Source organism: Glycomyces sambucus (assembly GCF_900102815.1).
In the GTDB taxonomy this organism is placed as follows: Bacteria; Actinomycetota; Actinomycetes; order Mycobacteriales; family Micromonosporaceae; genus Glycomyces; species Glycomyces sambucus.
On sequence record NZ_FNGF01000002.1, the window covers coordinates 677,929 to 1,003,997 of the forward strand.

Sequence of the window (326,069 nt, forward strand, 5' to 3'; positions counted from 1 at the left end):
CATGAATGCCGTGTTAGGTTCAGGTCCCGGATGACAACGTTGTCGGCAACGTTGTCATCGGTTCCCGCAGCAGGCGACGCGAAGGGGCGGCATGACGCGAGTGGACGGCCAGGACGACCGGCGGGCCCCGACGATCAAGGACGTCGCCGCACTGGCCGAGGTCGGCATCAAGACCGTCTCGCGCGTCCTCAACGACGAACCCGGGGTCAGCCCCGGGACGAAGGACCGCGTCCGCCGGGCCGTCGAGTCGCTCGGCTACCGCCGCAACACGATCGCCTCCAGCATCCGCCGCCGCGACCGCCGCACGGCCTCGATCGGCCTCGTCGTGGAGGACCTCGCCAACCCCTTCGCCTCCAGCGTCACCCGCGCCATCCAGGACTACGCCGCCGAGCGCGCGCACCTGGTCCTGGTCGGGTCCAGCGACGGCGACCCGGCCCGCGAGCGCACCCTGGTGCAGGAGTTCGGGTCCCGCCTCGTCGACGGCCTCATCATCGTCCCCTCCGGAGCCGACCAGTCCTATCTGGACTACGAACGCGCGCACGGGGTCCCTGTCGTCTTCGTCGACCGCCCCGGCAGGCGCTTCAAGGCCGACACCGTGGTCTCGGACAACGCCGCCGGCACCGCCGCCGCGGTGCGCCACCTCGCCGCCCGCGGGCACGAGCGGATCGCGTTCCTCGGCGACCGGCAGTCGGTCTACACCGCCGCGCAGCGCCTGGCGGGCTTCAGGTCCGCCATGGAGGAGCTGCGCGGGGAGGCCGACCGGCGGTACGTGCGCACCGGCCTGCGCGACAGCGTCCAGGCCCACGCCGCCGCCCTGGAGGTGTGCGGCCTCGACCCGGCCCCCACCGCGCTCGTGTGCGGCAACAACCTCGTCACCATCGGCGCGGTCCACGCCCTCCAGGAACTCGGCGCGCGCGACCGCGTCGCGTGCATCGCCTTCGACGACATCGAACTCGCCGACCTGCTCCGGCCCGCGCTCACCGTGGTCGCGCAGGACACGGCGGCCCTCGGCGCCAGCGCGGCCCGGATGCTCTTCGAGCGCCTCGACGCGCCCGGCGCCCCCTACCGGCGGACCACGGTCGCCGTCCGGCTCGTCCCGAGGGAGTCCGGGGAGATCCCCGCCTCGGCCTAACCGCATACGCCCTGCCACATCGAGGACAAGGAGGTCCCCAGATGCAACCCTCCGCACGCACCAGAATCGCTCTCGCCGCGGGACTCGCGGCGGTCATGGCCGCCGGCGCCTGCTCGGGCGCCGGCGGTGGAGGCGGCGACGACGCGGACACGCTCACCGTCGCCACCGTCGCCAACCCGCAGATGCAGGACATCGAGGAGCTGTCCGCGGTCTTCGAGGAGGAGACCGGCATCGACGTCCAGTTCGTGATCCTCCCCGAGAACGAGCTGCGCGACAAGGTCACCCAGGACATCGCGACCGGGTCGGGCCAGTACGACGTCGTCACGATCGGCACCTACGAGACGCCGATCTGGGCCGAGAACGGCTGGCTCGCGAACCTCGACGAGTACGCCGCCGACCCCGACTACGACGTGGACGACCTGCTCGCGCCGATCCGCGAGGCCGTCACCTACGAGGACGGCCTGTACGCGGTCCCGTTCTACGGCGAGTCCTCGTTCCTGATGTACCGCAAGGACCTCTTCGAGGCCAAGGGGCTCACCATGCCCGCGAACCCGACCTGGACCGAGGTCGCCGACCTCGCCGCGCAGCTCGACGACCCGGCGAACGACGTGGCCGGGATCTGCCTGCGGGGCCTGGCCGGGTGGGGCGAGAACCTCGCGCCGCTGAACACCATGATCCACACCTTCGGGGGCCGCTGGTACGACGAGGACTGGAACGCGCAGCTCACCAGCCCCGAGACGACCGCCGCCGTCCAGTTCTACGTGGACCTGGTGCGGGACTACGGAGAGGACGGCGCCGCGAACGCCGGGTTCTCCGAGTGCCTGACCGCCACCAGCCAGGGCAACGCCGCGATGTGGTTCGACGCCACCGTGGGCGCCTCGGTGCTGGAGGACCCCGCGTCCTCCGACGCGGCCGGGCTCATGGGCTACGCGCCCGCCCCGGTCATGGAGACCGAGCACTCGGGCTGGCTGTGGGCGTGGAACCTCGCGCTCCCGGAGACCTCCCAGCACAAGGACGCCGCCTGGGAGTTCATGTCGTGGGCGACCTCGAAGGAGTACATCGGGCTGGTCGGCGAGGAGCTGGGCTGGACGCGCGTCCCGCCGGGCAGCCGCGCCTCCACGTACGAGATCCCCGAGTACCAGGAGGCCGCGGCGGCGTACGCGCAGCCGACGCTCGACCAGATCGCGAACGTGAACGTCACGAAACCCGGCCTGTACGAGCAGCACTGGGCCGGGGTCCAGTACATCACCATCCCCGAGTTCCAGGACCTGGGCACCAAGGTCGGCCAGGAGATCTCGGCGGCGATCGCCGGGAACCAGACGGTCGAGGAGGCCCTGGCGAAGGCGCAGCAGTACGCCGAGGAGACCGCGCAAAGCGGCGGCTACCAGGGCGGCTGAACGATGACCGCCACCGCTCCCCCGGCCCCGGCGCGCGAGCGCCGCGGGCCGGGCCCCAAGCTCCCGCTCGGCGAGCGCTGGAGCCGCCGCGGCCCGCTGCTGCCCGCGCTGCTGCTGGTCGTGCTCTTCACGCAGCTGCCGATGGCGGTGACCGTCTACTACAGCCTGCAGTCGCGGAACCTGCTGCGGCCGGGCGAGAGCGCGTTCGCCGGGTTCGACAACTACGTCGCCGTGGTCACCGACGCGCACTTCCGCGGGGCCGTGGTGAACACGGTCGTGCTGACGGCGGGCGTGGTGCTGCTGGCGATGGCGCTGGGCGTCGCGCTCGCGGTGCTGCTGGACCAGCGGTTCCTGGGCCGCAACGTGGTCCGGACGCTCCTGATCACGCCGTTCCTGGTGATGCCCGCCGCGGCGGCGCTCGTGTGGAAGCACGCGATGTTCAACCCGCTGTTCGGGGTCCTCAACTGGGCGCTGTCCCCGTTCGGGGTGGACCGGGTCGACTGGGTGTCGGAGTACCCGATGTTCTCGCTGGTCCTCATGCTCACGTGGCAGTGGACGCCGTTCATGATGCTCATCGTGCTGGCGGGGCTCCAGAGCCAGGACCCGGAGGTCCTGGAGGCGGCGCGGGTCGACGGCGCGAGCGCGCTCCAGACGTTCCGCCGCATCACCTTCCCGCACCTGCGCCGGTTCATCGAGCTGGGGCTGCTGCTGGGGTCGATCTTCATCGTGAACACGTTCGACCCGATCTACCTCATCACGCAGGGCGGGCCGGGCCAGGCGACCACGAACCTGCCGTACTTCATCTACCAGGTGACCTTCCGGGCCTTCGAGGTCGGCGAGGCGGCCGCGGCCGGGGTGGTGGTCGTGCTGTGCACGATCCTCATCGCCTCGTTCGCGCTGCGGGTCATCTCCGGCCTGTTCCGAGAGGAGCGCTGAGATGCCCGCGCAGCCGAAGCGCCGCAGGAGCGGCCCGCGCCCGTCGAACGTCCTGGTCGGCGTCGCGGCCTGGGCCGCGGCCCTGGTGTTCTTCTTCCCGGTGCTGTGGATGTTCGTCTCGGGCTTCAAGCAGGAGGCCCAGGCGAGCACCGACCCGCCGACGTTCCTGTTCGCGCCCACACTGGACCAGTTCGCGGCGATCCTGGGCCGCGACTTCACGCCGTACCTGCTGAATTCGCTCATGGCGTCGGTCGGGTCGACGCTGCTGGTGCTCGCGCTGGCGACGCCCGCGGCGTACGCGCTGTCGCTGCGGCCGGTGCCGGGGTGGCGGGACTCGCTGTTCTTCTTCATCTCGACCCGGTTCATGCCGCCGGCGGCGATCATCCTGCCGCTGTACATCATCGCGAGCAACGCGGACGTCCTCGACAACGTCACGGTGCTGTCGCTGGTGTACACGGCGATGAACCTGCCGATCGCGGTGTGGATGATCCGGTCGTTCCTGCTGGAACTGCCGACGGCGGTGCTGGAGGCCGCGAAGATCGACGGCGCGGGGTTCTTCACGGAGGTGCGGCGGATCATCCTGCCGATGATCGCGCCGGGCCTGGCCGCGACCGCGCTCATCTGCTTCATCTTCGCGTGGAACGAGTTCTTCTTCGCCGTCAGCCTCACCTCGACCCGGGCGGCCACCGTGCCGGTGTTCCTGACCGGGTTCATCACCAGCGAGGGCCTGTTCCTCGCCCGCCTGTCCGCCGCCGCCACGATGGCCGCGCTCCCGGTGGTGCTCGCCGGGTGGCTCGCGCAGAAGTGGCTGGTCCGCGGCCTGACCATGGGAGCCGTGAAGTGATGCGAGCCGTCGTCATAGAAGCACCGCGGAAGATCACCACCACCACATTGGACGATCCGGAGCCGGGTCCGCGGGAGGTGGTCGTGGCGGTGTCGGGAGTCGGCATCTGCGGCACCGACCTCCACGTCCTCGACGGGCACCTTGAGGGCTCGGAGTACCCGATCGTGCCCGGCCACGAGTTCGCCGGCACGGTCGCGGCGGTCGGCTCGGCCGTCACCGAGCTGGCCGTCGGCGACCGCGTCGCGGTGGACCCCAACCTGTACTGCGGGGAGTGCCACTACTGCCGCATCGGGCGCGGGAACCTCTGCGAGCGCTACAACGCCATGGGGGTCATCCGGACCCCCGGCGCCACCGCCGAGTACTGCGCGGTGCCCGTGGGCAACTGCTACCCGGTGCCCGAGAGCGTGCCGCTGGAGCACGCCCCGCTCATCGAGCCGCTGTCGTGCGCCGTGCACGGCTTCGACCTGCTGCCCGGGCGCCTCGGCGAGCACTACCTCGTCTACGGGGCCGGGACGATGGGCCTCATGATGGCCCAGCTCGCGCGGTTCGCCGGGGCCGCGAGCGTGTCGGTGGTCGACGTCAACGCCGCCCGCCTCCCCACCGCCGCGGCGCTGGCCGCCGACCGGACCGCCACGTCGGCCGACGAGCTGGACCGGCCCGAGGGCTGGGAGGTGGTCGTCGACTGCACCGGGGCGGTCCCCGCGATCGAGGACGGCCTCACGCGGGTCCGCAAGGGCGGGACGTTCCAGGTGTTCGGGGTCGCCCCCGAGCAGGCGGCGGCCTCGTTCTCGCCGTTCCGGGTCTACAAGGACGAGATCACCGTCGTCGGCTCGATGGCCGTCCTGCACAGCTTCGGGCGGGCCGTGGAGCTGATGGCGCGCAACGTGATCGACGCCGAGGTGATGATCAGCCACACGTTCGGCCTCGACGAGTACGCCGGCGCGGTCGACCGCTTCCGCCGCGGCGACGGCCGCAAGCTCCAGATCCGGCCGTAGGGGCTCCGGGGCGGGACGGCGAGGCCGTCCCGCCCCTGCCGTCCCGCCCCAGCCGTCCCGCCCCGGTCAGCGGGCCTCCCGCGCCGCCATGTCCACGAGGAGGTCGAGCATCGCCGCCGTCGCGGGCGGGTCCGGCGGGTCGCCGTACGTGGCGGCGTAGACGCGGCGCGGGCCGAAGTCGAGCGGCACGGCGTGGACGCCCGGCTCCCGGTGGGCCCGGAGCGCGAGGCCGTTGTGGACGGCCACGCCCATGCCCGCGGCCACGAGCGCGTGCGTGACCACCATGTCGTCGCTGGAGAACACGATGCGCGGGGTGAACCCGGCCGCCTCGCACACGGCCACCGTCGCGGCCCGGCAGCGTTCGCACCCGCCGATCCAGGCCGCGTCCGCGTGGTCCTCGAGGCGCTGCCCCGGGCGGTCGCTGAGGAAGTACAGGCGGTCGTCGAGGAGGTGCACGAGCCGGACCCCGTCGGGCTCGAAGGGCGCGTCCCCGTCGCGGAAGACCAGGGCGATGTCGGCGCGGCCCGAGCGCAGGAGCGCCAGGGAGGCGACCGGGTCGGCGTCGGCGAGGTGCAGTTCGACGCCCGGGTGGGCGCTCGCCAGCGCGGCGGCGGCGCGCGGGACGAGGGTGCTCAGGACGGTGGCGAAACCGGCGATGCGCACGCGGCCGGAGCGCAGGCCGACGCGGGCGGCGAGTTCGACGGCGGCGGCGTCCATGCGGCCGAGGATCTCGGTGGCGCGCCCGGCGAGGAGTTCGCCTTCGGGGGTGAGGCGGATGCCGCGTCCGGCGCGCTGGACGAGGGTGGCGCCGGTGGCGGCTTCGAGGCGGCGCAGGTGGTGGCTGATGGAGGGCTGGGAGTAGTGGAGCTCCTTGGCGGCGTCGGTGACCGAGCCGTGGCGGGCCACGGCCTCAAGGACACGGAGGTGAATGGGGTTCAGCATCCATCAAGTTCCTTAATGGGTCGCGAGTGGTTTTGGCATTGGACATCATGACACCGGGCGGCGATGATCGCACCAGGACCGGGCCGCGCCGTGCGGCCCGGGGAGCGAAGGAGCACCTGATGTCACTGGTCCGAGTCCACAACTTCTCGGTCTCGCTGGACGGCTTCGGCACCGGGGAGGGGACGAGCCGCGAGGCGTACTTCGGCCACGCCGGGGAGCGCCTGCACGAGTGGATGTTCGCCACCCGCTGGTGGGAGGCGGGCGGGAGCGCCGGGGTCGACGACTCGTTCGTGCGCCAGCACGACCCCGACATCGGCGCCGAGATCATGGGCGCCGGGAAGTTCGGCTTCCCCGGCTGGCACGAGGACCCGGACTGGAAGGGCGCGTGGGGGCCGAACCCGCCGTTCCACAGCCCGGTCTTCGTACTGACGCACCACAAGCGCGCGTCGGTGGAGATGGAGGGCGGGACGACCTACCACTTCCTGGACGCGTCCCCGGCGGAGGCGCTGGAGGCCGCCCGCGAGGCCGCGGGCGGCAAGGACGTGCGCATCGGCGGCGGCGCCACCGTGATCCGGGACTTCTTCAAGGCCGGGCTCATCGACTACATGCACGTGGCGGTGGTGCCGATCCTGCTCGGCCGGGGCGTGCGCCTGTGGGACGGGCTGGAGGCGGCCGAGGAGGGCTATGACGTCGAGGCGGTCTCGGCGCCCAGCGGCGTCACGCACCTGACGTTCAGCAGGAGCGGTTCCTGACGGCGGTCGCCTCGGCGGCGAACACCTCGACCGCGTTCACGACGGCGGTGAAGCGGGGCGAGTCGAAGAGGTCGAAGCCGTGGTGGGCGCCGGGCGGTTCGGCGTAGGCCGCGGTCGATTCGGAGACGACGCCCGGCCGCTCGGCGAAGCGGCGGGCGTCGTCACGGTGCACGAGGGTGTCGTGGTCGCCGTGGACGACGAGGAACGGCAGGACGGCGACGGAGGCCAGGTAGCCCCAGGGGGTGCTCATCGGCGCGCCAGCCCGGCGATGAGGACGCCGCCGACGACGGCGTGCATCGCGAGGAGGACGAGGACGGCCGCGGTGCCCGCGGCGCCGAGCGGGCCGAGGAGCGAGAGGGCGAGGACGGTCGCGGCGGTGATCGTCCAGATGCGCCGGCCGCGGGCGGTGGCGCGTTCGAGGATTGCGAGGAGGCCCCAGGCGGCGAGGCCGGCGGCGAGCGCGGCGGCGGCGACGAGGCCGGGTCCGACCGTGAGTGCCGTGTCCCCCTGGGGGACGGTGAGGTCGACGCCGGCGAGGGGGACGGCGAGGGCCCAGACGAGGAGTGCGGCAGCGGCGGCGGCGAGGACGACGAGGAGTCGGCGTGCGGTTCGGTTCATGACGAGGAGTCTCGTCGCCGGGGCGGGTCGGGCGCATCGGCCGCGCGGTCGCGGGGGCTCCTGCCGCGGGACGGGCCGCCTCCTACTTTCGGAGGTGACGGGCCCGGCGGCGCGGTGGCTAGCATGTGCCGGTGATGTTCCGCCGTGCTCCCCGTCCCGCCGAGATCGCCGGCATGGCCGCGGGCGCGGGCCTGCTGACCGCCCTGTCGCTGTGGTCGCGGCCCTCCCCCGGTCCCCTGGAGGTCGCGGTCGCGGTGCTCGCGTTCGCGGCCGCGATGGCGCAGCTGTGGCGGCCGGTGACCGGGGCGCTCGCGGCGACCGCGCTCGCGGTGCTGTCGCCGGTGGCGACGACGGCGGCCACGATCGGGGCGCTCCAGGTGGCGTGGCGCGGGCGCTTCCGCACGGCGGTCGCGGTGGCCGCCGCGGGGGTGGCGGCGCACCTGCTCCAGTGGGTGTGGAATCCGCTGCCGGCGTTGGGGTTCCGCTGGTGGGCGCTGCTGGTCGCGGTCGCGTACGGGGCGCTGCTGGGATGGGGGGCGCTGGCGAAGTCGCGGATGGCGCTGGTGGTATCGCTGCGTGAACGGGCGCGGCGGGCCGAGGCCGAGCAGGGGCGGCGGGTCGCGGAGGCGCGGGCGGCCGAGCGGCGCGGGCTGGCGCGGGAGATGCACGACGTGCTCGCGAACCGCCTGTCGCTGGTCGCGACCCACGCGGGGGCGCTGGAGTTCCGGCCCGACGCGCCGCCGGAGCGGGTCGCGCTCGCCGCGGGCGTGGTCCGCGACGGCGTGCACCAGGCCCTGGAGGAGCTGCGGCAGGTCATCTCGCTGCTGCGCGAGGACGGCGACGCGGGGGTGCAGCCGACGCTCGACGACCTGGAGTCGCTGCTCGCCGACGCGCGGGCGGCGGGCCAGGTCGTGGAGGTGGCGGACGCGCGCGAGGGGACCGTGCCGCCCTCGCTGGGCCGCACCGCGTTCCGGGTGGTCCAGGAGGGGCTGACGAACGCGCGCAAGCACGCCGCCGGGCTCCCGGCCCGGGTCGCGCTGCGCGGCGGGCCCGGCGGGGAGCTGCTGGTCGAGGTCGCCAACCCGCTCCCGGCCGCGGGCACGGCGCCCGCGGTGCCCGGGAGCGGGCTGGGCCTGGTGGGACTGACCGAGCGGGTGCGGCTCGCGGGCGGGACGCTCGATCACGGCCCCTCCGAGCAGGGCGGCGAGGAGGGGCGGTTCCGGCTCGCGGCCCGGATACCATGGCCGACGTGATCCGCTTGCTCCTCGTCGACGACGACGCCCTGGTCCGGGCCGGGCTGTCCATGATGCTGGACGGGGTCGGCGGGATCGTGGTGGTCGGCGAGGCCGGGGACGGCCGGGAGGCGCTGGCGGCGGTCGACGCCCACTCCCCCGACGTGGTCCTCATGGACGTGCAGATGCCGCACGTCGACGGGCTCGCCGCGACCCGGCGGGTCCGGGCGCGGCCCGATCCTCCCGAGGTCGTCATGCTCACCACGTTCGACACCGACGAGAACATCCTCCACGCGCTCCGCGCGGGCGCGAGCGGCTACCTGCTCAAGGACACGCCCCCGGCGCGGATCGCTGAGGCGGTCGCGAAGGTCGCGGCCGGGGAGCCGATGCTGTCGCCCGGGGTCACGCGGCGGCTCATGGAGCGCACCGTGGTCCAGGCGGGCACGTACGAGCGGGCGAGGGCCGCGCTCGCGGTGCTGACGCCGCGCGAGCACGAGGTGGCGGTCGCGGTCGGCTTCGGGGAGTCGAACGCCGAGATCGCCGCGGCCCTGTCGATGAGCGTGACCACCGTGAAGTCGCACGTGTCGAGCATCCTCACCAAGCTCGGACTGGGCAACCGGACGCAGATCGCGCTGCTCGCCCACGACGCGGACCTGGTGTAGCGCGGGCCCTAGGCGCGCCGCCGCAGGACCGCGAAGGCGAGTGCGGCCGAGGCGAGTTCGCCCGCGAGGAGCCCGATCCACACGCCCGTGGTCCCGGCCGTCGCGCCGATGAGGACCGCGGGGACCTTGACGGCGACGATCGTGCCAACAGAGACCAGATAGGACGGCCGCGGCCGTCCGACGGCCTGGAAGTACACGGCGACCAGCGGTGCGACACCGGCGACGGCGAAGCCGATCGCTATGAGCCGCAAGGCGTCCGCGGCCTCGGGCGCGGGAGTGCCGAGAAGCGCGGTGGTCAGCGGCCCGGCGGTGAGGACGACCGCGGTCGCGGCGAGGGCGCCGTAGGCGAGGGTCGCGCGCAGGGCGAGGCGGCGCACCCGCCGGACCCGGTCGGGCCGGCCGCGGCCGGTGTTCAGGCCCGCAATGGGCTGCATGCCCATGCTGATGCCCAGGTGCGGCATGGTGGCGAAGGTCTGGACGCGCGCGCAGACCGCGTACGCGGTCACGGCGGCGACGGTGCCGAGGGTGTTGTTCACGACGGCCGTGAGCAGCACCGCGCCGAGCCCGGCGAGCATCGACGGCGAGCCGACCGCGAGGAGTTCGCGGACGGTGGCCCGGTCGGGTCGCAGGTGCGCGGCGCCGATCCGGTACGGGCGGTCCTTGCGCGCGAAGAAGAACCACAGGCTCAGCGCGCTCGAGAACGCCTGCCCGCCGACCGCGCCGAGGGCCGCGCCGCGCACGCCCATGCCGAGGCCGAAGATCAGGAGCGGGTCGAGGACGATCTGGACCAGGACCGGGCCGACCCACAGCAGCATCGCGAACCGCATCCGCCCCTCGGCGCGGACCAGGGCCGAGAAGCCCGTGGCCACGAGCGTCGAAGCGAGGATGACCACGGCGTAGTCGCGGGCATGGCCGCGCATGGCGCCCTCGGCGCCCAGGGCGGTCAGGAGCGGTTCGAGCGCGGCGAGCCCGATGGCGCCGAACGCGATCGCGCCGGCCCAGAACACGACGAACGTGTTCCCCGCGGCGCGCGCGGCCCCGTCGGTGTCGCCGGCGCCGAGGCGCCGGGAGACGAGCGAGGCCCCGCCCGCGCCCACGGTGGTCGACAGCGCCCCCAGGGCGAGCATGACGGGCGCGACGAGGTTGACCGCGCCCATCGCGGTCGGGCCGACGCCGTGGGCGACGAACCAGGCGTTGGTGAGCGCGTAGACCCCGTAGACCCCGACCGACATGGTCGCCTGCGCCGAGCCCTGCCACAGCAGGCGCCCGACCGGGCGGGCCGCCAGCGCCTCGACGCCTTCGGGGTGCCCGGTCACGGCCGCGGGCGGTGTCCGAAGCGGGCCATGAGGTCGGCGAGCTGCGCTCGGGCCCAGTCGTACTGGCCGGGGTCGGTGTGGCCGCGGTAGACGGTCTCGATGGTCATGACCAGCAGCAGGTGGAGGCCGTAGAGGCGGCGGCGGACCCGTTCGGTCCCGGTGAGCCCGGCGCGGCCGTAGCCGCGCAGGAACGCGTCCGAGTCGCCGAAGACGGGCACCTCCACGCCGCAGAACCCGGCCTCGAAGAGCGGGTCGCCCCAGAGGGCGCGCTCGTGGTCGATGACGCAGACGACGGCGCCGTCCTTCACCATGACGTTGCTGGGCCACAGGTCCCATTCGACGAAGCGCGGTTCGGCGACCTCGTCGAGGCTGGAGGCGTGGGCGGCGAAGACCTCGTGGACGGTGGCGTAGTCGAAGCCGATGTCGACGCTCCGGCGCTCCCCGTCGGCGAGGACGTCGGCGACGATCTCGCCGAACGCGGCCCGCCAGGTGGCGTGGCGCGGGTCGAGGAGCGGCCCGAACCCGGGGCCGGTGATCGCGTTGAGTTCGGCGTTGAGCGCGCCGATGGCCTCCCAGTACGCCGCGACCTCGGCCTCGGGCAGGTCCTCGCGGACGACGCCGAGGTTGTCGGCGTCGATGTAGGGCATGAAGAAGTAGGGGGCGTCGCAGAGGTCGAGGGCCGTGTCGGCGAAGTCGACGGCGGGGACGGGGACGGTGGTGCGCTCGCGGACGAGCGCGAGCGCGGCGAGTTCGATCGCCATGGCGTCGCGCTCGTAGGTCATGACGGCGACCCCGGGCGGGGGCGCGACCTTGAGGACGGTGTCGCGGCCGTCGCGCAGGCGGATGCGGTAGGCGACGTTGAACCAGCCGTGGCCCAGTTCGGCGGCGAAGTCCTCGCCCGCGGGGACCAGGTCGGGCCCGTAGGCGCGGGCGATCATGGCGCGCAGGGCGTCCGGGGTCTGGCGGTTCTTGGTGATGCTCTCCATCGCGGACACCGTACTCCCCTGCGCGAGCCGGTGTCGTGTACGCGCATTCCGGTTCTGGCCGCGGGCGCAGTGGTGCACGTGCGGTTGAATGGCGGCGTGTCCGTCATCAGCACCCGCGCCCTCAACCGCACCCTGCTCGCCCGCCAGCTCCTCACCGAGCGGGTGGCGCTCGCGCCGCTCGCCGCCATCGAGCACCTGGTGGCGATGCAGGGGCAGCATCCGAACAGCCCGTACATCGGCCTGTGGACCCGGTTGGCGCCCTTCGCGCACGACGACCTCGCGGCGCTGCTGCGGGACGGGCGGGCCGTGCGGTCGCTGACGCTGCGGCGCACGGTGCATGTCTCGTCGGCCGCGGACTACGCGTGGGTGCGCCCGGCGGTGCAGCCGGTCGTGGCGACCGCGCTCAAGTCCTCTTATTACGCGAGCGAGATCGAGGGGCTCGACCTCGACGAGCTCACCCGCGCCGGGCGGGAGATCCTGGCCGGGAGCACGTTGACGCGCAAGGAGTTCGGGCGGCTGCTCGCCGAGCGGTTCCCCGGGCGCCACGCCGGCCGGCTCGCCGACACCGTCGAGGTGACGGCGGCGCTGACGCACGCGGCGCGCAACGGCGCCTGGGGCGGCTGGCGCCACCCGAGCAACGTGGCCGTGGCGCTCGCCGAGGAGCAGACCGGGGTGCCGATGCGCGAGGACCGGGACCTGGACGGGCTGATCCGGCGCTACCTCGCGGCGTTCGGGCCCGCGAGCGTCATGGACGCGCAGGCGTGGTCGGGCCTGACGCGGCTGCGCGAGCGGTTCGACGCGATGCGGCCCTCGCTGCGGGTCCTCAAGGGCGAGAACAGCACCGAGCTGTTCGACCTCCCGGACGGCGTGCTCGCCGACGCGGACGGGGAGGTGCCGGTGCGGTTCCTGCCCGCGTTCGACAACGCGCTCCTGGGCCACCGGGACCGCACCCGCGTCATCAGCGACGAGGACCGCAAGCGCTATGCCGCAGGCGCGGCCGGGGGCGTCCCGATGGTCCTGGTCGACGGGTTCGCGGCCGCCACGTGGACCGTCGCGGGCACCGAGGTGACGGTGACCCCGACGCGCCCGCTCGCCGACGCGGACGCCGCGGCCGTCGCCGCCGAGGGCGCGCGGCTCCTCGACTTCATCGCCCCGGACGACCCCGACCGGCGCCTGGTCCTCGCCGACCCGGTGTCCTAGCGTCCTGAACCTGTTCGGCCGCATGGGGGATGGGCCCTCGGCCGAACAGGTGGTTTCGGTGACGGAAAGCAGCACTGCCGTCACTCGACCGGCACGGCGCCTCCCGCGCCGCTCGCGCCACCGGCGGCGGCCCGCCGCAGTCGGCGGTTTCGCCTATCGTCCATTGAGGGGCGTGCACGGTCGTGCCAGCGCACTGTCGTCCAGGTGCCCTGTCGACCCCGTGCCCTGTTGTCCGAGTGCACCGTCGTCCGAATGCCCTGCCGTGGAGGAGTCGAGGGATGAGCATGCGCGCCCTCCGGGAGTACGTCAAGGCGTGGGGGCCCGACAACGTGGTCCGCTTCCCGCGCAGCCGCTGGATGCGCGAGTTCGCCGCGCCCGCCCGCGCGTACCCCGACGTGGACCTCCTGCCGGTCGACATGTCCGCGGTCTACACCGGCTACCTCACCGGGCGGCACGAGCTGTTCTCCCGCATCGACCTCGAACGCGGGCCCGCCGTCACGCTCAGGCTGCTGGTGGTGGGCGCGGTGCCCGCCGACCCCGAGGCGACCCTGTTCTGCCTCGACACCGCCTCCGGCCGCGTCCTCATGCTCGGCGTCCGGGACGGCACCCTCGAACTCGTCAACGCGAGCTTCAAGGCGCTCAGCGAGTTCCTGTACCACTTCGCGGAGTTCGTCAACCAGGACACGGGCCGCGCCGGGCGCGCCCGGCGCGCCGCGGTCCTGCGCAGCACGCTCGCGAAGATCGACCCGGCCGCGTTCGCCGACCCCGAGTCGTGGTGGTCGGTGACGTTCACGCAGCTGGAGTACCGCATCCCCTGAGCGGCCCGCGGCGTGGGAATCCCGCTCGCCGACCGCCCCGATCCGCAGTACGCTTCCGACGGCCTTCCCGGCGCCTCACGGACAGGGCCCCTGTCCCCATGCCCGCCAGCGCTGCCCCCGCAGCCGACGCGAACGAGGTGCCCGTGTCCGGACCGTCCCCGGTGAAACCCTCCGACTTCGACCGCCGCTCCGTGGCCGCGCTCGTCGCGCTCGCCGTGGCGGCGTTCTGCTACGTGACCGTGGAGACCGTCCCCGTCGGGCTCCTCGGCGAGATCGCCCGGGACCTGGACGTGACGCAGTCGCAGGTGGGCCTGCTCGTCACCGCCTACAGCGTCACCGTCGCGGTGCTCACGCTGCCGCTGGTGAAGCTCGTCGCCCGGGTGCCGCGGCGCCCGCTCCTGCTGGCGCTCATGGCCGTCATGATCGTCGCGACCGCCGGTTCCGCGGCGGCCTCGGCGTACGGGATGCTGTTCGCCGCGCGGATCGCGACCGCGCTGAGCCAGGCCGTGTTCTGGGGCGTCGTCGGGCCCGTGGCGGCCGGGATGTTCCCCGTCCGCGTGCGCGGCCGGGTCATGGCCGTGGTCTACACCGGCGGCTCGATCGGCCCGATGCTCGGCGTCCCCGGCGCCACCTGGATCGGCCAGCGCGCCGGCTGGCCGGTCACGTTCCTGGCGATCGCGGCGATGGGCCTGGTCGCGTTCGCGACCCTCCTGGCGGCGCTGCCCGCCGAGCCGACCCGCAACGAGCACGCCGGGCGCGGCACCACGCCGGACGCGCGCCGGTTCGCGCTGGTGCTGGCGACGACGGTGCTCTCGGTGGCGGGGTTCTTCGCGGTCTACACGTACACCTCGACGATCATCACGGCCGTGGCCGGGATGTCGGCGGCGATGCTCGGGCCGCTGCTGCTCATGCGCGGGCTCGCCGACTTCGGCGGCATCGCGGCGGGCGGGGTCCTCACCGACCGGAGCCAGCGCCTGGCCGTGACGCTGCCGCTGGTCCTGCTTGCCTCGATATTCGCGGCGCTGTGGGCGTTCGGGGCCGGGCCGTGGGTGACCGGCGGTGTGATCGTGCTGACGGGCCTGTCGATGGGCATGTTCAGCCCCGCGCTCCAGAACCGGGTCATGGAGTTCGCGCCGGGGAGCACCGACACGGCCTCGGCCGCGAACTCGGTGGCGTTCAACGTCGGGATCGCCCTGGGCTCCTCGATCGGCGGGCTCACCCTGACCCACGCGGGGGCGGGCCACATCGCCCTCACCGGCGCCCTCTTCGCCGCGGCGGCGGTCGTGACGAGCATCCTCACCACCGATCCGGCGCGCGTGCCGCGGGAGGCGGCGGGCGCCGCCGCTCGGTAGCGGGTGGGGCTCGGCCACACGGGTCGGGCGAGAATTGTGTGGGGCGGTCACATGGTCAGGCGGGGGGTGCGTCCCTAGCATTTACCTGCATGAATACCGTAACACCCGCTGCGGCGGGCGCGTCCGCGGCCGACGGGGTCCTGTCCGGACGGACGGCGCTGGTGACCGGCGCCGGGTCCGGGATCGGGCGGGCGTGCGCGGTCGCGCTCGCCGCGGCCGGGGCGCACGTCCACGCCGTCGACCGCGACGCGGACTCGGTCACCGAGGTCGCGCACGCGGTCGGCGGGCGGGCCCACGTGGTCGACCTGGCGGACCTGCCGGCGATCGGCGGGCTCCCCGGCGAGATCGACGTCCTGGTCAACAACGCGGGCTTCCAGCACGTGGCGCCGCTCGGCGAGTTCCCGCCGGAGCGGTTCGAGCTCATGCACCGCGTCATGGTCACCGCGCCCCTGCTGCTCATGCAGCGGTGCCTGCCGCACATGAAGAGCGCGGGCTGGGGCCGGATCGTGAACGTCTCCAGCGTGCACGGCCTGCGCGCCAGCGCGAACAAGGCCGGGTACGTCGCGGCCAAGCACGCCCTGGAGGGCCTGAGCAAGGTCGCCGCGATCGAGGGCGCCCCGCATGGGATCACCAGCAACTGCGTCAACCCCGGCTACGTGCGCACGCCGCTGGTCGAACGCCAGCTCGACGACCTCGCGGCCGGAGGCACCGCGGATCCGCTCGCGTCGGTGCTGCTCGACCGGACCCCGGTCAAGCGACTGCTGGAGGCCGAGGAGGTCGCCGCGGCCGTGCTGTGGCTGTGCGGCCCCGGCGGCGGCTTCGCGACCGGCTCCTCCCTCACGCTCGACGGCGGCTGGACCGCCAACTAGCCCCTTCCGCCCCCTACCAGAACAGGTACGCCCATGACCGACACCGCCCTCACTCCCTCACCGGTCGACAAGCGCCGCAACGGCATCGGCCGCATCGTCACCGCCAGCCTGGTCGGCACCACCGTGGAGTGGTACGACTTCTTCCTGTACGGCTCGGCCGCCGCGCTGGTGTTCAACACCGCGTTCTTCCCCACCGACGACCCGTTGACGGGCACGCTCATCGCGTTCCTCAGCTACGCGATCGGCTTCCTCGCCCGCCCGCTCGGCGGCCTCGTCTTCGGGCACTTCGGCGACAGGCTCGGCCGCAAGAAGCTCCTGGTGCTCAGCCTGCTGCTCATGGGCGGCGCCACGTTCGCGATGGGCCTGCTGCCCACCTACGCGATGATCGGGGCCGCCGCACCGATCCTGTTGACGACCCTGCGCCTGGTCCAGGGCTTCGCCCTCGGCGGCGAGTGGGGCGGCGCGGTGCTCATCGTCTCCGAGCACGGCGGCGCGAGGCACCGCGGGTTCTGGGCCTCGTGGCCGCAGGCCGGGGCGCCCGGCGGGAACCTGCTCGCCACGGGCGTGCTCGCGCTGCTGGCCGTGGTCCAGTCCGAGGAGGCGTTCCTCGCCTGGGGCTGGCGCGTGCCGTTCCTGCTCTCGGGGGTCCTGGTCGTCATCGGCCTGTGGATCCGCATCTCGGTGTCGGAGTCGCCGGTGTTCCTCGCCGCGCAGGCCGCGAAGGCCGGGCGCGGGACGAAGGAGCGCCCGCCGATCGTGGAGGTGTTCCGCACCGGCTGGCGCGAGGTGCTCGGCGCGATCGGGCTCCGGTTCGGCGAGAACGTCTCGTACTACATCCTCACGGCGTTCGTGCTCGTCTACGTGACGGTGCAGCTGGAGCTGCCGAAGAGCCTCGCCTTGAACGCGGTGCTCATCGCCTCGGCGGTCCACTTCGTGACGATCCCGCTGTGGGGCGCGCTGTCGGACCGGATCGGGCGGCGGGCGGTCACGCTCGTGGGCGCGATCGGCATGGCCGCGTGGGCGTTCGCGTTCTTCACGCTGGTGGACTCCGGGGAGTTCTGGACCGTGACGCTCTCGGTGACCGTGGGCCTCTTGTTCCACGGCGCGATGTACGGCCCGCAGGCGGCGTTCGTGTCGGAGCTGTTCGACACCCGGGTGCGCTACTCGGGCGCGGCGATCGGGTCGCAGCTCGCGTCGATCGTGGCCGGGGCGCTGGCGCCGATCGTCGCGGTGAAGCTCCTGGCCGACTCCGGGTCCTCGACGCCGGTCTCGGTGTACCTGTGCGCCGCGGCGGTGGTCACCGCGATCACGGCGGCGGTCATCCGCGAGACCCGGGGCCGCGACCTGACCAGCGACGTCAGGGCGTAGCTACACTCGGACGAGCCCGCCCCCTGTACGGAAAGAAGCCCTCCCGTGTCCCCTGAGCGCGACGACGACGGCGTCGGCCCCGCGGCCGAGGCGCTGCTGCGGCTCATCGGCCTCATCGCGGCGGACACCCCGGAGGACGACCTCGCCGGCCCGGCCCGGGACCTCAAGCGGTCCCGGGCCTCGGCCGCGGCGGTGGCGGCGGTCGAGGACGCGACGACCGCGGCGCTGCGGATCAGGCGGACCCTGGCGCAGCGGCGGCGCCGCGAGGCCGAGCTGGCGGCCCTGTTCGACACCGCGGGCGACCTGGCCGCGCTGCGGAACCTCGACTCGGTCCTGCGGGCCATCGTCCACCGGGCCCGGACGCTCCTGGGCGCGGACCTGTCCTACATCGCGCTCCAGGACCTCGAGGCCGGGGACACGTTCATGCGGGTCACCGACGGGTCGGTGTCCGCGAAGTTCCAGCAGCTGCGCCTGGGCATGGGCGAGGGCCTGGGCGGGCTGGTCGCGGAGACGGCGCTGCCGTACGCGAGCACCGACTACCGGGTGGACTCGCGGTTCCACCACACCGAGCGGATCGACGCGGCCGTCACCGAGGAGGGCGTCCACGGGATCGTGGGCGTCCCGATGCGCGTGGGCGAGCAGGTCATCGGGGTGCTGTTCGCCGCGGACCGGGCGCCGCGCGGCTTCGCGCCCGACGACATCGCGATGCTCGTGTCGCTCGCGAACCACGCCGCGGTCGCCATCGAGAGCGTCCGGCAGCTGGAGGAGGCCCGGCAGGCGCTGCGCGAGCGCAGCCGCGCGGCCGAGACCTCCGCGCGGCTGAACGGCGCCCTGCGGCGGGCCGCCGACGCGCACGACCGGCTGACGGGCTTGGTGCTCTCCGGCGGCGAGGTCGCCGACCTCGCCTCGCAGACCGCCGAGCTGTTCGCCGGGACGATCGGGATCTACGACGCCGAGGGCGCCGAACTCGCCCGCGCCGGGGAGGGCGGGGTCCGGTTCGCGGCCGAGGGGGTCGACGGCTCGCAGGCGTGCCGGGGCGCGGTCCTCGCCGAGGGCCTGTGGGTGTGCGCGGTCATGGCGGGCCCTGAGCCCTTGGGCAGCATCGTGCTCGGGGGCCGGCCCGATCTCGGGGAGGCCGACCGGCAGCTGTTCGAGCGGGCCGCGCTGGTGACCGCGCTGCTGCTGCTCCTTCGCCGGTCCGTGGCCGACGCGGAGGACCGCGTGCGCGGGGAGCTGCTGGACGACCTGCTCACCGACGCGGGGCGGCGGCGCAGCGGCGGATCGAGCCTGCGGCTGCGCGCCGGGAAGCTCGGCATCGACCTGCACCGGCCGCACGCGGTGTTCGTCCTCGACTGCGACGCCGCCGCCGGGCCCCGGACCGCCTCGGAGGCCAAGCGGCACGCCCGGTCCGAGGGCGGGCTGGCCGGGGGCAGGGACGGCAGGCCGGTCCTGCTGCTGCCCGCGGACGAGCCCGGCGAGCGGGCCGCGAAGCTCGCCACCGCGTTCGGGCGCGTCGCCGGGCGGCCGGTCACCGTGGGCGCGTCGGCGGCCGTGGACGACCCCGAGCGCCTGCCGGAGGCGTACGCCGAGGCCGTGCGGTGCGCCGAGGCCATGCTCACGCTGGGCCGCCGGGGCGAGGGCGCGTGCATGGAGCAGCTGGGCTTCATCGGCGTCCTGCTCGGCGAGTCGGGCACGGACGCGTTCGTGCGCCGCACCATCGGGCCGCTCCTGGACTACGACGCGCGGCGCGGCACGGACCTGACGGGGACGCTGGAGGCGTACTACGCCGCGGGCGGGCACCTCGCGAAGACCAAGGCCGCCTTGAACGTCCACATCAACACGGTCTCGCAGCGGCTCGACCGGGTCGCGGCCGTCCTGGGCCGGGACTGGAACTCCCCCGCGCGGTCGCTGGAGGTCCAGCTCGCGCTGCGGGTGCACCGGCTCTCGGGCGCCGGGCGCTGAGCCCGGCGCCGACCCGTGCTACCTGGCGCGCAGGACGATCGCGTCGCCCTGGCCCCCGCCGCCGCACAGCCCGGCGGCGCCGACCGCGCCGCTGGGGAGCTGGCGGGACAGGGTCTGCACCAGGCGGGCGCCGCTGGCGCCGAGCGGGTGGCCGAGCGCGATGGCGCCGCCGTCGCGGTTGACGCGCTTGGGGTCGACCCCGAGTTCGCCGATCGAGGCGAGCGCGACCGCCGCGAACGCCTCGTTGATCTCCACGGCCTCGAAGTCGGCGACCGCGGTCCCGGCCAGCGCGGCGGCGGCCGCGATGGCGCGGGCGGGCTGGTGCAGCAGCGAGTTGTCGGGCCCGGCGACGGTGGCGTACGAGAGGATCTCGGACTCCCATGCCAGGCCCAGGCGCTCGGCGGTGGAGCGGGTGGTGAGGACGAGCGCGGCGGCGCCGTCGTTCATCGGGGAGGAGTTCCCGGCGGTCAGGGCCCCGCCGGAGGCGAAGGCGGCGCGAAGGGAAGCGAGGCCGTCGAGGGTGGTCTCCGGACGCGGGCTCTCGTCGGCGTCGACGACGCCCTTGCGGGTGGTGACCGGGGTGATCTCGGCGGCGCGGTCTGCGGTGCCCTTGGCGGCCTTGAGCTGCGAGGCGAGCGCGAAGGCGTCCTGCTCGGCGCGGGTCAGGCCCGCGGCCTGCGCGTGGGCCTCGGTCGACTCGCCCATGGAGACGCCGTCGTAGGCGTCGGTGAGGCCGTCGAAGGCGGCGTGGTCGAGCATGGTCACGTCGCCGTACTTGAAGCCGCGGCGCGAGAGCGGGAGCAGGTGCGGGGCGCGGGTCATGGACTCCATGCCCCCGGCGACGACGAACTCGAAGTCCCCGGCGCGCAGGAACCGGTCGGCGATGCCGACGGCGGTCATGCCCGACAGGCAGACCTTGTTCACCGACAGGCTCGGCACGTGCATCGGGACGCCCGCGGCGACGGCGGCCTGGCGGGCGGGGTTCTGGCCGCATCCGGCGGGGAGCACGTGGCCGAGGATCACCTGGCCGACGCGTTCGGGGCCGACGCCGGAGCGTTCGAGCGCGGCCTTGATCGCGGCGGCGCCCAGGTCGGTGGCGGTGGTGTCGGCCAGGCCGCCGCCGAAGCGCCCGATCGGGGTGCGTGCGGCGGCGAGGATGACGGTGGTCTCGGGTCGGTTCGCGGTTCCCATGGGGCAGATCCTAGTATGTGAGACGTCTTCGGTGCCATGGTCCGGAGTCCCACACTTTCGGCCGCCGGTATGTGGGCGCGGGCCACTGCGGTTCGGCCGCCGGTTCGGGGAGACTGGTCACCGGACCGGAGGCGGTCCCCATCGAAGGAGGCAGTGCGTGACCGGCGAGGTGCTCTGGCGTCCGCGGCCCGACGCGGGCGAGACCACGACCATCGGCGCGTTCGGGAGGTGGCTGTCCGGGCGGACGGGCACCGACCTGAGCGCGTACCGAGACCTGTGGCGGTGCTCGGTGGACCGGCCCGGCCTGTTCTGGGGCGGGGTGTGGGAGTACTTCGGCCTCGGCGGGCCAGTCCCGGAGGACCGGGTGCTGCCCGCGGCGTCGATGCCCGGCGCGTCGTGGTTCCCCGACGAGCGCCTGAACTACGCGCAGGCGGTGCTCGCGGCGCCCGGGATGGACGCCGGAGACGTCGCGGTCCTGGGCTACTCCGACACGCGCGCACCGGTGGAGTGGACGCTCGCCGAGCTGCGCTCGCAGGTCGCGCGCTTGCGCGCGGGCCTGCTCGCGGCCGGGGTCGGCAGCGGGGACCGGGTGGCGGCGTGGATGCCGAACGTGCCCGAGACGTACGCGCTCATGCTCGCGACGGCGTCGATCGGCGCGGTGTTCTCCTCGTGCGCGCCCGAGTTCGGCGCGCGGGCGGTCGTGGACCGGCTGCGGCAGGTCGAGCCCGCGGTGCTGTTCGTCGCCGACGGGTACCGCTACGGCGCCAAGACGATCCGCCGCGACCGCGAGATCGCGCAGGTCGTGGCCGAACTGGACCCGAAGACCGTGGTGACGTTCCCGTACCTGGACGAGGGGTTCGGGACCGGCGAGACGTGGGCGGACTTCGGGCGCGACGGGGAGCTGGCGTTCGCACCCGTCCCGTTCGACCACCCGCTGTACATCCTGTACTCCTCGGGGACGACGGGCCTGCCGAAGGCGATCGTCCACGGCCACGGCGGCATCGCCGTCGAGCACGCGAAGATGCTCGGCCTCCACCACGACCTCGGCCCCGGCGACCGGTTCTTCTGGTACTCGACCACCGGCTGGATGATGTGGAACTACCTCGCCTCCGCGCCGCTGGTCGGCGCGGCGGTGGTGGCCTTCGACGGCGCCCCCGACCCCGAGGGCCTGTGGCGGCTCGCGGAGGAGTCGGGCGCGACCTACTTCGGGACGAGCGCGCCGTTCCTCATGGCCTGCCGCGACCGCGGCGTGGTGCCCAAGGAGGTCGCGGACCTCTCGCGCCTCAAGGGCATCGGGTCCACGGGCGCGCCGCTGCCGCCCGCCGGGTTCGACTACGTGTACGAGTCGGTGAGCGCGACCGCGCAGCTCCAGTCCCTGTCCGGCGGCACCGACCTGTGCACCGGGTTCATCGGCGGCGCGCCGACGGTGCCGGTGTGGCGCGGCGAGCTGTCGTGCCGGTGCCTGGGCGCCGACGTGCAGTCCTTCGACCCGAACGGCCGCGACGGGATCGGCCGCGAGGGCGAGCTCGTCATCGCCTCCCCCATGCCGTCGATGCCGGTGGGCCTGTGGGGCGACGCGGACCGCAAGCGCTACAAGGACACCTACTTCGACCGGTACCCCGGGATCTGGCGCCACGGCGACTGGATCACCGTCACCGACCGCGGGTCCGCGGTGATCTCCGGGCGCTCGGACGCGACGCTGAACCGCGGCGGCGTGCGCATGGGCACCGCCGAGTTCTACTCGGTGGTCGAGGCCGTCCCCGGCGTCGCCGACTCGCTCGTGGTGCACCTGGACGAGGAGGACCGGCTCCTGGTGTTCGTGGAGGTCACCGCGGCGTTCGACGACGAGCTGGAGGCCGCGATCCGGACGGCGATCCGCTCCGAGCTGTCCCCGCGGCACCTGCCCGACGAAGTGGTCGCCGTCCCGAAGATCCCGCGCACCGTCACCGGCAAGAAGATCGAGGTGCCGGTCAAGCGCATCCTCCAGGGCGTCCCGGTCGACCAGGCGGTGGCGCGCGGCTCGCTCGCGAACCCGGCCGCGCTGGAGGCGTTCCGGCCGAAGGGATGAATCGGGAACCGCGGACGCGCCCGCGGCGTCGAACCCCCATGAACACGACACTGCACCGGCTCCTCCCGCTCGCGGCGATCGTCGCGCTCGCCGCCTGCGGCCAGGGGACCGGCACCACCGACGCCGGCGGCGAGGGCGACGCGGACGCGGTCGCCGAGGACACGGTCTACACCGGATCGATCACGGTCTACCAGGGGGTCGAACGCGACAGCGCGGAACTGTGCGCGGTCGTCGCGGAGTCCTATCCCCCGCAGTGCGCGGGCCTGCCCGTCACCGGCTGGGACTGGGAGGCGGTCGAGCACGAGGAGGCGAGCGGCGTCCGCTGGGGCACCTTCGTGGTCACCGGGACCTTCGACGGCAAGGCGTTCACCGTCACCGGGGACCCGCTGACGATGGACGAGATCGACCTCGCCGACCACCCCGAGCTCCAGTACACCGAGCCCGAGATCGGCGACCCCGCCGAGGACCTGGGCGCCGCCGAGCTGGAGGCGTTCGGCACCGAGCTGGCGGAGCAGTTCCCGTCGCTGGTGTTCGGGAGCTTCCCGGACGAGGCGAGCGGGGTCCTCGTGACCGACGTGCTCCTGGTCAGCCCGGAGCTCGAAGCCTATGCGGCCGAGCACTTCCCGGAGGACGCCGTGGCGTTCGCGCCGGTGCTCCGGCCGGTCGAGGAGTAGGGGATCAGACCCGCGGGGGGAGGTACCCGGCCCGCCGCTCCTCTTGGAGCCGGCGGGTCTTGGCCACGTCGATGCTCACGCGCTTGATCATGTCGGGGGCGTAGCCGCCGCCCGCGACCACGCCGATGATCAGCAAGGGCAGCAGGATCGTGCGCACCAGCATCGCCCACGGGCCCTTCGCGCCGATGCGGCCGCCGTCGCTGCGGCGCACCAGGCGGGTGCCGGCCCAGACGGCGCCCAGGCCGCGCCCGTTGCGGAAGCACAGGCCGTACAGCAGGGGCACGCCGAAGAGCAGGCCGAGCAGCCCGAACACCGGGATGTTGTCGCCGAGGTCCACCACCAGGTCCATCGCCGCCAGGGTCACGAAGCCGACGACGACCCCGACCAGGTAGACGGTGAAGTCGACGATCCACGCGAAGAACACCCTCCAGCCGCCGGCCGGGATGTACGGGGTGCCGTCGCCGAACGTCTCGATCTTCCCTGTGGCCATGGCGACGACCTTAGCGCCGCATCCTGTCGCATCCGCACCAGGCGTCCGCGGCGGCGCCGTCGCGACCTGCGGTTCCGTGGACGCCGCGCCGATAGGGCGGCGATCCTGCCGGTGTCCCGCCGGTCCTCCGCCGGTCGTTGCTTCGACGACTCGTCCCAACCAGTGAGGACGGCTCCTGTTCCGTTGCGGCCCGGAGCGGTAGGGTTCGGCGTTACAGGACTCAGCATGGGGTGGGCATGTCGCAGAGTGTGGAAGCGATCGTGGAGCAGTGGCGCTGCGCGCGCCCGGACGTGGATCCGTCCCCGATCGACGCGGTGGCGCGGCTGATGCGGCTCGCGCAGTACTGGGGCGCGGAGATGCGCCGGTTCATGGCCGGGTACGACCTCCAGACCGGGGAGTTCGACGTGCTGTGCTCCCTGCGGCGGACGGCGGCGCCGCACGAGCTGACGGCCACCGAGTTCGTGCGCACGGCCCTGGTGACCTCCGGCGCGATCACGAACCGGATCGACCGGATGGAGCGCAAGGGGCTGGTGGAGCGGGTCCGGGGCACCGAGGACCGGCGGGTGGTGCGGATCAGGCTGACGGCCAAGGGGATGCAGGTCGTCGAGGAGGTCTATCCGAAGCACGTGGCGAACCAGGCGACGTTCCTGGAGCGCCTGTCGGAGACGGAGCGCAAGCTCCTGGTAGGACACCTCTCGGCACTGCTCGAATCGTTCGAGGAGCGCTCGCCGAACTGAGACCGCTACGGCCCTCGAATATTTCAACGTTCACTTGCTTTACATTGAGGCAGTCCATTGTCCATAATTTGTCTCAACGTTGAGAGGTTCTGGAGGATGGCGATGGCAGCGAGCGGGGTGCCCCAGCACGAGGGCGGGTACGCGGTCGTCCACCGGTGGCGGGTGCGCCCCGGCTACGAGGACCTCTTCGTGGAGGGGTGGTCGCGGGTCACGCACGCGATCCACCGGTCCTGCGGCGGGTACGGCTCCCGCCTGCACCGGGCCGAGGACGGGCTCTGGATGGCGTACGCCCGCTGGCCCGACCGCGAGGCACCCGACCGCTGCGAGCACGAGGACGCCGAAGGCGAGGCGATGATGTCCGTCTCGGTGGCCGAATCGCTCCCCGTCATGCACCTGGAGATCACCGCCGACCTGCTCGCCGAGCCCGGACTGGCCGGCTGAGGCCGCACCGCTACGGGCACAAGGGGTTCGGAGCGGTCAGGCGTAGACGCCGGCGCGGGCGGCGGCCGAGGCCGCCACTGCGGCACGCTCGGCCACGCCGGCGTCGAGCGGGTCGCCGCTGACGAGGAAGCGGTAGTAGAGGGGGGCCGAGAGCGCCCGGACCACCTCGGCGGCGTCGGTCCCTTCGGGGACGTCGCCGCGGGCGACGGCCTCGTTCACGCAGGGGGCCCACTCCTCGATCCGGACGCGGTAGAAGCGGTGCAGGGCCGCGGCGGTCTGGGCGTCGGAGGCGGCGGCCGCGATGATCGCCCGGAACAGCGGCCCCTGCCGCGCGTCGGCGAGGGTCTTCAGGATGAGCCCGGCGAGCGCGGCCAGGTCGGTGTCGAGCGCGCCGGTGCGGGCGCGCGGGAGCGAGGACTCGGCCATCTCGGCGAGCATGTCGGCGACCAGGCCCGGGACGGTGCCCCAGCGGCGGTAGACAGTGGTCTTGCCGACCTCTGCGCGGCGGGCCACCTCGGCGAGGTCCACTCCCCCGATGCCCTTGTCCACCAGCGCGTCTCCGGCGGCGCGGAGCACGGCCTCGCGGACCCGGGCGGTGCGCCCGCCGGGGCGGGAGGTGCCGGGGGCGCCGGTGACCTGATTCATAACGGGACTCCAGTTGCGTTAGGCGTGCGTTCCGAGCTAGCTTAGACCTCACGTTAACGGAACGCTAGTTCCTTTAGAAGGGATCCGCCATGGAACACCGCCGCCTCGGCCGCTCCGGCCTCCACGTCCCCGCCCTGTCCTTCGGCGCCGGCACCTTCGGCGGCTCCGGCCCGCTCTTCGGCGCCTGGGGCGACACCGGGGTCGACGGGGCCCGCCGCATGGTCGACATCGCGCTGGACGCCGGGATGTCCATGTTCGACACCGCCGACGTCTACTCCGACGGGGCCTCCGAGGAGGTCCTGGGCGCGGCCCTCAAGGGCCGCCGCGACCGGGCGCTCATCTCGACCAAGGCCGGGCTCCCGGTCGGCGAGGACGCCAACGCGGCCGGGGCCTCGCGCCACCACCTCACCCGCGCCGTCGAGGCCGCGCTGCGGCGCCTGGGCACCGACTACATCGACCTGTTCCAGCTGCACGCCTTCGACGCCCGCACCCCCGTGGAGGAGACCCTGTCGGTCCTCGACGACCTCGTGCGGGCCGGGAAGATCCGGTACACCGGCGCGTCGAACTACGCGGGCTGGCAGCTCCAGAAGAGCCTCGACGCCGCCGACCGGCTCGGACGCCCGCGCTTCGCCGCGCACCAGGTCTACTACTCGCTCGTCGGCCGCGACTACGAGTGGGAGCTCATGCCCCTCGGCGTGGACCAGGGCGTGGGCGCCGTGGTGTGGAGCCCCCTCGGGTGGGGGCGGCTGACGGGGAAGATCAGGCGCGGCGGCCCGGTGCCCGAGGGCAGCCGCCTGCACGAGACCGCGCGGTTCGGGCCGCCCGTGGAGGACGAGGCGCTGTACCGGATCGTCGACGTCCTCGACGAGGTCGCCGCCGAGACCGGGCGCACGGTGCCGCAGATCGCCCTGAACTGGCTGCTGCGCCGGCCCACCGTGAGCTCGGTGATCGTCGGCGCCCGCGACGAGCACCAGCTGCGCCAGAACCTCGGCGCGCTCGGCTGGGAGCTCGACGCCGCGCAGGTGGCGCGGCTCGACAGGGCCAGCGCGAAGACCGCCCCGTACCCGTACTACCCGTACGAGCGCCAGGAGGGCTTCGCGCGCGTCAACCCGCCCGTGGTCGCGGCGGCTTGAGCGCAGGCGGCGGCCTAGACCGCCGCCGCAGCGACCGTGACGGTGTCGGAGAGGCGGTCCCGCGAGCGCATGAGGCCCTCGGGGCGGTCGGTGTAGCCGTCGAGGTCCTCGATGCCGTGGGTCTGGTCGAAGACGGTGGCCTCGGCGACGTCCCCGTGGAGGGTGAGGGTGAAGCCCTCGGCGGGGACGTCGTAGAACCAGATCAGGGCCGGGTCGCCGGCCTCGGCGGGCGGGGCGACCGGGACCTCGGCGGCGGTGCCGTCGGCCAGGACGACCTCGGCGCGGTCGACGGTGCCGTAGACGGCGAGCCACATGGTGTTCGCGCCGCGGGCGGAGGCGACCTGGAGGGTCGCGGAGGTGCCGGTGCGGGCGGAGAAGACCGCGGTGGGGGCGGCGAGGTCGGCGGCCGCGGCGGGGCCGGAGCCGGTGCCGGGGCGGGCGGCGTCGGTGTAGGCGTCGGGTAGGCCCGACTCCTCCAGGCCGTCCTCGGTGACGTAGCGGGAGGTCCATTCGGAGCGGTCGAGGTCGGTGGAGACCCATGCGGCCGTGCCGGTGTCGGCGTCGAGGACGTAGGACAGGTACGCCTGGCGGGGGTGGTCGGCGTCGAAGCGGTCGAACGCGAGGCCCGCGCCGACGAGGGCGAGCGCGGTGAGCGCGGCGGCGGCCGGGACGAGGCGGAGCCGGAAGCGGCACATCGTCAGCAGCGGCAGCGCGGGGGCGGCGAACAGGACGATGAGGACGGCCGGGACGGCGGCGAGTTCGAGTCCGAACGCCTCCATGAGGTTCGCGGTCCACGAGAGCTGGACGGCGGCGGGGATGAGCGCGAGGGCGAAGCAGCCGTAGCCGACGAGGCGGGCCCAGCGGGTGCGGTCGTCGAGGAGCATGGCGACGAGGAGTCCGGCGGCGGCGAGGGCGGGGACGGCGAACACGAAGGACAGGCCGGGGATCGCGACCGCGGTGGCGGTGCCGAGGACGGCGAGCCAGGCGAGGGGCGCGAGCGCGGCGGCGGCCTCGCCGAGGCGGCGGCGCACGGCCGCGTACCAGGCGGTGAGGGCGGCGACGGCGAAGGCGAGGACCGCGAGGAAGTAGAACGTGCGGTTGAACAGGAGCCCGTACTGGTCGCCGTAGCCGGGGCGCAGGGCCTGGAGGAGGGGCCACAGCCCGACCGCGGCGGCGCCGGAGACCGCGACGGGTGCGAGGAAGGTGAGCATGGCGAGGACCAGGCGCGGCAGGCTCAGGGCGGGGCGGGCGCGGGCGATCGCGGCGGCGGCGATGACGGCGGCGAATCCGAGGAGGGCCAGCGGGAGGTTCCAGGTGTCGTCGTAGTGGACGAACAGGCCGAGGAAGCCGAAGAAGGTCTGGTCGTGGCCGGTGTCGAGGTCGGCGAGGTCCATGGCGGCGAGGGCGCGGGCGGTGCCGAGGGTGTTGGCGCCGTGGTGCTGGAGGCTGGCGGGGTCGAGGTGGTCGGTGTCGTCGTAGGGGGTGTGGTACCAGGAGGCGCCGCCGATGAAGGCGTTGTTGAGTCCGATGTAGCCGGCCTCCTGGAACCGGGTGAAGTCGGTGTCGTTGGGGAGCTGGCGGTACGCCTCGATCGCGGAGGAGTCGCCGTAGGGGTGGGGCGCGGCGCCGGCGAAGACGTCGATGAGGGCGGCGTTCTCGGTGGAGGTCTCGAACATGAGGGAGGGGCCGGAGACGCCGCGGGCCTCCAGGTTGAACACGACGGTGGGGGCGTCGCCGGCGGGGTGGGTGCGGGCGTACGCCTCGGCGCCGAACAGGCCCATCTCCTCGCCGTCGGTGATGAGGACGACGACGTCGTTGCGCTGCGGCCCTTCGAGGCTGAGGGCGCGGGCGGATTCGAGGATGGCGGCCACGCCGGAGGCGGCGTCGGCCGCGCCGGGTCCGGAGGGGACGGAGTCGTAGTGGGAGGTGAGCAGGACCGTGCCGGTCGGGTCGGTGCCGGGGAGGGTGGCGACGATGTTGTCGACGAGGCCGAAGCGGACGAGGGCGTCGCCTTCGCCGGAGTCGCGCGCGAGCTGGGTCTGGACCTCGGTGTCGAACCCGAGGGCGGCGAGTTCGCCGACGAGGTGGTCGCGGACGGCGTCGTGGGCGGGCGTGCCCATGGGGTGCGGTTCGGCGGCCATGGCCTCGACGGTGGCCCAGGCGCGGTCGGCGCTGAACTCGTCCTCGGGGGCGTCGGCGGCGACCGGGGCGGGCGGGGTCGCGTCGATCGCCCAGTTGCCGATCCCGATGAGCGCCAAGGCGGCCAGGACGGCGAGCGCGGCCCAGGGCTGCGGGGGCAGGTTGAGGATGGGGCCGCGCATGCGGGACCTCCGGCGGGGATCGGGCGGGTGGGCGCCCTCACTCTACTGCCGGGTAACGGTCGTCACGTCCGACGGGTTCGGTCGACGGGTCCGGCGGCGTCGGCGGAGGTCGGACCGGAACATGAGCATTGTAGACAATTCGAGTTTCAGAGCGTCGAACTTGGCACGGACCCCCGGCGAGCGGATAGGGTCGGTGCCAAGTCGGCGTGGTCGTGTTCCCGGGGGGTCGTTTGCTGGTACTGCTTGCCTGCTACGCCGCCGCGGCGATGCTCGCCCCCGCCCTCGTCAGACTGCTCGGACCCAAGGCCCTCTACGTCGTCGCCGCCGTCCCCGCGGCGACGTTCGCGTGGGCGCTCGCGCAGACCGGGACGGTGCGCGCGGGCGGCGCGGTCGCGGAGGTCCACCCGTGGGTGCCGCGGCTGGGCCTGGAGCTGGCGTTCCGGATGGACGCGTTCCCGTGGCTCATGGTGCTCCTGGTCGGCGGCGTCGGCGCGCTGGTGCTCGCCTACAGCGCCCACTACTTCTCCCCCGGCGAGGACGGGCTCGGGCGCTTCGCGGCGGTGTTCTGCGCGTTCGCGGGCGCCATGTTCGGGCTCGTGGTCGCCGACGACCTGCTGCTGCTGTACGTGTTCTGGGAGCTGACCTCGGTCTTCTCGTACCTCCTCATCGGACACGACCCGGCGAAGGGCGCGAGCCGCTGGGCCGCGATGCAGGCGCTCCTGGTGACCACGTTCGGCGGGCTCGCGATGCTCACCGGGTTCATCATGCTCGGCCAGCACGCGGGCACCTACCGGCTCTCCGAGGTGCTGGCGGACCCGCCCGGCGGCGCGTACCTGGTGTCCGCGCTGGTGCTGGTCCTGCTGGGGGCGCTGTCGAAGTCGGCGGTGTTCCCGTTCAGCTTCTGGCTCCCCAGCGCGATGGCCGCGCCCACTCCGGTGAGCGCGTACCTGCACGCCGCCGCGATGGTCAAGGCCGGGGTGTTCCTCATCGGGATGCTCACCCCCGCGTTCGCCTCCGACCCGCCGTGGCAGCAGGCGGTCTGGGCCTGCGGGGCGGTGACGTTCCTGTTCGGCGGGTGGACCGCGCTGCGCCAGACCGACATCAAGCTCATGCTCGCGTACGGGACGGTGAGCCAGCTCGGGATGATCGCGATCGTGCTCGGCGCCGGGACGCGGACGGCGGCGCTCGCCGGGGCCGCGCTCCTGGCCGGGCACGCCATGTTCAAGGCCGCGCTGTTCCTGGTCGTGGGCATCGTCGACAAGACCACCGGCACCCGCGAGATCTACTCGCTCAGCGGCCTCGGCGCCCGCAGGCCGGTCCTGGCCGCGACCGCGGTCCTCGCGGTGGCCTCGATGATCGGGTTCCCGCCGACGCTCGGGTTCGTCGCGAAGGAGGCGATGCTGGCCGCGTTCTGGGACGGCGGGGCCTGGTCGCGGGCGATGCTCGCCGTCCTCGTGGCCGGATCGGCGCTCACCGTCGGGTACGGGCTGCGGTTCCTGTGGGGGGCGTTCGCGCGCAAGGACGACGTGGACGACCGCGAGTTCGCGCCGGTCGGCCCGGGGTTCATCGCCGCGCCGGTGGTCCTGGCGCTCACCGGACTCGGCGCGGGGCTCCTCGCCGCGGGCGCCGACGGGCTCCTGGCCCCGTACGCGGACCGGTACCCCGCGACCGCGCACGCCTACCACCTGGGGCTGTGGCACGGGTTCACGCCCGCGCTCGGCTTCTCGGGGATCGCGCTCGCGACCGGGGCGGTGCTGTACCTGGCGACGCGCCGGACCAGCGGCTGGCGGTCGCTGAAGCTCCCGTTCAAGTCCGGGACGGTCTACAAGCGGGCGCTCGAAGGGGTCGACCGGGCCGCGGTCGAGCTGACCGGGCGCACCCAGCGCGGTTCGCTGCCGTTCTACCTCGGCGTCATCCTGGTGACGCTGGTGGTGTTCGGCGGCGGGATGCTCCTGTTCGCCGGGCCCTGGCCCCTCGCGCTCAAGCCGTTCGACACCCCGCTCCAGCTCGCCTCCGGGGCGATCATCGTCGCGGCGGCGATCGCCGCCGCGACCGCGAAGCGGCGCCTGACGGCGATGGTCCTCACCGGCGTCTCGGGCTACGGGGTCGCCACCCTGTTCATCTTCCACGGCGCGCCCGACCTGGCGCTCACCCAGTTCCTGGTCGAGACCGTCACCATCGTCATGTTCGTGCTCGTGCTGCGGCGCCTGCCCGCCGGGTTCTCCGAGCGGCCGGTGAAGCGGGTGCGGCGCTTCAGGGTCGCGATCGGGATCGCCGCGGGGACCGTGGTCGCGGGCATGGCCTACGCGGCCGTGAGCGGCCGGACCGCGGCGCCGGTCTCGGACCTGTTCCCGGACCTGGCCGTGAGCTACGGCGGCGGGCACAACATCGTGAACGTCATCCTCGTCGACATCCGCGCGTGGGACACCATGGGCGAGATCGCGGTCCTCCTCGTGGCCGCCACCGGCGTCGCCAGCCTCATCTTCGGCCGCGACCGGCTCATGCACCGCCGCGGCGGGTCCAGGCCGGCGCCGCCGAAGACCGGCGAGCACGTCAAGTGGCTGGCCCGGCCCGAGTCCGACGGCAGCCACCAGGCGATCATCCTCCAGGTGGTCACCCGGCTGCTGTTCCACACCATCGTCCTGTTCTCGATCTACCTGCTGTTCACCGGCCACAACCACCCCGGCGGCGGGTTCGCCGGGGGCCTGGTCGCCGGGATCGCGCTCGCCATCCGCTACCTCGCGGGCGGGCGGGCCGAGCTCAACGCCGCCGCGCCGGTCGACGCGGGCAAGCTCCTCGGCACCGGGCTGCTCGTCTCGGTCGGCACCGGGGCCGCCTCGATGGTCCTGGGCGGCAAGGTGCTCCAGAGCGCCGTCCTCGACTTCGAGCTGCCCCTGGTCGGGCACGTCCACTTCGTCACCTCCACGTTCTTCGACATCGGCGTGTACCTCGTGGTGGTCGGCCTGGTACTCGACATCCTGCGCAGCCTCGGCGCCGAGATCGACCGCAACCAGGAGGCCGACGCCCTGCCCGAGAAGGAGGCCGCATGACCCCGAACCTGGTGTACGTCGTCGTCGTGGGGGTGCTCGTCGGCGCCGGGGTGTCGCTCCTGCTCGAACGCACGCTGACGCGGATCATCATCGGCGTGGTCCTCATCGGCAACGGCGTCAACGTGCTCATCCTCATGGGCGGCGCGTTCGGCACGCCCCCGATCGTCGGCGGCGGGCCCGACGAGGACATGAGCGACCCGCTCCCGCAGGCGATGATCCTCACCGCCATCGTCATCACCCTCGGCATCACCGCGTTCCTGCTCGCCATGGCCTACCGGAGCTGGCAGCTCCTCGGCCACGACGAGGTCCAGGACGACGACGAGGACACCCGCATCATCGGCCTCGCCGAACGCGACGAGGGCCCGCACGCCAAGGAGAGCGGCGACGACGACCTCCCGGCCCCGGTGTACACGTGCGAGCCGCAGGAGCGCCGATGACCTGGCTCGTCCCGCTCCCGGTCGTCATCCCGCTGCTCGGGGCCGCGCTGACGCTCGTCATGGCCCGGCGGCCCGCCGCCCAGCGCACCGTCAGCCTCACCGCGCTCACCGCCACGCTCGCCGTCGCCTCGATGCTCCTGTGGCTCACGGTGGCCGACGGCCCGCAGGTCGTGGCGGTCGGCGGCTGGCCGCCGCCGCTGGGGATCGTCCTCATCGCCGACAAGCTCGCCGCGCTCATGCTCGTGGTCTCCACCGCGGTGACCCTGTGCGTCCTGGTCTACTCGATCGGGCAGGGCGCGGCCGACGGCGACGAGGAGACGCCGCTGTCGGTGTACCACCCGACGTACCTGGCGCTCACCGCCGGCGTCACCAACGCGTTCCTGTCCGGGGACCTGTTCAACCTGTACGTCGGCTTCGAGGTGCTGCTGGTCGCCAGCTACGTGCTGCTCACGTTGGGCAGCACCGAGAACCGCATCCGGGCCGGCACCACGTACGTCGTGGTGAGCCTCCTGTCCTCGGTGATCTTCCTGAGCGCGCTCGGCCTCGTCTACGCCGCCACGGGCACGCTGAACATGGCGCAGCTCGCCGGGAGGTTCGACGCGCTCCCCGACAACCTGCGGCTGCTGCTGCAGGGGATGCTGCTGCTGGCGTTCGGGATCAAGGCCGCGGTGTTCCCGCTCGGGGCGTGGCTGCCCGACAGCTACCCGACCGCGCCCGCGCCGGTGACGGCCGTGTTCGCGGGCCTGCTCACGAAAGTGGGCGTGTACGCGGTGATCCGCACCGAGACGCTGCTGTTCCCCGACGGGCGCATCGGCGACGTGCTGCTGGTGGTCTCGCTGCTGACGATGGTCGTGGGCATCCTCGGCGCGGTGGCGCAGTCCGACCTCAAGCGGCTCCTGTCCTTCACGCTCATCAGCCACATCGGGTACATGCTGTTCGGGGTGGCCCTCGCGACCGAGGCCGGGCTCTCGGGCGCGATCTTCTACATCGCCCACCACATCACGATCCAGACCACGCTGTTCCTCGCCGCCGGGCTCGTGGAGCGCCGCGGCGGCTCCACCGCGCTCGACCGGCTCGGGGGCCTGGGGAGGCTCGCGCCGGTGCTCGCCATCCTGTTCTTCATCCCCGCGCTCAACCTCGCGGGCATCCCGCCGTTCTCCGGGTTCCTCGGGAAGCTCGGCCTGCTCCAGGCCGGAGTGGACGCGTCCGGGCCGCTCGCGTGGGCGGTCGTCGCGGGCGGGGTCGTCACCAGCCTGCTCACGCTGTACGCGATCGGGCGCGTCTGGAACCTCGCGTTCTGGCGCACCCCGCACCCGGACATGCCCGTCGCCGACAGCGCCGGGAACCGCAGCGGCGTCGGCACGCCCGACACCGAGGGGTCCGCGGTGCTCCTGCCGCGGATGATGCTCGCGCCCACGGTCGCACTGGTGGCCTTCGGCATCGCGCTCACCGTGGTGGCCGGGCCGCTGTTCGAGCTCACCGCGGAGGCCGCGGGCGACCTCATCGAGCGCACCCCGTACATCGAGGCCGTCTTCCCGGGCGGTGCGCCGTGAACGGGCCGTCCCTGACCAAGCGCGAGCGGCTGCGCAGCCGCGTCACCGCCGTGATCGGCCTGATCCTGGTGTGGAACCTCCTGTGGGGGTCCTTCACCTGGCTCAACACGATCTCCGGCGCGGTCATCGCCGTCCTGCTCCTCGTGGTCTTCCCGCTCCCGCCGGTCAAGTTCGGCGGAAGGCTCCGGCCGCTCCACGTCGTCACGTTCTTCGCCCGCTTCTTCTTCGACCTCGTCGTGGCGAGCTTCCAGGTCGCGTTCCTGGCGTTCCGGCCCGGCGAACCCAAGAGCGCCATCGTGGCCGTGCGGCTGCGGGTCAGGAGCGACCTGAACATGACGCTGGTCGCCGAGGCGGTCTCGCTCGTGCCCGGCAGCCTCATCGCCGAGGCCGACCAGCGGACCGGGACCCTGTACATCCACATGCTCGGCGTCAAGGACGCCGCGCACCTCGAACACCTCCGCGCCGAGGTCCTGCGCCTGGAGGCGCGGCTCGTGCGGGCCATCGGCTCCGACGCGGAGCTGCGCAAGGTCAACGACTCCCGAGAGGAGCCCGCGGCATGACCGTCGCCGCCGTCGCCATCGCCGTCCTGCTCACCGCCGCCTGCGCCATGACCCTCGTCAGGATCGTGCGCGGACCCACCACACTGGACCGCATCGTCGCCACCGACGTGCTCCTGGCGATCACCGTCACCGCCATCGCCGCCGAGGCCGCGTTCACCCGCGACCCCACGGCCCTGCCGGTGCTGGTCGTGGTGTCGCTCATGGGCTTCACCGGCGCGGTCAGCGTCGCCCGCTTCGTCACCAGGGAGGAGCGGTGACCGTCCAGGGCGTCCTCGACGCCGTCGCCGCGGTCTGCATGGTCACCGGGGCGCTCCTCAGCCTGGCCGCCGGCATCGCGCTGCTGCGCTTCCCGGACCTGCTCTCGCGCATGCACGCCGCCGCGAAGCCGCAGGTGCTCGGACTGCTGCTGGTCCTCACCGGCTGCGCCATCCGGATCGGCACCGTCCTCGACATCACCACGATGGTGCTCATCGCGGTCTTCCAGCTCGCCACCGCGCCCGTCGCCGCCCACATGGTCGGGCGCGCGGCCTACCGCGACGGCCAGACCCGGTCCGACCTCCTCCTCACCGACGAGCTCGCGCCCCACCTCGACGAGTACGCCGACCAGACCGCCCCGAACCCGGAGCGGCGTCCGTGAACGAGCGGCGGGGCAGGTCCCGGCATGAGCGGGCCCGCGCGCCCGGCTCCGGGCGCGCGGGCCGTCCCTCTCCGGATCAGGCTTCCTTGAGGACCGCGCGGACCGCGTCCGCGAGGTCGGGTGCGGCGCTCGCGTCGGCGTCGGCGATCCCCACGCCGTAGCGGAAGCGGACCGTCGTCCCCTCGGGCACGGTCAGCTCCTCGCTGAAGAACGGCGCCGGGTTGAGCGCGGCGAACTCCTCGCTGCGCGCGAACCACTGCGGCGGGTGCTGCGGGTTCTCGTGGTGGTCGACCATGAGCACCAGCGCGTTCGCGTCGTCCTCGTCGTGGCGCCCGGCGAAGGCCATCCACTCGTGGCGCCCGCCGCGCATCTCGCTGCCGGGCCCGGAGGCGTCGGCGGTGACGAGGGTGCCGTCGGTGAACGAGCGCGGGCCGCGCCAGAACAGGCCGCCGTACCCGGCGTTCTCGCGCCCGCGCGTGGTCGGCGAGCCGATCGCGATGTCGCGCCCGGAGACGTTGGTCATCGCGGTGTCGAAGGTGAGCGCCCACGCCTCGGGGGAGAGCAGGCTCGCCGCGACGGTGCGGCGCTCGGTGAACCACCGCTCCCCCGCCTGGGTGGTCCATTCGAGGTCGTGGGAGAAGACCACGCGGTCGCCGTCGGCGTCGAGGCGCGCGATGTCCCGGTGGCGCTGGGTGCCGTTGTTGTCGAGCTGCACGTAGTGCCGCCCGTGGACGTAGGTCGGTCCGCCCCAGAAGTTCTCGTCCTCGACCACCGGCAGCGACCAGGCGATGCCCTTGTGCCACACGTGGTCCCAGGGCCGGAACAGGCTCACCTGGCGTCCCGAGCGGGCGTGGAGCGGGCTCAGGTACGGCTTCGGCGACTCCAGTCGGGGCGTGTCGGGCCGGTAGACGTAGCGCAGCAGCGGGGTCGCGCCGTCGAGGACGGTCAGGGACGATCCGATGTCGTGCCGGGCTCGGAGACTCATGCGGTGACCGCTTTCCTGGTGGGGGCCCACGGGACGGCGCCGCCGTCCATGCCGCGGGCGAACGGGTCGTCGCCGGTGATCTCCCCGGCGGCGACGGGCCGGCCCCGGAAGGCCGAGGCGTAGGTGGCGGCGGCGAACTCGAGGGTCCGGCGGGCCTCCGCGAGGGAGACGCCGGGTTCGGTCGCATCGCCTTCCGACGCGCTGTCCAAAGCGTCGAGGATCGACCGGATCTGGAGCACGTGGCCGCTCGCCGGGGCCGCGTCGTCGGGGATCCACATGTCCGCCAGGCGCTCGTGGCCGGGCGCGGGCGTGAAGCGCCAGTCGGCGTCGGTGTAGCCGTACAGGTGCTCGACCTCGACGGTGGCGTGCTCGAAGTCGAAGCGGAGCCGGGAGACCTCGCGGGGCGAGACCACTGAGTTGACCACGGTGGCGAGCGCGCCGTTCGCGAAGCGGGCCAGCGCCATCGAGACGTCCTCGGTGTCGGTGGGCCGCGAGAGGCGCCCGGCGGCGGCGCGGACCTCGGTCCACGGGCCGAGGACCGACAGGAGCAGGTCGTACTGGTGGATGCCGTGGCCCATGGTGGGGCCGCCGCCCTCGGCGTCCCAGGTGCCGCGCCAGGGGACGGCGAAGTAGTCGTCGTCGCGGTACCAGAGGGTCTCGCAGACGGCGACGAGCGGGCGGCCGAGGACGCCGGCCTCCAGGAGGCGGCGCAGGCGCACGGCGGCGGCGCCGTACCGGTGCTGGAAGACCGTGAGGACGGGGGTGCCGGTGGCCTCCTGGACGGCGGCGAGCTCGTCCATCTCGGCGAGGCTGAGGGCGGTGGGCTTCTCGACGAGGACCGGGACGCCCGCGCGCATCGCGGCGATGGCCAAGGGCGCGTGGGTCTTCGGCGGGGTGCAGAGGTGGACGAGGTCCAGTTCCTCGGCGGCGAGGAGTGCTTCGGCGGTGCCGTAGACGGCCGGGACGCCGTACTGCGCGGCGAAGGCGGCGGCGCGGTCGGGGTCGAGTTCGGCGACGGCGACCAGTTCGGCCCGGTCGCCGAGCGCGGCGAGCGACTGCGCGTGCCGGTGGGCGATGCCGCCGGTGCCGACGACGGCGGCGCGGTGTTTCGGGTGCTGCATGCGGTGGTGTGCTCCTGTTCTGGGTGTCACTTCGTCGCGTCGATCTCGCCTTGGAGTTCGGTGATGAACGCCTCGGCTGCGTCCTCGGGCGAGGTCTGTCCGAAGTAGACCTCCTGTCCGAGGCGGGTGAGGAGCGGGTTGACGCTGCTGGCCCCGTTGGGGACCACGATCAGCGGCTCGCCCGGGACGGTGGCCGCGAGGTAGTCGACGGCGATCTGCTCGCTCTCGTCGAGCTGCGGCGCGAGGTACGCCAGGATCTCGGTGTTGGCGGGGACGCCGCGCTCGGTGCCGAGGATGTCGGCGGCGGTCTCGGTGTTGACGAGGAAGTCGACCAGCAGGGCCGACTCGGCCGGGTGCGCGCTGCCGGCGGACACGGCCCAGTACATGCCGGGCTTGATGAAGTTCCCGGGGGTGCCGTCGTGCTGCGGGAGCTGGAGCAGGCGCATGTCGGCGCCCGAGCCCTGGCGCAGGGCGCTGATCTGGGTGTTGTGGATCTGGCCGAACGCGGTGCGGCCGGTGGCGAGGCCGCCGCCCTCGACGCCCGCGCCGGTGTCCTCGACCATCTGCTCGGGGGTGTCGGTGGCCCCGGACTCGATGAGGCCGAGGTAGTACTCCCACAGGCCGACCAGGAGGTCCGGGTCGAGCGTGACGTCGCCGTCCGCGCCGAACAGCTCGTTGCCGCGCTGGCGGGCCCAGTAGCGGACGGAGCCGACGTCGACCCCGCCGGTGATGCCCGAGCCGGTGATGTCGCCGCCGCCGCGGGCGTCGAGCTCGGCGGCGATGGCGGCGTAGTCGTCCCAGGTCCAGGTGGTGTCGTCGGGCAGCTCCATGCCGTACTGCGCGAACATGTCGGCGTTGACGGCGAAGGCGAGCACGCTGGAGCCGATCGGCAGGGCGAACTGCGCGCCGTCGACCTGCCCGGTGAACAGGAGGTCCGGCTCGATCTTGGAGAGGTCGAGGAACTCCCCCGCCTCGTTCAGGTCGACCAGGGCGCCGCGGGCGCTGTAGGAGTTGAAGTACTGCTCGTCCATCTGCACGACGTCCGGGGAGTCGTTGGCGGCGAACGTGGTCGCGAGGCCGTCCCAGTAGGCGCCGAACTCCTTGTACTCGCCGCGGACGGTGATGTTCGGGTACTGCTTCTCGAAGGCGGCGATGGCCTCGTTGGTCTGCTGGGCGCGCAGGTCCGAGCCCCACCAGGAGAGGCGCAGCTCCACGGGCTCGTCGCTGAGCACCATCTCGCCGCCTCCGCCGATCCCGCAGGAGGCGAGGAGCGGGGCCGGGGCGGCGGCGAGCAGCCCGGCCCTGCCGAGGGCGCGGCGCGTGAGGTTCGGTCGGGTCACGGCGGTCCTTTCAGGTCGCATCACTTGCCTCCCGTGGTGGCGATGCCGCGCAGGAGGAACCGCTGGCCGAAGAGGAAGACGAGGAACACCGGCAGGAGCGAGACGACGCTCATCGCGAAGGTCGCGCCCCAGTTGGTGCCCGCCTGCTGGTCCACGAAGGCGCGCAGGGCGAGCGGGACGGTGTGCATGTCCGGGTCGATGAGGTAGATGAGCTGGCCGAAGAAGTCGTTCCAGGTCCAGATGAAGGTGAAGATCGCGGTCGTGGCGAGCGCGGGGACCATGAGCGGCAGCACGATCCGGGTGTAGATGCGGGGGTGCCCGGCGCCGTCGATGCGGGCGGCCTCGTCGAGTTCGCGCGGGATGCCGCGGATGAACTGGACCATGAGGAACACGAAGAACGCGTCGGTGGCGAGGAACTTGGGGACGATGAGCGGCAGGAACGTGTTGACCCAGCCGAACTCGGAGAACAGCACGTACTGCGGGACGATGATGACGTGGACCGGCAGCATGATCGTCAGGAGCATGACGGCGAACCACCAGCGGCGGCCCTTGAACTCCAGGCGCGCGAAGGCGTAGGCGGCCATGGAGCAGGCCACGAGGTTGCCGATGATGGCGCCGAGGACCACGATCGCGGAGTTGACCATGAAGTACCCGAAGGGGTGCTCGAAGGCGTTCCAGCCGGCCTCGTAGTTGCCGGTCTCCAGGTCGGTGAGGATGAGGCCGGGGCTGCGGAAGATCTCGTCGTTGGGCCGCATCGAGCTGACGACCATCCACAGGACGGGGTAGAGCATCACCGCGGCGCAGGCGATGAGGAACAGGTGCTTGAGGAGCGCGCGGAGCCTAGTCGCCATAGTGCACCCAGTACTTCGAGGCCCAGAAGTTGATCGCGGTGAACGCGCCGATGATGACCAGCAGGAGCCAGGCGAGGGCGGAGGCGTAGCCCATGTCGAAGTTGCCGAAGCCGCGCTGGTAGAGGTACAGCGAGAAGAACAGGGTGGAGTCGGTGGGGCCGCCGGTGCCTCCGGAGACGATGAACGCCTGGGTGAACGACTGGAAGGCGTGGATGATCTGGAGCACGAGGTTGAAGAAGATGATCGGGGTGAGCAGCGGCAGGGTCACGCTCGTGAAGCGCCGCAGGGGGCTCGCGCCGTCGACGGCGGCGGCCTCGTAGTACATGACCGGGATCTGGCGCAGGCCGGCGAGGAAGATGACCATCGGCGAGCCGAAGGTCCACACGTTCAGGGTGATGAGGGTCGACAGGGCGGTCTCGGGGTCGGCGATCCAGCCGCGGCCTTCGATGCCCAGCAGTGCCAGGCCCTCGTTGAACAGGCCCTCGGTGCCGAAGACGGTGCGCCACAGGACGGCGATGGCGACGCTCGCGCCCAGCAGCGAGGGCAGGTAGAAGACCGAGCGGTAGAAGCCGAGGCCGCGGATGCCGCGGTCGAGCAGGACGGCGAGGCCGAGCGCGAGCCCGAGCTGGAGCGGGACCGAGACCAGCACGTAGGTGAACGTGACGGCCAGTGAGGAGTGGAGGCGCTCGTCGGTGAGCATCCGCTCGAAGTTGGCGGTCCCGGTGAACTCGGGCGGCTGGAGCAGGTTGTACTTCGTGAAGCTCAGGTAGAGCGAGGCGGCCATGGGGCCGAGGGTGACGGCGAAGAGGCCGAGGAACCACGGGAGCAGGAACCAGAACGCGGCCTTGTTCTCCGGTTTGGACTTGGCTGGGGTGCTGCGGAGTTCGCGCAGTTCGGCGGCGGCCGTCATGGGGATGGGTGGCGGGGTCGGGGCCTGCGGCCCGGTCGGGAGGGCATCGATACTCCTTCGGATCGACGTTTTAGTGATCGTTCACTATTGCGATGCCGACCAAACTAGTGAAACCTCCGCGAAATGTCAATACAGCGCTTGCCCGGGCACGGGTCAGACCGTGCGCGCGACCGCCGTCGACTCGCGCCAGATCACCTGGTTCAGCGGGCGCGGGGACGGCGCGAGTTCGACCCCGGAGAGGGCCTTGACCAGGCGGATCATGGCACGGCGGCCGAGCCCTTCGAGGTCGACGTGGACGGTGGTGAGCGAGGGCGGCATGAAGCGGCCGATCTCCAGGTCGTCCCAGCCGGTGACGCTGAGGTCGCGCGGGACCTCCAGGCCCCGGTCGCGGGCGCCGCGGACGACGCCCGCCGCGATGCCGTCGCTGGCGGCGATCACGGCCGTGGGCAGGCGCCCGGCGGTCAGCGACCGCATGGCCTCGACCCCGGTCTCGGCCCGGTAGCCGCCCGCGAAGACGCCCACCGATTCGAGGCCGAGGCACTCGACGGCGTCGAGGTAGGCGGCCTTCCGCGCTCGCGCGGAGGCGAACTCGAGGTCGCCGGCGACGTGGAACAGGCGGCGGTGGCCGAGTTCGGCCAGGCCCTGCACCAGCTCGTAGACCGGCGCGGCCTCGGAGAGTTCGCCCAGGCCGCGCATCTTGTCGTCGAAGTCGGCGGAGACGACCACGGTGGCGTCGCCGTGGAGGCGGTCCGCGGCGGCGGGCAGGATCGGGGCCAGTGCCAGGATGCCCTCGACCCGACCGGAGTCGGCGAGTTCGAGCAGGCGCGCGGTGCGCTCCTCGGCGCCGCCCTCGGGGGCGGTCACCTCGACGGTGAACCCGGCCTCGTGGGCCGCGCCCGCGGCGCCGCGGAGCATGGGCGCGGGGTTGTTCACCATGTTCGGCATGAGCACGGCGATGCGCCCGGTCCGCTTGGTGCGCATGGACCTCGCGAGCAGGTTGGGGCGGTAGTCGAGCTCGCGCACGGCCGCGTCGATGCGTTCGAGGGTGCCGGGCTTGAGGCCCTCCCTCGACCGCAGGTAGCGCGAGACGGTCTGGTGCGAGACTCCGGCGAGGTGCGCGACCTCGCGGATCGTCGGCCGCCGCCGGACGCTGGGACCCTCGGTCATCGGCCCGGTCTCCTTTCTCGACTGGTGACCATCTTGACACAAGGATGAACGTTCACTCTGGGCCCGGCCGCCGGGCGGCGCCTCCCGGCCCTTCCAGGGCGCCGCGAACGGGCGCGGCCGGGGCCGCCGAAGGGGCGCACGCTGCCGTCTCGCCGCTGTCCCGCCCCTGTTCCGCCTCGCCAGGGGCCCCGGCTCCACGAAGGATGGAGGGCATGCCGACCGGACACCCCGGCCGGCCATCCCTCAGAGGAGTACCGCATGACCGAACGACCGCTGCTCTCGCGGCGACGCCTGCTCCAGACCGCCGCCCTGGTCCCCGCCGCCGCGCTCCCCGTGCTCGCCGTCGCCAGCCCGGCGAGCGCGGAGTACCGGGGCATCGTCCACCGCAACGAGGTGATGGACCGGGCCCGCAACTGGTTCCTGCGCAACATCCAGTACAACGGCGCCAGCCGGGCCAGCGACATCGACGGCAACCACACCTACCGCCAGGACTGCTCGGGCTTCGTCTCGATGTGCTGGCACACCTCCACCCCGGGCCACAGCACCAGGAGCATCCCCGACATCGCGGCCAAGATCGAGTGGAGCGAGCTCAAGCCCGGCGACGTCGTCAACGCCTACGACAACCACTGCATGCTGTACCACATGCGCGGCGACGGCTCGAACATCTGGATCTACGACCTGGCGACGCCCGCGAGCGACATGCGGCACATCCAGGTGTCCCCCGCCTCGCTGCGGTCCCAGGGCTACATCCCGCGGCGGTACCGGAACATCCGCGACTGAGTGCTCGGCGGCGGCGGCGGCGGGGCCGGGGCCCCGCCGCCGCCGGCGTGCCGGTCAGCGGTCGGCCGGGACGCGCTCGGCCTCGGATTCGGGCAGCGGATCGGCGACCGGCTCGCGCGGTGAGAGCGCGAGGAGCCGCCGCAGTTCGGCGACCAGGAGCAGCCCGTGCCGTTCGGCCAGCGCGAGCGACTGCCGCCAGTAGCGCTCGGCGCGGGCGGGCCGGTGGGCGAGGCGGGCGCAGTGGCCGAGTCCGGCGAGGACGTGGGCCTGGCCGTGCCGGTCGCCGGTCTCGCGGTAGATCGCCAGCGCGCGCCGGAAGGCGGGTTCGGCGGCCTCGGTGTCGCCGTCCGCCATGGCCGCCTCGGCGAGGCCACGGCGGGCGTCGGCCTCCCCCGCGATGTCGCCGATGGCGAGGTAGCGGTCGAGGGCGCGGCGGTGGAGCGAGGCGGCCCGGTCGGTGCGCCCGGCGCGCTGCGCGGCGGTCGCCATGCCGCGCAGGGCGTTCGCGGCGGCGCGCCGGTTGCCGGTGCGGCGGCAGAGGGCGAGGGAGCGGCGGTAGTGGCGGGTCGCGGTGTCGAGGTCGCCGGTCTCGACGGCGACGTCGGCGAGGGCGCGCAGGCCGTAGGCTTCGCCGACCCGGTTGCCGATGTCGCGGCAGATGGCGGCGACGGCCGCGGCGTTCGCCCCGGCGGCGGTGTAGTGGCCCACGGACATCGCGATCTCGGCCAGGCCCCAGAGGGCTTCGGCCTCGCCGGTGCGGTTGCCGAGTTCGCGGTGGAGGGCGAGGGCGGCCCGGTACCGGCGCGCGGCGGCCGGGTAGTCGTGGTTGGAGGCGGCCTGGGCGAGGCCGCGGAGGGCGTCGGCCTCTCCGGCGCGGTCGCCGAGACGGCGGCGCAGGCGCAGTGCGGCCTCGAATCCCTCTGCGGCGGAGCGGAACCGGCCGGTGAGGCGGTCGATCTCGGCGAGGCCCGCGAGGGCGTCGGCCTGCCGGGCGGGGTCGCCGGCGCGGCGGGCGACCAGGAGCAGGCGGCGGTTGCAGAGGCGGGCGTCGCCGTAGTGGCCGAGGAGGCGGAGGCGGCGGTTGAGGAGGACGGCGAGGGCGGCGACGGCCTCGTCGTGGCCGTCGGTGTGGAGGCAGGCGAGGAGGTCGGCGCGCTCGCCGACGACCCAGGCGTTCGCGGCGTCGCCGGCCGCTTCGAGGCGTTCGCGGTAGTGGTCGAGGAGGCGGCCGACGGCGGCCCGCTGGCGGCTGGCGGGGTCCTCGCGGTGGGCGAGTCCGGTGGCGTAGGCGCGCACCGAGTCGTGGAACTCGTAGGGGCCGTCGCCGCGCCGCAGGAGCAGGCTCTCGTCGTAGAGGAGGTCGAGGGCGGCGGCGACACCGGTCCCGGCGAGGGCGCCGGCGTCGGCGGCGGTGAAGCGGCGTCCGGGGTGGACGGCGAGGAGGCGGAAGAGGCGCTGGGCGGGCTCGGGCAGGCCCGCGTAGGAGAGGGCGAGGGCGGGGCCGGAGTGCTCGTGGGGCGGGACGCGGCGGAGGCGTTCGACGTGGTCGGCGAGGTCCCAGTCGGGTTTGTTGGCGAGCTGGCGGCCGACGGCGGCGAGTTCGAGGGGGAGGCTGCGGCACAGGTCGATGAGGGCGGCCGCGTCGCGGGGGCTGGTGTCGAGGCGGCCGGTGGGGTCGTAGCGGCGGAGCAGGTCGAGGGCGTCGGGGGCGGCGACGGTGTCGAGCGGGAGGCGGGCGGCGTCGAGGTCGGTGAGGCGGCGCCTGCTGGTGACGAGGGCGACGGCGCCGGGGCCGCGGGGCAGGAGGGGCCGGAGCTGGGCGGCGTCCGCGGCGTTGTCGAGCACCAGGAGCGGGCGGCGGTCGGCGAGTTCGCGGTGGAGGAGGGCGGCGCGGGCGGCGGGGGTGAGGGCGTCGATGCGGCGGCCGGGGACGCCGAGGTGGCCGAGGAAGCCGCGGACGACGGCGTCCGGTGCGGCGGGCGGTTCGCGGGGGTCGTAGCCGCGCAGGTCGGCGTAGAGGTGGGTGCCGTCGGTGCGGCCGGCGTCGATGAGGTCGCGGGCGGCCTGGTGGACGAGTTCGGTCTTGCCGATGCCGGCCATGCCCTCGACGGCGATGACGGCGGGGCCGTCGGCGGCGGCGAGGGCGGCGATGCGGTCGCGTTCGGCGCGGCGGCCGGTGAAGCGCGCGGTGGGGGCGGGGACGTCGGCGCGGGTGGTGACGATGAGGGAGCGGTTGGCGCGGTCGAGGACGCGGCGGCACGCCTGTTCGAGGGCGTCGAGCCCGGCGGGGTCGAGGCCGAGGACGCGGGCGATGTCGAGCACGGTGCCGGGGTCCATGCGGACGCGGCCGTTCTGGAAGTAGCCGTGGAGGGCCGAGAGCGACGGCGGCTCCTCCGGCGCCGACCGTCGCCTGTAGAGGTCGCGGATGCCGGTGCGGATGGCGCGGAAGGACGCGCCTCCGGCGTCGGTGCGCAGTTCGCGCAGGTATCCGGCCAGGTCGTCCAGGACCTGGATCGTCCGCGGGTCGGTCCGCTCCTGTGCCACAGCGCCTCCTCGGGACCTCGCGCGCGCACGTCGGGAGGTGCGATCGTAGCTCGCCGCGGCGACGGGGCGGCGGGCGTGGGGCGGGCCGTTCGCTTTCGTTCGGGAACCGCCGCGGGCAGGTCGAGGCGCGCAGGATCGGGGGGCCGGGTGCGCACAGTCCCCTTGGCGCCCTGGTGGAAAGGAAGTGACATGAGGATTCGCGATTGGGCCCGCTCCGCGCGGACGCTGACGGCGGTCGCCGCGGGCGCGATGGCCTTCGTGCTGCTCGGCGCCTCCCCCGCGTCGGCGCACTACGTGTACCAGGAAGGCGAGGTCTACCGCAGCAACGACCTCTGCACCAATGTGCGCGCGGAGATCTCGCATGGCGACGGCGGCGGTTACGCGCGCGTCGACGCCAAGTCGTACACGGTGCTGGCGACCCCGTGGGGCGCCTACCCGTGTGCGAAGACCCACGACCGGCCCGGCGGCTACATCGCCGCGAAGATCGAGGTCTACGCGTGGAACGGCAGCGCCTGGTACCTGTGCGCCTACACCGACTGGGCGTACAACTCCGGGTCGACGAACCAGTGGATCATCGAGGCGTGGATGTCCGGCCTGCCCTACTGCGGCACCGGCTGGTACGGCACCATGGGCACCGGCTACGTGTGGAACAACAACTGGTTCGGCGGCTCGGTCTGGTCGGGCCACCACTGGCTCCCCGACTACTCGCTGAGCGCGGCCGAGGCGCCCGCGGCGTTCCCGAGCGAGGGCAACACGGTCGGCGTCCTGGACGCGGCCGGCGAGCCGGTCCTGAACCCGGACGGCACCCCGGCGACCGCGGTGGTCGGCGGGCCCCCGCCGGCTCCCGACAACAACATCCAGGGCGACACCCCCGACAACAGCATCCAGGGTGACACCCCGGAGAACAGCATCCAGTCCGAGGACGGCACCGTGGAACTGCGCCCGGCGTCCGACCTCACGCATTCCTGACACCTCCCAAGGAAGGAGCGGCCGGCGCCCTGCGGGGGCGCCGGCCGCTCGCTCTCCCTGCGGTCAAGCCGGTTCGAGCGCCTTGTCCTTGGGCTGCTCGGGGACGTCGGGGGCCGGTGCGGCCGGTTCGTGGTCGTCGACGAGGGTCGCCTCGTTGAACGGCTCGCTCCCGGCGAAGACGCGGGCGGCCTGGTCCCGGTCGAACTCCTTGGTCCAGGTGCCGATGAGGACGGTGGCGACGGCGTTCCCGGCGAAGTTGGTGAGCGCGCGGGCCTCGGACATGAAGCGGTCGATGCCGAGGATGAAGCCGACCCCGTCGACCAGTTCGGGGCGGTGGGACTGGAGGCCGCCGGCGAGGGTCGCGATGCCGGCGCCGCTGACGCCCGCCGCGCCCTTGGAGGCGATGATCATGAAGACCAGCAGCGAGACCTGCTCGGCGAGGCTGAGCGAGTCGCCCTGGGCGGTGGCGATGAACAGGGTCGCCATCGTCAGGTAGATCGCGGTGCCGTCGAGGTTGAACGAGTACCCGGTGGGCACGGTGATGCCGACGACCGGCTTGCTCACCCCGAGGTGCTCCATCTTCGCGATGAGCCGCGGCAGCGCGGACTCCGAGGACGAGGTGGAGACGATGAGCAGGAACTCCCGGCCGAGGTAGCGCAGCAGCTGGAAGATGTTCACGCGGGCGGCGAGCCACAGGACGGCGCCGAGGACGCAGCACACGAACAGCAGGCAGGTCGCGTAGAAGCCGAGCATGATGACCGCCAGGCTCTTGAGCGCGTCCCAGCCGGTCTCGCCGACCACGGCCGCGATGGCGCCGAACGCGCCCACGGGGGCCGCCCACATGATCATGGCGAGGATGCGGAACACGAGCCGCTGGAGGTGCCCGATGCCGGTCAGGACCGGCTCCCCCGCTGGGCCCATCTTCTGGAGCGCGAACCCGGCGAGCAGGGCCACCAGGAGCGCCTGGAGCACCGAGCCGGAGGTGAACGCGGAGACCATGGTCTCGGGGATGATCCCGAGGAGGAAGTCGACGGTGCCGTGGCTGCCGTCCTCCGACGCCTGCTCCTGCGCGGCCGAGGCGGCCGACGGGTCGAGGTCCATGCCCGAGCCCGGGTGCAGGACGTTCCCGACCACGAGGCCGATCGCCAGCGCGAACGTGGACATGAGCAGGAAGTAGCCGAGGGCGATGAGCCCGACCTTGCCGACCTTCGCGGCCTTGGCCACCGACCCGATCCCCAGGACGATGGTGCAGAAGATGATCGGGACGATCATCATCTTGATGAGGGCGACGAAGCCGGTGCCGAGGGGCTTGAGCTGCTTGGCGAACTCGGGGAACGCGAAGCCCACCGCGATGCCGGCGAGGACGGCGACGATGACGGCGAGGTAGAGGTAGTGGGTGCGGTCGCGCCGCTTCGGGGGCGGAGGCGTGGACATCGTTGTCTCCTCGTGCAGGGTGAGTTTCCGAAAGTATCCAGACACCTGTGAAGCGAGTCACTATTAAGTTCATTTCGGTCGCGTGAACGGCCCGTGGTGGAATACGGCGTGACCAAACCGTGGCCCCTGGCCAGGCAGCTCCTGGTGCTGCAGCTCGTCCTGGTCGGCCTCATCGTCGGCTCCGGGACGGCGCTCGCGTACGCCGACGCGGGCCGGGCGGTGGACGACAAGGCACGGGACGAGGTGCTCGCGGTCGCCTCCACGGTGGCCGACTCGCCGAGCGTGACCGCGGCGCTGGGGGCGGCCGATCCGAGCGCGGCGCTCCAGCCGTTCGCCGAGCGGGTCCGCGCGGACACGGGGGTCGACTTCATCACGATCATGAGCCCGGACGGGATCCGCTACGCGCACCCGGACCCGGCCCAGATCGGGAACGAGTTCATCGGGAACACCGCGAAGGCCCTTGCGGGCGAGGCGTTCACGGAGACGTACACCGGGACGCTGGGGCCGTCGATGCGCGCGGTGGTGCCGGTGTTCGGCGCGGGCGGCGGCGTGGTGGCGCTGGTGGCCGCGGGGATCACCATCGAGGCGATCGCCGACGAGCTGCACGAGCGGCTGGTCCCGCTCGCGGCGGTCGCGGCCGGCGTCCTCGTGGTCGGGGTGGCCGGGAGCTACCTGGTGAGCGCGCGGCTGGGGCGCCAGACGCGCGGGGTCGCGCCCGCGGAGCTGCGGGACATGTTCGAGTACTACCGGGCGATCCTGCACTCGGTCCGCGAGGGACTGGTGCTGGTGGGGCGCGACGGGCGGGTGGCGCTGTGCAACGACGCGGCGCTCGACCTGCTGCGGCTGCCCGACGACGTCAAGGGGGTCCCGGTCGCCGAACTGGGCCTCGCCGCGGACCTGGCGGCGGCGCTGACCGCCGCGGGGCCGCGGGTCGACGAGCTGCACCTGACGGACACGCGGCTGCTGCTGGTGAACACGATGCCGGTGGCGTCGCGGGGCCGGGCGATGGGGAACGTGGTGACGCTGCGCGACCACACCGACCTCCAGCACCTCACCGGGGAGCTGGACTCGGTGCGCGGGTTCGCGGAGTCGCTGCGGTCGCAGGCGCACGAGTCGGCGAACCGGCTGCACGCGGTGATCTCGCTGATCGAGCTGGGGCGCACCGACCGCGCCGTCGCGCTGGCGACGGCGGAGCTGGAGACGGCGCAGCAGCTCACCGACCGGGTGGTGGGCGCGGTGAGCGAGCCGGTGCTGGCGGCGCTGCTGCTGGGGAAGCTGAGCGAGGCGAGCGAGCGCGGAGTGGAGCTGGAGCTGACGGCGGACACGGCGATGGACGCCGCGGAGGACGTCGACGCGCGGGACCTCATCACGATCCTGGGCAACCTCGTCGACAACGCGCTCGACGCGGCGGTGGAGGGCGCGGCGGCCCGGTCGCCGCGGGTGGAGGTGACGGTGCGGACCGAGGCCGGGGGGCTGTTCGTGCGGGTCGCGGACTCCGGTCCGGGGGTCGAGGCGGACGCGGACATCTTCCGGCGGGGCTGGTCCACCAAGCCCGGCGGCGAGGGCCGCGGGCTGGGCCTGGCGCTGGTCGGGCAGGCGGTGCGCCGCAACGGCGGGACCGTCGCGGTCGCGAACGGGGGCGGCGGCGGCGCGGTGTTCACCGTCCGGCTGCCGATATCGTCGGACCGATGATCCGCGTACTGGTGGTCGAGGACGACCCGGTGGCCGCCGAGGCCCACCGGGCCTATGTCGAGCGCGTCGCCGGGTTCGCGGTGGCCGGGGTGGTGCACGCCGGGAACGACGCGATCCGCTTCTGCGCCAAGCATTCGGTGGACCTGGTGCTGCTCGACTTCTACCTGCCGGACACGCACGGCCTGGCGGTGTGCGCGGCGCTGCGCGCGGCCCGCGCGCCGGTCGACGTCATCGCGGTGACCTCGGCGCGGGACCTCTCGGAGGTGCGGGCGGCGGTGTCGTCCGGGGTGATGCAGTACCTGCTCAAGCCGTTCACGTTCGCGACCCTGCGCGGGAAGCTGGAGACGTACGCGGCGTGGCGGGCGCAGGTGGCGCGGCCCGGGGAGGTCGGAGGCCAGGGCGACGTGGACCGGATGCTCGCAGAGCTGCGCACGGCGGGCCCGGGGCCGCTCCCCAAGGGCCTCAGCGCGTCGACACTCGACTCGATCACGGCGGCGCTCGACGAGGCGACCGAAGGGCTCTCGGCCGCGTCGATCGCCACCGGCCTCGGCATCGCCCGCGTCACCGCCCGCCGCTACCTCGAATACCTGGCCGAGAACGGCCTCGCGCGGCGCACCCCGGTCTACGGCAGCGTCGGCCGCCCCGAGGTGCACTACACGCCCGTGCGCCGCTGACGGGGCCGGGACCCGAGGGTCCCGGCCGCCGCCGCTCGGCATGTGGTTACGGCCAGCTGGTGTCCTTGTGGTTGTTCGTCATGGCTCCTCCTCCCTCAAGTTCGACTCGGTTCTGGACGGTCTTCGGCCGGGGTCGGATCGGTCCGCGTCGCACCGGTTCCGATGAGTCCGAACGCAAGGGCGACGACGACGGCGCCGAGCGATCCGGCGGCGCCGCACACCGCGATGGCCGTCGAGGGCGCCAACGCCTCGGCGAGCACGCCGGCGGTCGCCATCCCGAGTCCCTGGGCGGTCTGGAGGCCCGCGGCGGCGAAGCCGACGGCGCGGGCGCGCATCCCGTCGGGCACCAGCTGCACGAACCTGACCTGCGCGAGGACGAGGTAGCTCGACGCCAGGCCCGAGAGGGCCCAGAGCAGGACCGTGACCGGGAGTGGCGGCGCGAGGAGCGTGGCGGACAGCGGGAGTCCGGCGGCGAACGCGAGCGGCACCGTCAAGCGCCGACGCAGGTCCGCGCCGAGCCGGGCGACCAGCAGCGCGCCGATCACCATGCCCACCACGTCGGCGGCCATGAGCAGGCCGACGGCGGCCTCGCCCGCGCCGATCTCGGCCGCGTACGGCGCGGCCACCGCCTCGGGGACGACGAACAGCCCGAACGTCCACACCAGTGCGGCCAGTCCCATCAGGCGCCGGTCCCCCGCCACGAGTTTGATCCCGGCGAGCGCGAACCCCCTTGCGGCCGTAGACGTCCCGTCCGTCTCGGGCAGGTGGGGGCGCAGGCCCAGGCGCAGAAGCGCGGCCGAGGCGAGGAAGGTGAGCGCGTCGATCGCGAGCACCAGGTGCGGGCTGCCGGTAGCCGCCACGACGACCCCGCCGAGGGCGAACCCGACGATCTGCGCGATGCCGTCGGTGGAGCTGCTGATGCTCATGCCGACCTGATAGCGGCCGTCCGGCAGCACTCTGGGGAGGGTCGCGACGCGGGCGGCGGAGAACAGCGGGTCGGGGCAGGAGGCGGCGACCACGAGGACCGCGAGCAGCGGCAGCGGCACGGCCGGGATCGCCATGAGCCCGATGAGGCCCGCCCGCAGGACCTCGACCGTCCACATCACCGTGCGGCGCGAGTACCGGTCCGCGAGGCCGGCCAGGAGCGGGGCGGTGAGCAGCGGGGGCAGATACGTCGAGGCGTACACGAGCGCGGTCAGGGCCGCCGACGAGGTGCCGTCGAAGACCAGCAGCGCCAGAGCGACGCGGGCGAACTGGTCGCCGATGCGCGACTGGGTCTGGGCGATCCAGAGCACCCGGAACTCGCGGACGGAGAACACGTCGCGGAACCTGGCGGCCTGCTCGTTCATGCGTCTCCTCTGGATCGTCCCGGTCCGCAGGGGGGAGCGGACTGCGCCATTGAATCCGATGTGCGCGTTGAGGAGTAGAGTCCATTGAACTTCGTTGAACCCGTGCTCGGCGCACCGGCGCCCACCCTTACGGAGGCACCGTTCCGTGACCGCGAGTCCGCCCCCCGGCACCGTCGCCAGACTCGCCGCCTGGCTTGCCCTGCACCTCAACGAGACCGGCCGGTCCGTGGCCGAGGTCGCCCGTGAGCTGGGCGTGGGAGAGGAGACGGTGCGGGCCTGGCTCGCCGGCCGCCGGGCCGGGGACGACGGCGAGTTCGCGCACCTCGACTCCCCAGTGCGACTCGGCCGGTGGCTGCGGGCCCGCATCGCCGACTCCGGCTGCACCGTCAGGGAAATCGCGGAGTCCACTGAGGATGTCAGCCGGGTGACGATCTACTACTGGCTCAAGGGCGAGCACCTCCCCCGGCCTCCGGCCGGAGACGAGCCCGATCGTTTCGACCTGCTCCTGAGCAACCCCCGCCTGGGACTGGACCTGCGCCAGCGCGTCCAGCTCGACGAGGTCCGACGCCGCCTGACCGGCACCTCCCTCACCGCTCCCCCGCCCTCCGACGACTGGCCGGCCCGCACGCTGCCCGCCGACAACCGGGCCTTCACCGGCCGGAACGAGGAGCTGCGCCGCCTCGACCGGCTGCTGCGCGAGCACCACCGCGGCCGGGCCGTCGTCATCTCGGCGCTCACCGGCATCGGCGGAGTGGGCAAGACCGCGCTCGCGGTCCACTGGGCCCGCAGCCGGGCCGTGCGGGCGCGGTTCCCCGACGGCTGCCTGTACCTCAACCTCAACGGCTTCGCCGACGTGCCGCCCACCGACCCGGAGCAGGCGCTGACCAGGCTGCTGGAGCAGCTGGGCGTCGACCCGAAGGGCGTATCCGGCACTCCGGACGCACTCGCCGCGCAGTACCGGGAAGCGCTCAAGGGCCGGCGGCTGCTCATCGTCCTCGACAACGCCCACGCCGAGCCGCAGGTCCGCCCGCTCCTGCCCGACGAACCGGAATGCCTGGTGGTCGTCACCAGCCGCAACCGGCTCGGCGGCCTGCGCGCCACCCATCCGGGCATCGCGGACCTGGCACTGGACACCCTCACCGCCGCCGAGGCGGCGTCACTGGTGCGAAGCCTCCTGGGGCGCCCGGTCGCCAAGGGCGCCGGAGACGGCGAGATCGCGGCCTTCGCCGCGGCCTGCGGTCGCCTGCCCCTCGCGATCCACATCGCCGCGGCTAACTACCTCACGCACCATGTGGACTCGTCCTCGATCGGCGAGTACACCCGCCTGCTGGCAGACGACCGGCTCGGCCGCCTGGCCGCAGGTCCGACCGACCCCTCGACCTCGGTCGCCGCGGTCATGGACGCGTCCTACCGGCGCCTCACGGCGCCGGCCCGGCGGCTGTACCGGCTGCTCGGCCTGCACCCGGGACCGGACGTGTCCGCCGCGCTCGCCGGCAGCCTCGCCGGACTCGACGCCACCGAGGTGCGGTCCGCGCTGCTGGAGCTGACCCGGGCCAACCTCCTCGCCGAGGACGCCCGGGGCCGGTTCTCCCTCCACGACCTCCTGCGCGACCACGCCGCCGGGATCACGCGGCGCACCGACTCCGACGTCGAGCGCCGCAAGGCGATGCGACGACTGCTCGACCACTACGTCCACACCGCGTACCCCGCCGCGCTCTTGCTGCAGCAGAGCATGCACGAGCTCGCGGTCCCGCTCGCCGAGCCGAGCCCGGGTGCCGCCCCGGAGACCTTCACCGACCGGGACGCGGCGCTGGCGTGGTTCGACGCGGAGCACCTGGGGATGACCGCCACCGCGGCCGGCCGGCCCCCCGGCGAGTTCGACGCCCTGGTCTGGCAGGCGGCATGGGCGCTCTACGGGTTCTCCCGCGTCCGCGGCCTGCTGCGCGACCAGGCCGCGCTCAAGTACGCCGCGCTGGAGGCGGCGGAGCGGATGGGCGAGCCCGCGGCGCAGGCGCATGTGCACCGCATGCTGTCGTGGAGCGACACCGGGCTCGGCCGGTTCGAGGAGAGCCGCGCGCATCTGGTGCGGGCCCTGGAGCTGTCGGGCCGGGCGGAGGACCCGGTGGGGCAGGCCTCGACCTACAGCAGCCTGGCCGGTCTCGCCGGACTGCAGGGACGCTACGCGGAGGCACGCGACCACTCCCGGCGCTTCCTGGAGCTGTTCGAGGCCGCAGGGAGCCGGATCGGGGTGGCCCGCGGACTGCTCACGCTCGGCTTCTACGAGGCGCAGGTCGGCGAGTACACCGAAGCCCTCGGCCACTGCGAGCAGTCGCTGGAAGTGTGCCAGGAGCTGGAACCCGGCTTCCGCGACACGCTGGAGGCCGACATCTGGAGCAGTCTCGGGCTCGTCCACGGGAGGCTCGGCGACCACGGGCGGGCGCGTTCCTTCTACCTCCGCACGCTCGAACGCAACCGGGAGCTCGGCGAGCACCTGAAAGTCGGCGAGACGCTCGCGGCCCTGGGCGACCTCCACCACTCCGCGGGCGACCGCGACGCCGCCCGCACCGCCTGGCGGGAGGCCCTCGACATCCTCACCGAGCACGAGCACACCACCGCCGCCGAGGTCCGCGCCAATCTCGCGGCCCTCGACGCCGGACCGGCCTGACGTCCGGACCCGCTCGGCGGCGCATCCTTTCGACCGCGCATCCTCTCGAGTGCGCACTCTCTTGACTGCGCATTCTCTTGACCAGGGATCCCCTCGACCGCGAATCCCCTTGACCGCGAATCCCCTTGACGGTGCCGTGAGGATGGTGGGATGCGACCACTGCGGCACGGGTACACGAATCGGACGGTCGGCGACGGCACGACCGTGGTCAAGCGCTATGACGGGCCGGACGCGGCGGCGCGGCTCGATCTGGAGCGGCGCAGGCTCGCCGGGCTCCAGGGGGCGGTGCCGGTGCCGCCGCTGCTGGGATCGGACGCGGAGTCGGTGACCATGGGCTTCGTCGCGGGGGTGCACGGCCAGGAGCTGATGAAGGCCGGGCACGCCGCCGGGGTCATGCGGGCCTGCGGCGAGGTGCTGCGGCTGATGCTCGCCGCACCGGCGCCGCCCGGGACCAGCCTGGTGCACGGCGACTTCGGACCGAACAACGTGCTCGTCGACCCCGAGACGTTCACCGTCACGGCGGTCCTGGACTGGGAGTTCTCCTCTTACGGCGACGCGCTCACCGACCTCGCGTGGTGCGAGTGGATCGTGCGCACGCACCACGCCGAGGACGTCGGCGCGATCGGGGCGCTCCACGCCGCGTACGGCCTGCCGGTGCCGCCGTGGCCCGAGCGGCGGGCCGCGATGGTCGAGCGCTGCACCGTCTACCGCGAGTTCAACGAGCGCTGGTCCCCCGGCGGCAGCGGGGTGCGGCGCTGGACGGGCCTGATCGCGGCGACCTCGGCGTGGGAGGAGTGAGCGAGGGGTGCGGTAGGGCCCCGCCGGTCAACCGGATTGCCGCTCGGGCCCGGTTGTCGGTGTTCCGTGGCATCTTAGGGGCATGTGCCGGAGTATCAAGACCCTGTTCAATTTCGAGCCGCCCGCCACCGAGGAGGAGGTCGCCGCCGCGGCCTTGCAGTACGTGCGCAAGCTCAGCGGCTCGACCCATCCGTCGAAGGCCAACGAGGAGGCGTTCGACAAGGCCGTCGCCGCGGTCGCCGCGGCCACTCAGGAGCTGCTGGACGCCCTGGTGACCACCGCGGCCCCCAAGGACCGCGAAGAGGAGGCGGCCAAGGCGAAGGCGCGGGCCGCCGAGCGGTTCGGCTAGCACCGGCTCCGAGGCGGCCGGTCGCCCTCCTTCCACTGAGGGGCCGGGCGATCCGTGGGGATCGCCCGGCTCCGCCTCCGTCCTGGGGAGGTGGGAGGCGCCAGTGGAGCGGTCAGCGCCGCACGGGGTAGCGCAGGTGCACTGCGCGCGTGCCCTGGACGACGACCGGGTCCTCCAGGAGGAGGTGGCCGGTGTCGAGGACCGTGAAGTAGGGGATGCCCTCGCCGAAGATCACGGGCACGAGGCTGACGCACACCTCGTCGACCAGGCCGAGCGCGAGCGCCTGCTGCGCCACGTTCGCACTGGCGATGGTGACGTCCCGGTCCCCCGCGACCTGCTCGGCGCGCTCGATGGCGGCGGCCACGCCGTCGACGAAGGAGGTGGTGGGCCAGCGCTCGGCGGCGTCCGCGGGCGGCCGGTGGGTGACCACGACGACGGGCGCGCCCGCGGGGTGCGTGTCGTCCCAGCCGTCGGTGATGTCGAACAGGTGGCGGCCGACGACGACCGCGCCGCAGCCGTCGGTGACCTCGCGCAGGAACGCGGCGCTGGCGGCGTCGACGTTGAAGGCGGGGACGTGCTCGTAGGGCGTCGGGATCGCGACGTCCCCGGCGTCGTACCACTCGAAGAGCTCCCCGACCTGGTCGTCGGGCTGTGCGATGAAGCCGTCGAGCGACATGGTCATGTGGCTGCGGACGGTACTCATGTCGGTTCCGATCTGTCGGTTGCGGCGGCCGGTGCGGCCCTCTGCCAATTGGGACGAGGCGGCGGGGCGCGATTCATCGGCGGGCGGCCCGGGCGGCGGCGCGCGGCGGGCGGTGTGGTCCCATGTCGCTGGCAGTGGAGTCGAACGAGGAGGCGCGCGTGGACAGGCGAGTACCGGTGGTGGTGCTGACGGGGTACCTGGGGGCGGGGAAGACGACGCTGCTCAACCACCTGCTGTGCCAGCCGGGGGCGCGGGTCGGGGTGATCGTCAACGACTTCGGCGAGGTGAACGTGGACGCCGGGCTGGTGACCGGGCAGATCGACGAGCCGGTCTCGATCGCGGGCGGGTGCCTGTGCTGCATCGAGGACCTGAGCGGACTCGATGCGGCCCTGGACAAGCTCACCGATCCCCGGTTCGGGCTGGACGTGGTGATCGTGGAGGCGAGCGGGATCGCCGAGCCCGGGGTCATCGCGAAGATGATCCACTTCAGCGAGGCCGAGCGCATCCGCGCGGGCGGGGTCGTGGACGTGGTCGACGCCGTCGAGTACTTCAACACCGTCGACCGCAGCGACCTGCCGCCGGTCCGGTTCAAGGCCGCGACGCTCGCGGTGGTCAACAAGTGCGACCGGCTCCCGGAGGCGGAGGCCGAGCGGGCTCTTGCGGCGATCGAGGAGCGCATCCTCGCCGTCAACCCCGGCATCCACCTGGTGCGGACCTCGAACGGGCGGGTCGACCCGGCCCTGGTCTACGACACGGCCTCGGTCACCGACCCCGAGGACGAGCTGCCGCTCGCGGCCCTGGCGCGGGGGGCGCACGCGCACGCGGGCGACCACGCGCACGCGCAGGCCGTCACGGTCCGGGCCGCCGGGCCCGTCGACCCGGGCGCCCTCATCGCGCTGCTCGAGGACCCGCCGCCGGGCGCGTACCGGATGAAGGGCACCGTGGCCGTGGCGACCGGGGGCCGGCCGCGCGGGTTCGTGGTGCACGTGGTGGGCGACCGGATCGACGTGGCCGCGCATCCGGTCGAGGGCGGCGGGGAGCTGGTCGCGATCGGCTCGCACCTCGACGCGGAGGCCGCGCGGCCCCGGTTGGAGGCCGCGCTCGCCGTCCCGGAGCGGCACGACCCCGCGGGATTGGAACGGCTGCTCCGGTACCGACGGTAGCGACGGGCGGCCAGGCCCTTCACCGGTGCTTCCTCGACACGATCGCCCGCGCGACGAGGCCGACGACGCTCGCCAGCGCGATCAGGCCGAACGGGAGGGCCAGGAACCACAGCCCGACCGACTGGAGGGCGATGTTGAACAGGGACCCGCCGACGAGGCCGATCCACAGGGCGGTGGTGGTGAGCTTGTAGTGGCTGCCCGCGGTGTACTGCGACGGGTGGGCGGTGGGCTGGTCGTTCATGACGGCTCCTCGGAACGGTGGTCTGACACCGTCAACGCTATGGCCGATCGCCCTCGGGCCCAATGCAGTCACCTGGCGGATCCGGGTGGGTCCAGGGGTCCGCCGGACGGTGCAGCAGGCTGTACCGCCCGGACCCGTCCGCTCGGCCGGCGGTCAGCCGCGGTGCCTCCCGTAGCGGAGTTCCTGGATCCCGTTGCCGGAGGCGCTGCTGGAGAGCAGGTCGAGGCGGTAGGAGCGGGGCACCCCGTCGAAGAGGCGGGTGCCCTCCCCCGCGATGTAGGGGAACAGGCTCACGTGGAGCTCGTCGAGGAGGTCGAGCGCCATGAGGGAGCGGAAGAGGCCGACGCCGCCCATGACGACGAGGTGGCCGTCGCCGCCGCGCCGCAGCCGCTCGACCTCCTCGGCGGTGTCGCCGGAGGCGATCACGGTGTTCTCCCAGTCGGCCCGCTCCAGGGTCGTGGAGAAGACGACCTTGCGGTGCGGGTTGAGGACCCGCGCGAACGGGTGGTCGGCGTTGGAGGTGGTCATGGCGTCGGCGATGCTCTCGTACGCGTTGCGGCCGAGGAGGATCGCGTCGGCGTTGCGCAGGAAGTCGAGCTGGCCGGGGTCGTCGGGGTTGTCGTTCTCGGGCAGGCTGAAGCAGAAGTCCCAGAAATCGGTGCCCTCGTCGGCGAGGAGGCCGTCGAGCGAGTAGTTGTAGACCGTGGCGATGAGTTTCCGCATGGATGGGCTCCGTCGTCTCGAATGCGAACTGGTGCGAGTGTCGCAGACCGGGCCGACACGGGCGCGCCTTTGCGCGACGGGTGAAACCAGGTCGCGACCAGAGTGGATCGAGTGGCATGATCTGCGAGTGCTCCTGACCATCACGACCACCGCGAACCCGGCGACCGACCTGGGCCGGCTCCTGCGCAAGCACCCCGACCGGGTGCAGCCGTTCGAGCAGTCCTTCGGGACGGCGTGGGTGTTCTACCCCGAGGCCGGGGAGGACCGGTGCACCGCCGCGCTCCTGCTCGAAGTGGACGCCGCGCGCCTGGCCCGCTCGCACGCGGGCGCCTCCGGCGACGCCTCCCTGAAGCAGTACGTGAACGACCGGCCGTACGCGGCCTCGTCGCTGCTCGCGGTGGCGCTGGGGAAGGTGTTCTCCACCGCCAGGTCCGGGGACGGCGGGGAGCGGCCCGAGCTGGCCGCCGCCGCGATCCCCCTGGAGATCGCGCTGCCGGCCGTCCCGTGCGAGGGCGGGCCGGACCTGGTGCGGGACCTGTTCGCGCCCTTGGGATGGGAGGTCGAGGCCGAGGCGGTGCCGCTGCCGGGCTTCGGCACCGACTCCCGGCACGTGCGCGTGCGGCTGCGCGGCGAACTGCGCCTCGCGGACGCCCTGAGCCAGCTCTACGTGCTGCTGCCGGTCCTCGACGACGCCAAGCACTACTGGGTCGAGATCGGCGAGGTAGACAAGCTCGTGCGCTCCGGCGGCGCATGGCTCGCCGCCCACCCCCGGCGCGGCCTCATCGCCCGCCGGTACCTCGCGCACCGCCGGTCCTACGAGCGGGCCGCGCACGCCCGGCTCGCCGAACTCGCCGAAGCCGCGGAGGCCGAGGAGGAGGCCCCGGTCGAAGAGGAGTCGGCGGTGGACGGCGAGCAGTCGCTCCCGCTGCACCGCATCAGGATCGCCGCGGTCACCGAGGCGCTCGCCGCCGCCGGGGCCGCCTCCGTGCTCGACCTCGGGTGCGGCTCGGGCAAGCTCCTGGCCGCGCTCCTGGACGATGCGCGGTTCACCCGCGTCACCGGTGCGGACGTCTCGTCCCGCGCGCTCGGCATGGCCGGGCACGCGCTCCACCTCGACCGGATGCCCGAGCGGCGGCGGCAGCGCCTCCAGCTCATTCAGGGCTCGGTCGTGTACCGCGACAAGCGATTCGGCGGGTACGACGCGGCCGTGCTCATGGAGGTGATCGAACATCTGGACCCCGGGCGGCTGCCCGCGATGGAGCAGGTCGTCTTCGGCGCGGCCCGCCCGCGCACGGTCGTCGTGACCACCCCGAACGCCGAGTACAACGCCAGGTACGGCATGGAGGCGCACCAGATGCGCCACGCCGACCACCGCTTCGAATGGGACCGGGCCCGCTTCGGCGCGTGGGCGGAGGCCGTCGCCGCCCGGCACGGCTACCGGGTCCGGATCGAGGGGGTCGGCACCGAGGACCCCGGTGCCGGGACCCCGACCCAGATGGGAGTGTTCGACCGTGACTGACGCACCTCCGGTGGTGAGCGTCCCCGAGCTGTCCCTCGTGCTGCTCGTCGGCGTCTCCGGCTCCGGCAAGTCCACCTTCGCCGCGAAGCACTTCCTGCCCACGCAGGTGATCTCCTCGGACCGCTGCCGGGGACTGGTCGCCGACGACGAGACCGACCAGGCCGCGACGCCCGAGGCGTTCAAGCTGCTGAACCACATCGTGGGGACGCGGCTGCGGCTCGGGCGGCTCACCGTCGTCGACGCCACGAACGTGCAGAAGGAGGCGCGCGCCCAGCTCATCGCGCTCGCCCGCGAGCACCACGTGCTCGTGGACGCGATCGTGCTCGACGTCGAGCCGTCGGTCGCGACCGAGCGGACCCTGGCCCGGCCCGACCGGGACTTCGGCGAGGCCGTCGTGCGCCGCCAGCACCGCGACCTCAAGCGCAGCCTGAAGTACCTGAACAAGGAGGGCTTCCGGCGCGTCCACCGCCTCACCGGCGCCGAGGCCGTGGCCGCCGCGCGGGTCGTCACCGAGAGGTCCTGGAACGACCGCAAGGACGAGACCGGCCCGTTCGACCTCATCGGCGACGTGCACGGCTGCCGCGCCGAACTCGAAGCGCTGCTCGCGGACCTGGGCTGGGCCCTCGAGCGCGACGGTCTGGGGCGGGCCGTGAACGCGGCGCACCCCGAGGGCCGCAAGGCCGTGTTCGTGGGCGACCTGGTCGACCGCGGACCCGACACGCCCGGCGTGCTGCGCCTGGTCATGGGCATGGTCGCGGCCGGGACCGCGCTGTGCGTCCAGGGCAACCACGAGCAGAAGCTGGTGCGGGCCCTCGACGGCCGCAAGGTCAGAGTCGCCCACGGCCTGGCCGAGTCGCTGGCGCAGCTCGGGGACGAGGACGAGGCGTTCCGGAAGGAGGCCCGCGCGTTCATGGACGGCCTGCGGGCCCACTACCTGCTCGACGGCGGCCGGCTCGTGGTCGCCCACGCCGGCCTCAAGGAGGAGTACCACGGCCGCGCCTCCGGAAAGGTCCGCTCGTTCGCGCTCTACGGCGACACCACCGGCGAGACCGACGAGTACGGGCTGCCCGTGCGCCTGCCGTGGGCCGAGGAGTACCGCGGCGCGGCCGCGGTCGTCTACGGCCACACGCCCACGGTCGATCCCGAGTGGGTCAACAACACGATCTGCCTCGACACCGGCTGCTGCTTCGGCGGCAGGCTGACGGCGCTGCGCTACCCCGAGCGGGAGCTCGTGTCGGTTCCGGCCGAGCGCGAGTGGTACGAGCCGGTGCGCCCGCTGCGGCCCGCGGCGGCCGCACGGGACGCGGCGACCCTCGACTTCGAGGACGTCGCCGGGGACCGGCACCTGCCCACCGCGATCGCCGGCACGGTGAAGGTGCGGGCCGAGAACGCGGCGGCGGCCCTGGAGGTCATGAGCCGCTTCGCCGACGACCCGCGGCGCCTGCTGTACCTGCCCCCGACGATGGCGCCCGTCGACGCCTCCGGTGAGGACGGGTACCTGGAGCACCCGGCGCAGGCGTTCGCGCAGTACCGCGGGCGCGCCGAGCGGGTCGTGTGCGAGGAGAAGCACATGGGCTCGCGGGCCGTCGCGCTCGTGTGCCGCGACCCCGAAGCGGCTGAGCGGCGCTTCGGACTCGACGCGGCGCCGTGGGGCGCGCTGGTGACGCGCACCGGCCGGGCGTTCTTCCAGGACGACGCGCTCACGCAGGCCCTGCTCGACCGGGTCGGCGCCGCCGCCGCGGCGGCGGGCCTGTGGGAGCGGCTGGACACCGACTGGATGCTCCTGGACTGCGAACTGCTCCCCTGGTCCGCGAAGGCCCGCGACCTCATCGAGGACCAGTTCGCGGGCGTGGCCGCGGCGGGCCTCGCCGCGCTCCCGGCCGCCGCGGCGGTCCTGGACGCCGCCGCCGCGCGGGGCCTCGACGTGGCCGCGCTCGCCGAGCGGACCGGGTCGCGCCGGGCGAACCTCGATGCGTTCGCCGACGTGTACCAGCGGTACTGCTGGCCGGTCGACGGGCTCGACGGCGTGCGGCTCGCGCCGTTCCAGGTCCTCGCGACCGAGGGCCGCAACCTCGCCGACCACCGGCACGAGTGGCACCTGGAGGTCGCCGACGCACTCGTGGCGGCGGATGCCTCAGGGCTGCTGCTGGAGACGCGGCGGCGGATCGTCGCGCTCGGCACCGCCGACGAGGACGAGGCCGCGCGGTGGTGGCTCGAACTGTGCGCGGCGGGCGGCGAGGGCATGGTCGTCAAGCCGCTCCTGGAGGACCGGCCGAGGCTCCAGCCGGGCCTGAAGGTCCGGGGCCGGGAGTACCTGCGGATCATCTACGGCGCCGACTACACCGACCCCGCGAACCTCGCCCGCCTGCGCGCGCGCCGCCTCCAGCACAAGCGGTCCCAGGCGCTGCGCGAGTACGCGCTCGGGATCGAGGCCCTGGACCTGGCCGCGAAGGGCGCGCCGCTGTGGCAGGTGCACCAGTACGTGTTCGCGATCCTCGCGCTCGAGTCCGAGCCCGTCGACCCGCGGCTGTGAGAGGAGCCCGATGAGCATCGACACCGGCGCGGTGGCCCGCGCCAACGAGATCCTGCGGACCGAGGCCGGCTCCGGCGTCCACGGGCTCGCCATCGCGGGCGTCAGCGACCACGACGAGGCCGGCGTGTTCGTCGAGCCCGCCGAGCACGTGGTCGGCCTGGCCGGGCCGGTGGACCACCACACGTGGCGCGACCGGCCCGAAGGGGCCCGGTCCGAGGCCGGGGACCGCGAGTGCACGCTGTACTCGCTGCGGAAGTTCCTGCGGCTCGCGGTGGCGGGCAACCCGAACCTGCTGCTGGTCATGTGCGCGCCCGAGTCCTCGGTGTACCGCACGACGGCCCTCGGGGACGAGCTGCGGGCGCTGGCCCCGGCGTTCCTCTCCCGGGACGCGGCCCGCCGGGCCGTCGGCTACCTCGACGGGCAAGTGGCGATGCTCCTGGGCCGGGGGCGCCAGAAGGACATGCCGAAGCGGCCCGAGCTGGTGGCGGCCCACGGGTACGACACCAAGTTCGCCTCGCACGCGCTCCGGCTGGGGCTCCAGGCGCTGGAGCTGACCGAGCACGCGCGGCTGACGCTGCCGATGCCCGAGGCGGACCGCGAGCGGGTGCTGCGGGTCAAGTCGGGCGGGGTGCCCGATCTCGACGCGGTGCTCGCCGAGGTCACCGCCGTGCGGGACCGCGCCGAGGCGCTGCTGGAGGCGGGCCGGACCCCGCTGCCGGAGGCGCCGGACACCGAGCGGATCTCGGCGTGGTCGGTGGACGCCCATCGGCGCCACTGGGACGCGATGCCCGCGGCCTGAGCGGGGTCGGCGCGCCCGGACGGGGCGCCACGGGTCCGGTCAGCGCGCCGCCGCGGCCTGCGCGGCCCGTTCGCGGAGGCGGTCGCGGACGAGGCGGCCGGTCCGGAACGTCAGGAAGATGAGCGCCAGGCCGTTGAGCGCGTGGAAGAAGAACAGCGACTGGCCCCAGACCGTGCCGGGCACGCTGAGCAGGCCCATGGCGTGCTGGAGGAGCACCAGGACCGTCCCGAGGACGGTGAGCCGCACGATCCGGGCCCCGGGGCGCGCCGCCAGCGCGAGGACCACCGCCGCCGCGTATCCGAAGAGCAGCACGTCGCCGTTGACGAAGTGGAGCCGGAACCCGGCGCCCACGCCGCCGCCGTAGCCGACCCCGAAGCCCGCCAGCGCGAACTGGACGACCAGGAGCGCGAGGAGCAGGAGCAGCCAGACCCGCAGGGTCCGTGCGAAGGCGGTGTTCACGCGGGGACCTCGATTCGTGCGGTGCGCTCGGCGCGCTTCGCGTCGGCCGCGCGCTTGGCGAGCCGGGCGACGATGAGCTGGAGGGTGAGGATGCCGAGGCCGTTGGCGGCGTGGAGGGCGATGCCGACGCCGCCGAGGGTGCCGGAGCCGCCGAAGCCGTGGGCGAACGCGCCCTGTGCGAAGACCATGAACAGCGACAGGCCCGTCAGCGCGACGGCCTTCCATCCCGGCCGGGCGATGAGGGCGAAGACCAGGGAGAGCATGAGCCAGAACAGGATCATGCCGCCGTTGGCGACGTGGACGATGAAGCGCATGGTGCGCTGGTCGCCGGTCGCGACGGCGCCCCACCCGGCGAACCCGATCTGGAGGACGAGGAGCACGGCGACGAATCGCGTCCACCCCAGGAAGAACCCTTTCATGCGGGCCAGTGTGCCGCCGGGGCCGCGCGCGGGGATCGGCCTGGAGTGGGCGATCGGTCTACTCCGCGGGAGGTACGGCCCGGCGGGCGCGTACCTCCCGCGGGCTGCTACGGCCGACCGAGGGCGGCGGCCGTGGCGGTGCCGCGCAGGCCCGCGACGGGGCCCTCGTAGAGGACGCGGCCGCCGTGGCGGCCCGCGCCGGGGCCGAGGTCCACGACCCAGTCGGCGCGGCGGATCACGTCGAGGTGGTGCTCGATGACGACGACGGTGTGGCCGGCCTCCACGAGCCGGTCGAGGACGTCCACGAGCGTGTCGACGTCGCGCAGGTGGAGGCCGGTGGTCGGCTCGTCGAGGACGTACAGGGAGGGCTCGTCGGCGTCGCGCAGTTCGCGGGCGATCTTGACGCGCTGGCACTCCCCGCCCGAGAGGGTCGAGAGCGGCTGGCCGAGGCGCAGGTAGCCGAGGCCGACGCGGTCGAGGTCGCGCAGTCCTCTGCGGATGGCGGGTTCGGCGAGCCGTTGCAGCGCATCGGTGATGGTGAGGTCGTCGACGTCGGCGACGGTGAGGCCGTCGACGCGGTGGCGCAGGGTCTCCTCGGTGAAGCGGCGCCCGCCGCAGGTCTCGCAGACGGTCTCCTGGCCGTCCATGAACGCGAGGTCGGTGTAGACGGTGCCGAGGCCCTTGCAGTCGGGGCAGCCGCCCTCGGAGTTGGCGCTGAAGTACTTGGCGGGCAGGCCGCTCGCCTTGGCGAAGAGCTTGCGAATGGGGGCGGCGATCCCGGTGTAGGTGATCGGGGTGGAGCGGCGGCCGGCGCCGACGGGGCGCTGGTCGACCACGATGGCGCCGTGCTGGTCCACGAGTTCGGCGGCGAGGCTGGACTTGCCGGAGCCGGCGACGCCGGTGAGGACGGTGAGCACGCCGGTGGGGAGGTCGACGGTGACGTCCCGGAGGTTGTTGCGATCGGCGCCCTTGACGGTGAGCGTGTCGCGGCCCCGGCGCGGCGCGGTGGTCGCGGGGGCGCGCCTCGCGAGCGCCTGCGCGGTCGGCGTGTCCGCCTCGCGGAGTTCGCCGTAGGTGCCTTCGAAGACCACGCGGCCCCCGGCGGCGCCCGCGCCGGGGCCGATCTCCACGATCCGGTCGGCGGCGGCCATGACGGCGGGGTCGTGCTCGACCACGAGCACGGTGTTCCCCTTGTCGCGCAGGCGGCCGAGGAGCCCGGTCATGGCGTCGACGTCGTGCGGGTGGAGGCCGACGGTGGGCTCGTCGAAGATGTACAGCATCTCGATGAGGCTGGAGCCCAGGTGCTTCACGGTCTTGATCCGCTGCGACTCCCCGCCGGACAGGGTGGTGGTGCCGCGGCCCAGGTGGAGGTAGCCGAGGCCGATCGCGTCGAGGGCGTGCAACCGCTCGGCCAGCGCGGCGGCGACCGGGGCGACGGACGGGTCCTCGATGGTCTCGACGAGGACGGCGAGTTCGGCGATCTCCATGAGCGCGAGCTCGGCGATGGTGCGGCCGTGGACGGTGACGGCGCGGGCCTCGGCGTTGAGGCGGTCGCCGCCGCACTCGGCGCAGGTGCCCGAGCGGGTGAACCGGTCGATGGCCTTCTGCTTCTGGTCGGAGATGTTGTCGCCGGTGCGCAGGTAGATCCGCTCGAACCAGGACACCAGGCTCTCGTAGTCGGCGGGCGGGGGCACGGGGAGGCGGTCGGCGTGCGCGCCGCCGAACAGAAGCGCCGTCCGCTCGTCCTCGGTCCACTCGCGCAGGGGCTTGTCGGGGTCGAAGGTGCCGATGTCGGTGTACTTGGCGTTCCAGTAGCCGCCTTCCGCGAAGCCGGGCAGGAGGATCGCGTTCTGGCGCAGGGACCGGTCGGGGTCGAGGAAGCGGCCAGTGTCGATCGCGACGGCCTCGCCGAGGCCCGAGCAGGCCGGGCACATGCCGGCGGGGTCGTTGAAGGAGAACCGGTTCGATTCACCGAGGTGCGGGGTGCCGATGCGCGAGTAGAGGAGCCGCAGGTAGGTCCACGCGTCGGTGACGGTGCCGACGGTGGAGCGGGCGTTGCCGCCGAGGCGGCGCTGGTCGATGACGACCACCGGCGACAGGCCCGACAGCTCGTCGGCCTCGGGGCGGGTCCACTTCGGGAGCCGGTTGCGCAGGAACGGCGGGTAGGTCTCGTTGACCTGGGCGCCGGCCTCGGCCGCGATCGTGTCGAACACCAGCGAGGACTTGCCGGAGCCGGAGACGCCCGCGAACACGGTCAGGGCCCCGCGCGGCACGTCGAGGTCGACCGACCGGAGGTTGTTGGACCTGGCGCCGCGGATTCGGATCATTCGCTCGTTCATGGAGGCGACGGTATGTGCAGATGCGGTCAGGTCTTGGCCGCAATCCGGTGCACACTGAGGGCATGCCAGATGTCACCCGCAGGATGCTCTCGCTCCTGGCGACGCTCCAGACCGGCCGCTCGTTCGGCGGCGGCGACCTCGCCGCGCGCATCGGGGTCAGCCCCCGCACGCTGCGGCGCGACGTCGACCGGCTCCGCGAGTACGGCTACCCGGTGGAGACGCGGCCGGGACCGGGCGGGCACTACCGGCTCACCGCCGGGGCCGCGATGCCGCCGCTGATGCTGGAGGACGACGAGGCCGTGGCGGTGCTGCTGGGCCTGGCCGCCCTGGCCTCGACCGGGAGCGCGGCGGAGGGGTCGGTGGACGAGGCCGCGACCCGCGCGTACGGGAAGGTGGAGCAGTACCTGCCCAAGCGGCTGCGGCACCGGATCGCGCGGCTGCACGCGAGCCTGGACACCGGCGACGTGGCCGCGCCGAGCACGAGCGCGGGGTACCTGAGCGAGCTGGCCGACGCCATCGCGCAGCGGCGGGTGGCCGCGTTCGACTACCGGCGGGCGAACGGGGCGGCGTCCTCGCGGCGGGTCGAGCCGCACCGGCAGGTGCACCACCTCCAGCGCTGGTACCTGCTGGCGTGGGACCTCGACAAGGGCGACTGGCGGGTGTTCCGCACCGACCGGATCGACGCGCTGCGGGTGTCCACGACCGGGTTCGCGCCGCGCTCGGCGCCGCCGGCGCTGGACTACCTGGTGGAGGGCATCCGGGGGAACCGGGAGCGGGTGGTGTTCACGATCGCGGCGCCGGCGGGGCCGGTCGCGGAGGCGTTCCGGCACGACACGGTGGAGCTGACGCCGATCGAGGACGGCGCGCGCACCCGCGTGGTGATGCACCAGGACTCGTGGGTGTGGCCGCTGGCGACGCTCGCGTCCCTCGACGCCGGGTTCACGATCGAGGCGCCGCTGCGGTTCATGGCCGGGTACCGGGGCTTCGCGGCGCGGCTCGCGGCGGCGGCGGGCGCCGACGCACGGCCGGAGGGAGACCGGTCGGAGGCTGCACGGTCTGAAGATGCACGGTCCGAAGAGGCACGGTCCGAAGAGGCACGGTCCGAAGACGCTCAGTCGGGGGCGTCGGGGAAGTAGCTCAGGGACTCCTCCACGCCCAGGAGGTGGTTGGCCATGCGGACGCGGGCGGCCTCGGGGTCGCGGGCGCGCAGGGCCCGCCAGATCGCCAGGTGCTCCTCGTGGGTGCGGTGGAGGACGCCCTCCTCGCGGAGGCTGCGCCACAGGCGCTCGCGCACGGTGCGGCTGGCGAGGGCCTCGATCATGCCGATGAGCACCGGGTTCCCGGTGTGGGAGGCGATGATCCGGTGGAAGGCGATGTCGATCTCCATGAGGCGCTCGTGCGCGTCCGGGCCGCCTTCGAGGAAGGGCTCGGCCCCTTCGAGGAGGGCCTTGGCGTCGGCGAGCGAGCCGTCGGTGATGCGCACGGCCGCGAGCCGCGCGGCCTCGCTCTCGAGCAGTCGCCGCAGGGCGTGGACGTTCTCGGCGTGCCCCTCGCCGTGCAGGTCGACCACGAACCCCATGGGCGCCAGGAGCTGTGCGACGTCGAGGCTGGTGACGTAGGTGCCGTCGCCCTGCCGGGTGTTGAGCACCCCGAGGATCGACAGGGCGCGGACGCCCTCGCGCAGCGACCCCCGGGAGACGCCGAGGGTCTCGGCGAGCTCCTTCTCCACGGGCAGCCGCTCGCCGGGGCCGAGGTCCCCGTTGAGGATCATGTGCTTGATGCCGTTGACGACATCGTCGGTGCGGGACATGCCGCCAAGTATCGCCGAGGGGTGCATGTCCGCGCAAGAATCATCCGACCACTGGTGTCCCCGCTCCCACTCGGAGGAGTCGGCTCGCAGAGGGATTGAAGCCGCTTCCTGTTCCCCAAGAGTCGTATCGCATCCCAATGGCATCAACGTATTTCAATGGTTGACAGGTCATCGCCGCCTCACTACGATTCGATACATCTGATGTATCGGCCACCTGTGGGAGGACCCGTGCCCGACCCGCTGCCCGCTTCACCGCCGCCCGCCAGCCCCTCGCGCAGCGCCTCGGCCGCCGCCCCGCGGGACGGCGCGCCCCTGCTGGCCCTGGAGGGGATCGCCAAGGGGTTCCCGGGCGTGCAGGCCCTGTCCGGGGTGCACCTGGAGCTGCGGGCCGGCGAGGTCCACGCGGTCGTCGGGGAGAACGGCGCGGGCAAGTCGACGCTCATGAAGCTGCTCGCGGGCATCCACCAGAAGGACGCCGGGGAGATCCGCATCGACGGTCGCCCGGTCGAGATCGACGGCCCCCGCACGGCCCAGGAGCTCGGGATCAGCATCATCCACCAGGAGTTCTCGCTGATGCCCGACCTCACCATCGCCGAGAACATCTACATCGGACGCGAGCCGCGCACCGGGTTCGGACTGCTCGTGGACGACCGGAGGCTCAACCGGCTCGCCGCGGACCTGTTCGCGCGCCTGGGGATCGAGCTCGACCCGCGCACCCCGGTCGGCGACCTCCTCGTGGCCCAGCAGCAGGTCGTCGAGATCGCCAAGGCGCTCTCGTTCGACGCGCGCATCCTCATCATGGACGAGCCGACCGCCGCGCTCACCGAGTCCGAGACCGCGAACCTGTTCCGGCTCATCAGGGACCTGCGCGACGCCGGCACCGGCGTCATCTACATCTCGCACCGCCTCGGCGAGCTCAAGGAGATCTCCGACCGCATCACCGTGCTCCGCGACGGCGAGTACGTCGACACGCTCGCGACCGCCGACGCCGAACTGCCGCACGTCATCTCGCTCATGGTCGGGCGCCACCTCACCACGGAGCCGCGGCCCGCGCGGGGCGCGGCCGCCGGGCCCGTGGTCCTCGAAGTGCGCGGCCTGGGCACGAAGGGGCTCCTCGACGACGTCGGGTTCGAGCTGCGCGAAGGCGAGATCCTCGGCTTCGCCGGGCTCGTGGGGGCCGGGCGTACCGAGACCGCCCGCATCCTCTGCGGCGCCGACCGGGCCGACCGCGGCACGATCCTCCTGCGGGGCAGGCAGGTCAGGATCAAGAGCCCGGCGGACGCCGCCCGGCTGCGCATCGGCTACCTCTCCGAGGACCGCAAGCGGTTCGGGCTCATGCTCGACCAGGACGTGGGCTTCAACATCCTCGCGTCCTCGCTCGGCGACCACGCCAACGCGCTGGGCCTGGTCAAGGACGCGCCCGCCCGGCGCACCGCCGAGCGGTACGCGGCCTCGCTGAACATCAGGACCACCTCCCTCAAGCGGGAGGTGCGCACGCTCTCGGGCGGCAACCAGCAGAAGGTCATCCTCGCCCGCTGGCTCGCCCGCGACTGCGACGTCCTCATCTTCGACGAGCCGACCCGCGGCATCGACGTCGGTGCGAAGGAGGAGATTTACGCCCTGCTCGACCGCCTCGCGGGCGAAGGGAAGTCGATCATCATGATCTCCTCCGAGCTGCCGGAGGTCCTGCGCATGGCCGACCGGGTCGTGGTCATGTGCGAGGGGCGGGTCACCGGCGTCCTGGACGCCGCCGAGGCCGATCAGAGGACCGTCATGGACTACGCCACCCGCTCGGGGGCGCACGGAGGGATCGCGACATGAAGCAAGTGGACACCGCCGAGGTAGGAGACGCCGTGCGCGCGTCGCCGCGCGGGCTCCTGGGCCCCTCCTGGAACCTGGTCCGGCGCCAGTTGCAGCAGGTCCTGGCGTTCGCCAGCCTCATCGTCCTCGTCGCCTTCTTCGCGATCGCCAACCCGAACTTCCTGACCTGGTCGAACCTGAGCGGCATCCTGCTGTCGACCGCGGTCATCGGCATCCTCGCGCTCGGCACCACGTTCGTCATCATCACCTCCGGCATCGAGCTGTCGCTGGGCACCGGCATGACGCTCGCGGCCGTCATGACCGGCGTGATGCTCACCGGCTGGGGCCTGCCGCTCGTGGTCGGCGTCGTCGGCGGCGTCCTGACGGGCGCGCTCATCGGCCTCATCAACGGGCTGAGCATCGCCGTGCTCAAGATCCCGCCGTTCATCGCGACCCTCGCGATGATGCTCATCGCCCAGGGCCTCGCCCTCGTCATCTCCGGGACCGCGCCGATCTACTTCACCGACGTGCCCGGGTTCACCGACATCGCGCTCAGCTCCGTCATCCCCGGCGTGCGCCTGCCCAGCGCCGTGCTCATCCTGTTCGCGCTCACCGCGATCGCCGCGGTCATCCTCGCCAAGTCGCTCCTGGGCCGGTACTCGTTCGCCATCGGCAGCAACGAGGACGCCGCGAGCCTCTCGGGGATCGCGGTGCGCAAGTGGAAGATCGCGGTCTACACGCTCTCGGGGTGCTTCATGGGCATCGCCGGGGTCGTGCTCGCCTCGCGGCTCAACTCCGCGCAGCCCGCGCTCGGCATCGGCTACGAGCTCCAGGCGATCGCCGCGGTCGTCATCGGCGGCACCTCGCTCCAGGGCGGCAAGGGCAGCATCGTCGGCACGCTCATCGGCGCCCTCATCGTGGGCACCGTGACCAACGGCCTGCGGATCATGTCCATCCCGCAGGAGTGGCAGTCCATCGTCATCGGGCTGGTCATCCTCGCCGCCGTCTACATCGACATCCTCCGCAGGGGCAGGTAGTCCGGCTCCTCCTCCCCCGCACCGCCACCAGTCCCCACGAATCGGAGAACCCCCATGATGAAACGCAGGGCCGTCCTCGCCGCGGCGCCCGGAGCCGCGCTCCTCCTCGCCGGCTGCGGGGACGACGCCACCGAGGGCCTCGACCCCGACAAGCCGTACGTCGCCCTCGTGTCCAAGGGCTTCCAGCACCAGTTCTGGCAGGCCGTCCAGGAGGGCGCCGAGCAGGCCGCCGAGGAGTTCGGCGTCGAGATCACCTTCGAGGGCCCCGAGTCCGAGTCCGAGGTGGCGCAGCAGATCGACATGCTCCAGACCGCCCTGGACCGCAACCCCGACGCGATCGGGTTCGCCGCCCTCGACAGCCAGGCGTCGGCGCCGCTCATGACCGAGGCCGAGAGCCGCGGCGTGCCCGTGATCGCCTTCGACTCCGGTGTGGACTCCGACGTGCCGGTGACCACCGCGTCCACCGACAACCTCGCGGCCGCCGCTTTGGCCGCCGAGCGCATGGTGGAGCTCATCGGCGGCGCCGGGAAGGTGGCCCTGGTCGTGCACGACCAGACCAGCGTCACCGGCGTCGACCGCCGCGACGGCTTCACCAAGTACATCGAGGAGAACGCGCCGGACGTGGAGATCGTCGACGTCCAGTACGGCGCCGGCGACCAGCTCGAGTCCACGAACATCGCCACCGCGATCATCGAGGGCAACCCCGACCTCGCCGGGATCTACGGCGCCAACGAGGGTTCGGCGATCGGCGTCGTCAACGCCGTCCAGGAGCTCGACCGCGTCGGCGAGATCGTCGTGATCGGCTTCGACTCCGGCCAGGCCCAGATGGACGCGATCCGAGGCGGCGTCATGGCCGGTGCGATCACCCAGAACCCGGTGGGCATCGGCTACGAGACCGTCAAGGCCGCCGCCGCCGCGATCAACGGCGAGGACCTGCCCGAGACGATCGACACCGGCTTCTACTGGTACGACGCGACGAACATCGACGACGCCGAGATACAGGCGGTCCTGTACGAGTGACCGGGGCGCCGGGCCCGCCCGGGGGCGGGCCCGGTCGCTCTTTAGTGAACCGGCTCGAAGCGGGCCGTGAAGTGGCGCAGCGCGTTGGGCTCCTCCACGATGCGGTAGCCGGGGAGCCGGTGGGCGCGCTCGGCGAGCCGCTGGCACACCTCGATGACGTAGTCCATGTGGCTCTGCGTGTAGGTGCGGCGCGGGATCGCCAGGCGCACCAGGTCCATCGGCGCGGGCGCCTCGGTGCCGTCGGGGCGGCGCCCGAACATGACCGTGCCGATCTCGCAGCTGCGGACCCCGCCGATCTCGTAGAGCGCCACCGCGACCGCCTGGCCGGGGTACTGGAGCGGGTCGAGGTGCGGCAGCAGTGCGCGGGCGTCGATGTAGACCGCGTGGCCGCCGATGGGGCTGAGCACCGGGATCCCGGCCTTCTGGAGCGCCTCGCCGAGGTACGCGGTCGAGGTGATGCGGTAGCGCAGGTAGTCGTGCTGGACGGTCTCCTTGAGGCCCTGGGCGAGCGCTTCGAGGTCGCGCCCGGCGAGGCCGCCGTAGGTCGGGAAGCCCTCGGTGAGGATGAGCGCGTTCCGGCACTCCTGGGCGAGGTCCGGGTCGTCGAGGGCGAGCCAGCCGCCGATGTTGCCCATCGGGTCCTTCTTGGCGCTCATGGTCATCCCGTCGGCGAGCGCGGCGATGTCGCGCACGATGTCGACCACGTCGCGCTCCCCTTGGCCCGCTTCGCGTTCGCGGATGAACCAGGCGTTCTCGGCGAAGCGGCAGGCGTCGAGGAAGAGGGGCTTGCCGAGCTTGTCGCACAGTTCGCGCACGCCGCGCAGGTTCTCCAATGACACCGGCTGCCCCCCGCCGCTGTTGTTGGTGATCGTGACGAAGACGCACGGCACGTCGGCGCCGCGCGCGGTGAGCAGCGCGTCGAGGGCGTCGAGGTCCATGTTGCCCTTGAAGGGGTGGTGGGAGGCGGGGTCCCTGCCTTCGGCGATGACGAGGTCGACGGCCTCGGCGCCGGTGGCCTCGACGTTGGCGCGGGTGGTGTCGAAGTGGGTGTTGTTCGGGACGACCCTGCCCGGTCCGCCGAGGACGGAGAAGAGGATGCGCTCGGCCGCGCGTCCCTGGTGGACGGGGATGACGTGGTCGAAGTCGAAGAGGTCGCGCACGGCGTCGCGGAAGACGAAGTAGGAGGGGGACCCGGCGTAGGACTCGTCGCCGCGCTGGATCGCGGCCCACTGGTCGCGGCTCATCGCGCCGGTGCCGGAGTCGGTGAGCAGGTCGATGAGCACGTCGTCCGCATGCAGTTGGAAGAGGTTGTACGAGGCGCCGGCGATGCGGTCGGCGCGCTCGGCGGCGGTGGTCATCCGGATCGGCTCGACCGAGTGGATGCGGAAGGGTTCGATGATGGTGCGGAATGTGGGCTCGTCCATGCCCCCATGATCGACTTTTCGGGGCTCGGCGAGAAGGGCGAACGCGACCCGGTTCGCCCCGTCCGGGTTACGATCGCGATCTGTTATCCGAGGGGGCTTTGCGAATGGAATCCCGGTTGGACCGCATGGACTGGCGGCTGCTCCAAGAGCTCCAGGCCGACGCGCGGCTGTCGTTCAACGAGCTGTCGCGGCGGGTGCACCTGTCGGCGCCGGCCGTGGCCGAGCGCGTGCGGCGGCTGGAGGCGGACGGGGTGGTCAGCGGGTACCACGCGCACGTGTCGCCGGAGGCCGCCGGGTTCCCGGTGCAGGCGGTGGTGGTGATGGACTGCTACGGGCCGAGCTGCCTGCTGCGCGACCCCGAGGTGCCGTCGTGGCCGCAGATCCGGCAGCTGTTCCGCATCACCGGGGACGGGTGCTCGGTGCTGGTGGCGGCGGTGCCGTCGATGGCGGCGTTCGAGGCGTTCATCGACCGGCTGGCGCGGTACGGGCGCCCGAGCAGCAGCATGGTGCTGTCGCAGCCGGTGGCGTGGTCTCCGGTGGAACAGTCGCCGGTGGAGCGGTCTTCAGCGGTGCGCTCGCCGGCGGCGGAACCGGAACGGCGCGACGGGGTCCCGGGATAGCCTTGCCGTCATGAGCGAGGGGACCGTGCCCGAACGGGCGGCGAAGGACGCGGCCGCGCGCGGCCTGGCGGTGGAGTTCGTGCCGCGCGACCGCGAGACCGGCGCGCCGATCGTGCGCGAGGGCGCGGCATTGGGCGTCAAGACGGTCGTGCTGCGCCACCGGGACGGGTACGTGCTGGTGCTGGTGCCGTACGAGGACCGGTTCTCGTGGCCGAAGCTGCGGGCCGTGCTGGGCGTGAACAAGATGAAGCTGCCGACCGCAGAGGAGGCGTTCGCGGTCACGGGCTACGAGCGGGGCACGATCACCCCGCTCGGTGCGGCCGGGGCGTTCCCGGTGCTCGCCGACGAGCGGCTGCGCGGGCGCGCGATCGTGGTCGGCTCGGGCGCGCACGAGGTGGCGGCGCTGGTCGACGCCGACGAGTTGATCCGCGCGTACGGCGCCGACGTGGTGGACCTGGCGCCGGAGTAGGACCCCCGGCGCCGGGGACCGGTGTCAGGAGCGGGCGCGGCGGCGCGCGACCAGGAGCGCGACGGCGAGCATGCCGGGTGCGATCACGATGAGCGGCAAGAACATCCACGCGACCACGGCGGCCGTGCCGAGGCCGGTGAGGACGTAGGCGGTGCCGCCCGGGTCGGCGGCGGTGAGGTCCGCGGCGTCGCGGACGAGTCCGCGCCAGTCCGCGCCCGGTTCCCACAGCGAGGCCGCGCGGGCCGCGACCGCGAGGACGCCCGCGCCGAGGACCGCGCTCACGACCGCCAGCGCGGTGCCGCCGGGGACCAGGCCCTGGACGCCGAGGGCCACGTTCAGTCCGAGGAGGCCGACGACGGCCGCGGTCGCGGTGCCGGCGGCCCAGCCCTCGCGGCAGGCGCGCCAGACGGCGCGGAGCAGTTCGCGGAGGCCGTCGCTGTGGTGGTCGGCGTGGCGGTCGAGGTGGCGGGTCCCGGCGGCGAGCGCGGGGAGGGCGGTCACGAGGAGCAGCGAGAGCGCGGTGGTGACGAGCCCGACGACGATCATCTCGCCGAACAGGCCGAGGCTCCCGCCGCCGAAGCGGACAAGGTGCTCGGCCGGGGGCGTCCGGCGGGCGGTGCGCGCGCTCATCCCTTGAGCCCCTGGGTCGCGACGCCGCCGACGAGCTGGCGCTGGAAGGCGAAGAAGAACAGGAGCACCGGCAGGAGGGCGAGGATGGCCATCGCCATCTGGGCGCCGTAGTCGCTGGTCGAGGTCTGGTCCACGTAGAGCCGCAGGGCGAGCGGCATGGTGTACATGCCGGGTTCCTTGAGGTACAGGAGCGGGCCGAAGAAGTCGTTCCAGGACCAGATGAACGCGAAGATCGCGCTGGTGACGAGGGCGGGCTTCATGAGCGGCAGGATGATCGAGAAGAAGATCCGGGGGTGGCCGGCGCCGTCGATGACGGCGGCCTCGTCGAGTTCGCGCGGCAGGCCGCGGATGAACTGGATCATGAGGAACACGAAGAAGGACTCGGTGGCGAGGAACTTTCCCAGCAGCAGCGGCCAGTAGGTGTTGATCATGCCCAGCTCGTTGAACACGATGTACTGCGGGATGATGACGACGTGGAAGGGCAGGAGCATCGTGGCGATCATGCACACGAAGAACAGGTTCCGGCCGCGGAAGCGCATGCGGGCGAACGCGTAGGCGGCGAGCGAGCACGAGAGCAGGATGCCGAGGACCGACCCGGCGGCGAGGATCAGCGAGTTGAGGACGAAGGTCCAGAAGGAGATCCCGCCGATGCCTTCGAGGGCGGTGGCGTAGTTCTGGAGGCCGCCGCCGGTGGGCAGGAGGCTCACGGAGCCGATGATCTCGTTGCCGGGCTTGAAGGAGCTCATGAGCATCCACACCGCGGGGTAGAGGATGACGACGAGGACGGCGAGCGCGAAGGCGTGGAAGAGGACCGAGCCGCCGGTGCGGCGGGCCCTGGCGCGCTTGCGGAGCCGGGCGGACCGGACCTCGCGTTCGGTCTGCGGGTGTTCGAGGGTCTGGCTCATTTGTCGTCTCCCGAGTAGTGCACCCACGACTTCGAGCTGCGGAACAGCAGGAGGCTGATGAGCCCGACCACGACCACGAGGACCCAGGCCATGGCGGAGGCGTAGCCCATCTGGAAGTCCCGGAAGCCGCGGAAGTACAGGTAGAGCGTGTAGAACAGGGTCGACTGGGCGGGGCCGCCCGAGCCGTTGGAGATGATGAACGCGGAGTTGAAGATCTGGAACGCGTGGATGGTCTCCAGGAGCAGGTTGAAGAACAGCACCGGGGACAGGAGCGGGACGGTGATGCTCCAGAAGCGGCGGACGGGTCCGGCGCCGTCCACTTCGGCCGCTTCGTACATCTCCAGCGGGACCTGCTTGAGGCCGGCGAGGAAGATGACCATCGGGGCGCCGAACTGCCACACCGTCAAGAGGATGAGCATCGGGAGGGTGCGGCCGGGGTCGCCGACCCAGCCGCCGGCGGCGGCGTCGGGGCCGCCGAAGACGGCGCCGATCTGCGCGACGATGCCCTCGTCGATGAACATGGCCTTCCACACGATCGCGATGGAGACGCTGCCGCCGATGAGCGAGGGCAGGTAGTACGCGGACCGGTAGAAGCCCTGGCCGCGGCGGGCGCTGTGCAGGAGCATGGCGACGGCGAGGGCGGCGGCGAGCTTGATCGGGGTGCCGAAGACGACGTAGAGGGCGGTGACCTTGGCGGCCTGGAGGAAGTTGGTGTCCGTCAGCAGCCGCTGGTAGTTCTCCAGGCCGGTGAAGACCGGCGGGGAGAAGAGGTTGTAGTCGGTGAACGACAGGTAGAGCGAGGCGATCATCGGTCCGGCGGTGAGGCCGAGGAATCCGATGAGCCACGGGGACAGGAACGCGTACCCGGCGCCGTTCGCGCGGGCCCTGCCGCGGCGGCGCGCGCGGACGGGGCCTCGCGCGGTCGTGGTGTCGGCCATGAGCCGGTCTCCTCTGTGCCGATGGGGTTCGGAGCGGCCCGGGCCGGCGCCCGGGCCGCCTGGGAAGGTCATCCGAGGAGCATGTCCATCTCGGAGAACAGCTCCTGCGTGAACTGCCCGGTGTCGATGTCGCCGTAGAGGAGCTGCTCGTGCAGCTCGCCCCACTTGGCCTCGATGGAGCCGTAGCCGGAGGGCAGGAGCGGGTAGCTCTCGGTGATCTCGCCGTCGATGGCCTCCAGGTAGCCGAAGTCGACGGCGTCGGAGGCGGACTGGTCGACGGCGGCGCGGCCCTCGTCGGTGGGCGGGGCGCCGAGCGAGGCGCCGAAGATGGCCTTGACCTCGGGCGAGTTGGCGAGGAAGTCGACCAGGACGGCGGAGGCGTCGGGCTGGTCGGTGTTGGCCGCGACCGACAGGAGCATGCTCGGGTGGTCGGCGAGGACGTGGGTGCCGTCGGCGGTGGGGGCCTGGACCATGCCGATGTTCTCGGTGCCGATGTCGCTCATGGCCTGGGCGACGGTGGTGGAGAAGTTGAACCACAGGGCGGCCTCGCCGCCGAGGAAGCCGCCGAGCGGGTCGAGGGCGACGGTGCGCTCGACGGGGTAGAAGTCCCCGGCGTCGCGGAGCTCCGCGGCGGAGTCGAGGTAGTCCTGGACGTCGCCTTCGTCGAAGGCGGGTCCGCCGTCGTCGGTGAAGACGTCCTCGCCCTCCTGCATGCGGGCGTAGATGAACCCGGGGAAGCTGCCGGTGTAGTCGGAGGCGCCGTAGACCGGCGGGTCCTGGGCGGCCCCGGCCTGGTTGACCTGGAGGACGTACGCCTCGAGCTCGTCGAGGGTCATGTCGGCGGCCGGGTAGGGGACGCCGAGCTCGTCGAGGAGGTCCTTGTTGTACATCATGGACCAGGCGTTGTAGCCCATGGGGACGCCCACGAGCTGGTCGTTCACGGTGCCGGACGCCAGGAGCGTGTCGGCGTACCCGCCGGTGTCGAGGAGGCCCCCCTGGTAGGCGCCGAGGTCGAGGAAGAGGCCCTTGTCGGCGTACTCGCCGAGGTAGCCGGCGTCCATCATGAGGACGTCGGGGAGGGCCTGGCCGGCGGCCTCGGTGTTGCGGGCGGTCCAGTAGTCGCCCCAGGCGTTGAAGTTCCGGACAACCTCGACGTTCGGGTACTCCTGGTTGAACAGGTCGAGGGCCTGGTTCATCCAGTCGGCGCGCTCGTCGTTGCCCCACCAGGTGAAGGTGATCTCGGCTTCGGTGTCGGGGGCGAACTCGGTGGCCGCCTCGTGCGGGGTGCCGCCGCCTCCGCAGGCGGCGAGTCCGAGGAGTGCGGCCGCGGCGAGGGCCGCCGCCGGCTTGGTGCTGCTCATGGATCCTCCTGGTCGCATGGTCGGGCGAGGGCCCGACCGGGGATAGTTCAGCGTTGAACTAGCGACTCCAGTTCAACGCTGAACTATTGGCGAACGCTATCACAGGCCCCGCGAACGGGGCAACGGCGCGGCTCGCGCCGGTCAGTCCCGTTCGGGCTCGCCCGTCACGAGCGCGCGCAGCCGCTCGACCGGGAGCTTCGGCTCCCGGTGCTCGGTGAGCAGGCCGTTGGTCTCCTGGAGGGTGTCGGTGAGCTGGGTCCAGCACCACCCGGCGAGGCCGTGCGGCCGGCCGCCGTGGCCGATCGAGGCCCGCTGGACCGCGCCGAGGATGTCCCCCACGCGGCGGTCGTAGTCCTCCGCGCTCCCGGCCTCGGAGTAGCCCCAGGCGTCCGCCGCGGCGGGGCCGGTCGTCCACTTGACGCCGCCGAACTCGGTGAGCATCACCGGTTCGCCGCCGTCGGTGGTGCCGTCGAGGCGCAGGCGGCGCCCGGACGGGCCGACGTCCTCCAGGGAGGCCCGCAGGTCCGCCTCGGACAGGTCGTAGCGGCCGGTGAGGACGGCCCCGTCGGACTCGTAGTCGTGGATGGTCCACAGGTCCGAGGTGCCGAGCTCCCAGCCGTCGTTGGAGACCACGGGCCGGGTCGGGTCGAGGGCCTTGGTGAGGTGGTACAGCGCCTCGGCGAAGGCGCGCTGGTCGGCGCGCGTCGCCAGGTGCTGGACGCCCCAGCTCTCGTTGAGCGGCACCCAGGTCACGATCGAGGGGTGGCTCGCGTCGCGGCGCACCGCCTCGGTCCACTCCGCCGTCGTGCGCAGCACCGCCGTCGCGGAGTAGCGGTAGGCCGCGGGCATCTCGCCCCACACCAGCAGGCCGAGGCGGTCGGCGTGGTACAGGAAGCGCGGGTCCTCGATCTTCTGGTGCACGCGGACGGAGTTGAAGCCGAGCTCGGCGATGAGCTCGGCCTCGCGCCGCAGCTGCGCCTCGGAGGCGGCCAGGTGCGACTCGGGCCAGTAGCCCTGGCTCAGGACCGAGCGCAGCACGACCGGGCGCTCGTTGAGCAGGAACCGGCCGCGTTCGGTGCGGACCGAGCGGAGCCCGAGGTAGGACGCGACGGCGTCCTCGGTCCGGCCGCCGGCCTCGACCGACGCCCACGCGTCGAGCAGGGTCGGCTTGCCGGGGCGCCACAGCAGCCCGTCGTACTCCTGGTCGTTCTCCTGGCCCGTGAGCGGCACGGTCACGCTCACCTCGGTGCCGGCGGCGTGCGCCTCGGCCTCGCCGAGCACGGTGTCCCCGTGGGCGATGCGCACGCGCACGCGCGCGTCGGCGCGGCGGCTCAGCTCCACCAGCGCGGTGGCGGTGCCGCGGGTGAGGTCGCTGGTCCAGGTCAGGTGCGTGATGTGCAGGGGCGCCACCGACTCCAGCCACACGGGCTGCCAGATGCCGGTGGTGCGGTGGTACCAGATGGCGTGCGGGGACTCGCGCCACTCCTGCTTGCCGCGCGGCTGCGCGACGTCGTGCGGGTCGTCCTCGGCGCGCACGACGAGCACGTGCGGGCCGTCCCCGGCGAGGGCGTCGGTGACGTCGAGCGCGAAGGGGGTGTGGCCGCCCTCGTGGGCGCCGACCTCGGTCCCGTCGAGCCATACGCGGGCCCGGTAGTCGACCGCGCCGAAGTGGACGACGAGGCGGCGCCCGGCCGCGTGGCCCGCGGCGGCGAGGTCGGCGGCGGTGAGTTCGCGGCGGTACCAGACGACGGGGTGGAAGCCGGTCTCGCCGATGCCCGAGGCCGGGGACTCCGGCGGGTACGGGACGGTGATCCCGCGCGGCAGGGCGCGGCCGTCCGACCAGCCTTCGGCCAGGCCCAGGTCCGCGTCGTCGTGGGCGAAGCCCCACGTCCCGCTCAGGTCGCGGAAGGACTCCCGGAGCATCTGCGGGCGCGGGCGCGCGACCTCCTGCGCGCTCGCGCGGAGGCCGGATACGGGGGACGTGCTGCTCATGGTGGAAACTCCCTCATAGGCGTATGATTCAACGTTGAATGTACCAGTCGCCGCGGCTATGATCGAGCCTGTAAATCTCCTTCCTCGAAGCACCGGGAGCCCCCCTTTGGCGCGAGCCCGAGTCACCCTCGCCGACATCGGCGCGCGCGTCGGCGTCAGCGCCAAGACCGTCTCCAACGTCGTCAACGGCACCGGCTGGGTCGGCGCGGAGGTCCGCGAGAAGGTGCTCGCCGCGATCGACGAACTCGGCTACCGCCCCAACCTCGCCGCGCGGCAGCTGCGCCGCGGCTCCAGCGGCGTGCTCGCCCTCGCGCTGCCCACGCTCGCCGAGCCGTACTTCGCCGAGCTCGCCTCGGTCTTCGTCGACGTCGCGCACGACCGGAACCTCACGGTGCTGGTCACCCAGACCGGCGGCGAGCGCGAACGGGAGGTCGAGGCCCTGGACGGGCTCCGCCTCCCCGCGATCGACGGCCTCATCATGAGCCCGCTCGGCCTGGAGGCGCCCGATGTGGAGGACCGCCGCCGGGACGTGCCGCTCGTCCTCGTCGGCGAGCACGGCGAACGGGTCGCCGGGGACCGCGAGCACCACGTGGGCATCGACAACGTCGCCGCCGCCACCGCGGCCACCGCGGAACTGATCACCCAGGGGTGCAGGCGGATCGCCACGATCGGCGTCCAGGACGAGGGCCCGACGGAGACCTCCCGCGACCGCTTCGACGGCTACGCGATCGCCCTGCGGGAGGCGGGGATCCCCCTCGACGACGCCCTCACCGGGCACGTGCGCGAGTTCAACCGCACCGAGGGCGCGATAGCGGCGCAGCGCCTCGTCGACGCCGGGGCCGACTTCGACGGCCTGCTGTGCTTCAACGACTCGCTCGCCCTCGGCGCCCTGTACACGCTCGGCGTGCGGGGCCTCGACGTCCCGGACCGGGTGCGGGTCATGGGCTTCGACGACATCGCCGACGGCCGCTACTCCATGCCGCCGTTCTCCACCGTGGCCCCCGGCCGCGAGGCGCTGGCCGACCGGGTCCTCGACATCATCGCCGACCCCGGCACCCCGACCGGGCACCACGAGGTGCCGTTCTCGCTGGTCCTGCGCTAGGAGCGGGACGGCCCGCGCGGCCCCGGGACGGGTGCGGGGCATGGGGCGCGCCGTTCGCGGGCATTCCTCACTCCCGGGTTGACGCCTTCGGAACGGGTCTTGTAAGGTTCGGGCAATACATGCACTGATTGCAATGTATTATTGGTTTTGACAACGCTATTCGAAAGCGGGTTGCAATGGGCCACGACCACGCCGCCGGCCACGCGGGAGCACGCCACGCCTGGCGCCTGCGGACCGCCCTGGTGCTCATCGGCGGGTTCTTCGTCGTCGAGCTGGTCGCCGCACTGCTGTCGGGATCGCTCTCGCTGCTCTCCGACGCCGGCCACATGGCCGCCGACGTCGTCACCCTCGCCACCGCGCTCGTCGCCACCCGGCTCGCCGCGCGCCCGGACACGACCGGGCGCCGCACCTACGGCTCCTACCGCGCCGAGGTCTTCGCCTCCGGGTTCGCGGTCCTCATGATGCTCGGCACGGCCGTCTACATCGTGGTCGAGGCGGTCGGGCGCATCGGCTCCTCCCCCGAGCTCCAGGTCGGCCCGATGATCGTCGTCGGCGCGCTGGGCCTGGCGGTGAACCTCGCCGCGATGTGGCTCCTGCGCGCCGGGGCCGAGGAGAGCCTGAACGTCAAGGGCGCGTACATGGAGGTCCTGGCCGACACCGCTGGCTCGGTCGGCGTCGTCGCCGCGGGCCTCCTGGTCGCCTTCACCGGGAACGCCGTGTGGGACACCGCGGTCGCCCTCGCGATCGGCGTGTTCGTGGTGGTCCGGGCCCTGCCGCTGGGCCGCCAGGTCCTGTCGGTGCTCGCCCAGCACGCCCCCACCGGGGTCGACCCGGCCCGCGTCACCGCCGACCTCGCCGCGATCGACGGCGTCGGCGGGGTCCACGACGTGCACCTGTGGACCCTCACCTCCGGCATGCACGTCGCCACCGCCCACCTCGTCACCGAGTCCGGCGCCGACGACCACGCCGTCCTCGACCGCGCCCAGCGCCTCATGCGCGACGAGCACGGCATCGACCACGCCACCGTCCAGCTCGAACCGGCGGTCCACGCCACGTGCGACGAGCCCGGCCGCTGCCCCGCGCCCACCGCCGACGAGGCGTCTGCGGCGCACGGGGCCGCCGAGGCGCGCGGGCGCTGAGCGCGGGGGTTCGCCGCCGCCGGGGTCAGCGGGCGGGCACCGGGTTGCGGCGCCCGCCGGTGCGGCCGGTCATGCGGGCGGGGATCGCGGTCCTGGCGCGGTAGAACTTGAGCGGGCTGGAGCTGACGGCCTCCTTGTAGGCGACGGCGGCGCGGCCGGTGAGGTACCAGCGGCCCGGGGTGTCGTCGGGGCGGGTGAACTGGATGACGGCGTCCTTGCGGCCCAGTGAGACCGGCTGGTGGACGTAGCCGAAGCGAAAGGGGCGCGGGGCCTTGCCGCGCAGGAGGCGCACGACCGACTCGGCGGTGTGGGCGGCCGAGGGGATGCCGGACTGGCAGGTGCCGTGGACGGTGCCGTACGCCTGGCGGATCGCGGCGGCGTCGCCGATCGCGAAGACCTCGGGGTGGGAGGTCGAGCGCAGGGCCGCGTCGGTCGCGACCCGGCCGTCCGGGTCGACGGCGATGCCGGCGTCGGCGGCGAGGCGGGAGTAGGCGACGCCGGTGGTCCACAGTGTCACGTCGGTGGGGAGGCGTTCGCCGCCTTCGAGTTCGACCGCGCCGGGCAGGACGCGGGCGACCGCGGTGCCGGTGCGGACCTCGACGCCGAGGCGGTCGAGGGCGGCCGTCAGGTACGCGCGGGCCTTGGGGCCCATCATCGTCCCGGGTGCGCCGCGGCTGAGGAGGCGGACCTTGAGGCCGGGGTAGGTCTCGGCGGCCTCGGCGGCGGCCTCGATGCCGGTGAGGCCGGCGCCGCAGACGGTGAGGACGCCGTCGGCGTTGGCGCGCAGGGCCTCGGCGAACGCGGGGTCGTCGACGGTGAAGGCGTGCGGGGTCGCCGGGGTGGCCGAGCCGACGGCGTAGACGAGGAGGTCGTAGGCGAGTTCGCGGCCGTCGTCAAGAGGGACGCGGCGCGCGTCGGCGTCGATGCGGGCGGCGCGGCCCTGGACGAAGCGCACGCCCGCGGGGGCGACGAGGTCGGGGATCGAGTGGGCGCCGAGGTCCTGGCCGACGGCGGCCTGGTGCTGGCGGAGCCGTTCGTTGAACACGGCGGTCGGGTTGAGCAGGGTGACGGCGGCGGCCGTGGTGCGGCGGGCGATGCCGGTGGCGGCCATCATGCCGGTGTAGCCGGCGCCGAGGACGAGGATGTTGTTCATGCCCCGAGGACGGGCGCGGGGATGCGGACGTGAGGCGAAGTGGTCACCGTCACAGCAAACCGTTTCGTCAGGGGGTCAGACCGCGCCGAGCTTCTCGGGGTTAGAGACCAGGTGGATCTCCGCGACCGCGCCGTCGACCAGGTACAGCGTGACGACGGCCGCGGCGGTCCTGCCCGAGCGCACCACGATCGCGGGGCCGCCGTTGACCTCGGCGTACTCGATGCTGGGGTCCTCGGGCATGCGGCCCGCGAAGGTGACGAGCGCGCGGGCCACGAGTTCCATGCCGTGCACGGTCTTCCGCGGGGCCGGGGCGAGGCCGCCGCCGTCGCACACGAGCGCCACGTCCGGTGCCAGGACCCCCATGAGCGCGGCGAGGTCGCCGCCCGCGCAGGCTTCCATGAAGGAGGTCGTGGCGCGCCTGCGGGTGGCCGGATCGGTCTCGTAGCGGCGGCGCTTGGCGTCCACGTGGTCGCGGGCGCGCTTCGCGGTCTGGCGCACCGACTCCTCGCTGCGGTCGAGGATGCGGGCGATCTCGCCGTGCGAGTAGCCGAACGCCTCGCGGAGCACGAACACGGCGCGCTCCAGCGGCGAGAGCGATTCGAGGACGAGGAGCATCGCGGAGGAGACGGTGTCGGCGAGCGCGAGGTCGTCGGCGAGGTCGCCGCCGGTCGGCACCGGCTCGGGGAGCCACGGGCCCACGTAGGAGACGCGGGCGGCGCGGGCGCTGCGGAGGCGGTCGATCGCGAGGCGGGTGGTCACGGTGACGAGGTACGCGGTCGGGTCCTCGACCGTCGCCGGGTCGACCCCGTTCCAGCGCAGCCACGCCTCCTGCACCACGTCCTCGGCGTCGGTCATGGTGCCGAGGACGCGGTACGCGACCGCGCGCAGCTTGCCGCGCCGCTCCTCGAACACGTCCATGCGGCAAGGATAAGGCGCGGCGGACCAGGAGCGCGAACCCGGCGGCGGAGGCGGCGGCGAGCGCAGCGCAGATCCACAGTGCGCCGTCGGGGCCGAGGGCGTCGACGAGGGCGGCGACGATCGGGATTCCTGCGGCGGTGCCGATGTAGCGCATGGTGTTGTTGACGCCCGAGCCCATGCCGCCGCGGTCGGCGGGGACGCTGTCGATGCTCAGGCGCGTCAAAGCGGGGTTCGCGGCGCCGTAGCCGGCCCCGGCGACCAGGAGCGCGGGGACGGCGTGCCACCAGGACCAGCCGTGGGCGAGGCCGGTCAGGAGGGCGGAGCCGGCGCCCGCGGCGAGGAGCGCGAGGACCAGGAGCGAGCCGGGGCTCAGCGCGAGTCGCTTGACCTGCAACGAGACTGCAAAAGCGGCGGTGGACCAGACGGCGACGACCGCGGCGGTGGCGATCGGCCCGAGGATCCCCTCGGACTGATACACGGTCGGCAGGTAGCTCATCATGCTGATGACGGCGATGCCGGTGGCGAGGGCGCCGAGCGAGGCGACCAGGAACGCGGGCCGGGCGAACAGGGCCGGGTCGAGCATCGGCTCCCGGCTGCGAAGCTGCACGGCGGTGAACGCGGCGGTGCAGACCGCGGCGGCGGCGAGGAGGGCGATCGCGGCGGGGTCGGACCAGTCCTGGCGCCCGAGGGTGAGGCCGGACATGAGTGCGGCCACGCCGAGGCCGAGGGTGACGGTCCCGGCGATGTCGGCGCGGCGGGGGTGCTCGGCGCGCGACTCGGGGAGCGCGGCGCGGGCGGCCAGGGCCAGGCCGATCGCGGCCGCGGCGAAGAGCCAGTAGGGTCCGTTCCAGCCGAGGACGGCTTCGAGCAGCGCGGCGAGGACGGCGCCGGCGCCCACGCCGAGGCCCATCATGGCGCCGTACGCGGCGGTGGCCCGGCGGCGCTCCTCCGGATCGGTGAAGACCGCGCCCATGATGCCGAGGCTGGAGGTGAGCAGGGCGGCGCTGGCGGCGCCCTGGACGATGCGGGCGGCGACGAACACCGGCGTGGCCGGGGCGAGGGCCGCGAGGAGGGTGGCGGCGGCGAAGACCCAGGCGCCGGCCGTGAGGACGCGGCGGCGGCCGTGGTTGTCGGCGAGGCTGCCGGAGGTGAGCAGCGGGACGGCGAGGCCGAGGGAGATCGCGTTGATGATCCAGGTCTGGCCGGTGGCGCCCGCGTGCAGGTGGGCGGCGGTTTGCGGGGCGAGGATGAGCGGCGTGGAGTAGTTGAGGATGACCAGCAGCGGGGCGGCGCAGAGGATCGCCAGGACCGTGCGGGTCCGGGGCGGCGCCGCGGGTGCGGTGAGGGCGGTGGTGGCCATGCGGGTGCTCCTAGGTTCGTTCAGTGAACTCACTGGAGCGTAGCAGGGTGGGTTCAATGAACGAACCGAGGTAGGATGCGGGGATGGCACTCGGCAAGGACTACACGGGGCAGGACTGCTCGCTCTCGCGCGGACTCGAACTGCTCGGCGAGCGCTGGACGCTCCTGGTCGTGCAGAACGCGCTCTACGGCGTCCGGCGCTTCAACGACTTCCAGGTGCGCCTCGACATCCCCAAGGCGGTCCTCTCCGACCGCCTCACGCGCCTCACCGAGGGCGGGGTCCTGGAGAAGCGGCGGTACCAGCCCTCGCCGCCGCGCTACGAGTACCTGCTCACCGCGGCCGGCGTCGAGCTGTGGCCGGTGATCTACTCCCTGAGCGTGTGGAGCCACCGCAACATCGGCGGCGAGCCGCCCCGGCTGTTCCGCCACGCCGCGTGCGGCAGCGGCCTCCTGCCCTCCAGCGACTGCCCCGAGTGCGGGCGCATCGAGCCGGGCGAGGTCGAGATGTACCCCGGCCCCGGCCCCAAGCGCGACGACCCGGTCAGCCGGGCGATGAACCGTCCCCGCCGGCTGCTGGAGCCGGTCGTGCCGGAGTAGGGGCGCCGGCGGCGGGCGCGGCCGTGAACCGCTTGGTGACGTCGGCGACGACCGGCCGGGCCACCAGCCACAGGAGCCCTGCGAACGCCCACCCCAGGAGCAGCAGCACCGCCTCGGAGGCCACCACGACCGTCGCCGTCGCGGTGACCAGGACCGCGAGGACGCCGAGCGAGGACTTCCAGGACAGGAAGAACTCCGCGGCCGCCACGCGCAGCACGTCCCGGAAGCGGAACGAGAAGAACGACGTGACCACCAGCAGGTGCCCCGACCACACGGCCAGGGCCGCCAGCAGCACCGCGCTGGCCGGGCGCAGGGCCTCGCCCCCGGCGGCCTCCCCCGCGAAGAGGAGGTTCACCGCCAGCACCGCGGCGACCGCGAGCACCGGGACCCACCAGGCGAGGGTGTCGCGCAGGTTGAGCCGGAGCCCGCGCAGCAGCGGCCGCGCGGGGCTCAGGTCCGGTGCCGCCGCCCACGCCCGCTGCGCGTACAGCGCCGCGGCGAGCGCGGGGGCGACGGGCAGGAGCGCGGCCACGAACAGCACCGCGTTCGCGGGCTCGGGGGCCAGGAGGCTCCAGAACCCGAGGGTCGGCAGGCCCGCGAGCGCGAGGAACACGCCGAGGACGAGGTACCGGTAGACCGCGGCGGTCAGCCGCGAGAGCGCCCCCGGGCCGATCTCGTCCGCGTGCGGCGCGTTCATGACTGCTCCTTGCCCACTTCCGATTCGGCGATGAGGACCCGGTCGGCGCCGACGGCGCGCTCGGGTCCGGTGATCCGCCGCGGGACCGCGGCGTGCACGTCGGTGCTCGACCGCGCGACGCGCAGTTCGACCGTACCGGGTTCGACGATCCGCTCGCCCGCGGCGCCGATGAACGACGTGAGGTCGGCGTGGAGCCGGAACCGGACCTCGGCGGACTCCCCCGGCGCGAGCGAGACGCGCCGGTAGGCGATGAGCCGCTGGTCGGGGCGGGTGACCTGCGCGACCGGGTCGTGGAGGTAGACCTGTACCACATCGTCCGCGGGGGTGTCGGTCTCGTTGGCGAGGACCACGGCGACCTCGGTGGTGCCGTCGCCGGGCCAGTCCTGCTCGAAGGCGGCCACCGGCCGCCAGGTGGGTTCGGCGTAGGAGCGGCCGTGTCCGAACGGGTAGAGCGCGGTCGGGTCGATGTTCGACACGTCGTTGGCGCGGCCGAGCGGCGGCGCGAGGTACGTCGAGGGCTGGCCGCCGGGGTCGCGCGGGATGCCCACGGGCAGGTGCCCACTCGGGTTGACCTCGCCGGTGAGGACTTCGGCGATCGCCTGCGCGCCTTGCTGTCCGGGGAAGAACGTCTGGACGATCGCCGCGCAGCGGCCGGCGACGGCGCCGAGCGCGTAGGGGCGGCCGGTGAGCAGGAGGAGGACCACGGGGGTGCCGGTGTCGAGCAGCGCCTCCAGGAGGGCCTGCTGCTCGCCGGGGAGCCGGAGGTCGGCGGCGTCGCAGCCCTCTCCTGAAGTGCCCCTGCCGAAGAGGCCGGCGCGGTCGCCGAGGGCGGCCACGACGACGTCGGCGCCGCGGGCGGCCTCGACCGCGGCCGCGAAGCCGTCCCGGCCCGGGGCCATGACGGCGCAGCCGGGGGCGGTGGCGGCCACGTCGCGGCGGGCGGCGAGTTCCCCCAGCACCGTGGGGATGTCGATGCCCAGGCCCGTCTCCGGGTGGTGCACGCCCACGTGCGCGGGGAAGGAGTAGCAGCCGAGCATCGCCATCGGGTCGTCGGCGAGCGGGCCGACGAGGGCGATCCGGGTGCCCTCGGCCAGCGGCAGCGTGCCGTCGTTGTCGACCAGGACGACCGCCTCGCGGGCGAGGCGCAGTGCGATCGCGCGCGTCTCCTCGCTGTCGAAGACCGTGTCGTAGGCGGTGCCGGGGGCGGGCCCGGGGTCGTAGTCGGCCTCGATGAGGCCGAGGTCGATCTTCTGCTCCAGCACGCGCAGCAGGGCCCGGTCGACCAGCGCCTCGTCGAGGTCGCCGGAGCGGACCGCGGCGATGAGCGGGGCGCCGAACGCGGCCACGGAGGGCAGCTCGACGTCGATGCCGGCCCACAGCGCGCGGGCGGCGGCCTCGCCGTCGGTGGCCGCGACCCGCTGCAGCGTGCGGAGGAACGCGACGGCGAAGTAGTCGGAGACCACGACGCCCTCGAAGCCGAGCGTGCCGCGCAGCAGGTCCGTCAGCAGCGCGTGGTCGCCGGCCGCGGGCATGCCGTCGACCTCGGCGTAGGAGTTCATGACGGAGCGGGCCCGGCCGTGGCGCAGCGCGGTCTCGAAGGGCGGCATGAAGATCTCGGCCATCTCGCGGGGCCCGGCGGAGACGGGGCCGTGGTTGCGCCCGGCCCGCGAGCCGGAGTACCCGGCGAAGTGCTTGAGGGTGGCGACGATCCCCTCGTCCTCCAGACCGGCCACATAGGAGGCGCCGACGGTGCCGACGAGGTACGGGTCCTCGCCGATCGACTCCTCAACGCGGCCCCAGCGGTAGTCGCGCACCACGTCGAGGACGGGCGCGAGGCCCTGGTGGACGCCGACCGCGCGCATCGAGCGGGCGATGCGCCGGGCCATCTCGTGCACGAGGTCGGGGTCGAAGCTCGCGCCCCACGAGAGCGGCACCGGGTACGCGGTGGCGCCCCACGCGGCGAGGCCGGCCAGGCACTCCTCGTGGACCTGCGCGGGGATGCCGAAGCGGTTGGCGGCCACGACGGCCCGCTGGGCCCGGGCGAGGGACGCCGCGCCCGGCTCGGGGGCGACCGGGCGGGTGCCGAAGGGGCGGGTGAGCTGCCCCAGGCCGTCCGCGATCACCTCGTCGAACGAGGGCGCGTCCTGCTCCATCTCGCTCTGGTGCGGGGCGACGTCGCCGCCGGAGGCGTCGGCGCCGACCCAGAGGCCGACGAGCTGCCCGGCCTTCTCCTCGAGCGTCATGGCGGCGATGAGCGCCGCCGCGCGCTCGGTCCTGCCGAGCCCGCGGTCGTGCCACGGCAGGAGGCCGGTCCGGGCGGACGCGGCGGTGTTGTCGATGTCGATGGTCATTATGTGGTGTTTCCCTTAGTTAGAGGCGCAGACCCGGTCCGCGTCATCCCTTGACCGAGCCCAGCATGACGCCGGACACGAAGTAGCGCTGCACGAAGGGGTAGATGCACAGGATCGGGATGACGGTGAGGATCATCGTCACCGCCTGGATGTTGGCCGAGACCGACGCCGTGGTCGTCCCCGCCGCCGCCGCGCCCTCGGACGCCGAGGTCGAGGCCCCCGCGATGAGGTTGCGCAGGAACAGCGTCACGGGGAACAGCTCGCTCTTGTCGAGGTACAGGAACGCGGCGAACCAGTCGTTCCAGAACGCGACCGAGTAGAACAGCACCATCGTGGCGATGACCGCCTTCGAGAGCGGGAGCACGATCCGCCCGAAGATGCCGTACCAGCCGAGCCCGTCGATCTGCGCGGCCTCCTCCAGCTCGGTCGGCAGGCTCTCGAAGAACGACTTCATGACCAGCAGGTTGAAGACCGAGATCGCGCCCGGGAGCACGATGGCCCACATGGTGTTCTTCATCCCGAGCCCGGAGATGAGCACGTAGTTCGGCACCAGGCCGCCGTTGAAGAACATCGTGAACACGGCGATGCCGATGAGGGCCTTGCGCCCCTTGAGGTGCTTCTTCGACAGCACGTACGCGTAGGTCGTGGTCAGGGTCATGGCGATCGCCGTGCCGACCACGGTGTACAGCACCGTGTTGCCGTAGTTGCGCCAGAACTGCTCGTTCTTGGCCACCGCGGTGTAGGTGTCGATGTTGAAGCCGACGGGCCAGAAGCTCACCTGGCCGGCCTTGATCGCCTCCGCCGCGCTGAAGGACTGGGCGAGCACGGTGATGAAGGGGTAGAGCATGAGCAGGCACAGGACGACGAGGAAGACGGCGTTGAAGGCGCCGAACACGCGGGTCCCGCGCGACTCGATCTGCCCGGGGCGCCGCCGCGGGGCCTTGGTCGTGTCGTTCGCGCTGATGTCGGTCACCACAGGCTCGTCCCCGTTATCCGCCGCGAGACCAGGTTCGCGGAAAGCACCATCACGAGGCCGATCAGGGCCTGGAACAGGCCGATCGCCGCCGCGTAGCTGAGATTGTTCGACATCAGGCCGACCCGGTAGAGGTAGGTCGAGATGACGTCGGCCGTCTCGTACGTCAGCGGGTTGTAGAGCAGGAAGACCTTCTCGAACCCGACGTTGAGGAACGACCCGATGTTGAGGACCAGGAGCGTGATCATGGTCGGCCGGATGCCCGGCAGCGTGACGTGCCAGGTCTGGCGCCACCGGCCCGCGCCGTCGATCCGCGCCGCCTCGTACAGGGACTCGTCGATCGTGGTGAGCGCCGCCAGGTAGAGGATCGTGCCCCATCCGACGGTCTGCCACGCCTCGGACCCGACGTAGATGGTGCGGAACCACTCGGGCCGCTGGATGAACGGGATGGCCTCCCCGCCGAACGCGCCGATGATCTGGTTGACCGTGCCCTCCAGCGAGAGCAGCTGCATGACCATGCCGACGACGATGACGATCGACAGGAAGTGCGGCAGGTACGAGATCGACTGCACGATCTTCTTGAAGTGCTGCTTGCGCACCTCGTTGAGCAGGAGCGCGAGGGCGATCGGCAGCGGGAAGCAGACCAGGAGGGTCAGCCCGCCGAGGATCGCGGTGTTCGCGAACACGTGCCAGAAGGTCGGGTCGTTGATGAACATCTCGATGTAGCGCAGGCCGACCCATTCGTCGCCGAAGATGCTCCCGCCGGGCCGGAACTTCCGGAACGCGATGACGTTGCCGATCATCGGCCCGTACCGGAAGATCGCGAAGAAGATCAGCGGGACCAGCGCGAGGCTGTAGAGCTGCCAGTCGCGCCGGAACGCCTCGCGCCAGGTCTGGCGCCGCTTGCGGTCGAGCCGCCGGGGCTGTCGCACCGGGGTGCCCGTGCGCGGGCGCGCGGGCCGGTCGGACCCGCGGCTCCCGCCCGCCCCGCGGGCCGACGCCCGCGGGGACTGCTCGTCTTGTGTGAGGGGCATGCGTTCTCCCTCCCGTCCGCTCCGGGGCTCGCGCCCCGGCGAGCGGATCAGGAGTTCTCCTCCTCGAAGCGCTCGCGTGCACCGTTGATGAGGTCGACGTACTGCTGGAGGCCCTGGGCCTCCAGCTCGGCCACGTAGTCGTCCCATTCGGCGATGTCGCGCTCGCCCATGATGAACTTCAGGGTGTTGGTGTCGACGGTGTCCTTGAGGGGCGTGGCGAGCAGCGAGGACTGCTCCAGCTCCATCTCGTCGAGCGGCGCGGGCGGGGAGGGCTCGCGCGGGGTGCGGGTGGAGAGCACCGAGTCGATGTAGCCGACGAAGGCCGCCGCGTTGTAGGACTCCTTGAGGGCGCGCGACTCGGAGGAGTCGGCGAACACCGAGTTCGACCAGCCGAGGTCGGCCTGGATGTCGGTGGGGGCGCCGGGGTTGATGTTGTAGGCGTCGAGGGAGTACTCGGGGTTGAGGGTGATGGTGCCGTCGGCGGCCTTGGTGTAGGTCTCGTCGAGCACGCCCCAGCGGATGAGCTCGCGGGCCTCGGGGTTGTAGTAGAGCCAGTCGAGGAACTGGAGGATCGCGAGGAAGTTCTCCGAGTCCTGGATCTCGGAGTTGAGCATGAAGCCGTTCCAGAAGTTGCGCGGCTCGACCACCTGGCCGAACGGGCCCCCGGGCGGGGCGATCTGGAGGACCTCGAAGTTGCCCTCGCCGGCGGTCGCGCTCAGGGCCTGCGCGAACTCGATCGCCGTCCCGGCCGAGCCGGACGCGGCGAACACCAGGTCGTTGGCGAACTTCTCGGCGACGCTGCCGCCGCCGCTGCCGTCGTTGGAGGCGGTGAGCGAGTCGGTGTCGACCAGTCCGTCGGCGACGAGGCCGCGGAAGAACTCGACCATCTGCTTGTAGCCCTCGGTGACGGCGGTGTACTCGAGCTTGCCCGAGCCGTCGTCGACCATGCCGTTGCCGAAGCCCCAGCCGGCGCGCGCGCCCCAGGCGTGGGAGGCGAAGTTGAGCATGGACTGGGCCTCGAACCCGTCCGCGAGGGGCTTGGAGTCGGGGTACTCGGCCTTGATCTTGACCAGGGCCTCGCGCATCTCGTCCCAGGTCTCGGGCAGGCCGCCGGCCACGGTCTCGAAGACGTCCTTGCGCACGACCAGCGTGAACACGGGGACGGAGACCTCCTGGAGGCCCGGCACCATGTAGTACTTGCCGTCGGCCTGCTTCAGGTTGTCGATCATCCCGCCGAGGTCCCACTCCTCCACGTACTTCTGGAAGTTGGGCATGCGGTCGACGTAGTCGCTCATCGGGAGCACTGCTCCCGAGGACACGAACGAGCTCTCCTCGCCGGTGTAGACCAGCGGGATCACCGTGGGCGCGTCGCCGGCGCTGAGCAGCAGGTTGCGCTTGTCGGTGGCGTCGCTGAACGGGATGGTGGTGACCTCCATCTTCACGTTCGTGCGTTTCTCGATCTCGGTGAAGAACTGCCACGTGTCGGTGATGGGGAGGTCGGGCCACTCGGTCCACAGGACCGACAGGGTGATGGGCTCGGTCGCCTTGAACTGCATGTCGGCGGCGAAGTCGTCCATCGCGCCCTTGTTCTGGGCGTCGAGGTCCACCTCGCCGCCGTCGTCGTCGCTGCACGCGGCGAGCGCGAGGGCGCTGGAGGCGGCGATCGAGATGCCGATGAGCCCGCGGCGGGTCGGTCTGAACGGCGTCCGCCCGAAAACGTCTGACATGTCTCTCCTCTTTGAGATCCCCGTATTCCGCCCAGCGGGAAGCGCCGCGTCCGTCTCCGGAGCGCGTGGCTGCCCTGCGGTGCCGAGCGAAAGTTTCGGAGTAGTTTCCGATATTTTCCAGAGCTTAGTTTCACGGGGCGGTCGTGTCAATAACTCAGGTTCGTGATCGATCCGTGACCTTGACCGATAACACGATCGTGAGTCCGGTGTGGAGGGAGGTGCGAAGCGAAAGCACTGGGACGCAAGGAGATGCAGGTACGTCGATATGCCCGGTACCGGGGTCCGGGCCGGTGCGCCGGGCAGGGCCGATACCGAATCGTCGCCGTTCGGAAGTTCCGGCGTGACGATCGGGCCGCGGCCGGCGGGCCGGATCGGGAAGGGGGAGGACGCCGAGAGGACCGCGGGCCTCGCGGCCGCGCGGTCCTCGGGTCGGACGGAACCGTGCCTGGTGGATCAGTGGCGGTTCGGGTCCGCGGCGTACTCGGGGCCCGGAAGCGGGGGCATGGGGACGCGGGTGCGGAACCCGCTCAGGGTCTTGAGCTGCGACTCGTTGAACGAGGTGTACTCGGTGGCGAGGACGGTGGCGCCGTCGAGGTCGAAGCGCACGGTCCAGACCGCGTATCCGAACTCGTAGCCGACGGCGGTCGCGAGGGTCCCGTCGGCGCGGTAGCGGCGGGTGATGCCGTACAGGAAGTTCTTGCGGTACCACTCCTCGACGACTAGGTCGCCGTCGGGCGTGACCTCGCCGCTGGGACCGTCGAGCCAGCCGTCCTTGAAGCTCTGGTACTCGTAGTTGCCGCTGTCGAGCTCCTCGCCGGTGAACCCGGTGAACTTCTCCGAGCCGTGCCAGTACACCTGGTGGTCGTCGATGCCGATCTCGTCGTCGGGCACCGAGAGCGCGACGGGGTCGTAATTCGGTTTCACGCGGCCATCCTAGCTTCCGTCCCAACCCGAGCGCTTCGTCTTCTTGCCGTGGGCGTCGGTGTCCCAGCCGCCGGAGCTGCCGTCGACGCCGTCGATCATCTGGGTGCAGTTGGCGCAGCACGGCATCGGCTGCTTGTGGTCGCTGCGGCTGTCGCTGGTGACGCGGCCGTTCTCGACCATGAAGTCCTCGAGGCGGGGTTCGCGGCCGTCGGCGCGGGCGTCCTTGAGGGCCTTGTTGGTGGCGCGGCTCTCGGAGTGCTGCCCGGGCTCGCCGTGCATGTCCTGGTTCTCTTCGAGGTCGTTCTTCCAGTTGGAGTTCGGGTTGTTCCGGTTCTGGTAGTCCTCGTACCGCCGCCTGAGGATCGGGTCGAGCCGGTCGGGATCGACGGGGTCCTTGCGGTTGTTGTGGTTGTAGTAGATGCGCCCGGACTCGCGGTCCCACACGGCGCTGACGCACGGCTGGCGCTGCTTCTTGGACCAGCCGTCCGGGTTGGTCGGGTCGCTGACGTCGTCGATCTTGTCGCGCACGGCCTGGCGCAGCCGCAGCCGGTCGGCCTCGACGTCGCCGCTGGGGTCCATGCGCGTGGGCGCCTTGGGCTGGAAGTTGGGGTCCTTCTTCGGCGGCTTCGGCGGCTTGCCGCCCCCGCCGCCGCTGCCCCCGCCGCGGTCCTTCTGCTTGGGGGTGCGCCACACCTCGGCGTCGTCGAGGGGCTTGGTGAGGATCTTCGCGGCGCCGTCCGGGGTGCTCCCGGACCCGCTCCTGCTCCTAGGCGGCATGCATCACCCGGTCGATCGCCATCCCCATCAGCTGGTCGATGATGACCCCGGTGATGGTCTTGAAGATCGGGATCTGCGCCAGCGACGCCCCGAAGGTCACCGCCGCGAACGCGATGGCCTGCGCGATCTGGAACGCCAGGATCGCCAGCTGCACGATCACCTGGATCTTGAGCGCGAGCACGATCGCGGCCATGACGGTGAGCCCGATGTTGAGCATGTTCGCCGGGTCCCCGGCGTCGGCGAGGTTCGAGGGCGCCGACTCGTGGCCCTCCCACTCGGCCTGGAACGCGTCGACGTGGGCGCCGGTGTTGTTCTCCAGGAGGGTCCGGGCCGCGGCCTGGAGGTTCTCGACCCGGCCGCCGATCTGGTCGGCCATCCCGGTCCACTCCCCCGCCAGGTTGAACAGGGACTCCTCGTCGGACTCGGGCCACTCGTAGCCGAGCATGCCCAGCAGGGTGATGAGTTCGGAGGGCAGTTGCAGGCCCATGCGCGAAGGCTCCTAGGGAGAGAAGGGAACGGGTCGGTCAGGCGGTGCCGAGGTCGCCCTGGAACTGCGCGAAGACGGCGGCGATCTCGTCGTCGGAGACCTCGTGGTCGTCCGCCATCTCGCGCAGCGCCTGCGACAGGCCGGTCAGGTCCTCGATGTTGGTGGTGAAGCACTCGGTGACCGCGTCCATGCACGCCTGGTGGCCCAGGCCGCCGGCGGTGCCGATCATGTCGCCGCCGAACGCGTCGGCGTACTGCTCGACCGCGGCCGTGAACTGGTCGAGGAGCGCCTGCACCTCGTCCCGCGCGGCGTCGAGCTGGTCCGCCGACTGGCGGATGGTCTCGGGGGTGACGTCGAAGCCGCCCATGTCACCGTCCTCCGTAGAGTCTGCCCATGAGGTCGCCGATCGCGGCGTTCATGTCCTGGAACTGCCGCACGGACGCGTCCTGCATCCGGGCGGCCTGCTCGTTCATCGCCGCCATGTCGGGCGCGGGCCCGGTGGCGGCGGTCTGCGCGGCGCGCTGGTCGAGCGCGTCGTTGACGGCGACGGTGAGCTGGTGCACCAGGGCGTCCGGGCCGTCCTTGAGGGCGCTGAGCGTCATCTTGATGCGCTCGAAGCGGCCGTCGGTGCCGAGCGTGACCTTGATGCGGCCGTCTGACGCCTCCGTCAGGATCGGTTCCGCTTGGGCCCCGGGCATCTCGGCGCGCTGCGACAGGCTCTCGCGCACCTGCGAGAGCTGCTCCGCAATCCGGTCTTCCCCGAACATTCCGACCTCCCGACCCGCCACCATACCGGAGCGGGATTCATGTCATGGCGCGCCACCGGAGGCGGCGTCACCGGTTCCCGTTGAGCTTGGCCAGCACCTGCGTGATCGAATCGCTCATGGCCCCGAACCGCGGCACCGCGGCGTCCTGGACCTCCGCGAGCGAGGCGTCGACGGCGGCGAGGTCGGGGACGCGCTCCTCGGTGCCGACCATGGCGGCGCGCTGGTCGAGGGCGGCGTTGAGCGCGAGCCGCACGTGCTCGGCGATGAAGTCCGAGCCCTCGCGGAACCCCCTGGGGCTCACCTCGATGTACTCCACGCGCCCGTCCGCCCCGAGGGTCACGCGCACGTGCCCGTCGCCGGACTCCGCGGTCACGGGCACCGCCTCGTGCTCGGCGGGCGCGGCGGTCGCCTGCGCCAGCTCGGCCCGGTGCCCGGCCAGCCGTGCGGCGTAGTCGTTCGCTTCCGACATCGGTCCTCCCCTGGGGCTGCGAGTAGCGACGATCGTATGACGACCCGCCGAACCGGCCGCACGCCGGAGGGCCCGGGGCGTTCCAGGACACGCCGGGGCGGCCCGGGGGAAAGCGGTCGCACGAGGGGAGGGGCCGGCGCTTAACCGCATAAGCGAGGAACACAGTACACGAAATATCCAGATTCGTCAATATCGAAGGTCTCTTTGCAATCAAGCTGCGACCACGCCGACGCGGCGTTCCGCTGCGGCGGCGGGGGCTCTGGCGAACTAAAGAGTTTCGATGGTTCTCAATATTTGAGAAAATGGCTTGATTTTCGGGCCAACGTCCCGGGATTTCGCGCTCCTCTCTTGACACGCATAGACGCTCATGATTCAGTGCCATCACTGACCCGGTTAAGTTGCGCGCGCACCCGCACCGACGACCGCGTCGCCGCAGCAGCGTCAGAGCCGGGTCCCGCCAATCCCTCGATCTACAGCGGAGCAGAAGATGATCAGAAGGCGTACGATCTTCACCCTCGCCGCGGGCACCGCCTTCGCGGCCGCGGCGTGCACCGACGAGAGCACCGGCGACGAGGACCCCGCGGACCTCTCGATGGACGAGTTCCCGCGCAACCAGACCCTCTACTCCACCGGCACCGCGTGGGGCCCGCCCGCGGACTGGAACACCATCACCCCCGGCGAGGTCACCGGCCTCAACGGCCTGGGCTACGAGACCCTGTTCCTCTTCGACCCCAACACCACCGAGCTCACGCCCTGGCTCGCCGAGTCCGGCGAGTGGACCGAGGAGCTGGTGTACACCCTCAAGCTCCGGCCCGGCATCAAGTGGTCCGACGGCGAGGCGCTCACCGCCGAGGACGTCAAGTACACCGCCGAGCTGGGCCAGATCGAGGCGGTGCCCTACGCCAACATCTGGGACTGGCTCGCCTCCGTCGAGGCCGTCGACGACGTCACCGTGGTCTTCACCTTCACCGAAGCGCGCCACCAGGAGTGGAACAACTTCCTGTGGGCCGAGCAGATCGTGCCCGAGCACGTGTTCTCCGCGCTGTCGGAGGAGGAGCTGCTGACCGGCGCGAACGAGAACCCGGTCGTCTCCGGCCCGTACACCGTCCACAGCTTCGACCAGGACCGGCTCGCGTGGGCCCGCCGCGACGACTGGTGGGCCACCGAGGCGCTGGGCCTGGAGGTCGCGCCCAAGTTCATCGTCGACATCGTCAACACCTCCAACGAGGTCACCCTCAACCTCATGGCGCAGGGCGAGCTGGACATCTCCAACAACTTCCTGCCCGGCATCCAGGACCTCATCGCCTCCAACCCCGACCTGAGCACGTACTACCCCGAGGCGCCGTACATGCTCTCGGCGAACACCGCGATGCTCATCCCCAACACCACGGTCGAGCCGCTGAACGACCCCGAGTTCCGCCGGGCCATGGCGTTCGCGATCGACACCGGGAAGATCGTCGACTCCGTCTACTCCGGACTCGTGGCCGCCGCCAACCCCACCGGGCTGCTGCCGATCTGGGACAAGTACCTCGACCAGACCGTCATCTCCGAGGTCGGGTTCTCGTTCGACACCGGCGAGGCCGCCTCGATCCTGGCCGCGGCCGGATACCAGGACGCCGACGGCGACGGGTTCGTGGAGACCCTGAACGGCGACCCGATCGAGTTCAAGCTCAACGTGCCCACCGGCTGGACCGACTGGGAGGAGGCCGCCCGCTCCATGGCCGGCGACCTGCGCAACGCGGGCATCAACGTGGTCGAGGAGTTCATGGACGCCGGCGCCGTCGACGACGCCCGCACCACCGGGGACTTCCAGCTCATGCTCAACAACTGGAGCGGGACCAGCCACACGCCGTGGACCCACTACCGGTACCTGTTCCAGCTCCCCGTCCTCGACAGCCAGTCCACGGCGAACTTCTCGCGCTGGACGAACGAGGCGGCGTGGGCCCTCACCGAGGAGCTGGCCGCGACCGCCGCGGAGGACCCGCGGTACCAGGAGATCCTCTCCGAGCTCCAGCGCCACGCGCTGGTCGACATGCCGGCCATCCCGGTCTGGTACAACGGCGCCTGGTCCCAGGTGAACAACAGCGTCTGGACCAACTGGCCCTCCGAGGAGGGCGAGGGCCCGAAGGTGTTCCCCTCCATGTGGAACAGCCTGTGGAACATGGGCGCGATCTACATGCTCACCGAACTCAAGCTCGCCGAGTAGTCCCCGCCGGGCGGGGCCGCGCGGCCCCGCCCGGCCCTGTCGCTAGGAGTTCCCTTGGGCCGCTACTTCAGGCGCAAACTGCTCATCTACGGACTGACGTTCGTCATCGCCGTGTCCATCAACTTCGCCGTCCCCCGGCTCATGCCCGGCGACCCGGTCGCGCGGATGCTCACCCGCAACTCCGTCGCCAACCTCGAGTCCTCCGAGGCCATGCGCGGGTACTTCAACGAGCTGTTCGGCCTCGACGTGCCGCTGTGGCAGCAGTACCTCAACTACTGGGCCGCGCTGTTCCGCGGCGACCTCGGCGTCAGCGTCTTCGCCTTCCCCTCCCCGGTGGCGACCGTCGTCGCCGACGCCCTGCCGTACACGCTCGCGCTGCTGCTGCCCTCGATCCTGCTGAGCTGGTTCGTGGGGAACGCGCTGGGCGCCATGGCCGCCCGCAACAAGCTCCTCGACAACGGGGCGCTGCCGATCGGGTACGTGCTCACCGCGGTGCCGTACATGTGGCTGGCGATCCTGCTCGCGTGGGTCGGCGGCATCATCCTGGGCTGGTTCCCCGTGGCCGGCGGCTACAGCTTCGCGCTCACCCCGGCGTTCACGTGGACGTTCATCGTCGACCTGGTGCACCACTGGTTCCTGCCGTTCCTCTCGCTCTTCGTGGTCGCCCTGGGCGGCTGGGCGATCGGCATGCGCAACCTGGTCATCTACGAGCTGGAGTCGGACTACTCGAACTACCTCCAGGCGCTCGGCGCCCCGAACCGGCTGGTGCGCCGGTACGCGTTCCGCAACGCCGTCCTGCCCCAGATCACCGGCCTGGCCCTGCAACTGGGCGTCGTGGTCGGCGGCGCGCTGGTCACCGAGGTCGTGTTCGCGTACCCGGGCCTGGGGAGCCTCCTGCTCAACGCCATCAGCAGCCAGGACTTCTTCCTGCTCCAGGGCATCCTGCTGTTCATCGTGATCGGCGTGCTCGTCTTCAACTTCCTGGCCGACGTCGTGTACGTCCTGGTCGACCCCCGCACCCGCCTCGGACTCGAAGGAGGCCAGTCATGAGCGCCGAAGTCGTCCTCCAGACCGAACCGGTCGGGCGCCGCAACGAGCACCTGTACTTCGCGCTGCGCAACCCGAAGGTCGCGATCGGCCTCTCGCTCGTGCTCGCGCTGCTCCTGCTCGGGCTCATCGGGCCGCTCTTCCTGTCCGACTCCCCCAACGAGTACGTCGGCCCCAAGTCCGAGGCGCCGTCGGGCGAGTACTGGTTCGGCACCACGTACTTCGGGCAGGACGTGTTCACGCAGTTCGTGCACGGGCTCCGGTCCTCGTACCTGGTCGGCACGCTCGGCGGCGGCATCTCGTTCGTCATCGGACTGGCCGTGGGTTTCACCGCCGGCTACCGCGGCGGCCTGGTCGACGAGGTCCTCAACATGATCACCAACGTGGTCCTGGTGCTGCCCGCGCTCGCCGTGCTCATCGTCATCAGCTCCTACCTGGAGGTGCGCGGGGTCGTCACGCAGGCGGTCATCATCGGGATCTTCTCGTGGCCGTGGGTGGCGAGGGCCGTCCGCGCCCAGACGTTCACGCTCGCGAACCGCGACTACGTGGACCTGGCGCGGCTGACGGGCAAGCGCTCTGGGCAGATCATCGTCCGGGAGATCATGCCGAACATGGCGTCCTACCTGCTCATGTCGATGATCCTGCTGTTCGGCGGCGCGATCCTGTTCGCCGCGATGCTCGACTTCATCGGCCTCGGGCCCGCCAACGCCGTCTCGCTCGGCACCATGATGCAGCAGTCGATGGCGTGGAGCTCGCTCCACCTCGGCCTGTGGTGGTGGTTCGTCCCGCCCGGCCTGGCGATCACGCTCATCGTCGGGGCCCTGTACATCACCAACGTCGGCCTCGACGAGGTCTTCAACCCCAAGCTCAGGGAGATGTAGCCATGACCCTGGAAGTGGCGGACCTCAAGGTCCACTACCGCACCCTCAAAGGCGACGTGCGCGCCCTCGACGGGGTCTCGTTCTCCCTCGCGGACGGCGAGATCGTCGGCCTCGCGGGCGAGTCCGGCTGCGGCAAGACCACCCTCGGCAAGAGCCTCATCCGCCTCGACGGCCGGATGCGGCACGTCGGCGGCACGGCCGTGCTCGACGGCGACGAGCTGCCCATCGGCGACGACCGCGCGATGAACGCCCGCCGCTGGAAGGAGGTCTCGATCATCCCGCAGTACTCCATGAGCGCGCTCAACCCGACCCGCAAGATCGGGAAGATGACGAGCGAGCTGCTGCGGGCCCGCGGGAAGTCGTACCGCGTGTTCAAGGACGAGCTGGTGTCGCGCCTGGAGCTGGTGGGGCTCGGCGAGAAGGTCCTCGACAACTACCCGATCGAGCTGTCGGGCGGCATGAAGCAGCGGGTCGTCATGGTGCTGTCGACCCTGCTCGACCCGAGCCTGCTCATCGCCGACGAGGTCACCTCCGCGCTCGACGTCACCAACCAGAAGGCCGTCGCCGAGACGCTGGTCCGCTTCCGCGACATGGGGTTCGTCAAGTCGATGATCGTGGTCACCCACGACCTGTCCCTGGTGTACCAGATCGCCGACACCATCATGGTCATGTACGCCGGCCGGATCGTCGAGAAGGCCCCGGCCGAGACGATCATCAAGTCCCCCAAGCACCCCTACACGAAGGCGCTCATCGGGGCCCTGCCCGAGGTGGGCCTGGAGTACGGCGACGAGCGGCTCCAGAGCATCCCCGGCAAGCCCCCGCACCTGCTGCACCCGCCGACCGGGTGCCGCTTCCGCGACCGGTGCCCGCTCGCCTCCGAGGAGTGCGAGGCCGAGCCGCCGGTGGTCCAGGTCGAGGCGGGCCACGAGGTCGCGTGCTGGAAGGCGAACTGACATGCTCGAACTCAAGCACGTGTGGAAGTCGTACCGGGTCGGCGCGCTCGGCTCCAAGCGCCTGACGGCCGTCCGCGACGTCAGCATCGACATCGCCCCCGGCGAGGTCCTGTCGGTCGTCGGCGAGTCCGGCAGCGGCAAGACCACGATCGGGAAGATGGTCCTCCAGCTGACCTCGGTCACCAAGGGGCAGATCCTCTTGGACGGCGAGGACGTCACCGCCCGCGGGCACGCGGCCCGCAAGGCGTACTACCGGCGGGTGCAGGGCGTGTTCCAGGACCCGTTCAGCAGCTACAACCCGATCTTCAAGGCCGACAGGATCTTCGAGACCGTCCGGGAGTCGTATTTCGCCGACGTCAAGCGCGCCGAGTGGACCGCGCGGGTCGAGGACGTGCTCCAGGGCGTGCGGCTCGACCCCGGCTCGGTCCTCGGCAAGTACCCGCACCAGCTCAGCGGCGGGCAGCTCCAGCGGATGCTCATCGCCCGCGCGCTGCTGCTGGACATCAAGGTGCTCGTGGCCGACGAGATCATCAGCATGCTCGACGCCTCCACCCGCATTGACGTGCTCAACCTCCTCGGCGAGCTGAAGGAGCGCGGCCTGGGCGTCCTGTTCATCACCCACGACCTCTCGCTGGCGAACTACATCAGCGAGCGGGTGGTCATCATGCGCCACGGCGCGGTGGTCGAGTCGGGGACGACCGGGAAGGTCTTCACCGACCCGCGGCACCCGTACTCGCGCAACCTCCTCGCCTCCGTGCCGCAGCTCCACCGCAAGTGGTCCGACAGCGAGGCCGTGCCCGAGAAGCTGGAGGCGGACGGCGACCGCGACCTCGACCCCGCGCCGCTGACCGAGGTCGACGAGGGCCACTGGGTAGCCGCGCACCCGTGAACGGGGGACGGTCTGGGGAGTAGTGCGGTCCTTGGATCTCAGGACCGCACTACTCCCCAGACTGCGTTACCCCCAGACCGCACTACTCCCCAGACTGCGTTACTCCCAGGACTGCGGCGGAAGCTGGGTCCAGGCGTGGCAGGCGGCCACGAGTTCGGCGATCTCGCCCGGGTGCGTGAGGTGCTTGCCCGTGGCGAGTTCGATGCGGCGCAGGCGGTGCCGGACGGTGTTCGGGTGGCAGGTCAGCAGCTCGCCGGTGGCCTGCGCCGAGCCGCCCGACTCGATCCACGCGGTGAACGTCTCCAGCAGCAGGTCCCGGCGCTCGGCCGGCAGGCGCAGCAGGCCGCCCAGGATGGTCCGCGAGGTCTCCTGCGCCGCATCGGGAGCGGAGGCCACGAGCACGTTCATCGGGTTGTCCTTGAACTGCTCGACCGCCGCGGCGCCCGAGTGGCGGCGCAGCACGAGCTGCGCCAGGCCGAGCGCCCACGCCGCGCGCCGCAGCGGCGCGAAGACCGGGCTGACGCCGACCGGGCCGGAGGCGTGGCGGCCCAGGACCTCCAGGACCGGGCCCATGCGCGTCGCCTTCTCCAGTGAGAGCACCCCGACCAGCGCGTCCTGGGTCAGGTGCCAGACCGAGCCCACGTCGATGGCCGCCAGGTTCGAGTCGACCCGCGGGATCGGGTCCTTCCCGAGGCCGGTCGCCGCCGCGACCACCACGAAGACCCCCTCCACCGGGAGCCGCAGCTTGTCGGCGACCTCGACCACGGTGGCGAGGCCGACGTCGGTGGAGAGCAGCACGTTCACCAGCGCCGCGCGCTCGCGCTCGCGGGTGAGCAGGAGGTGCTGGGCCTCCTCGCGGTAGGCGTGGATGAGCGTGTCGCCCACCAGGTTGTGCAGGTGGAACCAGTTGTGGGACAGGTCGACGATGTCGTCGGCGGGGATCGCCGGGGCCGCGCGCGCGGCGCGGATGATCGCGCCCCACGTCTCGTCGTAGCCCATCCGGAACGAGGTGAGCAGGTCCGCGAGCGGGAGGCCCTGCTGCGCCCGCACCCGGCCGGTCTTGACCGCCGCCGCGAGGTCGAACTTCTGCCCCGAGAGGCGGTCGAACGCGTCCTCGACGTTGGACACCACGGACTGGAGCACCGCCTCGCGGGTCGCGATCGCGCCCGAGGCGTAGATCGGGATCTCCGCGAAGATGCGCCCGGTGATGCGGTCGGCGAGCGCGGGGACGCCCCCGCCGATCCGCCGGATGACCTCTTCCGCGGTCCTGCTGGTCGACTCGATGATCTCCGCTGTCACGTCCGCCGCCTTCGCCGTCTCGATGGGAACCGTGTCGGACGAACTGTGCCCCGGAACAACCGGACGGCCGAAACGCTGTCCCGTGAGCCAACGACCGCATCCGCGCTCAAGCGTCAATCTATATGGCGTCAGGCAAGGGCGCCGGACAGTATGGGGCGGTTGCAAATCGGGGTGAAAGGCGCGAACCGGCGAAGGTGCCGCGTCCGGCGCCGGACTTCGATCGCCGAATTCACCTCTCCCAGTGAAAGGCAGGACGCAGTGAAGACGATGATCGTCGGGCTCGCGACGGCGGCGGCCCAGGGACAGATCGCCGCCTGCGCCGACTACATGGGGGTCGCGCGCTCGGTCGCGACGGCCGCCGACGTGCCCGAGCTGCTGGAGCTCCACCGCCGCGCCCCCACCGACCTCGTGGTGGTCGACCTCGCGTTCATCGGGGCGGACCCGGTGATGTTCACCAGCACCGTGCGGGCGCAGAGCCCGTACACCGAGGTGGTGCTCACGGGCCCGATCTCGCCGTTCACGGCGTCCCGGGCCATCGCGTCGGGCACGAACGCGCTGGTGTGCGGCCTGGGGACGGAGACCGACCAGCTCACCGCCTCGGTGGCGCGGTCGATCATCCTGACGTTCCCCGGGGCGGTCCGCGCCGCCGCGGCGATCCCTGTCCAGGCGATGCGCCCGCGCCCGAACCGCTTGACGCCCAGGGAGGTCCAGGTGCTGCGGGCGATGAGCGACGGGAAGTCGAACGCGCAGATCGCGACCGAGCTGTTCCTGTCGATCGACACCGTGAAGTGCCATGCGAAGCGGCTCTTCCGCAAGCTCGGGGTGCACGACCGGGCGCACGCCGTGGCCGAGGCGTTCCGTTCGCGCCTCATCTGCTGAGCTGGTTGAATGGCCCGATGGCGAAACGGAAGCGGCCCGCACCTCCCCCGCGGTTCCTCGTGCTCGCGCGCACCGGGTCCGGGAGCTGGCCGCACCCGGTCGAGGTGGGGCTGCACGCGGCGGGCGCGCACTCGGTGGTGTCGTTCTCGGTCGGTCCGCACGCGGTGAACGCGGGCGGGCGGGTGCCGCTGGCGAACGTGGTCGACGCGGACGGGTTGAATCCGCTGTTCGCGGTGGAGTTCGACGCGGCGGACCTCCACTGGGCGGTGCCGCTGCTGGTGCGGCTCCGGTCCGGGGAGGACGTCGAGGACGAGATCGTGGCGGCCTACCGGGAGCGCACCGGCGGGCCGCCCGAGCGGATGTCCTAGGGCGCGCTGTTCTTGGACGCGCTGTCTTAGAGCGCCTTGGTCTAGGGCGCCTTGGTCAGGCGCAGGACGCGGGCGGTGGGGGCCGGGACGTCGGTGGCGATGCGCAGGACCCCGTCGGCGGCGTTCCAGGCGCGGCTCCACTCGCCCGTTCCGGGCGTGCCGGGGGCCGGGAAGACCTGGTCGCACGTGAGCTGGTGCCCGCGCAGGGCCGGGAGCGGGAGTTCGAGCGCGGCCGGGGCGCCCGGGAGGCGCCACACGGTGACGACCGCGGTGTCGGCGGTGTGGAGCGCGAACGCCTGCCAGGGGCCGCGGTGGTCGAGGCCGAGGGGCCAGGACGGGACCGCGGCGGCGGTGTGCGGCAGGAGCTCGCGGTGCGCGGCGACGGCGGTGGCGACGAGCGCCAGCTGCTCCTCGTCCATGCGGGCGAGGTGCCCGCTGAGGTACAGCCGCCCGGTGAGGCCCGCGACGAGGGTGAACGCGGACTCCTCGGCGCTCATCTCGGGCTGCGCGTAGCCCCAGTGCCCGGCCTGCTCGGGGAGGATCGAGGCGGGGGTGGCGGCGGCGATGGCGGGGTACAGCAGCGGGTCCTGCTGGTCTGATGTGGACTGGAGGTGGAGGCGGGAGAGGGTCGCGTAGTCAGCCCGCATGCCGCCGGAGGCGCAGTTCTCGATCAACAGGCCCGGGTGGCGGGCGAGGACGGCGTCGAGCCAGTCCAAGTAGGCGCGGCAGTGCTCCAGCAGGCCCGCCCCGGGGGCGAGGCCGCCGGTGTCGGTGCCCGGTCCGGGCATGATGTTGTAGTCGAGCTTGAAGAAGCCGACCCCCATGCCCGCAAGGCGGTCCACGACGGCGTCGAGGTGCGCGCGGGCGGCCGGGTGGCGCAGGTCGAGCTGGTAGCGGCCGTGCTCGACCACGCGGTGGCCGCCGCGCTGGAAGAACGCGTCGGCCGGCAGCGTGTCGGCGAGCGGGGAGTGGACGCCGACGACCTCGGGTTCGAGCCAGATCCCGGGGACGAGGCCGAGGTCCCTGATGCGGTCGAGGACGGCGCCGAGACCGTCGGGGAAGCGCGAGGCGCTGGGCTCCCAGGCGCCCACGGCGTCCCACCAGCCGCCGGCATCGTCGTCGTACCAGCCCGCGTCGATGCAGTAGTAATCCGCACCGGCTTTGGCGGCGGCCTCGGCGAGCGGGAGCACCTTCGCGGCGGTCGGGTCGCCCATGAGGGTGTTCATGTAGTCGTTGTAGACGACCGGGAGCGGGCCGTCGAGTCCGGCGGTGCCGCTCGCGGCGGTGAGGGAGCGGCGGTGGGCGGTGAGCGCGGCGAGGGCGGCGCCCACCGGGTCGTCGGCGTGGTGCGCGAGGGTGACGGCGACGGGCACTGAGGTGAACGTCGCGCCGGGGGCGAGCGTGGTGCTCCACTGGTGCTCGGCGTCGGTGGGGCCCAGGAGCGCGAGCGAGGCGCCGGTGCGGTCCTCGCCGACCTCCCAGTGCCAGGCGCCGTTGTGCTCGATCTGGAAGGCCAGCGCGGTGCCGCGTCCGGTGATGAGGCCGGTCGGCAGGCGCTCGCCGGTGGACCAGGAGCTGCGGGTGGTGACGGCCATGCGGGCGCGGTTCATGTGGTGGTGCACGGCGGGGTCCATGGCGGGCAGGCCGACCTCGCGGAGCGGGGCGCGGTGCCAGCGGGACTCGGCGACCCAGTCGTTGTCGCCCCACAGGACGTCGAGGTCGTCCACCGCGGTCGCCTCGTTCACGAAGGTGCCCAGGACGAGGGAGGTGACGGCCTGGACGGTGACCGGGCGGTCCCCGGCGCGCAGGACCGTCCAGGTCCGGACCGCGCCGTCGGAGGGGGCGAAGACGCTGGTGGCGTGGAGGCCGGTGACGGGGTCGGCCTGGTGGAGGCGGAGGGCGCCGTCGGCGAGGTCGTGGCCGGTGTAGCGCAGGCGCGCGCCGACGGTGGTGCAGGAGTAGCGGTGGCTGCCGGGGAAGCGGCCGTGGCCGAGGACCTGGACCTCGACGAGGGGCGGGGTGGCGGCGGTCGGGCCGGGAGCCCCTGCGGGCGTGAGCGAGCGGAGGCTGACCGGTGCGTCGGCCGCCGTGGCGAACTCGAGGTCGAAGTCCTTCGTGGACCATCGCATGGCGTGTCTCCTCGCGGCGCCGCCCGGCCTCGCGGCCGGGCGGCGGATCGGTGTTCTAAAGCAGGTCGTTCGCGCAGCGCAGGGCGGCGGCGAACGCGTCGGGCGCGGCCCCGGCGGGGGTCTCGACGCGGATGACGGCGGTCTCGCCCGCGCGGAGGGTGACCATGCCGCGGTCGGCGCGGGCGCGGGGGTCGACGGTGTCGGCGTGGCAGAACACGTCGCGGGCGAGCGAGGCCGCGGTGATCCGGAGCGCCACGGCCCCGTCCTCTTCGACGGCTTCGACGCGGAGCGGGTCGGGGTCGAGCCGCTGGTGCAGGACCTCGGTGCCGTAGTGGTGGGCCGGGGCGAAGGCGCCGTCGGCGGCGACGGCGACCACGGCCTCGGCGGCCGGGTCACTGAACGCGGCGACCTCGGCGGGGACGGGGACCGTGGCGGCGCCGCGGGCGGGGACCGACGCGGTGACCTCGGCCTTGGCGAGCACGTTCCCGTCGAAGGTCTCGCGGACCACCGTGAAGGCCCCCTCGTAGTCCTCGCCGGTGTCGTTGACGAGGACGAGCGCCAGCGCGTCGCGTTCGGGCGGGAGTCCTTCCCACGCCTCGGCGAGGGCCTTGGCGGAGGGCCGGGGTTGGAGGGTGGCCAGGCGCGGGGCGTACATGTCGCGCAGGGCGTGCCACAGGGGCTTGCGCTGCTCGGCGAAGTCGACCGCAGCCCAGGAGACCACGGGCCAGTTGTCGTTGAGCTGCCACAGGATCGTGCCGGTGTTGTGGGGCGTGAGGGAGCGGAAGTGCTCGACGCCGAAGCGGATGGCGTGGGCCTGGTTGAGCTGGGTGGTCCAGTGCCAGTCCTCGATGGACTGGGGGTCGGGGAGGTGGCCCTGCCAGCCGCGCTGGAGCTTGGCGTTGCCGAGGTGGGCCTTCTGGTGCACGAGCATCTGGTGGCCGAAGGGGTCCAGGGGCTCGTCGTGGACGACCGCGGCGAGGGTCGACCACGCGGGCGGGGCCTGGAAGCCGAACTCGGAGACGAAGCGGGGCCGGTAGTCGGCGTAGACCGAGTAGTCGGCGCGGTTCCACACGTCCCACACGTGCATGGTGCCGTAGCGCTCGTCGTTGGGGTGGCGGTAGTCGCCGAAGGAGTGGGGGCTCGCGGGCGAGTAGGGCCGGGTGGGGTCGAGTTCGGCGAGGACGCCGGGCAGGACCTCGGTGTAGTAGGCGTCGCCCCAGCCGCGGCCGCCGAGGCGGTGGGCCCAGGCCCAGTCGACCGAGCCCCAGGTGTTCTCGTTGTTGCCGTTCCACAGGATCAGGGACGGGTGGGGGCTGAGGCGGGTGACCTGCTCGCGGGCCTCGGCCTCGATCTCGGAGCGGAGCGGGTCGTCCTCGCTGTAGGCGGCGCAGGCGAAGAGGAAGTCCTGCCACATGAGCAGGCCGTGCTCGTCGGCGAGGTCGTAGAGGTCGTCGGACTCGTAGATGCCGCCGCCCCACACGCGCAGGAGGTTGACGTTGGCCTCCAGGGCGTCGGCGACGCGGCGGGCGTACCGGTCGCGGTCGACCTCGGTGAGGAAGGCGTGGTCGGGGATCCAGTTGGCGCCGCGCACGAGGACGCGCTCGCCGTTGACGCGGAGGTCGAAGGGGGCGCCGGCGGCGTCGGGCTCGGTGTCGAGCGCGACGGTGCGGAAGCCGACGCGGCCGCGCCAGGCGCCTTGGCCGGCTTCGACGATGACGTCGTAGAGGGGCTGGTCGCCGTGGCCGGCGGGCCACCAGCGGCGCACGTGCGGGACGTCGATCACGACGGTGGCCGAGTCCGATCCGGCGGGGACCGTGGCGGCGGTCTCCAGGGGGCGCCCGTCGGGGTCGACGAGGACGACGAGGATCTCGACGTCGCCGTCGGCGCCGGCGCGCTCGATGTCGACGTGGGCGGTGAGGACGCCGTCGTGGCCGCCGTCCCCGCGCTCGGCGACGTCGACCAGGGGGCGGACGGCGGCGACGCGGGCGCCGGTCCAGGAGTCGAGGCCGATGGGCTTCCAGATCCCGGCGCCGGCCACGTCGATGCCCCAGTCCCAGCCGAAGGAGCAGGCCATCTTGCGGAGCTGGTTGTACTCGTGGTGGTTGGTGCTCGGCAGGGCGCCGTCGCGCTCGGCGCGGGCGAGGGTCTCGGGCACGGGGGCGGCGAAGACCACGGCGAGGGTGTTCTCCCCGTCGCGCAGCAGCCCGCGCACGTCCCAGCGGTAGGAGCGGAACATGTTCTCGGTGCGGGCGACCTCGGTCCCGTTGAGCAGCACGGTGGCGACGGTGTCGAGGCCGTGCGCGACCAGGTCGTGGCGGTCCGATCCGTCGTCGGTCCACGTGAACGCGGTGGTGAAGCGCCACGAGGTGTCGCCGATCCACTGCTGGGCGGCCTCGTTGTCGCCGTCGAAGGGGTCGGCGACGAGTCCGGCGCGGCGCAGGTCCAGGTGCGCCTCGCCCGGCACGGCCGCCGGGACGCCCGCGGCCAGCGCCGCGGCGTCGACGGGCGCGTCCGCGGGGAGCGCGGCGGCGGTCAGGGTCCAGCCCTCGTGGAGCGGACGGAACGTCGCGGGGAGGTAGGTCATGTGGGTCCTTCACATCGGTTGTGGGTGTGCGGTCTCGCGGGAGCGCCGGTCCCGCGAGTCGTCAGTCGCGGACGGCGGCCCGCGCCTCCGCGGCGGGGACGCCGGCCTCGCGCCATTCGCCCGCGAAGTGGTCGTAGCAGGCGCCGTTGTCGATCGCGTCGCGGTCGACGGGCGCGTCGGCGGTGACGCGGCCGAGCCGTTCGGGGTCGGGCGCGGCGGCGGCGAGGAGCTTCGTGTACTCGTGGTGCGGGTCGAGGATGACGGCGTCGGCGGGGCCGCGCTCGACGACGCGGCCGCGGTAGAGGACGGTGATCTCGTCGGAGAAGTGGCGCGCGGTGGCGAGGTCGTGGGTGATGTAGAGGACGGCGAGGTCGTCCTCGCGCTGGAGGCGGCCCAGGAGGTTGAGCACGCCGAGGCGGATGGAGACGTCGAGCATGGACACGGGCTCGTCGGCGATGAGGACCCGGGCGCCGGGGGCGAGCGCGCGGGCGATGGCGACCCGCTGGCGCTGCCCGCCCGAGAGCTCGTGGGGGCGCCGGGGCGCGATGGTCGCGGCGGGCGTGAGGTTGACGCGTTCGAGCATCTCCAGGACCCGCTGCCGAGTCTCCTCCCCCGCGGCCGTGCGGTCGTGGATGCGCAGCGGGCGGGCGATGTGGTGCTCGATGGAGTGGAACGGGTTGAGCGAGGCGAAGGGGTCCTGGAAGACCATCTGGACCTCGCGGCGGTACGCGGCCCTGTCCACTTCGGTGCCGTCGTCGCGGACGACCTTCACGCCGCCGGAGGTGGGGGTCTCCATGCGGGTGAGGATCTTCGCGATCGTGGACTTGCCCGAGCCCGACTCGCCGACGAGCGCGACGGTGCGCCCGGGGGTGAGCTCCAGGCTGACGTGGTCGACCGCGCGCAGCCGGGTGCGCTTGAGGCCGCCCCGGATCGTGTAGTCCTTCACCAGGTCGGTGACGTGCACGCTGGTCATGCTCGCTCCTCGGTCGGGGCGCCGGCGGTCTGGTCGACGCCGGTGCGGATGAACGCGCCGCGCTCCCCCGACAGGCTCGGGAAGGAGCCCAGGAGCTTCCGCGTGTACGGGTGCTTGGCGTCGCGGTAGAGCCCCGCGGCGGTGTCGAGTTCGACGATCTCGCCGTCGAGCATGACGGCGATGCGGTCGCTGATCTCCAGCAGGAGCGGGAGGTCGTGGGTGATGAAGACGACGGCGAAGTCGAGTTCGTCGCGCAGGCGCACGATCTCGCGGAGGATGTCGCGCTGGACGACCACGTCGAGGGCGGTGGTCGGCTCGTCCATGATCATGATCTGCGGTTCCAGGAGCATGGCCATGGCGATCATGACGCGCTGGCGCATGCCGCCGGACAGCTCGTGGGGGTAGGAGCCGAGGCGCCGGGGGTCGACCCCGACGCGGCGCAGCACCTCCTCGGAGCGGCCCTGGACCTCTTTGCGGGACATGCGGGGCCGGTGCGCGAGGAGGGTGTCGCGGAGCTGGGCGCGGACGGTGCCGACCGGGTTGAGGGCGTTCATGGCGCCCTGGAAGACCATGGAGAGCTTGTCCCAGCGGAAGGCCCGCAGTTCGCGGTCGTCGAGGGCGAGGAGGTCGACGTCCTCGCCGGAGCGGTCGTGGAAGGTGATGCGGCCCGAGGCGATGCGCGCGGGCGGGCGGTGGAGGCGGTTGACGGCGTACGCGAGGGTGGTCTTGCCGCAGCCGGACTCGCCGGCGAGGCCGAGGATCTCGCCGCGGTGGAGGGTGAGGCCGGCGTTGCGCACCGCGGTCACCGGTTCGTCCACTTCGTACACGACGGTGAGGTCTTCGACGGTGAGCACCGGCGGCGCGGGGGTGGCGGTCATCGGTCGGTCTCCTTCACGGCGGCGGTGCGGCGCGAGGCGCGGGCGAGCTCGCGTTCGAGGCGCAGCGCCCGGCGGGCGCGCCTGCGGTGCTGGCGCAGGTTCTTGAGCTTGGGGTTGATGACCTCGTCGATGGAGAAGTTGACGAGGGACAGGCCGGTGCCGAACAGGGCGATCATCAGGCCCGGGGGCACGAACCACCACCAGGCGCCCAGCGAGAGTGCGAACCCGTTCTGGGCGTAGAAGAGCATGGTGCCGAGGGTGGCGGAGTTGGAGGCGCCCAGGCCGATGTAGGAGAGCCCGGCCTCGCCGAGGATCGCGGCGATGACGGCGAACACGAACTGCGAGGCGATGACCGGCAGCAGGTTCGGCAGGATCTCGACCACGATGACGCGCCAGGGCCGTTCGCCGGAGACCTGTGAGGCGGCCACGTAGTCGCGCTGGCGCACCGAGAGGGTCTGGGCGTGGAGGACGCGCGCCGAGGCGGCCCAGCCGGTGACGGCCAGGACCACGGCGATCGTCCACAGCCCGCGGCTCTCGCGGGGCACGAACCCGGAGATGACGATGACCAGCGGCAGGCCCGGGATCACCAGGAAGACGTTGGTGAACAGGGAGAACGCGTCGTCGAGGAACTTGCCGCGGTAGGCGCCGTAGATGCCGAAGAACGCCGAGAGCACGGTGGCGAGGACGCCCACGAGCAGGCCGATCTGGAGCGAGCCGCGGGTGGCGAACGCGAGCTGGGCGAGGACGTCCTGCCCGGTCTGGGTGGTGCCCAGCCAGAACTCGGCCGACGGCGGGGTCAGGCCCTGGTCGCGGATCTGCCGCGGGTCGCCCACGAGCAGCGGCGCGATGAGTCCGAAGAGGACGATCCCGCCGACGAGGGCGAGGCCGATCGCCAGCCACGGGGTCATGGTGGGCAGGAGGGAGCGCCAGCCGGAGCGGGCGGGGGCCGCGGGGGCGGCGGGGTCGGCGTCGGCGACGGGAGTGGTGTTGGCGGGCTTGAGGTTCGTCATGGTCGCCGCTCCTTACGCCCGCGCCCGGGTGCGGGGGTCGATCAGGCCGTAGAGGAGGTCGACCAGGAGGTTCGCGCCCAGTACGGCGAGGGTGATGAAGAGGAAGACGCCCTGCATCAGGGCGTAGTCGTTGTTGGTGACCGCGCCGAGCAGGCGCCCGCCGATGCCGGGGTAGGAGAACACCTGCTCGGTGATGACCGAGCCGGAGACCACGAAGCCGAGCGAGATCGCGAAGCCGGCCACCGAGGGGAGCACGGCGTTGCGGGAGGCGTAGGAGCGCAGGATCTTCCGCGGCGACAGGCCCTTGGCCTCGGCGGTGAGGATGTAGTCCTCCGAGAGGGTGGAGACCATCATGTTCCGCATGCCCAGGAGCCAGCCGCCGATCGAGGCGAGCACGATCGTCAGCGCCGGCAGGAACCCGTACTGGATCGCCGAGGCGATGAACTCGCCGTTCCAGCCCGGGGTGAGCACCACGTCGTAGCCGCCCTGAAGCGGGAACCAGCCCAGGACGCGGGCGAGGAGGTACACCAGGATGAGCGCGAGCCAGAAGTAGGGGACGGCCGCCAGGAGCGTGGTGGAGGGGATGAGCGAGTCGAGCCACGTCCCGGGCCTCCAGCCCACGATCGCGCCGAGCAGCACGCCCAGCACCGCCGCGATGATCGTGGCGACCCCGACCAGCACCACCGTCCACGGCAGCGACGTCAGGATGACGTCGGAGACCTTGGCCGGGTAGTAGCTGACCGAGACTCCGAGGTCGCCGCGGGCGAGGTTCTTCAGGTAGTCCCAGTACTGGACCCACAAGGGATCCGAGGTGTCGCCCCCGAGGAGGAGCGCGTACGCCTTGCGGGTCTCCGGGGTGACCGCCTCGCCGCGCTGCTGGAGCTTGGCCAGCAGGATGTCGACGGGGTTGCCCGGCAGCAGGCGCGGGATGGCGAAGTTCAGCGTCAGCGCGGCCCACAGGGCCACCGCGTAGAAGCTCAATTTGCGCAGGAAATAGTTCACGTGTCTCGACTCCTCCTCGGGGGCGGGCGCCCGCTAGCCCCGCGGTTCGAGGTGCTTGAAGATCTCGGCGCAGTCCCAGGCGGACCAGACCGCCGGGAAGGCGTACAGGTCCTCGTCGGAGGGCCAGCCGGTGAACTCAGCGGTGTTCCACACGCTGGTGGTGCCGCCGGTCATGATCGGCACGTACGGCATGTCCTCCCAGACCGCGGCCTGGATGGTGTCGAAGTACGGCTGGCGGGCGGCCACGTCGTCGAGCGGCAGCGAGGAGAGCGAGGCCAGGGCCGCGTCCACGTCGGGGTCGCTGAAGCGCGCGTAGTTGTTGCCCGCGGACTCCCCCACCTGCGCGGTGGCGGTGGACACGAAGAAGTAGTTGTACAGGTAGTACGGGTCGGCCGTGGGGCCCTGCCACAGCGAGTCGATGGCGAGCTCGAACTCGCCCTTGAGGCGCTTGTCGGTCCACTCGTTCCAGGACGACTGGGCGGCGGTGATCTCGATGCCCGCCTCCTTGGCCTGCGAGGCGATGGTGTCGACGGCGGTGATGTAGTCGGTCCAGCCGGTGACGACCTCGACGGTGAGGGCCAGGCGCTCGCCGTCCTTCTCGTAGATGCCGTCCGAGCCCTTGGCCCAGCCGGCCGCTTCGAGGGTCTGCACGGCGGTGTCGGTCTGCGCGGTCGGGGACGCGACCGGCTCCTCGATCGCGGGCGAGACGAACTGGTCCTGGCTCGGGGTCAGGGTGAAGACCGGCGAGACGTCGTTGGCGGTGTCCATGAAGGCCAGCGAGTTGAGCTGGTCGCGGTCCATCGCGTAGTAGAGGGCCTTGCGCACGGCCGGGTCGGTCTGCGGGCCCTCGCAGCCGAGGTCGGGGTTGGAGCAGGTGCCGAGGACCATCTGGTTCTGCCACTGCGTGTACGCGTCGTAGTCCGGGAAGTTCTCGTGCGTGTTCTGGATGTCCGGGATGGGCCCGGTCTGCCAGTCGATGGTCCCGGCCGCGATCGCGTCGGCGCCGGCCTGGTTGCCCGACAGCGACAGGTAGCGGATCTCCTTGACCTTCGGCTCGCCGCCCCAGTAGTCGGGGTTGGACTCCAGCGTGTACGCCTGGGGCTTGAACTCCTTGAGCGTGAACGCGCCGGTGCCGACGGGCTTCTCGACGACGTCGGCGGTCGGGTCGATGTCCTTCCACAGGTGCTCGGGCACGATCGGGGTGCTGAGCAGGTCGGGGGCCTTGGTGAACATCGGCGTCGCGAAGGTGAGGGTCACGTGCGTGTCGTCGACGGCCGCGGCGGTGCCGTCGTAGCCGCCGCCGTTGATCGCGGGGGTGGCCTTGAGCAGGTCGAAGGTGAAGACCACGTCGTCGGCGGTGAACGCCTCGCCGTCGGTCCACTGCACGTCGTCGCGGAGGGTCACCGACAGGACGGTGCCGTCCTCGTTCCAGGACTCCTCGGTGCCCAGCAGCGGCTCGGGGTCGCGGACCTCGGCCTTGTTGTAGAAGAAGAGGGATTCGAAGATCGTCCCCATGCCGCCGATCTTGGTGGGCGAGAAGGGGTTGAAGTTGACCTGGTAGTCGCCGGCCTGGCCGGTGTAGACCACGAGGGTGTCGCCGGAGGAGGAGCTGCCGGAGCCCCCCGAGCAAGCGGTGAGCGCGAGGCCGAGCACGGCCGCGCCCGCGAGGGCGGCCGCGGCGCGGCGCCGCGAGGCGTTCTTGGGTGACATCGTCGTCCTTTCGAGTCCGGGGCGCCGTCGCCCGCGGAACTGGAGGGGGTACGCCCGCTTGAGCGTCCGGCCAATTATTAACCTGTTAAATTTAAGGTGTCAAGAATAAGATCCGATGAACTTCCAGAGGAGGCCCGCACGATGCACCGACCGGGCGGAGCCCGCGCCGGCGCGGCCCGACGCGTCCTCGACCTGCTGCGGGCCGAGGGCGTCATCAGCCGCGTCGAGCTCGCCGAGCGCACCGGGCTGACGGCCGCGACCATCACCAACACCGTGCGGCCGCTCGTCGCCGACGGGCTCGTCGGCGAGGTCGGGCGCGACCCGCAGCCCGGGCGCGGCCAGCCGCGCCGGCTCCTCCGGCTCGTCGCCGGCGCCTGGCACGCCGTGGGCATCCAGGTCGACCGGACCAGCGCCACGATCGTGGTGCTCGACTTCGCGGGCGCCCGCGTCGCCACCGCGAACCTCCCGGGCACCGGGGGCCGGGGCCCCGACGCGACCGTGGCGGCCCTGGCCGACCATGTCGACTCGCTGCTCGACCGCGCCGGGGTCGCGCGATCCCGCGTCCTCGGCGTCGGCCTGGTGACCCACGGGCCCCAGGACCTCGAACGCGGCGTGCTCCTCACCGCCCAGCCCGGTCCCGAATGGCTCGAGTACCCGCTCACCGGGACGCTCGCCGAACGCCTCGGACTGCCGGTGCTGCTGGAGAACGACGCGAACGCCGCGGCCCTCGGCGAGATGTGGGCCGGGGCCCCGCGCACCGACACGTTCGGGCTCATCTACATGGCCTCGGGGATCGGCGGCGGCGTCATCGTCGACGGCGAGGTGTACCGGGGCCGGGCCTCGAACGCCGTCGAGATCGGGCACGTGGCCCTCGCGGGCGGCAGCAGGCCGTGCGTGTGCGGCGGCGCCGGGTGCGCGCAGGCCGAGGCCGCGCCGCACACCGTGGTCGCCCGCGCGCTCGGCGACCGGGTCCTGGCCGAGCGGTTCGCGGTGACCGGGGCGCGGGACGGCACGCTCGCGGACTTCGACCGGATCGCGCGGGCCTGGCGCGCGGGCGACGCGGACGCCGCCGCGATGCTCGAACGCTCCGCGCACTGGATCGGCCAGGCGGCCGTGACGCTGGTGAACCTCTTCGACCTCGACACCGTCGTGCTCGCCGGGCCCGCGTTCGCCGTGGCCGGGACCCTGTACCGCGACCACGTGGCCGCCGCGCTGGAGCGACGGGCGCTCGGCCGCGCCCTCAGCGGCCCGCGGGTCCACGTGTCCTCCAACGCCGGGTCCGCCGCCGCGCACGGTGGTGCGCTGCACGTCCTGCGCACCATGCCCGTCGGGGCCCCGCCGCGCCTCCCCGCCGCGGAGCCGGCGCGAGGGGGCGCGCCCTGACCTCGGCGGACCCGGGGTGCCAACCGTCGATTTCGCCCGGTCGCCGGCCGGGCGCCTCCAGTAAGGTGAGGTCTGCCCGTTCACCCCGAGTAAGGAGTCCGCATTGCGCTCGTTCGGCGCCGACACGCGCCTGCCAACGCTGGCGGTCGTGCTCGACATCATCCGCGAACGGGGCGCCGTCAGCCGCGTGGAGCTGGCCGACGTCACCGGCCTGACCCCGGCCACGATGACGCACGCGGTCCGCAAGCTCACCGAGCTCGGGCTCGTCCACGAGGTCGGCACCGTGCCGTCGAACCGCGGGACCCCCAGGCGGCTCATGGGGATCAAGGCCGACGCCTGCTACATGGTCGGCGTCCAGCTCGACCAGTTCGCGGCCGTCGGCGTCGTGGTCGACCTGGCCGGGCGGATCGTGGTCCGCCGCGACATGCCCCCCGCGGGCCAGCGGCCCCTGGCCGAGGTCGTCGCCGACATCGCCGCGGCCGTGCACGGGATGCTGGAGGACGCCGACGTGCCGAGCGGCAAGGTCCTCGGGATCGGCCTGGCCACGTACGGCCCGCAGGACCGCGAGGCCGGCGTCGTCATCACCCCGCACCCGACTCCGGAGTGGACCGGGTACCCGCTCGCCGAGACCCTGTCCGAGGCGACCGGCCTGCCGGTGGCCCTGGAGAACGACGCCACCGCGGCCGGGCTCGGCGTCCAGACCGCGGGCGGCTCGGGGTCGAGCTTCGCGGTGGTGTTCATGTCCGGCGGCATCGGCGGCGGCGTCATCCTCGACGGCCACCCGTACCGGGGCGTGACCTCGAACGGCGTCGAGCTGGGCCACATCTCGGTCGACGCGCTCGGCGCCGACTGCCCGTGCGGCAACCGCGGCTGCCTCGACCCCGTCGCGGGCCCGCGGCCCGTCGTCGAACGGGCCCTTGAGAACCCGGTGCTCGCCGCCCGGCTCGGCCTCGGCACGGACACGCTCACCGACTTCAACCGCATCGGCCGCGCCGCCCGCGGGGGCGACGCCGCGGCCGCCGCGCTCATCGCCGACTCCGCGCAGCGGCTCGCCGTCGCCACGGTCACGCTCGTGAACATGTTCGACGTGGGCCGGGTGGTCCTCGCCGGGCAGGCGTTCGCCGAGTCGGGGCAGGCGTACCGGGACGTGCTGGAGGAGTGGCTGAACCGCTCGGTCTTCATGCGGCACGTGCACACCGTGGAGGTCGACCTCGCCGACGACGTCGCCCTCGCGGCGGCCCTCGGCGGCGCGGCCGTGGTGCTGCGCAACCTCCTCGAATCCCCGAACCCCGAACTGCGCGGCGCGGCGGAGGCCACGGCCTAGGGCAGGTCTGTGTCACTCCGGGGTGTCGGCGGCGGGCGCTCGGGCGATGATGTCACCGGCCGCACCGCCCATGCCGCAGGACGAGGAGACCGCCGATGGACCGCGAGCACGGACCCGACCGCCTCGGCCGGGTCCCCGAGTTCGACTTCGCGGCGTCGATGCGGTCCTTCCGCAAGGACATGGACGCGCTCAACGAGCAGGCGCGCGCCGTCCGGCACCTCATCGCCGCCGCCGGGGTCCGGGTCGAGTCCGAGGGGCGCGAGGTGGCTGTCACGGTGACGTACGACGGCAGGCTGGTCGGCGTCGAGTTCCTGCCCGCCGCGGCGGACATGGAGCCCGCGGACCAGGCGGCCGCGGTCCTCGACACCTACGAGCGCGCGGTCGTCACCGCCCGGCGCCGGGCCCGGGAGGTCACCGCGCACCTGGTCGACCCGCGCCAGAGCCTCGACGCGGTCCTGCGCGCCGCCGGATACGAGGGCGAGAGCGGGGCCGGGTGAGGCGTCAGATCCAGCGGCGCCACTTGAAGACGACGAACAGCACCACCGAGACGCCGAACATGAGCGCCAGCGCGAACGGGTAGCCGAACACCCAGTGCAGCTCGGGCATGTGGTCGAAGTTCATGCCGTACACGGTGCCGACCAGGGTGGGCGCGAACAGGATCGCGGCCCAGGAGGAGATCTTCTTGATCTCGTCGTTCTGGTTCAGGCTGGTCTCGGTGAGGCGGCGCATCTCCTCGTTCTGGCGCTGGCCGACGACGGCGGCGTTGACGGTGAGCATGTTGTTGAGCAGCAGCTTGAACGCGTCGATGCGCTCGGAGACGCGTTTGGCGTGGTCCTCGGCGTCGCGCAGGAGGCGCTGGAGTTCGAGGTCGACCCGGTACTTCTCGAAGCCGGAGCGGAGGGCGTCGAACATGTCGAGGAGCGGGTCGACGGCGCGCTCGAACTCGATGACCTCGCGGCCGAGCTCGTAGATGCGGCGGGAGACGGCGACGTCGCCGGAGAACATCTGCGCCTCGATCTCGTCGAGGTCGTCGGCGACGCCGCGCAGGACGGGGTCGTAGTCGTCGATGACCTGGTCGAGGATGGCGTAGAGGACGGCTTCGGGGCCGAGGGCGAGCAGGCCGGGGGCCTCCTCCATGCGGCGGCGGACGCGGCGGAGGTCGGGGGTCTCGGAGTGGCGGACGGTGACGACGAAGTCGGGTCCGATGAAGACGTGGAGCTCGCCGATGTCGACGACCTCGGTCGGGTCGACGTAGCGGGCGGGGCGCAGGACCACGAAGAGCGTGTCGCCGTAGCGTTCGAGCTTGGGCCGCTGGTGGGCTTCGAGGGCGTCCTCGACGGCGAGGCCGTGGAGGAGGAACTCGGCGGCGATCTCCTCGATGGCGGCCTCGTCGGGCCGGTAGAGGCCGATCCAGCCCATGCCCCTGCGGTCGCGCACGAGTTCGTAGGTCTGCTCCAGGGAGCCGGGTTCGATCCGGTCGCCCTCGCAGTAGACGGCGTTGTCGACCAGGGGGCTGCGGGGCTCGGGCTCGGGTGCGGCGGCTTGCTCGTCCGGGGGCTCCGGGGCGGGCTTGCCGCGGCCGGGGCGCAGGGCCTTGACGGCGCTGGCGACCGGGTCGATCGGGGACTTGCGCGAGGGGTGGTCCTCGGGGTCGTCGGGTCGGGGTCGGCTGAAGACGCCCATGCCTTGTCCTCCCTCGTCGGCCGCCGGGGGCCGTCCGAGGGCAGCATGGCACGTCCGGGGCGGGGCGCGGCGCCCGGCCGGGCCCGCGGCGGCCTCTTCGCGATGTGTTCGCCGACCGTTCACGCTGCGGCCCCGCCGCACCGCCTTCGGCATCAGAGAATCGAGCTCGGCGACCGCGCGTGAGGTGCTCTCGTGCGCGGGCACGACGGTCGGACCGCCACTCCGATCCGGTCCGCCCCTGCCCCGTGCCGAGCCCCGAGAGGACTCCATGCTGATCCTGGCAATCGCCCTAGCCGCCGTCGGCGCCTGCTGTATGGCCGGCGCCGCGTTCCTCCAGCACGGCGCCGTCCACCGGTCGACGACCGGTCCGGTGCTGCGGCTGTCCGCGCTGCGGACGATCCTGCGCGCCCCCGACTGGTACGTCGGGAACGGCCTGGCCGTCCTCGGCTCCGGCCTGCACATCGTCGCCCTGACGCTCGCGCCGATCACGGTGGTGCAGCCGATCGGGATGCTGGCCCTCGCGATCACGGTGGTGCTCACCGGGACCGCGCTGACCCGCGGCGTGGTCGCGGCGCTGGTGCTGAGCGTCGCCGGCGTGGTGGGGCTGACCGTCGTGTCCGCGACGGGGACGAGCGCGGTCGTGACGGCGCCGGACGTCGCGGCGGCGCAGTGGGCGCTGCCGCCGGCGGCGGCGCTCGCGGTCGCGGCCCGGTTCACGAAGGGCCGCACCAGGGGCCTGCTGCTGGCGACTGCCGCGGCGGTGCTGTTCGGCTTCACGTCGTCGCTGGTGCGCGCGGCGGCGGTGGCGCCGATCGCCGCGGAGCTGGTGGTCGTGGTGGTCGCCGAGGCGGCGGCCGCGGCGCTCGCGGGGGCGTGGCTGCTGCACCAGGCGTACGCGGCCGGCTCGGCCGCGACGGCGGTGGGCGCGGCGACGATCGTCGACCCGCTCGTCGCGGTGCTCATCGGGGGCTTCGCGTTCGGCGAGACCGCGTCGGGGACGCTCGCGGCGATGGCGCTGCCCGCGCTCGTCGCGGTGGCCGGGCTGGTGGTGCTCGCGCGGGTGCTGCCGCCGCGGCCGGAGCCGGCGCCCGCGCGGCCGCGGCGCGGGGAGGGCCCGCTGCGGATCGCGCTCACGGCCGACACGTACTGGCCGGACGTGAACGGGGCGGCGAACTTCGCGCACCGCCTCGCCTCGGGGCTGGCCGCGCGCGGGCACGAGGTGCACGTCGTCTGCCCGTCCACCACCGCGGCGTCGGTCACGGAGACCGTGGACGGGGTGACGGTGCACCGGATCGCGGCGATGCTGACGCCGTTCCACCCGACGTTCCGGTTCTGCCCGCCCTGGCGCGCCGCCAAGGCGGTGCCCGCGCTGCTCACCGCGATCGACCCCGACCTGGTGCACACGCAGGCGCACTTCATCGTCGGCCGCGCCGCGGTCCGCGCCGCCACGGCCGCGGGTGTCCCGGTGGTGGCGACGAACCACTTCATGCCCGAGAACCTGTTCGGGTTCGGGCCGTGGCCGCGCTGGTCCCACCGCGCGATCGCGCGCCTCGCCTGGCGGGACCTGTGCCGGGTGTTCGGGCGGGCCACGGTGTGCACCACGCCGACGCCGCGCGCCGCGGAGCTGCTGGAGCGCAACGGACTCGACCGGCCGGTCATGGCGATCTCGTGCGGCATCGACCGCGCGCGCTACGCGGGCCCGCGCACGCCCGAGGGCCCGCCGACGCTGCTGTTCGTGGGGCGGCTCGAAGCGGAGAAGAACGTCGAGGACGTCCTGGAGGCGGCGGCGGTCCTGCCCGCCGAGGTCCTGGTGGAGCTGGTCGGCGACGGCAGCGCCCGGCCGCGCCTGGAGGCGCGGGCCGCGGAGCTGGGGATCGCCGACCGCGTGCGGTTCCACGGGTTCGTCTCCGACGAGGAGCTGGTGGGGGCGCTCGGGCGCTGCCACGTGTTCTGCATGCCGGGCACCGCGGAGCTCCAGAGCATCGCGACCATGGAGGCGATGGCGGCGGGCCGGCCCGTGGTGGCGGCCGACGCGATGGCCCTGCCCCACCTGGTGCGGCCGGGCCGCAACGGCTGGCTCTACCCGCCCGGCGACACGGCCGCGATGGCCGGGCACCTCGCTGCGCTCCTCGCCGACGAGGCGGTGCGGGCCGCGATGGGCCAGGCGAGCCTCGACCTCATCGCCTCCCACGACCTCGAGTCGACCCTGGTCGAGTACGAGCGGATCTACCTCGACATCACCACGGCACCGGTCCCCCACCCGGTCGCGCTCCGAGCGGGGGCCGCGCCCGCGACCGCCCTCTCCACGACCTAGCTCCCCCGCACAGGGAAGGGGCGGCCCGCTGCGGGCCGCCCCTTCCCGTGCGCGTCCGGGCCGTCACGGAGCGGGATCGCGCACTCTGGACGGACACCGTCGGTTCTGCGAGAATGACCGGATTCGGCCACCGACAGACGGGACGCACCCCCTATGCGCCGCAAGTCCATGACCACGAGTGCCCTCAACGTCCTGCTCCAGCCGACCCTGCGGAGCCGCCGCGACCCCGACCGGGTGCTCGACGCGATCGTCCAGCGCGCGGAGCAGGCCACCGGCGCCGACGCGGGCGCCGACCCGGAGTTCGTCGAGGGGATGCGGGTCCTCACCCGCAGCTTCGCCAAGAGCCCCAGGCTCAGCCCGATGGGCTGGCAGTCCATCATGGGCGACCTGCGCCTGCGGATCGAGAACCGGCTGCGGATCGGGCGGCTCGTCGCCGAGCACCCTGAGATCGCCGCGGAGCGGATCGAGAAGCCGGTCTTCATCATCGGGCTCGCCCGCACCGCGACCACGCTCGCGCACAACATCATCGCCAAGTCCACCGAGCACCGCGGCCCGGCCCTGTGGGAGTGGATGTTCACCGACATCGACCGCGGCGAGGAGGCCGCCCGGCGCCGGATCAGGCAGACCGAGCGCCTGGTCGGCACCTTCATGCGCCTCGCCCCCGCGTTCAAGGTCATCCACCCGCTCGACGCCGCCAAGCCCGACGAGTGCAACTACCTGCTCCCCCACGGCACGCAGCACCTCGCCCGCGTCCACATGCCCCGCTACTACGACTGGTTCGAGCAGCGCGACTGGACCGGCGACTACGAGTACCTGAAGCAGGCGCTCCAGGTGCTCCAGCACGGGCGCGAGCCGAAGCGGTGGATCCTCAAGTCCCCCATCCACCTCGACCATCTGCCGGAGATCCGGGAAGTCTTCCCGGACGCGACGATCGTGTGGACCCACCGCGACCCGATCACCGTCATCGGCTCGCTGTGCTCACTGGTGGAGTCCTCGCAGCTCATGCACGAGCGGGACCCCGACCTGTACGCGATCGGCTCGACCTGGCTCAAGATCCAGGCCAACGCGATCGAGCGCGCCCGCAAGGCCCGCGTCGACTGGCCGCGGGCGGCGTTCATCGACGTCCCGTACCCGTGCCTCGCCGCCGAGCCGCACCAGAAGGTGCCGATCCTGTACGAGCGCCTGGGCGCGACGTGGACGAACATGGACGCGGCGACGCTCGGCGACGTCCTCGCCCGCCCCGGGATCGGCCGCCAGCACGAGTACGAGCTCACCCGGTACGGGCTCACCCCGGAGCAGGTCGAGTACGCGTTCGGCGACTACGCGCGCCTGGTCGAGAAGATGCGGATGGAGTAGGTCAGGACAGCTCGCGCTTGAGGATCTTGCCGGTGGCGGTCATCGGCAGGGCCTCGGCGAACTCGACGATCCGCGGGTACTTGTAGACCGCCATGTGCTCGCGGCACCACTCGACCAGCGCGTCCTCGGTGACCGCGGCGCCGGGGCGGCGGATGACGAACGCCTTGACCTCCTCGCCGATCCCCTCGTGCGGCACGCCGATGACGGCGGCCAGGCTGACGTCGGGGTGGGTGAGGAGGACCTCTTCGAGTTCGCGCGGGTAGACGTTGTACCCGCCCCGGATGATCATGTCCTTCTTGCGGTCCACGATGGACAGGTAGCCGTCGGCGTCGCGCACGCCGATGTCGCCGGTGCGGAACCACCCCTGTTCGTCCAGCGCCTCGGCGGTGGCCTCGGGCCGCCCGAGGTAGCCCTTCATGATGTTGCTGCCGCGCACGCAGACCTCGCCGGGCTCGCCGGTGCCGGCGACGCCCCCGTCCTCGCGCCGCACCTGGACCTCGATGCCCCACACGGGCTGGCCGACCGTGCCGGGCCTGCGCGGGCGGTCCATGTGGTTGAACGTGGCGACCGGGCTGGTCTCGGACAGGCCGTAGCCCTCCAGGATCGGCACGTCGAAGCGCTCCTCGAACCCGTGCAGGACCTCGACGGGGAGCGAGGACCCGCCGGAGACGGCCACCCGCAGGGCCGCGGCGATCCCGGCGAGGTCGTGGTCGTCGGCGCCGGGGTGGTTGAGCAGGGCCCAGTACATGGTCGGCACGCCCGCGAAGAACGTCACCCGCTCGCTCTCCATGAGCGACAGCGCGGCGTCGGGGTCGAAGCGGGGCAGCAGGACCAGGGTCGAGCCGGTGGCGAGGCCGGCGTTCATCTGGACGGTCTGCCCGAAGGAGTGGAACAGCGGCAGCGTCACCAGGTGCACGTCGCCGGGCCGCATGTCGAAGAGCCGGTTGCAGATGACCGCGTTGAGCACCAGGTTGGCGTGCGTCAGCTCGGCGCCCTTGGGCTCGCCGGTGGTGCCGCTGGTGTAGAGCACGACGGCCGTGTCGGACTCGGAGGTCGCGCGCGAGACCGCGCCCGGCCCGGGGTCGCGGCCGAACCCGGCCAGCGTCGTCTCGCCCTCGGGCGCCGGAGCGGTCGGATCGGCGGTGATGAGCACGAACAGGTCGCAGTCGGGCGCCTGCGCGAACGCGCCGCGCCCCCGCTCCCCCATCGGCAGTTCAGGCGTGCCCTCGAAGCAGAAGTACGCCTTCGCCTGCGCGTCCCGCAGGTGGTAGGCGACCTCGCGCTCGTTGAGCAGTACGTTCAGCGGCACCACGACCGCGCCGGCCTTCAGGATCCCGTAGTAGGCGACCGGGAAGTACGGCAGGTTCGGGCACGAGAGCGCGACCCGGTCGCCCGGTCCGACGCCGTGCGCGAGGAGCCCGGCGGCCACGCGGTCGGCCGCGGCGTTCAGCTCCGCGTAGGTCGAGCGGAACGCGCCGAGCACGGTCGCGACCCGGTCGGGGTGCGCGCGGGCGGTGTCTTCGAGCAGGGCGGCCAGGTTGAGCATGCGTGCCTCCGCGGGTCACATCATCGGGACGGGGAGGCGGGCCGGGCCGCGGCCGGTGAGTACCGGACGGTGACCGTCGGTCCGCTGGAATGAGGGTATTACCGGTCGGTCGCCTAGGCCAGCCCCGCGCGCGGACCGGTCCGCGGTTCGCCGGTCCGGCCCGGTGGCGGGTCCGCCTATCATTGCGGCATGCCAGAGCGCGCGAGCGGCCCCGTCGATCTCCGGCCCCTGCGGGTCCGGGCCATGATGACGCAGGAGGAGCTGGCCCTGAAGGCGGGCGTGGGCACGCGCACCATCCGCGACATCGAGGCGGGCCGGGTGCGGCCGCAGCCGCGCACGCTGCGCCTCATCGTCGAGGCCCTGGGCCTGGACGAGGCGGACCTGGCCGCCCTCGCCGGGCGGGCGCGGCCGCAGGCGCACGGCCCGGTGACGCTCCCCTCGGGCACCGCCGCGTTCACCGGCCGGGCCGAGAGCCTGGCCGCGCTCGACGCCGCGGCCGACGACCCCGCGAGCCCGCTGGTCGTCCTCTCCGGCGTCGGCGGCGCGGGCAAGACCATGCTCGCGCTGCACTGGGGCCACCGCTCCGGCGACCGGTTCCCCGGCGGGCGGATCTACGTGGACCTGCGCGGCTTCGGGCCCGAGGGCGCAGTCGTGGCGCCGGCCGAGGCCGTCCGCCAGCTCCTCGTCTCCCTCGGGGTGGAGCCCGCGCGCGTCCCCGCCGACCCCGACGCCCGGATCGCGCTGTACCGCAGCCTCATGCGCGGCGAGCGCCGCCTGCTCGTCCTCGACAACGCGCGCGACGCCGCCCAGGTCCGGCCGCTGCTCCCGGACTCGGCGCAGGCGCACACGCTCGTCATCAGCCGCCGCACGCTCGTCGGGCTCGCCGCCTCGCACGGCGCCAGGGTGGTCGAGATCGGGGCGTTCGACCGGGCCGAGGCCGACGCGCTCCTCGAACGCCAGCTCGGCGCCGCCCGCCTCGCGGCCGAACCCGAAGCGGCCGAACGGATCACGACCCTGTGCGCGGGCCTGCCGCTCGCGCTCGCCATCGTGGGCGCGCGGGCCGCCACGCGCCCGGGGCTGGCGCTGCGCGAGGTCGCCGACGAACTGGAGCGCTCGCGCCTCGACACGCTCGCGGTCGAGGACGACACGGTCGACGTCCGCGCGGTGTTCTCCTGGTCCTACCGGGCCCTCGACCCAGACGCGGCCCGTCTCTTCCGGCTCCTCGCCCTCAACCCCGGCCCCGACTTCGGCCCCGAGGCGGCGGCCCGCCTCCACGGCGGCCCGGACGCCGAACGCGCGCTCCGGACCCTGACCGAGGCGCACCTGGTGGAGACGCACCCGGTCGCGGACGACGACCGGGGCCGCCACCGCCTCCACGACCTCATCCGCCTCTACGCCGCCGAACTGCTCGCCACCGAGCCCGGCCGCGCAGGCGCCCTCGACCGCCTCCTCGACTGGTACCTCCAGGCCGCCGACGCCTGCCGCGCGGCCCTGTACCCGGCCATGGTCGGCGTCCCGGTCCCCGCCCCGCTCGGCGAGCGCCCCGTGCTGACGGACGAGGAGGCCGCCGCCTGGCTGAAGGCCGAGTGGGACAACCTCATCGCCGCCGCCGAGCACACCGCCGCGCACGGGCCGCACCAGTTCGCGTGGCTGCTGGCCGACGTGCTGCGGGGGTACGTGTGGCTCCACATGATCGGCCACGACGGCGTGCGCCTGGGCCGCGCCGCCCTCGACGCGGCCGAGGCGGACGGCGACCCGCTCGGCCTCGCGGCGGCGGCGAACGCGCTGGGCTGCGCCCTCATGCGCGCCAACCGGCTCGACGAGGCCGTGGTGCGGCTGCGCGACACCGCCGCCTTCGCGCGGCGCGCGGACTGGCTCGCGGGCGCGGCCTCGGCCGAGGGCAACCTGGCGGTGGCCTGCTACTACCTCGGCAGGATGCGGGAGGGGCTGGAGCACGCCTACGCCGCGCTGCACGCGTTCCGCGAGATCGGCGAACCCCGGGCCGAGGGCACGAACCTGCACTGGCTGGGCCTCTTCCACTCGCTGATGGGCGAGCTCGACACCGGGATCGACTACCTCGAACAGGCGCTGAAGCTGGCCGCGGAGGCGCGGCGCCACGCCGTGAGCGTCGCCCTGCTGACGCACCTGGCCGAGATCCTGGTCTTCCGGGGCAGGCTCGAACTCGCCGACGCCCGCCTGCGGGAGGCGGACGCGCTGATGCGCGACAGCGTCACCATCGACCGGACCGGCGACCGGCTCGAGGTCCAGGCGCGGCTCCTGCTCGCCGCCGGGCGCCCGGCCGAGGCCCGCGAACTCGCCGCCCGGGCCGTCGAGGCCCAGTCGGACGCCATCGAGCACCGCAACAAGGCCGCCGCCACGGTGATGCTCGCGGCGGCCCGCGACGCGGCGGGCCACCACGCCGAGGCGGTCGCCCTGTACGACGAGGTGCTGGCGATGACCGAGCACGAGGCCACGGTGTTCCACCGGGTCGAGGCCATGGTCGAGCGGTCCGGGGCCGTGCTCCGCACCGGCGACCCGGCCCGCGCCGAGGCCGCCGCGCGGGAGGCGCTGCGGACCGCCCGGGACGGCGACTACCGGTTCCTGGAGGGCCGGGCGCTCAACGTGCTCGCCGCGGTCGGCCTGGAGACGGGCCGGCCCGAGGAGGCCGCGGAGCTGGCGCGGCAGGCGCTGGAGCTCCACCGCGCGACCGGGCACCGGTCGGGCGAGACCGAATCGCTCCGGATCCTGGACGCCTTGGGGCCCAATGCGTTACAGGCGGCTCACCAGTCGTGGACCGTGCCGTCGGCGAGACGGTTGAACGGCAGGTACGCCTGCACGTACGGGTACTTCCCGGCCTCGTCCACGTCGAGCTCGACACCGAGGCCCGGCGCGTCGCCGGGGTGGAGGAACCCGTCCGTCCACGTGAAGGACTGCCGGAAGACCTCGTCGGTCTTCGCCCCGTGCTTCATGTACTCCTGGATGCCGAAGTTGTGAATGGACAGTCCCAGGTGCATCGCGGCGGCCATGCCCACGGGCGAGATGTCGGTGGGGCCGTGCATGCCCGACTTGATCTGGTACTGCGCCGCGTAGTCGAGGACCCTCCTCAGGTGCGAGATCCCGCCGGTGTGCGTGACGGCGCTGCGCACGTAGTCGATCAGCTGCTCGCGGATGATCTGCTGGTAGTCCCACACGGTATTGAAGATCTCGCCGATCGCGAGCGGGGTCGTGGTGTGCTGCCGGACCAGGCGCAGCGCCTCCTGGTTCTCTGCGGGCGTGACGTCTTCGAGCCAGAACAGGTCGTAGGGTTCGAGCGACTTCCCGAGCTGCGCGGCCTGGATCGGGGTGAGCCGGTGGTGCGCGTCGTGCAGCAGCGGGAGTTCGGGGCCGAACTCGTTCCTGACGGCCTCGAACACCCCGGGCACGTGGCGGAGGTAGGAGCGCGTGTCCCAGTCCTCCTCGGCCGGACGCGCGCCGCGCTGGGCCGGCTCGTGGTCGTAGCGGACCCCGTCCATGGCCTCGTAGGTGGCGTTCGAGGCGATCCCGTAGATCGACTTCAGCCCCGGGACCCCGGTCTGGATGCGGATGGCCCGGTACCCCTGCTCCTGGTGGGAGCGGACGGAGTCGAAGAGTTCGGGGAGGTCCTTGCCGGAGGCGTGCCCGTACGCGAGGAGGCCGTTGCGCGAGGCGCCGCCGAGGAGCTGGTAGACCGGCATCCCCGCGGCCTTGCCCTTGATGTCCCACAGCGCCATGTCGACCGCGGCGATGGCCGCCATCGTGACCGGGCCGCGCCGCCAGTACGCCGAGCGGTACAGGAACTGCCACGTGTCCTCGATCCGGTGCGCGTCGCGCCCCAGCAGGAGCGGCACCACGTGCTCGGTCAGGTACGACACGACCGCCAGCTCGCGGCCGTTCAGGGTCGCGTCGCCGATCCCGGTGAGGCCGTCGTCGGTGGTGAGCTTGAGGGTGACGAAGTTCCGGTCGGGGCTGGTGACGACGACTTCGGCCTTGTCGATGATCATCGAGTCTCCTCATGGGGTGCGAGTCGGGGGGAATTCAAACATGCGGCCGAACGGGTGTCAACCGTTTGCCCGCCGACCGTGCGGCCCTCCCCCGCCCCTCGGCCAAGGGCCCTTCGTCCTTCCCCGCGCGGGGGCCCGGAGGCATACTGGTCGCGTGACCGTCGAACGGTTCCCCTCGCCCCCGGTCGACGGGCAGAGCCACGTCGAGCGCCTGCCCGTGCCGGCGCTGCGCGGCCTCGTGTCCTCGGTGTGGGTGCAGCAGGTCGGCCGCGGCGCCGCGCCGTACGCGCACCGCCGCATCCCGAACGGCTCGATGGAGCTGACCTGCACGATCGGGTCGGCGCCGCGGGTGGCCGGCCCCCTCGCCGCACCGCGGGTCGAAGTGCTCGCACCGGGCACCGTGGTGGTCGGGATGCGGTTCCGGCCGGGCGCGTTCTCCTCGCTGGTGCGGATGCCCGCCTCGGAACTGACGGGTCTCGCCCTGGACACCGAGGAGCTGTGGGGCCGTTCGGCTTCGGCGCTGGGCGAGGCGGTCGGCGGGGCGCCGTCGCCGGAAGCCGCGCTCGCCGCGATGCAGCGCGACGTCCTCGACCGCGCGGGCGCGGCCCCGCCGCCCGACGCGCTGGTGTCGGCGATGGTGCGCGACCTGGGCGTCTGGGGCGCGACGGGAGTGGCCCCGCTGCGCTCGACCCTCCACCTGTCGGAGTCGCAGCTGCGGCGCCGCTGCCATGCGGCCGTGGGGCTCGCACCGAAGACGCTGCACCGGATGCTGCGGTTCCAGGGGTTCCTCGCGCTGGTGCAGCAGGCGATCGCGCAGGGCCGGGCGCCGGACGGCGACGGGCTCGCGCTGCTGGCGCTGCGCGTCGGCTACGCGGACCAGTCGCACCTGACGCGCGAGTGCGTGCGGCTCACGGGCCTGCCGCCGCGCGCCTTCCTGGTCGAGACCGAGCGCACGTGCGCGTGCGGCCACGAGCACGCGGCCTCGTTCACCTCCGCGCTCCGCGGCGAGGCCCGCGGACCGGCGTGACCCGGTGGTGAGAATCGACCACCAGTCGGTGATTACAGCCCATTGCAGCGCCGTGCGGCGGCCATAGGCTCGCCGTATGACAACCACACCGCTACTGTCATCGGTCGAGATGGCGAGGTTCGTCGCGAACGGGTTCCACCGCATGGACGCCGTCGTCCCCGACGAGTTGAACGCGAAGGCGATCGGCGTCTTCGACGCCGGCGTGCCGCCGGTCCCGTACGGGACGCCGGTCGACGAGGCGTTCCCGGAGGGCTCGTTCGTACGCGACCTCATCGCGATCCCGGCCGTGGCCGGCGCGATCCGCAGCCTCGTCGGACCCGACCCCACCGTGGACCACCACGCCGTCCACATCAGGGAGCCGCACGAGGGCGGCGCGCAGCCGCTCCACGGCGACGCCATCATCGACACCCGCACCGACGCCTTCGACGTCCAGCTCATGTACTACCCGCAGGAGGTCACCGGCACGATGGGCGGCACGCTGTCCGTCCCCGGCAGCCACCTGCGCCGCACCAACGAGTCCGACACCGGCCGCTACCAGAACCTGCGCGGCCAGACCCGCCTGACGTGCCCGGCCGGCACGGTGGTGCTGCTGCACCACGGGATCTGGCACGGCGGGCGGCGCAACGACTCCGACATCCGCCGCTACATGTTCAAGATCCGCTTCAACCCGACCGCGCCGCAGGTGCGGACCTGGGACGTGTCCGACCTGGACGACCCGCGGGTGTCCGAGGAGCTGTCGCGGTTCTTCCCGTGGTGCGAGCACGCCACGGGGCGGCTGGAGATCTACAACCGGATCAAGGTGTGGCGGGCGCTGACGAACAACACCGCCTTCGACATCGACTACTGGGCGACCCGCGTCGCCAACCGCCCCGGGAGGGTCTGATGAAGCAGCAAGTCCTCGTCCTGTACCTGGACACGTCGGCCCTCGACTCCGAGGTGCGCGCCTGGGCGTTCTACGACGGCACCGGGAAGACGAACCCGACCACCGGCGACAGCGACCTGCCGCCGTACGACTCCGGCACCGAGGCGCTGCGCGACGGCTGGCGGCTGTTCCAGGCGTCGCAGCTCATCCCGCCCTACCCGGGGCACGAGTACGAGACCTCGTTCATGAAGCACGAGTTCTTCTTCGAGAAGCTGGAGTGACCGGCGCGGCCTGGTCGTCGCGGCGCAGCCGCCGGTCGACCAGGCCGACGCCCGCGACGGTGAGGACGGTGATCGCGGCCAGGCCGATGCGGTCGACCGCGTTGTCCGCCATGATGACCATGCCGCCGAGGCTGTGCGCGACCAGCGCCCCGGCGATGAGCGCCAGCGCGTCCCGGTCGGTCCACGCGGCCGACCGGGACATCCGCGTCAGGGCGCGGTAACCCCAGACGATCCCGGCGAGGGCCAGCGCGAGCGGGACGAGGACCCACCTGCCGTGCGTGAACGCGGGCTGGGTCGCTCCGAACACCGGGAACGTGAGGAAGAAGAAGACGAGCGTGGCGGCGCCCGCGCCGAGCGCCAGCGCGGCGCGGCCCGGCACCGCGGCGTCCGTCCGGAGCGGACTGGGCGGCGGAACGACCGCGAGGGCGATGACGGCGAGTACCAGTACGACCGCGAGGCAGCCGATCACGAAGCCGATGGGGGCCTGGTAGCCGGGGTCCTCCGAGGGCGGCACGGAGACGCGCAGGACGAGGACGCCGAGGGCCGTGACGATCCCGGCGGTCCAGAGCCCGAGGCGGCCGACGTAGGGGCGGTCCCGGTGCGAGGGGAACAGCATGCGGGTCAGCGCGATCGGGACGACCACGGTGAAGACCGCGTGGTAGGCGGTGTTGGCGAACCAGTACGGCAGGTTGAAGCCGAGGACGCGGGCGCCCCAGTCGGCGGCGCCGTACAGGCGCGGGCTGGTGAGGGCCTGGAGGCCGAGGCCGTCTTCGAGGAGTTCGTAGCAGGCGGCGAGCACGAGGATGCTCGGCCAGCCGCGGCCGCGCCGGACGGCGAGTTCGCGGATGAGGAGGACGCCGGCGCCGTAGACCGGCACCCACAGGAGGACGAGCCAGGCCATCCTGACGGGGGTGGAGCCGAGGGCGAGTTCGGCGATGAGCGGGGTGAGGACCACGAGGGTCCAGGCGGCGCCCCGGCGGTAGCGGGGCGCCTGTGGCGAATCGGCGGCGCTCATGCGCGGCGCGGGTCGGCGCCCGCTTCCTTGACGAGGCGGTCGCCGGCCTCGATCTCCTTCCAGAGGCCGCGCGGGACGCGGACCTTGCACGCGGTGCCGTCGTCGAACCGCACGGTGACCTGCCGGTAGAGGTTGGCGCCGTCGTACGCCGCGCGCGACTTCTTCTCGACGACGCCGGTCCACTCGTCGCTTGCCGCCATCGCTCCCCCTCGTGTTCGCCGGAATCGTCCGGATCCGTTCTGAAGCTTATCACTGATAAGCATGAGCGTATCGTAGGTTATCATCGATAAGCATGGCAAGGCGAGGGCCGCTCCGGCGGCGATCCGCAGGAAGAGGGGGCTGACCGGTGCCGCATCCGCGACGACTGGAGCGCGCGGCGATCGTGGCCGCGACCATCGACGTCCTCGACGAGCGGGGCCTCGACGGCCTCTCGCTCCACGCGATCGCCGCGCACCTCGGGGTGCGCCAGCCCGCGCTGTACCACCACTTCCCGAGCAAGGGCGCGCTGCTGGACGCCGCCGCGGCCGAGGTCCTCGACCGCCACCACACCGCGCGCCTGCCGGAGCCGGACGAGCCGTGGCGGGAGTTCCTCGCCCGCAACGCGCGGAGCCTGCGCCGGGCGCTCCTGGCCGTGCGCGACGGCGCCCGCCTCATCGCCGCCACCGGCCCGCGCGCCCCCGAGCCCGCCGCCGCGCTCGCGCGGATCGAGTCGATGGAGCGGCAGGGCTTCACCGCCGCGGGCGCGGTCCTGGCCTCGATCGCCTTGAGCCGGTACGTAATCGGCTGCGTCCTGGAGGAGCAGTCGGCGCCGTCGTCCGCAGTGGTGAGCGGAAGCGAGGCCATGAGGGAGGGCGAGATCCCTTCGGCGTTCGCGCGGCTCGCGTCCGCCGCGGCCGAGGTCGCGGCGCTCGGCGCGGACGGCGAGTTCGACGCCGGGCTCCAGGCCCTCATCAGGGGCCTGGAGCCCGCTTGAGACAGGCGCTGGGGGCCGGGCGCGAGGAGCCGCGCGCCCGGCCCGGTCTCAGAACCCGGAGTTGCCCGCGCCTCTGACCACGGTGAATCCGGTCGACGCGCTCAGGCCGCCCGAGGCGGCGCCCGTCACGGTCGTGTAGGCGAAGGAAGCGGAACCGGTCGCCTGGATCTCGATGCCGTAGGTGCCGGCGCCGTCGATCACCACGTCCTCGAAGGTCGTGTTCTGGATCGTCCGCTGCCAGCTCATGAGGATCCCGGCGTAGGTGCTGTCCTCGACCACCAGGTCCCGCACGGTGATCGGGGCGGTGATGTCCGAGGTGTCGGCGTAGATCCACAGCGCCCCGAACCGGCTGTTCCAGTTCGGTTCGAGGCCCCCGGCGCGCACGAGGGTGTTGCCCTCGATGAGCGTCTCGCCGCTGAACGGGACGGGGCTGAACCGGGTGCTCACCGCGATCCCCGCCGAGGCGGTGACGGTGTCGGCGATGCGGTTCCCGGTGGCGCTGTTGCCGTTCCCGCCGTAGATGGCGATGCCGTTGGCGAGGTTCGGCGTCTGCACGGTGTTGTCTCGGAACGACGAGTCCGACACGGCGGTGCCGTTGGACCACATGGCGAGCGCGTCGTCGCCGGTGCCGCGGATATGGCTCTGCTCGACCACGGTGTTCTTCGTGCCGCCGTTGAGGTGGACGCCGTCGGCGAAGGTGTTGCGCACGCGCACGCCGCTGACGGTGAGCCCGTCGGTGCCGTTGTGGATCCACAGGCCGACCTTGGCGTGCTCGATCCACACGTTCGACACCCGGGAGCCGGGCCCGAAGACGCCTTCGATCGCGGTGTCGGTGGTGATCCGGTCGTCGGGGTCGCGGTAGCGCACGTCGCCGTCGAACATGAAGTCCGCCAGCACGACCTGGCCGCCGGTGGGCTCGATGCCGCCGCGCCCGCCCGCCCCTTCCAGGACCGAGTGCCAGGGTCCGGCGCCGCGCACGTCGGTGCCCGAGATTTGGACGCGGGCGCTGATGAGGAAGCGGCCCTCGGGGATCCACACGCCGCCGTTCGCGCCCGCGGCGCTGACCGCCGCGCGCAGGGCGGCGGTGTCGTCGCCGCCGTCGCCCGCCACGGCGCCGTGGTCGGTGATGTCGACGTACCCGGCGGGGGCCGCGACCGGGTCGGGGACCTGCTCGGCGTCGAGGAGGTCGACGTCGATGTGCGCGGTCGCCCCGGTGTCCTTCTGGAGCCGCAGCACGGTCCCGGCCGCGAGGCCGCCGGTCTCGACGCGGGCCTCGTCGAAGAACCGGTGCGCGAGGCCGTCGGCGGGGTTGTTCGAGAACGGGTAGGCGCCGTAGACCCAGCTGTAGGCGCTGGTCAGCTGCAGGTCGGCGCGCTTGTGCCCGTTCGCGTAGACGGCGAGCGGCGCGGTGAGGCCGGTGCCGTCGGCGGAGTCGGGGATGGAGTAGCGCACCACGATCGCGTCGGCGGGCTCGGTCAGGGTGAACTCGACGTACTCGCCGATCCGGTCGAGGCGGACTGCCTCGCGGCCGGACGCCTCGGAGGGCACGGTGCGGTAGGTGCGGTCGGGGCCGAGCGCCGAGCCGTTCGTGGCCGCGTCCTCGGCCTCGTACTCGGTGTAGGGCAGGTCGGCGCCCTCGCCGCCGTCCGCCTCCCCCGGGCCGCCGCCGTCGGCGACCGCGACGGCGAGGCGGTCGAGGTTGACGTTGCCGGAGTCGGTGGCGTCGAAGCGGACGACGACGTCGTTGCGGCCCGCGGCCAGGTTCACGGCGGCGTCCGCGGTGCCCCAGGACGCCCACCCGCCGGTGGCGGGCAGCGAGAGCTGGGTGGCCTTGGCGCCGTTGACGTACAGCGAGAGGGTCATGGTGGCGCCGGTGCCGTTGGCGTAGCGCAGTTCGGCCTCGTGCGCCCCGGCGGCGGCCGCGGTGAACGCGAACGCGACGGCGGCGGCGCCCTTGTTGGCATCGGTCAGGCCGCCGATGTAGCCGGAGCCGGAGTAGCCCGCGTGCTCGGTCTCGATGCGGGCGCCGCCCGAGAGCACGGCGGACTCGGCCTCGGCGGTGCCGGGCACCGCGGTGGCGCTGCCGGCGGCGGGGGTGTCGACGGTGATCCGGTCGAGGTTGACGTTGCCGGAGTCGGTGGTGTCGAAGCGGAGCGACACCGTGTTGCTCCCGGCGGTGAGGGTCGCGGGCACGGTGACCGTTCCCCATGCGGCCCAGCCGCCCGGGGACGGCAGCGTCACCTGCCGGGTCTTGGCGCCGTTGACGTACAGCGACAGGGTCTTGTCGGACCCGGTGCCGTTGGCGTAGCGGATCCGCACGTCGTGGCCGCCGGCCTGGGTGGTCGAGACGGTGAAGGCCGCGGCGGCGCGGCCCTTGTTCGCGTCGGTCAGGCCGCCCACGTAGCCGGAGCCGGTGTACCCGGCGTGCTCGGTCTCGGTGCGGGCACCGCCGGAAAGGGCGGCGGACTCGGCCTCGTAGACGCGTTCGGCCGCGTGAGCGGGGGCGGCGGCGAGGCCGGCCAGGAGGAGGGGCACCGCGAGGAGGGCGGCGAGCAGGTGTCTGATGCGGTCTCTCGGCATCGTCGTGGTCCTTTCCGGCGGCCGCGTCGGTGCGGCCGGGGTTGCAGATCGGGTGCGGCGGGGCGGGGTCGGGAGGGCACGGCGGACCACCGCGCCGCGGCCCTCGGAGGGGCCGCCGCGCGTCGCGGCCGGTGCCCGGTCCATCGATGTCGATGGAATCGTTCGATGCAGTATCGACGATATAATTGCAGGTGAGAATAGGTTAAGCGCTAAACCTGTTTGGCGAGCGTAACCCTGGATGTCAAACTTGTCAATATCGCGCTTCCGAGTCCGGTTCGCCATCGCCGCGCGAGGCCGTCTCGAAGGGAGCGCTCCGTGCCCGTCACGCTCAAGGACATCGCCGCGGAGGCCGGCGTCAGCCCCGCAACGGTGTCCAACGTGGTCAACGGGGTCAGCGCGCGCGTCTCCTCCGGCACCCGCGAGCGCATCCTGCGGATCGTCGAGCGCCACGGCTACGTGCCCAGCGCCCCGGCCCGCAGCCTCGCCGCGAAGTCCTCGCGGCTCGTCGGGCTGCTCGTGCCGGCCGCCGACCGGGACAGCCTCACCATCAACCCGCACACCGCGGGCGTCGTCGGCATGCTCGAACGCGAGCTGCGCCGCCACGATTACCACCTCATGCTCCGCGGCATCGCGCGCCCGGCCGAAGTCACCGAGGCGCTGCGGTCGTGGCGCCTCGACGGCGCGGTGCTGCTCGGCTTCCACGACGCCGAGATCGACCGGCTCAAGCGCCGGGCCGTGGGCGAGGTCGTCCTGGTCGCCATGGACACGTACGCCGAGAACCCCCTGGCGCTGCGGGTGCGCTCCGACGACCACGAGGGCGCGCGCCTCGCGGCGGCGCACCTGCTCGGACTCGGCCACCGCCGCATCGCGTTCGCCGGGCCCGAGTCCTCGGCGACCGGGGTCGTGCGGCAGCGCCACGAGGGCTTCCGGCGGGCCTTCGCCGACGCGGGCGCCGCGTGGGACGAGGAGCTGCGGTTCACCGTCGACACCACCCACGCCGCCGGGCGCGAGGCCGGAACGCGGATCGCCGCCGCGGGGGCCACCGCGGTCGTCGCCACCGCCGACGTGCTCGCCATCGGGATCATGGAGGGCCTGGCCGCGGCGGGCAGGTCGGTCCCCGGGGACGTCTCGGTCGTCGGCTACGACGACGCCGACATCGCCTCCTACGCCACCCCGAAGCTCACCACCGTCGCCCAGGACCTGCGGGCCAAGGCCGCGGTCACCGTGCGCCTGCTCCTCGACCGCCTCGCCGGGCGCGAGGCGCCCGCAGCCGCCGTGACGCTCCCCGTCGAGCTGGTCCGGCGCGGCACCACCGCCGCGCCGCGGGCGTTCAGCTGACCTGCGGCACGCCCGGACCGTAGCGGGCGAGGAACAGGTCCACCGCGTCCGCCACCGGGGCCGCGTCTCCGGCCCCGTCCGTGCCGGTGAGCAGGCACCGGTTCAGAGGCGCGCCGAGCACCAGCCACGTGAACTGGTCGGCGGCGGCGGCCGGGTCGCCGATCCGGAGCCGGCCGCGCTCGGCGAGGGCCGCGAGGGCGTCTGCCAGCGCGCGGACGTTCCGCTCCCAGCTCGCGTCGAGGTAGCCCGCCGCGACCTCGGGCAGGCGCCGGGCCTCGCCGGTGACCAGGCGGCGCATGTTGAGCACGTCGGGGCTGAGGACGCCCGCGCGCATGACCCCGGCCAGGTCGGCGAGGCCGCCGCGCACGTCGTCGGCGGCGACGAGCCGGTCGAGGTGGGGGCGCATCGCGTCGCGCCCGGCGTCGGCCCAGTCGCGGACGACGGCGGCGAACAGCGCGTCCTTGGAGGGGTGCTCGCGGTAGAGGGACGCCTTGGAGATGCGGGCCCGGGCGGCGACCTCGTCCATGGTGGTGCCGCCGAAGCCGCGTTCGAGGAACACCTCGCGGGCGGTGGAGAGCAGGTCGGTGCCGGTCCGGCCGGAGGGGCGGCCGCGGCGGCGGGCGGTGTCGGTCATCCCCGGATTTTAGTACTTGACCGGACTGAAAACCAGGGCTACGATTTTTCAGTACTAGCAAGTACTGAAAAGGAGTCCCCATGGTCCTCATCGCCGTCCTCACCGCCGCCGTCGCCTCGTTCGTCTTCAGCGCGGTGCTGTACGGGGCGCCGCCCGTCGCCGCCTACGTGGGCCGGCACGGCACCCCGCGCCCCGGCGTGCCCGTCGCCGTCCAGATGGGCGCGGTGCTGCTGCGCAGCCTGGTCGCCGCGGGCCTCGTCGCCGGGCTCATGCACGCCGCGGGATGGGAGGGCGCGGGCGCGGGGGCGCTGCTCGGGCTGGCGCTGGGCGCGCTGCCGGCGGCGATCCTCGCGGGCGCCGTCGTCCACGAGGGGATCCCCGTCGCGCTCGCCGCGATCCACGCGTTCGACTGGGTCGCGAAGCTGGTGCTCATCGGCGCCCTCGTGGGCTGGATCGCCTGAACCGCAACGGGATCGGACCACCGCTGGACCGCTCGGCGGCGGTGCCCGGGCCGAACCGCCGCCGGGCGCGTGAGCACGGAGTGAACGGAGTGTCGGTCCCAGGTGACACCATGGACCACATGACGACGACGCCCACGCCCGCCAGGACCGATGTCCTCGCAGATGAAGCCGCCTATCTCACCGCCGTCGCGCAGGCCCGCACCGCCGCCGACGCGTACTACGGGACCGGCGAGTCCGGCATGGACGACGACATGTACGACAGGCTCCTGCGCGGCATCACCGCGTTCGAGGTCGAGCACCCCGACCTGGTCGCCGCCGACTCCCCCACCCGCGAGGTCGCGGCCGGCGTGACCGGCGGCGACGTCGACCACGCGGTGCGGATGCTCAGCCTCGGGAACGTGTTCTCCGCCGAGGACCTCACCGAGTGGGCCGCGTCCCTGCAGCGGCGCCTCGGCGGCCGGGAGGTCAACGGCTGGGTCGTGGAGCCCAAGCTCGACGGCGTCGCCCTCGCGGCCCGCTACCGGGACGGCGAGCTCGTCCAGCTCGTCACCCGCGGCGACGGCTCCACCGGTGAGGACGTCTCCCACGTCATCGACGACCTCGCCGGGCTCCCCAAGCGCCTCGCCGAACCGGTCACCGTCGAGGTCCGCGGCGAAGTGCTCATGACCGAGGACCAGTTCGCCGCCGCGAACGAGGCCCGCATCGCCCACGGCGGCGCGCCGTTCGCCAACCGCCGCAACTCCTCGTCAGGGTCGCTGCGCGCCAAGGACCGCCCCTACCGGGTCGCGCAGACGTTCCTCGCCTACGACGCCCTCACCGACCCCGCGCACACCAGCGACCCGGGCCTGGCCGCCCTCACCCACACCGCGCTCATCGCGCGGCTCGCCGGCCTCGGGCTCGGCACCACGCTCGGCACCCCCGTCGCCACCCTCGCGTGCGCCACCTTGGACGAGGTGCTCGCCCGCATCGAGGCGATCGGGGTCCTGCGCCCCGAACTCGACTACGAGCTCGACGGCGCCGTCATCAAGGCCGACGACCCGGCCGACCGCGCCGAGGCCGGCACCGGCTCGCGCACCCCGCACTGGGCCACCGCGTACAAGTTCCCCGCCGCCCAGAAGATCACGCGCCTGCTCGACGTCACCTGGAACGTCGGCCGCACCGGGATCATCGCCCCCCGCGCGATCCTCGACCCCGTCGAGGTCGGCGGCACCACGATCACGTACGCCACGCTGCACAACCCGGCCGACATCACCCGCCGCGGCCTCATGCTCGGCGACTCGGTGATCGTCTACCGCGCCGGCGAGGTCATCCCCCGCGTCGAGGGCGCCGTCACCACGCTGCGCACCGGCGCCGAGCTGCCCATCGCCTTCCCCGAGGCGTGCCCGCGCTGCGGCGCCGACATCGACCGGAGCCAGGAGCGCTGGCGCTGCGTCCGCGGCCGCGACTGCGGCCGGGTCGAGGCGATCCGGTACGCCGTCGCCCGCGACTGCCTCGACATCGAGGGTCTGGGCGAACGTCTCGTCGTCCAGCTCGTCGAGCGCGGCATGATCGAGGACTTCGCCGACTTGTTCACCCTCACCCGCGACCAGTTCCTGAGCCTGGAGCGCATGGGCGACAAGAGCGCCGACAACCTCGTGGCCGCGATCGAGCACGCGCGCCGCCAGCCGCTCAACCGCGTGTTCTGCGCGCTCGGCGTCCTGGGCACCGGCCGCTCGATGTCGCTTCGGATCGCCGCGTACTTCGGGTCGATGGCCGCGATCCAGGCCGCCGACGCCGTCGCGCTGGAGCGAGTCGACGGCATCGGCGGCGAGAAGGCCCCGGTGATCGTGGCCGAACTCGCCGAACTCGCCCCCGTCGTCGCCAAGCTCGCCGCGGCAGGCGTCAACCTCGACCAGCCCGGCTGGACCCCGCCCGCCGAGGACGACGAGGAGCCGGCCGACACGTCAGGGCTCCCGCTGGCGGGCCTGTCGGTCGTGGTCACCGGCGCGATGACCGGCGTCCTCGCCGACTACTCGCGGACCCAGATGAACGAGCTCATCACCCGCGCGGGCGGCAAGGCGACCTCCAGCGTCTCCAAGCGCACCGGCCTGGTCGTGGCCGGGGAGAAGGCCGGGAGCAAGCTCGCCAAGGCCGAGGAGCACGGCGTCGAGGTCATCGACCCCGAGCAGTTCGCCGAGCGGCTGGCCGACCTCCTCAAGGAGGCGTAGGACCGGCCCGGGCGGCGGTAGCGTCGGGTGCAGCGCACCCGACCGGTGCGGGAATGTGGAGGTAGACATGACGACCACCGAGCTGCCGTCGCCGATCCAGGAGTTCGTCGACGCGACCAACGCGGGCGACACCGAGCGCTTCCTGGCAGTGTTCACCGAGGACGCGTTCCTGAGCGACTGGGGCCGCGAGTTCCACGGCGTCGCGGGCGCCGCCGAGTGGAACCGCACCGACAACATCGGCATGGAGAGCAGGTTCGACGTCGTCGCGGCCGAGCCGGGCGCGGGGCCGGACGAGTGGACCGTGACCCTCAAGGTGAGCGGCAACCGCTTCAACGGCACCGGCCCGCTGCAGTTCGGCCTCCGCGGCGACAGGATCGCGCGACTCGTCATCGAGTGACGTGGCGGCAGTGCCGCACCGTTCAGCGGTGGCGTTCAGCAGTGGCGCTCAGCGGTGGCGTTCGGCGTGGCGGGCGACGCGGGCGCGGTTGCCGCACGACGCCTTGCACCACTGCTGGCGGCCGTGCTCCTGCACGAAGTAGCGCACGCACCGCGGGGCCTGGCACGAGCGCAGGCGCGGCGCGAGCGGGCCGGTGAGGAAGTCGGCGACCGCGAGCGCCAGCGTTCCTTCCAGCAGCGCTTGGCCTTCGGCGTCGGTCGCGAGCGCGCGCCGCACGCCCGTGTCGTCGATGTCGAGCACCTGGACCGGCGCGAGGGCGTTGACGGCGGCGGCGAGGAGCCGTGCGGCGTCGGCGTCGCTCATGCGCCGCTGGCGCTCGACGCGGCTCGCCGGGTGGGGCGCGACCGCGGCGGCGAACGCCGAGCGGGCCGCGAACCTGATGGCGCGCAGGCGTTCGGCCTGCTCGGCGGTGCGCGGCGGGAGTCCGGGGGCGTGCTCGGCAAGCCACGCGTCGACGCCCGCGTCGTCCTCGAAGCGGTCGGCGACCCCGCCCTCGCCGTCGTGGGCGATCGTCGCGACCAGTGCGAGCGCAGTGGTGCCGTCGGCGCCGTCGGGCAGTCGCCGCATCGCCCCTCCTAATGGTTAATCTGAATTTAGTGTTAGCGTAGCGCACATGAGCCTGACTGTGCTGCACCTCAGCGACCCCCACCTCGACGGCGGCCCCGAACGGACGGCCCGGCTGCGCGCCGCCCTCGACCTGCTCCCCGACTCGCGCCGGCCCGACGCCGTCCTCGTCACCGGCGACGTGGCCGACACCGGCGACCCGGTCGCGTACGCGCGCTTCCGGGAGGCCATGGAGGGGCGCGGGCCGTGGCTCGCCGTCCCGGGCAACCACGACGACCCCGCCCGGTTCGGCACCCCGCCCGTCGCGACCCTCGACCTCGACGGGCTGCGGATCATCGGCCTCGACGTGACCGTTCGCGGCGAGGACCACGGGGAGCTGCGGCCCGAGACCGCCGGGGAGGCGTCGGCCGCCGCCGAGGGCGCGGCGGTCACCGTCCTCGCCTTCCATCAGCCGCCGATCACGTTGGGGCACGGCTATATCGACCCGATGGGCCTGCGCAATCCGGACGCGCTCGCCGCACTCATCGAGCGCATCGGGACGGTCGCGGCCGTCCTGTGCGGACACGCTCACACCGCCGGAGCGGGCACGTTCGCAGGCGTGCCGGTGCGCCTGGCGCCCGGGATCGTCTCGGCGCTGGGGACCGACCCGGACCATCGGCCGCTCACCGACGGCGGCCTCCCGCCGGGGGCCGCGCTGCACCGCTTCGACGGCGCGGCGGTCACCACGACGTTCCACTACGCTCGCTGAGCCGCTGATGTCGCACGCGCTCTTGGCGTTCGCTGTCGCGATCCTCCCCGTCGTCCTCACGCCGGGCGCCAGCTTCACGCTCATGGCGGCGCATGTGCTCGCCGCCGAGGACGGGGTCGTGCGCCGGGTCGCGGCCGGGACGGCGGCGGGCATCCTCAGCCACGCGGTCCTCGCCGCGGTGGGGCTCTCGGCGGTGGTCATGCAGTCGGCGCAGGTGTACCGGGCGGTGCAGCTCGTCGGCGCGCTGTACCTGATCGGACTGGGGATCACGACGATCCTGAAGGGCCGCAGGGCGACCCTGCCGGAGGCGCCTCCCGCTGCGCCGCTGCGCACCCGGACCGCGTTCCTGGCGAATCTCCTCAACCCGAAGGCCGCCGCGGTCTACCTGACGCTGGTCCCGCAGTTCCGGTCGCGAGGATCTTCAGGTAGACCGGGAACGCGGTGGTGGACTTGCCGGTCCCGGTGGCTCCGCAGACCCACAGCACGGGAGGCGGTCCGGCGGCCTCACTGTCGGCCTCGGTTCCCGCTCCCGCTCCCGCTCCCGCTCCCGCTCCCGCTCCCGCTCCCGCTCCCGCTTCGAGATTCTGCGGTTCCCTCGGCGGCCAGGGACCCGGGATCACCCCGGGCCAGTCCCCCAGCCGCTCGCGGATCAGCTCCACGACCTCGTCGACACTCCTGCCGCCGGTCGGCACCCGGTGCTCGGTGAGCGGGTGCCGCCGCAGTTCGGCGGCGTGGGCGGCGGCGGGCTCGATCAGGTACTCGGAGTTCCCGCGCCCCAGCAGCCGCCGGCGCCGCTCCGCGTCGTCCACGGTCAGCTCGACGAGCGTCATCGCCGCCCCAGGAAACTGCGCAACGTAATCGGCCACCGTCGCCGCCGTCCCCACGCCTCCCGAGACGACCACGCACTGCGCCCCGGCGGCCCGGAAGCCAGACCAGACCGCGCCGAGCCCACGGGCCTTGACCCGCTCGTTGTCGCCGTCCTCGGGCGGCGAGGGGTAGGCCATGCCCACCTGGTCGCCGTCCACGTACGCGGCCCGCACACCCTCCTCGGCGAGCCGCGCGAACAGCGCCCACGCGGCCGTGGTCTTGCCCGAACCGGCGGCCCCGATCAGCCAGAGGAGCGGTGTGGTGTCCATGCGGCGAGCGTAGAGGCGCCGTCAACCGCTTTCAGTGCGCCGCGACCGCCCCGGCTCCGCACGGATTCCACAGTGGTCGCCGAGGCTGACCGACAGGTCGCTCATGGCACCCAACCTCAGTCGGCCAGGCGTCGCGCGCAGTTCACCCTGGTTGCGCTCAACCCCGGTCGACCAAGCGGCACCCGCAGGTCGCCCTGATGGCGATCAACCCTGCTCGACCAGGCGACGCGCGGCGAGGCGGGCGCGGTCGATCGCCGCGTGGACCTCGCCGACGCCGTGCATGACCGCGGCGCCCTCGTGGAGCAGGAGCAGTTCGACCGCGTCCCCCTCCGGATCGGGGGCCCCGGCGGCTTCGCGGAGCGCGGTGAAGCGGCCGAGCAGCCATTGCTTCTCCTCGACCGCGAGCGCCCGTACCGGATGCGCCGGTGCCGACAGTTCCGCGGCGGCGTTCACAAGGGCGCAGCCGCGCTCCCCGTCGCTGCGCGTCCACTCCTCCAGCGCGTCGAAGACCGCGATGACGGCCTCGCGGTGGCCGGGGGCCGCGGCGAGGTGCCGTTCCACGACCGCGCGCCAGCGCGCGTCGCGCTCGCGCAGGTAGGCGACGATCAGGCGCTCCTTGGAGCCGAAGCGGTCGTAGATGGTCTTCTTGGTGACCCCGGCCTCGGCGGCGATGAGGTCGACGCCGACGGCGCCGATGCCCCGGTGGTAGAACAGCTCGCTCGCGGTGTCGAGGATGCGGCGGGCGGCGGGGGTCAGGGTGTCGGCGGTCATGGCGGTCCTCCTCGGATTCCACTGGAAGTATACCGACCTGTATAGCTAGGGTGGGTAGACCGATCTGTCTACTCAATTGGAGGCGCCCGTGCGGCCACGCGACCGGATCTGGGCCGCGGCGTTCGTGGCCCTGTGGAGCTCGGGGTTCATCGGCGCCGAGCTCGCGACGCGGTACGCCCCGGCGCTGACGGTGCTCAACTGGCGGTTCCTGCTGCTCGCGGGGCCCGCGCTGGCGTGGCTCGCGACGCGGCGGCGGCGCTGGAGCGCGCGGGACGTCGGCGTCCACGTCGTGGTGGGCCTGCTGGGCCAGGCCGGGTACCTGTACGGCGTGGTCGCGGCCAGCGGGCTGGGGGTGGACCCGGGCACATCGGCGCTCATCGCGGCGCTGCAACCGGTGGTGACCGCCGCGGCGGCGTTCGCCGTCCTCGGCGAGCCGGTCCGGGCGGGGCAGCTCGGTGGCATGGCGGTCGGCTTCGCGGGTGTCGCCCTCGTGGTCTCGGCCGACTTCTCGGGCGGCGGGGCGCCGCTGTGGGCGTACGCGCTGCCGCTGGGGGCGATGCTGAGCCTGGTCGCGGCCACGGTCTTCGAGCGGCGCGGCGGGCGGACCTCGCTGGGGCCGGTCGACGCGCTCGCGGTCCAGTTCCTGACGACCGCGGTGGTGTTCGCCGGGGTGTCGGCGCCGCTGGGCGCGTTCGCGCCGCCGGCCTCGGCGGGGTTCTGGGGCGCGGTCGCGGGCGTGACCGTCCTGGCCGGGATCGGCGGCTACGGCGCGTACTGGACGGTGGTGCGACGCAGCGGCCCCACGACGGCCGCGACCCTGCTGTACCTGACGCCGGGCACGACGATGCTGTGGGCGTGGGCGATGTTCGGCACCGCGCCGACGCTGCTCACGTGGGTCGGTCTGGCGGTGACACTGGCCGGCGTGGTGCTGAGCATCCGGGCCCGCCCGAGGCGGGAGGCCGAGGTTCCCGAGCCCGCGCCGGTCCGCTGAGCGCCGGCCGGCTTCGTTCGGCACCGGTCGCGCGGCGCGGGCGTGAAGCGAACGGCAGGCCGCTCGCGATCGAGATGACGGTCATGGGTCGGACCGCTCGGGCGTGTAGCGGACCGGCCGCGCGGACACAGGTCCGCGCGGCCGCTCAGACCTCCTGGCCGGGCCGCGGGTACGCGCGGTCGGCGATCCGGTTGAGGTGGTCCACGAAGTACCGCACCTGCTCCGCCCAGCGGTCGAGGTCCGGCGCCGGGCCCGCCAGCGCGGCGGTGACCTTGTCGACGTGGACGACCAGGTCGAACACGTGCAGGCAGTCGGCCGCCGCGACGGAGTCGAACAGGCGCTCGCGCACGCGCTGGCCCGCGCCGCGGGCCAGCATGATCCCCTCCTCGGGTCCGGGCGCGTTCAGCACCGCGCCGAGCTGCTCGTTCGCGGTGACCGAGACGAGCGACGCGAGGACCCGCGACCGCTCCGAGTCGATCTCCCAGTCGGGCAGTGGGGACACCAGGTCGACCCACTCGGGGCCGGCGCCGAACTCCTCGTCCATGCCCTCATCGTCGCAGCAACCGGCGCGGTGACGCAGCTCGTTGGCACACGCGGCCGGGGTTCTCGCAGGGGGCGCCCTGCTTCACGCCGCCGCGGGCTCGTCCGGGATCCCGGCGACCACGGTCTTGGCTTCTTCCTCGCTGAGTTCGATGCCGAAGACCTCGGCGAGGACGGCGGCGTACCGGTCGTCGGCGATCTCGCGCTCGGAGCGGACGCCGTCCGGGCCGGTCTCGGTCAGCGTGCGGCCGACGAGGCGGCGCTCGACCTCGGGGCCGCGCTTGACCACGATGGGGCGCTGGACGAACGGCGAGGTGGGGCTGGTCGAGGTGCTCTCGTTCGCGACCGCCACGTCCACGGGGTAGGTGGCGTCCCCGATGAGCGTGTACATCGTCCGCCACTCGCCCTCGCGCCGCTCCTGGAGGCGCCGGTCGCCGTCCGCGGCGGGCTCGGTGACCCGGTAGGTCCAGGCGCCCTGGCGGTACTCCCCGGCGCGGTCGACCGGGACGGGCTCGCCCGGTCCGGAGCCGTAGCCGGCGTCGCCGAGCCAGGTCCGGCCGTCGAGTTCGGCGAGCACGACGAGGTGCGAGCGGGGCCGGGGGTTGACGAGGGGGTCGCCGGTGCGCATGAGGCGGCGGCGCACGGGGATGCCGATGCGTTCGAGGGCGGCGGCGAAGAGGACGTTCATCTCGAAGCAGTAGCCGCCGCGGGTGCTGCGGACGATCTTGCGCGCGACGTCGTCGAGGGCGGCGCTGGGGCCGCGCCCGAGGATGACGCTGAGGTTCTCGAAGGGCACGTTCGCCACGTGGTGGCGCTGGAGGGCGCGGAACGTCGCGAGGTCGGGGCGGAGCGGTCCGCGGTAGCCGATCCGCTCGGCGTACGCGTCCACGTCGAAGTCGCCGGTGCCCCAGGCGTCGGCGGGTGTCTCGTCGTTCATGTCGCTTCCTCGGGGTCGGCGGTCGTTGACCGGGCCAACGCTATCGGCGCGGGGGCCTGCTGCCATCGGACCAGCGACGGAGAGGGCCTAGGCGGCTGGTCCTAGGACCCGCGACCGAACCGGGGAATCGGGAAGCCTGCGCTGCGTCACGTACGCCGCGTGCCCGGTCGTCGCGGTCCGCGCGGCCGACTGGCCGCGCGGACCGCTCCCGGGGTCGCTCGGGACGTGCGTCATGCCTGGTCGGACGGCCGCCGCTCGGTGCGGGCGGCGGGGTCGGTCGGCATGGCCGGGGCCGCCTCGTCCTGGCGGTCGTACATGGTCCGGCCGGGATTGGCGAACGGCTCGCCCGGTTGGGTGTCCTTAGCCTGCCAGTCCGGTGCCTCGGCGGCGCGGTAGCCGTCGTACTCGGACTCGGCCGCGGTGCTGGACGCGGCCAGCGCCCAGATGACGAACACGTCGATCGCGATGACCATCATCGCCCAGAAGGGCTGGTAGGGCATCCAGAAGAACTGGGCCGTGGCCGACAGGACCGCGAGCAGGATGCCGGTCCAGCGGGCCCAGGCCCGCCCGGTGAAGATGAACGCACCGGTCACGGCCGCCAGGGCGCCGATGATCAGGTGGGTCCAGCCCCACTGGGTGAGGTCGAACTGGAGGACGTAGTTCGGCGTGGTCACGAAGACCTCGTCCTCGGCGATCGCGGCGATGCCGAGGATCACCTGCCAGACGCCGACCATGACCATCAGGCACGCGGCGAACGTCGTGCCTCCGGCCGCCCAAGACGCGCGCCTTTCACTCTGCACCATCGTCGTACCCCTTCCCACCTGGGTGAAGCGTTCTCACAATTCACGGTAGTCACGGAACGGGGCATTCACCGGAAATATCCAGAAATATTGGTTATGCGGGCCAGTGCGGTCCGGGTGCGGCGAACAGTCCGGTGCCGCGGCACTGATTCCCGCCCTGATTTCCCGGAACCGCGGCCCCGGTGCGGGCACGTGGGCTAGACCTGCATGCAGGACGACGAGCGAGGAGTGGGCGATGCGAGCCGATATCAGGGCCATGCGATACCTGGTCATGTCCGGATCGGGCCGCCAGGGCTCCTTCAACCGGCGCCTCGCCGCCCGTGCGGCCGGCATCGTCGAGGCCCGCGGCGGCGTGGTCGACCGCGCCTCGATCACCGACTTCGCGGTCCCGGTCTACGACGGCGACTGCGAGACCTCCGAAGGCGTCCCGATCGGCGCCGAGGCGTTCCGCGCGCGGCTCGACGCCGCCGACGCCCTCGTGCTCGCGTCCCCCGAGTACAACGCCTCGCTGCCCGGCTCGGTGAAGAACCTGATCGACTGGGTCTCGCGCACCGACCCGCACCCGTTCCACCAGCTCCAGGTCCTCCTCATGTCCGCCTCGCCCTCGATGGCGGGCGGCAACCGCGGCCTGTGGGCGCTGCGCATCCCGTTCGAGCACTTGGGAGCCCGCGTCTACCCCGACATGTTCTCCCTCGCCCAGGCTCACCGCGCCTTCGACCCCGACGGCGACCTCGTGGACGCCCAGCTCGCGGGCCGCCTGGAGGACAACATCGCCGGCTTCATGGCCCTCGCCGAGGCCAGCGTCCACTATCCGTGCGCCAAGCACGCCTGGGTCGAATACCTGGGCGAACGCCCCGACCCCGCCCTCGACCGCGTCCAGCAGGTCTGACGGGCCCGCGTGCCGCCGGGCGGCACGACACTAGGCTCAGGGCCATGGGCGCGGCACGCCGCGCACTTGGACGAGGTGCTCGAAGCCCTGGGCCGCAAGCGGATCGACGGGTTATTCGGCGCGCAGGTACGTCGAGTCGTAGCCGCCGGAGCTCCAGGCGAGCGTGTCGCCGTCGGGCTGGATGGTCACCTCGGCGGTGAACTCGAGGTCCTCGCCGGTCTCCTCGGAGTCGGGCGCGGGCGCGAAGTCGATCGTGAACTCGGTGTCGGACACGGCGACCGCGGTGCCCTCCCAGTAGTCCACTATGGTGCCCTCGGTCGTGTACCTCGCGTACCCGTCGGCGTCGACGGTGACCGTCGAGGCTTCCGGCGGCTCGGCGTCGAGGTCCCAGACGCCCTCCAGGTCGCCCACGCCTTCGACCGCGGACTCGGACTCCTCGGGAGCGGAGGTCTCCTCCGCGGCGCTGGTGGTCGCGACGGCGGTGGTGCCCTCGTCGGTGTCGTCCGAGGGCTCGGCGTTGCAGGCGCCCAGCGCGAGGGCCGCGGCGAGCGCGCCCGCGGTCGCGGCGAACGTCCGTACGTGGCGTAGGTGTATATCCATGCCCGGATTGTACCCAGGCGCGGCGACTATTCCACCTCGCGCGAGCGCCAGGTGCCCGCCACGGTGACGATCAGGCCGATCGCGAAGAGCGCCATGGCGACCGCGAAGAGCATCACCTCGTCCTGCCCCTGCACGCCCGCGCCGACGAACGCGAGCCAGCCCAGGCCGAGCACGCCGTGGGCCACGCGGGCGGACCGGTCGAGCCAGATCGCGGCGGCGCAGGCCGCGGCCATGATCGCGGTCATGACGATGAGGCCGGTCCACAGGGACGGCGTCTGATAACTGCTCAGCGCCGCATTGGCGAAGTCGTCGAGGCACATCGCGATGGCCGTCACGGTCGCACCCACGCGGGCGGCAGCCGACGCGAGGCCGCGCAGCCGCCAGGCGGCCAGCGCGTACGCGATGGCGCACAACGGGACCCAGAAGACCAGGGGCACGTGCACTTGGTCGGAGAACGCCGCGACCGATCGGGCGGCGGCGTACAGCGCCGCGAAGCCCAGCAGCCAGGCGAGGGCGCGGATCACTTGGCGCGCATCGAAGGCGCTTCGAATCTCACTCATGGTCACAGTCTGCGGACGAGATGCAAGTGCCGCAGCGCGGATCGGGGCCGAAACTGTCGGTGTCCCACAGTCCGCCGGGCGCTCTGTCCCGGTTCGGGTCCTGAATTTTCTCGGATTCGTCCAAACGGACTCAGCGGGCCCGGGTGCTGCGCCGCAGGACGAGTTCGGTGGCGAGTTCGATCCGGTGGCGCGGGAGGGTGCGGCCGGCGGCGAGGTCCACGAGCATGGCGGCGGCGGTGGCGGCCATGTCGTGGAGGGGCTGGCGGATCGTGGTCAGGGGCGGGATCATCCACTGCGCCTTGGGGAGGTCGTCGAAGCCGACGACGCTGAGGTCGTCGGGGATGCGCACGCCCAGTTCGGCGGCGGCGTGGTAGACGCCGAGGGCGGTGCCGTCGTTGCACGCGAACACCGCGGTCGGCGGGTCGGGGAGGGCGAGGAGTTCGCGGGTGAAGCGCACGCCGTCCTCGATCTGGAAGTCGCCGATGCGCACGAGGCCGGGGTCGGCCGGGACGCCGGCGAGGTCCATGGCGGCGCGGTAGCCGTCGAGGCGGGCGCGGCCGGCGAGCACGCGCTCGGGGCCGGTGATGACGGCGATGCGGCGGTGCCCGAGGCCGAGGAGGTGCCGGGTGGCTTCGAGGCCGCCGTTCCAGTTGCTCGCGCCGACGGAGGGGTCCTCGTGGGCGGGCTCGCCGGTCGGGTCGACGGCGACGACGGGGATGTCCCTGGAGCGCAGGCGGTCGCGCTGGTCCTCGGTGAAGCCGCAGAAGACGGGGACGACGCCGGTGGGGCGGCGGGCGAGGACGTCCTCGACCCAGCCGCGCCCGGGGACGTGGCTGCCGCCGAACTCGGAGACGGTGACGCCGAGGTTGTGCACGCGGGCGACGGCGTTGACGCCGTTGATGATCTCGACCGGGTAGAGCCCGCGGATCTCGTGGAAGACGAGTTCGATGAGCGGCGCGGGCCGGGTGGCGCGCTTCTGGCGGCGGTAGCCGTGGCGCTTGATGAGCGCCTCGATCTCGCGGCGGGTCTCGGGGGCGACGTCGAGGCGGCCGTTGACGACCTTGGAGACGGTGGCGACCGAGACGCCGGCCCGGTCGGCGAGCTGCGCGATGGTCAGGGGCTCGGGGGCGTCGGCGGTCACCGCGTCATTCTAGCGCCGCGGGACCCCGCCTCAGATATTCACGGGTCTCACTTCCATCCCTCCTGCACCGCTGGTGTGTTAGCGCGAACAATCGGGTGGCCGAACCCCTTGACTCGATATCGACGTCTATCTATAGTTCCATATATCTTATTTTCGGGACTGGCATCGAAAGTTTCGAAATCCTCGTAGCGCTGACCATTTGACCGCATCCGCGGGGTTGTGAACGATAACCAGCGCGACCCCGCCCCGACCGAGAGCACGCACATGACACGGATCCGAGCGAAGACGCTCCTCGCGGCCGTCGCAATCGCGACCGCCGCGGCCTTGACCACCACCACCTCCGGCTACAGCGCCGACGCCCAGACGGACGACGAGGTCGCCGCCGCCGCGCTCCCCACGACGTACCAGTGGGAGTCGACCGGGCCCCTCATCGGCCCCAAGCCGAACAGCGGCCACAACGTCGTCTCCGTCAAGGACCCCACCGTGGTCCAGGACGCGAGCGGCAAGTGGCACGTCTTCATGACCACCGCCAACACCGCCGGGGCGTGGAGCCTGGCGTACACCAGCTTCACCGACTGGAGCCAGGCCGGCTCCGCGCCGCACACGTTCCTGGACACGAACCCGAACATCGGCACCCGGTACGCCGCCGCTCCGCACGTGTTCTACTTCGCGCCGCAGAACCTGTGGTACCTCGTCTACCAGACCGGGCTGCCGTCGTACTCGACCACGTCGAACATCAACGACCCCATGAGCTGGTCGGCGCCGCGCAACTTCCAGAGCTCGATGCCGCAGATCGTGCGGGACAACATCGGCAACGGCCACTGGCTCGACTACTGGGTGATCTGCGACGCGACCAACTGCTACCTGTTCTCGGCCGACGACAACGGCCACGTCTACCGCGCCGAGACCACCGTCGCGAACTTCCCGAACGGGTTCACGAACACGCAGATCGTCCTGCAGGACACCAAGAACAACCTGTTCGAGGGCGGCGCGGTCTACAACATCGACGGCACCGGCGACTACCTGCTGCTGTGGGAGTCCATCGGCTCCAACGGCGCCCGGTACTACCGGACCTACACCGCCGACACGCTCCGCAGCACCTGGCAGCCGCAGGCGACGAGCCAGTCCGCGCCGTTCGCCGGGGCGTCGAACGTGACGTTCCCCAGTGGACGCTGGACGACCGACATCAGCCACGGCGAACTGCTCCGGTCGGGCCGCGACCAGACCATGACCATCGACACCGACGACCTCCGCATGCTCTACCAGGGGCGCGACCCGAACTCCGGCGGCGACTACTCGCAGCTGCCGTACCGGCTCGCCCTGCTCACCCTCGAAGGAGGCACCTCGTGCTGACCCCGCCGAACCCCCCGTCCCCCGAACCCGTCCAGGAGCACGCCATGACCGCGACCGCACCCGACCTGTCCGTCCTCTCCCGCTGGGCGCGCGGTCTCGCGGCCCTCGCGATCGCGGCCCTGGTGGCCACGGCCGCACTCGTCTCGTTCCAGGCCGACCGGGCCGACGCGCAGCCGCCGAACACCAGCGACTGGTACACGGTCGTCTCGCGCCACTCCGGGCTCGCCATGGACATCCAGGGCGCCTCCACCGCGACCGGCGCGATCCTCACCCAGTACACCAACGTCCAGGGCACGAACCAGCAGTTCCGGTTCATCGACTCGGGCAACGGCTACTACCGCATCCAGGTGCGGCACACGGGCCAGGTGCTCGACGTCTGGAACTTCTCCACCGCCGACGGCGCCACGATCGCCCAGTACACGAACCTGAACGGCACCAACCAGCAGTGGCAGGTGAACCGCAACTCCGCCGGCTACTACTCGTTCATCAACCGCAACTCCGGCAAGGCGATCGACGTCTACAACTGGTCGACCGCCACCGGCGCCCCGCTGCGCCAGTGGACCTCCACGGGTGCGAACAACCAGCAGTTCTCGCTGGTCCCGGTGGGCTCGACCTGCGGCGCCGACACGGTCCTGGCCGACATCCAGGCCGCCTCGGCCGACTGACCCTCCCCCAGGGGCGGCCGGCCCGCCCGGCCGCCCCACCCCTCGGACTCCGAAACGGCCCTCACCTGATGAAGGAGCACCACATGAACCTGTCCGACCTGGTCGCCAGCCGCCGCAGGCTCCTGCTCGGCGGCGCGGGGGTCCTCGCCGGCGCCGCCGCCGCGACCGCGCTCGTCCCGTTCACCGGGGCCGAGGCGCAGCAGACGACGTACGCGAACCCGGTGGTGTGGCAGGACTTCGCCGACGTCGAGGTCATCCGCGTCGGCGCCGACTTCTACCTGACCGCCTCCACGATGCACTACTCCCCCGGCGCGCCCGTGCTCCACTCGCGGGACCTCGTCAACTGGGAGTTCATCGGGCACTCCGTGCCCTCGCTCGACTTCGGCTCGAAGTACGACATGAGCGGCGGCCGCGGGTACGTGCGGGGCATCTGGGCCTCCACGATCGCCTACCGCCCGAGTGAGAGCCGGTTCTACTGGCTGGGCCAGATCGACTTCGCACGGTCCTACATGTACACCGCCCAGAACCCGGCCGGGCCGTGGACGCGGCACGCCGAGCTCACCCGGGCGTACTACGACGCCGGGATGCTCGTGGACACCGACGGCACCATGTACGTCGCCTACGGCAACACGCAGATCTCGGTCGCCCAGCTCTCCGCGGACGGGAGGAGCGAGGTCCGCAACCAGCAGGTGTTCTCGACCCCGTCGGGCATCGGGACCCTCGAAGGCGCGCGCTTCTACAAGATCAACGGCGCGTACTACATCTTCCTGACCCGCCCGGCCAACGGGCAGTACATCCTCAAATCGAGTTCGCCTTGGGGGCCTTACGAACTGCGGCAGGTGCTGCTGGACATGCCGGGGCCGATCTCCGGCGGCGGCGTCCCGCACCAGGGCGGGCTCGTCTCCACGCCCGGCGGCGCCTGGTACTACATGGCCTTCGTCGACGCCTACCCCGGCGGGCGGATGCCCGCCCTCGCCCCGATCACCTGGACCGGCGACGGCTGGCCGCAGGTCGCCACCGTCAACGGCGCCTGGGGCGCCACGTACCCGTTCCCGAACCTGACGCCGGCTCCGGTGCCGTCCCTCATCGGGACGGACACGTTCACCGCCGCCGCGCTCGCCGCCAAGTGGGAGTGGAACCACAACCCCGACAACACGAAGTGGACCACCGGGAACGGGCTCACGCTCCGGACCGCCACGGTCACCGGCGACCTCTACTCGGCCCGCAACACGCTCACGCACCGCATCCAGGGCCCGTCCTCGACCGCGACGGTCGAACTCGACCTCGCCGCGATGCGCGACGGCGACCGCACCGGCCTGGCGATGCTCCGCGACGCCTCGGCGTGGATCGGCGTCAAGCGCGACGCCGGCGCGCTGCGGGTCGTCATGGTCGACGGGCTCACGATGGACTCGAGCTGGAACACCACCGGCACGGGCACCGAGCGGGCGTCCGCGGAGCTGTGCACCGACCGGATCTGGCTGCGCGCCAGCGCCGACATCCGGCCCGGCTCGGGCCGCCAGGCGACCTTCTCCTACAGCACCGACGGCACCTCGTTCCTGCGCCTCGGGCCCGCGTTCACGCTCAACAGCGCCTGGCAGTTCTTCATGGGCTACCGGTTCGCGGTCTTCAACCACGCCACGAGCGCCCTCGGCGGCGCCGTCACCGTCGACCGGTTCACCGTCGCCACCCCCTAGACCCTCACCACGATTCCGCCGCCCTCCACCGCAGAAGGAGCAGTCATGACCGACCGTCCACCGAACCGGGGCATGCGCCGCCGCATCGCCTCCGCCGTCGCGGCGCTCACGTTCACCAGTCCCGCGCAGGCCGCCACCACGCTCGGCGCCTCCGCCGCCGAGAGCGGCCGCTACTTCGGCGCCGCCGTCGCGGGCAACCGCCTGAGCGAGTCCGCGTACGCGAACACGCTCGCGGCCGAGTTCAACAGCGTCGTGGCCGAGAACGCCATGAAGTGGGACGCCACCGAGCCCAACCCGGGCCAGTTCAACTTCTCCGGCGGCGACCAGATCGTGAACTGGGCGCAGGCCCGCGGCATGAAGGTCCGCGGGCACACGCTCGTCTGGCACGCCCAGCAGCCGAGCTGGGCGCAGGGGCTGACGGGCAACAACCTGCGCAACGCCATGAACAACCACATCACCGGGGTCGCGAACCACTACGAGGGCGACGTCTTCGCGTGGGACGTGGTCAACGAGGCGTTCGAGTGGGACGGCTCGCGCCGCCAGTCGAACCTCCAGATCCAGCTCGGCAACGGCTGGATCGAGGAGGCGTTCCGCACCGCCGACGCCGCCGACCCGAGCGCCCGGCTCTGCTACAACGACTACGGCACCGACGGGATCAACGCCAAGAGCACCGCGATCTACAACATGGTGCGCGACTTCCGCAGCCGCGGCGTCCCCATCGACTGCGTCGGCTTCCAGTCGCACCTGAGCGCGGGCGACAACCTGTCGTCGTACCAGGCGAACCTCCAGCGCTTCGCCGACCTCGGCGTGGACGTGGAGATCACCGAACTCGACGTCGGCGGCTCGGGCTCGGGCCAGGCGGCGACCTTCAAGACGGTCACGGACTCGTGCATGGCGGTCTCCCGGTGCACCGGCATCACGGTCTGGGGCGTCACGGACAAGTACTCCTGGCGCAACGACGACCCCCTGCTGTTCGACGACAACTACCAGAAGAAGCAGGCGTACACGGCGGTCCTCAACTCCCTCAACGAAGGAGGCGGCACCTGCTGAAGCCCGCAGCGGCGCCCCGCACCAGCCCGGTGCGGGGCGCCGCTCGGCGTCTTCCTAGTGGGCGCTGGCCGCTACGGGTGCGGGGGCGAGGAGGCCCGAGCGCCACAGGACCGCCGTGGCGACGGCCGCGGGCGCGGCGAGGCCGAAGACCGGGACCAGGCCGGGCAGGAGGTAGTAGGCGCACAGCAGGACCCCGACGCCCGCGCCCGCAAGGACGGCGGTGAGCGGGCGCGCGGCCGTCAGGACGAGGGCGCGGCGCAGGAGCGCCCCGGCGCCCTCCGCGAAGTGGGCCTGCAAGGGCCACACCAGGACCGTGACGACCCCGAGGAGCACCCCGGCGACGGTGAGGCCCCCGGCGAGGACCGGCCCGAGGCCGCCGAGGTCCAGGTGCTCCACCACTCGGCGGTCGAGAACGAGGACCGCCCAGCACAGCGCGAGGAGGAGCCCGAGCCGGTTGGCGGGGGCGAACTCGCGCTTCCAGTGCGCGCCGAACGCGGCCCGGAGCCCGGCGAGCGCGGGCGGCTCGTCGGGACGGGCGATCGCGTGGCGGGCGTCCTCGCGCAGGACCGCGTGGAGCGCGGCGGTGGCGGGGAAGGCGCCGAGCACGACGGCGCCGCGGAGCGTCCAGGCGAGCCAGAGCAGGTGCAGGCACAGCAGGCGCAGGCCGAGCCGCCCGAGGCGCTGGTACCAGTCCAGGAACGTCGCCCTCATCCCTTCACCGCCCCGATCATGACGCCCTTCTCGAAGTAGCGCTGGAGGAACGGGTACAGGACGATCACCGGGAGCGTGGAGACGACGATGACGCCGTACTTGATCTGGTCGGCGTACTGCTGCGCGTACGAGCCGGCCCCGGCGCCGCCCGCCCCGCCCGCGCCGCCGGAGAACGCCTGGTTGGAGATGAGGATGTCGCGCAGGACGATCTGGAGCGGCTGGAGGCTGTAGTCGCGCACGAAGACCAGGCCGGTGAAGAAGTCGTTCCAGTGCTGCACCAGGTAGTACAGGCCGATGACCGACAGGATCGGCATCGACAGCGGGAGGGCGATCCTGGCGAAGAACTGGAAGTAGTTCGCGCCGTCGATCGAGGCGGCCTCGTGCAGCTCCTCGGGCAGCGAGTGCTCGAAGAAGGACCTGGCGATGATGAGGTTGAAGACGTTCACGGCCGAGGGCAGGATGAACACGAGCCAGTTGTCGAGCAGGTTGAGGTCGCGCAGCAGCAGGTACATGGGGATGAGCCCGCCGCTGAAGAACATGGTGAACGCGAAGAAGAACATGAGGACGCGCCGCGGCCGGAACTCGCGGCGCGAGAGCGTGAACGCGGCCGGCATGGTCACCAGGAGGTTGAGCGCGGTCCCGGCGAGGGCGTAGACCAGCGTGTTCCGGTAGCCGTTCCAGATGCGCTCGTCGGCGAGGATCTGCTCGTACCCGAACCAGGAGATCTCGCGCGGGACGATCCAGACGCGCCCGGTGGCGACCATGGCGGGGTCGCTAACGGAGGCGATGACGACGAAGTAGATCGGGTACAGGGCCAGGAGCAGCACCAGCACGCTGCACGCCGCCAGGAGGGCCTTGAACGCGAGGTCGCCGGGGGTGTCGCGGCGCAGGGCCGCCAAGGGTCGCCGCATCGTGCTCACCACAGGCTCGTATTCGAGACGCGCTTGGCGATCTGGTTGGCGACCACCAGGAACGCGAAGTTGATGAGGGTGTTGAACAGCCCGATCGCGGTGGCGTAGCTGAACTGGTTGGACAGGATGCCGATCTTGTAGACGTAGGTCGCGATCACTTCGGAGACTCCGAGGTTGAGGGGGTTCTGCATGAGGAAGATCTTCTCGAAGCCCGTGTTGAGCACGTTCCCCATGTTCAGGACCAGCAGCACGATCATGGTGGGCACCAGGGCCGGGACGTCGACGTGGCGGATGATGCTGAACCTCCCGGCGCCATCGATCTTCGCGGCCTCATAGAGCTGCGGGTCCACACCGGCAAGTGCCGCGAGGTAGATGATGCTGTTCCAGCCGGCGTGCTGCCACACGTCGGAGACGACGTAGACGGGCACGAACGCGTCGGCGCTGCCGAAGAAGTTGGCGCCGTCGACCCCGAACAGGCCCACCACGCGGGTGATGAGGCCCGAGGTCGGGGACAGGAACACCTGGAGCATGCCGACGATGACCACGATCGAGATGAAGTGCGGCAGGTAGGTGGCGGTCTGGAGGAACTTCTTGCGGCGGCGTCCGAGGACCTGGTTGACCATGAGCGCCAGCGCGATCGGGGCGACGAAGCCCGCGACGAGGGTGCTGGTGCTGATCACCACGGTGTTGCGCAGGAGGGTCCAGAACTGGGGGCTGTCGAAGAACTGCTGGAAGTACTTGAGGCCGACCCAGTCGCCGCCGGTGATCCCGGCGGCGAAGTCGAACTCGCGGAACGCCAGCTGGAGGCCGTACATGGGCACGTAGGCGAAGACCGCGACGAACGCGATCGCCGGGGCGACCATCGCCCACAGCTGCCAGTACCTGCGCACGTGCCTCCGGAGGCGGCGGCCCGGGCCGGACCCGGCCCGCCGGGGGGCGGCGCCCCCGGCGGGCCGGACTGCGGTCGCGGAGGTCATCGGTTCGCCAGGTACTCGTCGTAGTAGCGCTGGTGGATCTCGACGGCCTCGGTCAGGCCGAGCCCGTCGAGCTGGGAGACGTAGTCGTCCCATTCGGACTCGACGCCGCCCTCGGTGATCCAGGTGGCCCACCGCTGCATGGCCTGGCCGAGGATGTCGGTGTGCAGCAGGGAGAGCCGGCTGGAGTCCTCGGCGCTCATCTTGATGAGCTCGCCGGGCCAGATGTCGGTGGCGGGGTCGATGTTGGCGAGGGCGCCGGTGAGCGGGGCCTCGTCCTCGACGGCCTCCTGGATGTCGACGGGGAGGGTGACCTCGATGTCGTCGCGGATCCAGCCGGGGCTGTTGTCGGCGAGGGTGGTGGTCCACTTCCAGGAGGAGGAGTCGAGGGTCGCGTCGGCGGGCGGGAGCACGTTGTAGGCGCCGCTCCCGAGCTCCTCGATGTTCTGCCCGAACTCGCCCCACAGGGCCTGGAGGGAGAGGTCCTGGTCGTAGAACGCGTCGACGACCTTGAGCGCGGCGTCCTTCTTGGTGCTCTGGGCGGACATGGTGATGGTGTTGACGCCGTAGTTGAGGGAGTAGGAGTCGTACGTCCAGGCCAGGTCGGCCCCGGTGACGGAGGCGTTCGCCGCGAGCGGTGCGATGGGGGCGTACTGGTCGGCGAGCTGGGGGCCGAAGCGGTCGGAGGCGGTCCAGCCCCACGAGAAGCCGACCTTCGCGGTGTCGCCGTCGCCGCGGCCCACGGACTGGTAGGCCGAGTAGTCCTGGGTCATGACGTCCTGCGAGACGAGGCCGTCGGCGTACAGGTCGTGCAGGAAGGACACCGTCTCCATGTAGCGGGGGTCGGTGAGGAAGTTGCCGACCTTCCCGTCCTCGACGAAGTACCCGGAGCCGCCGCCGTTGGTGGTGGGGAGGCCGAGGCTGCCGAGGAGCACGGTGGGCTGGAAGTACCCGAAGCCGGTCTCGCCGGCCGGGGACCAGTCGACGGGGATCTCGTCGTCGGGGTCGCCGTTGCCGTTGGCGTCCTCGGTCTTGAAGGCGAGGAGGACGTCGTGCAGCTCGTCCCAGGTGGTCGGCTGGGCGAGGCCGAGGTTGTCGAGCCAGGTCTGGTTGATGTACTGGCGGGTCGCGGTCTGGGGCCAGAAGCGGCGGTAGGAGGGGACGGAGAAGACCTCGCCGTCGGGGCGGGTGGCCATGAGCTCGGTCTCGGGGACGGCGTCGAACATGGCCCGCACGTTGGGGAGCGCGTCCATGTCGTCGCTCAGGTCCTCGAAGAGGCCGGTGAAGGTGACCATGTCGGCGTCGGTGACGGCGTTGGTGCCGACGATGAGGTCCGGGATGTCGCCGGCGGCGAGCATCGTGGACTTCTTCTGGTCCCAGTCGGCCGAGACCTCCTCCCACTCGATGGGGACGCCGGCGGCGTCTTCGAGCTGGTCGACCCAGGCCATGTCGGCCATGGGCCCGGTGAGGGGGTGCTTGACGACGAGGATGTGGAGCGAGTCGTCGTCCTCGCCGCCGCCGCCGCAGGCGCTCAGTACGAGCGCCGCGGAGGCGAGTCCGGCGAGGGCGGCGGTCCCTCTGCGGGTGGTGGTGTTGAGCAAGACTCCTCCTTGAGTCCGGGGATCGGGCGGGGGTGGTGTCACACGGCGGGCAGCCACACGCGCATCGCGTCGCCGCCCCGGTTGCCCCACTGGGCGAACGGGACGGCCGTGACCGTCACCGGGCGGGCCGCGCCGGCCTCCCGCGGGGGCCCGTAGAGGCCGGGTGCGGAGGGGCGGACGGCGGCGGGGAAGGTGAGCGACGGGAGTCCGTCGCCGGCGTGTTCGGCGAGCGGCGCGCCGGCCTCGACCAGCACGTCGTCGAGCGGGACGTCGTCGGGCAGGTCGACCTGCTCGACGCAGTAGACGACCGGGCCGCGCTCGATCGCGGCGCTGCCGCGGAGGGCGTCGGCGCGGTGGTGGGCGCGGGTCCAGCGGGGGGCGAGGTCGAGGTCGAGGACGGTCTCACCGGTGAGGCGCAGCCGCAGGTAGCCGTCCTCGTCGGGCGCGGCGGCTTCGCCGTCGACCTGTGCCCCGGGGGCCCAGCCGGGGACGCGGAGCGCGAGGTCGAGGCCGTCGGAGCCGTTGAGGCGCAGGCGGATCCGGCCGTCGGCGGGGTAAGCGGTGTCGATGCGGAGGGTGCCGCCGCCGAGGCGGTCGGGCACGTCGATCTCGGCGTCGGCGTACAGGTGCACGGCGAGCGCGTCGTCGGCGACGGTGGCCACGTAGGCGCCGAGCTGGGCGATGAGGCGGGCCAGGTTCGGAGGGCAGCACGCGCACGAGTACCAGGACTGGCGCTCGCGGGGGGCGTGGCCCTCGGAGAGGCGGTCGGGGCGCAGGTGCAGGGGGCTGGCGTAGAAGAAGCGGGTGCCGGTCGCGTCGACGGCCGCGGCGAGGGCGTTGTGGAGCTCGCGCTCGACGGCCTCGGCGTAGCCGGCCGCGGAGCGGTCGCCCGCGAGGAGCATCCGCCAGTTGAAGTGGACGTCGGCGATGGAGGCGCAGGTCTCGGCGTAGGCGCGGTCGGAGGGGAGTTCGTAGTCGTCGCCGAACGCCTCGCCCTGGTGGCGGGCGCCGAACGCGCCGGTGAGGTACATCTTGCGCTCGTGGACGCTGTCCCACTGGGCGTGCATGGCGTCGATGAGGGCGCGCTCGCCGGTCTCGAGGTAGACGTCGGCGGCGCCGGCGTCGAGGTAGAGCTGGCGGACGGCGTGCCCGACGGCGCTGCGCGCCTCGCGGACCAGGGCGTGGTCCTGGAAGTACTCGGCGCCGAGGTGGCCGGTCTTGAGCAGGCCGCGGCCGCGCAGGTCGATCATCTTGGCGGCCAGGTCGAGGTAGCGGCGCTCGCCGGTGTGGCGGTAGAGCTCCACGAGGGCGGTCTCGATCTCGGGGTGGCCGCAGATGCCGTCCTTCTGACCGGGGCCGAACTCGCGGTCGACCAGGTCGGCGAAGGCGCGGGCGATGACGAGGAGGTCGCCGCGGCCGGCGCGGTCGAGGGCGACGGCGGCCTGGATCAGGTGGCCGAGCGCGTACATCTCGTGCGCCGCTTCGAGGTCGGCGAAGTGCTCCTTGCCCTCGGCCTGGATCCAGGTGACGACGTAGCCGGTGTCGTCCTGGACGCGGCCGATGAGGCCCACGGCCTCGTCGAGCCAGTCGTCCCACGCGGTGGTGCCGGTGCGGGCGATCTCCCAGGCGGCGGCCTCGATGGTCTTGTACACGTCGGTGTCGGCGACGAAGCCGGGGTTCGCCGCGTCGGACTCGCCGAGCACGCGCCGGTAGTAGTCCAGGGCGGGGCGGAGGTTCGCGATGCAGTGGGCGATGGTGGCCGCCGCATTGCGCTCCTGCATCGCGCCGAGCGGTCCGGCCGGGTGCAGGCGCACCGAGCGGAGGTCCAGCGGCCGGTGCCGGGCCGCGGGCCCGCCGGGGGCGGCGGGCGTGCGGATCTGGCCGGGCGCGGTGGCCGCTGCCTGGGGATTGGTCACTGGTTCTCCTTGGTGGTGTCACGAGGTCCACCAAAATATAGGCAGGCACTTCAGCGTTGTCAATAGAAAGACATGCACGGATGTGAACGTGAACCATCGCGACGCGGAGCGCGTCAGGGAATCGAAGTGCTTGGATCCGCGGCGGTCGCGGTCAGCGCGGCACGCCCGACGAGGCCCGCGGGATCAGGTGCGCGCCGGTGCGGTGCACCCGCGGCGGACCGGCCTCGCCGCCCAGTCGCTCGACCATCATCCGCACCGCCGCGTCGACCATCGCCTCGTGCTCGGGGCTCACGGTCGTCAAGGGCGGCACCGTGAACTCGGCCTCGTCGGTGTCGTCGAACCCGGTCAGCGCCACATCGTCGGGCACCCGCACGCCCCCGGCCCGCAGCGCCCGCAGCGCGCCCACGGCCACCGAGTCGTTGATGCACAGGACCGCGTCGAACCGGGCGCCCGAGGCGAGCAGGCCGGTCATGGCCTCGAAGCCCGGCGCGCGCCAGTCCCAGTCCGAGCCGGCGACCATGAGCGCCGGGTCCGGCTCCAGGCCGTGCTCGGCGAGCGCCTCCTCGAAGCCCTCGAAGCGGCGCCCGTCCGGGCGCCCGCTCGAGGTCGCGTTCCACACCAGGGCGAGCCGCCGCCGGCCGGTGTCCAGCAGGTGGCGGGTGACGGCGCTGAAGCCCTCGCGCTCGCCCATGACGACGGTGTCGAGCAGCCCGGTGGGCAGGCTGCCGAACTGGACCACGGGGCGGTCGGGCGCCCGGTCCCCCAGCAGCCCGGCGTTGACGTGGTGCGGGCAGACGATGACCCCGTCGGCGTCCGCGGTGGTCCCGCCGAACACCGCCTCCCGCTCGGCGGCGGCGTCCGGCGCGATGCGCAGCGTGCTCGTGAGGCCCTGGGCCGCGAGCGCGAGGATCAGCCGCTCGGCGTTCTCGGCGTAGTAGGGCTGGTGGAGGTTCGGGACGATCACGGCGATGCGGCCGCTGCCGCCGCCGGCCAGCGCGCGGCCCGCGCGGTTGACGCGGTAGCCGACGGCCGCGACCGCCTGCCACACCCGCTCCTGGGTGGCCGGCGAGGCGAGGGGACGGCCGCGGAGGACGTTCGAGACGGTCTTGGGCGACACCTTCGCCACGGCGGCGACGTCGTCGAGGGTGGGCCGCTTCATCGCGCACCCGCCGCGGAGGTGGACTCGCGCTGGACGAGGGTGACCGGGACGGCCACCGCCGCGGGTGCGCGGTCGCTGCCCGCGAGGCGGGCGGCGGTGAGGTCGACGGCGTTGCGCGCCAAGGAGACCGTGTCGGGGTCGATGGTGCTCAGCGAGGGGGTGCTGAAGCGGCCCTCGTCGAGGTCGCCGTAGCCGATGACGGCGACGCGGCTGGGGACGCCGACGCCCGCGGCGTGGAGGCCCGCGAGCGCTCCCAGGGCGATCTCGTCGGTGCCGCAGATGAGCGCGTCGACGCCCGGGTGCTCCACGAGGGCGCGCTGCGCGGCCCGGAACCCGGCGGCGCGGCCGACCTCGCCGCGACCGGGGTCGACGCGGGCGGTCCCGCGGTCCTCCTCGCGCTCGGCGAGCGGGCCGGGGCCGATCCGGACCGCGCGGTGGCGTCCCATCACGCGCATGTGGCTGAGCGCGAGCCTGGCGCCCTGGTCGAGGTCGGCGTACACGACGTCGGTGCCGTCGGCGGGGGCGGCCGGGGTCCAGCGGGTGACGTTGAGGCGGACCACGGGGCCGTCGTGGGCGGCGACGACCTCGGGGGGCAGGCCGTGGGCGTCCACGGCGAGCAGGGCGTCGAAGGCGAGGCCGCGCTGGGCGGCGACCGCGGCGAGGCGGGCGGGGTCGTCGAGGGTGGGCTCCACCGCGGCGTGGAGGCCGTGGCGGTCGAGCTCCATGACGAGGCGTTCGACGACGTCGGCGAGGAGGGGGCGGCGGAGTTCGGCGACGGCGATGCCGATGACGCCGGTGCGGCCGGTGCGCAGGGTCCGGGCGGAGGCGTTGGGGGTCCATCCGAGGTCGGCGATGGCCGCCCGCACCTGGGCCCGGGTCTCGGGGCGGATGTGCGGCTCCTCGTTCACGACGCGGGACACGGTCTTCACCGACACGCCCGCGCGCTCCGCCACCTCCCGCATCGTCACACGCATGGGCATCAGATTAGCCGGAGCCGCGCCGCCGCCGCCCGCCCGCCGGAATACGCAGGGCGAGCGCGCGGCGACCCGCAGCGGCGGTACGTCCGCTCGCTGACATGCGAATACGTCGCTGCACGGACGACGTTTCACGCGGCGGCCGAGAGAGTGGAGCCGTCGGCACGAGCCGGCCCTTCGAAAGGCGGATCCCATGCCCGAGTCAGCACTCCTCCAGCCGCGCCGGACGCGAGCGGTCACGCCCTTGCTGGGGGCGATCGCGTTCCTGGTCCTCTACCTGGCCGTGGACGTCGCGGTCGGCGCCGTCGGCACCGGCACGATGCCCCTGCCCGGCGCTCCCGCGGGCGAGGTCTACGACTACCTGCGCGCCAACACGACCGGGTCGATCCTGACCGGCGTGCTCCAGGGGCTGTCGGTCCTCGGTCTCGCGGTCGTGGTCGCCGGCCCGGCCGCCAAGGTCGGCGGTGCGGACGGCCGCCGCCGCGCGGCGGTCGCGGCGGGCGCCCTCGCGGTGGTCGCGATGCTGGTCTCCGCGGGCCTGTCGATCGCGATGGGCCTCGTCGCGGAGTCCTCCTCGGTGGACACGGTGACGGCACTGCGCAACGCGGGCTTCTACACCGGGGGCGTGACCCATGTGGTCGCGCTCGGCGTGTTCGTCTGGCTCGCCACCAGGGGCGCGGCGTGGACGCGCCCAGTCCGGGTGATGGGCTGGGTCGCGGCCGTCCCGGCGGTGCTCTCGGTCCTGTCGCTGCTGTGGTTCTACGCGTCGCCGTTCCTGCCCGTGGGGCGCCTGCTGTGCATGGTGTCTCTCGTCGTGGTCGGGATCAGCCTCGCCCGCGGTGCGTCCCCGCGCGCCCGTTAACCGGTCGCGAACACTTCGGGCCCGTCGACCGCTTCGCGCGGCGGCGGGCCTTCGGCGTGCCCGGCCGCTGGTCAGGGCCTGTCTACGGAGGACCGCGGGCGAGATCTCGGCAACAGCGGCATGGCGGCGGCACCGGGTTCGCGTACATTTGCTCCGACGCTGTACACGACATGAACAGAAGCGCGCTAGAGGATTCTCGGGCGCAAGGGAGTCGCGCCCGCAGGGCCTGGTTCACCGTCACGGCATTGCCGTCTCGCATCGCCTTCTCGTTCGACCTTCCCCGCCCGGACGGCGGGCCGGTCGGGCTGGGCACGGGACGGATGCAGATCGCTGGTGACGCGGACAAGGAACCCACGATGCACGACCGCTCCGATTCCCCGGACGCGTACGACCGCCTGCTCCCCCTCTTCGGCGAACTCGCCGGGCTGCCCCACGACGACCCCGAGCGCGCCCGCTGCCGCGAGCGCCTGTTCACCGGGCATCTGCCGGTGGCCGAGTACATCGCGCAGCAGTACACGACGCGCGATGTCGCCGTCGAGAAGCTGCTGGAGGTGGCCTCGGCGGCGCTCGACCGCGCGATCGACCGGTTCGACCCGGCCGGGGGCGGCGACTTCCTCGCGTTCGCCGTTCCGGCGATCACCGGCGAGGTCCGGCGCTACAGCCGCGACAACGCCTGGCCCAAGCGCACCCCGCGGTCCCAGGAGCTGCGCGCCGCCGTGCGCGCGGCGGCCCTTGAGCTCGAACCGGAGCTCGGACGCCCGGCCACCGCGGCCGAGCTCGCCGCGCACCTGGACATCTCCGAGGCCGAAGCGGCCCTGGGGATGACCGACCCGCAGGAGGGGCCGCACTAGCCGCGGCGGGGGCGGCCGCTTCAAGGCGGAAGACCAGCGGGACGGCGGCAGGACGCGCCGCTCCCGCTGCCCCGCCCGCGGCGCCCTTTCGCGGCGCGAATGCGAGACTGCGTTGCGGCGCAACGGATTCCGGGTTCAAGCGTGCGGACCGCGCGGCTCACAGTGACTGAGGTGGCCGAGGATTCGTCTGCACGATTGCGGGTAGATTCTCCTGTCGACGGCGGTATCTGCGACGGGAGCGGCGATGGGGAGCATGCGCGAGGAGTTCAGGGCACTACCGGTGTTCGCGGGGCTGCGGCAGGCGGTGTTTGAGGAGAGCGGCCTGCCGGAGAACCCGGTGCCGCGGATCGGGGAGTGGATCCTCGCGGCGGCGGACGCGGGGCAGGCCGAGGCGCACGCGATGAGCATCAGCACGGTCAGCGCCGAGGGCGTCCCGTCCAGCCGCGTGCTCCTCGTCAAGGACCTCGACGAGCACCGGCTGTTCTTCGCGACGCCCTCCGACAGCCGCAAGGGCTTCGAGATCGCCGCGAATCCGAATGTGGCCCTGCACTTCTACTGGCCCGCCGTGGGCCGCCAGATCCGGATCGTCGGCACCGCCGCGGACCAGGGCCGCGAGGCGTCCGAGCGGGACTTCGCCGAACGCGGCCGCGACTCGCGCCTCTCGGCGCACCTGCACCGGCCCGAAGCCCTCGCGGGGCACGCGTCCGCGGTGGACGAGTTCGCGCGCCTGAAGGACCGGTACCCGGACGAGGTGCCGTGCCCGCCGACGTGGACCCTGTACGCCGTCACCCCGACCGAGGTCGAGTTCTGGGAGGCCAGCGCCGACCGGGTCCACCACCGCCTCGCCTACCGCAAGGACGCGACCGGCTTCTGGAGCCACGAACTGCTGTGGCCCTAGCGGACCGGTCTCGCCCGCAGGGCAGTTGACCGCCCTTCGCCGTGAGCCGGTGGCGAGGGGCCGGCCGCGAGTCGGCGCGACCCGCGGCCGGACTCGGCCTACGCGGCCGGGGGCAGGACGCCGCCGGCCTTGCCGCGGACGGCCGCGGCCACGAGTTCCTTGACGCGCGCGGCGGGGACCGGGGCGGCCGGGGTCGCCGTGAGCCATCCGAACGCCTGCTCCCGGTCGAGCCCGTCGGGGATCGGGCCCGGGGAGTAGGGCTGCACGTAGACCGGGGTGCCCGGCTCGAACCTCCAGCTCTCGGCGAGGGTCCCGGTGTCGACGGCGTCGAAGCCGAGGCGGTCGAGGAGGTCGGCGGCCTCGGCGTTCGTGTCGGCGTCGTCGCCCGCGATCGGGAGGGCGCTGCGCTCGGGCGAGCCGGAGGGCCTCGCCAGGTTCGCGAGGCTGAAGAACGCGAGGTTGTTGAACGCCTTGACCACTCGGGAGTCGGCGAGGTGGCGCTGCACGAGTTCGCTGGTGGTGGACTCGTCGGTGTCGAGGGAGGCGATGCGGCCGTCGCGCTCGGGGTAGTAGTTGAGCGTGTCGAGGACGGTCCTGCCCGCCAGCGCCTTCGCGGGGAGCGCGGCGTACGCGTTGAGCGGGACGGTGACCACGACCAGGTCGCCGGCGAGGGCGGCGTCCTCGGCGGTGGCGGCGCGGGCGCGGGGGCCGAGTTCGGCGACGAGGTCGGCGAGGGTCTCGGGGCCGCGCGAGTTCGCGATGACGACGTCGAGTCCGGCGGCGGTGGCGAGGCGGGCGAGGGTGCCGCCGATCATGCCGGCGCCGATGATGCCGAGTGTGCTGGTCACGATGGAGCCCTTCGGTAAGTGATAGTCGAATATCATTTCTTTCGAGGGCGACCGTAGCACAAGTGCGAGTCGACTACCACTTGATAGCATGGGGGCATGACCGCCGAAGCCGAACGGACGCTGCGCGCCGACGCCGCGCACAACGCCGGGCGCCTGCTCGCGGCCGCGCGGGAGGTCTTCGCCGAGCTCGGTCCCGACGCCCCGCTCAAGGCGGTCGCCGAGCGCGCCGGGGTGGGGGCCATGACCCTGTACCGGCGCTTCCCGAACAAGGAGGCCCTGGTCCGCGCCGCGCTGGAGCGGAGCATCACCGATCAGCTCGCCCCCGTCGCCGAACGGGCCCTCGCCGCCGGCGACCCCGGGCGGGGCCTGGTCGCGCTCATGGAGGCGACCCTGGAGCTGGTCGACCGCGAGCGGAACCTCCTCGCGGCCGCGACGAACTCGGGGGTCCTCACCGCCGACGTGACGGCCCCGGTCCTCGCCCCGATCGCCCGGCTCACCCAACGCGCGCAGGCGGCCGGAACGCTCCGCGGCGACGTGACCGCTGACGACATGGCCCGGATCATGGGGATGCTCTTGAACGTCCTGTGGGGCACCGAGCCCGGCACCGGCGCCTGGCGCCGCTACCTCGCCCTGCTCCTCGACGCCCTCCGCCCCGACCGCGCAGGCGACCTCCCGCCCCTCGCCGCCCCCTGCGACCACTCCCCCGCCGCGGACTGCCTCCCCGGCTGAACCCCCGGGCAGCAGGACGCGTCGCGGGAGTCGGCGGCGGTTCGTTCAGAACCCGTCGTGGTCGTGCTGGAGGTAGGCGAGGACGGCGAGGACTCGGCGGTGGCCGTCGGTGTCCGGGGGCAGGTCGAGTTTGCTGAGGATGTTGTTGACGTGCTTGGCGATCGCGGCGTCGGTGACGCGGAGGCCGCGGGCGATGGTGGAGTTGGAGCGGCCTTCGGCGATGAGGGCGAGGACGTCGCGCTCCCTCGGGGTCAGGCGTTCGAGCGGGGCCCGCATGCGGCGGAACTCGAGGAACCTGCGGACCACGTCGGGGTCGACGACCGTGCCGCCCGCGGCGACCCGGTCGAGGGCGGCGAGGAATTCGGGGATGTCGCCGACCTTGTCCTTGAGGAGGTAGCCGACGCCGCCGCCGAGGGAGACCAGTTCGGCGGCGTAGGTGTGCTCGACGTACTGGGACAGCACGAGGATCGGCAGGCCCGGCAGGTCGCGGCGGAGGCGGAGGGCGGCGTGCAGGCCCTCGTCGCGGAAGTCGGGCGGCATGCGGATGTCGGTGATGACGGCGTCGGGCGCTTCGGCCGCGACGGCGGCCAGGAGCCCGTCGGCGTCGGCGACGGCCCGCACCCGGTGGCCCGCGTTGGTGAGGATCAGGGAGAGCCCTTCGCGCAGCAGGGCGGCGTCCTCGGCGATCACCAGTCGCACGGCAGCTCCGCCCGCAGCAGGGTCGGCCCGCCCGCGGGGCTGTCGAACTCGATGCGGCCGTGGAGGACCGACACCCGGTCGGCCAGGCCGAGGAGGCCGGTGCCGCGGGCGGGGTCGGCGCCTCCGGTGCCGTCGTCGCCGATCTCCAGGAGGAGCGATGGACCCTGGCGGTGGCAGCGGATCCAGGCGCGCGTGGCGCCGCTGTGCTTGGCCGCGTTGGTGAGTGCTTCGGCGGTGATGAACCAGGCGGCGGCCTCGACCGGTTCGGGAGGGCGGTCCGGGAGGTGGATCGCCACGTCGACCGGGACGGGGCAGCGGTCGGCCAGTTCGGCCACCGCCGGGGCCAGGCCGCGGTTGGTGAGGACCTGCGGGTGGATGCCGTGCACCAGTTCGCGCAGTTCGCTCAGCGCCGTGCGGGCCTGGCGGTACGCCTCGTCCACGGCAATGCGAGCGGGTTCGGGCGCCTCGGCGAGTTCGAGGCGGGCCACGCCGAGCGAGAGGATGAGCCCGGTGAGCCGCTGCTGGGCACCGTCGTGCAGGTCGCGTTCGATACGGAGGCGCTGGGCGTCCATGGCGTCCATGATCCGCTCCCGCGACAGCGACAGCTCCCGCACCCGCCGGTCGGCCCCGGCCTCCCCGCCGAGCAGGACGAACCGGGTGAGCCGCACTCGCCACAGGGCGTACGCGGTGACCAGGTACAACGCGAAGGGCAGGAGCGCCAAGCCGAGTGCTGTTGCGAGGAACGCCTCAGGATGGGCCGCCGGGATGAGTCCGAAGAGGCGGTCGGGCTGGAATTCGGGGAGCGCGACGGTCAGCAGCGGAAAGCCGAGCAGGTAGAGGACGCACGGCACGAGCAGGCCCACGAGGGCGTCCGCCCAGGCCAGGGCCAGTGCGAAGCACAGCGCGTAGCCCAGTTCCCGCCAGGTCGCGCGTTCGCGGAACCGGGTGCCCGCCCATCCCCACGGCCCCGGCCGGACCGGCGGCGCGTGCGGCGAGGGAGCTGGCGCGGGGTCGACCCAGCGCAGGCGCCGCCGTTCGACGGCGGCCAGCGGGACGCCGCCGAGCAGGAGCACCAGGCCGAGCGCCGGGACGAGGAGGAGCGCGAGCGTCGCCACCGTCCACATGAGCGCGACCAGCCAGCCGGTCAGGAGGAAGCCCAGCGCGCGCCACGGCAGCGGCGAGGCGAGGAACCGCAGCGGGTCACCCGCGAGCGTCCGCCGGTCCGCGGTCCCGTCGCGCGCCGCACCGGGCGGCCCAGAGGTGGTCTCCATCGTGCCTCGACCGTACGGGACCGCGCCCCCGCACGTCAGTCGCGCACGCGTTACCTCGATGGTCATGCAGGCGTTACCGAGGCCGGTCGCCCGCGCACCAGTGACGCGGCCGCCGCGGCTCGGCATCGTGGGCCGCATGCCGACACACACGAACGACCGCACCGCGCCGGCGGTGCGCCTGCAAGGCGTCCGGAAGGTCTACGGGACCGGAAGCGCCGCCGTCACCGCACTCGACGGCCTCTCGATCGCGTTCGCGCCCGCCGAGTTCACCGCGATCATGGGGCCCTCCGGCTCCGGCAAGAGCACCCTGATGCTCTGCGCCGCAGGGCTCGACGAACCCGACGCCGGACAGGTGAAGCTCGGTTCCGTGGACCTCGCCGGCCTCGGCGACCGCGAGCGCGCCCGCGTCAGGCGGGAGCGCACCGGCTTCGTCTTCCAGTCCTACAACCTCGTGCCGACCCTGCCGGTGTGGATGAACGTGGCGCTCCCGGGCCTCATGGGCGGCGGCAGGCCGGACCGCCGGGCGGTGGACGACGTGCTCGCGCGGGTCGGCATCGCCGGGACGGCCCGGCGCCTGCCCGCCCAGCTCTCCGGCGGCCAGCAGCAGCGGGTCGCCGTCGCCCGCGCGGTGCTCTCGCGGCCCGCGGTGCTGTTCGCCGACGAGCCCACCGGGGCTCTCGACACCGCCGCCCGCGACGAGGTGCTGGCCCTGCTCCGGAGCCTCGCGGCCGACCACGGCACCACGATCGTGATGGTCACCCACGATCCCGTGGTCGCCGCGGCCGCCGACCGGGTGGTGTTCCTGCGCGACGGGCGGCTCGCCGGGGACGCGGGCGCCCGGTCCGCCGCCGAACTCGGGCGCGAACTCGCGCGGCTGGGAGGCGCGGCATGATCCGGGTCGCCCTGTACGGACTGCGCGGCCACCCGGCGGCGCTCGCGGGGACGTTCGTCTCGATCGCCCTCGCGGTCCTGCTCGTGACGGTCACGCTGAGCTGCGCGATCGCCGCGCAGCGGCCTGAGCTGGCCGCCGCCGATCCCGAGCTGGCCGACCTCGCGACCGTGCTGCTCGCCAACGCCGCGGCGGTCGCGGTCCTCGCCGCCGCGTTCACGGCCGCCTCGACGCTCGCCTACTCCGCGGCGCAGCGGCAGGGCGAACTCGCGCTGCTGCGGCTCGCGGGCGCCGGCGCCGGCCGGGTCGGTGCCGTGCTCGTGCTGGAGGCGCTGCTCATCGGCGCCCTCGCGGCGTCGGTGGGCGTCGCGGTGGGGCTGCCCGCGGCGGGGGCCTTCGCGGGGGTGCTCCCCGAGGCGGGGCTGGCGCCGGTGGGCCTGGACGGCGCCCTCGCGGCCTGGCCGGCCTGGATCGCGGCCGGTGTCGGCATCGCCGCGGTCCTGCTGGGCGCCTTGCCCGTCGCGATCGGGAACGCCCGGATCCCCCCGATCACCGCGCTGCGTGAGGCGGTCGCGCCGCCGCTGCGGATGACCCCGGCGCGGTGGGTCGCCGCGGCGCTCCTCGCGGCCGGGGCGCTGGCCGAGCTGCCGCTGCTGCGCGGCGCGGAGGACGGGACGATCGCCGCGTACCTGGTCATGCTCACGATCACCTTGATCCCGCTGTTCGCCGCCTGCTCCCCCGTCGTCGCCCGCGGCCTCCTCGCACTGCTCGCCGCCGTCCACAGAGGAGGCGGGGCCGGACTGATCGCGGTCACCGCCGCGCGCACGGACCTGCGCCGGTTCACGGCCACCGCCACGCCGATCCTGGTCACCCTCGCGCTCGGCGCGGGCATCCTCTCGGGAAGCGGAACAGTGTCCGCGACCCTCTACAGTGGTGCGCCGGCCGACTCCGCAGACGCGGTCGCCGTGTTCACCGTCGTCGGGCTGACCCTCGCGTACACCGCGATCTCGATCGCCGTCGTCTTCGCGATGTCGACCGCGCGGCGCCGCCGCGAGCTCACCGCGCTCCGGCTCGCGGGGGCCTCCCGGGCGCGCGCCCTGGGGATCGTCGCCCTCGACGTGGCGCTCGTGCTCGCCGTGGCGACCGTCCAAGCGGCGGTGATCACCGCGCTGGTGGTCCTCGCCGCGGCCTGGAGCCTGGTTGGTCATGCCGTCGTGGTCGACGTGCCGCTCGGCACCGTGCTGCTCGTCCTCGGCTGCTGCGCGCTTCTCGCGGCCGCCGCGGCGCTGCTCAGCGCGAGGGGCGCCCTGGCCGACCCGATGCCGGTCGGCGCCGCGGACTGAGGCGCCGAGCGGTCGAGCCGTCCTCCGCACAACGGCCGGGCGGCCCGGTGCGAACGGTCAGACCTGCCTCGCCCGCTCGGAGGTTTTCCGCGGCGGGCGAGGCATCGCACGGTGCGAGTTTGCGGGGAATCGCGTATTGCATTGTGGATTCGCCGAGGCCGCGAATCCGTCACCGGCGTGCAATCGGTCGATATTCACGAATACCTCCGAGTCAACTCCGGCGGCTACGATCCGGTCATCCTTCCCGCCCCGGCCTTACGGAAATCTGCGATGATCGAACACTTCACGCACGGCTACACCACATTGCTGGTGGCGTTCGCCGTCTCCATGACCGGTTCGGCCCTCGGTCTCCTCCTCGCCAAGCACGCCCGCCGCCACGACCGGCCGGGCCAGCGCGTGCGCTGGCTCATCCTGGCCGCGTTCGCGATCGGCGGCACCGGCATCTGGGTCATGCACTTCGTGGCCATGCTCGGCTTCACCGTCCGCGACGCCGTGCTGCGCTACGACCCCGGGACGACCGCGCTCAGCGCGCTCATCGCCGTCGCCGTGGTCGCCTGCGGCCTCTTCGTGATCGGCCTCGGCCGCTACACGCGGGTCAAGCTCGCGATCGCCGGGCTGCTCACCGGCCTCGGGGTCGCCGCGATGCACTACACGGGCATGGCGGCATTGAGCGCCGACGTCGAGTTCGAGTACGGATTGGGCTACGTGATCGCCTCGGTGGTCATCGCGATCGCCGCGGCGACGACGGCCCTGTGGCTCTCGTGGCGCCTCGAACGGGCCTCCTCGATGTGGCTCGCCGCCGCCGTGATGGCGGTGGCCGTGAACCTCATGCACTACACCGCGATGCTCGGCGTCTCGGCCGGCGGCGCGGCCGCGGACGACCCGCACGGCGCCGCCGCGGGCGACCTGGTCTTCCCCATGGCGACCCTCACCGCGGTGGTGCTGCTCATCCTGGTGTTCACCGTCGTCATGGTCCCGACCGACGAGGAGATCAAGGCCGACGAGCACCTGGCCTCGCTCCAGCGCCGCACGGTCGACCGGGCCGAGGGGCGGACGGCGGAACGTGAGCGGGCCGGGAACCGCGCCGGGGGCCGCGAGGTCCTGCGGGACGGTCTCCGCGACAGCCCCCGCAGCAGCCCCCGTGACAGCGGCATCACCATCGACCGCCCGGGCGACGTGCGCCGGCGGCCCGCCTCCCGGCCGGCGCCTACCGGTCGAGCAGGTGGTGAAGGTACCGCTGCGGGTCCGCGAGGAACCCGCGGGTGAGCGTGACCGGCCCGGCCCGGTCGTAGTCGACCCGCTCGATGCCGTCGGCGCCCGTCTCGTAGATGCGGGCGCCGGGGCAGGCGAGCAGGACCGGCGAGTGGGTCGCGACGATGAACTGCGCGCCCGCGGCGGCCAGCTCGGCCATCACCGTCAGCAGCGCCAGGCACCCGTGCACTGAGAGGGCCGACTCCGGCTCGTCCAGCAGGTACAGTCCGCCCGGCCCGAAGCGGTTGGTCACCAGGTCGAGGAACCCCTCGCCGTGCGAGCGGTCGTGCGGCGAGAACCCCCCGTAGGAGTCGAGCGGCCCGCCCAGCCGCTCGACCTCGGTCGCCACGTTGAAGTAGGTCTCGGCGCGCAGGAAGAACGTGTCGGCCGGGCGCGGCCCGGCCCTGCGCGTCACGACCAGGTGCTCCGCCAGCGGCGTCTCGGTCTCGCGGGTGGCGAACCGGAAGTGCCGCGACCCGCCCTCGACGTTGACGCCGAGTTCCACCGCCAGCGCCTCGACGATCGTGGACTTGCCGGTGCCGTTGTCGCCGCAGAGCATGACCACGGCCGCGTCCAGGTCGAGCCCGCCGGCGAGGGCGGCCACGGCGGGGATCGCGAAGGGCCAGCCGCGCTCGGGCAGGTCCTCGGCGTGGACCGAGCGCAGGAACGGCGCCCCGGTGTTCGCCACGGCGGGCCTCCTCCCTGTCGGTCCGCGCAACGCTACCGCAGGTGAGGCGCTGCTCGTTTCCGGATGCGACGCCCGCGGCGATGGGCGGCGGAATCTAGGATGGCGGCATGTCCCCCAGCCCCGCCTCCGGCCGCACCGCGATCGGCATCGACTTCGGGACCTCCCACACGGTCGTCTCGCTCCGGCGCTCGGACGGGCGCGTCCAGCAGCAGCTGTTCGACGGCACGCCGCAGATGGCCTCGGCGCTGTTCCTCGACGAGGCCGAAGGGCTCATCGCGGGCGCCGACGCCGTGCAGCTCGGGGCGCGGCGGCCCGAGCGGTTCGAGCCGAACCCCAAGCGGCGCATCGACGACGGCGCGATCCTGCTCGGCGAGACCGAGATCCCGGTGGTCGAGGCGCTGAGCGCGGTGTTCGCGAGGGTCGCGGCGGTCTGCCGCCACACGGCCGGGGCGCTCGGGCCGGTCACGGTGACGGTGCCCGCGTCCTGGGGTCCGCACCGGCGCCTCGTGCTCGCCGACGCCGCCGCGGCGGCGGGGCTCGGCGAGGTGGAGCTGCTGGCCGAGCCGGTCGCCGCCGCGCACCACTTCGCCGCGGCGCTCGGGGCGGACGTGCCGGTCGGCTCCGGGATCGTGGTCTACGACCTGGGCGCGGGGACCTTCGACGTCACGGTGCTCTCGCGCGGCGAGAAGGGGTACGAGGTGCTGGCGGCCGACGGCGCGGAGATCGGCGGCCTCGACCTCGACCAGGCGCTGGCGGCGCACCTCGCGGCGAACGTGCGGGAGGGCGACGAGCGCTGGGCGCGGCTGCTGGCTCCCGGGACCACCGCGGACCGGCGCCACCGCCTCGCGTTCCTCACCGAGGTGCGCCAGGCGAAGGAGCGGCTGTCGCGGCGCAGCAGCACCGATCTGGCGGTGCCGCTGCTCGATGTCGACGCGCACTTGACGCGGTCCGAACTGGACGCGGTCGTGCGGCCGCTCGTGGACCGGACCGTGCGGGTCACGCGAGGCACGATCCGGGCCTCCGGGCTCGCGTCCGAGCGGATCGCGGGGCTGTTCCTGGTCGGCGCGGCCAGCCGCACGCCGCTGATCGCGACCGAGCTGCACCGGGCGCTCGGCATGGCGCCCACGACGATCGAGCAGCCTGAACTCGCGGTATCGGAGGGCGCGGTCTCCGAAGGCGCGGCATCTGGAGGGCAGGTTCCGCAAAGCACGGTCATCGCGACGAGCGCGCCCGTCGAGCCAAGCCCGGTAACACCGGCCGAGCCGCTGCGTTCGAAGCCGGTCCGCGTGACCTACCGGCCGGTGCCGCCGGCCGGGCCGGACGAGACCGTGGAGGTCCGCAAGAAGGCACCGGAAGCGGAGCCGAAACCCCGCCGCGGTGCCGCCGTCGTGCTCTGGACCGTGTTCGCGCTCTTCATGCTCCAGTACCTCTTCGCCGCCATGGTCCAGCTCGACGACCCCGACTACGGGCGCTTCCTCGCCGTGGCGTGGGCGGTGCCGGTGGCGGGCGGGATCGCGATGGCGACCCGGCGGCTCGGAGCGGTCGTCGCGTACGGGGTCGTGTCGGCGGGGGTGCTGTTCTACTGGTCGACGCTCATGCCGTCGCTGGATCGGGCGCTGCTCCTCGGCCTCCCCGTCGCGGCCGTCTTGGTCGTCGTTCCGCTGCTTCCCAAGCGCGGCAGGGCGGTGACGGTCGTGGCCGCCGGGGCGCAGCTCCTGCTCCTCGCGGCGGTCGCGGTCTGGTTCGCCGCGGGGCTGCGCGGCGAGGTCGGCCGCATGGCGATGATCGTGGACTTCCTTCCGACCGCGGGCGTGCTGGCGGCGGTCGCGGCCGTGAACCTGCTCCTGCTCTGGCGGTCGCGGCGCGCAGCTTCGTCGGACTGAGGCGCCCGCGGGGCAGGCGCGCCTCGTCATCGAGGCGGTCGGATTCCTTGCGAGAGCGGAGCGGCCGCCGGCGCCGCGCGGATGGGTCGCGGGGCGCCGGCGGCCGGGTCACTCGCGGCGGCGCGCCAGGACCGCGCGCTGGAGCAGGACGAACACCAGGAGGATGCCGCCGGTGATGATGGTGGTCGCCTCGGGCGGGATGGAGCCGTCGCGGGTGATGAGGACGTTCATCAGGCCCAGGACGAGCGCGCCGACCACCGAGCCGAGGACGAACCCGGCGCCGCCGGTGAGGAGCGTGCCGCCGATGACGGCGGCGGCGATGGCGTCGAGCTCCCAGCCGATGCCGGTGATGTTCTGGGCGCTGCCGAGGCGGGCGGTGTAGACGACCGCGGCGAGCCCGGCGAGGGAGCCGCTGATGATGTAGACCCACATCTTGGTGGCGACCACGGGCAGGCCCATGAGCGCGGCGGACTGCTCGGAGCCGCCGATGGCGTAGACGGTGCGGCCGGTGCGGGTGCGGTGGAGGACGAAGAACGCGGCGGCCACCACGACGGCGGCGATGACGACGCCGGGCGTGATGGCGATGTCGTTGACCTTCGGCCCGTCGTAGAGCTTGATCTGGGTGCCGAGTCCGCGCACCGGGTTGTCGTCGGCGAGGCGTTCGGGGACGGTGCTCAGGATCGAGGCGAGGCCGCGTCCCAGGAACATCATCGCGAGCGTGGCGATGAACGGCTGCACGTGGAAGTACTGGACGAGGACCCCGGAGGCGGCGCCGAACGCGGTGCCGATGAGCACCATGAGGGCCATGGCGATCCAGGGGTTCCAGCCGGCGTTCATGAGCATGACGCCCGCGACGCTGCTGAAGGCGATGACGGCGCCCACCGAGAGGTCGATGCCGCCGGTGAGGATCACGAAGGTGAGGCCCACGGTGAGGATGATGAGGTGGGCGTTGTTGATGAGCAGGTTGGACAGGGTGTTGAACTGGACGATGCGCCCGTAGGCGGCCTCGCCGTAGACGATCATGCCGATGAAGATGACGACGGCGGCCCCGGTGGGCAGCGTGTCGAGGTGGAGGGACAGGCGCTTGACGAGGGCGCGGGCGCCGGTGGGCGCGGGCGGTGCGGTGGTGAGGGTGCTCATGCGGCGACGGCCTCTCGCTCGGCCGGGCGGGCGGCGGCCGCGCGGCGCTGACGGAACGCGCGCCGCACCCGCTCCGACTGGAGGAGGCACAGCACGACGATGACGACGGCCTTGAAGGCGGGGGTCGCGGAGGAGGAGACGCCGAGGAAGACGACGGTCTTGTCGAGGGTGGCGATGAGGATCGCGCCGACGACGGCTCCGGTGATGTTGAACTTGCCGCCCGCGAGCGAGGTGCCGCCGATGACGACGGCGAGGATCGCGTCGAGTTCGAGCTGGTAGCCGGTGCGGGAGACGTCGACGGTCATGACGCTGGCCGTGGCGAAGACGCCCGCGAGGCCGGCGAGGACGCCGGCGAGGACGTAGACGGTGAGCAGGAGCGCGCGGCGGTTGACGCCCGCGAGCCGGGCGGCCTTGGCGTCCATGCCGATCGCTTCGAGCATGAGCCCGAGGGCGCTGCGCCGCACCAGGATTCCCATGGCGACGGCGAGGAGCAGGGCCAGGAGGAACACGACGGGCAGGCCGAGGACGTGGCCGTTCGCGATCCACCGGAACGACTCGTTGGTGGCGGCGGTGTTCTGGCCGCCGGTGATGACCTTGGCGAGGCCGCGGCCGGCGAGCATGATGACCAGGGTGCTGATGAACGGCTGGAGTCCGACGACGGAGACGAGCACGCCGTTGACCGCGCCGAGGGCGGCGCTCACGGCGATGACGAGGCCGACCGCGGCGAGGCCGGAGCCGAGAGTGTCGGGGGCGCCGCTGAGGAACTCCATGGAGACGGCCCCGGCGACGACCATGACCGAGCCGACCGAGAGGTCGATGCCGCCGGTGGCGACGACGAGGCACATGCCGACGGCGATGAGGACGATCGGCGCGGCGGCCCGGAGGATGTCGATGACGTTGCCGACGAGGTTGCCGGAGGACCCGATGGTGACGGCGAGGTAGCCGGGGTCCTTGACGAGGTTGACGAGGAGGAGCAGCGCGATCGCCACGATGCCCCAGAAGTACTGGCGGCGGACGAGGCCCTTGAGTGCCTCGGCCGGGCCGTGCGCGTTCGCGCTCATGTGGTGGCCTCCTCGCGGACGGCGGTGTCCGCGCTCGGGTCGCCGAGGCCGTCCTCGGCGATGACGGTGACGATGGATTCGGCGGACACGCCCGGTCCGCCTTCGAGTTCGGCGATCTTGCGGTGGTCCTTGAGGACGACGATGCGGTCGCTCTGGCGCACCACCTCCTCGATCTCGGAGGAGATGAACAGGACAGCGAGGCCGTCGTCGGCGAGGTCGGCGACGTACTCCTGGATCTCGGCCTTGGCGCCGACGTCGATGCCGCGGGTGGGCTCGTCGAGGATGAGGATCTCGGGGTCGGTGGCGAGCCAGCGCCCGAGGAGGACCTTCTGCTGGTTGCCGCCCGAGAGCAGGCGGACGGGCCGCTCGGGGTCGGCGGGGCGGACCCCGAGTGCCGAGACGTACTTCGCGACGATGGCGTCCTGCTCGCGGCGCGGCAGCGGGCGGGCCCAGCCGCGGCGGGCCTGGACGGCCAGGACGAGGTTCTCGCGGACGGTGAGGTCGCGGACGATGCCCTCGTCGCGGCGGTTCTCGCTGGAGAACGCGATGCGGTGCGCGAGGGCCTTGGCGGGGGTGGTGATCTCGGTGGGCTCGCCGTCGACGGCGACCTCGCCGGTGTCGGGGCGGTCGGCGCCGTAGATGAGGCGCGCGAGCTCGGTGCGCCCGGAGCCGAGGAGGCCCGCGAGGCCGACGACCTCGCCGCGGTGGAGCTCGATGTCGACCGCTTCGACGGCGCCCTTGCGGCCGAGGCCGGTGGCGGCGTAGAGCGGGGCCTCATCGGTGCGGACGCGGCGGGACTCCTTGGCGTCGAGGGACTTGAGCACCGCGAGGTCCTTGCCGATCATCTTGGCGATGAGCTGGGCGCGTTCGAGTTCGCTCGTGCGGTACTCGCCCTCGAAGCGGCCGTTGCGCAGAACGGTGAGGCGGTCGCTGATCGCGTACACCTGGTCGAGGAAGTGGGAGACGAACAGGATCGCCACGCCCTGGTCGCGCAGGCCGCGGATGACGGTGAACAGCTGCTCGACCTCGTTGGCGTCGAGGCTGGAGGTCGGCTCGTCGAGGATGAGGACCTTGCACTCGGCGACCATCGAGCGGCTGATGGCGACCAGCTGCTGGAGGGCGAGGGGGAGGGTGGCGAGCGGGCGGCGGGGGTCGAGGTGGCCGAGGCCGAGCTTCGCGAGCGTCGCGCCCGCGGCCCGGTGGGTGGCGCGCCAGTTGATGCCCGCGGCGCCTCTGACCTCGTGGCCGAGCATGACGTTCTCGCCGATGGTGAGGTTCGCGCAGAGGTTGACCTCCTGGTAGACCGTGGAGATGCCCGCGTGCTGCGCGTCGGCGGTGCCGCCGAGGCGGCGCGGCTCCCCGGCGATGCGGATCTCGCCGTCGTCGATCTTGTAGACGCCGGTGAGCGCCTTGATGAGCGTCGACTTCCCGGCTCCGTTCTCGCCCATGAGGGTGTGCACCTCGCCGGGGAAGAGCCGGAGCCCGACCCCGTCGAGCGCCTTCACGCCCGGGAACGCGATCGAGATGCCGACCATCTCGACGATCGGAAGCGATTCTGGCATCGCGTGCTCCACATCCTGTCGCCGCAGCCGCGCCGCGGGGTGGTCTGGGGCGCGGGGTCCGAAGAGGACCCCGCGCCGGGGACTGCTCTTCCCGGGGCTAGAACTTGCGGTCGGGGAGCGCGGTCTCGGCCGCCTCGGGCGAGTCGAAGGTGGCGCTGGGGACGACGATGCTGGACTCGACGTCCTCGCCGTCCAGGACCTTCTCGACCACTTCGAGGGCGGTCTCGCCGAAGAGCGGGTTGTACTCGGCGACGAAGCTGAGCTCGCCGGCCGCGAGGGATTCGAGGGCGTTCCTGGTGCCGTCGATGGTGGCGATCTTGACGTCGGTGCCGGGGACGAGGCCGGCCTCCTGGACGGCCTGGACGGCGCCGAGGCCCATCTCGTCGTTCTGGGCGAAGATGAACTGGAGGTCGTTGTCGTTGGACTTCAGGACGGTCTCGACGACGCTCTTGGCCTCCTCGGTGGACCAGTTGGCGGTCTGGGCGCCGACCTTGACCAGGCTCGCCTGGGCGCCGGCGACGGCGTCGAAGCCCTCGTTGCGCTCGTTGACGACCGAGACGCCAGCGGGGCCTTCGAGGACGAAGTAGTTGGCGCCCTCGGGGAAGGCCGCGACGGCCCAGTCGGCGACGGCGGTGGAGACCTCGATGTTGTCGGGGGCGATGCGGGTGACGTAGAGGTCGGTGTCGTCGGGCTCGATGCCGCGGTCGAGGAGGATCACGGGGATCTCCGCCTCCTGGGCGCGCTTGAGGGAGTCCTCCCAGCCGGTGGCCTCGGTGGCCGAGAGCAGGATGACGTCCACGCCCTCGTCGACGAACGACGTGAACGCGTCGATCTGCGACTTCTGGTCGAGGTTGGTGGCGGGGGCGTACTTGAGCTCGTAGCCGGCGTCCTCGGTGAACGTGTCCTGGATGTTGGTCTCGTTCGCCTCGCGCCAGGCGCCTTCGGGGCCGACCGCGACGAATCCGACCGTGGTCAGGCCGTCGTCGCCGCCCGAGTCGCCGCCGCCGCAGGCGGTGAGGCCGAGCGCGAGGGCGCCGACGGTCGCCGCGCCGAGCGCCTTGGCGATGCGCTGCCGTGCAGACATGGTTCTCCTCCTTGAGATGCCGGACGTGAGGGGTCCGGGGGGAACGGATCGGGGATCCGCGGTCGTTCGGTGACGGCGCAGGGGATGCGTCGCGCGATTTATGTTACCGGGAACAAAATCGAGAGCACAAGACCCGTGTCGCAATCGTGATCCGGTCACTCCTCCGGGTCGTCGTGGAGGTCCGCCGCGATCATCTCCACGATCGTGTCGACGGTGACCCCGGGGCCGTTGCTGAGCTCCCCGATCTTCTCGCGGTCCTTGAGCACCACGATCCGGTCGCTCAGGCGCACGACCTCCTCCAGCTCCGAGGAGATGAACACGACCGCGACCCCCTCCCCCGCCAGCTTCGCCACGCGCCGCTGGATGTCGAGCTTCGCGCCGATGTCGATGCCGCGCGTCGGCTCGTCCAGGATGAGCACGTGCGGGCGCGTCGCCAGCAGGCGCGCGAGCAGGATCTTCTGCTGCGTGCCGCCCGACAGCTCCTCCACCGGCCGGTCGATGTCGCCGGGGGCCAGGTGCAGCGCCTCGAGGTAGGTCTCGATGAGCGCGCCCTGCTCGCCGCGCGAGAGCGGACGCGACCACCCGCGCATCGCCTGGAGCGCGAGCACGATGTTCTCCCGCGCCGTCAGGCCGCGGATGACCCCCTCCTCGCGCAGGTTCTCGGTCGACAGCGCGATCCGGCGGTGCAGGGCCGCACCGGGACTGCGCAGCTGCACGCGGCTCCCGTCGACCCAGATCTCGCCGCTGTCGGCCCGCTCGGCGCCGCCCATGAGGCGCGCCAGCTCGGTCCGGCCCGAGCCGTGCAGGCCCGCGAAGCCCACGACCTCGCCGCGCGACAGCTCGATGTCCGTGGGGTCCATGGTGCCGCGCCGGCCCAGCGCCGAGGCGCGCAGCGTCGGCTCGCCCGACGCGGAGTAGTGGTGCGCCAGGCGCTCCGAGCGCAGGGCCTTGAGCGCCTCGATGTCCTCGCCGATCATCTTCGAGATGAGGTCGGCCCGGTCGAGGTCCCCGGCGGGGTACTCGCCGATGAACCGGCCGCCGCGCAGCACCGTCATCCGGTCGGCCACGTCGAAGACCTGCTCCAGGAAGTGCGAGACGAACAGGACGGCCACCCCGCGGTCGCGCAGGCTGCGGACCACCCGCAGGAGCGTGTTCACGTCGGCCGCGTCCAGACTCGACGTCGGCTCGTCCAGGACCAGCACCCGGGGCTCCACCACGAGCGCCCGCGCCACCGCCACGAGCTGCTTCACCGCGGGCGGCAGCGCCGACAGCGGGCAGCGCGGGTCGAGGTCGTCGAGCCCGAGGCGCGCGAGCACTTCGGCGGCGCGCGTGCGGTTCGCCTTCCAGTCGATGCCCAGCGGACCGCGGACCTCGTTGCCGATCATGACGTTCTCGGCCACGGTGAGGTGCGGGCTCAGGTGCGTCTCCTGGAAGACCGTCGCGATCCCCTCGGCGCGGCTGCGCGCGACGCCGGTGGGCATCCGCTCCTCGCCCTCGATACGGACCTCGCCCGACAGCATCGGGTACGTGCCGGTCAGCGCCCCGATGAGCGTCGACTTCCCGGCGCCGTTCTCGCCCATGAGGGCGTGCACCTCGCCCGGGTACAGGGTCAGGTCCACGCCGTCGAGCACGCGGACGCCGGAGAACTCGACGGTGATGCCGCGCATCTCGACTACGGGCCGCTGCACCTCGGGCGGCTGCGCCACCGACTTCCGTCCGCTCATCGCTTCGCCTCCCTCGGTGCGGCGGTCGAGGACCGGACCAGGAGTTCGGCGGGAATCCTGGTCACCCTCGGTATCTCGCGGTCCTCGACGGCGGCGCGGAGCAGGTCGACGATCGCGCCCCCGAGTGCGCGGAAGTTCTGCCGCACGGTCGTCAGCGGCGGCAGCACGTGCGCCGAGAGCGGCACGTCGTCGAAGCCCACCACGCTCAGGTCGCCGGGCACTTCGATGCCCCGGTCAGCCAGGCCGTGGATCAAGCCCACCGCCATGTCGTCGTTCGCGACGAACACCGCCGTGTAGTCCGGCAGCTCCTTGATGCCCTTGGCGAAGTCGTACGCGAAGTCGGCGGTCCAGTCGCCCACCACGATCGGGCGCTCGCGCACCCCCCAGGACTTGGCGCGGGCGTGGAAGGCGCGCTCGCGGGCGCGGGCGTCGAGCCAGTCGAGGGGGCCGGCGAGGTGGAGGATGTCGCGGTGCCCCAGGGAGACGAGGTGGTCGACGGCGAGCGTCGTCCCGCCCTGCTGGTCGAGGGAGACGGTGAGGAACGTCGGGTCGCGGTCGGGCTTGACGACCAGCACCGGGATGCCGATGGAGATCTTGCGCAGGGCCGCGATCGAGGACGAGCGCGGGGCGACCACGCACAGCGCGTCGATGCCCTGCGTGGTGAGGTTGTCGACGGCCTCCTGCGGCGAGATCTCGTCGTCGCTCAAGGCGATCGAGCTGACGGCGTACCCGGCGGCGCGCGCGGTGTACTCCAGCGCGCGCAGGGTGCTCGTGGGGCCGAACTCGACGGCGCTCTCCACGAGGACCCCGATGCGCTGGCTCTTCTGGGTCGCGAGCGCGCGGGCGGCCATGTTCGGGCGGTAGTCCAGCTCCTCGATCACTTCGAGGACGCGGCGCTTGGTGGACTCCTTGATGTGCGGGTAGTTGTTGAGCACCCGCGAGACGGTCATGTGGGAGACCCCGGCGAGCCGCGCGACCTGCCGGATGTTCGGCTTGTCAGCACTCGTGTTCGCCACGCGCACCCTCCACGGGAATGGTCTCCATCGGGTCCGTCCTCCTCAGCCGCCAAAGGCGCCGCGCGCGACGGCGCGACTCCCCCAGCCTAACGATCCGGGCGCCGGTGGCGGCGGCGTCGTCCGCGGTGGAGCGGTGGAGGAGGCGGGTGTCGTCACGCCGCCGGGAGCGGTGCGGTCGCTCCCGGCGGCGCCGGCGGTCTCCGGACGTTCGGCCGGGCGCGGTCGCCGGCCCGGTCCGCGAACGGGTCGCGGGCAGGGTGACGCTGCTGCGGATGTCGCCTGAGCCGGGTACGGCGACGGCCGCGAGGTCCTTCATGAACGCAGAATGTTACCGGGAACAATTGAGGTAGGTCAATACCTGTGTCCAAGGGGAGCCGGAGGAGACGGGGCGGTGCACAGAGGACCGGCCCGCTTCGCGGCGCTTTGCGCTGCGGCACAGGCGGACAGCTGCACCACGATGGTGCAGCAGGCGGTAGTGCGCGAGGCGGTTCGTCCTCTTAGGCTCCGAAGATGACACCACTCATCCCTCGCCTCCGCGACCACAACCACGACCACCGCCTCCGCACCGCCGCGATCGGCGCCGCCTGCGTGGCGGCCGTCCTCCTCACCGCCATCGCCCTCGGCGACCGCGCGCTCCCGCTCGACCTGTGGATCGTCGACAACCTGTACGCCGCACCGGATTCCACCCTCGGCACGGTCGCCGCGGCCGTGAGCGGACTCGGCACGCTCGCGGGCGCCGGGATCCTGATCGCCGAGACCGCCGTGCGGCTCAGGCGAGAGCGGCGACGGGCGCTCGGCCCACTCCTCAAGGCGGGCGCGGTCCTGGTGCTGTGCGTCGCGGCGATCGGCCTCCAGGCACTCTTCCAGCGGTCGGGCCCCGCGGTGACGGACCAGGACTGGACCTATCCCAGCGGCCACGTGACCCTCCTGGCCGCGATCGCGTTCACCGCCGCCGTCGTCAGCGCCCACCGCTCGCGGGCCGGCCGCACGGCGGTCCTCGCCACCGGAGGGGCCCTCGTGGCCGCGGTCGCCGCGGGCCGGGTCGTCTCGGGCGAGCACTACCTGATCGACGTGGTCGCCGCCGCGGTGGCGGTTCTCGGCATCGGCCTCCTCGCCGGTGCGGCCCTCGGCCTGGTCCCGAACGCGGCGCGGCCCCGCCCGTCGCGCTAGCGCCTGCACAGGGAAGACTCCCCCAGCGGCGGCCCCGCGATTGACGGCGGGACCTGCGTGGATCTATAGTGCTAACATCCTAGCTAAATAGAGAAAGCAGTGATCGATTCGCCCCTCGACCGCCGCGGACTCGCACCTCCTGCCCGACCTCTCTCGGCGCGGGCGGGGCCGCCGAGCGGTCGGATCGCAACAAGGAGAACCCCCATGGACACCCTCAAGAAGGCCGCGAAGTGGACCGGCATCGTCCTCATCGGACTGCTCGGCGTCGTGCTGCTCGGCGGCGGCAAGGTCACGTCGGGCACCCTGCTGGTCGCCACCGCCTTCATCGCCACGCTCCCGGTGCGGCGGCACCGGCTCCCGCTCTGGGTGCGCATCGCCTTGATCTGCGCGGTCTTCGCCCTGGTCACATGGAACATCTCCACCACCGACCTGCCGGGGAGCGGCGCGATGACGTGCACCGAGAACTCCGAGACCTTCGCACCGACCGGGGTCAAGTTCATCGACCAGTTCCTGCACATCGTCAACGGCTTCATCGCCCAAGCGGCCCCGTGACGGACAGGGCCCCACCGACCGGGAGTCGGCGGAGCCCTGTCATCGCAGCGGTCAGGCCGCCTCGGCGGCCTTCCTGGATCGCGCGAGCTGGAGAAGGAGCACCAGCGCCATGATCGCGACGCCGACGATGCCGACGACGCGGAAGCCCTCGATGAAGGCGTCCTGCGACTGGTGCAGCAGCGCGGTGTCACCGGTGGTCTCGGCCGCACGGAAGTCGTCCACCCAGGACCCGCCGTCCATCCGCAACCGGTAGACGAGCGTGCCGACGCTGCCGAGGACGACCAGTCCGGTCGCGATACCGATCTCGTTGGCGGTCTGCACGAACGACGCCGCCGATCCGGCCCGCTCCTGGGGAGCGCGGGAGATGACCTCGTTCATCATGAACGGGAAGGCCGCGCCGATGCCCGCGGTCGCCAGGACGCTGCCGCAGATGACGGCCGCCAGGCCCGCCGCGCCGGTGGACACCATGGTGTAGCAGGCGAATCCGGCGGCCATCACCGCGAGGCTGCCGGCCACCACCCGCGCGGGGTCGATGCGCTTGGCGAGCCAGGGCCCGAGGTTCGAGGCGACCATCATCGCGACGGTCGAGGGCAGCAGCCACATCGCGGCGTGCAGCGGCGAGAGCTCCAGGGCGTCCTGGAGGTAGAACGCCCAGAACAGCGAGGTGCCGCCCATGAGCAGCGCCGTCAGGAACAGCACCCACATCGTCCGGGCTACGCCGGGGCGTCGCAGGAGCGCGAGGTCCACCAGCGGGTCGTCGGACCTGCGCTGGCGGCGCACGAACACCCAACCGAGCGCGAGCCCCGCCGCCGCGGCGGCCGCGGGCTCCCACGACCAGCCGTCGCTGACCAGGAGCTTGAGCGCGGCGACGAGCAGCAGGATCGAGGCCAGCGAGAGCGCGGCGCTGACCAGGTCCAGCGGGCCGACCGAGGGCGCCTTGAACTCCGGGAGCAGGCGCGGGGCGGCGATGAGCGTCACGACCATGATCGGGACGCCGAGCAGGAACACCGAACCCCACCACCAGTGCGCCATCATCAGCCCACCGACCAGCGGCGCGGCGGCCATGCCGGTGAGGAAGCAGCTCATGTAGGCGCCCATCGCGGCCACGGCGCGCTTCGGGTCGGGGAAGATCCGGCCGATCAGCGCCATCGATGCGGGCATGATCGCGGCGCCCGCGATGCCCATGAGCGCCCGGGTCGCGATGATCATCCAGGGCGCGACGGCGAACGCGGCCAGCGCCGAGGCCGCCGCGAAGGCGGCCGAGCAGATCACGATGAGCCGCCGCCTCCCGATCCGGTCGCCGACCGCGCCCATCGTGATCATCGTGCCGCCGACCATGAACCCGTAGATGTCGTTCATCCACAGCAGTTCGGTGGGCGAGGGGCGCAGGTCCGCGGCCATCTGCGGCAGCGCCACGCTCAGCACGCTGATGTCGATCGCGATGAGCATGGCGGGCAGGGCCAGCAGCACCAGTGCGAGCCGCGGGCTCAGCGTCCTGACCGGGGTCTCGGGGGCGGTGAGGGTCATCGGTCGTCTCCAGAATAGGGGCGCCTCCGAACGGCGCCGTCACCGTTGAGACGACACCTGGACCTACGATTCACCGCCTTGTCGGACACTTGTTCGATGAAGTTCGGGCGCGGTCGGAATCGCAGCGGTCAGACCGGCGCGTACCGGCGGGCGGGGACCCGTCGCGGGTCCAATGTGCTCACTCGGCGTCGCGGGCGCGCTGGCGGTGGGCGCGGACTTTGGCGATGCTGCCGCAGGAGCGGCCGTCGGGTCCCCCGGCGGTCATCAGGCACCAGCGCTTGGCGCCGTTCCGGCTGTGGTCGTAGAAGACCCAGCGGCAGTCGGGGCAGGCTTTGAGCCGGTGCCAGCGGCCCGCGGCGATGGCGTCCAGTGCGGCCGTGACCATGTCTCCGGCAGGCCCACCGCGGTGCACGAAGCCGACGCCGTCACCGCTGACGCGGGGCCGGACGTCGAGGCGAACGGTCCAGTCGTTGACGACCGCATCGGTGTCGGCGGTCCGCTCCACGACTCGGCGCAGCTCGTCCCGCAGCGACAGCAGCTCGCGCCGCTCGGCATGAGACCACCCCGCATCGTCGGCGTACGCCTCGAAGCGGTCTTCGGCCTCGCGGGTGTCGTTGGGGATGCGCCAGGTGTTCAGCAAGGCGCGCAGTGCTTCGAGCGCGCCCGGCGCCGCCTGGTCCCCCGCATTGTTAACCATTGAATCATCATACCGGTTTACAGATTGCCCTCGCCTTGTTAACCTGTGAAGATGATAGACGGTCATCAAGAAGCCAGGCATCACCTGCACCGGCGCGTCATGTGGCGGGCCGTCGAATGGCCCGGCAGCGAGGACCTCGACCTCAGCGCCGACGGCACCGGTGTCGTCGCCGACGGCCTGGTCGTCGCGGCTGTCGAGGGCCAAGCGGTCCGGATGGCGTACCGGATCGAGTGCGACCCGGACTGGCGCACCCGCAGCGTCCGCATCGAACTCCACGGCGAACCGCCCCGGCGGCTCACCGGCGACGGCAACGGCACCTGGTTCGAGGACGGCCGCGAACGCGCCGACCTCGCCGGGTGCATCGACGTCGACATCGCCTTGACGCCCTTCACGAACACCCTCCCGATCCACCGCCTGGGCCTGGCCGCGGGCGAGTCGGCCGATCTCGCCATCGTGTACGTCCAGCCGGTCCCGCGGCTCGACATCAGCCGGGCCGAGCAGCGCTACACCCGCACGGACACGGGCTACCGCTACGGGTCGGGCACCTTCCGGGCCGACCTGACCGTGGACGCCGACGGCCTCGTCACCGAGTACCCGGGACTGTGGACGATGGAGCGCTGACGGCCACCCTGCGCGACATCGTCGTCGACCGCGCCCGGCCTAGGCTCCACGGCGGGGCTTCGCAACCGGCGAAACGCGTGCTTCCGGGTCTTCGGGGCGGTGCGAGGCATCAGGTTGTGTAATGGAGGCGTCCACCCGAGCGAGAGGACCCGCATGAAGGCCGTCACCGTCACCGACCGGAACGCCGGAACCGCAGGCATGACCCTCGGCGAGCGGCCCGAGCCGCACGCGTCGGAGAACGACGTGGTCGTGCGCGTCCGGGCCTCCGGGTTCACGCCTGGGGAGCTGACCTGGCCGGGCACCTGGACCGACCGGGCCGGGCGCGACCGCACGCCGAGCATCCCCGGGCACGAGCTGGCCGGGGTCGTCGACTCCCTCGGGTACGGGACGACCGGGCTCACCGTGGGCCAGCGCGTGTTCGGGCTCGCCGACTGGACCCGTGACGGCACGCTCGCGGAGCTGGTCGCCGTCGAAGCACGCAACCTCGCGCCGCTCCCGGCCGGCATCGACTTCACGACCGGCGCGAGCCTGCCGATCTCCGGGCTCACCGCCTGGCAGGGCCTGTTCGTCCACGGCCGCCTCCAGGCGGGGCAGTCGGTCCTCGTCCACGGCGCCGCCGGCGGGGTCGGCTCGGTGGTCTCGCAGCTCGCCCGCGAGCACGGGGCGCACGTGATCGGCACCGGGCGCACCGCTGACCGGGACGCCGCGCTCAGCTTCGGCGCCGACGAGTTCCTGGACCTCGAAGTGGACCACCTGGACGCCGCCGGCCAGGTCGACCTGGTGTTCGACGTCATCGGCGGCGACATCGGCGCCCGCTCGGCCGCGCTGGTCCGCCCGGGCGGCACCCTCGTCACGATCGCGGCCCCGCCGGAGGTCAGGCCCGTCGACGCCGCCGCGGTGTTCTTCGTGGTCGAGGCCGACCGGGCCCAGCTCGCCGAGCTCGCCGCCCGCGTCAGCGACGGCCGCCTGCGCACCCGCATCGGCGCGGTCCATCCGCTGGAGGAGGCGGTCCAGGCGTTCAATCCGACCACCCGCCCGGTCGGCAAGACCATCATCACGATCCGCTAGGGCCCCAACGGGTCGCTCTCGTGAGACTCAGTCGTCGGGGTCGTACTCGTCGATGATGTAGGCGTCGCCGGCCCAGAGGCGGAGCCGGTCGAGGATCTCGTCGCGCCTGCCGTGCATGAACGCCGGAGTCTCACGGTCCCAGAACTCGGGCATCGGGACGTACACGTGGTAGGGCCTGCTGAAATCGCCCCAGCCGCAGGGGAACTCGAAGGTGCCGCCCGGGTCCGTGTAGACGAGCCGCTCCTTCCACTCCTCTTTGAACCCGTAGTCGGTCCCGCGCTCGATCGCCCGTTCGTCGCGGTGGACGGGCACGTAGTCCGCCCGGTCCCGCTCGTCACCGGCCGCGGCCTCGGCGGCGGCGTCCCTTGCGGACTCCACCACGCGGCCGAGTCCTTGCACGAGTGCGCGTCCCACGACGGCCACGGCGAACGCGAACGAGTTCATGAGACGACCTCCTCCGCCCACGCTACCGAAGGCCGCCGGAGCCCGCCGCCCCGACCGCTCGCCGGGACCGGTCCGCGGCCGGGCGCCGTCGGCGCCCGGCCGCGGGTTCAGCGGATGCCGGTGAGGATCGCGTCGAGTGCCGCGGCGTCCACCGGCGGGAGCGCACCGCCGTCGACCGCCTCGGCCCCGACGCCCACCAGCCAGCCGTCCCCGGTGCGGTACTCCAGGGCGGTCAGGCTCGGGCGCTCGCCGCCGATGGTGCGGTGGAGCGGTCGGTTCCAGGGCCCGCCGTCGACCTGCTCGCAGTCGGCGAGGCCGCAGCCCGCGGCGGCGCCGTCCAGATCCTCCTCGGTCACCGGGACCACCTGGGCCTGGAGGAAGAACCGGACGGTCTCGCCCGAGGCGAGTTCGGCCAGCACGAACACCATGTACGTGTCCCCGGTGCCGTAGACCGGTCCGCCGTAGGAGTCGATGTCCGGGCCCAGGCGGACGGCTTCGGCCGTGCCGGCCGCGACCTCGACTCCGGGGAGCCCGGCCTCGATCGCGGCCGCGAAGTCGTCGGTGAGGTCGTCCCAGGCGGGCGGCTCGGTCTCGGGCGCCTCGGTCCCGTCGCCCACCGGGATCACCAGGAGGAGCTCGGTGACGTCGTCGAGATCGGGGGCCGCGAGGTCCTCGGACTCGTACCGCAGCGAGAAGCCGAGCGACACCACCGCCTCGTCCCGGAAGAGGAACGCTTCGACGATCGGGTACTCGGTCGGGCCGCTCTCGGTGTCGGGGTCGGTGAAGTCGTCCGAGACGCCCTCGATGAGCAGGACGCGTCCCGCCTCCGTGTCGTCCCAGGAGCAGGTCACCCTCGGATCGAAGCACTCCTCGGACTCCATCTGGGACTCGAAGTCCTCTCCCCCGGTGTACCAGAACCCGCCCCGCAGGTAGATCCAGTCGACGGCGGAGGGGTCGTCGCCGAAGGCCAGCGCCTCATTGAGGGTGTAGACATCGAAGTCGTTGTCGTAGTGGAAGCCGTCGTGGTCCGGGCGGGTGGTGAGGCACTGCCCGAGCGGCTCCGCGCCGAGGGCGGCCAGGCCCGTGAACAGCGCCTGGTTGGCGGCGGCGGAGATCCGGGCCTGCTCGTCCGACTGGCCCTCGGGGAGCGCGCAGTCGCCGTGGTCGAAGCGGTTCCACTGGTCGAGGAACGCGTCGTCCACCGTCTGCGTGGGGAGGTCGCCGGGGACCGCGCTCCCCGCGGCGTCGGTGTCGTCGCCGAGCCCGAGCGGGATGCCCACGGCCGCACCGACCGCGAGCATCGCGGCGGCACCTCCGGCGACGGCGGCACCGATCCGCCGTCGCCGCACCACACGGCGCCGGCCGGCCCTCAGGATCGTCATCGGGTCCACCCGGTCGGCGTCGACCGGCCCCGAGGCGGCCCGCGCCAGCAGGCCCCTCACCTCGTCGTCGTTCATCGCTTGCTCCCTTCGCCTGCGGGGCTTGAAGTCGCAAAGTGGTCGCGCAGCGTCCGCAGACCGCGCGCGGTGTTGCTCTTGACGGTGCCGGTGCTGCACCGCATGATCCGGGCCGTCTCCTCCACGGACCGGTCCTCCCAGAACCGCAGCACGAGGGTGGCGCGCTGCTTCAGCGGCAGCCGGGCGAGGATCGCCGCCGCCTCCGCCTGGCCCTCCGCGGCGTCCGGCTCCTCCGCGTGGTCGGGGGGCGGGTCGGCGAAGGCGCGCTCGCGGCGGAACCAGCCGCGGCGGGTCTGGTCGACCAGGACGTTCGCGAGGATGCGGCGCGTGTACGCGTCGACGGTCGCGCGGCGGGTCCGGTTCCAGGCCCCGTACAGCTTGATCAGCGAGGTCTGGACGGCGTCCTCGGCGCGGTGCCAGTCGCCGCAGGTGAGGTACGCGGTGCGGAGCAGTGCGTCCCGGGTGTCCTGCACGTATTCGCAGAACTCGAGCTCTGATTGGGGGGTCATCGATCGCCTTTCGTCTTCTCCGACGCCGTTTCTACGGAACGGGCGCGCGCCGAGGTTGCATCGGCGCCGGAATCGCGCGGCAGAGCGCACGGCCGGAGGGACGCCGCGGCAGCGGCCGGGGCGGTCGAGCGGCCTTCGCAGGGCCGCAGAGGAACTGGTCCTAGGCGGGCTCGGGGAGGCCGCCGCGGGCACTGCGGCGGAGCCAGAGGGCGATGCCGGCGAGGCCGAAGGCGGCGCTGAGGAGGAACGGCGCGTCGAGGCCGTAGACGCTCGCGACCAGGCCGCCCGCCAGCGCGCCGACGGCCTCGGTGCCGAGGACGACGGTGCGCGAGGCGGCGACGGTGCGGCCGAGGAGTTCGGGCGGGACCAGGCGGTGGCGCAGCGAGGTGACGGCGACGTTGAAGACGCCGAACGCGGCGCTGGTGACCAGGACGACAGCGACCGCGGACCACAGGTCCGGTGCCGCCAGGAGCAGCATCGGCGTCAGACCGATGGCCGCGCCCGTCGCGATCAGGACCTTGACGTGGCGGCCGCCGCCGACCAGGCGGTCCGCGGTCCACGCCCCGGCGAGGCCGCCGCAGGCGCCGACGGCGAGCAGGACGCCGAAGCCGCTGGCGCCCAGACCGAGTCGCTGCCCGGCGAACAGCACGAACGTCGCGAACCAGGCGGCGTCGGCGAACGCGACGAGCGCCGAGGTGGCGACGATCCTGCGCAGCGTGCGGTGGCGCCAGAGCCAGACCAGTCCGTCGGCGGCCCTGACGGCGCGCGCGGTCGTCGCCGCGGCGGGCCTGGTGAGGAGGACTGCGGGGATCGTGGTGAGGAGCAGGACCCCGATCGCCAGCGCGCCGCTGTTGACCGCGAACGGGAGGACCGCGCCGAGGCCGAACAGGGCGCCGCCGATGAGCGGCCCGGCGAACTCGTTGCCCACGACCTCGCCGGACACCATGCGGCTGTTCGCCCGCTCGATCAGCGCCGCGGGCACGAGCCGGGGCACGACGGTCTGCGCGACGGTGTCGCGGACGGTCTCGCCGACGCCGAGCGCGAAGGCCGCCGCCACGACGACCGCGATCTGGGCATGGCCGGTCAAGAGGGTCGCCACGAGGGCGGCGAGCACGCCGATGCGCGTCAGGTCGGTGGCGAGCAGGAGCGTCCGGGCGTGGTGCCGGTCGGCGAGGACGCCCGCCCAGACGCCGGTGAGCAGCCACGGGAGCACCGCGGCGGCGCCGACGGCGGCCACGGTGAACGGGTCCTGCGACAGCGACGCGGCCAGCAGGGGGAACGCGGCGATGCGGATCCCGTCGCCGATGTTCGCCAGCACCATCGCGGTCCAGAACCGCCAGAACGAGCCGTCGAGTCGCATGCGCCGAGGATAGTTCGGGTGCGGCCGGTCAGCTCCGGTCGGCCTCCTCGACGCGGTCGAGCCATTCGTCCAGGAGCGCGTCGAGCAGCACCGGCTGCTCGATCTGGAGGTTGTGCCCGGCCCGGTCGAGCACCGCGAAGGTCGCGCGCGGGTAGTGCTCCAGCAGTGCGTACACATCGGCGTATCCGGTGTTGTCGTCCTGGCGGCCGGTCACGATCAGGGTGGGCCGCGTGAAGGGCGCGCCGGATTCGGGGGCGTTGGTCAGCTCGTAGCGCCGCGCGACCCGCACCAGCCCTTCGTCGTCGGCCAGTGCGAGGCCGGGGGCGATCTCCTTGCGGAAGCGGTGGAACGTCTCCGGGGACTGCACGACCGCGAGGTCGCCGTAGGAGGCGGCGTCGGCCGGGGGCAGGCCGGCCATGAACTCGGGGTCGGGCGCGATCACGGTGTGGGGCGGGAGGGTCCGCTTCGAGCGGCGGGCCTCGGTCCCGATGGGGCACACCAGCCCGAGGCCGAGCACCTGCTCGTGGCGGGAGTTCGCGACGGCGCGGGCGAGGTAGCCGCCGTAGGACTCGCCGACGACGATGAAGGGCGCGTCGCCGACCATGTGGTCCACGAAGCCCTGGACGGCGCCGAGCATGTCGTCGGTGCCCTGGTACTTCTCGGTGATCTCCGTCTGCCCCATGCCGGGGAGGTCCGGGTACAGCCGCCGGTACGAGCGCCCTTCAGGGCGCGCCGCCGCCCGCCGGGTGAAGAACGGCTCCAGGAAGCCGGTCATGAGCCGGTGGTCGGGCGTCCAGCCGTGGATCGCGAGGACGGGGACGCCGGTCCCGTGCGTGACGAAGTGCATTGGCATGCCCGCAACGATATGAGCCGTCTTCAACTCCACCGCGGGGGCCGGGCGCTTGCGGTCCGCGTCCCGCAGGGCTATGGTTTTGACCATGCGGTCAAATTCTTGGACGGATGGTCAGCGCCAGTCGGCGATGACGGTCACCGAGGCGGCCCGGCGGGCCCAGATCCTCGCGCACACCATCGACGTGGTCGCCGAGCTCGGCTACGCGGGCGCGTCCCTCAACCGCATCGCCGCGCACGCGGGGATCTCCAAGGGCCTGATCTCCTACCACTTCGCGGGCAAGGCCGACCTCCTCGAAGCCCTCGTCCACGACGTCTTCGCCCGCGGCGGCGAGTACGTCATGGAACGCCACGGCCACGTCTTCGGCCCCGACGGCACCGCGGGCGCCGCGCTCCGCGCCTACCTCGAAGGCAACCTCGCCTTCATCGCCGAGCACCCGCGCGATGTCGGCGCCGTCGTCGAGATCGCCCGCAACCACCGCGGCGCCGACGGAGCCCTGGTCTTCGGCGCGGCGTGGGAGGAGACCCTGCTCGACCTCCTCGCGCAGATCTTCACCGCGGGCCAGGAGGCCGGCGAGTTCCGGGCCTTCGACCCGCGCGTCATGGCGATCGCGGTCCGCCGCGTCATCGACGGCTTCACCTTCCAGGTCATGGCCGACCCCGACCTCGACACCCGGTCCTTCACGACCGAGGTCACCGCCCTCTTCGACCACGCCACACGACACCCGGGCGCGGAGAGGCTCGAAACCGACACCACCACCGCACAGGAGACGGAACCCTCATGACCACCGCGACCGCACCGCCCCTCGCACCGGCGACCGGGCGGCTCCACCACCTCGACAACCTCCGGGTCTACCTCACGTTCTTGGTCGTCGCCCACCACGTGGCGCTCGGCTACGGGAACCTCGGGATCTGGCCCAACTGGGAGGAACCCGAGAACGCGGCCGGAGCACTGCCGCTCGACGTGTTCGTGCTCTTCAATCAGGCGTACACGATGGGCCTGTTCTTCCTGCTCTCCGGGGCGTTCGCTCCCCCGGCGCTCGACCGCCGCGGCCCCGGCCCCTACGCCCGCGAGCGCCTGCGCCGCCTCGGGATCCCGTTCCTGGCGTTCCTGATCCTGCTGCGCCCCTTGTACACCCTGCCCGAATACCTCGGACGGCCTGCGGACGAACGCGGCCCTTACTGGCAGTACTACCTCACCGAGTCCAACATCGGTCCGATGTGGTTCGTCGAGGTCCTGCTCGTCTTCTCGCTCCTGTACGCCTGGTTCAGGGCGGTGCGCCCCGCGCCGGAGCCCGCACCGCCGCAGTCGCTGCGCCCGTGGCACTTCGCGGCGTTCGCGGTCGCGCTGGCGCTGGTGTCATGGGTGTGGCGCATGGCCGTCCCGGTGGGCCAGTTCGTGCCCGTGCTCGGCCTGCCGAGCGCGGCGTACCTGCCCCAGTACGTCGCCGTGTTCTGCCTCGGGGCCTTGGCGTTCCGGCGCGGGTGGCTCGCGAACCTGCCCCGGAGGGCGGGCCTGCTCGGGGTCGGGCTGATCCTCGCCTCACTGCTCGCCATGGCCTTCAGCGGCTACGCGGCCCTCGATCTGGAGGACCCGCCGCCGGCCGTGAGCACCGCGCACCTCGGCTTCGCCCTGTGGGACTCACTGTTCGCCGTGGGCGCGATCCTGATCCTGCTGCGCGGCTTCGAGCGCTTCGCCAACGGCTCAGGGCCACTCGCGCGGTTCCTCTCCGCGAACGCCTACGGCGTCTACCTCGTCCACGCCCCGGTCATCGTCGGCGCGGTCGCACTCCTCGCCCCGGTCGCGGCGCCGCCGGTCGTGAAGTTCCTGCTCGCGTTCGCGGTCGCCGCCCCGGTGAGCTGGGCCGCGACGGCCGCCTTGCGCCGCATCCCCGCCGTGCGGTCGGTGCTCTGACTCCGGTGCAAGGGACGCGCGGTGCGTCGTCATTCGCGTTCGGCGAGATCGGTGCTGACGCGTGCCAGCACCGGCCGCACCGCACGGTCGGCGGCGAGGACGGCGGCCGCGGCGAGGGCGAGCAGTCCGGTGAGGACGCCCAGCGTGGCCGGGTTGAGCAGGTCGACCGAGCCGAGGGTCGTGCCGCCCGCGAGTCCCGCGGCGACGGCGATGCCGCCGAGGAGCGCGGTCGGCAAGAGCATCTCGCGGCGCTGCGCGGCGAGCAGCACGCGCTGCGGCGTGCCGGCGAGGTGGAGGCCCAGGAGCGTGTCGCGTTGCGCCAGGACGCGCGCGATCGCGCCGATGACCATGGCCGCCAGTCCGACGAGCGCGGCGATCGGCATGATCAGGAACCCGATGACGATGCCGTCCTGGAGCAGCCACATGGTCGGCAGGTCGTCGGAGAGCCGCAGTTCGGGACCGGCGAGGCCGCTCGCGGCGAGGACGGTGCGCGCGCGGTCCATGTCCGCGCCCGGGTCGTCGACGGTGACGGCGAGCGTGGCCCAATCGGCGGCGTCGAGCCAGGTCGGCGGCGCGGTCGCAGCGACCGTCGCCGGCACGCCCGCGGCGTCCAGGGCGGTGGCGGCTTCGCTTGCGGCCGTGTCGATGCCGGCGGCGGTGACCACGGCGTCGATGCGCTCGGTCCCGGCCTCGTAGGCGTCGGCGTTGCCGATCCCGGCCGCGAGCCCGGCGGCGACGAACCCGCTGATGAACCCCGCCAGCGCGAGTCCGCCGACCGCGCGCCAGGCGCTGTGGGGGTCGTCGGAGAGGCGACGCCCGGCCAGGAAGCCCTGCGGGGACCGCGCGGTGCGCGCAAGCAGCCGTCCCAGGTTGAAGATCAGCCACGGACCGACGGCGAGCAGGCCCCAGCCGAGCACGACCACGACGGTGAAGGCGATCGTCACGAACGGGTTGGAGCTGCGCAGCCAGAACAGGGTAACCGCGGCGGCGATGAACACCAGGCTCCACCAGCGCGGCCGGGTCCGGCCCAGGCGGGAGCGGCGGTAGGTCCCGAGCGGATCGCGCACGGCCGGAAGGAGTCCGGAGATCGCACCGACGATGAGTACGGCGACGATGGCGGCCGCCACCGCGAGGGTGAGCCAGGGGTCGGGCCGGAGGTCGGCCTGGAACCACGTGCCGCCCTTGATGGTCGCCTGCGTAGCGAGGGGCAGCAGGACCTGGTGGAGTGCGGCGCCGAGGAGGACGCCCGCTCCGGCGAGGACGGCGAGTTCGACGGCGGCCAGGCGCGCGACCTGCGCGGTGCTCGCGCCGAGGAGGCGGAGGGTGGCGGTGCGGCGCTGCCGCCGGGCCGCGGTCAGGCGGGCGGCGAGCCCGCCCAGGCCGACGAGCGGCAGCGCGGTCAGGACCGCCACGAGGAGGGCGATGTCGCGGTAGGTGGTCTGGTAGAGGTCCGGGGTGGTCGACCAGTGGTCGATCGCGACGGGGCTCAGGGAGGCCGCGTCGTTCCACTGGTGGGACGGCCGCTCGGCGGTCATGGCGGGATCGTCCGGGGCGCGGCCGACCACGGCGAAGAGCTCGTCGGGGCTCTCCAGGAGCGCGGCGTCGATCTCGGCCGCGATCTCGCCGGGGAAGCGCTGGGCGAGGTGGTCCGCGGGCAGCTCGTCGGTGAGGGAGGCGAGGGCGGGCGAGACCCAGACCTCGCCGGGGTCGGGGAAGTCGCCCATGTGCGGGACGTCCGGCGGGCCGGCGGTGAGCGCCGCGAGTTCGATGACGGTGATCGGGCGCTCGCCGATGTAGTCGAGGTGTCCGGCCTGGAGCACGGTCGCCTCGCCCGCGGCGGGTTCGGGGGTGCGCCAGGCGGTGCGGTCGGCCCGGTGGTCGAGGCCCTGCTGGAGGCCCAGGAGCAGGAGCAGGACGAGGGTGATGACGGCGCCCGCGGCGACGGGCAGGGCGATCTCCAGCCGCGCGGCGGTGCCGCCGCCGCGCAGCAACCGGAGCCAGAGCCCGCGCATCAGGACCGCTCCAGGGCGCTCGTGCGGCCGTCGGCGACGGCCACGGTCCGGTCGCAGCGCCGCGCGATCCGCTCATCGTGGGTGACGACGACGAGCGCCGCGCCGCGTTCGACCGCGGAGGCGAGCAGCAGGGACATGACCTCGTCGCCGGTCTCGGTGTCGAGGGCGCCGGTGGGTTCGTCGGCGAAGACGACCGCGGGTTCGGTCGCCAGGGCGCGGGCGATGCCGACGCGCTGCGCCTGGCCGCCTGAGAGCGCGCCGGGGCGGCGCCGCTCCAGGCCGTCGAGACCGAGCGCGGGGAAGAGGGTCGAAGCGCGGGTGATCGCGGTGCGCCGGTCGGTGCCGGCGAGCATGAGCGGCAGGGCGACGTTCTCGGCGGCCGAGAGCTCGGGCAGGAGGCCGGGGAACTGGAAGACGAATCCGAACTCGGTGCGCCGCAGCTCGGCGCGCCGACCGTCGGAGCGGGTGTCGACGCGCTCGCCGCGGTAGGTCACGGTGCCGGCGTCGGGTGTCATGACGCCGGACAGGCAGTAGAGCAGGGTCGACTTGCCCGAGCCGCTGGGGCCCATAACCGCGACGGTCTCACCGCCGTGGACGTCGAGCGCGGCGTCGTGGAGGACGGTGGTGTCGCCGTAACGCTTCACGAGGCCGGCGGCGGTGAGCACCGGGGAGCCGCTGCGGGCCTTGCGGTCCGGGGCCCCTCGCTGCGGGCGCCCGGACGAAGGCGGCGGGCTGGATTCGCGCACGTCAGATCCTTTCATCATTCCTGATGATTTTACCATCAGAATTGATGATAAGTTATGCGCCATGACCCCCGACATCCTTCGGGGCCGGACCGGCCAGGCGCCGCACGAGCCGGCGCAGCTGCTCGGCGAACCGCTCGGCGAACGCCGGGTCGTCGGGGTCCAGGCCGGTGGACCGGCGCACGACCTGCGGGATCGCCACCGGCGCCAGCGCCGCGCCCATGAGGGCGACCAGGACCATCCCCGCATCGAACTCCTCCCCCAGTTCGCCCTCGCCTTGGCGGCGGCGCAAGTCGGCGGTGGCCGGGTCCTCGTCGTCGCCGCCGGTGCCGTCGAAGTCCTCGTCCGAGCCGGTCAGGCTCTCCCACAGCAGAAGCCGGCTGTGGCGAGGGTCGGCGAGGATCGCCTCCAGGTGGGCGGCGGCCATGTCGGGCAGCGGCAGGCTCGGCGGGGCCATGTCCGACTCCTCGTCGATCCACTGCTCCCCCAGGGCCCGGTACAGGCCGCGCTTGCCGCCGAAGTAGTAGGTGATGAGCTGCCGGTTGACACCGGCGCGGTCGGCGATGTCGGTGACGCGGGCGCCGGCGTAGCCCTTGGCCGCGAACTCGTCCAGCGCCGCCGCGAGCAGCCGCGCCCGCGACCGGTCCGGATCCCGCACCCGCGCTTCGGGACTCGGGCTCCGCTGGGAGCCGGCACGGGCGCGCTGGTCGCCGGACGACGCATCGGACATGGCGGGCAACCCCTCTCATTCAGGGTCATCGAGTTCTCATCAGCCTCGAAAACTCTACGCGCATCCCTGGTCATCGCCCGACCACACTGCCCGACCGCACCGCTCGCGACATCCCGGTGCCGCGCTCCCGCCTCCGCACGGCCCCGGCCGGGCGGCACCTTCGATCGATCAGGAGGAACCTCTCATGAATCCACCGCTCGCACACACCAGGCTCGCGCCGCTGCTGGTGGCCGTCCCGTTCACCGCCGTGGTCACCGGCCTGTTCAACCTCACCGAGTTCATGCCCGGCCCGCTCGCGCTGCTCATCGGCGCGGCCTGGGGCGCGCTCGTCGCGCTGGCCGCCGCCGCGGTCGAGCGCCGGTGGCCGTCGGCTGCCGCCCGGATCGAGGACGCACTTGTCTTCGTCGGCGTGATCGCGTTCGCGTTCGCCGGCTGCGGCGGCCTGATGGCGATCCTCCAGTGGCAGGGCGCCCTGGACAGCGCCTCGCTCACCGGCGAGACGCTCGAAGCCGTGCTGCTGCCGACGATCCCGTACTACATCGCGGTCAACAGCATCCTGGAGATGCTGGTCATCCCCGCCGTCGTGTGCTTCACCAGGCACGGACTCCGACGGGTGCTGGTCCTCGCCACCGCCGCGCTGTACTTCGCGATGCGGATCTGGACGTACCTGGCGTTCGTACCCGCCCGCATGAGGTTCGCTGAGGAGGAGCACGCGACGCGGGCGATGACCGCCGCCGAGCGCGCCCAGGCCGCGGACGACCTCATGGTCGACGACCCGCGCTGGGCCTTCCTGCTGCTCATGATGATCGCGTTCCTCGTCGCCGTCCGCCTCCCCAGCGCCCGGCCCGCGGCGGCGTGACCCGCGGAGCACGGTCCGGGTCCGCGCTCACTCGTCGATGACGATGTCCGGGTCGTGCTCCAGGCCGATGACGTAGCCGTCCTCGCGGTCGTAGATGCTCAGGTTCTGGCCGATGGCGAGGTCGCTGACGATGCCGTACAAGGGCTTCGCGAGCTCGTCGGGGATGGTGACGGCGACGCCGTGCCGGGAGTAGAGGCGTTCGCCCCCGGCGCGGCCGAGTTCGAGGACCCGCGCGTCCGGGGCCTCCTCGCGGAGGCGCGACACGAAGGCGCGCAGCGGGCCGTCGAGGTCGCGCACGGGAACGGGGCTCGCGTCCTCCAGGATGCGCTCGTACCGCTCCTCGGCCTGCGCGGCGGAGGACACGCTGGTCTCGTACCAGCAGATGATCTCGATCATGTCCGGCCCCCACAGCCCGCCGGGCTACTCGTTGTAGGTGATGACACCGTGGATCTCCCTGCCGTCCGAGGTGGTGAGCTTGTTCCCCGGCTTGTTGAGCCAGTCGTCGATCGCGCGCTGCTGCGGCGTGCGCTTGGCCGACCCGCTCTTGGTCTCCACGCCGTACCACTTGTCGCCGATCTTCACGAAGCCATCGTAGAACCGCTGGGTCCCCGGCGGGACGTCGAACTTGCCCTTGTTCGGCCCCGAGAGCACCTCGCCCTTGATCCCCGAGGGCACCGCCGCGCCCGGCCCCTTCGGCGCGGTCTCGTGGCGGCGGCCGAGGCGGTCGAGCACCCGGTTCTCGGCGGCCTCGCCGCTGCGCACCCTGCCGTCCGAGCCGGCGTACTTGCCGTCCTTGGTGCGCCGCGAGCCGTCGGCGTGCACTTTGACGCGCCCTTCGCTGACGGCCTTGGCGCGGGCGGCCTTGTGGACCTTGCTCATGGGCGGGTGCACGGGGGTGCGCGTGGTGCGGTGGCGCGTCGGGGCGTCGGCGCCCGAGCCGCCCTTCTTGCGGGGGGCGTGCGGCACGTGCGGCACATGAGGGGCCCTGGGCCGCTTGACGTGCAGCCCCGCGAGCCCGAGGACGACGGCGAGCGCGGCGGTGGCGGCCAGCGCGTTCCTGATGCGGTTCACGATGTCCCCCTTCAGATGTCCAGGAGCAGGCGGAGCGCCTGGATGCTGGCGATGAGGCCCATGAGCCAGCCGAAGATCTTGCCGGTCCACTTGATGACGGCCATGGCGAGCTGCCCCATCACGACCGGCGTGGCGAGGCCGAGGCTGAGCACTTCCTCGGCGAGCCAGACGACGACCTTGGCGATGCAGTCGGCGATGAAGCCGCGCACGAACTCGCGGACCATCTGGACGACCATCCCGGCGCCGCGCGTGGCCGAGCCCATCCCGGCGGCGCAGCCGGCGAGCATGCCGGAGACGTCCACATTGGCGTCGAGCATCGAGCGGTAGCCCTCGGCGGCCTCCCCCTGCCAGCCTTGGAGGCCCGAGCCGAGGAGGCGGTGGAGCTCTTCGCCGATGGCGAAGAGCTCGTCGGCCATCCGGTCCCAGGTCATGGCGTGGGTCTCGACGGTGGTGGGGTCGCCCGCGAGCCAGTCGAGGGCTTCCTTGAGGGGCCGGACCTGCTCGATGGCCCACTCGATGCCCATCGACAGGAGGGTGCTGAACGGGTCGATGACGACGGAGGCGACGTTGAGCGCGGCGCCGAGGCCGGCGATGGAGCCGTCGATCCAGTCGCCGGAGTCGATCGCGTCGGCGATCCCCTTGTAGTCGTCGGCGAAGCCGAACCCGGTCCAGCCGTCGCGGTGGCCGGGGGCGTTGGAGGGGATGTCGCTCGGGGTGGCGATGAGCGGGTTGGTCATGGCTGCTCCCGGGTGCAGAGGAGGTCGGCGTCAGAGGAGGTCGGCGTGGAGCTCGGCGAGGGCATCGGCGGCTGCGGCGTCGGCCTCCTCGTACTGGTCGGCGGTCTCCTTGAGGGCCTGCGCGAGCAGTTCGATGTTCTCGGCGAGCTCGCCGACGGCGGCGTCCTGCTCCGTATGGCGCCCTTCGAGGACGGGGGGCAGGAAGGAGCAGAGCTTCCCGTACGCCTCGTCGGCCCGGGTGATGTGGGCGCTGGCGTCCTTGACGGCCGCGAAGCGCTCGTGGACGCGCAGCAGGTCGGCGGCGTGGCCGCGCATCTCCTCGGGGTCGACCTGGAATCCGCCCATGTCAGGTCCCTTCGGGCGCTTGGCCGGTGGTGAAGGAGGCGAGGAGGGCGCGGCCGGTCGGGGTGTCGGTGCCGACGGTCTCCGCGATGATCTCGGCCGCGGCCTTCGCGAGGTTGACCCGGGCGACCCGGTACGCCTCGATGATGACGGCCTCGGTGTCCTGGGGGTCCTGGCGCTTGACGCGAGAGGAGAGTTTGATGCCGGCCAGCGCGCCGCTCGCGTCGACGGTGACCTGGGCGACCCCGTTGTCGTCGGCGCCGGTGGCCTTGAGCTCCTGGAGCGCGCGGCTCGCGGTCTCTGTCTGGGAGGCGAAGTCGACGGTGCGGTCGCGCCAGGCTTCGAGCCGGGTCTGCGCGTCTTCCATGTTGAGCAGCGGGTTGTCCATGGCAGCTCCTCCACCAGGGACGCCGCTCCGTCAGCGAGCGGTCGGGCTCGTCCCCAGTTTTGGACGATAGACCTTCCGGTCCAGCGGCGGGGCGCCTCGACGGGGACAAGGCGGCACTGTGGAGGCACGAGGCCATTAGGGACCGACTTCTCCCGTCGGCGCCGCCCAGAAGGGGCCGTTCAGATGATGGAGACCCGTCTGAACGGTTGAGCCCGTTCGGGATCATGCCCTCAGGCGAGCCGCGACTCCGCCAGGTCGAAGTGCCAGTCGACGACTTCGGGCGGCGCGGTGCGGACGGCCCGGTCGAGGTGGTGGAGCATCCACTGCGCCCAGTACGACCGGAGCACGGCCGGGGCGACCCGCTCGGCGAGGATCTCGTCCAGGCGCGCGGCCGCGGCGGTCTCGATCGGGTCCGCGTCGGGTGCGCGGACGAACCACTCCCGGTCGAAGCGGGTCTGGACGAGGGCGAAGTGCCGGTCCCCGCGGAAGGCCCCCAGGTTCCAGTCGACCACGCCGGTGGCGGCGCCGGTCGCGTCGAAGAGGACGTTGGCGCCGGACAGGTCGATGTGGACCAGGTCGACGTGCGCCGCCCCTTCAGGTTCCTCCTGGTGGACCTCGACGATCTTTTCAAGCACGCGGCGGCCGCGGGCGCTGTACCCGCCCAGGGCTTCGCGTCGGTCGGCGAGCGCGGCGGCTTGCGGCGGCACCTCGGGACGGTCGGCGAGCGCGTCGGCGAACCGGTCGTTGACCGCCACGATCGCCTCCATCCGGGCGGGGCTCAGGCGCTGCGGCGGTGCGCTCGGCAGCCGCTCCTGGACGAAGTACACCTCGTCATCGACTTGGACGACCAGTTCGTGCCGCGGCACGGGCGCGCCCCGGTCCCGGACGTGGTCCAGGATCGCGGCCGTCCGCCGCGCCTCGACGTGGGGCCCCAGGAATCGGGTGACCACGGCCGGCCGCCCGTCCGGCCACTCGGCGTAGATCGCACCCCCGAGCTTGCCGAACAGGGCCCGGCCCGTCGCGGTCAGTCCGGCTCCCGTGCGCCGGTTGATCGCCGCGACGACCTGCTTGTCCCGCAATGACATCGACGCGTCGTCCATGCACCAACCCTAGGCCCGGGCCCGGACGCCCGCGACGACCATCTCGACCATGCGGGCGAAGCTCTCGTCGATGTCCTCCGGGAGGCCGAAGCCGCCGCCGGATTCGAGCACCGCGAAGCCGTGCACGGCCGCGCGCACGCACCGGGTCGCGTGCACGAGTTCGTCCTCGGCGAGGTCGAGGCCGCGCAGGACGGCGAACACGGATTCGAGCAGGGACTGGGCCGCCTTCCCAGTGCGCGGCTCGGGCCGCTGGATCAGTGCCGCGTACCGGCGCGGGTGCGCCCGGGCGTAGTCGCGCCAGGCGTGCATGCAGGCGCGGATCGCGTCCTCGCCCGCGCGGCCGACCGCGGCGGTCCTGACCGCCTCGGCGAGTTCCCCGGCGACCCGCGCCGACACGAGCGACCGCAGCTCGACGAGGTTCGCGACGTGCTTGTACAGGGACGGGCTGGAGACCCCCGCCGCCCCGGCGACCTTCGCGAGCGTCAAGTCCTCGGGGCCCCCCGCGTCGATCAGGCCGACGGCCAGGTCAACGACGGCCTCGGTCGAGAGGTTCGCCCTAGCCACGGGCGGTCTCGCGGGCGAGGGCCGCGATGAGGCCGGCGACGCGCTCGGGGAACTGGACGTGCGGGTAGTGCCCGGCGCCCTCGATGACCTCGACGCGGCCGACGCCCTCGGGCATCCCGGCGACGATCCCCGCGCCCTCGGCGGCCGGGTCCGGCCAGTCGGGGTCGAGGTCGCCTTCCACGACGACCGTGGGGACGCGCAGCGCGGCGAGCTTCGCGTCCGCGTCGGCGGTCGGCGACATCCCGATGCGGCTGACGATCGCCATGCGGCCGGGGCGGGACAGGTCGGCGTTCACCGAGGCCCGGTACTCGTCCCAGTCGGCGGGCCGGGTGCCGGGGATCGCGTGGTCGAGGTACTTGTTCCACAGCTTGAGGCTGCGGAACGCCGCGGTGCCCATGAGGAGCGACATGCCCTTGCGGTAGCGGCCATTCGCGAACACGGCCTTCAGGTCGAACTTCTGGTCCCGCGTGAACGGGCTCAGCTCCACGATCCCGGCGAACAGCTCGGGTTCGAGGACCGCGGCGATGGTCGCGGCCCCACCGGACACGGAATGGCCGGCCACGACCGCCGGACCGCCCAGGGCCCGGACCAGCGCGATGAGGTCGTCCGCGACGTCGCTGCGGGTGTAGGAGGCCCACCCGTCCGAGGACTCCCCATGCCCGCGCAGGTCGGCACGGGCGACCCGGAAGCCGTCCGCGACCAGCCGCTCGGCCACGGCGCGGTACGAGTGCCGGTTCTGGCCCATCCCGGGGAAGAGGACCACGAGCGGCCCCTCCCCGGCCACGTCGTAGGCGAGCCGCTCGCCGTCGATCTCCAGGAACTGCGTGACTCCGAAGTTAATGCTCATAGCTAAAAAGCTAACATGCTTAACCAAGTTTCCGCAACCCCGTCCGCCACGTTCTTGAGCACGCCTCGACTCGCAGCGGAGATCAGTAGCGGCCGAGGGTGCCGCGGGACTTCGCGACGCGTTCGAGTCGGTGGAACACCACGACGCCGAGGGCGCCGAGGAGGAGTGGTTGCAGGAGGATCCAGCCGAGTCCCCAGCCTGCGCCGAGGTCGGTCAGGGTCGCGCCGTCGAGGAGGATCGCCTGTGCGGCTTCGATGCCGGGGGCGACGGGGATGAGCGCGCGGCTGAGCGCGGCGGCCCAGTCGGGCAGTTCGGCGAGGGGCACCAGGGTGCCTCCGGCGATCGCGTAGAGGGCGACCGACGCCTGGGTGATGCTCTCGATGCGCTTGAACACCAGGGTCAGTCCGCACAGCACGAGTGCGAGGCCGCAGGTGCCGACCGCGATGGCGGCGGCGGGGACCAGGACGCTCCAGGCGAACGGGACCTCGCCGCCGCCGGCGAGGACCGCGGTGCAGCCGGTCGCGAGGATCGCCCCGACCACGGGCAGCGCGCCGAGGACCGCGGCGATCTGGCGGCCGAGCACGACCGCGGCCGAGGGCAGCGGCGTCAGGTAGGTCTGCTCCAGGACGCCGGACTGGAGGTCGCCGAGGTACCCCCAGAAGACGCGGTTGACCTGCTCGTGGAGGAACGCGAGCCCGGCCAGGCCGATCATGACCGGCACCAGCAGCTCGCCGAGGAGTTGCCCGCGGCCCATGAACATGACGATGAGCAGGTAGAACACGGGGAAGGTGATCATCTCGGCGAGGACGGCCCGCCAGCCGGACCGCAGGTCGCGCAGGCCCTTGGCGACCTCGTTGCCGAAGGCGTTCCCCCAGCCGGTCGAGGCCAGGGCGGGGACGGAGAGCATGGTGGTCACGGGGTTCCCTTTCAGTACCGGCCGATGCGGCCGTCGGCCAGCGCCAGGCGGCGGTTGCGGTGCAGCAGCCACGCGCCCGCGCCGGCCAGGGCCGCGGTGTGGGCGATGAGGAGCGGCAGGGTGCCGTCGCTCCAGACGGCGGCGAGTGGGGCGCCGTCGAGGAGGACGCGGCCGATCGCCTCGATCGCGAGTGTGGTGGGCAGGAGCCGCGCGGCGGCGGCCATCCATTCCGGATAGAGCGCGAGCGGCATGAACGCGCCGTTGAGCATGAGCACGAGGGACGTCAGGAGCGAGTGGATCGCGCCGACGGCGGGAGTGCGGACGGCGATGGCCGCCATGAGGAACGTGAAGGCGAGGATGTCGGCGGCCAGGAGCAGGCACGGGACGAGCGCCGCGGGGTGCCAGGGGATGCGGATGCCGACGGCGAGCGCGGGCACCAGGGACGCGAGGACCGCGATCGGGAGCGCGAAGAGGGCGGCGGTGGCGAGCCGCCCGGCCATCGCCGCCCACAGGGGTGCGACGGACATGTGCGCGGCGGCGAAGGTGCCGGTGCGCTGCTCTTCGATGAGGTCGGCGACCATGACCTGCCCGGAGTACTGGAGGAACCAGTAGGCGCCGATGGCGATGAGCGTGGCCGGCATCAGGTCGGCGCGGAGCGCGCCCTGGCCCATGACGTACTGGAGGCCGAGGTACATGCTGATGCCGATGGCGAGGGTCACGGCGTGGCCGAGGGGGTGGGCGAGCTGGTTGGCGAGTCCTTTGCGGATCTCGGCGGCCAGTGCGGCAGGGATGGGCGGCGCAGGGGGCGGCGCGGAGGGTGGCGCGAGGGCCGGGGCGGTGTCAGGCATGGGCCGGCTCCGCGACGAGGGTGAGGAAGACGGTCTCGAGACTGGGCCGGACCTGGTCGACCGAGTGGAGGCGGCGGCCTTGGGCCCGTATGGCGTCGATGAGCCGGTAGAGGGTCTCGGGGTCGTCGGCGCGGCCGGAGACGACGGTCTCGTCCTCGCCTCGTTCGGCGGTGAAGCCGTCGGGGAGCAGGAGGTCGGCGTCGCCGTCGATGCGCAGCTCGTAGTGGTCGCGGCTGCGGGACTGCGCGAGCAGTTCGCGGGTGGGCAGGTCGGCGACGGCGCGGCCGCGGTTGATGACGGCGACGCGGTCGCAGAGTTCCTCGACGACGTCGAGCTGGTGGGTGGTGAGCAGGATGGTCTTGCCCTCGTCGCGGGCGAGGGCGCGGAGGCGGTCCTTGACGGCGCGGGTGGCGGCCACGTCGAGGCCGAGCGTGGGCTCGTCGAGGAGGAGCACCGCGGGGTCGGCGATGAGCGCGGCCGCGATGGCGACCTGCTGCTGCATGCCGCGCGAGAACGTCCCGACCTGCTCGCCGCGCCGGTCCCACAGGCCGATCTCGGTGAGGAGGCGTTCGGCGCGGGCGCCGGCCGCGGCGCGGCGCAGGCCCTTGAGGCGTCCGAAGTAGACGAGGTTCTGCCAGGCGGAGAGGGTCCAGTAGACGTTGCGCGAGCCTTCGAGGACCGCGCCGAGCCGGCTCATCGCGCCGGCGCGGTCGCGGGCGACGTCCAGGCCGTCGATGCGCGCGGTCCCGGAGGTCGCCGAGAGCAGGCCGGTGAGGATCTTGATGGTGGTGGTCTTGCCGGCGCCGTTGGGGCCGAGGAATCCGAAGATGCTGCCGGGTTCGACCGTGAGGGAGAGGCCGTCGACGGCGGCGGGCCCGTTGGGCGCGTACCGCTTCGTCAGGTCGGTGACGGTGATCGCGGACATGGTGCGGCTCCTGTTCTCGTGGGGGGTCAGAGGGCGGCGGGGCCGAAGCGGCCCCATGCGGTGAAGGCGGCGAGCGCGAACAGGACCGCGTTGACGGCGATGGCGCTGCGCTCGCCGCGGCGGAGGTGGACGAGGGCGGCACCGATCATGAGGGCCGCGAGGCCGCAGGCGGCGGCGGGCACGAGAACGGTCGCGATGCCGAGCAGCCCCGGCAGGACGACGCCGGCCGCGCCGAGGACTTCTGCGGCGCCGATGGCCTTGACGGCCGGGGCCGGGAAGTCCTCGGCCCAGGCCATGCCGTTGACGCGCAGCCATTCCCGGTCCTTGGCGAGGGTGACCGCGCCCGCCGCGAGGAAGACGAGGGCGAGGAGGGAGGCGGTGGTCCAGAGGGCGGTGTGCATGCGGCGGCTCCTGTCGAAAATTCACTAGAGTCGTTCACTAGTGATTGTCACTAGTATTACACTCTCATCATGAACGTCGTCAAGGGCACGGGAAAGCGGGCCGAGAAGGCCCGAGCGACCAGGCTGAAGATCCTGGAGGCCGCCGAGCGGCTGTTCGTCGAGCACGGCTACGGGATCACCACCGTCCAGGAGGTCGCCGACGCCGCCGGGGTCGCGGTGCAGACCGTCTACTTCACCTTCGGCAACAAGCGGACCCTCATGAAGGAGCTGGTGGACCTCGTCATCGCGGGCGACGACGAAGCGGTCGCCACCGTGGACCGGGAGTGGTTCACCGCCGCGCTCGCGGCGCCCGGCGCGGCGGAGCTCCTGGACCGGTACACCGCCGGGGCCGCCGGCATCCTCGGGCGGCTCGCCCCGGTCATGAAGGTCGCCGAGACCGCGGCCGCCTCCGACCCCGCGCTCGCCGAGCTGTGGCGCAGCGACGAGGACCCCCGCTACACCGTCGCGCGCCGCGCCGCGTCCGCCCTCGTCGCCAAACCCGATGCGGCGCAGGGACTCGACGAGGCGTCCGCCGCCGACGAGCTGTACGGCCTCACCAGCCCCGAGCTGTACCTCGCGATGACCCGCTCGCGCGGCTGGAGCCCCGAGCGCTGGCGGGAGTGGACGCTCGGCCTCCTGGTGTCGCGCCTGTGCGAGGGGACCGCCGATGCGTGAGTTCCACCTGCGGCCGGTCGGCCGCGTCAGCGGCGGCCGGGACGAATGGGTCGAGGACGACTGGGCCGGAGTCGAGGCCGTCGTCCGGCTCGACGCCGACCGCTTCCCGCCCGAGGCGACCCTCGGCCTCGACGAGTTCTCCCACCTCGAAGTGGTCTTCCTGTTCGACCGCGTCGACGAGGCCGCGATCCGGCTCGAACCTCGTCCCGCCCGCGGCAACCCCGAATGGCCGCCCGTCGGCGTCTTCGCCCACCGGGGTCCCTTCCGGCCCAACAGGATCGGCGTCTCCAGGTGCCGGCTGCGCGCCGTCGACGGGCTCGATCTCCACGTCACGGGCCTGGACGCGCTCGACGGCACCCCCGTCCTCGACGTGAAGCCCTGCGTCCGCGAGTTCGAGCCGCGCGGACCCGTCTCGCAGCCGGGATGGACCGACGACCTGATGCGCGACTACTACTGAGGCACCGTGGGTCAGTGGACCGACAGGCCGCCGTCCACGAAGATCGCCTGCCCGGTGACGTAGCCGGAGGCGCGGCTCGCCAGGAACACCGCGGCCCCGGCGAAGTCCTCGGCCAGGCCGTTGCGGCCGATCATGGTGCGCGCGGCCAGCGCCGCGACCTTCTCGGGGTCGGCGGCCAACCGCTCGTTGAGCGGCGTCAGCACGATCCCGGGCACCAGCGCGTTGCAGGTGACGCCGCGGGGCGACCACGCCTCGGCCTGCGACCGGGCCAGCGATTCGAGGGCGCCCTTGGAGACGCCGTAGGCGCCGCTCTGGACGAACGCCCGGTGCGCCTGCTGGGAGCTGATGTGGATGATCCGGCCGAAGCCCCGCGCGGCCATCCCGGGTCCGAAGCGCTGGCCGAGCAGGTACGGCGCTTCGAGGTTCACCGCCATCGTGGCGTCCCACACCGCGTCGTCGATCTCCCCCATCGGCGGGCGGAGGTTGATCCCGGCGGCGTTGACGAGGATGTCGGGCTCTCCGAAGACCGCGGCCGCCTCCTCGGCGGCGGCGCGCACGCCGTCGCGGGTGCTCAGGTCGGCGCTCACCCATCCCGCCCGGCACCCCTGGGCCGCAAGCGCATCGACGGTGTCGGCCAGCGCCGCCTCCGTCCGCGCCACGACCACGGTGCTCGCCCCGGCCCGCGCCAGCGCCGTGGCGATGGCCCGGCCGATGCCCGAACTCCCCCCGGTCACCACCGCGGTGCGGCCTTCCAGCGAGAACAGTTCGGCGAGAAACGGATGCGGTGTCATGCCCGAACCCTAGAGCACCCGCACGTCAGCGCCTGGGTTCACCGATGAGCACGAGTGAGATGGCCCTCGCCGGTGCGGGAGAGACAGGTTCGGGGACACCGCGGTGGGGCGGAAGCTGATTGCATTGGCGCATGACGTTCAGAGTGCGGATCCCGGTCTGGTTTCCCTTGGGCCTCGGCGGCGCCTTCCTCGTGATGGGCGCCCTCGACCTGCTGTCCTCCTCGCTCAACAGCGGGTTCGACCTGTTCGGCATCGTCTGGTGCGTGGTCGGCGCGAGTACGGCGCTGGCGTGTCTGAACTTCGCGGTCCTCAAGGTCGAACCCCACCGGATCGTCAGCCGCCGGAACAACGGTGCCGTCAAGGTGCCGCTCGGCCCCGACGACCGCCTGTTCGCCGCCGACAGGCGGCTGTGGGTGCTGCGCCGGGGGAGCCACTGGGAGGAGATCGCGCTCAACACTCCCATGCTGCGCGGGAGCGACTGGGCCGCGTTCGAGCAGGCCGTTCACCGGCGGTGGCCGCCGAGCCGCTGAGCCTGCGCCGTCGAGGAGCGCGTCAGTCGACGCCTTCGACGATGCGGAAGTCGCGGTCGACGGCGCCGGAGAGGACTTCCAGGGCCTCCTGGTAGGCCGCGCTCTCGTATGCGGCGACCGCGTGCTCGAAGCTGTCGAACTCGATCACGACGGTGCGTTCGGCGATCCCGGCGTCGTGGGCGATGACCCGGCCGCCGCGGGCGAGCGCCCGTCCGCCTCCGGCGCGGACGGCCGCGCCGGCCAGCGTGTTGTACGCGGCCAGCTTCTCGGGGTCGAAGACGGTGCGGTAGCAGCTCACCCAGTAGCCCTTGGCCATCGAAACCTCCTGTTTCGGACCAGGGTACCCGCGGCGGCGGCGCCCGGGCGCGATCGGCGAAGGAGCGCCGGCGGGACGGGTCGGGGCCCCCGGCCGGTGCTAGGCGGGCAGGGGGCGGAAGGGGTCGGCGGTGGGGAGGAAGGCGACGGGGAGGCCGGGCAGGAGCGCCGCGAGGCGGTCGGCGGTGGCGGACATGCCCTCCTGCTCCGAGGGCACGTGCCCGATGACGATGAGGCCCTTGGCCAGCCCGGCGCTGACGGCGTCGGCGGCGTAGGCCGCGGTCTCCCATTCGTTCGACTCGCCGATGAGGAGCACGTCGACGTCGGGGCGGGCGAGGATCGCGCGGTTCTTCTCGAAGCCCCAGAACCCGGGCTGGACCCCGGCGACCGAGACGGGCTGGTCGGGGTCGCCGATGTAGCGCAGGGCGCTCGCCCCGAGCGCCCGCGCCGTGTGCTCGGCGAGCGCGCCGAGGGTCGTGGCTGGGACGTCGAAGACCCCGGGCAGGTCGGGACGCGCGAAGTCGTTCCAGCCCAGCGCGTGTGCGGCGCCGTGGACGATCCGGTCGGGGCGCGTGTCGTGCACCGCGTCGTGGAGGCGCCGCACCACGAGGTGGTGCTCGGCGATGAACGCCGCCTTCGCGCGGTGCACCGGGTCGGCCTCGGCCGCGAGCATCGCGGCCCATTCCTCGCGGTGGTGGTAGTACAGCGGCTCATGGGAGACCACCAGGTCGAGCCCCTGCGCGACCGCGCGCTGGAGCACGTCGAGGGTCGCCATCATGGTGAACGCGACGCCGTGGACCTCCTGGTCGGCGTCCCCGGCGAGGTACTGGTCGACGGTCTCCGCGCGCCGGGGCACGCCGAGGTGCGCGTCGACGAGATCCACCACGTCCTGAGCCGTCATCACCATGTGCGCACCATATCCACTCCCGGTGGGCGGCGTCTTCCCGCACCGGTGCCTGAAATTCGGGGGCCCCGGCTTGACACCGATTCGAGAGTGAGTGTTTACTATCAAACATGGCGGAGAAGCGGCCCCGGGTCGGCATCGAGCAGCGCCGCCGCCAGATCCTGGAGGCGGCCCTGAAGGAGTTCAGCCACAAGGGGCTCCACGGCGGTTCGACCGTGACCATCGCCAAGGACGTGGAGATCTCGCACCCGAACCTCTTCCGCGTCTTCCCGACCAAGCGCGAGCTCTTCATCGCGGTGCTGCACGAGGCGTTCGCGACCGTCGAGCGCCGGATGCTCAGGGCCGGCGAGGCCGCCGAGGAACGTCCATTGGAGACGATGGCGGAGGCGTGGGGCGAGCTGATGGAGCAGCGCGAGCTGATGCTCATCCTGCTCCAGGGATACGCGGCCTCGGAGGACCCCGAGATCCGCGACGTCATGCACCGGTGGACGCAGGAGACGTTCGAGCGCGTGGAGGCGATCCCGAAGGTGGACACCGACATGGCGCACGACTTCGTGGCCGCCGGCATGCTGTACATGGTCGCGGCGTCGATGGACCTGCCCGCCAGGGCGGCCGACGACGCCTGGGTCGACCGCTTCCTCGCCTCGGGGGCCTGACCGCTCGGTCGGGCCGTTGGGACGGATCGAATTTCACACCCTAAAGATAGTGACCACTCACTATCAAACGGATCACCGGCGGCCCTCACCGCCGGCGCTCCGGACACACCCACTCACGAGAGACGGAACGATGACCGACCGAACCGCACCCCCGCCGGTGCAGTCCTCCTATCCGCGGATCCCGCGGGGCCTGGCCCTGACGGGCCTCGCCACCTCGATGTTCCTGATCATCCTCGACACGGCGATGGTCAACCTCGCCGGCTCGGCGATCCGCGACGGCCTCGGGCTCACCGCGGCCGAGCTCGCCATCGTCGTCGACAGCTACCTGGTCGCGTTCGCCGGCCTGCTGCTGCTGGGCGGCCGCCTCGCCGACGTGCTCGGCGCACGCCGGGTCTTCACGGCCGGCATGGTGCTCTACCTCGCCGCGTGCGCCGTCTGCGCCCTCGCCGTCACCGGGCCGATGCTCATCGCCGGGCGCATCGGCCAGGGCGTCGGCGCCGCGATCGTCGTGCCCTCCTCGCTCGCGCTCATGCTCGCGATCTACGAGAGCCCGGCCGCGCGCACCCGCGCCCTCGGCATCTGGGGCATCGTCTCCGGCGCCGGCAGCCTCCTCGGGATCTTCGCGGGCGGCCTGCTGACCCAGGCCGTCGGCTGGCAGTCGGTCTTCTGGGCCCCGGTCCCGTTCGGCCTGCTCAGCATGCTCATCGTCATGCGGACCGTGCCCTCGTTCCCGGGACGGCCCGGCCGCTTCGACCTCGCCGGAGCCGTCGCCATCACCGTCGGCGTCTCGGCCCTCGCCTTCGGCATGGTCGCCGCCTCCGAGGCCGGATGGAGCAACCCGGGCACGCTCGTCGGCATCCCGGTCGGCCTCGCCGCCATCGCGGCGTTCATCGCCGCCGAGCGGCGCTCGACCCACCCGCTGGTGCCGCTCGGCGTCCTCCGACGTGGGCCGATCGTCACCGCGAGCGCGGTGATGGCGCTGCTCGGCGCCACCCTCACCAGCCTGTTCTTCTTCCTGCCGCTGTACCAGCAGGACGTGCTCGGCATGACCCCCGCCGCGGCCGGAACGACCCAGACCCCGATCGCGGTCATGCTCATCACCTGCGCGGGCCTCGCACCGGCGCTGACGAACCGCATCGGACTCGGCCGGGCCCTGCCCGTGGCCGTGGCACTCCTGCTCGCCGGAATCCTCTGGCTCGCAATCAATCCCGTGAGCAGCGGCTACTCCGTGCACCTCCTCGGGTCGTTCACCCTCATCGGCGCCGGGCTCGGCCTCGGCATCGTCAACGCCACCACGATGGCGGTGCGCGACAGCGGCGAAGGCGAGTCCGGGCTCCTCAGCGGACTCGTGAACGCCGCCCAGCAGCTCGGCGGCGCCATCGGCCTCGCCGCGCTCGCCGGGATCGCCATCGGCGCCACCGGAGGCCACGGCGACATCGACTTCACCACCGCGTTCTTCAGCCAGGCCGCGCTCATGGCGGTCGCCCTCGTCGTCGCGCTAGCCGGCGGGCGCCGGTCCCGCGAGCGCGCACTCGCCGCCGCCGCGTCCTGACAACCGCACCCTGAGCCCGGCAGTGCCACTGCCGCAACCGATCCACTCGAGTCAAGGAGACCAGCAATGACCGCACCCACCGTCCTCGTGACCGGCGCGACCGGCACCGTCGGTTCCGCCCTCGTCCCGGCCCTCCAGGCGCGCGGCGCCACCGTCCGCGCCATGGTCCGCGACCCCGAGCGGGCCGTCCCCGGCGTCGAGAACGTCGTCGCCGACCTCAACGACCCCGAATCGCTCACGGCCGCTTTGAAAGGCGTCGACGCGGCGTTCCTCAACAGCCCTTCCGCCGCGGACGCCGCCGCGCTCCAGAAGCGGTTCGCCGACCTCGTGCGCTCGGGCGGGGTGAGCCGGCTCGTGGTCCTCTCGCAGTACGCGGCCGACATCGACTCCCCCGTGCGGTTCCTGCGCTGGCACGCCGAGGTCGAGGCCCACGTCGCAGGGCTCGGCATCGACCACACCGTGCTGCGCCCCAACCTCTACCTCCAGTCGCTCCTGGGCTTCGCCGACGGCATCGCACAGGGCTGGTTCGGCGCGCCGGTCGGCGACGCGGCCGTCAGCGCCGTCGACACCAGGGACATCGCCGAGTCCGCCGCGGCCGTCCTCACCACGGCCGGCCACACCGGCCGCACCTACACCCTGACCGGCCCCCGCGCCGTCACCCACACCGAGATCGCCGCGGTGATCTCGGCCGCCACCGGGAAGCCGATCGCCTTCCAGGACATCACGAGTGAGCAGTTCGCCGCCGCCCTCGCGCCCTTCATGCCGCCCTGGCAGCTCGAAGGTCTCGTCGAGGACTACGCGCACTACGCCCGCGGCGAGGCCGCCGAAGTCCACGCCGCGGTCGCCGACCTCACCGGCACGCCCGCCCGCGACGTCGCCGACTTCGCCCGCGACCACGCGGCCGCGTTCGGCGCCTGAGACCCCCGCACACCGACGAAAGGAAGCACATGATCTACCACGGCATCAGGTTCAGCCTCAAACCCGGACTGTCGCAAGAGGACGTCGACGCCGGACTCGAACGCATGCGCGTCGCCTCCGGCAAGATCACCGCGATCAAGTCGTGGGTGGTGGGCCGCGACTTCGGCGGCGAGTACGAGTACGGCGCGGTCTCGCAGATCGAGGACCTCGCCGCGTACGAGGAGCTGATGAACCACCCCGAGCACAACGAGATCGACCGCAGCGGCCTGCCGCTCATCGACAAGTTCGCCTCGTTCGACATCACCGACGACCCCGACCCCGAACTGGGCGCCAAGATCGCCGAGATCCACCGGCGCCGCTTCGAGAACTCCCCCGACATCGCCGGACTCGTGGCGGGCCTCGGCGACTACAGCGGCAGCGCCGCCCCCGGCAGGCACGGGGAGTGAATCCGCGCGGGGAGCGGCGCGCGCCGCTCCCCGCCCCTCCGCCCGATCGACCTCACCCCTGGAGCGCACCCCCATGAGCGAACTCTTCGACGCCGACGCCATCGTGGTCGGCAGCGGCTTCGGCGGCGCCGTCGCCGCCGCCCGCCTCGCGCAGGCCGGCTTCACCGTCATCGTGCTCGAACGCGGCCGCCGCTGGCGGTCGGGCACCTTCCCGCGCCGGCCCGACCTCGAGGACGGGTGGCTGTGGGACGTCGACCGCGGCCTCTACGACATCCGCTGGCTCGGCACGATGGCCAGTGTCCAGGCCGCCGGGTGGGGCGGCGGATCGCTCGCCTACGCCAACGTCTTCGCCCGGCCCTTCGCCGGCGCGATGGACGACCGCTGGCCCGTCGGCCTGCACCGCGACCGGCTCGACCCGTACTACGACCTCGCCGCGCACATGCTGGAGGCCGGGCCCGTCCAAGGCGACCCGGGCACCGGGCGGCTCCCGGCGCGCACCGAGCTCGTGGAGGGCATGGTGCGCGGCATGGCGATGGCCGAGGCCACCGTGCGGCCCAACCTCGCCGTCACCTTCGGCGACCCGGACGCCTGGCGCCCCAACCGGCACGGCGTGCCCCAGCGCGGCTGCGCGTTCACCGGCGAGTGCGTCATCGGCTGCAACCGGGACGCGAAGAACTCCCTGGACCGCAACTACCTCGCGGTGGCCGAACGCGAGGGCGCCCGCGCCGTCACCGGCGCCGAGGTCCGGCGCATCGAGCCGCGGGACGGCGGGTACGCGGTGACCACCGCGACCCCCGGCGATCCGAAAGCGCCCCTGCGGGAATGGACCGCGCCCCGCGTGGTGCTCGCGGCCGGCGCGGTGGCGACCAACGAGCTGCTGCTGCGCGCCCGCGACGTCCACGGCACCCTGCCCGGGGTCTCGCCGCTGCTCGGCACCGGGTTCTCCGGCAACGGCGACTTCCTCACCCTCGCCGAGCTGCGCGAGGGCGGCCAGGACATGGCGACCGGACCGACGATCACCACGAGCACCGTTCTCGACGTGCCCGAGGGGAGGCGGTCGGTCTGGTACCAGGTGCAGGACGGCGCGATCCCGCCGCAGGTGACCGCGATGCTCGACGCCGTGCTGCCCGGGCGGCGGCTGCGCGAGCGCCGCCGCAGGCGCCGGCCCGCGGACCCGGGCCGGACGTTCGCCGTGCTCGGCATGGGCCGCGACTCCGCCGACGGCGTACTCTCCCTGGACGACCGGGGCCGCGCGGCCCTGGCGTGGCGCAACCGGTGGCAGGCAGAGCTGTACCGGTCCCAGCTCCGCCTGAGCCCGCTCCTGGGGCGGCTGCTGAATGCGCGCCTGTACCAGCCGGTGACCTGGTCGCTGCTGCGGCGCACCGTCACCGTGCACCCCCTCGGCGGGGTCCGGCCGGGCCCTGACGCGGCCACCGGCGTCGTCGACGACGCGGGCGAGGTCCACGGGCACCCCGGGCTGTACGTGATGGACGGATCGGTGCTCCCGGCGGCGACCGGCGTCAATCCCTCGGCCACGATCCTCGCCGTCGCGGAGCGCTCGATCGAGGCGGTGATCCGCCGCGCCGGGCGCGACGGGTGGCGCGCCCCCGAATGGGCGGACGTGGAGCCCGCGACCGTCCCCGAGGACGCGGCGTTCGCCTACATGGCCGAACGGCACGCGACGACGAGCGGCGACGGCGTGGTCTTCCGCGAGCGCATGGCCACGCCCCGGCGGGCCCGGCGCCGGACGGTGCTGTCGCTGACGGCCGAGATCCCGAGCATGGACCGGTTCCTCGCCGACCCGTTGCACGCCTTGCGGATGCGAGGCACGATCGAGGTCGCGGGGCTCGCGTCGGCGACCGCGATCGAGGGCTCGCTCTCGCTGTTCCCCGCGGGCCGGAACGTGGCGATGGCCTATGAGATGCGCTTCGACGACGACTCCGGGCGGCCCTGGGTCCTGACCGGCGTGAAGACCACGCGGTCGCGCCGCCCGCTCGCGCTCCTGACCGGACTGACGAGCCTCCGCACCGAGATCGCACCGGTCGGTGCCGGGCCCGAGGCGGCGCAGCGGTTCACCGTCCACATCGGTCCGATCGACCTGCTGCGCCTCGGCGCCTCGATCTCGGGCCGGGGCTTCACCCGCGCCCGCCGGATCCGCGCCGCGGCCCGGTTCGCCTCGTTCTTCGCACGTGCGGCGCTGCGGCGCAATGAACACGGCCGGAACGCGGAGGTGCCGGCCCGCGAGACGGGCGTTGTGTGACCGGTGGGCGCACCTGACCGCTGTTCCTCTCGCAGCGCTGCCCCTGCCGCCACACTGTCCTTTTCACCACGCTGCCCCTGCCGTCGCGATGACCGACGCCCTAATGGGAGCGATTCCCGATCTGCCTAGAATCGGCGGATGATCCCTTTGCGACGTTTCCTCATGCGGGCCTCGGCGACCGGCGCGCTCCTGGTGGTGCTGGCCGCGTCCGGCTGCGGGTCCGAAGCGGAGCCGGACGCTGAGCTATCGGCGTCCGACGCTGCGGCGGCGGCCTCCACCAGCGGGGCCGCCACGCCGTCCGAGCGGCCCTCGCCCGAGGCCGAGACCGAGGCCGAGGAGCAGGACGAGGCGGCGGACTCGGATGCGGGCGGTGGCGCCTGCGACGACGGCGACTGCGAGACGTCCTTCTCCGGTTCGGTCGCGTTCCCCCTGGGCGGGGAAGGGCAGTGGACGGTGGAGGCCGTCGTGCAGGACGGCGGGGTCCAGATCAGCCTGACGAACCCCGACGGCTTGGGCGGTGGCGGCGGCTTCCTCGACCACCCGTCGTGCGCCCTGCTGTTCCGGTCCGACGGCAGCGGGAGCCTCACCTGCGACGAGGAGCCGGAGGCGCCCGATTCCGGGGGCATCATGGTGGAGCTGGTGGCGCACGACGGCGACGACGCGACCGTCGGGGCGACGCTCGGCTGACGCATTCGCCGGCCCACCTGGCGGCGGCCGGACCTCATGTTCACGCTCCGGCCGCCGGACGGGCTCCGCTCGGTGTCCGTCCGATCCGGTTGCGGGACAACAGGAGTCCGACGAGGGCCGCGACGACGCCCGCCAGGCCCGCCGCCGCGAAGCCGCCGGCCGGGACCGTCAGGTCGATCGCGAGGCCCGCGAGCGGCGCCCCCAGCGCGATGCCCGCGCTCTGCGCCGACGCCTGGAGCCCGGTCGCCTCGCCCCGGACGGAGGCGGGCGCGAGCATGCTCACCGCGTCGGCCACCGTGGCGAGGGTCGGGGCGGTGAGGAGCCCGGCGACGACGGCGGCGAGGCAGAGCCAGCGCCAGTCCGGCGCGAGCCCGAGGGGCATCGTCGCGAGCCCGAGCAGGGCGAGCAGCAGCCAGGTCGGCATCGGCCGGGTCATGGCGCCGTAGACGAGTCCGCCGATGACCGAGGTGATGCCGAGGACGGCCACGACCGCGGCGGCGCGGGACACCTGGCCGGTCGCTTCGAGTGCGGCGATGATCGCGAGGTCGATGCCGCCGAGGAGCGTCGTGGTGCCGACGGCCATCGTCAGCACCGCGATCATGCGCGAGTCGAGCCACGCCCGGCGCGGGGGCCGCGGGCCGGCGTGGGCCTCCGCCTCGTCGGCGGTGCGCAGGGGCGGGTTCAGCAGGCCGATCAGGGCGCCGCCGGCCACGATCGCGGCCCCGACGCCCCAGGCGACCGGGCCGGGAGAGGTGGACGCCGCCAGGAGGATCACCACGGCGGGACCGATGAGGTAGGTCAGTTCGCCTTGCACCGCTTCGAGTGCGAACGCCGCCCGGCGCTGCTCCGGGGTCGTCATCGCGGCGATCGCCTGCCGGGTCACCGACTGGACCGGGACCATGAGCAGGCCGGCGGCGAGCGCGGTGGGGAGGAGCACGCCGTAGTCCATGAACGGCACGCTCGTCCAGAACAGCACCTGTGCGGTGACCGTGCCCAGCAGCACCGTCCGCAGTCCGCGCCGGTCGATCAGGCGGCCGAGCAGCGGACCGCTCACGGCGATCCCGGCGGTGAGCGCCGCCGCCACCGCTCCCGCGGCGGCGTAGCTCAGGTCGAGTGCGAGCACGACGAACATGACCAGCGCGGTCGTGTTGGCGGTGATGGCGGTGCGGGCCAGCAGCGAAGCGCTCATGAGGGCTGCCATCCCCGGGATCGCGAGCACGGCTCGGTATCGGGTCACCGGGCGATGCTAGATCACCCGGGCGGCCCGCCCGGCGGGCGACTCGGCGGTGCGGGCGTCAGTCCGCGCGGTGGTCGCGCGCAGCGGTGGCCGCGAGCCGGAGGGCGGCTTCCAGTGCGGTCTCCGGATCAGTGTGGACATCGGGGCGGACGCCGACGCCCTCCCAGTTGGTGCCGGTACGCGGATCGATCGGGGCGCCGATGGGGACGACGATCCAGAAGCCGTCGCCGGCGGGGAACGGCGCGCCCGGGTTGGCGGCGCCGACGGTGGTGGCGCCGACGACGGTGGCGCGCCCGAAGCTCTGGAGCGCGTACGCGAAACTCTCTGCGGCCGAAGCGGTCCGGTCGCCGACCACGACGAACACCGGCATGTCGGCGAGCGCGGCGAGTTCGGGGACGGGGCGGGTGCGCGAGTGCTCGTCGGGGTCGGTGCGCGAGATGAACGTCAGGATCGGCGCGGGCTCGGGTCCGAGCAGGGGGCCGGCGAGCACTTCGACCATGGTCGGCCAGCCGCCCGGGTTCGCGCGCAAGTCGAACACGACGGCGTCGCACTCGTTCAGCCGCTTCAGGCAGTCGCGGGCCTCGGCGGCGGCGCGGGGGTCGTCGCCGTCCTCGAAGAGGTCGGCGGTGACGACGCCGACGCGGCCTTCTCTGCGGAAGTCGAGATGGGAGGCGGTGTCCGGCTTCTCGGTGTCGGGCTTGGGGGCGGGCCAGGGGCGGCCCCAGGTGACTTTGAAGTGGCCGTCGTGGCGGCGCAGGGCGATGGTGAGGGCCGCGGCGAGGGCTTCGGTGCCGGTCCCGTCCTCGGAGACGGGGTGCCGCCGGATCTCCTCGGCGTAGGTGGCGGCCCGCTCGGCGAACACGTAGTGGCGTTCGACGAGGTCGGCGAGGGCGATGAGGGCGTCGCCCTGGTCGGTGGCGCTGAGCCAGCGCCCGGGCGGGTGCTCCTCGTCGGCGGGGAGGAAGGGCCGGTCGCGGACGAGGTCGAGCGCGGTGGCGAGGGTGGCTCCGAGGTCGATGCCGAGGTCGGCGTCGAGCGCCGCGGCGGCGGCGTCGGTGCGGGCCCATTGGGCCTCGATGAGGGGGAGCTGGCGGCGGGCGAGGTCGGAGAGGCGGACGCGCCGTTCGCGGCCGTCGGTGCCGGGGGCGTCCTCGACGAAGCCGGTCTTGCGCATCTGGGCGACGGTCTGGCTCGCGGCGGAGTGGGTGCCGCCGGTGGCGGCGGCGATCTGCCTGACCGACAGGGACTCGGCGGCCATGAGCGCGCGCGTGACGGGGGTGAACGCGGCGCGGTAGTCGAGGCCGAGGTCGGCGTACGCCTGGTCGACGGCGCGGTCGAGGTGTCCGACGAGCTGGCGCAGGCGCGTGCCGAGGCCGACGCGGACCGGTTCATGAGCTGTCACGAGATGAATTATAACAGCACTGTCATATCGGTCGCGATATCGCGCTGGAACCGGTATCGAGACAGGTCAGCACGGTCGCGGGACCGGGTCGGCGAGGCGGTCGCGTCACTCGGCCCGTCCGCGGCGGTCGCCGAGGCGGCAGCGGAGCTCCAGAGCCCGGTCGCGCGATTCGGAGGTACGGGTTCGGTACGGGTTTCGGTGCCAGGTCGGCTCAAGGCGGGTTCCCTAGCATCGTGGCAGTCCGATGCGCCGGCCCCGGCAGGGGCCCGCGGACCGGTCGGACCCCATCCTCCGAAGGAGCCCCCATGACCGCGCACGACACACCGAACCTGTCCCGCCGCCGCCTGCTGCGGGCGGCCGCCATCGTCCCCGCCGTCGCCCTTCCGGCGGTCGCGGTCGCGAGTCCCGCGCAGGCCGCGTACCTGGGCAACATCGTCCGCGCCGACGTACTGGAGCGGGCCCAGAACTGGTACAACCGCAACATCCAGTACAACGGCGGCAGCCGGGCGACCGACATCGACGGGAGCCACACCTACCGCCAGGACTGCTCCGGGTTCGTCTCGATGTGCTGGCACAGCGCCACCCCGGGGCACAGCACCCGCACCCTGCCCGACCTGTGCACCCGGATCAACTGGGGCCAGCTCAAGACCGGCGACATCGTCAACTCCTACGACAACCACTGCATGCTCTTCCACAAGTGGGCCGCCGAGTCGGGGCACATCTGGATCTACGACCTGGCCGACCCCTCGTCCGACATGCGGCACGTGAAGGTCGCGACCGCATCGCTGCGCAACCAGGGGTACATCCCGTGGCGCTACGACAGGATCCGCGACAACTAGCCCCCGACCGGGCCGGTGCGCAGGTCCCGGCGCACCGGTCCGGCGCCGTCGAGGTCCCGGCGCCCCGCCGGGAGCTGGCGGACCATGTCGGGCCGCAAGGGCTTGGAGGCGTCCTCGCGGGTGAGGACGGCGCGGTGCGCTTCGCGGAGCCGTTCGCCGGGGCCGATGCCGAGCTGGTCGCGCAGGACGGCGCGGACGCGGTCGTACGCGGCGAGCGCCTCGGTCCGGCGGCCCGCGGCGGCGAGGGTCGCGACCAGGTCGGCTTGGAGCGGTTCGTGCAGCTCCAGGCGCTGCGCGAGCCCGCGCAGGCGCGGCAGGACCTGCTCGCAGTCGGCGAGGTCGCGGGCGGTCGCGGCGTACGCGCGCAGCAGGTCCGCGTACTCCTCGGTCAGGGCGGCCGCCAGCGGGTGGTGGCGGAGTGCGTCCACATCGGGTTCGCCGCGCCAGAGCGCGGCCGCCGCGGCGTAGTCCTGAAGGGCGCGTTCGGGATCGGTTTCGGCGCGGCCCGCCGCGGCGAGGCGGCGGAAGCGCAGGAGGTCGAGGCGTTCGGGGCCGGCGACCAGGCGGTAGCCGCCGAGGGCGGCCTCGATCGCGCACTCGGGGGGCGCGGCCGGGCGGACGAGCCGCCGCAGGCGCGCCATGTACGTGTACAGCAGGTCGACGGCCGTGGGCGGGCGCCGTTCACCCCACAGGAGGTCCATGAGCTCTTCGCGGCCCACGACCTCGTTGGCGCTCAACGCGAGTCGCAGCAGCAGGGTCCGGGCCTTCTCCGCGCCGAACGGCACCGCGGCGCCGTCGCGCCACACCGTCAGCGGCCCGAGGACCCCGATGACGTGCTGCGGCGCGGTGCCGGTCCGCGATTCGCGCGGCGCGGCCTCGGGGGCCGCCGGGGCCGGGCCGAACATCGCCAGCACGTCTTCGGGCGGCAGGCCGAGGGCGGACGCGAGCCTGCGGGCCGACTCGCGCCGCGGCCGGCCGCTGCGTCCCTGCTCCAGGTCCCGCACGGCCGCGAGGCTGACGCCCGACCGCTCCGCGAGTTCGCGCTGCGTCAGCCCGGCGCGCTCGCGGTGGCGGCGCACGAGCGCGCCGGACGTCCTCCCTGTTCGATGCCCCTCGGCCATTGCCTCCACCGCCCTCGTCGGTCCGCCGTCGTTGGGACCATTCCAGCGGGCGCCGCCGGGACCTGCAAGGCGGTTCACCGGCGGTGCACAGGCGGGAACGGTCCAGACTGGAGGCCGAGGTCCGCCGGTGGCTCCGCGGCTGCGAGATCCACCGGCCCCGCGGCCGACCTCACCTGAAGCCGAACTCCTCGAAGTGGATGCGGGCGGCAGGCGCGCCCGCGTCCCGGAACCCACGTTCGAGCGCGCGGATCATCGGGACCGGACCGCACAGGTAGACCTCGGTGCTCGCCGGGTCGACGCGGGCGCGGGCGACGATACGAGGCACCGTGAGGCTGCCGGCCTCGGAGGAGACGTGCAGGTGGGGGCGCAGCCGGGGGTGGCGGCGGGCGACGGCGACGATCTCGTCCCAGAACAGGGCGTCGGCGCGGTCGCGGACGGTGTAGAAGAAGTCGATGCGGTGCCCGGGGTCCTCGGTGAGGTCGCGGCACCAGCTCAGGAACGGGGTGACGCCGATGCCGCCGGCGACCCAGACCTGGTCGGGTCCGCCGCGGCGGTAGTCCATCATCCCGTAGGCGCCCTCGACGACGGCCTTCACTCCGGGCCCGAGGCGGTCGGGCAGGCGCCGGGTGAAGTCGCCGGCCGCCTTGACCGTCAGCCGCAGGTGCGGGTCGTGCGCGGCGCTGGAGACGGTGAACGGGTGCGGCTCGCGCAGTCCGCGGCGGCGGAACGAGGCGAACACGAACTGGCCGGAGTGGAACTCCAGGGGCCTGCCGCGGCGGAGGGCGAGGCCGATCTCGACGGTGGCGTCGTTGAGCCGCCGGACCGCGGTCACCGTGTAGGCGCGGCGGGGGCGGACGAGGCGGGCGAGCAGCAGCGAGTACAGGAACGCGCCGATGCCGGTCACGAAGGCGGCCATGGTGATCGCGAACGGGACGGGCATGGCGTGGACGACGGCGTCGACCAGCAGCATGTGCGCCAGCGCCATGATGAGGAAGATGCCGACGAAGCGGTGGAGGATCCGCCAGCGCCCGTAGCCGATGGTGATGACGCGGCGCAGCACGGGGAGGCGCGGTCCGAGCGCGAGGGCGACCATCACCGTGATCCCGGCGAAGGCGAGGAGGCCGGAGGGGACGCCGCCGGGCGAGGTGAGCCGCCACGGGGTGGTGGCCGCGTGGGCGGCGAGGAGCGCGAATCCGAGGGTCGCGGTCTCGCGGTGGGCGCGGTACATCTTGTCGAGGCCGCCGAACCAGGGCTCCAGCCATCGCGCGCGGGTGCTCAGCAGCGTCGCGGTCGCGAACAGGACCACGGCCGTGGCGCCCAGGTACTCCCCCGCGAGCTGCCGGAGCAGGTCGCTGCGGCCGTCGGCGGCCGCGGGCGCCGAGAGCACCCATGCGGCGGTGTGCACGGCGAGCAGTCCGGCGACGAGTCGCCGCCCGATCGGGTGAGGGGATCTGCTCGCTCTGGTCTGGTCGTTCTGCGCTGTCGGCTGGGGCATGTGCCGGTTCCCCTCTCCGGAGCCCCTGAGGGGTGCGGCCCGCGGGGCCGGGGCGGGGCTCGTCGAACCGACATTATATAAGCGCGATCTTATATACGAGTCGGGGACCCGGCCCGCACGACCGGTGTGACGGAACGGGGGTCCTGCGGCGCCGCGTGCATCCGCCGGTCTCCCGCCGGTGTCGCGCCTGGTCATCGAATACGCCCGCTGGGATGGTGAATGCAGAGGTCATCGGGCTTCCGGTCCCGACGCGGGCACGCCGCGGCGCGGCGTTCGATCCGTCCGGCGCCGGACGGCCGGTGCCCGATGCGCCTCCACCTCACCCAGCTCAAAGGAGAGACAGATGACGATCAGATCGAGACTGCTCGCGTCACTCGGCGTGGCGCTTGCAATGATCCTGGCGGCCGGATTCGGCGTCGCCGCGCCCGCGGCGGCCGACTCGGACGGCGCTCCCGCAGCCGCCGCCGACGCCGGGCTCGGTGCGCTGCTCGACGTCACGTACGAGTCGCAGCCCGACGGCTACATCCAGGTCGCCGAGTACGAGAACGCCACCGAGGTCACCGCGGTCGCCGCCGCCTGCACGGTGACGGCGCGCGCGTACAAGCCCACGAAGTCCGGAGGGTACGTCCGCGGCGAAGGCTACTTCAAGCTGGCGGGCTGCGGCACCAGCCCGTTCAAGATCACCTTCAGCCTCGAGATGTACGTCGGCGGCTACTGGCTGGAGGTGGCCACGTACGACTACACGGTGAAGCCCCCGGCCAGCGGCTACCCCCGCGTCGCCGCGACCTGCAAGCGCGGGTCGTACAGCACCGAGCTGCTGGTCCAGCGCGGCAGCACCGAGAAGTACGTGACCGGCGACGTCCTGAGCGTGACGTCGTGCTGACCGAGAACGGAACGAGGAGCACGATGACACTGCGGCGACTGATCGCCAAGATTGCGATCGCTTTGATGGTCTTCGGGGCGGGATCGGCCGCGGCGGTCATTCCGGCGTCGTCCGCACCGGCCGCGGAGGCCGCGGGCTGCACCGTCACCACCAGCATCAGCGGCCCGAACAAGGTCGGGTCGAACGTCAACGGCGTCCTGCGCATCACGGTGTCCGGATGCGCGGGCCGGTACTGGACGGAGTACAGCTACCTCAACGGGCCCTCGAACGACGGGCGCACGGTCACCTACAAGGGCAACCGCAGCTACTCGGTGCTCCTGAGCGCGCCGTGCCGGAACGGGACCTACCGGCTCATCCTGCAGATCATCGGCTCCGGGTTCGACTCGTACGACGAGCAGGCGAAGACCATCCGCTGCTGATCCCGGGCACCACGCCAGTGGGGCGGGCCGCCGGTCGGCGACCCGCCCTTCGGGGTCAGTAGCCGTAAGTGCTGGCGGGGATCTCGGGCCGGGTCTCCGGACGCGCCCAGAAGATGATGCCCGCGCTGGTGTTCCCGGTCTGGTCGTAGAAGCGGTAGCTCTTCCAGGCGCTGGTCGTGGCGACCGCGACGGTCCCCTGGAACGAGCCGTCCACGTACGCCACCTGGGCCGCGTAGCCGTCCTCGCGGGTGTCGCGGACCTGTCCGTTGTAGATGCCGTCGCCGTCGCAGGTGCCGGACGCCTGCCGCTCCTCGGCGATGGTGACGCCGTTGTAGCGGACCTGCATCGTGCTGCCGTTGCCCTGTCCCAGGCAGCGGGCGTCGGCCGGGGCCCCGGCCACGACGACGGCGGTCAGGGCGCCGGCGAGGACGGCGAGCGCGCCGGTCGCGGCTCGTTTCATTGCGGATCTCATATTGTTGTCTCCCTTTCGGATCGGGTTCGGTGGGGGAAAGCGCTGCGCGGCCGTCTCAGGCCGCGGTGAGTTCGGCCAGGTGCTCGTTGTAGACCTCCAGGTAGACCGCGTCGGGGTCGTGCCCTTCGGCGGCGCACCGGCGGTCGGCGTCCGCGACGGCGAGTTCGCGCTCTTGCAGCTCGGCGAGTGCGGCGAGCTGTTCGGCGTCGAGCACGTCCGCGGCGCGGAGGTCGTTCCAGTCGCGTCCGGCGTCGACGAGGGCTTGGCCCTGGGCGGCGAAGGCGTCCGCGAACGGCACCGCGGCCTCCTGGAGCGGCAGTCCCATCTCGTCGCGGCCCGCGAAGTCGAATCCGAGGCCGGTCATGCAGTCCGACCAGGCGCGGGCGGCCTCGGCGAGGCGGGGGTCGGCGACGGTCGCCTCGTGCGCCTGCGCGGTGTAGTCGTGGATCGGGGAGCCGTCGGGGAGGTGCACGGTCCCGTTCTCGGGGAGGCCGAACTCCGCGTAGGACTCCTGGAGGCAGGCGAGTTCGGTGGTCCGGTAGCGGTCGCGGTCGGCCTCGGGCAGCGCCTCCATGCGGGCGCGGAACGCCTCCACCGCGTCGGCCGTGGCGATCTCGTAGGCCGGGCGGAGGTCGATGGTGGTGGTGTGCCCGAATCCGTACTCGGCCGCGAACTCGTCGGGGGTGAGCCCCAGCCATTCGACGAGGGACGGGGTCTCGGGCGGGCCGAGGTATTCGAGGTCGTCCTCGGCCATGCAGGCGGCGACGAAGTCGCTCCTGGCCGCCTCGGCCCCGGCCGGGTCGAGGTCCGCGGCGGGAGGCTGCCCGAGCTGCTCGATGATGGACGCCTCGACCGCCGTGGGTTCGCGGTCGTCAGGTCCGCTCGCGCACGCGGCCGTCGCGGTGAGCGCGGCGGCGACCGCGCCGATCGCGCAGCGCTGCAAGGTGTGTCCCATGGCCTGGAGCCCTTCGGATGCGGTGAGGAACCGACGGGTTCATCCTTCAGGGACGGGCGCGGGTTGGCGAGGCGATGCACCGGCGGAACACCGGCACCGTGCGGGGGCGGGCGACGCGGTGAAGGTCGCGGTGCATTCGATGGCGGGCTCTTGATAGCGGGGTTGTGATAGCGGAGTTTCGATGGCGGGGCGTCGCGGGGTGGCGGACATGCCGCGGCGGGCGTTCGGCTTCACGCCGAACGCCCGCCGGGAGGAGGTGCTAGATGACCTGGCCGGTCTGGGACTGGAAGGAGTCGCCGGCCGGGGTGGCCTCGGTGTAGACGGTGTCGAGGAAGCCGTCGCCGTCCGAGTCGATCATGGCGGTGTCGACGATCCCGTCGCCGTCCGAGTCGATCTCGATCTCGTCGACCAGGCCGTCGCCGTCGTAGTCGGTGGCCACGACGTCGGCGTAGCCGTCGCCGTTCGTGTCGGTGGAGACCTGGTCGATGTAGCCGTCGCCGTTCGCGTCGTAGGAGACCTGGTCGACGATGCCGTCGCCGTCGGTGTCCGAGGAGTACGTGTCGACGATGCCGTCCCCGTCGGTGTCGGCGACGGCGGTCTCGAAGGTGCCGTCGCCGTCGGCGTCGATCAGGAGCTCGTCGGAGATGCCGTCGCCGTCGTAGTCGTAGGCGACCCCATCGGCCTGGCCGTCGCCGTCCGAGTCGATGTAGGTGACGCCGTCGGCGGTGATGGTGCTGTCGGCGTAGCCGTCGCCGTCGAGGTCGAAGGTCTCCTCCACGGTGACGCCGGGGACGCCGGTGCTGTAGTCGTCCTCGGCCGTGACGTCTTCGGCGGTGTCGGCCTCGTCGTAACCGGTCTCGTCGTACTCGCTCATCGTTCTCAACCTCCGGGGGGATCGTTCGGGCTGTCGGGATGAACACTACGTGCGCCACAGCAGTCCCAGAATCCCCAGACCGTGCCAGTCTTCGCGGGCGCGGTCCGGTCCGGCTGGTCGTCGGGCGGCTCGTTCTCAGGCAGGCCCCGTCGAGCGGCGGCGCCGGTCCATGCGCCTGATCGCGGGGATGCCGCCGACGATGACGAGGGCCGCGGCGAGGATCGCGACGAGCAGGACGAGGTTCGAGCCCGAGTCGCCGGAGGACCCGCTCGGTGCGGCCGACTCGCCGGTCCCGGCGGTGTCCGCGGCCTCGCCCTCGATCGCGACGCCGTCGACCGCGAGCATCTCGGGGACGGACTCGACGCTGAAGCTGAACACGGTCTCCAGCTCCTGGCCGTCGGCGAAGACCGCGGTGACGGTGACGGTGTACGCGCCGACCGCGGGGTAGCGCATCCCCTGGATGAGCACGTTCTCGCTGAAGCGGGGCGCCTCGAGTTCGAGCGGCACCCGGTCGGGGCCGGCCACGGCCACGGTGCTCGCGCCGTCGAGCGTCTCGGAGAAAGTCACGGCGATCTCGCCGGGCGCGGTGTCGAGCAGCGCGCCGTCCTCGGGCGAGCTGGCCCAGACCTCGGGTTGCGCGAACGCGGGGACAGGCGAGGCCAGGACCAGGAAGAACGCTCCCATGAGGGCGAGCGCGAGCCGCCTGGGGTAGTCGCGAAGGCCCGTTCGGCGGGCATGGTGTCTCGTTCGCATTGGTCGCTCCCTTGAGTGCCGGTCCGAGTCGACGGCCAACTGCGAGGTCAATCTACCAATAGGAGTACATCGATATCTATGGGCTCCCGGGGGAACCTGCCGACCGGGTCGTCGGAGACGGAACCGGGGCCGCACCCGCCGCGAACGGCGGGTGCGGCCCCGGTCGGGCACGGAGTTCTAGTGGGCGGTGTTGCGACCGCGGCCGGAGGCGATGGCCTCGGCGACGCCGATGAGCAGCACCGAAGCGATCACCGCCACGATGAAGCCGAGGACGTTGAGCTCCCAGATGTCACCGGTGCCCAGCAGGTTCGCGATGGTCCCCCCGATCACCGAACCGACCAGACCGAGCAGGAGCGTCGCCAGGAAACCGAGCGACTGCTTGCCGGGCTTGATCAGGCGCGCGAGCGCACCGATGACGAGTCCGGCGACGATGAAACCGATCATGTTGCGACCTCCTATGTGCTTGGGCTGAGGTGACCTCTCTGTTCCCCCCGCACCGCGTTTCACACCTCCTGGATGAAAAAGGCGGCGCGGCGGCACGGAGGGGCCGCTCGCGGCCCTAGGACACCGCAGCGTACGGCATGCGGGAGGAGGCGGCAGTCGGATCGGTCACGCGGCCGGCGGGATGCTCGCTCCGTGCGCCTGGACCACCTGCCACCGGCCGTCGTGGAACACCCAGGTGCGGGTGTAGAGCATCTCCGCCGCGAACGGTTCGCCGCCCGCGAGGCCGGCGATCCTGACGCGCGCGCGGGTCGCCCCGGTCTGCCCGAACTCGCGGGCGGCGCCCTGGAGCTGTTCCAGGCTCGTCAGCCGGAGCTGCCCGGAGGCGTGCGACTCCAGGTCCTGCGACCTGTCGTACTCGGCGCCGTCGGGGGCGACGTAGACGACGTCGGGGTGCAGCAGCGCCTCCAGTGCGGCGACGTCGCCCGCCAGTTGGGCGCGTTGCAGTGCCGCCTCGGCGGCGGCCAGTGAGTCTTCATTCGTTGTGTTCATCGCCGCCCATCATCGCACGCGGATCGCGGGCGATCACCGCGTCAGATCGATTGCGGCGCATCTCATCACCGCCGGCCGCGGCACCGCGCGGAGCCGCGGCGCGGGTCAGCGGCCGAGCCAGCCGCCGTCGACGGGGAGGACCGTACCGGAGACGTAGTCGGAGGCGGGGCCGGCGAGGAACACGGTGGCGCCGGCGAGGTCGTCGGGGCGGCCCCAGCGGGCGGCGGGGATGCGTTCGAGGATCGCGCGGTTGCGGTCGGGATCGGCCTGCAGGGCCTGGGTGTTGTCGGTGGCGATGTAGCCGGGGGCGATCGCGTTGACGTTGACGCCCTTGCCGGCCCACTCGTTGGCGAGGGCCCTGGTGAGTCCGGCGATCCCGGACTTGGCCGCGGCGTAGCCGGGGACGTTGATGCCGCCCTGGAAGCTCAGGAGGGAGGCGGTGAAGATGATCTTGCCGCCGCCGCGTGCGAGCATCGCGCCGCCGACGGCCCGGGCGAGCACGAACTGGCTGGTGAGGTCGACTTGCAGGACCTCGTTCCAGAACTCGTCGGAGTGCTCGGCGGCCGGAGCGCGGCGGATCGTCCCGGCGTTGTTGACGAGGATGTCGACCGGGAGCGCCGCGAGTTCGGCGCCGAGGGCCGCGACGGCCTCGGGATCGGCGAAGTCGGTCGCGATGGCGCGGAAGGAGCGGCCGTGGGCCTGGACGCGCAGGCCGATCTCGGAGCCCTCGGGCTCGATGGTGGCGCTGACGCCGATGACGTCGGCGCCGGCCGCGGCGAGGGCGTCGGCCATCGCGAACCCGATGCCGCGCTTGGCACCGGTGACGACGGCGAGGCGCCCGGTGAGGTCGAAGGGGTTCACTGCTGCTCCTGTCCGGCTTGGACGTCGACGAGGATCTTCATGGCCTCGCCCGAGACGAGCGAGTCGAAGGCCGACTGGATCTCGGAGAGGGGGACGGTGGCGGAGATGAGGGCGTCGGCGGGGATCTCGCCCGCGTCCAGCAGTGCCACGGCCGCATCGAAGTCCCGGCGCTCGTAGACGCGGGCGCCGAGGATGCTCAGCTCGCGCCAGAAGACGCGCTGGAGGTTGACGGGGCGGGGCTCGGGGTGGATGGCGACCACCACGAGCGTGCCGCGGACCTTGGCGTAGTCGACCGCGCCGAGCACGGCGGCCGCCGCTCCGGAGACCTCGAAGACCACGTCCGCTCCGGCGCCGCCGGTCCACCGCTCCACCTGGGCGACAGTGTCGTCGCGCGGGTCGAGGGCGGTGAAGCCGAGGCCGGCGACGGCGCTGCGGCGGCGGTCGTCGAGTTCGATCACCGTGACGTCGGCGCCCTCGGAGCGGGCGACGGACGCGATGAGGACGCCGATCGGGCCGCCGCCGATCACGACGACCTTGTCGCCCCGGGCGAGGCCGGCGCGGCGGACGTCGTGGACCGCCACGGCGGTGGGCTCGACGAGGGCGGCGTGCTTGAGGTCGAGGGTGCGCGGCAGCGGCACGAGCAGGTCGGCGTCGACGTTCCAGCGGCCCTGGAGGGCCCCGGGCGAGTCGATGCCGACGAAGTCGAGGTTGTGGCAGATGTGGCGGTTCCCGGCGCGGCAGGCCGGGCAGGTGCCGTCCCAGGCCAGCGGCATGACCGTGACCGGGTCGCCGACCGCCCACCCCTCGACCCCGTCGCCGAGAGCGGCGATCGTGCCGCTCATCTCGTGCCCGATGATCGCGGGGACGTCGACCCTGGAGTCCATGTGCCCGTGGAGGATGTGCAGGTCGGTGCCGCAGATCCCGTTGTAGGCGACGGCGATCTGGACGTGTCCCGGGCCGGGCGGGAGCGGGTCCAGCTCGGTCACCGTCATGGTGCCGTCCCCTGCGTATCTGGCAGCGAGCACGGGGCCTCCTCGGATAGGTGCGAAAAGTCGGTGCGCAGGCAGGTGCGCAAACGTTTGTTCAAGAGCATCGCACACACCCGGCGCGATGCGCAATCGCTTGCTCATGCGAATTCCGCGTCGGCGATAATCGACCGATGGCGAAACTCAGCGACGTGGCCGCGCGGGCCGGCGTCTCGGTGTCGGCGGTGTCGCGCGTGCTCTCCGGGGACCCGTCTGCCCGGCTCAGCGCGGCGACCCGCGACCGCGTCCGCAGGGCCGCCGACGAGGTCGGCTACCGGCCGAACTTCGCCGGCCGCGCCCTCAAGCTCGCCCGCACCGACGTGATCGCCCTCGTCGTCCCGGACGTGACCAATGCGCTGTTCACCGAACTCACCCGGGGGGTCGAGGACGAGGCCCTGGCGCGCGGCTGCGTCATGCTGCTCGCCCGCAGCGAGGACATGCAGCCCGGCGGCGTCATGTTCGACAAGCTCCTCGGCGAGGGGCGCGTCGACGGGATCGTGCTCCAGCCGCGCGACGGCGCCGACGCCGACGCCCTGGCGGCGGCCGTCGGGGAACGCTCGCCCCTGGTCACGATCCACCAGCGCCTCCCGGGGGCGAGCTCGGTCCTCGTCCCGGACGCGCTCGCGGCCCGGCTCGCCACCGAGCACCTGCTGGCGCTCGGGCACCGCCGCATCGGGTTCGTCGGCGGGCTCGCCTCCTCGCCGACCGCCCAGCGGCGCGCGACCGGGTTCCTCACCGCCATGGCCGGCGCCGGCGACGGCGTCGACCTGTCCCTGACCACCTGGCACGGCTACCGGGAGTCCGAGGGGCGCACCGCGCTCGCCGAACTCCTCGCCAGGCCGGTGCCGCCGACCGCGGTCGTGGTCGCGAACGTCAACGCCGCCATCGGCGCCCTCGCCGAGGCGCGGGCGCAGGGCCTCGCCGTCCCGGAGGACCTGTCGGTGGTCGCCGTCCACGACGCCTGGACCGCCGAGCACACCTGGCCGCCGCTGACCTGCGTGCGCATGCCGCTGTACGAGCTGGGCCGCACCGCCGTCGCCCTGCTGGCCGACGCCGTCGCCGGGGGTCCGGTTGCGCACACCGTGGTCGAGGATCCCGCACCCGTCCTGGTCGAACGGTCCTCGGCGGCGCCGCCAGCCGGCTAGGAGCGGTTGCCATCGGCACCGCCAGTCGCTATTGTGGGCGGTGATCAAACGTTTGCTCAACCATGGAGCCCGCGCACGCGGGGCACCGCGGTGCCGCCCGGCGCGGTCGCCGACGCGGCGCCCCGGAGTGCGCCGGGCCGCCGCGGGCGCATCGGCGCCGAACCCTGGTCGCGACCTGTCCCGATGACACGAAGGAACCCCCGCATGACCGCCATCCTCGCCGTCGAGGCGCATGACGTCCGCTTCCCGACCTCGCTCAGCATGGACGGGTCGGACGCCATGAACAAGGACGGCGACTACTCCGCCGCCTACGTCGTGCTCCGCACCGACGACCCCGACCTCGCCGGATACGGCTTCACGTTCACGATCGGGCGCGGGAACGACCTCGTCGCCGCCGCGGCGCTCCAGCGCGCCCGGCCCCTCGTCGGCAAGAGCGTCGACGCGATCGTGAACGACCTCGGCGGGCTCTACCGCGAACTCCAGTCCGACTCGCAGCTCCGGTGGCTCGGCCCCGACAAGGGCGTGGTGCACCTCGCGCTCGCCGCGGTGATGAACGCGGCCTGGGACCTCGCGGCGCGCGTCGCGCGCAAGCCCCTGTGGCGCCTGCTGGTCGACATGACGCCGGAGCAGCTCGTCGACGCCGCCGACCTGCGCTACCTCTCGGACGCGCTCACCCGCGACGAGGCGCTGGCGATCCTGCGCGCGCACGAGCCCACCCGGGCCGCGCGGATCGCCGACCTCGAGGCGCGCGGCGGCTACCCGTGCTACACCACCAGCGCCGGCTGGCTCGGCTACAGCGACGACAAGCTGCGGCGCCTCCTCCAGGAGGCGGTGGATCAGGGCTACCGGCACGTGAAACTCAAGGTGGGGGCCGACCGCGAGGAGGACCGGCGGCGGCTGCGGATCGCCCGGGAGGTCATCGGCTGGGACGCGAAGCTCATGATCGACGCCAACCAGGTGTGGGACGTGCCCGAGGCGATCGAGCGGGTGAACGAGCTCGCGGAGTTCAAGCCGCACTGGATCGAGGAGCCCACGAGCCCCGACGACGTCCTCGGGCACGCGGCGGTGCGCCGCGCCGTGGCCCCGATCGGGGTCGCCACCGGCGAGCACGGCATGAACCGGGTGCTGTTCAAGCAGTTCCTCCAGGCGGAGGCGCTGGACTTCCTCCAGCTCGACTCGGCCCGGCTGGGCAGCGTGAACGAGATCCTGGCGGTGTACCTGCTGGCCGCGAAGTTCGAGGTGCCGGTGTGCCCCCACGCGGGCGGCGTGGGCCTGTGCGAGCTCGTGCAGCACCTGTCGATCTTCGACTACGTGGCCGTCTCGGCCTCGCTGGAGGACCGGGTCACCGAGTTCGTCGACCACCTCCACGAGCACTTCACCGATCCGTGCGTCGTGGACCGGGGCGCGTACGTCCTGCCGTCGCGGCCGGGCTACTCCGCCGAGATGCGGCCGGAATCGGTGGCGGCGTACTCGTTCCCCGACGGCGGGTACTGGGCGGCGGCGCGGTAGCCGCGCGGACGCCCGGCGGCGCGGGTCCGGCCGCTCAGGCCGACTCGCGCCACAGGAGCTTCGAGCGCACCGCCCGGCGGATCGGGGGGACGCGGGCGAAGTCGACGGCGGCGAGCTCGTCGACGATGTCGAGCGTGTGCGAGGCCAGCCCGAGGCGGTCGAGGGCGATCGAGGTCAGGCGCGGGTCGACGGCCTCGCCGAGGGAGAGCCCGTCGACGCCGACGATGCGGACCCGGCCGGGCACGTCGATCCCGTGGGCGTGGGCGTGCTGGACCGCGCCGAGCGCCATGAGGTCGTTGAACATCAGGACCGCGTCGGTCTCGGGACGGTCCCGGAGCAGGCGCGCGAACGCCTGGGCGCCGCCCGCGATGGTCTCCTCGCCGACGACCGCGCCGGTGAAGCCGTCGCCGGCCGCCCGCTCGTACCAGAGGCGCCGCAGCGAGGGCGCGTACTCGCCCTGGACGGTCTGCGAGAGCGCCGAGTCGACCATGCCGAAGCGGCGCGCGCCCCGGGCCCGCAGCTCGGCGACCGCTTCGACGACGCCGGATTCGAGGTCGAGGTCGACGGAGTGGACGCCCGGCTCGGTGCTGCCCGTCTCGAGCCGTACCACCGGCAGGCCGCCGGCGGCCGCGAGGATCGCCGCGTCGGACCCGACGAAGTGGCCGACCACGACGTCGACCTGGTTCGTGAGCAGTCCGATCGCGTCCTCGGCCCGGTTCTCCTGGGACGCCAGCACCACCTGCCAGCCGCGCTCCCCCGCGACGGCCAGCATGTCGGCGGCGATCTCGGTGAAGTAGGGGTTGCGGAAGGAGGCGAGCACGAGGCCCATGGCGTGGGTCTTCTTGCGGTTCACCAGGTTGCGTGCGAAGCGGCTGGGCCGGTAGCCGAGCCGCTCGGCGGCGGCGAGGACCTTCGCGCGGGTGGCCGGGTTGATGTCGTCCATGTCGTTCATCGCGCGCGTGACGGTCTGGCGCGAGACGCCCGCGGCCGAGGCCACGTCGAGGATGGTCACCCGTTTCGCCACGTGCGCCTCCTTCGGTGCGGTCTCGCAATATTCGTGAACCTTCACGGTACCGGTCCGGGAGCCGCGGGGCAAGTCGCGGGCGGTGCCGAGTCGGCCCCCGGCCCGCAAGGCCCCGGTTCCGCGGGCGGGCGGCGGGCGCCGCCCGCGGGACCGTCGCCGCCGGGCCCGCCGCCCCCTCGGACATACTTGCAGGATGTCCCGCACCGACGATGTCGTCAACGGCATCAAGCGCATGATCCTCGACGGCGAGCTGACCCCGGGCGAGCGCCTGCCGGTCGAGAAGGACCTCGCCGCGATGCTCGGGGTCTCCCGCGGCTCCCTGCGCGAAGGGGTGCGGGCGCTGTCGGTGCTCGGCGTCCTCCACACCCGGCGCGGGGACGGCACCTACGTCACGCCGCTCGACCTCTCGCTCCTCCTGGCCCCGGTGGGGTTCGTGGTGGAGCTCCAGGTCGAGGGGCAGACCCGGCAGGTCCACACCGTGCGGCGCCTACTGGAGTGCGAGGCCGCCCGCCTCGCGGCCCAGAGCATCACCGACGAGGCGCTGGACGAGGCGGAGGCACTCCTGGACGAGGCCAGGTCCATCCTCGACAGCGAGCCCGAGCGGCACGAGCGCATCATCGAGATCGACATCGCCTTCCACCGGATCATCGCGACCCACTCCGACAACCAGGTGCTGGCCGGCATGATCGAGGCGCTCGCCAGCCGCACCGCGCGGGAGCGGCTGTGGCGCAGCCTCCGCGAGGAGGGGGCCGACCGGCGCACCCACGAGGAGCACCTCGCCATCCTGCGGGCGCTGCGGGCCCGCGACCCCGAGGCGGCGAAGGTCCGCATGGCCAACCACCTACTCGGCGTCGAGGAGTCATTGGCCCTCGCCGGTGCGGCGCCGGTGCCCCTGGATGCGGACGCCGACCCGGACGACGCCGACGACTGACGCGAGCACCGGCCGAATTGATTGGATCTACGCTGACCAGTGTCTTGGTCGGCGTTCCGTTTCATGCACTATAAGTACCTTTTACGCTACGACTTCATCGTCATCAGACCCCGCATACTCGATCCATGGCAAGAAACATCTGACTTTTCGGCGCAGCGCTCTTGCACGGCACCTCCGGTGCGGCTAGCTTGTACTTCGGTCCGAGTCCAGCGATCGGCACCCCCGTCGCGCCGCGCCGCACCACCATCGAGGAGTCCAGTGATGAACGCCGCCAACGAGATCGAGTGGAGCAGCCCCGGTCTGCACCTGCGGTTCGCGTACGAGGACGACAGCCCGGTCAAGCTCGTCGCCCTCTCGACCGGGCCCGGCGCCCCTTCTATCGCGCTGCCCTTCCAGATCGTCGAACTCACCACCGGCGCGCGCCAGCGCGAGCACAACACCCAGATCTACCGCTACACGGTCGCGGGCGTGCGCCTGCGCCACGTCGACCACGAGGCCGACGGGGACGTGCTGCGGATCCGCCAGCGCGACGCGTCGATCGGGGTCGAGGTCGTCAGCCGGTTCCGCGCGGCCGGCGGGGGCCTCCAGATCACGCAGACGGTCCACAATGCCTCCACTGAGGACATCGTGCTCACGTCGGTCACCTCGGCGCTCGTGGCGCTCAAGGGGACCGTGTACGACCTGCTGTGGGGCCAGAGCGAATGGCTCGGCGAGGGCCGCTGGAAGCAGCACCCGCTCGGCGACGTCCTGCCGGACCTCAACCTGGACCTGCACCGCCAGGACGGGCGGGGCCGGTTCAAGGTCACCAGCCACGGTTCCTGGTCCAGCGGCGACGTGCTGCCCACCGGGGTCCTCGCGGGCGCCGAAGGGCCCTCGGCCGCTTGGCAGGTCGAGACGAGCGCGGGCTGGCACTGGGAGCTGTCGCGTCTGCGCGAGGGCGTGGTGATCGGCATTCTGGGTCCGACGGACATCGAGCACCGGTTCGCCGAGCGGCTGGCGCCGGGCGGGGAGTTCACGTCGGTGCCCGCGGGCCTGGCGATCGCGGACGGGGGCCGGGACGCGGCGTTCGCGGCGCTGTCGGACTACCGGCGGGCGATCCGGGTGCGCCGTCCCGTGGACGACCGGCTGCCGGTCGTCTACAACGACTACATGAACACGCTCATGGGCGACCCGTCGACGGAGAAGCTGCTGCCGCTCATCGCGTCGGCGGCCGAGGCGGGTGCCGAGTACTTCTGCATCGACGCGGGCTGGTTCGCCGGGCCGCGGGGCTGGTGGCACAGCGCCGGGGAGTGGCGCGAGGCGCCCGGCCGGTTCACCGGCGGGCTCGCCGCGGTGGCCGACGCGATCCGGGACGCGGGGATGCGGCCGGGACTGTGGCTCGAACCCGAAGGCGTGGGCGTGGACTCGCCGGTGGTCGACCGGCTTCCCGACGAGGCGTTCTTCCAGCGCTTCGGGGCGCGCGTGGTGGAGGGGAACCACTACCAGCTCGACCTGCGCCACCCGGCGGCCCGCGCGCACCTGGACGAGACCGTCGACCGGCTCGTGGACGAGTTCGGGGTGGGGTTCTTCAAGCTGGACTACAACGTGAACATCGGCGCGGGGACCGAGGTCGGGGTCGAGGGCGCGGGCGCGGGGCTGCTGGGGCACACCCGGGCGCTGCGCGACTGGCTCCTGGGCGTGCACGAGCGGCACCCGGGCCTGCTCATCGAGAGCTGCTCGTCGGGCGGCATGCGGATGGACTACAACCTCCTGTCGGTGGCGCACCTCCAGTCCACGAGCGACCAGCAGGACTTCCGGCTGTACCCGCCGGTCGCGGCGGCGGCGCCCGCGAGCGTCCTGCCGGAGCAGGCGGGGAACTGGGCGTACCCGGCGGCGGACATGTCGCTTGAGGAGACGGCGTTCGCGATGACCGCGGGCGTCATGGGACGGATGTACCTCTCGGGGTTCCTCAACGAGCTCGACCAGGCGCAGTCCTCGCTCGTCGCGGAAGCCGTTGCGCTGCATCGGGACCGGCGGGAGGCCATCGCCGGGTCGCATCCGGTGTGGCCGCTGGGCCTGCCCGGGTGGGAGGACGAGGTGCTGGCGCTGATGCTCGACGCCGGTCCGCGGTCCCTGCTGGCGGTGTGGTCGCGCGGGGAGGCCGCGGAGGTCGCCCTCCCCGGCCTGGAGGGCCGGCGCCTGCAGCAGGTGTACCCCGCGGCGCTGCCGGAGTGGAAGGTCCGCGGCGGGAGCGGCGCGCCGGTCGTCGAGGTCCCGGCGGGGCTGAGCGCCCGGATCTTCGCGGTCTGAGACTGCACGGTTGAGGCCGGTTGCGCCGCAGCGCACCCGGCCTCAACCGTCCGGTCTCAGTGGACGCGGATCTCCTTGATCTCCATGGGCGCCTCGGGGAAGGAGACGCGGACGGCGAGTGCCGTGCGCGGCTCGAACTCGATGCGCACCGATGACTCGTCGCCGGGGCCGGCCTTGTGGATCGGGGCGAACGTGCGCCCGTCGGCCGCGGATTCGAGCACCCATGCGCGCGTGGGCGTCTCGGCGAAGTCGATCTCGATCCGGTTGATCTCGTATGGGTATTCGAGACTGGGGGCGATCCACTCGCCGGGCCCGGTCCCCGCCGCGCGCCAGGTCGCGGTCCCCGGTTCGGTGGCGTTGCCGCCCGGGTGCCCGGGCGCGGTGCTGCTGGTCGCCACCGGGCGGTAGGCCGCCAGCGACATCCAGCCCTTGCCGGGCGGCGGCTCGGTCAGGTACGGCGCGGGCGGCGCGAGCCGCGGTTCGCGGCGCGGCCGGTCCTCCCCCGTCGCGGTGAGCACGAGTTCGACCGGGTCCAGGCCCTCGGCCTCGGCGCGGACGCGCACCGGACCGGGCACATAGGAGCGCACCTCGATCGCGCCGGCGCCGTCCCAGACGCTGTTGGTCTCGGGCGACAGGGTGATGGCGCGGCCGGAGGGGAACAGGCCCCCGCCCTCGACCACGGTGAGGGTGATCGCGCGGTCGTCGGCGACGCGGGCGCCGTGCTCGTCGAACATCTCGGCCTCGATGCGGGCGTCGGCGGTGCCGTCGGTCGGGATCGTCGGCGTGTCGGTGCGCAGCCGCAGCTCCGCGGCCGTCCCGGGCACCGGGAACTCGGGCGGCGCGATGCCGCGGAGCAGTTCGCGGTACCAGTAGTAGGCGCGCTTGGGGCGGCGGAAGTAGTCGGCCAGGCCCTGGAGGCCGGCGCCGGGCGCCACGGTCTTGTAGTGGAAGGCGCACCAGAAGATCTTCCCCGAGCGCCAGGGGTGGTCGGTCCCGACGCCGTGCTCCCATTCCACTTCGTACTCGCCGGGCCCGTTGCCCATGACGCCGTGGTACTCGGTGACGACGCTGGGGATGCCGGGGTCGAGGTAGAGCTCGGCGCCGTCGCCGTTGTACCCGGCGATGTCGCCGAGGTAGTCGAAGCCCTTGCGCTGCACGCCGCCCACGGCCGCGGGCCGGGTCGGGTCGAGCCGCTTGGAGAGGGCCACGAGTTCGACGGTGAGGGCCTTGGCCTTGGGGATGACGGCGTCGTCGGAGAAGAACGCCTCGTTGCCGATGCTCCAGGTGATGATGCTCGGGTGGTTGCGCTGGGTCCGGATCATCGCGCGGAGCGCGCGCCGCAGGCTCTCCTCGAACTCGGCCTCGTCGGCCTGATGGACGGGGTAGGCGCTGGCGAACCAGTACCCCTCGACGTTCTCGCCGCCGGTCCCCCAGAAGTGGAGCTCGGACCAGAACAGGAGGCCCTGCCGGTCGCACTCCTCGGCGAAGTAGGGGTGGTGGGGGTAGTGGGAGCCGCGGACGATGTTCATCCCGAGCTCCTTGACCATGGCGAGGTCGCGGCGGATCGAGGCGCGGGTGCCGGCGTCGCCCCAGCCGCCGCGGTTCTGATGGACGTTGGCGCCGTGGAGGTCGAAGTGCTCGCCGTTGAGGAAGAACCCGCGGTCGGCGGTGAACTCGAACCAGCGCACGCCGAAGGACGTCGACTGGGCGTCGCGCTGGGCCCCGTCGACGGCGACCGCGGCGGTGAGCTCGTACAGGTGCGGGTGGTCGGGGTGCCACAGCAGCGGGTCCGTCAGGGCCCCTTCGAGGTCGACCGTCTCGGTGGCCCCCGCCGGGACGGTGCGGTGGACGGGGCCGAGGTGCACGGCCGCGCCGTCCGGGCCGGTGGCGGTCGCGGTGACCACCGCCTCGACCGGTTCGGGGCCGTCGTTGACGACCTCGATCGCGGCGGCGACCGCGGCCGAGGCGTGGTCGACCCGCGGGGTGGTGACGCCGACGCCGTGCCAGGCGATGCGGACCCGGTCGGCGACGAGGAGGCTGACGTCGCGGTAGACGCCGCCGTTGAAGCTGTAGTCCCCCGCGCGCGGGGCCAGGCGGGCGTTCCAGAGGTTGTCGACCCTGATGAACACGTCGTTCGCACCGGCGTGGACGAGGTCGGAGACGTCGACGGTGAAGGGGGTGTACCCGCCTTCGTGGCGGCCGGCGAGGCGGCCGTTGACGAACACCTCGCAGGTCTGGAAGACGCCCAGGAACTCCAGGGCGATCCAGGAGCCGAGCCGGTCCCCGTCGATGTCGAGGGTGCGCCGGTAGCAGCCGAAGCCGGTGTAGATCCGGTGCTCGCGGAAGTCGGGCAGGCCGAACGAGTGCGGCAGGCCCACGTCGTACCAGTCGGGGTCCGGCGGCGCGGTCTCGGCGCCGGGGTGCTCGCCGTAGTCGAATCGCCAGTCGGCGTTGACGAGTCGTCGTTCGCGGATCATGCGGGGGCCTCTCGCTCGCGGGAGCGGGCCGCCTCCCCGGTTCGGAGGCGGCCCGCGGTTCGGGACGGGTGTTCGGTGCTAGTTGGCGTCGTCCAGCGCCGCTTGGTAGATCTCGACGTACCGGTCGGCGCCGAGGTCGGTGAGGTTCTGCTGGAACTCGGCCCAGTCCTCGTCGCTGGAGATGTCGCGGACGCCGGTGATGAACTCGGCGCTCGCCTGGGCGACGAAGTTCTCGATGTTGGTCTGGATCGTCGCGAGCTCGGTCGCGGTCTCCCCGGTGACGGCGAGCTCCCAGTAGGGGAACATCTCGGCGGACTCGTGGCCCTCGTACAGCTCGGTGGCCTCGAACAGGCGGCGCTCGTAGCCCGCGGCGGTGTAGATGTCGGTCGCGGTCACCTGGCTGTTGCGGAACTCCGCGTCGCTGAAGAACTGGGAGAGCGGGCCCCAGGAGTTCTGGAGGATCTCCTCGGTGGGCAGCGAGACGACCTTGAAGTTCGGCTCGAGCGTCTCGTCGAGCGCCACGTCGCCCTCGACGGGGCGCTCCCAGTTGACGCCCTCGAGGCCGTACTCGCCCTGGAGGTGGCCGTCGTAGGAGACCATGAAGTCGATGATCTGCATGAGCTTCTTCTGCTTGGCCTCGCTGGAGCGGTTGGTGATCACGAAGTTCGCGCCGGGCGTCGCGCCCGCGCCGCCGCCGCCGAAGAACGTGTCGTCGCCGCCGGGGCCGGCCAGCGGGGGCACCGCGTCGTACTCGGTGTAGCGCCCGTCCTCCTGGTCGGCGTTCACGAACCACGGGTGCTGCACGGTCACCGATCCGATGATGACGCCCTCGGCGCTGGTGCCCTTGGCGATGAGCGCCTCGCCGTTCTGCGTGAAGGTGCCCTCGTCGATGAGACCGTCCGCGTACAGGGAGGTGATGTAGGAGATGCCCTCGCGCCACTCGTCGCGGGTCGGCTGGAGCGTCACGTCGCCGTCGACCAGGCCGAGCGCGGCCGGGTTCTGGCCCTCGGCGTTGCCGTACATCTCAGCGGTGTACAGGAACGGGTTCATCAGGTACGCCAGGAAGGTGGCGCCGCCGGCCGCCGACAGCGGGATCTCGTCGGCCTCGCCGTTGCCGTTGGGGTCGTCGTTCTTGAACGCCTCCAGGACCGTCCGCAGCTCCTCGGTCGTGGTGGGCTGCTCCAGGCCGAGGTTGTCGAGCCAGGCGGAGTTCATCCACAGCTTCGAGGGGTAGGAGCAGTGGTAGCAGTCGTTCCAGGTGGGGATGCCCCAGATCGTCCCGTCAGGGGAGGTCGCGAGCTCCTTGAAGCCGGGCTCCTTCTCGAAGGCGGCCGCGAGGTTCGGCGTGTCCTCGCCGATGAGGTCGTCGAGGGGCACGATCACGCCCTGGCCGCCGAGCTTCACCAGCTCGTCGCTGCTGAACTGGTCGACCCACGGGATGAGCATGTACGCGTCGGGGTAGTCGCCGCTGGCGAGGGAGATCTGCCGCTTCTCGGCCGCCGCGTTCCCGTCCCAGGTGGTGGTCTCGAACTGGAGGTCGACGTCGAACTTCTCCTCGATCAGCTCCGTGAACGCGTTGTCGTTCAGGTCCTGGCCCTGGCCGGCGTCCTGCGGCGCGAAGATGGTGATCACGTCGTCCGGAGTGGTCTCCGGCTCCGAGGAGCAGGCGGCGAACATCGCGGAGGAGACGGCGAGCGCCGCTCCCGCCGCCGCCGCCCGGGTGAGTCTGCTGGTCATCGTTGACTGCCTTTCATGAGGAGTTCACTGGTGCGAAGGGTGAGGTCGGGTCGCACGCCGCTAGCCCTTGACCGAGCCGAGCATGACGCCCTTCGTGAAGTGCCGGGCCACGAACGGATAGACGAGCAGCACCGGCACGGTGGAGACCACGATGAGCGAGAACTTCATCAGGTCGGCCATCTGCTGGGCCGCGAGCTGGTCGGCGAGGTTCGTCCCGCCGGTGTTGTTGACGATCAGGAGGTCGCGCAGCACGAGTTGGAGGGGGTAGAGGTCCTCGCTGCGCAGGTAGATCAGGGCGCTGAAGTACGAGTTCCACTGCCCGATGCCGTACATGAGCGCGATGACCGCCAGGAGCGGCTTCGACAGCGGCAGCACGACCGACCACAGGAAGCGCAGGTCGGAGGTGCCGTCGAGCTGCGCGGCCTCGTAGAGCTCGCCGGGGATCGAGGTGCGGAAGAACGTCATCGCGATGAGGACCTGCCAGGCGGCGATCGCGCTGGGGAGGATGATCGCCCAGCGGGTGTCGAGCAGGCCGAGGGCGCGCACCACCATGTAGGTGGGGATGAGGCCGCCGCTGAAGAGCATCGTGAACAGGACGCCGCCGATGAGGACCTTCCGGCCCACGAGCTCGCTGCGCGAGAGCGGGTAGGCGATCATCACCGTCAGGGCGACGCTGACGAGCGTCCCGACCCCGGCGTAGAACAGCGAGTTGCCGAAGCCGGTGAGGATGGCCTTGTTGCTCAGCACCGCTTCGTACCCGACGAGCGAGAACTCCACGGGCCACAGGAGCACCCGGCCGCTCGACACCGCCGCGGGGCTGGAGAAGGAGCTGGCGACGATGTTGAGGAGCGGGACGAGGACGACGAGCAGGAAGGTGCACAGCAGGATGTAGACGCCGACCATGAAGACGCGGTCGACGCGGGTGTCCTGGACCTGGTTGCCGCGGCGGCGCCGGGGCCTGCGGGGCGGCGGGGTCTGCGGCGGGGCCTGCGGGGCCGCGGTCTCGATGGTCATTGCGTGCGCTCCCTTCACCACAGTCCGTTGCCGGTCACGCGCTTGGAGACGGTGTTGACGGCCAGGAGCAGGATGAGATTGATGACGGAGTTGAACAGCCCGACCGCGGTCGCGAGGCTGAAGTCGGCGTTGAGCAGGCCGATCTTGTACGTGTAGGTGGCGATGATCTCGGAGGTCGAGAGGTTGAGCGGGTTCTGGAGGAGGAACGCCTTCTCGAAGCCGATAGCCATGATCGAGCCGACGCTGAGGACCATCACGACGACGACCGTGGGCGCGATGCCCGGCAGGTCGACGTGCCAGATCTTGCGCAGGCGGCTCGCGCCGTCGAGGCGGGCGGCCTCGTACAGGCTCGGGTCGATGCCCGCGAGCGCGGCCATGTAGATGATCGCGGAGTACCCGGCGGTCTGCCAGACGTCGCTCCAGACGTAGACGCTCCTGAAGGCGTCGGGGTCGGCGAGGAGGTTCGAGCTCATCCCGAAGAAGCCGAGGAAGTCGGACATGAAGCCGATCCGGGGCGAGAAGATGAGGATGAGCATCGAGACGACGATGACGGTCGAGATGAAGTGCGGTGCGTAGGTGACCATCTGGACGGTGCGCTTGAAGAAGCGCGCCCGGACCTCGTTGAGGGCCAGCGCCAGGATGATCGGGATGGGGAACCCGGCGAGGAAGCCGTAGAGGCTCAGCACCAGGGTGTTGCGGATGAGGTCCCAGGCGACGGGGTTGGCGAAGAACCGCTCGAAGTGGTCGAATCCGGCCCAGGGGCTGCCCCAGATCCCCTCGACCACGCTGTAGTCCTTGAACGCGATCACGTTGTTGGCCATGGGGATGTACTGGAAGATCACGAAGTAGGCGACGGGGAGCACGAGCAGCAGGTAGAGCTGCCAGTGCCGGCGGACGCTCCGTCGGCGGGCCTTGCGGCGGAGGGCGGCGGTCCGCTGCGCTGACAGGGCGGTCACCGCACCGCTTCCTTCCGCCTGCGCGCCGCGCGGTGGGGCCGTGCCGCATCTCGGGGCCGTGCCACATGGTGGAACACCGGGTTCATGACACTCACGCTCGCTCCTTCGCGATCAGGCTTCGTGAATGTTCACGGTAAGTTGAGGCTCGCAAGTCCGTCAATACCGAAACACGGAAAACATCAGATCTTTAGGTTGAGATTTGATTGCGAACAGGATCATGAAATCCTTTTTATCATATTTTATGCGTTAGATTCTCAATCAATGTGGTCATTAGTCCCATCTTTACCCACTCCATCGATATTCGTCTATTTACAGACGGCGGCGCCGTGACTACCCTGAGGTCGACACTCCTCTTATTTTCGAGGAGATTTCCGAACGTTTCGAAGACGAGGTTTCCATGGAGACACCGATCCGGAGCCGAAGGCGGGCCGCACTCCTCGCGCTCGCCGTCATGTTCGCCGCGGCCGCGCTGAGCCCGGCCGCCGATCCGTCGCCCTCCCCGGTACAGGCCGACAACCCGATCGTCCAGACCATCTACACCGCCGACCCCGCCCCGCTGGTCCACAACGGACGCGTCTACATCTACACGGGCCACGACGAGGACGGCTCGACCTGGTTCACCATGAAGGAGTGGCGGGTCTGGTCCTCCGACGACATGGTCAACTGGACCGACCACGGCTCACCGCTCAACGTCGACACCTTCGCCTGGGCGAGGCAGGACGCCTGGGCCGGGCAGGCCGTCGAGCGCAACGGGAAGTTCTACTGGTACGTGCCCGTCGTCAACGACGCGACGGGCCGGATGGCGATCGGCGTGGCCGTCGCCGACAGCCCCACCGGGCCGTTCCGGGACGCGATCGGCCGCCCGCTGGTCGAGAACGGCGAGATCGACCCCACGGTCTTCATCGACACCGACGGCCAGGCGTACCTGTACTGGGGCAACCCGAACCTGTGGTACGTGAAGCTCAACGCGGACATGGTCTCCTACAGCGGCAGCGCCACCCGCATCCAGCTCACCACCCAGGGGTTCGGGACCCGGCCCGGCGGCACCGACCGGCCGACCCTCTACGAGGAGGGGCCGTGGGTCTACAAGCGCGGGTCCCTGTACTACATGGTGTTCGCCGCGCAGTGCTGCTCGGAGTTCATCGCCTACTCCACCGCACCCGGCCCCACCGGGCCGTGGACGTACCGGGGCACGATCATGCCGACCCAGGGCGGGAGCTTCACCAACCACGCGGGCGTGATCGACTTCGAGGGCTCGTCGTACTTCTTCTACCACAACGGCGCGCTGCCGGGCGGCGGCGGATTCACCAGGTCGGTGGCGGTGGAGCGGTTCGCCTACAACGGCGACGGGACGTTCCCGACGATCAACATGACCTCGGCGGGGGCGCCGCAGTCGGGTGCGCTCGACCCGTTCGTGCGCCAGGAGGCGGAGACGATCGCCTGGCAGTCGGGGGTGGAGACCGAGCGGGCCTCGGGCGGGGGCATGAACGTCGGCTGGATCGAGAACGGCGACTGGATCAAGGTCAAGGGCGTCGCCTTCGGCTCCGGCGCGTCCTCGTTCACCGCCCGGGTGGCCTCGGCGACCGCCGGCGGCTCGATCGAGCTGCGGCTCGGCGGCCCGAACGGGACGCGGGTGGGCACCTGCTCGGTCCCGGGCACCGGCGGCTGGCAGACCTGGACGAGCGTCACCTGCCCGGTCAGCGGCGCGACGGGGACGCAGGACCTGTACCTGCGGTTCACCGGCGGCTCCGGTTACCTGTTCAACGTGGACTGGTGGCGGTGGGCCGCATAGCGGTGCGGAGGGACGGGCCTCCCGGGAGGGAGGCCCGTCGGTTCACCGGACCGGGAGGTCCGTCAGGCGAAGGACCACTGCTGGGCGGACGAGCCGTTGCAGCTCGCCAGGACCACGAGGGTGCCGTTCGCGGTACCGCCGCCGGAGGTCGCCAGGCACAGGCCCGAGGCGACGCCGGTGACGGTGCCGTTCGCGTTGACGTTCCACTGCTGGTTCGCACCGGAGTGGCAGTCCCAGATGATCACGCGCGTGCCGGGAGCGGTGGCGGCGCCTTCGGCGTCGAGGCACTTGCCGCCGTAGACGGTGATCTGCCGGGAGGCGTTGCGGGTCCACTGCTGGTTCGCGCCGTCGTGGCAGTCCCAGAGCTGGGTCGTCGCGCCGTTCGCCTGGGACTGGGCCGAGACGTCGAGGCAGCGGTTCGCCCCGGTGTTGCGCACCGCGTCGGTCTCGGCCGGCGGGGTGGAGGAGTCGAACCGGGAGATGAACTGCCAGACCTCGTTCTTCACCCAGCTGCGGGCGCCGCTCTCGCAGCCGGTGCAGCCGTCGACGGGGCCCTGCTGGTGGCCGCCGTCGAACGCCGCCCACACCACCGGCTTCCCCTCGCGGCAGGAGTAGGCGGTGGTGATGTGCCGGCCGCTGCCGGAGGCGGGCTCCTGCGGGCTCAGGGAGGCGCAGCCGTTGTTGGCGACGAAGCGGTCGCGCATGGAGCGCGCCTGCTGCATGCTGTCGGTGACGCCCTGGATCCCCATGTACGCCACCGAACCCGTGCCGCCGCTGCATCCGCTGACCGGCCCGGGGACCGCGATGGCGATGACGGCGCGGAAGGTGTCGGGCCGGGCGCACGCCAGCGCGTAGCTGATCGCGCCGCCGTAGCTGAAGCCCAGGGAGAACCGCTGCGACTGGTCGACGCAGAGGTCGGACTCGATCCGCTGGATCATGGCGTCGAAGAAGGCGACGTCCTGGCCGTTGGTGTTGGGCCAGGCGTTGTTGAGGCCCTGCGGGGCCACGAAGATCGCCGAGCCGCCGGCGAGCGCGTCGAGTCCGTAGTGGGCGTAGACGGCGCCGTCGCTGCCGCCCGAGGCGACGTCGTTGGCGGTGCCGCCCCACCAGTGGTTGCCGAAGATGAGCTTGTAGGGCTTGTTCCGGTCGTAGCCGGAGGGGACCTTGAGGATGAAGCTGCGGTTCTGGCCGCTGCTCTGGATCGTGTGGGTGCCGCTGGAGAGGGTGGGGGCCTTGCCGCAGCCGGTGCTGGCGGCGGCGGTCACGTCGGCGGCGGGGGCCGCGGGGGTCTCGGCGGCCTGGGCCGTCGCGGCGCCGGTGAACGCCAGGACGGCCGCCGCCCCGAGGCAGGCGAGCGCGGATCTGAATCTCGACATCGGTGGGAACTCCTCGTGGTCGGGCTCGTGGGAGCCTGCGCGGTGGTCCGGCACCGCGGGAGGGGCCCGTTGCGGAGATGCGGCCGGGACGCCCGCTGGGATCGCTCCCAGACGAGGTCGGCGCTCCGGCCGCGCGATGCCTTGAATATAGATGTGAGTCTATATAGATTGGAGGTATGCGGTCAAGGGCCGACGGGTTTCCGATTATTCGCGGCGTATGTCCCCGCCACTCAGGTCGAAAGATCGGATCTGAGTGCGCTTCAGCGTGCCAGGCGGTCGGGGTCGCCGTGCTCGCCGCGGCGGACCAGCCACGCGTCGGTGATGTGGGCGGACATCGCGGCGGCGGCGCCCTCGGGGTCGCCGGCGGCGATGCGCTCGCAGACGGCCCGGTGGCCGCGGTTGGACGCCTCGCACAGGGACCGCTCGGTCCGTCCCATGTAGCTGGCGGTGTTGACGACCTGGCTCTCCAGCGAGCGGACGACGGCGCGGGCGATGCGGTTGCCGGAGGCGCGCATGACGGTGTCGTGGAAGGCCCGGTCCTGCTCGTGGTAGGACTCCGGGTCCCCGACCAGCTCGTCCATGCGGTCGACGAGCTCGCGCATCCGGTCCAGGTCGTCGGGACCGGCGGTGCGGGCGGCCACGAACGCCATGTCGGATTCGAGCAGGCGCCGGGTGACGACGAGGTCGTCGAGCACCCCCAGCGCCTCGTCGACCTCGATGGTCGCCGCGAGCACCAGCTCGTCGAGCATGTTCCACGAGGTGGAGGGCAGGACCGCGGTGCCCGATCCCTGCCGGATCTGCACCAGGCCCTTCTCCTGGAGGACCTTCACCGCCTCGCGGACCACGGTGCGGCTCACCGAGAACACGTCGCACAGCGCGTGCTCGGCCGGGAGCGCGGAGCCCGGGGGGTAGTCGCCGCGGACGATGCGCTGCACGAGTTCGGCGGTGACGGCCTTCGGCAGGCTGGTCGGCCGCCGCGCCCAGGCCGGGGTCCAGGGCTCGTCCGCGGACGGGCGCTGCGCTGTGGTCATCGGTCCTCCGTCCGCGGCCGCGGCGGACCGGCCGCGACTCGCGGATCAGTGTACGTGACTCCATTGACGTCAGACGTCATACGAGTTATGTTTACCGGCATCCTCACGAGCCGGCCCCCGGCACCCCCACGGAGAGTGATCTGCAATGAAGCGACGAGCACTGTGGTCGACCGCCCTCATCGCGCCGCTGGCGCTGTACGGCTGCGGCAGCGCCGCGGCACCGGAGTCCTCGGGCGAGGGCGGCGGCGCCCTCGTGGTGTGGGACTGGAAGTCCGGCGACGCCACGGCCGAGTCCTACATCGAGCAGGCGAAGGCCGACTTCGCCGAGCGGCACCCGGACGTCGAGGTCGAGTTCGTAGCCCAGCCGTTCGACCAGTACTACAACCTGCTGGGCACCGCGATCCAGTCCGGCGAGGGCCCCGACGTGATGCTCTTCAACGGCGGCGGCCAGCTGCGCGACCGCACCGACGCCCTGCTCCCCCTCGAGGACTACCTCGCCGAGGACATGGAGCGCCTGGCCGGGTGGGAGGCGTTCTCCGACGGCGGCCACGTCTACGCCGCCCCGGTCACGCTCCAGGGCCACCCGCTCTACTACAACAAGGCGCTGTACGAGGAGGCCGGGCTCGACCCCGAGGCCCCCGCCGCCACGTGGGAGGCGTTCCTCGCCGACTGCGCGCAGCTCGAGGAGGCCACCGGCGCCGACTGCTTCGCCATGGGCAACAAGGAGGGCTACGGCATCCAGTTCTTCCTGTCGGGCCTGGGCCCGGGCGTGCTCACTTCCGCGGAGTACGACGCCTGGATCGCCGGGGACCGCGACTGGACCTCCCCCGGCGTGAAGCGGATCTTCGAGCTGTGGGTCGAGGCGGAGCAGGCCGGGCTCAACAACGACGGCGTCAACTCCACCGCCATGTTCAACGACGAGTTCGCGCTCTTCGACGGCGGCGAGGCCGCCCACGTCATCGGCCTCATGTCCGATGTGGGGCACTGGAAGGAGTTCGGCGAGTTTCTCGACCCCGCGGACGTCGGCGTCATGCCGGCCCCGCTGGTGAACCCCGACGCGGTGCCGTTCCTGCCCTACGACGGCGGCATCGGCTACGGCGTCGCGGAGTGGACCGAGGACCCCGAGCTCGCGGCCGACCTCGTCCGCTCGCTCACCTCCACCGCGGCGCTGGAGGCGTTCTACGCCGACGCGGGCGCCATCGCCTCCGACACCACCATCGACGCCTCGGGCGCCGGACCGGCCGCGGCCGCCATCGTGGCCGCGATCCCCACCGGGAGGCCCGCACTGCACGTCGCGCTGTCGGCCGAGACCCTCGAACTCATGGGGCGCCTGTCCCAGCAGCTCCTCAGCGGCTCGGCCACCGTGGACGACGCGCTCGCCCAGCTCGCCGAGAGCGACGGGGCGGCATAGGCATGCCGACCGGAAGCCCGCCGATCCCGGCCGGTCCCGCCACCGCGGGGCCGGCCGGGGACCTCGCACCGGCGGCGGCGCGCCGGGCGGCGCGGGGGCCTCGGCGCGGGTCGAACGAGCGATTCCCCCGCGCCGAACGCCTCGCCCCCTACCTCCTCGTGCTCCCCGCGGTCCTCGTCATCGCCGTGTTCCGGCTGTACCCGCTGGCGCTCGGCGTCAACTTCTCGTTCACCGGCGACGGCGACCGCAACGGGCAGCCGGTGGGCTGGGACAACTACACCGCGCTGTTCGCGGACCCGCTGTTCACCGCCTCCATGCGGAACGTGGGCCTGCTGGTGCTGCTCCTGCCGGTGGCCGTGGCGATCCCGGGCCTCCTGGCGACCTTCGTCTACCTGCGCGTGCCCGGGCACCGGGTGTACCGGAGCGTGTACTTCTTCCCCGCGGTCCTGTCGCCGGTCATCATCGGCGCGATCTTCAACCTGCTGCTGTCCTTCGACGGCCCGGTGAACGCCCTGCTCGGCGCGGTCGGGATCGGGCCGGTCGACTGGCTCGGGGACCCCGGCATCGCCATGTTCGCGGTCGTCGGCGTCCACATCTGGGCGACGTTCGGGATGGCGCTCGTGGTGTTCCTCGCCGGGTTCGCCACCCTGGACGCCTCGCTCATCGACGCGGCCCGCGTCGACGGGGCCTCGCTACCGAAGGTGGTGCGGCACGTGATCGTCCCCGGGCTCTCGCGCACGATCCAGTTCGTGGTCGTCACCACCATGATCGGCATGCTCACCTCCATGTTCGGCCTGCTGTACGTCATGACCGGCGGCGGCCCGGAGGGCTCGACCTACCTGCCGGAGTACTACATCTGGTTCCAGCAGGGGCAGATGGGCCGCCCGGCCCTCGCCTCCGCCGCGTCCACAGTGCTCTTCGGCGTGATGCTCGTCGTCGGCATGGCGCAGATCGCGGTCCTGCGCCGGGCCGGGAGGGAGGACTGATGGCACCGCTCCGCGCTGGCCGCTGGATCGCGGCGGTCCCCATGGCCGCCTTGGCGATCGCGACCGTGTACCCGCTGCTGTTCACCGCCAACGTCGCCATGAAGACCCGGCACGAGTACGTGCTCGACCGCTTCGCCCCGGCCGAGGGCCTGCGCTGGGACGCGTTCGCCTCCGCGTGGGCCGGCGCCGACATGGACCGCTACCTCGCCAACTCGCTCATCGTCGTCGCCGGCGCCGTCGCACTCCTGCTGCTGCTCGGGTCGATGGCCGGGTTCGCCCTGAGCCAGTTGCGGTTCCGCGGGTCGCGGCTGCTGTTCCTCGCCTGCCTCTCGGCGCTGTTCATCCCGTTCCAGGTCATCATGGTCCCGCTCGCCCGCACCATGGGCCAGCTCGGCCTCGTCGACACCTACCCCGGGCTGATCCTCGCCTACACCGCGCAGTTCCTGCCGTTCACGGTCTTCCTGATGACCAGCTACTACAGCGGCATCCCGTCCGAGATCACCGACGCCGCCCGCATCGACGGGAACTCGGTGTACGGGGTCTACGGCCGGATCATGCTGCCGCTCGGGCGCCCGGCGCTCCTGTCGGTGGGCATCCTCAACGCCCTGTTCTGCTGGAACGACGTGCTCATCGCACTGCTCATGATGCCCTCGGCCGAGCACCGCACCCTCATGGTCGGCGTGACCGCGCTCCGGGGCCAGTACTCGGCCGACATCCCCACGTTCGCCGGGGGCGTGCTCATCGCCGCCGTCCCGGTCCTCGTCCTCTACCTGTGCTTCCAGCGCCAGATCACGGCCGGCGTCACCGCCGGGTCGACGAAGGGATGACATGCGGATCACCGGGTACCGCACGCTGACGACGGTCCAGGAGTGGGCGCGCCCTGTCGGAGACGCCAACGGCGTCTTCGCCGACGGGGCCACCCCGGTCCCGGTCGTCCTGGTGGACACCGACGAAGGCGTCACCGGTGTGGGCCTGGGGTCGCACCACGGGATCGCGGGCGTCTTCCCCGCGATCGAGGGCGAGGACCCGCGGGGCGTGGCCGCCCTGTACGACCGGATGCTCCGGCACGTCTTCAAGGCCGGCCACGGCGGCGCCGTGTTCGCCACGGTCGGCGCGCTCGACACGGCCCTGTGGGACATCAAGGCGCAGTTGGCGGACGAGCCGCTGTGGCGGTTCCTCGGCGGTCGCGACCGGGTCGTGCCCGCGTACGCGTCCGGACTCGACATCGGCCTCGGCGACGACGACCTCGCCGCGACCTACGGCGTCTACGCCGAGCGCGGGCTGCGGTCGGCGAAGCTCAAGGGGGGCCTCGACGTCGAGGCCGACCGGCGGCGCCTGGAGCTGGTGCGCGACGTGCTCGCCGGAGCGGGCGCCGCCCGGCCCGGCCTCATGCTCGACGCGAACGAGACCTGGTCGCGCAAGCAGGCGGTCCGCCACGTGCGCGAACTCGAACGCACCGTCGACCTCGCCTGGATCGAGGAGCCCGTGCGGCGCTGGGACGCCGAGGGCATGGCCGTCGTCCAGCGGGGCGTGCGCGCCGCGGTGGCGACCGGGGAGAACCTCACGGGACTGGAGCAGTACCGCCCGCTGCTGCGGGCGGGCGCGGTCGACGTCGTCCAGACCGCCGCGGTCGGCGGGATCACCCACTTCCTGCGGGTCGCCGCGCTCGCGCACGCCCACGACCTGCCGGTGAGCCCGATCGGCAACGTCCCGGTCGGCCTCCTGCACGCCGCGACCGCAGTGCCCAACCACCTCGTCAGCGAACTCCAGGACCTGTGGCCGCCCGTCGGCGTCACCGCCGACCTCGACATCGAGGACGGCGCGTTCGTCCTCGGCGACTCCCCCGGACTGGGCCTGACGGTCGCCGAGGGAACCGTCGCCGCGCTCGGCCTCCGGCCGGGTCCGGCCGACCCGGCCGGACCCGGCGTCCGGCCCGAACGCGCCGGCCTGCGCCTGCTCGCCGGCCCCGAGACCTTCCGATCCCCCGCTCCCCCGCCGCCGGCGGCCACCGAGGCACCGCCGGCCGGCCCGGGAGCGGCCGCCACCGACGACCGACCACGAACGGAGCCTCGCCGAACCTAGAAAGGACAACGACATGCGGCACGCACCCCCCGCGCGCCTCCGCGCGCCCGCCCTCGCGGCGGCCCTCCTCCTCGCGGTCGCCGGGGCCCTCGCGGGCCCGGGCGCCTCCCCGGCACACGCCCAGACCGCGCACGAGATCCACGTGTCCCCCAGCGGGAACGACGGCGACCCCGGCACCGCCGGCCAGCCGCTGCGGACTCTGACGAAGGCGCAGGAGCTGGCCCGGCAGGCCGCCGCCGCGGGCGACGGCGACGTCACCGTCACCCTCGCGGGCGGCACCTACCGGCTCACCGCCCCGCTGCGCTTCACCGCCGCCGACTCGGGCCGCAACGGGCACACCGTGACCTGGCGGGCCGCCGACGGCGCCGCACCGGTCGTCACCGGCGCCCAGGCCGTCACCGGCTGGGTCCTCGACGACGCCGCCACCGGCGTCTACCGGGCCGACGTCGGCACCGGCTTCGACACCCGGCAGCTCTACGTGGACGGCGTCCAGGCGCAGCGGGCGCGCACCGGCATCGCGGCCTCGGACATGACACTCAACTCCGGCGGGTTCACGCTCGACAACGGGAACTTCGACTACCTCGCGTCGCTGCCGGGCCAGCAGCGCATCGAACTCCAGGCGCTGCTGTCGTTCACCAACCGGTTCGCGCCGGTCCAGAGCATCAGCGGGCGCACCGTGACCATGCAGCAGCCGTCCTGGAACAACAGCACCTACGGGTACGACGCGATCCAGAACCCGTTCCGCACCCCGCAGTTCTTCCTGCTCAACTCCAAGCGCTTCCTCGACCAGGCCGGGGAGTGGTACCTCGACACCGCCGCCGGGCGCCTCTACTACAAGCCCCTCGCGGGCCAGAGCATGGCCACCGCGAAGGTGGAGCTGCCGCGCCTGGAGACCCTGGTCGAGATCGGGGGCACCTACGACCAGCCGGTGCGCGCCCTCGCCTTCGCCGGGCTCGTGTTCACCGGCACCTCGTGGCTCGACCCGGGGTCGAACAACGGGTACGCGAACCAGCAGACCGGCACGTTCATCACCGGCGTCCAGGCGAACCGGCCCTCGGACGCGTTCACCTCCTGCCGGTCCGGGTGCCGCGGCTTCGAGGCCGCGCGCAACTCCTGGGCGCAGACCCCCGCCGCCGTGCAGGTCTCGGCCGCCGACGGGATCACGTTCGCGGACAACACCTTCCGCAACCTCGGCTCGGTCGGGCTGGGCATCGGGAACGACGCCAACGCGCACAGTACCGGCGTGGGACTGGGCGCGAGGAACATCCTGGTCACCGGCAACGAGTTCACCGCCAGCGCCGGCGGCGGCATCGTCGTCGGCGGGGTCCGGCCCGACGCGCACCACCCGTCGGACTCCCGGATGCTCAACAGCGACATCGAGATCAGCGACAACAGCGTGCACGACACCGCGCTGGAGTACCTCGACCACGCCGCGATCCTCGGCACGTACGCCACGCGGCTCCACATCGATCACAACTACGTCTCCGACATGCCCTACAGCGGCATCAACGTCGGGTTCGGCTGGGGCGCCAACGACCCGGGAGGGAGCCCGGAGTACCTCAGCCGCGGACTGTACGACTTCCAGCCGGTGTACCAGACCGCGACGACCTCGCAGAGCGTCCGCGTCACCGGCAACCACGTGCGCAACGTGGTGGAGACGCTGTTCGACGCCGGGTGCATCTACTCGCTGTCGGCCCACCCCAGCAGCACGATCAGCGGCAACTACTGCGAGAACAGCGGACAGCTCGGCATGTACTTCGACGAGGGCTCGCGGTACTTCGCGCTCACGGGCAACGTCTTCCGCAACACGTACGGGCAGTGGGCGCACGCCAACAACCAGAACAGCAACCTGACCGGGAACCTGGTGGTGACCGGGAACTACACCACCAACTCGGCCATCACCGGGCTCGTGAACGGCCAGCGCGGCAACACCGTCAGCGGCAACACCACGTTCAGCGCGAGCGCGATCCCGGCCGGAGCGGCCGCGGTCATCGCGGACGCGGGCCCGCGCGACGGAGGCGGCGGCCCGGCCGCGGGCGCGCTGCGGTCGGTGAGCGCGAACCGGTGCCTGGACGTGCCGGGCCAGTCGACGCAGAACGGGACGCAGGTCCAGATCTGGGACTGCTGGACCGGCGCGAACCAGCAGTGGACGTTCACGGCCGCAGGCGAACTCACCGTGTACGCCGACGGGAGCCGACGCTGCCTGGACGCCTCGGGCGGCGGGACGGCGAACGGGACGCTCGCGATCATCTGGACGTGCCACGGCGGCGCGAACCAGCGGTGGAACCGGGGCGCCGACGGCACGATCGCCAATGCGGCCTCGGGGCTGTGCCTCGACGTCTCCGGCGCCGCGACCGCGAACGGCACCAAGGTGCACCTGTGGACGTGCACGGGCGGGACGAACCAGCGGTGGACGCTGTCCTGACGGGCTCCTGAGCGGAACGGCGCGGCCGGCGGGCCGCGCCGTTCCTGTCTCGGGCTCAGGCGTGCCGGGCCGCGAAGGCCGCGGAGAGTTCGACCAGGCGCTCGCGGGCGGGCACGGTCTCGAAGCCGTGGCCGACGCCGGCGAAGAGGTGGAGGTCGAGCCGGTCGGCGTACGCGTCGCGGTAGCGGTCGAGGACGCCGTTCTCGAGGACGAAGTCGTCGGCGCCGACGGCGAGGAGCACCGGCCCGGTGTACGCGGCGGCGTCGGCAAACGGGTCGATGCGCGCGGCGTCGTCGACGAACGGCCGGCGGATGGGCAGGCCGCCGAAGTCGTCGTAGCCGTGCTCGGCGATCGCCGCCGCGCGGCGCTTCGCGCCCTCCTCGGTCATCGCGACGGCGAGCGCGGCCGGGGCCCACAGGACGAGCGACCGGACCGGCCGGTGCGGGGCGGCCAGTGAGGCGGTGAGTCCGCCGAGGCTCATGCCGAGCAGGGAGAGCCGGTCGGCGTCGACCGCCGGGTGGGCGCCGACCGCGTCGAGGACGGCGACCGTCTGGGCGACCTGGTCGGACACGGTGAGGTCGTCGAACTCGCCGTCCGAGTCGCCGCAGCCGGCGAAGTCGAACCGGAAGGCGGCGATCCCCTGTGCGGCGAGCGCCGCGGCGGCGCGGACGAACGTGTACCCGAACTCGGCGCGGTTGCCGCCGAACCCGTGGCAGAGCACGACCGCCGGGACCGGCGCGTCCTTGTCGGAGGGCAGGTGCAGCGCGCCGCGGAGGGTGCGGCCGCGGTGTGCGATGTCGAGGAGTTCCACGGCATCAGGGTCGCACAGGGCGGGACTCGGGGCGCCGGGTGCGGGGCGCCGTTCCGAAGGGTGGCGGCCGGGCGCTGGACAGGCGGCCGCGGCTGTGCCATGATCCTCGCTAAGCAAGCGCTTAGTAACCTGGAGGCGGCCGCGTGCCGCCGCGACCCGCCCGCGAAGGAGTGCACATGGGACGATTCGAAGGGCGCGTCGTGGCGATCACCGGCGCGGCCCGCGGGATCGGGCGGTCCTCGGCCGCGCGGTTCGCCGCCGAGGGCGCCTCGGTCGCTCTCATCGACCTCGACGCCCCGGCCGCGGCCGAAGCGGCCGCGGGCCTGCCGCTCGTCAAGGGCGCCAAGGCGATCGGCATCGGCGCGGACGTCACCTCCGCGTCCGACGCCGAGCGGGCCGTCGCCCGCGCCGCCGACGAGCTCGGCGGCCTCCACGTCCTCATGAACAACGCCGGCATCACCCGCGACAACCTCCTGTTCAAGATGTCCGAGGACGACTGGGACCAGGTCATCGGGGTGCACCTCAAGGGCGCGTTCCTGATGTCGCGCGCCGCGCAGTCCCGCTTCGTGGCCCAGCGGTACGGCAAGATCGTGAACCTCTCCAGCATCTCGGCCCTGGGCAACCGCGGCCAGGCGAACTACGCGGCCGCGAAGATGGGCGTCCAGGGATTCACCCGCACGCTCGCGATCGAGCTGGGGCCCTTCGGGGTCAACGTCAACGCCATCGCGCCGGGCTTCGTGGCGACCGAGATGACGGACGCGACCGCGGCGCGCCTGGGGCTGAGCGCCGAGGAGTTCCAGCGGCGCACCGCCCAGGCCACCCTGGTCGGGCGCATCGGCAGGCCCGAGGACATCGCCGCCGCCGCGACGTTCCTCGCCGGCGACGAGTCCTCGTACATCACCGGCCAGACGCTGTACGTCGACGGCGGCCAGACGGTCGCGTGAGGCAGGGGAACCGTGCGAGGCATGATGCAGGACCGTCCACTGGAGATCGGCGCGCTCATGCGCCGGGCGCAGCGGATGTTCGCGGGCAAGGCCGTGGTGACCGGGACGGTCGGCGGCGAGACGGCGGCGACCTGGGGCGGGGTCGTCGCCCGCGCCTGGCGGCTGTCGGCCGCGCTCGGCCTGCTCGGCGTCCCGCCCGGGGCACGGGTCGGCACCTTCGCGTGGAACACGCAGCGGCACTTGGAGCTCTACCTCGCCGTCCCCGCCGGCGGGCGGGTGCTGCACACCGTCAACCACCGGCTGCACGGCGACGACGTGGCCCACATCCTCCACGACGCCGCCGACGACGTGGTCTTCGTCGACCGCTCGCTGCTGCCCGCCGTGTGGGACCTGGTGGCGGCGGCCGCGAGCGTGCGGCGGGTGGTCGTCATGGACGACGGCGCCGCGTGCCCGGTCCCGGACGACCCGCGCGTCCTCGACTACGAGGAGCTGCTCGGCACGGTCCCCGCCGACCACGAGCCGCCCCGGTCGCCGGCCGTCGCCGAGGACGACGCCGCCGGGCTCTGCTACACCTCCGGCACCACGGGCAGGCCCAAGGGGGTCCTCTACAGCCACCGGTCCGTCGTCCTGCACGCGCTCACCCTGCTCGGCGCCGACGCCCTCGCGGTCAGCGAGCGGGACACGGTGATGCCCGTCGTCCCGATGTTCCACGTCAACGCCTGGGGCCTGCCCTACGCCGCACTGGCCGCGGGCGCGGCGCTCGTGCTCCCCGGACCCGCGATGGCCCCGGAGGCGCTGGCGGACCGGCTCGCACGCCACCGCGTGACCCTCACCGCCGGGGTCCCCGCGATCTGGCGGGGGCTCCTGCCGCACCTGCCCTCGCACGACCTGTCCGCACTGCGGACGGTCGTCAGCGGCGGCAGTGCCCTGCCCGACTCCCTCTCGCGCGCATGGGAGGCGGCGGTCGGCATCCCGATCACCGGTTCGTGGGGCATGACCGAGTGCAGCCCGCTGGTCGCCGCGGGGCGCGTCGCCTCGGACCTGGACGCCCTCGACGGCGACGGGCGCCGCGCGGTGGTCGGCCTCCCCGGCCCCACGGTGCCGCTGGTGGACGTCCGGATCGTCGACGACGCGGGGCGGCCGGTGCCGCACGACGGGGTCGCCTCGGGCGAGCTCCAGGTGGCGGGCCCGACGATCGCCGCCGGGTACTTCGGCGCGGACCCGGGCGCGTCCTCGTTCACCGCGGACGGGTGGCTGCGCACCGGCGACGTGGCCTCGCTCGACGCGCACGGGTACCTGAGGATCGTGGACCGGACCAAGGACATGATCAAGTCGGGCGGGGAGTGGATCTCCTCGGTCGCCTTGGAGCAGGCGCTGACGGACCATCCGCTGGTGCGGGAGGCCGCGGTCGTCGGCGTGGAGGACGAGCGCTGGGGCGAGCGCCCCCGCGCGTACCTCGTCCTCGAGCCGGGCGCGGCGGTCGGCGAGGACGAGCTGCGCCGCCACCTGCTGCGGCAGGTCGCGGCGTGGTGGATCCCGGACCGGTTCACCGTGGTGGACGCCGTTCCGAGGACCGCGACCGGGAAGACCGCCAAGGCGGTGCTGCGCTCGCTCGCCCGGGGCGGGCCCGGCGCCGGCACGGGCCTGTAGCGTCACGTCGTACCGAACGCACCGGACCCGCAGGGAGGGAGACGACCGTGCCCCAGGCTCCACCGCCGCCCCGCGCCGCGCCGCTGTCGGCCGCCGAGCTCGCGGCGGCGGACCTGCCCGGCGCCGAGTCCTATGCGGAGGTCCCCAGGCGGCTGCTGCTGTCCGCGGTGCGCGCCTTCGCCGCGAACGGCTTCCACGGCACGACGACGCGCGACATCGCCTCCGGCGCGGGCCTGAGCCCCGCCGCGCTGTACGTGCACTTCCCGTCGAAGGAGCTGGCGCTGTTCGCGATCGTGCGGCTGGGGCACCGGCGCGCCCGCGACGTCCTCACCGGCCCCGAGCCCTCGCCCGACCCGGCCGCGCGACTGCGGGAGCTGGTATCGCGGTACACGGAGTTCCACGCCCGCCACCACGTGGTCGCCCGCGTGTGCCAGTACGAGCTGGGCGCGCTGGACGAGGAGCACTACACCGAGGTGCTGGGCATCCGGCACGAGACGAACGAGGTGTTCCGCCTCGCGGTCGCCGCGGGCGTGGAGGCGGGCCGGTTCGACGCCGGCGTCGACGTCCACCGCACCTCCCGGGCGCTGATCTCGCTGGCGGTCGACCTCGCCCGCTGGTACCGCCCCGGCGGCGCCGACAGCCCCGAGGAGCTGGGCCGGTTCAACGCCGACCTGGCGGAGCGGCTCGTCGCGCCGAAGGGCGGCTAAGGGAGTTCGGTCGCGCTGTCGCGCAGTGCGGTCAGCGTCCGGCGCACCTCGGGCGTGTCGGGCAGGGTCGCGAGCAGCACCTGCCGCACCGGGCTCGGGTGCGCGTACTCGGCGGTGAGCCCGCGGACCCACGCCATGCCCGCGTGGAGCTCGGCCATCGCGTCGGTCGCGCCCTCGCTGCGCGCCCAGCCGCCCAGGGCCGAGCGGTGCATCGCGTCGATGAGCGCGGCCAGGCCCATGGCCTGGAACCCCGGCGCGTCCGGTGCCAGGCGGCCCCGCAGGAACGCCGAGGTCATCGCCACGTACCGCTCGTGCTCGACGATCTCGCGGTTGCGCAGCTCGGGGACGCGGCGGGTGAGCCGGTACCGGCGGAAGACCAGCTGCGGGTGCCGGAGGAAATCGCGCAGCGACGCCTCGGTGCCGCCGATGACGGCCTCCACCGGGTCCTCGTCGGGCCCGGCGGCGTTCAGGTGGGCCTCCAGGCGCCGCAGCCGCGCCGAGTGGTCGGGGAACGGCAGCTCGTCCTTGCCGCCGAAGTACCGGAAGACGGTGCGGCGCGAGACCTCTGAAGCCTCGGCGACCGCCTCGACGGTGACCGTCTCGTAGCCCTCCTCCAGGAACAGGGCCATCGCGGTCTCGGCGATGCGGTACTTGGTGTCCTTGGACTCCCGGGCCTGTTCGGACACCGTCGCCCCTCTCGTCTCGTCGTCGCTTCCCTGCACGCCAGTGTAGGAGCGCGGGCGCCCGGCCGCGGTGGCGCTTCCGGGCGCTCCGCGCCCCGCTCAGCCGAACCGGCCGGCGGTGATCCGCACCCGGCGGTCGTCGGCGTCGAAGACGACGCTCGCGGGCCACTGCCCCCACCGGACCGGGATCGCCGGGGTCTGCGGGCTGCCGGTCCTGATGAACTGGCGCAGCGCGCCGGCCATGCGGTCCGACAGCGCGAGCCGCCCGGGCTCGTTGGCCTCGCTGAACGCGTAGGAGAACACGTTCCGGTCGAAGTTCCCGAACACGAACGGCAGGTCCATGGCGTGGACGGCCCCGTAGACGTCGTCGAACGGCGCCGGCTCGTTGTCCCACGCGAACTGGTAGTAGTACACGCTCCGGTTCCCGCTGTCCTGCAGCGTGTCCATGGAGCGCTCGGCGATGCCCATGAACACCAGCTCCGTCAGCTCGTCGGACACCTCGTTCCAGCCGCCCGGGGCGTCCACCGGGAGGTACCGGTCGACCAGGAGGTCCTCGACCGTCACACCGGTCGGGCGGTCGGGGTCGAACTCGTACTGCATGGTGAAGCGGTCGTAGTCGCTCGGCCGGTGGGCGCCGACGAGCGAGCCGAACAGCTTGCCCTCCTCGGTGGTGTTCCCGGCCAGGACCGGGACGTCGCGCAGGGAGCCGTCGCCGAGGGCGGCATAGGGGTCGGCCGGGACCACGGCGCCGTCGGCGATGACCGCCGGGGTGGCGTCCAGCCCGTGCCGCAGGGCCAGGGCCACCAGGTCGTCGGCGGACATCGCCTCCAGCAGGGGCGCACCGGCTTCGGGCCCGGACAGGCCGGCCTCCTCGGCCGCCGCGGCGGCGAGGTTCGCGGCGTAGGCGCGCGCGGTCGCCGGCGGCGTGGTGCTCATCCCGCCGCTCATCGGCACGGCCTTGTCGAACAGGCCGCGGGCGTCGGGGGCGACCATGAGGGCCCACACGTTCACCGCGCCCGCGGACTCGCCCATGATCGTGACGTTGCCCGGGTCGCCGCCGAAGGCGCGGGCGTTGTCGCCGACGAACCGCAGCGCCTCGATCTGGTCGAGGAGCCCGAAGTTGCCGGAGTCGGTCAGCGGGTCGCCGGTGTCCGCCCGGACCCCGTCGAACCAGCCGAAGAGCCCGAGGCGGTAGTTGACGGTGACCACCACCGCTCCGGCCGCCTCGGCCAGCGCCCGCCCGTCGTACATCGGGTCGGCGGCGTAGCCGACGACGTTGCTGCCGCCGTGGACGAACACCACGACCGGCAGGCGCTTGGCCGCGGTGGAGGGCCGGAACACGTTGAGCGTCAGGCAGTCCTCCTCCCCCACCGGCTGCCGGAGCCCGTCGCGGACCTCCAGGTCGTAGTGCGGGCCGTCGGGCGAGGGGCTGAAGAACCGGCCCGGTTGGGCGCAGCCGTCGCCGTACTCGTCGGCGTCGAGGACGGTGCTCCAGGGGCGGTGGGGGACGGTGGCCCGCCACCGGAGGTCGTCGACGGGCGGTTCGGCGTACGGGATGCCGAGCCAGGAGTAGGTGCCGGTGCCGCGCCGGTCGTCGACGCCGAGGACGGGGCCGAGGGTGGTCTGGCGCAGGAGGGGCGAGGCGCCGCCCTCGTGCCCGCGGTCGGCCACCGCGGCGGTGGGCGCGAGCACGAGTGCCAGCGCCGCGGCGAGGGCGGTGAGGAGGCGTCGGGTCGTCATGTCGGGCTCCCGGCGGTCGCGGTCTCGTCGTGTCCGGTGCGGTCGGTCGCGGTGCGGTCCTCGCGCCGGACGGTGGTGTGGAGGAGCGGGATGAGGGCCACGCCGAGCAGCGAGGAGCCGACGAGGACGATCCACGCGGAGGCGGCCGCGCCGGAGGCGGCCTCGGACCAGCCGTAGAGGTAGGGGCCGATGAAGCCGCCCATGAGTCCGATGGTGTTGATGAAGGCGAGGCCCGCGGCGGCCATGAGGCCCTGCATGCGCTGCTGCGCGACCGACCAGTAGAGCGGGAGGACGCCGATGAGGAAGAACATCGCGAGGTCGATGAGGAGGATGCGGGCGACGGGCGCGGTGGTGAGGACGTAGGCGACCGCGGAGGCGGCCGTGCCGAGGGAGCACCAGATGATGACCGCGACCTCGTTGCGGACGCGGCGCTGGACGGCGGGGATGGCGATGACGCCCAGCAGGGCGGCGATGCCGACGCTGCCGGAGACGAGGCCGATGAGGAACGGCCGGGTGATGTCGATGCTCTCGACGATGGAGGGGAAGTTGTACTGGATGGCGACCGAGGCGATCTGGTTGGCGAAGTAGACGGTCGCGAGGGCGAGGATGAACGGCCGTCCGAACGCGACCTTGACGTTGCCGCGGAGGGTGGGGTGGTCGGGGGCGGTGGCGACGCGGGCGCGCGCTTCGAGGACCGCGGCCTCGTCGGCGGTGAGCCACCTCGCCTCTGACGGCTTGTTCGGCAGCCAGCGCCAGACGGCGAGGCCGACGAGGACGGTGAAGCCGCCTTCGAGGAGGAACATCCACTGCCAGCCGTGCATGCCGCCGGTGCCGCCCATCTCCATGAGCGCGCCGCCGAGGGGGCTGCCGATGGCGAGGCCGAGGCAGACGGCCATGTATAGCAGGCCGACCATGGTGGCGCGCTGGGACTGCGCGAACCAGACCGTGATGATGTACATGAGGGCGGGGAACAGGCCGGCTTCGGCGGCGCCGAGCAGGAACCGGATGGCGTAGAAGCTCAGGTCGCCCTGGACGAGGGCCATGCAGGCGGTGAGGACGCCCCAGGTGATGGCGATGCGGGTGATCCAGGCCCGGGGGCCGACCCGGTGCATGATCAGGTTGCTGGGGACTTCGAGGAGGGCGTAGCTCAGGAAGAAGATGCCGGCGCCGAGTCCGTAGGCGGCGGCGCCGATGCCGACGTCGGCTTCGAGCTGGGTCTTGGCGAGGCCGACGTTGGTGCGGTCGACGAAGGCCATGAAGTAGGCGAGGCAGAGGAGCGGCAGGAGGTGGGTCAGGGCCTTCCTGGTGGCGGCGCGGTGCAGTGCGTCGTCGCGGGCCGCTGCGTGCGGCTGGGTCATGAGGGGTCCTCTCGACATTGAGTGGCACGCCGTGCCGCAGTTTGATCGACACTTTGGCATCTGGTGCCATGAGTGTGGCGCACCCGCATCCGAAAGGCAAGCCCCTGGCGCTCGCAGATCGATTGATTTCGATTCGCCGGGCGGCCCCGCGTGCACGGAGGCGAAACGGCGGAGGCCGGTGGGGTTCCACCGGCCTCCGCTGTGATCGTGCGCGCGGGGTCAGACCGCCTGGCGCACCGAGGCGATCGCCCACGGGGCGAGTTCGAGGTCGATGTCGAGGACGCCGTCGTCGGTGGCGGTCAGTGTGAAGCGGTGCAGGGCGTCCGCGACGTCGTGCAGGTGGCGGCTCTGCTCCCTGGTCGGGTTGAGCGGGCTTCCCATCGCGTACCAGGCTTCGGCGGGGTTGCCGTGGTCCCAGTCGAGGACCTCGACGAGGAAGACGGCGCCGGGGGCGAGGCCGCCGACGGTGTGCCGGATGCGGCGGCCGGGGCCCTGCTCGGCCAGGGCGCGGGTCTGGGCGTACGAGTCGGCCGAGCCGACTGAACGCGTCCCCATGTCCTCGGGGTAGTTGAAGAACAGTCCGGCGACCGCGGCGGTGCGGCTGTCGCGGGTGAGGACGCCGTGCGGGGTGGACAGCAGCAGCCGGTCGCCGAGGCGTTCGAGCATGGCCATGGCGTGGAAGGTCGGCTTGTGGACGCCGTCCTCGGTGACGAGGCCGAACCCGCCGTGGAAGGGGCCGATGCCCGCGCCGCCCTCCTCGAACACGTCGGTGAACGCCCAGTAGGAGATGGAGTCGGCGAGCGCGGCGCACTGGAGGTAGGCGCGGGTGATGGCGGTGGCGGCGAACAGCGTGTCGTGCATGCGGTCGCGCGAGGACGGCGAGGTGGACCACTCGGTGATGTGGACTTCGGCGTCGGGGTAGGCGGAGCCGGCGATGAGGTCGCGCAGGAGCCGCAGGTCGTCGTAGGTGGCGTCGGCGTACCGGGCGAGGGCCACGCCGTTGCCGTCGGAGCCGAAGGCGTAGTCGGTGGGGTACAGGTGGGTGGTCACGAAGTCGACCGGGACGTCGCGCTCGCGGCACCAGGTGAGGAACTCCTCGATCCAGACGGGGCGCCAGTCGAGGGCGTCGACGTCGGGGGCGGCGGCGGTGGCGTGGGAGGCGGCGCGGTCCTCGGTCTCGCCGAGGTAGCGGTCGTCGGGGACGAAGACGCTCGTGGAGGGCCCGCCCACGCGCAGGTGCGGGTCGATGCGCTTGATCGCCAGCGCGGTCTGCTCGTAGAGCTCGAAGTACTCGGTGCGGGTCCCGGTCCAGAAGTGGGGCACGAGGTTCGGTTCGTTCCAGACCTCGAAGCGCCACTGCCGGACCTCGTCGAGGCCGTAGCGCCCGATCCAGTGCTCGACGGTGCGGGTGACGAGTTCGACCCACTTGCCCATGTCCTTGGGCGGGCTGCAGTGGGCGTTCCACCAGAAGAGGGTGTCGGTGACGGTGGCGAGGGCGCGGGGCATGAAGCCGAGTTCGACGAAGGGGCGGGCGCCGGTCTCGAGGATGAAGTCGAAGACCTTGTCGACGTAGCTGAAGATGTGGACGGGCGCGGGGAGCCGGTTGTCGGGGCCGAAGCCGCCGCCGTAGGTCTCGCGGTAGACGAACATGTCGTCGTGGAAGAGGCCGTGGAAGCGGATGTAGCGGAAGCCGAGGGTGTCGACGGCTTCGGCGAACTGGCGCTGCCAGTCGGCGCGGAGGGCCTCGTTGGCGCGTCCGGCGCCGGCGCAGTCGCTCCAGACGTGGCGGAGGGGGTCGTCGGCGCCGGGGCGGCCGTCGACGGTGAAGAGGGCGGTGCGGTCGCTGTCCATGGCCTCGTTCCGTTGCCGTGCGCTATGTTTTCGAAATGTTTTCGAAATAGATTCGAGCGCTGTCAGGCTAGCGTTTGCTTCACGAGCTGTCAATACACTGCCGGTTCTAGATCACGGTCACATCGAGTCATCATCATGACTATGGTATGGTCGAAATGTTTTCGAAACTCCGAAAGGATTGCCGGTGGTGCAGCGCCCCCGTCCCGAGAAGGTCACACTGGCCGACGTCGCGGCGCGCGCGGGGGTCTCGCCCGCGACCGTCTCCAAGGTCCTCAACGGACGCAGCGACGTCTCCCCCAGCACCCGGGCGTACGTCCTCAACGTCATCGAGCAGGTGGGCTACCGGGGGACGACGCCGCGGCACGAGCGCCGGCGCAACCGCGCCCTGGTGACGGTCCTGGACTTCGTGGCCTCCCGCTACGCCGGCACCGTGCTCCAGAGCATCCTCGACACGGCCACCGAGGCCGACGCGGAGCTGCTGCTGCGCCTGCCCCCGGGCGAGAAGATCGCGAACTCCCGCACCAGCGCCCGCACCTGGGTCGCCCAGCAGCAGGCCGCCGGGGCGATCGGCGTCATCGGCCTCGCCGTCACCGTCCCCGACCCGATCATCGACGCCGCCAGGGACCTCGCACTGCCGGTGGTCGCCATCGACCCGATCGACACCACCGACTCCCGGGTCGTCAGCATCGGCGCCACCAACTGGGCCGGCGGCCGCTCGGCGACCGACCATCTGATCGAACTGGGCCACAAGAGGATCGCCTGGATCGGCGGCCCGCTCTCCTCCGCGCCCTCGGCCGAGCGCTTCCACGGCCTCCGCGCCGCGCTCGACGCCGCCGGCCTCCCCGCCGACCCCGACCTCGTCCGCCACGGCGCCTTCGAGGTCGAGTCCGGCCGGCTCCACGCGCGCGAGCTGCTGTCGCTCGCCGCGCCGCCCACCGCGATCGTCGCCGGCAACGACGAGATCGCCATCGGCGTCCTCGCCGCGGCGGCCGAACTCGACGTCGGCGTTCCGGCCGCTTTGTCCGTCACCGGATTCGACGACACCCCGCAGACTGAATGGATGACGCCGCGCCTCACCTCCGTCCGCCAGCCGCTCGCCGGCATGGGCAGGATCGCCGTCGAGACGGTGCTCGCCATGGCCGAAGGCACCGCGCCCGTCTCCAGGCACCTCCAGCTCGCCACCGCACTCAGCATCCGCGACTCGACCGGCCCAGTGCTCATCACGAAGGGAGCCATCCGATGAGCGAAGATCCCCACGTGCGCCGCAACCGCCTCCAGAACCGCTGGAGCGCCCGGCAGCAGCGCGAACGCGACCAGCAGCAGCACGAGCCCGCACAGTCCGCGGGCGGCGACCGCGACACCGAGGCGACGTCCTCCTCGGCGCGCGCCTCGGAGCACGTCGACCGCTGAGGCCGGGCGCCCGCGCCTCCCCGAGTCGGGGAAGCGCATCGTCGGCGCGCGGTGCCGTCCGCGCGCTGATCGCCGCGCCGGCCCGGGTCAGCCGATGTCGCCGGTGTACAGGGTGCCCACCGAGGAGTAGTCGACGCGCTTGCCCGCGGGGCAGTACCCGCGGAGGGTCCGGCCGTCGGCGCGCAGGTAGGGGCCGAGCCGGATCTGCGACTCGCCGGTGCAGCTCCACTCGACCCGGAAGGCCCAGTAGTTGGGGTTGGGGGAGCCCGAGGCGTCGCAGCGCGCCCACGCGTAGTTCTGCGAGGTGGGGTTGTCGCCGGTCCAGCCGGTGCCGGTCGTGCACGGGATCGCCAGGGTCCCGATGTCGTCGGCCGCCGCGCCCGTGGGCGCGTACTCGGGCGCCGGTGCCGCCGCGGCGGTGCCCGCGACGGCGAGTCCGCCGATCGACACCGCGAACGCGGCGGTGACCGCCGCGAGCATCCGCATGCGGCCCTTGAGGTGTGCTGCCATGATCCGCTCCTGTTCCCGCGACCGGGCGGACGCGTCGGTGCGCCTCGGTTCGCGTCGGGGTCCTCGACGCCGGTGCGTCGCGATGCTGCACAGTCTTTCGGTCCGGCGGCCCTCCCACCAGGCGGAAATCCGGCGGATCACAGGCGGGACCGCCTCGTCTCCGGGATCGCCGAACCAGCGGTCGTCCTCCTCGTCCACCGGTTGACCACCCTGCACCGCAGGCAGATCGCGGACGCCTACACCTCCTGAGGGCGCACCTCCCCCGAGCGGCCGATCGGTCGAACGGCCCCCAACTGCGGAGCGGTCGGCCGAAGCGGAAGGGGCGTCCCACTGGATACGTTGTCCTCATGCATACACGTCGTGATCTCGGAGAACTGCTCGCCGCCCGTGAACTCGTCGAGCAATGGGCCCAGGCGTACTGGCAGGCCGGCCACGACGACACCCCCGCCTGGGACGCCGTGCTGAACGGGGAGAACGTGGCCGCGGCCCGCGAGCGGTGGCTCGGAACGGTCGCGGCCGTGGACGGCCTCGACCGCGCCGTGTTCTTCGGCCGCATGGCGAACGAGCTCCTGGAGGCGAACCAGGCCCTCGGGCGCGCCGACGCCCTGGTCGAGCGGTCCGGGCGCACCTACGAGGCCGGGATCGAGGTCGGCGAGGCGCGGCACCGGCGGCAGGTGGCGCAGGACGAGTTCCTCAGCGCGGCGAAACCGCGGGTCGGCGGCGGCACCGCGGCGGTCGCCGCGGCCTAGACCGCGGCACCCGCGAAGGCCCCGCTACTCGTCGTCGGGCTCCGGGGCCGGGTCGCGGCGGAGGCGGACCTTGGTGATGGCGTTGCGCTTGATCTCCAGGACCTCGGCGGTGTAGTCCTCGATGGACACGGACTCGCCGGGACGGTCGGGGACGCGGCCGAGGTGATCGAGGACGAGTCCGGCGACGGTGGCGTAGTCGCCGTGGCCGGTCCGGTCGAGGTCCACACCGAGGTCGACGAGGTCGTGGAGGGGGAAGCCGCCGGGCAGGACGATGGCGCCGTCGTCCTCGCGCTGCACGGTCTGGATGTCGCGGTCGAACTCGTCGTAGATCTCGCCGACGATCTCCTCGACCAGGTCCTCCATGGTGATGATGCCCTCGACGGCCCCGTACTCGTCGACGACGATCGCGAACTGCTCGTGGTCGTCGCGCATCTGGCGGAGCGCGTCGGTGACCTTGAGGCTCTCGGGGAGCACCATGCTCGGGCGGGCCCGCTCGGTCACGGGGAGGTCGGTGCCGACGAGGTCCCGCAAGTGGACGATGCCGACCACGTCGTCGATGCCGGAGGGGCCGGCGACCGGGGCGCGCGAGTGGCCGGTGTCGATGAGGATCTGCGCGGCCTCGGCGGTCGTGGCGGCGGCGGGGATCGAGGTGACGTCGCGGCGCGGGATGACGATCTCGCGCAGCACCCGCTCGGCGATCTCGAACGCGCCGGAGAGGATGGTCCGCTGGTCGGCCGTGAAGTCGCGCTGGGCCTCGATGAGGTCGCGGATCTCCTCGGTGGTGACCTCGTCGCGCGAGGCGGCCGGATTGTTGCCGGTGATGCGCACGACCAGGTCGGTGCTGCGGCCCAGCAGCCAGACCGCGGGCCGGGCGATGCTCGCGAGGACGTCGAGCGGCCGGGCGACCAGGAGCGCCCAGCGCTCGGCGCGCTGCATCGCGATCCGCTTGGGGGCCAGCTCGCCGAACACCAGCGTCACGAAGGTGAGCACGAGCGTGACGAGGACGATCGCGACCGATTCGGCGCCCGAGCCGAACATCGACAGCGCCGGCACCAGCGGCTGGGCGAGCGCGACGGCGGCGGTGGCCGAGGCGAGGAACCCGGCGAGGGTGATGCCGATCTGGATGGTGGCCAGGAACCGGTTCGGGTCGCGCGCGAGCCTGGCGAGCACCCGCCCGCCCCGGGACTCGCGTTCGAGGCGCTGGATCTGGCTGTCGCGCAGGGTCACCAGCGCCATCTCGCTGCCGGCGAACACCGCGTTCAGTCCGATGAGCACCACGACCAGCGCGAGCTGCCCTCCATAGCCGCCCACGGCAACAACCTCCTCGATCGATGTTGCCGCGAGCCTACCGACCGCTACCGGCACCGGAGCATGAGGATTCGGGCGAATGCCCCGAAACGAACCCGAGGTGTGACCGCGGCCATACATAGGTGACACGGATGCGGCGGGCCGCGCTCGGACCTTCCGGAAGGGACCGGCAAGGGCGGTCATAGGATGCTGGGCATCCCGCCCGCTCCCTCGAAGGGACACGATTCCCCATGGCCCGCACCACTCCCGCTCTGGCCCTGACGAACGCGCTCATGGCCCCGGTCGCCCGCTCCCGCCGCAACCCCGACGCCGCGTGGGACAAGGCGGTGACCGCCGCGCAGCGCGAGGCCGGCGTCGAGATCGACAAGTCCGATCAGGACTGGATCGAGGAGTTCCGGTTCCTGCTCGGCTGCGTCGCCGACGTCCCCGGCCTGACGCCCATCGGCTGGATCAGCAGCCTCAACGACGCCCAGCAGCGGCTCGTCACCCGCCTGCGCGTGCGCCGCCTCCACCAGGAGCACCCCGGGATCGGCGCCGAGCCGATCGAGCGGCCGGTCTTCGTCGTGGGCCTGCCCCGCACCGCGACGACCCTCGCGCACCGCATCCTCGCCGCCGCCCCCGCGCACCGCGGACCGCTGCGCTGGGAGATGGCCCACCCGGACCTGGCCGTCGACCCCGAGGTGGAGCGCAAGCGCGTCAAGCTCGCCGAGAAGGCCAAAGTGGTCACCAAGTGGGCCCCGGACTTCGACATCGTCCACCCCGTCGAGGCCACCAAGGCCGAGGAGAGCATCCTGCTGCTCCCCCAGGGCATGTACCACGTCCTGTACCACTCGCCGATGCCGAAGTACCAGCGCTGGCTCGGCGAGCGCGACGCCGCGCCGGACTACCGGTACCTCAAGGAGGTCCTCCAGGTCCTCCAGTACGGGCGCGAGCGCCGCCGCTGGGTCCTGAAGAACCCGTTGGACCTCGGCGAGATGGCCACGATCAAGCAGGTGTTCCCGGACGCGGTGTTCGTGTGGACCCACCGCGACCCGATCACCGTCATGGGCTCGCTGTGCTCGCTCATCGACCTGTCGTACTCGCTGTTCCTCAAGCAGATCGACCGCGCGGCCATCGGGCGGCTCGCGCTGGAGGTCATGTCCGAGACGGTCGAGAAGGGCCGCACCTGGCGCCAGGGCAACCGCGCCTCCGTCGTGGACGTGCCCTACCACCGGCTCAACGCCGACCCCGACCGCTATGTGCCCGAGCTGTACCGCCAGCTCGGCGCGACCTGGAGCAACACCGACGCGGCCCACCTCGCGGACGCGCTCGCGCGCCCGGTCACCGACCGCCGCCACGAGTACTCGATCCGCCAGTTCGACCTGACCGAGGACGACATCGAGGGCGCCTTCGGCGACTACATGAACTGGGTGATGACCCTGAACAGCTAACGTGGCGCCCGCCGGGCCGGCGCCGCCGCGCGGGCGGGGCCGGTCCCGGCGCCCATGGCGTGCAGGGCGTTCGGCCGCAACCATTCCCCTGCGACCGGGTCAGACCAGGAAGCACGCCTCGTCGGCGTGGTCGGGGTCGACGCGGATCGACACGAGCCGGTCGAAGCACTTGACGTGCCCGTTCCACTCCAGCGCCTCCGTGCAGGCGAGGTAGACGTTCGGGCCGACGATGTACCCGTGGTCGCTCAGGAACCCCGTGCAGTCGAGGACGCCGGCCTGGGCGGGCGCGGGCGCGGAGAGCGCGAGGCCCCCCGCGAGCGCGAGCGCCGCCAGGCCCTGGACCGTGCGTCGAGCGAGTACGGACATGCGGGTCTCCTTCGCAGTCGAGGCCCCCACCGGAGGCTCGTCGAGCGTAGGAGGCGCCGGGACGCCCCGCCGGGGGAACGCGGGAACCCGGACTGGCGGATACCCGACACGTCCTCGGCCGCTTCACCTCCGGCGGGTCGCCGCCGACCGGACGGTGCCCGCGGCAGCCGCCGAAGCCGACCGGGCGCCGTGGGTCCGGTGCGCATCACGACGCCCGCCCGCTTCGGGCCCGGTGGGCGCTCGCTTCCCCCGCATGAGCGGGTTGGGGCGCTTTATGATGCACGGATGCCCCTCTCACGGCCCGCCGAGCCCACGCCGGCAGACGCCTCCGAACACTGCTCCGTGACGATCCTGGGCGAAGTCGGCGCCGTTGTGGACGGGTCGGAGGTCCCGGTGACCTCCCACCGGCTCCGAGCCCTGCTCGCGGGCCTGGCGGTCTCGGCCGACGCGACGGTGTCCTTCGACCGGCTCGCCGAGATCGTGTGGGGCGAGGACTTCCCCGGCAACGTGCGCCGCAGCCTCCAGACGTATCTCAGCCGGCTGCGCGCCGCGCTCGGGACGGGACGCGTCCTCACCTCTTCTTCCGGGGCGCGTCTTCGCGTCGATCCCGAGGACGTGGACGCGCTCCGATTCGAGCACCTGCTCGACCGGGCCGCCGCGGCGGGGGACGGCGAGGCGTACCCGCTCTTGGAAGAGGCCCTGGGTCTGTGGCGCGGCGAGCCGTTCACCGGGCTCGAGTCGCGGCTCCTGCTGGAGACCGATGCGCCCCGCCTGGTCGAGCGCCGCCTGGCCGCGATCGAACGCCTCGTCGACCTCGACCTCGCCGCCGGGCGGGCCGGCTCGCGCATCGCGGAACTGCGCGCCCTCGCCGCCGCGTACCCGCTGCGCGAGTCGCTGTGGACGCGGCTCGTCCTCGCCCTGTCGGCCACCGGCCGGGGCGCCGAGGCGCTGGAGGCGTACGAGACCGTGCGGACCCGTCTCGCCGAGGAGCTGGGCGCCGACCCCGGCGCCGATCTGCAACGGCTGCACCGCGAACTGCTCACCGAGGGCGCCGAGCCGCCCCCGTCCCCGCAGTCGGCGCCGCGGCCGGTGCCGGTGCCGCGGCAGCTCCCCATGGACGTCGACCACTTCGTCGGCCGCATCGACGAGCTGAAGGAACTCGAAGCGCTCGTGGCCGCCCCCTCCGGGCGGGGCTCGAAGGTCGCGGTCGTCACCGGCATGGCGGGGGTCGGCAAGACCTCCCTCGTCGTGCACTTCGCGCACCGGGCCGCCCCGAGGTTCCCCGACGGGCAGCTCTACATCGACCTCGCCGGATTCGGGCCCCGACCGCCGGTCGGGACCGACGAGGCCGTGCGGCGGCTGCTCGACGCCTTCGCCGTTCCGCCCGAACACGTCCCCGAAGACCTCGACGCCCGCGCGGGCCTCTACCGCAGCATCACCGCAGGGAAGCGCCTGCTCGTCGTCCTCGACAACGCCGCGGACCCCGAGCACGTGCGCGCCCTCCTCCCCGGCGGCCCCGGCTGCTTCACCCTCGTCGCCAGCCGCGACCGGCTCGGCGGCCTGGTCGCCGCCACCGCCGCCCACCCGCTCCCGGTCGAGCCGGTGCCGCCCGCCGACGCCCGGCAGATGTTCATGCGCCGCATCGGCCCCGACCGCGCCGCACGCGAACGCGCGGCGTTTGACGTGCTCGTCCAGCGCTGCTCCGGGCTGCCGCTCGCGCTCGCCGTCGCGTCGGCGCGCGCCGCCACCGCCGCCCACCTGCCGCTGTCGGACCTCACCGCGACCCTGTCCTCCCCGGTCGGCGTCCTCGACGGACTCGCCGGGCACGGGCCGGACCTGCGCGCCGTCTTCTCCTGGTCGTACCGCGGGCTCGGCGAGGACGCCGCGCGGCTGTTCCGGAGCCTCGGCACCGTCCCCGGCGCCGAGCTCACCGCAGAGGCGGCGGCGAGCCTCGCCGGGCTCACCGTCGCCCAGGCCGCGGTGGCGCTGGGCGAACTCGCCCGCGCCAGCCTCGCCGCCGAGCGCCCCGGCGGCAGGATCACCCTGCACGACCTCCTGTGCGCGTACGCGGCCACGCTGGCCGAGGAGTGCGACGACGACGCCGGCATCGCCGCGGCGATCGGTCGCCTCTGCGACCACTACACGCACACCGCGCACCGGGCCGACGCGCTCCTGGACCCGCAGCGGGACCCGATCGCCCTGCCCGAGCCGACCGTTCCCGTGCGCGAGCTGCCCGACCGCGACGCGGCCCTGGCCTGGTTCGCGCACGAGCGGCACACCTTGGCCAGGCTGGTGCGCCTGGCCGCCGATCGCGGATTCGACCGCCGGTGCTGGCGGCTGGCCTGGGCGATGACGACCTACCTCGACCTGTCGAGCCTCTGGGAGGACTGGGCCGCCACCCAGCGCCTCGCGGCCGCCGCCGCGGCCCGCGAGGGCGAGCCGGCGCAGGTCGCGCTGTCGCGCCGGCTGCTCGGACGCGCGCTGGTCCGCATGGACCGGCTCGGCGAGGCGACCGGCCAGTTCCTGTCCGCGCTCGACCACTACGCGATCGCGCCCGACCCCGTCGGCGAGGCGATGACGTACATCAACCTCGGCTGGCTCGAAGAGACCCGCCTCGACTTCCAGGCCGCTCTGCGGCACAACCGGTGCGCACTGGACCGGTTCGAGGCGGCCGGGCACGTCGTCGGCCAGTCCAGGGCGCTCAACGCGCTCGGCTGGGACCACCTCAGACTCGGCGAGTTCGAACCGGCGCGCGAACTGTGCGAGACCGCCCTCGAACTCCAGATCCGGCTCGGCGACCGCCGCGGCGAGGCCGAGACCCTCGACAGCCTCGCCCATGTCCACCACGGGCTCGGTGCGCACGCCGAGGCCGAAGCGCACCTGGTCCGGGCGATCGGGATCTTCCGCGAGGTCGGCGACCGCTACAACGAGGCCGACCTGTACGGGACCCTCGCCGGCTTCCGCGAAGGATGGGGCGACGCCGACGGGGCGCGCATCGCCCGCGACCGCGCCGCCGCGCTCCTTGAAGCGATCGAGCACGCCGGCGCACCCGAAGCCGGAGAGGGGCCCCAGGGATCCGGCTCCTGACGGCGCGGGCGCGACCGCGCGCCGTCGGACCGCACACGTGCGCGAGCGCGGCGCCGCCGCTGAAGCGGATCTGACGCAGCGGTGAAGCCGCGCTGCCGTTGAATCGCCGGGTCACAACAGCGACCAGCGAAGGAAGTGAACCGATGACCACGATCCTCATCGAGCCCGCGCGCAACGACGACATCTTCGACCTCGACTTCCAATCGGAGGTGGACGTCGACCTGCTGCCGCACGGCAGCCAGCCGACCGACAACTGCGCGACCAGCCCCTGCGCCACCGCGACCTGTTTCACCGTGAGCTGCAACCAGTGCTGCGCGGCCTCGGACTGGAAGAGCGGCTGCTGACGGCACCGCAAGGCGACGGCCCGCGCACGCAGGCATAGCGGCGAGGCGGGATGGCCCAGGCGACCAGGAAGCAGAGAGACCCATGAGCAAGGACCTGTTCCGCGCGCAGCGGGCCGTCGTCGCCCGCATCGCGGTGACCCCGGCGGACCGGGCGGCCGAGACGTGGGCGGATCTCGCGCCCGACTCGCCTGGCTATCCCGACCGCCTCGCCGACTACCTGCGGCGGATCATCAAGGACCCCGTCGTCAGGGAGGCGCTCGCCGTCTCGAGTTCGAGCCTCTCGGAGACACTCGACCGGTTCGAGGCCGGGGAGGCCACGCCGGTGCCGAAACTGGAGCGGGCCGCGTTCGCCACGACCCGCTACCTGCTGCGGATGTGCACCAGGGCCACGCCCTTCGGCCTGTTCGCGGGCGTGGCCGCAGGCGGCTTCGGCGCCGCCGCGCAGGCCGCGCTCGGCGAGGACCACCGCAAGTGGGCCCGCGTGGACACCGGCTGGCTCGCCGAGGCGGCCGAGGGCATGGAGTGCCGGCCGGAGGTCCGCGCGAGGCTCCGCCTGGTCGCGAACAACCTGCGCCGCGAGCGGGGCGACCGCCTGGAGCTGTTCTACACCCAGGAGAAGGAGCACGCCGCCGGATTCCGGGAGGCCGGCAGCTCCTCCATCCGCCGCACTCCCGCCGTGGCCGCCGCGATGCGGCTCGCCCGGCGCCCGATCTCCTACCGCGACCTCGAAGCCGCCCTGGGCCGCGAACTCCCCGGAGCCGAACCGGACGCGATCGCCGGGCTCGTCGACGACCTCGTGCGCCGGCGGTTCCTGCTGAGCGACCTCCCGCCGCACCCCACCGACACCGAACCGGCCGACCACTTCGCCGCCAAGCTCGCCGGCACGCCGGTCGCGCCGGTCCTGGACGCCGCTCGGGAGGCCGGCGAGGCGTACTGCCGCACCCCGCTGGGGGCCGGCCGGCCCGAACTGCGCGCGATGACCGAGGTGCTCTCGGCCCACCACCCGACCCGGTACCCGCCCGTTCAGGTCGAGCTGCGCTACGACGGCGACTTCACGCTCCCGCCGGCCGTCGCCCGCGAGATGGAGCGGGTCGCCGCCGCCGTGTACCGCATCGCACCGAAGCCCTTGCCGCCCAACCTGAACGAGTACCACGGCGACTACCTCGAACGCTACGGCGTCGAGCAGGCGGTGCCGGTGCTCGACCTCCTCGACCCCGCCACCGGCCTCGACGCCCCGGCCGGGTACCGCATCCCCGCCTCCTCCCGGGAGACGCGCTCGGACGCCTCCTCGCCGTTCGACGCCGAACGCGCCGCCGCGCTCAACGAGCTCGCCTGGACCGCCGTCCGCGACCGCGGCGAACTGGTCCTGGACGAAGGGGCCGTCGACCGGCTCAGCGGTCCCCAGCCGGTGCGCGTCCCCGACGCGACCGAACTGTGCTTCAGGCTCTTCGCCGCCTCGCTCGCCGACCTCGACGAGGGCAGGTTCACCGCGGCGATGTCCCCGATCGGCGGCCCCACCAGGCCCGGCGCGATGGCCGGCCGGTTCATGCACATGTTCGACGGGGGAAGCGGCCTCGCCGATCCCGCGGGCCGCACCCGGCACGGCCGCGAGGTCCAACTGCTGTGCACGCCGGTGACCGAGCGGAACCGCAACGTGGCGACCGTCCCGCGGCTGCCGCTCCCCTCCCTTCCCATGGGCGTCTTCGAGGACGAGCCCGCGGCGATCGACATCGAGGACCTCGCCGTGCGGGCCGACCACCACGGCTTCTACCTCGTGCGGCTCTCGACCGGCGACGTGGTGCGGCCGGTCCTGCCGCACATGCTCAACACCAGGCACCAGTACCCGAACGTGGTGCAGCTCCTCCTCGACATCGAGCAGTCCTCGGCCGCGCCCGCCGCCCGCTGGTGGGACTGGGGACGCCTCGACCGGCTGCCGTACCTGCCCCGCGTCAGATACGGCAGGACCGTCCTCTCCCCGGCGCGGTGGCGCCCGGGCGCCGCGCTCGGCCGCGATGAGGACCGGTTGGACGACCGGCTGTCCGCGTGGCGCGAACGCTGGGACGTGCCCGCGCGCGTCGAGGCCGTCCTCCGCGACCAGCGCCTCGAACTCAACCTCGACTCCGGGCTCCACCGCACCATGCTCCAGCGGGAGCTGCACCGCAGTCCCGACCTGGTGCTGCACGAGAGCCTCACCGGCGAAGGCGCGGGACTGCGGTGGCTCGACGGGCGCGCCGCCGAGTTCATCGTCCAGCTCGACGCCGCCGACCCCGCCCCGGCCCGCCCCGACCGTGTGGCGGTGGCGCCGCCGCCGAGCGCGATCCGGTACGAGCCCGGGACCGAATGGCTGTACGCCAAGCTCTACGCCGTCGAACGCAGCCACGACGACGTCCTCTGCCGAAGCCTGCCCGCGCTGCTGGCCGACCTCCCCTCCGGCGTCGACCGGTGGTTCTTCATCCGCTACCGCGACCCCGAGCCGCACCTGCGCCTGCGGTTCCACGGCGACCCCGAGGCCGTCAACGGCGCCCTCCTGCCCGCCCTCGCCCGCTGGGCGGCCGCAGCCCGCGGGAGCGGACTCATCAGGCGGTTCGCCCTCGACACGTACGAGCCCGAGGTCAACCGCTACGGCGGCCCCGAGGCGCTCGCCGCCGCCGAGCGGTTCTTCCACGCCGACAGCGAGGCCGTCATCGGCCAGCTCCAGCGGCGCGCCGCGGGCCTGCGGCACCTGCCGCCCGAGCTGCTCGCGGCCGTGAACCACGTCGACATCCTCCGCTCGATCGGCGAGTGGGACTGGATGCGGTGGGCGGCCGAGACGCTCCCCACCGCGGCCGAGGACCGGTTCGAGCGGCACCTGCGCGACTACGTCGACCCCGCCGGGGAATGGACGCGGCTGTTCGCCGAGCCCGGGGGCCGGGGGCTGGCGGACTGCTGGACGGCCCGGGCCGGGGCCGGCGCCGAACTGGGCCGGTTCCTGCTCTCCGGCGACCTGTCCGGCGAGGAGTTCGACTCGATCCTGCGCAGCGTGCTCCATATGCACGCCAACCGCATGACCGGCGTCCACAAACCGCTCGAGTACCGCGCCCTGGACCTCGTCCGCGAACGGGCCCACGCCTTCCGGGCCCGAGCGGCGGCACGCGCATGACCGCGCCGGAGGCCGCGCTCGACCGCTGCGTCGCGCAGACCGCCGAACGGCTCGCCGATCCCGGGGCCGTGGCCGCGGCGACCGTGCACGACTCCCCTTGGATCGAGCTCGGCGACGACGGCCGGCGACCGCGCTGGCAGCCGGTGTCCCTGTCGTCCGGGGCGCCCGGGATCGCCCTGCTGTTCGCCGAACTGGCGCACCACGACGACGGGTACCGCCGCATCGCCCACGCCCACTTGACGGCGGCGGTCGCGCACGCGGGGCGGACCGGCGACGCCGGGCTCCAGACCGGACTCGCCGGGCTCGCCTTCGCCGCGCGGGCCGCGGCGCGGTCCCCGGCCGACTACGCGACGCTGCTGGAGAAGCTCGACCGCCGCATCATCGCGACCGCCGCGACCCTGCTCCCGGCCCGCCGGCACGTGGACGGCGCCTTCCGCGGAGCCTCGTTCCGCGAATACGACGCGGTGTCCGGGCTCGCCGGCATCGGCAGGTACCTCCTCGGTCGCCCCGAGCACCGCGGGTTCACCGCGGACGTCCTCGCGCGCCTCGTGGCGTTCACCGAGCCGCGCCGGGTGGACGGCGCCGAGCTGCCCGGCTGGTGGGTGGGCCACGGCCCGACCCCCGGCATGCCCGACGCGGGCGGGCACGTCAACTTCGGGCTCGCCCACGGCGCCGCCGGCCCGCTCGCGCTCCTGGCGATCGCCTGGAGCGAGGGCGTGCGCGTCCCCGGCCATGAGGAGGCGATCGGAAGGCTGGCCGACTGGTTCGTCGAGCAGCGCGATCGCGACTTCGGCGGCCCGGACTGGCCCGCGGCGCTCTCGCTGGCCGAGTACACCCGGGGACTCAGGCCCGATCGGCACCGCATTCCGCCCACATGGTGCTACGGCGCTCCGGGCATCGCGCACGCGATCCTGCTCGCCGGGGTCGCTCTGGACGAGCCGGCCTGGCGCGAGACCGCCCGAACGGTCCTGCGGGACGTGGTCGAGCGGCTCCGCCGCTCCCCCGGCCTCCCCGAGTCCATGCTGTGCCACGGCTGGTCGGGCCTGCTCCAGACCTTCCGGCGCGCCGACGCCCACCTCGCGGACCCGCTGATCCGGGAGGGCGCGGACGAGGCCGCCGCGCAGGCGCTCGCCGCGTTCGATCCCGAGCGGCACCCGTTCGGCTTCCGGGCCCGCAAGATGGGCGACAGCACCGGCCTCGACATGCCGGGGCTCCTCGAAGGCGCGGCGGGCACGGCGCTGGCCCTGCACGCCCACGCGCGGGACGGGGCTCCCGCGAGCGGCTGGGACGCCGCGCTCCTGCTGGCGTGAGGACTCAGCCGACGCCGCTGGGCAGCAGGAGCTGACGGCGCAGCATCTCGCGGTAGAGCGGGCTGGAGGCGACCAGTTCGTGGTGGTGCCCGGCCGCGGCGACCCGGCCCCGGTCGAGCAGCACGATCCGGTCGGCGTCGACGACCGTCGACAGCCGGTGCGCCACCACGAGCACGGTCCGGTCGCGCGCGACCTCGGCGATCGCGTCGCGGAGCGCGGCCTCGTTGCGGGCGTCGAGGTTGCTCGTCGGCTCGTCCATCAGCATGATCGGCGCGTCGGTCAGCAGGGCGCGGGCGATGGCGAGCCGCTGCCGCTCGCCGCCGGAGAGCCTGACCCCGTTGTCCCCCACCGGGGTGTCGAGGCCCTGCGGCGCCCGTGCGACGACTTCGGCGAGGCCCACCCGCTCCAGCACCGACGCCAGCCGCAGACCGCCCGCGTGCGGGGCCGCCAGCAGCAGGTTCTCCCGGATGGTGCCCGCCAGTACCGGAGCGCTCTGCTCGACGTAGCCGAGCCGCCCGCGCAGCCGCCCGGTCGTCATCCGGTCCACCGGGACGCCGTCGATGCGGATGGTCCCCGAATCCGGTTCGTAGAAGCGCTCGATGAGCGCGAGCACCGTCGACTTCCCCGCCCCGGACGGGCCGATGACCGCAGTGAGGCCGCCCGCCGGGACGGCGAAGCTGACGTCGCTGAGCACCGGCCGCCGGTCGTAGGAGAACGAGACCCGCTCGAACCGGATCGCCGCCCGGTCGGGCATGGCACCGGTCGGCCCCTCCGGTGCGGAGCGCTCGGCCGGCAGCCGCAGGACCTCCTCAATGCGCCCGAACGCGGCCAGGCCGGTCTGGAGCTGGGCGACGGCGCTGATCGCCTGGTTGATCGGCATCGTCAGCATCAGCAGGAACAGGACGAAGGCCACCAGGTCGCCGAGGGTCATCGCGCCGTTCGCGACACGGGTCGCCCCGACGGCGAGCACGAGCAGGAACGCCCCCTGCGACGCCACGCCGACCAGCGGGCCGAGGGAGGACTGGAGGCGGTTCAGCCGCAGTCGCGCCTCGTACGCCCGCCTGGCGCCGGCGGCGACGCCGGCGGACTCGCGGTCCTCGGCGCACGAGGCCCGGATGGTCCGCAGCGCCGACAGCGCGCGCTCGACGTCAGCGGTCATGGTGCCGAGCGCGTCCTGCACCGCTTCCGCCTCCTTGCGCAGGCGCCGCATCAGGAGGACCCCGGACGACATGCCGGCGGCGCCGGCCAGCGTGATGGCGGACATCAGCGGGTCCAGGAGCACCATCATCGCCATCGCACCGCAGACGACCAGCGCCCCGGACACGGATTCGATCAGGCCGCCGGTGAACACCGACTGGAAGAGCGCGGTGTCCGCGCCGACCCGCGAGATCAGGTCGCCGGTGCGGCGCCGGTCGAACTCCGCGACCGGCAGCCGCAGCATGTGGTCGACCAGGCGGCGGCGGGTGCCCAGCACCAGGCGGTCGGCGGTGCGGGTGAGCAGGAACTGCTGGAGGCCGGACAGGGCCGCGGTGCCCACGGCCAGTGCGGCGAGGAGCGCCACTTGGGGCCAGACCGGTCCCGACCGGCCCAGGCCGTCGAGGAGGCCGCGGGCGACGAGCGGCTGCGCCAGCGACATCGCCGCCCCGGCGAGTGAGAGCACCGCGACCACTGCCAGTGGGCGCCGGTACGGGCGGACGTGCGGCAGCAGCGCCGCGATCCCGGCCCTGGGCGCCGGATCGGGCTCCGGGGCCGGGCTCATGCGCGCGGCCCGCGGCCGCTGCGGACCGGGGGCACGGGGAGGCGGGCTGCTGCGGTCATCGCGGACCCTTTCAGACGGCGAGCGAAGGAGCCGACCGATTCAAGCGGCCGACGGCTTCAGAACGGCGTCAGAGCCGCTTCACGCCCCGCGGCGGCGGCCTTCGGTCCAGTTCGCCCTCGGCGTGCCCTCACGTTCCGCGATGTCCGGCAGCCTCGGCCACCTCCACTCCCGCCCCGGACCGGAGTCCGCGGCCTTCGACTGCTGCGCCCGCGCGAAGCGGATCTCCGGCGAACTCGGCGACCGCTTCGAGGAGGCCGACACCCGAGCCGTTCGGTCGATTCGTCCCGGAGTGTGAAGCAGATGTGAAGCCGCGGTGAAGCGCCGCGGCCGTTGACTGGCGGACGTCATCAATCCACACTTCGATCGGAGTCCGACCATGACGATGATGGAAACCCCGTGCACGACCCATCCCACGACCGCCGAACTCGACGACGACGGCTTCGACCTCGACATCCGCATCGCCGTCGCCAAGGACGCGGCGCTGCCGGAGGCCGGCTTCTCCTGCTCCTGGTACACCTGCTCGAAGTGCTGCACCCACACGTCGAACCCCGACAGGTGCTGCTGAGCTTCGGCTGAGGGTCCACTCGTGCCGAGGAGCACCGCCACATGAGCGCCGAACGCGTACTCGCCATCTCGCCGCGAAAGTCCGGAACCCACCTGCTGCAGCAGCTCATGGTGCGGCTCGGGTACGGCATCTACGGCGAACCCGTCCCGCCGGAGGCCGGCCGCGCGGCGTTCAGCCTCCGCGAGCGCGTGGAGCTGGCGGAGCGGTTCGCGGCTCCCGCCGAGTTCGCGGACGTCGACGTCAGAAGCGACACCGACGAGTTCGTCCGCCGGACCGACCGGCTGCTGGTGCAGCTCGGCTGGGTCTGGCAGGTCAGGCTCGCCGCTCGGAACCTGTCGAACCTCGACCTGCTCATGCCGGACGCCGATTTCACCATGGAGATGTCACCGCTGGCGTGGACGCGTCCGTTCAACCAGACGCCGCCGCGGTTGTGCTGGATCTTCCATTCGGTGGACATCTGGAAGATGGACCAGCGGTTCCTCCACGAGTGGACCGTCGAAGGCGAGCCGCGGATCGTCCTGAACATCCGCGACCCGCGCGACGCACTGGTCTCGATGGTCGACTTCTTCGCCGGCGAGGGCGGCCTGAAGTTCCGCAGGTTCCCCGAGTCGGCGGTGTTCGGCCCGATCCTGCAGAGCATCCCCGAGACCGCCGACCGGATCACCTACGCGCTGCACGACCCCGCCATGCCGCTGCTCGCCGACTACGAGGCGGCGATCAGCCTGCTGCACCACCCCGAGGTCTGCACCGTGGCGTTCGAGGACCTGGTCGGCCCGCGGGGCGGCGGCAGCCGGGACGCCCAGGTGGAGGCGACGCGCCGCGTCGTCGCGCACGTGGACTCCGGTCTCGACCCCGAGCACCTCGTCGACACGCTGTTCGACCCCGGGTCCTTCAGCTTCCACAAGGGGCGGATCGGGCGCTGGCGCGAGGTCTTCACCGCCGAGCACGAGGCGCTGTTCGCGCAGCGGTTCGGTCATCTGCTGAAGGTGTTCGGCTATGAGCGGTGACATCCCCGGGCCCCTGGCCGATCGCGCCCGGGCCGCGGCGGCGCTCATCGCGGAGCGCCTGGCCGACACCGACCGCGTCGAGCAGGCGGTCCGCGCCTCGGTCGAACGGGCCGCCAACCCCTTCGGCTGGGGCGGCCCCTCCCTGCTCGGAGGCCACGCCGGACAGGCGCTGTGCTTCGAGTACGCCGCCCGCGCCGACCGCGGCTCGGCCCGGCGGTGGCGGGCGGCCGCGAAGGAAGCACTGCGCTCGGTGGCCCGCCACACCCGCGAGACGCCGCTGACCGACGCGAGCTTCGGCTACGGCACCGCCGGCCTGGCGCTGGCGCTGTCCGAATGCGCCGCGCACGAACCGGGCTACGCCCGCGCGCTGGCGTCGGCGCACGCGACGCTGGCCGAGCAGGTCCACGGGCTCCCCCGGCTCCGCGAACCCGACGGCGCCGACCCGCTGCGGTACGACCTGATCCAGGGCGGCGCCGGGGTCCTCGGCTACCTCGCGTCCGTTCCCGACCCGGACGCGGCGCTGCGGTCGGCCGCCGAACGGCTTATCGACGACCTCGCCTGGAGGTTCGCTCCCGTCACCGCCCGGAACGGGAACGACCGCAGGTACGTGGCGCCGCGGTTCCTCGAATACCCCGAGGACGCCGCGCGCTATCCGGACGGCTACCTCGATCTCGGCCTCGCCCACGGCATCGCAGGGCCCCTCGCGGCCCTGAGCCGCGCCTGGAGGGCCGGCTACCGGCGGCCCGGGCTCTTCGAGGCCCTGCGGCACACCGCCGACCAGATGGTGGCGTGGAGCGTGACCGACGAGTGGGGCCGCAACTGGCCGCGGATCCTGCCGCTGGACGCGGTCGGCGCGCCGCTGCCGACCGCCGGCCCGGTCGGGCGCCTCGCCTGGTGCTACGGCGCTCCGGGGATCTGCTCCGCGCTGCTGGACGCCGCGATCGCGCTCGACGACGACCGGCTTCGGTCGGTCGCCGCCGACGGGCTGCGGTCCGACCTGTGCCGGTCGCTCCGCGGCGACCGCCGCATGGATACGGCCACCTTGTGCCACGGGGCGGCGGGCGTGCTGACGATCGCCCAGAAGTTCGCCGCGCACGGCGACGCGGCGATCGTCGCGCACCTCGCCGACCTGACCGAGCGCGTGCTCGACGGATGCGACCCGGAGCTGCCGCTGGTGGTGCAGCAGATCCACACCAACGCGCGGGAAACCGGCCTGGACACCCCGAGCGTGCTCGAAGGATCGGCGGGCGTCGCATTGGCACTGTGGACGGTTGTCGGAGACACCGACCGGCGATGGCACCGGGCCCTGCTCGTCGACTAGGACAGGAGAACGCGATGGCGACTTCAGCGGAGACCGGGGCAGGCGCCCGCGCGGCGTACACCGCCGGGGCGTTCCTCATGCTGCGGGCCCCGGTCCTGCCCGTCGAGGAGTTCCTGTGGTTCACCGGCGCCGACCGGGGCGACTCCCCCGAGCGGCTTCGGGACACCGGGCGCGAACGGCTCTGGGAGCTGGCATCGCGGCCGCGGGTCGCGCACGCCCTGCACATCGCGAGCGCGGGCCTGACCGAGCAGTTGCGGTCCCTGGACGGGCGGGCGCCGACCGGCGCGTCGGGCGACCGGATCTTCGCGACCCTGCTGCGCTACGCGACGCGGATGTCGACCCGGCCGACACCGCTGGGGCTCTTCGGCGCGGTGGGCATGGCCCGGTTCGGGCCCGCCACCACGCTCGCGCTGCGCGCCGACCCGGTGCTGCGGACCAGGACGCGCGCCGATTCCGCGTGGCTCGCCGAGATCGTGGCCGAGATCGCGGCCGAGCTCGAGCGCGACCCGTCGCGGTTCGCGGACCTGCCGGTGCGCGCGAACGACCTGACGTACCGGGTGGGCGGGCTCGCGGTGCTCGTGGCCGGCGAACCGGGCAGCGCGACACGGGTCACCGTGCACGTGACGCCGCCGGTCGAGGCGGTACTGAACCTGGCCCGGGACGGCATCGGCTTCGCGGCGCTGCTGTCCGAGATGGAGCGCCGTTTCCCACGGGTCGGTCGGGAACGGGTCCGCGGGCTGCTGGCGCAGTTGTGGGAGCGGCGACTGCTCATCGCCGACGTGAGCGCACCGATGCGCTCGCCCCTGCCGGAGGCCGATCTGGCCGAGCGCCTCGCAGGCGCGGCCGGGCACGCGCCGGTCGCGGCGGACCTGCGCCGCTCGCGCGAACTCGCCGACGCCGTCGACGCGGCCCGCGGGGCCGCCGGACCGGACCTGCTCGACCGCTACGCCGCGCACCAGCGCCGGACGTCGACCTACAAGGGCAGGTCGACGTACCAGACCGACACCGCGCTCGCACTGACCGCGACCGGCCTGTCCGAGCGCGTCGCGGCCACGGCCGCAGAGGCCGCCGAACTGGTCATGCGGCTCAACTGCGTGAGCCCGCGGCAGCCGCACCTCGTCGATTACCACCACGCGTTCCTGGAGCGGTACGGCTCGAACGCGGAGATCCCGCTCCTCGAAGCACTGAGTCCGGAACGCGGCATCGGCCCGCCCAACGGGTACCTCGGTCCGCCCCGCGCCGTCCCCCTGCCCGCGCGCCCGCCGACACGGCACGACCGGCGCGACAGGGCCCTCGTCGACCTGGTCACCGGGGCCGTGCACCGCGGCGACCGCGAGATCGACCTCTCCGACGCGGACCTCGCGGCGCTGACCGTCTGGCCGGCCGATTCCTCGCCCGCCGGACGGCTGCCCTCGCTCGACCTGTACGCCAGGATCGCGGCGGCGTCGGGCGAGGCGATCGACCGCGGCGACTGGCGACTCGTTCTGGCCCCCAGCGCGTTCCAAGGACTCCAGAGCTTCGGGCGGTTCGCCGACCTGCTCGATGAGGACGCCCTGGCGGCGGTGCGCGCATTCGCGCGGGCCGAGGAGGCCCTGCATCCCGACGTCACGTTCGCGGAGCTGAACAGCGCGCCCTGGCGGGCCCGCCTCGGCAACCTCATGGGCAGGCCGCCGATCAGGGAGTGGGAGGTCTGCGTCAACGCCGAGCCGGCGCTGCCCCCCGACCGGCGGATCCCGCTGTCGGACATCCTCGTGGGCGCCACCGGCCACATGTTCTACCTGCGGTCGCGCCGCACCGGCGGGCGCCTGGCGGTGACCAGGTCGCACGCCGTGACCGCGTCGCAGGGGCCGAACGTCGCCCGGGCGCTGCTGGAGCTGTCGGAGGACATGTTCGCGGTCCCGTCGATGTTCCACTGGGGACCGATGAGCGAGGCGCCCTTCCTGCCCCGCCTCACGCGCGGGAACATCGTACTGAGCCCGGCGTACTGGACCCTCGGGCCCGACGCGATCGGCGGAGCGGCCGCGAGGGACGCCGACGACGGCTTCGAGGCGTTGCAGCGCTGGCGGACCGAGTGGGGGGTACCGCGGTACGTCTCGCTGACCGAGGCCGACAACCGGCTGCTGCTGGACCTGGAGCGACCGCTGTGCGCGGACGCGCTGCTGCGCGAGGTCCGCCGCGCCGGCCGGAAGTCCCGGCCCGCGCCGGTGCGCTTGTACGAGATGCTGCCCGACTTCGAGCAGATGTGGCTGCGCGACGAAAGGGGCCGCCGCTACCAGGCGGAAGTGGTCGTCCCGGTCATGCCGGCGTCGGTCCAGACCGATCACGCGCCCGTGCCGGCCGCCCCGGCCGTGCCCGGTGGCGCGGCCGAGCCGGTCGCCGCGGCGGTCTCGCGCCGCTGCCTGCCGGGCGGCGAGTGGACCTTCCTCAAGCTGTACACCGCGGCCACACAGCAGGAGGACGTCCTCACCGGTCCGCTCCGGTCCCTGCTGGCGGATCTGCGGGAGGAGGGCCTCGTCGACGGCTGGTTCTTCGTCAGGTACGCCGACCCGCAACCGCATCTGCGACTGCGGTTCCACGCCGCCGACGCCGCCGCGGCACCCGCGGCACCCGCGGTGCCGTCCCGGTGCGCCGCGTGGGCCGCAGCGCTGGTCACCGCCGGGTGGGCGTCGGACTTCGGCTTCGCCGCCTACGACCGCGAGCTGGAGCGGTACGGCGGCGCCGACGCGTTCACGGCGGTCGAGCGCGCCTTCCACGCGAACAGCGAGGCCGCGCTCCGACTGCTCGCGGCGTTGCAGGCATCGGACCTCGAACGCGACTTCGCCTGCGTCGCGGCCTTCCACGCACTGTGCCGCAGCTGGGGTGCGGACCCGCTCGCGCACGCCGGGGCCAGGTGGAGCGGCGCCGCTTCGGACGAGGTCCGGCGGCGGTTCCGGGCCGCCCGACCGCTGCTGTGGGAGCTGCTCGAGCCGGGCGGACCCGCTCCGGACCCGTCCGCGCAGCGGCACGCGGCGATGCTCGAACCGGTCTTCGCCGCGCAGCACGGCGCGCTCGCGGAGGCGGGCGGCCTGGTGCGCAAACTGGCGGGCGGCGGGCGCCTCCACGGCACCGAGGGCGAACTGCTGGAGAGCCTGCTGCACATGCAGGCGAACCGGCTGCTCGGTATCGACCACGACGACGAACGCGCATGCCGCGACCTGTGGAGTCTGACCGCGCGGGCGATCGGGAACCGGGCCGCCGCCGTTCGCGAACCCTTCCGAACCGCACCGCCCACAGGGAAGAGAGACTGATGCTCGCCGAAGACGCCGACCCGGAGCTGGTCGCCGAGAAGCTGATCCATCCGCAGTTCCCCCGCTCCGCCGCGTACGACCCGGTGTGGCAGGGTCGCTACGCCCTGGGGCCGAACCCGCTGTGGCTGACCGAGTCGCTGTCGGGCCTGCTCGACCTGTCGCCGGGGATGCGGGTGCTGGACCTGGGATGCGGCTGGGCGACGAGCGCGATCTTCCTCGCGAAGGAGTACGGGGTCGACGTCGTGGCCGTCGACCAGCGGATGCCGCCGCACCTGAACTGGCCGGTCATCGTGGAGGCCGGAGTGCAGTCGCAGGTCATGCCGCTCCAGGCCGAGGCGCACGACCTCAGGTTCGCGCGGGGGTACTTCGACGCCGTCGTCAGCATCGACGCCTACCACTACTTCGGGACCGACGAGCTGTACGCGGGCTATCTCCAGCAGTTCCTGGCGCCCGGCGGGGTGCTCGCGTTCGTGACATTGGGCCTGGCCGAGGAGATCGACGGCGTCGTCCCCGAGCATCTCGCCGACGCCTGGGAGCCGGACTTCCACGCGTTCCACAGCCCCGAGTGGTGGCGCGCGCACCTCGGCCGCTCCGGGCAGCTCGACGTGGAGCACGCCGACCTGCTCCCCGACGGATGGAAGCACTGCATGCGCTGGCATGAACTGGGAGCGCAGGCGGCAGAGCCGCAGTGGCGGGGATTCTGCGAGGGCTGGGTCCGACGGTTCGGGATCGACCGGGGGCGGACCATCGGCCTGCCGCGGGTCGTGGCCCGCAAGCCGCCTGCGTGAGCAGACCCGGCGCGGGACGAGGGCCGCTTCGAGGCAGGAGGGCGGGCTCCGCCGACCCGGGGGGACGGCGGAGCCCGGTCCTATCAGTGGTTGCAGCAGTCGTTGTCGTTGACGCTGTACCCACCGGACGCGACCTCCGCCTGGGCGGGGGTCGCGGCGAGCGCGATGCCGCCGAGCGCGAGCGCGCAGGTGGCCGCGGCCGCGAGCAGTCGTCCCATCACCTTGGTGGTCATTGTCGGCTCCTATCGGTTCGTTGAAGGGATACCGGACCAGCCAATCGAAGGGCCGCTTCAACACTGCTTCGCATTCGCTTCACTCCGGCGGGACGCCGTTCTTACCTCGATCGTCATGCCTTGGTCGCCGCGACCGGCTCGCGCACCGCGGGGCCCTCAGTCGCGTCGGTGCGGGCCGCTCCCCCGGCGTCCCGGCGTGTTCCGCGCGGGAGTCGGCGGTGGCAGACCAGCGCGACCGCGGCCAGGGCGAGGGCGGGCAGCAGGTAGGCGGCCCGCACGGCGGTGGTGAACTCCGCGGCGAGTGCGGGGTCGAGGGGGCCGAGGCGGGCGGCGGTGTCGTAGTCGTCGGCGTCGAGGCGCAGCATGAGCACCGCTTGGAGGAGGGCGCCGACCGCGGCGCCGCCGAGGGCCCCGCCGAGCATGCGCACGGTGTTGAGCGCGCCGGAGGCGGCGCCGGTCATGTCGGGGCGGATGTGCGCCATGGCGAGTGCGGCCGGCGGGGCGAAGGCCACGCCCATGCCGACGCCGAACAGCACCAGGCCCGGGAGCAGCGCCGCCCATCCGCGGTCGGGCCCCGCGGCCGCGGGCAGCAGCGCGAGCCCGCCCGCCATGAGCCACAGGCCGGTCAGCAGCGGGGCGCGGCCGCCGTAGCGGTCGGTCAGGCGGCCCGACCACGGTGCGAAGGCCAGTGACGCGACCGGCGGGACCGCCACGACCATCCCGGCGGTCAGCACGTCGAGGCGGGCGACGACCTGGAGGTGCACCGCGGTCACGAACGTCATGGCCGCGACCGCGCTCACCAGGACGGCGCCCACCGCGCCCATGAGGAGGAAGGCGCCCGCGCGGGCCAGCGCGGGCGGGACGAGCGCCGCGTCACCCCGCTTACGCTGCATCGCGGCGAACCAGGCCAGGCCCGCCGCGCCCGCGCCGATCGCCCACCACAGGCGCTGCCATTCGAGCAGGCCCGCGACGAGGAACAGCAGCGCCGTGCCGAGCACGATCGCGCCCTTGAGGTCGAAGCGGGACGGCCCGGCCGTCCGCGGGTTCGGCAGCATCCGGGCGAACGCCAGCGCGGCGCCGATCGGCACGACCCCCGCGGCGAACGCGCCGCGCCAGCCGACCGTGTCGACCAGGAGCCCGCCGACCGCGGGCCCGGCGGCCACCGCGAGGCCGGCGACCACGCCCCAGATCCCGAGGACGGTGCCGCGCCGGTGGGGCGGGAAGACGTGGACCACCATGGTCAGGGCCTGCGGGGTGACGGCGGCGGCGCCCGCGCCCTGGACCGCCCTGGCGGCGATGAGGGTCGCGGCGTTCGGGGCGAGGGCCGCCGCGACCGCGGCGAGGGCGAACAGGACCGCGCCGCCGAGGAGGAGGGGCCGCGGGCCGATCCGGTCGGCGAGGCGCCCGGACGCGGGCGTGAGCACGGTGAGCACCACGGTGTAGCCGTTGATGAGCCACAGCGCGTCGGCGAGGTCGGCGCCGAGGTCGCGGGCGGTCGCGGGCAGGGCGATGGATACGAAGGTGACGTTCGCGCCGATCGCGAACGTGGCGAGCAGGAGCACGGCGAGGACCGCCCACTGCCGCGTGCCGGTGCGGGGGTCCTCTGGAGGTCGAACGGTTCTCATCCTCGAAGCGTGATCTCCGAGCGGACCAATGTTAAGGTCCACTGCCATGGCCGAAGACTGGACCACTTTCAGGGAACTGCTCGTCGCCGACGCGAACCGATCGGCCCCGGGGCGCCGCCGCAGCGGCCTGGAGCACGCCCTGCGCGAGGCGGTGCGCACCCGCACCCTCCACCAGGGGACTCGTCTGCCGTCTTCGCGCGACCTCGCGGCCCAGCTCGGCCTCTCGCGCGGCACCGTGACCGCGGTGTACGAGCAGCTCACGGCGGAGGGGTACCTGCACGCGAAGCGGGGCTCGGGCACGCGGGTGGCCCTGCTCGGCGAGGCGGGCGCCGGACCCGCGCCCGCGGCATCCAGCGACCGTCCCTTGTGGCCTTACGATCTCGGGCCCGGCCTGCCCTCGCTCGGGGCGTTCCCGCGCAGCGCCTGGCTGTCGGCCATGCGCGCGGCGCTCGCCGGTCTCGGCGACCACGAGCTCGGCTACCCCGACCCGGCCGGGCTGCGCGGCCTGCGCACCGAGCTCGCGGCCTACCTCGGGAGGGTCCGATCGACCCATGCGGGCGCGGACGACCTCGTGATCACGCACGGGACGTTCGCGGCCCTCGCGCTGGTCCTCGGCGGCCTCGAAACCGGGGACCGCGTCGCCGTGGAGGACCCGAGCGGGCCGGACCTGATCGAGGCGATCCGCTCGCACGGGCTCGAAGCGGTCCCGGTCCCGGTGGACGACGAGGGCCTGCGCACCGACGCGCTCGCCGCGACCGGCTGCCGCACCGTGGTCGTGACCGCGTCCCACCAGTACCCGCTCGGGGTCACGATGAGCGCGCGGCGCCGCCGCGCCCTCGTCTCCTGGGCGCGGCGGTGCGAGGGCACGATCATCGAGGACGACTACGACTCCGAGTACCGCTACGGGCGGGTCGCGCTCGGCGCGCTCCAGGGCATGGCGCCCGAACGCACCGTGTACCTCGGGACCCTGAGCAAGACCCTCGCCCCGGCCGTCCGGCTCGGCTGGATGGCCGCGCCGCCGCCGCTGCGCGACGCCTGCGTGCGCCGGGCGTCCCTGACCAGCCGCGGCTGCTCCGCGCTGGAGCAGTCGACGTTCGCGAACCTGCTCGCCGGGGGTGCGTACGACCGTCACCTCCGCCGCACCCGGGCGCACTACCGGCGCCGTCGCGACGCACTGGTCGAGGCTTTGGCCGAGCACCTGCCCGAATGGGAGCCGATCGGCACCGACGCAGGACTCCACGTGGTCGTCCGCCTCCCTTCGGGCCCCGACACCGAGACCGCGCGGCGGCTCGCCGCCGCCGGGGTGCGCGTCGCGCCGCTGTCGGCGTACCGCCACCGGGAGCCCGGGTTCCCGGGACTGGTCCTGGGGTTCGCCGGGCTCAGCCCCGACCGCCTGCGTGCGGCGATAGCGACGGCCGCCAGGACGCAGCGCGCGTGACGAACACGCGTTGGCGCGCAACGCGAATCGTCTCGGGGCCAGCGGCGTCGACGGCCTTCTAGTGGCGGCCTTCGCGTTCGCGGTACTCGCGCGCCGACAGGCCGTGGAAGCGGGTGAAGGCGGCACTGAACGTGGGCAGGTGGGTGTAGCCGACGCGGCGCGCGACGGCGCCGGGTCTGGCGCCGCCGTCGAGCAGGTCGCGGGCGATGCGCATGCGGGCGGCGTAGCGCCAGCGGGCGAACGTCATGCCGGTCTGCTCGCGGAACGCCCGGTGGACGGCCGCGGAGACGTCCTGATCGGCCGGTTCGCCGCTCGTGCCGATGCGGCGCAGGTAGTCCATCGCCGCCTTGCGCGCGTCCCGGTCGGCGGGCATGGTCACCGACAGCGCCCGCTGGGCGGCGACCTGCTCGGCGAACAGGCCGAGGAGGTGGCGGGGGTCGTAGTCGTCGGGTTGGAGTCCGGACCGGGCGCTGACCGAGCAGGACATCAGGTAGTCGGTCCAGGCGGGCGAGAACCGCACCTGGAGCGGCTCGGTCAGGCGCAGGTCGCCGGTGTCGGCCTCCCCCAGCGGGAGTGAGATGGAGTTCTCGCGGAGGCCGGTGACGTGCTCCGCGTCCGCGGGGATCCAGGTCGCGACGCCGCAGGGCCGCTCGTAGCGGGTCCCGCCGAGGTCGACGTAGCCGCTGCCGCGGTACATCCAGGTCAGCACGTGCCGGTCGTTGACGTGCGGGGGCGTGCGGGCGGCGGGCAGCGGATCGGGCGCGGCGGACGCGCCGTGGCCCTGCACGATCCGCACGAGGTCGCCGGTGCGGCGCGCCAGCGCGGCGCGCTGCGTCAGGTCGATGCTGCCGGAGCCGGCGGCGAGCCGCCGCTTGAACTCGTGCGGGGTCGGCCCATAGCGCTCCTTGAACGCGCGGGTGAAGCCGTTGCGGCTGGCGAAGCCGACCCGCGCGGCGACCTGGCCGACGTCGAAGCCCGCGGCGAGGAATTCGACGGCCGCGATCAGGCGGTTGCGCAACCGCCACTGCTCGAAGGTGAGTCCGGTGTCGGCGAGGAAGTCGCGGCGGAGCGTCCGCGGGCTCGAGAGCGCCCTGGTGGCCCACTGCGCGACGGTGAGGTCGAGCGCGGGATTGCGGATCAGCTGCTCGGCCACCGCCCTGGCACCGGTGGCCCGGGGCATCTCCGGCAGGGCGAGCGGGGACTCGCCGCCGCTGGGGCGGCGGAGGAGGCCGGTGATCGCGTCCTGGAAGCGGGCGCCGCCGCTCAAGGGGGTGACCTGGAGGTTGTAGTGCTGGATCAGCCAGTCCTGCCGTTCGGCGGGCACGTCGAAGCGCGTCGGTTCCGGGAGCGAGCCGTCGTCGGGGTGGAGCCACAGGGGGAAGGCGACGGTGCCGGGCTCGGTGAGGACCGCGCGGTGGTCCCATCCGTCGGCGGGGATCAGCACGCCCTGCCCGGCGGCGAGGTGGAACCTCGCGGCGCCGTCGATGTGTATGTGGGCCATGCCGACGCGGACCCAGATGAGCAGCGCGCGGCGGGGGTGCCCGGTCGAGTCGGCCCGCGCCGCCGGGATGGGCGGCGGATCGCTCGCGTCGGCGGGCAGCGGCGGGGAGGTCACGGTCCTAAACAATACGGCAGTCTGCGCACGCCAATCAAGTTTAGGATTGCCTAACCTTAGCTGTGGTTCGCCGCCGACGACGGCGCGCGGCCCTGCCAGCCCCGATGCGACCGGAGAGCCCTCATCATGCCGAAGACCTCACGCCGACTCACCGTGCACGCGCTGACCCTGCGCGAGGCCGAGGTCGTCCGGGTGCGGGACCTGACACCGGGGATGCGGCGGATCACGCTGGGCGGCGACCAGCTTCGCGCGTTCACCTCGGCCGGCGGCCACCCGCGGCCCGCGTTCGACTCGCTCGGCTTCGACGACGACGTCCGGCTGGTCTTCCCCTACCCCGGGCGGACCGAACCGGTGCTGCCTGTGCAGCGGGCGACGGGCGTGGACCTGCCCCGGGACCCCCGCCCCCTGACGCGGGCGTACACCGTCCGGCGCTGGGACGCCGCGGCCGGTGAACTGGACGTGGACTTCGTCAAGCACGGCATCGGGATCGGCACCACCTGGGCCTACCGGGTGCGGCCGGGCGACCGGATCCACCTCTACGGCCCGTCGGCGTCGCGCTCGCTGCCGGAGGCCGCGGACTGGCTCGTCGTCGCCGGGGACGACACCGCGGTCCCCGCGATCGCGCGGCTGCTCGACGAGCTGCCGGGCGACGCGCGGGCGCAGGTGTTCATCGAGGTCGCCGCCGAAGACCAGCGGCTGGAGTTGCGCGATCTCCCCGGCGTGGAGGTGACCTGGCTGGTGCGCGGCGAAAGGGGTCTGGTGGACGCGGTCCGGGACTGCGCCTGGTGGGACGGCCGGCCGTTCGCCTGGGTCGCCGGGGAGCACACCGCCGTGCGGGACCTCCGCCGCCACCTGGTCGAGGACCGCGGCATGGCGAAGGAGGACGTCGAGTTCACCGGGTACTGGCGGCACGGCGAGGTCGTCGCCCTCGACACCGACGCGGCGGTGCCCGACCCGGCGAAGTCGGCGACCCCGTTCGAGCGGCTGCACGACCTCACCGAGATCGTCGCGCCGGTCGCGATCCGCACCGCCGTCGAACTCGGGCTCCCCGACCTGATGTCGCGCGGCGTCACCGGCACGGCCGACCTGGCCGCCCGGACCGGCGCCGATGCGCGGGCACTGGGCAAGCTGCTGCGCTACCTGCACGCCCTCGACGTCGTGGCCGAGACCGGGCCGGGCCGCTACCGCCTGGCCCCGGTGGGCGAGGTGCTGACCAACGACTTCATGACCGACGCGCTGCACCCGGAAGGGGTGCGCGGCCGCGAGATGCTCGGCATCCACGGGCTCACCGAGTCGATCCGCACCGGCCGCGCCGCGTACGCCTCGGTGGCGGGCCGGACGTTCGCCGAGGTGCGCACCGGGCAGGACTACGAGGACCGCTACCTGGAGCGCCTCGCGAAGTTCCAGCCCGCGCTCACCGAACCGATCGCGAAGTCCGAACTCCTCGATGGAGTCGGCCACCTCGTGATCCACTCCGGCGGCGCGGGAGCGCAGGCCGCCGGGTTCGTCGCCGCCCACCCGGACCTGCGCGTGACGATCTGCGCGCTGCCCGCCCAGGCCGACTGGCTGCGCCGCGACCTCCCCGACACCCTCCCCGAGGCGGCCCAGCGGGCGCGCGTCGCCGTGGTCGAGCAGTCGGTGTTCGAGCCGAGCCCGGCGGCCGACGCGGTGTTCGTCAGCCGCGTGCTCAAAGCGCTCCCCGACGCCGACGCCGCGCACGCCCTGCGCCGCGCGGCGACCAATCTCGCCCCCGGCGGCCGGGTGCTGCTGGTCGAGGAGACCTTCGGCACCGAAAACCCCGATGTTCACGGCCCTGATGAACACGACGGCGAGGCGGACCTGCTCGCCCTCGCCGTCCACGGCTCCGGCCTGCGCACCGCGGCCGAACTCGACGCCGTGATCGCCGCCGCCGGCCTGACCTGCGCCCAGGCGCACACGGTCGGGTGGGGCACGACCGTCCGCGAACTCGTCCCGACCCGTCCTGCGACCGCGCGACCGCCCGTCGCGTAGTCACGGCTCCACCGCACACCCCCCGAACCCGATACGAGAAGAAGGCGACGCCAATGTCCCTGATCCCCAACCGAAGCCGGGCCGCGGCCCTGGCCGCGGGCCTGCTCGGCACCGTCCTCGCCCTGACCGCGTGCGGCAGCGGCGACGACGCGACCGAGTCCGACGTCGAGACCCACACCGTCCAGGCCGACAACGGGGCCGTCGAGGTGCCCGTCGACCCGCAGCGGGTCGTCACCATCGGCAACACGACCCTGCCGTTCATCGACATGGGCGGCGAACCGGTGGCGGTCACCGAGGTGAGCGAGTCCGAGCGGGCCCTCATCCCCGAAGCGCAGCAAGCGGTCTACGAGGGGGCCGCGGTCCTCGCCTCCAGCGCCGACCAGGTCGACATGGAGGAGCTCGCGAGCCTCGAACCGGACCTCATCCTGGCCCAGTTCCCCGCCAGCGAGTTCGAACCGCTCCAAGAGCAGCTGGAGACGATCGCCCCCACGGTCTTCTGGGGGCTCGACGTCGAATGGAAGGCCCTCGCGGACGGCCTCGGCGAGGCCGGCGCCGTGTCCGACGCGCTCGACGAGCAGAAGGCGGCGTTCGACGAGCGGATCGCCGGGATGCAGGCGACCTACGCCGAGGTCATCGCCGGCACCTCCTTCGTCAACGTCGACCGCTGGGCCAGCTCCGACGCCGGGACCTTCTCCATCTCCGACTTCGGCTGCGTCGAGATCGCCCAAGGCGACCTCGGCATGGACTTCCCGCAGGCGGCAGAAGGCGAAGACCCTCTCGGCTGGACGTCACTGCCGTTCGAGCAGATCGCCGGACTGTCCGAATACGACGTCATCACCTACCCCGTTGATGCGGAAGGGAACCCGACCGAGGCGTTCGCGCCCGTGGTCGAGACCAACACCTGGCAGGCGCTCCCGGCCGTGGGCTCGGGCCACGCGCTCGGACTCTTCTGCCCCGGCAACAACTCCTACGGGTCCGTCCTCCAGTACCTCGACTCGCTCGAGGCCGCCCTGGCGACCCTGCCGACCGAGTAGTGGCAGCACTCGCCCTGCGGCACGACGGTCCGGACACCGCCGCGGTGTCCGGACCGCGCCGCCGCGCGCTCGGACTGACCGCCGCGCTCGTACTGCTGCTGGTCCTAGTGGTGCTGAGCGTCATGATCGGGTCGACCACGATCGCCCCGACGGTCGTCTGGGACGCCCTGGTCCACCCCGCGGCCGACATTGACCAGTTCGCGATCCGCGACTACCGGCTGCCGCGGACCGCGGTCGGGCTCGTCGTGGGCATGGCGCTCGGCGTCGCGGGGGCGCTGATCCAGGCGGTGACGCGCAACCCCCTGGCCGACCCCGGCATCTTCGGCGTCCACGCGGGCGCCTCCTTCGCGGTGACGGTCGCCGTGGGCGTGTTCGGGGTCTCCGGCGTCGCGGGCTACATGTGGTTCGCCTTCGCGGGGGCGCTGGCGGTCACGCTGCTGGTCCTGGCCCTCGGGTCCACCCGGCGCGGCCGGTCGCCGGTGGTCATGGTCCTGGCCGGGGTGTGCGTCGGCGCGGTCCTCGGCGGCGCCAGGGACGGGCTGCAGCTGACGGACCCGGACGCGTTCGACGCGATGCGCTCCTGGGTCGCCGGCTCGCTCGTCGGCCGCCCCCTCGACGTGGTCTGGCCGGTCCTGCCGCTCTTCGCGATCGCACTCGTCCTCGCGTTCGCCGTCACGGGCCCGCTCAACGCCATGGCCCTGGGCGACGACCTGGCGAAGTCGCACGGCGTGCGCCTGGTGCGCACCCGCGTGCTCGCGGTCGCCGCGCTCACGCTGCTGGCCGGCGGCGCGACCGCGATCGCCGGTCCGATCGGGTTCGTCGGGCTCATGGTCCCGCACGTGGCCCGCTGGCTCGTCGGCCCCGACCAGCGGTGGATCTTCGCCTACAGCGTCCTCCTCGCTCCGAGTCTGCTCCTCGCCGCCGACATCCTGGGCCGGATCGTGATGCGCCCCAGCGAGATCCCCGTCGGGATCGTCACCGCCTTCGTCGGCGCCCCGGTCCTCCTCGCCCTGGTGCGGCGCAAGAAGGCGAGCGGGCTGTGAGCACCTCCTTCACGCATGCGCGCGCGACGCAGACCGCGCCCGGGGAACGCGTGGACTTCGGTCGGCGCGTGCTGGTGGTGCGGCGCCGCGGGATCGCGGTGCGGCTGGAGTGGCGGTCGGTCCTCGTCTGCGCCGCGCTCGCGCTCGCGGCCGCCGGCATGGCGGTCCTCGCGCTGATGACGGGGTCCTACCGGCTCGGCCCCGACCAGGTGCTCTCCGCGCTGGCCGGCGGTGAGACCGGGCTCGTCCACGACATCGTGGTCGAGTGGCGCCTGCCCCGGGTGGCGGCCGCACTGGTGTTCGGCGCCGCGCTCGGCGCCAGCGGCGCGGTGCTCCAGTCGCTGCTGCGCAACCCGCTCGCCGACCCCGGCATCATCGGGTTCACGCAGGGCTCCTACACCGGCGCGCTGATCGTGATCCTCGTCGTCAACGGCACCTACTGGCAGCTCGTCGGCGGCGCGCTGCTCGGCGGCATGGCCACCGCCCTCGCCGTGTACGTGCTCGCCTACAAGCAAGGGGTGCAGGGGTTCCGGCTGATCGTCGTCGGCATCGGCGTCTCCGCCATGCTCGAATCGCTGAACATCTGGCTGGTCCTCAAGGCCGACCTGGAGCAGGCGATGGCCGCCGCCGCATGGGGCGCCGGCTCGCTCAACGGCGTCTCCTGGGACCAGGTCGCGATCGGAGGCGCCGCCATCACCGTCCTGCTCCTGCTCGCAGGGCTGCTGAGCCGGCCGATGCGGCAGATGGAACTGGGCGACGACGCCGCGGCCTCCCAAGGGGTCCGGGTCGCACCGGCCCGCCTGTGGCTGATCGTGGTCGGCGTGGCGCTGACCGCGACCGTCACCGCGGCGTCGGGACCGATCGTGTTCATCTCCCTCGTCGCGCCCCAGATCGCCCGCCGACTCGCCCGCACCGCGCGGATCGCCCTCGCCCCCGCCGCCTTCGTCGGCGCGCTGCTGTGCCTGGCCGCGGACTACATCGCCCAGCACCTCGCCCCGACCCCCCTGCCGGTCGGGGTCGTCACCGTCGTACTCGGCGGCGGCTACCTCGGCTGGCTGCTGTTCACCGAAGCCAGGAGACGCCTGTGAGCACCCCGACCAGCACCGGTGACGGCCCGCGCCTGCGCGTGGAGTCGGCGACGATCGGCTACGACAAGCGCGTCATCAGCGAGGGCCTGTCGGCCGCGATCCCCGACAAGTCGTTCACGGTCATCATCGGCCCCAACGCATGCGGCAAGTCCACCCTGCTTCGCGGCCTGTCCCGGCTGCTCAAGCCGTCGGCCGGGCGGGTGGTCCTCGACGGCGCCGACATCAACTCCTTCAAGACCAAGGAGGTCGCGAAGCGGGTCGGCCTGCTCCCCCAGACCTCGGTCGCCCCCGACGGCATCACCGTCGCCGACCTGGTCGCCCGGGGCCGCTATCCGCACCAGGGGTTCATGCGCCAGTGGACCGAGGACGACGAGCGGGCCGTGCTGCGCGCCATGCACCAGACCTCGGTGACCGACCTGTCCGGGCGGGCGGTGGACGAGCTGTCGGGCGGGCAGCGCCAGCGCGTGTGGGTGGCGATGGCGCTCGCGCAGCACACGGGCATCATGCTGCTCGACGAGCCGACCACCTTCCTGGACATCACGCACCAGATCGAGCTCATGGAGCTGTTCACCGACCTGCACCACGTCGGCCACACCCTGGTCGCCGTCCTGCACGACCTGAACCACGCCGCCCGCTACGCCACCCACCTGATCGCGATGAAGGAGGGCCGGATCGTCGCCGAAGGCGCCCCCGAGCAGGTGGTCACGGCCGAACTGGTCGAGGAGGTCTTCGGCCTGCGCTGCCTGGTCGTGCCCGATCCGGTCGCCGGCACCCCGCAGGTGGTGCCGCTGGGCCGGGACCGGACCCCGCGATTCGAAGTGGAGAGTGGAAGCCGTGGCTGACCCGTCCGTCGAGAGGCTGGCCTCCGGCGAGTGGAGCCCGGAGCGGTTCAGACGGCACCTCGCGGAGGCGGGTGCGCCGCTCGTCGCGCGGGCCGGCGCGGGCGAAGTGGACGTCACCTTCGTCGACGAGCCCGGAGCGGACCGGACCGTCGCCCTCGCGGTCGCCATCGGGGAACGCATCGGCCGCAACAGGGTCGAGGAGGCGTTCACGGCGGTGCCCGGGACGCCGTTCCAGGTCCTCACGCTGCGGATGCGCTCGGATCTGCGCTTCTCGTACGTCTTCACACGGCGAGACGCGACGGGGGAAGAGGAGCAGGTCGCGGACCCGTTCAATCCTGCGCCGCGCTTCGCCGAGTATCCGGAGCCGCGGTTCTCCGGGTCGTCGGTGGCGGCGCTGCCCGATGCGGTGCCGCTGCCGTGGCTCGCCGCGGCCGAAGCGGGGCCGGCCCCGGCCCTGGAGTCGGCCGTGTTCGCGAGTGCGGTGCTCGGGAACGAGCGCCGCGTCTGGGTCTCACCGCCTCCTGGGGACCTCCCCGCGGACGGCTTGCTGCCCTTCGTGATCCAGTTGGACGGCACGCCCGGCCACAGTGCGCCGAGCGTGCGCGACGCCCTCGTCCGGGCCGGGCTCGTCCGGCCGTGCGCGGTGGTGCTCGTCGATGCGCTCGGGGCGCAGCGCTACACGGAACTGCTCTGCGATCCGGCGTTCTCGCGGATGCTGGTCGAGGAGCTGCTGCCGTGGCTGCGCGAGCGGTACCCGCTCTCGCCTGACCCCTCGGACGCGGCGCTGGCCGGGGAGAGCTTCGGCGGGCTGTGCGCGGCCTGGACGGCCCTGCACCACCCGGCCGCGTTCGGCAACGCGATCCTCCAGTCCCCTTCGTGCGGGTACCACCCTGACGTCAAGTGGGGCACCGGGGACCTGCTGCGCCGCGCTCCCGTGCCGACGCTGATGGCCGACTTCCTGGCCGTCGAACGGGCGCCGGTCCGCGTCTTCCACGACGTCGGCGAGCTGGAGGCGTCGCTCACCCACAGCCGCTGGCTGGACGGGGTGCTCACCGGGAAGGGCTACGACACGCGCTACGTGGAGTTCGCGGGCGGGCACGACTACGCGTGGTGGCGCGGGCTGTTCGCCGACGCGCTGCGCTGGTGCTTCCCGCCCGCGGCGCTCGGGCCTCGAAGCGCGGACACCGCGGGCCGGGGTCCACTGTGACCCCTCACCCCGACCCGGCGGGTCTGGGTCGGGGGCGCCTGACCCGGCGGCTGCCGGTGCTGCTGCTCGCCCCGCCGGAACCCGGCGAAACCACACCGTTCGCGGCCGAACAAGGGACCGCGCCGGGCCGGTTCCTGCTGCGCGTGATCCTCTCGGCGCCACGGGTCTCCGTCCCCGCGATGCTGCTGGCGATCGTGTGGCAGGTGGGCGAGGCGGCGGTCCCGGTGGTGACGGGCCTCGCGATCGACCAGGCGCTGGCGACCGGAAGCGAAGGCCGCCTGGTGTTCTGGCTCGGCGTGCTGGTGGCGCTGTACCTGGTGCTGACGACGGCGGCGAAGCTCGCGAACCGGCTGACCGCCTACCTGGTGCAGGTGCTCCAGCACCGGCTCCGCGCCACCCTCTCGACCGCGGTGCTGCATCCGGTCGGCGGCGCGGTCCGACCGCCGGACGGCGCGGTCGTGTCGGTGATGACCAATGACGTGGCCCGGCTCGCCAACGGCGGCATCCTGCTGGTGATGCCCGCGGCGAGGATCGCCGCCATCGGGTTCATCGCGGTCTCGCTGCTGGCGGCGCACTGGGCGCTCGGGCTGATGGTGCTGGTGGGCGCGCCCGTGGCGGTGTGGGCGATGGGGATGCTCAGCGAGCGGTACTCCCGGGACACCCGCGAGTACCAGGGGCTGCTGGCCTCCACCGTGGGGCGCGCCGCGGACCTGGTCGCCGGCTACCGGGTGGTCAAGGGCGTGCGGGCCGAAGCGGAGGCGACCAGGCGCTACCGGGAGGCGAGCCGGGAGACGCTCGTCGGGGCGCAGCGCAACGCGGGTCTGCTGGGGCGGTTCCTCGTCAGTTCGGGCGCGGTCAGCGGCGTGTTCGTCGCCGCGGTGACGGGCCTGGCGGGCTGGTTCGCGGTGCAGGGGCGGCTCAGTACCGGCGCGCTGATCGCCGCCGTCGGCCTCACCCAGGCGCTGCTGCCGCAGATCCAGTCGATCGCGAACGTCTCCATCCCCAATCTCGCCGGAGCCCGCGCCGCATCCGCACGCGTCCTCGACGCGCTCGGGAACGGCGCATCCGGCGAGCACGAGGCGGAGGAAGCGGACGGCGCCTCGACGCCGGCTCCCGGCGTGCTGGAGATCAGCGGGTGCGGCGCACCCATCAGAGTGGAACCCGGTGAGCTGGTGGGCGTGCGCGCGGGCGACCGCACCGCCGCCCGGATCGTCGGCGCGCTGCTGAGTCCTCGGGCCGACGACGAGATCGAAGTGCGTCTGGACGGACGGGCGGCCCGAGAACTGTCCCCTGTGCACTACCGCTCGCGCGTCACCGTCGCACCGCACCGGGCGACGCTGTTCACCGGCACCATCCGCGACAACGTCACCGTCGGCGGCAGACCCGAGCTGTTCGAAAGCGCTTGCGAGGCAGCGGCATGCGGTGACTTCGCCGCCGACGCCGACAGCCCGGTGGGCGAGGACGGCAACCGCCTCTCCGGCGGCCAGCGCCAGCGGATCGCCCTCGCCCGGGCCTTGGCGACCGACGCCCCGGTGCTCGTGCTCCACGACCCGACCACCGCGGTCGACCCGGTCACCGAGCAGGCCGTCGCCGAGCGGCTGGCCGACTTCCGTTCCGGCCGTTCGACACTGGTGATCGCCTCGTCGCCGGTCCTGCTCGGGGCCTGCGACCGCGTGGTCGACCACCTGGGGGACGGGCCGGTCCGGACCGCTCGCGAACGGTCCATGGCGCCATGACCGACTCCTCCACAGTGGTTGGTCAAGGGCTGCCCGTCGCGTCCGGCCGCCGGACGGCCCGGGAGTTGTGGCGGCTCAGCCGCGGGCACCGGCTCCCGCTCGCCGCCGCCGGGGTGCTGGGGGTCGTCGGCACCGCCGTCGACCTGGTCGGGCCCCTGGCGATCGGCTTCCTCATCGACCGGGTGCGGGCCGGTGCTGCGGACCTGGGCACCGTCCTGGCGGCCACCGCTGTCTTGGCGCTCGCGGCGGTCCTCGGCGCGGTCGGCACCGCGGCGACGATCGTGCTCGCCACCCGGGTCTACCACGCCGTCCTCGCCCGGTTGCGCGAGCGGCTGGTGGGCCGCGCCTTCCTGCTCCCGCAGCACGAGGTGGAGCGGGCCGGGACCGGGGACCTGGTCTCGCGGTCCAGCGACGACGTGACCGCCGTGGCCGATGCCGCGCCCGCGGTGATCCCGGTCCTCACCGTCACCGCGTTCACGATCGTGGTGTCGCTGGGCGGGCTCGCGGCGCTGGAATGGCCGTATGCGGCCGCGTTCGCGGTCGTGCTGCCGGTCTACGCGCTCGCGATGCGGTGGTACCTGCGGACCGGGCCGCGGGTGTACGGCGCCGAGCGCGCGGCGATGAGCGCGCGTGCCCAGCAGATCCTCGAATCCCAGCGCGGCTACGCCACCGTGCTCGGCCACGGGCTCGGCGAGCGGCGGCACCGCGCCGTGACGACCGCTTCGTGGGCCGTCGCGGTGCAGGCGCTGCGGGCGCGGACCGTGCAGAGCATGCTCAACGGCCGCTTGAACTTCGGCGAGTGCTTGAGTCTGGCCGCGGTGCTCGTTGTGGGCTTCGTCCTGGTCGACCGCGGCGCCTCCACGGTCGGTGGCGCCACCGCCGCGGTGCTGCTGGTGCTGCGGCTGCTCGGGCCGGTGAACCAGGTGCTGTTCGTCGTCGACACCCTCCAGTCCGCGCTCGCCTCCCTGAACCGCATGGTCGGCGTCGTCACGATGCCGGTGCCTCCGGCTCCGCCCGGCGGCGCTGGCACTGGCACTGACGGCACTGTTGTGCTCGGCGGGGTCGTGTTCGGCTACGGCGACGGTCCGCTCGTCCTCGACGGCGTCAGCATCGACATCCCTGCGGGCCAGCGGGTCGCGGTCGTCGGGGCGTCCGGGGCGGGCAAGACGACGCTCGCCGCGGTGATCGCCAGCATCCACGTGCCCAGCGCCGGGACAGTCGCGCGGCCCGAGCGGACCGCGGTGATCTCCCAGGAGGTCCACGTGTTCGCCGGGACCGTGCGCGACAACCTCACCCTCGCCGCTCCCGGGGCCACCGACCGCGACCTGCGCGCCGCGCTCGCCGCCACCGGTGCGACCGGGCTGCTCGATCTGCTGCCGGACGGCCTCGACACCGCGCTCGGCGCGGGCGGGCACCCGCTCACCGATGCGCAGGCGCAGCAGCTCGCGCTCTCCCGTCTGCTGCTGGCCGACCCGGACCTGGCGATCCTCGACGAGGCCACCGCCGAAGCCGGCTCCGCGCACGCCGAACGGCTCGACCGCGCGGCGCAGGCGGTCGTGGCCGGCCGGACCGCGCTGGTGATCGCGCATCGCCTCGCGCAGGCCGCGGCCTGCGACCGGATCCTCGTCATGGACGGCGGGCGCATCGTCGAGTCCGGCACCCACGCCGAGCTTCTGGCCGCGGGCGGCCGGTACGCCCGGTTGTGGGCGGCGTGGCGAGCGTTAGCGCGGCGGGCGGATGCGGGGCGCGGGGTTGTGGACGCCCTTGGGGCGGTAGCCGAGCCGGTCGGCGATGCCGGCGAGGTCGCAGAGGTACCACAGGATCGCGAGCCACATCTCGGTGCCTTGGAGGCCCGGGGCGGTGTCGGGGCGGTCGCCGGCCCGGGGCGTGGTGAAGCCGAATCCGGTTCCGGGGGTCCAGTCGGCGAGGACCGACGCGATGAGGGTGCGGGCGTGCGCGGTGACCTCGTCGGTGCGGTGGCCGGACTTCCTGGTGAGCCACAGGGGGTAGGCGACGTCGAGGACGTTGCAGGCGTTGAGGCGGTCGGGGGCGAACCGGGTCCGGTCGTCCAGGTGCCGCAGGACCGTGTCGACGACGCGCTGCGGGTGCGGCACCGCGAGTCCGAACTGGCCGAAGGTGCCGCGCACGGCCCGGTACCAGCCGTTGACGGTCAGGAGGAGGTCGTCGTGGTCGATGCGCCCCCACATGCCGGTGCCCGGGTCGACGCGGGTGAGCATCCACCCGAACAGGGCCTCTTCGGTACCGGTGGGGTTGCCGTTGCCGCCCAGGCGGTTCCAGGCCATGGCGGTGCCGAGGGCGTCGGTATGCGCTCCGGCGGTCCAGGGGTCGGTGTCCCAGGGGAGCGCGTCGAGCCAGGCGGCGACCGCGGGGGCGGAGTCGGCGGGGCGCAGTGCGACCGGGTGCGCGAAGGCGCTGCCGAGGAGGTCGAGGGCGTACCCGACGCTGAGGACGTGGTAGGCGGCGCCGCCGTCGTCGAGGTCCTGGCCGCCCGGCCGGTGGGCGCCGTGCCCGTCGAGTTCGCCGACCAGGCCGGTCCGGGGGTCCTGCCAGGAGCGGAGCCGGGCGATCTGCTCGTCGGCGGGGAGCTGGCGGGGGGCGGTGCCGAGCAGGAGGTCGGCGATCTCGATCGCGTCGCACTGCGCGCGCACGTTCGGCGCTTCGCCCGGGCGGTCGCTGAAGAGGGCGGCCTCGGCGTTCCAGCACCGCTCCAGCAGCGCCTCGGCTTCGGTGCGGGCGCGGTCGGCGAAGGCGGCGACCTCGCCGGCGAGTCCGCGGTCGGTCTCGCGGTCCGCGCCCGGTGCGCCGTTGCGCCACTTCAGGACTCGGGCCGGGCTGCCGCCGACGATCGCGCCTTCGGGCACGTCCTTGGTGACGACCGCCCCGGCTGCCAGCACCGACTTGCGCCCGACGGTGACGCCGTCGAGCACGACCACGTGCGAGCCGATCCACACGTCGTCGCCGATCGTGATCCCCTGCGAGGTCAGCCCCTGCGCGGAGAACGGCGTCTCGTAGTCGCCGATGACGTGGTTGAACGCGATGATCGAGGTGTGGGCGCCGATGCGGACGCCCTCGCCGATCGTGATGTCGCCGCGCACGACCGTGTAGGGGTTGATCGAGCAGTCGGCCCCGAGCACGAGGTCGCCGCTGAGGTAGGCCCCGGCGGCGACGTAGGTGCGGTCGCCGAGGCGCAGGGCCTCGTTCTGGATCGCCGCCAGCGGGGAGACGAAGCAGTCGCCGCCGAACTCGTACCCGCGCTCGGCCTTCAGCGACTCCTGCAGCCGCCGCTGCTCCTCGCGCCGCTCTTCCGGGGCGTCCTCCCAGAAGTCCCACGGCGAGAAGTCGAAGTGGTGCTGCTCGTAGGGGAGGGCGGCGCCGGTCGGATCGGCAGGCATGGAACCTCCAGGTCGGGGACGGTTGCGAGCTTTTGTCAGCATAAGTGACGTGCCCGGCGCACGCCACGCCGTTATCCGGCCGATCCCGCTCTCGTCCGCGTCCTCCGGGCCAGCCGATGCCAACAGCGCCTTGAGATCCTGCCATCCGCCGGAAGTGAACATCGCCGCTGAGGAACGTGCCCGCCTGGCCGTGCAGTGCATGGGCGTGAGCGGCCACCGGGTCGATGGCCGCCCATGCTCAGGTGTCGCTTTCGCGCCGTCCGCCTCAGAGGCGCGGCAGCCAGAACCCGCAGTGGTGGCCGGCGGCGATGTTCACCGGGCCGGTGTGGTCCACCGAGAAGGTGACGCCCCGGCCGTCCCGGTACGGACGCCATCCGGGGTCGCCGGTGGCGGCGAAGTCCGTCCACGCTCCGATGAGGACCTCCGCGAGCTCCGCCCGCCCGCCGGTCTGCGGCTGCTGAGTGGCACCGGCCCAACGGGAGTCGAAGAACAGCGGGATGTCCGCGCCGTGCGTCGCGCCCTGGGGGAACTCGCCGGGCGCGGAGGGGACCGGCTCGGCGAACTCGTAGGTGTGGACGCTCCCGTGCCGCGCGGCCGCTTCGAGCGCCGGCAGTTGCGAGCAGGTGCCGATCATCCCGCCGTAGTCGGTGGCCAGGGTCGCCAGCGCCAGGCTCGGGCTCGGGTAGTCCTCCAGCGGGTACCGGTCGAGGATGCGCGCCGCGTCCCGGCGTCCGAAGAGGCCGCGGAGGATGCCCGGGTACTCCTCGGCGGTCACCGGGCGGCCGGCGCCGTCGTAGGTGTTGTTGACAGCGAAACGCGCCTCGTCCTTGGTCGCGCCGTGCAGGAGCGGGATGTCGGCGGCGGCACCGCGGCGCAGTGCGTCCAACGGCTGCCGAGGCAGGACCTCGGTGCCCGCCACCGGGAACCACGGCAGCTCATTGATGTGGCGCCGCAGCTGCCCGACCTCGTCGGCGCGGTAGGTGACGAACGACTCCAGGGGGGCGTCGCGGAGGCAGTCGGCCGCGGTCGCGGCCTCGGTGCATCCGGCGTGCTCGGCCATGGCCTGTCCGCGAGTGTTCGCCTCGGCGACGTCGAGGACGTCGTTCGAGCAGGTCGCCGACTGCACGATGGCCTTGTGGAACAGTCCTTCCGCTGCGGGGGACGCGAGCTGGGCGCAGGTGGTGAACCCGCCTGCGGACTCGCCCCACAGCGTGATGTTGCCGGGGTCGCCGCCGAACGCGGCGATGTTCTCGCCGACCCATCGCAGCGCCTCCTGCTGGTCCCCCAGCGCGAAGTTCCCGGCGTACGGGTCGTCGATCGCCGGGTGGGAGAGGAATCCCAAGGCGCCCAACCGGTAGTTGACGGTGACGACGACGACTCCGCCCTGGTCGACGATGCGCGTCGGGTCGTACGGTGCGCCTTGGCCGCCGATGAGGCCGCCGTGCAGGAACACCATCACCGGCATCCGTGCTTCGGCCTCCAGCGGGGTGTCGACGTTGAGGAACAGGCAGTCCTCGCTCCCGCCGACGATCTGCCCCTCCTCCCAACCGGGCTGCGGGCACGGCGAGCCCGCCGCGGTGGCGTCGCGGACCTCGTCCCACGCCTCGACCGGTTCCGTTGCCCGCCAGCGCAGGTCGCCGACGGGCGGCTGCGCGTACGGGATGCCCTGGAAGGTGCGGGTGGTCTCGGTGGCGGCACCGCGCACCCACCCGGTCCCGGTCTGGACGAGGGTCGTGTCCTCAGCGGTGGCGGGACCGGCCGCGACGAGCCCGGTCACCGCAGCGGCGACCGCGGCTATGGCCGCGATGAACGCCGTACGTCTTGCTCTCGAATGTGTCATGCAGGCCATGTTTCGGGCACGGCCCGCCCCAGGACATCGACCGAGGCGCGTATCCCCGCCTACGCCCCATCACGTACGGCGGCGGCAGGTCGCTGTTGGAAGCGCGCCGATCCCGGACCGGCACGCCGCGTTGGAGGGACCACCGCCGCGGGAACCGTGGTCCCATAATCGAGTCGAGAGCGCGGCCACCGGCCGCGTCACTGCCGGACGGACCCCCGCATGCCCGAATCCAGCCCGATCCCCGCCCAACCGGTCGTCCCCGACTTCGTCAACACGCTCCTGCTCGCGCTGGCCGACTTCGGTGTGCCGCTGGTGTTCCTGATCATCATCGCCACGCTGTTCGCGATCGAGTCCTGGTACGCCAACGGGCGCAGGATCATCACGGGCGCCAGAGCCGCCGGGGGCGTGCTCAGCCGGGCCGCGGCTCGGGCCGCGAGCATGACCTGGACGCGGGTAGCCGTGGCCGGCGTCTCGACCCTCGTGTCGCTCGCGCTCCAGATCGGGTTCCTCGCGGTGGGCTACGTCGGCGGCAGCTACCTCTCGGCGCCGTTCGATCCCGCCCGCACCGACGCCCTCCTGGCGAGCGTCGAGTCGGAGCCGTTCGCGCTGTTCCGGGTCGAGACGGTCACCGCGAACCTGAAGCTCGACCTGATCGCCGGGGTGCACCTCACGCTGATCGTGGTCGCCCTGCTCGCCGCCTACAGGGTGAAGAGCGCCGCCGGACCGATGCTCCTGGCGCTCCCCTACCCGCTCATCGCGTTCGGCGGCGGCCTGTGGGTGCTGCTGTCGATCCTGCTCGACCTGCTGGTCAACACCGCCAGATGGGACTTCACCGGCCCCGAGAGCTGGCCGGCGATGCGCGACGGCAGCGGCGGCATCATCGCCGTGAGCCTGTTCGCGCTCGCCTACGTGGCGGCGTTCCTCACCGCACTGGTCAGTGCCGCCACCGTGCGACGGCACTGGACGGGGGTGCAGGACTAGCGGATCGGGACCGACTGTCCGTCTAATGTGCGCCCAGTTCGACCAGGAGCACCCCGGCGCCCACGAGCGCGATGCCCAGGCCCATGAGCTTCGTGAGGGGCTCCTTGAACAGGATCCGGCTCGCCATCGCGGTCAGGGCGACGCCGGCGGCCACCCAGATCCCGTACGCCACACCGATGCCCAGGCCCGCGTCGAGCGCGAGCGTCAGGCCGGTGAACGCGAGGCCGTAGCCGACCACCACCACGGCGTACCACCGCTTGCGGCCGTCGGCCGCCGCCTTCAACGACAGGCTCGCCGCGACCTCGGAGAGGATCGCCGCCACGAGGAACACCCAGGCCATCACGCGGCCCCTTCCGTCCGGCGGGCCGCGGCCCGCTCCGCACCGAGTTCGATCGTCACGACCCCGGCGATGATGAGCGCGATGCCCGCGCCCATGGTCGCGGTGAGCGGCTCGCCGTACAGGATCGCGCCGAACACCGCGGTGAGGACCACGCCCATCGCGCCCCACACCCCGTACGCGACGCCGAGCGGCATGCCCGCCTTCAGGACCGCGCCGAGGAACGCGAACGCCGAGACGAAGCCGACGGCCACGACGACGTACAGCAGCGGCCGCTCGATCGCGGCCTTCAGGGAGAGCGAGGCGGTGACCTCGCTGACGATCGCGCCGGCCAGCAGCAGCCAGGGTCGCGCGTTCATCGGGCACCCTCCAGCAGGGACCGGGCGAGGCCGCGAAGCGCCTCGCGCTCTTGCGCATCGGGGGGCAGGTTGTCCATCGCGTCGGCGAACCAGAGGCCGTCGGCGATGAGCCGCACTGCCGAGAGCCTGGCCCGCTCGGGGGCCGGAAGGCCGTCGGGGACGGTGAGCCAGGGCCGCATCCGCTCGCTCCAGCGCGCGGTGAGCCGTTCGCACAGGCGCGGGTCGGCGAACATCACGAGGTCGCTCAGGTCGGCCTCGCCCTTGAGCGCCCACTCCAGGTAGGCCCCGATCCTCTCGGCGGGCGCGGCCGCATCGAGCGGGCCGTCGAGCTGCGCGGCGACCTCGTGCTCCCAGTCGTCGACCACGCGGTCGACCAGGGCGACCATCAGCGCCTCCTTGGTCGGGAAGTGGTACATCAGGCCCGGTTTGGTCAGCCCGGCGTGCTTCGCGGCCGACTCCAGGGACAGGGACTCGCCCGCCCGGAGCATCGCTATCGCGCCGTCGAGTATCTGCGGTCTCGCACTCATGCCCGCTACTTTACCTTCCGGAAGGTAGGTGAGTGCAAGCGCGTGTGACGCGCACCATCCCGACACCGGGTCAAGGGCCCGGCCCTCGCCGCGCGACGGTTGACGTCGCGAACCTGCCAGCACTCCGCGGCCCCGCCTGGTGAGCTTGAGGGAACTCGATCCCCAAGGGCCCCAGAACAGGACGTAGGTTCATGCGCACAGCCGCCCCACCCGGCACGGACTCCACCGCTCCGATCGCCGCGACCGCCGCCTGGCCGGCGGTGGTCGCGGTGACGGCGGGCATCTTCGCCATCGTCACCACCGAGATCCTGCCCATCGGCCTGCTGACCGAGATCGGCGCGGACTTCACGATCTCCGACGGCACGGCCGGCCTGACGATGACGATGCCGGGCCTCCTGGCCGCGGTCGCCGCCCCGGTGGCGACGGTCGCGACGGCGCGCGTCGACCGCCGGATCATGCTGTGCGCCTTCATCCTCCTGCTCGCGGTCGCGAACTTCCTCGCCGCCGCGGCCACCGGGTACTGGGTGCTGCTGGCCTCCCGCGTGCTCGTCGGCATCACGATCGGCGGCTTCTGGTCGATCGGCGCGGGCCTGGCGGGCCGCCTCGTGCCGCCCGCCTCGGTCGCCAAGGCAACCGCCGTTATTTTCGCCTCGGTACCGCTCGGATCGGTCCTCGGCGTCCCGGCCGGGACGTTCATCGGCGGCATCGCCGGGTGGCGCACGGCCTTCGTGGTCCTGGGCGTCTTGAGCACCGCCGCCCTCGTCGCCCTGCTCCTGACGGTGCCGCGCCTGCCCGCCGAACGCCCGACCCGGGCCTCCGAACTCACCGGCCTGCTCCGGACGACCGGCACGCGGTCCGCGCTGGTCCTGACGTTCCTCGTCGTGACGGCGCACTTCGGCGCCTACACCTATGTGACGCCGTTCCTCGAAGACGTCTCGGGGGCGGGACCGGGCACCGTCACCACCGTCCTGCTCGTGTACGGCGCGGCCGGTATGGTCGGCAACTTCGTCTGCGGCGCAACGGTGTCCAGTTACCCGCGGGCCACTTTCGCCGCAGTGGCCGCCGCGGTCGCCGCGGCCACGCTCCTGCTCCCCGTCCTGGGCCGAGACCTGGTCGGGGCCCTCGCCCTGCTGATCCTCTGGGGAGCGGCCTACGGCGGCGTGCCGGTCTGCTCGCAGACCTGGTTCGCGAAGGCCGCACCCCGCTCCGCAGAGGCCGCCTCGGTGCTGTTCACCGCGTCATTCCAGGCGACCATCGCGCTCGGCGCCCTCACCGGCGGCCTCGTCGTGGACCACTCCGCTCCGGCGACCGTGATGACCCTCGCGGGCGTCACCGCCGCCCTCGCGGTCGTGGTCGTCGCCGCGCACCGGTCGAGACGCGTCGTCAGGCCGCAGGGCGGGTGATGACGGCGATCGCGGCGGCGACGGCGATGGCGCCGAGCAGCGGGACGGCGAGCGCCACGGCGATGCCGGGGTAGCCGAAGAGGGTGAGGCCGAGGCCGCCGAGGGCCGCTCCGGCGAAGGTGCCGAGGCTCATTCCGGCGGCGTTGAGGCTCAGAGCGGCCGAGCGCACGGGACCGCCGCGGCGGACGATGAGGGCGGTGATCGCGGCCGCGGCCACCGCATGGCCGGCGGCCTGGAGTGCGCTGCCCGCCAGGGCGAGTGCGATCGAGGAGGCGGAGAAGAGGAGTCCCAGGCCCGCGGTCGCGGCGACGATGCCGCCGAGGAGGACGAGCGCGACGCGGCGCTGGTCCGTGGTGCGGCCGATCCCTCTGCCGCCGAAGTAGTTGCCGAGGAAGAACGAGAGCCCGCTGAGCGTCCAGACGAGGGTGAACACCGCGGCGTCGAGGTCGAAGGCGTGGTCGTACCAGGCGGCCATGTACGCGAGGCAGCCCATGAAGGCGGCGGTGCGGAACGACGCGGCGGCGATGAGCACCAGGAGCATCCGACTGCCCGCGAGCCGGCGGAACGCGTCCCGGTATCCCGGTAGTGCCCCCTGGCCGCGCCGGGGCGGCTCCGATCGGATCGCGAAGCCGGTCGCGAGCGCGGCGGCGACGGCGGCGGTCGCGATGAGGGCGCCGCGCCAGCCGGTCTGGACGGCGATGACGCCGATGACCGGGCCCGCGGCGACCGCCGCGAGGGACTGCGCCGCGGAGACGAGCGTGGCGGCGCGGCCGGAGGTCGCGGCGTCGGTGTAGCGGTCGGCGGCGGCGGCCAGGAGCGCGGGCGTCAGCAGAGCGGTGGCGGCCCCGATGGCGGCGCAGAAGACGGCGAGGGCGAGCAGCCCGCCCTGCAGGGCCGCAAGTGATCCGGCGGCGAGGAGGCCCAGGGCGAGCGCGCTCACGCGGCGTTTGGCGAACCGTTCGAGGAGCGGGGCGGCGGCGACGCCGACCGCGAGGGCGGCGATGCCGCCGAGGCCCCGGAGGGCCCCGACGGCGGCCACGTCGGCGCCCGCGTCGCGGCTGATGGGCACCAGGAACGTCGCGTAGACGGTGAACGGGAGCAGGCCGACCGCCGACGCGAGCAGCAGCGGCCACAGGTCGGCCCACAGCCGCGCCTCGCTCGGCGCTCCCTGGTGCACGGCGGTCACTGGATGCCGTTGAGGTACTGGGAGAAGGACTCCATGCCGTCGATGACGCGGGGGCCGCTGATGGCCTCGTTGTAGTCGAGGATGAAGAACCGGTCGTTGAGGACCGCGGGGAGGTCCTTGGTGTTGGGGTTGGCCTTGAGGAAGGCGATCTTCTCCTCGGCGGGCTGGTCCTGGTAGTCGAGGATGGCGATGACGTCGGGCTGCGACTCCACGACCGACTCCCAGCCGACCTGGGTCCACCGCTCGTCGAGGTCGGCGAAGACGTTGACGGCGCCGGCCTTGGTGAAGATGTCGTTGGGCGGGACCTGGTTCCCGGCGGTGTAGGGCTGGTCGGTGCCGGAGTCGTAGAGGAACACCTTGAGCGGCTCGCCCTCGGGGGCGGCGGCTTCGACGGCGGCGACGCGCGCCCGGTAGTCGGCGATGACCTCGGCGGCCTTCGCTTCGACGCCGAAGATCCGCCCCAGGCGCTCGAGGTCGGTGTACAGGCCCTCCAGCGGGGTCGTGGCCAGGGGGTACTCCGGGTAGTTGAAGCACGATTCGGTGTGCATGAAGCTCTGGATGCCGAGGCCGTCGAGGATCTCGGGGGTGATGCCGCGCTCGTCGCTGAACCCGGAGTTCCAGCCGGCGACGACGAAGTCGGCCCCGGCGTCGACCACGAGTTCGCGGTTGAGGAGGTCGTCGCCGAGGAATTCGAGTTCGGCGTACTCGGCGGCGTACGGGGACTCCTCGACGGGCGGGTTGGCCGGGGGCATGACGTAGCCCTTGATGCGGTCGGCGAGGCCGAGGACGAGCAGCTTGTCGGTGCTGCCCGCCTCGTAGGTGACCGCGCGCTCGGGCACGGTGTACTCGATCGTCTCACCGCAGCGGTCGACGGCGACGGTGGCGCCGTCGCCGCCGGACTCGACGTCGGCGCCGCAGGCGGCGAGCGCTCCGGCGAGTGCGAGGGCGGTGCCGGTGCTGATGGCGGTGCGGGTGTTCACTTCGGTGTTCCTTCCGTCGGGGACGTTTCGGGGAGTTCGAGGAGGACTTGGGGGCGTCCGGTGCGGGGGTGCGGAACGACCTGGGCGCCGACGTCGAAGACGTCGCGGAGGAGTCCGGTGGTGAGGACTTCGTGCGGCGTGCCCAGCGCGGCGAGCGCGCCGTCTTGGAGGACGGCGATCCGGTCGCATACGGCCGCGGCGAGGTTGAGGTCGTGGAGGACGACGAGGACGGTGATGTCGGCTGCGGCGATGAGCGCGAGCAGGTCGAGCTGGTGGCGCAGGTCGAGGTGGTTGGTGGGCTCGTCGAGGACGAGGATCTTGGGTCGCTGGACGAGGGCCCGGGCGAGCAGGACCCGCTGCATCTCGCCGCCGGAGAGGGTGAGGGCGCCGCGGTCGGCGAGGTGGGTGACGTCGGTGCGGGCCATGGCGTCCCGGCAGAGCGCGCGCTCGTCGGCGCTGAGGCGGCCTCCGCCGCGGTGCGGGTGGCGGCCCATGGCGACGATCTCGGTGACGGTGAAGTCGAGGTAGGTGCGGTGCTGCTGGGTGAGGGCGGCGACGGTGCGGGCGGCTTCGCGGCGGGTCAGGGCCCACAGGTCGTCGCCGCCGGCGAGCACGGCGCCGCTCTCGGGAGGCAGGGCCCGGTACACGGCGCGGAGCGCGGTGGTCTTGCCGGAGCCGTTGGGGCCCAGCAGGCCGAGGACGCTGCCGGAGGGGACGTCGAGGGTGAGGTCGCGGACGATGCGGACGCCGTCGAGGGCGACGTTCAGGTCCTGGAGGCGGAGGTCCATGTCAGCTCCCGCCGAACAGGTAGGCGCGGCGGCGCAGCATGTAGACGAACACCGGCACCCCGATGAGGGCGGTGACGGCGCCGACGGGGATCTCCCTGGGCGCGACCAGGGTTCGGGAGGCGAGGTCGATCCAGACCATCAGGAGCGCGCCGGCGAGCGGGGCGACGGCGAGCACGCGTGCGTGGGAGGCGCCGACCCAGATGCGGATCAGGTGCGGGACGACGAGGCCGACGAACCCGATCGCGCCGGAGACGGCGACCATGGCACCGGTGACGACCGCGGTGAGGACCAGGAGCCACCGCAGTTCGCGGCCGGTGTCGACGCCGAGGCTGGCGGCGGCCTCGTCGCCGAGGGAGAGGACGTCGAGGCGCCCGGCCCGGGAGGCGAGGACCGCGATGCCCGCGGCGACGGCGAGGGCGACGACCGGCAGGGTGGACCAGCCGGCCGCGCCGAACCCGCCCATGGTCCAGAACAGGACGGTGCTCGCGGCCTCGGCGTTCGGGGCGAAGTAGACGATGACGCTCGTGGCGGCCTGGAACGCGAACGACATCGCGACGCCGACGAGGACGAGCCGGAGCGGGCTGAGGACGGCGGCCCTGGCGGCGGCGAGGTAGACGACGGCGCAGGCGATGAGTCCGCCGAGGAACGCGCCGGTGGAGACGGCGTAGATCCCGAGCGCGCCCAGCCCGCCCCAGACACCGACCGAGACCGCCCCGGTCGCGGCGCCCGCGGAGACGCCGAGCAGGTAGGGCTCGGCGAGCGCGTTGCGGACCATGGCCTGCACGGCGACGCCCATGGCGCCCAGCCCGGCGCCCACGACGGCCGCGAGGAGGACGCGGGGCGTGCGGATCTGCCAGATGATCTGGTAGCGGCTCACCTCGTCGCCCGCAATGGGGCCGCCGGTGAGCGCCGCCCACAGGTACCCGGCGGTGTCGGCCGGGGCGATCGAGGCGGGCCCCGCGCCGATCGCGATCAGCACCGACACGGGGAGCAGGAGGGCCATCGCCGCTACGGGAACGGCGATCCGCCGCGGCCGCACGGCGGATGGCGCCGCCGGCGGGTCGTCGAGTCTGGGCATCGGTGCGGGGTCCTTCCGAGATGAGGCCCAGAAATAATGACAATCATTTCTATTAAGAGACCGGCGCCCCGCCCGGATGTGAGGCGCAATACTGTCCGATCCGACGCCCCGAACCGGATCGGGCCCTCGGACCGCGTTCCGGCCTCACGTCACCGAACCGAGCGCCGCCCCCGTGCTAGCTTTGGCGCCCATGGGCGAACATGCAGGCGTCAACTACGCCGAGATCCCCGGGTTCCGGCCTCTGGCGCTCGACCTCCACGTACCCCATGGCAAGGGGCCGTTCCCACTGGTGGTCTGGATCCACGGCGGGGCGTTCCTGTTCGGCGATCGCAGGTTCCTGCCCGAGACGCTGCGACCGGGATCGGTGTTCCAGGCACTCGTCGACGCCGGGATCGCCGTGGCCACGATCGACTACCGGTTCTCGAGCGAAGCCCTGTTCCCCGCCCAACTGGACGACGTCCAAGCGGCACTGGCCTTCCTGCGGGAATCCTCGGCGCGGTTCGACCTCGACACCGACCGCATCGGACTGTGGGGCGAATCAGCCGGCGGCCACCTCGCCGCCCTCGCCGGGCTCACGGACGGCGCCATCGCCGCCGTCGCCGCCTGGTATCCCCTCACCGACCTCCGCGTCCTCGACCCGCACAACCCCGACACCCCTTGGGCGAAGCTGATCGGCGGCTCGCCCGCCGACCTGCCGGCCCCCGCGGCACAGGCCAGCCCGGTCAGCCATGTCTCCGCAACTGCGCCGCCGTTCCTGATCGTCCACGGCACCAACGATGAAGCACTTCCGCTCAGCCAGAGCGAGCAGCTGCATGCACTGCTGGTGGACTCGGGAGCGAACTCGACCCTCCTACCGGTCGAAGGAGCGGGCCACACCTTCACCGGTCACGACGACGTCGAAGGCATCATCGCCCTCACCGTCGCATTCCTCGCGAAGCACCTGACCGTTCCGCATCCCTGATGCAGTTCGCGCCAGGGCTGACATTCGCAAGGAAATCGACGGCCGCGTCTCCCCGTCTAGTGCCGTCTCGGCCTCAGAGATCGAATCCGAAACTGCTGCAAGCCTGCTGAATCTCGTAGAGGACCGATTCGGTGTCGTCCTCGGCAGGACCGATGCCCTCCTCCTCGAACTCGATACAGGCCGGCACCCAGTACCGGTAGGCCCCCATGAGATCGCTGACCTCGTAGATGCCCTCCACATCCGCGAACTCCTGGATGAACTCCTCCGACCGGTCGGCATCGGTCAGCTTGACCCGGAAGGCGGACGGCAGCGTGTCCGCGTCGACGGAATCAAGGATGTCGGGCTGGTCCGCGAAGGTGTCCTGGAACTGCTCGAAAGCTTCGGCCTGGGACTCGAACTGGACCTCTTCGGTCAGCGGGTGGTCTCGGAGCGCCGCTTCGACCTGTTCGAGGACACTGTCATCGATATCGCGTTCGAGATAGACGATCACATGGTGGTCACCGGGAAACTCAGGAGTCGTCGCCTCGTCCTCCCGGAGGAGGAAGTACGCGAGCGTCCCCGCGGCTGCGACCGCCACGCAGAGGGCCGCGAGCGCGAGCTTCCGGCCGAGGGGCCGCTTCGCTTTGACGGGCATTGTGGTCATGACCACAAGGTACTGAGCGACTGCAATCCCGAGGCAGAGCAGGGAGGTCGAGTCGTTCTCCCCGTCTGGATGCGGGACGGGCGAGACGTCGGAGCACCGGCAGCAGATCCCCCGCGGGCCCGCCCTCCATAGAATCCCACGATGGAGATCATCGACATCGAGCCCGGCGACGCCCGCCTCACCGCCGAGCTGCTGCCCGTCCTGCGCGAACTCAGGCCGGACCTGAGTGCCGAGGACTTCCTCGCCGTGTACGACGAGGGGCACGCCCAGGGCCTGCGGTTCACCGCGGCCTACGCGGAGGGCCGCTGTGTGGGGGTGGCGGGGTGGCGTACCGTGGCGAACACCAATCGGCGCCGGATGCTCTACGTCGACGACCTGGTGACGGCATCCGACGCCCGCTCGACAGGAGTCGGCCGCGCCCTCCTGGAGTACCTCGAGCAGCGGGCACGCGAACTCGGCTGCACCGCACTCCACCTCGACTCCGGAACCCACCGGCGCGACGCCCACCGCTTCTACATGCGAGAGCGCCTGACCATCAGGGCATTCCACTTCGCAGTCGAACTCGACTGACCGGTTCGCCCGCCGCCCACGGCACCGACCGAGGACGGCGGGGCACCCTGCACCCGGCCCCGGCTACTTGACGGCCCCGGCGAGCAGCGCGGTGACGAACCTGCGCTGGAGGAACAGGAAGAGGAGCACGGTCGGGAGCATGATCGTCACCGCCCCCGCGCACAGGAGGACGACGTCGGTGCGGTGCTCGCCCTGGAACGCGCCGAGCGCGCCGGCCATCGTGCGCATGCCGGGGTCGTCGACGAGCACCGACGCGACCAGGAACTGGTTCCAGGTGCTGATGAACTGGAGCAGCGCCAGGGTGCTGATCGCGGGGAGCGCCAGCGGCAGGTGCACGTGGAGGAACAGTCGGATCGTGTCGGCGCCGTCCATGCGCGCCGCTTCGCTGATCGCGGAGGGCACCCCGCGGAAGTGCGCGGACATCCAGAACACCCCGAACGGCGCCAGCAGCCCGATCATCGGCAGGATGATCGCCCACCGGGTGTTGAGCGTGCCCAGTGCCTCCGCCTGGTAGTACAGCGGAACGATCGCCGATTCGAACGGGACCGCGAGCCCGGCCAGGAACAGGGTGCTGATCAGGGCCCGGCCCGGTGTGCGCAGGTGCCCCAGGGCGAACCCCGCCATGGTGCACACGAGCACGCCCACCGGCACGACGGCGAGCACGATGAGCGTGCTCGACCACAGCAGCTCCCCGATGTTCCCGATGCTCCAGGCGTCGAGGTAGTTGCCCCACTGCGGCGAGGCGGGCCAGGAGATCCCCTCCGGCACGATCCCCTGTGGATGCAGCGAGGTGAAGAGGACCCCGACGAAGGGCACGATCGAGATCGCCATCATCGCGCCGAGGATCACGCGTTCACGGAGTTGGATGCCGCGGTTCACGGACGCGCCTTTCGGTTGGAGACCTGCATGGGGAGCACGACGGCGAGCACCAGCGCCAGCAGCACGATCGCCAGCGCCGAGCTGAGGCCGACCTCGCCGGTCGTGAACGCGAGGCGGATGATCTGCACCCCCGGAACCATGGTCGAGAAGCCCGGTCCCCCGCCGGTGGACACGTAGACGATGTCGAAAGAGGACAGGGCCGCGATCGTGGTGATGGTGGCCGCCACGCCGATCTCGTTGCGCAGGGCCGGCAAGGTGATGTGCCGGAACTCCTGCGCCGCGTTCGCGCCGTCGAGGCGCGCGGCCTCGTACAGGGCCGGATCGATCTTCCCCGCACCGACCATGAGGAGGACGAAGCAGAACCCGGTCGAGACCCAGCTGCCGATGAGCCCGACCGCCGCCAGCGCCGTGCCGAAGTCGGCGAGCCACGGCCGCGCGAGCGCCGAGAGGCCGACGGCGCGGAGGACCTGGTTGACGGCCCCTTGGTCGGAGTACATCCACGTCCAGATGATCGCCGCGCCGACCAGCGGGATGATCTGCGGCAGGAACAGGACGGTGCGGGCCGCGCTGACGAACGCGCCGGTGCGCAGCCTTCCCATCGTCGCGACCGCCAGCAGCGAGATCGACACGGGGATGACCGTGAAGAACAGGATGAGGACCAGCGCGTGCACGACGGAGTCGCGCAGCGTCGGGTCGGTGAGGACGGTGAGGTAGTTCCGCAGCCCCACCCACGTGGCCTCCCCGATGCCGTTCCAGTCGTACAGCGAGTAGCGGGCGGTCTGGGTCAGCGGGTAGAGGACGAAGCACGCGTAGAAGCCCAGTGCGGGCAGGACCCAGAGCAGGCCCGCGCGATCCCGGCCGGTGTCACGCACGTTCACGCTCGACGTCTTCCTGGAGCCGCGACAGGAAGGTCGCGGGATCGCTCTGCCCGTCGATGAGCAGGTCGATCTGGGGCTGGAGGGTCCCGGTCAGCATCCCGGCGCTGGCGTTGGCGAGGAAGTCGACGAACCGGTCCGCCGCCGACACCGCGGTGAACGCCGCGGCGGCGTCGGCCAGTGCCCCCTCGCTCGCGAGCGTCGGCTCGGGCTCCACCGGCCCGCCCGGGAGCAGGCCGGCGGTGGCGACCAGCAGGTCGCGGGCCTCGGGGTCGGTCGAGGCCCAGTTCAGGAAGGCCGCCGCGACGTCGGGGTGTTCGGCGTTCGCGGGGATCACGAAGCTGTTGGGGGCGGATGTCGCGGTCGGGGCGCTGTCGGGTCCCGTCCCGGGGACGACCGTGAAGCTCACGTCGATGTCGGTGGCGGTCTGGTCGACCGCGGCGGCCATCCACGACCCCTGGACGTAGAAGAGGCCCTGACCGCCGGTGAAGGCCGACAGCGCGGCCGCGTCGTCGACGGCCAGGACGTCGGGTGCGAGGTACCCGCGGTCCCGCCAGTCGAGGAGGGTGGCGGCGGCCGCTTCGGTCTCGGGGCCTTCGATCGTCGCCCCGGGCTTGCCGAGGACCCAGTCCGACACCTGCTCCGCGGCGGTCGCCTGCATGAGGTTCTGGAGGATGTTCGACAGGCCCGCCTGGCTTGCGACGAGCGCCGTCAGGCCCGCCTCCGTCGCGGCGGCCATGGCCTCGGCCATCGCCTCGAGCGACGCGGGCAGGGGGAGCCCGAGTTCGTCGAGCGCGGTCGTGTTCGTGTAGAGGCCGACGAGCGCGAAGCCGATCCCCAGGCCGTACAGGTCGCCCTCGCCGCGGGTGTACCCGTCCGCGGCGATCCGCCACTGGTTGAGCTGCGTCTCCGGGAAGTCCTCCCAGCCGTACGCCTCGGCGTACGGCTGGAGCGGGAGGAGCAGGCCGTCGGCGACCGCGTCGCCGGGTGAGGGGAACCGGAGCAGGTCGGGGGCGTCCTGGGAGGCGAGGTACCGCGGGCCGTTCTGCTGGAGTGCGGCGAAGTCCTCGGTGACGAGCTCGACGGTGATCTGCGGGTGCGCGTGCTCGAACGCGCTTCCCAGTGCCTCCCAGAGCGGGGCCTGGTCTGCGTTGGCCCGCATCGTCAAGGTGGTCGGCTCACCGGGCAGTTCGGTGCCGATGGGGCGCGGCGCGGTGGTGGCCGGGCCGGAGCCCGGTGCGCCGCAGGCGGACAGGGCACTCGCGGCGGGGAGCGCGAGGAGCGCTCCGAGGGCGGTCCGGCGGGGGATGTTCGGCGACGTTGCCATGGGATCGAATCCTTCCATCCTGACTACTCAGTCAGGATACTCGAATCGATCCTACTGACTATTCAGTTAGTATTCAAGGATGAGCATCTCCGATCGGCCCGTCAGGCGCACCGCCGCGCCCCCCACCAGCGCGAAGACCGCCGCGAGGAACCCGCGATGACGAGCGGCGACCCCGGTCAGGGGGCGGCGGCACGGGGCCGCGCACGGCGCGAGCGCATCCTCGAGGCGGCCACCTACTTCATCGCGCGGCACGGCGCGCGGGGCACGTCGCTCGCGCAGATCGCGGAGCAGGCCGGGGTGTCGCAGCCGGGCCTCATCTACCACTACAACACCAAGGAGCTGCTGCTCCACGCCGTACTCGACCGCCGCGACGAGCGCGAGCGGTACTTCACGTGGGACGACGACGACCGCCCGGGGCTCGAGGTCTTCACCGCGGTGGTCGAGGCCGTCGGGCGGTGGCCGGACGACTCCGACATGGTCGGGATGCACACGGTGCTGGTCGCCGAGAACGCGAGCGAGGACAACGCGATCAGCGAACGCCTCCGCGGCGCCTACGAGGCGGGGGTGGAGAAGGTCGCGCTGGCGCTCGCGCGCGCCCAGGAGGACGGGGTGCTGCGGGAGGACGTCGACCCCCGGTGCAAGGCCATGGAGATCCTCGCCTTCGTCAACGGCCTGGAGACCGCCTGGCTGGCGAACCGGTCGATGCCGGCGCAGGAGATCGCGGCCCAGTGGGCGCGGGACCAGTTGCGCACCTTGCGAAACGGTCCCCGGAGCGCTTGAGGTTCACGCGTTGGCGAGCCCGCTCCCGGCGGCGGCGGGAAGCCATGCGAGGAACGCCTGGAGCTGGGCGTCCCAGTAGTCCCACGTGTGCGCGCCGGGGCCGATGTCCACCGCCAGGTCGATCCCCAGCCCCCGCGCGGACGCGATGAACCGCTCGTTCTCCGCCAGCAGCGGGTCGTCCGTCCCGCAGCTGACGCGCAGCGGCGGGAGTGCGGCTCTGGGCGCGGACTCCAGCAGGCGGAGCAGGTCGTGCTCCGTACCGGTGACGTCCCGGCCGTCGAAGACGGTGTCCCACAGCCGGCCGTCAAGAGCCCCGGCCGCGAGGGGGTCGACGGTTCGCTGGGCCAGGCCGAGCGCCCCTGAGAAGCTCGCCGCCGCACCGAACCGCTCCGGCTCGCGCAGCGCCCACTTCACCGCCCCGTACCCGCCCATCGACAGCCCCGCGACGTACGTGTCCCGGCGCTCGGCGCTGGCCCGGAAGGTGCGCGCGACGACCGCGGGGACCTCGGTGGTCACGTGCGTCCAGTGGTCGATGCCGTGGGCCTCGTCGGTGTAATACGAGCGGTGGGCCTGCGGCATGACCACCAGCATCGGCAACGCGCACGCCTGCAGATGCCGCTCCAGCGCGGTCTTCCGCGCCCACATCGTCGCGTCGTCGCTCAGCCCGTGCAGCAGGAACAGCACCGGGTACCCCTCGGCCGGCGGCGCCTCATCGGGGACGCAGGCCGTCAAGGACGTGCTCAGCTCGAGCACCTCCGAACGGTAGTCGTAACGGATCATCGCCATGTCGCACACCGCTCCCTAAACTGACTGAACAGTCAGTAGGTTACTGCAAGCTGCCGCGCACCGCCATCCACGGCATGGACGCCACCGACTCGTACAGCCCCGGCCCGGAGCGGATCCACGCAGCGGGGCGCCGGCTCCAGGGAGCATCGCCGCCGACATGCCGGTCAGGACCTCGCGCGCTTTGCCGGTGAGCACCGATGCGCCGTCGCGCCTCGGCGCGGCGCTCCGCGTACAGCGATTCCAACGGTTTCCAAACCACCCCTGTGGATCTCGACCGGGGAGCGCCGGGTGCTATAGCTTCGACCCGTGCCGATCTCCGCGGAGGGAGGGCGATGTCCGGTCTGCGAGTGCACATGCTGGGGCCCTTCAGCATCGGCGTCGACGGGGTCGATCTGGCGCTGACGACCGGCCGCCTGCGGTCGATGCTGGCCGTGCTGGCGCTGACTCCGGGGCGTCGCGTGTCCTGGGAGCAGCTCGGCACCGCCATGTGGGGCGAGTCGCCGCCGGACCATCCGCGCCGCAGCCTCCAGACCTACGCCGGGCGGCTCCGCGCGGTCGTTGGCGCGGACGGGCTCCAGAACCACCGCGCGGGCCTGACGCTGGCCGTCGCGCCCGAGGACGTCGACACCGAGCTGTTCGACCGTCTCCTGTCGACCGCCGCGAACGCCCCCGTCGAAGCCGAGTACGGCCTGCTGAAAGAGGCGCTGTCCCTGTGGCGGGGCGATCCGTTCGAGGGCGTCGAATCCCAGTGGCTGGCCGACACCCAGGCGCCTCGGCTGTGGGAGCGGTACGTGGCCGCGGTCGAACGGCGGACCGACCTCGACCTGGAGTCGGAGCGGTACGGTGACGCCGCGGTCGAACTGCGAGAGCTGGCCGACCGCTTTCCCCTCCGGGAATCGGTCTGGGCCCGGCTGCTGGTCGTGCTCGACCGCACCGGACGATCGGCCGAAGCGCTCCAGGTCTGCGACTCGGTGCGGCGGCGCCTGGCCGATGAGCTGGGCACCGACCCGGGAGCGGACCTCAAACGGCTGCACGCGGAACTGCTCGCCGGCCGGCGCCTGCGGTGGGGCGGGGCGCCCCGGCCGCGCGCGGGCGCGAACGCGGTCCCGCGGCAACTACCGGTCGACACCCTCGGTTTCGTCGGCAGGACAACGGAACTGCGCGAACTGGAGACCTCCCGGAGCGTCGGCGGCCGGTCGATGTTCGTGGTCTGGGGCATGGCCGGTACCGGGAAGACGGCGCTCGCGGTGCACTGGGCGCGGCGACTCGCCGGGCGGTTCCCCGACGGCCAGCTGTACGCCGACCTGTCCGGCTTCAGCGCGAGCGGGCGACCGGCCGCCCCGGCCGACGTGCTCCACGACCTCATGCTGTCGCTCGGGGTGTCCCCCGAGTCCATTCCCGACGCGGTCGCGGCGCGTGTCGGGGCCTACCGCACGCTGATGGCCGAGCGCCGGGTGCTGGTGCTGCTCGACAACGCGCGCGACGCCGAACAGGTGCGGCCCCTGCTGCCGGGCGGCGACGGCTGCCTCACCATCGTCACCAGCCGCGATCGCATGGCGGGCCTGGTATCGGGCTTCGGCGCCCAGCCGGTCGGCCTGTCGCCGCTCACGCCGCCGGAGAGCCGCGCCCTGCTCGCGGCCCGGCTCGGCACCGACCGGGTCGGGGCCGAGCCGGAGGCCGCCGCGGAGATCGCCGCGCTGTGCGCCGGGCTGCCCTTGGCGCTGTCCGTGGTCGCCGCGCGGGCGTCGCTGCACCCCGGCAGGCCGCTGACGGACTTGCTCGCCGACCTGCACGACCGCCGGGACCGTCTCAACGCCCTCGGCGGCGACACGGGAGCCGACGTGCGCGCGGCGCTGTCATGGTCCTACCGGCTGCTCGGCCGGGAGGCCGGGCGCATGTTCCGACTCCTGTCGATCCATCCCGGCCGGGAGGTCTCGGCGACCGCGGCCGCGAGCCTCGTCGGACAACCCCTCGACCGGGCCCGGCCGGCCCTGGCGGAGCTCGTCCGCGCCTGCCTGCTCACCGAGGCGCCGACCGGGCGGTACTCGTTCCACGACCTGTTGCGCGCCTATGCGATGGAGCTGACCGAGCGTCAGGACGCGCCCGCGCGCCGCGCCGCCGCCCTCGACCGCCTGACCGGGCACTACCTGCACTCCGCCCACCACGCCGCGCTCCAGCTCGACCCCCAACGCGCCCCGGTGGCGCTCGATCCTCCGCACCGGGCCGTGGCGGTGGCCCGGCCGCAGGGCGCGGACGAGGCGGTGCGCTGGTTCTCCGACGAGTACGGCACGCTGACCGCGCTGGTCGCCGACGGCGCCGAGGCCGGCAGGTACGACGCGACGTGGGTACTGGCGTGGGCGCTGGCCGGGTACCAGCAGCGCCGCGTCGGATCGCGCGACTGGCTCCCGGTCCACGGCCACGCGCTCGCCTGCGCGCGGGCCGCCGGCGACCTGCGGCGGCAGGCGATGTCGCTGCGGGTCCTCGGCCAGGCGCACACGAGACTGGGGAACGAGGCCGAGGCCGAGGAGCACTTCGCCGAGGCGTACCGGGCCTCGTGCGAGGCCGGAGACCTGGCCGGGCAGGCGAGCACGCTGGAGAACCTCGGCGCGCTCGCCGACGGTTCGGGGAGGTACGCGGACGCGATCGAGTACAACGAGCGGGCACTGGACCTCAACCGCCGCATCGCCCGCCGCTCGGGCGAGGCCGACTCGCTCAATAACCTCGGATGGCTGAACGCGCGGCTCGGCTTCACCGACAAGGCCCGGGACCACTGCGAGCGCGCCATCGCGCTGTACCGCGGGCTGGGCAACCGCAGAGGCGAGGCATTCGCCTGGGACAGTCTGGGGTCGGCCGAGTTCCACGCCGGTCGGTACGAGGAGGCCGCCCGGTCCTACCAGCGGGCCCTGGAGCACCACCTGAGCCGGACCGGCGCCGTGCACGACGCGGCCGGCACGTTCGACCGCCTCGGGGACGCCTTCACCGCGCTCGGCGACGAATCCAAGGCCCGCAGGTACTACCGGCTCGCATTGGAGATCCTGGAGGCGATCGAGCACCGCGGCGCCGACGCGGTCCGAGGCAAGCTGAACGGCCACGCCGACGGCATGCCCGGCCCCGGGCCGGCGTGAGGGGCGCCGGCCCGGTCGATCGGCGAACGGTCCCGCCTGTACCGGCCGGCGTGCCGGTACAGGCGGAAGTTCATCTCCAGCGGCCGGAGATGGGGAGGTCGTCGCGCTCGCCGAACCGGATCACGATGTCGGCCTCACCGGAGTTGTCGTTGCGGTTCTTCAGGTAGAACGACTGCGTGCCGGGCCGGTACACGCCGATGGTGTCGTAGGCGTCGCCGTCCCAGTTCCCGACCACCGGCAGGTCTCCCTTGTTCCCGAATCTGAAGGCGCCGTCGGCCTCTCCCGAGTTGTCGTTGCGGTTCTTGAGGTAGAACGTCTGGTTGTCGGGCCGGTAGACGCCGATCGTGTCGTACTGGTCCCCGTCCCAGTTCCCCGCGAGCGGGATGTCGCCCTTGCTCCCGAACCGGAACGCGCCGTCGGCCTCCCCGGAGTTGTCGTTGCGGTTCTTGAGGTAGAACGTCTGGTTGTCCGGCCGGTACACCGCGATCGTGTCGTACCCGTCGCCGTCCCAGTCCCCCACCAGCGGGATGTCGCCTTCGTTGCCGAAGCGGAACGCGCCGTCGGCGACTCCGGAGGTGTTCGAGTTCTTCAGGTAGAACGTCTGGTTGTCCTTTTTGTACACGCCGATCGAGTCGACGCCGTCGCGGTTCCAGTCCCCGGCGATCGGGACCAGACCGGCATCACCCAACCGAGCGGAACCCAGGCCCTCCAGGAAGAAGGTCCCGGTGCCGGGCCGGTACAGGCCCACGCGGTCGCCGCCGCCCATCCGGGCCGCGACGTCGGCGCGGAGCTGCGGGATCATGCCGTAGAACCGGTCCCCTGGGCACGCGGTCGCCCGGTAGTCGCGGTGTCCGAAGATCGCCGTCGCCGGGAGCCCGTACTGCGCGCAGATGTAGGCGCACAGCTGCACCAGGCTGTTGTACTGGGCGGCGGTCGGTGCGGCGGTGGTGTAGGTGCCCTCGTTCTCGATGCCGATGGCCTGGTCGTTCTGGTCGGGGCAGTGACTGCCGAAGACCATGCCGCTTCCCGCCTGGAGCCGCGGCAGGCTGTGGTGGCGCGCTTCGAGGACGTGTCCGCCGCGGCTGACGGTGAAGTGCTGGCCGGAGTCGGTCCAGCCGTTGACGTCCATGTGGTGGTTCTGGATGCTGCGGGCGACCGCGTGCGCGTGAGCGGCGGAGTAGTCGGTGCTGTTGGGGCCGGCGGTGTGGTGGATCAGGATCTTGTCGGGGTTGCGGGTCAGCACGTCCAGCGGACCGGGAGCGCGGGCGCCCCAGGTCGGGCACGCGATGATGCTCGGCGCCGCGACAGCGGCGGCCGCGCCGGAGGCGAACGCCCCGGAAAAGGGCAGTCCGGCGAGGCCGGCCCCGGCGATTGCACTGCCGCGCAGCAGGGTGCGGCGGCTCAGGTTCAGGGGGCGGTAGAGGTTGTTCATGTCGAGCCCTTCGTTCCTCGGGCACCGCAACGGGAAGCGTGTCCCGTTGCGGGTGATGCGCTTATTCCTGAGGGGGCGGAGGCCCGCGTCGTACGCGGCCCCCGCTGAGAGTCCGGTGGGCTGCCGTGAACCGGCGGCCCACCGGGGCGGCATCAGCGTCCGGACCGGGGATCAGCTCCAGCGTCCGGCGATGGGCAGGTCGTCGAAGTTCCCGAACTGCCTGACGATGTCGGGGTCGCCGGAGTTGTCGTTGCGGTTCTTCAGGTAGAACG

General features: G+C 72.8%; 296 protein-coding genes and 4 pseudogenes. 143 read left to right on the forward strand and 157 right to left on the reverse strand.

Annotated elements, in window-relative coordinates:
• The first annotated feature begins 91 nt into the window (after window positions 1–91).
• The 5 genes from BLS99_RS08295 to BLS99_RS08315 are packed head-to-tail and all read left to right on the forward strand — an operon-like array spanning window position 92 to window position 5,304.
• Entirely contained in the window at window positions 92–1,132 is a 1,041-nt protein-coding gene (locus BLS99_RS08295; RefSeq protein WP_091046707.1) for a LacI family DNA-binding transcriptional regulator, read from the forward strand.
• Window positions 1,133–1,173: 41 nt separating this feature from the next.
• Window positions 1,174–2,529, forward strand: a complete 1,356-nt coding sequence (locus tag BLS99_RS08300) for an ABC transporter substrate-binding protein (RefSeq protein WP_091046711.1) — start codon at window positions 1,174–1,176, stop codon at window positions 2,527–2,529.
• Window positions 2,530–2,532: 3 nt separating this feature from the next.
• Window positions 2,533–3,465 carry a carbohydrate ABC transporter permease gene (locus BLS99_RS08305; protein WP_091046714.1) on the forward strand — a complete coding sequence of 311 codons (933 nt, stop codon included), beginning with the start codon at window positions 2,533–2,535 and terminating at the stop codon, window positions 3,463–3,465.
• 1 nt (window position 3,466) lies between these two features.
• Entirely contained in the window at window positions 3,467–4,309 is an 843-nt protein-coding gene (locus BLS99_RS08310) for a carbohydrate ABC transporter permease (protein WP_091046718.1), read from the forward strand.
• Entirely contained in the window at window positions 4,309–5,304 is a 996-nt protein-coding gene (locus BLS99_RS08315) for a zinc-dependent alcohol dehydrogenase family protein (RefSeq protein ID WP_091046721.1), read from the forward strand. Before BLS99_RS08310 ends, BLS99_RS08315 begins: the two co-directional genes overlap by 1 nt.
• A 66-nt stretch (window positions 5,305–5,370) precedes the next feature.
• Here BLS99_RS08315 and BLS99_RS08320 read toward each other — a convergent pair whose 3' ends face one another.
• Window positions 5,371–6,246 carry a LysR family transcriptional regulator gene (locus tag BLS99_RS08320; protein WP_091046725.1) on the reverse strand — a complete coding sequence of 292 codons (876 nt, stop codon included), beginning with the start codon at window positions 6,244–6,246 and terminating at the stop codon, window positions 5,371–5,373.
• A gap of 119 nt (window positions 6,247–6,365) precedes the next feature.
• On the opposite strand from BLS99_RS08320, the gene BLS99_RS08325 reads away from it, so the two are divergent.
• Window positions 6,366–6,998 (forward strand): dihydrofolate reductase family protein, encoded by a 633-nt coding sequence (locus BLS99_RS08325; protein ID WP_091046728.1) that lies wholly within the window; start codon window positions 6,366–6,368, stop codon window positions 6,996–6,998.
• Here BLS99_RS08325 and BLS99_RS08330 read toward each other — a convergent pair.
• Both BLS99_RS08330 and BLS99_RS08335 read right to left on the reverse strand, forming a co-directional pair.
• Window positions 6,979–7,248: an alpha/beta hydrolase family protein gene (locus BLS99_RS08330; RefSeq protein WP_091046732.1), complete on the reverse strand. Its 270-nt coding sequence runs from the start codon at window positions 7,246–7,248 to the stop codon at window positions 6,979–6,981. The genes BLS99_RS08325 and BLS99_RS08330 overlap by 20 nt on opposite strands.
• A complete protein-coding gene (locus BLS99_RS08335) occupies window positions 7,245–7,616 on the reverse strand; it encodes a DUF6069 family protein (RefSeq protein WP_091046735.1) in 372 nt (123 codons plus the stop codon). The genes BLS99_RS08330 and BLS99_RS08335 overlap by 4 nt, the downstream gene beginning before the upstream one ends.
• 134 nt (window positions 7,617–7,750) lie before the next feature.
• Between BLS99_RS08335 and BLS99_RS27365 the strand changes: the two genes are divergently transcribed.
• Complete coding sequence (locus BLS99_RS27365) at window positions 7,751–8,869, forward strand: sensor histidine kinase (RefSeq protein WP_091047839.1); 1,119 nt, start codon at window positions 7,751–7,753, stop codon at window positions 8,867–8,869.
• A complete protein-coding gene (locus BLS99_RS08345) occupies window positions 8,857–9,510 on the forward strand; it encodes a response regulator (protein WP_091046738.1) in 654 nt (217 codons plus the stop codon). Before BLS99_RS27365 ends, BLS99_RS08345 begins: the two co-directional genes overlap by 13 nt.
• Before the next feature lie 8 nt (window positions 9,511–9,518).
• Here the strand turns inward: BLS99_RS08345 and BLS99_RS08350 are convergent, their stop codons facing one another.
• On the reverse strand, window positions 9,519–10,826 hold the full coding sequence (locus BLS99_RS08350) for an MATE family efflux transporter (RefSeq protein ID WP_218126358.1): 1,308 nt from the start codon (window positions 10,824–10,826) through the stop codon (window positions 9,519–9,521).
• Window positions 10,823–11,812, reverse strand: a complete 990-nt coding sequence (locus tag BLS99_RS08355) for a phosphotransferase family protein (protein ID WP_091046740.1) — start codon at window positions 11,810–11,812, stop codon at window positions 10,823–10,825. Before BLS99_RS08355 ends, BLS99_RS08350 begins: the two co-directional genes overlap by 4 nt.
• Before the next feature lie 96 nt (window positions 11,813–11,908).
• Here BLS99_RS08355 and BLS99_RS08360 point away from each other — a divergent pair, with 96 nt between their 5' ends.
• The 6 genes from BLS99_RS08360 (at window position 11,909) to BLS99_RS08385 (ending at window position 19,381) form a co-directional block, all read left to right on the forward strand.
• Window positions 11,909–13,012: a winged helix DNA-binding domain-containing protein gene (locus BLS99_RS08360; RefSeq protein WP_091046744.1), complete on the forward strand. Its 1,104-nt coding sequence runs from the start codon at window positions 11,909–11,911 to the stop codon at window positions 13,010–13,012.
• Window positions 13,013–13,290: 278 nt separating this feature from the next.
• Window positions 13,291–13,830 carry an SUKH-4 family immunity protein gene (locus BLS99_RS08365; RefSeq protein WP_091046748.1) on the forward strand — a complete coding sequence of 180 codons (540 nt, stop codon included), beginning with the start codon at window positions 13,291–13,293 and terminating at the stop codon, window positions 13,828–13,830.
• 143 nt (window positions 13,831–13,973) lie between these two features.
• The gene (locus tag BLS99_RS08370) at window positions 13,974–15,182 is read left to right on the forward strand and encodes an MFS transporter (protein ID WP_176953254.1); all 1,209 of its coding nucleotides are present in this window, start codon (window positions 13,974–13,976) and stop codon (window positions 15,180–15,182) included.
• A gap of 89 nt (window positions 15,183–15,271) precedes the next feature.
• Window positions 15,272–16,051 (forward strand): SDR family oxidoreductase, encoded by a 780-nt coding sequence (locus BLS99_RS08375; RefSeq protein WP_091046755.1) that lies wholly within the window; start codon window positions 15,272–15,274, stop codon window positions 16,049–16,051.
• 33 nt (window positions 16,052–16,084) lie between these two features.
• Window positions 16,085–17,419, forward strand: coding sequence for an MFS transporter (locus BLS99_RS08380; RefSeq protein WP_091046759.1), 1,335 nt, complete (start codon window positions 16,085–16,087; stop codon window positions 17,417–17,419).
• Window positions 17,420–17,464: 45 nt separating this feature from the next.
• Window positions 17,465–19,381: a helix-turn-helix domain-containing protein gene (locus BLS99_RS08385; protein ID WP_091046763.1), complete on the forward strand. Its 1,917-nt coding sequence runs from the start codon at window positions 17,465–17,467 to the stop codon at window positions 19,379–19,381.
• Between the two features lie 18 nt (window positions 19,382–19,399).
• Here the strand turns inward: BLS99_RS08385 and BLS99_RS08390 are convergent, their stop codons facing one another.
• Window positions 19,400–20,572 (reverse strand): acetyl-CoA C-acyltransferase, encoded by a 1,173-nt coding sequence (locus BLS99_RS08390; RefSeq protein ID WP_091046766.1) that lies wholly within the window; start codon window positions 20,570–20,572, stop codon window positions 19,400–19,402.
• A gap of 157 nt (window positions 20,573–20,729) precedes the next feature.
• On the opposite strand from BLS99_RS08390, the gene BLS99_RS08395 reads away from it, so the two are divergent.
• Complete coding sequence (locus tag BLS99_RS08395; RefSeq protein ID WP_245712186.1) at window positions 20,730–22,640, forward strand: acetoacetate--CoA ligase; 1,911 nt, start codon at window positions 20,730–20,732, stop codon at window positions 22,638–22,640.
• A gap of 38 nt (window positions 22,641–22,678) precedes the next feature.
• On the forward strand, window positions 22,679–23,314 hold the full coding sequence (locus tag BLS99_RS08400; protein ID WP_091046773.1) for a hypothetical protein: 636 nt from the start codon (window positions 22,679–22,681) through the stop codon (window positions 23,312–23,314).
• Between the two features lie 4 nt (window positions 23,315–23,318).
• On the opposite strand, the gene BLS99_RS08405 is transcribed toward BLS99_RS08400, so the two are convergent.
• Window positions 23,319–23,804 carry an RDD family protein gene (locus tag BLS99_RS08405; RefSeq protein ID WP_091046776.1) on the reverse strand — a complete coding sequence of 162 codons (486 nt, stop codon included), beginning with the start codon at window positions 23,802–23,804 and terminating at the stop codon, window positions 23,319–23,321.
• A gap of 236 nt (window positions 23,805–24,040) precedes the next feature.
• On the opposite strand from BLS99_RS08405, the gene BLS99_RS08410 reads away from it, so the two are divergent.
• A complete protein-coding gene (locus BLS99_RS08410) occupies window positions 24,041–24,541 on the forward strand; it encodes a MarR family winged helix-turn-helix transcriptional regulator (protein ID WP_091047845.1) in 501 nt (166 codons plus the stop codon).
• Window positions 24,542–24,643: 102 nt separating this feature from the next.
• Window positions 24,644–24,982, forward strand: coding sequence for an antibiotic biosynthesis monooxygenase family protein (locus BLS99_RS08415; protein ID WP_091046778.1), 339 nt, complete (start codon window positions 24,644–24,646; stop codon window positions 24,980–24,982).
• 36 nt (window positions 24,983–25,018) lie between these two features.
• On the opposite strand, the gene BLS99_RS08420 is transcribed toward BLS99_RS08415, so the two are convergent.
• Entirely contained in the window at window positions 25,019–25,627 is a 609-nt protein-coding gene (locus BLS99_RS08420; protein WP_091046781.1) for a TetR-like C-terminal domain-containing protein, read from the reverse strand.
• 89 nt (window positions 25,628–25,716) lie between these two features.
• On the opposite strand from BLS99_RS08420, the gene BLS99_RS08425 reads away from it, so the two are divergent.
• The gene (locus BLS99_RS08425; protein ID WP_091046783.1) at window positions 25,717–26,760 is read left to right on the forward strand and encodes an aldo/keto reductase; all 1,044 of its coding nucleotides are present in this window, start codon (window positions 25,717–25,719) and stop codon (window positions 26,758–26,760) included.
• 14 nt (window positions 26,761–26,774) lie between these two features.
• Here the strand turns inward: BLS99_RS08425 and BLS99_RS27370 are convergent, their stop codons facing one another.
• Window positions 26,775–29,081: a M20/M25/M40 family metallo-hydrolase gene (locus tag BLS99_RS27370; RefSeq protein ID WP_091046787.1), complete on the reverse strand. Its 2,307-nt coding sequence runs from the start codon at window positions 29,079–29,081 to the stop codon at window positions 26,775–26,777.
• A 230-nt stretch (window positions 29,082–29,311) separates the two neighbouring features.
• Here BLS99_RS27370 and BLS99_RS08435 point away from each other — a divergent pair, with 230 nt between their 5' ends.
• The 6 genes from BLS99_RS08435 to mnhG are packed head-to-tail and all read left to right on the forward strand — an operon-like array spanning window position 29,312 to window position 35,318.
• Window positions 29,312–32,131, forward strand: a complete 2,820-nt coding sequence (locus BLS99_RS08435; protein ID WP_091046790.1) for a Na+/H+ antiporter subunit A — start codon at window positions 29,312–29,314, stop codon at window positions 32,129–32,131.
• Window positions 32,128–32,568 carry a Na(+)/H(+) antiporter subunit C gene (locus tag BLS99_RS08440; protein WP_091046796.1) on the forward strand — a complete coding sequence of 147 codons (441 nt, stop codon included), beginning with the start codon at window positions 32,128–32,130 and terminating at the stop codon, window positions 32,566–32,568. The genes BLS99_RS08435 and BLS99_RS08440 overlap by 4 nt, the downstream gene beginning before the upstream one ends.
• Window positions 32,565–34,121 carry a Na+/H+ antiporter subunit D gene (locus BLS99_RS08445; RefSeq protein WP_091046798.1) on the forward strand — a complete coding sequence of 519 codons (1,557 nt, stop codon included), beginning with the start codon at window positions 32,565–32,567 and terminating at the stop codon, window positions 34,119–34,121. Before BLS99_RS08440 ends, BLS99_RS08445 begins: the two co-directional genes overlap by 4 nt.
• A complete protein-coding gene (locus BLS99_RS08450; protein WP_091046800.1) occupies window positions 34,118–34,681 on the forward strand; it encodes a Na+/H+ antiporter subunit E in 564 nt (187 codons plus the stop codon). The genes BLS99_RS08445 and BLS99_RS08450 overlap by 4 nt, the downstream gene beginning before the upstream one ends.
• The gene (locus BLS99_RS08455) at window positions 34,678–34,938 is read left to right on the forward strand and encodes an MrpF/PhaF family protein (protein WP_091046805.1); all 261 of its coding nucleotides are present in this window, start codon (window positions 34,678–34,680) and stop codon (window positions 34,936–34,938) included. Before BLS99_RS08450 ends, BLS99_RS08455 begins: the two co-directional genes overlap by 4 nt.
• A complete protein-coding gene (gene mnhG / locus BLS99_RS08460; protein WP_091046809.1) occupies window positions 34,935–35,318 on the forward strand; it encodes a monovalent cation/H(+) antiporter subunit G in 384 nt (127 codons plus the stop codon). The genes BLS99_RS08455 and mnhG overlap by 4 nt, the downstream gene beginning before the upstream one ends.
• A gap of 76 nt (window positions 35,319–35,394) precedes the next feature.
• Here the strand turns inward: mnhG and BLS99_RS08465 are convergent, their stop codons facing one another.
• The 6 genes from BLS99_RS08465 to BLS99_RS08490 all read right to left on the reverse strand — a co-directional run bounded on the left by BLS99_RS08465 (window position 35,395) and on the right by BLS99_RS08490 (window position 41,692).
• Window positions 35,395–36,303: a DUF6807 domain-containing protein gene (locus BLS99_RS08465; RefSeq protein ID WP_091046812.1), complete on the reverse strand. Its 909-nt coding sequence runs from the start codon at window positions 36,301–36,303 to the stop codon at window positions 35,395–35,397.
• Complete coding sequence (locus BLS99_RS08470; RefSeq protein ID WP_091046815.1) at window positions 36,300–37,424, reverse strand: Gfo/Idh/MocA family protein; 1,125 nt, start codon at window positions 37,422–37,424, stop codon at window positions 36,300–36,302. The genes BLS99_RS08465 and BLS99_RS08470 overlap by 4 nt, the downstream gene beginning before the upstream one ends.
• 26 nt (window positions 37,425–37,450) lie before the next feature.
• Window positions 37,451–38,764 carry an ABC transporter substrate-binding protein gene (locus BLS99_RS08475; RefSeq protein ID WP_176953255.1) on the reverse strand — a complete coding sequence of 438 codons (1,314 nt, stop codon included), beginning with the start codon at window positions 38,762–38,764 and terminating at the stop codon, window positions 37,451–37,453.
• Between the two features lie 20 nt (window positions 38,765–38,784).
• Complete coding sequence (locus BLS99_RS08480; RefSeq protein ID WP_091046823.1) at window positions 38,785–39,615, reverse strand: carbohydrate ABC transporter permease; 831 nt, start codon at window positions 39,613–39,615, stop codon at window positions 38,785–38,787.
• Entirely contained in the window at window positions 39,605–40,525 is a 921-nt protein-coding gene (locus tag BLS99_RS08485) for a carbohydrate ABC transporter permease (protein WP_091046827.1), read from the reverse strand. Before BLS99_RS08485 ends, BLS99_RS08480 begins: the two co-directional genes overlap by 11 nt.
• Before the next feature lie 153 nt (window positions 40,526–40,678).
• The gene (locus BLS99_RS08490; RefSeq protein ID WP_091046831.1) at window positions 40,679–41,692 is read right to left on the reverse strand and encodes a LacI family DNA-binding transcriptional regulator; all 1,014 of its coding nucleotides are present in this window, start codon (window positions 41,690–41,692) and stop codon (window positions 40,679–40,681) included.
• Window positions 41,693–41,950: 258 nt separating this feature from the next.
• Here BLS99_RS08490 and BLS99_RS08495 point away from each other — a divergent pair, with 258 nt between their 5' ends.
• A complete protein-coding gene (locus BLS99_RS08495) occupies window positions 41,951–42,472 on the forward strand; it encodes an NlpC/P60 family protein (protein WP_091046835.1) in 522 nt (173 codons plus the stop codon).
• Window positions 42,473–42,526: 54 nt separating this feature from the next.
• On the opposite strand, the gene BLS99_RS26130 is transcribed toward BLS99_RS08495, so the two are convergent.
• A complete protein-coding gene (locus BLS99_RS26130; protein WP_091046838.1) occupies window positions 42,527–45,016 on the reverse strand; it encodes an ATP-binding protein in 2,490 nt (829 codons plus the stop codon).
• A 189-nt stretch (window positions 45,017–45,205) separates the two neighbouring features.
• Between BLS99_RS26130 and BLS99_RS08505 the strand changes: the two genes are divergently transcribed.
• Entirely contained in the window at window positions 45,206–45,985 is a 780-nt protein-coding gene (locus BLS99_RS08505) for a hypothetical protein (RefSeq protein WP_091046842.1), read from the forward strand.
• Between the two features lie 63 nt (window positions 45,986–46,048).
• Here the strand turns inward: BLS99_RS08505 and BLS99_RS08510 are convergent, their stop codons facing one another.
• Window positions 46,049–47,419: a cation:dicarboxylate symporter family transporter gene (locus BLS99_RS08510; protein ID WP_091046845.1), complete on the reverse strand. Its 1,371-nt coding sequence runs from the start codon at window positions 47,417–47,419 to the stop codon at window positions 46,049–46,051.
• 108 nt (window positions 47,420–47,527) lie between these two features.
• Here BLS99_RS08510 and BLS99_RS08515 point away from each other — a divergent pair, with 108 nt between their 5' ends.
• Together BLS99_RS08515 and BLS99_RS08520 are read left to right on the forward strand one after the other, a co-directional pair.
• Complete coding sequence (locus BLS99_RS08515) at window positions 47,528–49,111, forward strand: sensor histidine kinase (RefSeq protein ID WP_091046849.1); 1,584 nt, start codon at window positions 47,528–47,530, stop codon at window positions 49,109–49,111.
• A complete protein-coding gene (locus tag BLS99_RS08520) occupies window positions 49,108–49,785 on the forward strand; it encodes a response regulator (RefSeq protein ID WP_091046853.1) in 678 nt (225 codons plus the stop codon). Before BLS99_RS08515 ends, BLS99_RS08520 begins: the two co-directional genes overlap by 4 nt.
• A 95-nt stretch (window positions 49,786–49,880) precedes the next feature.
• Here BLS99_RS08520 and BLS99_RS08525 read toward each other — a convergent pair whose 3' ends face one another.
• Window positions 49,881–51,134, reverse strand: a complete 1,254-nt coding sequence (locus tag BLS99_RS08525) for an MFS transporter (protein WP_176953256.1) — start codon at window positions 51,132–51,134, stop codon at window positions 49,881–49,883.
• A gap of 145 nt (window positions 51,135–51,279) precedes the next feature.
• Here BLS99_RS08525 and BLS99_RS08530 point away from each other — a divergent pair, with 145 nt between their 5' ends.
• The 3 genes from BLS99_RS08530 (at window position 51,280) to BLS99_RS08540 (ending at window position 54,946) form a co-directional block, all read left to right on the forward strand.
• Window positions 51,280–53,799: an ATP-binding protein gene (locus BLS99_RS08530; RefSeq protein WP_176953257.1), complete on the forward strand. Its 2,520-nt coding sequence runs from the start codon at window positions 51,280–51,282 to the stop codon at window positions 53,797–53,799.
• 150 nt (window positions 53,800–53,949) lie between these two features.
• Window positions 53,950–54,597 carry an aminoglycoside phosphotransferase family protein gene (locus BLS99_RS08535; RefSeq protein WP_091046861.1) on the forward strand — a complete coding sequence of 216 codons (648 nt, stop codon included), beginning with the start codon at window positions 53,950–53,952 and terminating at the stop codon, window positions 54,595–54,597.
• 82 nt (window positions 54,598–54,679) lie between these two features.
• Window positions 54,680–54,946 carry a DUF2277 domain-containing protein gene (locus tag BLS99_RS08540; protein ID WP_091046865.1) on the forward strand — a complete coding sequence of 89 codons (267 nt, stop codon included), beginning with the start codon at window positions 54,680–54,682 and terminating at the stop codon, window positions 54,944–54,946.
• Window positions 54,947–55,058: 112 nt separating this feature from the next.
• Here BLS99_RS08540 and BLS99_RS08545 read toward each other — a convergent pair whose 3' ends face one another.
• Window positions 55,059–55,649, reverse strand: coding sequence for a dihydrofolate reductase family protein (locus BLS99_RS08545; RefSeq protein ID WP_091046868.1), 591 nt, complete (start codon window positions 55,647–55,649; stop codon window positions 55,059–55,061).
• Between the two features lie 158 nt (window positions 55,650–55,807).
• Here BLS99_RS08545 and BLS99_RS08550 point away from each other — a divergent pair, with 158 nt between their 5' ends.
• The gene (locus tag BLS99_RS08550; RefSeq protein ID WP_218126359.1) at window positions 55,808–56,812 is read left to right on the forward strand and encodes a CobW family GTP-binding protein; all 1,005 of its coding nucleotides are present in this window, start codon (window positions 55,808–55,810) and stop codon (window positions 56,810–56,812) included.
• Between the two features lie 19 nt (window positions 56,813–56,831).
• On the opposite strand, the gene BLS99_RS08555 is transcribed toward BLS99_RS08550, so the two are convergent.
• Complete coding sequence (locus BLS99_RS08555; RefSeq protein ID WP_091046875.1) at window positions 56,832–57,053, reverse strand: hypothetical protein; 222 nt, start codon at window positions 57,051–57,053, stop codon at window positions 56,832–56,834.
• A 153-nt stretch (window positions 57,054–57,206) separates the two neighbouring features.
• Window positions 57,207–57,776, reverse strand: coding sequence for a dihydrofolate reductase family protein (locus BLS99_RS08560; RefSeq protein ID WP_091046878.1), 570 nt, complete (start codon window positions 57,774–57,776; stop codon window positions 57,207–57,209).
• Between the two features lie 127 nt (window positions 57,777–57,903).
• Between BLS99_RS08560 and BLS99_RS08565 the strand changes: the two genes are divergently transcribed.
• From BLS99_RS08565 to BLS99_RS08575, 3 genes are read left to right on the forward strand one after another with little or no spacing between them, the layout of a single operon-like run.
• Window positions 57,904–59,295, forward strand: a complete 1,392-nt coding sequence (locus tag BLS99_RS08565; RefSeq protein ID WP_176953258.1) for a 3' terminal RNA ribose 2'-O-methyltransferase Hen1 — start codon at window positions 57,904–57,906, stop codon at window positions 59,293–59,295.
• Window positions 59,288–61,828: a polynucleotide kinase-phosphatase gene (locus BLS99_RS08570; RefSeq protein WP_091046885.1), complete on the forward strand. Its 2,541-nt coding sequence runs from the start codon at window positions 59,288–59,290 to the stop codon at window positions 61,826–61,828. The genes BLS99_RS08565 and BLS99_RS08570 overlap by 8 nt, the downstream gene beginning before the upstream one ends.
• 10 nt (window positions 61,829–61,838) lie before the next feature.
• On the forward strand, window positions 61,839–62,627 hold the full coding sequence (locus tag BLS99_RS08575) for a nucleotidyltransferase domain-containing protein (RefSeq protein WP_091046888.1): 789 nt from the start codon (window positions 61,839–61,841) through the stop codon (window positions 62,625–62,627).
• Between the two features lie 39 nt (window positions 62,628–62,666).
• On the opposite strand, the gene BLS99_RS08580 is transcribed toward BLS99_RS08575, so the two are convergent.
• The 3 genes from BLS99_RS08580 to BLS99_RS08590 form a co-directional block, all read right to left on the reverse strand.
• Window positions 62,667–63,086, reverse strand: a complete 420-nt coding sequence (locus BLS99_RS08580) for a hypothetical protein (RefSeq protein WP_091046892.1) — start codon at window positions 63,084–63,086, stop codon at window positions 62,667–62,669.
• Complete coding sequence (locus BLS99_RS08585; RefSeq protein ID WP_091046896.1) at window positions 63,083–63,505, reverse strand: hypothetical protein; 423 nt, start codon at window positions 63,503–63,505, stop codon at window positions 63,083–63,085. The genes BLS99_RS08580 and BLS99_RS08585 overlap by 4 nt, the downstream gene beginning before the upstream one ends.
• A gap of 107 nt (window positions 63,506–63,612) precedes the next feature.
• On the reverse strand, window positions 63,613–65,844 hold the full coding sequence (locus BLS99_RS08590; protein ID WP_091046900.1) for an ATP-binding cassette domain-containing protein: 2,232 nt from the start codon (window positions 65,842–65,844) through the stop codon (window positions 63,613–63,615).
• Window positions 65,845–65,906: 62 nt separating this feature from the next.
• Here BLS99_RS08590 and BLS99_RS08595 point away from each other — a divergent pair, with 62 nt between their 5' ends.
• Complete coding sequence (locus BLS99_RS08595) at window positions 65,907–66,980, forward strand: helix-turn-helix transcriptional regulator (protein WP_091046904.1); 1,074 nt, start codon at window positions 65,907–65,909, stop codon at window positions 66,978–66,980.
• Here BLS99_RS08595 and BLS99_RS08600 read toward each other — a convergent pair.
• On the reverse strand, window positions 66,956–67,654 hold the full coding sequence (locus BLS99_RS08600) for a FadR/GntR family transcriptional regulator (protein WP_091046907.1): 699 nt from the start codon (window positions 67,652–67,654) through the stop codon (window positions 66,956–66,958). The genes BLS99_RS08595 and BLS99_RS08600 overlap by 25 nt on opposite strands.
• A 312-nt stretch (window positions 67,655–67,966) precedes the next feature.
• On the opposite strand from BLS99_RS08600, the gene BLS99_RS08605 reads away from it, so the two are divergent.
• Genes BLS99_RS08605 through BLS99_RS08615 form a run of 3 tightly spaced genes read left to right on the forward strand, consistent with a single transcriptional unit; the run spans window position 67,967 to window position 71,511 of the window.
• Window positions 67,967–69,475 (forward strand): sugar ABC transporter ATP-binding protein, encoded by a 1,509-nt coding sequence (locus tag BLS99_RS08605; protein WP_342761266.1) that lies wholly within the window; start codon window positions 67,967–67,969, stop codon window positions 69,473–69,475.
• The gene (locus BLS99_RS08610; protein ID WP_091046914.1) at window positions 69,472–70,491 is read left to right on the forward strand and encodes an ABC transporter permease; all 1,020 of its coding nucleotides are present in this window, start codon (window positions 69,472–69,474) and stop codon (window positions 70,489–70,491) included. The genes BLS99_RS08605 and BLS99_RS08610 overlap by 4 nt, the downstream gene beginning before the upstream one ends.
• A 54-nt stretch (window positions 70,492–70,545) precedes the next feature.
• Entirely contained in the window at window positions 70,546–71,511 is a 966-nt protein-coding gene (locus BLS99_RS08615) for an ABC transporter substrate-binding protein (protein WP_091046917.1), read from the forward strand.
• A 41-nt stretch (window positions 71,512–71,552) separates the two neighbouring features.
• Here BLS99_RS08615 and BLS99_RS08620 read toward each other — a convergent pair whose 3' ends face one another.
• A complete protein-coding gene (locus tag BLS99_RS08620; RefSeq protein WP_091046920.1) occupies window positions 71,553–72,935 on the reverse strand; it encodes a tryptophanase in 1,383 nt (460 codons plus the stop codon).
• Window positions 72,936–73,051: 116 nt separating this feature from the next.
• Here BLS99_RS08620 and BLS99_RS08625 point away from each other — a divergent pair, with 116 nt between their 5' ends.
• Complete coding sequence (locus BLS99_RS08625; RefSeq protein ID WP_091046922.1) at window positions 73,052–73,555, forward strand: AsnC family transcriptional regulator; 504 nt, start codon at window positions 73,052–73,054, stop codon at window positions 73,553–73,555.
• A 10-nt stretch (window positions 73,556–73,565) separates the two neighbouring features.
• The gene (locus BLS99_RS08630; protein ID WP_091046925.1) at window positions 73,566–74,024 is read left to right on the forward strand and encodes an aminoacyl-tRNA deacylase; all 459 of its coding nucleotides are present in this window, start codon (window positions 73,566–73,568) and stop codon (window positions 74,022–74,024) included.
• A 24-nt stretch (window positions 74,025–74,048) separates the two neighbouring features.
• Here BLS99_RS08630 and BLS99_RS08635 read toward each other — a convergent pair whose 3' ends face one another.
• From BLS99_RS08635 to BLS99_RS08655, 5 genes are all read right to left on the reverse strand, one after another.
• Window positions 74,049–74,654, reverse strand: a complete 606-nt coding sequence (locus tag BLS99_RS08635; protein ID WP_091046930.1) for a hypothetical protein — start codon at window positions 74,652–74,654, stop codon at window positions 74,049–74,051.
• On the reverse strand, window positions 74,651–75,559 hold the full coding sequence (locus tag BLS99_RS08640; protein WP_091046933.1) for a carbohydrate ABC transporter permease: 909 nt from the start codon (window positions 75,557–75,559) through the stop codon (window positions 74,651–74,653). Before BLS99_RS08640 ends, BLS99_RS08635 begins: the two co-directional genes overlap by 4 nt.
• Window positions 75,556–76,497 carry a carbohydrate ABC transporter permease gene (locus BLS99_RS08645; RefSeq protein ID WP_091046936.1) on the reverse strand — a complete coding sequence of 314 codons (942 nt, stop codon included), beginning with the start codon at window positions 76,495–76,497 and terminating at the stop codon, window positions 75,556–75,558. Before BLS99_RS08645 ends, BLS99_RS08640 begins: the two co-directional genes overlap by 4 nt.
• A gap of 68 nt (window positions 76,498–76,565) precedes the next feature.
• Entirely contained in the window at window positions 76,566–77,858 is a 1,293-nt protein-coding gene (locus tag BLS99_RS08650; RefSeq protein WP_176953259.1) for an ABC transporter substrate-binding protein, read from the reverse strand.
• A 141-nt stretch (window positions 77,859–77,999) separates the two neighbouring features.
• On the reverse strand, window positions 78,000–79,850 hold the full coding sequence (locus BLS99_RS08655; RefSeq protein ID WP_091046943.1) for a glycoside hydrolase family 2 protein: 1,851 nt from the start codon (window positions 79,848–79,850) through the stop codon (window positions 78,000–78,002).
• A 106-nt stretch (window positions 79,851–79,956) separates the two neighbouring features.
• Here BLS99_RS08655 and BLS99_RS08660 point away from each other — a divergent pair, with 106 nt between their 5' ends.
• Entirely contained in the window at window positions 79,957–80,952 is a 996-nt protein-coding gene (locus BLS99_RS08660; protein WP_218126361.1) for a LacI family DNA-binding transcriptional regulator, read from the forward strand.
• Window positions 80,953–81,128: 176 nt separating this feature from the next.
• Window positions 81,129–82,091 (forward strand): cation diffusion facilitator family transporter, encoded by a 963-nt coding sequence (locus tag BLS99_RS08665; RefSeq protein ID WP_091046951.1) that lies wholly within the window; start codon window positions 81,129–81,131, stop codon window positions 82,089–82,091.
• A gap of 25 nt (window positions 82,092–82,116) precedes the next feature.
• Here the strand turns inward: BLS99_RS08665 and BLS99_RS08670 are convergent, their stop codons facing one another.
• The 3 genes and pseudogenes from BLS99_RS08670 to BLS99_RS27755 all read right to left on the reverse strand — a co-directional run.
• Window positions 82,117–83,244, reverse strand: a complete 1,128-nt coding sequence (locus BLS99_RS08670) for an NAD(P)/FAD-dependent oxidoreductase (protein WP_091046954.1) — start codon at window positions 83,242–83,244, stop codon at window positions 82,117–82,119.
• Between the two features lie 75 nt (window positions 83,245–83,319).
• Entirely contained in the window at window positions 83,320–84,162 is an 843-nt protein-coding gene (gene sigJ / locus BLS99_RS08675) for an RNA polymerase sigma factor SigJ (protein ID WP_091046958.1), read from the reverse strand.
• 187 nt (window positions 84,163–84,349) lie between these two features.
• Window positions 84,350–85,522 (reverse strand): annotated as a pseudogene (locus BLS99_RS27755) (MFS transporter); the annotation flags it as partial.
• An 83-nt stretch (window positions 85,523–85,605) separates the two neighbouring features.
• Between BLS99_RS27755 and BLS99_RS08685 the strand changes: the two are divergent.
• Window positions 85,606–86,118 (forward strand): winged helix-turn-helix transcriptional regulator, encoded by a 513-nt coding sequence (locus BLS99_RS08685; protein WP_091046961.1) that lies wholly within the window; start codon window positions 85,606–85,608, stop codon window positions 86,116–86,118.
• Here the strand turns inward: BLS99_RS08685 and BLS99_RS08690 are convergent.
• The 11 genes from BLS99_RS08690 to BLS99_RS08740 all read right to left on the reverse strand — a co-directional run bounded on the left by BLS99_RS08690 (window position 86,063) and on the right by BLS99_RS08740 (window position 96,324).
• A complete protein-coding gene (locus BLS99_RS08690) occupies window positions 86,063–86,815 on the reverse strand; it encodes a hypothetical protein (protein WP_091046964.1) in 753 nt (250 codons plus the stop codon). The genes BLS99_RS08685 and BLS99_RS08690 overlap by 56 nt on opposite strands.
• Window positions 86,812–89,166, reverse strand: coding sequence for a beta-glucosidase (locus tag BLS99_RS08695; protein ID WP_091046968.1), 2,355 nt, complete (start codon window positions 89,164–89,166; stop codon window positions 86,812–86,814). Before BLS99_RS08695 ends, BLS99_RS08690 begins: the two co-directional genes overlap by 4 nt.
• Before the next feature lie 43 nt (window positions 89,167–89,209).
• Window positions 89,210–90,130: an ABC transporter permease subunit gene (locus BLS99_RS08700; protein ID WP_091047848.1), complete on the reverse strand. Its 921-nt coding sequence runs from the start codon at window positions 90,128–90,130 to the stop codon at window positions 89,210–89,212.
• Between the two features lie 5 nt (window positions 90,131–90,135).
• Window positions 90,136–91,173 (reverse strand): ABC transporter permease, encoded by a 1,038-nt coding sequence (locus BLS99_RS08705; protein WP_091046971.1) that lies wholly within the window; start codon window positions 91,171–91,173, stop codon window positions 90,136–90,138.
• A 47-nt stretch (window positions 91,174–91,220) separates the two neighbouring features.
• Window positions 91,221–92,900, reverse strand: a complete 1,680-nt coding sequence (locus BLS99_RS08710) for an ABC transporter substrate-binding protein (RefSeq protein WP_091046975.1) — start codon at window positions 92,898–92,900, stop codon at window positions 91,221–91,223.
• Between the two features lie 453 nt (window positions 92,901–93,353).
• Window positions 93,354–93,824 carry a toxin-antitoxin system YwqK family antitoxin gene (locus BLS99_RS08715; protein ID WP_091046977.1) on the reverse strand — a complete coding sequence of 157 codons (471 nt, stop codon included), beginning with the start codon at window positions 93,822–93,824 and terminating at the stop codon, window positions 93,354–93,356.
• A 9-nt stretch (window positions 93,825–93,833) separates the two neighbouring features.
• On the reverse strand, window positions 93,834–94,601 hold the full coding sequence (locus BLS99_RS08720; RefSeq protein ID WP_091046981.1) for a YwqJ-related putative deaminase: 768 nt from the start codon (window positions 94,599–94,601) through the stop codon (window positions 93,834–93,836).
• Window positions 94,591–95,088 carry a WXG100-like domain-containing protein gene (locus tag BLS99_RS08725; protein WP_091046984.1) on the reverse strand — a complete coding sequence of 166 codons (498 nt, stop codon included), beginning with the start codon at window positions 95,086–95,088 and terminating at the stop codon, window positions 94,591–94,593. The genes BLS99_RS08720 and BLS99_RS08725 overlap by 11 nt, the downstream gene beginning before the upstream one ends.
• A 37-nt stretch (window positions 95,089–95,125) precedes the next feature.
• Window positions 95,126–95,455 carry a WXG100 family type VII secretion target gene (locus BLS99_RS08730; RefSeq protein ID WP_091046987.1) on the reverse strand — a complete coding sequence of 110 codons (330 nt, stop codon included), beginning with the start codon at window positions 95,453–95,455 and terminating at the stop codon, window positions 95,126–95,128.
• 1 nt (window position 95,456) lies between these two features.
• Complete coding sequence (locus BLS99_RS08735) at window positions 95,457–95,855, reverse strand: YbaB/EbfC family nucleoid-associated protein (protein ID WP_091046991.1); 399 nt, start codon at window positions 95,853–95,855, stop codon at window positions 95,457–95,459.
• A gap of 67 nt (window positions 95,856–95,922) precedes the next feature.
• Window positions 95,923–96,324: a YbaB/EbfC family nucleoid-associated protein gene (locus tag BLS99_RS08740; RefSeq protein WP_176953260.1), complete on the reverse strand. Its 402-nt coding sequence runs from the start codon at window positions 96,322–96,324 to the stop codon at window positions 95,923–95,925.
• A 487-nt stretch (window positions 96,325–96,811) separates the two neighbouring features.
• Between BLS99_RS08740 and BLS99_RS08745 the strand changes: the two genes are divergently transcribed.
• From BLS99_RS08745 to BLS99_RS08765, 5 genes are read left to right on the forward strand one after another with little or no spacing between them, the layout of a single operon-like run.
• On the forward strand, window positions 96,812–98,530 hold the full coding sequence (locus BLS99_RS08745; RefSeq protein ID WP_091046998.1) for an ABC transporter substrate-binding protein: 1,719 nt from the start codon (window positions 96,812–96,814) through the stop codon (window positions 98,528–98,530).
• Window positions 98,531–98,584: 54 nt separating this feature from the next.
• Window positions 98,585–99,580 (forward strand): ABC transporter permease, encoded by a 996-nt coding sequence (locus BLS99_RS08750; RefSeq protein ID WP_091047001.1) that lies wholly within the window; start codon window positions 98,585–98,587, stop codon window positions 99,578–99,580.
• Window positions 99,577–100,458 (forward strand): ABC transporter permease, encoded by an 882-nt coding sequence (locus tag BLS99_RS08755; RefSeq protein ID WP_091047004.1) that lies wholly within the window; start codon window positions 99,577–99,579, stop codon window positions 100,456–100,458. Before BLS99_RS08750 ends, BLS99_RS08755 begins: the two co-directional genes overlap by 4 nt.
• A 2-nt stretch (window positions 100,459–100,460) precedes the next feature.
• The gene (locus BLS99_RS08760) at window positions 100,461–101,411 is read left to right on the forward strand and encodes an ABC transporter ATP-binding protein (protein WP_091047007.1); all 951 of its coding nucleotides are present in this window, start codon (window positions 100,461–100,463) and stop codon (window positions 101,409–101,411) included.
• Between the two features lies 1 nt (window position 101,412).
• A complete protein-coding gene (locus BLS99_RS08765; RefSeq protein WP_091047010.1) occupies window positions 101,413–102,300 on the forward strand; it encodes an ABC transporter ATP-binding protein in 888 nt (295 codons plus the stop codon).
• 99 nt (window positions 102,301–102,399) lie between these two features.
• Here BLS99_RS08765 and BLS99_RS26135 read toward each other — a convergent pair whose 3' ends face one another.
• The gene (locus tag BLS99_RS26135; protein WP_176953261.1) at window positions 102,400–103,599 is read right to left on the reverse strand and encodes a PucR family transcriptional regulator; all 1,200 of its coding nucleotides are present in this window, start codon (window positions 103,597–103,599) and stop codon (window positions 102,400–102,402) included.
• A gap of 258 nt (window positions 103,600–103,857) precedes the next feature.
• Here BLS99_RS26135 and BLS99_RS26885 point away from each other — a divergent pair, with 258 nt between their 5' ends.
• Window positions 103,858–104,478 (forward strand): LuxR C-terminal-related transcriptional regulator, encoded by a 621-nt coding sequence (locus tag BLS99_RS26885; RefSeq protein WP_342761260.1) that lies wholly within the window; start codon window positions 103,858–103,860, stop codon window positions 104,476–104,478.
• Window positions 104,479–104,495: 17 nt separating this feature from the next.
• On the forward strand, window positions 104,496–104,846 hold the full coding sequence (locus tag BLS99_RS08780; RefSeq protein ID WP_143034719.1) for a hypothetical protein: 351 nt from the start codon (window positions 104,496–104,498) through the stop codon (window positions 104,844–104,846).
• A 41-nt stretch (window positions 104,847–104,887) separates the two neighbouring features.
• Here the strand turns inward: BLS99_RS08780 and BLS99_RS08785 are convergent, their stop codons facing one another.
• From BLS99_RS08785 to BLS99_RS08815, 7 genes are all read right to left on the reverse strand, one after another.
• Complete coding sequence (locus tag BLS99_RS08785; protein ID WP_091047019.1) at window positions 104,888–106,975, reverse strand: glycoside hydrolase family 36 protein; 2,088 nt, start codon at window positions 106,973–106,975, stop codon at window positions 104,888–104,890.
• A 55-nt stretch (window positions 106,976–107,030) separates the two neighbouring features.
• Window positions 107,031–109,559: a glycoside hydrolase family 2 protein gene (locus tag BLS99_RS08790; RefSeq protein ID WP_091047023.1), complete on the reverse strand. Its 2,529-nt coding sequence runs from the start codon at window positions 109,557–109,559 to the stop codon at window positions 107,031–107,033.
• 61 nt (window positions 109,560–109,620) lie between these two features.
• Window positions 109,621–110,532: an ABC transporter ATP-binding protein gene (locus BLS99_RS08795; RefSeq protein WP_091047025.1), complete on the reverse strand. Its 912-nt coding sequence runs from the start codon at window positions 110,530–110,532 to the stop codon at window positions 109,621–109,623.
• Entirely contained in the window at window positions 110,529–111,410 is an 882-nt protein-coding gene (locus tag BLS99_RS08800) for an ABC transporter ATP-binding protein (protein ID WP_091047029.1), read from the reverse strand. Before BLS99_RS08800 ends, BLS99_RS08795 begins: the two co-directional genes overlap by 4 nt.
• Window positions 111,407–112,420 (reverse strand): ABC transporter permease, encoded by a 1,014-nt coding sequence (locus BLS99_RS08805; RefSeq protein ID WP_091047032.1) that lies wholly within the window; start codon window positions 112,418–112,420, stop codon window positions 111,407–111,409. The genes BLS99_RS08800 and BLS99_RS08805 overlap by 4 nt, the downstream gene beginning before the upstream one ends.
• A 12-nt stretch (window positions 112,421–112,432) precedes the next feature.
• Complete coding sequence (locus BLS99_RS08810) at window positions 112,433–113,422, reverse strand: ABC transporter permease (protein ID WP_091047035.1); 990 nt, start codon at window positions 113,420–113,422, stop codon at window positions 112,433–112,435.
• Window positions 113,423–113,455: 33 nt separating this feature from the next.
• The gene (locus BLS99_RS08815) at window positions 113,456–115,132 is read right to left on the reverse strand and encodes an ABC transporter substrate-binding protein (RefSeq protein WP_091047038.1); all 1,677 of its coding nucleotides are present in this window, start codon (window positions 115,130–115,132) and stop codon (window positions 113,456–113,458) included.
• 141 nt (window positions 115,133–115,273) lie between these two features.
• Here BLS99_RS08815 and BLS99_RS08820 point away from each other — a divergent pair, with 141 nt between their 5' ends.
• The 3 genes from BLS99_RS08820 to BLS99_RS08830 all read left to right on the forward strand — a co-directional run bounded on the left by BLS99_RS08820 (window position 115,274) and on the right by BLS99_RS08830 (window position 118,336).
• Complete coding sequence (locus BLS99_RS08820; RefSeq protein WP_091047041.1) at window positions 115,274–116,515, forward strand: ROK family transcriptional regulator; 1,242 nt, start codon at window positions 115,274–115,276, stop codon at window positions 116,513–116,515.
• 103 nt (window positions 116,516–116,618) lie between these two features.
• Entirely contained in the window at window positions 116,619–117,839 is a 1,221-nt protein-coding gene (locus tag BLS99_RS08825) for an ROK family transcriptional regulator (protein ID WP_091047045.1), read from the forward strand.
• Between the two features lie 95 nt (window positions 117,840–117,934).
• Window positions 117,935–118,336: a YbaB/EbfC family nucleoid-associated protein gene (locus BLS99_RS08830; protein WP_091047048.1), complete on the forward strand. Its 402-nt coding sequence runs from the start codon at window positions 117,935–117,937 to the stop codon at window positions 118,334–118,336.
• Window positions 118,337–118,340: 4 nt separating this feature from the next.
• On the opposite strand, the gene BLS99_RS08835 is transcribed toward BLS99_RS08830, so the two are convergent.
• Window positions 118,341–119,522 (reverse strand): magnesium and cobalt transport protein CorA, encoded by a 1,182-nt coding sequence (locus tag BLS99_RS08835; RefSeq protein ID WP_091047051.1) that lies wholly within the window; start codon window positions 119,520–119,522, stop codon window positions 118,341–118,343.
• 268 nt (window positions 119,523–119,790) lie between these two features.
• On the opposite strand from BLS99_RS08835, the gene BLS99_RS08840 reads away from it, so the two are divergent.
• Together BLS99_RS08840 and BLS99_RS08845 are read left to right on the forward strand one after the other, a co-directional pair.
• Window positions 119,791–121,836, forward strand: a complete 2,046-nt coding sequence (locus tag BLS99_RS08840; RefSeq protein WP_091047054.1) for a glycosyltransferase — start codon at window positions 119,791–119,793, stop codon at window positions 121,834–121,836.
• A gap of 168 nt (window positions 121,837–122,004) precedes the next feature.
• Complete coding sequence (locus BLS99_RS08845; RefSeq protein ID WP_176953262.1) at window positions 122,005–123,192, forward strand: sulfotransferase family protein; 1,188 nt, start codon at window positions 122,005–122,007, stop codon at window positions 123,190–123,192.
• 1 nt (window position 123,193) lies between these two features.
• Here the strand turns inward: BLS99_RS08845 and BLS99_RS08850 are convergent, their stop codons facing one another.
• The gene (locus BLS99_RS08850) at window positions 123,194–124,738 is read right to left on the reverse strand and encodes a long-chain-fatty-acid--CoA ligase (RefSeq protein ID WP_091047062.1); all 1,545 of its coding nucleotides are present in this window, start codon (window positions 124,736–124,738) and stop codon (window positions 123,194–123,196) included.
• Between the two features lie 189 nt (window positions 124,739–124,927).
• Here BLS99_RS08850 and BLS99_RS08855 point away from each other — a divergent pair.
• Window positions 124,928–127,321: pseudogene (locus BLS99_RS08855) on the forward strand (ATP-binding protein); the annotation flags it as partial.
• A 197-nt stretch (window positions 127,322–127,518) separates the two neighbouring features.
• Here the strand turns inward: BLS99_RS08855 and manD are convergent.
• Window positions 127,519–128,757, reverse strand: coding sequence for a D-mannonate dehydratase ManD (gene manD / locus BLS99_RS26890; RefSeq protein ID WP_091047070.1), 1,239 nt, complete (start codon window positions 128,755–128,757; stop codon window positions 127,519–127,521).
• Window positions 128,758–128,911: 154 nt separating this feature from the next.
• On the opposite strand from manD, the gene BLS99_RS08865 reads away from it, so the two are divergent.
• The 3 genes from BLS99_RS08865 (at window position 128,912) to BLS99_RS08875 (ending at window position 130,927) form a co-directional block, all read left to right on the forward strand.
• Window positions 128,912–129,784 carry a helix-turn-helix domain-containing protein gene (locus BLS99_RS08865; protein ID WP_245712189.1) on the forward strand — a complete coding sequence of 291 codons (873 nt, stop codon included), beginning with the start codon at window positions 128,912–128,914 and terminating at the stop codon, window positions 129,782–129,784.
• A gap of 76 nt (window positions 129,785–129,860) precedes the next feature.
• On the forward strand, window positions 129,861–130,667 hold the full coding sequence (locus tag BLS99_RS08870; RefSeq protein WP_091047077.1) for a phytanoyl-CoA dioxygenase family protein: 807 nt from the start codon (window positions 129,861–129,863) through the stop codon (window positions 130,665–130,667).
• Window positions 130,667–130,927: a hypothetical protein gene (locus tag BLS99_RS08875; protein WP_091047080.1), complete on the forward strand. Its 261-nt coding sequence runs from the start codon at window positions 130,667–130,669 to the stop codon at window positions 130,925–130,927. Before BLS99_RS08870 ends, BLS99_RS08875 begins: the two co-directional genes overlap by 1 nt.
• Here BLS99_RS08875 and BLS99_RS08880 read toward each other — a convergent pair.
• Entirely contained in the window at window positions 130,890–131,942 is a 1,053-nt protein-coding gene (locus BLS99_RS08880) for a hypothetical protein (protein ID WP_091047084.1), read from the reverse strand. The two genes, BLS99_RS08875 and BLS99_RS08880, sit on opposite strands and share 38 nt — an antisense overlap.
• Entirely contained in the window at window positions 131,939–132,142 is a 204-nt protein-coding gene (locus BLS99_RS08885; protein ID WP_091047089.1) for a DUF7489 domain-containing protein, read from the reverse strand. The genes BLS99_RS08880 and BLS99_RS08885 overlap by 4 nt, the downstream gene beginning before the upstream one ends.
• Before the next feature lie 146 nt (window positions 132,143–132,288).
• Here BLS99_RS08885 and BLS99_RS08890 point away from each other — a divergent pair, with 146 nt between their 5' ends.
• Window positions 132,289–132,915 carry a TetR/AcrR family transcriptional regulator C-terminal domain-containing protein gene (locus BLS99_RS08890; RefSeq protein ID WP_091047093.1) on the forward strand — a complete coding sequence of 209 codons (627 nt, stop codon included), beginning with the start codon at window positions 132,289–132,291 and terminating at the stop codon, window positions 132,913–132,915.
• Window positions 132,916–132,963: 48 nt separating this feature from the next.
• On the opposite strand, the gene BLS99_RS08895 is transcribed toward BLS99_RS08890, so the two are convergent.
• Complete coding sequence (locus BLS99_RS08895; protein ID WP_091047097.1) at window positions 132,964–135,495, reverse strand: carbohydrate-binding protein; 2,532 nt, start codon at window positions 135,493–135,495, stop codon at window positions 132,964–132,966.
• 315 nt (window positions 135,496–135,810) lie between these two features.
• Here BLS99_RS08895 and BLS99_RS08900 point away from each other — a divergent pair, with 315 nt between their 5' ends.
• On the forward strand, window positions 135,811–136,833 hold the full coding sequence (locus BLS99_RS08900) for a LacI family DNA-binding transcriptional regulator (protein ID WP_091047100.1): 1,023 nt from the start codon (window positions 135,811–135,813) through the stop codon (window positions 136,831–136,833).
• On the opposite strand, the gene BLS99_RS08905 is transcribed toward BLS99_RS08900, so the two are convergent.
• Window positions 136,826–137,467: a TetR/AcrR family transcriptional regulator gene (locus BLS99_RS08905; protein ID WP_091047104.1), complete on the reverse strand. Its 642-nt coding sequence runs from the start codon at window positions 137,465–137,467 to the stop codon at window positions 136,826–136,828. The genes BLS99_RS08900 and BLS99_RS08905 overlap by 8 nt on opposite strands.
• Window positions 137,468–137,547: 80 nt before the next feature.
• Here BLS99_RS08905 and BLS99_RS08910 point away from each other — a divergent pair, with 80 nt between their 5' ends.
• The 3 genes from BLS99_RS08910 (at window position 137,548) to BLS99_RS08920 (ending at window position 140,532) form a co-directional block, all read left to right on the forward strand.
• The gene (locus BLS99_RS08910) at window positions 137,548–137,928 is read left to right on the forward strand and encodes a DUF1761 family protein (protein ID WP_091047107.1); all 381 of its coding nucleotides are present in this window, start codon (window positions 137,548–137,550) and stop codon (window positions 137,926–137,928) included.
• Window positions 137,929–138,038: 110 nt separating this feature from the next.
• Window positions 138,039–140,135 carry an NAD-dependent DNA ligase LigA gene (ligA, locus tag BLS99_RS08915; RefSeq protein WP_091047110.1) on the forward strand — a complete coding sequence of 699 codons (2,097 nt, stop codon included), beginning with the start codon at window positions 138,039–138,041 and terminating at the stop codon, window positions 140,133–140,135.
• A gap of 67 nt (window positions 140,136–140,202) precedes the next feature.
• On the forward strand, window positions 140,203–140,532 hold the full coding sequence (locus BLS99_RS08920; protein ID WP_091047113.1) for a nuclear transport factor 2 family protein: 330 nt from the start codon (window positions 140,203–140,205) through the stop codon (window positions 140,530–140,532).
• A 48-nt stretch (window positions 140,533–140,580) separates the two neighbouring features.
• On the opposite strand, the gene BLS99_RS08925 is transcribed toward BLS99_RS08920, so the two are convergent.
• On the reverse strand, window positions 140,581–141,159 hold the full coding sequence (locus tag BLS99_RS08925) for a CGNR zinc finger domain-containing protein (RefSeq protein ID WP_091047116.1): 579 nt from the start codon (window positions 141,157–141,159) through the stop codon (window positions 140,581–140,583).
• Between the two features lie 46 nt (window positions 141,160–141,205).
• Here BLS99_RS08925 and BLS99_RS08930 point away from each other — a divergent pair, with 46 nt between their 5' ends.
• A complete protein-coding gene (locus tag BLS99_RS08930; RefSeq protein WP_091047120.1) occupies window positions 141,206–141,904 on the forward strand; it encodes a metallophosphoesterase family protein in 699 nt (232 codons plus the stop codon).
• A gap of 82 nt (window positions 141,905–141,986) precedes the next feature.
• Window positions 141,987–142,259: pseudogene (locus BLS99_RS27760) on the forward strand (LysE family transporter); the annotation flags it as partial.
• Between the two features lie 4 nt (window positions 142,260–142,263).
• Here BLS99_RS27760 and BLS99_RS08940 read toward each other — a convergent pair.
• Both BLS99_RS08940 and BLS99_RS08945 read right to left on the reverse strand, forming a co-directional pair.
• Window positions 142,264–143,040 carry an AAA family ATPase gene (locus tag BLS99_RS08940; RefSeq protein ID WP_091047124.1) on the reverse strand — a complete coding sequence of 259 codons (777 nt, stop codon included), beginning with the start codon at window positions 143,038–143,040 and terminating at the stop codon, window positions 142,264–142,266.
• A 204-nt stretch (window positions 143,041–143,244) separates the two neighbouring features.
• The gene (locus tag BLS99_RS08945; protein WP_091047128.1) at window positions 143,245–143,811 is read right to left on the reverse strand and encodes a TetR/AcrR family transcriptional regulator; all 567 of its coding nucleotides are present in this window, start codon (window positions 143,809–143,811) and stop codon (window positions 143,245–143,247) included.
• 88 nt (window positions 143,812–143,899) lie between these two features.
• Between BLS99_RS08945 and BLS99_RS08950 the strand changes: the two genes are divergently transcribed.
• Entirely contained in the window at window positions 143,900–144,802 is a 903-nt protein-coding gene (locus BLS99_RS08950) for a DMT family transporter (RefSeq protein WP_091047131.1), read from the forward strand.
• 145 nt (window positions 144,803–144,947) lie between these two features.
• Here BLS99_RS08950 and BLS99_RS08955 read toward each other — a convergent pair whose 3' ends face one another.
• The 3 genes from BLS99_RS08955 to BLS99_RS08965 form a co-directional block, all read right to left on the reverse strand.
• Window positions 144,948–145,346: a hypothetical protein gene (locus BLS99_RS08955; protein ID WP_091047133.1), complete on the reverse strand. Its 399-nt coding sequence runs from the start codon at window positions 145,344–145,346 to the stop codon at window positions 144,948–144,950.
• 81 nt (window positions 145,347–145,427) lie between these two features.
• On the reverse strand, window positions 145,428–146,279 hold the full coding sequence (locus BLS99_RS08960) for an arylamine N-acetyltransferase family protein (RefSeq protein ID WP_176953264.1): 852 nt from the start codon (window positions 146,277–146,279) through the stop codon (window positions 145,428–145,430).
• 230 nt (window positions 146,280–146,509) lie between these two features.
• Window positions 146,510–147,082 carry a DUF7144 family membrane protein gene (locus BLS99_RS08965; RefSeq protein ID WP_218126363.1) on the reverse strand — a complete coding sequence of 191 codons (573 nt, stop codon included), beginning with the start codon at window positions 147,080–147,082 and terminating at the stop codon, window positions 146,510–146,512.
• Between the two features lie 232 nt (window positions 147,083–147,314).
• Between BLS99_RS08965 and BLS99_RS08970 the strand changes: the two genes are divergently transcribed.
• Entirely contained in the window at window positions 147,315–147,968 is a 654-nt protein-coding gene (locus BLS99_RS08970) for an NADPH-dependent FMN reductase (RefSeq protein WP_218126364.1), read from the forward strand.
• A 111-nt stretch (window positions 147,969–148,079) separates the two neighbouring features.
• Here the strand turns inward: BLS99_RS08970 and BLS99_RS08975 are convergent, their stop codons facing one another.
• The 3 genes from BLS99_RS08975 to BLS99_RS08985 form a co-directional block, all read right to left on the reverse strand.
• Window positions 148,080–148,568 carry a hypothetical protein gene (locus BLS99_RS08975; protein WP_091047141.1) on the reverse strand — a complete coding sequence of 163 codons (489 nt, stop codon included), beginning with the start codon at window positions 148,566–148,568 and terminating at the stop codon, window positions 148,080–148,082.
• 26 nt (window positions 148,569–148,594) lie between these two features.
• On the reverse strand, window positions 148,595–149,128 hold the full coding sequence (locus BLS99_RS08980; RefSeq protein WP_143034720.1) for a hypothetical protein: 534 nt from the start codon (window positions 149,126–149,128) through the stop codon (window positions 148,595–148,597).
• A 130-nt stretch (window positions 149,129–149,258) separates the two neighbouring features.
• Window positions 149,259–150,269, reverse strand: a complete 1,011-nt coding sequence (locus tag BLS99_RS08985) for a LacI family DNA-binding transcriptional regulator (RefSeq protein WP_091047147.1) — start codon at window positions 150,267–150,269, stop codon at window positions 149,259–149,261.
• Window positions 150,270–150,533: 264 nt separating this feature from the next.
• Between BLS99_RS08985 and BLS99_RS08990 the strand changes: the two genes are divergently transcribed.
• The 4 genes from BLS99_RS08990 to BLS99_RS09005 all read left to right on the forward strand — a co-directional run bounded on the left by BLS99_RS08990 (window position 150,534) and on the right by BLS99_RS09005 (window position 155,031).
• Window positions 150,534–151,622 (forward strand): glycoside hydrolase family 62 protein, encoded by a 1,089-nt coding sequence (locus BLS99_RS08990; RefSeq protein ID WP_091047151.1) that lies wholly within the window; start codon window positions 150,534–150,536, stop codon window positions 151,620–151,622.
• Window positions 151,616–152,287 (forward strand): RICIN domain-containing protein, encoded by a 672-nt coding sequence (locus BLS99_RS08995; protein WP_091047156.1) that lies wholly within the window; start codon window positions 151,616–151,618, stop codon window positions 152,285–152,287. The genes BLS99_RS08990 and BLS99_RS08995 overlap by 7 nt, the downstream gene beginning before the upstream one ends.
• A gap of 83 nt (window positions 152,288–152,370) precedes the next feature.
• Entirely contained in the window at window positions 152,371–153,981 is a 1,611-nt protein-coding gene (locus tag BLS99_RS09000) for a glycoside hydrolase family 43 protein (protein ID WP_091047158.1), read from the forward strand.
• Window positions 153,982–154,026: 45 nt separating this feature from the next.
• Window positions 154,027–155,031, forward strand: a complete 1,005-nt coding sequence (locus BLS99_RS09005; protein ID WP_091047162.1) for an endo-1,4-beta-xylanase — start codon at window positions 154,027–154,029, stop codon at window positions 155,029–155,031.
• A gap of 54 nt (window positions 155,032–155,085) precedes the next feature.
• Here the strand turns inward: BLS99_RS09005 and BLS99_RS09010 are convergent, their stop codons facing one another.
• The 7 genes from BLS99_RS09010 to BLS99_RS09040 form a co-directional block, all read right to left on the reverse strand.
• Window positions 155,086–155,742 carry a YesL family protein gene (locus BLS99_RS09010; protein ID WP_091047165.1) on the reverse strand — a complete coding sequence of 219 codons (657 nt, stop codon included), beginning with the start codon at window positions 155,740–155,742 and terminating at the stop codon, window positions 155,086–155,088.
• On the reverse strand, window positions 155,739–156,653 hold the full coding sequence (locus BLS99_RS09015; RefSeq protein WP_091047854.1) for a carbohydrate ABC transporter permease: 915 nt from the start codon (window positions 156,651–156,653) through the stop codon (window positions 155,739–155,741). Before BLS99_RS09015 ends, BLS99_RS09010 begins: the two co-directional genes overlap by 4 nt.
• Before the next feature lie 5 nt (window positions 156,654–156,658).
• Window positions 156,659–157,516: an ABC transporter permease gene (locus BLS99_RS09020; RefSeq protein ID WP_342761267.1), complete on the reverse strand. Its 858-nt coding sequence runs from the start codon at window positions 157,514–157,516 to the stop codon at window positions 156,659–156,661.
• Between the two features lie 110 nt (window positions 157,517–157,626).
• Entirely contained in the window at window positions 157,627–159,228 is a 1,602-nt protein-coding gene (locus BLS99_RS09025) for a type 2 periplasmic-binding domain-containing protein (RefSeq protein ID WP_091047172.1), read from the reverse strand.
• A gap of 38 nt (window positions 159,229–159,266) precedes the next feature.
• The gene (locus tag BLS99_RS09030; protein ID WP_218126365.1) at window positions 159,267–161,144 is read right to left on the reverse strand and encodes a glycoside hydrolase family 127 protein; all 1,878 of its coding nucleotides are present in this window, start codon (window positions 161,142–161,144) and stop codon (window positions 159,267–159,269) included.
• A 151-nt stretch (window positions 161,145–161,295) separates the two neighbouring features.
• A complete protein-coding gene (locus tag BLS99_RS09035) occupies window positions 161,296–162,303 on the reverse strand; it encodes a LacI family DNA-binding transcriptional regulator (RefSeq protein ID WP_091047176.1) in 1,008 nt (335 codons plus the stop codon).
• Entirely contained in the window at window positions 162,300–163,277 is a 978-nt protein-coding gene (locus BLS99_RS09040; RefSeq protein ID WP_218126366.1) for a LacI family DNA-binding transcriptional regulator, read from the reverse strand. The genes BLS99_RS09035 and BLS99_RS09040 overlap by 4 nt, the downstream gene beginning before the upstream one ends.
• 193 nt (window positions 163,278–163,470) lie before the next feature.
• On the opposite strand from BLS99_RS09040, the gene BLS99_RS09045 reads away from it, so the two are divergent.
• The 3 genes from BLS99_RS09045 (at window position 163,471) to BLS99_RS09055 (ending at window position 165,888) form a co-directional block, all read left to right on the forward strand.
• Complete coding sequence (locus BLS99_RS09045) at window positions 163,471–164,139, forward strand: hypothetical protein (RefSeq protein ID WP_143034721.1); 669 nt, start codon at window positions 163,471–163,473, stop codon at window positions 164,137–164,139.
• Between the two features lie 356 nt (window positions 164,140–164,495).
• Window positions 164,496–164,990, forward strand: coding sequence for a sigma factor (locus BLS99_RS09050; RefSeq protein WP_176953265.1), 495 nt, complete (start codon window positions 164,496–164,498; stop codon window positions 164,988–164,990).
• 244 nt (window positions 164,991–165,234) lie between these two features.
• Window positions 165,235–165,888 carry a pyridoxine/pyridoxamine 5'-phosphate oxidase gene (locus BLS99_RS09055; protein ID WP_091047186.1) on the forward strand — a complete coding sequence of 218 codons (654 nt, stop codon included), beginning with the start codon at window positions 165,235–165,237 and terminating at the stop codon, window positions 165,886–165,888.
• 98 nt (window positions 165,889–165,986) lie between these two features.
• Here BLS99_RS09055 and BLS99_RS09060 read toward each other — a convergent pair whose 3' ends face one another.
• Window positions 165,987–166,736 (reverse strand): NADPH-dependent F420 reductase, encoded by a 750-nt coding sequence (locus tag BLS99_RS09060; protein WP_091047189.1) that lies wholly within the window; start codon window positions 166,734–166,736, stop codon window positions 165,987–165,989.
• A gap of 96 nt (window positions 166,737–166,832) precedes the next feature.
• On the opposite strand from BLS99_RS09060, the gene BLS99_RS09065 reads away from it, so the two are divergent.
• Window positions 166,833–167,465 (forward strand): TetR/AcrR family transcriptional regulator, encoded by a 633-nt coding sequence (locus tag BLS99_RS09065; protein WP_091047193.1) that lies wholly within the window; start codon window positions 166,833–166,835, stop codon window positions 167,463–167,465.
• 45 nt (window positions 167,466–167,510) lie between these two features.
• On the opposite strand, the gene BLS99_RS09070 is transcribed toward BLS99_RS09065, so the two are convergent.
• Window positions 167,511–168,155 carry a response regulator gene (locus tag BLS99_RS09070; protein ID WP_091047865.1) on the reverse strand — a complete coding sequence of 215 codons (645 nt, stop codon included), beginning with the start codon at window positions 168,153–168,155 and terminating at the stop codon, window positions 167,511–167,513.
• Window positions 168,152–169,435, reverse strand: coding sequence for a sensor histidine kinase (locus tag BLS99_RS09075; RefSeq protein WP_091047196.1), 1,284 nt, complete (start codon window positions 169,433–169,435; stop codon window positions 168,152–168,154). The genes BLS99_RS09070 and BLS99_RS09075 overlap by 4 nt, the downstream gene beginning before the upstream one ends.
• Window positions 169,436–169,571: 136 nt before the next feature.
• Between BLS99_RS09075 and BLS99_RS09080 the strand changes: the two genes are divergently transcribed.
• The 3 genes from BLS99_RS09080 (at window position 169,572) to BLS99_RS09090 (ending at window position 172,933) form a co-directional block, all read left to right on the forward strand.
• Window positions 169,572–170,327 (forward strand): ABC transporter ATP-binding protein, encoded by a 756-nt coding sequence (locus BLS99_RS09080; protein WP_091047868.1) that lies wholly within the window; start codon window positions 169,572–169,574, stop codon window positions 170,325–170,327.
• Window positions 170,324–171,667, forward strand: coding sequence for an FtsX-like permease family protein (locus BLS99_RS09085; RefSeq protein ID WP_091047200.1), 1,344 nt, complete (start codon window positions 170,324–170,326; stop codon window positions 171,665–171,667). Before BLS99_RS09080 ends, BLS99_RS09085 begins: the two co-directional genes overlap by 4 nt.
• 270 nt (window positions 171,668–171,937) lie before the next feature.
• Window positions 171,938–172,933, forward strand: a complete 996-nt coding sequence (locus BLS99_RS09090; protein ID WP_091047204.1) for an MHYT domain-containing protein — start codon at window positions 171,938–171,940, stop codon at window positions 172,931–172,933.
• Here BLS99_RS09090 and BLS99_RS09095 read toward each other — a convergent pair.
• Entirely contained in the window at window positions 172,875–173,606 is a 732-nt protein-coding gene (locus BLS99_RS09095; protein ID WP_218126368.1) for an AAA family ATPase, read from the reverse strand. The genes BLS99_RS09090 and BLS99_RS09095 overlap by 59 nt on opposite strands.
• A gap of 107 nt (window positions 173,607–173,713) precedes the next feature.
• Between BLS99_RS09095 and BLS99_RS09100 the strand changes: the two genes are divergently transcribed.
• Window positions 173,714–175,489 carry an Hsp70 family protein gene (locus BLS99_RS09100; RefSeq protein ID WP_091047207.1) on the forward strand — a complete coding sequence of 592 codons (1,776 nt, stop codon included), beginning with the start codon at window positions 173,714–173,716 and terminating at the stop codon, window positions 175,487–175,489.
• Window positions 175,490–175,597: 108 nt separating this feature from the next.
• Here the strand turns inward: BLS99_RS09100 and BLS99_RS09105 are convergent, their stop codons facing one another.
• The 6 genes from BLS99_RS09105 to BLS99_RS09130 all read right to left on the reverse strand — a co-directional run bounded on the left by BLS99_RS09105 (window position 175,598) and on the right by BLS99_RS09130 (window position 183,076).
• Window positions 175,598–176,629: an ABC transporter permease gene (locus tag BLS99_RS09105; RefSeq protein WP_091047210.1), complete on the reverse strand. Its 1,032-nt coding sequence runs from the start codon at window positions 176,627–176,629 to the stop codon at window positions 175,598–175,600.
• Entirely contained in the window at window positions 176,626–177,690 is a 1,065-nt protein-coding gene (locus BLS99_RS09110) for an ABC transporter permease (RefSeq protein WP_091047214.1), read from the reverse strand. The genes BLS99_RS09105 and BLS99_RS09110 overlap by 4 nt, the downstream gene beginning before the upstream one ends.
• The gene (locus BLS99_RS09115; RefSeq protein WP_091047218.1) at window positions 177,687–179,252 is read right to left on the reverse strand and encodes a sugar ABC transporter ATP-binding protein; all 1,566 of its coding nucleotides are present in this window, start codon (window positions 179,250–179,252) and stop codon (window positions 177,687–177,689) included. Before BLS99_RS09115 ends, BLS99_RS09110 begins: the two co-directional genes overlap by 4 nt.
• Before the next feature lie 97 nt (window positions 179,253–179,349).
• The gene (locus BLS99_RS09120; RefSeq protein WP_091047222.1) at window positions 179,350–180,336 is read right to left on the reverse strand and encodes an ABC transporter substrate-binding protein; all 987 of its coding nucleotides are present in this window, start codon (window positions 180,334–180,336) and stop codon (window positions 179,350–179,352) included.
• A 155-nt stretch (window positions 180,337–180,491) separates the two neighbouring features.
• Window positions 180,492–182,060 (reverse strand): sugar ABC transporter ATP-binding protein, encoded by a 1,569-nt coding sequence (locus BLS99_RS09125; protein ID WP_091047225.1) that lies wholly within the window; start codon window positions 182,058–182,060, stop codon window positions 180,492–180,494.
• A complete protein-coding gene (locus tag BLS99_RS09130; RefSeq protein ID WP_091047873.1) occupies window positions 182,057–183,076 on the reverse strand; it encodes a LacI family DNA-binding transcriptional regulator in 1,020 nt (339 codons plus the stop codon). The genes BLS99_RS09125 and BLS99_RS09130 overlap by 4 nt, the downstream gene beginning before the upstream one ends.
• Window positions 183,077–183,586: 510 nt before the next feature.
• Between BLS99_RS09130 and BLS99_RS09140 the strand changes: the two genes are divergently transcribed.
• The gene (locus BLS99_RS09140) at window positions 183,587–184,246 is read left to right on the forward strand and encodes a phosphatase PAP2 family protein (RefSeq protein ID WP_091047230.1); all 660 of its coding nucleotides are present in this window, start codon (window positions 183,587–183,589) and stop codon (window positions 184,244–184,246) included.
• Window positions 184,247–184,450: 204 nt separating this feature from the next.
• The gene (locus BLS99_RS09145; protein ID WP_091047233.1) at window positions 184,451–184,798 is read left to right on the forward strand and encodes a hypothetical protein; all 348 of its coding nucleotides are present in this window, start codon (window positions 184,451–184,453) and stop codon (window positions 184,796–184,798) included.
• Window positions 184,799–184,849: 51 nt separating this feature from the next.
• Here BLS99_RS09145 and BLS99_RS09150 read toward each other — a convergent pair whose 3' ends face one another.
• Together BLS99_RS09150 and BLS99_RS09155 are read right to left on the reverse strand one after the other, a co-directional pair.
• The gene (locus tag BLS99_RS09150; protein WP_091047236.1) at window positions 184,850–186,325 is read right to left on the reverse strand and encodes an MFS transporter; all 1,476 of its coding nucleotides are present in this window, start codon (window positions 186,323–186,325) and stop codon (window positions 184,850–184,852) included.
• A gap of 178 nt (window positions 186,326–186,503) precedes the next feature.
• Window positions 186,504–187,022 carry a CGNR zinc finger domain-containing protein gene (locus BLS99_RS09155; RefSeq protein WP_176953266.1) on the reverse strand — a complete coding sequence of 173 codons (519 nt, stop codon included), beginning with the start codon at window positions 187,020–187,022 and terminating at the stop codon, window positions 186,504–186,506.
• Between the two features lie 51 nt (window positions 187,023–187,073).
• Here BLS99_RS09155 and BLS99_RS09160 point away from each other — a divergent pair, with 51 nt between their 5' ends.
• Together BLS99_RS09160 and BLS99_RS09165 are read left to right on the forward strand one after the other, a co-directional pair.
• A complete protein-coding gene (locus BLS99_RS09160; protein ID WP_091047242.1) occupies window positions 187,074–187,643 on the forward strand; it encodes a putative glycolipid-binding domain-containing protein in 570 nt (189 codons plus the stop codon).
• Window positions 187,644–187,796: 153 nt separating this feature from the next.
• Entirely contained in the window at window positions 187,797–188,711 is a 915-nt protein-coding gene (locus BLS99_RS09165) for an NADP-dependent oxidoreductase (protein WP_091047245.1), read from the forward strand.
• 27 nt (window positions 188,712–188,738) lie between these two features.
• On the opposite strand, the gene BLS99_RS09170 is transcribed toward BLS99_RS09165, so the two are convergent.
• The 5 genes from BLS99_RS09170 to BLS99_RS09190 form a co-directional block, all read right to left on the reverse strand.
• Window positions 188,739–189,155, reverse strand: a complete 417-nt coding sequence (locus BLS99_RS09170; protein WP_091047248.1) for a hypothetical protein — start codon at window positions 189,153–189,155, stop codon at window positions 188,739–188,741.
• Window positions 189,156–189,262: 107 nt separating this feature from the next.
• Entirely contained in the window at window positions 189,263–190,612 is a 1,350-nt protein-coding gene (locus BLS99_RS09175) for a hypothetical protein (protein WP_091047252.1), read from the reverse strand.
• Window positions 190,609–191,121, reverse strand: a complete 513-nt coding sequence (locus BLS99_RS09180) for a SigE family RNA polymerase sigma factor (RefSeq protein WP_091047256.1) — start codon at window positions 191,119–191,121, stop codon at window positions 190,609–190,611. The genes BLS99_RS09175 and BLS99_RS09180 overlap by 4 nt, the downstream gene beginning before the upstream one ends.
• A 160-nt stretch (window positions 191,122–191,281) precedes the next feature.
• Window positions 191,282–192,481: an MFS transporter gene (locus BLS99_RS09185; RefSeq protein ID WP_091047261.1), complete on the reverse strand. Its 1,200-nt coding sequence runs from the start codon at window positions 192,479–192,481 to the stop codon at window positions 191,282–191,284.
• 28 nt (window positions 192,482–192,509) lie between these two features.
• The gene (locus tag BLS99_RS09190) at window positions 192,510–193,334 is read right to left on the reverse strand and encodes an alpha/beta fold hydrolase (protein ID WP_218126369.1); all 825 of its coding nucleotides are present in this window, start codon (window positions 193,332–193,334) and stop codon (window positions 192,510–192,512) included.
• A gap of 85 nt (window positions 193,335–193,419) precedes the next feature.
• Between BLS99_RS09190 and BLS99_RS09195 the strand changes: the two genes are divergently transcribed.
• Both BLS99_RS09195 and BLS99_RS09200 read left to right on the forward strand, forming a co-directional pair.
• Window positions 193,420–194,115, forward strand: coding sequence for a TetR/AcrR family transcriptional regulator (locus tag BLS99_RS09195; RefSeq protein WP_176953267.1), 696 nt, complete (start codon window positions 193,420–193,422; stop codon window positions 194,113–194,115).
• Window positions 194,112–195,245, forward strand: coding sequence for an acyltransferase family protein (locus tag BLS99_RS09200; RefSeq protein ID WP_091047271.1), 1,134 nt, complete (start codon window positions 194,112–194,114; stop codon window positions 195,243–195,245). The genes BLS99_RS09195 and BLS99_RS09200 overlap by 4 nt, the downstream gene beginning before the upstream one ends.
• Before the next feature lie 29 nt (window positions 195,246–195,274).
• On the opposite strand, the gene BLS99_RS09205 is transcribed toward BLS99_RS09200, so the two are convergent.
• Genes BLS99_RS09205 through BLS99_RS09215 form a run of 3 tightly spaced genes read right to left on the reverse strand, consistent with a single transcriptional unit; the run spans window position 195,275 to window position 198,730 of the window.
• A complete protein-coding gene (locus tag BLS99_RS09205; protein ID WP_091047275.1) occupies window positions 195,275–197,257 on the reverse strand; it encodes an ABC transporter permease family protein in 1,983 nt (660 codons plus the stop codon).
• Window positions 197,257–198,003, reverse strand: coding sequence for an ABC transporter ATP-binding protein (locus BLS99_RS09210; protein ID WP_245712191.1), 747 nt, complete (start codon window positions 198,001–198,003; stop codon window positions 197,257–197,259). Before BLS99_RS09210 ends, BLS99_RS09205 begins: the two co-directional genes overlap by 1 nt.
• 52 nt (window positions 198,004–198,055) lie before the next feature.
• The gene (locus BLS99_RS09215) at window positions 198,056–198,730 is read right to left on the reverse strand and encodes a TetR/AcrR family transcriptional regulator (RefSeq protein ID WP_091047282.1); all 675 of its coding nucleotides are present in this window, start codon (window positions 198,728–198,730) and stop codon (window positions 198,056–198,058) included.
• Window positions 198,731–198,914: 184 nt separating this feature from the next.
• Between BLS99_RS09215 and BLS99_RS09220 the strand changes: the two genes are divergently transcribed.
• Window positions 198,915–199,589 carry a hypothetical protein gene (locus BLS99_RS09220; RefSeq protein WP_091047286.1) on the forward strand — a complete coding sequence of 225 codons (675 nt, stop codon included), beginning with the start codon at window positions 198,915–198,917 and terminating at the stop codon, window positions 199,587–199,589.
• Window positions 199,590–199,616: 27 nt separating this feature from the next.
• Here the strand turns inward: BLS99_RS09220 and BLS99_RS09225 are convergent, their stop codons facing one another.
• The 12 genes from BLS99_RS09225 to BLS99_RS09280 form a co-directional block, all read right to left on the reverse strand.
• Window positions 199,617–199,985: a hypothetical protein gene (locus BLS99_RS09225; protein WP_091047289.1), complete on the reverse strand. Its 369-nt coding sequence runs from the start codon at window positions 199,983–199,985 to the stop codon at window positions 199,617–199,619.
• Window positions 199,986–200,009: 24 nt separating this feature from the next.
• Window positions 200,010–200,660, reverse strand: coding sequence for a hypothetical protein (locus BLS99_RS09230; protein ID WP_091047293.1), 651 nt, complete (start codon window positions 200,658–200,660; stop codon window positions 200,010–200,012).
• Between the two features lie 11 nt (window positions 200,661–200,671).
• Window positions 200,672–201,397 (reverse strand): WXG100 family type VII secretion target, encoded by a 726-nt coding sequence (locus BLS99_RS09235; protein WP_091047295.1) that lies wholly within the window; start codon window positions 201,395–201,397, stop codon window positions 200,672–200,674.
• A gap of 30 nt (window positions 201,398–201,427) precedes the next feature.
• Window positions 201,428–201,742, reverse strand: coding sequence for a type VII secretion target (locus tag BLS99_RS09240; RefSeq protein WP_091047298.1), 315 nt, complete (start codon window positions 201,740–201,742; stop codon window positions 201,428–201,430).
• Between the two features lies 1 nt (window position 201,743).
• On the reverse strand, window positions 201,744–202,127 hold the full coding sequence (locus BLS99_RS09245; protein WP_091047302.1) for a YbaB/EbfC family nucleoid-associated protein: 384 nt from the start codon (window positions 202,125–202,127) through the stop codon (window positions 201,744–201,746).
• Between the two features lie 230 nt (window positions 202,128–202,357).
• A complete protein-coding gene (locus tag BLS99_RS09250) occupies window positions 202,358–203,227 on the reverse strand; it encodes a phosphotransferase (protein WP_091047305.1) in 870 nt (289 codons plus the stop codon).
• 9 nt (window positions 203,228–203,236) lie between these two features.
• A complete protein-coding gene (locus BLS99_RS09255) occupies window positions 203,237–203,791 on the reverse strand; it encodes a TetR/AcrR family transcriptional regulator (protein ID WP_091047309.1) in 555 nt (184 codons plus the stop codon).
• The gene (locus tag BLS99_RS09260; RefSeq protein WP_091047311.1) at window positions 203,784–204,638 is read right to left on the reverse strand and encodes an alpha/beta fold hydrolase; all 855 of its coding nucleotides are present in this window, start codon (window positions 204,636–204,638) and stop codon (window positions 203,784–203,786) included. Before BLS99_RS09260 ends, BLS99_RS09255 begins: the two co-directional genes overlap by 8 nt.
• An 82-nt stretch (window positions 204,639–204,720) precedes the next feature.
• Window positions 204,721–205,545: an ABC transporter gene (locus BLS99_RS09265; RefSeq protein ID WP_091047877.1), complete on the reverse strand. Its 825-nt coding sequence runs from the start codon at window positions 205,543–205,545 to the stop codon at window positions 204,721–204,723.
• 20 nt (window positions 205,546–205,565) lie between these two features.
• The gene (locus BLS99_RS09270; RefSeq protein ID WP_091047314.1) at window positions 205,566–206,402 is read right to left on the reverse strand and encodes an ABC transporter permease; all 837 of its coding nucleotides are present in this window, start codon (window positions 206,400–206,402) and stop codon (window positions 205,566–205,568) included.
• Window positions 206,395–207,327, reverse strand: coding sequence for an ABC transporter ATP-binding protein (locus BLS99_RS09275; RefSeq protein WP_091047317.1), 933 nt, complete (start codon window positions 207,325–207,327; stop codon window positions 206,395–206,397). The genes BLS99_RS09270 and BLS99_RS09275 overlap by 8 nt, the downstream gene beginning before the upstream one ends.
• Before the next feature lie 26 nt (window positions 207,328–207,353).
• Entirely contained in the window at window positions 207,354–207,728 is a 375-nt protein-coding gene (locus BLS99_RS09280; RefSeq protein ID WP_091047321.1) for a DoxX family protein, read from the reverse strand.
• 69 nt (window positions 207,729–207,797) lie between these two features.
• Here BLS99_RS09280 and BLS99_RS09285 point away from each other — a divergent pair, with 69 nt between their 5' ends.
• Complete coding sequence (locus tag BLS99_RS09285; protein ID WP_091047324.1) at window positions 207,798–208,442, forward strand: TetR/AcrR family transcriptional regulator; 645 nt, start codon at window positions 207,798–207,800, stop codon at window positions 208,440–208,442.
• Window positions 208,435–208,899 (forward strand): SAM-dependent methyltransferase, encoded by a 465-nt coding sequence (locus BLS99_RS09290; RefSeq protein WP_091047328.1) that lies wholly within the window; start codon window positions 208,435–208,437, stop codon window positions 208,897–208,899. The genes BLS99_RS09285 and BLS99_RS09290 overlap by 8 nt, the downstream gene beginning before the upstream one ends.
• Window positions 208,900–208,910: 11 nt before the next feature.
• Here the strand turns inward: BLS99_RS09290 and BLS99_RS09295 are convergent, their stop codons facing one another.
• A complete protein-coding gene (locus tag BLS99_RS09295) occupies window positions 208,911–209,690 on the reverse strand; it encodes an SDR family NAD(P)-dependent oxidoreductase (protein ID WP_091047333.1) in 780 nt (259 codons plus the stop codon).
• Window positions 209,691–209,821: 131 nt separating this feature from the next.
• Between BLS99_RS09295 and BLS99_RS09300 the strand changes: the two genes are divergently transcribed.
• Window positions 209,822–210,220 carry a hypothetical protein gene (locus BLS99_RS09300; RefSeq protein WP_143034722.1) on the forward strand — a complete coding sequence of 133 codons (399 nt, stop codon included), beginning with the start codon at window positions 209,822–209,824 and terminating at the stop codon, window positions 210,218–210,220.
• 22 nt (window positions 210,221–210,242) lie between these two features.
• Here the strand turns inward: BLS99_RS09300 and BLS99_RS09305 are convergent, their stop codons facing one another.
• A complete protein-coding gene (locus BLS99_RS09305) occupies window positions 210,243–210,536 on the reverse strand; it encodes a DUF1330 domain-containing protein (RefSeq protein WP_091047339.1) in 294 nt (97 codons plus the stop codon).
• Between the two features lie 99 nt (window positions 210,537–210,635).
• The gene (locus BLS99_RS09310; RefSeq protein WP_091047343.1) at window positions 210,636–211,442 is read right to left on the reverse strand and encodes a Nif3-like dinuclear metal center hexameric protein; all 807 of its coding nucleotides are present in this window, start codon (window positions 211,440–211,442) and stop codon (window positions 210,636–210,638) included.
• Window positions 211,443–211,549: 107 nt separating this feature from the next.
• Here BLS99_RS09310 and BLS99_RS09315 point away from each other — a divergent pair, with 107 nt between their 5' ends.
• The 6 genes from BLS99_RS09315 to BLS99_RS09340 all read left to right on the forward strand — a co-directional run bounded on the left by BLS99_RS09315 (window position 211,550) and on the right by BLS99_RS09340 (window position 217,958).
• Window positions 211,550–212,095, forward strand: a complete 546-nt coding sequence (locus BLS99_RS09315) for a TetR/AcrR family transcriptional regulator (RefSeq protein ID WP_091047346.1) — start codon at window positions 211,550–211,552, stop codon at window positions 212,093–212,095.
• A gap of 130 nt (window positions 212,096–212,225) precedes the next feature.
• The gene (locus BLS99_RS09320; RefSeq protein WP_218126370.1) at window positions 212,226–213,647 is read left to right on the forward strand and encodes an MFS transporter; all 1,422 of its coding nucleotides are present in this window, start codon (window positions 212,226–212,228) and stop codon (window positions 213,645–213,647) included.
• A gap of 66 nt (window positions 213,648–213,713) precedes the next feature.
• A complete protein-coding gene (locus BLS99_RS09325; protein ID WP_091047350.1) occupies window positions 213,714–214,565 on the forward strand; it encodes an SDR family oxidoreductase in 852 nt (283 codons plus the stop codon).
• A gap of 29 nt (window positions 214,566–214,594) precedes the next feature.
• On the forward strand, window positions 214,595–215,011 hold the full coding sequence (locus BLS99_RS09330; protein WP_091047353.1) for a Dabb family protein: 417 nt from the start codon (window positions 214,595–214,597) through the stop codon (window positions 215,009–215,011).
• 73 nt (window positions 215,012–215,084) lie between these two features.
• Window positions 215,085–217,271, forward strand: a complete 2,187-nt coding sequence (locus tag BLS99_RS09335) for a GMC oxidoreductase (RefSeq protein WP_091047357.1) — start codon at window positions 215,085–215,087, stop codon at window positions 217,269–217,271.
• A 138-nt stretch (window positions 217,272–217,409) separates the two neighbouring features.
• The gene (locus tag BLS99_RS09340) at window positions 217,410–217,958 is read left to right on the forward strand and encodes a hypothetical protein (protein ID WP_091047359.1); all 549 of its coding nucleotides are present in this window, start codon (window positions 217,410–217,412) and stop codon (window positions 217,956–217,958) included.
• Window positions 217,959–217,998: 40 nt separating this feature from the next.
• Here the strand turns inward: BLS99_RS09340 and BLS99_RS09345 are convergent, their stop codons facing one another.
• Both BLS99_RS09345 and BLS99_RS09350 read right to left on the reverse strand, forming a co-directional pair.
• Window positions 217,999–219,195, reverse strand: coding sequence for an MFS transporter (locus BLS99_RS09345; protein WP_245712192.1), 1,197 nt, complete (start codon window positions 219,193–219,195; stop codon window positions 217,999–218,001).
• A gap of 58 nt (window positions 219,196–219,253) precedes the next feature.
• Window positions 219,254–220,597, reverse strand: a complete 1,344-nt coding sequence (locus BLS99_RS09350; protein ID WP_091047362.1) for a S41 family peptidase — start codon at window positions 220,595–220,597, stop codon at window positions 219,254–219,256.
• 305 nt (window positions 220,598–220,902) lie between these two features.
• Here BLS99_RS09350 and BLS99_RS09355 point away from each other — a divergent pair, with 305 nt between their 5' ends.
• The gene (locus tag BLS99_RS09355) at window positions 220,903–221,436 is read left to right on the forward strand and encodes a hypothetical protein (protein ID WP_091047365.1); all 534 of its coding nucleotides are present in this window, start codon (window positions 220,903–220,905) and stop codon (window positions 221,434–221,436) included.
• On the opposite strand, the gene BLS99_RS09360 is transcribed toward BLS99_RS09355, so the two are convergent.
• Window positions 221,433–222,515: a BTAD domain-containing putative transcriptional regulator gene (locus BLS99_RS09360; protein ID WP_176953268.1), complete on the reverse strand. Its 1,083-nt coding sequence runs from the start codon at window positions 222,513–222,515 to the stop codon at window positions 221,433–221,435. The genes BLS99_RS09355 and BLS99_RS09360 overlap by 4 nt on opposite strands.
• Before the next feature lie 211 nt (window positions 222,516–222,726).
• Window positions 222,727–224,052, reverse strand: coding sequence for a ferredoxin reductase family protein (locus tag BLS99_RS09365; RefSeq protein WP_176953269.1), 1,326 nt, complete (start codon window positions 224,050–224,052; stop codon window positions 222,727–222,729).
• Window positions 224,053–224,395: 343 nt separating this feature from the next.
• On the opposite strand from BLS99_RS09365, the gene BLS99_RS09370 reads away from it, so the two are divergent.
• Together BLS99_RS09370 and BLS99_RS09375 are read left to right on the forward strand one after the other, a co-directional pair.
• Complete coding sequence (locus tag BLS99_RS09370; RefSeq protein ID WP_143034723.1) at window positions 224,396–224,935, forward strand: hypothetical protein; 540 nt, start codon at window positions 224,396–224,398, stop codon at window positions 224,933–224,935.
• A gap of 23 nt (window positions 224,936–224,958) precedes the next feature.
• Complete coding sequence (locus BLS99_RS09375; protein WP_143034724.1) at window positions 224,959–225,354, forward strand: hypothetical protein; 396 nt, start codon at window positions 224,959–224,961, stop codon at window positions 225,352–225,354.
• 55 nt (window positions 225,355–225,409) lie between these two features.
• Here BLS99_RS09375 and BLS99_RS09380 read toward each other — a convergent pair whose 3' ends face one another.
• From BLS99_RS09380 to BLS99_RS09415, 8 genes are all read right to left on the reverse strand, one after another.
• Window positions 225,410–225,814, reverse strand: coding sequence for a hypothetical protein (locus BLS99_RS09380; protein ID WP_091047384.1), 405 nt, complete (start codon window positions 225,812–225,814; stop codon window positions 225,410–225,412).
• A gap of 67 nt (window positions 225,815–225,881) precedes the next feature.
• Window positions 225,882–226,781: a hypothetical protein gene (locus BLS99_RS09385; protein WP_091047388.1), complete on the reverse strand. Its 900-nt coding sequence runs from the start codon at window positions 226,779–226,781 to the stop codon at window positions 225,882–225,884.
• 259 nt (window positions 226,782–227,040) lie between these two features.
• Window positions 227,041–227,655: a hypothetical protein gene (locus tag BLS99_RS26575; protein ID WP_218126371.1), complete on the reverse strand. Its 615-nt coding sequence runs from the start codon at window positions 227,653–227,655 to the stop codon at window positions 227,041–227,043.
• A 135-nt stretch (window positions 227,656–227,790) separates the two neighbouring features.
• Entirely contained in the window at window positions 227,791–228,408 is a 618-nt protein-coding gene (locus tag BLS99_RS09395; protein WP_091047391.1) for a copper resistance CopC family protein, read from the reverse strand.
• Window positions 228,409–228,585: 177 nt separating this feature from the next.
• Window positions 228,586–228,852: a GlsB/YeaQ/YmgE family stress response membrane protein gene (locus BLS99_RS09400; RefSeq protein ID WP_091047394.1), complete on the reverse strand. Its 267-nt coding sequence runs from the start codon at window positions 228,850–228,852 to the stop codon at window positions 228,586–228,588.
• Between the two features lie 165 nt (window positions 228,853–229,017).
• Window positions 229,018–229,401 (reverse strand): nuclear transport factor 2 family protein, encoded by a 384-nt coding sequence (locus tag BLS99_RS09405; protein WP_091047398.1) that lies wholly within the window; start codon window positions 229,399–229,401, stop codon window positions 229,018–229,020.
• 105 nt (window positions 229,402–229,506) lie between these two features.
• Window positions 229,507–230,262, reverse strand: a complete 756-nt coding sequence (locus BLS99_RS09410) for an SDR family oxidoreductase (protein ID WP_091047402.1) — start codon at window positions 230,260–230,262, stop codon at window positions 229,507–229,509.
• Window positions 230,259–231,287 (reverse strand): zinc-dependent alcohol dehydrogenase, encoded by a 1,029-nt coding sequence (locus tag BLS99_RS09415; RefSeq protein WP_091047407.1) that lies wholly within the window; start codon window positions 231,285–231,287, stop codon window positions 230,259–230,261. The genes BLS99_RS09410 and BLS99_RS09415 overlap by 4 nt, the downstream gene beginning before the upstream one ends.
• 134 nt (window positions 231,288–231,421) lie before the next feature.
• On the opposite strand from BLS99_RS09415, the gene BLS99_RS09420 reads away from it, so the two are divergent.
• The gene (locus BLS99_RS09420) at window positions 231,422–232,432 is read left to right on the forward strand and encodes a LacI family DNA-binding transcriptional regulator (RefSeq protein WP_091047411.1); all 1,011 of its coding nucleotides are present in this window, start codon (window positions 231,422–231,424) and stop codon (window positions 232,430–232,432) included.
• Window positions 232,433–232,636: 204 nt separating this feature from the next.
• Complete coding sequence (locus tag BLS99_RS09425; RefSeq protein WP_091047414.1) at window positions 232,637–233,941, forward strand: enolase C-terminal domain-like protein; 1,305 nt, start codon at window positions 232,637–232,639, stop codon at window positions 233,939–233,941.
• A gap of 34 nt (window positions 233,942–233,975) precedes the next feature.
• On the opposite strand, the gene BLS99_RS09430 is transcribed toward BLS99_RS09425, so the two are convergent.
• Entirely contained in the window at window positions 233,976–234,965 is a 990-nt protein-coding gene (locus BLS99_RS09430) for a LacI family DNA-binding transcriptional regulator (protein WP_176953270.1), read from the reverse strand.
• A 193-nt stretch (window positions 234,966–235,158) separates the two neighbouring features.
• Here BLS99_RS09430 and BLS99_RS09435 point away from each other — a divergent pair, with 193 nt between their 5' ends.
• Window positions 235,159–235,896, forward strand: coding sequence for a FadR/GntR family transcriptional regulator (locus BLS99_RS09435; protein WP_091047421.1), 738 nt, complete (start codon window positions 235,159–235,161; stop codon window positions 235,894–235,896).
• Window positions 235,897–236,157: 261 nt separating this feature from the next.
• Window positions 236,158–238,185 (forward strand): glycoside hydrolase family 36 protein, encoded by a 2,028-nt coding sequence (locus BLS99_RS09440; RefSeq protein ID WP_091047423.1) that lies wholly within the window; start codon window positions 236,158–236,160, stop codon window positions 238,183–238,185.
• A 56-nt stretch (window positions 238,186–238,241) separates the two neighbouring features.
• Here the strand turns inward: BLS99_RS09440 and BLS99_RS09445 are convergent, their stop codons facing one another.
• The 4 genes from BLS99_RS09445 to BLS99_RS09460 form a co-directional block, all read right to left on the reverse strand.
• Window positions 238,242–240,662 carry a glycoside hydrolase family 2 protein gene (locus BLS99_RS09445; protein WP_091047426.1) on the reverse strand — a complete coding sequence of 807 codons (2,421 nt, stop codon included), beginning with the start codon at window positions 240,660–240,662 and terminating at the stop codon, window positions 238,242–238,244.
• A 78-nt stretch (window positions 240,663–240,740) separates the two neighbouring features.
• On the reverse strand, window positions 240,741–242,399 hold the full coding sequence (locus tag BLS99_RS09450) for a type 2 periplasmic-binding domain-containing protein (protein WP_091047431.1): 1,659 nt from the start codon (window positions 242,397–242,399) through the stop codon (window positions 240,741–240,743).
• Between the two features lie 60 nt (window positions 242,400–242,459).
• The gene (locus BLS99_RS09455) at window positions 242,460–243,413 is read right to left on the reverse strand and encodes a carbohydrate ABC transporter permease (RefSeq protein ID WP_091047435.1); all 954 of its coding nucleotides are present in this window, start codon (window positions 243,411–243,413) and stop codon (window positions 242,460–242,462) included.
• 14 nt (window positions 243,414–243,427) lie between these two features.
• Window positions 243,428–244,369, reverse strand: a complete 942-nt coding sequence (locus BLS99_RS09460) for an ABC transporter permease (RefSeq protein ID WP_218126372.1) — start codon at window positions 244,367–244,369, stop codon at window positions 243,428–243,430.
• A 451-nt stretch (window positions 244,370–244,820) separates the two neighbouring features.
• Here BLS99_RS09460 and BLS99_RS09465 point away from each other — a divergent pair, with 451 nt between their 5' ends.
• Window positions 244,821–246,161, forward strand: a complete 1,341-nt coding sequence (locus BLS99_RS09465) for a family 43 glycosylhydrolase (protein ID WP_091047894.1) — start codon at window positions 244,821–244,823, stop codon at window positions 246,159–246,161.
• Window positions 246,162–246,223: 62 nt separating this feature from the next.
• Here BLS99_RS09465 and BLS99_RS09470 read toward each other — a convergent pair whose 3' ends face one another.
• Together BLS99_RS09470 and BLS99_RS09475 are read right to left on the reverse strand one after the other, a co-directional pair.
• Entirely contained in the window at window positions 246,224–247,537 is a 1,314-nt protein-coding gene (locus tag BLS99_RS09470; protein ID WP_091047440.1) for a ricin-type beta-trefoil lectin domain protein, read from the reverse strand.
• Window positions 247,538–247,797: 260 nt separating this feature from the next.
• On the reverse strand, window positions 247,798–248,568 hold the full coding sequence (locus tag BLS99_RS09475) for a FadR/GntR family transcriptional regulator (RefSeq protein ID WP_091047442.1): 771 nt from the start codon (window positions 248,566–248,568) through the stop codon (window positions 247,798–247,800).
• Window positions 248,569–248,713: 145 nt separating this feature from the next.
• On the opposite strand from BLS99_RS09475, the gene BLS99_RS09480 reads away from it, so the two are divergent.
• Genes BLS99_RS09480 through BLS99_RS09500 form a run of 5 tightly spaced genes read left to right on the forward strand, consistent with a single transcriptional unit; the run spans window position 248,714 to window position 255,472 of the window.
• Entirely contained in the window at window positions 248,714–249,979 is a 1,266-nt protein-coding gene (locus BLS99_RS09480) for an ABC transporter substrate-binding protein (protein WP_091047446.1), read from the forward strand.
• Window positions 249,980–249,981: 2 nt separating this feature from the next.
• A complete protein-coding gene (locus BLS99_RS09485; protein WP_091047449.1) occupies window positions 249,982–250,965 on the forward strand; it encodes a carbohydrate ABC transporter permease in 984 nt (327 codons plus the stop codon).
• The gene (locus tag BLS99_RS09490) at window positions 250,965–251,792 is read left to right on the forward strand and encodes a carbohydrate ABC transporter permease (RefSeq protein WP_091047452.1); all 828 of its coding nucleotides are present in this window, start codon (window positions 250,965–250,967) and stop codon (window positions 251,790–251,792) included. Before BLS99_RS09485 ends, BLS99_RS09490 begins: the two co-directional genes overlap by 1 nt.
• Window position 251,793: 1 nt before the next feature.
• The gene (locus BLS99_RS09495) at window positions 251,794–253,047 is read left to right on the forward strand and encodes a mandelate racemase/muconate lactonizing enzyme family protein (RefSeq protein WP_091047456.1); all 1,254 of its coding nucleotides are present in this window, start codon (window positions 251,794–251,796) and stop codon (window positions 253,045–253,047) included.
• 13 nt (window positions 253,048–253,060) lie between these two features.
• Window positions 253,061–255,472: an RICIN domain-containing protein gene (locus tag BLS99_RS09500; RefSeq protein ID WP_091047459.1), complete on the forward strand. Its 2,412-nt coding sequence runs from the start codon at window positions 253,061–253,063 to the stop codon at window positions 255,470–255,472.
• A gap of 55 nt (window positions 255,473–255,527) precedes the next feature.
• Here BLS99_RS09500 and BLS99_RS09505 read toward each other — a convergent pair whose 3' ends face one another.
• Entirely contained in the window at window positions 255,528–256,283 is a 756-nt protein-coding gene (locus BLS99_RS09505) for an alpha/beta hydrolase (RefSeq protein WP_176953272.1), read from the reverse strand.
• A gap of 176 nt (window positions 256,284–256,459) precedes the next feature.
• Here BLS99_RS09505 and BLS99_RS09510 point away from each other — a divergent pair, with 176 nt between their 5' ends.
• The 3 genes from BLS99_RS09510 to BLS99_RS09520 are packed head-to-tail and all read left to right on the forward strand — an operon-like array spanning window position 256,460 to window position 259,584.
• Complete coding sequence (locus BLS99_RS09510; protein WP_091047465.1) at window positions 256,460–257,227, forward strand: SDR family NAD(P)-dependent oxidoreductase; 768 nt, start codon at window positions 256,460–256,462, stop codon at window positions 257,225–257,227.
• 12 nt (window positions 257,228–257,239) lie between these two features.
• Entirely contained in the window at window positions 257,240–258,877 is a 1,638-nt protein-coding gene (locus BLS99_RS09515; protein WP_091047468.1) for a long-chain-fatty-acid--CoA ligase, read from the forward strand.
• A 47-nt stretch (window positions 258,878–258,924) separates the two neighbouring features.
• On the forward strand, window positions 258,925–259,584 hold the full coding sequence (locus tag BLS99_RS09520) for a TetR/AcrR family transcriptional regulator (protein WP_218126374.1): 660 nt from the start codon (window positions 258,925–258,927) through the stop codon (window positions 259,582–259,584).
• Here the strand turns inward: BLS99_RS09520 and BLS99_RS09525 are convergent.
• From BLS99_RS09525 to BLS99_RS09540, 4 genes are all read right to left on the reverse strand, one after another.
• The gene (locus BLS99_RS09525; RefSeq protein WP_091047472.1) at window positions 259,581–260,270 is read right to left on the reverse strand and encodes a TetR family transcriptional regulator; all 690 of its coding nucleotides are present in this window, start codon (window positions 260,268–260,270) and stop codon (window positions 259,581–259,583) included. The two genes, BLS99_RS09520 and BLS99_RS09525, sit on opposite strands and share 4 nt — an antisense overlap.
• Window positions 260,271–260,366: 96 nt before the next feature.
• The gene (locus BLS99_RS09530; protein ID WP_091047477.1) at window positions 260,367–262,007 is read right to left on the reverse strand and encodes a carboxylesterase/lipase family protein; all 1,641 of its coding nucleotides are present in this window, start codon (window positions 262,005–262,007) and stop codon (window positions 260,367–260,369) included.
• Window positions 262,004–263,365 (reverse strand): MFS transporter, encoded by a 1,362-nt coding sequence (locus BLS99_RS09535; protein ID WP_091047480.1) that lies wholly within the window; start codon window positions 263,363–263,365, stop codon window positions 262,004–262,006. The genes BLS99_RS09530 and BLS99_RS09535 overlap by 4 nt, the downstream gene beginning before the upstream one ends.
• 219 nt (window positions 263,366–263,584) lie before the next feature.
• Window positions 263,585–265,216: a GH39 family glycosyl hydrolase gene (locus BLS99_RS09540; protein ID WP_091047483.1), complete on the reverse strand. Its 1,632-nt coding sequence runs from the start codon at window positions 265,214–265,216 to the stop codon at window positions 263,585–263,587.
• Window positions 265,217–265,403: 187 nt separating this feature from the next.
• Here BLS99_RS09540 and BLS99_RS09545 point away from each other — a divergent pair, with 187 nt between their 5' ends.
• Together BLS99_RS09545 and BLS99_RS26140 are read left to right on the forward strand one after the other, a co-directional pair.
• Complete coding sequence (locus BLS99_RS09545; protein ID WP_218126375.1) at window positions 265,404–266,459, forward strand: LacI family DNA-binding transcriptional regulator; 1,056 nt, start codon at window positions 265,404–265,406, stop codon at window positions 266,457–266,459.
• Window positions 266,456–266,626: a hypothetical protein gene (locus BLS99_RS26140; RefSeq protein ID WP_176953273.1), complete on the forward strand. Its 171-nt coding sequence runs from the start codon at window positions 266,456–266,458 to the stop codon at window positions 266,624–266,626. The genes BLS99_RS09545 and BLS99_RS26140 overlap by 4 nt, the downstream gene beginning before the upstream one ends.
• Before the next feature lie 87 nt (window positions 266,627–266,713).
• On the opposite strand, the gene BLS99_RS09550 is transcribed toward BLS99_RS26140, so the two are convergent.
• A complete protein-coding gene (locus tag BLS99_RS09550) occupies window positions 266,714–267,136 on the reverse strand; it encodes a hypothetical protein (protein ID WP_091047488.1) in 423 nt (140 codons plus the stop codon).
• A 347-nt stretch (window positions 267,137–267,483) separates the two neighbouring features.
• Here BLS99_RS09550 and BLS99_RS09555 point away from each other — a divergent pair, with 347 nt between their 5' ends.
• Window positions 267,484–267,885, forward strand: a complete 402-nt coding sequence (locus BLS99_RS09555; protein ID WP_091047491.1) for a hypothetical protein — start codon at window positions 267,484–267,486, stop codon at window positions 267,883–267,885.
• 24 nt (window positions 267,886–267,909) lie between these two features.
• On the opposite strand, the gene BLS99_RS09560 is transcribed toward BLS99_RS09555, so the two are convergent.
• On the reverse strand, window positions 267,910–269,196 hold the full coding sequence (locus BLS99_RS09560; RefSeq protein ID WP_218126376.1) for a hemolysin family protein: 1,287 nt from the start codon (window positions 269,194–269,196) through the stop codon (window positions 267,910–267,912).
• 227 nt (window positions 269,197–269,423) lie between these two features.
• Between BLS99_RS09560 and BLS99_RS09565 the strand changes: the two genes are divergently transcribed.
• Window positions 269,424–270,623: a sulfotransferase family protein gene (locus BLS99_RS09565; protein WP_091047500.1), complete on the forward strand. Its 1,200-nt coding sequence runs from the start codon at window positions 269,424–269,426 to the stop codon at window positions 270,621–270,623.
• A gap of 99 nt (window positions 270,624–270,722) precedes the next feature.
• Here BLS99_RS09565 and BLS99_RS26145 read toward each other — a convergent pair whose 3' ends face one another.
• Entirely contained in the window at window positions 270,723–270,989 is a 267-nt protein-coding gene (locus tag BLS99_RS26145) for a hypothetical protein (protein WP_176953274.1), read from the reverse strand.
• A gap of 285 nt (window positions 270,990–271,274) precedes the next feature.
• On the opposite strand from BLS99_RS26145, the gene BLS99_RS09570 reads away from it, so the two are divergent.
• The 4 genes from BLS99_RS09570 to BLS99_RS09585 all read left to right on the forward strand — a co-directional run bounded on the left by BLS99_RS09570 (window position 271,275) and on the right by BLS99_RS09585 (window position 278,869).
• Complete coding sequence (locus tag BLS99_RS09570; RefSeq protein ID WP_176953275.1) at window positions 271,275–274,076, forward strand: AfsR/SARP family transcriptional regulator; 2,802 nt, start codon at window positions 271,275–271,277, stop codon at window positions 274,074–274,076.
• Window positions 274,077–274,219: 143 nt separating this feature from the next.
• Window positions 274,220–274,420 carry a hypothetical protein gene (locus BLS99_RS09575; RefSeq protein WP_091047507.1) on the forward strand — a complete coding sequence of 67 codons (201 nt, stop codon included), beginning with the start codon at window positions 274,220–274,222 and terminating at the stop codon, window positions 274,418–274,420.
• Between the two features lie 82 nt (window positions 274,421–274,502).
• Entirely contained in the window at window positions 274,503–277,559 is a 3,057-nt protein-coding gene (locus BLS99_RS09580) for a lantibiotic dehydratase (protein WP_091047510.1), read from the forward strand.
• On the forward strand, window positions 277,556–278,869 hold the full coding sequence (locus tag BLS99_RS09585) for a lanthionine synthetase C family protein (protein ID WP_091047514.1): 1,314 nt from the start codon (window positions 277,556–277,558) through the stop codon (window positions 278,867–278,869). The genes BLS99_RS09580 and BLS99_RS09585 overlap by 4 nt, the downstream gene beginning before the upstream one ends.
• Window positions 278,870–278,873: 4 nt before the next feature.
• Here BLS99_RS09585 and BLS99_RS09590 read toward each other — a convergent pair whose 3' ends face one another.
• Complete coding sequence (locus BLS99_RS09590; RefSeq protein WP_091047516.1) at window positions 278,874–280,628, reverse strand: ABC transporter ATP-binding protein; 1,755 nt, start codon at window positions 280,626–280,628, stop codon at window positions 278,874–278,876.
• A 199-nt stretch (window positions 280,629–280,827) separates the two neighbouring features.
• Between BLS99_RS09590 and BLS99_RS26150 the strand changes: the two genes are divergently transcribed.
• The 6 genes from BLS99_RS26150 (at window position 280,828) to BLS99_RS09615 (ending at window position 287,656) form a co-directional block, all read left to right on the forward strand.
• On the forward strand, window positions 280,828–280,983 hold the full coding sequence (locus tag BLS99_RS26150; RefSeq protein ID WP_176953276.1) for a hypothetical protein: 156 nt from the start codon (window positions 280,828–280,830) through the stop codon (window positions 280,981–280,983).
• A gap of 81 nt (window positions 280,984–281,064) precedes the next feature.
• Window positions 281,065–281,253, forward strand: a complete 189-nt coding sequence (locus BLS99_RS09595; protein WP_091047519.1) for an FDLD family class I lanthipeptide — start codon at window positions 281,065–281,067, stop codon at window positions 281,251–281,253.
• A 41-nt stretch (window positions 281,254–281,294) separates the two neighbouring features.
• Complete coding sequence (locus BLS99_RS09600; protein ID WP_091047522.1) at window positions 281,295–282,260, forward strand: hypothetical protein; 966 nt, start codon at window positions 281,295–281,297, stop codon at window positions 282,258–282,260.
• A complete protein-coding gene (locus tag BLS99_RS09605; RefSeq protein ID WP_091047526.1) occupies window positions 282,250–283,581 on the forward strand; it encodes a lanthionine synthetase C family protein in 1,332 nt (443 codons plus the stop codon). The genes BLS99_RS09600 and BLS99_RS09605 overlap by 11 nt, the downstream gene beginning before the upstream one ends.
• Window positions 283,582–283,595: 14 nt before the next feature.
• Window positions 283,596–286,868: a lantibiotic dehydratase gene (locus BLS99_RS09610; RefSeq protein ID WP_176953277.1), complete on the forward strand. Its 3,273-nt coding sequence runs from the start codon at window positions 283,596–283,598 to the stop codon at window positions 286,866–286,868.
• A complete protein-coding gene (locus BLS99_RS09615) occupies window positions 286,868–287,656 on the forward strand; it encodes an SAM-dependent methyltransferase (RefSeq protein WP_091047533.1) in 789 nt (262 codons plus the stop codon). Before BLS99_RS09610 ends, BLS99_RS09615 begins: the two co-directional genes overlap by 1 nt.
• A gap of 83 nt (window positions 287,657–287,739) precedes the next feature.
• On the opposite strand, the gene BLS99_RS26155 is transcribed toward BLS99_RS09615, so the two are convergent.
• Window positions 287,740–287,889 carry a hypothetical protein gene (locus BLS99_RS26155; RefSeq protein WP_176953278.1) on the reverse strand — a complete coding sequence of 50 codons (150 nt, stop codon included), beginning with the start codon at window positions 287,887–287,889 and terminating at the stop codon, window positions 287,740–287,742.
• Between the two features lie 113 nt (window positions 287,890–288,002).
• Entirely contained in the window at window positions 288,003–289,514 is a 1,512-nt protein-coding gene (locus tag BLS99_RS09620; protein ID WP_176953279.1) for an MFS transporter, read from the reverse strand.
• Between the two features lie 46 nt (window positions 289,515–289,560).
• On the opposite strand from BLS99_RS09620, the gene pdxR reads away from it, so the two are divergent.
• On the forward strand, window positions 289,561–290,952 hold the full coding sequence (pdxR, locus tag BLS99_RS09625) for a MocR-like pyridoxine biosynthesis transcription factor PdxR (protein ID WP_091047540.1): 1,392 nt from the start codon (window positions 289,561–289,563) through the stop codon (window positions 290,950–290,952).
• Between the two features lie 58 nt (window positions 290,953–291,010).
• Here pdxR and BLS99_RS09630 read toward each other — a convergent pair whose 3' ends face one another.
• Window positions 291,011–292,579 (reverse strand): AraC family transcriptional regulator, encoded by a 1,569-nt coding sequence (locus BLS99_RS09630; RefSeq protein WP_218126377.1) that lies wholly within the window; start codon window positions 292,577–292,579, stop codon window positions 291,011–291,013.
• A gap of 114 nt (window positions 292,580–292,693) precedes the next feature.
• Between BLS99_RS09630 and BLS99_RS09635 the strand changes: the two genes are divergently transcribed.
• From BLS99_RS09635 to BLS99_RS27610, 8 genes and pseudogenes are all read left to right on the forward strand, one after another.
• A complete protein-coding gene (locus BLS99_RS09635; protein WP_091047544.1) occupies window positions 292,694–294,577 on the forward strand; it encodes a siderophore-interacting protein in 1,884 nt (627 codons plus the stop codon).
• A 53-nt stretch (window positions 294,578–294,630) separates the two neighbouring features.
• The gene (locus BLS99_RS09640; RefSeq protein ID WP_091047547.1) at window positions 294,631–295,611 is read left to right on the forward strand and encodes an ABC transporter substrate-binding protein; all 981 of its coding nucleotides are present in this window, start codon (window positions 294,631–294,633) and stop codon (window positions 295,609–295,611) included.
• Entirely contained in the window at window positions 295,611–296,654 is a 1,044-nt protein-coding gene (locus tag BLS99_RS09645) for a FecCD family ABC transporter permease (RefSeq protein ID WP_245712193.1), read from the forward strand. The genes BLS99_RS09640 and BLS99_RS09645 overlap by 1 nt, the downstream gene beginning before the upstream one ends.
• Window positions 296,651–297,742: a FecCD family ABC transporter permease gene (locus BLS99_RS09650; protein ID WP_218126378.1), complete on the forward strand. Its 1,092-nt coding sequence runs from the start codon at window positions 296,651–296,653 to the stop codon at window positions 297,740–297,742. Before BLS99_RS09645 ends, BLS99_RS09650 begins: the two co-directional genes overlap by 4 nt.
• The gene (locus BLS99_RS09655; RefSeq protein WP_218126379.1) at window positions 297,739–298,584 is read left to right on the forward strand and encodes an ABC transporter ATP-binding protein; all 846 of its coding nucleotides are present in this window, start codon (window positions 297,739–297,741) and stop codon (window positions 298,582–298,584) included. Before BLS99_RS09650 ends, BLS99_RS09655 begins: the two co-directional genes overlap by 4 nt.
• Entirely contained in the window at window positions 298,577–299,791 is a 1,215-nt protein-coding gene (locus tag BLS99_RS09660; RefSeq protein WP_143034725.1) for an alpha/beta hydrolase-fold protein, read from the forward strand. Before BLS99_RS09655 ends, BLS99_RS09660 begins: the two co-directional genes overlap by 8 nt.
• Window positions 299,788–301,527: an ABC transporter ATP-binding protein gene (locus BLS99_RS09665; protein ID WP_218126380.1), complete on the forward strand. Its 1,740-nt coding sequence runs from the start codon at window positions 299,788–299,790 to the stop codon at window positions 301,525–301,527. The genes BLS99_RS09660 and BLS99_RS09665 overlap by 4 nt, the downstream gene beginning before the upstream one ends.
• A pseudogene (locus tag BLS99_RS27610) lies at window positions 301,524–302,972 on the forward strand (ABC transporter transmembrane domain-containing protein); the annotation flags it as partial. The gene BLS99_RS09665 and the pseudogene BLS99_RS27610, both read left to right, overlap by 4 nt.
• 276 nt (window positions 302,973–303,248) lie before the next feature.
• On the opposite strand, the gene BLS99_RS09675 reads toward BLS99_RS27610, so the two are convergent.
• Together BLS99_RS09675 and BLS99_RS09680 are read right to left on the reverse strand one after the other, a co-directional pair.
• The gene (locus BLS99_RS09675; protein WP_091047556.1) at window positions 303,249–304,940 is read right to left on the reverse strand and encodes an acyltransferase; all 1,692 of its coding nucleotides are present in this window, start codon (window positions 304,938–304,940) and stop codon (window positions 303,249–303,251) included.
• A gap of 265 nt (window positions 304,941–305,205) precedes the next feature.
• On the reverse strand, window positions 305,206–306,780 hold the full coding sequence (locus BLS99_RS09680; RefSeq protein WP_176953280.1) for a carboxylesterase/lipase family protein: 1,575 nt from the start codon (window positions 306,778–306,780) through the stop codon (window positions 305,206–305,208).
• A gap of 219 nt (window positions 306,781–306,999) precedes the next feature.
• On the opposite strand from BLS99_RS09680, the gene BLS99_RS09685 reads away from it, so the two are divergent.
• Window positions 307,000–307,761 (forward strand): hypothetical protein, encoded by a 762-nt coding sequence (locus BLS99_RS09685; protein WP_091047563.1) that lies wholly within the window; start codon window positions 307,000–307,002, stop codon window positions 307,759–307,761.
• 22 nt (window positions 307,762–307,783) lie between these two features.
• Here the strand turns inward: BLS99_RS09685 and BLS99_RS09690 are convergent, their stop codons facing one another.
• From BLS99_RS09690 to BLS99_RS09700, 3 genes are read right to left on the reverse strand one after another with little or no spacing between them, the layout of a single operon-like run.
• Complete coding sequence (locus tag BLS99_RS09690; protein ID WP_091047567.1) at window positions 307,784–308,101, reverse strand: DMT family transporter; 318 nt, start codon at window positions 308,099–308,101, stop codon at window positions 307,784–307,786.
• Window positions 308,101–308,457, reverse strand: a complete 357-nt coding sequence (locus tag BLS99_RS09695; protein ID WP_091047570.1) for a DMT family transporter — start codon at window positions 308,455–308,457, stop codon at window positions 308,101–308,103. Before BLS99_RS09695 ends, BLS99_RS09690 begins: the two co-directional genes overlap by 1 nt.
• A complete protein-coding gene (locus tag BLS99_RS09700; RefSeq protein WP_091047574.1) occupies window positions 308,454–308,984 on the reverse strand; it encodes a TetR/AcrR family transcriptional regulator in 531 nt (176 codons plus the stop codon). The genes BLS99_RS09695 and BLS99_RS09700 overlap by 4 nt, the downstream gene beginning before the upstream one ends.
• A 191-nt stretch (window positions 308,985–309,175) precedes the next feature.
• Here BLS99_RS09700 and BLS99_RS09705 point away from each other — a divergent pair, with 191 nt between their 5' ends.
• Complete coding sequence (locus BLS99_RS09705) at window positions 309,176–310,387, forward strand: MFS transporter (RefSeq protein ID WP_091047577.1); 1,212 nt, start codon at window positions 309,176–309,178, stop codon at window positions 310,385–310,387.
• Here BLS99_RS09705 and BLS99_RS09710 read toward each other — a convergent pair.
• Genes BLS99_RS09710 through BLS99_RS09725 form a run of 4 tightly spaced genes read right to left on the reverse strand, consistent with a single transcriptional unit; the run spans window position 310,368 to window position 314,419 of the window.
• Window positions 310,368–311,564: an MFS transporter gene (locus BLS99_RS09710; protein WP_218126381.1), complete on the reverse strand. Its 1,197-nt coding sequence runs from the start codon at window positions 311,562–311,564 to the stop codon at window positions 310,368–310,370. The genes BLS99_RS09705 and BLS99_RS09710 overlap by 20 nt on opposite strands.
• A 5-nt stretch (window positions 311,565–311,569) precedes the next feature.
• Window positions 311,570–312,553, reverse strand: coding sequence for an ABC transporter substrate-binding protein (locus tag BLS99_RS09715; protein WP_218126382.1), 984 nt, complete (start codon window positions 312,551–312,553; stop codon window positions 311,570–311,572).
• The gene (locus tag BLS99_RS26590) at window positions 312,550–313,341 is read right to left on the reverse strand and encodes an ABC transporter ATP-binding protein (RefSeq protein ID WP_091047584.1); all 792 of its coding nucleotides are present in this window, start codon (window positions 313,339–313,341) and stop codon (window positions 312,550–312,552) included. The genes BLS99_RS09715 and BLS99_RS26590 overlap by 4 nt, the downstream gene beginning before the upstream one ends.
• A gap of 1 nt (window position 313,342) precedes the next feature.
• Entirely contained in the window at window positions 313,343–314,419 is a 1,077-nt protein-coding gene (locus BLS99_RS09725) for a FecCD family ABC transporter permease (RefSeq protein WP_091047588.1), read from the reverse strand.
• Between the two features lie 190 nt (window positions 314,420–314,609).
• Here BLS99_RS09725 and BLS99_RS09730 point away from each other — a divergent pair, with 190 nt between their 5' ends.
• Window positions 314,610–315,380: an alpha/beta hydrolase gene (locus BLS99_RS09730; RefSeq protein WP_091047591.1), complete on the forward strand. Its 771-nt coding sequence runs from the start codon at window positions 314,610–314,612 to the stop codon at window positions 315,378–315,380.
• A gap of 73 nt (window positions 315,381–315,453) precedes the next feature.
• Here the strand turns inward: BLS99_RS09730 and BLS99_RS09735 are convergent, their stop codons facing one another.
• Window positions 315,454–316,023 (reverse strand): permease-like cell division protein FtsX, encoded by a 570-nt coding sequence (locus BLS99_RS09735; protein ID WP_143034726.1) that lies wholly within the window; start codon window positions 316,021–316,023, stop codon window positions 315,454–315,456.
• Between the two features lie 141 nt (window positions 316,024–316,164).
• Here BLS99_RS09735 and BLS99_RS09740 point away from each other — a divergent pair, with 141 nt between their 5' ends.
• Complete coding sequence (locus BLS99_RS09740) at window positions 316,165–316,593, forward strand: GNAT family N-acetyltransferase (protein ID WP_091047598.1); 429 nt, start codon at window positions 316,165–316,167, stop codon at window positions 316,591–316,593.
• A gap of 63 nt (window positions 316,594–316,656) precedes the next feature.
• Here BLS99_RS09740 and BLS99_RS09745 read toward each other — a convergent pair whose 3' ends face one another.
• The 3 genes from BLS99_RS09745 to BLS99_RS09755 are packed head-to-tail and all read right to left on the reverse strand — an operon-like array spanning window position 316,657 to window position 319,674.
• Window positions 316,657–317,427: a carbohydrate ABC transporter permease gene (locus BLS99_RS09745; protein WP_091047914.1), complete on the reverse strand. Its 771-nt coding sequence runs from the start codon at window positions 317,425–317,427 to the stop codon at window positions 316,657–316,659.
• Between the two features lie 41 nt (window positions 317,428–317,468).
• Window positions 317,469–318,350 carry a carbohydrate ABC transporter permease gene (locus BLS99_RS09750; protein WP_218126384.1) on the reverse strand — a complete coding sequence of 294 codons (882 nt, stop codon included), beginning with the start codon at window positions 318,348–318,350 and terminating at the stop codon, window positions 317,469–317,471.
• Window positions 318,337–319,674, reverse strand: a complete 1,338-nt coding sequence (locus tag BLS99_RS09755; protein ID WP_091047601.1) for an ABC transporter substrate-binding protein — start codon at window positions 319,672–319,674, stop codon at window positions 318,337–318,339. Before BLS99_RS09755 ends, BLS99_RS09750 begins: the two co-directional genes overlap by 14 nt.
• Window positions 319,675–319,830: 156 nt before the next feature.
• Between BLS99_RS09755 and BLS99_RS09760 the strand changes: the two genes are divergently transcribed.
• Entirely contained in the window at window positions 319,831–320,454 is a 624-nt protein-coding gene (locus tag BLS99_RS09760; RefSeq protein WP_091047604.1) for a TetR/AcrR family transcriptional regulator, read from the forward strand.
• A gap of 3 nt (window positions 320,455–320,457) precedes the next feature.
• Here BLS99_RS09760 and BLS99_RS09765 read toward each other — a convergent pair whose 3' ends face one another.
• Entirely contained in the window at window positions 320,458–321,240 is a 783-nt protein-coding gene (locus BLS99_RS09765; RefSeq protein ID WP_091047608.1) for an alpha/beta hydrolase, read from the reverse strand.
• A gap of 332 nt (window positions 321,241–321,572) precedes the next feature.
• Between BLS99_RS09765 and BLS99_RS09770 the strand changes: the two genes are divergently transcribed.
• Complete coding sequence (locus BLS99_RS09770; RefSeq protein ID WP_176953281.1) at window positions 321,573–324,365, forward strand: AfsR/SARP family transcriptional regulator; 2,793 nt, start codon at window positions 321,573–321,575, stop codon at window positions 324,363–324,365.
• Window positions 324,366–324,435: 70 nt separating this feature from the next.
• Here the strand turns inward: BLS99_RS09770 and BLS99_RS09775 are convergent, their stop codons facing one another.
• Window positions 324,436–325,797 carry a peptidoglycan recognition protein family protein gene (locus tag BLS99_RS09775; RefSeq protein ID WP_091047615.1) on the reverse strand — a complete coding sequence of 454 codons (1,362 nt, stop codon included), beginning with the start codon at window positions 325,795–325,797 and terminating at the stop codon, window positions 324,436–324,438.
• Window positions 325,798–326,069: the final 272 nt, after the last annotated feature.

What these genes read in the sequence shown, in the direction of transcription:
- BLS99_RS08480 (WP_091046823.1), bottom strand. Translation starts at nt 39,615, where the DNA reads ATGGCGACTAGGCTCCGCGCGCTCCTCAAGCACCTGTTCCTCATCGCC.
- BLS99_RS08790 (WP_091047023.1), bottom strand. Translation starts at nt 109,559, where the DNA reads ATGACCTACCTCCCCGCGACGTTCCGTCCGCTCCACGAGGGCTGGACC.
- BLS99_RS09200 (WP_091047271.1), top strand. Translation starts at nt 194,112, where the DNA reads ATGACCACCGCGACCGCACCGCCCCTCGCACCGGCGACCGGGCGGCTC.
- BLS99_RS09425 (WP_091047414.1), top strand. Translation starts at nt 232,637, where the DNA reads ATGACCGCCATCCTCGCCGTCGAGGCGCATGACGTCCGCTTCCCGACC.
- BLS99_RS08960 (WP_176953264.1), bottom strand. Translation starts at nt 146,279, where the DNA reads ATGAACGACGAGACACCCGCCGACGCCTGGGGCACCGGCGACTTCGAC.
- BLS99_RS08600 (WP_091046907.1), bottom strand. Translation starts at nt 67,654, where the DNA reads ATGTCCCGCACCGACGATGTCGTCAACGGCATCAAGCACATGATCCTC.
- pdxR (WP_091047540.1), top strand. Translation starts at nt 289,561, where the DNA reads ATGGCCGAAGACTGGACCACTTTCAGGGAACTGCTCGTCGCCGACGCG.
- BLS99_RS08365 (WP_091046748.1), top strand. Translation starts at nt 13,291, where the DNA reads ATGAGCATGCGCGCCCTCCGGGAGTACGTCAAGGCGTGGGGGCCCGAC.
- BLS99_RS09265 (WP_091047877.1), bottom strand. Translation starts at nt 205,545, where the DNA reads ATGCTCTCCGTCCCCGCCCTGGCCTCGACCGGCTGGGGGAACGCCTTC.
- BLS99_RS09605 (WP_091047526.1), top strand. Translation starts at nt 282,250, where the DNA reads ATGAGCGGTGACATCCCCGGGCCCCTGGCCGATCGCGCCCGGGCCGCG.
- BLS99_RS09485 (WP_091047449.1), top strand. Translation starts at nt 249,982, where the DNA reads ATGCCGACCGGAAGCCCGCCGATCCCGGCCGGTCCCGCCACCGCGGGG.
- BLS99_RS26590 (WP_091047584.1), bottom strand. Translation starts at nt 313,341, where the DNA reads ATGGACCTCCGCCTCCAGGACCTGAACGTCGCCCTCGACGGCGTCCGC.
- BLS99_RS09235 (WP_091047295.1), bottom strand. Translation starts at nt 201,397, where the DNA reads ATGACCAACCCGCTCATCGCCACCCCGAGCGACATCCCCTCCAACGCC.
- BLS99_RS09575 (WP_091047507.1), top strand. Translation starts at nt 274,220, where the DNA reads ATGACCACGATCCTCATCGAGCCCGCGCGCAACGACGACATCTTCGAC.
- BLS99_RS09300 (WP_143034722.1), top strand. Translation starts at nt 209,822, where the DNA reads ATGACGTTCAGAGTGCGGATCCCGGTCTGGTTTCCCTTGGGCCTCGGC.
- BLS99_RS09290 (WP_091047328.1), top strand. Translation starts at nt 208,435, where the DNA reads ATGCGTGAGTTCCACCTGCGGCCGGTCGGCCGCGTCAGCGGCGGCCGG.
- BLS99_RS08615 (WP_091046917.1), top strand. Translation starts at nt 70,546, where the DNA reads ATGATGAAACGCAGGGCCGTCCTCGCCGCGGCGCCCGGAGCCGCGCTC.
- BLS99_RS08470 (WP_091046815.1), bottom strand. Translation starts at nt 37,424, where the DNA reads ATGCAGCACCCGAAACACCGCGCCGCCGTCGTCGGCACCGGCGGCATC.
- BLS99_RS09080 (WP_091047868.1), top strand. Translation starts at nt 169,572, where the DNA reads ATGCCGACACACACGAACGACCGCACCGCGCCGGCGGTGCGCCTGCAA.
- BLS99_RS09325 (WP_091047350.1), top strand. Translation starts at nt 213,714, where the DNA reads ATGACCGCACCCACCGTCCTCGTGACCGGCGCGACCGGCACCGTCGGT.
- BLS99_RS27365 (WP_091047839.1), top strand. Translation starts at nt 7,751, where the DNA reads ATGTTCCGCCGTGCTCCCCGTCCCGCCGAGATCGCCGGCATGGCCGCG.
- BLS99_RS09555 (WP_091047491.1), top strand. Translation starts at nt 267,484, where the DNA reads ATGCATACACGTCGTGATCTCGGAGAACTGCTCGCCGCCCGTGAACTC.
- BLS99_RS08310 (WP_091046718.1), top strand. Translation starts at nt 3,467, where the DNA reads ATGCCCGCGCAGCCGAAGCGCCGCAGGAGCGGCCCGCGCCCGTCGAAC.
- BLS99_RS09675 (WP_091047556.1), bottom strand. Translation starts at nt 304,940, where the DNA reads ATGCCTGCCGATCCGACCGGCGCCGCCCTCCCCTACGAGCAGCACCAC.
- BLS99_RS09435 (WP_091047421.1), top strand. Translation starts at nt 235,159, where the DNA reads ATGTCCCGCACCGACGATGTCGTCAACGGCATCAAGCGCATGATCCTC.
- BLS99_RS08980 (WP_143034720.1), bottom strand. Translation starts at nt 149,128, where the DNA reads ATGAGTGAGATTCGAAGCGCCTTCGATGCGCGCCAAGTGATCCGCGCC.
- BLS99_RS09335 (WP_091047357.1), top strand. Translation starts at nt 215,085, where the DNA reads ATGAGCGAACTCTTCGACGCCGACGCCATCGTGGTCGGCAGCGGCTTC.
- BLS99_RS09735 (WP_143034726.1), bottom strand. Translation starts at nt 316,023, where the DNA reads ATGACCACAATGCCCGTCAAAGCGAAGCGGCCCCTCGGCCGGAAGCTC.
- BLS99_RS08320 (WP_091046725.1), bottom strand. Translation starts at nt 6,246, where the DNA reads ATGCTGAACCCCATTCACCTCCGTGTCCTTGAGGCCGTGGCCCGCCAC.
- BLS99_RS09275 (WP_091047317.1), bottom strand. Translation starts at nt 207,327, where the DNA reads ATGTCCGCGATCACCGTCACCGACCTGACGAAGCGGTACGCGCCCAAC.
- BLS99_RS09010 (WP_091047165.1), bottom strand. Translation starts at nt 155,742, where the DNA reads ATGAGGGCGACGTTCCTGGACTGGTACCAGCGCCTCGGGCGGCTCGGC.
- BLS99_RS08440 (WP_091046796.1), top strand. Translation starts at nt 32,128, where the DNA reads ATGACCCCGAACCTGGTGTACGTCGTCGTCGTGGGGGTGCTCGTCGGC.
- BLS99_RS09240 (WP_091047298.1), bottom strand. Translation starts at nt 201,742, where the DNA reads ATGGGCGGATTCCAGGTCGACCCCGAGGAGATGCGCGGCCACGCCGCC.
- BLS99_RS08730 (WP_091046987.1), bottom strand. Translation starts at nt 95,455, where the DNA reads ATGGGCGGCTTCGACGTCACCCCCGAGACCATCCGCCAGTCGGCGGAC.
- BLS99_RS08650 (WP_176953259.1), bottom strand. Translation starts at nt 77,858, where the DNA reads ATGAGCAGCACCAAGCCGGCGGCGGCCCTCGCCGCGGCCGCACTCCTC.
- BLS99_RS09370 (WP_143034723.1), top strand. Translation starts at nt 224,396, where the DNA reads ATGACGATCAGATCGAGACTGCTCGCGTCACTCGGCGTGGCGCTTGCA.
- BLS99_RS08885 (WP_091047089.1), bottom strand. Translation starts at nt 132,142, where the DNA reads ATGGCGGCAAGCGACGAGTGGACCGGCGTCGTCGAGAAGAAGTCGCGC.
- BLS99_RS09760 (WP_091047604.1), top strand. Translation starts at nt 319,831, where the DNA reads ATGACGAGCGGCGACCCCGGTCAGGGGGCGGCGGCACGGGGCCGCGCA.
- BLS99_RS27370 (WP_091046787.1), bottom strand. Translation starts at nt 29,081, where the DNA reads ATGCGCGGCCCCATCCTCAACCTGCCCCCGCAGCCCTGGGCCGCGCTC.
- BLS99_RS08355 (WP_091046740.1), bottom strand. Translation starts at nt 11,812, where the DNA reads ATGGAGAGCATCACCAAGAACCGCCAGACCCCGGACGCCCTGCGCGCC.
- BLS99_RS08575 (WP_091046888.1), top strand. Translation starts at nt 61,839, where the DNA reads ATGAGCATCGACACCGGCGCGGTGGCCCGCGCCAACGAGATCCTGCGG.
- BLS99_RS08800 (WP_091047029.1), bottom strand. Translation starts at nt 111,410, where the DNA reads ATGACCGCCACCCCCGCGCCGCCGGTGCTCACCGTCGAAGACCTCACC.
- BLS99_RS09500 (WP_091047459.1), top strand. Translation starts at nt 253,061, where the DNA reads ATGCGGCACGCACCCCCCGCGCGCCTCCGCGCGCCCGCCCTCGCGGCG.
- BLS99_RS09340 (WP_091047359.1), top strand. Translation starts at nt 217,410, where the DNA reads ATGATCCCTTTGCGACGTTTCCTCATGCGGGCCTCGGCGACCGGCGCG.
- BLS99_RS09000 (WP_091047158.1), top strand. Translation starts at nt 152,371, where the DNA reads ATGAACCTGTCCGACCTGGTCGCCAGCCGCCGCAGGCTCCTGCTCGGC.
- BLS99_RS09035 (WP_091047176.1), bottom strand. Translation starts at nt 162,303, where the DNA reads ATGAAGCGGCCCACCCTCGACGACGTCGCCGCCGTGGCGAAGGTGTCG.
- BLS99_RS09125 (WP_091047225.1), bottom strand. Translation starts at nt 182,060, where the DNA reads ATGAGCGGACGGAAGTCGGTGGCGCAGCCGCCCGAGGTGCAGCGGCCC.
- BLS99_RS09045 (WP_143034721.1), top strand. Translation starts at nt 163,471, where the DNA reads ATGCCCGAGTCAGCACTCCTCCAGCCGCGCCGGACGCGAGCGGTCACG.
- BLS99_RS09040 (WP_218126366.1), bottom strand. Translation starts at nt 163,277, where the DNA reads ATGCGTGTGACGATGCGGGAGGTGGCGGAGCGCGCGGGCGTGTCGGTG.
- BLS99_RS09610 (WP_176953277.1), top strand. Translation starts at nt 283,596, where the DNA reads ATGGCGACTTCAGCGGAGACCGGGGCAGGCGCCCGCGCGGCGTACACC.
- BLS99_RS09115 (WP_091047218.1), bottom strand. Translation starts at nt 179,252, where the DNA reads ATGCCAGAATCGCTTCCGATCGTCGAGATGGTCGGCATCTCGATCGCG.
- BLS99_RS09225 (WP_091047289.1), bottom strand. Translation starts at nt 199,985, where the DNA reads ATGATCGAGATCATCTGCTGGTACGAGACCAGCGTGTCCTCCGCCGCG.
- BLS99_RS09385 (WP_091047388.1), bottom strand. Translation starts at nt 226,781, where the DNA reads ATGGGACACACCTTGCAGCGCTGCGCGATCGGCGCGGTCGCCGCCGCG.
- BLS99_RS08400 (WP_091046773.1), top strand. Translation starts at nt 22,679, where the DNA reads ATGAACACGACACTGCACCGGCTCCTCCCGCTCGCGGCGATCGTCGCG.
- BLS99_RS08535 (WP_091046861.1), top strand. Translation starts at nt 53,950, where the DNA reads ATGCGACCACTGCGGCACGGGTACACGAATCGGACGGTCGGCGACGGC.
- BLS99_RS08940 (WP_091047124.1), bottom strand. Translation starts at nt 143,040, where the DNA reads ATGGACACCACACCGCTCCTCTGGCTGATCGGGGCCGCCGGTTCGGGC.
- BLS99_RS09365 (WP_176953269.1), bottom strand. Translation starts at nt 224,052, where the DNA reads ATGCCCCAGCCGACAGCGCAGAACGACCAGACCAGAGCGAGCAGATCC.
- BLS99_RS08410 (WP_091047845.1), top strand. Translation starts at nt 24,041, where the DNA reads ATGTCGCAGAGTGTGGAAGCGATCGTGGAGCAGTGGCGCTGCGCGCGC.
- BLS99_RS08840 (WP_091047054.1), top strand. Translation starts at nt 119,791, where the DNA reads ATGCTGATCCTGGCAATCGCCCTAGCCGCCGTCGGCGCCTGCTGTATG.
- BLS99_RS08305 (WP_091046714.1), top strand. Translation starts at nt 2,533, where the DNA reads ATGACCGCCACCGCTCCCCCGGCCCCGGCGCGCGAGCGCCGCGGGCCG.
- BLS99_RS09685 (WP_091047563.1), top strand. Translation starts at nt 307,000, where the DNA reads ATGCCCGAATCCAGCCCGATCCCCGCCCAACCGGTCGTCCCCGACTTC.
- BLS99_RS08835 (WP_091047051.1), bottom strand. Translation starts at nt 119,522, where the DNA reads ATGGGCGTCTTCAGCCGACCCCGACCCGACGACCCCGAGGACCACCCC.
- BLS99_RS08485 (WP_091046827.1), bottom strand. Translation starts at nt 40,525, where the DNA reads ATGACGGCCGCCGCCGAACTGCGCGAACTCCGCAGCACCCCAGCCAAG.
- BLS99_RS08490 (WP_091046831.1), bottom strand. Translation starts at nt 41,692, where the DNA reads ATGACCGAGGGTCCCAGCGTCCGGCGGCGGCCGACGATCCGCGAGGTC.
- BLS99_RS08955 (WP_091047133.1), bottom strand. Translation starts at nt 145,346, where the DNA reads ATGGACGAGGAGTTCGGCGCCGGCCCCGAGTGGGTCGACCTGGTGTCC.
- BLS99_RS09700 (WP_091047574.1), bottom strand. Translation starts at nt 308,984, where the DNA reads ATGAGTGCGAGACCGCAGATACTCGACGGCGCGATAGCGATGCTCCGG.
- BLS99_RS08780 (WP_143034719.1), top strand. Translation starts at nt 104,496, where the DNA reads ATGGCGAAACGGAAGCGGCCCGCACCTCCCCCGCGGTTCCTCGTGCTC.
- BLS99_RS08620 (WP_091046920.1), bottom strand. Translation starts at nt 72,935, where the DNA reads ATGGACGAGCCCACATTCCGCACCATCATCGAACCCTTCCGCATCCAC.
- BLS99_RS09215 (WP_091047282.1), bottom strand. Translation starts at nt 198,730, where the DNA reads ATGTCCGATGCGTCGTCCGGCGACCAGCGCGCCCGTGCCGGCTCCCAG.
- BLS99_RS08875 (WP_091047080.1), top strand. Translation starts at nt 130,667, where the DNA reads ATGAAGCAGCAAGTCCTCGTCCTGTACCTGGACACGTCGGCCCTCGAC.
- BLS99_RS09615 (WP_091047533.1), top strand. Translation starts at nt 286,868, where the DNA reads ATGCTCGCCGAAGACGCCGACCCGGAGCTGGTCGCCGAGAAGCTGATC.
- BLS99_RS09455 (WP_091047435.1), bottom strand. Translation starts at nt 243,413, where the DNA reads ATGACCATCGAGACCGCGGCCCCGCAGGCCCCGCCGCAGACCCCGCCG.
- BLS99_RS08850 (WP_091047062.1), bottom strand. Translation starts at nt 124,738, where the DNA reads ATGCTCAACCTGGCCGCCCTGCTCGAAGACACCGCCCGCGCGCACCCC.
- BLS99_RS09180 (WP_091047256.1), bottom strand. Translation starts at nt 191,121, where the DNA reads ATGACCCCCCAATCAGAGCTCGAGTTCTGCGAATACGTGCAGGACACC.
- BLS99_RS09305 (WP_091047339.1), bottom strand. Translation starts at nt 210,536, where the DNA reads ATGGCCAAGGGCTACTGGGTGAGCTGCTACCGCACCGTCTTCGACCCC.
- BLS99_RS09745 (WP_091047914.1), bottom strand. Translation starts at nt 317,427, where the DNA reads ATGATGGCGATCTCGATCGTGCCCTTCGTCGGGGTCCTCTTCACCTCG.
- BLS99_RS09085 (WP_091047200.1), top strand. Translation starts at nt 170,324, where the DNA reads ATGATCCGGGTCGCCCTGTACGGACTGCGCGGCCACCCGGCGGCGCTC.
- BLS99_RS08380 (WP_091046759.1), top strand. Translation starts at nt 16,085, where the DNA reads ATGACCGACACCGCCCTCACTCCCTCACCGGTCGACAAGCGCCGCAAC.
- BLS99_RS09270 (WP_091047314.1), bottom strand. Translation starts at nt 206,402, where the DNA reads ATGCCTGACACCGCCCCGGCCCTCGCGCCACCCTCCGCGCCGCCCCCT.
- BLS99_RS09100 (WP_091047207.1), top strand. Translation starts at nt 173,714, where the DNA reads ATGTCCCCCAGCCCCGCCTCCGGCCGCACCGCGATCGGCATCGACTTC.
- BLS99_RS08930 (WP_091047120.1), top strand. Translation starts at nt 141,206, where the DNA reads ATGAGCCTGACTGTGCTGCACCTCAGCGACCCCCACCTCGACGGCGGC.
- BLS99_RS08925 (WP_091047116.1), bottom strand. Translation starts at nt 141,159, where the DNA reads ATGCGGCGACTGCCCGACGGCGCCGACGGCACCACTGCGCTCGCACTG.
- ligA (WP_091047110.1), top strand. Translation starts at nt 138,039, where the DNA reads ATGGACCACATGACGACGACGCCCACGCCCGCCAGGACCGATGTCCTC.
- BLS99_RS09205 (WP_091047275.1), bottom strand. Translation starts at nt 197,257, where the DNA reads ATGCGCGGGCTCTGGCTCCGGTTGCTGCGCGGCGGCGGCACCGCCGCG.
- BLS99_RS09310 (WP_091047343.1), bottom strand. Translation starts at nt 211,442, where the DNA reads ATGGTGATGACGGCTCAGGACGTGGTGGATCTCGTCGACGCGCACCTC.
- BLS99_RS09005 (WP_091047162.1), top strand. Translation starts at nt 154,027, where the DNA reads ATGACCGACCGTCCACCGAACCGGGGCATGCGCCGCCGCATCGCCTCC.
- BLS99_RS08740 (WP_176953260.1), bottom strand. Translation starts at nt 96,324, where the DNA reads ATGTCGGAAGCGAACGACTACGCCGCACGGCTGGCCGGGCACCGGGCC.
- BLS99_RS08870 (WP_091047077.1), top strand. Translation starts at nt 129,861, where the DNA reads ATGACAACCACACCGCTACTGTCATCGGTCGAGATGGCGAGGTTCGTC.
- BLS99_RS09640 (WP_091047547.1), top strand. Translation starts at nt 294,631, where the DNA reads ATGTCCCTGATCCCCAACCGAAGCCGGGCCGCGGCCCTGGCCGCGGGC.
- BLS99_RS09725 (WP_091047588.1), bottom strand. Translation starts at nt 314,419, where the DNA reads ATGCCCAGACTCGACGACCCGCCGGCGGCGCCATCCGCCGTGCGGCCG.
- BLS99_RS09155 (WP_176953266.1), bottom strand. Translation starts at nt 187,022, where the DNA reads ATGGTTAACAATGCGGGGGACCAGGCGGCGCCGGGCGCGCTCGAAGCA.
- BLS99_RS08635 (WP_091046930.1), bottom strand. Translation starts at nt 74,654, where the DNA reads ATGAGCGCGCGCACCGCCCGCCGGACGCCCCCGGCCGAGCACCTTGTC.
- BLS99_RS09445 (WP_091047426.1), bottom strand. Translation starts at nt 240,662, where the DNA reads ATGATCCGCGAACGACGACTCGTCAACGCCGACTGGCGATTCGACTAC.
- BLS99_RS08665 (WP_091046951.1), top strand. Translation starts at nt 81,129, where the DNA reads ATGGGCCACGACCACGCCGCCGGCCACGCGGGAGCACGCCACGCCTGG.
- BLS99_RS09185 (WP_091047261.1), bottom strand. Translation starts at nt 192,481, where the DNA reads ATGCGACTCGACGGCTCGTTCTGGCGGTTCTGGACCGCGATGGTGCTG.
- BLS99_RS08795 (WP_091047025.1), bottom strand. Translation starts at nt 110,532, where the DNA reads ATGACCAGCGTGCACGTCACCGACCTGGTGAAGGACTACACGATCCGG.
- BLS99_RS09355 (WP_091047365.1), top strand. Translation starts at nt 220,903, where the DNA reads ATGACCGCGCACGACACACCGAACCTGTCCCGCCGCCGCCTGCTGCGG.
- BLS99_RS08990 (WP_091047151.1), top strand. Translation starts at nt 150,534, where the DNA reads ATGACACGGATCCGAGCGAAGACGCTCCTCGCGGCCGTCGCAATCGCG.
- BLS99_RS08630 (WP_091046925.1), top strand. Translation starts at nt 73,566, where the DNA reads ATGAGCGAGGGGACCGTGCCCGAACGGGCGGCGAAGGACGCGGCCGCG.
- BLS99_RS08910 (WP_091047107.1), top strand. Translation starts at nt 137,548, where the DNA reads ATGGTCCTCATCGCCGTCCTCACCGCCGCCGTCGCCTCGTTCGTCTTC.
- BLS99_RS08315 (WP_091046721.1), top strand. Translation starts at nt 4,309, where the DNA reads ATGCGAGCCGTCGTCATAGAAGCACCGCGGAAGATCACCACCACCACA.
- BLS99_RS08710 (WP_091046975.1), bottom strand. Translation starts at nt 92,900, where the DNA reads ATGTCAGACGTTTTCGGGCGGACGCCGTTCAGACCGACCCGCCGCGGG.
- BLS99_RS08555 (WP_091046875.1), bottom strand. Translation starts at nt 57,053, where the DNA reads ATGAACGACCAGCCCACCGCCCACCCGTCGCAGTACACCGCGGGCAGC.
- BLS99_RS09405 (WP_091047398.1), bottom strand. Translation starts at nt 229,401, where the DNA reads ATGAACACAACGAATGAAGACTCACTGGCCGCCGCCGAGGCGGCACTG.
- BLS99_RS09595 (WP_091047519.1), top strand. Translation starts at nt 281,065, where the DNA reads ATGACGATGATGGAAACCCCGTGCACGACCCATCCCACGACCGCCGAA.
- BLS99_RS09765 (WP_091047608.1), bottom strand. Translation starts at nt 321,240, where the DNA reads ATGGCGATGATCCGTTACGACTACCGTTCGGAGGTGCTCGAGCTGAGC.
- BLS99_RS09490 (WP_091047452.1), top strand. Translation starts at nt 250,965, where the DNA reads ATGGCACCGCTCCGCGCTGGCCGCTGGATCGCGGCGGTCCCCATGGCC.
- BLS99_RS08760 (WP_091047007.1), top strand. Translation starts at nt 100,461, where the DNA reads ATGACCCTGGAAGTGGCGGACCTCAAGGTCCACTACCGCACCCTCAAA.
- BLS99_RS08590 (WP_091046900.1), bottom strand. Translation starts at nt 65,844, where the DNA reads ATGAACGAGCGAATGATCCGAATCCGCGGCGCCAGGTCCAACAACCTC.
- BLS99_RS09065 (WP_091047193.1), top strand. Translation starts at nt 166,833, where the DNA reads ATGACCGCCGAAGCCGAACGGACGCTGCGCGCCGACGCCGCGCACAAC.
- BLS99_RS08295 (WP_091046707.1), top strand. Translation starts at nt 92, where the DNA reads ATGACGCGAGTGGACGGCCAGGACGACCGGCGGGCCCCGACGATCAAG.
- BLS99_RS09295 (WP_091047333.1), bottom strand. Translation starts at nt 209,690, where the DNA reads ATGACACCGCATCCGTTTCTCGCCGAACTGTTCTCGCTGGAAGGCCGC.
- BLS99_RS08540 (WP_091046865.1), top strand. Translation starts at nt 54,680, where the DNA reads ATGTGCCGGAGTATCAAGACCCTGTTCAATTTCGAGCCGCCCGCCACC.
- BLS99_RS09730 (WP_091047591.1), top strand. Translation starts at nt 314,610, where the DNA reads ATGGGCGAACATGCAGGCGTCAACTACGCCGAGATCCCCGGGTTCCGG.
- BLS99_RS09695 (WP_091047570.1), bottom strand. Translation starts at nt 308,457, where the DNA reads ATGAACGCGCGACCCTGGCTGCTGCTGGCCGGCGCGATCGTCAGCGAG.
- BLS99_RS09220 (WP_091047286.1), top strand. Translation starts at nt 198,915, where the DNA reads ATGAATCCACCGCTCGCACACACCAGGCTCGCGCCGCTGCTGGTGGCC.
- BLS99_RS09535 (WP_091047480.1), bottom strand. Translation starts at nt 263,365, where the DNA reads ATGACCCAGCCGCACGCAGCGGCCCGCGACGACGCACTGCACCGCGCC.
- BLS99_RS08325 (WP_091046728.1), top strand. Translation starts at nt 6,366, where the DNA reads ATGTCACTGGTCCGAGTCCACAACTTCTCGGTCTCGCTGGACGGCTTC.
- BLS99_RS08510 (WP_091046845.1), bottom strand. Translation starts at nt 47,419, where the DNA reads ATGTCCACGCCTCCGCCCCCGAAGCGGCGCGACCGCACCCACTACCTC.
- BLS99_RS09175 (WP_091047252.1), bottom strand. Translation starts at nt 190,612, where the DNA reads ATGAACGACGACGAGGTGAGGGGCCTGCTGGCGCGGGCCGCCTCGGGG.
- BLS99_RS09530 (WP_091047477.1), bottom strand. Translation starts at nt 262,007, where the DNA reads ATGACGACCCGACGCCTCCTCACCGCCCTCGCCGCGGCGCTGGCACTC.
- BLS99_RS09570 (WP_176953275.1), top strand. Translation starts at nt 271,275, where the DNA reads ATGCCCCTCTCACGGCCCGCCGAGCCCACGCCGGCAGACGCCTCCGAA.
- BLS99_RS09145 (WP_091047233.1), top strand. Translation starts at nt 184,451, where the DNA reads ATGGACACCCTCAAGAAGGCCGCGAAGTGGACCGGCATCGTCCTCATC.
- BLS99_RS08805 (WP_091047032.1), bottom strand. Translation starts at nt 112,420, where the DNA reads ATGACGAACCTCAAGCCCGCCAACACCACTCCCGTCGCCGACGCCGAC.
- BLS99_RS09440 (WP_091047423.1), top strand. Translation starts at nt 236,158, where the DNA reads ATGAACGCCGCCAACGAGATCGAGTGGAGCAGCCCCGGTCTGCACCTG.
- BLS99_RS08755 (WP_091047004.1), top strand. Translation starts at nt 99,577, where the DNA reads ATGAGCGCCGAAGTCGTCCTCCAGACCGAACCGGTCGGGCGCCGCAAC.
- BLS99_RS09150 (WP_091047236.1), bottom strand. Translation starts at nt 186,325, where the DNA reads ATGACCCTCACCGCCCCCGAGACCCCGGTCAGGACGCTGAGCCCGCGG.
- BLS99_RS08880 (WP_091047084.1), bottom strand. Translation starts at nt 131,942, where the DNA reads ATGAGCGCCGCCGATTCGCCACAGGCGCCCCGCTACCGCCGGGGCGCC.
- BLS99_RS08845 (WP_176953262.1), top strand. Translation starts at nt 122,005, where the DNA reads ATGACCACGAGTGCCCTCAACGTCCTGCTCCAGCCGACCCTGCGGAGC.
- BLS99_RS08520 (WP_091046853.1), top strand. Translation starts at nt 49,108, where the DNA reads ATGATCCGCGTACTGGTGGTCGAGGACGACCCGGTGGCCGCCGAGGCC.
- BLS99_RS09420 (WP_091047411.1), top strand. Translation starts at nt 231,422, where the DNA reads ATGGCGAAACTCAGCGACGTGGCCGCGCGGGCCGGCGTCTCGGTGTCG.
- BLS99_RS08560 (WP_091046878.1), bottom strand. Translation starts at nt 57,776, where the DNA reads ATGCGGAAACTCATCGCCACGGTCTACAACTACTCGCTCGACGGCCTC.
- BLS99_RS08420 (WP_091046781.1), bottom strand. Translation starts at nt 25,627, where the DNA reads ATGAATCAGGTCACCGGCGCCCCCGGCACCTCCCGCCCCGGCGGGCGC.
- BLS99_RS09770 (WP_176953281.1), top strand. Translation starts at nt 321,573, where the DNA reads ATGTCCGGTCTGCGAGTGCACATGCTGGGGCCCTTCAGCATCGGCGTC.
- sigJ (WP_091046958.1), bottom strand. Translation starts at nt 84,162, where the DNA reads ATGGACGTGTTCGAGGAGCGGCGCGGCAAGCTGCGCGCGGTCGCGTAC.
- BLS99_RS09105 (WP_091047210.1), bottom strand. Translation starts at nt 176,629, where the DNA reads ATGAGCACCCTCACCACCGCACCGCCCGCGCCCACCGGCGCCCGCGCC.
- BLS99_RS08345 (WP_091046738.1), top strand. Translation starts at nt 8,857, where the DNA reads ATGGCCGACGTGATCCGCTTGCTCCTCGTCGACGACGACGCCCTGGTC.
- BLS99_RS08595 (WP_091046904.1), top strand. Translation starts at nt 65,907, where the DNA reads ATGCCAGATGTCACCCGCAGGATGCTCTCGCTCCTGGCGACGCTCCAG.
- BLS99_RS09170 (WP_091047248.1), bottom strand. Translation starts at nt 189,155, where the DNA reads ATGAACTCGTTCGCGTTCGCCGTGGCCGTCGTGGGACGCGCACTCGTG.
- BLS99_RS08415 (WP_091046778.1), top strand. Translation starts at nt 24,644, where the DNA reads ATGGCAGCGAGCGGGGTGCCCCAGCACGAGGGCGGGTACGCGGTCGTC.
- BLS99_RS26575 (WP_218126371.1), bottom strand. Translation starts at nt 227,655, where the DNA reads ATGAGCGAGTACGACGAGACCGGTTACGACGAGGCCGACACCGCCGAA.
- BLS99_RS09020 (WP_342761267.1), bottom strand. Translation starts at nt 157,516, where the DNA reads ATGGTCGCCCCGGCGATCGCGTTCGTCGCGGTCTTCGCCTACGTGCCC.
- BLS99_RS08405 (WP_091046776.1), bottom strand. Translation starts at nt 23,804, where the DNA reads ATGGCCACAGGGAAGATCGAGACGTTCGGCGACGGCACCCCGTACATC.
- BLS99_RS08765 (WP_091047010.1), top strand. Translation starts at nt 101,413, where the DNA reads ATGCTCGAACTCAAGCACGTGTGGAAGTCGTACCGGGTCGGCGCGCTC.
- BLS99_RS09190 (WP_218126369.1), bottom strand. Translation starts at nt 193,334, where the DNA reads ATGCCAATGCACTTCGTCACGCACGGGACCGGCGTCCCCGTCCTCGCG.
- BLS99_RS08300 (WP_091046711.1), top strand. Translation starts at nt 1,174, where the DNA reads ATGCAACCCTCCGCACGCACCAGAATCGCTCTCGCCGCGGGACTCGCG.
- BLS99_RS09600 (WP_091047522.1), top strand. Translation starts at nt 281,295, where the DNA reads ATGAGCGCCGAACGCGTACTCGCCATCTCGCCGCGAAAGTCCGGAACC.
- BLS99_RS08965 (WP_218126363.1), bottom strand. Translation starts at nt 147,082, where the DNA reads ATGGTGCAGAGTGAAAGGCGCGCGTCTTGGGCGGCCGGAGGCACGACG.
- BLS99_RS09195 (WP_176953267.1), top strand. Translation starts at nt 193,420, where the DNA reads ATGCGGTCAAATTCTTGGACGGATGGTCAGCGCCAGTCGGCGATGACG.
- BLS99_RS09380 (WP_091047384.1), bottom strand. Translation starts at nt 225,814, where the DNA reads ATGAAACGAGCCGCGACCGGCGCGCTCGCCGTCCTCGCCGGCGCCCTG.
- BLS99_RS09580 (WP_091047510.1), top strand. Translation starts at nt 274,503, where the DNA reads ATGAGCAAGGACCTGTTCCGCGCGCAGCGGGCCGTCGTCGCCCGCATC.
- BLS99_RS09055 (WP_091047186.1), top strand. Translation starts at nt 165,235, where the DNA reads ATGGGGAGCATGCGCGAGGAGTTCAGGGCACTACCGGTGTTCGCGGGG.
- BLS99_RS08525 (WP_176953256.1), bottom strand. Translation starts at nt 51,134, where the DNA reads ATGAACGAGCAGGCCGCCAGGTTCCGCGACGTGTTCTCCGTCCGCGAG.
- manD (WP_091047070.1), bottom strand. Translation starts at nt 128,757, where the DNA reads ATGATCATCGACAAGGCCGAAGTCGTCGTCACCAGCCCCGACCGGAAC.
- BLS99_RS09050 (WP_176953265.1), top strand. Translation starts at nt 164,496, where the DNA reads ATGCACGACCGCTCCGATTCCCCGGACGCGTACGACCGCCTGCTCCCC.
- BLS99_RS09690 (WP_091047567.1), bottom strand. Translation starts at nt 308,101, where the DNA reads ATGGCCTGGGTGTTCCTCGTGGCGGCGATCCTCTCCGAGGTCGCGGCG.
- BLS99_RS09160 (WP_091047242.1), top strand. Translation starts at nt 187,074, where the DNA reads ATGATAGACGGTCATCAAGAAGCCAGGCATCACCTGCACCGGCGCGTC.
- BLS99_RS09755 (WP_091047601.1), bottom strand. Translation starts at nt 319,674, where the DNA reads ATGGCAACGTCGCCGAACATCCCCCGCCGGACCGCCCTCGGAGCGCTC.
- BLS99_RS09680 (WP_176953280.1), bottom strand. Translation starts at nt 306,780, where the DNA reads ATGACACATTCGAGAGCAAGACGTACGGCGTTCATCGCGGCCATAGCC.
- BLS99_RS08640 (WP_091046933.1), bottom strand. Translation starts at nt 75,559, where the DNA reads ATGAGCCAGACCCTCGAACACCCGCAGACCGAACGCGAGGTCCGGTCC.
- BLS99_RS09565 (WP_091047500.1), top strand. Translation starts at nt 269,424, where the DNA reads ATGGCCCGCACCACTCCCGCTCTGGCCCTGACGAACGCGCTCATGGCC.
- BLS99_RS09510 (WP_091047465.1), top strand. Translation starts at nt 256,460, where the DNA reads ATGGGACGATTCGAAGGGCGCGTCGTGGCGATCACCGGCGCGGCCCGC.
- BLS99_RS09110 (WP_091047214.1), bottom strand. Translation starts at nt 177,690, where the DNA reads ATGAGCGCGAACGCGCACGGCCCGGCCGAGGCACTCAAGGGCCTCGTC.
- BLS99_RS08905 (WP_091047104.1), bottom strand. Translation starts at nt 137,467, where the DNA reads ATGACCGACACCGCCCGCCGCCGCGGCCGCCCCTCCGGCCGGACCGGC.
- BLS99_RS08390 (WP_091046766.1), bottom strand. Translation starts at nt 20,572, where the DNA reads ATGGGAACCGCGAACCGACCCGAGACCACCGTCATCCTCGCCGCCGCA.
- BLS99_RS08465 (WP_091046812.1), bottom strand. Translation starts at nt 36,303, where the DNA reads ATGAGTCTCCGAGCCCGGCACGACATCGGATCGTCCCTGACCGTCCTC.
- BLS99_RS26145 (WP_176953274.1), bottom strand. Translation starts at nt 270,989, where the DNA reads ATGTCCGTACTCGCTCGACGCACGGTCCAGGGCCTGGCGGCGCTCGCG.
- BLS99_RS08505 (WP_091046842.1), top strand. Translation starts at nt 45,206, where the DNA reads ATGAGGATTCGCGATTGGGCCCGCTCCGCGCGGACGCTGACGGCGGTC.
- BLS99_RS08455 (WP_091046805.1), top strand. Translation starts at nt 34,678, where the DNA reads ATGACCGTCGCCGCCGTCGCCATCGCCGTCCTGCTCACCGCCGCCTGC.
- BLS99_RS08690 (WP_091046964.1), bottom strand. Translation starts at nt 86,815, where the DNA reads ATGAACGCGCCGCACGCGGACGAGATCGGCCCGGGGGCGCTCTCGCGG.
- BLS99_RS09585 (WP_091047514.1), top strand. Translation starts at nt 277,556, where the DNA reads ATGACCGCGCCGGAGGCCGCGCTCGACCGCTGCGTCGCGCAGACCGCC.
- BLS99_RS09140 (WP_091047230.1), top strand. Translation starts at nt 183,587, where the DNA reads ATGACACCACTCATCCCTCGCCTCCGCGACCACAACCACGACCACCGC.
- BLS99_RS08975 (WP_091047141.1), bottom strand. Translation starts at nt 148,568, where the DNA reads ATGGATATACACCTACGCCACGTACGGACGTTCGCCGCGACCGCGGGC.
- BLS99_RS09165 (WP_091047245.1), top strand. Translation starts at nt 187,797, where the DNA reads ATGAAGGCCGTCACCGTCACCGACCGGAACGCCGGAACCGCAGGCATG.
- BLS99_RS09475 (WP_091047442.1), bottom strand. Translation starts at nt 248,568, where the DNA reads ATGACCACAGCGCAGCGCCCGTCCGCGGACGAGCCCTGGACCCCGGCC.
- BLS99_RS08375 (WP_091046755.1), top strand. Translation starts at nt 15,272, where the DNA reads ATGAATACCGTAACACCCGCTGCGGCGGGCGCGTCCGCGGCCGACGGG.
- BLS99_RS09550 (WP_091047488.1), bottom strand. Translation starts at nt 267,136, where the DNA reads ATGGCAGCACACCTCAAGGGCCGCATGCGGATGCTCGCGGCGGTCACC.
- BLS99_RS09705 (WP_091047577.1), top strand. Translation starts at nt 309,176, where the DNA reads ATGCGCACAGCCGCCCCACCCGGCACGGACTCCACCGCTCCGATCGCC.
- BLS99_RS09495 (WP_091047456.1), top strand. Translation starts at nt 251,794, where the DNA reads ATGCGGATCACCGGGTACCGCACGCTGACGACGGTCCAGGAGTGGGCG.
- BLS99_RS08645 (WP_091046936.1), bottom strand. Translation starts at nt 76,497, where the DNA reads ATGGCCGACACCACGACCGCGCGAGGCCCCGTCCGCGCGCGCCGCCGC.
- BLS99_RS09470 (WP_091047440.1), bottom strand. Translation starts at nt 247,537, where the DNA reads ATGTCGAGATTCAGATCCGCGCTCGCCTGCCTCGGGGCGGCGGCCGTC.
- BLS99_RS09285 (WP_091047324.1), top strand. Translation starts at nt 207,798, where the DNA reads ATGAACGTCGTCAAGGGCACGGGAAAGCGGGCCGAGAAGGCCCGAGCG.
- BLS99_RS09120 (WP_091047222.1), bottom strand. Translation starts at nt 180,336, where the DNA reads ATGTCTGCACGGCAGCGCATCGCCAAGGCGCTCGGCGCGGCGACCGTC.
- BLS99_RS08445 (WP_091046798.1), top strand. Translation starts at nt 32,565, where the DNA reads ATGACCTGGCTCGTCCCGCTCCCGGTCGTCATCCCGCTGCTCGGGGCC.
- BLS99_RS09090 (WP_091047204.1), top strand. Translation starts at nt 171,938, where the DNA reads ATGATCGAACACTTCACGCACGGCTACACCACATTGCTGGTGGCGTTC.
- BLS99_RS08970 (WP_218126364.1), top strand. Translation starts at nt 147,315, where the DNA reads ATGCGAGCCGATATCAGGGCCATGCGATACCTGGTCATGTCCGGATCG.
- BLS99_RS09250 (WP_091047305.1), bottom strand. Translation starts at nt 203,227, where the DNA reads ATGGACGACGCGTCGATGTCATTGCGGGACAAGCAGGTCGTCGCGGCG.
- BLS99_RS08895 (WP_091047097.1), bottom strand. Translation starts at nt 135,495, where the DNA reads ATGCCGAGAGACCGCATCAGACACCTGCTCGCCGCCCTCCTCGCGGTG.
- BLS99_RS09450 (WP_091047431.1), bottom strand. Translation starts at nt 242,399, where the DNA reads ATGACCAGCAGACTCACCCGGGCGGCGGCGGCGGGAGCGGCGCTCGCC.
- BLS99_RS26150 (WP_176953276.1), top strand. Translation starts at nt 280,828, where the DNA reads ATGTCCGGCAGCCTCGGCCACCTCCACTCCCGCCCCGGACCGGAGTCC.
- BLS99_RS09540 (WP_091047483.1), bottom strand. Translation starts at nt 265,216, where the DNA reads ATGGACAGCGACCGCACCGCCCTCTTCACCGTCGACGGCCGCCCCGGC.
- BLS99_RS09280 (WP_091047321.1), bottom strand. Translation starts at nt 207,728, where the DNA reads ATGCACACCGCCCTCTGGACCACCGCCTCCCTCCTCGCCCTCGTCTTC.
- BLS99_RS08545 (WP_091046868.1), bottom strand. Translation starts at nt 55,649, where the DNA reads ATGAGTACCGTCCGCAGCCACATGACCATGTCGCTCGACGGCTTCATC.
- BLS99_RS26140 (WP_176953273.1), top strand. Translation starts at nt 266,456, where the DNA reads ATGAGCGAAGATCCCCACGTGCGCCGCAACCGCCTCCAGAACCGCTGG.
- BLS99_RS09330 (WP_091047353.1), top strand. Translation starts at nt 214,595, where the DNA reads ATGATCTACCACGGCATCAGGTTCAGCCTCAAACCCGGACTGTCGCAA.
- BLS99_RS08670 (WP_091046954.1), bottom strand. Translation starts at nt 83,244, where the DNA reads ATGAACAACATCCTCGTCCTCGGCGCCGGCTACACCGGCATGATGGCC.
- BLS99_RS08335 (WP_091046735.1), bottom strand. Translation starts at nt 7,616, where the DNA reads ATGAACCGAACCGCACGCCGACTCCTCGTCGTCCTCGCCGCCGCCGCT.
- BLS99_RS09015 (WP_091047854.1), bottom strand. Translation starts at nt 156,653, where the DNA reads ATGCGGCGACCCTTGGCGGCCCTGCGCCGCGACACCCCCGGCGACCTC.
- BLS99_RS08655 (WP_091046943.1), bottom strand. Translation starts at nt 79,850, where the DNA reads ATGAGCAGCACGTCCCCCGTATCCGGCCTCCGCGCGAGCGCGCAGGAG.
- BLS99_RS08330 (WP_091046732.1), bottom strand. Translation starts at nt 7,248, where the DNA reads ATGAGCACCCCCTGGGGCTACCTGGCCTCCGTCGCCGTCCTGCCGTTC.
- BLS99_RS09635 (WP_091047544.1), top strand. Translation starts at nt 292,694, where the DNA reads ATGCCGAAGACCTCACGCCGACTCACCGTGCACGCGCTGACCCTGCGC.
- BLS99_RS08720 (WP_091046981.1), bottom strand. Translation starts at nt 94,601, where the DNA reads ATGCCGCCTAGGAGCAGGAGCGGGTCCGGGAGCACCCCGGACGGCGCC.
- BLS99_RS09620 (WP_176953279.1), bottom strand. Translation starts at nt 289,514, where the DNA reads ATGAGAACCGTTCGACCTCCAGAGGACCCCCGCACCGGCACGCGGCAG.
- BLS99_RS08610 (WP_091046914.1), top strand. Translation starts at nt 69,472, where the DNA reads ATGAAGCAAGTGGACACCGCCGAGGTAGGAGACGCCGTGCGCGCGTCG.
- BLS99_RS09480 (WP_091047446.1), top strand. Translation starts at nt 248,714, where the DNA reads ATGAAGCGACGAGCACTGTGGTCGACCGCCCTCATCGCGCCGCTGGCG.
- BLS99_RS08815 (WP_091047038.1), bottom strand. Translation starts at nt 115,132, where the DNA reads ATGTCACCCAAGAACGCCTCGCGGCGCCGCGCCGCGGCCGCCCTCGCG.
- BLS99_RS08425 (WP_091046783.1), top strand. Translation starts at nt 25,717, where the DNA reads ATGGAACACCGCCGCCTCGGCCGCTCCGGCCTCCACGTCCCCGCCCTG.
- BLS99_RS08705 (WP_091046971.1), bottom strand. Translation starts at nt 91,173, where the DNA reads ATGCCCCTCACACAAGACGAGCAGTCCCCGCGGGCGTCGGCCCGCGGG.
- BLS99_RS09590 (WP_091047516.1), bottom strand. Translation starts at nt 280,628, where the DNA reads ATGAGCCCGGCCCCGGAGCCCGATCCGGCGCCCAGGGCCGGGATCGCG.
- BLS99_RS08585 (WP_091046896.1), bottom strand. Translation starts at nt 63,505, where the DNA reads ATGAAAGGGTTCTTCCTGGGGTGGACGCGATTCGTCGCCGTGCTCCTC.
- BLS99_RS26155 (WP_176953278.1), bottom strand. Translation starts at nt 287,889, where the DNA reads ATGACCACCAAGGTGATGGGACGACTGCTCGCGGCCGCGGCCACCTGC.
- BLS99_RS08745 (WP_091046998.1), top strand. Translation starts at nt 96,812, where the DNA reads ATGATCAGAAGGCGTACGATCTTCACCCTCGCCGCGGGCACCGCCTTC.
- BLS99_RS09465 (WP_091047894.1), top strand. Translation starts at nt 244,821, where the DNA reads ATGTTCGCCGCGGCCGCGCTGAGCCCGGCCGCCGATCCGTCGCCCTCC.
- BLS99_RS08495 (WP_091046835.1), top strand. Translation starts at nt 41,951, where the DNA reads ATGACCGAACGACCGCTGCTCTCGCGGCGACGCCTGCTCCAGACCGCC.
- BLS99_RS09245 (WP_091047302.1), bottom strand. Translation starts at nt 202,127, where the DNA reads ATGGACAACCCGCTGCTCAACATGGAAGACGCGCAGACCCGGCTCGAA.
- BLS99_RS08785 (WP_091047019.1), bottom strand. Translation starts at nt 106,975, where the DNA reads ATGCGATGGTCCACGAAGGACTTCGACCTCGAGTTCGCCACGGCGGCC.
- BLS99_RS08920 (WP_091047113.1), top strand. Translation starts at nt 140,203, where the DNA reads ATGACGACCACCGAGCTGCCGTCGCCGATCCAGGAGTTCGTCGACGCG.
- BLS99_RS08820 (WP_091047041.1), top strand. Translation starts at nt 115,274, where the DNA reads ATGCACCGACCGGGCGGAGCCCGCGCCGGCGCGGCCCGACGCGTCCTC.
- BLS99_RS09395 (WP_091047391.1), bottom strand. Translation starts at nt 228,408, where the DNA reads ATGCGAACGAGACACCATGCCCGCCGAACGGGCCTTCGCGACTACCCC.
- BLS99_RS08725 (WP_091046984.1), bottom strand. Translation starts at nt 95,088, where the DNA reads ATGGGCCTGCAACTGCCCTCCGAACTCATCACCCTGCTGGGCATGCTC.
- BLS99_RS08695 (WP_091046968.1), bottom strand. Translation starts at nt 89,166, where the DNA reads ATGACCATCGACATCGACAACACCGCCGCGTCCGCCCGGACCGGCCTC.
- BLS99_RS09740 (WP_091047598.1), top strand. Translation starts at nt 316,165, where the DNA reads ATGGAGATCATCGACATCGAGCCCGGCGACGCCCGCCTCACCGCCGAG.
- BLS99_RS08735 (WP_091046991.1), bottom strand. Translation starts at nt 95,855, where the DNA reads ATGTTCGGGGAAGACCGGATTGCGGAGCAGCTCTCGCAGGTGCGCGAG.
- BLS99_RS08685 (WP_091046961.1), top strand. Translation starts at nt 85,606, where the DNA reads ATGGCACTCGGCAAGGACTACACGGGGCAGGACTGCTCGCTCTCGCGC.
- BLS99_RS08830 (WP_091047048.1), top strand. Translation starts at nt 117,935, where the DNA reads ATGGACCGCGAGCACGGACCCGACCGCCTCGGCCGGGTCCCCGAGTTC.
- BLS99_RS09375 (WP_143034724.1), top strand. Translation starts at nt 224,959, where the DNA reads ATGACACTGCGGCGACTGATCGCCAAGATTGCGATCGCTTTGATGGTC.
- BLS99_RS09075 (WP_091047196.1), bottom strand. Translation starts at nt 169,435, where the DNA reads ATGGAGACCACCTCTGGGCCGCCCGGTGCGGCGCGCGACGGGACCGCG.
- BLS99_RS09320 (WP_218126370.1), top strand. Translation starts at nt 212,226, where the DNA reads ATGACCGACCGAACCGCACCCCCGCCGGTGCAGTCCTCCTATCCGCGG.
- BLS99_RS08945 (WP_091047128.1), bottom strand. Translation starts at nt 143,811, where the DNA reads ATGACCGCCGACACCCTGACCCCCGCCGCCCGCCGCATCCTCGACACC.
- BLS99_RS09400 (WP_091047394.1), bottom strand. Translation starts at nt 228,852, where the DNA reads ATGATCGGTTTCATCGTCGCCGGACTCGTCATCGGTGCGCTCGCGCGC.
- BLS99_RS09260 (WP_091047311.1), bottom strand. Translation starts at nt 204,638, where the DNA reads ATGAGCATTAACTTCGGAGTCACGCAGTTCCTGGAGATCGACGGCGAG.
- BLS99_RS09315 (WP_091047346.1), top strand. Translation starts at nt 211,550, where the DNA reads ATGGCGGAGAAGCGGCCCCGGGTCGGCATCGAGCAGCGCCGCCGCCAG.
- BLS99_RS09775 (WP_091047615.1), bottom strand. Translation starts at nt 325,797, where the DNA reads ATGAACAACCTCTACCGCCCCCTGAACCTGAGCCGCCGCACCCTGCTG.